The sequence below is a fragment of the Arthrobacter sp. ATA002 genome, assembly GCF_026898095.1.
Classification (GTDB): domain Bacteria; phylum Actinomycetota; class Actinomycetes; order Actinomycetales; family Micrococcaceae; genus Arthrobacter_B.
The window spans coordinates 2005783-2459336 of record NZ_CP114015.1; the positions used below are offsets into that span (position 1 = coordinate 2005783).

Here is a 453554-nt window from a genome sequence, read left to right on the forward strand (position 1 = left end):
TGCCTCGAGTTGTTCCAGCGCGGCATTGTTGGCTTCTTCCTGCTCCTGGTGGTGCAAGCCGTGGCGGGGAAACGCCACGTTCACGATCACCAGCTGCGCGGAACGGGCGCTGGCCTCCCGGCGGGCGGCGTTCAGCGCGGCCGTCCCCTCGGGGGTGGGAAGAAATCCGACGACAATACTCATGGTGCTCCTGACCTAGGGGGTGGAAAAGCGGGCGGGGACGGACTCAGCCGCGGAGTTCTTCGGCGTCTGAAAAGCGGGTCTTCTTGGCGCGCACGGCCCGGTTCCAGAACCAGGTCAGCACCCACAGCAGCAGGCCCAGAAGCAGCAGCAGTCCGGCAATCTGGTATTCAATCGGGTCCTGCGCCCACGGGCCCAGCAGGAACGCGCAGGTGAATACGCCGACGTACGGAAGGAACCCGGGGAGCGGAAGTGCTTGCCCTCGTGCGGCGTGCGGCGCAGCACCAGGCAGGCAATGTTCACCACGGTGAACACCGCCAGCAGCAGCAGCGCCGTGGTCCCGCCCAGCGCGGTGACGGTCTCTGCGCCCATGAAGTTGGTAACGAGGATGATCAGCCCCAGCGCGATGGCGGTGGTGAAAAGGATGGAAGCCCACGGGGTGCGGCGGCCGCGGAGGACCTTGGAAAGCGAACGGGGAAGCACATCCTGCTTCGCCATGCCGTAGAGGAGGCGGCTGGCCATGAGCATGTTGATCAACGCGGTGTTGGCCACGGCAAAAATGGACAGGAACGGATAAATGAGGTCAACCGGCAGGTTGGGCGCTCCCGTGCGGACAACCTCCAGCAGCGGAGTGGCGCTTTCGGACAGCTGTCCCACGGGCACGATGGCGACCGCGGCAATGGACACCAGCAGGTAGACAATCAGGGTGATGCCGAGCCCGGTCAGCATGACCTTGGGGAAAATCCTGGCAGGGTCCCGGGTTTCCTCGGCCATATTGACGGAGTCCTCAAAACCCACCATGGAAAAGAACGCAAGGGAGGTGGCAGCCGTCAGGGCGAGGAAGACGCTCTTGTCGCCATCGGTTTCAAACACCATGACCCGGGAGAAATCCACATTTCCCTGGCTCATCGCCCAGAATCCGATCAGGATGACAATCAGGAGTCCGGTCAGTTCGACAATCGTCAGGACCACATTAAACTTGATGCTCTCTCCGACGCCCCGCAGGTTGATGGCGGCGAGCAACAGCATAAAGATGACCGCCACCCAGGTAACGCCGGTCTGGCCCCACTCCAGGTTGAAGCCGACGATGAAGTTCTCGCCCAGGAACTTGGCGGCCGTCGAGGCGGAGGTAATTCCGGAACTCAGCACGGCAAAGGTGACCAGGAACGTCACGAAGTGAATACCAAAAGCCTTGTGGGCGTAGAGCGCGGCACCGGCGGCCTGCGGGAATTTGGTCACCAGTTCCAGGTAGGACAGCGCGGTGATGGTGGCAACGGCGAACGCCACCAGGATGGGCGCCACGCGGCACCGCCGATTTCACCGGCGACCTGGCCGGTCAGGGCATAGACTCCGGTGCCAAGGATGTCGCCGACGATGAAGAGCAGCAGAAGCTTGGTCCCCATCACCCGCTTGAGTTCGGGTTCCCCGGAGCTGATTTTTGTATCGCCCATGGCTGGTTTCCTGCTTTCTGTGTATTTCTCATGCGGCCCGGGACGTGTATCCCGAAAACCGGTCACGGCCCGCTGCCCGACGCCATTATGGGGCAAAGCAATGTTACGGGAATGGACGGGACTATGCGTAAGCAAGGAGGAGGGCAAGCCTGCTGTGGATTTGCGTCAGCCGGGCACTGGGGGCCCGGGGATCACCCGCACCGCGGCTATGCGCCGGCGCTGAACGCTGAGCACCTCCAGCCGGGCCCCCGGAGCATCCACAACGTCCCCGGGCCGGGAAACCCTCCCCAGCCTTTCCATAATGTATCCACCGACCGTTTCATACGGACCCTCCGGAAGGGAGATGCCGGTCAACCGGTCAAACTCCTGCAGTATCAGTGCTCCGTCAACCACCAGGTCCCCGCGGATCCTGCGGTGCCTGTCCTCCGGATCCCGCGACGTGTCGTACTCGTCGTAAATCTCGCCCACCAGTTCCTCCACCAGGTCCTCCAGCGTGACAATGCCGTCCGTCCCGCCGTATTCATCCGCAACCACGGCAATATGGCTGCCGTCCCGGCGCATCCTGGACAGTGAGGGGACAACCGCCGCAGTACCCGGGAGAAAGAGGATGGGGCGGGCAATGTCCGCGAGTGTCCGCTCCGATGCGCCGCCGCTGTCGTCGCCCTCCCGCAGCAGGTCCCGGACATGGACAAAGCCGATGATGTCGTCGGGGGAGTCCCCGATCACCGGATATCTGGAATAGGGCAGCTGATGCACAGCTGCGCGGGCCTGCGCTACCGTGAGGTCCGCTGCCAGGAACCGGACCTCGGGCCGCGGCCGCATCACCTCCTGCAGCAGCCGGCTGCCGGCGCCGAAGACGTCGGACAGGATCCGGCGGCTGTCTTCGGCCAGGACCGGACTTGCCACCACCATGTCCCAGAGCTCCTGGGTGGTCACCGGCGGCGTCTTGACCTTCGGATCCCCGCCCAGCAGCCGCACCACGGTGTCCGTGGACAGTGACAGCAGCTTGATCACGGGCCGCATGACGACGGCAAACACGTTCAGGGAGGCGCCAGGAGCCGGGCGAAGCGCTCCGCGTTCTGCATAGCCAGGCGTTTGGGCACCAGCTCGCCGAAAACCAGGGACAGGTACGCCACGGCCAGGGTGAGAAGGACAAAGGCTGCCGCGTTTGCCGCAGCCGGTGCAAGGCCAAGCCGCCCAAGGGCCGGCGCCACCGCCGGCGCCAGGGCGGACGCTCCGTAGGCGGCGGAGAAGAAACCCGAGAGCGTGACCCCAATCTGGATGGAGGAGAGAAAGAGGTTGGGATTGCGGGCCAGCTCAGCAATTTTCCGGCCGCCGGGCCCCGATGCCTCGATCCGGCTGATTTGGCTCTCCCGCAGCGACACCAGGGCCATCTCCGTGCCGGCGAAAATTCCTCCCAGCAGGACGAAGAACACTACAAGAAGCGCGTTGATGAGCGTGCTGTCATCCATGTTCAGAGCGTACCGGTGCCTGCAGGCCGCTGACAGGTTCGGGGAGCTGCCCTGCCCGCCGCCGCCGGCTTCGGGCGGCTGCAGGTGGGCGGAATCACATCCGGCCGCGGCTGCGGGAAAAACAAAAATACCCCCGGAATCCGAAGATTCCGGGGGGTAGATATTGTGCGCGGAGGGGGACTTGAACCCCCACCCTCGTTAGAGGACTAGCACCTCAAGCTAGCGCGTCTGCCATTCCGCCACCCGCGCCGGGTGTTTGCCGCAAGCTCTTCAGTCGTTCAAAAGCTGCGGAAGCAACGGGAAAAACTCTAACACGGTTTTGGGCCGGACCGTAAATCGGTGCTGGTCAGCCCTCCGGTGGCTAGGCTGGCACCAAGCAAACGAAGGAGAAACCATGTCTGAGTCCACTGCGCGCGGAACAACCGCCGAAGACGAGGTTACCCGGATCTGCCGGGAGCTGATCCGCTTCGACACCTCCAACTTCGGTGACGGCTCGGGGCCGGGGGAGCGGGCCGCCGCGGAATACACCGCAGGCCTGATCGAGGAGGCCGGGCTGCACGCGGACCTCTTCGAATCCGCTCCCGGCCGGGCGTCGGTAGTAACCCGCATGGAAGGCACTGATCCGTCGCTCCCGGCCCTTGTGGTGCACGGGCATCTGGACGTCGTGCCGGCGCAGAAGCAGGACTGGACAGTGGACCCGTTCAGCGGCGAGGAGCGGGACGGACTGATCTGGGGGCGCGGCGCCGTCGACATGAAGGACATGGATGCCATGATCCTTTCAGTCATGCGGGATATGGCCCGCACCGGAAGCAAACCGAAGCGGGACCTCATCTTCGCTTTCTTCGCCGACGAGGAAGCCGGCGGCAAATACGGGGCAACCTGGGCGGTGGAAAACCGCCGTGAACTCTTCGACGGCGCCACCGAAGCCATTTCGGAAGTGGGCGGGTTCTCCGCCACGATCGGCGGCAAGCGCACCTACCTGCTGCAAACGGCGGAGAAGGGTATTTCCTGGCTGCGCCTGGTCGCCCACGGGCGCGCCGGCCACGGTTCGCAGATCAACACCGACAACGCAGTGACCCGGCTTGCCCGGGCCGTTGCCACGATCGGGGAATACCCCTGGCCGATCGAACTGACCGACACGACGCGGGCCTTCCTGGACGGCGTGACGGAACTTACCGGCGCCGAGTTCGATCCCGACAACCCGGAGCGGCTGCTGGCGGAGCTGGGCACCGTGGCCCGCTTCGTGGGGGCAACCCTGCAGAACACCGCCAACCCGACAGTCCTGACGGCCGGTTACAAGCACAACGTCATCCCGGGTACCGCCGAAGCCCTCATCGACGTCCGGACCCTGCCCGGACAGGAGGAGCAGGTGCTGGCAATCATCAAGGATCTTGCCGGCCCGGGGGTGGACGTGAGCTACGAGCACAAGGATGTTTCACTGGAAGTGCCGTTCAAGGGCAACCTCGTGGACTCCATGGTGTCCGCGCTGCAGGCGGAGGATCCGGGTGCACCGGTCCTGCCCTACACGCTCTCCGGCGGCACCGACAACAAGTCCCTGAGCCGCTTGGGGATCACCGGCTACGGCTTTGCGCCGCTGCGGCTTCCCGAGAGCCTGGACTTCACCGGCATGTTCCACGGCGTGGACGAGCGGGTCCCGGTCGATTCCCTGAAATTTGGCACCCGGGTGCTGAACCGCCTGCTGACCGGATATTAGGAGACACCCGTGGATCCCGCCGACATCCTGACGCCCGAGCTCCTGGACCGCCTGCGCAGCCGCGCCGCCGGGTATGACCATGACAATGCCTTCTTCGCGGAAGACCTCGACGACCTGCGCGCCGCGGGCTACCTCTCCCTCTTTACACCGGAAGCGGCCGGAGGAGCGGGGTTCACCATTCCCCAAGTGGTCCAGGCCCAGCGGCTGCTGGCCACTGCCGCCCCCGCCACGGCGCTGGCCGTGAACATGCACCACGTCTGGTGCGGGGTGGCCCACCTGCTGTCCCTGCGCGGTGATGACTCGCTGGCTTTCGTCCTCGATGATGCCGCCAGGGGTGAGCTGTACGCTTTCGGGGTCTCGGAGCCGGGCAACACTGCCGTGCTCTTCGATTCCTTCACCGCCGCCCAGCCCCTGGGCGACGGATCCTACGCGTTTACAGGAACAAAGATCTTCACCAGCCTTTCCCCGGCCTGGACCCGGCTGGGCATCTTCGGCCGCGACGACTCGGATCCGCAGGAGCCCCGGCTGGTCTTCGGGTTCGCGCCGCGGGGAACCGAAGGGATCACCGTCAAGGATGACTGGAACACCATGGGCATGCGGGCGAGCCAGTCCTGCACCACCGTCCTGGACAACGCAGTGCTGGAAGCTGACCAGCTGGTGCGCACCACGCCGGTGGGTCCGCACCGCGACGCCTTCGTGTTCGGCATTTTCAGCCTCTTCGAAACACTGCTCTCAGCCGTGTACACCGGAGTGGGGGACCGCGCCGTCGAGCTGGCTGTGGAAGCTGCGCAGGGGCGGACGACGGTGGGAGGCGCCCCGGTCGCCCACGATCCCCACACGCGGTGGAAGGTGGCGGACGCCGCCATCCGGATGGACGGAATCCATCCGCAGCTCGAGGCGATTGCCCGCGACCTGGAGGCCGGCACCGACCACAGCAGCCTCTGGTTCCCCCGGTTGTCCTCCCTGAAGTACCGGGCCACGGAAACGGCGCGCTCCGTCGTCGAAACCGCCGTCCGGGTTTCGGGCGGGCGAAGCTACTTCCGCGGAGCGGAGCTGGAACGCCTGTACCGGGACGTCCTGGCCGGCATGTTCCATCCGTCCAGCGAAGACTCGGTCCATGCCTCCGTGGCAAATGCGTGGCTGGGGCCGGTTCCGGACGGCGCCTGAAGGGTCAGGCCGTCCGCCGGACGCGCATCACGCGCCGGCGCAGCCAGAAACGCCTGGCTCCGCCGCGGTAAATGCAGCTGCGGTGCAGCTCCCACTTGCCGTATTCGGCATGCTCCCTAATGAGGCGCCGGGCGTCTGAGACTGAATCGCCGGGGTTTACGGAGACCACGAGGTACTCGTAGTCCCGTAAGTTCTCGTCTGGCCGGCGCACGCCCGGCCGAAGAATTTGTTCGCGCATATCCCTCCAATTTTGCCTGCTTAACCGCTAACGTCTAGGGCATGAGCATAGATCCGCACGTCGCGCTCCAATCACTCATGGCCGCCCTCGAAGAGCACCTCACCGCTGCTTCCCAGCGCCGCGGGGACAAGGACCCGCTGGTCGAGACAGCCTATCTGGCGGTGGCGGATGCCTTCGAGGTTTATGAGGAGGTCCTCTATGACGCCTACGGCGAGGTGACGCCGCTGGAAATCTATGAAGACGACGACGAGGAGTTCGACGGCGAGTTCGCCGACGACGGCGGGCGGTCCTCGGGGTCCAGCCCGGCCCGTAAACTCCGGCGGGGCGCCGGAGCGGCCGCGCAGCGCCGGTTTCACCCCCGTCAGCGCCGGTTCCCCCCGGCAGCGGCCGGTTTCACCCCCGCTAATCGGGTGTTCCGCCTGTGACCTGCGGCGCTTCCCGGCCCCGCCCCGGACGGCCAGGCACGGACCGCCGGCGTCCGTGGCCTAGAGTTCTATCTTGTGAATTGGTTTGAAGCGCTCTTCCTCGGCCTTATTCAGGGCCTGACCGAATTTCTCCCCATCTCATCTAGCGCCCACCTGCGGATCGTCGGTGAGCTGCTGCCCGGTGCCCAGGACCCGGGTGCCGCGTTCACCGCGATCACCCAGCTGGGCACCGAGACGGCGGTGCTTGTCTACTTTTGGAAGGACATCGTCCGGATCGTCAAGGCGTGGTTTGGGTCGCTGGCCGGACGTGTTCCGCGCAGCGATCCGGACGCCCGCATGGGCTGGCTGATCATCCTCGGCAGCCTTCCCATCGCGGTGCTGGGGCTGTTGTTCCAGGACCAGATCGAAAGCACTTTCCGCAGTCTGTGGATCGTGGCGACCATGCTGATCGTCTTCGGCATCATTTTGGCAATAGCCGACGCCGTCGGCAAGCAGCAGCGAACCCTGGACCAGCTCAGCTACAAGCACGGCATCCTGTACGGCTTCGCGCAGGCAATGGCGCTGATTCCCGGTGTCAGCCGCTCCGGTGGAACCATTACCGCCGGGCTGCTGATGGGCTACACCCGGGAGGCGGCAGCCCGGTACGCTTTCCTGCTGGCCATTCCCGCCGTTTTCGGCAGCGGACTGTACCAGCTGGTGAAATCACTGGATGAGCCGATGGTTTACGGCGGCTGGGAAACCGCGGGCGCCACGCTGGTGGCCTTTATTGTGGGCTTCATCATCATCGGCTGGTTCCTGAAGTACGTGTCCACCCGCGGCTACGGGCTCTTTGTCTGGTACCGGATCCTGCTCGGAGTCGTGATTTACGTCCTGCTGGGCTTTGGCGTGCTGAATGCGTAACAACGGAAAGTAGAGTTGACCTGTGATTGCGTGGAAAAGCTCCCCCCTGCCCGTCCTGCCCGGAAACTCTCCGGAACTGGCCCTCTACGATTCGGCCCTGCACCGGACCGTTCCCGTGCGCACCGGAGGTGCCGCCAGTCTTTATGTCTGCGGCATCACTCCCTATGACGCCACGCACATGGGACATGCCTCCACCTATGTGGCCTTTGACCTGCTGAACCGGCAGTGGCGGGACTCCGGCAACACAGTCCAGTATGTGCAGAACGTCACGGACATCGACGATCCGCTCCTCGAGCGGGCCAACGACCGGGGCCTGGACTGGCGGGAACTTGCGCAGGAGCAGACTCAGCTGTTCCGGGAGGACATGGAAGCCCTGAACGTCATTGCGCCGGACAACTACGTCGGTGCGGTGGAGTCCATTGAATGGATCGTGCCCGTCGTGGAGGATCTGGTGCGCCGCGGAATTGCCTACCGGGTCCCCGGCGAGGGCAGCGAACCCGACGGCGACGTTTACTTTTCCGTCGACGCGGCCTCGCATCTGGACACGGACGACGCCGGTGCCTGGCGGCTGGGCGCTGTCTCCGGCCTCACCGCGGAGCAGATGCTGCCGCTCTTCGCCGAGCGCGGCGGGGACCCGCTGCGTCCCGGCAAGCGCAACTCGCTGGACCCGCTGCTGTGGCGGGTTCAGCGTCCGGGGGAGCCGTTCTGGGACGGGGCGTCACTTGGATCCGGCCGGCCCGGCTGGCATATCGAGTGTTCCGTCATCGCGCAGCGTTTTCTGCCCGCACCTTTCACAGTGCAGGCGGGCGGCTCGGATTTGGTCTTCCCGCACCACGAAATGAGTGCGGGGCACGCCTATGCCTGCTCCGGGACCCCGCTGGCGCGCCACTATGCCCATGCCGGAATGGTGGGCCTGGACGGCGAGAAGATGAGCAAGTCCCTGGGCAACCTCGTGCTGGTGTCCTCTCTGCGGGCCAAGGGCACCGATCCGGCCGCCATCCGTGCCGTGCTGCTCAGCCACCACTACCGCACCGACTGGTTCTGGACCGGCGAACAGCTGGCCGCGGCCGAAGAGCGGCTGTCCCTCTGGCGGCGGGCGCTGCCTGTCACCGGATATGCGCAGGCCGGCCACATGCTGGCCGACGTGCGGACAGCCCTGTCCCGTGACCTGGACGCGCCGGCCGCGCTGGCAGCGGTTGACGACTGGGCCGCCTCCGCCCTTGCCGCCCCCGCCGAAGACTCCGGCAGTGACGCTGCCGACCTGGCCGGTTCAGCCGTGGACGCACTGCTGGGAATCCGCCTCTAGCGGATCGGTTTCAGCGCCGCGCAGGCAGCGATGTTGGGGAACCTAGTCCCGCCGGCGGCGTTTGAGGTACCGCTCAAATTCGCGGGCGATCGACTCGCCGCTGGCCTCCGGCAGCTCGGCGGTGTCCTTGGCTTCTTCAAGCTGCCGGACGTACGCGGCAATTTCGGGATCCTCGGTAGCCAGTTCATCGACCCCTCGTTCCCAGGCGTCGGCCTCATCCGTCAGCAGGCTGGTGTCCAGGGGAGCCTGCAGCAGTTCTTCGATGCGGTGGAGCAGTGACAGCTGAGCCTTCGGCGAGGGGGAGTGCCCCACATAGTGGGGGACCGCCGCCCACAGTGACACCGCGGGGATGTCGGCGAGCCCTGCCATTTCGGCGAGCACCCCCACAATGCCGATCGGCCCCTCGTAGTGCGAGGACTCCACCTTCAGGTCCGCCCGCAGGCCGCCGTCCTCGCAGGTGACCGTGACCGGAATGGGGCGGGTGTGCGGCACATCGGCGAGCAGCGCGCCGGCCAGGACAATGCAGTCGACCCCAAGTTCCTTCGCAAGGGCAATCAGCTCGGCCGTGTAAGCGCGCCACTTGTAGGAGGGCTCCACTCCGGAAACAAAGATGACGTCCAGGTTACTGCCGGGAACTTCGGCCCGGGAAATGCGGGTGGTGGGCCATTTGATTCTGCGTTCTCCGGACGCCAGCCGTTCTATCACAGGGCGGGTGAACTGGAAATCGTAATATTCGTCGGCGTTCAGGCTTGCGATCTTCTCGCTTTCCCAGAACATGCTCAGGAATTTCACGGCATCGCTGGCGGCCTCTCCGGCGTCGTTCCAGCCTTCGAAAGCAGCCAGCATCACCGTGGTGCGGTCCTGGGGGCCGCCGAAAGAATCCTGGAGACCAAGGGGCGGGGTTTTGTCGGTATTGCTCACAGACTCACCATAAGCCCAGCACGCCGCGCTGTCAGGACCGGGGACGGGCATCGCCGGAAGCGGGGTAAACCCGGGGGCCGGCAGGCCCAGTAGACTGGTACGCATGTCTTCCACTGTCCCGGCACCCCTGCACACCGAACCCGAAAATGGCCCGCTCCAGGCGGTGTTGTGGGACATGGACGGAACCATTGTCGACACGGAACCATACTGGATCCAGGCGGAAAAGGATCTCGTGCACTCTTACGGCGGTTCCTGGACCGACGCCGACGCCGAGATGATGATTGGCCAGGCGCTGACTTTCAGCGCCGGCCTCCTGCAGAACGCCGGCGTTCCCCTGGGCATCCGCGAGATCATCGACCGCCTGATCGGGGCCGTGGTGGAACAGGTGCGGCGGAACGTCCCTGGCGTCCCGGCGCACGGGAGCTGCTCGCGGAGCTGGCGGCAGCCGGCACCCCGTGTGTCCTGGTGACCATGTCCGAGGCAGCTCTGGCCGAGGAGGTCTGCAGCCGGCTGCCGGCCGGAACCTTCTCCTTCCTGGTCACCGGTGACATGGTCAGCCGGGGCAAACCCCATCCGGAGCCGTACCAGCTGGCTTTCGACCGGCTGGCCGCGCAGATCCCGGGGCTGGCCAAAGGCCGGGTGCTCGCCATCGAGGATTCCTTCCCGGGCGTCACTTCCGCCCGTGCCGCGGGACTGGTCACCCTCGGTGTACCGCACTTCGTTCCGCTGCCTCCGGATGACAGCCGGCACGAGTGGGACACCCTGGCCGGAAAAACGGCGGCAGACCTCGCTTCCCTGGTGCATGCCGAGGCGGCTGCCCGTTGAGCGGCGGCGGTGCCGAAACTCCGGAGCCCGTCCGGAGCGACGGAATCCCGCTGGGCCGCATCGCCGGCGTGCCCGTCTATCTTGCCTATTCCTGGTTCATCATTGCGGCGCTGATCGTTCTCTTTTTCGGCCCGCTTGTCGGGCGGAACTTTCCGTATTTGGGTGCCGGGGCGTATGCCGTCGCCCTGGGCTACGCCCTCCTGCTCCTGGTGTCCGTCCTCGTCCATGAACTGGCGCACGCCCTGACCGCCAGGGCCTACCGCTGGCCGACCGCGAAGATTGTCCTGACCCTTTGGGGCGGACATACCCAGTTTGGCCACGTCCGTTCCACCCCCGGCCCCTCGCTGCTGGTGGCACTGGCCGGACCCGCCGCAAACTTCCTGCTGGCCGGTGTTGGCTGGATCATCCTCCTGGCGGTCCCGCTTCACCCGGTGGGTTACCTGCTGGCGGAAATCCTCATCTGGGCCAACCTCCTGGTCGCCATCTTCAACATCCTGCCCGGACTGCCGCTGGACGGAGGGCGAATCGTTGAATCCGCGGTGTGGAAAGCCACCGGTTCACAGGACCGGGGAACCGTCGCCGCCGGATATGCCGGACGCATCATCGCCGCCGCCCTCGCCGCCGCCGTCATCCTGCCCCCTACCTGCGGCAGCAGGAGCCGGACCTGCAGGTGGTCCTGCTCACTGCGCTCGTCTCGGGAATGCTCTGGATGGGTGCCGGCGCCAGCATCAGCAACGCCCGTCTGCGGCTGCGCCTGCCCTCCATCAGCGCCGGTGCGCTGATGGCCCCGGCAGTGTCGGTGCCGGCAGCTTCGTCGGTTTCCGGTGCCCGGGAAATGCTGGCGGCCCACCCCGGCGCCACCCTCGTGATTACCGCGCCGACCGGCCAGCCGTGGGCCGTTGCCGACGCCGGAGCCCTGGCACAGGTGCCCGCGCAGCTGGCCGCTGCCACACCCGTTGACGCCGCCGCCAGGCCGCTGGCCCCGGGCGCCTACGTTCCGGCCGCCGCTGCGGGTTCTGAACTCGTGGACTACCTCGCTAAACTTCAGGGCAGTGAGTATGCGGTGATCGACCGTGACGGCGGCGTTGTGGGACTGCTGACGCAGGCTGCCGTCCTCGACGCCATGAACACCAAGCCGGCCAAACGGCGTACTTCCTAATGCTGATCTGACACCGGCTGTTCCGGCCCGGTGAGCCCCGGATTGCGCCTGGGCCGCGTCGTACGGCCGGATCCGCAGAATGCGGTGCCCGGCACGGCACCGCGCCGCCGGCTGCACCCCGCCGCTGCCCCAACACCATCATCCCCAGCTTCACCCCCAGCCAGCACCACCTAGATCCAAAGGAACGTAATCCATGAACTCGGAGACCCCGGGCCAGACAGCCGCTACAGCCCCCCACGGCGCCGACCACCGCAGGGGACCGCTGCGCCCGGGGGAGCGTGTGCAGCTTACTGACGAAAAGGGCCGGCACAGCACCATCACCCTGACCGCGGGCGGTGCCTTCCACACGCACCGCGGATTCCTGTCCCATGACGTGATCATCGGCACGCCTGAAGGCACCATCGTCACCAACACCACCGGCCAGCAGTACCAGGTGCTGCGGCCGCTGCTGTCGGACTTCGTGCTGTCGATGCCGCGCGGCGCCGCCGTCGTCTATCCCAAAGACGCCGGCCAGATTATCACCATGGCCGACATCTATCCCGGTGCCCGCGTTGTCGAAGCCGGGGTCGGCTCCGGCGCCCTGAGCATCTCCCTGCTGCGAGCCGTCGGCGACTCCGGCTCGCTGCATTCCTTCGAACGCCGCGAGGAATTCGCCGACATCGCCCGCGGCAACGTGGAAACATTCTTCGGCGGACCGCACCCGGCCTGGAACATCACGCTGGGGGACTTCCAGGAGGAAGTGGTCCGCACTGAGCAGCCCGGCAGCGTGGACCGCGTGGTCCTGGACATGCTGGCCCCCTGGGAATGCACCGACGCCGTCGCCACCGTCCTCGCCCCGGGCGGTGTGTGGATTTCCTACGTTGCCACCGTTACCCAGCTCTCCCGCACGGCCGAGGCCATCCGCGCCGACGGCAGGTTTACGGAACCGGACGCCTGGGAATCCATGGTCCGCGGCTGGCATCTGGAAGGCCTCGCAGTCCGGCCGGACCACCGCATGGTGGCCCACACCGGGTTCCTGCTGACCGCCCGCCGGCTCGCCGAGGGCGCCACCGGACTCGTGGCCAAGCGCCGCGCATCGAAGACCAATTTCAGCCAGGAGGACCTGAACGCGTGGACGCCGGCCGCCGTGGGCGAGCGCGAGGTCTCCGCCCACAAACTGCGCCGGGCCGCCAAGGACGCCGCCTCGAAGATCCAGCGCGGTGCGCTGGAAAAGGCTGAAAAGTACGGGGCGGATCAGGACGGTACGCCGGAAACCCCTAGCCGCAATCAGGTTGCCGGATAACCGGGGGACGGCAAAGACAAGAGGTCACAACCCGTGTGTTGCCTGCGTTGCTGGGCTATCGTCAAATCGATAGACCCTGCGCAACGTGAAGGTGGTCGCAACCATGGCTGAAGCAGAAAACACGGTCAACCCCGGGGCCGACGATCCGCGCGGGTACTTCCGCGGAACCCCGGCTTCCGGCACTGACGCGCAGCAGTTGGCTGTGCTGCGGGACAAGCTGCGGAACGTGGACCGGCAACTGTCGGCGCTGACGCACAACAATGCCCGGCTGGTGGCGATGCTGGAGACGGCAAAGGCGGAGATCATCCGCCTGAAGGACGCCCTCGAAAAGGAGGGCGCCACGCCCTTCAGCTTCGCCACCGTCATTTCGGTGAACCACCGGGTGCCGCCCAGCAGCGGCAGGACCACCACCGCAGCCGTCCAGGACAGCCTGGACATTATCCAGTCCGGCCGGAAGCTTCGCGTATCGGTCAGCCCGCTGCTTGACATGAACCAGATTGTTCCGGGGCAGGAAGTGCTCCTCAACGAGTCCCTGGTGGCCGTGGCGTCACTGGGCTTCGAACGCAGCGGCGAGCTGTTCACCGTAAAGGAACTCCTGGGCCGGGACCGCTGCCTGGTGGTCGGACGGGCCGACGACGAACGCGTGGTCCGTCTGAACGGCCCGCTGGAAGCCGAACGGGTGCGGGTCGGTGACGCACTAACAGTGGACACCCGCATTGGCTACGCGCTGGAAAAAATTCCGCGCAGCGAGGTGGAGAACCTGGTCCTGGAGGAAGTCCCGGACATCTCCTATTCGGATATCGGCGGTCTTGGCCCGCAGATCGAGCAGATCCGTGACGCCGTCGAGCTGCCGTTCCTGCATCCGGACCTGTACCGGGAGCACGGTCTGAAGGCGCCCAAGGGCATCCTGCTGTACGGCCCTCCCGGCTGCGGCAAGACCCTGATCGCCAAGGCGGTGGCGCATTCGCTGGCCGCCCGCGTCATGGAGCAGACCGGATCGCTGGGCACCCGCAGCTACTTCCTGAACATCAAGGGCCCCGAGCTGCTGGACAAGTACGTGGGAGAGACCGAGCGGCATATCCGGCTGATCTTCGCCCGGGCCCGCGAGAAGGCCTCGGGAGGCAGCCCCGTGGTGGTGTTCTTCGACGAAATGGACTCCCTGTTCCGCACCCGCGGAACCGGAATCTCGTCCGACGTCGAAACCACCATTGTTCCGCAGCTGCTCTCCGAGATCGACGGCGTGGAGAAGCTGGAGAACGTCATCGTCATTGGCGCTTCCAACCGTGAGGACATGATCGATCCGGCCATCCTGCGGCCGGGACGACTGGACGTCAAGATCAAGATCCTGCGGCCCGACGCCGAAGGCGCGGCCGAAATCTTCGCCAAGTACCTGACCCCCGACCTGCCCCTGCACCGGGAGGACCTGGCGGAGAACGGCTACGACCCGCAAATGACAGTCCGCGAAATGATCCGGCGGACCGTGGAGAAAATGTACGCCGAGGACAAATCCAACGAGTACCTGGAGGTCACCTACGCCAACGGCGACACGGAAATGCTGTACTTCAAGGACTTCAACTCCGGGGCCGTCATCCAGAACGTCGTGGACCGGGCCAAGAAGTACGCCATCAAGGACCTGCTGACCCTGCACCAGCGCGGCCTGCGCATTGATCATTTGATGCGGGCCGTGGTGGATGAGTTCCGTGAGCATGAAGACATGCCCAACACCACCAATCCGGACGACTGGGCCCGTATTTCCGGGAAGAAAGGCGAGCGCATCACGTACATCCGCACCATCATTCAGGGCAAGGCCGGGCAGGAGCCCGGGCGCACCATCGAAACCACTGCCAACCCCGGACAGTATCTGTGAGCGTGCGCCGTGTCATGGGCACGGAAACCGAGTACGGCGTGCTGGCGCCCGCCCTGCCCGCAGCCAACGCCACGGTCCTGTCCAGCCAGATCATCAACGCCTATGCGGCCACGCGGCGCAGCGGCATGGGCAACTTCCGGGAACACGCTGGGACTACACCGACGAAGCTCCGCTGAACGACGCCCGTGGCTTCACCGTGCCCCGCACCGCAGCCGATCCGACCCAGCTGACGGATGCGCCGCCGGTGCTGGACGCGGAGCAAATCGCCATGGAGGGGGAGGGCCGGCGGCGCTCTACGGAGAACAGTCCGCTGACAACGCCGTCCTCATGAACATGGTGCTGTCCAACGGTGCCCGGCTGTACGTGGACCATGCCCATCCGGAGTATTCCTCGCCCGAGGTGACCACCCCGCGCGACGCCGTGCTGTGGGACAAAGCCGGCGACGCCGTGGTGCTGGCCGCCATGCGGCACATCGCCGCCGCGCCGGGCTTCTCACCGGTGAACCTGTACAAGAACAACACCGACAGCAAAGGTGCGTCCTACGGTTCCCACGAAAACTATCTGGTGCCGCGCAGCGTTCCGTTTGCCCATCTGGTGCAGGGGCTGGTGCCCTTCTTCGTCAGCCGGCAGGTCATTGTTGGCTCCGGCCGGGTGGGCAGGGGCACCAGCAACCAGCGCCAGGGCTACCAGCTGAGCCAGCGCGCCGATTTCTTCGAAGCCGAAGTGGGGCTGGAAACCACCATCCGGCGGCCCATCGTCAACACCCGCGACGAACCCCACGCCGTGGCGGAAAAATACCGCCGCCTGCACGTGATCATCGGCGACGCCAACCTCAGCGAAGTGTCGGCGCTGCTCAAAGTGGGAACCACGTCCATTGTGCTGTCCATGATCGAGGCCGGCACCGGCCCGGCTATCGAACTGCGGGATCCCGTGGGGTCCCTCCAGGCCATTAGCCACGACCCCACCCTGGAACAGCTCGTGGAACTCAAGGACGGCCGGATGGTCACCGGGCTGGACCTGCAGGAGATGTACCTGGAGGCCGCCGCCCGGCACTGCCGAAGCAGCGGCGCCGACGCCGACACCGAGGACATCCTCACCCGGTGGACGTCCCTGGTGGGCACCCTCAAGCGCGACCCGATGGAAGCCGCCTCCTCCGTGGACTGGGTGGCCAAGCTGCGGCTGCTGCAGGCCTACCGGGACCGGGACGGACTGGCGTGGTCCGACCCCCGGCTGCACCTGGTGGACCTGCAGTACTCCGACATGCGGCCGGAGAAGGGCTCTACTACCGGCTGGCGGCCCGCGGAGAAATGGAGCGGGTCCTCACTGATGCCGAGATCGCCCGGGCGGTCAACGAACCCCCCGAGGATACCCGCGCCTATTTCCGCGGCAAGTGCGTGAGCCGTTTCCCCCATGAAGTGGTGGGAGCAAGCTGGGACTCGATCATTTTCGAGCTGCCGTCGCACCGGCGCCTGCAGCGCATTCCCACCCGCGAACCGCTCCGGGGCACGCGGGCGCTGACCGAGGAACTGTTTGCCGCTTCGGCCGACGCGGAGGATTTTGTCGCCCGGCTCCTGACCGGTCCCGAACATAGCGTGGCACCATAGGACTAAGCGTCAGAGTTCGGATCCGGCAGGACACGGCAGGACCCGTCAACGGGCCGGATTCCGGCCAGGAGAGGCAACGATCATGTCAACCCAAGACCGCAAAAGCACCGCACCCCGCACCGAGGAAGAGGAACTGGAGGAGACGCCCCTCCGGCAGGGGACCCCGCCGCGGCGGCATCGCCCCAGACCGAAGGCGTGGATGACCTCCTGGACGAGATCGACGGCGTGCTGGAAAACAACGCCGAGGAATTTGTCCGGGGCTTCATCCAGAAGGGCGGACAGTAGCGGATGACCCACCGGGACCCTGCAGCAGCAGTAAACGGGGCGCCGCCGCCCTCCTTCACCGACCATCTGGCCCGCCACCATCCCGGCCTGCTGCCCTCCGCCCGGCAGCTGGGCACCGCGGGACCCGGATCAGCGGCTGCGGCAGCGCCGCAGGCCACCACCATCGTTTCCCTGACCTACGCGGGCGGCGTGCTGATGGCCGGCGACCGGCGGGCCACCATGGGCAACATGATCGCCAGCCGGCACATTAAGAAGGTCTTTCCGGCGGATACCTACTCGGTTGTCGGCATTGCCGGCACCGCCGGCCTGGCGGTGGACATGATCCGGCTCTTCCAGGTGGAGCTGGAGCACTACGACAAGATCGAGGGGACGCCCATGAGCCTGGACGGCAAGTCCAACCGCCTGGCCGCCATGGTGCGCTCCAATCTTCCCCTGGCCCTGCAGGGGCTCGCCGTCGTGCCCTTGTTTGCCGGGTACGACACCGAGCGCCATCTGGGCCGTCTGTTCTCCTACGATGTGACCGGGGGCCGTTACGAGGAGTACGAATTCCACAGCGTGGGATCGGGCTCCGTGTTCGCCCGGGGAGCGCTGAAAAAGCTGTGGCAGCCGGGCCTCGACGAGGAACAGGCGGTGGCGGTCGCCGTCGAAGCCCTCTACGACGCGGCCGACGACGACTCCGCCACCGGCGGGCCGGACCTGGTCCGGCAGCTGTGGCCGGTCGTTTACGTGGTCAACAGCGCCGGACACCGGGAAATCCCGGAACGGGAACTGCAAATGACGGCGCGGAACCTGGTTGAGCGCCGCTCCGTTGCCGGGCGGGAGAGCTGACCATGACCCAGCAGTTCTATGTATCGCCCGAACAGCTAATGAAGGACCGGGCGGATTTCGCCCGGAAAGGATTGCCCGGGGCCGTTCCGTCGTCGTCCTCACCTGCCGCGACGGCATCGCCCTTGTCGCGGAGAACCCATCGCCGTCGCTGCACAAGCTGGGCGAGATTTACGACCGGATCGGATTTGCCGCCGTGGGCAAATACAACGAGTTCGAGAGCCTGCGTCAGGCCGGCGTCCGGTACGCCGATGTGCGCGGTTACTCCTATTCCCGGGAGGACGTTTCGGCCCGCGGGCTGGCCAGCGTCTATGCCCAGAGCCTGGGCTCGGTGTTCACCACGGAGGGGAAGCCCTTCGAAGTGGAACTCGCCGTGGCCGAAGTGGGGGCCGAGCCCTACGCAGACCACCTGTACCGCCTGACCTTTGACGGATCAATCGCCGATGAAAGCAATTTTGTGGTGATGGGCGGGCAGGCCGAGGTGGTCCGTGAAGCCCTGGCCCGGACCTGGAACCAGGACACCGGGTTTCCGGAAGCAGTCCGCACCGCGGTCGCCGCGCTTTCCGCTACCCGCGGCCGCCCGGAACAGACATCCGGATCCGGGGTCAACGTCAACGGGGACGGATCGTCCGGTTACGGCGGCAGTGAGGCCGCAGCGGGCGAGCCCGAGCGCCTCGGAGCGGGACTGCTTGAAGTGGCTGTCCTGGACCGGTCTCCGCTGTCCTCCCGGGGCACTGTGCGGGCGTTCCGGCGAATCAACACTGTCGAGCTGGACCGGCTGCTGTCCGGGCCGGAGGGAAACTGATGGACCGCAGAATCTTTGGTATTGAAACCGAGTTCGGCATCGCCTACTCCGGCCCCGACTCCCGGCCGCTGTCCCCGGAGGAGGTGGCACGCTACCTTTTTCGGAAGGTCGTCAGCTGGGGCAGGTCCTCCAACGTCTTCCTGACCAACGGTTCCCGGCTCTACCTGGACGTGGGGTCGCACCCGGAATATGCGACGGCGGAGTGCGATGACCTGGCGCAGCTCGTGGCGCACGACCGGGCCGGTGAACTGATCCTGGATGACCTCGTGGAGGAGGCGGAGGACCGGCTGCGGGCGGAGGGGTTCAACGGCAGCGTCTATCTGTTCAAAAACAACACCGATTCGGCTGGAAATTCCTACGGAAGCCACGAAAACTACCTGATTCCCCGGCGGCTGGAATTCTCGCGCCTGGCCGAAATCCTCATCCCGTTCCTCGTGACCCGGCAGCTGCTGGTCGGCGCGGGGAAGGTCCTGAAAACGCAGTCCGGCTCGCTGTATGCGTTCTCCCAGCGTGCGGACCACATCTGGGAAGGAGTGTCCTCCGCCACTACGCGGTCACGACCGATTATCAATACCCGGGACGAACCCCACGCCGATGCCGAGCACTACCGCCGGCTGCATGTGATTGCCGGGGACTCCAACATGTCCGAAACCACCACGCTGCTGAAGGTGGGAAGCGTCGACCTCATGCTCCGCCTCATCGAATCCGGGGCCGTGATGCGGGACCTCCGGCTGGAAAACCCGATCCGCAGCATCCGCGAAATCTCCCACGACCTCACCGGCAAAATGCCGTTGAAGCTGGCCAACGGAACCACCATCACCGCCCTGGAACTGCAGCGCGTCTACCTCGGCCGGGTCCAGGAATTCGTCGCCGCGAACGGAGAGCACAACCGCCACGTCGGCCGGGTCCTCGACCTGTGGGAACGGACCTTGGACGCCATCGACAGCGGAAACTCCTCCGGCATCGACACCGAGGTGGACTGGGCGATCAAGAAAAACTCGTGGACCGGTACGCCGTGCGCCATTCGCTGGAGCTGACCTCCCCGCGCCTGGCCCAGATCGACCTGACGTACCACGACATATCGCGCAGCCGCGGCCTGTTCTACCTCCTGCAATCCCGGGGCGAGACGGCCCGCGTGGTCGAGGACAGCCACGTGAAGGAGGCCGTGGACGTTCCGCCGCAGAGTACCCGGGCGAAGCTGCGCGGCGATTTCGTGCGCCGGGCCAAAGCCGCCAACCGTGATTTTACGGTGGACTGGGTGCACCTGAAGCTTAACGACCGGGCGCAGCAGACGGTGTTGTGCAAGGATCCGTTTGCCGCCGTCGACGAGCGCGTCGAGGCCCTGCTGGCGACACTCTAGGGCAGCGGGGACGCGCCCTTACCCGGCCGCCCTGCGGGCAAAGTTCCTGTTAACGGCTGTCCCAAGGCAGCACTCAGGCAGAAACGCTAGGCTGGATGCGACCGCCCGCGCCGGCGACCCCGACAGAACCGGGGAACAGCCGCGGGCCCATCTGTCCACCACTGAAAGAAGTACTGTGCGAAAAGTACTAGCCGTAAGCTTGTCTTCCCTGCTCCTGATTTCCGCCTGCTCCGGCGGGGACACCGGCACGGCGGGCAAATCCGCAGGCCAGTCCGGAGTATTCGACTCCGTGAAGGTCAACGTCGAGGACCAGGAGACTGCGCCCGAGGTTGAGTTCGATGCTCCCCTGGACATCACCGAAAGTGCCGCCAAGATCGTGTACACGGGCGACGGCGAGACCGTTGCCGAGGGCCAGAGCATCACGTTCAAGTTCGTGGCGCTTAACGCTGAAGACGCGACCGTCCTGGGCGACTCTTATTCGCAGGCTGCTTCCATGCTGCCCGTGAACGACCAGCTGAAGGAACAGGACCCCGTGCTGTACGAGGTCCTGCTTGGCGCCAAGGTGGGGTCGCACATTGCCTACGCCTTCCCGGATGCGCAGGCCGCTGCCGCCGAGGGCGAAGAGGAGCAGCCGACGCAGGTTATGGTCCTGAGCGTCCAGAGCGCCCAGGACACCGTGTCGATGCTCTCACCGGATGAAGCGGCGTCCCGCAACGCCGAGGGCAGCCTGCTGATGAGCCCTGAAGACGTGGCGAAACTGGACTCCGACGGCAAGCTGCCGGAGGTCACCTTCGGCGAGGACGGCGTCCCGTCGATCACCGTTCCCGAGAACGCCGAGGACCCCGACAAGCTGATCGTCAAGGTCCTGGAAGAGGGCGACGGCGCGGTTGCGGGGGAAACCAGCACCGTGAAGGCGAAGTACCTCGGCGTTTCGCTGCGTGACGGCGAAACTTTCGATTCCAGCTATGAAGGCGGCGAAGCGCTCGAGTTCGGTCTCGACAGCGTGATCTCGGGCTGGACCTACGGCCTCGCCGGCCAGAAGGCGGGATCCAAGCTCCTGCTGGTCCTGCCGACAGAGCTGGCCTACGGCGATCCCGCCGGCGGCTCCGCTCCGTCCGGGCCCTCGTGTTTGTCGTGGAGCTCGAAGAAGTCAAGTAGCGTTAGAACCGAAAACAGCGTCAATGCGGCACTGCCGCAGCGAGGAGCACCATGTCATTTGGTAAGCGTGAATACGACCGCCAGAAGCCGGAGATCGACTTCCCGGACCACGAAGCCCCCACGGAGCTTCGGATCGAAGACATCGTGGTGGGCGACGGTCCCGAGGCCAAGGCCGGGGACACCGTTTCCACCCACTACGTCGGTGTCGCCTTCTCCACCGGCGAAGAGTTCGACGCATCGTGGAACCGCGGCACTCCGCTGGACTTCCGCGTCGGCGTCGGCCAGGTCATCGAAGGTTGGGACCAGGGCCTGCTGGGCATGAAGGTCGGCGGCCGCCGCCGGCTTGAAATCCCGGCCCAGATGGCCTACGGCGACCGCGGTGCCGGCTCGGCCGTCGCCCCCGGTGAGTCGCTGATCTTCGTGGTGGACCTGCTGGGCGTCCGCTAGCCCTTCACCGCACAGCAAAAGGCGGGTCCGCAGCTGCACTGCAGCCGCGGACCCGCCTTTGCTGTCTTCCCGGCCGCACGCGGAGCACGCCGGAGCCCACCGGAGCCCGCCGGACGGACGGGTGTGTGCCGCGGCCGGACGCTCCGCCGGACGCCGTGGGCGCGGTAGATTGGCTACCGTGTCCGCCAACAGAACCGAACGACTCCTGACCCTGGTCATCGTCCTGCTGTCCACCAGCCGGGGCTTTACCAAGCACGAACTCTTCGAGGAAATCGAACTCTACGGGGAAGCCCCGTCCACAGCCGCGCGCGAGAAGCTCTTCGACCGGGACAAAGCCTTCCTGCGCGAGCAGGAATACCGGTGGAGTCCTACAGCGAGGAAACGCTGTACGACTCCGACAACACCGTGCGCCGTTACCGCATCCGAGCGGACGCCTACCGGTTGCCCGGAGTGCGCTTCACTCCCGAAGAATCCGCCGTCCTCGCCCTGGCGGCAAGCATGTGGGAACAGGCGTCCCTGGGTTCGGCGGCAGCGCGGGCACTGCGCAAGCTGCAGGCCCGCGGCGTGGTGGCCGAGGCTGCCGCCGCCAGCCCCCTGCAGCCGCGCATCCGCACCAACGACCCGAACTTCGACACCGTATGGAAGGCGACGACCACCCGAACCCCGGTCTCCTTCGGCTACCGGCCGGCAGCACGCTCCCGAAGCGCCGCAGGACAGGGGAAAGCGGCGCGCCGGCGCAGCACGCAGCGGCACCTCCAGCCGTGGGGAATGGGCAGCCGGTTCGGCCACTGGTACGTGGTCGGATGGGACCTGGACCGCCGGGCCGAACGGTTCTTCCGGCTGTCCAGGATTACGACGCCGGTGGTGCTCGGGGAGGGCAGCTACGAGGTTCCGATCAACTTCAGCATTGAAGAGTCGCTGGCTTCACTGGACCGGGTGTTCGCGCCGGTCACGGCCGAGGTGGAAGTCCGGCAGGGGAGCGCCGCGGAGCTCCGGCTGCGCGCCGGCACGCCTGCGGTCCCGGCTGGGCGGCCGGGCTGGGAGGCGCTGACCCTCACCGTGTCCGACCTGGACGCCCTGGCGGCGGACACCGCCGGGCTGGGGGCCAGCGCCGCCGCCGCCGGCCCGGCCGAATTCCGGCAAAGCACCGCCGAGCTGCTGCAGCTGTCCCTGGCCGCCCAGCTTCGGCCCGTGCCGTCCTTCACCCTGGGCCGGCGCACCCCGGTTCCGGCGTCCAGTTCCACAGCCGCCCAGAGCCATCTGGCCCGGCTCCTTGACCTGGTTCCCTACGTCCTGGGCAACCAGGGGGCGGACCTTGAACTGACGGCCCGCCGTTTCGGGGTCAGCGCCGCACAGCTGGCCAGCGACCTGAACCTGCTGTTCGTCAGCGGTCCGCGCCACTATCCCAACGGTCTTATGGACGTGAACTTTGAGAATGGCCAGATTTACATCGACAATGCCGCAGACCTCTCCGAGCCGGTCCGGCTGGGGATGGATGAAGCCGCGGCGCTGATCGTCGGCCTGGAAACGCTGTCCACGCTGCCCGGCGTGGGGGAGAACCCGGCCCTGGCCGGCGCCCTGGTGAAGCTCAGCGAAGCGGCCGGGGAATCGGGCCGGGCGGGCAGCGCCGTCGCGGCCCGGCTCGCTGAACCCGATGCCGGTGCCGGTGTCCTGGACCAGCTGCAGCAGGCCATCACCGGACGCCGCCAGCTGGACCTGCGCTACCTGGTGCCCAGCCGGGATGAGGTCACCGACCGGACCGTGGACCCGCGCCGGCTCTTTTCCGTCAACGACCGCTGGTACCTTGAGGCCTGGTGCCACCGCTCCGAGGCCGTGCGCAACTTCCGGGTGGACCGCATCCACCGCGTCACCGATTCCGGTCCTGCCTCCTGGCAGGACCGGACCCGGACAGCTTTCCCCCGGGCCTTTTCCGGCCCGGGCCCGGGACGAACTGGTGACCCTGGTGCTGGAACCTTCGGCCAGCTGGGTGGAAGGCGCGTACGACGCCGGCCGCCGGGCTGATCTGCCCCGCGGGCGCACGGCGGTGGAGCTGCGAGCCGGCAACACCCGCTGGATCCCCGGATTCGTCGCCCGGCAGGGCGGCAGTGTGACGGTGGCCGCCCCCGAGAGCCTGCGCCGGGAAACGGAGCGGTGGCTCCGCAGTGCGCTGGCGAACTACACCGCGCCCAACCCCACGCCTGAGCCCGGTGCCGCGCCTGAGCCCGGCTGACCCGCCGGCAGGGCGATGCCGGCCGGTGCGGCCGGCCGGACTATGCTGGAGTCATGCCTTGGTGGTCCTGGATTTTGATATGGTCGGCGCTTGTCGTGGCCGCAGCAGCCTTCTACGCCCTTGTGGGGTGGCGGATTTTCCGTAAACTCATGTCGGTGCTGCGTGAGGCCCAAGCCGCCGTGTCGGGGCTCGCGGTGGCAGTTCCGCCACCCGCAGCCGACGCCGCAAACGCCCCCGGCCGGGAGCTCGGAATCTTTGCGGACCCCGTCCAAGCAAGGGCCCGCTACGAAGAAGGTAAAGAGGAACGCAGGGAAGTGCGGCGGGAACGGCGGATCAGCCGTCGGCTGGCCCACGGCCAGCCCCGCGCCCTGCGCGACTTTCCAGGACTCTGACGTAAACTACTTCAAAACGAAAGGACACCGGCATGGGTAACATTCAAGGCTGGCATATTATCATTCTGGTTGTTTTGGCTCTGCTGCTCTTCGGGGCGCCCAAACTTCCCGGCCTCGCCCGCAGCCTGGGGCAGTCCCTGCGCATTTTCAAGTCCGAGGTCCGGCAGATGAAGGACGACAATCCCTCAGACACTGCCTCCGGCGACCCGGTTGAGGGACGCATCGTGAACAACCCGCCCGCTGCCGGCACTCCCGGAACCGCAACCCCGCACGCTGCACCGCACGCGCCGGGCACCGGCGGCACCGACCAGCGCCCCGCGGGCAACCCGCCCACCAGCCTGTAACGGCCGTGGCGCTGACCAAGGGCGCAAATCCAACCCTGAAGGGCGGATGGCCCTCAAGGAACACCTGCGGGAAGCCCGCAACCGCCTGTTCAAGGCTGCCATCGCTATTGCTCTTGGAGCGGTGGCGGGGTTCTTCCTGTACATGCCGGTTTTCAATGCCCTGACGCGTCCGGTCCTCGATGTGGGCAACCAGGAGGGCCGCTTCGCGACCATCAACTTCGAGGGCGTGGTCACGCCCTTCGACCAGATGGTCCAGGTTTCGGTGTTCATCGGAGTGCTGCTCTCCTGCCCGGTGTGGCTCTACCAGCTGTGGGCTTTCATCACGCCCGGGCTCAAGACCAAGGAACGGCGCATGGCCCTCGGGTTCATGGCAGCATCGGTGCCGCTGTTCCTGGGCGGCGTGCTCCTGGCCTGGATTTTGTTGCCCAGCGCCATCGAAGTCCTTACGGGTTTCACCCCCGAGGGCAGCGCCAACGTGATCACGGCCACGGTCTATCTTGCCTTTGTGCTGCGGCTGCTGCTGGCCTTCGGTATTGCTTTCCTGATTCCCGTGGTGCTCGTGGGCCTGAACATGACGGGCATCCTGCCGGGCAAGCTCATCCTCAAGTACTGGCGGATCACCATCTTTGTGATCTGTGTGTTCGCCGCCATGGCCGCACCCGGTGGCGATGCCCTCACCATGTTCTACATGGCGGCTCCGCTGCTGGTGCTGTTCGCCGTGGCGGTGGGAATCTGCCTGCTGAACGACAAGCGCCGCGCCCGCAGGAACGCGGCCCGCGAGGCGGCGGTCGGAGAATCAGCCGACACGGCCTCCTCCTGGAGAACCTCTAGCCCGCACGGCGGCCCCGGCAAAGTTTTCGCCCACCGCGGACCCGCGGGCGGGAGGACGCAGCCGGCGCCGGGCAGAGTCTAGGCTGGGAGCATGACTTCCCCGTCGGAGCGGTACCTGGCCGCGAAACAACTTGCCGAACATTCCAGGACCCAACTTGCGGTCTTCGAGCAGCAGCTGGGTTTCGAGCTGGATCCTTTCCAAATCGACGCGTGCCGGTCCGTTGAGGCCGGCCGCGGTGTTCTCGTGGCCGCCCCCACAGGTGCCGGCAAGACCGTGGTGGGGGAGTTCGCCGTCTATCTGGCGCTCGGCCGCGGACTCAAAGCCTTCTACACCACCCCGATCAAGGCACTGAGCAACCAGAAATACCTCGAGCTCGCGGCGTCCTACGGAGCGGAGCGCGTAGGCCTGCTGACCGGCGACACCAGCATCAACCCGGACGCCGACGTCGTCGTGATGACCACGGAAGTGCTGCGGAACATGCTGTACTCCGGTTCCTCCACGCTGGATGAGCTGGGTTACGTGGTGATGGATGAAGTGCATTACCTGGCGGACCGCTTTCGGGGCGCGGTCTGGGAGGAGGTCATCATCCACCTCCGGTCCGACGTCCAGCTGGTGTCCCTGAGTGCGACAGTGTCCAATGCCGAAGAGTTCGGGGCCTGGCTCGACACCGTCCGTGGGGATACCGACGTCGTGGTTTCCGAGCACCGCCCCGTACCGCTTTGGCAGCACGTCATGGTGGGCAGGGAGATCATGGACCTGTTCGAGTCCGATGTCTCGTTTGACGAAGCAGCCGCACCCGCGCAGCCGGCGGGAATCCAGGAGCGCTACCGCGTGAACCCCGAACTGCTGGAACTGGCCCGTGCCGAGTCCCGGATCAACCAGCGCGGCGGCGGACACTGGGGCGGCTCCCGCGGGTCGTCGCGCGGAGGACGCCGCGACGCACCTCGCCGTGGACACGGCGGACCGCCGATGAGCCGGATCCCCAAGGCCTCCCGCCCCGCCGTCATTGCCCAGCTGGACAAGCGCGGGCTGCTACCGGCCATCACCTTCATTTTCTCCCGCAACGGCTGCGACGGCGCCGTCCGACAGTGCGTCGATTCCGGCCTGTGGCTGACCACCGAGCCCGAGCGGCTGGCCATTGCCCGCATCGTGGACGAAGCATGCCAGGACATCCCCGACGACGACCTCGAAGTCCTGGGTTTTTGGACCTGGCGGGAGGGACTGATCCGCGGCTTCGCCGCCCACCACGCCGGCATGCTCCCCACCTTCAAGGAAGTCGTGGAGCGGCTGTTCACCGCCGGGCTGGTCCGCGCCGTTTTTGCCACCGAAACCCTGGCCCTGGGGATTAACATGCCCGCCCGCACCGTGGTGCTGGAAAAACTGGACAAGTTCAACGGTGAAGCGCATGTGGACATCACGGCAGGGGAGTACACCCAGCTCACCGGCCGGGCGGGCCGCCGGGGCATCGACGTCGAGGGCCATGCCGTGGTGCTGTGGCAGCCGGGAACGGATCCGGCCGCCGTGGCGGGTCTGGCCAGCCGCCGGACCTATCCGCTCAATTCCAGTTTCCGTCCGACGTACAACATGAGCATCAACCTGATGGCACAGTTTGGCCGTGAACGGTCCCGTGAAATCCTGGAATCGTCGTTTGCCCAGTTCCAGGCTGACCGGTCGGTTGTCGGGCTGGCGAAGCAGGTCCGGTCCCGGGAGGAATCCCTCACCGGCTACGAAAAGGCCATGACCTGCCATCTGGGGGACTTCACCGAATATGCTGCGCTCCGCCGGGAGCTCTCGGATGCCGAGGCGCAGGCCTCAAAGTCGCGCGCCCGGGACCGCCGGTCCGCCGTTGCCGCGTCGCTGGACGCCCTGGCTCCGGGCGACGTCATCCTGATTCCCGGCGGGCGGAACTCCGGATACGCCGTCGTGCTTCCGCTCGATGCCCAGCCCAGCCGGGAGGCGCGGACAACGGTGCTGACCGAGGACAAGCAAATCCGCCGGATCACCGCGGCGGAGCTGGACGGGGCGGTGGAAGCCGTCTCCCACATCCGGATTCCCAAGTCGTTCAACTCACGCACGGCGAAGGACCGCAGGGATTTGGCTTCGTCCATGCGCAATGCCCTGCACGACCACCGGCCGCCGCGGCCGGCGGCGGCACGCGGCGCCCTGCACGCCCACGGCGCCGACCGGCGGGAGCGGGCCATCACCGAACTGCGCCGGCAGCTGCGCGCCCACCCGTGCCACGGCTGCAGCGACCGGGAAGACCACGCCCGGTGGGCTGAGCGGTGGTGGAGCTGCGCCGCGAGACGGACAACCTGACGGCCCAAATCCGCGGCCGCACCAACACCATCGCCAAGACCTTCGACCGCGTGTGCGACGTGCTGGAACACTACGGCTACGTAGCCCCGGACGACAGCGGCCGTTCGGCCGTGACGCCGGCGGGGCAAAAGCTGCGGCGTATCTACGGCGAGAAAGACCTGCTGGTCGCGCTGACCCTGCAGCACGGCGCGTTCAGCGAGGTTGATCCCGCGGAACTCGCAGCGCTGGCCACCGCCCTGGTGTACCAGGCCAAGCGCGAGGAGCGGGGCGTTCGCCCGAGGCTGCCCAGCGTGTCCCTTGAAGTGGCCATGGACATCATCGTGCAGCAGTGGTCCCGGCTCACCGACATTGAGGAAGCCAAACGGCTGCCCCAAACCGGGGAGCCCGAGCTGGGCCTGGTATGGCCCATGTACAAATGGGCCAAGGGCAAGCACCTCCAGCTCGCACTGAACGGCACCGAACTGGCCGCCGGCGACTTCGTCCGGTGGGCCAAGCAGGTGATCGACCTGCTGGACCAGCTGGCCAAGGTGCAGGATCTGCCCGACGGCCTGCGCCGGCGCTGCATCGACGCCATCGGACTGATCCGCCGGGGCGTCGTCGCATACTCCGTCGTCAGCGAGTAACCGTACGTGGACTTCCGCCGCCCGGGCGGGCGGCGGAGTCCGCCATGAACCCCGTCCGGAACCGGACACCGGAACCCGCAGCGCTACATCCGTACAGCACCAACTCCGTACAGCACTAAAGAAAACAGGTGAGTCCTTGAACGTCCAACCCCCTGCTGCCGCCCCGCAGCTGACGCTTTACCGCAACGGGTCCGTCTACAGCGCCGCAGATCCGTTTGCCACGGCCATGCTGGTGGAGGGGGACACTGTGGCGTGGGTCGGCTCGGAGCACGCGGCAACCTCCCTCCAGGATGCACGGATGACGGTCGTGGATCTGCAGGGCGCCTTGATTACTCCAGGTTTCGTGGACGGGCACGCCCACGTCACCGAAACCGGAGCCGCGCTGTCCTCCCTCAACCTGAGCACTGCCTCGTCATTGGCCGAGCTCCTCGAGCTGGTGGCGAAGGCAGCCAACGGCACGGAGGGACTCATTTCGGGATACGGATGGGATGAGTCATCCTGGCCCGAACGCCGGGTGCCCACAGCTGCGGAACTCGACGCCGCTTCCGGTTTCCGCCCTGTCTATCTGGCCCGGACCGACGTCCACTGCGCCGCCGTATCCGGAACCCTGGCCGCCGCCCTGAAGCTGGCGGAGCACGACGGCTGGGATGACGGGTTCGTGGTGCGTTCGGCCCACACCGCGGCCCGCACGGCGTCCCGGTCCCTGGACCTGGCCCAGCGCTCCCGCTACCAGCAGGCAGCCCTGAAGCACGCTGCCGGTCACGGCATCGTCGCGGTCACCGAAATGGCTGCGCCGCACCTCTCCCCGGTTGAGGACCTGCGCCAGCTCATGGGACTGGAAGGCTCGCTGGGAGACACACCGCTCCCGCAAATCCTGCCCTATTGGGGGCAGCTGGTTCAGACCGAGGCGGAACTGGCCGACGCCACGGCACCCTTTGAGGGCAGGCTGATCGGTCTGGCCGGTGACTTGAACATGGACGGGTCGCTGGGGGCCCGGACCGCGGCCCTGCGCGCTCCATACACCGATGCTCCGGACACCAGCGGGACCCTGTACTTGAGCGGCGAGCAGGCCGGCCGGCACCTGGAACTGGTAACCCGTGCCGGGCTCCAGGGCGGTTTCCACGTGATCGGCGACGCCGGCCTGGACACGGTCCTTGCCGGCCTGCGGATAGCTGCCGAAGCCGTGGGCGAGGACCGCATCCGGGCCGCCCACCACCGTATGGAACACCTCGAACTGGCCGACGACGGCGCTGTCGCCGAACTGGTCCGGTTCGGGGCTGTCGCCAGCATGCAGCCCGGGTTTGACAGTGCCTGGGGTGGCCCCGGCGGCCTCTACGAGCAGCGGCTGGGAGAGCGCAGCGGGGCCATGAACAGGTACGCGTCCCTGCTCTCGGCCGGCGTGATGGTGGCCCTGGGATCCGATTCGCCGGTGATTCCTATGACACCCTGGTCCGCGGTCCGCGCTGCCGTCTCCCATTCGAATCCTGCCGAACGGATTTCCGCCCGTGCCGCCTTTATCGGGCACACCCGCGCTGGCTGGCGGGCCGCCGGGGCCGGGAACTTCATGCTCGGCCAGCTCGCTCCCGGTGCCCCTGCCTCGTACGCGGTGTGGGAAGTCGAGGAACTGATGGTGCAGACCCCCGAGGCCAAGGGGGCTGCCTGGAGCACGGATCCGCGGGCCGGAACCCCGCTGCTTCCGGCCCTGGACACGGGGCATGAGCCCCGTTGCCTGCTGACCGTCCACGACGGTGTCGAACTCTACCGGGCGGTAGGTTTCTAGCGCAGAGAGCAGTTCTGCCGGCTCGGTTTTGCCTGCCTGACCTGCAAAGACGAGGAACGGCCCTAGTCAGGGACTTATTGACACATTCCCGACAGCACGTAGGCTAGGGGAATCGCAGGCGGTGTTCGGGGAACCGAATCCGCTGCGCCGGAAAGAATCAGCACACCGCGCGCTGAGCCGTTCGCGTACTCAGAGGCGGAGGCCAGGTATGAACCAGGTACCAGGCACGCAGTGCGCACCAGGGCAGGCTTGACCGTCAGTAGAAAACAGTCCCGGCTTAGGCCGGTTCTGGCCCGAAGGCGGAAGAGCCTGCCCTTGTGTGCGGCGGATGAGTACTCGGACGCCGGGCCGGGGTCGCTGCGCCCGCGCGGCATTTTGTGTGACCGGCACAGCACGTGAGCTGGGCATCGCCGGAGACCTCCTCCCATATACTGGGAAGTCTTGCCGGGGTGCCCACCCCACAGGCTGCGTCTGCGCAGCCTATCCCGAATGAAAGGCGAATGCGTGCGCGTCCTGACCATCATCCCGACCTACAACGAGATCGAATCCCTCCCCAAGACGCTTCAGCGGCTGCGGACGGCGGTGCCCGACTCGGATGTTCTGATCGCGGACGATAACAGCCCGGACGGCACCGGCGCCTACGCCGACGGGATCGCCGCCGCTGACCCGCGCGTCCACGTGCTGCACCGCAAAGGCAAGGAGGGGCTGGGAGCGGCGTACATCGCCGGTTTCCGCTGGGGGCTGGAGCGTGACTATGACGTCCTCGTCGAAATGGATGCTGACGGTTCCCACAAGCCCGAGCAGCTTCCCCTGCTCCTGGAAGCAGTGGAAGCCGGTGCAGACCTGGTCATTGGCTCCCGCTGGGTATCCGGCGGATCGGTCGTGAACTGGCCCTGCACCGCAAGATCCTGTCCCGGGGCGGAAGCCTGTACTCGCGCCTGATGCTCGGCATCGGCGTCCGCGACATCACGGCCGGCTACCGCGCCTTCCGGCGCACCACACTCGAAAAGCTGGACCTCAGTGCCGTTGAATCGGTGGGATACGGCTTCCAAGTGGACATGACCTTCCGTGTCGCCCGCCTGGGGCTGTCGATCCGCGAAGTCCCCATTACCTTTGTCGAACGCGAGTTCGGTGCGTCCAAGATGAGCGGCAACATCGTCTTTGAAGCGATGGCCAATGTCACTAAGTGGGGACTGGCCGCGCGCTGGAAGAAACTGACCCGGCGCGGCTAGCCCCGGCTGAACGACGAAGGAGGGCGGATGCCGTACGGCATCCGCCCTCCTTTTATTGTTTAGTGCCCCACTGCGCGGGCCCCGATGACCGGGGCGCGCGGGAAAGTGCTACTTGGAAGCTGAAGTACGTTCCCCGCGCCGTTCCCGCAGGATGGTGAGCCGGTCCTGGAGGATCGTCTCCAGCTCGTCGATGCTGCGCCGTTCCAGCAACATGTCCCAGTGCGTGCGCACCGGCTTGTCATTGCTGGTGTCGGGCTTCTCGCCGTCAACCAGGAGGGCTTCCTTGCCGGTCTTGGATACCCAGACCGGAGGAACGTCGGCCTCGGCAGCGAACGTCACGAAAACCCGTTCACCGTCCTCGCAGCGGTATTCCACCCGCTGGCGGGGAGCCGGCTCGACACCGGATTCAGTCTCCATGCTCTGCGCGCCGAGGCGCATACCCCGCAGGCTGCGATCGCTCATCTTTTCTCCCTCTTCAGTCCGAAGGATCCCGGGGGATCCGTCTGTAGTGCTGGTGGTGCCGTTCCGCCCACTGATGTCAACGCCGGTTCAGCGCCAAATGTTCCGGTGCGGCGTCCGCGCCCGTTTTCAGCGGTCCGCTCCGGGGCAGACCCCGGCAAACAACCAATTATACCGGCCCTGACAACCCGTGCGGACCAGCACCCCGCGGATCAGCGCTTCCAGCCCTAGGCGTCGGGGGAGTCAGCCAGCGTCGGCCCGGCTGGTGCTGCAGCCGCCGGTGCCTTGGCCGGTCCTGATCCCTTGGCCGGCACCGATCCGTTGGCCGGTGTCGATCCGCTGCCCGCCGGTGTGCCGGACGGGCTGCCGTTGGCGGAGGGCATGTCGGGAACGTAGTTCCCCAACGCGCTCCCCACACCCTTGAGGGCTTCCCCAAGCTCGCTGGGTATGATCCACATCTTGTTCGATGTTCCCTCGGCCAGCTTCGGCAGCGTCTGCAGGTACTGGTACGCCAGCAGTTTCTGGTCCGGATTTCCCTTGTGAATAGCTTCGAACACCTTGGCGATTGCCTGCGACTCACCGTCAGCGCGCAGGATGTCGGCCTTGGCGTCACCCTCGGCGGCAAGGATGGCAGCCTGGCGGCGGCCTTCCGCGTTCAGGATCTGGGCCTGCTTGGTGCCCTCGGCCGTCAGGATGGTGGCACGGCGTTCGCGCTCGGCACGCATCTGCTTTTCCATGGAGTCCTGGATCGACAGGGGCGGTTCAATGGCCTTCAGCTCGACCCGTGACACCCGGATGCCCCACCGGCCGGTGGCTTCGTCCAGGACGCCGCGCAGCTGGCCGTTGATGCGGTCGCGGGAGGTCAGGGCTTCTTCGAGGTTCAGCCCGCCGACCACGTTTCGCAGCGTGGTGGTGGTCAGCTGCTCGACGGCGTGGATGTAGTTCGCGATTTCATACGTCGCGGCACGGGGGTCGGTGACCTGGAAGTACACCACCGTGTCGATCGACACCACAAGGCTGTCTTCAGTAATGACCTGCTGCGGCGGGAAGGAGACCACCTGTTCACGGAGGTCCAGCAACGGCAGCAGCCGGTCCACGAACGGAATAAGAATGGTTAGGCCCGGATTGAGCGTGCGCTGGTACTTACCCAGCCGTTCAACGACGCCCGCGCGGGCCTGCGGGATGATCTTGACCGATTTCACCAGAATGACCAAGACAAAAATTATCAGGACAGCCAGAATGATGATGAGGCCGGTAGCTCCGGAACTCATGTTCCCCCTTCAGGTTTTGGCAGGCCCGTCCGGGCCCGGCCGTGTTCTGTGCCGGCGGCGGCTGCCCCCGGTCGTTGGCCGCCGTCGCCGGCGGTGGGTCTGTCAGCGCTGGTCGCTCTCCCGCCCATCAGCCCATCCCTCCGACGGACGGGGGTCTGACGAATGGGCCCCTGCGGGTGCCGGCACGACGACGGCGGTTGCGCCGTCGATCCGGGTAACCAGGGCGGGCGCTCCCGCAGTGAGGCTGGAGCCGTCCGGTGTCCGTGCCGTCCAAATGTCTCCGCCTATCTTCACGGTTCCCGTGGTGCCGCTGACGGCTTCCAGGGCCAGGGCAGGTTCGCCGATCAGGCGTTCCACGTTGGACCGCTGGTCCCGCGGGCCGCGTTCCAGGTGCTTTAAGGCTATCGGGCGCACCAGCACGATCATGAGCAGCGCCACGATGCAGAAAACGACCACCTGCAGGAACAGCGGTGCGCCGAAGAGTGCCGCGAGCATGGCCCCCAGGGCGCCCACGGACAGCATCGCGAAGAAAAGGTCCAGGGTCAGTGTTTCGACGGCGGCCAGTCCCAGGAAGAGTACGAGCCAGACGGCCCATCCGTAGTCAAGCAGCCATTGGTATACGTCCTGCATGTGGGTTCCCTTCGGCTCCGCCGGCAAGGGACGGCGGGCGGTTGTGCGGGCGGTGTTGTCCATTGTGCCTGAAAAGGCGCCGGAGCTGTCACTCATACACTGTTGCCGACTATAACGTTTAGGCGCCTCTTTTCGTGCCCCACATCATACTCCGTGCTGCCGGGGGAGTCAGGCGGCGCGGAAGAGCTGCAGCGAAAATGCGGCCGTGACCGGGACCGTGCCGGTGATCGGTGCCAGTGACCGGGTGAGAGTTTCCGGGTTCAGGTGCCGGGCCGAGGGGCCCATGAGCGCTGCGTTGCGGATATCCGCGGCGGAGAGCTGCATCGGGTAGGTGCAGTGCCGGGTTTCGACCGGATGGAAATGCGCTGCCAGGGAGCCGTTGACCCGGGATTCTTTTCCCCGCCGATATCCAGCATGCCGGCGAGAGCGCGGATTTCCCTGAGGTGTTCCGGCTGGGGAGTGACCACGGCAAGACTGCCGCCGCGGGGGAGTACGCGGTGGAATTCAGCAGCGTTGCGGGGAGCAAAAACGTTCAGCACCGCGTCCACCGATGCATCGGCCAGCGGCAGGGCCGCCATACGTCCCATACCAGGCAGGCGGCCGCGGGCAGCGTCCGGCGGCGCGCCGCAGCGCGAACTTCGAAATGTCCAGCGCCACCGCAGCTGCGCCGGGCAGTTTTTCCGTGACGGCCTGCAGGTAATAGCCGGTGCCGGCGCCGGCGTCGAGCAGTGTCCGGGCCGCGGGGGCCGACGCTGCCACCAGCCCTGCCAGCTCCTGCGCCATGGGAAGGTAGTGGCCTGCTGCGAGGAAATCGGCGCGCGCCTGGACCATCTGAGCGGTGTCGGCCTGGAACTTCGTTCCGCTGCCGGTCAGCAGGTTGAAGTATCCCTGCCGGGCGGCGTCGTATCGGTGCCCCAGACCGCAGGCGAGCGACGGGACACCTCCTGTTTCAGCGGCGGCGAGGGGATTCCGGCAGACAGGGCACAGCAGCAGCGGCAGGGGAGCGGGGGGCATCTTTCCATCTTAGGTGTGCCGCCTGCGCGGCCGGGAATTAAGCCGGTAGTAGGCTCGGCTGGGTGAAACCATGTGACCTGAATCTCCTGCAGTCCGTCTCCGCTCCTACTATCCACCCGGACGGCACGCACGCCGTGGTGTCCGTAACCCGCCCCGACTTCGCCGCTGACGCCTACGTGGGCCAGCTGTGGACCGTTCCGCTGGCCGGCGCCGCCGCCCCGCGCCGCCTTACCCGGGGATTCGCCGACACCCAGCCGCGGTTCTCCCCGGACGGCACGGTCCTGGGGTTCCTGCGGTCCATGCCGGGCGGGAAACCGCAGCTGTATGCGGTACCCGCCGCCGGGGGTGAACCCGTCCAGCTGACCGACCGGAAAATGGGCGTGGGCGCCTTTAATTTCTCCCCGGATTCCGCGCAGCTGGTGTTTTCCTCGAGGATTCCGCAGCACGGCCGGTATGGAACGGTCGACGGCGTGGGTCCGGGGGCCGAGGATCCGAGACTGATCAGCACCTACAAGTACCGGGTTAACGGCGCGGGTTACACGGCCGACAAGCGGACACAGCTTTTCCTGCTCGACCTGCCGGCGCTGGACGCCGAGCCCTGGATCGCTCCGGCTGGCCGGGCCGGGGAGCACACCGGCACTGAGCCCGTCAGCAGGGGCCGGTTCCCCGAGGCCCGCCAGCTGACCCATGCCGACGCCGACGCCGCCGCTCCGGTGTTCTCCGCCAACGGCAAGCAAATTCTCTTCACCGCCGCGCTTCACCAGGGTGCGGACGAGGACCTCGTGTCCGATGTGTACAGCGTTAGCCTGACCGGATCGGCGGCGCCCGAACGCCTAACCAACACGGGGAACCGGGAAGACATGCTCCTGGCCGCTTCCGAGCCGACTCCCAGCGCCGATGGAAACTTGCTCTACTTCCTCGGGCAGGAACTCTCGGCTTCCGGCACGGACTTCGTGGCCCGCAATACGGCACTGTATGTCCTTCCGGCCGACGCGGCCGGAACGGCCCGGCGGCTGACCGATCCCGAGTCCATTGACCTCGCCGAAGGCGGCATCGTTGCCGGGGAGGGCTCGGCGGTCCTGGTCTTCAACCGCACCCGCGGTTCCGTGGAACTGCTGCAGGTGGATGCCGACGGCGCCCGGCAAACGCTGGTCCCGGGCCCGCGGGTGGTGCAGGGCGCGGCCGCGGCCGGCGGCGCCGTCGTCGTCAGCTATGCCGACGCCGCCACGGTGGGCGAGATTGCCGCAGTGGACGACGGCGGACTGCGGCGGCTTACTGACTTCTCGGGGCGGCTGCGGGCCGAAACACGGGTGGCTCCGGTGCTGGAGGAAACGCACCCTTCCCGGACGAATATCCGGTGCACGGCTGGGTCATCCTCCCGGAGGGTGCCGGCCCGCACCCGGTGCTGCTGAATATCCACGGCGGCCCGTTCGCGCAGTTCGACTGCGCCTACTTCGACGAAGCGCAGGCCTACGCGGCGGCAGGCTACGCCGTCGTGCAGTGCAATCCGCGCGGCTCGGCCGGCTACGGGCAGGAACACGGCCGGATCATCAAGGAGTCGATGGGCACCCGGGACCTGGACGACGTTCTGGCCTTCCTGGACGGGGTGCTGCAGTTCCACCCGGAGCTGGACCGCCGCCGGCTGGGTGTTATGGGCGGCTCCTACGGCGGTTACCTCAGCGCCTGGACGACGGCGAACGACCACCGGTTCACTGCTGCCATCGTGGAGCGCGGTTTCCTGGATCCGCTGTCATTCGTCGGATCCGCGGACATCGGCTGGTTCTTCGGCGCCGGGTACACCGGAACCGATCCCGAGAAGGTGCTGGCCCAGAGCCCGATGGCCCGGGTGCGCGATGTCCGGACGCCCACGCTGGTGATCCATTCAGAGGAGGACCTGAGATGTCCCGTGGAGCAGGCCCAGCGTTACTACACCGGCCTGAAGCAGAACGGGGTTTCCGCTGAGCTGCTGCTGTTCCCGGGGGAGAACCACGAACTGTCCCGGGCCGGCACCCCGTGGCACCGGCGGCAGCGCTTCGAGCACATCCTGCGCTGGTGGGGGCAGTGGCTGCCGACGCCGGCTAATCCCGAAGCGGCAGCCTAGAACCCCAGTGTGCGCCGGGCCTCGTCGACGGACGGCGAGGCCCAGCGGCGCAGGTATTCGGTGTTGCTGCACAGGGACCGGGTGAGGACCTTATCCACATAGACGGTGCCGTGCAGGTGATCCGTTTCATGCTGCACGATGCGGGCCTGCCAGCCCTCGAAGCTCCGTTCCACAGCGGCGCCGTCCGCATCGGTGTACTTCAGCGCTGCGGAGCGGTAGCGGGGCACGACGCCCTGATAGCCGTTGAAGGAGAGGCAGCCCTCGAAGAACTCAGCGGTCCCGGTGCCGAGCGGTGTGCAGACGGGGTTGATTGCCGTGAAGAACGGCAGGGGATGGCGCTCCCTCATGTCACTGATCTCCGGGTCCGCATCGAACTGGTCCTCCAGGACCGCGACCTGCAGGGGAATGCCCAGCTGCGGTGCTGCCAGTCCCACGCCCGGAGCGGCGTGCATTACCCGGCGCATCAGCGCGATGAAGGCACTGAGCTCCGCCGGATTCAGCTGCCCGTCATAGGGCAGGGCCGGCTGGCGGAGGGCGGGATGGCCGAGCTGGACGATCGGCGGCATCTCCAGCTCGAGCAGCGGCAGGACGAGGTCGCGGATACGGGTTGTTTCTGTGGGCACCGCCCTATCCTAAGTGCCTGCGGCCGTCCCGGCGCCGCCGACTGTTCTCAGGCGGTGACCGGGGCGGTACGCTCAGCCCACTATGACAGAGCAGCAGCCGTATACAGTGCTGGACAATCTCCCCGGGTTCGAGCTGCGCCTTTATCCTTCGCACCTCGTTGCACAGGTAACCGTCCACTCGGCACTGGAAGACGCGGGCGGCACCGCGTTCGCGTACCTGTTCGGCTACATCAGCGGGGAGAACACCCTCGGGACCGGCCAGGCCCGAGGCGGCGTTGCCCCGGTTGCCGGAGCTGCCGGAAGCGGCGGAGATCCGGCCGCCGTTGCACGGCGCATCCCCATGACCGCCCCGGTGCTGCTGCAGCCCGAATCACTTGCCGGCACCTATACGGTAGGTTTTGTCCTGCCGGCATCGCTGTCAGCGGCAACCGCGCCGGATCCGGCCGATCCCGCCGTGTCCCTAGTAGCGGTGCCCGAGGCCCGGGGCGCAGCCGCGCGGTTCACCGGCCGCTGGACAGCGCACAATTATGAGGATCATGCGGCGGCCCTGGGGGAGGCGGTGGCCGCCGCCGGCCTGACCGTGCGGGGGCTGCCGCGGTTCGCGCTCTTCGATCCGCCCTATAAACCGTGGTTCCTTCGCCGGAATGAAGTGGTCCAGACGGTCGAATAGCGGGACGGCTGGCTGCGCTGCTGGCTGCGGGCAAAAAATACCGGTTTGGGTGCCGGTGGCTAGCCACGGCGCCCAAACCGGGAGGCGGTGCGGTGTTCAGCCTTCGCAGTCCACGCAGTACTTGTCGCCGTTCTTTTCCTTGGCGATCTGCGACCGGTGCCGTACCAGGAAGCACGACATGCAGGTGAACTCGTCGGCCTGAGCCGGGACAACCTTGATCAGCAGTTCTTCACCGGACAGGTCAGCACCGGGAAGTTCGAAACCGTCGATGGCATCCGTTTCGTCAGCGACGTCCCGAACAGCCGTCATTGCGCCGCCGCGCTGCTGGGCTTTCAGTCCTTCAAGGGAGTCGCTGGGGCGGTCTTCTTCCTTGACGCGCGGAGCATCGTAATCAGTAGCCATGGGAAGTGCTTATCTCCTGAATTTTGGGGGGTTGAGCGTAGATCATATAGGCAGTCGGGCTCATTTCACCAACTGGAAGCGTGATGACGAATCTTAGGGCCTGTGCAGCTTCCAAGGAAGTGATCGGCGTCCTATTTCTTGTCCAGTTTGCGCCCCGACGAGATCCTGTTTCCCTGCGTCCGGATCCGGAAGTCCGGGACCAGCGGTGCGGAGACTTATGTCAGGCGGCCGATCCAGTGCCTCAGGAGCCTCCCTGAACGTTATGACAACCTGCGGACGCTGCACTGGGGCACCGGTCAGGGGCCGCCGGTGTTATGTCAACAGACGGGAGCCCCGATTCCGTTAGCGGCATCCGGCGGGGGACATTATGTCAACCGAAGCGCCCGGCGGGCAGAAGGGGCCCGGCCCGTCCCGGGCGTACCTGTGTGTGCACTTCGGAGCCGGCGGCAGAGAAGCAGCTGCCGGGTGGAGCGGGCCGCGGTAGCTGGCCGGCAGCGGATTCCTGGCTGCGGAGCCACGGAATAGCCAAAAAACGGGGGATTTGCACCGAAAAAGCCGGCCGGCGGCTGCATGCGGGAAACCCTTTCGAGGCCTACTCCATAACGCCGATAATCTACATTATGTCAAGTAAAGCAGTGATTATTGCATCCGATGCACGACAGGCCCTCCTTCGCCGCCACATGGAAACCACACTGCATGGATGACCACAACACCGTCTCTGACCTGCGGAAACGTCCTTTAGGAAGTCGGGCCGAGTCCTTTCTTGCACGGCAATCTGAATCGTTGGAACTGGGCTGCACGCCTCAGTCAGGACGCTCTGACCCGCGGATTTGCAGGCCGCCTTCATTAATTGCATGATTCATGCATCAGATGCAATCTTTGGGAGGGTTCGTGGCGATCGATTCAGCGGGACGGGTACTTGATTTCGGGGCGGTGCGTTTCCTTCACCCCGAGGATCATGTGTTTGCCCAGATGCTCGATGGCTGGCGCAACAACAGTTGAGCAGGAATCTGGCGTTTGGCACGATCGAGTCCCGCGAACGGCTGGTAACGCGATTCCAGGAATCCACGAACGAGTACCCGTGACAGTGGACGCCGGCCCACGTGGATGAGTTCTTTGGGGATCTGCGCAGCGTCAAGCACGCCGCACAGTCCACCATCAGGAGCTATCAGGCAGCGCTGAGGGCGTTCTGTTCCTATGTGGCCTCGCCTGATTATGGCTGGGACCGGGTCTGCGAACAGTATTTCGGAACGCACCCGTCGCAGGTCTGTTTTGACTGGAACACAGCGGTCCACGCCCAGGCAACCGAATCGGGCCCCAAACGGCGCCCCTTCACCAGGCAGGAACTGCAGGCCTTCTTTGACCGGGCCGATGACGAGGTGGACCGGATCGCGGCGCTGGGCCGCAAGGGCTGGCTGCCCGCCTACCGGGACGCCGTTCTTTTCAAGGTGGCCTACTGCTGGGGCCTGCGACGCAACGAGGTCCGGCACCTGCAAACAGTGGATTTCTCCCGGAACCCGCACGCCGGCGAATTCGGCAAATTCGGAGTGCTTCAGGTCCGGTACGGGAAAGCCATGAAGGGCTCACCACCCAAACGCCGCAGCGTCCTGACCGTGTTCGACTGGTCCGCGGAAATCGTCGCCGATTGGCTGGAACAAGGCCGCCCGCACATGACCGACGGTCTGGACCTGTTTCCTTCCGAACGCGGCACCCTTGTCTCCGAGACGGCCCTGAACCGCCGCTTCAACCGCTACTGCGAAGACCTTGGCCTCTCCCCCGGTTTGGATATCCATTCACTGCGTCGCTCCTACGTCACCCACCTGATCGAATCGGGAATGGATCCCCTGTTCGTCCAGCACCAGGCGGGGCACGAGCATGCCTCAACCACTGCCCTCTACACCTCCGTCTCCAGCGACTACCGGGTCAAAACACTGCGCCGCGCCCTGGATTCCACCATCCGGGACGCCCTCGCCGAAATGGGAGACTGAACCTCATGAAACGAGAGATTGACTACCGGTGGCGGCTTGCAGAACTCATGGCCGCCCGGGGAATGCATAACAGCACCGACCTCAGCCCTTTGCTGAAGGAACGCGGCATCGAACTCTCGGCCTCCCAGGTCTACCGGCTCGTCACCCAGCGTCCGGAACGCGTCTCACTGATGATGATCGCCGCGCTCTGCGACATCTTCTCCTGCGGGCCCGAGGACCTGGTCACCGTCACGGCAACAAATGCCAAGGTCCGCAAGGTCGCCTCCGACGCCAACGTCGTGGACCTGAACAAGACCATCAGACCCAAACGCGCCCGCGTGATCCGCGATGACGGCTGAGATCACCCCGCGGTCTGGCGTCCGCGGACGGCCCCGCACAGCCGGGGCCTTTACCTGCGACCGATGCTCCCGAGCAGCCGGCAAACACCGTGCAAGCTGGCCAGAAGGCAGGATTTGCGGAACCTGCTTTACGGTCGCCATGCGCAGCCACGGAACCTGCCCCGGCTGCGGAACAGAGCGCATGCTCCCGGGCAGGTCAGCTTCCAACGGGGACCAGCCGGTCTGTGTCGATTGCGCAGGTATCGCCCAGGACTACCGCTGCTCCAGCTGCGGCACGGAATCCGAGCACTACCGCCAGAAAACCTGCGCCCGCTGCTCACTCCGGAACGATCTCACGACGCTGTTGCGCGTCGACGAGTTCCAGGGCCCGGAAACGACGGCAGCGAAACTGCTCGCCGCGCTCTGCGGAGCCCAGCGTCCCGAAAGCATCCTCACCTGGCTCCGCAGGACGGGGGTTCGTGAACTGCTCGAACGACTCGCCACCGGCGACATCCCCCTCAGCCACGTAGCGCTCGATAAGGAACCCAACAGTCCTCGGGTGGAACATCTGCGCAGCCTGCTCATCCACCACAACCTGCTCCCAGTCCGGGACCACTACCTTGCTCTCTTTGAGCGGTGGTTGCCCATTAAGCTGGACGACATTGACGACCCCGAGGTTCGGCGACCTATCGAGTCCTTCGCCCGCTGGCACCACCTGCGGCGCATCAGGAGCCTCTCCACAGACGGGAAACCCACCCGCGGTCCCGTGCACAGCGCGAAGCAGGAAATCACCGAAACCATCAAATTCCTCATCTGGCTCAAGCTCACCCACGGACGGACCGCCACCTCCTGCGTTCAGGCCGACGTCGACGCGTGGCTGGCTGACGGCCCCACCACCAGGCACGCCATCCGGACCTTCTTCATCTGGGCGGTCAAGAACCGGACTTGCACCAACATCACCATCGGCTTCCGGCAGGCTAAGACCGTTCCCCTGCTCACCCAGGGCCAACGGCTCGCCATGCTCAAGACCTGCCTCACGGACAATACCGACACGCTGTCCTACCGGGTCGCCGCAGTTCTCCTGCTGCTCTACGCCCAGCCGGTAGTGAAGATCGCCGCGATGAAAAGCACCGATGTGATCCTCACGCCCGAGGGCCTGCATCTTTCACTCGGCGACGGCGACGGCGACCCAGCGCCAGTACCTGAACCGTTCGCCGCCCTGATCACACAACATCTGGCCTCCCGGCCCAACATGCGCACCGGAAGCAGTTCCGGCAGCCAGTGGCTCTTCCCTGGCTACCGCGCCGGGCACCATATCCACCCCAACACCCTCATGGACCGGCTCCGGGAAAACGGCATCAACCTGCTGGGCGCACGCAACGCATCCCTTCGTGCCCTCGTCACGGAAGTTCCTGCCCCGATCGCCGCCGAGATGCTCGGCTACAGCTACCAAGTCACACAAAAACACGCCGCCGCGGCAGCCGAACCGTGGTCGCGGTACCCGGAGTCCAACATTCATCCAGAGCACAGCGCCAAGGGTCTCACTAGGATTGGCAGATGACGCTTCGCTCTGTCCTCGACGTTCCTCCCGTGCTGGCCTGGCGCGCGGACCACGTCCGCGCATCGACCCCGGTGACACTGGACTGCCTGATACCAGCGACCTACCCGGCCTACGCGCGCGTGCTGAACCCAGCATTTTCTCCAACCGGCCAGGTCTTCAGCTGGATGCAACTGGCCGGCAGCACCTTAACAGTCGATGCTTCCACCCAGTGGGACGAGATCGTCTCCAGCAGCGAGTACGAACTTGATGCACTCGTCGAACCGGAAATGGGCACCGTAGCTACGCCGACTGCGGCCCGCCTGGCTCGGATTCTGGAACCAAAGACAACTACGCCAGCCGAATGCTTCTTCCTCGTCTGGGAAGGCTACGCCGGACTGCGGGACGACGTTCGTCACAGCCCCACGGTCACCGTCAGCCCTGACCGGCTCATGCACGTCCTGACCGGATCGGTGCATGACGCAACGGAACCGGTCGAAGACGAACCGGGCCGGCTGCCGATGTGGTGGCTGCCCGCCGACGGCGCCTGGTGCGTGGGCAACGACATTTACGCGCGCAGCGTCTTTGTCGGTGCCAGCATTCCCGTGATCGCCGCCATCGTCCGCGATCCGGTGCTCGAAGCCTACGCAACCACCGGAAATCACCTCATTGTCCCGGAGGACTTCTAATAAGCCGACAGACACAGCAACGAGCGGCACAGTTGCGTCCACGGCTCGACTCCACACAAATCCACCCGAATAGTGCCGGAACGAATATGCACTGTTACCACTAGCCTCGATTAGGGCGTCCCCCGCGCTGCCGTGGCGCCCACTGCCGGCCTCAAGGAGAGCTACCCGCGCAGGCAGTGGCCCGAGCCGCGGAACAGCCGGGCGTGCAGGACCACAGCCTCAGCTGCGGCGCAGGTGTTCCCGCAGTCCGGGAATGGCAAAGTCGAGAACGCCGCGTCCCGCCGGCTGCACCAGGCCTGCGTCGATCAGGCGGGCCCGGTAGTTGCCGATCGTATTCTTTTGGTTCCCGAGCCGCTGTCCAATATCGGCCGTTGACGACGGGCCGTCATCCTCGGCCATCGCCCGGAGGAAGTCGAGATCCTTGGGTGAGGCAGTGGAAAGTGCGGCACCGATCACCACGCGGGTGTTCCTCCGATGAGCAGCGGCCAGTGCGAGGTCCACGGACTCTGCCGTCAGCGGAGCATCAGCCGCCTCCGCCAGCTGCCACAGATGGTAGCCAATCAGCTGGATCAGGAACGGGTAACCGCCCGTGGAGACGGCGGCAGTCCTTACCAATCCCGCCTCCAGCTCATGGGTCAGCCCGGTAAAGGTCTCCCGGTAGGATGCCTCCACCTCGTCAACGGCTGCAGCATGCAGATCAATCCGGTCGGCCCGGCGCAGGAAGGTCGCCACCCCTTCATTGAGCAGGTCGGAAACGGCGGCCGGAAGGCCGGCGAAGACCAGGGCGATCGGCAGCCCGTCCCGGATGAAGTGCTGCACGGAGGCTGCCAGCTGGGCCAGCTCATCCCGGTCGGCGCCGTGGATTTCGTCCAAGGTGATGGCTAGACCAGTCCCCCGCTCGTCGAGCAGGCGCAGGAGCTGTTCACCCACTTGGCGCCATCCGGTTTGCTGCTCGGGCGGGAGTTCAGTGGTGAGGGAGAAACCCGCCGCGCTGATTCCGGTGATCCTGCGGCCGGGGGGTCCGCCGCCCAGCTCCTCGGCATGCACCCGCATGGACTCCCCTATCCGGCCGAGGAATCCGCGCGTCGCCGTTTCCGAGACGACGGCCCAGCCCTGGCTGCGGGCCGCGTCCTCCGCTTCGCCCAGCATCACCGTTTTGCCGATTCCGCGGGCTCCGGTAAAGATGGTCAGCAGCCCCGGCGCGCCGGAGCGGATGCGCAGGCCGTAGGCAAACTCGTCCAGGAGCCCGGCGCGGCCGATGAGCTGGGGCGGTTCGGCCCCCGCCGTCGGGCGGAAGGGATTCCTTGCCGGATCAGCTGCCATGTCTCCTCCTGTGAACTCTTGTGTACACAGTGTACTTGGGTGAACGCCGCCGGCGGCCGGCTGACCTGGCAGTGCCCCGTCAATGACCTCGCCCAAAGCGCCCCGGCCGGGCCGCCGCAAGCCTGCGGACGAGAAGGCCGGTACTCGTGGAATCCGCCGGCCGAACGCAGGAAAACATTTCACGTGTCACATTCAGATAAATCCGGGTAATTTATGAAATGGCACCTGAGTAAATACCGCATAGGCCCTTCACGGTCAAGTTGTTGAGGCTTTCTTGAGTTTATCCTGCGGAAAGCTTGTGCTTTAAGTTCGAAGATCGATTTGTTCCCATTCAACCGTGTGGGGCATCAAAACGGACCATGGAGGCGCAGTGACTGCAATCGACGTTCCACCGGAGGTGGACTATTTGAAGGTGGTTCACCGCAGAATTCAGGACCGGGCCACGGCGCGGGCCACTATTGCGTGCGTTATCCCTGCATACAACGAAGAAGACACGATAATCAGCGTCCTGAGCGCCCTGCTGAAGCAGACGCGGCTCCCCGATGTTATCCATGTCGTTGTCAACAACAGCGACGATGAGACGTTTTATTTGGCACGTGAATTCGCCGGAGCGCATGAACATACCTACCAGGATGTGACGTACCGGACCGAGGTATTTGTGCACGACATCGGGGTCAATACGGATAAAAAAGTCGGGGCACTCAATTACGGTTTTTCCCAGGTCTGCAACGACTTCGATTACTTCCTCGGAGTGGATGGGGACACCGTAGTGGACAAGCACGCCGTGCAGTACCTGGAGGAGGAAATCCTCAGTGATCCCCGGGTCGGAGGAGTTTCGGCCATTTACACCGTGGCTGAGCCGAAGGCCAAGGGATTCATGGCGAAATTCCTCGCTGCCGGCCAGCGTGCACAGTTCGCTGCTTTCAACATGGACAATCTTGTCCGGGGCCGCAACATGGCCGTCCTCGGCGGGCAGTGTTCCATCCTGTCCATGGAAGCGCTCCGGAATGTGCTGGTGGAGAACCGGCAGGCAACACCCTGGGTCAAGGACTCGGAAGTCGAAGATTCACTGGTGTCCCTGCAGATCAAGAATATTGGTTACGCCACGAAGATTTCCGCCCGGGCCCGGGCCTCGGTGGGCGGGATGGACACGCTTAGGTCCCTGGACGGGCAGCAGGTCAAATGGAACTACGGTGCCATTGACCTCATGTGGCCGGGCCAGCGCAGCAACACTGCCGGGCAGCCTTTCCATCCGAACCTGAGGCTGCGCTGGAGCGAGAACGTGTCCATGCTCTTCAACATCGTCACCCGGATCTCATTCATCATCCTGCTTTGCGCATCCCTGAGCATTGATGCCTACGTCTTCTATCCGGTCTGGCTCATTCCGCCGCTGGTCGCAGTGGTCCTGAATCTGCGCATCGCTCTCTCTGTTTCAAAAAGGTCGCCGCGGGACATAGCCTTTGCCCTCCTTGCAGTACCGGCCGAAATCTACCTGTGGCTGCGCATGGGGCATTTCGTGCGAGCCTGGGCCAAGTTCTTCACCAGCCATCAGACGGACAATTGGGCGGCCCAAGCCCGCGCAGAGCGCGGAGCCGGCTATGCCTACTTGATGCCCGCCGTCGTCGCCGTCATCATCGGAGCCGGCCTGGTCTACGCCTGGGCCCAGTTGCCGGTTCAGCTGCAGTCGGACATTCTGGCCATCGGCTGGCCGGTCCTCTACATCACCACCATGGTCCAAACCGCGTTCATGCTTCGAAAGGCACTTCGGCGGCACCGCGGGTTCCGGGTATGAACCGCGCCCGGCACCGTGCCGGCACGGCCACGCCACCGTCCGCCACCTTTTTTGAGGTCCCCGTGTCCCCGCCGCCATCCCGGATTAGCCAGCGGCTCCCCCAGCCTCTCCCCCGGACCCTCAGCCTGCTGGCCCTGTCCGCTGTGCTGGCCCTGTCCGGCTGCGGAATACCCGGCCTGCCCGGGGCCACGGGAGCTCCGGACCGAGGTCCCGCTGCGGTGGAACAGGCGGTGTCCGTGGAAAAGACAGCAGACCCGCCCGCAGCGGCGAATCCGGCTCCCGCCGATGCCCTGCCCACCGACGCACCCCCTCCGGGGATGTGCAGCCCGTTCCCACCGGTGATCTCGCCGGAGGATCCCACAGCAAGCGGCTGGGTGCTGCCGCCCACACGCTGGTGATCGACTACTGGACGCCGGACAACCCCGCCGAATGGACCCCGGACTCAACGCCGATCGTGAATTTCACCGCGCGGATTGACGGGACGGGCGGCGGAGAGGAAATCCGGGTCACCCGGTTCAACGCACGGGTCGATGCCCTGGCAACTGTGCTGGCCAACGACACCGGCAGCTTCGCGGTTGAACCGCCCTATGCCTATTCCTCCGCGGTGGCTGTGCCGGCGAATCCCGGCGCGGACGCCACCACCATAATCTTCACCCTTGACCTGTTGACTGAAACCGCTCCCGGGAGCGGGATCTTCACCCGCCAGACAGTTATCGACTCCCTCACAGTCGGCTATTCCCAGCCCGGACCGGCCGCCGACAAGCACGATGCCGGTGACGGCGGAACACCGAAAGCCGCGGACGGCTGAATCCGGGAGTGCCGCACAACGCGCAAACGGCGCCCACCATTAGGGCGGGACCATCCGCGAGCGCCGCAGTTCGAATGAAAGGAGCCTGTCCCCCGCTGTCCATGAACCCCTCACCGCCTCCTGCAAGCATGTCCTGCAACCACTTCCCCGCCAGCGCCGGAAAAGTTTTGTTCGGGTGTCGATATCCCGGGGTCCCGATCGACGGGATAGTAGAAGACGCACAGCGCGTCCTCACTTCCCAAGGAGCAGGCCATCATGCAGTACATGTTCATCATGCGGTCCACCAACGAGGCAAAGGAGGCCTTCAAGAACACACCCACGGAAGAAGTAATCAACCAAATGGGCGCCTACAACGAGTCCATGATCAATGCGGGTGTCCTGCTCGCCGGCGAGGGGCTGGCCGATGTGACCCGGGACAGCGGATTCGTGGTCGACTTCGCGGAGGATCCGCCGCTGGTGACCGACGGCCCGTACGGAGAAACCCATGAGCTGTTCAACGGATTCTGGATCATCCAGGCCGCATCGGAGGATGAGGCAGCCGAGTGGGCAATCCGCTGCCCGCTGGGTCCGGGCTCGAAACTTGAGGTGCGCAGGGTGACGGACGCCGGAGACTTCGCTGACTTTGCGGACAACGAATACATCCAAAAGGAAGAGGGATGGCGTGAAGCCGAAGCCCGGGCCAAACTGCGCGCTGACAACTCATGACCGAGTTTGTCCGCCGCCGGCTGGAAGCGGTCTGGCGCATCGAGGGCCCCCGGATTGTTGCTGCTTTGGGCCGCATGACCGGTGACGTCGGCTTTGCCGAGGACATGGCGCAGGAAGCCGTTGCCGATGCCCTCGCTCAGTGGCCGGCAACCGGGGTGCCCCGCAATCCCGGAGCATGGCTGACGGCCACAGCCAAGCGCAGGACAATTGATGCCTGGCGGCGTTCCACCCGGCTGGAGGAGCGCTGCCGGGACTTGGCCCGCACCCTCCGGGATGAGCCCGAAGCCCACTGGAACCCGGTTCCGGATGATGTGCTGGCGCTGGTGTTCACGGCCTGTCATCCCGTGCTGTCCCGGGAAGCTCAGGTGGCCCTCACACTGCGCGTCGTGGGCGGGCTCTCCAGCCGCGAGATCGCACGGCTGTTCGTGCTGCCCGTGGCCACCGTGCAGCAGCGGATTGTCCGGGCGAAGAAGCTGCTGTCGGCCGCGAAGGTCCCCTTCGAGGTTCCCGGGCCCCAGGAATGGCGGCCGCGGCTGGGCGGCGTTATTCGCGTTCTCTACCTCATGTTCACTGAAGGGTATGCGGCGACTTCCGGAGACCGCTGGATCAAGCCGGAACTGGCACAGGAGGCCCTGCGGATTGCACGGATCCTGGCCGGCCTCGTCCCGCGGGAACCGGAGGCCCATGCCCTCGTGGCCCTGATGGAGTTCCAGGCGTCACGCTTTGGAGCCCGCACCGAAGCTGACGGTACGCCCGTGCTGCTGGCCGACCAGGACCGCACCCGGTGGGACCGTGCCCAGATAACGCGCGGCGCCGCCAGCCTTGCCCGGGCCGATGCGCTCGGCCGGGGCCGGGGGCACTATGCCCTGGAGGCCGCCATTGCCCAGTGTCACGCTGCGGCGCCGTCGGTCCCGGATACGGACTGGCCGCAGATAGTCCTGCTGTATGAGGCCCTCGGCCAGTTGCAGCCCAGCCCCGTCGTGGACCTGAACCGGGCCGTGGCGGTCTCCATGGCTTCCGGGCCGTCAACTGCCCTCACCATCGTGGACCGGCTCGCCGCGGCGGGCGGACTGCGCGGAACGTATCTGCTGCCCAGTGTCCGCGGTGAACTCCTTGCCAGGCTGGGCCGCACCGATGAGGCACGCGCAGAACTGGAGACCGCAGCGGCCCTGGCCGCCAATGACCGGGAACGGAAAGTCCTGCAGGACAAGGCCGGGGCGCTCTAAAGGAGAGCCTCCCGCGAGTGCCGTCGCGGCTGCTTCAATGATCTGTGCTGGCCCGGCCATCCGCGAGCGCCGTGTCGTGGGCCGGAGGATGGTCGATGACGCAGTTATCCCACGGGCATTCGAACAAGTGTTCTAATGCCAGTGGGATAACTGTCTTCCCGGTACTGCGGTGGTACCTGCCGTACACGGACGGGCGTATCCGGCAGGTAGAGGACGGCGGCTTAGGCGGAACGCTCCGCTTCCACACCCTCCGGCTGGACGAGGCCGACGGCGGCGGGACGCTCGCAGGTACTGAGCACCGGTACCGAGCCGCCTGACTCAGCGGAGGTAAGCACTGCCTCCATGACCTCCAGCACGTGGAACCCCAGCTCGCCGCTGGCGCGCGGCAGTTCGCCTGCGGGGGTTTGGGCCAAATCCTGCAGGCCGATCCCCGGGACGATCCGGCGTAACCTGCGGATACCGGCAGCACCTCCCAGTCCTCGGCGCCCAGCGTACGCAGCTGCACCTCGCCGTCGAACCGGTTGGGGTCCGGAACCGTCAGCGAGCCGGTTTCGCCGTGGACTTCAATGTTCGCCGCATGGGTTGCCACCGCATCGAAGCTCATGACCAGCGTGGACAGCGCACCTGATGCATGGAACAGGACACCGGTGACGTGGGTGGGCGTGCTGACCGGAATGACTTCGCCGGCACGGGGTCCGGAACCGATGGTGCGGGTGCTGCGGGTGCTGCTGGCGGCTCCGAGGACGGAGGTGACCGGCCCCAGCAGGGTCACCAGGGCGGAGACGTAGTACGGCCCCATGTCCAGCAGCGGTCCCCCGCCCGGGACGTAGTAGAAGTCGGGGTTCGGGTGCCAGCGCTCGTGGCCCGGCGTGACCATGGTGGCCGTTGCGGAGACCGGTGCGCCGATGAGCCCGTCGTCGATGGCCCTGCGGGCGGTCTGGATGCCGGTGCCCAGGACGGTGTCCGGCGCCGAGCCCAGGATCAGCCCCGCATCCTGCGCAGCCTGCAGCATGGTCTGCCCTTCGGCGGCGCTGGCGGCCAGCGGCTTTTCGCCGTAGACGTGCTTACCGGCGGCGAGCGCCTTGAGGGCAATCTCGGCGTGTGCGGCGGGGATGGTCAGGTTCAGGACCAGGTCCACCCCGTCGTCGGCCAGGAGCTCATCCACTGTGAGCGCGCGGACTCCGGGATGTGCTGCCGCCACTTCGCGGGCCCGGTCCATGTCCAGGTCCGCGACGGCGGTGAGGGCCACCGCGTCCAGCCGCGGGAAGGTCTCCAGATAGGCTGCACTGATGTTTCCGCATCCCACCATGCCGATCCGCAGTGCCTTGGCGGGTGTGTCGGTGCTTAGCGGCTGGCCCACAGCATGCCCCTCTCGATAATGGCGGTTACATTCGGGTCCTGCAGGATCTCCACGGAGTGTCCGGGGTCGCCACGAATATCCGGCCCTTGCCCCATTGCCGGGTCCACACGGCGGGGCAGGTGACGGGCCGGTGCCAGGCGTCCCATTCCCGGGCCGGAAGCGTGGTGGTGGCCAGGACGTCGATGTAGTCGTCGGCCAGTACCCAGTACTGTTCGGTCCGGAGGTCAAAGTCACCGATCCCGGCGGTGATGGGATGGTCAGCGGCGGCGGGCAGCATATTGACCGTGTAGTCGATGAAGTTGTCCGAGGCGTCGCCGATCCTTTCGTCCGGGTGTTTGCCCGGATGACAGGCGAACTGTCCGCCGATCAGGTGCAGGTAGTCCGAGTTGTTGCGGTAGGAATCCGCGATGCCGCCGTGCCAGCCGGCCATTCCGGTGCCGGCTGCAATAGCGGCCCGCAGCCCTTCGAACTCTTCCTGCTCAATGGTGTTCATAGTGTTGCACTGGACAATCAGGTCAACCCCGGCCATGTACTCAGCGTCGGCGTAGATTTTCGGTGATTCTTCGATCCGGACCTCAAACCCGTTGGCCCGCAGGTGCGGCAGGAAGAGTTCCGTGGCTTCGACAGGCTGATGTCCGTCCCAGCCGCCCCGAACAACGAGGGCCCGGCGTGTGGTGCTCATGAAGATAGTCCTTTACTTGGTTGCGAAAGCTGAGTCGAACGCCGCGTCCGGCGGAGTGATCCGGGCCAGCGATTTCACCAGGGCCAGGGCCCCGGGACCGCCAACCAGGCGGTCCATGCCGGCGTCTTCCCACTCCACGCTGGTAGGGCCGTCGTAACCGATGGCGTTGAGCATCCGGAAGATCCGCTCCCACGGCACGTCGCCGTGCCCGGCGGTCACGAAGTCCCAGCCGCGGCGCGGATCGCCCCACGGCAGGTGCGACCCCAGGCGGCCGTTGCGGCCGTCCAGCTGCTTGACCGATTCCTTGACATGGACGTGGTAAATCCGGTCCCGGAAGTCATAGAGGAATGCTGCCGGGTCGAGGTCCTGCCAGATGAAGTGCGAGGGGTCGAAGTTCAGGCCGAACCCTTCACGGTGCCCGATCGCTTCGAGGGTGCGCTGGGCGGTCCAGTAGTCATAGGCAATCTCGGACGGATGGACTTCCAGGGCGAAGCGCACCCCCACCTCGTCAAAGACGTCGATGATCGGGTTCCACCGGTCCGCGAAGTCCTGGTAGCCGCGTTCGATCATGCCGTCGGGCACCGGCGGGAACATGGCCACCGTTTTCCAAATGGCGGAGCCGGTGAATCCGGTGACGGTCCTGACGCCGAGCCGGGCTGCGGCGCGGGCGGTCATCTTCAGTTCCTCGGCGGCCCGGGTGCGGACTCCTCCGGGTTGCCATCTCCCCAGACCCGGGTGGAGACGATGCCCTGATGCCGCTCGTCAATGGGATCGTCGCAGACGGCCTGCCCGTTGAGGTGGTTGGAAATCGCGTACACCGAGAGGTTGTTGCGCTTGAGGACGTCCAGCCGGTCCTGCAGGTACTCGTCATCCTCCACCGCCCGCCAAACATCCAGGTGGTCGCCCCAGCAGGCGATCTCGAGGCCGTCGTAGCCCCACTCCCCGGCGAGCCGGGCCACTTCTTCGAACGGAAGGTCGGCCCACTGGCCGGTGAACAGCGTAATCGGGCGGGTCATCGAATCTCCTTTATTGCGGGGGTGAATGCTGTGCCGGCAGGGTTCGGGTCGGTGCCCACCGGGGTCCAGCGGCTTTCAGCGGCGGCGCTGTCCTCGACGGCGCCGAGCACCCGCTGCACCTGGAGGGCATCGGAGAACGACGGCGTGGGCTGGTTTCCGGCGGCCAGCGCGGTCACCAGGTCCACGGCCTGGTGGGTGAAGCCGTGCTCGTAGCCCAGCCCGTGTCCGGTGGGCCACCAGTTACCCGTGTAGGGATGCTCGGGTTCGGTGACCATGATCCGGTGGAAGCCCTGCTCTCCGGGACGGTCGGCGCCGTCGTAGAACTGCAGGAAGTTCATGTCCTCGAAGTCAAAGGCCAGCGAGCCGAGGGTGCCGTTCACTTCCAGGCGCATGGCGTTCTTGCGGCCCAGCGCGGCGCGGGTGGCTTCGAAGACGCCGATCGGGCCGCCGTCGAACCGGGCGGTGAAGATCGCGGCATCGTCCACCGTCACGTCACCCATTTCCCGGTCTTCCCCGGTGGCCCCGTGGCCGCCCAGGCCCACGAAGTCCCCGCCGACCGGGCGCCGGCGGGTGAAGGTCTCGAGCAGGGCGGAAACGCCCGTGATCTGCTGTCCGGTGACGAACTGGGCGGCATCGATAATGTGGGCGCCGATGTCGCCCAGCGCACCGGACCCGGAGAGGTTGCGGTCCAGGCGCCAGGTCAGGGTGCCGTCTCATCGGAAAGCCAGTCCTGCAGGTACTGCGCACGCACCTGGCGGATTTTTCCCAGCCGCCCGTCGTCGACCATTCGTTTGGCCAGCGCCAGTGCCGGGGTGCGGCGGTACGAGTATCCGCACATGGCGAAGACGCCGTTCCGGGCCGCCTCCTGGGCGGCGGCTGCCATTTCCTCGGCCTCCGCCACGGTGTTGGCCAGGGGCTTTTCGCACAGGACGTGCTTTCCGGCGCGCAGGGCGGCGATGGCTATTTCGGCGTGCGTGTTGCCCGGTGAGCAAATATCGATGAGGTCGATGTCGTCGCGTTCGATCAGGGCCCGCCAGTCGGTCTCCGTGGAGGACCAGCCCATTTTGCGGGCTGCTACGTCCACGGCCTCCGCGTTGCGGCCGGCGAGGGCCGTCAGCTCGGGGGTCAGGGGCAGGTCGAAGAACCGGTGGGCGCTGCGCCACGCGTGGGAGTGGGCAGCGCCCATGAAGGCGTAGCCGACCATCCCGATCCGGAGCGGGGTGGTTTCTGCCTGCGGCATGGAAGTTCCTTTCAGTGGAAGTGCTGGGTGTTACTTGCTGAATCCGGCGGTGAGTCCGCTGAGCAGCTGCCGGCGGCCGACGATGTACAGCACCAGGATGGGCAGGGTGGTGAGGACCACCGAGGCCAGGACGGCCGGAATGTTCACGCTGTACTGGCCCTGGAAGGTCCAGAGCGCGAGAGGCAGAACGCGCAGGTCCGGGCTCTGCGTGAGGATCAGCGGCAGCAGGAAGCCGTTCCACACGCCCAGCGCGTTGTAGATGCCCACCGTGACGATGGCGGGTTTGGTCAGCGGCAGGGCCAGCCGCCACATGGTTTGCCATTCGCTGCATCCGTCCAGCCGCATTGATTCAAACAACTCGTTTGGCACGTCGCGGATGAAGTTGGACAGGATCAGGACGGTCAGCGGGATGGCGAACGCGATGGAGGGCAGCACGAGTGCCAGCAGGCTGTCATAGAGGTTCAGCCGGATGATCATCAGGTAGATGGGAATGATCGTGGCCTGCAGCGGAATGGCCAGGCCCAGCAGGAACAGTCCGTTGGAAAACCGCAGGAAGCGGCTGTTGCCGCGCACGATCGCAAACGACGCCATGAAGGATATGGTCACTGCCGGTATGACGGTGCCCAGGGTGATGATGGCGCTGTTCAGGAAGTACTTTGCGAAGTCCGCTTCGAGCACCATCCGGTAGTTCTCCAGGGTGGGGGAACTGGGAACGGCAAGGGGATTCTGGGAGAAGTATCCGGCGGAGGTTTTCAGGCTGGTAATGACCACGTAGTACACGGGGATGATGATGATCGCGAGCCAGACCCAGCCGGCGAGTCCCCCGGCGTAGTTCAGTTTCTTCCAGCGCTGCCCCCGCCGCGAGGGTTGTCCGGTGTCGGAGGGCCTGGGCGAATCCGGCCGCTTGGTGGCTGTTGCAGTCATGTCACATGCCTTCCAGTTGGCTGCCGTTTTTGTCCTTGCCGCCCAGGCGCTGCAGGGCCAGTGCCAGGGCAAGGCCGATTAGCACCAGGATCACGGCGAGAACGCTGGCCGGTCCCATCAGGTTGGCCCGGAACCCCGTGAGGTACATGTCCAGGGCCAGGATGCGGGTCGAGTTGCCCGGCCCGCCGGCGGTGAGCACGAAGATCAGGTCAAAGTAGGTCAGGGACCCCACCACCATCAGGGTTGAGGACGTGATGATCGTGTACTTCAGCTGGGGAAGGGTGATGTGGAAAAACTGCTTGACCTTGCCGGCGCCGTCAATTTCCGCTGCCTCGTACAGTGACTTCGGAATCTGCCGGACGCCGCCCTGGTAAATGAGGGTGTGGAAGGGAACGAACTGCCAGGCAATGACGAAGATGACGACGAAGAGCACCAGCTGCGGGTGTCCCAGCCAGTCCTGTGCCAGGGCCGGAAGGTTCAGGCCCTCCGCCAGCCCGAAGTTCGGATCCAGCAGTGCTTTGAAAGCAATGGCGATCGCCGCCGAAGACAGCAGCAGCGGCAGGAAGTACAGCACCGCCAGGAACGCCCGGTAACGCTGGCTTCCGGCCGTGAAGACGCCCAGCAGGATACTCAACGGCGTCTGGACCAGCCAGGAAACGATCATGATGAGGAACGTCAGCCGCAGCGCGTTGTGCATCACCGGGTCCGCCAGCACCGAAAGCCAGTTGCCGATTCCGGCGAGCGAAATCGCGCCGATGCCGTCCCAGTTCGCAAAGCTGAGGACGAAGACACCGACCAGGGGAACGACGGCGAAGACCACGAAGAAGAACAGCGCCGGAATGACCAGCCACCACAGGGCCCCGGTCTTGCCCCGGCCGGCGTCCTGCACCGGAGCTTTGGAACGGCGGGCCGCGGCGGGGACGGCGGCCGGGGGTACAGCCGCGATCATGTGCCCAGGGTCGCATTCATGTTCGACGCGAACTGCTCCGGGGTAATCGCGAGCAGGAACAGCTGGTCAATGTTGCTCAGCAGCGCCTCGGCCGCGGTGGGGCTCAGAGCCTGGTCCCAGGACTGCTGGAAATTCGGCGCGTTCTTCGTCATTTCGTACTGGTAACTCAGGAAGTCCTTATCGGCGGACTGTGCCAGCTTGTCCTCAATGCCCGTCACGATCGGCACGGATCCCGTTTCTATGTAGGCGTCGATCTCCGTGTCGGTGAGCAGGCCCTCCTTGAAGAACTTCCTGGCCGCTTCCTTTTCACTGTCGGAAGCCTTGGACGAAATGGATTGGTAGCCGGCGGGGTTGCCCACGGTGTTCGCCGGGTCGCCGGTTCCCCCTTCGACAGTCGGGAAATTGACCCAGCCGAGCTTGCCGTCCTCGACGAAGCCGGCGCCGTCGTTCTTCATCCCGCCGTAGGTCCAGCCGCCGTGCAGCATCATGGCAGCCTTGTTGGTGTACAGCAGGGCCTGGTCCGCGTTGCTGTCGGCGGTGATGGAGGTAAACCCCTTGATGAACCCGTCAGCCTTGACGAGATCCTGGATCATGGTGTTGGCCTGCAGCGCGGCGGGCTGTGACCAGGAATCGGGCTCACCGTTGTAGATGGCGGTGAAGACCTCGGGGCCGCCCACCCGGTCGTAGAGGTATTCAAGCCACATCATGGATGTCCAGCGGGACTGTCCGCCCAGGGACAGCGGTGCCACACCCATGTCATTGAACGTTTTGGTCAGGGCCATCAGGTCATCCCAGGTGGCGGGCGGCTCCGCACCGGCCTGGTCGAAGAGTTCCTTGTTGTAGTAGAAGATAATCGGGGTCACGGTCTGGGTGGGAATGGCGTAGATCTTGCCGTCAACTGTGGCCGCGCCGAACGTCGACTCGAGCAGCCGGTCCTTGACGTCCGGGTTCTCGTCGAACCAGCCCGTCAGATCATCAACCTGGCCGGCTTCGGCGTATGTGCGCAGGGTTCCGCCACCCCACCCGTAAATGATTGTCGGTGCCTGACCGGCTCCGATGGCTGTCTTGATCTTGGTTTTGTAGGCGTCGTTCTGGAAGAAGGTCGGCTTGATCTGGGCGTCGGAATTAGCCTCGTTGAAGGCATCGATGGTGTCCTGCCGGATGCCCTCGTCCGGCTGACCGCTGAGGGCCCAGATGCTGGCTCCTCCGGCGGAGGTGTCCCCGGGCCCGGACGTGCCGCAGGCCGTCAGGGTGTAGGCGGCGACGGGTGCAAGCACCGCCAGCGAAAGAAACGACCGACGGGAAGTAAACTTCTTTTCCATTCTTATCTCCATTGAAAAGAGCCGCATGACTGCGGCGGGGGATTCGCTCGCCCACCCGGGAGCAGGGAAAATTTCGAAACTTTTCGAAATAACTTCAGTGCTGATTTGAAAAGTACTGTGAGATGCGTCACCCGTCAAGTGTTTTTGATCAAGTATTCCTTCGCCCTTGACCCGCATCGCAGGTATCCGGCACACTTCTCAAATCGAAACATTTTCGCAAAGGAGCGTGGCCGTGCAGGTGAGCCAAACCGTAAAGCCCACGCTTGCCAGCGTCGCGGAACTCGCCGGCGTCTCGGTTCCGACCGTGTCCAAGGTCATTAACGGGCGGGACGACGTCGCCGAAACCACCCGCAGCCGGGTGCAGCTCGCCCTGGCCCGGCTGGGGTATGAATCCCCGGTCCAGCGGCGCCTGCGCACCAGCGCCCCGGCCCTGGTGGACCTGGTGTTCGACGGACTCAACACGTCCTACTCCCTGGCCATCCTCATGGGCATCACCAACTGCGCGTCCGCGGAGAACGTGGAGGTGGTCCTCAGTACGGTGACGCCGGCCAAACTCAAGAGCACCAATCACCTCGAGTGGTCTTCACGGCTGGCCGATTCCGGCCGGCGGGGCCTCATTCTCGTGACCTCGGAAGTGACCACCGACCAACTGGAAGCGTTCGAACGGCGGAACATCCCCGTGGTGGTCATTGATCCGCTGAATCCGCCGCCGACGGGTTTCGTCAGCATCGGAGCCACCAACTGGGCCGGAGGCAAGGCCGCCGCCGAGCACCTGCTGGAACTCGGGCACCGGCGCATCGGCTTCATTGGCGGGCCCGACGCCGCCGAATGCAGCATGGCGCGGCTGCATGGCTACCTGGCTGCGCTGCGGGCCTGCGGCGTCGAAATCCGGGACGAGTACATCCTCAGCGGGAACTTCAACCTCCCCTCCGGGGTCCGGGGTGCGGCCCAGCTGCTCTCGCTCGCCGAGCCGCCCACAGCCATCTTTGCGGCCAGCGACCTGACCGCGCTGGGGGTGCTGGACGAGGCTCGCCGCCGGGGACTTCGGGTGCCGGATGACCTGAGCCTGGTGGGGTTTGACGGCACCGACCTGGCCGAGCAGTCAGTGCCACGGCTGACGTCGGTCAGCCAGCCCCTGCAGGAAATGGGACGCTCCGCCCTCCGCAGCGTCCTGCGGCTGGCCAACGGCGAAGCGCTGGAGTCCCTCCACGTCGAATTCGCCACCGCACTCGTGGTGCGGGACTCCACTGCTGCCCCGGCTTCGGCTGCCTGACCGTCCGGCAGGGTTCTCCGCCGCGCCAAGATGCCCGGAGTTTTCCGATGATGCCTTCCGCCGGGACGGGAGTGCGCCCGTGTGTCCTGCACTGCCTGCCACCCCGGGGCCGTCACATTTTGATTCAGGGAACCGGGTTCATGCGGTGATGGCTGGATGTGCAAATAGTGGAACGTAATGAATGGTTAGCGCTAACAATTTTCCTTGCCGCAGCTATAGAGGAGGTCTAGGCTCGGGCCAGCGGAGTACTCCTTGGGGAGTGGACCGGGAAATTGAATCCGACGTGCACAAAGGAGTGACGCGTGAAAATACCACTGTCAGGCGCCGGACCGGCGCTTAACCGCCGGCAACTGTTGATCGGCACCGGTGCGCTGCTTGGAGGCGCGCTCACCATGGCCTCGCTCTCCGGATGCCAGACCCCCGGCGCCGGCGCCGCGCAGAACCTGCGCTTCTGGCACCTGTTGTCCGGCGGCGACGGCATCAAGATGCAGGGAATGATCGACGCCGCCAACGCGCAAAACCCGGACTTCACCGTCACCCCGACCGTCCTGGCCTGGGGTGCCCCTACTACACCAAGCTTTCCATGGCATCGGCCGGAGGGCGGCCGCCGGAACTTGCCATCATGCACGCCAGCCGCGTTGTGGGCTACGCCCCCGGCGGCCTGCTGGACGAATGGGACCTGGACCTGCTCGCGGAAAACGGAGTGACGGAAGCGGACTTCGCCCCCCGCATCTGGGAGAACAGCAAGATTGACGGCAAGGTCTTCAGCATCGCCCTGGACTCCCACCCCTTCATCATGATGTACAACACCGAGATTGCCGCAGAAGCGGGGGTGCTGGGCGGTGACCAGCAGCTGATCCCCATTAGTTCCCCGGAACAGTTTCGGGATGTGGCCCTGGAAATGCAGAAAGTCACGGGCCGGCACGGGCTGTCGTACGGCTACCTGGGCGACGGTGCGCAGATGTGGAGGCTCTTCTACACCTTTTATCGGCAGCACGGCGCTGAAATGGTCCTCAAACAGGGCGAGACCGCCGTGGTTGACCGTGACGTCGCCATCTATTGCCTGCAATTCATCCGCTCACTGCTGGATGACACGATTACAACCAGCAGCGGCGACATCAACACGGCTATTGCAGAATTTGCCGGCGGCGATTCCGGCATGCTCTTCAGCGGGGTCTGGGAACTCCCCACCATGAAGAACGCCGGCATTCCGCTGGGGGCCTCCCCCATACCCACGTTGTTCGGCACTCCGGCAGCCTACGCCGACTCCCATGCTTTTGTGCTGCCGCATCAGCTGAACCTTGATGACGGACTGCGGCGGGACTCCTACAAATTCGTGGCGGACGTGCTGAAGGGATCCTTCGCCTGGGCCGAGGCGGGTCACATCCCCTCCTACCAGCCCATCGTCAAATCGCTCGAGTACGGCGCGCTTTCGCCGCAGGCCAACTACGCGGCTGCAGCGGACATCATCAACTACGACCCCCGCGCCTACTTCTCCGGCTCAGGATCGGACTTCCAGACCTTCTTCGCCAACAGCGTCCAGAATGTCTTTCTCGGCCGGGACCAGCCGGAAACCGGCTGGGACTCCTTCGTCGAACGGCTCAATATCCTCCTGGCCAAGCCCAACCCCGTATAAGGGCGGACCAGACCCAACGTCTTCTGCAAGTGACAAAGGAGTCCTTCATGAGTACCGCAACCGCTTCAAGGGGGCCGGCAGCACCGCCGGGCAATCAGCTGCCGCGCCCAACGCCCTGCGCAAGTCGCGCCGGGACAATCTGCACGGCTGGGGATTCAGCGCCCCGTTCCTGGCCTTCTTCGCCGTGTTCCTGATCTGGCCGATCATCTACGGCTTCTACATGAGCCTGACCGGGAAGTCCCTTACCGGCGCCAACGACGAATTGATCGGCTTCGCGAACTATACCGAGGCGTTCCAGGACCCGGACCTCTGGCAGTCGCTTGGCAACACCCTGTACTTCACCGTTATCAGCACCGTTCCGCTGGTGGTCATTGCCCTCGCCATGGCAGCCCTGGTCAACATGGGCCTGCCGGCGCAATGGCTGTGGCGGCTGGCTTTCTTCTCCCCTTATCTGCTGGCCTCGACCGTGGTGTCCCTGTTCTTCACCTGGATGTACAACCCGCAGCTGGGCCTGATCAACGACATCCTCTCGAAGGTGGGGATTCCGCCGGTCGCCTGGCTCAATGACCCCAAGGTCGCCATGTGGGCCATCGTTATCGCCACCGTCTGGTGGACAGTGGGCTTCAACTTCCTGCTCTATCTGGCAGCCATGCAGAACATTCCGCAGCAACACTACGAAGCGGCATCACTGGACGGAGCCGGCGGCTGGCGGCAGTTCTTCTCCATTACGCTCCCCCAGCTCGGACCAACCACGGTCCTCATTGTCATCCTCCAGGTTCTGGCGTCCCTGAAAATCTTCGACCAGGTCTACCAGATGACCCAGGGCGGACCGGCGGGCACCACCCGGACCATCGTGCAGTACATCTTCGAGACCGGGTTCACCGGGTACCGGTTCGGCTACTCCGCCGCAATTTCCTACGTGTTCTTCGCCCTGATCATTGTGGTCTCGTGCGGGCAGTTCTTCATCAACCGGCGAAGGAGCCTCTGACATGGCAGCACCGGCACTTACCCGCCCACCGGCACCGGTACCTCCGGCCCCCGGCAGAACCGCAATCGCACTGTGACCCCGGCACGCATCGCCGGAACCGCTGTTGTCTCAGTACTGGCCGTTATCTGGCTGCTCCCCTACGCCTGGGCAGCGGTCACGGCGTTCAAGCCCGAGACCGAGGCAGCGGCAACCCCGCTCACCTGGTTCCCGGAGTCCGGTTTCACGCTGGAGGCTTTCACCAAGGTGCTCGGCGAAGGGAACATTCCGCTGTGGACCTGGAACTCCCTGCTTACCTCGGCGGCCATTACAGTCATCACCCTCGTGATCTCGGCGCTGTGCGCCTATGCCCTGTCCCGGATTGATTTCAAGGGCAAGCGGATCCTCATGTCCGTGATCATCGCCTCTATTGTCATTCCACCGCCCGTGCTGATCATTCCGCTGTTCTACCAGCTGCTTTCCATGCACCTGATTGACACCTACTGGGCGGTCATCCTCCCGCAGGTTATCGCTCCGGCCATGGTGTTTATCCTCAAGAAATTCTTCGACCAGATTCCGCGTGAACTTGAAGAAGCAGCAATCATGGACGGTGCCGGGAGGATGCGGGTGTTCCTGCAGATCGTACTTCCCCTCCCGCCCGATCCTGTCCGCCGTGGCGATCTTCGTCTTCATCGGTGCTTGGAACAACTTCCTGTGGCCGTTCATCGCAACGAATGACCCCTCATTGCTAACGCTTCCGGTGGGGCTGCAAACCATCAAGAGTGCCTATGGCATCCAGTACGCCCAGAATATGGCCTCGGCACTGCTGGCGGCTCTGCCACTGATCATCGTCTTCCTTTTCTTTCAGCGGCAGATCATCAAGGGAATTTCCACCACCGGCCTGGCCGGCACCTAACTGTTCCCTCCCCGTCCACCGCACCATTTTTCACCTGCACCGCCCTTTCGCCCGCACCACCATGTCAAGGAGCAAGAACATATGTCCCGCGCCAAGATCAGCATTGACCGCAACTTCACCATCGGAGCGGTTCCCCGCCGCCTGTTTGGCTCCTTCGTGGAGCATATGGGCCGCTGTGTCTACACCGGAATCTACGAACCCGGCCATCCGGAAGCCGATGCTCAGGGCTACCGCCTGGACGTCCTGGGCCTGGTCCAGGAACTCGGTGCCACGGTTGTGCGCTACCCCGGAGGCAACTTTGTCTCCGGCTACAACTGGGAGGACGGCGTCGGGCCCGTTGAACAGCGCCCCACCCGGCTCGACGGCGCCTGGCACACCGTGGAAACCAACGCCTTTGGCCTGCACGAGTTCGTGGACTGGTCCCGCAAGGCCGGGGTCGAAATTATGGAAGCGATCAACCTGGGGACGCGCGGGGTCGACGCCGCACGCGAACTGGTGGAGTACGCCAACCATCCCGGGGGAACCTACCTCTCCGACCTCAGGGCCAAAAACGGGCACAAGGAGCCGTTCAACATCAAGCTGTGGTGCCTGGGCAACGAACTGGACGGCCCGTGGCAAACAGGACACAAAACGGCGGACGAGTATGGCCGCCTGGCCCAGGAAGCCGCCCGTGCCATGCGTTACGTGGATCCGGATCTGGAACTCGTCGCCTGCGGCAGCTCCAGCTCCTCCATGCCCACCTTCGGCGCCTGGGAGCAGACCGTCCTCGGCCACACGTACGATGAGGTGGACTACGTTTCGCTGCACGCCTACTACCAGGAGGAAGAGGGTGACGCCGAGAGCTTCCTGGCCAGCGCAGTCGATATGGATTACTTCATTGAGTCGGTAGTTGCCACCGCGGACGCCGTCAGGGCCCGGGGGAAGCATAAGAAGCACATCAACCTGTCCTTCGACGAATGGAACGTCTGGTACCAGCGCGGACTCACCACTGACGACCAGCCGGCCGCAGTTGCCCGGGCGGGCTGGCGCGAGCACCCCCGCGTGATCGAGGACAAGTACAACGTGACCGACGCCGTCGTCGTCGGTACGCTGCTCAATTCCCTGCTGCGCCACGGCGACCGCGTGACCATTGCCAACCAGGCCCAGCTGGTAAACGTGATTGCACCAATCATGGCCGAAGAGAACGGTCCGGCCTGGCGGCAGACCATCTTCCATCCTTTGCCCGCATGGCTGCCCTGGCCAAGGGACAGATTATGCGTACGGCCGTGGACTCCGACAAATATGAGACCAGTAAGTTCGGTGCTGCGGACCTCGTGGACGTCAGCGCCACGTGGGACGAGGAGAACGGCAGGGTGGCGCTCTTCTTCGCTAACCGGGGCCTGGAGGAGGCAGCGGACGTGGAGGTCTCCCTGAGCGGATTCGACGCCGGCCGGATCATCCGCGCCGAGGTCCTGCAGGTTCCCGAAGGCAGGGACCGTTTTGCGATCAATTCGCAGGCCGACGGCGAGCAGGTCGGGCTGGCTCCCTGTCCGATGTGAAGGCAGTGGGCAGCGAGCTGCGGCTCAGCCTTCCCGCACTGTCGTGGGCCGTGGTGGAAGTTGAGGTCAGCACGATCTAGGAAGCTCCTCGAGCGGGCGTGGGCACCGGCGGGCGCCGGGCAACCCGGTGCCCTCGCCGCCGCCTACGGCCACCAGGCAGTCCGCGGTGGCAGTGTCGCTCCTGCCACCCTTGACGCTCCCTGTCCGGAAAGGCAGGGTGGTAGATCCATCAGCATGCTTGCCAAAAGGGGAGACAGATGCGGTCAATGGTGTACCGCGGGCCGTACAAGGTCCGTGTCGAAGAGAAGGACATTCCCCGGATCGAACATCCGAACGACGCCATCGTGCGCGTGACGGCGGCAGCGATCTGCGGTTCGGATCTGCACCTGTATCACGGCATGATGCCCGACACCCGGGTGGGTACCACCTTCGGGCATGAGTTTGTGGGTGTTGTGCACGAGCTGGGGTCCTCGGTGCGGAACCTGTCCGTGGGAGACCGCGTCATGGTTCCGTTCAATATTTACTGCGGGTCCTGCTACTTTTGCAGCCGCGGCCTGTACTCCAACTGCCACAACGTCAATCCCAACGCCACCGCCGTGGGCGGGATCTACGGCTACTCCCACACCTGCGGCGGGTACGACGGCGGCCAGGCGGAGTTCGTGCGCGTCCCGTTCGCCGACGTCGGCCCGTCCATCATCCCGGACTGGATGGGTGAGGAGGACGCAGTTCTGCTCACCGACGCGCTCGCCACCGGCTATTTCGGCGCGCAGCTCGGTGATATCCGAGAAGGCGACACCGTCGTCGTGTTCGGCGCCGGCCCGGTGGGACTCTACGCCGCCGCGTCCTCCTGGCTGATGGGGCGGGCCGGGTCATCGTAGTGGACCATCTGGAGTACCGGCTGGAAAAAGCCCGCTCCTTCGCCCACGCCGAAACCTGGAACTTCGCCGAGTACAAGGACATCGTGGTGGAAATGAAGAAAACCACCGACTACCTCGGGGCCGACGTCGCCATAGACGCCGCCGGGGCGGAGGCGGACGGGAGCTTCATCCAAAACGTCACAGCCGCCCAGCTCAAGCTGCAGGGCGGCTCCCCGGTGGCCCTGAACTGGGCCATTGATTCGGTCCGCAAAGCCGGCACCGTGTCCGTGATTGGGGCGTACGGTCCCATCTTCAGCGCCGTCAAGTTCGGCGATGCCCTGAACAAGGGTCTGACGCTGCGCATGAACCAGTGTCCCGTCAAACGCCAGTGGCCGCGCCTGTTCGAGCACATCCGCAACGGGTACCTCAAGCCCAGCGACTTGGTGACGCACCGGATCCCCTGGAACACATCGCCGAGGGCTACCACATGTTCTCGGCCAAGCTCGATAACTGCATCAAACCCCTGGTCATCCCCAGTGCCTCCTGAAAGCGAGGAAACCATGGCAGAAACACCCAGCACCCCCTATCTGGCGGGAGTGCCGAAACGGCGGTTCACCAACGAGGAGCTGCGGGCGCGGATCCCGGGTTGGGGCGCCGATCTTGATCCCGCTGACCGGCCCTCCGTTCCCAAGGTGCGGACTGATCTGGAGACCGGCGCCCACTGGGATTTCCCGGAACGCCAGACGGCGGCACAGCCGCGGGAACGCTCCATTGAACACCAGTTCGTGACGCCGGTTTTCGGCACCTCGGTTCCGCTGAAGGGCGTGTCGGGCGCGATGCGCCGCTACGCCTACAAGTACAGCGAGGCCCGGGCGGCGCACTGGCTCATCCTGATCGCCGCGGACCGGGTGGACGCCGGCGGCAGCCACCTGCGCTCGTTCCTGACCCTGCGCCCGGACAACCCGGTCACCGAAACGGGGGTGCTGAGCGAATTTACCCGCCACGGGGTCTCGTCCCGGTTCGGGTCCAAGCGCGCCGACCTGAAGGAACAGGCGCTGGCGCCGCTGTTCGCCGCGGGGCCGTGGATTCTTGCCGGAGGCGCGGCCTTCGCCGTCGTGCGCCGGCTCGTGCGGGCCGCCCGGACCTGAGGCCGCCCGGTGCTGACGCGGCCTGGGCGGCGACCCTCAGGCGCTTCGGCCCAGATCTCGGAGAAGCTCCTCGCGGACTAAGCCCGGATCAGTGCCCAGGACCCTGAGCGTGCGCGCTGCGGCAGAGCTGTCCTGTGCAATAAGTCCCAGCAGCAGATGTTCGACTCTGATGTCTTTTCGGCCCAGGGCACGTGACTGCTTCAGTGACTCCACCAGCGCTTCCTTTGCTGCTGCAGTAAAGGGAACGGCGCCGCCTCCGCGGCGGCCCAGGAACCCCTGGCGGCGTCGTTCCGGGCGGTCCAGCGCTCCCGGACCGAAACTGGCTTCCGCCCGGCTTCGGACGGCCTCCAGGTCAACGCCGATGTTCTCCAGCGCTTCCGCGTCCGCCGTGCCGAGTCCCCGGGCCCGTCCGGCTATGGCTTCTCTCTCGATACCGAGCCGGTGCAATACCCTGACCGCAGCGTTGTCTCCACTGGCCAGGACGCCAAGCAGCATATGGTCGGCACCAATCTCGGTGTCCCCCAGCAGCCGGGCCTGTTCCTGGGCTCCGATGACCACCGCCCGGGCGTTCTGTGTAAAGCGTTCAAACATGACTGCCTCCTTAGTCTGTGGACGCTGCCGTCCGCCGGGCATGCTTTTTGTGCACCGCCTGTTTTGAAACTCCCACGGCAGCGGCAATCTCTGCCCAGGACCAGCCCTGCTCCCTGGCATTGCGCACCTGCAGGGCTTCCAGTTGTTCGACCAGCCGCCGAAGGGCCGCCACAGCGCGCAGTCCGACGGCGGGGTCCCGGCTGGTTCCGTCACTTATGAGCTCGTCCCGTGTATCCATGCCGTCAGCTTAGGTTGACGACCTACCCTGCGTCAACGCTTATTGACGCCGGGATTTCCGCCGCGTGCCCACCATGCCTCGTCGGGCCGGCAGCCGCGTATCACCGTCCTCGTCGGGCCGGCAGCCGGACACCTGCCGCAAGGGAGAAATGCCACAATGGGGAAATGCCACATTCCCGAGGTTTTGATGATCCGCGGCTGATCCGCGAAATCCGGCGCCGGCCGGACGCCGACGTTGACCCGGCCAGCTGGCCCGCGGCGGTTCCGGCCGTGGCCGCCGTCCTGGAATCCGGGCTGGAGCTTCCGGCCGGCGTGACGTTCCTGGTGGGCGAGAACGGCAGCGGTAAATCCACCCTCGTCGAGGCGGTTGCGGCGGCGTACGGGCTGGGACCGGAGGGCGGCACGGTCCACTCGGCGCACAGTACGCGGCGAACCGAATCTCCATTGAGCAGCTGGATCAGCCTCGTCCGGCAGGCCGGCGCTCAGAAGTGGGGATTCTTTCTCCGGGCGGAAACTATGCACGGCTACTACACCTTTCAGGACGAGATGGGCGGCGGCCGGGATTTCCATGCAATGAGCCACGGCGAGTCCTTCCTCGCCATCGCGGAAACCTACCTCAACACGCAGGGCTTTTACTGCCTGGACGAGCCCGAAGCGGCACTGTCCTTTAGCTCCACCCTGGCCCTGATCGGGGTGCTCAATGATCTTGCCGCCAACGGATCGCAGATCCTGTGCGCCACCCACTCCCCCGTGCTGGCCTCGCTTCCGGGAGCCACCATCTACGAAACGGGAGAACACGGGATAGCCCGCCGTGAGTGGGAGGACCTCGATCTGGTGACGAACTGGCGTTCGTATTTGAACGAACCCCGCCGCTACCTGCGGCACATTTTGGTGCCGTGATCCTGGGAAGTCCCGGCGCCCGGAAGGCCTCCACAGGCCAGCCCGGCGCGCGGCCCGGCGCCCCGGGCGCGGCCGCCGGCGCCCTGTTCGTTCTGCTCGCCTCGGTGCTTTGGGGCACCACCGGAACCGCTGCCACCCTTGCGCCCCATGTGGGACCGCTCGCCATCGGAGCGGCTGCCATGGGAATCGGCGGGCTGCTGCAGGCCCTGACGGCCTGGCCGTTGCTTCGGGCATCCTGGTCTGCGCTGCTCCGGCACCGGCGGGCAGTGGTTCTGGGCGGTGGGGCCGTTGCCGTCTATCCGCTGGCCTTTTATTCCTCGATGCATCTGGCCGGGGTGACGGTGGGCACCGTGGTCAGCATTGGCTCGGCGCCGCTCGCTTCGGCAGTACTGGAGCGGGTTGTCGACCGACGGCGCTTCAGCCGGCGCTGGGCCGCGGGCGCCGCAACGGCGGTCGTTGGAACGGTGCTGCTGTGCGCGGCGCAGGCTGCCGCTGCCGCGGACGGTGACGGCGCACGCCAGCCGGGCGCCGTCGTAGCCGGGGTCCTGCTGGGACTGGTTGCCGGAACAACCTATGCGCTCTACTCCTGGACGGCGCACCGGCTGATGACCCGCGGCATCCCGGCGCGGGCGGCCATGGGCGCGACCTTCGGTGTGGGTGGGCTGATGCTGATGCCGGTGCTGGCTCTGACCGGAGGCCCGCTGCTGGCGTCGTGGTCCAATGCCGCGGTGGGAGGATACCTGGCGCTGGTGCCGATGTTCGCGGGCTATGTCCTCTTCGGCCTGGGGCTGGCCAGGGTCCTGCCCAGCACCGCAACCACCCTGTCGCTGGTGGAGCCCGTCGTGGCGGCCGTGCTCGCCGTCGCCATAGTCGGCGAGGGCCTGCTGCCGGCGGGGTGGGCCGGAGCGGCGCTTGTCCTGGCCGGGCTGCTGGTCCTGACGCTTCCGGCGCAGCGGCGGCGCGCACAGGTGATCCGGCCCTAGGCTGTGGAGATGTTCTCTCCCCTGCCGGCCGTCCCCGTGCCCCCGCAGCCGGCTACCGCCGGAGCTCCCTGTGCGCCCGGCGTCCCCAGTCCCCCCTTGGTTCCCGATTACCGGGTGACAGCGGTGCGGCGGACCTGGGCCGGGCTGCCGGACCTCCTGCGCCGGCGGGCAGCTGCGCACCTTGGCGGCACGGTGTCCGCTGTCCGTTCGGCCGGCGGCGGATTTACCCCGGGTTTCGCCGCCGTGCTGGAAGGTGCCGGCAGTGAACGGATTTTCGCCAAAGCGGCCCCGGAGACCGACAGCTTCATCTATCCGTCCTACCTGCGGGAAGCCGAAGTGGCCCGGCGGATGCCGGCGGGCATGCCCGTTCCCGTGCTGTCCGCTGCGGAACAGCTAACGGTGGACGGAACCGGCTGGCAGCTGCTGGTCTATGAGGCAGTGGACGGGGCCATGCCGGGCCACCCCTGGACGGACCGGGAGCTGCAGGCAATCGAGGCGTCCTGCGCCGAAGCGGTCCGGATCCTGAAGGGCTTCCCCCGCGAGCTTGCCGGTGAGCCGCTGGCCGGGGACCTCACCGCCGTACCGTCCGGGTTCCTTTCCGTGGCGGACGGCGCACCTGCCCCCTGGTTCCTGCCCGGCCTAACCGCCCGGCATGCGGCCGGGTTCCAGGAGCTGCTTGCGCTCTGCCCGGAGGCTTTGGCCGGCGAGGCAGTCCTGCACGGGGACCTGCGGCCGGACAACATCCTGATCCGGTCCGGCCGCGCACTGATCTGCGACTGGAACTTCCTGGGTACGGGCGCGGAATGGACCGACTGGGTCTCGGTCCTGCCGTACGCCCATTCGGGCGGCCTGGACGCTGATGCCTGGCTGCAGCGGTCAGCACTCACGCGCGGGGTGCCGGCCCGGCACATTGATGCGTTCCTCGCCGCCCTGCTCAACTACATGATCCATTCGGGCAGCCAGCCGGATGTTCCTTCCAGCCCCCAGCTGCGGGCGCACGGCCGGCACACGGCGCGGATTGTTTACGACTGGTGCCTCCGGCGGAACGCGGTGTAGCGTCCGCCGTCCGGTCCCGCACCGTAAGGTTCTTTGACTTTGGCGGTCCGGTGCCGTGGGATGGCACCATGACGAAGAACTACCGCATTGCCCTGATCCCCGGCGACGGCATCGGCCACGAAGTCCTGCCTCCCGCCCGCGCGGTGCTCGACGCCGTCGCGCCCCGCCACGGGATAAGCCTGGAGTACGACGAGTTTGACTGGTCCTGCCGCCGCTACCTGGACAAGGGGGCAATGATGCCCGACGACGGACTGGATGCGATCCGTGGGCACGACTCCATCCTGCTGGGGGCCGTTGGATGGCCGGGCGTACCGGACCACGTCAGCCTGTGGGGGCTGCTGATTCCCATCCGGCGCGAGTTCCGGCAGTACGTCAACCTGCGGCCCATCAAGGTCCTCCAGGGTGTTCCCAGCCCCCTGCGTCCGGAGCTGACCGATCCGGGCGTCGACTTTGTCGTGGTGCGCGAGAACAACGAGGGCGAGTACTCGGAAATCGGCGGCCGGCTCAACCGCGGGCTGCCCACGGAAATGGCCATCCAGGAGTCCGTGTTCACCCGTGAGGGCGTGAGCCGGATTGTGGACTATGCCTTTGACCTGGCCGGACAGCGCCGGGGCGTCCTGACCTCGGCAACAAAGTCCAACGGCATCATCCACACCATGCCGTTCTGGGACGAACTGGTGGGCGAACGGGCCGCGGAGTATCCCGGCGTGAAGTGGAACTCGGAGCACATTGATGCGCTCGCCGCCAAGGTGGTCCTGAATCCGTCACGCTTCGACGTCATTGTGGGCTCCAACCTCTTCGGCGACATTCTCAGCGACCTTGCCGCTGCGATTGCCGGCAGCATCGGGATTGCGCCCTCGGCCAACCTGAATCCGGAACGGGAATACCCGTCCATGTTCGAGCCGGTGCACGGTTCGGCCCCGGACATTTTCGGTCAGGGCGTGGCGAACCCGCTGGGCGCGATCTGGTCTGCGTCGATGATGCTGGACCACCTGGGCCATCCGGAGGCGGGCGCCGAGATACTGGAGGCTGTGTTCGGTGTGCTGGCGGACTCACCCGTCCGCACCCGCGACCTGGGCGGAACCGCCGGAACCGAGGAGTTCACCCGGGAGGTCCTGGCCCGCGTCGGGTCCTGACGTCCTCCGGATGCCGGTTTAGGGTCCTCCGGCGTTCCTGGGTCGTTCCCGCAGCGCCGGGTCTTCTTCCGGCATCCAGCGGTCCTACGGTGTTTCTACGGTGTTCCGAGCGGTACGGCGGAGAGCCGCAGCGCTTCGATCACCGCGTCCGTCACCTCCTGCGTACCGGCTGTCCCGCCGACGTCGCGGGTGCTGCAGCCGGCAGCGGTGACGGTCTCCACCGCGTGTTCCAAACGCCGGGCGGCAGCGGGCAGCCCCAAATGGTCCAGCATCAGGGCGGCGCTGGAGATGGCGCCGACGGGGTTGCTGATCCCCTGTCCGGCGATGTCCGGGGCGGAGCCGTGGACCGGTTCAAACATGGAGGGAAAGCGCCGTTCCGGATTGAGGTTGGCGCTGGCGGCCAGGCCCAGACTGCCGGCGAGCGCTGACCCCAGGTCGGAGAGGATGTCGGCGAACAGGTTGGAGGCGACCACCACCGAAAGGTCTTCCGGGTGCAGCACGAACTTGGCGCTCATGGCATCCACGAGCACGCTTTCGGTCTGCACGTCCGGATAGTCGGCGGACACGCGCTTGAACACGTCGTCCCACAGCACCGAGCCGTACTGCTGGGCATTGGACTTGGTCACACTGGAGACCTTCCGGACAGGGCGGGTGCGGGCCAGGTTGAAAGCATAGCGGATGATGCGCTCGCATCCCTTTTCCGTGAACAGCGCTGTCTGCACCGCCACTTCGTTGCCCGGTCCGCGGCCGGAAAGGTTACGGCCGCCGAGTCCGGCGTATTCGCCCTCGCTGTTCTCCCGGACCACCACCCAGTCCAGCCTGGTCCGGTCCGCCTTGCGCAGCGGGGGTTCGATCCCCGGCAGGAAGCGCACCGGCCGCACATTGGCCCACTGGTCGAAGTTCTGCGTGATGTTCAGCCGCAGCCCCCACAGGCTGACGTGGTCCGGAACGTTCTCCCAGCCCACCGCGCCAAAGTAGATCGCGTCATAGCCGCGCAGCTGTTCCAATCCGCCCGGCTCCATCATGACGCCGTGCGCGGCATAATATTCGGATCCCCACGGGAAGTCCGTCCACTCGAAGCCGAAGGGCCCTTCGGAGGCACCGCCTGCTTCGGCTTCCGGCATCAGCCCGGTTCCCGGGGCCCCTGCCGGCACCACCGCAGACTGTTCCGCCATGGCATCCAGCACCTGCCGGCCTGCCGCGATGACCTCCTGCCCCACTCCATCGGCCGGAATCGCTGCGATCCGGTACGTCCTCCGCTCTGGCATCTCCTGGTCCCCTCTCTGCCGGTCCGCAGCCCCTGCGGCTGCCGCACCGTGTGCCACCACTACACAGCCCGTGGGCGGGCGGCGTCCAAGACACAAATGGCATCCGACGCATAGGAGTTCTCTATCCGTGCGCTGCGGCGGGAGCCGGACCAAGAGCAGCGGCAGCAGCGAGAAAAGCACGCGCAGCCGGAGTTAGTTCCGCGGCACGGCTCAGGGCAGAGATGTGCAGGCTGGTTTCCGGTTCCAGACGTGCCGTGCGCAGTCCCGCCTGCCGCGCCAGCGGAATCCAGGCCGACGGCAGGACTGCATGGCCGATTCCGGCCAGGACCAGGGGCAGGACTGACGTCCGGTGGGCCACTTCGGCGGCGATTTCCAGCTCGATTCCGCCGGCCAGGGCTTCGTCCACTGCGGACCGCATGAGGGACCCGCGCTGGGAAGCGATGATGCGTTGGCCGGACAGCTCCTCCCACCGGAGAACCGGGCCGTGCTCTGCGCCTCCCCCCGGTGCGTCCTCTGCTGCGCCGGCCCGGCTGCCCGGATGCGCGGCAGGGTGCAGCTCCGCCAGGGGGTTGAGGACCAGCACGAGGGGCTGCCGTCCGAGGTGCACGACGTCGATGTCCGCAGCCCGGAACGGCCGCTCCGAGCCCAGCAGCCCGATTTCGCAGCTGCCGTCGCGGACGGCGGCGACGACGCCGTCCCGCGTAAACGCGGCGTGCACGCTGACGGTCACGGTGGGATGGGTGCGTGCATAGGCGGCAATGATTGACGTCAGCGGCTCGATGGCCGGTGAGGGCATGGCGATGACGTCCAGCCGGCCCCGGCGCAGGCCCTTAAGCTCGTCGATGGCTGAGCGGGCCGCTTCCAGATCGCGGACGACGACGCGGGCCGGGCCAACGAGCTCGCGTCCGGCCTCGCTGAGGACCACGTTGCGCCCCACCCTGTGGAAGAGCGGTACCCCCAGGTCCCGTTCCAGGTTCTTGATCGTCTGCGACAGCGAGGGCTGGGCGATCAGCAGCCGTTCCGCGGCCCGGGTAAACCCCTGGTGGTCCACCACTGCCAGGAAGTACTTCAAATGCCTGACGTCCACGAAGGCTCCCTTGCACTCGGACGGATGGGCGCCGTGCCACCTATTGGTTCTTCCTATGAGTGAGTAGACAACAGGTTGTGGACGCAGCACAAGGCCCTGCTGCATAGTGAACGCATTCAACGAGGAAGGACCAGGATTGTGTACACGCAGCAGCCGGCTCCAACTGAAGACCCGGGCTCACCTCAACGCACAGACGTCCGTGCCGCACTCCTGGGCGGAACAACCTTCCGCAGCCTGAGTGAGCAGACGCTCTCTCCCCGGGAAGAGAAATTTGAACGCACCCGGCAAACCATCGGTTTGTTCCTGGCCCCAGCCATCGCCGTCGTCTTCGCGCTGCTTCCACTGAACCTGGACCTGCAGCAGCACATGCTGGCCGCCATCCTGCTGGGCGTGATTGTCCTGTGGATCTGCGAACCTGTTCCCATCCCCATTGGCGGGCTGATCGGCGTCGCGGCCATCGTCATCCTGGGCGTCGCACCGGCCAGTGCGGTCCTGGCACCCTTCGGATCCACCACCATCTTCACCTTTATCGGTGCCTTCATCCTCGCCCAGGCCATGCTGAAGCACGGCATAGCGCAGCGCCTGGCCTTCGCGGTCCTGTCCCTTCCCGGAGTGGGAAATCCACCTACCGGGTGGTGATCGCCTTCGGCGTCATCACCTGCCTGCTTTCGGCCTTTGTCTCCAACACCGCCACCGTTGCCATGCTGATGCCCACCGCGCTGGGCGTCCTGGTGGTCATCGCCCAGCTGATGCAGGACCGCGGTGTGGTCAAAGCCGACTTCGATCCGCTGCGGATGCGGGTCGGCGCGGCGCTGCTGCTGATGCTGGCCTACGGAGCCAGCGTGGGCGGCCTCCTCACACCGGTCGGATCGCCGCCGAACCTGATCGGCCGCGGCCTGATTGAGGAAGCCACCGGGGTTCGCATTTCCTTTGCCCAGTGGATGGCCATCGCGGCCCCCATCTGCCTGGCCATGTTCCTGGTCCTGGCGCTGGTCATGCTGCTGCTGAACAAACCGGAAATCCGTCACATTGAGGGCGTTGAGGAATACGTACGCGAACGGCGTGCCGAGCAGGGCCGGATGTCCCGCGCGGAAGTCAACACGCTGATCGCCTTCGGCGTGACGGTGACGCTGTGGCTGGCTCCGGCCGTTGCCAGTCTGATTGGCGGCACCGAGTCGGAAGCGTACATTTTCCTGGACGACCGCCTGGACGAGGGCATTGTCGCCGTGCTCGGTGCCTCGCTGCTGTTTATCCTTCCGGTGAACTGGAAGCAGCGCCAGGCCACCCTGACCTGGTCCGACGCGGCGAAGATCGACTGGGGCACCATCCTGCTGTTCGGCACAGGTATCATTTTCGGTGCGCTGCTGGCGGAGACCGGGCTCGCGGAAACCATTGGCCAGGGGGCGTCGGAGAACCTGAACATCACCAACATCGTGGCAATCACGGTTTTCTCGGCGATCCTGGCGATCCTGATTTCGGAAACCACGTCCAACACTGCGTCCGCCGCGGTGATCGTGCCGATTGTGATTCCGCTGTGCCAGGCGATCGGCGTCGATCCGTTCGTGCCGGCGCTGGCAGCCACCTTCGCCGCGTCCTTCGGGTTTATGCTCCCGGTCTCCACCCCACAGAACGCCATTGTGTACGGAACGGGCGCGGTGCCCATCACCCGGATGATCCGGACCGGTCTGTTCTTCGACATTCTCGGCGCCATCCTGATTATCACCATCGTTCCGGTCATGATCGCGGTGGTCGGGATCGGCGGCTAGGGGTTCCGCTCCGAAAGCCGGACGGCGGCGGCCGGCTCCGCGGGCGCCGTCCGGTCCGGCGCGGCCCAGCCGGTCAGCGCCAGCAGCCGGGCGGCAACCTCCTCAGCCGTCAGGCCGTCGGTGGAAACCCGGTGGACCCAGTCCGGGGTGTGCAGGTCCAGCGCCGATGCAGCTTCCCGGCTGCGCGCCAGGTGCCGGTCCAGCGCAGTCCCGGATTCGCGCCCGGTCAGCCGGGAACGCACGGAGCCCGGGGAGCCGCGCAGCAGGGCGGCGTGGACCCGGGGGCTGTCGCCCATGCATGCGGCCAGCTCGGCTGTTTCACGGACCGAAACCGTGTTGGTGTAGATCAGGCGGCGGTAGCCCAGCGTCCGGTAGTTCCGCCACAGGGCGGCCAGGTTTTGTTCCGCCAGACCGTGGTTCCACGGCGACGGGTGCTGCCAGGGTGCCGGATGGGCCAGATCGAGATTATCTCCTTCGATCACGGCGTGGCGGATGTCCAGATCAGTGAGCAGCCCGTGCAGCTTTAGGGCAGCGCTGGTTTTACCCACGCCGGAGCAGCCTCCAATGAAAAGCACCTCGGTTGCTGTCCCTGCCGGTCGACTGGTGTCCAACTGTTTCCTGCTTCCCCGATTGGCTGCATTCCCGATTCTCTGCTTCCCCGTTCAACCCATGTGCCTATGAACCCATGAACCCATTGGGTGCGTGCGCCCATGAACCCATGTCCCATGCCCTCTGGTGGTGCCCTGCCGGCCTGCCGCGTGTGGGCACTGCCCTTGCGCTCCGCCTGTCCTGCCGCAAGAATCTCAGCAGATTTTCCCGCGAATTGCACCCACCGCTGCTGCTGAGAGGAAAAGCCATGCCACGTGTCGCCGCAGGCACCGAAAACACCGGAGATATTGAGCTGCATTATGAGGACCACGGGTCAGGCCAGCCGGTGCTGCTGATCCACGGGTACCCCTTGGACGGCGATTCCTGGGAGCGGCAGACCAGGGCCCTGCTCGGTGCCGGCTACCGGGTGATCACCTATGACCGGCGCGGCTTCGGGCGGTCCGACCATCCGGCATCGGGCTACGACTATGACACGTTCGCCGACGACCTGAACATCATTCTCACCGAACTGAACCTTCACGACGTCGCACTGGTTGGTTTTTCCATGGGCACCGGGGAACTGGCCCGCTACGTGAGCCGGCATGGAACGGACCGGATCAGCCGGCTGGCCTTCGTGGCCTCGCTGGAACCGTTCCTGCTGCAGACTCCCGACAACCCTGCGGGCGTCCCGGCCGAAGTGTTCGAGGGCATCGCTGCTGCGGCACAGGCCGACCGCTATGCCTGGTTCACCAGTTTCTTTGCGGACTTCTACAACCTCGGCGACAACCTGGGGACCCGGATCAGTGAGGAGGCCGTGCGCGGGAGCTGGAACGTCGCCGTCGGCAGCGCCCCGCCGGCTGCCTACGCCGTGGTGCCCACCTGGATCACCGACTTCCGCCCCGACGTCGAAAAAGTCCGGAACTCCGGGCTTCCGGTGCTGATCCTGCACGGAACCGCGGACAACATTCTGCCGATCGAGTCCACCGGCCGGCCCTTCTCCGCGGCGCTTCCGGATGCCCGGTATGTGGAGGTGGACGGCGCGCCGCACGGTCTGCTGTGGACCCACGCGGACGAGGTCAATGCGGCGCTACTGGACTTCCTCGCGGCGTAAACCACCTTCGCGGCCGCATGCCCTAGCCGGTGATTTTGTACTTTTCGCGGTCCTTCTCATCCAGGATCAGCTGTTCTTCAACCGTCATGGCACTGCCTCCGCGGCTGACCGGCATCCACCAGGCACCGGGTTCGGGGGTCTCCTGATAGGTGTCCATGCAGTGGTCCATGCCCGCCTGCAGGGTTTCCTGCAGGCGGGTCGTTTCCTCCGCGACCGACGCGTCCGGTTCCACCCGGATCATCGGGCTGACATGGACCCGGACCGGAGTTTTCCAGACGGATTTGAGGCTCAGGCCGTGGCCCCCGCGGGTAAGCATGCGGTGACTGCCCCAGACCGACACGGGAATGATCGGAACGCCGGCTTCGGCGGCCATCCGGACGGCTCCGGTCTTGAGTTTGCGGACGCTGAAGCTGCGGCTCACACCGGCCTCGGGCAGCACCGCCAGGTACTCGCCGCGGCGGAGGGCTTCCACTGATTCGGCGTACGCAGCAGCGCCGTCGGACCGGTCCACGATGATGTGCTCGCACATTTCGCAGACTGCCTTCACGAACGGTTTCCGGGCGGCCTTCTTGGTGACCAGGAAGCGCATGTGTGCCTTGAGCTTGCGCCACACCAGGTACTCGGCGATCACAAAATCCAGATAGCCGAAATGGGTGATCGCCACTACGGCTCCCTTACCCGGAACCACTTTGCGGTTCAGGCCGGAGATCTCCTCGCTGTCGGGAAGGTTCTCCAGTCCGGAGGGAAGGACGGGAACCCGGAACAGCTTGATCGACAGTGCCCCCGTCAGGACGATGCTGCGGTAGACGTACTTGTTGGGGGGGAACTTCAACGTCATCTCCTCGTGGATAATCCGGCAGGACAACGATTCTACCGGGTCGGCGTCCGCTCCATTGAACGGGCGGACCGGCGGTGGCGGAGAACCGGCGGCAGCCTGTCTTTTCGGCTATGTCCCTGCCGAACCGGCCGGCTGCGCGGTTATCGTGGCATATGGCATGGAGAAACCTGCCCCGTGTGCGCGGAGGCCGAAATCCCCTGCGGGCCTTCCCGGTTTTCCTCAACGAGGCCCAGCGTCTTGATGCCCAGCTGCCGGAGATCGACTGGGCAGTGCCGCCGGCAGGATCGATGGACCGGTGGTTCCGCGCCCCGAGCGGCAATTTGGCGATGCGGACCATGGGTGCGCCGGCCGATCCACCCGTTCTCCTGGTGCCCGGGGCGATGGGATCCAAGGAAGACTTTTCCCTGATGATGCCGGTGCTGTCGGATGCGGGGTATTACGTCATCAGCTACGACCTGGCCGGCCAGTATGAGTCGGCCTCCGCAGGGCCGGAGCACTTGACGCCGCCGCAGAGCCATTATGGATATGACTTGTTCGTGAACGACCTCCTGGCCGTCCTGGAGTCCCTGAGCGGCGCCGTGCACGTGCTGGGATATTCGTTTGCCGGGATCGTGGCCCAGATTGCGCTGGCCCGCCGGCCGGACCTCCTGCGTTCCCTGTGCCTGCTCAGCTGCCCTCCGGTTCCGGGCCAGAGTTTCCGCACCGTGAGCCGGGTGGGCAAATTCAGTCCCCTGGTCAATGACAAGATGCATGCCGGTCTCATTGTCTGGGGCATCCGGAAAAACTTTGTCGGAGTTCCCGAGCCGCGGATGAACTTTATCCGGCACCGGTTTGACTACACGCGGAACGAGTCGCTCCAGGACATTGTGGGGCTGATGAAGCGTTCACCGGACCTGCGTCAAACCCTCGCTGCTGCTCCGCAGCCCAAGCTGGTGGCGGTCGGGCGGGCTGATGTGTGGCCCCAGTATCTGCATTATGCGTTCGCCGAAGCCATCGGCGCCCGCTTTGCCGCGTACGGCACCGGGCACGGGCCGTGCGAGGATGCCCCTCACCAGCTCAGCCGGGACCTCCTGGCGCTCTACCATTCGGCCGGATGAGCCGGCGGGCGCGGCGCCGGCCCAGCGGAGGTTCTGCACGGAAATCGAGGTCGAAGGTTTGCCAGGCCATGACCAGCCGGCGCCGCAGGCCGCTCCAGTCGGCAAAGGGTCTGGCGGAGACTCCGACTCTGAGCGTGGGATCGTAGAGCACTGACATCCAGGGGCGGATCTGGTAGCTCAGATCCAAATCGTCGTGAACCTGCGGAAGGTCACGGTGCACGCGCTCGCGAAGTTGCTTCCACATGGCCGCAGACATGGCGAAGTTGGAGCCGAACAGGGGCGGGTGGCCCAGGAGCAGCCCGACCACGCGGATATAGCCGCCAATGTAGATGGTCCGGCCGATCCACCGGGTGGCGCGGTTACCGCCGTAAAAGTTCCCGGGGCCGGTAACCGCAGTCATCGGCCCCTGCGCCGCGAGGATTTTCCCCACCCTCTCCAGCCAGTTGGGCGGCGGAACCGAGTCGGCATCCAGCCTGGCCAGTATCTCCCCGGCCGCGGCGTCGAACCCGGCTGCCGTTGCGCCGGCAATTCCCGGCACCTCCAGGGCACCCGCCGCACTCCGGCGGCGGCACAGACAGCGGCAGTTTCGTCGGTGCTGCCGTTGTCCACCACCACAACCTCGTCCGGCGGCCGCGTCTGGCGGCCGATGGCTGCCAAACAGGCAGCAAGCATGGGGGCATCGTTCCGCGACGGGATGACCACAGAGATTGTTGGCATGGTGTACCGACTGTAGCGGCCCGGCGCGGCGGCGGTAATGCCCGGGCCCCGCCTTGGCTGCGGGGCCCGCTGTATTTAGTGCTGCCGTCCCTGCTGGTAGACGTCGGGGATGCCGTCGCCGTCGTCGTCGATGTTTTCCTCTGCCTCCACCGCACGGTAATGCCGGTTGCGGCGGGACAGCACCAGGGCGGCCAGCAGCGCGGCCAGGATCGAGGCGGTCAGGATCCCCACCTTCGCGTGGTCGTTGGGGAGCGTGCCCTGTGCGAAGCTCAGGTCCGCCACCAGCAGGGAAACGGTGAAGCCAATCCCCGCCAGAAGCGCGACGCCGAGGAGGTCAATCCACTTGAAGGATGTGTCCAAAGTGGCCCGGGTGACCTTGGTCAGCACCCAAGTGGTCGCGAGAATGCCAATCGGCTTGCCCAGCACCAGGCCGGCAATGATGCCCACCGAAACCGGGTCGGTCAGGGAACCAACAAACCCGTCCCAGCCGCCCACGGCGACACCGGCCGAGAAGAACGCAAAAATGGGAACGGCAAAACCGGCAGACAGCGGCCGGAACCGGTGCTCAAAAATCTCGGAGAGGCCGGGGCCGGCCTCGGGACCGCCGCTGGCTTTGCTGCGGAGCACGGGAACTGCAAAGCCCAGCAGTACACCGGCAACGGTGGCGTGGATCCCCGAGGCATGCACCAGGGCCCAGACGACGACGCCGATGGGCAGCAGGATGAACCACGCGGCGGAGGCTTTCAGACCGAAGAAGCGGCGGTATTTCTGGGCCAGGAACGTGTAGAGGAGCAGCCCCACCAGTGCCAGGAGCAGCGGTGTGATCTTGAGGTCCTCGGTGTAGAACACGGCAATGATGGTGATGGCCAGCAGATCATCCACCACGGCCAGCGTGAGCAGGAAGATTCGCAGGGCCGAGGGCAGGTGCGAACCGATGATCGCCAGGACGGCCACGGCAAAGGCAATGTCGGTGGCAGTGGGGATTGCCCAGCCGTTGAGGGATTCCGGATTGCCGAGGTTGACGAGCGCGTAGATGGCGGCGGGCACCACCACGCCGCCGACGGCTGCGGCTACCGGAACCACGGCCTTGCTGAAAATGCGCAGGTCTCCGGCAACGAATTCACGTTTTAGCTCCAGGCCCACCAGGAAGAAGAAGACGGCGAGCAAACCATCGGCGGCCCAGGCACCCAGGCTGAGCTGCAGGTGCCAGGGCTCATAGCCGATTTCAAAGTCGCGCAGCGCGAAGTAGCTGTCGGAAAGCGGCGAGTTGGCCCATACGAGGGCAATTACTGCCGCTGTCACGAGCAGTATGCCGCCGACGGTTTCCTTGCGCAGGATTTCGCCAATTCGCAGCTTTTCGGCGTAGCTGCCGCGGCTGGCGATCTTGGGGCTGGAAGCGCCTTCCGGGGGCGTGGTGGGATGCATGGGTGACTCCTGAAAAAGCGGTCGACAATGTTATTGCCGACCAGACTTCCCGGCGCACCTTCGCTATACCTTACGGGAAATCCGGGTCCCGATCGAAACCGGTGCGGCGGGGACCGCGGCAACAATGACCCTTGCCCGCCGGCTGTTACTCCGCTTTACGCGCCCGGCTTGGCTGGACGCGCATCGGCTCACCGGGCATTTTGGGGTAGTCGGGCGGAAAGGGCAGCTCCCCCAGTCCGCTGTCCAGGTCCCGCTGCCACCACTGCAGCAGCACTTCTATACTTCCGGGCTTGGCGCCCATATCCGCCCAGGGATCCCCCACGGTGCGCAGCCGCTCGGGGACGGTCAGGATCGTGAACTCCCGGGGATCTGCCTTCTCCAGCTCGTCCCACCGCAGCGGCGTGGACACCGGCGCGTGCGGCAGGGCCCGCGGGCTGTAGGCCCCGGCAATGGTGCGGTCCCGGTTTGCCTGGTTGAAGTCCACGAAGATGTTCTGCCCGCGTTCCTCCTTCCACCATGCGGTGGTGACCCGGTCCGGCATCCGGCGCTCAAGTTCACGTGCGGCCGCGATCACCGCGTGCCGGACGTCGAGGAACTCGTGGTCCGGAGTGATGGGGGCGTACACATGCAGGCCGCGGTTGCCGGAGGTCTTGATGAAGGCTTCGAGGCCAGCTTCGGCCAGGACGCTGCGCAGTTCGAAGGCCGCCGGTACGGCGTCGTCAAAGCCGGTGCCGGGCTGGGGATCCAGGTCGATGCGCAGCTGGTCCGGGTTGTCGGTGTTTTCGGTCCGTGAAGGCCAGGGTGGAAGACCACCGTGTTCATCTGTACGGCCCAGACGGCGGCTGCCGGCTCGTCAAGGACCAGCTGCGGATGGGCCCGGGCGCTGGGATAGGTCACGGTGACGGCCCGGATGAAGTCCGGCGCGCCCTTGGGCGGGTTCTTCGAGAAGAACTGTTCGCCGTCGATTCCTTCGGGGAACCGCTGCAGCGACACGGGCCGGTCGCCGTTGGCGGCGATGAACGCCTCGCCTACCTCCGCCACATAGCGCGCGAGGTCCAGTTTGGTCAGCCCCGGCTTGGGCCACAGGACGCGGTCCGGACTGGAGATGCGCATCTCGCGCTCACCGTGCGGACCTGGGACAGTCAGGGTGGTTGCTTTACCGGCCATGGCCATAACCTACTCGCAAAACGTCCCGGCCGTCACGGGCCGTGCCTGGCCCGTTAGGCGGACGTACGTGCAGCAGCGTCCGTGCCGCGGCTTTAGGCCGGGTGTTCGACCATCTGCTGGTCCGAGCATGTCTAGCGCCGGATGATCCGGCGTTTCCGGGCTTCGCTGACGGCCGCCGTTCGGTTGTCCACGCCCAGCTTCTCGTAGATGTGCACCAGATGAGTCTTGACGGTGGCCTCAGAAATGAACAGCTTGCGGGCCATGGCGCGGTTGGCCATGCCGCCGGCCAGGAGTTCCAGCAGCTCCAACTCCCGCGGACTCAGCGTCGTCTCCGGGCTGCGCAGCGTACCCAGCAGCCGTCCGGCCACCTGCGGAGCCAACGCCGTCCTGCCTTCAGCGGCTGCCGCCACGGCGCTGCGAATGTCCCCGGGCTCGGCATCCTTGAGCATGTAACCGGCCGCTCCCGCCCCGACGGCGGCCAGGATGTCCGCATCGCTGTCATAGGTCGTCAGGACCAGCACCGGGGGACCCTTCAGCTCGCGGATGCGCCGGGTGGCGCTCACGCCGTCCATGCCGGAGCCCATTTGCAGGTCCATCAGGACCACGTCGAACGGGGTGCCCAGCGCGTCCTGCCGTGCCACCTCGGCAAGGGCCGCAGCTCCGCCGGACGCTTCGGCAGCAACCTCCATCCCGTCGAACTCCGCCAGCATGGCCCGCAGTCCGGCCCGGACAACCGGGTGGTCATCCACGAGCAGGATCCGGATGCCGCTCATTCCCCGCCCCCGGAAGCACCGGCAGCGGTCTCCAGCGGCAGCCGCAGAGCCACCACCGTCCCCTCCCCCGGTGCTGACTCAACACTCAGGGAACCGCGCAGATCGGCCACCCGCTCACGCAGCGACAGCAGCCCAAACCCCGAGCCGTCAGTGCGCGGCCCCGACGGGAGATTCAGGGGATCAAAACCGTCGCCGTCGTCGAACACATCCAGCGCCACCGATTCCGGCGAGTACCCCAGCGTGACCACCGCGTGGGACGCGCGGGCGTGGGCCTCGGTGTTTGCCAGCAGGGACTGGGCCGCGCGCAGCAGGGTTGCCTCGTAGGCAGGATGCAGGGGAACCGGCGTGCCGTCCATCCGGAACAGGCACTGCAGGTGCCCTCCGCCGGCAGCCGCACGCCGCGCAGTATCCGAACACAGCGCTGCCAGGCGTGTCTGCAGGGAGCCGCGTTCCAGCGGGGCGGCGGCCAGTCCCCGGACAAACCGACGGGCCTCCGCCAGATTTTCCGCAGCGGTGCTCTGTACCAGCCCCAGACGTTCCCGGGCCAGCGCGGAGTTGCCCGCGTCCAGGGCACTGCCGGCGGCTCGGGAAAGCAGGACGATGCTGGACAGGCCCTGGGCCAGGGTGTCGTGGATTTCGCGGGCCAGCCGTTCGCGCTCGGCCAGCACACCGGCGTCGTGCTGCGACGCAGCCAGCTCGCCGCGGGTGCGGTGCAGTTCCGCAAGCGCGAGGCGCTGGTTCACGCTTTCGCGGTGAAGGGCGGAGTAGGCGCTGCCCATGACCACGGCGAACAGCGCACCGATCACGGGGCCAAGGAGGGCGGCCGGGATCGGCTCCTGCCCGGGCCCATTGGGCGGCGACGACGGCGGCCGTGGTGACGAGCACGGCGGCGAGCGCCGGCGCTGTCCGCAGCAGCTGCAGGTCCAGGAAGAACAGCGGGAAGGCCAGCCAGGAAAACTCCGGACTGAGGACCAGCAGGCACAACCACAGCAGCGTCACCGCGCCCAGCCAGAGCGGGCCGTAGCGGACCGGATCAGGGCCGGCGCCGGTGGCGGCATGCCGTTTCTCGGCCACCGTGCCGGCCAGATACACGCCGGCCAGCACCACGCTCAGGATGTAGGCACCTGCACGGGCCGGCCATCCGGGCGGGTCCAGGCTCATCTGGATTACGGCAAGCAGGAGCAGTCCGGCAAAGGCTGTGTGCAGCGCAATACGCAGGACCCGCAGCACCACGTCTCCGGACGAGGCATCGGCGGCGTCTTGGGCGGTCTCGTACGCGGAGTGGGCGGTGTCGCGGGCGGGAAGCTCACCACCGGCCACAGCTGCGGCCGGCACCTGCGCAGGTGCCGGAGACGCCGGTGCCTGCAGCCCGGGCTGCGGAGACTGGCTGGGGTTCCTGGCACTCATGTCTCCAGCGTAGGCCGCCCCGATTACGGGCACATCAACCGTTTGGTGGAGCGCAGCCTCAACCCAACAGCGGGTGCGGATCGACCGCCCGTCCGATGGATCCGCACGGGCTTCGCGGGACGGTGGAAGACAAGGACAACAGGCCGGACGTTCCGGCCGAGGATCTGGAAGGAACCAACGTGTATCTCGCACTTCGTGACATTCGCTTTGCCAAGGGGCGCTTTGCCCTGATGGGCAGCGTAGTGGCACTGATCTCCCTGCTGCTGGTACTGCTCTCCGGACTCACGGCCGGCCTGGGCAACCAAAACACGGCCGCCGTGGCCGCACTTGCGGAGCACGGCATCACCTCCGTGGCGTTCGGTGCACCCGGAAACACCGAAGCCCAGGCCTCCTACACCGAGTCGGTGGTTACTGCCGGGCAGCTGCAGGACTGGCGAACCAGCGACGGCGTGGAGCAAGCGGAACCGCTCGGCATTACCCAGACCCGCGCCGTGGCCAACTCCACCGCCAACGTTGCCGTTTTCGGCGTCGAGCCCGGATCCGCGCTGGCTCCGAACAAAGTGCACGACGGCGGTGTCATCCTGGGCGCGTCCACGGCAGATGACCTGGGGGTGGACGTGGGCGGCACCGTTGCCCTGGCCGGCCGCAGCCTGACGGTGAGCGCCGTCACGGAGGACTCCTGGTACAGCCACACGCCTGTGGCCTGGGCGTCCCTGGACACCTGGCAGCAGGTGGCCCACACGGACGACGCGTCACTTTCCGAATCTCCGGTGGCCACCGTCATTGTGGCCGCTGCAGATTCCGGCGCAGCGGAAACGGCTGATGCCACCGCCGGAACTGTCTCCACCGATGTCCGGGGCTCCTTCAGCGCCCTGGGCTCCTACAACTCCGAAAACGGATCGCTGCTTCTCATGCAGGCCTTCCTCTACGGGATTTCCGCGCTGGTGATTGTCGCGTTCCTGACCGTCTGGACCGTGCAGCGGACCCGGGACATCGCCGTACTCAAGGCTCTGGGCGGTTCCTCGTCCTACCTGCTCCGGGATGCGCTCTGCCAAGCTGCGGTCGTGCTGGCGGGCGGCTCACTTCTGGGCGGCGTGGCCGGTCTGGGCATCGGTGTGGTTGCCGCGCAGGCGGCACCGTTCCTGGTCAGCGCAACCACCACAGTGCTGCCCGTGCTGGGGATTGTCGTGCTGGGCCTTGCCGGCGCCGCGCTCGCAGTCCGCAGCGTGACCAAAGTGGACCCGCTCACCGCGCTTGGCGGCAACTGATGGGCCGGTCTGCCGGGTTCCCTGCCTCCGTTAATACTTCCCGAAAGGACTCCCCCATGTCTGCAACTGCTGTCCTGTCCCTGGCCGGCGTTACCCTGGAATACCCCGACGGCGAGGGCACCCTGAAGGCGCTGGATGACGTCAGCCTGGAGGTGCCGGCGGGCCGGATACTGTCCCTGGTGGGCCCCTCCGGCTCCGGCAAGTCCTCGCTGCTGGCCGTTGCGGCCACCCTGATCCGTCCCACCTCCGGGTCCGTCACCGTTGCCGGCACGGACACCTCAGCGCTGGATGACGCCGGCCGCACCACGCTGCGGCGCGGCAAGGTTGGCCTGATCTTCCAGCAGCCCAACCTGCTGCCCTCGCTCACGGCCCTGGAGCAGCTGGTCATTACCGACCGGCTGCGCGGGCTGCGCTCTCCTGCTTCTTTCACTCGGGCGATGGAACTGCTGGATCTGGTGGGCCTCTCCGCGGCTGTGAACAAGCACCCGCATCAGCTCTCCGGCGGCCAGCGGCAGCGGGTCAACATTGCCCGGGCACTCATGGGCAGCCCCGCGCTGATGCTGGTGGATGAGCCTACCGCAGCCCTGGACCATGAACGCTCCGAGAGCATCGTGAAGCTGCTCGTGGAACTGACCCGCGAGTTTGGCTTTGGCACGGTGATGGTCACGCACGACACGGACTTTGTTCCGCTGACCGACGCCGTGGCCGGCATGCGGGACGGCCGCCTGAGGAGCGGGTTGCCGGCGGACTTCGGGCGCGTTCGCACCGAATAGGAGCCGCCGCTGCGGCACTGGCCCGGACTGAACCCCAGGCCCGGACGAGTGCTTTAGTTAGCGCTCACAGCTAAGCTCGGAAGGAGTCCCGGGCAAGCGCCGTCCGCGGATTGAACCGCGGGCAGCGAACCCGCCCAGACAGGAGCCAGTTATGACCCAGCCAGCAACCAGCCCCAACGGACGCATCATCACCTTGGAGGCAGGCCGCTATCGTGCTGGAATCGCTACTGTCGGCGCCGGGATACAAAGCCTGCAGTTTGACGGTGCGGACCTTGTGCTTCCCTTCAATCCGGACCGTGTGCCGCATGCTTTTGCCGGCAAGACGCTGGCGCCCTGGCCCAACCGGATCGATGCCGGCAGGTATGTCTTCCGCGGCCGGACCTACGAGGTTCCCGTCAATGAGGCGTCCACCGGCACCGCCCTGCACGGGCTGGTGACATGGGCTAACTGGGAGGTCGCTGCCAGCTCGGGAAACGCCGTCGTCCTGGAACACATCCTGCACGGAGAGCCGGGCTACCCGCACCAGCTGCTGCTGCGTGCCGAATTCACCCTCACCGAGGAGCGGGGGCTGACTCTGACCGTTTCCGCCGAGAATACGGGACGGACGGCTGCGCCCTACGGCGTCTCCTCCCACCCCTACCTCACTGCCGGAGCGGACCGGGTCGACAGCTGCGAGGTCACGTTCACGGCTTCGCGGGTGCTGATGACCGATGACCGCCTGCTGCCGCTGGAACTCAAGGAAACAGCAGATACCGAGTTCGACTTCACCCAGCCCCGCCTGCTGGGTGCCACGAGCCTGGACCATGCCTTCACCGGCCTGCCCGACGACGGATGGCAGGTGAGCCTCCGGAATCCCGCCACCGGGGCAACAACAGTCCTGTCTTCCCCCGCAGACTCCCGCTGGCTGCAGGTGTACTCCGGAGAGGAGCTGGGACGCCGCGGCATGGCCGTGGAGCCCATGACCTGCCCTCCGGACGCCTTCAACACCGGCACGGACCTCATTGTGCTGGAACCCGGCGACGGGCACGTCTTCTCGTATTCCGTCAGCGCGGGATAATACGCCCCCGCACGGGAATTTTCACGGGACAAAGGACAGAATGCAGCTCATGGCACCGATACAGCGCAGAGCCTCCGGCGCGCCGCCCACCATGGAGGACGTGGCCCGGGTTGCCGGGGTCTCCCATCAGACTGTCTCCCGGGTACTCAATGAGCATCCCAATGTCAGCGCGGCCACCAGGGACAAGGTTTCTGCGGCCATTGGCGAGCTCGGCTACCGGCGAAACGCCGCCGCCCGGTCCCTGGTGACGCGCTCCTCCCGGGTCATCGGCGTCATCATCACCGAACTGGAGCAGTACGGGCCGGCAAGCACCCTGCTGGGCCTGCAGGAAGCCGCATTTCGGGACGGCTACTTCGTGAGCGTGGCCGGCCTGCGCGAACTGACCCCCGCCGCCATGGCGGAGTCCGTCAACCACCTGCTGAACCAGGCACCTGACGGGATTGTGGTGGTGGCCCCGGTCCAGGCCGGCGTCGACTTGTTCCGGGACCTGGAACTCACGATTCCGCTGGAGGTCGTGGCCGGCGGTCTCGCCCCGGAAGGAAGCCAGGAGCATGCTGCGCGCAGCGCGGTGGCGCATCTGGCTGACCTCGGCCACCGGACCATCGCCCATCTGGCCGGACCGGAGCAGTGGATCGATGCCCAGCGGAGAGCTTCGGGTTGGCGCGCCGAACTCCAGGCGCGGGGGCTCGACCCGGCGCCGCCGATGACCGGCGACTGGGGCCCGGAATCCGGGTACCGCTGTGGACTCGCGTTTGACGCCGCTGCCCAAAGTGCCGTGTTCGTCGCGAATGACCAAATGGCCCTGGGGTTCATGCGGGCACTGCATGAACGCGGCATCAGCGTACCCGGCGACGTGAGCGTGATCGGCTTTGACGACCAGCCCGAAGCGGCCTACTTCCTGCCGCCGCTGACGACGGTCCGCCAGGACTTCCGCCGAATGGGCAGGTACTACATCGACCAGCTTTTGCTGCAGATTGCCGGGACCGGCACCTCTGCGGGAGACACTGCGCTGCCTGCGGATGATGGAACTGTGCAGGTCCTGCCTGCGCCGGAGCTGGTCGTTCGCAGCAGTACCGCTCCCCGGGCCGACAGGAAGCACCCCGGCTTTCCAGCCACCGGAAGCCTTGACCCAACAACCGCCCTGTCCATCATCGCTACCCGTGCGGAGTTGAATTGCTGTGCGCATATCGGAAACTTGGTGGGGAACGAATACGCCGTACGTACGACGAATAACGGCGTGTTGCCGGTGGACGGCTCACCAGAAATATCAGGGATACGCTCGGAGATACGGGGTGATGATTGCCTTTCCCTTGGGGGAATCGTCCTTGGTCAAAAGGACGCACGAAACTGACCCTTAACTCTCAGGCAGGGCAGGGCCGGCTCGGACAGCCCGATGCGAATTTGCTCAGGAGGTGCGGAGCCATGCGCGGATACGACCGCGCGAGTTGGTATAGGGCGAGGAGGTGTTGAACGAGATCATACGGCCCATCGTCCATTTCCCGTACCAGGGTTGACCGTAGAGTTCGATATCGGAGTAGCCGTGGATCAGATCGGTGATGGCGTTCTTCGCACGGCGAAGTTGTGCGCGCAGCTGGTCCCAGGACTCATTTTCGTGTTCGGCGTAGTAGCGCTGGGCGAGAACACCGAGTTCGTTCCATTTGATGCCGGGCGCGGGTAGTTCGTCGGGAAGGCCTTCGGTGCGACGCCGATGCCAAGTGAGGACCTGCTGGTTCCATCCGATCAGGTAAGCGAGCAGGTCCGCTGGGCTCATTGACGTGTTCTTGACGTGCCCGGCGAGCACACGCTCCCGGACCGCGGAAAGAGGCACCCTGTCGAGATCTCGCTCGAGCTGGGCGAATGTCCTGTCGATTGCAGCCAGAAGGTCAACCTTCGTTGCGGGAACAGCCATGCGGGCCTCAGTTCTGCCCGGGCTGAGCTACCGTGCCCGCGCTTCGGATCTCACATCCATTCTACGGAAACGGAAGGCCGAGCACTCTGGCGGTAATGGGAGATTACTCGAAACGCTCGCAGCGAGGCCATCCTCGCACACCAACAGGATCCGTGGGTTGTAGACGCTGGCACGCAGGCTCAGCGATACATCTTTGTGTGTGAGTTCGCCGGCAATGTCGCGTGCGTCGGGAAGGGAGCGCGCGAGCCGATCGAGTTTGGTGACAACCAGAGTGTCCCCGGATCTGACGGCGGCCATGGCCTCACGCAATCCTGGACGTGCGCGGTTTGTTCCCGTCCGTGATCGACATAGATGTTGTCGGGGTCAACTCCGAGGACCGCCAATCCGTCCCGCTGAGCGGTGAGGTCTTGTTCGCCGGTCGAGACTCGGGCATATCCGATCTTTACCCAGACAGTGTTGCAGATTAGGTGCCCTCACCGTGCGGGTCCTACGTACATTGGTGTGAGTTTCCGAAGTCGACTGCACAGAGTATCCAAAGTCGTCTGCACAGCCCGCCCGTAGAGGATCGGCTTGACGGCATTGGAGTGTGAAGTGTGTCGGTAGCAACTAGGCTCGACAGCTCGAGGCTGAACACTGCCAGCCCCTACATCAGCGGGAGACGACTTGACTGGAGAAAATGGACTCATCCGACAGTGCGCCGCGGCATGATCTGGTGGACGGTGCAAAGCATAGCTGTGGGGGCGCTCACCATTGCGTTGGTATATATAGCCCTCTGGAAGCCCTCGACCGGAGCAACTATCGCAGCCGTTGCGGCTCTCATCCTGGGGCCCCTTCTGATCTTTGTGGCGACTAAACAGATCAGGACACTTCGCCACGAGTATCGCTACTCCGATCAGGATCTGTAGCACTCCAATTAGAGGAGAGCTCTGGTCCCGCAAGTCGATCCCTCCGGGGACGCTTACATGGTCATTCCGTCGTCTGGGGACCGACCTAGAGTCAACAAAAGCGGGGGCAGTCCCCACTCCTCAGTGGGACCCTTCCCATGCTCGGGCTTGTTCCATGAGTGCCTCCACTATCGGTTGTTTCCGCTTGACATAGTCATCGCGGTGTTCAGCGAAGCGGACAGCCAGATCCTTCTTTGCCCACTCATACTTGGCCCTGGCAGTGGGTGTTGCGCGCAGGTAATCGCGAAACAGCAGGCGTCCCTGTAGTGCATCTGAACCCAGCTGCATCACATGGACGTGGTCGCTGCGGTGCTCACCGATGATCCTGTGCAGGAACGCGTGATCGTCGTCATCGTCAAATGAGGCCGGCACGTATTCGAACCCCAGCACGGTGAGCCTGTCCAAAATTGTCGATGTGAGAGCCTGGCCGACGTCAGGCACGCCCACCAGCACATCGATGGTGTCCTTCGATGACAGCCCTGGCACACTCGTCGACCCGATGTGGTCGATCGACTCAGTGGGAAAGACTTCCCGTAGTTGGTCCTTCGTCTTCAAGAAGCGGTCCGGCCAGGACACATCGTAGGCAACAAGTGCAATGTCCTGTGCCCGATTCATCTCACCAACCTAGTGCCTCAAGCTCCCCGCTGACGAATCCGCGCGCTTCAACGCGTGAAGGTGCGGTACGCGCATACTGGAGGGCCCTTTCCGCGCACCTCTAGGGAGGCACCGCCTTGACAATGAGACCCGGCCCACATCTAATTGTTAGCGCTAACACAATCAATGACGATTCGCCCGGCTGGAACTTCCAGCCGCCCACAGGAGGACCCATGAGCAGGACCGACCCGGACGAGCAGTACGTGATCGGAGTGGACTACGGCACGCTCTCCGGACGGGCAGTGGTGGTGCGGGTCTCCGACGGCGCGGAACTCGGCTCCGCCGTCCATCCGTATCCGCACGCCGTCATCACCGACCATGTTCCCGGCACCGACGTCCGGCTTCCTCCGGACTGGGCCCTGCAGGTTCCCCGGGACTACGTGGAAGTCCTCAGCAACGCTGTCCCCGCTGCCCTGGTCGACGCCGGCGTTAACCCGGTGGACGTCATCGGACTGGCCACCGACTTCACGGCCTGCACCATGGTTCCGGTCACCGGCAACGGAACGCCGCTGAACGAACTGCCGGAGTTCGCGGAACGCCCGCACTCCTACGTCAAGCTCTGGCGCCACCACGCGGCCCAGGGACAGGCCGTGCGCATCAACACCCTGGCCGAGGAGCGAGGGGAGACCTGGCTGGGACGCTACGGCGGCCTCATTTCCTCGGAATGGGAGTTTGCCAAGGCGCTCCAGATCCTGGAGGAAGATCCGGAGATCTACGAGGTCATGGACCACTGGGTGGAAGCGGCGGACTGGATTGTCTGGCAGCTGACCGGTTCCTACGTCCGCAACGCCTGCACCGCGGGCTACAAGGGCATTTACCAGGACGGCGCCTACCCGTCGGAGGACTACCTGGCCGCGCTGAACCCTGCGTTTGCCGGTTTCGTATCCGACAAGCTGGAGCACACCATCGGCCAGCTTGGTTCGGCCGCAGGAACGCTTTGTGACCAAGCCGCGGAATGGACCGGACTTCCTGCCGGCATTGCCGTCGCGGTCGGCAACGTGGACGCGCACGTGACCGCTCCGGCCGCGAACGCCGTCGAGCCCGGCCAGATGGTCGCCATCATGGGCACCTCCACCTGCCACGTCATGAATTCCGGGGAACTCCATGAGGTTCCGGGCATGTGCGGCGCCGTCCAGGGCGGCATCGTGGAAGGCCTCTGGGGCTACGAGGCGGGACAGAGCGGCGTCGGCGATATTTTCGGCTGGTTCGTGAACAACTGTGTCCCGTCCCGCTACTCCGAAGCCGCCGCCGCGGCAGGAACGGGCGTCCACGAATATCTCACGGCTCTGGCCTCATCGCAGGCCATCGGAGAGCACGGCCTGGTGGCCCTGGACTGGCACAGCGGCAACCGGTCGGTCCTGGTGGACCACGAACTGTCCGGTGTTTTCGTCGGCCAGACCCTGGCCACCCGCCCGGAGGACATGTACCGCGCCCTGCTGGAAGCCACGGCCTTTGGCACGCGCACGATCATTGAGGCCTTCAACGCCAGCGGCGTCCCCGTCACGGAGTTCGTAGTGGCCGGCGGACTGCTCAAGAATCCGCTGCTCATGCAGGTTTACGCCGATGTCATCAACCTGCCCCTGTCCGTCATCGACTCGGACCAGGGCCCGGCCCTCGGCTCGGCCATCCATGCCGCCGTGGCGGCCGGCGCCTACCCGGATGTCCGTTCGGCCGCCGCCGCCATGGGACGGGTCCGCCGCGGGGTCTACCAGCCCGTTCCGGAGAACGTTGCCGCTTACAACGCCCTTTACGAGGAATACCGAACCCTGCACGACTATTTCGGCCGCGGCGCCAACGGCGTGATGCACAGGCTGAAGCAGATCCAGCGCATGGCCGCTGCAGGCCGCGCCTCCGCAGCTACTGAAAACACAGAAGAAATGGAGCCCGCACTGTGACTCTTACCTCCGACGTTCTCGGCACCGTGGACCGGCTCCGCCGCCAGGTCAGCGACCTGCACGCCGAACTCACCCGCAACGAACTGGTGGCCTGGACCGCAGGCAACGTTTCGGCCCGCGTTCCGGACCAGGACCTGATGATCATCAAGCCCTCCGGCGTTTCCTACGACGACCTGACTCCGGAGAACATGGTCCTGACCGACCTGTTCGGCGCAGCGCTCGACGGCGGCGGCTCACCGTCGTCGGACACCGACGCCCACGCCTATGTCTACCGGCACATGCCAGCCGTCAACGGCGTCGTGCACACGCACTCCACCTACGCCACGGCCTGGGCCGCCCGCGGCGAGGCGATCCCCTGCGTCCTGACCATGATGGCTGATGAATTTGGCGGGGAAATTCCCGTGGGGCCGTTCGCCCTGATCGGCGATGACTCCATTGGCCGCGGCATCGTGGACACCCTGGACGGACACCGCTCCACCGCCGTCCTGATGCAGAACCACGGGGTCTTCACCATCGGCAAGGACGCACGCTCCGCCGTGAAATCAGCAGTCCTGTGCGAGGAAGTGGCCCGCACGGTCCATGTCGGGCGCCAATTGGGTGAGCTGCTGCCCATCCCGCAGCCCGACATCGACCGCCTGTTTGACCGCTACCAGAACGTCTACGGCCAAAAATAGCGCCCTCTGCCCCGCCGCCCGCCCCGCCTCAGAAAGATCCCTCCATGACCATCAGCACCGCCCCCGCCCGCGAAATCTGGTTCCTCACCGGCAGCCAGGGACTTTACGGCGAAGACACCCTGGCCCAGGTCCGCGGCCAGGCCGCCGACATTGCCCGCCAGCTGGACGACGCCGGCGCCGTCCCGTACCGCATCGTCTTCAAGCCTGTGCTTAAGGATTCCGACGCCATCCAGGAAACCATCCTCGAGGCCAATTCCTCGGACGCCTGCATAGGCCTGATCGCCTGGATGCACACCTTTTCCCCGCCAAAATGTGGATCCGCGGCCTCACCAAGCTGCAGCGCCCGCTGCTGCACCTGCACACCCAGCACAACGTCGAGCTGCCGTGGGCGGATATCGACATGGACTTCATGAACCTGAACCAGGCCGCGCACGGCGACCGGGAATTCGCGTACATGGCCTCCCGCCTGGGCATCAGCCGCAAGACGGTCGTCGGGCACGTCTCCAGTCCCCGCGTCCAGGCCAAGATCGCGTCCTGGGCCCGCGCGGCGGCCGGCTGGCATGAGATCCGCAGCCTCAAGCTGGCGCGGTTCGGTGACAACATGCGCAACGTCGCCGTCACGGAAGGGGACAAGACCGAGGCCGAGGTGAAGTTCGGTGTCTCAGTAAACACCTGGTCCGTGAATGAACTCGCCGAGGCCATGGATGCGGTTACCGAGGAAGCCATCGACGCCCTGGTTGCGGAGTATGAGGAACTGTACGACGTCGTTCCCGAGCTGCGGCGCGACGGCGGACGCCACAAGTCCCTGCGCTACGGCGCCCGGCAGGAGCTGGGCCTGCGCTCCTTCCTGGAAGCAGGAAACTTCGGTGCCTTCACCACCAACTTCGAAGACCTCGGCGCACTGCAGCAGCTGCCGGGCCTGGCCGTGCAGCGGCTCATGGCCGACGGGTACGGCTTCGGCGCCGAGGGTGACTGGAAGACTGCCGTGCTGGTCCGGATCGCCAAGGTCATGGGCGAGGGCCTGCCCGGCGGTGCGTCCCTGATGGAGGACTACACCTACAACCTTGTGCCGGGCAGCGAGGTGATCCTCGGTGCCCACATGCTCGAGGTCTGCCCGTCGCTGACCACATCGAAGCCTGCACTGGAAATCCATCCGCTGGGCATCGGCGGCAAGGATGACCCGGTGCGCCTGGTCTTTACCGCGGACCCGGGGCCCGCCGTCGTCGTTTCCCTTGCTGACATGCGCGAGCGGTTCCGGCTTACCGCCAACGTGGTGGAGAACGTCGTTCCGGAGCAGGATCTGCCCAACCTGCCCGTGGCCCGTGCGGTGTGGAAGCCCGCTCCGGATCTGGAAACCTCCGCCGAGTGCTGGCTGTCCGCCGGCGGCGCGCACCACACGGTGATGTCCACGGCGCTTGGACGCGACGTGTGGGAGGACTTCGCGCAGATGGCCGGCGTGGAACTGGCGATGATCGACAACGCCACCACAACGGCGGCGTTCGTCAACGAACTGAAGCTCAACTCCGCGTATTATCGGCTGGCACAGGGCTTCTAGCCGCTGCATTTCCCCGGATCCAACCCGATCCGGCCACCTCACCTGAAGGGGCTTTTAACGTGCTCGAGGAATACAACTGGGCCGGCAATCTGCGCTACTGCGCTGCGGAAGTGGCGCAGCCGTCCACCCTGGACGAGCTGTCGGCCCTGGTGTCGGCGGCGCCGTCCGTCCGCGCCGTGGGCACCCGCCACTCCTTCAACGACATTGCGGACTCCGCCGGAGTGCTGGTGAGCCTGGAGAAGCTGGAAGGCGAGCCGGTCCTGGACCGGCAGGCGCGGACGGTCACCGTGACCGCGGGAACCCGCTATGGGGACCTGGCGGCGTTCCTTGTCCGGCACGGCTACGCGCTGCATAACCTCGCCTCGCTCCCCCACATCTCCGTGGCCGGAGCGGTTGCCACCGGAACGCACGGCTCCGGCAACCGCAACGGAAATCTCGCTTCGGCCGTGGCGGCCCTGGAGCTGTTGACCGCCGACGGGCAGGTGGTCCGGGTCGACCGCTCCTCCCCCGAGTTCAACGGAATGGTGGTTTCCCTCGGTGCACTGGGCATCTTCACCCGGATCACTTTGGATGTGGAACCGGCATACGAGGTGCGCCAGGACGTGTTCACCGACCTCCCGTGGGAGTCCGTGGAGGAGAACTTTGACGCCATCACGTCCGCGGCCTACAGCGTCAGTATCTTCAGCTCGCTGGCGGGTCCGTCGGCAACGCAGGTGTGGCTGAAAGGCAGGACCGACCGGGAGCTGCCCTACGCCGGCGCGGCAGACTTCTTCGGCGGAACCGCGGCCGCGGAGCCTATGCATCCACTGCCGGGCATGAGTGCGGTGAACTGTTCCCAGCAGATGGGCGTGGCCGGCTCCTGGTCAGACCGGCTCGCGCATTTCCGGCTGGCGTTCACCCCGAGCAACGGGGATGAGCTGCAGAGCGAATACCTCGTGGAACGGGGTGCGGCCCTGGAAGCACTCAGCATCCTGCGCGGCATGTCCGTGGAGATCACACCCCTGCTGCAGGTCTGCGAAATCCGTACGATGGCCCGTGATGACCTGTGGCTGAGCAGCAGCTACGGGCAGGACACCGTGGGCTTCCACTTCACCTGGAAACCACAGCAGGCCGACGTCGAGGCCCTGCTCGCGCGGATGGAGGCGGCACTCGCCCCGCTGAAGCCCCGCCCGCACTGGGGCAAGCTGTTCACACTGGAACGGGATGAGCTGCAGGGGCTGTATCCCCGCTTCGGGGACTTTCAGGAACTCGCGCGCCGGATGGATCCTGATCGCAAGTTCGTCAATGCATTCCTGGGCCGGAAGGTTCTGGGGTAGGGGGCGCCGGGTCGGTTCCACACCCCCCGGGTGGCCGGTGTTCCGGCCACCCGACTGAACCGGTTCGGCCGCGTCAGCGGCGAACCTGTCCCCTGCCGCGGCCCGACATGCTTTCCGCCACCCCGATGAGCAGGACGGCGGCGACCACGGCCACAATGAAGCCGAAAATGTTGAGTTCAAAAATGTCACCGGACCCAACCAGGTTGGCGATGACGCCGCCGATGACCGAGCCCGCCAGTCCGAGCAGCAGGGTAGCGAGCAGGCTGAGGTTCTGCTTTCCCGGTTTGATCAGGCGGGCCAGGGCGCCAATGATGAGTCCTGCAACGATAAAGCCGATCATGGTGCTCTCCTTCTGGGTGGGGCTGATTTCCGCTGCGAAGACTCTGCAGTCCTAAGCATCCTTACTATTGTAAGCGAATGCCGCCGGTTCAGCCGCACGCGGCAGCCCGTTTGCCGGTGGAAGCAGAGGAAAAGCCGGGCCCATGGCTGGACCCGGCCCTCCCGCCGGCTTGTGCCCGCTGCCGCCCACCTCCAGACTTAGGCCGGCTGCGGTTTACCGGCCATGCCGTCAGCAATTTCCAGCACTTCGTCCAGGATGTCCAGACCCGCCTGGACATCGGCAGCGCTGGTGTTGCACGGCGGGACAACATGAATGCGGTTGAAGTTCGCGAACGGCAGCAGCCCGCGCTGTTTACAGGCCGCCAGCAGCTCGTTCATTTCTCCGCTGGAGCTGCCGTACGGCGCCAGCGGTTCGCGAGTCGTCCGGTCCTTCACCAGTTCGATGGCCCAGAACACTCCGGTGCCGCGGACTTCGCCCACGGACGCGTGACGGTCGGCGAATCCCCGGAGCGCCGGCCCGATGACCGTGCGGCCAGTTCCGCCGCGTGCTCCACCATTCCCTCGTCCTCCATGGCGTTGATGGTCGCAATTGCGGCTGCCGCGGCCAGCGGGTGTCCGGAATAGGTTAATCCTCCCGGATACACCCGGGTGCCGAAGGTCGCAGCGATTTCGGGGCTGATGGCCACCCCGCCCATGGGCACGTAGCCGGAGTTCACGCCCTTGGCAAAGGTCAGCAGGTCCGGCACCACATCGAAGTGCTCGACGGCGAACCACTTGCCTGTGCGTCCGAAGCCGGACATCACCTCGTCCGCGATGAAAATGATGCCGTAGCGGTCACAGAGCTCGCGGACACCCTGGAGGTAGCCCGGCGGCGGCAGGTAGATGCCGGCGGTCCCGGGAATGGACTCCAAAATGATGGCTGCGATGGTCGCGGGGCCTTCATAAGCGATCAGTTGTTCCAAATGTTCCAGCGCCCGCGAGCTTTCCTCTTCCTCGGTCGTGGAGTGGAAGGCCGTGCGGTAGAGGTAGGGCGGGAAGAAATGCACGGCGCCCGTGCTGGCGCTGTCGCTGGCCCAGCGCCGGGGATCGCCGGTGAGGTTCACGGCCAGCTGTGTGCCGCCGTGGTATGACCTGTAGGCGGACAGCACCTTCTGCCGGCCGGTGTGCAGGCGCGCCATCCGCACGGCGTGTTCGTTGGCGTCCGCTCCTCCGTTCGTGAAGAAGATCTTGTTCAGCTCTCCGGGTGTACGTTCGCTGATGAGCCGGGCCGCCTCGGACCGGGCGTCATTGACGTAGCTCGGAGCGATGGTGCACAGTTTCGCTGCCTGTTCGGCAATCGCGGCTACGACGGCGGGGTGCTGGTGGCCGATGTTGGTGTTCACCAGCTGCGAGGAGAAATCCAGGTACTTTTTCCCGTTGCCGTCCCACACATAGGATCCGCTGGCCGCGCTGATGACCATGGGGTCGAGCAGGTCCTGGGCGGACCAGGAGTGGAAGACGTGCCGGCGGTCCAGGTCATAGGCGCGCTGCGCGCCTTCGGCGTCCAGCTGCGGCGGTGCTCCGCCGTCGATCGTGGAGGTCATATCCATAGCCTTTCAGTTGAGGTGCGCCGGTCAGGCGTTCTGCGGGAAGCCGAGGTTGATGCCCCCGTGGCTCGGGTCCAGCCAGCGGGTGGTAACCACCTTGCCACGGGTGAAGAACCCCACGCCCTCGGTGCCGTGGGCGTGGGTGTCGCCGAAGAGGGAGTTTTTCCAGCCACCGAAGGAATAGTAGGCCATGGGCACGGGCACGGGGACGTTGATGCCCACCATCCCCACCTCGACCTCATTCTCGAAGCGGCGGGCCGCCCCGCCGTCGTTGGTAAAGATGGCAGTGCCGTTGCCGTACGGGTTGGTGTTGATCAGATGCAGCGCATCTTCGTAACTGTTGACCCGGACGACGGAGAGGACCGGTCCGAAGATTTCATCCCGGTAAATGGACATGTCGGGCGCGACGTTGTCGAACAGTGTGGGGCCGACAAAGAACCCGTCACCCTCGGCGTCGGGAGTGACGGCGCGGCCGTCCACGACGACGGTGGCACCCGCGGCCTCGCCGGCGTCAATGTAACCGGCGACCCTGTCGCGGTGTGCCGCCGTCACCAGCGGTCCCATGTCACAGCCGCGGGTACCGTCGCCGGTGCGCAGCGCTTCGGTGCGCTCGGCGATCTTGCCCACGAGCTCATCGGCGATGTTTCCCACCGCGAGCAGCGCGGAAATGGCCATGCACCGCTCGCCGGCTGAGCCGAAGCCGGCGTTGACGGCGGCATCGGCGGCCAGGTCCAGGTCGGCGTCGGGCAGTACGATCATGTGGTTTTTGGCTCCGCCCAGGGCCTGCACGCGCTTGCCGTTGGCGGTGGCTGTCTCATAGACGTACTTGGCGATCGGCGTTGATCCCACGAAGGACACGGCCTTGATGTCCGGGTGGGTCAGGAGGGTATCCACGGCGGCCTTATCCCCGTGCAGGACGTTGAAGACGCCGTCGGGCAGCCCGGCTTCCTTCCACAGTTCGGCCAGCCAGTTCGCCGCGCTGGGGTCCTTCTCGCTCGGTTTGAGGACCACCGTGTTGCCGGCGGCCAGGGCGATCGGGAAGAACCACATGGGGACCATGGCCGGGAAGTTGAAGGGGCTGATGATGGCCACCGGACCCAGTGCCTGGCGGACGGAATGCACGTCCACATTCGTGGACGCGTTTTCGGTAAAGCTGCCCTTCAGCAGGTGGGGAATGCCGCAGGCAAACTCCACGACCTCCTGGCCGCGGCTCACTTCACCCAGGGCATCGTCGAGGACTTTGCCGTGCTCGGCGGTCAGGATGGCGGCCAGTTCGCCTTTGCGGGCGTTGAGTAGTTCCCTGAAGGCGAAGAGGATTTGCGTCCGCCGCGCCAGCGAGGTGTCGCGCCAGGCCGGGAAAGCGGCGGCGGCTGCCGCGACCGCGGCAGCGCCCTCCGCCCCGGTGGCCAGGGACACCTGGCCGGTGACCTTGCCCGTGGCCGGGTTGGTGACCGGGGCGGTGTTCGTGCCGGCTGAAACGTAGCTGCCGTTGATCCAATGCTTGATGCTGTCCACGGTCTCTCCTTGCGGGGCGGCGCCTGCGGCGCGTGTTCGGGGCTGGAAGTGCCTGGAAGCCAGTCTGCCGCGGTCCGGCCCGCCGCATAAGTAACAGTCTGTAAGCGGTACGCGGTGGTGCTTTACGCTGTGTAAATGCTGCCAACTGTCCGGTCCGTCCTTGACCTTCCTGTCCTCCGGGACGCCGAGCCCGCGCTGCTCGGTTCCGCACACGGTCTGGACCAGCCGGTCCGCTGGGTGCATGTCAGCGAAGTCCTGGATGTTTCCGGGCTGCTGGCCGGCGGAGAACTGGTGCTGACCACGGGCCTGGAACTCGAAAAGGATCCCGGCCGGACCGGCGTATTTGTCCGGTCACTGCAGGATGCGGGTGCGTCCGGCCTCATTGTGGAAGTGACCGGCGACCGGCAGGAAAGCCTGGACGCACTGGCCCTGGCGGCGTCGGCGGCCGCCCTGCCCGTCGTCGTCGTGCGCCGGAGGGTGCGTTTCGTCCAGATCACCGAAATAGTGCACCGCCTCATCGTGGCTGAACAGCTGGAGCGGGTGGAACGCGCCCGCGCCGTCCACGAAGCCTTCACGGTGCTGAGCCTGGAAAGTGCGGGAACCCAGCAGGTGGTGGACCGGGCCGCCCTGATGATCGGCGCTCCGGTGGTGCTGGAGGACCTTTCCCATCTGGTGCTGGCGTACGCTGCCGGCACCACGGACACCACGGTGCTGCTGGACGACTGGGAGCGGCGTTCGCGGGTCACCCCGCAACAGTGGAAACCTCCCGCGCGGGTGCCGGTGACTGGCTGCAAACGCCCGTGGGAGTCCGGCGGCAGATCTGGGGGCGGCTGGTGGTTCCGGCGGTACTGGACGACGACGGCGACGCCGGCATGGTGCTGGAACGTGCAGCTCAGACGCTGGCCATCAACCGGCTTGCCGAACGGGACCGGCGCGACCTGACCCGCCAGGCGCAGGCCGGGCTCCTCAACGTCCTGCGCCAGCCCCGGGGCCTGGGTGAGGGGGAAGCGCAGACCCGTGCTGCCGCCCTGGGACTGCGGCGGTCGGCGTTCTATCTTCCGGTAGTTTTCCGGAGCGGGCCGCCGGCGGGGGTGCCGGGAACCTCGGATCCGGACAGCGGCGGCGATCCGCTTGCCGGGCAGCAGGAGGAACGGGCCCTGCTGGAGCAGCTGGCCCGTGCCCTGAAATCCGTTCCCTGCACCGCCATCAGCGCGGTGATTCGTTCCGGTTCGGTCGGCATGATTCTGGCACTTCCAACGAAGCAGCTCGAGGATGAGGCGCTGCGCGCTCTGGCCGGAGCTTCCGCCGCCGAAAATGGGGACGGCAGGGAGTCCGGTGGTGCGGGTAACGCAAGCCGGGTGGACAGCGGGGCGGGTAACGCAAGCCGGGTGGACAGCGGGGCGGGTAACGCAAGCCGGGTGGACAGCGGGGCGGGCCGGAAAGACTCCGGGGCGGCCGGCGGTGCGGCCGGCGGTGCGGCCGGTGTGGACAGCCGCGCAGGCAGCCGCTGGACCATCGGCGTCGGGCACCTTCGCACCTCGCTGCTGGAAGCTGCCGCCGGCATCGATGAAGCCGTCCATGTCGCCGAAGCCGCCGCCACGCTGCCCGGGCACGGCAGGGAGTTTTTCCGGGCCACCGATATCCGGCTGCGGGGGCTGCTGGCCCTGCTGCGCAAGGACCCGCGGGTTCAGCAATTCGTGGAATCCGAGTTGCACGGAATCCTCCAGGCGGAGGCCCGCGGCGAGGAGGGTCATGTGGAACTGCTCCGGCATTTCCTGGAGTCCGGCGGCAACAAAACTGCGCTGGCCCGCACCAGTTACCTGAGCCGGCCCACCCTGTACTCCCGCCTTGGCCGCCTCGAGGAGCTTCTGGGCGTGGACCTGGACGACGCCGAGTCCCGAACCTCGCTGCACGTGGCCCTGCTGGTGCACCGGCTAAGGGCTCTCTAAGGCGCGGCGCCGGCCGGGTCCCGCTGCCAGTCAGTCCCACTGCCGCGGCGGGGTCCCGTTCTCACCGCGGCGCTTTGCTGCGAGTCAGCCCGGCTGCTAGTCGGAGGGCGCCCCGGGAGGGCTGTCGCCGGCGGCGGCATGGTTGGCTCCGGAACGGGGGCGGGAGCCGGAGCGGGCGCCGTCGGGGCCGGAACCTCCGGAACCTCGGGCTCCGCCGGGGCGGGGGCAGGGGCAGGCGCCGGGGCTGCGCCGGAACCATTGTCTGCACTGTTGTCGGGCGAAGCTTCCGGGGTCGGCGTCGGTTCCTCCTCCGGCTGCTCTTCAGGCTCCGGTTCCTCCCGTTCGGGGACCGGAGCGGGGGCAGGGACACGGTTCGGGTCGGTGAGCTCACCCGTGGAGTACAGCGGTGCAACGGCGCGCATGTACTCGGCCCACTGCGCGCCTGCGATGGTGGAACCGTCCACGTAGCTCCGGGTCACGCCGTTGATCGGCAGGTTGTTCAGCGAGGAGTAGGACGTCCAGTTGCCCACCCAGGACGCGGTCGAGATGCCCTGGGTGTAGCCCACGGTCCAGGTCTGTTCGGAGACGTCGGTGGTGCCGGTTTTCGCCGCCGCGGGGACGCCGAGCGGCGAGATCCCGCCGGGGCCGCTCTGTACGAGCTTCTGCATTGGCTCGGAGACCTCCTTCGCGACCTCCTCGGACATGGCGCGGGAGCACTGTTCCTCGGGTACCGCGTAGGACCGGCCCCTGGAGTCGGAAACCTGCGTCAGCGCGATGGGCTCACAGTATTCTCCCCCGCTGGCGAAGGTGGCGAACGCAGCGGCCATCGTCATCGGCGCCACTTCCTGGCCGCCAAGAACGAAGGAGGGGTTGTTGACTTCCAGCGGTTCGCCGTCGACGGCCCGGTGCACGCCCATGCGGGTTGCCGCGTCCCGGATGTCGCACAGGTCCAGCTGCGACGCCTGCGCCACAGTGGCTGTATTGGCGGACCAGGTCAGCCCGTCGCCCACGGTCATGCTGCGCTCGTAGCCCTCCTGGGCATTCTTGAACGTCCACTCATCAAAATAGGCGTCTTCGGGAAGGCAGCTGGCCGTCCAGTCGTATCCGGCGGGGTAGGTGGTGCGGGAAGCGTCGATGACGTCATCGATGCTGCCGCCGGCTTCGAGCCAGGCCACAGTGGTGAAGGGTTTCATGGTCGACCCCGGCTGGAAACCATAGGCCGTGCCGCCCTTGTCCGAGTCCACGTTGAAGTTCAGCTGGGTGTTTCCCGGGCCTTCTTCCGGTGTGTAGTTCGTGTTCTGCGCCATAGCCAGGATCTTTCCGGTTCCCGGCTCCACTGAAACCATGGCCGAGCCTGCCCCGGAAGCGTCTCCGGTGGGCACCTGGGCCTCGATCTGGGCCTGCGCCTGCTCCTGGAGCCTGGAATCGAGCGTGGTGGTGATGGTCAGGCCGCCGCGGGCCAGCAGCTTGGCGCGTGCGGTTTCGTCGACGCCGAACTCATCGGACGCCAGCACCACCTGTTCCACGTACGCGCAGAAGTACTCCGCCATCTCCGCACCCACGCAGCCGGAGCGGGCTGCGGGCTGGGGATTGAGCTGCAGGTCGGAGGCGACGGCGTCGTCGTACTCCTGCTGCGAAATCTTGTCGTAGCGCAGCATTGCGGCCAGCACCACGTCGCGGCGTTCCCGTGTGCCTTCGGGGTTCGTCAGCGGATTGAAGGTGTTCGGCGACTGGACCATTCCCGCCAGCATTGCCGACTGGGGAACGTTCAACTGTGCTGCGGGGATGCCGAAGAAGGTCTGCGCTGCCGCTTCGACACCGTAGGTGCGGCCGCTGAACAGGACGATGTTCAGGTAGCCTTCAAGAATTTCTTCCTTGGAGTATTCCTTTTCAACGGCGAAGGACAGCTTCGCTTCGCGGATCTTGTCGGTAATGTTCTTGGTTCCGCTGACCGTGAGCTCTTCAGCGCTCTTGCCTTCGGCCACGCCCTGGTCAATGAGCACGTTATTTACATACTGCATAGTCAGCGTGGATGCACCCTGGGTGCTGTCATTGGTCAGATTTGATGCGATGGCGCGGGCGACGCCCTTGACGTCCACTCCCCGTGCTCGTAAAAGCGGTTGTCTTCAATGGCGATGATCGCGTCCTGCATCGACGGCGAAATGTTCTCCAGTGTCACCGGTATCCGGTTTTCCGCGTAGAACGAAGCGATGAGCTGGCCGTCGGCGGAGTAGATTTTGGATCCCACGTCCAGCGGTCCGGTTTCAAGCTCGGCGGGCAGGTCCTCCAGGGAATCGAGAACCTGGTTGGCGCCGGAAGCAGCCACTGCCGTGGTGGGGATGAAGATGCCGGCCACGAGGGCGCCGCAGAGGGCGCTCACCGCCAAAAACAACACCAGCCGGCCGGAGGTGCCGAGTCTGCCCAGCAACGAGGAGTTGTTTTTTCGCATCCACCCAAGATACAACCCGATTCTGTAAAGCCCGTCTTGACGGCCTGCGTCACAACGAGTAAAGCGCCGCCGCATTCCGCCGTCGGCTGTGGTTTCCCCGCTGCCCGCTTCTCCCGGCTCCCCGGAAGTATGAGAAGAAGATCACACCGGTGTGTCTGCTTTCGGTGACACCCGGTCCCGTATACGCTGTAAACATGAATCCCCGTCCGGACCCTGACCGCAGCGTCCTCTCCGCGGCCGCCATCGCCGCCTGCGGCCTCGAATTGGCCGACCGGGAGGGTTTGGAGGCTGTTTCGATGCGGAACGTGGCGGACGTTCTCGGCGTATCGGCCATGGCGTTGTACCGCCATGTGGAGAACCGGGATGCCCTGCTGCTGGCGATGGCGGCTGAAGCGGCGCGGGACTTCGTGCTCGTGCCGCAGTCACCGTGCTCCTGGAAGGAAATGCTTCAACACATGGCTGTCGCCCAGTGGGACGGTTTCCAGCAGCACCCCTGGTTGCTGCAGATTGTCCTGGGCCCAAGCCGGTTGCTGGACATGGCCCCCACCAAAGACCTGGAAGTGCTTCTGCAGGCGCTGCAGGCGACCGGCCTCCCGGAGGATGACTGCTTTGACTGTGTGCTGGGGATTTCCGGCATCGTGATCGGAACTGCCGTGCTGGCCCTTGCCGCAAATCCGGGACCCGGGCGGTACCGCCCCACCCGGCCCAACGCCGTCGTGCCCCTGGACGCGGACGACGGCGCTGCGCCCGGATCACTCACCGCCGCGTTCCGCGGACGGGGCATTACCTATGACGCCTCCCGCCGGTCCCTGGACTTTGCAGTGGAGAGTTTCCTCCTGGGTATTGAAGACCGAATCACAGCAAGCATCCGGATGCGGCATGACAAGCACTCCGGCTTAGAGAAGGAGCAGCAGTGAAACTCATCAACAAAACGGCCATTGTTACCGGCGGTGCCGGGGGCATCGGCCAGGGCATTGTCCGGCATTTCCTGTCCGAGGGCGCCAAAGTCGCCGTCGTGGACATCAACGAGGACCAGGGCGACAAGCTCGTGGCCGAACTGGCCGACCTGGGTGAGCTAATTTTCATCCGCAAGGATATTTCGCTGCCGGAAAGTGCCGCCGAAATTGTGGCGGAAACCGTGGCCCGCTTTGGCGGTCTGGACATTCTGGTCAACAACGCCCACGCCTCCAAGCAGGCACCGATCCTGGAGACCACGCCGGAGATCTGGAACCTGTCCTTCGGCACCGGAACCTTGGCCACGCTGTACCTGATGCAGGCGGCCCATCCGGAGCTGAAAAAACCCGCGGCAGCATCATCAACTTCGGATCCGGCGCCGGAATCAAGGGCCTGCCCAACCAGGTCGCCTACGCCGCAGCCAAGGAGGCTATCCGTGCCATTAGCCGCACTGCTGCCAACGAGTGGGCAGGGGACGGCATCCGCGTCAACGTCGTCAGCCCTGTCGCTCTGACTCCGGGCATCGTGCAGTGGAGTGAGGCCTACCCGGAGGCCTACCAGGAAGTTGTGAAGGGCGTTCCGCTGGGCCGTCTGGGTGATCCGGAAAAGGACATCGCACCGATCGTTGCCTTCCTGGCCAGTGATGAGTCCCGTTACATGACCGGCCAGACACTGATGGCCGACGGCGGCAGCATCAAGCTCTACTAGTAGGCCGGACCGTGCGGCCGGGTCCGGCGGCCGGAACACGGCTGGGCCCGGCCTCACCGTGCGGCTGGGCCCGGCCAACCACGTTCCGCAGGGTTTCCCGCGGAGCATTGCTGGACGCAGGTATCTGCTTCGGGACCCAGGTATCCGGTCGCAAAAGACGGGTATTTGAGAATGCCGAAAAGCGCGTCTAGAGACCCGTTTGGGGCTCTCTTCGCGCCAGAAATGTCAGTGCCAGGTGAAACCCTGAAGGCATGGATCAGAACGGGTCTTTTCCCGGCACGGACAACGGGCAGGCAGCAGCCGGCAGCCTGTCGGTATTCGTTGCCCGGCCTTCTGTTCCGGGGACTTTGCCGGACGTGGAACCCCGCGGAGCGGATCCCGCGGGCCGCAACACAAATCCCCTCGGCAGTGAGGTGACGCCCGTTTGCAGTGAGCTGACGCCGGAAGGCAGCGAGCTGGAAACCGAAGGCAGTAGCTCTCGGGACGCCGACACCGTGTACCCGGACGGCCTCACCGGATCACTGGCGCTGCGGAGCGTCGAAGTTCTGAACGAGGAAGAATCCGGCAGCGTACTGTCCCGTCTGAATCACCTGGCGCGGTGGGTGCAGGCCCAGCAGGCAAAGGTCCTGAACCGCATGCAGAACATCTACGAGAATGAGAGCATGTTCGTGTCCGGCCTGCCGGACTCCGGGATGGCGTTCAGTCTGGCTGCCGAGGAGGCTGCCGCAATTCTGGGAGTGCCGACCGGTACCGGGAAAGCGTTGATGAGCGAGGCCGGTGACCTTTGTACCTCCAACACCGCCACTCTGGAGAGTCTGGAGGCCGGAGGCATCAGTTACGGGCATGTTTCGACGGTACTGGAACAGTGTGTGGGCATTGATCCGGCCGAAGTGCAGTCGTTCGAGACCGAACTGCTGGGCCTTGCAGCCGGACAGACAAAAGCGCAGTTTCGGGTTCGGGCGCAGCGGCTCCGGGAGAACAAGTATCCGGAGACGATTGTTGAACGACAGCGGACCGCTTTTGACCAGCGGCGGGTGTGGTTGCGTCCGGAACCGGATGGAATGTCCTGGCTGTCCGCAATCCTGCCGGCCGAAACGGCACAGGGGATCTTCAACCAGCTCACTACAGCAGCGCGGGGCGAGCAGGCGGCTGGAGATCCGCGGTCGGTGGACCAACTGCGCACAGACATCCTGACCGATCATTTGGGCGGCCATAGCCACAGCGACTGTCATTGCGACAACGGTGATGCCCGCAAGAGCCGTAGCCGCCGCACTGGCCACAGCAGAGGCAACGGTAGGGCAAACAGCGGCAGCGGGGCTGGAAGGGACGGTGCTGGAAGGGACGGGGCTGGAAGGGACGCCGCCGGGATGGACGGTGCCGGGCGCGGTTCCTGCCGCATCGGGCACGGTCCCAGGGCCCGGACCGAGATCGTGGTTATCATCAATGCCGAAACTCTCTTCGGTGCTGACGATCAGCCGGCAGAACTCCTCGGTTGCGGACCGATCAGCCCTGAGCGGGCGCGGCGGATGGCCCGCACTGCCGTTAAATGGACTCCGGTTGAGCGGAATCCAGACGGTGACGAGATTTTACGGGTCGGACGAAGCCGGCGAGTCTCCACCGGCCTGAAACGGTTCCTTCGGGCCCGGGACGGGACCTGCAGGTTTCCGGGCTGCCGGATCAATGCCGTGATTTCCGAGATCGACCACACCAAACCGTGGGCGCAGGGTGGCGCCACTGATCACGACAACCTGGAACACCTGTGCCGCCGCCATCACATGTTCAAAACCGAGGGATATTGGAAGGCACATCAGCCGAGCCCGGGCATCATCGAATGGACGTCCCCCGGCGGCAGGCGATACTGCACCGAACCGGACCTTACCCTGGTCCGGAATACGAAGGGCCCCGATCCGGCCCTGGATCCGTCAAATCATCAAGGCGGAACGGCGTCACCGCTCAAAGCAACCGTGGCGGATGATGACGGGTCCAATCCGGCGGACCCGGACGACTATGGAGATGACCCGCCACCGTTCTAGGCGAGGTGGGGAGCAAGCTCCGCCCTGGCCTGGAGCTCCACTGGCTCAGGTCCCGGCCCTGGAGCTCCACAGCCCGTGCCTCTGACCCCGGCCTTGGAGCTCCACAGCCCCTGACTCTGAGCTCGGCCACGACCCCGGCCCCTGCGCCCGGCCACGGCCTCTGCGCTCGGCCACGACCCCGGCCCGGCCCCCCAACTCCGGCCACGGCCACGGCGCCCGGCCACGGCCACGGCCCCTGCGCTCGGCCACGGCCCCCAACTCCGACCACGACCCCGGCCCCCTGCCACCAGCCTGCAGGAGCGCCCATCATCAGCGGTAAGCTCAGGGCATGGCACGATACTTTGACATCCACCCGGAGAACCCGCAGCAGCGCACGATTGGCCAGGTTGTGGCGATCCTTCGCTCGGGCGGGTTGATCGCCTATCCCACAGATTCCTGTTATGCCCTCGGTGCGCAGTTAAGCAACAAGGACGCACTGGACCGAATCCGTTCCATCCGTGAATTGGACGACAAGCACCACTTCACGCTGATGTGCAGGGACTTCGCGCAGCTGGGACAGTTCGTCAAGATGGACAATGACGTCTTCCGCAGCATCAAGGCAGTGACCCCAGGCAGCTACACCTTCATCCTTCCGGCGGTAAAGGAAGTTCCGCGCTGGTTGTCGCAGCCCAAGAAGAAGACCGTGGGAGTCCGCATTCCCGACAACAAGGTAGTCCAGGCGCTGCTGGAAGAACTGGGTGAGCCGCTGATTTCCAGCACGCTGCTGCTGCCCGGCGAGGACGATCCCCTGACCGAGGGCTGGGAGATTAAGGAACGCCTGGACCACCAGGTGGAAGCCGTCGTCGACGCAGGATTCTGCCCGCCGGACCTCACCACCGTCGTCGACTTCTCCAGCGGTGAACCCGAAATCGTCCGGTACGGCACGGGAGACCCCTCGCGCTTCGAATAAGCGCACGGTCAGTCCGTCTGGCAGGCTGGGAGCCATGGCACTGCATATTGGCACTTCAGGCTGGAGCTACAACCACTGGCGGAACGTGCTGTATCCGCCCGGACTCCCCAACCGAAGGTGGCTCGAGACCTACGCGGCTGAGTTCGACACGGTCGAGTACAACGGGAGCTTTACCGCTGGCCGCGTGAACCAGCGTTTGCTGCCTACCGCGACCGCTTGCCCGCAAATTACCAGTTCTCGGTCAAAGCTCCCCGCGGACTGACGCACGCCCGGAAGCTGCGCGAACCGGAAGAATGGATCGGGCGCATCAGCCGCTGCTGGAAGGAACTGGACGACAAGGCCGGCGTCCTGATCGTGCAGCTGCCGCCGGATATGGAGCGCGACGACGCCCGGCTGGACTACTTTTTGTCCGTCCTCCCGCGGGACATCAAAACGGCGGTGGAGTTCCGTCATCCCAGCTGGGAGACCGATGACGTGTACAGCCTGCTGTCGCGGCACGACGCCGCCTACACCGTCATGAGCGGAGCGCGCCTTCCGTGCAACCTGCTGGCCACGGCGTCGTTTGTGTATGTACGCATGCACGGCCCGGACCACGAAGACCTCTACGCAGGCTCCTACAGCGATGCCGACCTGCGCTGGTGGACGGACCGGATCCGGGAGTGGGAGCGGTCCGGCAAGGATGTGTACGTGTACTTCAACAACGACGGCGAGGGCCACGCCGTGCGCAACGCACGGACGCTGCGTGCGCTGCTGGCCGGGGAAAGCTAGCTGGTCTCAGGAATGGTCATCTCAGGAATGGTCATGTTGTTCTGTGTAACGGCAGGCGGCGGAAGTGTCGCCAGGATGCCCCGGAAGCACCGGCAGCGGGTTCGAACGGACGGGCTTTGGATCCGCTAGAGGTTTTTCACTACCCGTGCCGGGTTTCCGACCACCACCACGTTGGCCGGCACATCGCGGGTAACGACGGCTCCGGCGCCGATCACCGAGTTCTCCCCCACCGTCACACCCGGAAGGACGATGGCTCCGCCGCCGATCCACACGTTGTCCCCGATGACGATTGGCCGGGCGGCCTCCAGTTTGTCCCGCCGGGGACCGGGCTCCACGGGGTGGGTGGGAGTCAGGAGCTGTACGTTTGGACCGATCTGGACATCGTCGCCGATTGTTATGGCAGCAACATCCAGCGCCGTGAAACTGTAGTTGATGAAGGTACGTGATCCCACGGTCAAGTATTTGCCGTAGTCCACATAAATGGGCGGACGAATTTCAGAACCCTCCCCCAGACCGCCCAGCAGCTCGCCGAGAATCTCCGCTGCCCCCTGCGGTCCTGCGCCCAGGTCCGGTTGTAACGGTCGGCCAGTTCAAGGGCCCGAATGCTGTCCCGCGCCAGTTCCGGATCGTCTGCTATGTAGAGGTCGCCGGCTTCCATCCGTTCCCGCATCGAGCGGGTATCTCCGGCAAAGTGGTCGGTCATGGCGGATTAGTCCTTCGGTCGGGAACTTCCACCATACCGAGAGGTGCCCGTCAGCGGCTGTCGGCCTGGCCTGCCATGGCCCGCAGGGCGGCCAGATGGCCCCGGACGGCCCGGCGGCCCGCCGGCGTCAAAGCCACCCAGGCGCGCGGCCGGGGCACCCCTTTCTCCCGGGTCACGACGGCGAACCCGGCTTCCGCCAGGACCTTGAGCTGCCGGCTCAGCGCGGACTCGCTCAGGCCGAGCCCATCACGCAGGATCGAGAAAGCCACTTCCTCATTGGCCAGCAGGAAAGCGCAGATCCGAATGCGCTGCTCCGGGTGGATAACGGAGTTGAATTCGGGGACGGTCACGGGAGGATCACCGGAGTGCCGCAGCGGCGCTGAGCCCCGTGCGGCGGAACCGGCCGACGCTCCAGGTGCAGGCCGTGGTCACGATCCCGAGCAGGACAGCGGCCGCGACAACGAAAGCCACGTGGCCCGTGGTCTTGAGCAGGAACAGGGCAGAAGCACACAGGGCACCCCCGAGGATCACGAAAACCGCTGCCGGCACCCGGAATCCGGGCGCAAAGTAGGTCTTTTCAGGTGAAGCACCAGTGCTTCGGCGTGCCGCGGCTTCCAGCGCCAGCGGCCCCAGAATTCCACCCACGACAACACCGGTAATAGTCAGCCACGGAACGGCAAAGGAACCCAGGGCCAGTGCGGCCGACAGACCCAGTCCCATCGCATACCACCCCGGCCGGACTCCGGCGCGGGCCCCTTCCTCAGGGCTTCGTCGGCCTCTTGGAGAATGTTCCGGGCCTCCTGCGAATCATGGTTGTTCATTGTCAGCTCCCCCGATTGATAAGTCTCCAGAGCCTATTTCAGAGTTTCCAACTGCGCAAGAGTGAAAGCACGGCAGCTTCCGGCCCGGACCGATCCCTTTTCCCTCATCCGGCAGAAAAGCAAGAGCCAGGGTGCGAAACGTATCCGGTCCCAGGCTATTCGCTGCGCCGGACGTCTTCCGCTTGACTGCCGGGGTCCGGGTGAGAACTCTTGACGCTACAGGGGGCGCAGAAGCCCCGCGAGGCACATGCGCCACGGGGGACAGCTTAGCCGGGGGACAACTTTAGGGGCCGGGACACTGCCGGACCGTCACCGTATCCGGGAGGAACGCCGCTGTGAAGTATTCAAACGCTGGAAAGACCATCAAACGGGGGGTGACGACGGCGGCCGTTGCCGCCGTCGTCATGTCGGGAACCGTCGCCGCTCCTGCAATGCAGGGAAACGGGCACGGAGGAGGGAACGACGGCGGCGGCTCCCCGGAGCGCGGAACGTGATTCTTATGGTCGGAGACGGCATGGGCCCGGGGCAGCGGGAGGCAATCCGTCTGGCGCTGGTGGGACTGACCGGAGAACTGGAGATGGATTCACTGCCCTCCGTCGGCCGGGTGCACACCAATTCCGCCGACCCGGAAACCTTCGTCACTGATTCAGCCGCCGCCGCAACGTCGATGGCTACGGGAGTGAAGACCTACAACGGTGCAGTGGGCGTGGACCTCAACCAGCAGCCGGTTCCCACAGCCCTGGAGATCGCCGAGGAACTGGGCAAGTCCACCGGACTGGTCACCACAAGCAACGTTACTGACGCCACACCCGCAGCGTTCGGCTCCCATGTGCTGGACCGGGACGAGCAGAGTGCCATTGCGCGGCAGTTCCTGGAGAGCAGCCGTCCCGAAGTCATTCTCGGCGGCGGTGAAGACCACTGGTATCCGGCGGGAAATCCGGGGCAGTTCCCAGACAATCCGCCGGAGGACCCGTCCGAGGAGAGCGCCGGAACCGAGGGAAACCTGGTGGAAGAGGCCCAGGACCTGGGCTATGAATACGTCTGGGATCTGGAGGGCCTGCAGGAAGCGGACTCCCCCATGCTGCTGGGCCTCTTCGCCAACGAGGAAATGTTCCAGTACGGCGACGACGTCGAGGAACTGTACCAGCCAACCGTGCCCCTGACGGAGATGACGGCCAAGGCGCTTGAGGTGCTCACCTCCGGCGGGTCGGACGGCGGCGGTAATGGAGACGGCGACGGCGGTAATGGAGGCGGCGACGACAGCGCCACGAATGACAGCGGCCAGCTCAACGGCAGCAGGAACGACGAAGGCAAGGGAAAAGGCCACGGCAAGGGCGGCGGCAACAACGGCACCGGCGGCGACGGCTTCTTCCTCATGGTGGAGGAGGAAGGCATTGATTCTTTCAGTCACGTCAACGACGCCGAGCTGACCATCGACTCGGGTATCGAGTTTGACCGTTCAGTCGCGCTGGCAAAGGACTTCGCAGAGCAGGACGGGGACACCCTGCTGATTGTGGTGGGTGATCACCAAACGGGAGGCATGACCATCGAAGCTGTCGACGTGCCCGAACCCGGTGAGGAACCGGATGAGTCCGGCGACGGCCTGTCCGCCGAGGACGGGCCGCTTCCGGTCGCCAACTCCAATCAGCAGTTCATGGTGGACTGGACCACCGGAGGACACACTGCCCTGGACGTTCCCCTGACGGCCATGGGCCCCGGATCCGAACAGCTGACCGGAGTGTATGAAAACACCCGGATCTTCGATGTCATGGTTGAAGCGATGCGTGCCGGGGCGCAGGACAGCGGCGGTAACGGGGACGGGGACGGCGGGGGCCACGGCTGGCACCCTTCCAAAACCCGCTTTGACCTCCAGTCCCACCGCGGCGGGCGCGGCGAATACACAGAGGAATCCCTCACCGCCTTTGCACGCTCGCTGGAGCTAGGCGTCACCACCCTGGAACTGGATACGCACCTGACCGAAGACGGCCGGGTCATCGTATGGCATGACGACATCATCATGCCGGAGAAGTGCCGCGACACTGCGCCCGCCCAGGCTGCGGACCCCGAATTCCCGTACGTGGGTGACCGCGTGGCGGTCCTGGATCTGGCCCAGATAAAGACTCTGGACTGCGGTTTCCAGCAGCTGCCGGGCTATCCGGCGCAGGACGTCGTCGAAGGCAACCGCATTGCCGAACTTCGTGACGTCTACGCACTGGCGGATGCCTACGATGCCCGGAAAATCCGCTTCAACGTCGAAACCAAGGTCGAGGAGGGCCTGGAAGGCGGTCCGGAAATGGAAGCCCTCGTTCGCGCCGTCGTGGCCGAAGTTGAAGCGTCAGGCCGGGAACGCCGCACCACCATCCAGTCCTTTGACTGGGCAGCGCTGAATCTCGTGGCTGAAATCGCGCCGGACCTCAAGCTGGTGGCACTGGCCGAAGATGCCGTTGCCCTGCAGGTGGGCCAGCCCGGTGCCGCACCCCAGCTGGGCGGTCTGGATATTGACGATTACAACGGATCGCCGGCGCTCGCGGCGGACGCGGCCGGATACGACGTCCTGTCCCCGCTGGCCACAACGGTGACGGCGCAGCTGATCCAGGAAGCGCACGACGCCGGCCTGCCGGTCATTCCCTGGACGGTCAACACGGCGGAGGCCATGAATGCCCTGATGGATTTGGGTGTGGACGGACTCATCACCGACTATCCGACCCTGCTGCGTTCGGTCATGGCGGAGCGCGGCCTGAAGCTGCCGCGGGCCTACAACCGCTCGTAGCACGCGGCAGCGGGAAGGAACAGCAAAGGACTTGTGCGGATAGGACCCGTGCGGAAAGGGGACGCATGGAAAGGGGACGCATAGAAAGGAACCGTAACCAGAACCCGAACCGGAGCGGCCAGGGCCCGGGCTCGAACCCGAACCCGGCTGACCCAGCGGACACCGCCACGGCTGCTCCGGCCGGCTTGGACCCCGCCACGGCTGCTCCGGCCGGTCTGGATCCCGCCACGGCCGGTCCGGCCGGTCTGGATTCTGCTGCTCCGGCCGGCCTGGACCCTGCCGCCCTGGCGGGGCTGAGTCCCTTGAGCTGAAGGACCGGCTGATCAGGCTCGCGTCGTCGAACCGCGACCGGCTGATGCTGAACGCCGGCAGGGGCAATCCGAATTTCCTGGCAACGCTGCCCCGGCGGGCGTTCCTGGCACTGGGAGAGTTTGCCGTCTCCGAATCGGAGCGCTCGTATTCCTATCTGGACAGTGGCTTCGGCGGCCTGCCCGAAACACGGGGCATGCTTGAACGCTTCAACGCGTTTGTGGTCCACGCTCCGCAGCGTGAAGGCCTCGGCTTCCTTCATTCGGCACTCAGCTACGTCCATGACCACCTTGGACTGGACCGGGAGGCTTTCCTGGCGGAAACCGTGACCGCCTTCCTGGGCTGTGAGTATCCGGGCCCTCCCCGGTGCTGCCGCATGCGGAAGAAGTGCTGCGCGCATACTTGGCGCAGGAGCTGTTCGGGCCCCGGCCCGCGGCAGGGACCTTCGATGTTTTTCCCACCGAGGGCGGCACCGCGGCCATGACATATCTTTTCTCCAGCCTGGCCGCCAACGGGCTGCTGGTACCCGGAGACCGCATCGCTATTGCCGTTCCGGTCTTCTCGCCCTATCTGGAGATCCCCGTGCTGCCGGACTACGGACTGGAGCCGGTCCTGCTGCGGATGGACGAAACCGCGGACTGGCGGCTTCCGGACTCCGAGCTGGAAAAGCTCCGCGACCCGGCGGTAAAAGTGTTCTGCCTCGTCAATCCGAGTAACCCGCCGTCCTCCCAACAGCCACGGGAAGTCCTGGATGCACTCGCCCGGCTGGTCACCGAGGAACGCCGGGACCTGATCATCATTACCGACGACGTCTACGGCACGTTCGCGGACAACTTTGTCTCGGTTTTCGCGGCATGTCCGCGCAACACCCTCTGCGTCTATTCCTTCTCAAAGTACTTCGGGGCCACCGGCTGGCGGCTGGGGACCGTCGCCCTGCACCGGAACAATGTAGTTGACGCACTCCTGCGGGACCTTCCCGCAGCGGTGAAACGGCGGTTGGACTCCCGCTACTCCTCCCTCACGGCCGACGCCGGGCACCTGGCCTTCATCGACCGGCTTGTCGCCGACAGCCGCACGGTGGCGCTGAACCACACGGCCGGACTCTCCGGACCGCAGCAGCTCCAAATGGTCCTCTTCGCCCTGCACGGACTGACGGACCGCCTGCACCGGTACCAGGACGCAGCCAAAGACCTGATCCGGGGACGGTACGGCACCCTGTACCGCAGCATGGGGGTAGCTGCGGAGCTCGGGCCCGACGACGTCGGCTACTACAGCCTGATCGATCTGGAGAAACTGGGCGAAAGGCTGCACGGCACCGCGTTCCGGGACTGGCTGGCCTCCCGCCCTGACCTCGGCCTGCACTTCCTGCTCCGGCTGGCGGCGGAAACCGGTGTGGTGCTGCTGCCGGGCAGCGGATTCGACGCGGGGGCTCCCTCCGTACGGGTGTCCCTGGCGAACCTGACGGACCACGAGTACCGCTCCATCGGGGCGGCCACGCAGCGCCTTGTGGAGGAGTACTACGCGATGTTCAGCGGCGGTGATCCGACGGGCCCGCTGCCCGCGGCCGGAAAACAGCCCTAGCCTGCGGGCATGAACCGGTAGCCCATCCCGTGTTCGGTCATGAAATGCACCGGAGCCGCCGGATCGGCTTCCAGCTTGCGGCGCAGCTGCCCCATATAGAGGCGCAGGTAGCCGGTGTCGGTGGTCCCGGGGCCCCAGACTTCGTGGAGCAGGGAGGGCTGGCTGACGAGCCGGCCCGGATGCCGGACCAGCGCTTCCAGCAACCGCCACTCGGTCGGGGTGAGGCGGATGGTGGAACGGTCCGACATCCGGACCACAGCTTTTGCCGCCAAATCCACCCGAACATCTCCGAACACCACTTCGGACTGCTCCGGGACCACGGGCGTGCGGCGGGTCAGGGCACGGATGCGGGCCATCAGCTCCTCGGTGGAAAAGGGCTTGGTGACATAGTCGTCGGCCCCCAGATCCAGGGCACGGACCTTATCCGCCGAGTCCGTCCGGCCGGAAATGACGAGGATCGGAGCACGGCTCCAGCCACGGACGGCCTCGATAACTTCCATGCCGCTGAGCTTGGGCATGCCCAAATCCAGGACAATCAGGTCGGGATGGTCCTCCACGGCCCGGCGGACTGCAGCTGCGCCGTCGGCAGCCGTGACCACGTCGTAGCCGTAGGCGGACAGGGTGATCCGGAGGGCCCGGAGGATCTGGATGTCGTCGTCGGCGACGAGGACTTTCATCGGTTCCCCGGCTCCCTGGCTGGCTGTCCCGCCGGATCATCCCGGGAGACCGATCCTCCCCCGGACTCGCCCACCGGCTCTCCTCCGGATCATCCCCGGAGACCGATCCTCCCCGGACTCGCCCACCGGCTGTCCCGCCGGCTGTCCTGCCGGATCCCCGGCCGGCATTCCCGAAACGGCCGGAATGTCGGCGGCAGGCAGCGACAGCACCATGGTCAGCCCGCCGCCGGGGGTGTCCTCGGTCTCCAGTGTTCCCATCATTCCTTCCATGAATCCTTTTGCCAGCGCCAGGCCCAAACCGAGGCCGGTCAGGTTGTCCGTGTCCCCCAGCCGCTGAAACGGCACAAAAACTTCTTCGAGGCGTTCGACCGGAATTCCCGGTCCACAGTCTATGACCCGCACTTCCACACGTCCGGCAAACGCGCTCGCCGCCAGCACCACTTTGCTCCCCGGCGGAGCAAACCGCAGGGCGTTGGCCAGCAGGTTCACCAGGACGCGCTGGAGCAGCACGGCATCGGCCAGCACCGGCGGCAGATCTGCAGGAAGCTCGAGCTCAACTTCCGCCGGACCAAGGTTCAGTTCTTCGAGAGCGGGCAGCACGGCATCCGCCGCGTCCAGCGGTGCCAGACTCACTCCGAGGACGCCCGCCTGCAGCCTGCTGACATCCAGCAGGCTCGTGACGAGGTCCGAGAGTGCCGCCAGGGACTCCTCCGCAGTGGCCAGCAGCTCGGCGCGGTCCCGGTCGCTCCACTGCACATCCGGTGCCCTCAGGCCGGTCACGGCGGCGGTGGCCGCGGTGAGGGGCCGCCGGAGATCGTGCCCGACGGCGGCGAGCAGGGCGGTGCGGACCTTGTCGGCGGCAGCCAGGGACCCCAGTCCCTCGGCCGTCTGGGCGAGGTCGCCAAGGTCCAGGGCCACCTCCAGCTGGGCGGTAATGACGGCCAGGAGCCTGCGGTCCGAGGCCTGCAGATCCCGCCCGGACAGTTCCAGCACAGCCCGGTCCCCGACCGGCAGCCGAGTGGGAACGCCGGTACCCTGACCAGGACCGGCGGCCGCCAGCACTGCGTCGCCGGCCAGCAGCCGGACACACCTGAGGTTGAAGGCTTCCCGGGTGCGGTTCACCAGTGCGCCCAGGGCGTCTTCGCCGCGCAGGACGCTTCCGGCCACCGAGGCCAGCAGCTCCGATTCAGCTGCCGCCCGGCGCGCCGCGCGTGAACGCCGGGCAGCACGGTCCACCACAAAGCTGACCAGAACCGCGTTGACGATGTACAGCACCAGGGCGAGCACGTGCTCCGGAGTGGCGACAGTGACCGTGTAGAGGGGCTGGATGAAAAAGTAGTCCAGGGTGATGCCCGAGAGCAGCGCCGCAAACAGGGCCGGCCAGATGCCGCCGGTCAGGGCCACCAGGATGACCAGCAGCTGGTAGCTGAGGACATCGCCCGTGATTGACGCCGGAGTGCTCAGTGCCACCAGCAGCCAGGTCAGCAGCGGTCCTCCGGCAACCGCCAGCGCGAGGCCGGATAACCGCCGTCGAACCGTCAGCGCGCCGCCAAGCCTCGGCAGGACCGGCCGCCCGCCCGCGGCCGGGTGGTTGACGATGTGCACATCGATGTCGCCGGATTCGCGGACCACGGTCGCCCCGATGCCGGGACCGGTGAGCAGTGCCCAGATCCGCGGGCGCCGGCTCACACCGATGACCAGCTGCGTGGCGTTCACGCCGCGGGCAAACTCCACCAGGGCGTGCGGAACCTCGCCGCCCACCACTTGGTGGAACGTTCCGCCCAGTTTTTCCACCAGCGCGCGCTGGGCGGCGAGTTCACCGGGATGGGGGTCGCGCAGCCCGTCGGAACTGGTCACGTGCACGGCCAGCAGTTCCCCGCCGGCGGACCGGGCAGCAATCCGGGCTCCCCGGCGCAGGAGGGTTTGGCCTTCGGGGCCGCCGGTGAGCGCCACCACCACCCGTTCCCTTGCCTCCCACTTGTTCCGGATCCCGTTCTCCGCCCGGTAGCGCTTCAGGGCACTGTCCACCTCATCAGCGAGCCACAGCAGCGCCAGTTCACGCAGTGCCGTGAGGTTGCCGAGCCGGAAGTAATTGGACAGGGCCGCATCCACCCGGCCTGACGGGTAAATGATGCCGGAGGACAGACGTCCGCGCAGCAGCTGGGGAGCAATATCGACCAGCTCCACCTGGTCAGCTGCCCGCAGCACGGAGTCCGGCACCGTTTCGCGCTGCACGGTGCCGGTGATCTGCTCGATGACGTCGTTCAGCGACTCGATGTGCTGGATGTTCACGGTGGACAGGACGTTGATCCCGGCGTCGAGCAGGGCATGAACGTCCTGCCAGCGTTTGGCGTGTGCCTGGCCGGGGGCATTGGTGTGGGCGAGCTCGTCCACCAGGGCGTAGTCCGGCCGCCGGACCAGCACTCCGGCGAGGTCCAGTTCCGGAAGCAGCAGCCCGCGGTGGTTCACGGTAACGGCAGGAACCGTTTCAAGGCCCTCGGCCATGGCTGCCGTGGCAGCGCGGCCGTGGGTTTCCACCACCGCTGCCACCACGTCCCTGCCCTCACCGGCGAGCCGCCTGCCCTCTTCGAGCATGGTGTAGGTCTTGCCCACTCCGGGCGCAGCGCCCAGGAATACCCGGAGTTGTCCTCGTGTCATCTCCTAAGTGTCCAACTCCGCCAGCCTGATGTTCAGCTTCAACACGTTCACCCTGGGCTCCCCCAGCACTCCTGCCGTCCTGTCCTCCACTGCGGCGTCAACCAGTGCGCGCACGTCCGCGGCGTCCAGGCCGCGTTCCGCAGCCACCCGGTCCACCTGAAGCAGTGCGTATTCCGGGCTGATGTGGGGATCCAGGCCCGACGCCGAGGCCGTCACCGCTTCCGCGGGCACCTCATCCGGGTTCACTCCCTCCAATTCAGCGACGGCGGTGCGGCGCTCCCCGATCAGCGCGGCCAGCTCCGGGTTGGTGGGACCCAGGTTGGAGCCGCCGGAGGCCCCGCCGTCGTAGCCCTCTCCCGCTGCGGACGGCCTGGACTGGAACCACTGTGGCATAGCCGCCCCGCCGGCATCCGTAAAGGGCTGGCCGATCAACTCCGAGCCCACGGTGGTGCCATCCACAGTGACCGGGGACCCGTTGGCCTGGTTGCCCGCAACTGCCTGGCCGACGCCGGTGATCACCAGCGGATACACCAGGCCCAGCGCCAGGGTCAGGACGGCGACAGCCCGAAGGGCTACCCCCAGCTGCCGGACGGAGGTTCGTGCAGTACTCATGATGCTCCCTGATACGAGTTGTTGGATTGCCTGTAAAAATGTGTGCCCGTGCCTGCCCCATCAGAACCCCGGAATCAGGGCCACGGCCAGGTCGATGAGCTTGATGCCGATGAACGGGACCACCACCCCGCCGACGCCGAAGACCAGCAGGTTGCGGGTCAGCACCCCGGAGGCGTTGGCGGCACGGTACTTCACGCCGCGCAGCGACAGTGGAATCAGGGCAACGATCACCAGGGCGTTGAAAATCACGGCGGAGAGGATTGCCGATGCCGGCGAGTGCAGGTTCATGACGTTCAGGACGGCCAGTCCCGGAAACACGCCCATGAACATGGCCGGGATGATCGCGAAGTACTTGGCCACGTCATTGGCGATCGAGAACGTGGTCAGTGCCCCGCGGGTGATCAGCAGCTGTTTGCCGATCCGGACAATGTCGATCAGCTTGGTGGGGTCCGAGTCCAGGTCCACCATGTTGCCGGCTTCCTTCGCGGCCGACGTTCCGGTGTTCATGGCCACGCCCACATCGGCCTGGGCCAGAGCCGGGGCATCATTGGTGCCGTCCCCGGTCATGGCCACCAGCTGTCCGCTGGCCTGTTCCCTGCGGATCAGCGCCATCTTGTCCTCCGGGGTGGCTTCGGCCAGGAAGTCGTCCACCCCGGCTTCCGCGGCAATCGCCTTGGCGGTGCGCGGATTGTCGCCCGTGATCATGACGGTGCGGATACCCATGGTGCGCAGCTCGGCGAAGCGTTCCCGCAGCCCGTCCTTGACCACGTCCTTCAGATGCACGACGCCGAGGATCCGGGCGCTGTGACCGGTTGCGCCGCCGTCGGCCTCCCGAATGGCCACCACCAGCGGCGTGCCGCCCTCGGCGGAGATCTTATCCACCTGATAGGTCAGGTCGGCCAAAACGTCGACGTCGATCCCGCCGGATTCCGACACCCAGTCCATGACGGCCGAACCGGCTCCCTTCCGGATCTGTGTTCCGGCGGTTCCGTCCGGACCGTTGGCCCCGCTTGCACCGGTGGCATAGTCCAGCCCGCTCATCCGGGTCTGGGCGGTAAACGGAACGCTCACGGCGTCGGCGTCCTTGACCGGTGTGATGCCCATGCCGGCAGCAAGGTCCACAATCGATTTGCCCTCCGGGGTAGGGTCCTCGGCGGAGGACAGGACGGCGGCACGGATCAGTTCGTCCCGGTCCGCCCCGGCGACGGGGATGAAGTTGGCGGCCTGCCGGTTCCCGTAGGTGATGGTGCCCGTCTTATCGAGCAGCAGGGTGGTGACGTCCCCGGCGGCTTCCACGGCACGGCCGGACATGGCCAGCACGTTGTGCTGGACCAGCCGGTCCATGCCGGCTATGCCGATGGCGGACAGCAGCGCACCGATGGTTGTGGGGATGAGACAGACCAGCAGGGCCACCAGCACCGGAATGCTGACCGCGGCACCGGCGTATCCGGCCAACGGATTCAGCGTCACCACGACCACCAGGAAAATCAGGGACAGGGTGGCCAGCAGGATGTCCAGGGCGATCTCGTTCGGTGTCTTCTGCCGGGCTGCCCCTTCCACCAGCCGGATCATCCGGTCGACGAACGTTTCTCCGGGCTTACTGGTGATCCGCACGACGATGCGGTCCGACAGGACCCGGGTTCCGCCGGTCACCGCGGACCGGTCGCCGCCGGATTCGCGGACCACGGGGGCGGATTCGCCGGTGATGGCGGACTCGTCAACGGAGGCAATGCCATCAATGATGTCGCCGTCGCCGGGGATGATCCCGCCGGCGGTAACCACCACGACGTCGTCGAGCACCAAATCCGCGGAGGCGACCTCTTCCACTGTGGCGCGGGACGCCGAGGGGTCCCCGGCGGGGTCGTAGCCGTTCACCCGCTGCGCGGGGTGGTGGTGCGCGTGGCGCGCAGCGACGCGGCCTGGGCCTTGCCGCGGCCTTCGGCCACTGCTTCGGCCAGGTTGGCGAAAATGACGGTCAGCCAGAGCCACGCCGCGATCAGCCAGGTGAAGCTGCCCGGAACCGCGCTGCCGCCGGAGGTGCAGGCACTTCCGGTGACGGACTCCGCCACTGCAATGACGGTAATCAGCGCGGCGCCCACCTCCACAATGAACATGACCGGGGTGTGCCACATGATCCGCGGGTCCAGCTTGCGCAGGGCACCGGGGAACGCAGCGGCCAGCTGGGCGGCGGAGAAGCCGCCGCGGCCCGGTGCCGGTTTCCCGGCCGAAGGACCGTGGCTGTCAGCGGCTTCCCCGGAGCCGCTGGATTCCGGCTCCCGCGGGGTCTTATTGGTTTTGCTTGTCAGTGTGGACATGGTTAGAGCAACCCTTCCGCCAGGGGACCCAGCGCGAGAACGGGAAAGAAGGTCAGAGCGGTCACGATGACGGTGACCCCGAACAACATCACGACGGCTTGCGGGCGGTGCGTGGGCAGGGTTCCGGCGGAGACCGGTACCCGGTCCTGCGCAGCCAGCGACCCGGCCAGCGCCAGCACAAACAGCATCGGCAGGAACCGGCCCAGCAGCATGGCCAGGCCCAGGGCGGTGTTGAGCCACGGCGTGTTGGCGGTCAGTCCGGCAAAGGCGGAACCGTTGTTATTGGCAGCGGAGGTGAAGGCGTAGAGCACTTCGCTGAAGCCGTGGAGCCCGGGATTGAGAATGGACGTTTCCTGCACATCCTCGCGGATTCCCGGAACCGCGAAGCTCAGGGCCGTGCCGGCGAGGACAACCGTGGGCATGGTCAGCAGGTAAAGACTGGCCAGTTTGATTTCACGCGGTCCGATTTTCTTGCCCAGGTACTCCGGCGTCCGGCCAACCAGCAGGCCGGCGATGAAGGAGGTTACGAGGGCCAGGATCAGCATTCCGTAGAGCCCGGACCCAACGCCCCCGGGTGCCACTTCCCCGAGCATCATGTTGAGCATGGCCATCATGCCGCCAAGCGGGCTGAAGCTGTCATGCATGGCGTTGACCGCACCGGTGGAGGTGGCGGTGCTGGTGGTGCCAAACAGGGTGGAACCGGCAATGCCGAAGCGCTGTTCCTTGCCTTCCATGGAACCGGCTTCCCCCGACGCTGCGGAGAATTCCAGTGCCGTCATGGCAGCTGCCGAGACGGTGAAGATCCCCGCCATGGCCGCCAGAATTGCGTACCCCTGTTTCCGGTCGCCCATCATGGTGCCGAAAGTCCGGGGCAGGCTGAAGGGAATGGCCAGCATCAGCACAATCTGGACCAGGCTGGTCCAGGCTGAGGGATTCTCGAAGGGATGGGATGAGTTGGCATTGAAGAACCCGCCGCCGTTCGTGCCCAGCAGCTTGATGGCTTCCTGCGAGGCCACCGGCCCGCCCGGAATGCTCTGGGTTCCGCCGCTGAGAGTCGCCACACCGGTAAAGCCGTTGAAGTTCTGGATCACGCCGCCGATCAGCAGCACCATGGCGCCCAGGGCTGCGCCCGGAAGCAGCAGGCGCAGTACCGAGCGGGTCATATCGGTCCAGAAATTGCCGATCGTTTCTTCCTGCGGGATGCGAAGGCACGAACCAGGGCCACGGCAACGGCCAGGCCGACCGCGGCCGAGAGGAAGTTCTGCACGGCGAGTCCGGTCAATTGGACGGCATAGCCCACCGTTACTTCCGGTGAGTAGGACTGCCAGTTGGTGTTGGACACGAAGGACGCCGCGGTGTTGAACGCCAGGCCCTCGGGCACCGGCGGCAGCCCCAGGGATCCGGCAGCAAGTGCTGGGTCCGCTGCAGCGCGTACAGAAACAGCATACCCAAGGCCGAAAAGGCGAGGACACTGCGCAGGTAGGACTGCCAGGACTGGCGCGAACCGGGGTCGACTCCCACCAGACGGTAGAAGCCGCGCTCCAGGGCGAGATTTCGGGATGAGGTATAGAACCGGGCCATGTAATCACCCAGCGGGCGGTGCAGCGCCGCGAGCAGCAGCGCCACAACGAGGAAGGAGGCAACAGCCGGCCAGACCGCCATCAGAAACGCTCCGGCCGGATCAATGCCGACAGCAAATAAACTGCTGCGGCGCCCGCCAGGGCCAGGGACAGGACGTCAAAGAAGATCACAGCTTCTCCACCGCCCGGATGCTCAGGAACAGGGCGGCGAAAAACGCCGCCGTACCCAGCACAACAACAAGGTCAAGCAAGGGGACCCCCAGGGATCGGATCGTTCGCATGCCGCCGGACAGACGGCATGGGTGCGGTATGCGCCTCATCGATTAGAGCCCTTGTTGAAGCCGGTTTTTTGAATCCTCACGGTTTCCTCACGACCGCGGGGCAGACCATAACGGAAACCGGTCAAATACCTGGGAACGATGCGCGGCCACGGCAGCCGGAGTTTCCCGCTTATGCACAGAAGGAAATTCCACTCTCGTCTAAGGAGGATTGTCATGGCAGGGTTCCAGCGTGAATGCACCATCGCAACCGGGCATCATTTTCAACAGGGGGACCAGACATGCAAAAGAAACTCACGGCCGCTGCCATAGCGGGTTTTGTCTCGGTAATCGGCGTGACCGGCTGCGGTGGCCCTCCGCTGGTCTATAACGGGCAGGAACTCTCCAGCGTTGGGCAGTCACTGGAGGATATCGACGCCGCGTGGAAGCAAGCCGTTGCCAACGGCGTGAAAGCGACAGTCTCCGACGACTCGCGCTGCTATCTCCAAATTAGTGAAAACACAGTTGCCGGAGCTGCGGTCTGCGGCCCCATCCATTACCTCGGAGATGATGAAACAACGTGGGACGGGGCGCAGTGGGAACCAGTTGCTGACGGCAGGGACACATACTCCCTTAAGCCTCCGGGCAGCTTTACCCCCGGTCAGCAGTTGCAGGCGAACACTGAGCTGTACAGGCCGGATGATAAAGAACCCCCTGCCGATCTGGCCCTGAACGAGCCCGATGCTCCGGCAGCGGAGAAGGACACGCCATTCTGGCTGCCCGTGGCGCAGGCGCCCGGGGTGCCGGAGGCAACGGCCGTGACCCCCGGCAAGCCCGGAATCCTGAAGAGTCCGGCTGGAACCGTGAGCGTCACCGGGACGGAAATATCCGACCGCGTGGGCGGTGCCGCCAATCGGCAGCAGGCCCCCGAAGACACGCAGTTCCTGACTATCCACTTTTCGGAGCTGACAGGATTCGAGCCTTCTTCAGACGTGTCCGCCATGGCCGTGGCCGTAGGGGACAAGACGTATCCCATCGAAACAGCGGAAGGAGAATCAGTTGTTGTGCCGGTGGAAGGCGATGCGGAAACGGCACTCCTCCGGCTGACCTACGACGGATTGGACCAGGACCTGTCCCTGGCGGACCTGACCCGTATGGATGAGACTGCGGCGGTGGGCCTGTACAGCAACTTGGAGTCCGAGCCTAAGGAATCCGCGACCCGCAGCGGTGAATTGACGATGAACGCGGCGAAGGCAGATAACGCCTTCTCCGGGAGCCTCACCTTCGGAGTGAAAGCGGAACGGCTCGCCTACGACCAGGAGCGCAAGTGGCCCGCAGCCGGTATGTCCTGGCTCAAAGTGAGCCTCAGTACCAGCACCCGGGGACCGGAGTGGAAGGAAGAGAATTACAGGAGAGGCGTCTACAGCCTTACGAAAGCAATCGAAGCACCGACGTTGCAGGTTGACGGGAAGAACATCACCGGAGAACTTGGCGATCTTAAGGACGACTTCCTAGGAGGGCAGGAGATCTGGTATCAGGTTCCGGCCGCATCTGCCCAGGCTATGTTTACCGCTGACGTGAAGATGGCAGGAGCACACAAGCCTGATTCAAGCACCGCCAAAAACCCGCCGGCTACTGTGGAACACGTCTATCAGATCCGGGATGTGAACCTTGAATTCGCTCCCCAGGCCAAAAACCAATAACTCATGTGATCCACGCTGCCCCGCCGCGGCCGCGGGTCTGGCCTGAACCCGGCCTGAACCCGGCTACGATCCCCGGCTGCTGCCCCGGCCAGCACAACCCAGCCACCGGCCGGAAGGGTCAGCTGCCCGGACTGCGGATCCAGCCGGCCGCCGTCGCCGTCGCCGGCCAGTATCTCGCCGGCAGCGTTCGGCACGGGGACGGATGCCGCCTGATCCGCAAGGTTCAGGGCCACGAACAGCGAGTTGCCGGCGTCGAACACTTCGTAGAGGAGCTGTTCATTGCTCAGCGAATGCACCCGGGTCCGGGCCGAGTGTACCCAGGCATGGCGGCGGCGCAGCCCGATAAGTTCCCGATGCAGCCGGTACAGCGGCTGGCCAACCGCAGAAAGCTCGTCCGGAGACGCGGGGAAGGACGGCCGGATGTCATCGTCGCCTCCGGCCCGGTCCTCCTTGATTCCCCGGTACCCCTGCTCGTCCCCGTAGTAGACGGACGGGGTGCCCGGCAGCGTGAACAACAGCACCAATGCGTGGGGCAGCCGGGACGCGGTTTGCCCCGGGGCCGGGTCCAGCCGGCTGGCAATGCGGGTCACGTCGTGGTTGCCCACAAAGGTGAGCGGCACGAACGTGTCCAGGAACGTGTTGTGCCGCTGCAGCGCCCATTCGAGCTCGTAGAAATTCCCCTCCGACAGCGAACTCCAGATGGCTTTCCACAGCTCATACTGGGTAACGGAATCCAGCGTCCCGCCGCGTACTTCGGCCGGGTAATCGCCATGGATGTATTCGCCCACGAAATAGGCGTCGGGGAATTCAGCACGCACGTCGTCCAGCACCCGGGCCCAGAACGCCGGGGGCACCGCGTAGGCGGCGTCCAGCCGCCAGCCGTCCACGCCGCGGCGCAGCCAGTGCTTCATCACGCCGGCCACGAAACCCGCCACGGCCGGTTCTTCGTGGTTCAGGGCGACGAGCTGGTGATGGCCCTCAAAATCCCGGTACGCGGGTTCAGTACCCGGTTTCCAGTCCCGGGGCCAGTCGAGGTGGAACCACTGTGCCGTGCCGGCACCCGGCCCTTGCTCCAATGCCTCGGCAAAGGGAGCGAACGTCCTGCCCGTGTGGTTGAAGACGCCGTCCAGGAGCACCCCGATCCCGCGGGAGCGGGCCTCACGGATCAGCTCGTCGAAATCGGCGTCAGCGCCCAGCCGCGGATCGACCTTGAAGTAGTCGGTGGTGTCATAACCGTGCGTTTCGGAGGCAAACACCGGCCCCAGGGCCAGGCCGGACGCCCCCATTTCCAGCAGGTAGTCCAGCCATCCGGTCAGGTGCCGCAGCCGGTGCCGCGGTGCTGAACCGCCGGATGCGGGCTGCGCCTTTTCCGCGCCGGTGAATCCCAGCGGATAGACCTGCCACCACACTGCGTGCTGCACCCAATCAGGTGTCGCCATTACGCTTTGCCCTTCCGTCGCCGGTACCTTCCCCGGAACCAGTGTGTCATCAGCAGCCTTACCAACGGGAATCCGGGGTGACCGGAGTGGGCAGACAAAAGGAGGGACCGGCGTCGTACTTCCGACGCCGGCCCCTCCCCGCTGCACGGAACTACTGTTCCGGAACGGCTGCTGCTTTAGGCATCCACAACAATCGCGGTGATCGCCGGGGTGCGGTTGTAGAAGCGGCGCATCCAGTTGGCGGTGGCGCGCTCGATGATGGCTTCCGGGTCCTCGCTGCGTCCGCCGCGGCCACGGCCGGCCGCATCGTTGATGGCCTTCTCCACAGCGGCTTCGGCCTTCTTGACGTCACCGGGCGTGCAGGCGAAGCCCTTGATGAAGAACTCCGGCGGTTCGGCCACCGTGTTGGTGTCGGGGTCGATGAGCGCCAGGACCGTGACCGAACCCTGCTCCGAGAGCTGCATGCGCTCCTTGAGGTCGTCCTCGGTGGTGTGCCCAACGCTGTCGCCGTCCACGAACACCAGGCCCACGGGAACCTTGCCCGAAATGGAGGCGCGGCCGCGGCGCAGATCAACGGTTACGCCGTCTTCGGCAATAACGACGTCGCGCGGGTCCATGCCGGTGGCGACGGCGACGGCCGCATTGGCCTTGAGGTGGCGCCACTCGCCGTGGACCGGCATGACGTTGCGCGGCTTGACGATGTTGTAGCAGTAGGCGAGTTCGCCGGCACTGGCGTGGCCCGAGACGTGGACCTTCGCGTTGCCCTTGTGCACCACGTTGGCGCCCAGCTTGGTCAGGGAGTTGATGACGCCGTAGATGGCGTTCTCGTTGCCCGGGATCAGGGAGCTGGCCAGCAGGACAGTGTCGCCCTCGTGGATGCGGATCGCGTGGTCCTTGTTGGCCATGCGGGACAGGGCGGCCAGCGGCTCACCCTGCGAGCCGGTGCAGATCAGGACAACCTTGTGGTCGTCGGAGCGCTGCAGCTGCTTGAAGTCCACCAGGAGGCCCTTGGGGATGTTCAGGTAGCCCAGTTCCTCGGCGATGGTCATATTCCGGACCATGGACCGGCCCACGAACGCAACCTTGCGCTTGTAGCGGTCGGCAGCGTCGATGACCTGCTGGATGCGGTGGATGTGGCTGGCGAAGCTGGAAACGATGATCCGGCGCGGCGCGGTCCGGAACACCGTATCGATGGCGGGAGCGAGCTCCTTTTCCGAGGCCATGAAGCCGGGGACGTCGGCGTTGGTGGAGTCGGTGAGGAACAGGTCCACGCCTTCGGCGCCCAGCCGGGCAAAGCCGGCCAGGTCGGTGATGCGGCGGTCCAGCGGGAACTGGTCCATCTTGAAGTCGCCGGTGTGCAGCACCATGCCGGCCTCGGTGCGGATGGCCACGGCCAGGCTGTCCGGGATGGAGTGGTTGACGGCCACGAATTCGAGGTCGAAACCGCCCATGGTCCGGCGGTCGCCCTCCTTGACCTGGACGAGCTTCGGAGTGATGCGGTGTTCCTTGAGCTTGGCTTCCACGAACGCCAGCGTCAGCTTGGAACCAATCAGGGGAATGTCAGCGCGTTCGCGCAGCAGGTAGGGAATGCCGCCAATGTGGTCTTCGTGGCCGTGGGTCAGCACAACGCCGACAACGTCATCGAGGCGGTCACGGATGTAGGAGAAGTCAGGCAGGATGAGGTTGACGCCGGGGTGGATTTCCTCGGGGAAAAGGACGCCGCAGTCAACGATCAGCAGCTTGCCGTCGAATTCAAAAACGGTCATATTCCTGCCGATTTCGCCAATGCCGCCCAGCGCAACAATGCGCATGGTTCCTTTGGCGAGTTCCCGGGGGCTTTTAGTGCGGCAGCTGTTCTATTCACGGATGAAGATTCTTTCGTCGGGTACGGGTTTACTACGGGGGTGCTGTGGCGCGTAGCCGCGGCACCAGGAGGTCAGTGGTCCGTTTCGGGGCCGGCTCCCCCGTGCCCGCGCGCAGATACGCGCACCCTGGGCCGCAGGGCCGCCGCTCTGATCCCCGTTGGATGCAAAGCGGTGAGCCCGGGCGGGCGGAGTCGCCCAAAACCTTTGGACTCTCTTATCTTCTCATTTTCTTCTGCTATTACCGCATTCGGGGTTTCATGGCCGCTGCCCGAGCTCGGCATAGACCGCCGTCAGCCCCCGCTCCAGCGCCTGCAGGTCCTCCAGCGGCAGCCGGGCAAGCAGCGCCGAACTAAGTTCCGGCGGGTCGGCGACAAGGCGGCGGACCAGCGTACGGCCCAGAGGGGTGGCGTGGACCCTGCGGACCCGGCCGTCCTTCCCGTCCCGGTTCCGGGCCGCAGCACCCTGCGCGACGAGCCGGTCAATGAGGCCGGACATGGAGGCCAGCGACACTCCGAAGGAGTCGGCCAGTCCCCGCCCCGTTGCCCCGTCCTCGGTGGTGGCCAGGACCGCCAGTACCTTCAGCTGCTGAATGGTCAGGTCCGTTGTCAGGAGCGAATCGAGGAGCAGCGGCAGCGTAGATGCCTGATAGGAGTCGGACAGCGCTTTCAGTTTCTTGAGGACACGGGCGCGTTCGCGCTGCACATCCCTTCCGTCAGTCATTCCTTCACCGTAGCGGCCGGGCGCCGGTCGGGAAACACACCGGTCAGGAAACATTCAGCCCAAATGGTTAGGCTGAAACTAACCATTTTCTCTGGATGGCCAAGATCCACAGGCATTCCGGTGAGGGCGAATCGGGGGACCCGCCGGGATGCTTACACACACAGTTAGGACGATTGATGAGCAATCACAGTGCGGCCTCCGGCGGTCTCAGCCTCAATGCCGGTAAGCGCGAAGAAGAGCTCGACGCAGCGTCGCTGCGGGCGAAGTACAAAGCGGAACGGGACCGGCGCATCCGGCCTGACGGCGCCGGGCAGTACCTGCCGACGACAGGAACCTTCGGCTACTACGCCACCGACCCCTACACGGAACGGACGGAACGGGAACCGCTGACCGACTCCGTGGAGGTCCTGGTCATTGGCGGCGGCTTTGGCGGCCTGGTGACCGGGGCCCGGCTGCGGCAGGCCGGCATCGAGGATATCCGGATGATGGATGAGGCCGGTGATTTCGGCGGAACCTGGTATTGGAACCGGTACCCCGGCATCCGGTGTGACATCGAGTCCTATGTCTACCTGCCGCTGCTGGAGGAAGTCGGTACCATGCCGGGCGAACGCTACGCCCCGGGCGAGGAAATCCGGCAGCACGCGGTGGCCATTGCCCGGACTTTCGACCTTTACCGTGACGCCGTCTTCCACACCCGGGTCACCAGCCTGGTGTGGGACGAGGACGCCTTCGAATGGGTCGTCGAGACGGACCGCGGTGACCGCATGCGTGCCCGCCAGGTGATCACGTCCTCGGGAACCCTGACGCAGCCCAAGCTTCCCGGCATCCCGGGCATTGAGACGTTCAAGGGCCACACGTTCCATACCAGCCGCTGGGACTACGGCTACACCGGCGGTGACCAGTTCGGCAACCTCTCCAAGCTGGGCGACAAAGGGTTGCGGTAGTGGGCACCGGTGCGACCGGCATCCAGGTCATCCCCATGGTGGCGCGGGACGCGGAGCAGCTCCTGGTCTTTCAGCGCACTCCCTCGTCCGTGGACGTGCGGGACAACCGGCCCACCGACCCGGACTGGGCCGCGTCCCTGCAGCCGGGCTGGCAGCAGGAACGCATGGAGAATTTTCTTGCCCAGGTCTCCGGTGAGCCGGTGGAGGAGGACCTCATCCGCGACGGCTGGACCTCCACGGCCCAGCTGCAGCGCAAAATGATCAGCGGCGCCGTTGACACCTCCCTTTCCGCGGAGGAGCGGGAGCGGATTGACGAGCTCGTGGACTTCCGCAAGATGAACTCCATTAGGGCCCGCGTGGAGGAGGTCGTTGAGGATCCGGCCACCGCCGAACTGCTCAAGCCGTGGTACCGCTACATGTGCAAGCGGCCAACGTTCAGCGACTTCTATCTGGAGGCCTTTAACCGCCCCAACGTCACATTGGTGGACACGGCCGACTTCGGGGGAATCACCCGGATGACCGAAACGTCCATTGTGGTGGGCGACACCGAGTACGAGGTGGACTGTGTCATTTTCGCCACCGGGTTCGACGTGGGCGTTTCGGGAGTGACGTCCGGTGCCATGCCGGTCACGGGCCGCGGCGGTCGGACGCTGCTCGAAGCGTGGGGCCGGGGTCCGCGGACGCTGCACGGCTTCTACACCCACGGCTTCCCCAACCTGTTCCACCTGGGCCCGCTGCAGAACGCGAATTCGGTGAATTTTGTGCACATCCTGCTGGAACAGGCCAATCACATCGCGGCCGTCATAGCGAAAGCCCGAGACGTTGGTGCCGACTTCATCGAGCCCACGGCCGAAGCCGAGGATCAGTGGTGCCGGACCATCCAGGAACTCTCACCCAACAACCGGAAGTTCCAGGCCGAATGCACCCCGGGATATTACAACGGTGAGGGCAACCCGCCGCCGGTGAGCTTCTCCTACGGTCCCGGCCCCGTGTCGTTCCACCGCCTGCTGAAGAAATGGCGGGAGGAGAACATTCTCGACGTCCTGGCCGTGAAGCAGCACCAGGAGGCCTAGAGGGTTCGAGGATCCGCTCTCCCGTGGCCAAGAAGCACTCCGGGCGGCCGCAGCCGCCCGGAGTGCTTGGAACGTTAGCTCCGGCTAGCGTCCCACCTTGCCGAAGAGCGAGGCAATCGGTGCCAGGATGAGCGGACGGGCCGCAAACCAGGCGCCCGCCATGGCCAGCAGCGAGAGGAAGAAGATCCAGAAGCCGAACCAGTTCACCGCGTCCTGCCCGCCGTACATGTGATTCAGGTTTCGCAGGGCCCCGGTGGAGAGCACCAGGGCGACGTGCACGATGATGAATCCGACGAAATAGAACATCACGGGAAGATGGATGGCCCGTGCCGCTTCGATGGGATAGGCGGCGCTTAGCCGCTTGGCCTTCGAAGGCCAGAGATCGGACATCCGGAATCCGCTAACGGCAGCAAGGGGGCTGCGATAAAGATCGTGGTGAAGTAGGCCAGCACCTGCAGGCTGTTGTAGTTGACCCAGCCGTTCTCCGTGGGCCAGTCCAGTGACGCGTACTGCAGGGCAGCCGACAGGGCATTGGGGAAAACGTCCCAGCTCGTGGGCACCACCCGCATCCACTGGCCGGTGAACAGGAGCAGAACCACGAAGAGCGCACCGTTGACCAGCCACAGCAGATCCAGCGACTGGTGCAGCCACAGGGTGATGCTGATCTTTTTCGGGTTCTTCCCCCAGCGCGGGGTCCAGGAGGCCGGCGGCTTACGCTGCGTCCGGACCTGCCAGCCCGAGCGGATGATAAGGACCATGAAGAACGCGTTGAAAAAGTGCTGCCAGCCGAGCCAACCCGGCAGGCCCACGGGTGCGCCGTCCGGAAGATGGCTCTCACCCGGATATTCGCTGATGAAGCCCTGCACTGATTCAAGCGTAACCAGCCACCGTGCGACCAGCACGACCACGGCCATGAGCCCCAGAAGCACGGCGGCTCCAATTCCGGCGCGCACCAGGCGGCTGCGGCCGGAGCCGGCACCCGGCGGCGTTCCCGCCGGCTCCCCCGCCGGTTTCAGCGGTGCAGCCCGTCCGGCAGGAGACTGGCTTCGGGCAGCGGACGCCGGAGCCGAAACGGCGGCCGGTTGCGGAGCGGCAGCTTCCGCCGCGGGAGGAAACCCGCCGCCGGCAGCCGGCCGCGGCATCCCCTGGCGCCGCCCAGCAGCCGCAGCCGGTGCAGCCGATTGCGCAGCAGCAGCCCCCGGTGCAGCTTGGGCGGCAGCAGGTGCGGCATTGCCGTCCGCAGCCGGATCGGGGCAGGCCCCGGCGCCGGCCCGCCGCCGGTGCAGCAGCCGGGGCTGATGCACCGGCGGACTCCGAAACCGGAGCCGGTGCCGCTTGGGCAGCGGATGGAACGGCACCGCCGGCGCCCGGGCGGGGAAGCCCCTGGCGCCGTCCCGCAGGCGCTGCAGGACCGGCAGCCGGCCCCGCTGCATCCGGCATAGCCGTTGCCGCGGCGTCCTGATCCTTCTCCCTCGAACCGTCAGCGGATCCGGCGTCCGCGGTGCCGACATTGCCGGCACCGCCGGGAACCCGGGGCAGCCCCTTCCTCACCATGGAGCTACCCCCGCTTCGCTTCGATCGCGCTGACCAGCTGGGGCACTACGCTGAACAGGTCTCCCACGACGCCGAAGTCCGCAATTTCAAAGATGGGCGCGTCGGCGTCCTTGTTGATCGCGATGATGGTCTTGGCGGTCTGCATGCCGGCGCGGTGCTGGATTGCACCGGAGATGCCCAGTGCAATGTAGAGCTGCGGAGCGACGGTAACGCCCGTCTGGCCAACCTGCATTGTTTGCGGCACATATCCGGCGTCCACTGCTGCACGCGACGCACCGATTGCTCCGCCGAGCGCATCGGCGAGGTTCTCCACGAGGGCGAAGTTATCGCCCGAACCCACGCCGCGGCCGCCGGCAACGACTACTTCAGCACCGCGCAGTTCGGGGCGCGACGAGGCGGCAACCGTCTCTTCGTAATGGGTGATCTGCGCGTCGGGTGTGCCCGAAGCGGTAACTGCGAGCACCTCGAAAGCGCCGTCCTGCGCCTCGGCCCGGACACTTGAGGAGCCCTGGCGCAGCGTGATGACAAGCGAGCCGGTGGAAGCTGCGGAATCGACGTTGTAGGCGCCGCCGTAGACCGAGTGGTGGGCCACAACGCCCTCTTCATCCCGGGAGACACCTACGGCGTCGGCCGCAATCGGAGAGCCGGAGCGGGCGGCAAAGCGCCCCGCGGCATCCCTGCCCTGCACGGAGTTCGAGACCAGCACGGCCTCAGGGGAAAGCGCTGCGGCGGCTGCGCTGAGCGCATCCACGATCGGCGAAACCGACGCCGTCGTCAGCTCGTCCGATTCGCTGACCATGACATAACCCGCTCCCAGCGCCGCCAGCTCAGCACTGAGCCGGTCCGCACTGCCCGGCGCGGCAACGGCAAGGGCCACAGGCGTGCCCACCGTGGAAGCGGCGCCGATGACCTCTGCAGCACTGCTGCGCAGCTGGCCCGACGGCGAGACATCGACGAGCACGAGAATGGGGTTCGAAGGGTAGGCGGTCATTATGAACGTCCTTTAATGAGTTGGTTCTGGATAAGGAAATCGGCGATCTGCTGGCCGGCGTCGCCGTCGTCCTCAATACGGATACCGGCGGTGCGGGCCGGGCGCTGCGCCACCGCGATTACAATGGACCGGCCGGTCGACTCGTCCACGGTAATTCCCAGGTCCGCCAGGGACAGGGTTTCGAACGGCTTCTTCTTGGCGGCCATAATGCCCTTGAAGTTTGAGAACCGGGCATCGGGAAGTGCTTCCGTGATGGAGATGACGGCGGGCAGCTGCGCACTCATCTCGAAGGCACCCGACTCGGTGTTGCGCCGTCCGGAGACGGCAGAGTCAGTGATCTCGACGGTGCTCAGCGAACTTGCTCCGGCAACTCCCAGCAATTCGGCCAGCATGGAGGGAAGGACTCCGCCTCCCCGTCCGTGGACAGGTTGCCTGCTATCACGAGGTCAAAACCTATGGAGCGGACGGCAGCGGCGAGGACTTCAGCCGTCAGCGTCATGTCAGCACCCAGCAGTGCGGCATCCTCGACGTGGACTGCGCGGTCCCCGCCCATGGCAAGGCCCTTGCGCAGGCTGTTCGGCACGGTGGAAGGGCCGACGGAAAGGAGGACAACCTCGGTATCCGGGTGGCTGTCGCGGTGTGTCAGCGCTACCTCAAGGGCGCGCTCGTTAATCTCGTCGAGCACGAGATCGCTTCCGGCCCGGTTCAGCAGACCGGTTTCCAAATCCAGTGTGCGGTCGCCCCAGGTATCCGGGACCTCTTTCATCAATACAACAATTTTCATTACTTGCCCTCTCTTGGTGTCGTTAAGACTCTGTGGTGATGGTCTTCACGACCTCGGTCACGGCTCGGCGGACCTCGCCGCGATCGTATCGCAGACCGGCCGCTTCATGTGATTCATCTCATAACGCTCCGTGCCTGCCGGTCTGCGGGAGCCAGATGCACGCTGCTCCGTCCGGCCCGGACGTCAGCTGGGATTCCGGGATGTTCATTGGAATACCGCCAAACCTTCGGTGATCACGGGGCGGTCCGCCACGGCAGCGTCGAAGCGGCCGCCTTCCCAGGCTCGAACGGAGATTTCGTCTCCCGGAAACACGACGCCGGCGAAGCGGCCGGCAAGCTGAATAAGGTCCGCCGGGTGCGCTCCGGCCAGATCGGCCAGCGGCAGCGTGGCGGAAGCCAGCGATGCCAGACCGTGCAGGATGGGCCGGTCCTGGCCGATGCGCCGGGCTGCCTCCGGGTCCACGTGTATGTGGTGCCGGTCCCCCAGCAGGCGGTACAGGGCGGCCTGGTTGGGGAGCGTCTGGACGACGGCGGCGCGGCCCTGCGGATCCCCGCTCATGGCCGCAGGCCGGGACGGCCCGCGGCTGCCGCCAAAGCCGCCGAAGCCCGGGGCGAAAAGACTCCACGTCGCGACGAAGTACTCACACTCCACAATGACGTTGAACACCGCGGCGGCGCCCTTGTCCCAAACCTCCCCCACCCGGGCGTTGAGCCGGATTTCCCCGGCCCGAGGCAGCGGCTTCAGGACGGTCAGCTCCTGCGAGCCGTGCACGGCCCGGTTGTCGAAAGCGCCGTGCTCCGCGAGGACGTCGGGTGCCCACTGCGCCAGCGTCAAACCGAAGGACGGAAGTACACGCAGGCGGTCTTCGAAAACCAGTTCCAGATCGCTGGCCGGAGCGCCGACGGCCAGCGCATAAAGAATGGCGTCGGTCTCGCTGTAGCCGACGGTGCGCTCACCGAGGGCGCGCCCGGCCCAGGCTCCCGCGCCTTCCGTTCCGGTGTCCTCCGCCGTTCCGGCACGTGCCCCGCTCATACGCCGTACACCGGCTCGGGCACAGCGGCCTTGGCCAGCAGCTGTTGGATCGCGTCACCTGCGGCAGCGGCATCCCAGCGCTGTCCGGCGTCTTCGGCCGGGCCGTGGTTCCAGCCCTCCTCAATGCAGATGCGGCCCCCTTCGACTTCGATCACGCGTCCGGTCACAGCGGCGGAGGAGCCGCTGGCGAGCCAGGCGACGATGGGCGAGACATTGGCGGGGTCCATGGCGTCGAAACCGCTTTCCGGAACAGCCATTGCTGCGGCAAACGCCCCTTCGGTCATGCGGGTCCGGGCAGAGGGGGCAATGGCGTTGGCCGTCACACCGTAACGGCCCAGTTCCTGGGCTGCAACCAGGGTCAGAGCGGCGATGCCCGCCTTGGCTGCCGAGTAGCTTCCTGCCCGACGCTCCCTGCAGTCCGGCTCCCGATGAGGTGTTAATCGACGCGGGCGTCGTGGGTGCGGCCGGCCTTGGCCTCGGACCGCCAGTACTCGCTGGCATGGCGCAGCGGTGCGAAGTGTCCCTTCAGGTGTACGCGGATGACGGCGTCCCACTCCTCTTCCGAGGTGTTCACCAGCATGCGGTCCCGGACGAAGCCGGCGTTGTTCACCAGGACGTCCAGCCGTCCAAACGTCTCGATGGCCTGGCGCACAAGCCCGGCTGCCTGGTCGAAATCGGCCACGTCTGCCCCGTTGGCTACCGCTTCTCCGCCTTCCGCACGGATCAGCTCCACGACGTCGCGGGCCGGGCCCGAAGCCTCCACCACCCCGTTGAGTGTGGTTCCGAGATCGTTGACAACCACCTTGGCACCTTGCCGTGCCAGCTCAAGGGCATGCTCACGCCCCAGCCCGCGGCCCGCCCCGGTCACGATGGCGACTCGTCCTTCACAGATGCCGGTCATGTCGTGTCTCTCCTTTGAGTTGACTGCAATGTTCTGCAGTGTACCGTCTACCAAGCAAATGCTAGGGTATCAAGCAAACGTTAGGTAGGCTCACATTATGGCAATTACATCGAAGATGCACCACGACGGCGTGCGTGCGGTAACTATGGACTATCCCCCGGTGAACGCACTGCCGGTGGAGGGCTGGTTTGCAATCAGCGAGGCACTCAATGAGGCAGGCAGGGATCCGGATACCCGCGTCGTCGTCCTGCGGGCCGAAGGCCGGGGCTTCAATGCCGGCGTGGATATCAAGGAAATGCAGGCCACCGAGGGCTTCAACGCCATTCTCGGCGCCAACCGCGGCTGCTACCTCGCCTTCAAAGCGATCTACGAGTGCCCGGTGCCCGTCATTGCGGCAGTGAACGGCTTCTGCCTCGGCGGCGGCGTCGGGCTGGCCGGCAGCGCCGACATTATCATCGCGGGTGAAGACGCCTACTTCGGCGTTCCGGAGGTGGACCGCGGGGCACTGGGGGCGGCAACCCACCTCTCCCGGCTGGTGCCGGCACACCTGCTGCGCACGCTGTACTACACGAGCCGCACCATCACCGCGCAGCGCCTGGCTGAACTGGGCAGCGTGGCCGAGGTCGTCCCGGCCGGCCGGCTTGATGCCGCAGCGTTCGCCCTCGCGGATGAGATCGCCGCCAAGGACACCCGGGTTGTGCGCGCCGCCAAGGAGGCCCTGAACGGGATCGATCCGGTTGACGTCGTCAAGAACTACCGCTGGGAACAGGGCTTCACCTTTGAGCTCAACCTTGGCGGCGTCGCTGACGACCTGCGTGACGACTTCGTCGCCTCCGGGCACTCCACCGACAAATGACGGGCAAGGTGCTCGATGCCGATGCGGTCATCGGGCAGTTCGCCGATGGAATGACCATCGGCCTTGGCGGCTGGGGCTCCCGGCGCAAGCCGATGGCGCTGGTGCGGGCCCTCGTGCGCTCGGGCGTGCGGGACCTGACCGTGGTCAGTTTCGGCGGCCCCGACGTCGGAGTCCTCTGTGCCACCGGACAGGCCAGGCGGGTGGTACACGGGTTCGTCACCCTGGATTCGATCTCGGTTGAACCGCACTTTGCCGCGGCCCGGCAGTCCGGAGCAGTGGAAGTCACGGAGCTTGATGAATCCATGCTGGTCTCCGGCCTCCGTGCGGCCGGACGGCGGCTGCCTTTCGAAGCGACCCGCTCCGGCCTCGGCGCGGACACACTTGCGGTGAATCCCGCCATCCGCACGATCACCTCCCCGTACGACGACGGCGAGGTGCTCGTCGCCATGCCGGCGATTCCCCTCGACCTGGCGCTGGTGCACCTGAACCGTGCGGACAAGCTGGGCGCTGCCCAGTGCCTGGGCCCCGACCCGTACTTCGACGACCTGTTTGCCCGCGCAGCTGCCAAACTATTGTCAGTGCCGAACAGATCGTTCCCACTGCCGAGCTCACCCGCGGTGCCCATCCCTCAACCCTTCTGCTGAACCGCACCATGGTCGATCATGTGGTGGAGTCTCCCGGGGGCGCCCACTTCACGTCCTGCCTTCCGGACTACGGCCGCGACGAGGCGTTCCAGCGCGAATACGCGCAGGCGGCGGCATCGCCTGAGGCGTGGCGGAGTTTCAGTGCGCGCTATCTGGACGTCGACGACGACGCCTACCGCGCGAACCTGGCGGGTGTGCAATGAGCACGATTACGCGCGCCGAGGTCGCGGTCGCGGCCTGCAGCGACCTGTTCCGCGGCCAGGCCGACATTCTGGCCAGTCCGGCCGGCGTGGTGCCGACCATCGGAGTCCGCCTCGCACTGTTGACGCACGCCCCGGACCTGATGATCAGTGACGGTGAATCCACCATCCTGGGCGATGTGCCGGCCGTCGATGAGCCCAGCACCGTCTCGGCCGGCTACCTGCCGTACCGTGAACTGTTCGAACTGATCGCGGCCGGGCGGCGCCACGTGGTGATGGGAGGGGCGCAGATTGACCGTTTCGGCAACCAGAACCTGTCCGCCATCGGCGGGCATGCCCGGCCGATGCGGCAGCTGCTGGGCACCCGGGCCGCCGCCACCAACACCGTCAACCACATGACAAGTTACTGGTTCCCCCGCCACAGCCGGCGCACCTTTGTCGACAAAGTGGACTTCGTGACCGGCGTCGGCTTGGACCGCGCCCGCGCCGACGGGGCCGCAGCCTTCCCGTTCCACCGCCTGCACCGGGTAGTGACCAACCTCGGCGTCTTCGATTTCAGCGCCCCCGATTCCGGCATGGCGCTGGTATCGCTGCACCCCGGAGTAGGCCTCGACGAAGTCCGTGAAGCGACGGGTTTCCCGCTTCACATGAGAACCCCAGCCCGCACCACCCGCCTTCCCGATGAGCAGGAGCTCCGGCTCATCCGGGAAGTTCTTGATCCCCGGAAGCGCAGAGAACACGAGGTTCCTTCATGAGTACCAGCAACCGCATTTCCACCCCGCTGACCACGCTCACCGGCGTCGACCACCCGATTGTGCAGACGGGCATGGGCTGGGTGGCAGGACCCAAGCTCGTGACGGCCACAGCGCAGGCCGGAGCGCTGGGAATCCTGGCCTCGGCGACCATGACGCTCGAGCAGCTGGAAAAGGCCATCGTGGAGGTCAAGAGCCGCACAGAGCGGCCCTTGGCGTCAACCTGCGCGCCGACGCCGCTGATGCGCCCGCACGCGCGGAACTGCTGATCAAGTACGGGGTCAAGGTGGCTTCCTTGCCCTGGCGCCGAAGCGTGAGCTGATTGACAAGCTCAAGGAACACGGCGTTGTCGTGATTCCTTCGGTCGGCGCAGCGCGGCACGCTGAAAAGGTGGCGGCCTGGGGTGCGGACGCCGTCATGATCCAGGGCGGGGAAGGCGGCGGGCACACCGGCTCCATCCCCACGACACTGCTGCTGCCGACCGTCGTCGATGCAGTCGATATTCCCGTCATAGCGGCGGGCGGCTTCTTCGACGGCCGCGGCCTGGCAGCGGCTCTGGCCTACGGCGCCGTCGGGATCGGCATGGGCACCCGGTTCCTGCTCACCTCCGACAGCTCGGTGCCCGAAGACATCAAGCAGCGCTACCTTTCCTTCGGCTTGGACGGCACCGTGGTCACCGCCAAAGCCGACGGAATGCCGCACCGGCTGCTCCGCACCGAATTCGTGAATTCCCTCGAAGAGGCGGGGCGGCTGCGGCAGCTGCTGCCGACTCTGCGCCGGTCCCTGCAGTTCAAGGAACTCTCCGGCCAGTCCTGGCGGGAGATGGCGCGGGACGGCCTGTCGATGAAGCGCGGTACGGGCAGGAGCTGGAACCAGATGATGCTGGCCGCCAACACGCCCATGCTCCTGAAGGCGGGCCTCGTTGACGGCGACACCTCAGCAGGAATGCTGGCTTCCGGCCAGGCGGTGGGCGTCATCAACGAACTGCCTTCCTGTGAAGCGCTGGTCGACCGCATCGTCGACGAGGCGGTCCTGCGGCTGAAGGCCGCCGCAGGCACCGTCGGCGTCTGCGTTTAGGAGAACTGCTTCCGGGGAAGCAGAAGGAGGCTGCAGCGTTGGCTGCAGCCTCCTTCCCGTTCCGAACCCCGGACCCGGCTGCCGTCTTCTTCGTCCGGGAACCTATTCAGTTCAGAGGCGTTCGATGATGGTGACGTTGGCCTGGCCGCCGCCCTCGCACATCACCTGGAGCCCGTACCGTCCTCCGCTGCGCTCAAGTTCATTGAGCAGTGTCGCCATGATGCGGGTACCGGTTGCGCCGATGGGATGTCCCAGCGCTATCCCTCCGCCGTTGACGTTGATCTTCTCCCGGTCAATGCTGAATTCCTGGGCCCAGGCGAGAACCACGGAGGCGAAGGCCTCATTGCATTCGAAGAGGTCGATGTCGTCCACTGTCATGCCCGCCCGTTCGAGGGCATATCCGGTGGCGCGGATCGGTCCGGTGAGCATCCAGACCGGATCATCGGCACGGACGGAAAGGTGGTGGATGCGGGCACGAGGGTCAGGGAGTGCGTAGCCAGGGCGCTTTCGGAGGCGATCAGCAGGGCGCTGGAGGCGTCGGTGATCTGTGAGGCAACGGCTGCCGTTATGCGGCCGCCCTCCGTCAGGGGCTGAAGCGAGGCCATCTTTTCCAGTGACGTACCCCGCCGGGGGCCTTCGTCCTGGGTCAAACCGGCGATCGGCACGATCTCACGTGTGAAGCGTCCCTCATCGGTAGCCGCAATCGCCCGAAGGTGGCTCTCCAACGCGAACTCTTCCATGTCCCCGCGGAAATGTTCCACTTCTCGGCAATCATCTCGGCCGAGCGGAACTGCGACACCTCCTGGTCCCCGTACCGGGCCAGCCAGCCCGGAGACTGGGCAAGGGGGGTGGTAAATCCGTACTGCTCCCCCAGCGTCATGGCGGCCGAGATTGGAATTGCGGACATGTTCTGGACGCCGCCGGCCACAATAAGGTCAGCTGTTCCGGACATGACGCCCTGGGCGGCAAAGTGCACGGCCTGCTGGCTCGATCCGCACTGCCGGTCTATCGTCACGCCCGGGACGTGGTCGGGCATCCCGGCAACCAGCCAGGCGGTGCGGGCAATGTCCCCAGCCTGGGAGCCGAGTGTGTCAGTGCATCCGAAAATGACGTCGTCCACCGCTCCGGGGTCAATCCCGGTGCGTTCAACGAGGGCGGAAATCACGTGGGCGCCGAGGTCCGCCGAGTGGATGCCGGCCAGTGAGCCGCCACGGCGCCCCCCGGGGGTGCGAACGGCGTCGACAATGTATGCGGTGGTCATGGTAACTGTCCTCTCAGGCCTGCTGGCTGCTTACTGACACGACTTCACCCGTCATGTACGACGAGTAGCCGCTGGCGAGAAACACCATGACGTTGGCGATTTCCCAGGGCTCGGCGGCCCTTCCAAAGGCCTCGCGGGAGGTGAGCTGCTCGAGCAGCTCATCGGAGGTGACCTTGGCGAGGAAGGGGTGCATGGCCAGGCTCGGCGAAACCGCGTTGACCCTGATTCCGTACGGGGCGACGTCGAGGGCGGTGGAGCGGGTCAGCGCCATGACTCCGGCCTTGGCTGCGGCATAGTGTGCCTGGCCCTCCTGCGCACGCCAGCCGATAACCGAGGCGTTGTTGATGATGACGCCTTTAGTGCCGTTGCGGACCATACGCCGTGCTGCGCCGCGCACGCTGCGGAAGGTTCCGGTGAGCGTGACGTCGAGGACCTTGGACCACTGCTCGTCGGTCATCTCCAGGATGGAGACGGTGCCTCCCAGCCCGGCATTGTTGATCATGACGTCAACGCCGCCGGCCTCCTCGGCGAGGTCCAGCAGTGCTTCGATGTGCTCCTCGACGGTAACGTCGCAGACCGCCCAGCGGACCCGCCCGCTCCCGAATTCAGCGCCAAGCTCCGCGGCGGAAGCCTCCAGCCGGCCGGCGTGGGTGTCGCCGAGGACCACCAGGGCTGCACCTTCTTCGAGGCACCGGCGCGCCGCCGCCGCACCGATGCCGGCTCCGGCGGCCGCCGTCACAATGACGCGCCGTTCCGTGAGCAGCCCATGGGCGGGAACATAGGCGGGAACGGGCTGTGCGGTGCGTGATTCGATCATGCGCGTGCCTCCTTAGGCAGGCCGAGGACACGCTCGGCAATGACATTGCGTTGGATTTCGTCCGAGCCGCCGTAGAGGGTGTCCGCGCGGCTGAACAGGAAGAGGGTTTGGAGGGCGTCAAGCTCATACGGCGCCTCGGCTACGGTCAGGCCTGCCGGTCCGGCGACTGCCATGGCCAGTTCGCCCAGCGAGCGGTGCCAGGGAGCCCAGAGCAGCTTGGTGATGGAGGCCCCGATGCCCTGCTCGCCGCTCAGCGTGCGGAGCCCGTGAAGCCGGAGCATCTCCAGCCCCATGTGTGCCTCGACAATCTGGTCCTGGATGATCGGATCATTGATCGCTCCGTTGCTGCGGGCCAGTTCGACGACGGCGTCAAGTTCGCGCTGGAAGGCGATCTGCTGCGCCAGGGTGGAGACGCCTCGTTCGAAGCCGAGGGTTCCCATGGCGACCGACCAGCCGGAACCCGGCGTGCCGACAACGAGGTCCTCGGCGGTGACGGCACCGTCGAAGAAGACTTCGTTGAATTCCGAGGTGCCGGTGAGCTGGAGGATGGGCCGGATTTCGACGCCGGGCTGGTCCATGGGGACCAGCAGGTAGGACAGGCCCTCGTGCCGGCGGGTTCCGCCGCCGGTGCGGGCAATCACAAAGCACCAGTCGGCGTGGTGGGCCAGGGACGTCCACACTTTCTGCCCGTCGATCACCCACTGCCCGTCCTCGAGCCGGGCCTTGGTGGACACGTTGGCCAGATCCGAGCCTGCCCCCGGTTCGGAATAGCCCTGGCACCAGAGTTCCTCGACCGCCACGATGCGCGGGAGGAACCGTGCCTGCTGCTCCGGGGTTCCATAAGCGATGAGCGTGGGGCCGAGCAGTTCCTCTCCGAAGTGGTTTACACGGGCGGGAGCATCAGCCCGGGCATACTCCTCGTGGAAAATCACCTGCTGGAGCAGGCTCAGGCCCCGCCCTCCGTGTTCCTTCGGCCAGCCGACGCAGCTCCAGCCGTGTTCGGCGAGGTGGCGGTTCCATTCCAGGCGCTCCTCGAAGGCCTCATGTTCCCGGCCGGATCCGCCGAGCCCGCGCAGGTGCGCAAACTTGCCGGCCAGATTGGATTCCAGCCAGTCCCGGATTTCCCGACGGAACTCGTCGTCTTCCAGTGAATAGTTCAGATCCACGAAACACCTTTCATCGCCCACCGCCATTGGTCATAAAGTCGAGCTTCGCCTATGCTAGCAAACCAAGCACTTGTTTGGTGAACTCCATCACAGCGGGAAGTGTCTCAGAGAGGAGCCACGATGAAGAATGACGATTCCGGCGAGGTTGTAACGTACGAGGTGCGCGGTTCCGTGGCCTTCGTCCGGCTGAACCGTCCCGAATACCGCAATGCGCAGAATTCGAAGGTTACCTACGCACTGGACGCCGCCTTTACCGCTGCAGTCCAGGACGATGCCGTGAAGGTCATTGTGCTCGCCGGCAACGGAAAGCACTTCTCCGCCGGGCACGACATCGGCACTCCGGACCGTGACATCGACCAGAGCTTTGAGCGCAAGGCCGTTATGTGGTGGGACCACGTGGGCGCAGAGGGCGTGGACTCCCGTTTCGCCCGGGAGTCCGAGGTGTACCTCGGCATGTGCCGGCGCTGGCGGGAAATTCCCAAGCCCATGATCGCCATGGTGCAGGGCGCCTGCATCGCGGGCGGGCTGATGCTGGCCTGGTCCTGCGACTTCATCGTTGCCAGCGACGACGCGTTCTTCTCGGACCCCGTGGTCCGGATGGGCATTCCGGGAGTGGAGTACTTCGCCCACCCCTGGGTCATGAACCCCCGGGCGGCCAAGGAGTTCCTCTTCACCGGCGACCGCTTCACGGCCCAGCGCGCCCACGACCTGGGCATGGTAAACCACGTTGTTCCCCGCGAGGAACTGGAGGACACGGTGACGGCCATGGCCGAACGGATCAGCGCCATGCCCCGCCTCGGGCTCGCCCTCGCCAAGAAGGCCGTCAACCAGTCGGAAGACCTGCAGGGTCTGCGTGCCGGCATGGACTCGGTCTTCGGGCTGCACCATGCAGCACACGCACACAACGCGGAAGTCAGCGCCGATTCGCTGGCGGGAATGGGAGTCAAAGGCATGCGGGATGCGGCGGCAGCCAAATGAACCTCGATCTGACAGATGAGCAGCTTGCGTTTGCCGCCGAGGCACGGGCCTGGCTGGCTGAACATGTCCCGGCGGCGCCGCTGCCGTCGATGGATACGGCCGAGGGCTTCGCCGCCCACCGGGAATGGGAAGCCACCCTGGCCGGGGGCCGCTGGTCGGCCGTGGCCTGGCCCGAGGAGTTCGGCGGCCGCAATGCAGGGCTGGTGGAATGGGTCATCTTCGAGGAGGAGTACTACCGCTCCGGCGCCCCCACCCGGGTAGCCCAGAACGGCATCTCGCTGCTGGCCCCCATCCTGTTTGAACACGGGACCGATGACCAGCGCACGCGCTATCTCCGCGCCATGACGGACGGTTCCCTGATCTGGGCACAGGCCTGGTCCGAACCCGGTGCAGGCAGCGACCTGGCGGCGATCCGCAGTACCGCCCGCCGCGACGAGGCACGGGGCGGGTGGCTGCTCAGCGGCCAGAAGACGTGGAGTTCACGCGCGGTCTGGGCCGACCGCGGCTTCGGGCTCTTCCGCAGCGATCCCGCCGCGGACCGGCACCGCGGGCTGACCTATTTCCTGTTCCCGATGGACGCCCCGGGGCTCACCGTGCGCCCCATCGCCCAGCTGGACGGATCCACGGGGTTCGCCGAACTGTTCTTCGAGGACGTTTTTGTGCCCGACGCGGACGTTCTGGGGGCGCCGGGCGACGGATGGCGCGTAGCCATGAGCACCGCCGGCAACGAGCGCGGGCTGTCACTGCGCGCTCCGGGCCGCTTCTGCGCCGCCTCCGACCGCCTGATCGACCTCTGGAAGACCGGGCAGTACGAGGACCCGGTCGCACGTGACGCCGTGGTGGATGCCTGGATCAAGTCGGAGGCGTACCGCCTGTATACCTGGGGCACCGTGAGCACCCTGCAGGACGGCGGCGACGTCGGAGCCGAGGGCAGCGTCAACAAGGTGTTCTGGTCCGAGCTCGACATTGCCCTGCACGAAACGGCGCTGACCCTGCTCGGCCCCGCGGCCGAACTGCGCGGCGCTCCCGCGCCGGCCGATGGACGCTGGGTGGATGACTATCTGTTCGCCATTGCCGGGCCCATCTATGCGGGCACCAACGAGATCCAGCGCAACATCATTGCGGAACGTCTACTCGGCCTCCCCCGCGGCGGCGACGGCAGGAGAAAATCATGAAGTTTGTGGTGAATGAGGAGCAGCAGGCGCTGGGAGAGGCTCTCGACGACATTATCGAGAGCGCCGGCGGAACGAAAGCCGCACGGACCTGGGCCGACGGTGACACCGCCGGCGGCCGCGCACTGTGGGCACAGCTTGCCGAGCTCGGCCTGTTTGGCCTGTGTGTTCCGGAGTCCGACGGCGGAATGGGCGGCACCGCCGTGGACCTCGCGGTGGCCTTCGAACGGCTGGGCTACCACGCAGTCCCCGGTCCGTACATTGAAACGGCGGCACTGCTGCCCGGGCTGGTTGCTGCAGACGTGCTCAGCGGGATCATGGACGGCTCCGTTATGGCCACCGCCGCCGTGCCGGGCATTGCACCGTACGCGCTCGACGCGGCCGTCAGCACCCACAAGTTCGTGGTGCAGGCAGATTCCATCGCAGCGGCCGAATCCGGGCCCGGCATTGCCTCGGTGGACCGCACGCGGACACTCTCCGAACTTGCCGCCGTCGGCAGGGGCGCCGCGCTGGATCCGGCAGCGGTCACCCTGGCCATCGACCGTGCCACGCTGGCCTGCTCGGCGATGCTGCTCGGAGCGGGTGAGCGGCTGCTGGCCGAAGCCGTCTCCTATGCCAAAATCCGCGAACAGTTCGGCCGGGCGATCGGCGAATACCAGGCGCTCAAGCACCAGCTCGCCGATGTACGGGTGGCACTTACCTTCGCCCGTCCGCTGATTCACGGCGCGGCGCTGGACCTCGGGGGCCCGGACAGGGCGCGCAGCGTTTCCGCGGCCAAGATTGCCGCCGGAGACGCAGCCAATCGTGCCGCACGGGTGGCGCTCCAGGTCCACGGCGCCATCGGCTACACGGAGGAGCACGACCTGGGCCTGTGGATTACCCGTGTCCGCGCCCTGCTGGGCGTGTGGGGCACGCCCCGGTACCACTACTCCCGCCTCGCAGCACTTCTTTTGGCTCCCACCTCCTGAGGACACCATGGACTTCTCACTGACCGATGAACAGAATGAGCTCGCCAGGACCGCCCGCGCCGTGCTCAGCCGCCACGCAACCTCCGCCGCAGTACGCGCCGCAGCGGCCTCCGAGACCGGATACGACGTCGACCTGTGGCGCGTCCTGACCGAGGAGGTGGGCGTTGCCTCGCTCGCCATTCCCGAGGAATACGGCGGAGCCGGGGTGACCTGGTTCGAGACCGGGCTGGTACTGGAGGCGCTGGGCTATTCCCTGGCCCCCAGCCCGCTGCTTGGCTCCGCTGTGCTGGGCGCCGCGGCCATCCTGGAGTCCGACGACGAGGACGCCAAGCAGCGGCTGCTCCCCGGAATTGCCGAGGGCAGCTCCATCGCGGCGCTGGCCTGGGCGGACGGCCACGGGCAATGGAACACTGCATCCCCTTCCGGCCTGGCAGCCACCGCCGGCGAGACCTGGACGCTGGAAGGAACGGCAACCCTCGTGCTTGACGGCGGCAGCGCGGACACCATCATCGCCGTCGCCGCAACCCCGGACGGGCCCGGCCTCTTCGAGGTGCTTGACGCCGGCGCGGTCGGCCGGGTGAACACTCCGGCCGTGGACACCACGCTCCGCTTCTCCACCCTGACGTTTTCCGGGGTTCCAGCCCGGCTGCTTCGCGCCGACGCCGCGCCGGCACTGGAGAGAATCCGCGACATCGCCGTCGTTGCCGTCAGCTGCCTGCAGGTGGGCACCGCCCAGCGCGGACTCGACATGAGCGTGGAGTACTCGAAGCAGCGGGTTCAGTTCGGCCGCCCGATCGGCTCGTTTCAGGCGCTCAAACACCGCATGGCCGACATGCTCCTGCAGGTGGAGACGGCGCGCACCACGGCGTGGGCCGCCGCCTGGTCGGCGGGAACGGATGCCGCGGAACTGCCCGAGCGGGCCGCCGCCGCAGCGGCCTGGTGCTCGGATGCACTCGATCACGTGGCGTCGGAAACCGTGCAGCTGCACGGTGGTATCGCGATCACCTGGGAACACGATGCCCAGCTGGTCTTCAAACGGGCCCACGCCACCGGCCAGCTGTTCGGGGCCGCCCGCGAGCACCGGCGCCGTCTGGGCGGGCTGCTGGGCATCACCCCGCAGCCCGCCGAGGCATCCGCGGAACGGCTGGATACGGCCCCCGCTACGCTGTGACCGTATTCTCCTGTTGCCGCATACCGCCCGTCGTAACGTGCTGCCAATCCTGCGCGCCGCCGGGACGGCGTCACGGGGCCATGCTAGTCTGGCTCCCAAACAAGCGCTAGGTTTCGCAACGATGCGGGAAAAGAGGACCGGATGCCCGATAAGAGGATTGGACTGAGTGAGGCGGTTTCGTCCATTGAGTCAGGAATGACCATTGGCATCGGAGGGTGGGGATCGCGGCGAAAGCCCATGGCCGCGGTCCGCGAGCTCCTGCGCAGCGACGTCACCGACCTGACCGTCGTCGCCTTTGGCGGTCCCGACGTCGGTCTCCTGGTTGCCGCGGGCAAGGTCCGCAGGCTCATTTACGGCTTCGTGTCGCTGGACAGCATCGCCCTGGACCCGCTGTTTACCGCAGCCCGTGAACGCGGCGAGCTGGAAATCAATGAGTACGACGAAGGCATGTTCGTCACCGGGCTTCGCGCCGCGGCCGCGCGGCTGTCCTTCCTGCCGACGCTGGCCGGCATCGGCTCCGATGTCATGGCCGCCAACCCGCACCTCAAGACCGTCGGCTCCCCCTACTCCGACGACGAGTATGTTGCAGTGCCGGCGACCCCGCTGGACGTGGCGCTGATCCATGTGAACCGCTCGGACAGCGGAGGCAACGCGCAGTTCCTGGGTCCGGATCCGTACTTCGATGACCTGTTTGCCATGGCCGCCGAGCGTACGTTCGTGACCACCGAGAAGATCGTGGAAACCCAGGACCTGCTGGACGAGGGCTCGTTCCACACGCTGATGCTCAGCCGGATGTACGTTACCGGCGTCATCGAGACACCCCGCGGGGCGCACTTCACTACCTGTGAGCCGGACTACGGCCGTGACGAGGCGTTCCAGAAGCACTACGCGGCGTCAGCCAAGGACCCCGACAGCTGGCGCGCCTTCGTTGCCGAGTTCCTCGGCGGCGACGAGGCCGGCTACCACGAGGCGGTTGCCCGCTTCCACGCAGTACAGGAGAAGAAGTAATGAGCGCAGACCCCACCATCGCCGAAATCTGCATTGCGGCGTGTTCAGACACCTACCGTGAATCCGGTGAGATCCTCGCACATGCCGTCGGAACGATTCCGACCATCGGAGCCAGGCTCGCCAAGCTCACCCACGCCCCCGACCTCGTCCTCAGCGACGGGGAGGCTTTCATGATGAGTGAGGCGCCGCCGCTGGGCAAAACGGCCGCCGGCGGTGGAATCATCGAGGGGTGGGCGCCGTTCCGCCGCATCTTTGACATTGTGGCCAGCGGCCGGCGGCAGAGCATGATGGGTGCGAGTCAGATTGACCGCTACGGAAACCAGAACATCTCGCTGATCGGCGACTGGAACAAGCCCAAGCGCCAGCTCATCGGCGTCCGGGGAGCCCCGGGTAACACAGCCAACCACCGGGTGGATTACTGGGTCTCCCGGCACAGCGCACGCCTGTTCGTCGAAGCGGTGGATATGGTTTCGGGCGTCGGAAATGACCGGGCCCGTGCCGCCGGCACGTCCATGCGGTTCCATCACTTGGGCGTGATTGTCACCAACCTTGCCGTCCTTGGCTACGACGACGGCGGCCGGGTCACAGTACTCTCCGTCCATCCGGGCGTGGATCCCCAGGAAGTCATCACCAACACCGGGTTTGCGCTCGACGTGGAGGGTGCACCGCTTACCCGCTTTCCCACGGACGAGGAGCTGCACCTGATCCGCGAGGTGCTGGATCCCCGCGGAGCCGGTCCAGGGAAGTCCCGAACTAGACCGGCTCCTGAACGAATCAGTCCTGCAGGAGGCCTGAGTGGATCAGCTCGAGGAAATGGCGGCCGGCGCTCTCAGCGGAGTGCCGGCCGCCCGGGCGGAACCAGCGCACCGTGGACCAGACGGCGTCACGAATGAACCGGTAGGTAATTGCCGAGTCAAGGTCGGCGCGGAAAACGCCCTCGCGCTGGCCCTCCCGGATCACGCTCAGCCAGATCGACTCGATCCGGGCGCCTTCTTCGGCCACGAACTCGAAACCGGGAAGGTTGGCCAGAAAGGCGGACTCGTTCTGGTAGATGCCCACGGCGTCGGGCTGCTTTTCGATGGTGACAAAGGCAGTCCGGACGAGTTCATCAAAGACATGCCGCGGCCCGCCGCCTGCGGCGGCAATTTCCTCCGAGCGCTGCCGCAGTCCGCCCTGGAAGGACCGCAGAATTTCTTCAAGGATCGCTTCCTTGGAGGAGAAATGATGGTACAGACTGCCCGAGAGGATGCCCGCTTCATCGGCAATGTCGCGCACGGTCGTCGCGGAGTATCCGCGGGTGGCGATTAGGCGTCCGGCTATCGAGAGCAGCTGCTCGCGGCGCTCGGACCCCTGTTCTCCGGCGGTAGGTGCGGTCTTCTTACTGGCAGCCATCAATTCTCCTCTTACATTTATTTACCCAAGCACTTGTTCAATTCTCTCGCATTCTAGGCACGTTACTGTATTAGCCGCGCCACTGCGTTCTTTGTCACATGGAATGAAAGGATTCCTCAATGCATCTCTCCGACGCACGGACCATTCCCCAGCTTCTTGCCGACATGGACCGGCTTGGCGACCACCCCGCCGTCGTCACCGCAGGCACTGCCGTTTCCTATGGTGAGCTCAGCGGCCGTATCCGCGAGGCCGGGTGCGCCTACCTCGCGCAGGGCGTCAGCCCGGGCGACAGGGTGGGCCTGTGGGCCCCGAACCGGCTGGAGTTCATTCTCGCCATGCTGGGTGCGCAGTCGGTCGGGGCGGCAGTGGTCCCCTAAACACGCGCTACACCGGACACGAGGCCGCGATGATCCTGCGGCGCTCCGGTGCTTCCATCCTGGTGGTTGCTGACGATTTCCTCGGCCGCCGGCCGCTGGAAGCGCTGCGCACAGCGGCTGCTGATGCGCCCGGCGACGGGGCTCAAGAACCGGGTGGGTTCCTTCCGGTGCCGGGATTGCCGGCGGTACGGCTTGTCGTGCGGCTCGACGGCACGGCGGATGAGCCCGGCGAAAGCAGCTGGAAATCCTTCCTCGCAGACGGCACAGGTCAAGAGGAATCTTTCGCTGCGGCGGCTGCCGCGGTACAGCCCGACGACGTCGTCGACATCCTGTACACCTCCGGGACCACCGGTCTTCCCAAGGGCGTCATGAGCGCGCACCGGCAGACGCTCGGCGTAGCCCGGGCGTGGGCTGCAGGCGCTGAGCTGTCCTCCGGGGACCGCTACGCAGTGGTCAATCCGTTTTTCCACGGTTTCGGCTACAAAGCAGGGGTGATCGCCGCGCTTCTGGCCGGGGCCACGATCTATCCGGTGGAAACCTTTGATGGCTCCGCGCTGCTGGAGCTGGTCCAGACCGAACGCATCAGCGTCCTGCCCGGCGTGCCCACCATCTTCACCTCGCTGTTGAATCACCCGGAGCTGAAGAGCTATGACACCTCCTCCCTGCGCTTCGCCATTGCCGGCGCCGCAACGGCCCCGGAGACCCTGTTCCGGGACATGTCCGAGGTGCTTGGCTTCCGAACCGTGGCGCAGGCCTACGGCATGACCGAATGCGTCGTGGCGACCCTGTCCCGGCCCGGTGAATCCTTGGAACACGCCAAGCAAACCACGGGCCCGGCGGTTGCCGGCGTCGAAATCCGTGTCGTCGACGCAGCCGGGGCTGATGTGCCCGTGGGCGAAGACGGCGAGATCCTGCTCCGCGGTGACAACGTGATGCTGGGGTACTTCGATGACCCGGAGGCCACTGCGAATGCCGTGGACGGCGGGGGCTGGTTCCACACCGGCGACATTGGCCGGCTGGACGAGCACGGGTGCCTGAAGATCACGGACCGCTTGAAGGACATGTTCATTGTGGGCGGCTTCAACGTCTACCCGGCGGAGATTGAAAACGTGCTGCGGCAGCACCCCGCCGTCAACGAATCCGCCGTGGTCGGCGTCGACGACGAGCTGATGGGGTCGGTGGGCCGGGCCTACGTTGCCCTGCTGCACGACGCCGATCCGATGCCGGGCGCTGATGACCTTGCTGCGTTCTGCAAAACCAGGCTGGCGAATTACAAAGTGCCCCGCAGCTTTGTCATCGTCAATGATTTCCCGCGCAACAGCACCGGCAAGGTGCTGAAATCAAAACTGTGAGCCGGTAACCCGGCACTGATCGTCAGCGCACAAGTAAGGGCGGTTGCAGGATTCCCTGCAACCGCCCTTTCGCGTCCGGGCAGCAGGCCCGGGACCGACATAACAGCCAGCGCTAGCTCAGCCGCTCCAGGATCATGGCCATGCCCTGGCCGCCGGCAACGCACATGGTCTCCACGGCGAACTGCTCGTCCCGCTCCTGCAGCGCGTGGATGGCTGTCGTCGTCATGCGCGCCCCGGTCATGCCGAAGGGGTGGCCCAGGGCAATGGCGCCGCCGTTGACGTTGACCTTGTCCGGGTCGATGCCGATGTCGTCGATGGAGGGCAGCACCTGGGCGGCGAAGGCTTCATTGAGCTCCATAATGTCCATGTCGCCGATGGACATCCGCGCATTGGCCAGGGCCTTGCCCACGGCATCAACGGGGCCCAGCCCCATCAGCTCCGGCGTCATGGCCGCAACGCCCGTCGACACGATGCGGGCCAGCGGCGTCAGGCCCAGTTCGGCCGCGCGGCGGTCGCTCATGATCACCAGGGCCGCGGCGCCGTCGTTCAGCGGACAGCAGTTGGCGGCCGTGACGGTGCCATGCTCGCGGAACACCGGCTGCAGCGTCGAGAGCTTCTCCAGCGTGACGCCGGCGCGCGGGCCGTCGTCGGTGGAGACAACGGTTCCGTCAGCCAGGGTAACCGGGGTGATGTCGGTCTTCCAGAAGCCGCGGGCCGCTGCGGCCTCGGCAAGGTTCTGGCTGCGTACGGCCCATTCGTCCTGCGCCTCACGGGAGACGCCGCGCAGCTGTGCCACGTTCTCGGCCGTGTCGCCCATGGCAATGTAAATGTCGGGGTGTTCTCCGCGTTCGCGGGGATCGCTCCAGCGGGCCTCGGGGTCCTTGGCCATGGCCTTGGTGCGCTCCATGCCGTCAAAATACGCCGGGTTCTTCGTATCCGGCATGCCGTCGGACTTGCCGAAGCCGAAGCGCGAGACAGTCTCGACGCCGGCGGAAATGAACACATCGCCTTCGCCGGCCTTGATCGCGTGCAGCGCCATCCTGCTGGTCTGCAGGGATGAGGAGCAGTAGCGGTGCACCGTCGTGCCGGAACGGAATCCAGGCCGAGCTGCATGGCGACCATGCGGGCAATGTTGTAGCCCTGCTCCCCCGCCGGCTGGGCGCAGCCCATCATCAGATCATCAATGGTTGCGGGGTCGAGCCCGGGAACGGCGTCGAGGGCCGCCCGGACCATCTGCGAGGCGAGGTCATCGCCGCGCATCCCACGCAGCGAACCCTTGTTGGCCCGTCCAATGGGTGAACGTACCGCAGAGACAATTACCGCTTCGGTCATCAGTGTGCTCCTTCTACTTCATGAGGTTTAAGAATCTCGGCGTGCGGCGTGTGCGCCAGGAAAGCGGGCCATTCGCCGCCGCCGTCGACGTCGAGCACTGCTCCGGTGATATGGCTGGCCAGCGGTGAGGCGAGCATGACGCAGGCGGCACCAATCTCGGCCGGACGGGCCAGCTGTCCGCGCGGAATGGTTGCCGCCACGCGGGCGTAGCTGTCGGCGTCCCCGTAGTGGTCCGCTGCACCCTCAGTGGCCACCAATCCGCAGCTCACTGCGTTGATCCTGATGCGCGGCGCCCACTCCACGGCCAGACTGCCGGTCAGGCTTTCCAAGGCGGCCTTGGCTGCCCCGTAGACCGCAGTACCGGGGCTGGGCCGGCGGGCGCTGATCGAGGTGATGTTGATGATCGATCCGCCCTGCTCCTGTGCCATCATGACCGGGTGCACCGCGTTGGCCAGCTGTGCTGCCGACAGGAAGTTCAGCTCGGTGATTGCGCGCTGGTAGCGCGCCGAACCCGCCTCAAAGCGTCCGAAGGGCGAGCCTCCGGCATTGTTGACGGCTACGTCGATGCGCCCGCGGCGCCCGACGACGTCGGCCACCCAGGCGCGCACCTGCGCATCATCGCGCACGTCAACGGCGCTGAAATTAACTGCCTGCCCTGCGGTTCCGGCTGCCGGTTCCGGTTCTGTGCGGCCACAGATTTCGACGACGGCGCCGGCGTCGACGAACGCGTCGACAATGCCGGCACCCACACCGCGTGCGCCTCCCGTGACGAGTACAACCCGGTCTGTGAGATCGATAGTGATCGACATCGGTTTCCTGCCCTCTCCTCCGCGACGGTGCGGATAGCCCACCCTACCAATCAAACGCTAGGTTTGTCTTCGTTGAAGGCCGTCCGTGTCGGGGCTACGTTTCCCATGAGCGCCGTCTTTGGTGCGGAGTGCCAGTCATTCTCAGCTCCCGGCACCGGTGACGACGACGGCGTCGCCCAGGCGGATTCCAAAGCCCCGCCCTGTCATGGCGTGCTCCCTTGGCGGCATGGAAGACAAGCACTTGCTTGTGTAATGTTGCCAGCATAACCCGGGCCCGCATCCGTGACGGCAGGAGCCGGATACTGCGAATGACGGGGTATGGCGATGACGGATTTTCACACCGACGAAGTTCCCGCGGAGCGGGGACCGCTACTGCACGAACACACGCAGCGGCTGAGCTACGCGGACACGGACCCTGCAGGGATCCTGTATTACGCCGCCTGGTTTCCCCGCATGGAGGCCCTGCAGACGGAATACCTGTTCCTGAACGGCCTGCGGCAGGACACACTGCTGGAGCGGTTCGGCTGGTGGACCGTCTCGAGGGCAACCCACTGCGACTACCTGCTGCCCGCCAAACTCTTCGACGAGATCACCGTCGAACTCCGGGTGGGCAAAATCGGCACGTCCTCGGTGCGGTTCGACTTTGAAATGTGGCGCCGCGCCGACAACGCCCTGGTGGCCACGGCATCCAACTGGCTGGTAAGCGTCTCCCCGGATCAGCGGCCCATCCGGCTGCCGGCCGTTCTGCGGGAGTGCCTAGTCGGAAAGGACGGCTGAAGCGGACCCCGAAGGCTCCAGCGCGGGGTAACGACCAACAAAATCGGCCAGGTGCGGGCTTCGCGCCAGCTCCAGATGCATCTCGGTCTGCCGCAGTGCTGCATGCAGGAAGAATCCGTACAGACGGGACCAGCCTGGCCCGTGCAGCAGCCGCGCATAGTCCCACACCGGCGTGTCCCCCAGCTCCGGCAGCAGATCCGCAATGCGCAGCGTGCGCCGCAGCTGGTGCACGGAAATCTCAGCTGCCCGTGCGTCGAGCCCGCGGAAGCGGAACTCATGCCCCGGCAGCACCTCATACCTGCCGAACCGCCGCAGGGACTGCAGTGACGTCAGGTAATCAGGCAGCGGCTGGTCTCCGGGGAGTGCACCGAGCCCAAACCCGGAGTGGATCTGCGGCAGTATGTGGTCACCGCTGTAGAACAGTCCCCGGTCATCGTCGGCGAAACATAAATGGCCCCCTGTATGGCCGGGTGTCACCACAGCTGTGAGGCTGTGTCCGCCCAGGTCCAACACGTCGCCGTCATCCAGCAGCACGTCCGGCTCAATGTCGGAAAAATCGGGTGTGTGCGCAAAGGCAGCGACAAGCTCGGCGCGGCGCGCAGCGGGCACCCCCATGCCGACAGGACCCGGGTATACGCCGCCGGGCTCCGCAGTCCGGGACTGAGCTGGTACGTCAGGACCGCCCGTTCTTCACGCGAGAGCACCACCTTGGCACCGGTCATGGCTCTGAGTGTGGAGGCGATGCCGAGGTGGTCAGGGTGGTGATGGGTGGCGACGACGGTGGACAGGTCTCCGAGGGCAAGCCCGATCAGCCCCAGGGACCGGCGGAGGGCATCAAGGTTTTCCGGTGAGTCCCACCCCGGATCCAGAAGGGAGAACGACGCCGAGTCCGCGCTGACCAGTACATAGCTGAGCGTGTGGGTGACGCTGCCCTCGGGGATGGGCGCGGCTATCGCCCACACCTTGTCCGCAACAGGTTCAGGCTGCGGCAGCAGCCCGGACTGCAGTGCGGTTAGCTGCGCGGCGCTCGTTGGGCGGACACTGCGTGCCCGATCGGCAGGCACTCCGCTGCCGCTCACGGACAAAGCCCTGCGGGCACTTCTGGCATGACAACCAACCGCCTTCAGCCGCGCTCGCCGCGGAAATCCACCGGCTTCCGGGCCAGGAATCCTTCGCGGGCCCGTGCGTACTCCTGCGTGCCCAGCAGGTCCGACTGAATCTCAAGCTCCCGGTTCAGTGCAGCCTGCAGGGCGGGAGCTTCCGCGGCACGCAGCAGACGTTTGGTTTCTGATACCGCCGCGCGAGGCGCGGAGCACAGCCGGGCGACGACGTCGTCGACCCGGGAAGCAAGCCGATCATCGGGAACCACCTCCCCCACCAGTCCCCATTCGGCGGCGAGGGCCGCCGGAATCCGTTCCCCGCCAAACGCCATGCGCGCGGCTCGAATCCGGCCCGCGCCGGCTACGACGGCGTGGGTTGCCCCGCCGTCGGGCACCAAACCCAGGGGCAGGAAGGGAAGAAGGAAGAAGGCTGATTCCGAGGCCAGCACCAGATCGCAGGCAAAGGCAATGGAGGCACCCACGCCGGCAGCCGGACCGTTCACGGCGGCGATCACCGGCGTGGGAATCTCGGCAATCAGGGAGACCACCTCGGCCGCAGCGGCAACGGTGGCTCCCGTAACGTCTGTGCCAAGGTCGGCGCCGGTACAGAAGGCGCGGCCCGCTCCGGTGATGACGACGGTGTCCGCATCCCGGGACGCTTCCAAGGCTGCGGAGAGAGCTGCAAGCGCTGCGGTGGACACCGCGTTGAGGGTGTCCGGCCGGTTGAAGCGCAGCCACACCACCCCCTGGTTCGATTCAATGCTGACGAGGCTGTCGGTGGAATCTGTTAGCGCCATGTGCGCTCCGTTCGGTTGAGATGGCAGGTGCGGTTGGGATGGCAGGGTGGTGTCCGGCGGACGGGGACGGGCCGGAAAGTTACCAGTCCTGCCACGGAATGATCGTCTGCAGCGGCGACGCGAACAGCACTTCGCCGGTGTTCCGAGGGGCGTCAGGTGCAGCGTTCACGCCCTGTTCCGTCTGTGCGACGGCCCGGGACACCCGGCCCGGATCCTCGTCCAAGTAGAGCATCCGGATTCGCAGGCCGCCGGCAGGCTCGGACACCGAACCTTTGAACGGCAGGGTGCCGTGCTGCTGCGGATGGCTGAAGGAGAACGTCCAGGCACCGGCCACTCCGTCTACGTTGAGCAGTTCCGGAATCAGGCGGGTATCTTCCCAGGCGAAGGCGGCGTGTGCGTCCCGGCTGTGGGGCTCGGGGTGGCGCGTCAGGGTCAGGTGCATCCCGCGGTTGGGACGGTAGGGCAGGACGTCCGGATCAACCAGCACCCTTGGCGCTGCATAGCCCTTGACCGGTCGGAAGAAACCGAGAAGCGGCCGCCGGACTCCCGGAATGATGGGACCGCGGCCCCATTGGAACGAAGCTTCGCCAAGTCGGTCCCAGGCCGCGATGCTCTCCTCCACGGGAGACCGGAACCAATACATCGCCACGTAGTCAGTTCCGTCCACCGCGGTTCCCCGAACAGGTTCCGCTTCCTTGCCGGTGCGCGCCCAGCGGTCCCCCCAGGCAACGCCGGGAAGGGCGAGGTTTTCCGGCCGGTGGTCCAGCTGATGCCAGCGGTTGTAGGTGCCGTGTGACGTGGGATCCGTAAGTTCCACAAACGAAAAAAGGCCATTTCGGCGAGCATGCGACTCCTTTATCTAGCGTTTGTTTGGTTACCGTAGCAGAGCCTGCTGCCGGGCTTCACCGCGCCCTGCCGATGCTCTCGTTGCCGAGCCCCGCACTGATGTCCGCGGCGGCGTTCAGTACCAGCGGGCCGGTGACCTGCTCGGGGATGGCTCCCCGGTGGGCCACCGACACCGCACCGACCGGTCCCCCGGGACCGATGATCGCGGCGCCCACCGAGCTGACCCCGCTGGCATGGCGGCTGCCGTCCCGGCAGGCCAGTCCGCCGCGCCGCCGAACAGCGGCAAGCTCCCGGTGGAGCTCTTCGCGGCCGCCCGGCCGGTTCACCCCGGCGAGGTCAATGACGGCGTCCACCTCCTCCGGCTGGAGCCAGGAGAGCATTGCCATGCCTGCGGTGGATTCCGGAGCGAAAATTCTGGTTCCTATCCGGGTGGGTACGCTCGACTGCGCGCCAACGCCGGTTCTGTCCACGTAGTCCACAAATCCCCGGTGCATAATTCCCAGATGCACGGTGTAACCGGTGGCGGCGGCCAGCTCACCCAGTACCGGTGATGCGGCTTCACGGAGTCCGTCAAAATCCGACAACACGCCGCGGTACGCCAAACGCGGACCAAGCACATAGCCCCCGGCATCCTGAGTTACCCAGCCCAGGTCTGCCAGCTGGCGGAGCAAACGGAAGGTTGTCGACCGTGCGAGGCCGGTAATGGCGGCAACTTCTTCGAGCAGGAGGTGGCCGGGCGCCTCGCCCAGGCAGTCCATGATCAGGGTGACGCGTTCCAGAACACCGCTGCGGGGCAACGGGCCTTCGGGCTGCGCATCATCGAACGGCTGTGCATCAGTCATGGGTACAGCCTGCCGCGCGCTATGCCCGGGTCCGGTCTGATTCCACTGGGTGGGACAGCGGCGGAGCGGGGCCGAAGTTCACCTAGCGTGGAGCCAAACATAGTGACAACAGGGAGAAGATGCGGTGCGAACGTACGCAGAAGTGGTGAGAAGCCGCGCGCAGGATGAGCACGAGGGCCTGCGTTTTGAAGGCCGGAGCTGGAGCTGGGCAGAGGTTATCAACGAGGCCTCAACCCGGGCCGCCGTTCTCGGCACAATCGGGCCGGGTGACGGACGGAGCCAGGTCCATGTGGGAATCCTGCTGCAGAACACCCCCGACTACATCTTCTGGCTGCTTGCCGCGGCGCTGAGCGGCGACGTCGTCGTCGGCATCAATCCCACCCGGCGCGGCGCAGAACTTACCCACGACATGATGCACGCAGACTGTGATCTGCTGGTGAGCGAGCCCCTGTATCTGGCCGCTGATGACCGGCCAGACCTGCCGGTCCCCGCGGACCGCATCTTCGATGTGGAATCCCGCGCCTATGCAGAGCTGCTGGCCAGCCATGCCGGGGCTGCCCTCCCCGCGGATATCCCGGACCCGTCCGCAATCTATCTGCTGCTGTTCAGCTCCGGGTCCACCGGAGCGCCCAAAGCCGTGATCTGTACCCAGGGCCGGCTCGGCACCGTGACGCCCAGCCTGACGGACCGCATTTCGCTGCACCGCGGATCGGTCAGCTACCTGCATCTGCCGCTGTTCCACGGCCACGGCATCATGATGAACCTGGCAACCGCCGCTGAGGCCGGTGCCACGGTTGTCATGGTCCGCAAGTTCTCGGCCAGCCGCTTCTCCCGCGACATCCGGGAGAACAAAGTGACCTTCGTGAACTACGTCGGCCGCGTGCTCAGTTACATCCTGGCCCAGCCGGAAGACCCGGCCGACGCGGAGAACTGCCTCGAAGCAGTCTTCGGCTCCGAGGCGTCCCCGGCGGAAGCGGAAGCCTTCCGGACGCGGTTCGGATGCGAGGTCCGCGAAGGCTTTGGATCCAGCGAGGGCATCATCCGCATCGTTCCCGTTCCGGGCACTCCCGCCGGTGCGCTGGGCCTTCCCGCTGCGGGCATGACCGTGGAGATCCGCTCCGCCGACGGCGCCGAATGCCCCCGGGCGCAGTTCGACGGCGCCGGCCGCCTGCTCAACGTCGAGGAAGCCACCGGTGAGATTGTGGTGGTTGGAGCCGGTTCGCGCTTTGAGGGTTACTACAAGAACCCGGAAGCAATGGCCGACCGGCTGCGGTTCGGCGGCGACGACTTCTGGACCGGGGATCTGGGATACCGCGATGAGGAAGGCTACTTCTACTTCGGCGGGCGGACATCGGACTGGCTCCGGGTGGACGGTGAGAACTTTGGCACCGCCCCCATTGAGCGCATCATCTCCCGGCACCCGGCATTCTCCGGTGTACATGCCTATGCGGTACCCGATCCCCGAACGGGTGATCAGCTTATGTGCACCCTGGTACTCAACCCCGGCGCCGAATTCGATCCCGTTGACGTGGCAGACTTCCTCGACGCCCAGCCGGACCTGGGCACGAAGTGGCGCCCACTTTCATCCGTGTTGTCGATAAGGCCCCGACAACAGCCAACGCCAAGATCGACAAGGCGCCGCTGCGCAGGGTGGCCTGGGAAGCCGAGAATGTCTGGTGGGCGCGGAACCGCAGCAGCGCCTTCATCCGCCTGGAAGAAGAACACCGCGAAGGAATCCGCGCCGAATTCATTGCCGCAGGCCGCATTAGTCTCTGCCCGCAGCATCGCAGGCACTCGTCGGGGCCGTTGGCGCCGTTGGGGCCGGTGCCCGATGACGACCTTCGAACAGGAACTGAGCGCGGAGGCGCTGCAGCGATTTGTCGGGACCGTCGCCGAGCCGCCGCGGGTGGCACGGTACGGGGTTTCGGAAGCGATGATCCGGAACTGGGCCGAAGCCCTGGATGACCGGAACCCGGTCTACGTGGACGAGGCGGCGGCACAGGAAAGCGGCCGCAGCGGCATCATCGCTCCACCGGCCATGGTGTCCACCTGGGTCATGTCCGGATACCGCCGGTGGCGCGAGGTACAGCGAGCCCGCGCGGCAGGCATTGCGGAGCAAACCCCGTACGCCGAGCTGCTGTCCCTGCTGGACCGGGCCGGCTACACCTCGGTGGTCGCCACCCGGATGGAGCAGGAGTACGAGCGGGAACTGACCGTCGGCCTGCAGATCACCTGCCACATCACCATCGAGTCCATCACCGGACCGAAGCAGACGGGACTCGGTGAGGGCTACTTCATCATTCTCGGCAAACGCTACGAGGACGCCGATCAGGAAACCATCACCACCGAGCGGTTCACGCTGCTGCGGTTCCGGCCCAAGGAGGGCTCACGACAACCCCGGGTACTGCAGTTCCACCCATTGTGCGCACGCACGACAACCTGTTCTGGTTCGAGGCCGCGGCCGAAGGGCGTCTAGTGGTGCAACGCTGCACCGACTGCACCACGCTGCGCCATCCGCCGGCGCCAACATGCCCCAAGTGCCGCTCCTTCGAGTGGGACTCTGTGGAGTCGAACCGGCAGGGCACCCTGCACAGCTGGACCGTTGTGCATCATCCCCAGGACCCCGCCTTCACCTACCCCCTGCTGGTCGGCCTGGTTGACCTCGACACCGGAACGCGCCTGGTGGCGGACTTCGAGCCCACCGACCATGACCTGCTGGCCGTCGGCTGCCCGGTGGAGGTCTATTTTGCCGAGCATCCGCGCGGCGAGATCCTGTCGCGGCTGCGGCTCCGCCGCTCAGAAACAGCAGACGCACAGCAGCAAGGAGTGTCATGACCACGAACGGTTTCGCACCGGGAGACCTGCTCCCCGAACTGAAGATTCCCGTTGACCGCGCCTTCATTGTGGCCGGCGCCATCGCCTCCCAGGACTTCGAGGATGTGCACCATGATCCGGATGCGGCTGTCCGCCGCGGCGCCCCCGATGTCTTCATCAGCATCAACACGTCCAACGGCGTTGTCAGCCGCTACATCACGGACTGGGCCGGACCCGCCGCGCGGCTGCGTTCCGTGTCGCTGCGCCTGGGCATGCCGCTGCACCCGGGCGACGTCCTGCACCTCACCGGAGAGATCACGGCCGGCGACGGCGACTCCGCCACCGTGAACGTGACGGGAACCCATGCCCGCGGAATGCACCTCACGGCAACGGTCAGCCTTCAGCTGCGGACGGAGCGTGCGGCATGAGCGGATTCTCCGGCCGCGCGGCGATCGCGGGCATTGGTGCCACTGAATTTTCCAAGGACTCAGGCCGCAGCGAATGGCGCCTGGCCTGTGAGGCGGTCCTCGCGGCCCTGGCCGACGCCCGGATCGGAGTGGAGGAAGTTGACGGCTTCTCCCTGTTCTCCATGGAAAACAATCCGGAGATTGCCGTTGCCCGGGCGCTCGGCATCCCGGAGCTGAAGTTTTTCAGCCGCATCCCGCACGGCGGCGGAGGGCCTGTGCGCCGGTGCAGCAGGCGGCACTGGCAGTGGCCAGCGGCGTTGCCGACGTCGTCGTCGTTTACCGCGCTTTCAACGAGCGCTCCGGCCACCGTTTCGGCTCCGGCCCGCCCCAGTTCGCCTATGCCAGCACCACCGACCAGGAGTACCGCAACTGGATTAATCCGTACGGTCTGCTCACCCCGGCGGCGCAGGAGGCCTTCCTGGCCCGGCGGTACATGCAGGAATTCGGGGTCACCAGCGCCGATTTCGGCCAGATCTCCGTGCTGTCGCGCAAGCATGCTGCCCGGAATCCGAAGGCGTGGTTCCACAACCGGCCGATTACGATCGAAGACCACCAGGCCTCGCGGATGATCGCCGATCCGCTGCGTCTGCTGGACTGCTGCCAGGAGACGGACGGCGGGCAGGCACTGGTTATCGTTAGCGCCGAGCGTGCCCGGGATCTGCCGCATCCGCCGGCCATCATTACTGCCGCCGCTCAGGGCGTTGGCCCGCAGCAGATCTCCATGTCCAGCTACTACCGCGACAACATCGACGAAATGCCCGAAGTTGAACTGGTCGCCCGGCAGCTGTGGCAGCAGGCCGGCCACGGACCCGAAGGCATCGATGCCGCCATCCTGTATGACGCCTTCACACCCATGGTCCTGCTCCAGCTCGAGGAATACGGCTTCTGCAAGCGCGGGGAAGCCAAGGACATGATTGCCGACGGCGCACTGGAGCTCACCGGCAGCCTGCCCATCAACACGCACGGCGGGCAGCTGGGCGAAGGCTACCTGCACGGCGTGAACGGGATTGCCGAAGGCGTGCGCCTGATCCGCGGAACCTCGACCAACCAGCCGGATAAAACCCTCTCAAACGTGCTGGTCACCGGCGGGTCCCCCGTGCCGCACAGCGCCCTCATACTTGCCACCGACCATTGAGCTACAGGAGTGAAATATGAACCCCGACCTCTCACCGGCATCGAAGCAGCTGCGCGCTGACCTGCGCGACTACTTTGCCGAGATCATCAGCGAGGAGGATGCCCGCGACCTCGTCGACCAAACCGAAGGCGGCCCGACCTTCACCCGGATCCTGAAGCAGATGGGTGCCGACGGCTGGCTCGGCCTGGGCTGGCCGAAGGAATACGGCGGCCGGGGCGAAGACCCCGAGGCGCAGTTTGTGTTCTATGACGAGGTGATCCGCGCCAATGCGCCGCTGTCCCTGGTCAGCCTCAACACCGTTGCGCCGGCGCTGATGAAATACGGCACTCCGGAGCAAAAGGAGTTTTTCCTTCCGCCCATCCTCGCCGGCGACTTGACCTTCGCCATCGGCTACTCCGAACCCGGAGCCGGGACCGACCTCGCGTCGCTGCGGACCTCGGGCCGGATCGAGGGCGACGAAATGGTCATCAACGGCAACAAGCTGTTCACCAGTGCCGGCATTTTCGCCGACTGGGTTTGGCTGGCCGTCCGGACCGACCCCGATGCGCCGCGCCACAAGGGCATTTCGGTGGTCATGGTGCCCACCTCGGCTCCGGGCTTCTCTGCCACCGAGATCCACACCGTGGGCGGCATCAGCACCGCCGCCACCTATTACGAAGACGTCCGGATTCCGCTCAGCAACGTCGTCGGTGAACTGAACGGCGGCTGGCGGATGATCACCAACCAGCTCAACCATGAGCGGGTGGCGCTGGCAGCCCGCGGCGGCATAGCCAACGAACTTTACGGCCAGGTCGCTCAGTGGGCCCGCGCCGAGCCGCTCGGCTCCGGCCGCGTCATTGACCTGCCCTGGGTCCGATCGACGCTGGCCGAGGTCTATGCCCTGCTCTCCGCGGCGGAGCTGGTAAACCTCCGGCTGGTCGCCGACGTCGCGGCCGGTACCCTCGGCGGCGGCGATGCAGCGGCGGCGAAGGTGATCGGCACCGAGACCGTGGTGGAGGTCTACGGCAAGCTGCAGGAAGTGCTCGGCGTTGCGGGGCTGCTGCGGGCCGGTTCCCCGGGAGCTGCCATTTCCGGACGCGTCGAGACTCTGGCGCGCCGGGCGCAGAACAACACCTTTGGCGGGGGCAGCAATGAGGTCCTGCGGGACATCGTCGCGGCCAAGGCACTGGGAATGACACTGGCGGCACGCCGCCAAGAGAAGAAAGAAGACGCGCATGCAGTTCGAACTCGATGAGGATCTGCGCGAAGCCGCGCAGTTAGCCGAAGAAATTTTCACCCAGCTGGCCGATCTCCAGCGCGTGCGGGACGTCGAGCGGGAGCTCGGCGGACATGACGGCAAGCTCTGGGCCGCTCTGGCCGAGAGCGGAATCCTGGGGCTGGCGCTGCCGGAGGAACACGGCGGCTCCGGTCTGGGCATGCTGGCGCTGGCGGCGGTGCTTGAGCAGCAGGGACGCCGGGTCGCCCCGGTACCGCTGGCCGCCGCGGTGGCGATGGCGGCAATGCCGCTGGCGGCATGGGGCACACCGTCGCAGTGTGAACGCTGGCTTCCCGCGTTCCTCGACGGTTCGGCACTGATCGTGGGTGCCATTGACGCCAGTGTTGACGGAGACAACGCAATACGCGGGGAGCGGGACGGCTCGGGATGGAAGCTCTCCGGAACACTCTCGGCGGTGCCGGGCGCCACGGCCGCTGATGCCCTGCTCGTTCCGGTGACGACGGATACCGGTGTGGCCGCCGTCCTGCTCCCCACTGACCGCGAAGGCGTACACCGGGAGAGCATCGCCGTTACGCATCAGGGGGCTGCGGCTACGGTGGTGCTGAGCGGCGTGCACGTCGACGGTGACGAGCTGCTCACCGGCGGCAGTGCAGCCATCCGGCAGGCGCGCCTGCTCGGGCGCATCGCACTGGCGGCGGTCCAGGCGGGAGTGTGTGACGAAGCCATCGCCATCACGGCCGCCTACACGTCCGAACGCATCCAGTTCGACCGCCCGCTCTCCACCAACCAGGCTGTCTCGGCCCGCGCCGCTGACGCCCATCTGGATGCGGAACGCATCAAGCTGACCACGCGCCGGGCTGCCTGGCTTGTGGACCAGGAGAGCGACGACGCCGAGTCGGCCTCGCTGGTGGCTTCCTGGTGGGCGGCGCAGGGCGGCCTGCGGGTTGTGCACACGACCCAGCACCTGCACGGCGGCATGGGCGCCGACATCGATTACTCGATCCACCGCTACTTCCTCTGGGGACGGCAGAATGCGTATTCGCTGGGCAGCGCCCCCGCGCTGCTGGCCGAACTGGGTTCGATGGTCGAAACCCTGCCGATGATTGGCGCACCGGTTTAGCTGCGGCTGACCGGCGGGCGGGAGCGGCTCCGGACTCGGGGCCGCTCCCGCCCGTTTGCTGCCCGCTTCCTGCCCATGAGAAGCTCCAGTACCCTCAGGGCATGACAGCGCTGGACCTCACGTTTTTGCTCGCCCTTGAGCACCGCGGCTGGGATTCCCTCTGCCGGTCGGAGGGCGGGACCTTCTACGGCGATCTGATGACGCCCGACGGTGTGATGGTTCTCGTCAACGGCATGGTGCTCGGCCGCGACGAGGTTGCCGGATCCCTTAATCATGCCCCGCCCTGGGCGTCCTACACGCTGTCGGGGGCGCGCGTTGTGCCGGTCGGAGGGGATGCCGCTGCCCTCGTCTACCGGGCGGCAGCTACCCGCAAGGGACAGTCCGAACCCTTCACCGCACTCATGTCCAGCGTCTACTCCTTGGCTGGAGGGCAGGTGCGGCTCGCGCTGTACCAGCAGACGACCATTACCCACTGATCTGTTTTGCTGTTCCGGCAACACCGCTTGCCCCTGGGGGCTGGTGCCGGGGACCATGGTCTTGTCCGGCCGTCGCGGCGAAGGCCATCAGCAAGGGGTTTAAGTGGAACACGCAGGCGAAAGCCATTCCCGGGAGCACACATTCGACAAGGATTATTGGGAACGCCATTGGCAGGAACGCGGGACTGACCCTGCGGCTACGCCGGGAGCTGCACCGAATCCGCACGTGGTGCGTGAAACTGCCGGTCTCGTTCCGGGCACCGCCCTCGACGCCGGTTGCGGGACCGGGACGGAAGCCCTCTGGCTGGCTGCCCGCGGCTGGCGGGTTGTCGGTGCGGACATCTCCGCGGCCGCCCTCGCTGAGGCCTCGGCACAAACCGCGGCCCGGTCTTTGGCAGGGTCGGTCAGCTGGGTCGAGGCGGACCTGGTGTCATGGGCGCCGGAGCAGCAGTTTGACCTCGTGGTCGCAAGCTATGCGCACCCGGCGATACCGCAGCTGGCGTTCTACCGCCACATCTCGGAGTGGGTGGCGCCCGGCGGCACCCTCCTCATCGTCGGGCACCTGCACGCGCATTCCGCCTCGCACCGGCACGGGGATGCCGGCCAGCGGCCGCCGATTGAGGCAACCGCCGGCCCGGAAGGAATCACGGCGCAGCTCGACTCCGCACAGTGGAAGATCATCACTGCAGAAGAACAGTCCAGCACCCCGCCGGGGCACCGGGGCGGGAACGCCCCGGTGCTGAACGACGTCGTAGTGAGGGCTGTTCGGCAGAGCTAAGCCATCCCTCGGCAGCCCGGGCTCCCCTCTAAGCGACCCGGAGCTCGATCTCTCCGGGAGCGGCGCCGTCGGCACCGAACACCAGGTGCCGGTTGGCGATCTTATCGGTGAAGAACCGGTCGTGGCTGACCACGACCACCGCGCCGGGGAAATGCAGCAGTGCCCGTTCCATCACCTGCGTGCTGGAGAGATCCAGGTGGTTGGTGGGCTCATCGAGCAGCAGCACCGAGGCGCCGGAAAGCAGGCACTGGGCCATGGCCACCCGGGCCTTCTGCCCGCCCGAGAGGTTGCCGATTTTCTGCTTCAGGTCCGCTTCGGAGAACTGGAACATGGTCAGGAACCGGTTCACCGATTTCTTGGTGGCGGTCAGTGCCAGGCTGTCCGGCATGGCGTTGACCGCGTGGGTGACGGTATCGCCGTCATCGAGCTCGGCCAGCACCTGGTTGTAGGAAACCATTCGCGCCCCGTTGGCCCAGGCAACCTTGCCGGCGTCGGGCTTCTCTTCGCCCGTCAGCACGCGCAGCAGCGTGGTCTTGCCGCTGCCGTTGGAGCCCAGGACCACCAGCCGGTCGCCGCGCCGGATCTCGAAGCTCAGGTCCTGGAACAGGGTTCTATCGCCGTAGGTCTTGGCCACGGACTCCACCCGGCACAGGTTGTCCTTCACATGCAGGCCGCCGTAGATCTCGGTGATGATCTGATCCACCGGCCGGGGTGCGCGGGCCTTCTTAATTTTGGCGAGCTTGCCGTCCAGGGCGCCGCCGCCGGCCTTGGCCGCCTCGCGCCGGTCCGAAATCCCTTCGGCCTCAAACGCCAGGAGTTCGGACTCATGCACAAACTGCGATTCCAGCGCCTTGAGCCGGAACTGCTTCTGGATCACGTACTCGGCAAAGTTTCCGGGGTATTCGTGCAGGTGATAGTTCTCCACCTCAATGATGCGCGTCACCACGGAGTCCAGGAACTTACGGTCGTGGGAGACGACGACGGCGGCGCCGCGGAAGTCGCGGAACCAGCCTTCCAGCCACTCGACTCCGGCGACGTCGAGGTAGTTGGTGGGCTCATCGAGCAGCAGCACATCCGGGGCTTCAAGCAGGATCTTGGCCAGCGCCGCGCGGTTGCGCCACCCGCCGGAGAGCGCGTCGATGGGACAGGTGCGGTGCGCTTCGCTGAAGCCGAGCGTGGTCAGTGCGGCGTCGATGCGGCGCGGGTAGTCCCAGCCGTCCAGCCGGTCCATCGACTCGAACAGTTCGGCCTGCCGGCGGATCAGCCGGTCCATGACCCTCGGTTCCGGATCACTGCCGATGGTCTCGTCAATGGCGGCAAGCTCCGCTTCAACGGCCTTGATCTCTCCGAACAAGGAGTCGAGCACTTCGGTAATGGTGGACTCGCCGTTCAGCTCGGAAAACTGGGAAAAGTAGCCGATCTTCAGTCCCTGCTCGAGGGAGACCGTGCCGGAGTCCGGCTCGACCTGTTCCAGGATCAGCTTCAGGAGGGTCGACTTGCCCGAACCGTTCTTGCCGATCAGCCCCACACGGTCCTTCGGGTCCAGGCGGAAGAAGGCCTCACGCAGAATCTGCGTCTTCTCGAAGCCAACGTTGACGTCCTGCAGCCGGATCAGGCTCATACGGGGGTGTCCTCTCGGGGAATGGTGCGGGTAATCGGCACCGGCGGTCCGGAGGGACCGGCCGGCGGTACGTGCCGTTGACCAGCACCTCATCTTATCCGGAGCTGATGGGCGCGGTTTCCGGTCAGCGAGGGCTATGGTCCGGGACGCGGCTGCGGACGCATACTGAAAACTCCGTAGTCATTTCGACCAACCGTCTTCGACCATCTGCATGGGAAAGAGGTGTCCGCCATGGCGGAAGTGACAACTCTGGCTTCAGGGCTCGGGATGGGGGAATCGGCCCGGTGGCACGGCAGCGAACTGTGGTTCGCCGACTGGATTGCCGGCACCATATCTGCCCTGGACGGAGCGGGGAAGGTCCGGAGAATCACTGCGGTGCCGTCCTATCCCATCAGTTTCGACTGGCTGCCGGACGGGAGGATGACCGTGGTTTCCGGTGCCGTCGGCACGGTTCTGCTGGAGGTACCGCATGCGGGCCTCATTCCCGTGGCTGACCTGCGCAATATTTCCGAGTATCCGTGGAACGAAATTGTTGTCCATCCCTCGGGGAGCATTTACGTCAACGGCATCGGCTACGACTACTCCGGAGCGGCTCAGGATTCCGGTGTCATTGCTTTGATCCGCCGGGACGGGTCCGTGGAGAAGGTCGCCGACGGACTCGCCTTTCCCAACGGCATGGTCGTGTCCCGCGACGGCAGCACGCTGGTGGTGGCGGAATCCAACGCCGGGCGCCTGACGGCCTTCTCTGTGCGCGGCGACGGCCGGCTGGAGCCCGGAAAGCTGTGGGCTGAAGAGGACGGCAGCGCACCGGACGGCATCTCCTGGGACGGCAGCGGCGGCATCTGGTTCGCGGAGGTGCCGGGGGAACGCTGCGTCCGGATCCGGCAGGGCGGCGAGGTGCTGGAAACGGTCCAGCTGGACCAGGGATGTTTCTCCTGCGCTGCCGGAGGCGACGACGGCGGCCTGCTGTTCATGATGACGGCACAGTGGCCCGATGTCCTGGACCCCACGGCCGACAGTACCGGCCGGGTTATGGGCCTGCGGGTGAAGTGACCGGCGGAAAGTCGCACCGGGGTGCGCAGCCCGCCGCTGTTACGCTGGTTGCTGATCGCTTAGTTTGCGATGGAGCACCCGCCGAATGGAGCAAGGCCATGACCGACACCGCCCAGCGACTGCTGGACTCCGCTACGGAGGCCTTCGCTGCCAAGGGGTTCCACGGAACGACGACGCGGGACATCGCTTTCGGTGCCGGGGTGACCCCGGAGCGGTCTACGTGCACCACAAATCCAAGGAAGACCTGCTCTACTGCATCTCCAAGGTCGGCCATGCGCGCACCCTTGAACTGGTGCGCGCCAGCACAGCCTCCGCCCACGGGCCCGCGGAGCAGATGAGCGCCCTGGTGCGGAGCCTGGTGGAGTGGCAGGCCGCGAACCACACCAAGTCCCGGGTGGTGAACTTTGAGCTGCCGGCGCTGAGCGAAGAACACCTCAGTGATGTTCTCCGAATGCGCCACCAGGTGGAGGATGAATTCCGCCGGATCGTCGAGGATGGCCTGGCGGAGGGTGTCTTTGATGTGCCCGATGCCAACATGGCGGTAGTCACCCTGCTGTCCCTGTGCATCGACGTCGCCCGCTGGTACCGCAGCGACGGCCGGCTCAGCGCGGCGGAGATCGGTGAGCACCACAGCATTATGGCCCTGCGCCTGCTCGGAGCCGCCGGGCTGCCATAACCGGCATCCGCCCCCACGGCTGCCACTGTCCGGGACGTTGCACGCAGTTCGTCCGCGGCCCACGCCAGGCGCAGCCGGCGCTGATAGGCACCGTGAACGTCGGTGCAGGATTGATCGGTCGGGATGATGAAATCCGGAGGACGATAGAGAAGAGACATGGGGTCCTTCGAAGCGATTGTGGAAGGTCCAGTGCTGCGCCCCCGACGTTGCGGACCCGGAGGCCCCGGAGATTCTCGCGGCGATTCAGCCGCCAGCCCCGGCGAAGAGGCGGTCCGTACGGCCTTTTCCGGCGCCGTCGTCGTGCGTTCGGCCTGGTTCCAGCAACCTGCTCCGAACATTTCCTGTATCCGCAGGTCCTGGACGGACGGCTGCGGGTCCCGGTCGACCGGATCACCGATCCGTTTGTGGACCTTGAAGACTCCGCCGAGGCCCTGGAGCGCCTGCTGACGGACAGGGAAACCTATGACTCAGCCGGCCGGGGAAACGGGATACTGGAGTTCACCGGCCCCGAGTCCGTGGCGTTCGGTGATGTGGCAGACCTGCTGAGCAGGCCCGCCAGGCACGTTCGGGATTACGTCGCCCGGACAGCCTCGGCCGGAAGTTGGGACACCGCGGCGCAGCCTGGAGAGTTCGGAAAGCTTGGATAGCCCCGGCTTCTAGGATTTTTTTCGCGTGGAGGGTGTAGTTGTTCGCGTTGAGCTGGTGGTTTGGTGTCGGGCGGGGTGAGCGTTATATCCGAAAAACTTTATATGAATGGATAGAGTTGGATAGGCTGCGGGAATGAGCATGAGGTGGTGAGGCGGAGAGCCTGCGCGGCTAACCGGCCGTGACTGCCGCCGGCCGCCGAGGGAAATGCAGGACAGGCCATTCGGTCCTCCAGCGACTGGTCGGAGCTTCAGGCACTGGCCCTGGAAATCCGCAGGCCCAGGTTGTCCAGGCCGGAGCGGATCATGGCTCCGTAGCCGTCCCGCGGCAGGTGTGCGCTCTCCCCCAGTCCGGCCTGTTGCTGAGCCCTGGCCAATGCAGGCTGCCCGCGGCGCAGGTAGCCGTCACCAAGGTTCAGGTGCAGCGAAGGAAGCATGCCCCGAACCTCCGGAATGCCGACCGGCGCAAGATCCCCGCCGGACAGGAATCCGTGTTCATGCAGCGCCGTTTCATCCCAGCTGATCTCGTCGTCGAGTTCTTCCTGGATATCGGCCAGATAGTGGGCGAGTACGCACCGCCGGCCGTGGTCTTCAGCGGATGTGCTCTCCCAGCATTGCATCAGCAGACTTCGGGCACCGGGTTTGTCTCCCCCGAGCACAGCAGCCACGGCCGCGAGCACATCATCCCAATCCGCCATGGGCCCATCCTAGGCGAAGGCAGAGAACCCCGTAATGTGCCGTCCCAGGATCAGTGACTGCATGCTGTCGGTGCCCTCATAGGTGAACACCACCTCCATGTCGGTCAGATGGCGGGCCACGTGGTTTTCCAGCAGCAGCCCGTTGCCGCCCATGATGTCGCGCGCTTCCGAGCAAATCCAGCGGCCCTGCCGGGCGGCAAACATTTTTGCCATGGACGCCATCGGGCTGGTCATGGCGCCTTCGTCAGCGAGCTCATTGAGGCGAAAGCAGGTCAGTTTAATCGCGGTGAGCTGGGCGAGCATATTGGCTAGCTTGTTCTGCACCAGCTGGAACCGGCCGATTTCCCTGCCGAACTGCACACGGGTCTTGGCATAGGCGACCGCAATTTCGTAGGCAGCCACCGCGTGTCCCAGCGCCTCCCAGGCCACTCCCCGCGGGTCGCCGCCAGGACTTTATTGACGTCCTTGAACGAGTTGCAGTTCTCCAGCCGGTTCTCCGCCGGAATGCGCAGGTTCTCGATCATGATGTTGGGCTGCAGGACAGCGCGCTTGCCCATCTTTCCCGTGATGACCTCGGCACTGTAACCGGCCGGATGGTTGCCGGCGGCGTCCTTTTCCAGCACAAAGGCCTTCACGGCACCGTCAGCCTCATCGCGGGCAAAGATGACGACGACGTCGGCGAAGCTCGCGTTGCCGATCCACCGTTTGCTGCCGTTCAGCACGTAGCTGTCCCCCTCGCGGCGGGCTGACGTTTCCAAGGAAACGGAATCCGACCCGTGCTCCGGCTCGGTCAGGGCGAAGGCGCCAATTTTGTCGAACCGGGCCATGGCCGGCAGCCAGCGGTGTTTCTGTTCCTCGCTGCCCAGCATGTCGATGCTGCCCATCGCCAGCCCGGAGTGCACGCCGAAGAAGGTGTTGATGGAGCCGTCACCCCGCGCCAGCTCCGCCGCAGCCAGGGAAGCAGCCATGCGGCTGAGGCCGGGGCAGCCGTAGCCCTTAATGGTTCCGCCGGCAATGTTCAGGGCTGCGAGTTTCGGTACCAGCTCGAAGGGAACCTCAGCACGCTCCCAGTAGTCATTGATCACCGGCAGCAGATCGTTGTCCACAAACTCCCGGACCCGGGCCTGCACATCCTTCGCCTGCTCGTCGAGCAGGTTGTCCAGCAGATACAGATCGCTGTCCACGTCCTGCACCGCCGTCGGGTCGAAAGAAGCGCGGACGGTATCGGTGGTGGTCATGACGGCTCCATTGCATCGTAGGTAACTAATCGCTTAGTGACCGAGTATGGGTGCCGCGCCGGAGTCCGTCAAGAGTCTGGCTGCAACTGTAAGGGGCGGGCAGCCAGCACTGTCCGCCCCTCGCTCCCCGGCGGCGGTCAGCGCACGGTCGATGCGCGGCGGTAGAGACGGTCAGCCGCGATTTCAGCACCGCGGCCCAGTGACTGGAGTTTGGCCAGGGCAATATCCGGGTGCAGCCGTCCGCCCAACCCGCAGTCGGTTCCCGCTATGACGTTCTCCGGACCCACCAGTGCGGCAAACCGCTCTATGCGCTGGGCGACAAGTTCCGGATGCTCCACCACGTTGGTCGCATGCGAGACAACGCCCGGAACGAGGACCTTGCCGTCGGGAAGCTGCCTGTCCTGCCAGATGGTCCACTCGTGCTCATGGCGGACGTTGGCGGCCTCGAACGAGTAGGAGCCGGCGTTAATGCCGAGCACCAGGTCCACGATGTCGGCGAACGCGATGTCGGTGGTGTGGGGGCCGTGCCAGGACCCCCAGCAGACGTGGAAGCGGATCTGGTCCTCGGGCAGCCCGCGCAGGGCGTAGTTCAGCGCGTCCACCCGGATCTGCGTAAACCGCTGATAGTCCTCCACAGTGGGCTCCGGGTTGATCTGGTCCCAGTTCTCGGCAATGGACGGGTCGTCGATCTGTACTGTCAGCCCGGCGTCCACGATGGCCTTGTACTCTTCCCGGAGGACTTCCGCCCAGGCCCAGATGAATTCCTCTTCACTTCGGTAGAACTCATTACCGATTCGGCTTGCCGACCCCGGCGACAAGGCAGTAATAAACCCCGTAGGAACGCCGGCTGCGGCAAGACCCGACTTGAGATTGGTAATGTCGCTGGTTAGCGCCCCGTGGCCGGTGTAGCTGATGGGGCCGGTGGCCGTGGGAAACGCCGTGGCGTTCCGGCCGAGCTGTATGCCGCTTTCCGGGTCCGAATAGGCGGCGGCGAACCGGGTCCAGTCCCGCCGGTCGGCAAAGGACGTCAGCCGAATGGCGCCTGCATCGCTGCGAACCGGACCGGCAGTGATCGGATTGAATTCCGTAAGTTCAAGGCCGGCAGTCCGCTGGAAACTGTAAGTCCACCATGCGCCGTAGTCCACGGCATTTGACATGGCCTTGCCGTATTCGCCGTCACCGGGGATGGTAATCCCGAGATCCTTCTGGCGCTGCACCAGATCACGGACCGCGGCTGCTAATAGGGCCTCAAACTCCGGCGTGCGTTCCAGCGTGAAACCGTCGGAGGCAAAGGTCCGCGCGGCATTGGCTGCTATCAGTTCCGGGGACCGCGGCAGCGACCCGGCATGGCTGGTGGAAATTCGGTCATGGGACATGGGCATTCCTTCCATCGTTCCTGCCATTAGCACCCTTCCGGAAGGGAATATCGTCCGGGGGAAGCTGCAGCGTCGCGGAGGCAGGTCTCTCAGCTGCTCTGGATGGTGCGGACAAGGTGTGGTCCGCCGGCAACGCGGGGTGCGCCCCTCTCCGGCGGGCGCCGGGTGCCGTGCAGAAGGGCTGCACCCAGCATGCGTTACCTGGAACTGGAATGCCAGAAGCGCGTTATATGACGCGGCGGCGCCGAAATGTGGCGCATCGGCGTCACGGAACGCTACGAAGGTAATCAGGCGTAAACGTACTGACGCCTGCACCCGGGCGGGGCATTTCTGCCCCCACGGAAAAGCGCCCCGCCCGGACAGCGGCCGGAGACGGCCGCTAAAACGGACTATTGGGCGGCGCTGTACGCCTGTCGAATTTCCTGGCTGATTCGGCCGCGTGCACTTGGCTTATAGCCATTGGCAATGGCCCATTCACGGATCTTTCGGCTGTCGTCGCTGCGCGGCGCGGTTTCACGCCTAGCGCCGCGGCCCGCCGCTCCCCGCGCTGACGGCGCCCGCTGGAAACATACGGGGCCAACTTCTCGCGCAGTTCAGCAGCGTGCTCAGTCGTCAGGTCGATTTCATATTGTGCGCCGTCAAGTGCGAACTTCACGGTTTCCTGAGCGTCGTCGCCGGTCAGGTCGTCAATCAGCAGTACTTGTCTTTTCTGAGCCACGTGGTCTTGTTCCTTATTCATGTAATTCTGAACCACCCCTTGGAATCAGCTTAGCCGAAGCAGTGGAATGAAATAGGCCCCGTGGCGCATTCCGCCGGCGGATTGCATCACTAATCCGCGCGGCAGTCCCGGCTCTGCATTTTCCGAAGCCGGGACTGCGCGGACGGATCTTAGTGGATGACTACGCCGTCGGGCAGTTCATTGGTGGGCCGGCGCACCAGGAATGAAGCCGCCACCGCCACCAGGGAAATAACCGCGCCCCAGAAAAAGGCGGTGTGAACTCCTGCGGCGGCGGCAGGTACGGCTGCCATGCCGTCGTTCAGTGCCGCCGTCGTGCCCGTGGTCATCAGCGTGATGAACACTGCGGTGCCGGCCGCGCCGGCCAGCTGCTGCAGGGTGTTGATGATGGCACTGCCGTGGGAGTACAACGACTTGTGCAGGGACCCGAGAGCGGAGGTGAACAGCGGCGTGAAGATGAAACCCAAGCCGGTGTTCAGCAGGCAGTGCAGCACGATGACCAGCGCGACGGGGCTGTTTTCATCCAGGGTGGTCATGCCCCACAGCGAGGCACTCAGCAGCACCGCACCGGGCATAACCAGCGGCCGGGGGCCGAATTTGTCGAACAGGCCGCCCACGATGGGCGACAGGATGGCCATGACGACGCCGCCGGGCAGCAGCAGCAGGCCGGTGTTCAGCGTGGTCAGCCCGAGCACCGTCTGCAGGTACAGCGGCAGGACGATCAGGCATCCGAACAGGGCCATCATGCTGACCAGGACCATCACAATGGCAACGATGAAGGGTCTGCTGGTAAAGGTCCGCAGGTCCATCAGGGCCCGGTCGGCACGCTGGAGGACCAGCTGGCGGAGAACAAATCCGGCCATGGCCAGGACGCCGGCAGCGATCGGGATCCACAGCGGCATCGGTGCCTCGCCCTGCGCGGCTTCGCCGATGCTGCTCAAGCCGAAGATCAGTCCGCCGAAGGCGAAGGTGGAGAGCACGATGGAAAGGATGTCGAAGGGGACCCGCTTGGGTTCGGTCAGGTTCTGAACCTTGATCGCCCCCAGGACCAGGGACAGCACAGCGATTGGCAGGACCAGCCAGAACATCCAGCGCCAGTCGAGAACGCTCAGGATGATGCCGGAGACTGTCGGGCCGATGGCTGGTGCCACGGCGATAACGATCGAGATCGTGCCCATCATCCGCCCGCGCCGGTGGGCGGGGACGGCGTTGAGGACCGTGGTCATCAGCAGCGGGAGCATGATCGCGGTTCCGCCGGCCTGGATCACCCGCCCCGCCAGCAGCGTGCCGAAGCCCGGCGCCAGTGCGGCCAGCAGGGTTCCGGCGCTGAAGAGCGACATTGCCGTCATGAACAGCCCGCGCATGCTGAAGCGCTGGAGCAGGAAGCCGGTGGCGGGGATCACCACCGCCATGGTGAGCATAAACCCGGTGGTGAGCCACTGCGCGGTTCCCGCAGTGATATTCAGATCCGCCATGAGCCGCGGCAGGGCAACGCTCATGATGGTTTCGTTCAGGATCACGACGAAGGACGAGACCAGCAGCAGCCCGATCACGGTCTTGGTGCGCGGATCCAGGGCATCGGGCGACGGAACACGCGCGCCGCGCGGGGTTTTGCCGGCAGCTTTCGCGGGCGCTGCCCGGCCGGAGGACTGATCCGGCAACGGCGGTTCGGAGGATACGACGGAAGGGGGGTCAATGCTCAAAAGAGAGAAATCCTGTTCACAGTGGTGCGGATGGGGCGGGTCTTGCCCGAGCTGCAATCTTAGCGGTGCCCCGTACCGGCCCCGGACACCGGCAGCGGACGGCGGGGCCGCAGCCGCCGCTGCCGCCCCGCCGGAGTTCCCCTTCACGCTGTGCGCGGATTCCTCAGTCTGTCCGCCGGCGCAGTGCGGCCCGTGTGGCCACCGCGATGGACCCCAGGCCCAGGAGCGCCGTCGTGCCGGCGAGCAGCAGATAAGCCACCGGCTGAATTGTGGGCAGCGGCTGCCCGGACACGCTAACCGCAATTCCCATCAGCGGCGGCAGAGCGAGCACTGTTCCCAGTACGACGGCGGCCGCTGCTATCAGCACCGATTCATGCCTGGTCATTCGGCGCAGCTGCGCGTCGGAGGCTCCCAGGTTGCGCAGCAGCAGCAGCTCCGGGCGGCGCCGTGCGGTCGCCATCACCAGGGTGTTGACCACGGACACGCCCAGGTACCCCAGCAGCACCAGCATCGCCAGGATGGAAACCCATGACTCGGCATTGCGCTCCGCCGCTCCGGCGGCACCGAGCTCCTCCCGGTCCAGGACCGTCAGGCCCAGCCCGTCCACCGCGGCGGTCAGTGCCGCGGGATCCGTGTCCGGTTCGGCGGTGACCAGCAGGTAGTCGTTCAGCCCCGTGGTGGTGTGGCTGCGCAGGGTCTCGTTGTCCACCGCGACGTCGCCGAAGCCCAGGCCGCGTTCATAGGTGGCAACGACGACGGCGGTCGCCTCGGTCCCGTCCCCGTAGTAGAAGGCGAAGTCGTCGCCCGGCGCCGTGTCCGTTTCCCGGGCCAGCGACGTGCTCAGCGCCACGGTGTCCGCTTCGGCCAGCCGGTCCAGGGATCCTTCGCTCACCTTGAGATCCAGGCTCCCGGACAGGTTCCCGGGAGCCAGCCCCTGGATGGCGTAGGGCTGGACTCCGTCCTCCATCCCCAGGAATGCGGCCTTGGCCAGGATCGCCGAGCGGGACACGGGTGAGGCAGCTTCCACTCCCGGCAGGGCCGCCACCTGGTCCGCGAGTTCCGCGGACACTCCGGAGCCCGGGGCGCTGACCATGTATCCGGCGACCGTCCCGTCGCGGGACTGCCGTTCGGCTTCCGCAGCCACGGTGGTCGGCATAAAGAACTGCACGGAACCGAGAGCGATCGCAAGGGCCAGCGGAATGATGCCCGCGGCGAGCCGGCGCGGATAAGACCACGCGTTCGCCTCCGCCAGGATCAGCGGTGCGGAGGAACTGCGGCGCACCAGCGGCTGCAGCAGTTTCAACATTCCCGCCACCAGCCAGGGGCCCAGCATACCGGCGCCTATCACCAGCAGCAGAATGCTGGACGCCGCCGCAGCGAGGCCCGCACTCCCCGGGACCGCCGCCGGAACCAGCGCAGCGGCCAGACCTCCGCCCAGCAGCGCCAGCCCGGTGATGACCCGTCCGCGGCCGAGCGCGGATTTCTCCGTTACGGACTCGCGCAGGGCCGTTGTCGGCGCCGTGCGGACAGTGCCCCGGGCAGCAACAAGTGACGCCCCCACAGCAGCGGCAACGCTGATCAGGACGGCAGCCAGTGACGGAAGGGGGCTGAAAGCGAGGCTGAAGGACTCCGGAATCACGCCGGCGGCGGTAAACCGGTCCCCCAGGAACCCCGCGAGCAGGAACCCGGGCACGGCCCCAAGCACCGCAGCCGCCCCTGAAACCAACAGCACTTCGCGGACCACCAGGCCCAGGGTCTGGTTGGCCCCGGCGCCGACGGCGCGCAGCATGGCGAACTCACGCCGGCGGCCCATGATGGACAGTGACAGGGTTCCGGCGGTCACAAACACCGCGGTCATCACGGCGACGCCGGCCAGGGACCCGCTGAACAGCAGCAGCATGGAGCGGGCGGCGGAACCGCCGAGGTTCTCCACGTCGCCCCGCCGGTCCCCGGTGTAGCCAACAACACCGGACACCTGCGACTCGATATCTGCGGAAAGCTGCTCCGGCCGGATGCCGGGCTCGGCAATCACGCCCACCGTGGCCACGGTGTCACCGTGCGGCCACAGGGCTGCGGCCCCTGCCGCGCTGAGGAAGACGGCGGGACCCGCCGCAGCGTCCTGCGTGCCGTCCTGCGGTGACACAACGCCGGAGACCGTGTACTCGGCCGGCACACCGCCGTGGCTCAGAACGATCCTGCTGCCCGGCTCCTTGCCGAAGGACTCCTCCACTGCCACTTCCCTCTCCCCGCGGGGGCCTCGCCCGAGGCCAGCCCGTAGGGCGCCAGGACGGCGGCCTCCCATCCGGCGGCGGACACACCCGATCCGTCGGCCGTCGCCAGGGGAATCTCAACGGTGCCGACGGCTTGATCCACACCCGGAACGGCGGCGATGTCCTCCACTGTCCCGGCGGGAAGCAGGACGCGTTCGGCGAAGGGAGCGTCCATGTCCTCCACCACCGGGTGCGACTGCGGGGCGCCCACCACGACGTCGGCAGCCCGGGACCGCTCCGGCGCCGTGCCGCCGCGAAGCCCCGATTCAATGAGGACGCCCATCGCGGTTATGAGCGCGGCGCACAGGAAGACGGCCACAAAGACCCCCGCGAACCCGCCGCGGTGGTGCCGGATTGATGCTTTGGCAAGAGAAAACATGTCAGCGCTCCCCCAGGTTGGCCATGCGTTCGCTGACGTCGAGGGCGGTGGCGCCGCTCATGCTGCCGTCGAGGCGTCCGTCCGCCAGAAAGATGACGGTGTCCGCGTGACCGGCGGCAACCGGATCGTGGGTGACCATGACCACCGTCTGCCCCAGGGCGGAAACGGTGTGCCGGAGCAGGCCCAGCACCTGGCGGGCCGTCCCGGAGTCGAGGGCTCCGGTGGGCTCGTCGGCGAAAACTGCGGCCGGCCGCGTGATGAGGGCCCGGGCGATGGCGGCCCGCTGCTGCTGGCCGCCGGAGAGTTCCTGCGGCTTCCGCTCCCCCAGTCCAGCCAGCCCCACGGCGTCGAGCACGTACTCGAGCCAGGCGTCGTCGGTTCCCCGCCCTGCCAGCAGCAGCGGCAGCGTGACGTTGCGGGATACCGTCAGCTGGGGCAGCAGGTTGTAGGACTGGAACACAAAGCCGACATGGTCCCGGCGGAAGCGGGTCAGCTCTTTGCTGCGCATTCCGGAAATCTCGGTGCCTCCCAGGAGCACGCGGCCGGCGTCGGGGGCGTCCAATCCCGCGGCACACTGCAGCAGCGTACTCTTGCCCGAACCTGATGGGCCCATGACCGCTGTGAAGGTGCCGGCCGGAACGGCCAGGGAAATGTTGCGGAGGGCCGGTACGGTGGTGCTGCCGGAGCGGTAGTTCCTGGAAACGCCCTGCAGCTGCAGGGCCGCCGGAACGGATGGATCAGGGAATTCAACTGGATCGGAAAACATGGGTTCATCCTTTGCGCGGGTTTTAGGGGAGGAAATCTCTGCTTCCACCGACGCTACGGATTTCCGGAACGGGTTCCGATACAGCCAACAGCCCGGTTCAGGGTATAGCTGGCTATACCGACAGCGTTCGGCCGCTCGGGCATAATTCAACAGGTGATACTTCCCAGCCGTGAAAGCCTGAAGTCCCGCCTCCGGGACGCGGCTTTCCTCCTGCGTGAGGGCGGATACTGGCTGGGGTCCTTTGGGATCCTGACCGCGGGACTAATACTGTTGCCGTTTATCGCCCTGGGCGTCGGCCTTTATGCCGTTCCGGGTCTCTTGGAGGTCCTGGACCGGCTGGCCGCCCGGGCGCAGGAACGGGCAGCGAAATTCTCCTCCGCAGTAATTCCGTTCGAGCGCCGGCGTATCGGCGGCCGGTATTCCTTCGCCCAGCTGGCGGCGCTGCTGAGTGCTCCGGAATCCAAGCGCGACCTGTCCTGGCTCCTGTTCCACAGTGCCTTCGCCGTGCTGGCAGGTCTTCTTGCACTGGCGCTGCCCCTGGGTGCCGTGCTGTACATACTGGCAGCACCTTTCTGGCCGCTGTTCCCGCCGGAGACTCCACTGGAGCTGACAATCACCATTCGGAGCTGGGGCGATGCCGTCCTGACCATGCTGCTCGGAGCAGCCTACGGGGCGGCCGCATGGGTGCTCCTTCCCTGGCTGGCGCGGCGGATCAGCGGAGGAACGCTGGCCATTCTCTCGCCCCGCCGCTATGCCGAACTTTCGCGGCGGATTTCCGACCTTTCGGCCGCCCGCGCCAGCGCCCTCGCGGCCCATGCCGCTGAGCTGCGCCGCATTGAGCGGGAACTGCACGACGGCGCGCAGAACCGGCTGGTCGGCGTCGTCATGATGCTGGGACTCGCCCAGCGGGCAGCCGAGAAAGACCCGGCCGCCGCCGTGCCGTTCATCGGCCGCGCCCAGGAGGCCGCATCGAAGCCCTGGCCGGCCTGCGGGCTGCCGTGCACGACATTTATCCGCCCGTCCTGGACGAGCTGGGCCTGGGCGGTGCCGCCTCAGCTCTGACCAGCCGCTCCCCGTCCCCTGCTCACTGGACACGAAGCGTCTTGAGCGGGCACCGGCGGCAGTGGAGTCGGCCGCGTATTTTGTCCTCGCCGAAGCTTTGACCAACGCGGCGAAGCATGCCGGCGCATCACGGATTGACGTGGTGCTGGAAACCGAATCGACTCCCCGGGAGGATGTCCTGGTGATACAGGTGAACGACGACGGCCGCGGAGGCGCGCGGGTGGACCCGGCAAACGCCGGCGGGGGTTCCGGAACCGGGCTGACCGGCATCGCCCGGCGCGCCGCGGCTTTTGGCGGCAGGCTGGTGCTCAGCAGCCCGGCCGGCGGGCCGACAAACGTGAGGGTGGAACTGCCGTGCGCCTTTTAATCGCCGAGGATGATGCCCTGCTGCGCGCCGGTCTGGAACTGCTGCTCAGCGGCGAAGGATTCGAGGTGGTGGGTTCCTGGGACAACGCGGATGACCTGCTGGCAGCGTTCGAACCCGGCACCGCGGACGGGGCTGTGCTCGATGTGCGCATGCCGCCGACCTTCACCAACGAGGGGCTGCGGGCGGCCCTGGAACTCCGCGAGCGGGTCCCGGACTTTCCGGTCCTTGTCCTCTCCGCCTATGTGGAGGACCGGTACGCCAGCCGGCTGCTGGCTTCCGGAGCACAGGGCGTGGGGTACCTCCTGAAGGAACGGGTGGGCAACGTCGGCGAATTCGTCGACGGCCTGCGGCAGGTCGCCGCCGGCGGAACCGTCATGGACCCTGAGGTTATTGCCCAGCTCTTTAGCCGGCGCAGCAACCGGGACCCGATCCGGTCCCTGACCCCGCGCGAGTTCGAGGTGCTGGGCCTGGTGGCCGAGGGGCTGGGCAACACGGCGATTGCCTCGGCCATTTCCGTCTCGGAAACCGCGGTCAGCAAACACATCGGCAATATCTTCGCGAAGCTTGGGCTGGCACAGTCGGACAGCGGCCACCGCCGGGTGCTCGCCACGCTGGCGTACCTGCGGTCCTAGCCCGGCTGCGCTATTCCTGCAGCGCAGATTTCGACATATTCCTCGATTCCCACAAACCTGTCGGCGGCTGTTGGCTGGTCGCCACCGCTTTTCCCACCTGTCCGGCAGCTGGTGTTTTTCCCGCCTGCATCGTGGCGCATTCGACGGTCAACAGGGTATTAGTCTGCTGAGTGAAGTTTCCGAGCTGCTTGCATTCCCCCGGGCAGCGGACCCCGGGCGGAGCCGGGTAGGCTGGGAGTGCTCCGGGTTCCAGCTGCTTTTTGCGTTCCGGCCAGAAGACGAAGGAAGAGAGAACATGCCAGCTCCTCAGCGAACAGATGCCGACAGTATTCGCCGGGAGTTTGGTTTCCTTACCGTTACGGAAGTACTCCAGCTGTGCGCCACCCAGCGGATACTTGACCCGTCATCAACGCTTATTTCCGCGAAAGTGCAGCTGGGTGAAGGAAATGTTTTCTATCCCGGAATCGTCCTGCAGGTAGACGGTGAGAGTTCCTGCGTCATTGGACACCGCAACGTGTTTCATCCCGGCGCTTTTATCTCCGCCGAGCACGGCGGAATGATCCTGATGGGCTCCGACATTACCCTGGGGCCAGGCAGCGTTCAGCTGCGGGCCGGCCGGGCTGACGCGGTGGCGGTCGGTGACAGTGCCCGGCTGTCCAACGGTCCGGTGGTGACCGGCCGCTCCGTACTCGGTTCCGGGTCGCAGATTTTGGGCGCCGTCGAGGCCGATTCCGTGGTGCTCGTCGACGGCGGGGATTTTGCCTCCAGCCCGCCGGAGAAGCGCGGTGCGGTGCTGAAGGGTGCCGGTCTCGTCAGTGGCGTACGCCTGGCCCCCGGTTACCTGCTGCAGGGATTCGGTGATTTCTCCGCCGCCGGCGTCGTGCGCCAGACGGACTAGCCGGACCGCGCGCCCGGCCGGGGCCCTGGCCCGCCTGGCCTGCGCCCCTGGCCGATTGGCCGGCCAATTGTGCCACGGCGCACGCTTAGCACAAAGAGGCGCCACTCACACGGGTCTGCGAGGTCCGTTACTAAATAGTTATCTTCCCGTAATCGTCTTGTAGCGTATTCGTCATGCCGTTATCTGAAGCGGCTCCCTTGGCTTGTTACCTAGCTCTGCCGCTGGCCAAGGTCCACAGATATACACACTTCGGCAGAGGCGGGGGAACCATAAACGGGTTCCTTTTGAATCCTGGGGTTAAGTCAGCCAAAGGTTTCTACGGCTGACCGGGTGACTCCCATCCGCATCCGACAGCTCACCTCGCAGGTATCGGGAGAGGTAAATCAATGTCTTTCAATAACACTCGTGGACGCCACCGTGCCGAAAACACCGGAATGTGGGCCGCACTCGCGAACTCCACCAGCGGCAAGGCGCGCTCCATCGGCAGCACGGCCGCCGTTGTGGCAGCCGGCTCCGGCCTGATGCTCGGTATGGCGGCTCCGGCCTCTGCCGGTGTCATCACGAACGACTCAACCGAGTCCTACAGTGCACCTGCCGCTGTTGCTGCCCCCGCTGCGGCTCCGGCCGCGGCTCCCGCAGCGGCTCCGGCAGCCGCAGGCTCGACCCACGTGGTCCAGTCCGGCGACACCCTCGGCCAGATTGCTGCAACGTACGGCGTCACCCTGAATGACATCCTGGCGCAGAACGGTCTTGCGCTGGAATCCATCATTTACCCCGGCGATGTCATCACGTACGCCGGCGGCGCCGCAGCAGCTCCGGCCGCTGCATTTGCAGCCGCACCCGCAGCTGCAACCGCACCGGCTGCTGTCTACGAGGCTCCGGCCCCCGCCGCAGCCGACTTTGGCAGCATCAGCACCCAGGCCTCCGCGGTGACTCCGGCCGCCGCAACCGGCGCAGCTGTGACGGGCACCAACCAGACCATGCTCAACTCCGCCTTCTCCCAGATGGGTGCCATGCAGGACTGCACCGTGCTGGTGGAAGTTGCCCTCCGGGCAGCAGGCCACTCGGTTGGCGACCTGGCTCCGGCACAGCTTGCTGCGTACGGCACCCCGGTCTCCGACCCGATGCCCGGCGACATCATCTACTACGCTGACGGCGGCATGGGCTTTGCCCACATTGCCATCTACATCGGCGACGGCCAGGCCATCCACAGCGGATGGAACGGCAACCAGACTGTCCAGCAGAGCGCCAACGTCGGTTCCGGCGCCGCCTACTACCGCGTAGCGTAACCGCTGGACGGTAGATCTGCCGCGAGGGCGGGAAGCGAACGTCCCAAACTTCGGTAAACCACAAGGAACGCCCGGCCTCTTGGCCGGGCGTTCCTTGTGTGTTGTGTTCGCTATATGTTCTGTTCGGAACCGTTCTGGCCGGAACCGTTGTGGCCGGAACCGTTGTCATCGGCGTCTGGGCCGCCGTCCGGACCGTCATCGTCCGGGCCGTCGCCGTCCGGACCGTCATCGTCCGGACCGCCGCGGTGGCCGTCGTGGTGCCCGTGCCGCTTCGGGCCATCCTCCCCTGCTTCATCGTCAGGGGAACCGCCGCCCCGGCGATCCCCGTCTTGGGTGCCGGCCTCGCCGCCGTCGGCATCCGAGTCGGTGTCGGCGTCGGTGTCAGTGTCGGCGTCGGTGTCAGCGTCGGTGCCAGCGTCAGTCCCGCCGTCGTCGTCAGAGCGCGGACCGCCGTCGTCGTCAGAGCGCGGACCGCGGTCGTCCCGGTCGTCCCGGCCCTCGGCCTCGGTATTGTTCTCGGTCCCCTGATCCTGCTGTTCGGTCACTGAGGCCTGCTCCTGATCCGCCGGGGAATCTGCGGTGGCCATGCCGGCAAAGAAGGAGCCGACCAGCAGCGCCAGTCCGCCGACACCACCGAGAATCCAGCCAAGCGGACCCTTGACCTTGTCCCGGAAAGCCATAGTGGTTTTCACCTCCGAATAGTGGGTTGCTTACGCATCCATTCTCAGTTCGGATTCTTCGAGGATTCTTAGATGCGGCGCCGGGGCCGGAACCGGGCCAGGGGCAGCCGGACCTCCAGCACGCCCCCTGCGCCGGCTGCGGCGGGCAGCGCACGGACGCTCCCGTCGTAGCGGGCCGCGATTTCGGCCACCAGAGCAAGTCCCAGCCCGTAGTGCCGCGGTTCCGGCGACTGTGCTTCTTCCCCTGCGGTTGAGCCGGCCCCTGAGCCGGCCCCTGAGCCGGCGGCGCCGGTGGCTTCTACGGTGTCTTCGGTTCCTGCCGCTTCTGTGGTTCCTGCCGAGAGACCTTCCTGCCGGGTCCGGTGCAGGCTCTCCTCATGCTTCTGCTGCCGGACGGAGGCAAACCGTTCGAAGGCATGCCGGCTGAATCCGGGCGGAAAGCCGGGACCGTCGTCCGACACCCGGATCACGGCGTCCCGGCCGCTGGTCCGCACGGAAACCCGCACACGCGTCCGGGCGTAGTCCAGAGCGTTGGCACCCAGGGCCGTGAAAATCCGCAGCAGGGCAAACTGCCCGCCGAGGACAGTCACTGCCGCTTCCGGGGCGTCCAGCTCCAAAGACAGCCGGCGCCGCAGAGCCTCGGGCTGCAGTGTTCCCACCGCGGACCGGGCAAGGTCGACCAGGTTTACCGGCTCCGCATCGCCGGTCTGCCGGGGGTCCGCGGCCATCAGCAGGTCCTCCAGGATGCCGGTCAGCACCTTGGTGTCCGCCACCACGTCGTCGGCGGCCCGCACAGCTTCGGCATCCGGTGTCCATTTCGGTTCGGGTTCCTTGGTGCGGTCACCGGGGCCCATTTTCGACGCCGGCCCGGCTGCCCCGGCTGCCCCTGCCGCGCCGGACACCAGCCTGCGCCGGAGCAGCTGCGCCCGGGTGCTGAGCAGCGTCAGCGGAGTCCGCAGTTCATGGCTGGCGTCGGCGACAAAGCGGCGCTGGAGCGCAAGCGCTTCGGCCATTGGACGCATTGCTGTCCGAGCTGCCAGGGCCGAAACCGCTCCGGCGGCAAGCCCCGCCGCCGCCACCGAAACCGCCAGCGCCAGCGCCAGCCGGTGCAGCTGCTCGGTCGCTTCACGCGTATCGACGGCGGCCTGGACCACGTTGGGGCCGCGCCGCGCCGTCAGGACCTCGTAGGTTCGGCCTCCGGCGGTGACGGTATCCCTGCGGTCCCGGCCCGTCTCGGCAACCCCGGCCAGTGCCTCCTCGTCCGGGAGACCCGAGGGCATATTGCGCGAAACGGCCAGCCTGCCGTCGTCGTACACGGCCAGGAAAACGTCCAGCGGAACTTCCCGCGGCGAATCGAACTCGATGGCCGAGGACAACGTCTGCTCCGCCGCTTCCCGCGTCTGGGAGGCCACCAACCCGTATACCAGGACCCCGGCAAGCCCCAGCAGCAGCACAACGAGGACAGTGAACTGCACCGCCAAACGGAGGGACGCGCGGGTCAGTTCGGCGTTTTCCCGGTGACGCCGGGGATACCTCACGTCAGCGGTCCCAGCCGGTATCCGATGCCGCGCACCGTCAGCACCACGCCCCTGCCCAGCTTTCGCCGAAGGTAATGGACATACGTGTCCACTACGCCGTCGTCGTCCGCCTCGGGAAACACTGCATCCAGGAGGTCGGCGCGGGGAAAGATCTGCCCGGGTCGGCGCGCCAGCTGTTCCAGGAGGGCGCCTTCACGCTCGGACAGCACCACCACGTCCCCGCCGGCGGTGGTGACGGTGCGGCCGGTGGGATCCAGGGCACCGCCGGGCACGGGCAGGGCCGGAGTGCGGGGAAGAGTCCGGCGCCGCAGCACCCGGAGGCGGGCCAGCAGCTCGTCAATATCGAAGGGCTTGGCCAGATAGTCCTCTGCGCCGCGGTCCAGGCCCTCGACCCGGTCCGCCGGGTTTCCCAGGGCCGAAAGCACCAGCGCAGGCACGTAAATGCCGCGGCTGCGCATCCGGGCCAGGACATCGAGCCCTTCGATGACCGGCAGTCCGCGGTCCAGCAGCAGGACGTCGAAGGGGTGTGTCAGTCCCTCGTGCAGGGCCCGCTGTCCATCATGGGCGACCGTCACGGCATAGCCTTCGGACTCCAGGAGCTCCGCCAGCATCCGGGCCAGGCTGCGGTCATCTTCCACGACCAGGATCCGGGGACGGTCCGCCATGCCCGAAAGTCTATCCGCGGCCTGTCCGAAACACCCCGGAACGCCGGCCCTTCGGGGGTCCCGCCATGGAATTCAGCGCCGAGTCCCGCCTACTGCTTACCACCTGCGCGGGGCTTCCCTGCTTCCGGGCTTCCTGTTCCCGCCTACCTGGCTCCCGCCGATCGTCCACCGGAGATCCGGGCCGGCCGGAGTGCCAGCCTCCTGGCCCAGTCCGCGCCGCGGCCCGTCGTCAGCAGGATCACGGCGACGGCAACCAGGGCACCGATGGTGGTTTCGACGGCCCGGTCCACAGTGAGCTCCCACACCGGCTGCACGGACACGAAGCCGGTCATCAGCAGCGCCACCGGCGTCAGGAAGACCATGGCGAGGCCGTAGTGCCGAATGACATACACCTCGCCGCCGAACTGCAGCAGTGCCAGGAGCACGGCCAGCTGCACCGGACTCCAGTCCGGCTGCAGCAAAAGCGCGGAGAGCAGCACCCCGCCATAGGTGCCCAGAATGAAATGTCCCGCCCGGGCCGGAGCGTGCGATGCGTCGGCGGCCGCAATCGGGGCGCAGGCCGCGAGCATCGCCCAGTAGCTGTGCCCCGGCCCCAGGAACAGGGCCAGGGAACCTGCGGCCGCGACGGCGGCAGCGTAGCGTCCCGCGTGTGCCAGAATCCGCGTGGCCTCCCGCGGCGGCACCGCGGACCGGAAGAGCACCGGGGTGTGGCGGCGCGCATGCACCCGACCGGCGACGCCCAGCAGCACTGCAGTCACGGCGGCCCCGGAGACGGCCAGCGCCGCTTCCGTGACGGCTCCTGAAAACGGTGCGGCTGCAGTGGCCGTAAACGCGAAGATATAGGTGAAGGGCCCTGCGGGCCGGATCCGCAGATAGTCAGCGGTTCCGGATAAGGCGGCGGCAACCACAGTGGCAGCCACAACCAATTCCCAGTCGCTGCGTCCGGTGATGGACATGGAGACTCCGGCCACCACCGTCAGGCACATCAGCACGCCGGACTGCGCCTGCTGGCGCAGCCTCCTCCAATGGTGTTCCGTGCGGCCAAACACGCCGGTCAGCGATCCGAAGATGGCGCACATGGTGAGATCGGTGCGCCCCAGGAGAATCAGCACCAGCAACGGGATCAGCATTCCTGCGGCTACCCGTATGGCCGGGAACCGGTGGCCGCGGCCCGCAGGGACTGCCAGGAAGCCACGGAAATCTTGCTTCACGGGTAACGAGCCTTTCACTGCGGCAGGGGAAATGCCGCCTGTCCAGCCTAGGGGCGCAGTCCCGCACCCCGGCGGAACCACTCACGTGATTCATGTCCCACGGAAGCCGGGGTCGGAGGTCCGTGTTACATCCGTGCCTTGGTTTTGGCCGTGGCCTTCGCTGCCCAGGGGTCTTCGGGCCACGGGTGCTTGGGATACCTGCCGCGCATCTGGGCGCGGACCTGCAGATAGGGTCCCGACCAGAAGGATGCCAGATCATCGGTCACAGCCAGTGGGGCCCGGGCGGGTGAGAGGAGGTGGAACAGCACCGGCACGCGCCCCTGAACCAGGCGCGGCGTGTCAGCCCAGCCGAAACACTCCTGAAGCTTGACGGCCACCACCGGCCGCCCGCCGTCGTCATCCACTGCCGGATAGGTAATCCGGACCTGGGAACCACTGGGAACCTGCAGCCGTTCCGGGACCAGCTCCGCCAGCCGCGATGCGTCTGGCCAGGGAAGCAGCCGGCGCAGCGGCTCGGCCAGATCGATTCCGTTCACCGGTGCACCGGCGGCCAGCGCCTGCAGTTCGGGAGCCAGCCAGTCGTCGAGCCGGGCCAGCAGCGCGGTTTCGGTAATATCAGGCCAGGGCTCCCCCAGTTCACGGTGCAGCAGGGCCATGCGGCGGCGCAGCGCGTCGGCCGCCGGAGAGAAACCAATCACTTTCAGTCCGTCACGTTCCAGGGCACGGGCCACTGCTTTTGCGCCCTCCGCCGGCGACGGACGCACCGGCGTGGAGGAGAGCACAATGGCGCCCAGCCGCCGTTCATTCCTGGCGGTGACGCGGCCTCCAGCGAACTCCGCCTCCACGGTGTCCGTTAGGAGGTTCCGGGCGGCAGCTTCCGCCGTATCGGCACCCAGCGGGGCTGCGGACCGGATCACGGCTCCGGTTCCCGCAGCATCGCGGCCCCGGGCGCGGGAGACTTCGGCAACGGCGAGCCACTCGTAGCCTGCCAGCGGGCTGCCTTCCGGCAGGCCGGCCCGGGTTCCGGTCGACAACTGATAGCGTTCCCCAGCGCCGGAACCGCCGGGCACCCGGCGGGCAATGCGGTCCGGGAAAGCCAGCGCGACGACGAAGCCCAGGGCCTCCGCAGCCGGGACCGGCGCCCCGGCGCGGTCTGCGGCAACAGCAGCACCGGCGCGGCGGGACAGTGCCTGCAGCCGCCGCACGTCTTCGGACCAGCGGCGCTCACCGGGATTCCGTCCGCCGCGCAGGCTTGCCAACAGGCGGGAGAGGTCAGCAACAGGTGCGCGCAGGTCCCCGGACACCAGGGCTACGGCTTCCGCCGCCGCACGTGCGCCCACGACGGGAGTACCGTCCAACAGGGCACGGGCCAACCGGGGATCGGCGGGGATGGCGCCCAGCGTCCGGCCAAAACCCGTGACTGTACCGTCAGAGTCAACGGCTCCGAGATCGCGCAGCACCGCCTGCGCGTCTTCCATCGCCGCACGCGGCGGAGCATCGGGCAGGGCCAGCCCCTGTCCCGCCGGGGTGCCCCAGCAGGCCAGGAGCAGTGCGGCGGCGGTGAGATCGGCAACGGAAATCTCCGGGGTCTGGTGAGCCGGTGCGGCGCCGAAAGTGCGTTCGTCGTAGCAGCGGATGACTCGGCCCGGCCCTGCCGGGCAGCGCGTCCGGCACGCTGCACTGCGGACGCCCGGGAACAGGACACCGTGACCAGTCCTGACATTCCGCGTGCGGCGTCACGGCGCGGTTCGCGGGCGAGACCTGAATCGATTACCAGACGTACTCCCGGAACGGTCAGCGATGATTCGGCGAGGCTCGTGGACACGATGATCCGCGGCGGATCATTCGGGCGCCGGCCGGAGACTGCCCGGTCCTGCTCCCGCGGATCCACCTGGCCATACAGTTCCAATACCTCGGTTCCGGGTCCGGAACCCGTTTCACCCGCTGTCCGGCTGCGAAGCTGCGATGCTACATACGACACCTCCCAGGCTCCGGGAACAAAGACCAGTGCATCGGCCTGCGGGTTATCGGTCAGCATGTCCCGGTGCGCCGCAGCAGCGGTTTCTGCGATGTGGTTCAGGAAGGAGCGGGTTACTCCGTGTTCATCAATGCGCAGCGACGCCCCCGGAGCCCAGCGGACCTCGAGGGGATGCAGAGCCGAGGGGCAGCCGATGACCGGGACCGGACCGCCGCCGTCGCCATCGCTAGTGCCGATTAACGCGGCGAACCGGGGCGCATCGACCGTGGCGGACATGGCCACGAGCGTGAGGTCTCCGCGCAGCTGACGCACTTCGGTGAGCATGCCCAGCAGGATGTCCGTCTCCAAGCCGCGTTCGTGGACCTCGTCCAGCACAACGGCGGCAGTGTCCTCCAAACCAGGATCCGCCAGCAGCCGTCGCAGCAGGATGCCCGGAGTAACAAACTCGATGACGGTATCCGTTCCGGCGTGGCTTTCGCCCCGGACGGTGTAGCCGATTCTCCCGCCGAGCCTGGTGCCGTCCAGTTCGGCAAGCCGGCGGGCTGCGGAGCGTGCGGCGACCCGGCGCGGCTGGGTCACGACAACCCGCAAGGGGTTTCCGGCTGTGGTGGCGCGCTCAGCAACCAGGCTGGCGAGGAGTGGCGGCACGAGTGTTGTTTTTCCGGTGCCCGGCGGGGCTTGGACGACGGCGGCGCCGCCCGGTTCCAGTGCATCGGCCAAAGCCGGCAGCGACTCCGCGAAAACCAGTCCTTCGCCGATGGTCTGCAGGTCAAACAGGGTACTGCTGTCAATAAGCGGCGTGGGTCGGCCTGCGTCGGGGCTGTGCGGAGTAGTCACTTACCTATTCTCCTGCCTGAACCCGACTGCTCCGTTGTCCGTTCTCCGTTGCCATGCGCCTGACGGGGCGGCTGACAGGCGGGAGGTGGTGGCGCCGTGGACCGGTAGATGTGCCCGGTGGGTGTTTTCGTCGTCACGCTGTGCCGGTTCGGTAGAAACTGGGTGCTCCCGCGGGCTCCTTTACTCGTTCCAGTTGTGAGTACCTCCGTATGTGCTTCCCAGCCGGGTGCTTCCTTGGCCTGGTTGCAGGCCTGGCAGAGTCCCTGGATGTTGTCCAAGGTGGTGGGTCCGCCTTCGCGGGCGGGCTGGATGTGGTCGTAGTGGCGGATCGGTGCTCCGCACCACGGGGTCCGGCAGATCTGGTCCCGGGCCGCGATCAGCCGGGCCAGCCCGTGGGGCACCAGCCGGGCACGGGAATCCATCGCCGTGAGGGCCCCCGTGTCCGGGGCCACGTAGAGCCGGCGGAGCCAGGTCTCAGTCTGTGGGTCCGGTCGGCGGAGCGGGGCTGCACCCCAGGCTGGCCCGACACGTCCGGTTCCGGCCCAGCCGGAAGAACCTTGCCGAGGGTCGGGTGGCCCTGCCTGACCATCGGACCTGCCCTGAGCATCGAACCGGTCGTCGGGGTGAGAATCCGGGTAAGTGCCGCTTGAAGGAGGATCATCTGGTTGTGGGTCATCCGGTTCCGGTTCCGGGTTTGGTCCGCGGATCAGGTCCCTGGCCCACTGCGCCGGAACCATTCCGTAACCGGCCAGAACCGCCGGCTCCGCCCCGTCAGGCACGAAGGACTCAGCCGTGCCTCCCGAACCTCGGTTCATCTCTCCTGCACCCCGGACTCGACCGCGCTCCAGCTCCCGGGAAGGATACTCTTCCCGGTTAGCACCCTCTGTCTGACCCTGGCTCCTGTCTCGGCCCTGTTCCCTGTCTCTACCCGGGTCTCTGTCTCTAACCTTGTCCTGGCCGTGGCCGTGGCCGTGGCCCGGTTCGTGGCCCTTGTTCTGGCCCTGGCCCGGTTCGTGTTCCGGTTCGTGTTTCCGGGGCAGGATGCCGTGGAGCAGGGCCTGGTCCGTCATGATCAGCTGCACCTCGATCCGGGCGTCTTCGGCCCGGGCCTGCCCGGTGGCCCGCTCCACGAACGTGTCCGCCATGATCTGACCCTTCGTCCGGGGATCCCCGGCAGCCCGCAACCGGTCCGCTTCCCGGGTCAACGCCGCATACACGCCCACCCCCTGCGCCACCGGCAGCAGGGCCGTCAGATACGTCATGGTGTCCGGAGCCGGACGGCAGGACACAAACCGTTCCGACACCGCATGCGCGGCCCGCTTGACCACCGCATGCGGATCCAACCCGTACGACAACGACTTGATCCGGGCGATCAGCTTCCGGTCCCCGAGCTGCTCCAACTCCACCAGGTTCCCCGCGACCTGCCGGTCCACTTCCTGCCGGTCCGCCAAAGACAGGCACGCGGTTTCGCGGACCAGCAGGGTGGCCCGCCACTCACTGATCACTCCTTTCGAGAGCGCGGACAGGGTGTGGGGCATTTCCGTGGTCAGGATCCGCGCCAACCCCAGCAACCGGGTCCCGTGATGCGGGGATTCCCGGCGGGCCAACGCGATCTGCGCCGCGACGCCGCGGCCCAGCTGTTCCTTCTTCACCCCGGCAGCGGCCTGCGCGCGGCGGGTGGAGGCATCAAAGGCTGCCGCGGCCCGGGCCTGCACCGCGGTAATGGCGCCCTTCAAGTCCTCCAGGGCACGGATCTCCTCGATCAACCGTGCCCGCTCCGCAGCCTCCAACACCGCCAAAGCCTCAGACGGAGCCGTTCCTATGGCCGCAGAACCTGCGGCGGGAATACTAAGACCGCTCGCACCAGTGGCGGCGGAAGCCGCCGGATTGGCAGGGGCGGCGGCAGCAGCAGCACCTGAGTCTGGAACAGCGACCAGACGTCCAGCAGACGCTGGAAGCCTGCTGCCGTCGTCGTCAACCGCTGATGGGTAGTACATACGTTCTATTTTAGTGATCCGGACTAACTTTTCCGCGGAACACACCTACCGGTCAAATACTCGACTTGTGTCTATTCACTCAACTATTCACGCCTTTTCAGGCCCCGGGAGTGCTTGGTGTTGTCAGCCGCCCCGTCTTCGGCATCTGCGAGCGCGCCAGCCGGCGTCCTAGAGTGGTACGGCATAAGCCAGTGTCCGAAGCTTCGTCCGAGCACTCGGGATAAGGCACCCAGGCACCCAGGGCACCCAGGCACCCAGGCACCAAGGCACCAAGGCACCAAGGCACCAAGGCACCAAAGCACCAAAGCACCAAAGCAAGACAACGACAAACCAGACGAAAGGGCCGGCATGACTCCATGGCATCCGGAGCAACAGACCCCAACGGAACGGCTGGACGTCCTTAGCCGCGGCGCAACATCAGCGGAAGCGCTTGCCTTCTTCGATGCGCTTCCGCCCGTTCCAATCAGCGAAATGATCGGCAACTGGCACGGCGCGGAACTCCTAACCGGCCACCCTCTCGACGGTGTTCTGGGCCCGCTGGGTTGGCGTGGCAAGCGGTTTGTCGAACCCGACGAGGCGCATCCGCTGGTCTTTCAGACTAAAGACGGCAAGTCGTTCGAGCTGAATCCGGGGTTTGTCCCGCTGGGACTGGCACTGCGGGCCGGACCGATGCTGCGCCGCATCCCCACAGCAGCCAGGGCTGCCCGCCCCCTTCTCCGGCTGGCCGGGACGACCCGGCCGCGGGCGCGGCTTCGGATGAAGGAATACCGCGGCGTCGTTTCCGCGGCCATGATTTACGACGCGTTGCCCCTGAACGATGCTTTCCGGAAAGTGGACACCAACACGCTGCTGGGTGCCATGGATATGCGCGGCCCCGGTGCGCCCTTTGTGTTTTCGCTCCGCAGAACGAACCATTCCCCGTAGCCTGCCCATTGCCCTGCCGCACCGGACCTGTGAGAGTGTGCCGGTGCATGCAAAGATCCCAGCACCGGAACTGGTAGCCCGGCTCCATGCAGCCGGCTGTGTCTTTGCCATGGAGGAAGCAGCCCTGCTGACCCGCGAATCGGCCACTCCGGAAATCCTGGAGGAGAGGCTCAGGCGCCGCTGTGCCGGAGACCCGCTGGAACAGATCCTCGGCTGGGCGGGCTTCTACGGACTGCGGGTTCCCATTGCACCTGGCGTGTTCATTCCCCGCCGCCGAACCGAGCTCCTAGCCGGCCGTGCTGTCGCTGAGCTTGCTGTCGCTGAGCTTGCCGTTGGCGAGCTTGCCGGACGGCCCCGACCCCTACTCATTGAGCTCTGCTGCGGCTCGGGCGCGGTGACCCTGGCGGTGGCCGCGCATACGGTGTCGCCGTTTGAGTCCTACGCGGTTGACATCCACTGCGCCGCAGTGCGGTGCGCCCGCCTCAACCTGGCCGGCACTGCCACGGTTCTGGAAGGTGATCTGTTCTCTCCGCTCCCTGTACAGCTGAGGGGCCGGGTCGACGTCGTCGTCGCCAACGCGCCATATATCCCCACCGGGCAGCTGGGCACCGTCCCGCGTGAGGCACGCGACCATGAGCCGGCAGCGACGCTCGACGGCGGCACCGACGGCCTTGATGTGCTCCGGAGAATCATCACCCAAGCGCCGCAGTGGCTGCGCCGGAAGGGGTGCCTGCTGCTGGAATGCAGCGAGCGCCAGGCGGACGAAGTGGCGGCGGCCATAGCAGCCCATCACCTTGTCCCGGAAATCGTACGCAATGAGGTGACCGACGCGACTGTCGCCGTCGGCCGGAAACAACCGGAAACACCCTGCACTTCGGAGCCGCCGGAATAGGGAAGACTGGTAGTTCGCACTCTCCAAAGGTGGAACCCCCTTGATCAATCTTCAACAGCACGACGACGGCTTCATGCGCATGGACCGGCATTTCCCCCGGTCCGCCTCCGTCAGCATCACCTTCACCGATGGAACCACCGAGGTCATCACCGGCGCCCGGATCAATAAGGCGTACGACGACGCCCTGGCGGTTTTCCGCGAAAGGAACCACCTGGACGCCAAGGGATTCACCCGCATCGAAAAGAAGCGGGTGCTGGACAACCATAAGATCAACTTCGTCCCCGTGCACCCCGGCATGGCGGAGTAGATCCGTCCAGCGGGCCGCAACGACCTCACTGCCCGCGGTTCTGCAGTGGGCTTTCCGCACCCGCCCGGGGCTGAGCGGACAGATGCCCGAGCATATGCCCCAGCAACTCCGGCACAATGGCCGGGTGGAAATAGTGCCCCATCCCGGGAATGGTGACATGACGGGATCCCGGCACCGCAGCTGCAGTTGCCACTCCGCCGCTGGGATGCACGATGGGATCCCGGTCGCCGTGGATTACCAGGGTGGGAGCCGTGATCCGGGCCAGATCACGCGTGCGGTCCTGCGAGGCGTTTATGGCGCCAAGCTGGCGGGACCGTGCCACCCCGCCGTCCGGGAAAGCACCCCGGTCCCAGGCGATACCAGCCGCCTCGGTGTCGGCCGCTGTGTCAGCCGGGTAGGTTCGCCCGGCCAGGTGCCGCATCATGCCCACCCGGGCCCGGATGAACTCTTCGCGTGAACGCGGCGGACGGGCAGCAAAACGCCGCTTGGTGGACAGTGTCGCAGCACCGGTTTTACGCGCACCGGTGGTGGAAATGATGGACGTCAGGGTCAGCGTCCGGTCCGGATGGTGGGCGGCCACCGACTGGGCGATCATTCCGCCCAGCGACATTCCCGCCACATGCGCCCGTTCGACACCCAAGTAATCCAGCAGACCGACGACGTCGCCGGCCATGTCTTCCAGCCGGTACGCTCCCGGAACGGGGCGGTCCAGCGCCTGCTGCACCAGTGTGGGGGTGGGGGTTGCCATTCTGCTGGAGCGGCCGGCGTCGCGGTTGTCCGGGCGGATTACCCGGTACCCGGCGGCGGTGAGTCCGTCAATGATCGACGCCGGCCAGGAGGTGAGATCCATGCCGAGTCCGGAGACGAGGACTACCGGCTCACCGCCGGCGGGACCGTCGATCCGGTAGCACACCCGAACACCGTTCCCCAGCGTGACAAAGCAGTCCCGGGCGGTAGCGGCGCTGTCCCCCGTGTCCGCGGCAGCCAACCCGTCCGGCCCATCCGGCCCGGAAAAGTGCAGATGTTCATCCACCAGCGCGCCCTTCTGCAAATCGCGGCGGTCGGCCAGGAAATTCATCGTCATCAGCCACGGTGCCTCAGTTCCCTGCCGGGGCAGGAACTCCAGGCTGCGCTGTACGTAACCGGCACCAAAATCCAGCAGCGGCCGGGTCTGCAGCCCCTCCGGTGCGACCGGCACCGCCGCGGTGTAGCCGTGATGGTCCATGTGGTCGAGCAACCGGGAAAACCAGCGGGTCAGGAGCCCAATTTTCAGTGTCCAGGACGCGTTGGTGTACCCGATGGCGAAGGCCATGTTCGGCACGCCGCTCAGCATGACGCCCCGGTACGCCACCCGCTCCGCCAAGTTCACGGGCCCCCCGTCGATCCGCAGTTCCATGCCGCCCAGGATCTGTACGGTGAAACCGGTGGCCGTGACGACGACGTCGGCCGGCACTTCCTGCCCCGAAGCCATCGTGACGCCGCGGGCGGTAAGGTCCGCAACCGCGCCCGTGACCATCCTGGACGAGCCGGTGCGCAGGGCGTCGAAGAAATCGCCGTCCGGCACGGCGCACAGCCGCTGGTCCCAGGGAGCGTAGGGCGGATTGAGGTGCGTATCCAGCTCAAAGCCCTCCGGCAGTGCCCTGCCCTGGATCGCCCGGATGACCCTGCGGGCTGCGCGCGGCCAGCGCTGGCAGAAACTCCAGATGGCACGCTGCCGTCGGGCGCTGACCTCGGCCATGATGCGTCCGGTGCGTTCTGGTCCGACGACGCGGCGCAGTCCGCGCGCCAGCGGATCCACTGCCGGGATTGGAAGGATATAGGAGGGAGTGCGCTGGATCATGGTCACCTGCGCGCCGCGTTCGGCGAGCGCCGGCACCAGCGTGACGGCCGTGGCGCCGCTGCCGATGACGGCTACCCGCTTTCCGGCCACCTCAAGGTCCCCGGGCCAGTGCTGCGGGTGCACGATGGGGCCGGTGAAGCAGTGCGCTCCGGGAAGCTCCGGTGTATAGCCCTTGCCGTAGCCGTAATAGCCGGCGGCATTGAAGATCCAGCCGGCGGTGAGATTTCGAAATTCTCCGGTGCCCACAGGTTCGCCCCGGGCACCGTCCGGGCCGGCCACGGGAGTCCTGGTCAGCTCGACCCGCACGTTCCAGTGGGAGCTCCTGCTGGACCAGTCCGCTGAGACCACCCGGTGGTGGTAGCGGATGAGGCGGTCCACCCCGTACTCGGCCGCTGTTTCTTCCAGGTACCGCAGGATGCTCGGCCCGTCCGCAATGGCCTTCTCCTCCAGCCAGGGACGGAATCCGTAACCGAAGGTGTACAGGTCCGAGTCGGAACGCACTCCCGGATAACGGAAGAGGTCCCAGGTTCCGCCGGCCCGGCCCCTCGTTTCCAGCAGGGCAATGGAGCGGCCGGGATGGTCGGTAACCATGGTGCAGGCAGCACCGATGCCGCTCAGCCCGGCACCAATGATCAGCACGTCCAGGTGTTCCATGGTCTCTCCGGATGCCATTTTTGCTCCCCGCTGTCGTTGCCGGTACGCCTTTATGCTGCTGAGACCGAGACTAGCGGACCGGTCCGACATTCAATGCCCGCGCCCGGACCTGCCCGTTTACGGCGTCAAGCGAATTATCACGTCGCCCGTCCCCTACGCTATGAGGATGTCCGCCGCCGTAATCCGCCCCTATGACCCAGCATGGCCCGGCCTCGCCGCCGCATGGCTGCACAGGATTCAAACATCGTGCGCCGGGCTGAATGGCAGCCCGTCCTTCCGCTACGAGCACATCGGGTCTACCGCTGTTCCCGGACTCGCAGCAAAACCGATCATCGACCTGCAGATACTGACCACCCCGCTGCCCGCCGCACACGAGCTGGAACGGGCACTGGTACCTCTGGGCTTTGCTATCTCTACCGGATCCCGGCCCGATTCTCCCGGGGTGTACTTTGATACTCCCCGCCCGGACACGGACCAGGACCCGGAAAAACACCGGAAGCACCTCTTCTTCACCCCCGGACCCCAGGACGGACCTGCAGTGATCCTGCATGTACGACGCCGGGACTCACCCTTCGGGAAGTACGTCACCACATTTCGGGACTGGCTGCGTGCCAGCCCGGATGAAGCCCGCAGCTACGAGGCGGTGAAACGATCCCTTGCGGCGCAGCTCGGTTCGGCGGCCGACTATGACGGCTACACCCGCGCCAAAACAACGTTTCTCGACGACGCCCACGCCCGGCTGGTCCGGTGGGCGGCCAGCAAGGGTGCCCCGGAACACTGCGCCTAGTTCATTCCGCGTGCGTCAACGGCCCAGGAGCCGGCCAAGGAACCGGAAACAAAGCTCATCCGCGGGATCCAGTGTGCTGCCGGAAGCCGCCGTCGAAAGCACATACCGGTCGTGCAGGTTCACTGCGTTGCACGCGTGGTTCGGCGCGACCAGCACCCGGGTGCCCAGAGCAGGCAGCGGCCCGGACATTTCCACCGTGGCGTGATGCTCCGAGGCCGCCGTAATCCGGGCATCGGGAAACTCAAGCAGCCGCCCGTGGCCGGTGGTCCAGGCCGGCCGGTCGGCACCCAGCGATTTCGTTCCGGAGTCCAGGATGACCCGCCCACCGGCTTTGGAGACGACGGTGGCCACCACGCTGAGGGCGATGTCTTCGAGACCGCAGACGCCCAATTCCAGCTGCTGTGCGTCATTGAAAACATAGACTCCGGGCCGGATGTCCGTGAGCACGGACCGGGCGTAGGCCGCGGAAGGGCTGGACCGGGCGTAGGCCGCGGAAGGGCTGGACCCGCCGCTGGCCAGCTCCGCCGGAACACCGGCAGCCTGAATGCGGTCCAGGGCGGCGGCGAGCGCCAGGCGTTCGTCGTCGGCCGCCAACGTCCCCTGCCCCGGAGCGTAGCTGTGGCCGGGAAAGGTGGACACACCCGCCACGGCCAGCCCCAGGGCGCTCACCTGTGCGGCGAGTTCCCCGGCTGCCGCCGGCCGGCATCCGCTGCGGTGGTGGCCCGAATCGACTTCGATCATCACCTCCGCGGGGATCTTGAACCGCGCCAGCTGCTGGGCTGCCGGCAGGGAATCGACGCCGATGCGAAGCTGCGTCTGGGATGCCACGGCCTGAAGCCGCCGCGCCCGGTCCCCGGTGACCCAGAGCGGATACGCGATGAACAGCCCGGGAACACCGAGTGCCGCAAAAACTTCCGCCTCCCCCACAGTGGCGACCGTCAGGCCCGCCGCACCGGCGTCGAGCTGCCGCCGGGCAACTTCGCGCGACTTGTGCGTCTTGGCGTGCGGCCACAGGCTCAGTCCGCGGGCAGCGGCGGAACGGGCCATATTCCGGATGTTGGTTTCCAGGACGGCAGGATCCAGCCTCAGGTAGGGGGCATCCAGATCGGTGTTCACGGGGTCCTTCCCAGCGGCAGTCGCGGGTTCACCATGCAGTACTTATCACGGCAGGCAGTTTCCCCATTGAACACCAGCACTGTCCCACGCCGGTAACGGCACCTTCCCCAAACCGGCACGCGCAGCCTCCACCCTCCCGCAGCATCCGGGACGCCTCTACCGTTGGGAGATGGACAACTGCTCCGGCTCTCTCCCCGGCGGCTGAAGTGCTGGCCTCCGAACTCGTCGTGATCCTGGCGGCGGCCGTCCTGCTCTGCACGCTGGCCGCACGGCGCACGGGGCTGCCGTCGCCGGTGCTGCTATTGGTCTGCGGCATTGGGCTGGGCTTCATTCCGGCACTGGCGGAGGTGGAGCTGCCGCCCGAAGCCGTGCTTTTCCTGTTTCTGCCGGCGCTGCTGTTCCGGGAGAGCATAACCACATCACTGCGCGAGATCCGCAGCAACCAGCGCGGCATCGTCCTGATGGGAACCGCCCTGGTGGTGGCCACCGCCTGGGCGGTCGCCGCCGCCGCCCACGCGCTCGGTCTGCCCTGGGGGCCGGCGTGGGTTCTGGGTGCTGCCATCGCGCCCACGGACGCCACCGCCGTCGGCGCCCTGGCACGTGTCCTCCCGCACCGCTACGTCACGCTGCTGCGCGCGGAAAGTTTGATCAATGACGGCACCGCGCTGGTCATTTACGGGGTGGCGGTCGGAATTACGGCCGGCACGGAGCAGCTCAGCGCCCTGGATGTTTCCGGGCTGTTCCTGCTCGCGTACGCAGGCGGCATCGCTGCCGGCCTGGCAACCACGTGGCTCAGTTTCCGGGCCCGGCGGTGGGTGCAGGACCCCCTGCTGGGCAACGTCGTGACCATCCTGACGCCCTTTACCGCTTTTGTCCTGGCGGAAGTCATCAACGCCTCGGGGGTGCTGGCCGTCGTCGTGGCGGGACTGGCGATGAGCCAGGCCGGTCCGCGGATTATCCGGGCCGACACCCGGCAGCAGGGGCAGGCATTTTGGTCCCTGACCACGTTCCTGCTCAATGGAGCCCTGTTTATCCTGGTGGGGCTGGAGCTGCCGCGGGCCGTCAGCGAGCTGCCCGGCCGGCAGCTGGCGCAGGGCATCGTGCTGGTGGCGGTGGTAACCGTGGTGATCATCGCCGTCCGGCTCGCGTATCTGTTTGCCGACGCCTCCCTGCTCCGGCTGTTCAGCCCACGCGCACGACGGCGGACGCAGCAGCCGGGCAACCGCACCTGGGTGGTGAGCGGGATGGCGGGCTTCCGCGGCGCCGTGTCACTCGCCGCAGCGCTGGCGACCCCGCAGCACACCGCCTCCGGCGCGCCTTTTCCCTACCGGGACCTGATCATCTTCGTGGCAACGGGCGTCATCATCCTGACACTGGTGGCGCAGGCTCCCCTGCTGCCCGTCGTCGCGCGCTGGGCCAGGCTGCCGCTGGATACCGCCCGCCAGCAGGAAGAACAGCACCTTGCGGAAACCACGGCCGTGGCGAATGCCTTGGAAGCACTGCCTGATGTTGCCGCAGAGCTGGGGACCGACCCGGTTGTCGCGGATGAGGTCCGCACCGAATACGAACGCAGGCTGGCCACGCTCAACGCACTCCGCGACGGGGACCAAGGGGACGACGACGGCGTCCGCCACCTTGCGCGCGCCGCCCAGTACCGGGACCTGGGTCTGGCGCTGCTGGCCCTGAAACGGAGCACCGTTATCCAGCTGCGGGACGAGCGGCAAATCGACGACGCCGTCCTGCTGCGGGTGCAGGCGGCACTGGATGTGGAGGAACTGCGGCTTGCCTCCCGCCGTAACCCCGGGGACGACGGCGGCGAGGGCGAAGCGGGGGCCTGAGCCCACTGTGCGCCTCACCCGCGCACCCGCCTCCCGGCACGGGGAACGCCGCGGCTGCAGACCTCCCGCCACAGGATCGGCCACAGGGTGGGTGGAACATCGCGCGGCAGGCACCCCCGCGGAATTCCTGCCGCCGCCAGCGCCGAACGCGCCGTGCGGGGCCCGCCCAGCACTCCGGCGAGGACAGCTTCGAGGCCGGAGCCGGGACCGGTGAACACGTCCTTGACGAACCGCGAATAGCACGTCCGGTCCCCCGGTTCGACCAGCGGAACTGGACGCCGCTGCACCGTCAGGACGCCGCCGTCGACCCCGGGCTGCGGCCGGAAGCCGCTGGCCGGCACGCGGCAGTGCAGCGCGAACTCGAACCAGGGAGCGCTCTGGGCCGTGAGCATGGTGCCGCCGCCCACGCCGGCGCGCTTGCGGGCCACCTCCCACTGGGTCAGCAGCACGGCGTCCTGCCACTGGCCGGACGCGAGCAGCCGCCGCAGGATGGGCGTGGTGAGGTGGTACGGAATGTTGCCGGCAATAATGCGCCGGTCCAGCGGCACCGACAGGGCATCAGCCTGCAGGACGACGACGCCGGGCGTCGCCGGCGCGAGCCGGCGCCGAAGCCGCGCGACGGAACGAGGATCGATGTCCACAGCCAGCAGGTCCCGGCCCAGCCGGGCGAGCTCCAGGGTGAGGGCCCGCCGCCGGCGCCGATCTCGAGGACGCTGCCCTCGGCCGCCCGCACCAGGTTCACCATGGTCCGGATGGCGGGGCGGTGGATGAGGTGGTTCTGGCCGAGTTCGTGCCGGCCGCCAACAGAACTAGTAGAACCAACAGAGCTAAGAGATGGGTACGCTTCCATGAGCGCTCCAGTCGTCGGAGACGGAGCACCCTTTCGGCGGGGCAGGCCTCACCGTCCGGGCGCGGGGGCATCCGGAACGACGGCGCACTAACCGCGGGGCTAAGACTCAGGCCGCGGGGTAAGACTCAGGCAGTGCGCGCCGTCAGTGACGGCGAACGCGGACCGCCTTGATGCAGGAACGCACAAACAGAGATGTCAGAGGCATGCCATGAGGGTACGCCTTATTGCTCTTCCGCGGGAGGGCTGCTGCGCCCTGTGGTTCGGTCCTGGCTCATGATCCCCAGCACAAAAAGCGTGGTTCCGAACACCACGGAGGTGATCCCCCTGCCGTCGGCCGGTTTGAAGTGGCGCCGAGCAACACGGTCGTTTGCGATCCTGCGTGTAGAAACCCTGCACTAAGTGCGGTTCGGATGGACGCGGTGTTGTCTGTTCTGGCACGCCACTGCGGGATAAGTCCAGATTCGGCCGCGTGATTCACGGCAATCGAAACAGCGGTAGCCGCATGTCCCTGCCCGCGCTGGTTCGGAGCAGTGAGGACGCCCATGTGCGCCAGGGTGTCTTCCCATACGTCGTAACCGGATCCGGCCAACGGACACGGCGCCGGGCTTTCGTTTCCGAGCAACACAAACGTCTTCCCCATCTCGCTCAGGCCCACTTCGGTCAGGTCTTCCCGAGAGCAAACGTGCTCCAGAGCAACTGCGTGCTCCGAAGCACGGCTCATGATTGTGGCCGCGGGAACCGGGACGCAGGGAACCGGGTCACGGAAATAGAGCCAGGCTTCCCCAATGGCTGACCGCCACGCGGCTGGCTGCTCTCCAGCAGTTGCGCGTGGCTCGTTAGTTCCTTGTCAGTGAAATCCCGGGCGGCTGTGATCGCCCACCCGGGCCCCACCACAATCCCAACCCCGAACAACGAAACAAACATGACCACTGAACTGTCGTTCTTCTCCCGATAAATTCGAGTGCCCCTCGCGGCCAAGGATTCCGGCGGGACACCGATAATGCGCGCCCAGGCAGTCCGAATGGTCAGGACAGTCTCAGGAAACAGGGCATCCTCGGGGTTCTGGACAGCGCCGGGATTCTGCTTCATGTACGGACTCTATCCGAACCAGTCAACGCTGGTTGGAGGCCCCGGCAGCTACCGGCGCAACCGGACCCGGACGGAGGCCGCGGCACAGGCGATCACCGCGGCCCCGCCCAGCAGTGTGGGCCAGGTGAGTTGCTCGCCCACAAGCAGTGCCGCCCAGCAGATGGTCAACACCGGCTGGACCAGTTGAATCTGGCTGACCTTTGCCATGGGGCCGATGGCCAGGCCCCGGTACCAAGCGAAAAACCCCAGGAACATGCTGACCACGCCCAGGTAGGCGAGCGCGGCCCACTCTCCGGGAGAGCCCGACGGTGGCTGCCGGACGACTGCGGCCGCCGTCAGCACCGCCATGAGCGGCGCCGCCAGGACAAGCGCCCAGGACACGGTCTGCCATGCGCCGAGCTCGCGTGCCAGCAGGCCGCCCTCGGCGTAGCCCGCTGCCCCGGCCGCGACGGCACCCAACAGCAGCAGATCGGACCAGCGGAGCCCGCCCAGCCCGCCGCCGTGGAGGGCCGTGAACGCCACGACGGCGGCGGCCCCGGCGGCCGCCATAATCCAGAAGAGCAGGGGCGGACGCTCGTGCCCCCGCACTACGGCGGCGACGGCAGTCGCCGCCGGCAGGAGGCCAATGACGACGGCGCCGTGGCTGGCCGGAGCCGATGTCAGTGCGAAGGACGTCAGCAGCGGAAATCCCAGGACCACGCCGCCGGCCACGACGGCCAGCCGGATCCATTGCCGCCGCTGCGGAAAGCGCTGTTTAGTAAGCACGAGTGCGGCGGCCGCCAGGACTGCAGCAATAATGGCCCGGGCGGATCCGATAAAGAGCGGCGAGAGGCCGCCGTCCTGCACCGCGATACGCGTCACCGGCAGGGTCAGGGAAAACGCGGCCACGCCCAGCAGGCCCCACCCCAGCCCGGCTTTCAGGCCGGCTCCGGGAACGGATAGCGGTAGTGCGTGGCCTACAGTAGCGCTACTATGCTGTGTCATGACTCACGATAGCAGCAGTGTCCGCATCGTCACAGGCCTGCGCGCGTGGATTTCGGCGGCGGCCCCCGGGGCCCGAATTCCGTCCTCACGGGCGCTGGTGGCACAGTACGGAGCGAGTCCGGTAACCGTGCAAAAGGCGCTGCGCAGCCTGAGCGCCCAGGGCCTGATTGAAAGCCGTCCCGGCGTGGGCACCTTTGTCCGTGCCGCCCGGCAGGCACGGGCGCATGACTACGGCTGGCAGACTGCTGCGCTCGGGTCCCCGCCGGCGCGCCTGCCGCAGGTGTCCGCGGCCCTGCGCACCGCGCCAAACGATGTCATCGCCCTGCACTCGGGTTATCCCGACCGGGAGCTGCTGCCCGAACGGCTGGTCCGGGCAGCCTTTACCCGCGCTGCCCGCAGCGGCGCGGCAGTGAGCCGTTCCCCGCCGCCGGCCTGCCGGAGCTGCAGGCCTGGTTCGCTGCGGAGCTGGGAGCGACAGCCCCGGCCGGTGCCGCTCCCCGTCCGCCGGCGACGTCGTCGTCCTGCCCGGCAGCCAAAGCGGGCTCAGTACGGTCTTTCGGGCCCTGGTGGGCGCGGGCCGGCCCCTGCTGATGGAGTCGCCCACCTATTGGGGAGCCATCCTCGCCGCCGAGCAGGCGGGGGTCGAGGTGATTCCGGTTCCGAGCGGCGTCAACGGCCCCGATCCCGCAGACCTGGTGCGCGCCTTTGAGCAGACGGGTGCCCGTGCCTTTTATGCCCAGCCCACCTTTGCCAACCCCACCGGCATCCAGTGGACGCCGGATCTTTCCGCAGAGGTGCTCGACGTCGTGCGGCGGTTCGGTGCGTTTCTCATCGAGGACGACTGGGCCCACGACTTCGGCATCAGCGCCGACCCAAGCCCTCTGGCCGCCCGGGACGACGGCGGACACGTGGTCTACCTGCGGTCACTGACCAAGAGCGTGTCCCCGGCGGTGAGGGTGGCCGGCATTGTGGCCCGGGACCGGCCCGGGAACGGATCCTGGCCGACACTCAGGCGCAGTCCATGTACGTCAGCCCGCTCCTGCAGGCGGTGGCGCTCGACGTCGTGACCCAGCCCGCGTGGAAGGCGCACCTGCGCGGGCTGCGCCATCAGCTCGTCGACCGGCGCGACCTGCTCGCCGCAGCGCTGCGTGAGCACGTTCCCGGGGCCGAGCTGCCGGTGCTGCCGCGCGGCGGACTGAACCTATGGCTGCGGCTGCCCGACGGTACCGACCTGCTCCGGCTCGTGCGCGACTGCGAGAGCGACGGCGTCGTGGTTGGAACCGGAAACGAGTGGTTCCCGGCCGAGCCCACCGGGCCGCACCTGCGGCTGAATTACTCCGGCCAGAATCCGGGGGCGTTCCCGGAGGGCGCACGGATTATTGGCAGCGCGCTGGCACGGCAGCGGAGCGGGCACTAACCGCTGCGGTGGGATGCCTCGGGATCGTCGGGCGCTTCCCGCCGGCGCTCCATCAACAGTTCCTTGGTCCTGACCAAGCGCAGGGCCGTCACCAGCACCAGCCCGCCCACCATGTTGAAAAGCAAGGTGTAGGCAAACCACACGAACCATTCGAGGTAGGTGATCCCGGCACCGGACTGGATGGCCCCGAAGATCAGCAGCGAATCCAGGATCGAATGGAACAGTTGCAGCCCGGCGAGGAGGAACCCGCCGATGACGGTGGCGATGATCTTGGCCGGGTCCGAGGAGGTGCCCTGCTGCATCCGGCTCATCAGGGTAATCGTGCTGCCACCCAGAATCGCCAGGGCAACCGTCTGCAGCGAGAACGGTGCCTCGGTGAAGTGTTTGGCCGATTCCGCAATCGTCGGCTCCCATTGCGGAAAGGCCTGCATGACAATCCACATAAACACCCAGCCGCCGGCGAGATTCGCCAGCAGCGTGCCGCCCCATAGCTTGCCGAGCTGCCTCACGCTTCCTTCCCGCGCCACGACGGCGGCAACGGGCATCAGGAAGTTCTCGGTGAACAATTCACTGTGCGCGAGGTACAGGGCAATCAGGCCCACGCTGAAGGCAATACCGGCCAGCAGATGATCCCCGGTTTCGTGCATGACGGCCAGGTAGGCCATGACACCCAACCCGACCTCAAGCCCGCCAAACACTCCGGTGATAAGGATGGTGCGGAGGGTCCGGTGCAGGCGTTCGGCACCTTCCGTAATCGTGTTGTCAAAGGATTCCTGGAGTTCATCCTCAACGGGCGCTTCCGATTCTCCGATTTCTCTGCGGCGTTCCTCGCTCATGGTGTCCCTTCGGTGCGCGTCGGTGGGGCGCCTCATTACCGTACGGATTAAACAGTAAGCCTGCTGAGGAAAATTGGGGTGGCCCGGCGCCCTTCACCACCGGCTGGGGCAGCCCCATTAGACTTTCAGGCATGGCACAAACGACGGCGGAACCCGGCACCGGTACCCGCACCACCGCTTTATGGTTCTTCCTCGGCTTTCCCGCCGCTCTCGTGCTGGTGGTGCTTGGGGCCCAAATCCACGGCCTGGACTTCACCGTCTACCGCGAGGGGGCATTGGCCTTCCTGGGACGCAGCGAACACCAGCTGTATGACCCAAGCCTGGTCCAGACGGACACCCGAGGACTGCCGTTCACCTATCCGCCGTTTGCCGCACTGCTGCTGACGCCGTTCGCCTTCCTTCCCGAGGCTGTGGGCCTGGTGCTGATCACGGCCACCTCATGCGTATGCCTTGTCATCACCGCACTGCTGGCCGCGCGCTACCTCCAGCTCAACAACGTCCTTCCGAAGCGTCTTCAAGGCGCGCTTGGTGGGACGGCCGGCGTCATCGTGGTGACCACCCTGCTGATCGGCGTGCTCGGGCCGTGGCGCGAGGGCCTGGGCTTCGGGCAGATCAACCCGATGCTGATGCTCCTGATTGTTGCGGACCTGCTCCGCCCGGCGTCATCGAAACTGCCCCGCGGCATCCTGATCGGCCTGGCCGCCGGCATCAAGCTCACCCCGCTGGCCTTCGGCCTGATCTTCCTGGTCCGGAGGGACTGGCGGGCCATCCTGACCCTGGGCATCACGTTTGCGGCAACGGTAGCCGTCGGCTGGATCGCGTCGCCGGAGCAGTCGCGCATCTTCTGGCTCGACTCGCTGTTTGACCCGGCCCGGGTGGGCGACACCACGGACATGTACAACGTGTCCCTGAATTCGCTGATCGCACATCTTGGCACGCCGGAGGCCCTGCAGCGTCCGCTGTGGCTGCTCGCCTCGGCCGCCGTCGTCGTGCTGGGGTACCTGGCTATCCGGCGCTCGGACGAGCGCGGAGACGCAGTGGCCGCCATCAGCGCCAACGCCGTGGTGATGCTGGCCATCTCACCGATTTCCTGGTTCCACCACTGGGTCTGGATTGCCCTACTCCTTCCGGCACTGTGGGTCGCGGTACGACGGCGGCGGGCCGGGGTGCGTGCCGCGGGCGGCGCCGTGCTGGTGGCGATGGTCCCGGTGTTCATGCTGTCCTCGGTCACCATCACCATGACGCTCACCGGAGTCGTAAGCGGGCAGGGGCCGGCGGCACTGGAACTGTTTACCGGCCTGGGCGTGGTGCTGCCGGTGGCGGCGCTGGTTTTCTGGGCCACCGCGCCGGTGCCGGGACGCGCGACAGGGAACAGTAAGGCCGTCCGGAGGCGCCCGCTCCGGCGTTAGTAGCGCGGACCCTCGACGGACCCCAGGGCCAGCAGCTCCCGCGAGCGCCGGTACTTCGCCGCCAGCCGCGTCCGCGTCTCCTCATCCAGTTTCCCCACCCGTTCGGGGCTGGTGTTGTCATCCAGATCCGCAGCTTTGACGATCCGGGCAATGTTGTTGGCCCGGACACGTTCAAAGTAGCGTTCCGGGGGCTCGCCCACACGTTTTGTCATGGCGTCCACGCCTTCGATCACCGTTTCGGGGAACCCTGCGCGCGCAGCGTCTCCAGGGTGGTTCCGGTATCTTCCACGGCGTCGTGGAGCCACCCCACAGCCCCAACCTCCTGGCGCAGATGATCCGGTGCCGTTTCCGCCGCAGTCCGGGCCACCCGTTCGGGGTGGCTGATGTAGGGGCTCCGGCTTTGTCCGCCTGTCCCTCGTGGGCTGCCCTGGCCACGCGTTCAGCGCGGGCTATGAGGTTTTCCATGTGTTCCCCTTGCTTGGCCTGCATCGGCCACTGGTTCGTTTCGAGTTCTGATTGGCCGCCCAATGCTTGCGGGTTCAGCCGCCCGCGTCCTGGCGCATGCCCTCATCCTAAGCAGCCCCTCCCCCAATTCTGCTCGGCCCCCGCGGGCACTGCGGACACTGCGGACGCCATGACGGCGGAGTGGAGTCCCACCGGTCAGCCAACCCTTGCCTGCCGGGTATGGTGCCAGCATGAAGAGAACGTTTCCTTTTTCGCCGCGTTCCGCCACCTCGCTCGCGGTCGGTGACCTGGTCCCCGTGCAGGGCTTCTCGGGCAATTGGGCGTGCCTGCAGGTCCTGGAACTCCAGCCTCGGAAGCGCGTGAATTTCGTCGCGGCGTTGCTCCCATGGCGAGGCACATCACCGCCCGGCCCCAACGCCGTGGCCGGTCTCGTTCCCCTTCGCCGCGCACTGACACGGATGGACATCTTTACTCAGGGCGGCCTGCAGGTGACCGGCAACGTTGCCCCCAGCGACAGCGGGCAGGAACGTTGGTACGGCCCGTCCTACGTGGGCAAGCGCACGCGCGTCTGGGGTTGGAAGCGGACGGTCCTCGCCGCCCAGGAGGTAGCGGACACCGGGTGGCCCCTCGCGGACGCGGACTAGTCCAGCACACGCCCCACATGCTCCAACCTGTCAGGACCGGTGGGGAATCCGCTCGTCGAGCCAGTCCCGGACTTCAGGCCACAGACTGTCCTTCACGCTGCGCCGGAAAAAGCCCATGTGCCCCATGGCAGGAACGCCGCCGTCGTCGGGCGTGTAGTTTCGGCGCTCCACGCGGGCATTCACCAGATGGCCGAAGAAGGGACCGATCTGGGCGGGCGTGGCCCACAGGTCGTCGCTGAGACCGATGGCGAGAACATCGGTCGTTACTTGGGCGGCCCGCTTGGCGGCGTCCATGCTCGGGTCGTCGAAAAAATAGCCGGGCCGTCGGGCCCAGCCGCTCCATTCCAGCACCGCGGTGCCTGGCATGTCCTCACCCAGCCCCAGCCGCCGGGCCGGGGCGAAGCCCAGCAGCCGGGCACACAGCGGCCCGACGACCCGGAGGACCAGCGTCACCCGGATGCGTTCCCGCCGAACTTCCACGGCACGGGTAACTCCGCCGTGCGAGGCCACAGCGACGAAACCGGCCAGTTCATCGGCGCCGTTGCCGAGAACCAGGGCCTGGCCGCCGAGGGAATGGCCGACGGCAAACTGCGGGAGGCCGGGAAAGCGGGCGGCCATCCATGCCGCCGCTGCGGGGACGTCCTGTTCCATCCAGTCCCGCATCCGCAGATGCCGGTTACGCTGCGGGCTGCCGGATGCGCCAATTCCGCGGTAGTCATAGGTAAGGACGGCGAATCCGTTGGCACACAGATACTCGGCAAAGCCTGCGTACAGCCGCTGCGCGACCGCAGTTGCGGAGTGAATGACCACGGCAGCCGTCGGCAGGCCCTCGGAGGGCGTGCGCAGGATTCCGAAACCCTCCCCCGGAAGGTATGGGAATGATGAACTGCTCGGAGGTAACCGGGGACGCGTTCTGGTTGGGCATGCGAACAATATACGCAGGACCCCGGGTTTCGGATTCCCGCGGCGCGGACGTCCGCTAGTTACTCTGCTGCATCCCCTGCACCCGGGCCCGGTAGCGCAGCGGAGACTCCCCCACGCTGCGCTTGAACGCCGTGCTGAAGGCGCTCTCGGAGGCGTAGCCCAGGTCCAGTGCCAGGGACCGGATGCGGATATCTTTGGATCCGAGCTCCCGCTGCGCCACCAGCATGCGCCAGTTGTTGAGATAGGTTCGCGGCGGAGTGCCGGCAACCTCCCGAAACCGCTCGGTGAAGGCGGTCCGGGACATTGCAGCCGCATGGGCCAACTCCTCCAGGCTCGGCGGATTGGCCCGGCGGGCGTGGATCAGCGCCACGGCAGGCCGCAGCCGTTCATCGGCTAGCAGCTTCAGCCATCCCCGGGGCAGGTCAGCGTGCTGAACGAACGTCCGGAGCACCTCCACCAGCAGCAGTTGCCCGTACTGGCGGACAGCAAAGGCCGATCCCATCCGCGGGCCGGATACCTCCGCAAACAACCGGTCGATCAGATTCTGCAGGTGCGGCGCGGCATCGGTGCCCGACCTGATGTGCGCCACGGGCGGAAGGGCCTGCCGGAGCAGTTCCCTGCCGGTGGTGTTCACAGCCACGCGCCCGCCGATGATGATGTCTTCCGTGCCGGGCGCACCCTCGCCCGCGCGGACAAATGTTCCGCTCGCGGGAGGTTCCAGGCGCAGCAACGCGCCGTCGCCGCTTCCACCCTCGAGCTTGAGCCAGCGGCGTCCGTTGAGGACGGCAACATCGCCGGTTTCAAGGATCAGGGGTGTGTCCTGGCCGTCGGTGGAGAAACGCACCCTGCCCTGCACAACCGCGAAGAACTTCAGGTCCTCGTCAATGCCGCTTTCGGTTTCCCACCGCCCGGACACGGCCGTGCTGCCCGAAATGATGCTCCTGACCTCGATGAGGTCAAGCACTTCCGATAACCGGTCATCCATCATGTTTGTACTTTAGAGCAAGAAAAGCGGACTTTCCGTTATTCCACGTACAGACTCCGATGAACAGACTTGAAGTACCTTCCCGGTCGGGTTGGTTTCTTTCCTTGAGGAGTTCCATGAATGAGCACATGATCGCCCTGGTTACCGGCGCCAACAAGGGCATCGGCCGGCAAATCGCGGGCCAGCTGGCCGCTCTCGGCCACACCGTGGTGGTGGCGGCACGGAATGCCGACGCCGGTGAGCGGGCTGCGGCGGAACTGCGTGCCGACGGCGGGAACGCCGTGGCGGTGGTCCTCGATGTCACTGACCCCGCCTCGGCAGCAGCCGCTGCGGACGCGGTGAAGCGCCGGTTCGGGAGGTTGGACGCGCTGGTGAACAACGCCGGGATTGTGGCAACGCCGGGCGTCAGCTTTGCCGCCCAGCAACCGGGTTCCGCCGAGGTGGACGAGATCCGCGCCATCTTCGAGACCAACTTCTTCGGCGTCATCTCGGTGACTGCTGCGTTCCTGCCGCTGCTGCGCCTCTCAGAGGCGCCCCGCATCGTCAACGTCTCCAGCGTGGCCGGCTCCTTGTCCGCGGTGTCCAATCCGGCCACGACAGATCCCATCGCCGGCGGATACGCGCCGTCAAAAACGGCACTAACCTCCCTGACACTGCAGTATGCCAAAGGGCTGGCACCGGAAGGCATTTTGGTCAATGCCGTCTGTCCGGGTTTTGTTGCGACGGATTTGAACGGCTTCCGGGGTACCCGCACTCCGGCCCAGGGCGCCCTTGCCGCCGTCCGGATGGCCACCATCCCGGCCGGCGGTCCCACCGGCACCTTCACCGACGAAGCCGGCACTGTCCCCTGGTGATTCAGACGGTGTACAAAGGGAACCATGACGAGCAGCCCGGACCGGACCGTAACGGTCTCCCTGCCCTTCACCGGGAAATGGAAAGTGGAAAACAGTCCCCTGCGGCGGGTCCCCAGCCACGGCACCCATCTGCTCGCCACCACCTACGCAATTGATTTCGTGGGAGTGGACGACGCCGGCCGGACGGCTCCGGGCATCAGCTGGCGGACGGCATTCGCAACGGAACCGCCGGAGCTGTTTTTCGCGTTTGGGCGGCCGGTGCTGGCGCCGGTTTCCGGTGAGGTCCTGGTGGTGCACGACGCAGAGGAGGACCACGATGCCCGCCGTTCCCAGCTGGCCCTGGTCCCCTACATGCTGGGCCAGCCGGCCCGGCTGCGGAGCGGACTGGCAGCCATCGGGGGAAACTACATCCTGATGTCCACGGCGGACGGCCGGGCCGTGGTGGGCGTGATGCACCTGCAGTCCGGTTCCGTCCGGGTTGCCCCCGGCCAGCGTGTGCTCGAAGGTGAGCACATCGCCGCCTGCGGCAACTCCGGAAACTCGACCCAGCCGCACGTGCACGTCCAGGCGATGGACGGGGCCGACCCGAGGACTGCACGGGGGCTTCCGATGAGCTTTAAGTCCTTCCACGAGAAGCTCCCCCGCAGCAGCGCCTTCGTTGCCCGCCGGGACACGCTGCCGGCTGAGGCCTCCATCGTGGAGGCACCGTAGCTGTCCCGGCGGGTGCGGGACATCAGACCCGCGACCGCTCCGGTGCCGCGGCGTCATCCGTGGAGATGCCCCGGCGCTTGTCGAAAATCGTGGCGCCGACTTCCTGCTCCGCCTGGTTGCGGATGGACAGGTCGATGCCGGGGCGGTCGCGGAGCATCATGGTGGCGGCTGCGGCAATGACCATCATCAGCAGCAGGTAGGCGGACACGGCAGTCGTGCCGCCCGTGGCGTTCACCAGGGCCTGGGCGATGGTCGGGGCAAAGGCGCCGCCGACGATGGCGCCCAGCGCGTAGGACACCGATACGCCGGAGAAGCGGATGGAGGCCGGGAAGATCTCGCTGTACCAGGCCGCCTGCGGCCCGTAGGTCAGGCCGAGCCCCACGGTGAACAGGGCCATCCCCAGGAACAGCATTCCGATGTCGCCGGTGTTGATCAGCCAGAACAGCGGGAACACGGTCAGCGCCAGGGCGGTGTAGCCGATCAGGTAGGTCTTTTTCCGCCCGATCTTATCTGCCATGAACCCGCTGACCAGGGTGAACACGAACCACAGGGCGGCGGACCCAGAGACCGCCAGGAGCACATCGGTGCGGTCCAGCGCCACGGCTCCGTCCGGGTCGGTGGAGTAGTTCAGGATGAACCCGCCGGTGGTCATGTAACCGGCGGCGCTGTTGCCGGCAAACACCAGGGCGGCCAGGACCACCAGCTTCCAGTGGTTCTTCAGGAGCTCCACGATGGGCATCTGGGTCTGCTTCTTCTTTTCCGCGATCTCTTCGAAGACCGGGCTTTCGTTCACCGACATCCGCACCATGAAGCCGACGCCGATCAGCACGATGCTCAGCAGGAACGGCACACGCCAGCCCCACTCAAGGAACGCGTCGCCCGGGGAGATGACTCCGGTCATGAGGGCGGTGACGCCGGAGGCCAGCAGCATGCCCAGGGGCACGCCGAGCTGGGGGAAGGACCCGAAGAGCCCGCGCTTGTTCCGGGGTGCGTGTTCCACGCTCATCAGCACCGCGCCGCCCCATTCACCGCCGGCGGAGATGCCCTGGATGATGCGCAGCAGCACCAGCAGGATGGGTGCCCAGATGCCTGCGGTGGCATAGGTGGGCAGCACGCCGATCAGGGTGGTGGCCCCGCCCATCAGCAGCAGGGTGATGACCAGCATCGCCTTGCGGCCGAGCTTGTCGCCGTAGTGGCCGGCCAGGAAAGCGCCCAGCGGACGGAACAGGAAGCTCAGGCCCACGGTTGCGAAGGTCAGCAGGGTGGCGAACTCGTCCCCGGCGGGCGCGAAAGAGCTGGGAGAAAACCAGGCCGGCCGCCGTGGCGTAAATGAAGAAGTCATACCACTCGACGGTGGTGCCGATCAGGGTCGCAACCGCAACCCTGCGGGTGTCCTTCTGGGCCGATCCCGGTGCCGAGCCCGGCGGTGATGCGGGGGTGGAAGACCGGGATGGCCGGGCGGAGTGGGGTCCGTTGCCGGTGACAGAAGCCATGGGGGTTCCTTATCAGTAGCTCGCGCGGACGTCGTCGTCCGCTGATGAAATGTATTTGGCGGTGAGGGCTTCGCTGCCCCGGGCCAGGAGGGCAACGTCGGCGCCCACCAGAATGAAGTCGACGCCGGCGCCGATGTAACGGCGGGCGGTCGCTTCGGCGAACGCGTTGACGCCCGCGAACTTGCCGGCCGCCTTGATCTCGCGGATGCAGTGCTCGACGGCGGCCACCACCTCGGGGTGGTCCTGCCGGCCCAGGTGGCCCATGGAGGCGGCGAGGTCGGACGGGCCGATGAACAGCCCGTCCACACCGTCCACTGCGGCGATGGCCGCCACGTTGTCGACGGCGGTGCCGGACTCAATCTGCACGAGCAGCGTGATGCTTTCGGCGGCGTTTTCCAGGTAACCGTCTATCCGGTTCCACCGGGAGGCCCGGGCCAGGGCGCTGCCCACCCCGCGGATCCCGTGCGGCGGATAGCGGACGGCGCGGACCATTTCGGACGCCTGCTCCGGCGTGTCCACCATGGGGATCAGCAGGTTCTGCGCCCCCAGGTCCAGGTACTGCTTGATCAGCACGGGATCTCCGGACGGCGGCCGCACCACCGGGGTGGCCGGATAGCCGTGCACCGCCTGCAGCTGCGCCAGCAGCGATTCCAGGCCGTTGGGGCTGTGCTCGGCGTCAAAAAGCAGCCAGTCCAGCCCGGAGCCGGCGCAGATTTCGGCCACCAGCGGGCTGCCGGAGCATACCCACATGCCGGTCTGCCGTCCGCCCCGGCCAGTTTCGCGACGAAGGGTTCTTCTACTCGAATCGGCATGTGATTGTTCCCAACGGTCCGTAGTCTGCGAGCACCGAATCCCCCTTGTAGACCCACATGGGGCGGGTGAAGGATCCGGCCAGGATGATTTCTCCGGCTTCCAGCGCGGTGCCGTGCGCGGAGAGTTTGTTGGCGAGCCAGTACACGCCGGCGGCGGGATGGTTCAGCACGCCCGCCGCCACGCCGGTTTCCTCGATGGTCTGGTTGCGGTACAGCAGGGCCGAGACCCAGCGCAGGTCCACGTCGGCCGGTTTCACCGGGTTCCCGCCCACCACCATGGCGCCCATTGCCGCGTTGTCGGAGATGGTGTCCACAATGGTGCGGCCGGACATCTCGATCCGGGAATCCAGGATCTCCAGGGCCGGCACCACGTAGTCCGTGGCGTCCAGAACGTCGAAGATGGTGCAGTTCGGGCCGGACAGCGGTTTGCCCAGCACGAAGGCCAGCTCCACCTCGATCCGGGGGTGGGTGTAGGTGTCCCACTGCACGGTGCAGCCGTTTTCCAGCACCATGTCGTCGAGGATGACGCCATAGTCGGGTTCGGTGATGCCGGTGGCGGCCTGCATGGCCTTGGAGGTGAGGCCGATTTTGTGGCCGGCGAGGGTGCGTCCGGAGGCGATCAGCCGCTCCCGCCACAGGTTCTGCACCGCATAGGAGTCCTCGATGGTCATCTCGGGATAGCGGGCGGTCAGCAGGGGAACCGGGGTGCGGGTCTGCTTCGCCTCGAGCAGTTCATCGGCCACGGCTGCGATGGTCTCTTTATCTAGCACGGCACTGCTTTCTGTTGGTTCCTGCCTGGAAGGGAGCATCTAAAGCTGGGTGCCGATCTTGAAGCCCTTGGCGGCGTCGCCCGCGGCGGCTCCGGCGTCGTCGTTGGCGCGGGTGTAGGAGAACCCGTCCGCGCCGATGGTCACGTCCATTTCGGACGAATCGGTCCGCGCGGTCACCTGCTGCGGGTTGCCGTCCAGGTCCAGCACCAGGGAGGCATCGGTGTACCAGGAGGGCACGACGGCGTTGCCCCACCAGTCGCGGCGCTGGTTGTCGTGCACGTCCCAGGTGACCGTGGGGTTGTCCGGGTCGCCGGTGTAGTAGTCCTGTGTGTAGATCTCGATGCGGTGGTCGTCCGGATCCAGGATGTAGAGGTAGAACGCGTTGGAGACGCCGTGCCGGCCGGGGCCGCGCTCGATCCGGTCGGAGATGCGCAGCGCGCCCATTTTGTCGCAGATCTGGATGATGTTGTGCTTTTCGTGGGTGGCGAAGGCCACGTGGTGCATGCGCGGGCCGTCGCCGCCGGTGAGGGCAGTGTCATGGACGGTGTCCTTGCGGTGCATCCAGGCGGCGTAGGTGACGCCGTCGGAATCCTTGATGTCCTCGGAGACGCGGAAGCCCAGGTCCTCCAGGTAGGCGCGGCCGCGCGGCACGTCGGGGGTGACCTGGTTGAAGTGGTCCAGACGAACCAGCTCACCGGCGGAGTAGAGGTCGTAGCGCTGGGTCAGTCGCTCCACGTGGTCCACGGCGTAGAAGAATTCGTACGGGAAGCCCAGCGGGTCCTCCACGCGGACCGAGTCGCCCACGCCCTTGGTGAAGCCTTCGGCCCGGCGTTCGGTGCGGCAGCCCAGTTCCTTGTAGTAGGCCTCGGCCACGTCCACGTCCTCGGGGGTGCGCACGCGGTAGGCGAAGGACGCGACGGCGGCGACGGGTCCCTTGCGCAGCACCAGGTTGTGGTGGATGAACTCCTCCAGGGAGCGCAGGTAGATGACCTCGTCGTCCTCTTCGGTGACGTGCAGGCCCAGGACATCCACGTAGAACTCGCGGGACTTCGCCAGATCGGTGACGATGAGCTCCATGTAGGCGCAGCGGACGATGTCCGGCGGCTGGATGGACGGCGTCGGAATGGGGTTGGGATTGATGGCCGAAACGCTCATGATGTTGCTCCTTTGCAAGAAATGGTGGGAAGAGTGCGGGGACGCTTAGCCGTCGACCTTGGCGGCGTCGTCGGTCCCGAACTTGGGGGTGTGGACCTTGCCGAGGGTGATGTGCACGGCCTGCTGGTCGGTGTAGAAGTCGATGGAGCGGTAACCGCCCTCGTGGCCCAGTCCGGAGGACTTCACGCCGCCGAACGGGGTGCGCAGGTCGCGGACGTTGTGGCTGTTCAGCCACACCATCCCGGCCTCGGTGCTCTGCGCGAAGTTGTGCGCGCGGGTCAGGTCGGACGTCCAGATGTAGGCGGCCAGGCCGTACTTGGTGTTGTTGGCCAGCTCCAGGGCCTCGGCCTCGGTGTCGAACGGGGTGATGGCGACGACGGGACCGAAGATTTCCTCCTGGAAGATCCGCGCGTCGGGGGCGACGTCGGCGAAGACGGTGGGGGCAATGTAGTTGCCCTCCTCCAGACCTTCGGGGCGGCCGCCGCCGGCGAGCAGGCGGCCCTCGGTCTTGCCGATCTCCACGTAGGAGGCAACCTTCTTGAAGTGCTCGGGGTGCACCAGGGCGCCCACCTGGGTCTTGGGGTCATGCGGATCGCCGACGACGATGGTCTTGGCGCGGGCGGCGAAGCGTTCGCAGAACTCGTCGTAGACCGGGCGTTCGACCAGGATGCGGGAGCCGGCGGTGCAGCGTTCGCCGTTGAGGGAGAAGACACCGAAGAGGGCCGAGTCGATGGCGGCGTTCAGGTCCGCGTCCGCGAAGATGACGCAGGGGCTCTTGCCGCCGAGCTCCATGGACATGCCCTTGAGGTTCTCGGCGGCGTTGCGGAAGATCGTCTTGCCGGTGGTGGTTTCGCCGGTGAAGGAGATCAGCGGGACGTCCGGGTGCTTCACCAGCGCGTCACCGGCTTCCTCGCCCAGGCCGTTGACCAGGTTGAACACACCGGCCGGAACGCCGGCTTCGGTGAAGATGTCCGCCCAGAGGGAGGCGGAGAGCGGAGTGAATTCGGCCGGCTTGAGCACCACGGTGTTGCCGGTGGCCAGAGCCGGGGCGAGCTTCCAGGACTCGAGCATGAACGGGGTGTTCCACGGGGTGATGAGCCCGGCGACGCCGATGGGCTTGCGGTTCACGTAGTTGATCTGACTGCCGGGGACCTTCATGGCGTCGTCGAACTGGGCGACGATCAGGTCCGCGAAGAAGCGGAAGTTCTCGGCGGCGCGCAGGGCCTGGCCCTTGGCCTGGGTGATGGGCAGGCCGGTGTCGAAGGTTTCCATTTCGGCCAGGCGGCCTTCCTGGGCTTCGACGGCGTCGGCGATCTTGTTGAGGATGCGGGCGCGTTCGCGCGGCTTCATTTTCGGCCACGGGCCGTTCACGAAGGCTTCACGGGCGGCAGCGACGGCGGCGTCGATGTCTTCCTTCTGGCCGGCGGCGGCGGTGGCGTAGGTCTTGTTGGTGACCGGATCCAGCACGTCAAAGGTGGCGCCGTTCACGGAGTCAACGAACTTGCCGTTGATGAAGTGCTGGATGTGCGTGGGAAGGTTCTCGGGGACGAAATGCTTCGACATTGTGGGGTTTCCTCTTTCTGCGTTCGAAGTTCTAAGTCGTTTGAAGTTCTGGAGTTCTGCGTCAGATGGGTGACGGCGGCTGGCCGTTTTGGGCCAGGAAGGCGTTGAGCGTGTTGGTGCGGTGCGCGCGGGCGGCGGCTTCGACGTCGGACGCCGGAGCGCCCGCTTCGATCAGGTTCAGCAGGTTTTCGTGTTCCTCCACCGAGGCGTGTGCCCGGCCGGGCACGTAGCGGAAGGTGGAGGTGCGCATCCGGCCCAGCCTCCCCCACCCGCGGTGCACGAGGTCCAGGATGTGCGGGTTGGGGCAGCGCCCGTAGAGCAGCGCGTGGAACTCGGTGTTGAGCTGGGTGAAGCGCACCGGGTCAAAGGCGTTCAGCACCTCGCGCATCTGCCGGTTCAGCTCCCGCGCCTGCGCCAGCTCGTCTGTGCCGATGGCGGGAGCTGCCAGCGCGGTCGCGGCACCTTCGATGATGCTGAGGGTCTGCATGGTGTGCAGGTACAGGTCCGGATCGATGCCGGCGACGGCGGCGCCAACGTTGCGCTCGAAGGTGACGAGGCCTTCGGCTTCGAGCCGGCGGATCGCTTCGCGCACCGGAACCACGCTGAAGCCCAGGTCAGAGGCGATGCTGCTGAGCACCAGGCGGTAGCCGGGTCCGTAGTCACCGGAGCTGATCTTGGCGTGCAGGACCTGGTACGCCTGCTCCGACTTGCTGCCGGTGCCGTTTTCGGCGCTGCTGTTGACCGGGGTGCTCACACCTGTTCCGCCGCCCAGGCCTCGTACTTGTCCTTCCAGGCGGCGTTCATCGGATACAGGCCGTCCACGCTGTTGCCGGCTTTGACCATTTCGGCGATGAACTCCTCCTGGTGTTCCTGCTTGATGCAGGCCTCCACCAGCTCTTCGGCGATGGCCGGCGGGATGACGAGGACGCCGTCGTCGTCGGCCACAATGATGTCGCCGGGCTGGACGGTGGCGCCGCCGCAGGCAATGGTGATGTCCGTGTCCCAGGGGATGTGGCGGCGGCCGAGCACCGCGGGGTGCGGGTTGGCGCAGTAGACGGGCAGGTCGAAGCCGGCCACGGTGGAGTAGTCGCGGACGCCGCCGTCGGTGATGATGGCTGCGGCGCCGTTGTACTGGGCGCGCAGGGCGAGGATGTCGCCCAGGGTGCCGGTGCCCTTTTCGCCGCGGGCTTCCATGACCAGGATTTCGCCGTCGCGCACGGAGTCGATGGCGCGCTTCTGGGCGTTGTAGCCGCCGCCGTGGGTCTTGAAGAGGTCCTCGCGGTTGGGGACGTAGCGCAGGGTGCGGGCGGTGCCGACCACCTTGCGGCCGGACTTGGTGCCGGTGAGGCCGTCGATGGAGACGTTGTTCAGGCCGCGGGCGCGCATCTGCGAGCTGAGGGTGGCGGTGGCGACGGATTCCAGCTTGGCCTTCAGCTCCGGGGTGAGCGTTTGCTTCTCTTCCTTGGGTGTTAGGCCGGCCTTTTCGGCGGAGCCCCACGCTTCTTCGCGCTGCTTGTCGTCGATCTTGGGCTGCGCGCCGAAGGGGGCGAGCGGCGTCGTGCCGTCGGTGACAGTGGTGCTCAGGCGGCCGGTGGTTTGGTCCGTGCCGGGGACATCCACTTCGACTTCGAGGCGGTCGCCGGGGACGGCGACGGAGGCACCCGCCGGGGTGCCGGTGAGGATGATGTCGCCCGGTTCCAGGGTGAGCAGCTGGGAGAGGTCGGCGACCAGTTGGCTGAACGGGAAGAGCAGGTCGGCGGTGGTGTCGTCCTGCGCCAGTTCGCCGTTGACCCAGGTGCGGACGCGCAGTGCTGCCGGGTCGACGTCTGCCGCGTCCAGGACGGCGGGGCCGACCGGGGTGAAGCCGTCGCCGCCCTTGGAGCGGAGGTTGGAGCCCTTGTCTGCCCAGCGCAGGTCGTAGACGCCCAGGTCATTGCTGGCGGTCACTCCCCCGACGTGGCTCCAGGCGTCCTCGACGCTGACGCGGCGTGCGGTCTTGCCAATGATGAGGGCGATTTCGCCTTCGAAGCCGAGCAGTTCGCACCCGGCCGGGCGTTCCACGATGCCCTAGTCAGGGCCAGCGAGGAGCCGGGCTTGAGGAAGTAGGAGGGCTGTTCCGGGGTGCGTCCGCGTTCGGCTGCCCGGCTCGGGTAGTTGATGTGGACGGCGATTACCTTGCCCGCATCTGCCAGCGTGTCCTTGGTGGCGGCGCTGCTCGTGGACATGTCACTCCTAGATCAAGTACGAAATCGTATATGATCAGGATTACATGTGGTGGTGATCACGTCAAGGGGTTCGCATAGGCCCTGACAACTATTTGCCTTGTAGCCGGTGGATCGGCCACTGTTTCTGACTGGAAGAAAGGGGAGGGTGAACCGTGAGGATCGACTATTGCACCACCTGGCGCCATACCTAGACAACAGACAGGTAGCGCATTACGGGTAGATTGAACCCTATGCATATAGAACGAGTTGATGTAGAGCGACTATTGGGTTTTAGACGACTCAGCATCGACCTGGACCCTCAACTCCAACTCATAGCGGGACCAAACAATGCAGGTAAGTCATCCCTTCTGCGCGTACTGGAAACGTTCTTTGCCGACCCAGCACCGGAGGATTTGCAAAGGCTGAAGCCTCTACATGAATACTACGTCCAGGGTGGTCCTCGCATGATGTCGAGCATTCAAGTCAAGTTCGGCGGCCTGACCAAGGCCGAGGCGGAGCAGTTCGAAGATATAACATCGCAAGACGGCACGTTCAGGATCAAAATTTCTTGTACACGGAAAGGGACGATCAGCTACCACAGCTATCGTGAGTCATCACATGCGCGCGAGCGTTATGAGCAAGTCTTACAGTCCTTCAATTTCGTGAAAATCCCATCCGTCCGCGTGAGCGATCCCACCCAAACGGAACATGACCAATCGCTAGTTCGCCTATATGAGACACTCGAAGGGGTGCTAGTACGCAAGGGAAGCTCGCGTATAACTCAGTTGCAGAAAGACTTCGCGGAAGCCATCGCACCGGTTGAGAGCCTCGTGCATAATGTTCTGAGTGATTCGGTAGCCGCTGTTGCGTCTGAGCTTCCATTCCGTGAAGGCCACCTTGGTATCAATCTTCCAGACTCCCGGCATGCGCTCCGCGGCATGCTGCAAGAAGCTGTCATCACAAGTCGTGATGAGGTGGAGGTGCCTATTGCTGAGCGCGGTACCGGGTTCCAATCGGCAATGGTTCTCGGCATTCTCCGTTATGTCTCCTCCAGGGCGAAGCAACCAGGAGTAAACGTCGTATTCGCAATCGAAGAACCCGAGGCTTTCCTCCACCCTCAGACTCAGAGGGCGATGGCGAAAATACTGAGAGACATCTCCGTCGACGCACAGCTTTTGGTCACAACCCATAGTCCTGTTCTCGTCGATTCGTTCTCGGTAAGCCGTATCAGCCGACTGCCGTTGAGTCCGGCCGGCATGACATACACATCGAGACGCCAAGACCTGACGGAAGCGGAAGAAGGCCGGCTAACCCGCTATTGCGATGCAACCAATAGTGAGCTGGTGTTTGCGAATGCCGTACTTCTTGTTGAAGGCCATGGAGACAAGCTGCTGATCGACTACCTATTGGAAAGGATTACTGGTGGTGCTGGAGGGCACTACGCCCTGGGTATCGCGGTCATTGAAGCCTCCGGAATAGACACCATCACCCACCTTGTCCAGTTGGCTCAACTTTTCGATGTTCGTGCATACGTCATCACCGATAAAGACGGCGTGCATAAGGCCGGGGGAAATGGGAAGCGCAAACTACTGGAGATCCTGAAAGTCAAGGACCCAAAGCCGACCCCGGAAGAACTTGCCGAGATACGCTCCTTAGCTGACTCTGACGTCACCAGCCTAACGGCAGCTCTAGAACAGCAGGCAGAAATCAATAAGAAGGTTCAATTTTGGGACGCTTTTGTACTCAGTTCCGACCTGGAGGGTCTGCTGCTCGACACGGTAAACCAGAAGGACTTGGCGCACCTATTAGGACCAAACGGCACCGGTCAAATCGATGATGCAACCGCGAAAAAATTTGCCGATGGCACCCAAGGGAAAGAGGAAATGGCCTCGTGGCTGGGATCCAAGGGTTGGAACTCGGCACGCAAGCCGTCAGCAAAAGCGAAGCCGCATCTCCCTTCGGCACTCCTCAGAGAGCACCTGAGCTCTCGCAAGTCGCCCCGAGCCATCCGCCCACTGGATCAATGGCTTGAGGCGATAGTGAAGGACCACCAACGATCACCCCTCTGACTAACACCGCCCGTCAACCAGATCCTGGCTTATGGAACTTATCTCAGCGCCACTCCCTCAACCACCACTGATGAGATATAGGTTTGCGTATGATATGTTTCATACATAAACCTACATCGGAGGCTGGGGGCTATGGAACGCGTGAGGGCAAAGCAGTTCGTTCAAGACCACGAAGAGGCGCTGAGGGGCGTCGACAAACTCCTGCGCTCAAGTTCAGAAAAGGCTGTACGGCTAGTCAGCGAAGCCTTCGAGGCATTCGAGTTTACTGCTTCTGACGCGCATGCCGCTTTGGCGCGCTTGTGCTTCTGGAGCCAGGCTGAGGGCGATCGCCGACTGCATGACTCGGGCTGGAAGGTCATCCGTCGCGCAAACGGTGGCTGTTTTCGCATCACAGACGACATTGAGATTCGTTTACTGAAACGCCCGCCGAACGTCGCTGAATTACCCGAGGCACAGGAGGGAGTAATACCTCTTTTCACTTATGACCCGGACCCGGGAATGCTTCCTCACGCATGGTCCAACCCGAAGATCCAGTACGCGATCTACTGGGATGCAGATCCGTACGGCGTCGTCACGAGAATCAACTTTGTCGCCGGATTCGACCTCAGCCTGACGAATGCGACAGTTCTAACTGAGCATCCGTTGCCGTTTGCAGGTAGGGATCAAACAGAGGTTGATAATTCAGAGGCCAATAAGTCTACGACAGTGGCGCCGGACCACTCAAATCCGTTCGATATTTTCTTCGACAATTTCGGCGCTAACAGTGGGACTGATAAAGAAAATTAATGACACCTACCGCCACTTAACTAGCGGGTAAGAACTAGTAGGACATGAATAACATTTACCCCGATCGTCTCGTCCAAGCACGAGCTTTAAGGAAAGTCAAGGCAATTGACTTAGCCTCCGCTCTTCACTGGACACCTGTCCGACTATCACGAACGGAAACCTCACCGAGAGCTGACATCAGTGATGCTGAGCTCGACATCATTGTAGACACATTGAATTTTCCTCGCGCGTTCTTTATGCGCCCTCCAGCGCCCGAACTGATGTATGGAGGAATCTTGCATCGACGTACAAAGAGGACAAACAAGACTGAATTGACTTACTGGGACGAGCTAGCGCGGCACGTGGCGGACTTTGCCTTAGACCTACATAGCCTGCGATCCCTACCACCAGTTATGTTGCCCACTGTGGATCATCGCGAGCCAGTACAAGCCTCGGCCGCGGAGGTTCGTAAGCGTCTTGGCTTGGCGCCAGCCGAGCCTATAGACAACCTGATACTGAGGTGCGAGCTAGCTGGTGTGGTGGTGGTGCACCGCCAGCCGGCCTTTTCCAACGCTTCCCCGAGCGCTGGGCGATTTTACGGCTCCTCCGCATGGTTACGAGGCCGAGACAGACTGGCACCTCTCCCAGTGATTTTACTGAATTCGATTGATTCGTGGGAACGTCTGCGGCTAACCGTGGGTCACGAACTGGGTCACCTCGTCTGCCACACTCAGTCACGCCCAGCCGACGACAACGAGATGGAAACCCAAGCATTCTCGTTTGCTTCGGAGCTTTTGGCGCCGATTCGATACGTCGCTCAGGAACTTCCTTCACGCCCAACTCTTAATTCTTTACTTCCTATCAAGCAAAAATGGGGAATATCGATTGGAGCGTTGCTCAAACATTTCCATGCAAACTATGCTTTAGACACAGATGTGGTCGAGGCACTTCAAAAACAACTCTATACGCGACGCAATCCTAGAACAGGTAAAACCTGGGGGGCTACTGAGCCGGGCTACGATGAAAGGCCGGTTGAGTCCCTCGCATGCTGGATACATGGGTAGAAAAATTCTACGGAAAAATTCCATCTAATGCCGTAGCCAATCAGATCAAGTTTGTTCCCGAGGATTTATTGACCCTCAGTCTGAGTCGGGAACCACTCGTATCTTCAGGCAATGTAGTCAATTTGAGCGCACGAAGAGGTTCGGTCTGAGGGCAGTGGATCTCCACTGGGAGTCGGCGGTTGTGAGAGACACTTGATTTCTTACTCTTCCATTATTGAGGCCTCGCGATCCGACCGCTGGTGGTGGCGATAGTGGCTCTTCGTGGTTCGTGGGGAATTAGATTCCTGGGTGAGTGTCATGCCGCCGCCCGGACGGCACTTCTCAAGAGAATAACGGATCTGTAGTTGGCGGGATTACGGTAGCCTTGGGCCGTGCGCTTGATCCGCTTGACGGCCGTGTTGTTGGCCTCGACTTTGCCCGTGGTGGCGCCGGTAATGATCAGCACCTCGATCTCGTTCCACCGCAAATAGTCCGGTAGAGCCTGTTCGTTTCCGGTCGTGCCGCTGCTTTGACCAGTTCCTCGAGTTGGGTTTTCGCGGCCGCAGCATCTCCCAGCGACCCGCTGCGCAGCAGGGCCCGCACTTGTTCCTTGACCTTCCACACGGCCCGCAGTGTTCCGGTCGGATCATCGGAGGCGAACACTTCTTCCAGCCGGTGGGCTGCCTTCTCGGTGAGCGTGTTCCCGGCACGCAGCAGCAGCATCCGGTGCGCCCAGGCCTTGTCCACGGCCCGGCCGCGGCGGCCCTTGACCTGCTGGGAGAGATTCTGCCGGTTCTCCGTAACCGCCTGATTGGCCAGCGAGACCAGATGGAAGTGATCGACCGCGACCGCGGTGCGCGGCAACCACATCCTCAACGCCTTCCGGAACGCTGCGGAGGGATCGATCGCCACCACCTGCACGGCCAAACGCCAGGCCAGCGGCCGGGCGAAGAGCCAGTCCCCGACGCCTTTGTGGGCTCTTCGTGGTTCGTGGGGAATTGAGTTCGTGTCGTTAGAGACAAGAGGGCCCGTGGCCCTGCTGGGATGAGTGTGTCTAAGCATTCAACGTGGAACAGGACCACGAGCCCTTGCGTGAGCCTACCGGGGTCGAAGCCGATGCTGCCACCGCCCTCTTCAACCTGCCCGATTTCGGTGTCATGTCCACCCGTGTCGGTGCCGACGGAACACGAACAGTCATCGTTGAAACCGATCAACCACCAGGGTGCCCGACCTGCGGGGTGATCTCGGTCCGACGGAAAGAGCGCCGGTTCCAGCGACTGCGCGACATCCCAATAGCTGGACCGGTGGAAGTGGTGTGGTCAAAGTACCGCTGGTACTGCGACGAACCGGTCTGTCCCCGGCTGTCCTTTTTCGAATCCACGGCTCAGGTCCCGGCCCGGGCACGGTCCACCGCCCGGTTGCGGGAGCACCTCGTGGACGCGGTCATCCGTTCGGGCCGTGCCGTCGCCGAGACAGCTGCCGGCTTCGCGGTGTCGTGGTGGATGGTTCGGGCTGCGCTGAATGAAGCGTCCCTGCTCCGGCTGCCTGACGTAGATGCTCTCAGCCCGCGGATGCTGGGCATTGATGAGCACCGGTTCCGGTCCGTGCGTTATTTCCAGGACCCGGCCACGATGGCCTGGACACGGGTTGAACCCTGGATGACCACGATCGTGGATCTGGATACCGGCCAGGTCTTGGGCGTGGTCGATGGGCGGCACCACAAGGGTGTCGGGGACTGGCTCTTCGCCCGGCCGCTGGCCTGGCGTTTGGCCGTGCAGGTGGTGGCGATCGATCCCTCCGCAGCGTTCCGGAAGGCGTTGCGGATGTGGTTGCCCCGCACCGCGGTCGCGGTCGATCACTTCCATCTGGTCTCGCTGGCCAATCAGGCGGTTACGGAGACCCAGCAGAATCTCTCCCAGCAGGTCAAGGGCCGCCGCGGCAGGGCGGTGGACAAGGCCTGGGCGCACCGGATGCTGCTGCTGCGTGCCGGGAACACGCTGACAGAGAAGGCAGCCCACCGGCTGGAAGAAGTGTTCACCGCCGATGATCCGACCGGAACACTGCGGGCCGTGTGGAACGTGAAGGAACAAGTGCGGACACTGCTGGGCACGGGTTCGCTGGCAGATGCTGCGGCCGCGAAGACTGAGCTCGAGGAACTGGTCAAGGCGGCGGCACGACCGGAAACGAACCGGCTCTATCGGACTGTTTGCCGGTGGTGGAGCGAGATCGAGGTGCTGATCATTACCGGCGCCACCACAGGCAAAGTCGAGGCCAACAATACGGCCATCAAGCACATAAAGCGCACGGCGCGCGGCTATCGTAATCCTGCCAACTACAGATCGGTTATTCTCTTGAGAAGTGCCGTCCGGACGGCGGCATGAGACTCACCCAGGAATCTAATTCCTCACGAACCGCGAAGAGCCCTTTGTGGTGCCGCCCATCGACCACGCCCAAGACCTGGCCGGTATCCAGATCCACGATCGTGGTCATCCAGGGTTCAACCCGTGTCCAGGCCATCGTGGCCGGGTCCTGGAAATAACGCACGGACCGGAACCGGTGCTCATCAATGCCCAGCATCCGCGGGCTGAGAGCATCTACGTCAGGCAGCCGGAGCAGGGACGCTTCATTCAGCGCAGCCCGAACCATCCACCACGACACCGCGAAGCCGGCAGCTGTCTCGGCGACGGCACGGCCCGAACGGATGACCGCGTCCACGAGGTGCTCCCGCAACCGGGCGGTGGACCGTGCCCGGGCCGGGACCTGAGCCGTGGATTCGAAAAAGGACAGCCGGGGACAGGCCGGTTCGTCGCAGTACCAGCGGTATTTGGACCACGCCACTTCCACCGGCCCGGCAACGGGGATGTCGCGAAGCCGCTGGTGACGGCGTTCCTTGACTCTCACGGCGATCACCCCGCAGGTAGGGCACCCTGGTGGTTGATCGGTTTCAACAATGACTGTTCGTGTTCCGTCGGCACCGACACGGGTGGACATGACACCGAAATCGGGCAGGTTGAAGAGGGCGGTGGCAGCGTCGGCTGCGACCCCGGTAGGCTCACGCAAGGGCTCGTGGTCCTGTTCCACGTTGAATGCTTAGACACACTCATCCCAGCAGGGCCACGGGCCCTCTTGTCTCTAACGACACGAACTCAATTCCCCACGAACCACGAAGAGCCATCATGGTCGAGCACTACCGCCAGCGCGCCTTCCTGGGCCTGATCGTCACCGACGGCATCTACCCCTCCTTCCCCGGCCAGGGCAACCCCCTCATGCCCGGCCTGGTCACCGAGGAACACGTCATTGGCTGGAAGCGCGTCACCGACGCCGTGCACGAGGCCGGCGGCCGGATCGTCGCCCAGCTGATGCACTCCGGACGCGTCGCGCACGAAAACATCAACGGCGGCCACCAACCGCAGGCCCCCAGCGCCATCGCGGTCGAAGGCATGGCCCACACCTACGAGGGCAAGGCACCCTACCCGGTGCCGCACGCCCTCACCGAAGCCGAACTTCCCGGCGTCCAGCAGGACTTCGTCTCCGCCGCGCAGAACGCGATGAAGGCAGGGTTCGACGGCGTGGAGCTGCACGGTGCCAACGGGTACCTGCTGCAGGAATTCCTCTCCCCGTCTCCAACACCCGCACCGATAACTACGGCGGATCCCCGGAGAACCGGGCCCGGATGGTCATCGAGACCTTCCGCGCCGTGGCCGAAGCTGTCGGCGCCGAGCACACCGCCATCCGCATCTCCCCGGAACACAACATCCAGGGCGTGCTGGAAAACGACCGCGCCGACGTGACCGCCACCTACACCGCGCTGGTGGACGGCATCGCGGACCTGAAGCCTGCCTACCTCTCCATCCTGCACAAGGATCCCGCTGACGAGATGATCCAGGACCTGCGCCGCCGCTTCGGCGGCCCGGTGCTGCTGAACACCGGCTTCGGCACCGTCACCAGCCGCGAGGACGCGATCATGCTGCTCGAGGAGGACCTGGCTGACGCCGTCGTCGTCGGCCGCCCGGTCATCGCCAACCCGGACCTGGCCCGCCGCTGGCAGGAAGACCTGCCGCTGAACGAGGTGGACCAGGCCACCGTCTACACCAACGGTGCCGCCGGCTACACGGACTACGCGCTTCTGGAGACGGTCGCTTCCTAAGCAACGATTACAACAGAAGGACGACGGCAGGCCCTCCGCGCGATGCGGGGGCCTGCCGTTTCCTTAACGGGACGGTTTCAGCGTCGAGTGGCTCTGACGACGACGTCGTGAATGGTGGACTCGCGTCCTTCGGGACCGGACATGGTTCGGTGTGACTCCTCAGCGGTCACGACCTCCCACTCAGCGGGATCGAGGCGTGCGGTGATGTCGGCAACGGTTGCCGAGGCCGAAGCGGGCGGTCCGTTGAGGTACCTGCCGTGCCCGTGATCACTTCCGTGCTGGTGATCGTCCCCACTGGCCCAGCGGTCGAGGTGGCCAACGATGAGGAGGGCGCCTCCGGGGCGACCCAGGAGGCGGTGCGGTCGTAGAAATCCAGTTGCGGCATAGCGGGGTGGGCGTAGTGCGTGGTCACTAGGTCGTACTGTGCGTCCGGCTCCCAGGTGGACAGGTCCGCCTGGACCCACTGCACCTGATCAGCGACGCCGGCGTCCGCGGCGCGCCCGGCTGCGCGGTCGAGTGCCGCGGAGGCGATGTCTGCGCCGGTGACCTTCCAGCCGTGCGTGGCGAGCCATATCGCTTCGGTTCCGGCGCCACATCCCGCGTCGAGTGCGGTCCCCGGTGCCAGGTTGCCGGTTTCCCGTATTAGATGTGGGTTGGCCTGGCTGTTTCCCATGGCCGTGACTCGGTCGCCCTGCCAGATCTGGTCCCAGTACTCGTGATCGAACGTGTGCTCCATTGTGGGGGTTCCGTCAGTACTTGAGGCGGCTGCCGCGGCCACGGCTCGATCGAGATCCTTCATGATGAGATCGGTGTTGATACCTTGCGCTGTCAGGGCCCCAGCGGCGGCGGCGGCCCCGACTTGGGCGCCGATGTTGGAGGAGTTGCCAGCGGCCCACACCCCGGGCACCGAGGTGGCGCCGGACGCATCGGTCTCGATGAACGCACCAGCGGGATGGGCCGTCGCTGCGATGCCGATCCCGGCGAAGAGTTCGGTGCGGGCGACCATCGGTGTCGAGACCACCACTGCGTCGACCGCAACGACCGTCTCGCCTAATCGCACACCGCTCACGTGGTCGTCCTCGATCTCCAGCCGCGAAATCCGGCCGGCGACGATTGCGACGCCGAGCGCCTCGAGCTTGGCGCGCTCCTGCCCTTCGAGCTGGAGGTCGTGGGTGAAGAACACGACATCGGAACTCCACTGGCTGAACAGGATGGCCTTGTGCAGAGCCATCGGGTTGGTGCCCAGCACTCCGATCCTGCGATCACGGACCTCCCAGCCGTGACAGTAGGGGCAGTGCAGGACACCACGACCCCACTGCTCCCGCACCCCGGGGATGTCCGGCAACTCGTCCACCAGCCCCGTTGCGATCAGCAGCCGCCGGGCGCGAAGGACCACACCGCCGCGGAGCACGACCGAGAACCCGTAAGACGCGCTGGACACGTCAACCACCTCGTCGTCCAGGATCTCGCCGCCGTACCTGCGGACCTCCTGGCGGCCGCGAACCAACAACTCCAGCGGACTCAACCCCTCGAGGCCGAGCAACCCGTGCACCGCGTCCGCCGGAGCGTTCCTCGGCTGGCCCGCGTCCACAACCGTCACCGACCGGCGCGCCCGGGCCAGCGTCAACGCAGCGCTCAGGCCAGCAGCGCCGCCACCAACAACCACCACGTCACGAAGAAAATCCGTATGCTCTGCCATTGCTGTCCTCTCGATTCGAGTGCTGCTGCCGGTCCGCACCAGCACTTGTTGAGAATGACTCACAACAAGGCGCCTAGCAATCCTTATTGCCGAATGGCAAGATATGGACATGGACGAGTCGATAGATCGCACCCTGGATGCCGTCGGGCCACGGCTGAAGCAGTTGCGGCAACGCCGGGACATCACCTTGTACGACCTCTCCGAGGAGACCGGGATCTCGACCAGCACACTGTCCAGGCTCGAGGCCGGGCTCCGGCGTCCCACGCTCGAACAACTGCTGCCGCTGGCACGCGCCTACGGCGCCACCCTGGATGAACTCGTCGACGCACCACCGACCGGTGACCCACGCATCAACCTGCGCCCGATACGCGCCAACGACGGCCGGACCATCCTGCCCCTCACCCGCAGGGCCGGAGGCATCCAGGCCTATAAGTTCATCCTCCCCAGGGGACGCGACGACGCTAAGCCCGACCTGCGCACCCACGAGGGCTATGACTGGGCTTTCGTTCTGAACGGCAATCTCCGACTCGTCCTTGGTGAGCACGATCTGATCCTCAAACCCGGCGAAGCCGCAGAGTTCGACACCCGTATCCCTCACTGGTTCGGCGCCACCAGCTCAGGACCCGTCGAATTCCTCACCCTTATCGGCAAACAGGGAGAACGGGCGCACCTGCGCACCAGCCCGACGCAACGCAACGATGGCCATCTCTAATTCCGGCCAGACTCAATAGCCGCTGTCTCACGGAATATCCCGGTGCCGTCCCGGTGCTGCTGAATACCGGCTTCGGCACCGTCACCAGCCGCAATGACGCGATCATGCTGCTCGAGGAGGATCTGGCCGACGCCGTCGTCGTCTGCCGCCCGGTCATCGCTAACCCGGACCTGGCCCGCCGCTGGCAGGAAGACCTGCCGCTGAACGAGGTGGACCAGGCTACCGTCTACACCGACGGTGCCGCCGGCTGCACGGACTACCCGGCACTGGAGACGGTCGCCTAGCTAAAACGCCCGACGACGGCAGACCTTTCGCATGGTGCGGGAAGCCTGTCCTCATTTTCGCCGGGCATTCCACTTAACCAGATGTCATTGACGCAGGAGGGTTTCAGTTAGAGTCGGCGATTGAGGACGGCCCCCGCCGTCACCCGTCTGCTGCTCGACGCCGAATGCGGGCGGTACGCGGCGCCAGGGACGACGGTCGTAGATTGCCAGCAGCTGCGCACCAAGTCCAAGGAACACCATGGCCAGCCACGCGACGATGTTCAGCCACGGAATATGCAGGGCGACAATAAGGATCAGACCCCCGACGAGTGCCTTGATCACTGGATGCTGGTTGCCGCGGAAAATGAGCCTGCCGATGAAATAGGCGCCGAAGACAAAGGTTGCGAGCGTCAGCGTTATCCAGACTAAAAGGACTGCCAGCGCCAGGGGTGCCCCGATGATCGTGGCCAGAAGGACCAGCACCACAAGTGGTACAGCAATTGATGCCACGAAACCGACCAGCAGCGCCTGCCATGGCCGAGGCAGGAGCCGGTCGGTCACCCGGTGCAGCAAACGGGGGAAGAGCCAGCCCGCAAGCACTGTGATAAGGCTCAGCGCAACCAGCGAGTACAGCAGACCGAGCAGCCACCCAACGAACTTCTCGCCCGCCGAGGGCTCTTGCTCGGGCTCCGGGGCGATGCGCTGCACGTTGCCGCTGACCGCATCCGCGGAGATGTTTGCCTCCTCGTCGGAGTTGTACGTGAGGTTGCCGCCGACCGTCCCGCTGATGGTGAGGTTTCCAACGCCAACCTCGACATCACGGCCGATTGCACCGGATATTGCGATGTCACCCGCGGCACCCACCAGGTCGTCCCCGAATGACCCGGCATCGGTGATGGTGAGGGTTGCCGCGAAAATCGTTCCACTGCGCGCAACGTCACCGCTTATGGTCACGTCCTGCCCGGCGAGCCGCACGTTTCCGTCGACATTGCCGGTAATGGTGATCGATTGCGCTGCTGCGATCACGTCCCCCGTGACATTTCCGCTGATGGTGATGCTCTGCCCGGAGGCATACACGTCTCCGGCAACGTCATCCTGGACGTCGATGTTCAATCCGCTGTAGAACTGCGGACCGGTGCCGCCGTCCACCACGGCAAAGGGTACGGACTGCGGGCTGGAATCCGGGGACGAGGCGAATGCGCCGGACCCCGTCGCTAGGACCAGAATGCAGACGGCTAGAAGTGCGGAGAAAGTCCGCCGGGCAGGAGAAGGAAGTCTCATCGGAATGCCTTTCCGGGGTACGGTGTTCGCCTGTTCTTCCTCGTCAGAGGGCTGATCCCGCGGCTGGGCTGCCATGCGGATCCGGCACCTCGCGCCTGGGGCCAATATGTTCAGTGTCCAGCAGATGCCCGCCGCACCATAGAGACGACGGCGGGGTTGGACGGCACTGAGGATGATTTACGGACCCGCCGCTGGCAGGAGGACCACCCATCCCCACTTACATCTGCGGTTTCTTCCGCTCCTGCCGTAGTGTGATGGCTTGGGTGAGGCAGAACGCGGCGAAGGTTGCCGCCAGAAGCACCAGGAGCACCACGCCGGGATTCACCCACAACGGGACCGCGTCGTAGTCAGCGTTGCACTTGTTGTGCAACGGGAAGTACCGGCCGGGCTCCTGCCGATTCAGGTGGCGGTATACGGGGTCGTACATTTGCCCTCTGTCCTCGCCGACCCGGCTGGCCAGGCGATTCGCCGGGATCTTCCACTCCGCATACGTGCGAACCCTTAGAAACGAAGCATCAGGCTCATCCCAGACCAGCTTCACGCTTCGGCCGCATTGGTTGCCCTTCCTGACGGACTAAAGCAGCTACGGGAGAATGTGGCCGCAACGGGAGTTTCGCGCTGATCGCGGTGCCCATGTGACAGGGACGCTCATCGATGCACGGCTGACACCGGGGCCGTCCGCATCCCGGCGTATTGCGGTTTGTGGTTAGGTGGGCCAATGAACGATTACATAAGTTCCGGCACCTTCTGGTTCATGGTGGCGCTCATAAATGCCGGTCTTGCCGAGCAGAAGAACCGCTCCCGCTGGATCTGGTTCCTGGTATCACTCCTGTTGGGGCCCATCGCCACGATCCTGATTGTCGTGCGGCGGGCACCTGAACCAGTCGAACCGTCCATGACGCACCGGGGCGGGTGGAAGAACCCGGACCCGCATCCGGGATCGCTGGGAGATGCGGTGTAGAACGAAGACTGTTCCCGGGGTGGGAAAAGCAGGACGACGTGACTCAAGGGCCTCACGCTGAACCACGGACGATTCAGCACCGGAATGCTCTTGGGTCCACGGTGTGCGCCAACCACTGCCTAGCAGTGAAGATGGATGACCAATGTGCGGTCAGATACCCCTTTATTCAGAATGTTCGTGGCGTTTTGCACCCATCCAGGCCCTACCCCGCCACGTCAGCAGCGGGCGCCAGCGTATAGGTTCCCGCCCGAGGGCTGTGGGGAGGAAATCCCACACTGCATGGCGGGGGCTGTTCCGGGAGGAGTCTCGCCATGCAGGGCCATCGCCCAGTACTACGACGATTTCCATATGACGCAGGCCGGGAACGACGCCGTTGCCAAGCTGTACACCGAGAAGCTGGCGGCCGCATTGGGCAGATTACCAGCAAAGCAGGACGCCGCATGCGGTGGTACAGACGCGGAGACACTGGAGCTTGCCGCCCACGGCTGGCCTTAATTCCGACGGCGCGTGCCCGGTCGCACCGACGTGCCCTACGCCGAACTGACCGAGCACGAACGGCAGATCGTGCTTGACGGCCCCGAGGAGAAACGGCACCTCACCATCCCGTCCAAATACGGCACGCTGTTCGAACTGAACTTCACCTGCCGCAACGCCCGTCTGGTCGTCCGGGAGCCTCTGAACAACGCCGGCAGCGAAGAGGGCCTGGCCCGCATCAGCCGCTTTCGTCCGGTCCTGCCCCTGCCCCGCCTGCCATGGGACCCGGCTGTCCCCGGGAGTTCAATCTGGACGACGCACTGGATCAGGCACTCCTTGTGTTCTGGAAACAGGGGTATGAGGGCACCAGCCTCAATGACCTGATTGCGGCCATGGGCATCAGCAAGCCCAATGCGGCATTCGGTAACAAGCAGGAACTCTTCCGCTTGGTTTTGGCCCGGCACTCGGAGGGGCCGGGTTCCTATCTCGCCCGTGCCCTCGAAGAGCCCACGGCGCGGGGTGTTGCAGAGGTGCTGCTGCGGGGTGCGGTCCGGGCGACCACCATGCCTGAAGACTTTGGCGGCTGCCTGACCGACACGGAGCGGTCGCTGCCAGCGCTGAGTCCCAGCCCGCACTGGACGTACTCGTGCCGTGGCGACAGAACGCGATAAAGCGACTGGAGGATCGCCTTCACCGGGCGGCGGACGACGGCGAGCTGCCCCGGAACGCAGACCCCGCCCGGCTCGCCCGGTACCTGAACACCGTGGTGTTCGGTATTTCGGTGCAGGCCGCCAACGGAAGCGGCGCCGAGGAACTGAGCGGCGTCGTCAACGTCGCCCTGCTGGGCTGGCCAAGATAGCCTCCCTCCCCTAGCCACAGCGGGTCCCGCCGCTCCCGGGGCTGCGGGGAATGTGGTTGCAAACTACGGACGGGCATACCGTTTCAACAAGCACGGCGGCACTGAGCCCCGGAGCAGCGCATCGTCCCGAACACGCCTGGACGGACATGGAGAAACACTAATGACCACCATCGGCATTCTCGGATCCGGACAGGCCGGAAGCACCATCGCCCGCGCGGGAATCGCCGCCGGTTACGACGTCGTCATGCAAACTCCGGGGCCCGCAGACCCTGCAGGGACTCGTCGGCGATCTGGGTCCGGGGGCGCGTGCCGCGACGGCTGCGGAGGCAGCAGTGGCAGCGGACTTGGCGGTCATTGCGTTCCCGTATGTGCCGGGCGAGACGCTGCCGGTCAAAGAACTCTCCGGAAAGATCGTCCTCGACACCAACAACTACATGGCGTGGCGCGACGGAAACTACCCCGAGGTCGACTCCGGCCTCAAGACGGTCCATGAACTGCGCCAGGAAAACCTGCCCGGCGCCAAACTGGCCAAGGCCTTCACCCACATCCAGCACCACGCACGCTCCCCCGTCCGTGTCCCCGGCGACGCGCTTCCCGGCCTGTTCCGGCTGGCCCGGCCCGCCGGTGCGCCGGACCGGATGGCGCTGGTGGTGTCCAGTGACTATCCCGACGCCGTCGAACTCGTGCGGGGCCTCTATGACGACCTGGGATTCGACACCGTCGACAACAGTCCGCTGAGCGAATCCTGGCGTAGCGCTCCCGGCACACCAATGTGGGAGCATTCCGTGGACGGCCAAAGCCGCGAGGAACTGATTGCCAACCTGCAGCGCGCAGTGTCCCCTGCCCGCGTCGAATAACTGCCTGGTTACCCAGCGCGCCAAGAGCAAAACACCGGCTCGGCAGTATCCACGGCTGACCAATGAACAAGGGCCGGGCCCTGGGAGCCGCAGCGCCCGGATCCCGGCCCTCGCGTCCGGACCCTACACCTTCACCTTCGCCGTGAACTGGCGCCCCGGTGCGGTGCGCGCGTGGGTGCCGTAGATCATGAAGCCCACGAACGTCAGGCCGCCGACCAGGTTGCCGACCACCGTCGGGATCTCGTTCCAGATCAGGTAATCCATCAGCGTGAACTCTCCCCCGAGCATCAGACCGATCGGAAACAGGAACATGTTGACCACGGAGTGCTCAAAGCCCATGTAGAAGAAGAGCATGATCGGCATCCACATGGCGATCACCTTGCCGGCCAGGCCGTCGGACATCATCGCACCCACGACGCCGGTGGACACCATCCAGTTGCACAGCACACCGCGGACAAAGAGGGTCAGCATGCCGGCGGCTCCGTGCTCGGCGTAGCCCACGGTGCGTCCCTCGCCGAGATGCCCGATCGCGTTCCCCACCTCGCTCACCTCGGAGGAGAAGCCGTAGGTCCACACAATGGCCATCAGCAGGGCCGTCGTCAGGGCGCCGGCAAAGTTGCCGACAAACACGAGCCCCCAGTTCCTGAGCATCGACTTCAGGGTGACGCCCGGACGCTTGTCCAGCCAGGCGAGCGGAACCAGGGTGAACACACCGGTCAGCAGGTCGAAGCCGAGAAGATACAGCATGCAGAAACCGACAGGAAACAACACCGCACCGAGCAGCGGCGAGCCGGTCTGGGTGCTGACCGTGACAGCAAACGCTGCCGCAAGTGCCAAGATGGCACCGGCCATGTAGCTGCGGATCAGCGTGTCGCGCGTGGACAGCGCGACTTTCGCCTGGCCGGCGTCGATCATGCGGACCGCGAAGTCCTTCGGAATGACATAGCTCATCGGGGCCCTTACCACTGGTACTTCAGGAACTTGCCGTCGATGATGACGCGCACGCGGTCCCCCTCGGGGTCCTCGCGCCGGGTCAGCTCGACGTTGCAGTTGATGGCGCTCATGATGCCGTCGCCGAATTCCTCGTGGATGGCCTCCTTCAACGCCGGACCGTACACGGCCAGCAGTTCGTAAAAGCGGTAAATGGTGGGATCGGACTTCAGCTCATCGCCCTGAATCCGGTAGGGCTGCTCCTGCAGCGCAAGGACGGTGTCACCGTCGAGCTCCAGCAGCGCGCCCACTTTTTCGGCGAGTTCCGCGGGCACCGGGTGTGACCCAAGGAGTGCGGCAATCGTCCACAGCAGCGGCCGGGCCAGCTGCCCGGCGATGTCCGCCCAGGAGGCATCCGAGCGGGCGACGGCGGCGCGCACCTTGATCGTGGCCTGGTCTCGTGTGGTGTTCCAGTTAGTCATTTTTGTCTCCTCGTCGATGGTCGGAAGGCACCTGCCCTGAGACCAACGTAGGAGCGTCTAAAAGCTAACTTTCAGGCTTTTTGCGCAGCCCATTCCGCGAATTGCGCAACCAACTCATCCTTTTACCTCCGTGAAACAACCGGGCAATCACTTCGACCTTCTGTGTCCGTACGGTCACATCACATGAAGGCACCGGTGGCACATCGCGGGACAGGAACGGATATGGATCTGCTGACACAGGTTGTTCGAGAAGCTCCCGTACCGCTGTGGGTCATCGACCGGCAGGGACTGGTGGCACTGGCCAATCGGGAGGCAATTCATTTCCTGGGCTACCGGGGAGAGGACGACGTGGTGGGAGGCCCCAGCCATGACCTGCTGCACCGCTGCCGTCCGGATGGCTCCCCCTATCCGCAGCACGAGTGCCCCATTGTCCGCTCCGGCGGTTCGGACCCCGCGTCGGAGTGGTTCGTCACCCGGGCCGGCGACACCCGCCCGGTGCGCTGGTCAACGCGCAGCATTGCTCACGGCGACGCCACCATCCTCAGCTTCAGCGCCGAACCCCGGGGCGGGTCCCAGCTTGTGCGCGAGCTACGCAAACGGGGACCCGTACCCCGCACGCCGGCAGTCCAGGTCCGCGCCGAGCTGCGCGATTCCCTGTACCGCACGATCGAATCCAGGTTCACGGACCCCGAATTTACGACGGCGGAGCTCGCCGCCGCCGCCCACCTTTCGGTTCGCACGGTGCAGGCGGTTTTGCGGAAGCAGGGACGTCACCGGCTGCGGAAATCCGCCGCCTGCGGCTGGAGCATGCGCGTGCGCTGCTGGAGCGGGGCCACGCCGTGCAGACGGCGTGCTTTGCCTCAGGCTTTCTGGACCCCGGCACTTTTACCCGTGGCTTCCGGCAGCGGTTTGGTCTGGTCCCGAGCCAGGTTCCGCCGTCGCCGGGTGCCGGCTATTAGGCGCGTTTGGTTTAGCGGATAGGTCTCCCTAACTCCGGTTGGCTAGTCCTCGATGGTGCGGAGAACCCGGGCCGGTGATCCGACCGCCACTGAGCGGGCCGGAATGTCCTTGGTGACCACGGCTCCGGCGGCCACCACGGAGTTGTCTCCGATGCTCACGCCCGGCAGCACCGTGACGTTGGACCCCAGCCAGACGTTTCGGCCAAGGGTGACGGGTGCGGGGTGCATGTCCGCCCGGCGGCTGGGTGCCAGGTCGTGGTTCAGCGTCGCCAAAACGGCGTTGTGGCCAATCAGGCAGTCGTCGCCGATGTTGATACCGCCCTGGTCCTGGAACCGGCAGCCGGAATTGATGAAGACCCGTTTCCCCAGAGTGATGTTCCTGCCGAAGTCGGCGGAGAACGGCGGGAACAGGGCCACGGTTTCATCCACCGGCCTGCCAATCAGCCGGGCCAGCAGTTCCCGGACCTGCGCCGGCTCGTGGTAGCCGTTGTTCAGTTCGCCGGTGATCCGCAGCGCGGTCTGGCTGGCGTGATGCATGGCCTCATGCAGGGGCGAGCCGGCAGTTATCGTCTCGCCGTTATTCAGTGCTGTGAGCAGTTCATCGAGTTCCATCTGGTCATTATGCACGGAATGGCGGCAGAGGCTCCCTCTCATTGGCTGAAGGAGTCGCCGCACTGGCACGGCACCAGTCCCGGGGACTACATGGAACACCTCGCCATGCTGGAAAACACCGACGACCCCGCATCCACCCACAAGCTGGCTTGAGCATGTCACTGACGCTGACTACAGCAGGCCTGCCTGGAAATAGTTTTCCAGCCTTGGACACCGGGAAGCTCGGTCGCCTCTAGACGGAGCTTCCTGTCCGGCAACCTCAGGTGGTGGGGGCCGATGGGAAGGAAACAGCGCATCCCGGACTTCAGCGCCGTCGTTCCCAGACAACTCTGTCGTTCCCTGACAACTGCGAGGCCGCATGAGCGTTCACGAGCCATCCGGGCCTGCCGGACTTGCCAGGCCAACACGGGTTCTGCTGACCCTAGCGGCTGTCGGTGGTGCCTGCTGGACGGTATGGGCAGGCCAATCGATCCTCGGACCGCTGGTGCTGGCCGCAGCGCTGGTCATTATTGCCCTGCCCGCACGGCGGCCGCTGGACCGGCGCGGCGCCCAAGCTGGGTAGGCACGCTCGCCGTCGTGGCCATCGCGTGGGGAATCCTGGTGGTGCTGGCCGTGCTGGTTCTCCTGGCCCTGGGGCAATTCGGGCGCATCCTTGCCTCCTACGGAGGCCAGCTGGAACAGAGCGCGGAGACGCTGGAGTCGTTTTTCCAAAGCCTCGGATTCAACACCGTGTCGATGGACGAGGTTGCCGGGGCGATCCAGCCGTCTGCGCTTCTGACGACCGTTTTTAATGCCGGCACGCAACTGCTGGGTTTGGGTACGGCCGTCTTTTTTGTCTTCGCCTACGCGATGTTCCTTGGAATGGATGCCGCCCGGTGGCAGAACCCGCCGGCCAAGCTCGCGGCGGGGAGCGGCCGGCGGCTGCAGGCCTTCCATCGGTTCACCGCCGGAACCAACCGGTACTTTCTCGTCAACACGATCTTCGGGCTGATCGTCGCGGTGATTGACGGACTCGCCCTCTGGGCCCTGGGCGTACCCGGTCCCTTCGTCTGGGCGGTGCTCGCGTTCGTCACCAACTACATCCCCAACATCGGTTTCGTCCTCGGCCTGGTTCCCCCCTTCGTGCTCGCAGTCGCGGTCGGGGGCTGGGGGTTGGGGCTGCTGGTGCTGGCCATTTACTGCGTCGTCAACGTCACCCTCCAAGTACTGATCCAGCCCCGGTTCGTGGGGGAAACAGTTCGGCTGAGCGTCACGCTGACCTTCTTCTCCGTGGTTCTCTGGACCACCCTGCTCGGCGCGGTTGGGTCGCTCCTGGCCGTGCCGCTCACCCTCTTCGCCCGCTTCCTGATCATCGGCGGGGATCCCGGCGCGCGCTTCGCGCAGTGGATCAGCGGCGATGACGCCCCGGAGGACGCCGCGGACTCCCCGGTGAACCCGGCAAGCCGCATTGACCTCCGGGGTGGGCGGCGCGCAGACATTCTCGGAGACGGGTTGCGGCGGTGCCGCCGGTGTACGGATTGTTGCGGTGGCACCGCTTGGAAAGCCCGGGGTTAGAGGGCAGCCAACAGGCCGTCCATGTCGGTGATCTCCGCTTCCTGTTCGGAGATTACCGAACGTGCCAGCTCAACAGCCTCAGGTGCGGACCCGTTCGATACTTCCTCTTCCGCCATGGCGATGGCGCCCTCATGGTGGGCGATCATCTGGATCAGGAACAGCCGGGCGGCCTCGGCTCCCTGCGCTGCTTGGAGTTGTGCCAAGCCCTCGGGGTTGACCATTCCATCCATGGGCATTTCTCCGGACACATGGGCGGGCTCGCCCCAATTCCGCAGCCAGGTGTTCATGGTCTCGATCTCCGGAGCCTGGGCTGCCTTGATGTTTTCGGCCAGCTGAACAATTTCCGGATCCAGCCCGTCCTTGGCCAGGACGATGTCGCTCATCTCCATTGCCTGCTGATGGTGAACAATCATCATCTGGGCAAACATCGTGTCTGCACTGTTGTGCCCGCTGTTGCTGTGCCCGGCGCCAGCGCCGGCGGACGGCCCATGCGACATGCGTCCGTGACCCATGCCGGGCGTGCCTCCGGCCTGCTCCGTGCCGGTATCCGTGCCGGCGTCGGAGCCGGCGTCCGTGCCGGTATCCGTGCCGCAGGAGGCCAGGAAGACGACGGCGGCCAGGGTGGTTGCTGAAATTGCTGATGAACGCTTCACTTTAGTTTTTCCTTCGGGAGGCTCTGTATTTGGGGGTCACTTACTCCGGTGCCGGCCGGCATGCGGGCACACCGGAGGCCGCCGCAGCTCGGCGCGGCGGGCTCGAGCGCTTTTACGTGCGGCTGATGCAGAGCTCAAGGAGGGACGGCGCCCGCGGAACCGCCACCGGGGCCGGCCTGCCCCGGCGCAGCCCGCAGGGCGAACGCCTGCGCAGGGACAGCACTTTGGGCATCACGAGCAGGAGAAGCAGAAAGATCATGAGCGTGCAGATACTGCCCGCATGCCCCTGGTCCTGACTGCACGGCTCGGCACAGCCATGCGGCGCCCCGCCGTCGGCCGCCGATTGCACACTCAGGCCCGGAGCGGCGGCGGGATTATGCCCTGCGGACGCCGCCCCGGCAGCGTCAAAGGCCGCTACGGCGGATGCCGGTTCATGGTGGGTGGCACTGACCATGTGCATCCCGAGGATTCCGGCAATGACGGCAACCAGACCCAGGAATACTGCAGCGGGTGCAGGGAAGCGCAGAAGGTGCACCGGGTTGCGTCCGTAACGCATACTTTCCTCCCTTCCCTGCTCTGGTTACTGCGGAAACTAGGACTGTGCCAGCACCGCCGCCGGGTCCAGGCGGACGCGGCGCAGAAGCTGGGCGTTGGCGGCCACAACAACCGTGGACACGGACATCAGGATGGCTGCGACTGCCGGGGAAATGGCGACGCCGGCGAAGGCCAGCACACCCGCGGCCAGGGGAACGGCAATAACGTTGTAGCCGGTTGCCCAGACCAGGTTCTGCATCATCTTGCGGTAACTGGCCCGTGAGAGTTCCACCATGGAGACCACCGCGCGGGGATCATTGCCGGCCAGGACCACGCCGGCCGATTCCACGGCCACATCCGTGCCGGCGCCGATGGCAATGCCCACCTCGGCCCGGGCCAGGGCCGGGGAATCGTTCACCCCGTCGCCGACCATGGCCACCTTCAAACCGCGGGACTGCAGCTCTGCGACCTTTTTGTCCTTGTCCTGCGGCAGCACCTGGGCGAAGACCTCGTCGATACCCAGCTCGGCGGCCACCGCGTCCGCGACCTGCTGCGCGTCGCCGGTGATCATGGCCACCCGGATCCCGCGCTCCTGCAGCGCTGCGACGGCCTGCCGGGACTCGGGGCGGACTTCGTCCTCGACAGCAACCGCTCCGATAATCCGGTGGCCACGCACAATGTGCAGCACGGACGCGCCGCGCTCCGCCCAGGGACGGGTCTGCTCCGCGAGCTCCGGCGGCACCTGCAGCTGCTCGGCGTCGAGCAGGTTTGGTCCGCCCACCGCGGTCTCGACACCGTCGACGTCGGCCAGTACGCCGCGCCCGGTCAGCGACCGGAAGCCGGCGGCCGGGGCACCTGCAGGCCGCGCTCGGCTGCCGCCCGGACGATAGCCCGGGCGGAGGGATGCTCGCTGTCGGCTTCGACGGCGGCGGCCAGGGCGAGCACCTCGTTGGTGTCGGCACCGGCGACGGCGGCGGCATCGGTCAGCGCGGGCTGGCCCTTGGTGAGGGTGCCGGTCTTGTCGAAGAGCACAACGTTGACGGTCCGCATGCGCTCCAACGCGATCCGGTTCTTGATCAGTACCCCGGCCCGGGCTGCCTGCTCGGTGGAGATCGCGATGACCAGCGGGATTGCCAGGCCCAGCGCGTGCGGGCAGGCGATGACCAGAACGGTGACCGTGCGGATGACCGCTTCGTCCGGGCTGCCCAGCAGCAGCCAGGCTATGAACGTGATGATGCCCGAGCCGAGGGCGAAGTAGAAGAGCAGGGCGGCGGCCTTGTCCGCCAGGGCCTGCGCCCGGGAGGAGGAGGCCTGCGCTTCGGAGACCAGCCGCTGGATTCCGGCCAGGGCGGTATCGGACCCCACGGCAGTGAGCCGGACCCGCAGCGAACCGTCGGTGGCGATGGTGCCCGCCACGACGTCGTCCCCGGGTCCGCGCGGGACGGCCCGGGATTCACCGGTAATCATGGATTCGTCGACGTCGGCCTGGCCCTCCGTGATGGTTCCGTCGGCGGGCAGGCGCCCGCCCGAGCGGACCAGTACCACGTCCCCCACGGACAGGTCGGCAATCCGAACCGTCTCCGTACCGCTGCCGGTAACCCGCTCGGCGTCGTCAGGCAGCAGCTCGGCCAGGGCGTCCAGCGCTCCCCGGGCGGAGCCGAGGGCACGCATCTCAATCCAGTGGCCCAGCAGCATGATGACCACCAGCAGGGCCAGCTCCCACCAGAAGTCCAGGTTGAACCCGCCGATGCCCAGGGTGGTGATCCAGGAAGCGATGAAGGCTACCGAGATGGCCATGGTGATCAGCAGCATCATGCCCGGTTGGCGGCTGCGCAGTTCAGTCCAGCCGCCCTTGAGGAACGGTGTTCCGCCGTAAAAGAAGATGACGGTTCCCAGAACCGGCGGTATCCACGCCGCGCCGGGGAACTCAGGGATCCGGTAGCCGAGCAGATGGGCAAACATCGGGCTGAAGAAGACCACGGGAACGGACAGGGCCAGGCTGAACCAGAACCTGCTCCTGAACATCGCGGTGCTGTGCCCGGCGTGCTGGCCGTGCTGGTGGACGGTGTGTTCGTCCTCAACGGCTGAATGGGCGTGCCCGGCGGGCATGGCCTGGCCGTGTGTATCAGTGTCGGCTTCGGTTGCGGGACCGCTGCCTGCCTGCCCGGCCGCCTTATCGCTGCGGTGCTCTTCTGCTTCGGGTGTCATAACCGGTCTCCCTCCGGATTGGGTATCAACGCGCTGCGTCGCCTGCATCTCAGCGTTGCGGGCGTCAGGGACGCCCGGCCTCTTAGGGCGGCGGCAGAAACAGCGGGGACATGCCATTGAAATGGGGTCTGCCCGGGACGGTTCCACGGAGGGCGGCGCAGGCCGGCCGGCAGGTGGTCCCGGCTGCACATGAGGTGCGGACCTTCAAGGCGTAGCGATTCGATGATCGGACGCGATCTTCCGGTACTGTGAAGTTATACCCCTAGGGGGTATAAGTCAACTTCCCGGCCCCCTCCATAACCGTATGTGGAAGTACTGCCCGACGGCGTCAGCGCCCGGAACGACATTGCCCTCGCTGCACTTCTTACGCCGGTGCTCCGACGGGCTCCAGGGGCACGTCCACGGTGCCGCCGGGACTGAGCTGGAACAGGGCATTCCCTACCCGGATCCGGACCGGGGGAGGCCGCCCGGTGCGGCGGACACCCGCAGGACGGTGCGTTCCAACGATACGGTCAGCAGCACCCCGCGGTACCGGACCCGGAAGGACACTCTCCGCAGCCCGGAGGGCAGCCGGGGGGTAAAACCAGGTCCCCTGACTCCATCCGCAGCCCGGCGAAACTGCGCTGCACGACGTCGATGGTTCCGGCCATGGCTCCCAGGTGCACTCCTGTTCGGGTCGTTCCGCCTTGGGTATCGTCCAGGTCGGCATCGAGGGCATCCCGGAACGTGTCCCAGGCCCGTTCCGGGTCGGAGGCGGAAAGGACGGAGGCATGGGCGACCCGGCTCAGCGTGGATCCATGGATGGTCCGTGACAGGTAGTAGTCCATCATCGCCCGGATCTGTTCCGGGCCGACGTCGTAATCCATCCGGCGCAGCAGACGCACCAGGTCGTCCTCGCCCAAGACATAGAGCAGCATCAGCACATCGGCCTGCTTGGAGAGCTTGTAGCAGTTGGTGCTGTCCCCCTCGGAAGCAAGGATGAGGTCCAACCGTTCGATGTTGCCGTAGCGCCGCCGGTAATGGTCCCAGTCCAGCTCCTTGAGCCGGCCGTACCCCTCGAACTGGCTGATGATGCCGTCATGGAACGGAACATGGAGCCGCCCGCCCAGCTCTTTCCAAAACGCCAGCTCAGCCTGGGTTACACCGAGCTTCTTCCGCACATACTTGCTGTCCTGTCCGTGCAGCTCCTTGAGGATCAGGTCTGGAAGGGCACATACCCAGGCCGCCATGATGTTGGTGTAGGCGTTGTCGTCCACTCCGGTTCCGGGGTGCTCCGGATAACCGTCGTGATACTCGTCCGGCCCCACCACGCCGCGCAGATGGAGCCGGCCGTCCTCCCCCGGCTCGGCCATGGAGGCGATCATCCGGGCCACCTCCACGATGATCTCCGCTCCGCGGCTGATCAGCCATTCCCGGTCCTCCGTGGCCTGGAAATACTGCCAGACGTTGTACGCGACGGCGAGGCTGCCGTGGCGCTGAAGCCGGGAATTGTCGCGCATCCATTTTTGGGAGAATTTGTTGTAGAGCCACCGGGGTGTTTCCTCGGTTCCGTCGCTGCCGCTGCGCCAGGGGAACAGCGCGCCGGCCAGGCCGGCGGCGCGGGCCGCGTCCCGGGCTGCGTCCAGGCGGCGCCACCGGTAATTCAGCACCGACCGTGTGATGGAGGGCAGCCGCGAGGTGACCAGCGGCAGCACAAACAGGTCATCCCAAAAGATATGTCCTCGGTAGCCTTCTCCGTGCAGTCCGCGGGCCGGCACACCCACATCCAGTTCTTCCGTGTGCGGGGTGAGGACCTGCAGCAGGTGGAAAACATGCAGGTTCAGCACCAGCTGCGTCTGGCCGTCTGCGTGCAGGTCGCAGCTGAATAAGTGCAGCAGCCTGCGCCAGGCGGCCTCGTGGTCGGCAAGGACCGCGGTAAAGTTCCCCGGGGTGCGGGCCAGCACGGCGCGCGCCCCGGTGGCCGGCGTCGAAATGGCCCGGTCGTGCGAGGTGACGACGACGGCGGTCTTGAGGACACGCAGCGGCTGACCGTCGCGCAGATTCCCGCGGTGGTGCTGTATCCACCGGGAGGAGTCCGCCGCCGGGCGGGAGGCCCTGGGGACAGGGCTGCTGTCCACCTCGGTGCCGCCGCTGAAGGTGACGCGCACGGCAACAGCGATGCGGACTTGGCTTTGCGTGGTCTCCGTTTCGACGCTCTCCGTGTCGCCCTGCAGATCCACGGCAAGGGTGTTGAGGTGACGGTTTCCCAGAGCGGCGTCCTCGGCGACGTTCGCGTTGCGGATCTCGTGATCGATCCCTGTCCTGATCTCCACCGGCCCGTCCCAGCCCCGGGCGGTCACCGTGGCCTCCAGGACGGCGAGCGCGGGAGAAGCCATTGATACGATGCGCTGCTGGACAACGTCGAGCTGCCGTCCGTGCCCGTCCTCCAGCAGGACCCGGCGGATCAGGATCGCCCGCTGCAGGTCCAGTGTCCGGTGCTCCCGGCGCAGCATCAGTCCGCCTTCGGACCACCATCCCCGGAGCCGAACCGCAGGTCCAGGGAAGCCAGTTCGGCAAATTCACCATGTGTTCGTTCTCCGCCGTCTCGCCGTCGACGGCCTCCGGGACGCGGTTGAAGATGCCCGCCGCATAGGTTCCGGGATAATGGATGGTGTCGGCCCGGGCTTCAGGAGCGGTTCCCCGGGTGGCCATCCGGCCGTTGCCGACCGTCGTCAGCGCCTCCCTGTGCCCCTCGTGCCAGGGATCGAAACCGTCGTAGATCAGCTGCCAGGGATGGGAAAGGACAAGGCCGATGTCCAGCTCTCCGGGGTCCCGAAGCACCAGGTCCGCTCCAGCGGCTTCCAGCTGCGTGCGCTGCTTGGCCCGGTCGATGCCGACCACCAGTCCGAAACCTCCGCTGCGTGCAGCCGCCACGCCTGCGCTTGAGTCTTCAATCACGACCGCCTGCGACGGGCTGACGCCGAGCCGGTGTGCGGCTTCGAGGAAAGTCGCGGGATCCGGTTTTCCGGCCAGATGCAGGTCCGCGGCAACGGAACCGTCGACGACGGCGTCGAACCTTCCATCCAGCCCTGCCGCCTCGAGAACGGACTGGGCGTTGCGGCTGGCCGTGACCAGGGCAACCGGGACCCTGTCTTTTCGCAGCCGCTCCAGCAGACCCACCGTTCCGGGGAAGGCATGAACTCCATCCTTCTCAAGCGCGGCCAGGAACAGGGTGTTTTTGGCCGACCCCAGGCCGTAGGCGGTCCAGGACCAGGCAGCATCGTCGGGCTCCCCCAGCGGAAGGTCCACGCCGCGGGAGTGGAGGAAGCTTTGGACGCCCTGTTCCCGCGGGCACCCGTCAACATAGGCGAAGTAGTCACTGTCCTGAAAGGGTCCCCCCGAGGCTGATGCCGCCCTCTCATCGGCAAGAACCGCGTCGAAGAGTGCCTTCCATGCCGCACGGTGCACAGAGGCTGTGTCCGTGACGACCCCGTCCAGGTCAAAGATCACGGCCTGATAGCGCAAAGGTGTTACTGCAGCCGGCGTTGACAGGGCCGCGGGTGCTCCGGGACCGGGCGGTGGATCCGGGGTTCCGCCGCCCGGCTGCGGATCAGCGGGCATCGGCCGGCGCAGAACTGAGCCGGAGGGCGGCCCGGCCTGAACCGCCGGCGAGAACACGGGCCGGCAGTTCCTCAGTGCCCGGATAATCAACCTGCCACATGCGCATGTTCCTCCCTCTTTAGGGCAACAGGGCCGTGCTCGGTTTCTCCGTTCACTCTAGCGGCGCGGACATTGCCCGGACAGGCTGGCGGACCTGGACGGGCTTTTGCAGACAGATTGCGTCCGGTGCGTTCAGCCGCCTATCAGCGTTCGCTGCGTTCAGCTATCAATCAGGGGCCGCAGGAACCGGCCGGTGATGCTGGCCGGATTGGCGGCGACCTCCGCCGGGGTGCCCGCGGCGATGATTCTGCCGCCGTCCTCTCCCCCGCCGGGACCGAAGTCGATCACGTAGTCGGCATTCGTGATCAGGTCCAGGTCATGGTCGATGGCGATCACCGTGCCGCCCCGATCAATGAGTCCCTGCAGCACGGTCAGCAGGACCTGCACGTCCAGCGGATGCAGGCCGATGGTGGGTTCGTCGAGGACAAACACGGTTCCGTGCTGGTCGCGTTCCAGGTCCGGAGCCAGTTTCAGGCGCTGGGCTTCGCCGCCGGAAAGCGCCGTGGTCGCCTCGCCGAGGGTGAGGTAGCCCAGCCCCAGGTCGGCGAGCATGCGCAGCCGGGCCGCGACCTTCTTCAGGTCCGCGGTGGCTTCGGCGGCGCGTTCCACAGTCAGGGCCAGCAGCTCGGGCAGGGTGAGTCCGGCATCTTCATCGCGGGTTTCCCGGTCTCCTCCCCTGGCTGGATCCGTGCCCTGTGCCGCGGACGGCGGCGGATCCCGTCCGCCGCCGGTGCGTACCGGCTGCCGTTGCAGTCGGGGCAGACGATGTCCACGTCCGGCAGGAACTGCACGTCGAGGGAGATCTGGCCGGTCCCGTCGCAGGCGGGACAGCGCAGGGAGCCGGTGTTGTAGGAGAAGTCCCCGCTTTCAGACCGCGCGCCTTTGCCTCCGGGGTCTGCGCGTAGGCGCGGCGCAGGTCGTCGAACGCGCCGCTGTACGTGGCGACGGTGGAGCGCACGTTGGTGCCCACCGGCGTCGCATCCACCATGCTGACCCGGTCGATGCCGGCCGCCTTCAACGAGGCGACATGCGCGGGCAGCGCCTCGCCCTTGAGCTTCGCGATCAGGGCAGGAACCAGGCTCTCCAGCACCATGGTCGTCTTCCCGGATCCGGACACCCCGGTGACCAGCACCAGCCGGCCCTGGGGAACGTCCACGTCGAGGGCCTGGACGGTGTGGAGGGGCCGGGTGGCAAGCTGAAGATGCCCGCGGCTGAACGTGTCGCCGGGCGCGGGCGGGGTGCGGACCCGAATTTTCTCGGCACCGGTGATGAACCCGGCGATCCGTGACTGCGGCGCTTCCACCGCCGCCGCAAGGGGCGCGGAGACCACCACTTCACCGCCCCGGGCACCGGACCCCGGACCGATTTCGATCAGCCAGTCCGCTTCCCTCAGCAACTGGACGTCATGGTCCACAATGACCACGGAATTCCTGTCCGCCAGCAGGGTGCGCACCACCGCCAGCAGCCCGTCAATGTTGGAGGGGTGCAGCCCGATGGAGGGTTCATCGAGCACATAGAGCACTCCGGTGGTGCGGCTGCGGACCGACCGGGAGAGCTGCACCCGCTGGCGTTCGCCGGTCGAGAGTGTTGCGGAGGCGCGGTCCAGGGTGAGATAGCCCAGCCCCAGCCGGATCAGCAGCTGGGCGGCGTCGACCAGCTGGGTCACGATGCTCCGGGCCATCGCTGTCATGGCCGGCGGCATCGTCGCCGGAATGGTTGCCGCCCATGCCGTCACCTCGTCCAGGCTTTTCGCCGTGGCGGAGGCCAGGCTGATCCCATCCACCAGTGTCGAACGCGCCCGTGCGCTCAGCCGGGTGCCGTGGCAGTCGGGACAGGTCTGCACGCTGAGGAAGCGGTCGATGCGGCGCAGGCCCTTCTCGGTTTCGGCCTTTCGCAGCGCCTGCTCAACGGCGTCGTGGGCGTTGCGGTACGTCATGTTCAGTTCAAAGAGCTTTCCGTTCTTCGCCGGATACAGGATGCGCCGTTTCTCCGGAGGCCCGTGAAACACGATCGTCCGTTCCCTCTCATCCAGGTCCCGGAACGGCACATCGGTACGCACTCCCATTTCCGCTGCCGCCTGGGAGTTGCCCGCCAGCCCAAACAGCGACCACGGCGTCACGGCACCCTCATCGATGCTCAGCGATTCGTCGGGAACCAAGGTGCCGTCGTCGACGTCGCGCACCGTCCCCGTGCCCGCGCAGGTGGGGCACGCCCCCGCACTGTTAAATGAGAAGGACTCGGCGCTGGGCGGCGGAAACACGGCTCCGCACACCGGGCAGGTCAGGTGTTGATCGAGTGCGACGTCGATGGTCGGCGCCAGGCGGTGTCCGTTGGGACATTCATGGCCGCCAAGACGCGAGAAAACCAGCCGCAGGCTGTTCAGCAGTTCCGTGGAGGTGCCGAAGGTGCTGCGCACGCCGGGCACCGGGGGCCGCTGCCGCAGGGCCAGGGCCGCCGGCACATGCTCAATGCTGTCCACCAGCGGCCGTGCCGCCTGGGTCAGCCGGCGCCGCGTGTAGGCAGAGAGCGCCTCCAGATACCTTCTGGACCCTTCCGCATACAGCACGCCGAGCGCCAGCGAAGACTTTCCCGACCCGGACACCCCGGCAACGGACACCAGCTGCCCCAGCGGAACGGACACGTTGACGTTCCTGAGGTTGTGCACCCGCGCGCCGCGCACCTCGATGGTGCCCGGCCCCTCTGCAGGTGAAGCCATCTCGTTGCCGCCTTCCGGAGGTCTTGGCCACGTGAAGGTGAGACTCAGTTGTTCATCGCGGCGGCCGCGGCCAGCGTGAAGGTAAAGGACGACCAGTCGTTGAGAATGTGCGCGCCGGTTGAGACCATGATGTTCTTCGTCCTGATGTAAGCCAAGGTGAGGACCAGCCGGGCGGATCCAATGATGAGGAATGCCTGCGCGAAGTTCCACCCATAAGTGGGCAGGTGCGCGGCACCGAACCAGACGGCGGTGATCAGCCACGCCAGCAGGACCGCTACCCTGCGGGATACTCCGGCCTTGGCGTGCAGAAGATACATGACGGCCAGAAACGGCAGGATCGTGAAAAGTTCCTCACCAAACAGCTGAATACCCGTTCCCAGGTAGAAGAACACCAGGTCAACTGCGCCGGCATCGAGAACGCCGTCAGCAGCCGGATTGGCCGTCGCTCCGAAGATCCTCAGCACGATCACGCCCATCACGGCGCTGACGGCGAGGTTCAGCACCCAGAAGACCACCATGTCCAGCACGTCGCGGCCGGAGAGACGGTGAAACAATGCCGTCCAGTACCGGCCGGTAAGGGCGATAAAAACCGTCAGCGGGATTCCGGTAAACAGGATCCGCGGGATCATCCCGGCCACATTGTCCGGTGCCGGAATCAGAGTCAGGGCAGCGAACCCCGCCGCGCACGCAGCGATGATGACCCACCATTTCCACGCAGCGACTTCGACGGGATCACCGTTGTAATACGGAAAATCCCGGCCATCGCGGCCCTCGATCAGCCGGCCGAAGCGGGACCGCGGTTGCCTGGACGATGAACTGGATGCAGTAAAGGATGTTGGCCCTGACATGGGACGCCCGATCTACGACTTAAACGATTCGCCCAGCGGCGATCATGCACAGGGTACCTTTCGGCCATGACTTCCGCAGCAGGACCAGACCGGATTACCCTTCAGCTTGTTTCGGCGACCCTGGGACGTTCATCGGCGCCGGGCCCGTCCTTGGCGCCGTTCCACTGGCCGGTCAGCGAGCTTCGCAGCAGCGCCGGTTCGATGATCAGGTTGATCACGGTGTGGGCCAGGATCGCGGGCAGGATGTGGCGGTCACTGAAGAGGTAGACGCATCCCAGGGCGGCACCGAGGGCAGCAGTGGACAGGGCTACGGGCAGGATGATCGACAGGTCGCGCGAGAAGGCGCCCCAGAGTGAATGGGCAACGCCGAACAGAACAGCGGTCGCCGTTAGCTGCAGCCACCAGGCAGCACCGTGGCCCTCCAGCCAGTCCATCAGCAGTTTTCGGAAGACGAGCTCCTCGAAGACCCCCGTCACAATGGCCAGCGGTACGGCAAGGAGCTTCAACCCGGAGAACTCAAAAGCCGTTTGGCGTACGAAGGGCACCGCCCAAAACGTATACACGACGTAGCCTGCGGCGACCGTGAGTGCCAGGATCCATCCGACGGGGATCTCCGTAAGGGCACCGCTAAATCCCATGAGGTCGCCTACGAAACGGTCCGGATCACTCAGGAACCACGTACCTAAGGGAATCGACATGCCCGCAATGGTCCCGGCCATAATTAAGCCGGTCAGTTGTCCCTGACGCATCCCCGCCCCTTTCGCAGTACAGTTGTACTATAACCATGAGGAGCCCGGAATGCCCAAGATTGTTGACCACGACGCCCGCAGGCGCGAAATCGTGGACGCGATTATCCGCCGCATCGAGACTGCGGGATTCGGAAGCGTGAGTGTGCGCAACGTGGCCGGTGACCTGAACGTCAGCCCGTCCGCAGTCCGGCACTATTTCCCGTCCAGTGAAGAGATGCTCGCCTTCACGCTGCGGACGATGCGCGAGTCCCAGGCTGCGCGGCTACCCCCGCCCCTGAAGGACTGGGACGTGAGGCAGGCATGGCTGGAAGCGCTGCCTTTGGATGACCTGCGCCGCCGCGAGGCAGCCGTATGGCTGTCGGCGATGACGGCTTCCAAGTCACCGGTCGTACAAGCCGTCCTGGATGAGGTGAACGCGGACCTCGATCACCTCTGCACCGTTACCGTCGCACAGCTCGGCTGCCGGGAATCCACTGCCACCGAAAGCAAAGCTCTGCGGGCCTTTACGGACGGACTCACACTTAACGCCGTCGCGGACCCACAGGCCTTTGATTCCGAAGCCATCACCGTCGCCCTCGATTCCTACCTCGGGCGGCTGAGGCAGGATTTTGCGCAGGACGCCACCCGGAGCGGAGCGTAACCTCCGACGCAGCGAAGGACCGCACCGGCTTATCCACCTCTTGTGCCCTTCATGCGGCTGTGGGAGCATCGGCCAACGATGTTTTTACATCGGTTATCGATAGTACGGAGGATTAAGTGCGTTCAGGGGCAGCCGCAGAAGTACGAATCCTCCTTAGTGCGTTCTTCGCCGTCGCGGTGGCGCTGCAGGCGGTGGTAATCCCGTGGCTTGCAGCAGACGCGGCGTCCCGGTTTCCGGAGGTCGCCTACCTGCAAACTCCCTGACCGTACTGGCGGTACTGGCCATCGCGTGCGGCCAGGCGGCCCTGCTGTGTATCTGGCAATTGGTTTCGGGTGCCGGCCGCGGTGCCTCCCCCACCAGGCGAACCCTACGCTGGACGGACGGCCTAATCCTCGCGCTGGTTGCCGGCACCGGAATACTGGCTGCCGTGGCTGCGGTCCTGGCCCGGGACCCGCAGACCGGAGGAGGCGGCCCGGTTGTGGGACTGGGCCTGATGGCGGGGATGTTCCTCGGAGCGGCAGCCGTTCTGGGTCTGATGGTCTGGCGCGCACGGCTGGTGCAGAGTATCCGGGGCAGTAAAGTCCGTTAGGAACGCTGACGACGGCGCGGGTGCCGCTAGTGCGCGGGAGGATCGCCGTCGTTGTTGTGAAGCGATACGTAGCGCTTGACGGTGGGCGTTTTACCGAGCAGCCAAACGATAACCGCAAGACCGCCAAGAATGGACAAAACGAGCGTCCGGTTCAGGTTCTGAGCATCGGTCCAGCCCGAGTTCCCAAAGAACAGTTGTCCGGGAAGAACAACGGCGAACGCGATGACGATCACGCCGATGACAGGTTTCATGTACGCAACCATTCGGACCCATCGCGGAGCAACAGGCGGCGCGTCGGACCATCCCTCGTGATCGGTCATCTGGGTCCCTTTCGATAGGTGAGAAACTCGTGTGCGACACTGCTGCGAAGGATTCAGCCGGGGCGATAGCGGGCACGGATGCGGGCTACCAGCTCGTCAGAGTCGATCCTGCCTTCGATGTAGGCCTGGGCATCGGCGCGGGTCGCGGGTGTGACCTGCAGCCCTTCCATCGCACCGGTGTGGATTGCCTCTTCAACAAGGCGCTCACGCTTAGCCCGTGCAGCCGCGTCGACAGTGGAGCTGCCCATAACCCGCCCTCTCGTCGAAATCCTCTGCAGCTATTCTCTCTACGGCAGTTAGCTTAGCGAATGAATGTATTGACCGTGCGGACCGGTGAAGGCGACTGGATGGCCGTTGGCCGCCAGGACGAAGGCCCCGTCCGGCACCGTTGCCGCGCGGGGCATCCGCGCGGCAATCCCGGGCAGGACCTGCTGGCCCTCGTTGCTCAGCCAGATGCAGTCGAGGGCACTCACCTGGTCCACAAATTCCTGCCGCTCCCCGGGGGTGAGGTAGGTGAGTACTGCGCTGTGAAAGATGACCAGGGTGGCCTCCGGAGGTGCCTGGCGTGCCAGCCGGCCGATCTCCCGGTTCAGGTCACCGGCTACTAGCCGCGGAGGGTCCGCGGCCACCACAGCCGCGGCTGTCCGGAGGCGTTGACGCCGCACTTCGTGTTCAGGCCAGATCAGGGCCTCCAGCCACTGCAGGTCTTCCCGCGCGGTGACATCGAGGGGGTTCAAATCTATGCCGGCACGCCACACCACCTCGGGAACCCGTGTCGGGGCGGTAGCATCGCCGCGCAGTTCGCATTCGAGCACCACGCCCGTAGGCCGCGGAGGATCCACCCGGATCTGCCGGTCGGCTTGCCGGTAGGTGTAGCTGTATCTGTCGGGGTAGAGGCAGAGCCCGGCGGAAGCTCCGACTTCAAGCAGTGCGACAGGCCCCTCAATGGCGGCAAGCTGCGAAAGGAGAACGGCGCAGCGGCCGGCCTCGTTGGTCTGGGTGGACCGGGTGCGGATGACGGGATCCACGTTCTGCCAGTTGCCGAGCAGCCAGTTCCGGAAGTCTTGGTAGTTTCCGAGGGGTGCCCCCTGGGACCTGGCAGCGGCAAAAACCAGGTTCGGTTGCCCTTTTCCAGGTGGAAGCGTGCCCAGGAGTGCCTGCACCGTCAAATCTTCGGCGACACCGCAGGCCCATTCTTCATACATGCCGGAAACGCCGTGCGCTTCGGACTCTGCGAAACGCCGGTACATCGTCGCAATGCTCATGGATGGATCCTAGTGCGGCAATGTCGACAGATGACGCCAGTAACCGGTCAGCGGAATAACGGTGTAGACGACGGGAACTACCGTCACCACCAGCAGGACCAGCTCCAGCCATTCATTCCACGGGGCCAAGCGAATCCCCAGCACCACCAGCAGGAAGACCGCCACCGCGATGGCGCTGTAGCGAAGGTAGCGGTCCCGGTTTCGGATAAGCTCGCCCCGCCGCGACTCACCGCCGCTGTGAACCGGCGCCGTCCCCGGTGCTGCCCTAAAGATGTGGGCGTCTCCCAGTGACAGCACCGGCATCCAGCCGGCTGCCCGGAAGATGTCGAAGTAGTCCGCAGATGCATTGTTTTCATACGCGAGGTCGAAGACGGTCTCTGCGGGAACTCCGTCCGCGAAGCTCCACCCATGACCCAGCTTCGCAACGCCGTTCAGGTGTTTTCCTGTCTCGCCATGTCCGCGAACATGGCCAGGTCCTTTTTAGGGCTGACGGCCAAGCCGTTGCCCATTCGAGTGGTGGTGCTCATGCTTCCTCCATAATGTGGTCGGCCATGGCCAGCAGCTGGCGGCGGCGTTCGATGTTGCCGGCGAGGACCTCACGGCCCTTCGCGGTGAGGTGGTACACCCGCCGGGAATCGTCGCCGTCGAGCTCCTCGATGAGGCCGGTGCCAACGAGCTTTTTGAGCGTTGTGTAGAGCGATGCGGGTCCGAGCGTGATGGCTCCCCTGCTCTCCTGCTCAAGGAACTGCATCACGGCATAGCCGTGACGCGGCTGGACCAGGGCGAGCAGGACGTGGAGGGCAGCGTCGGCCAGAACGTCGCGTCAGTTCAGCAGGCGCTGTATAGTTCAGCTCATGCTGAATATTGCTTCGCGGTTGGACGTCATGAACCGGCTGGGTCGTGCCATGGCTGACCCAACCCGGTCAAGGATTCTCATGAGGCTGCTGGAGGGCCCGTATATCCGGCGGAACTGGCCCGGGATCTGGAGCTGACGCGGTCAAACGTATCCAACCACCTCACCTGCCTGCGGGACTGCGGGATCGTCGTCGTCGAACCCGAGGGCCGGCAGATGCGGTACGAAATCTCTGATCCGCATCTGACGCGCGCGCTCACCGCCCTGGTCGATGTCACGCTGGCCGTGGATGAAAACGCACCATGCATGGACCCGGCATGCTCGGTCAAGGGCTGCTGCACTGCGGAGGTGAGCGCATGAGCACCGTCACCGGCCCGCAGATCGACGGCGTTGAGCTTGATGATGACGATGACGGACCGTGGTGGAAAGACCGGGAGGTGATGATCCCGGTCTTCTCGGGTGTGGCATTTCTTGCGGGCCTGATCTGCGAGTGGTCGGACGCAGAAACGGCAGCGATGGTGCTGTTCTGGGCGGGCCTGCTGCTGGGTGCGTCCACGTTCGTACCCGGTGCCCTGCGCAGGCTGTTCGCCCAAGGCAAGCCCGGCATTGGACTGCTGATGACGATCAGTGCCGCCGGCGCGGTCGTCCTCGGGTACGTTGAGGAAGCCGCCGCGCTGGCGTTCCTGTACTCCATCGCCGAAGCCATCGAAGACAAGGCGATGGACCGCGCACGTTCCGGGCTGCGTGCCCTGCTCAAACTCGTCCCCGAAACAGCGTTCATCCGCCGTGACGGCGGAACCGTAGAGATACCGGCCAGCGAACTGCAGATCGGAGACCTCCTGGTTGTCCGCCCCGGAGAGCGGGTGGCAACTGACGGTCTCGTGCGGGAGGGCCGCAGCAGCCTGGACACCTCGGCGGTCACCGGTGAGTCGATTCCCGTGGATGTCGACCCGGGCGACAACGTCCCGGCAGGGTCAATCAACGCCGCCGGGGCATTGACCATAGAGGCAACCGCCGCGGGAACAGACAACTCCCTGACCACCATTGTTGAGCTTGTCGAGCAGGCGCAGTCCGAAAAGGGCGAACGTGCCCGGCTGGCGGATCGAATCGCGCGCCCCCTGGTGCCCGGGGTCCTGATCCTGGCCGCACTGGTCGCTGTGATCGGATCCCTGTTCGGTGACCCCGAACTGTGGATTACCCGCGCCCTGGTGGTGCTGGTGGCCGCTTCGCCGTGCGCGCTGGCCATTTCGGTCCCGCTGACCGTGGTCGCCGGCGTCGGGTCAGCGAGCCGGTTCGGCGTCGTCATTAAATCGGGTGCCGCCTTCGAACGGTTCGGAAACATCCGGCACCTAGCCGTCGACAAGACCGGGACACTGACCCGCAACCAGCCGGCCGTTACACAGGTCATCACCACCGGAGGCGCCACCCGGGACGATGTACTGGCCTGGGCCGCAGCCCTGGAACAGCACAGCACCCACCCGCTCGCCGCCGCAATCACCGTTGCCGCCCCCGACGCAACAAGTGCCAAGGACGTCAGCGAGACGGCAGGTCACGGCATCACCGGCGATCTCCACGGCGCCGCGGTCACGGTCGGCAGCCCCCGCTGGCTCAGCGCCGGAATCCTCGCAGCTGATGTGGAAACGCTCGAAAGCGAAGGCATGACCGTCGTCGTCGTACACCGGGACGGTGAGGTCCGCGGCGCGATCGGCGTGCGGGACGAACTGCGCCCCGAAGTTCCCGAGGTGATCCGCACCCTTAGCCAACAGGGAATTCGCGTCACCATGCTCACGGGCGACAACGCACGCACTGCCCGGGCGATCGCCGCGCAGGCCGGCATCGAGGACATCCGCGCCGAGCTGCGGCCTGAGGATAAAGCCGCCGCCGTGTCCGAGTTGACCCGCACCCGCCCGACCGCGATGATCGGTGACGGCATCAATGACGCCCCTGCCCTCGCAGCTTCTGACATAGGAATTGCGATGGGCGCGGCCGGATCGGATGCCGCCGTGGAATCCGCCGATATCGCCTTCACCGGGCACGACCTTCGGCTCATTCCGCAGGCACTCGAGCATGCCCGCCGGGGCGGCGCCATCATCAACCAGAACATCGTCCTGTCGCTGCTCATCATCGCCGCGCTGCTCCCGTTGGCGATCACCGGCGTGCTTGGCCTGGCCGCCGTCGTTCTCGTCCACGAGATCGCGGAAGTCATCGTCATCCTTAACGGACTCCGCGCCGCGCGCACCCGCCGGCCCGGCAGCGTCACGCACGCACCTGCGGGAGGCCAGCCGACGTCGTAAGTTCAACGTTGGCCTCACAGCCGCACCAGCGGTGAACCTCACAGGCAGCTCCACGGCGTAGGCCTACGGGCGCCGGTACCGCACAGCGAGAGCATCGTGCATGAGGTCGCGGAACATTTCTGTCATATAGACAGCGATACCCGCATATTGCGCCATGAGATCGGCACCGACACCGAGTGCGTCCCGCACCGGATCCAGTGCCGGTGTGGTGGCGTCGGCGGCGGCATTGGCCAACAGCTTCAAACGCTCCGAGCCGGAGGTATAGCCGAGCTCAAACAAGGTCCAGTGGAACAGGTGCATCAGGGCGGAATCCCGGTCAAAGCCGTCATGCGCGGGCATGGATGCTTTTTCCTCCGCAGTGAGGTCAAAGCTGCGGTGAAGCGCCAGGCCGAAGCCCGTGAAGAGCAGCCTGCCGTCCCGGATGAGGATGTTCCCGGGATGCACGTCAAAGTGCTGGAACCCCTGGCTGTTCATCCATGCCGTGGCGTTTAGGAGCTGCTCGACGACGTCAGGAAAGACGCTTGCCCCGGCGCCCTCGGCCACGCTCCTGCGCAACCACTCCCCCAGCGTCTCGGGAACATATTCAAGGAAGAACACCATGCTCTTGGAGGCGTCCTTCATGGCGGAGAGCTTGCTCTGGATCTGCGGCCAATACGGCCCCCAGCGGCGGGCAGGAGCATCGCCGTCGAACTCCCTCAGGTCGGCTTCGCACTTCACATCCAGGACCCGCCAGCCGAGCAGAAGCGGAAAGAAATCCGCCACACCTGTTTGCACCCACCCGGACGTCACCTGATGCGCTGCCAGCTCCCGCCCGACCGCATGGGTTGGGCTTCCTATTCCGTAGTGGGAAACGAAGGAAGCGGAAGCTGACACTTCGTGGCGCGCGGATCCGCTTCCTCGATGTCTGTCACTGGGAGTTGTTTGACGAAGACCGTGGTTGCTCCGATGCGCACCGTCTTGGTTGTTCCGCCGATACCGATACCTGTTTGGTCAGCATCCTCGACGAGCCTCCGCACCCCGGCCTCGTCCAGCCGGCCAAGAACAGCGGCGACCGCTCGGGCATCATCTAAACGGGCGGTCATCATTTCTCCCTGTGGCGCGGTGCAGCTGTAGCCGGTTCCGGGTCGATGACTCGGAACCGCTCCAGAACCACCAGCGTCTCATCCGTCACCGTAAACCCGGGATCCCGCAGGTATGACCGCACGTCCCGGCTGTGCCAGAACTGCTCATGGTCCGCCCTCCACTGAGCCACACTGCTGTGCCCCTCCCCTCGGCAATGACGTGCGCCAGAGGAACCTGGTTGAGCCGCAGTTGCTCGACCTGCACAGTCTCAATGACGGCAACCGGTTCGTTGTCCGAATCGAGCACTGCTTGCCGACTGCCGACTGCAGGCAGGTCCTCGCCTTCGACTGCATATTCGACCACTAAGGACGTCGTTGCGGTCTTCCGGCCTGCGAGGATCGAAGCCACCAGTGAATCGCGCAACGGGCCGGGAAAAGCGAACTCTGCGCGGGGCAGGCCGCCGGGAAGGAACGGTTCCGGGAAAGTACCAATCGGCTGGTGGCTCATATGCAGATCCTCCCACAAGTGGGAAAAGGTGCTGGCCAAGCGGATCAGAGGCCCCCACGACCGGATAACCCGGAGTAAAATGGACGTTCTCAAAATCTTCCTTCGGCAGCGGACGCCGATCTTTTCCGACCAATCGGTTGACTCTTCGACCGATCGGTCTAAACTCTGGTCATGGCGATTATCGGCGAGGTCGAGAACAGCGGATTGAAGGTCCGCCCGCCTGCCCTGCGGGTTGACCGGCGGGCACCGGCGTGGTGGATGGTACGAAACATACTCGTCTGCGGTGTACCGCTTGCGCTGCTTATCGCGGGCGCTGTCCTCTGGGATCCCGCCCGGGCCTGGCTTATCGCGCCCATAGTGGGCATGGCGCTGGTCCTGGCCGCCAAAGCGGGCGTCGAACCGTGGTGGCGCTACCGGGTGCACCGCTGGGAAGTGACGGATCGAGCCACGTACGCATCCACCGGTTGGCTCGTCGTGGAGTGGCGGGTGGCGCCGACCTCGCGGATTCAGACCGTCGACGCCGTCCGCGGGCCTCTCGAGCAGCTCTTTGGTCTGGCCACGCTCCGGGTGACAACGGCGTCCTCCTCCGGGGCCATCAACATCCGCGGGTTGGACCACCGCACCGCTGAAGAAGCCGCTGCACGCCTGGCCGTGGTCGCCGAGCTCTCCGAAGGTGATGCGACATGACGGCGGCGGACGCTGCCGAAACGCCGTGGCAGCGCCTCAGCATCCGTGTGGTGTGGGTCGACGTCGTCGTAAGTCTGCTCTCGCTGCTTCCAGGCGCGGCCGCGCTCTGGATTTTCGACGCTGAACCCTCCGGTGGCGCACTGTGGCCGCTTCTCTTCGTGGCCGTGGCCGGCACCGCCGGTGCGGTCAGTGACATCCTTCGCTGGGCCTTCACGACCTACCGCGTCACACCCACCGACATCGAACTGCGAACCGGAGTTTTGGTGCGCCGCCACCGCACCCTTCACCGCGACCGGGTACGCAGCGTCGACACGGCCACCAAGCTGCGGCACCGGCTTACCGGTCTGCGCGTCGTCACCATCGGTGCCGGGCAGCAGGCCGGCGCAGGAGAATCTGCGCTCGTCCTGGACGCCTTGTCGGCCACGGATGCCGTGGCCCTGCGGGAAGGCCTTCTCCGCTCCGGCCAGGCCGCGTCCCCGGACGCCGCGCCAGCTGCCGCCGCGTCTTCGACTGCCGCCTCCTCGAGCGCCGGTCCGCGCAACGGCGTGCAGGTGCTCGCCACCTTTCGCCCCGGATGGGTTCTCTACAACATGTTCAGCATTTGGTCCTATGTCATGGCGGCGGGTTTGCTCTGGGGCGGCTTCTGGTTCGTCTCGGCCTTTGGCGTGGATGCTGCCGGCGTCATCGCCGGCCTGACGAACTGGGATGCGGTGGGGTGGCCCGGCATCACGCTGCTGGTGCTCGCGGGCACCGGGATACTCGGCGCCCTTGGGCTCGGGGTGAACTTCCTCCTCGGCTACGGAAGGTTCGAGCTTTCGCGGGTTCGGCAGGGGGACCACTCCCATCTCCGAACCCGCCGCGGTTTGCTGAGCACGCGCGAGGTCCTCCGCGACGAGTCGCGGATGCGCGGACTGTCCATCAGCGAGCCTGTCCTGTGGAGGTGGATCGGAATGGCCGACACCAATGTCATCACCACCGGGCTCAATGTGTGGGACCCGGAGGAGCCAACCGCGATCCTTCCGCGCGGACCCGTCACGGTTGCCCGCGGCGTGGCCGGAAAGGTCTTCGGCCGGCAGAACCCTTTTGACGCGCCGCTGGCCGCGCATCCGCTCCCCGCCCTCCGGCGTCGTCTCTGGTGGGCGACAGCGGTCTCCGCCGTGGCCCCCGCAGTCCTGCTCACCCCGGCTCTCACCGGAGCGGTCCCTGCCTGGTCGCCCTGGGCCGCCGCCGCGGTGCGGCCGCCCGCGCTTCTCGCTGCGGTTGTTGCCTACCGCTCACTCGGCCACACGATCGACGGCAGCTACCTCGTGGTGCGCTCCGGGCTTTTCAGCCGCACGACGTCGGCGCTGCGGCGTGATGCGGTGAGCACGATCGCGGTGCGGCAGTCGGTGCTGCAGCGCAGGCTGGGATTGGCCACGGTCTCGGCAATGACGGCTGCCGGATGGTCGGCGTATGAAATCCCCGATGTGCCCGCAAACCGTGCCGTGGAGCTCGCCTCGGAAGCCGCGCCCGGCGTGCTCGACGACTTCATTGAGCGCCCCTCCCCCGTTGCTCGACCATAATGGGAACGTGACATCCCCTGAGTATCCCGCGCGCACTTTCACCGGGACCGCGCGCCGTGCGCAGATCATCCGCGCCGCCATCACGACCGTAAACGAAATCGGATACCACCGGGCATCCCTTGCCGAGATTGCGGTGCGTGCCGGCGTGGGGAAGAGCGCAATCGTCTACTACTTTGCGTCGAAGGAATCGCTGCTGCTCAGCGTCGTCGACGAGGTGTTCGGCCGCCAGTACGAAGCAATGTTGCCGGCCGTGCACGCGGAGCCGGATCCGGCTTCGCAGCTCCGTGCCTACGCCCGCGCCTATCTCGAGTTCGTCGATTCGCACCGCGAGGAGGTCACCGCCGGCATTGAGATTGTCGTCTCGCACCGGACCGAGGACGGCACTCCGCTCTATCTCAGCGGGACAGAGGAAGACTCGGAGCTGCTGAGGCGCGTCCTCTCCGACGGAATGGATGCCGGCGTCTTCCGGCGGATGCCGCTGCGCATCGCGGTCTCGCTCGTCGAATCTCTCCTGGACGTATGGACCACCGAACTGCAGCACGACCTCAACGCGGAGCTCGGTAACTTCGGCGAGGAAACCATCGATTTCCTGCTGCAGGGGCTGGCGGTTACCCGGCCAAAGGACGCGGATACGGCGAAGACCCCTTAGGTGGGGCGTAATCGCATGCCGCCGGCCTAAGAGGTCTTCACCTATTCGGTTGTCGGCAAGGTCCGGCCCTGCCGCGGTACTGCTACCGGCTTGCCGCCGCCGAGGCTCGCAGGTCACCCTCCGGATCGGAGGGCAGCACCCGGCGCAGTACGTCAGCGAGGGTAATGACGCCGATGAACCGGTCCTGTTCCATGACGGCGGCCAGCTGTTCGCTGGCGCTGCGGATGCGGGACAGGGCCTCGTACACCGGGGTATCCGCGTCGAGCGTGAAAGCAGGGCGGGACAGCTCACGCACGGGGCGGTCCTTCGGCTCCATCAGGGTGTCCCGCACGTGGAGCACGCCGGGGATGCCCCCCTGCCCGTCAGCGACGAGGATCCGCATATGCCGGGAACGCCGGGCAGCATCCTGGACATCCGCCACGGTGGCCGCTTCGGAAACCGCTGTGGGGGTGGAACCCTGCGCGATGAGGGACCTCACGGTGAGCTTATCGAGCTCGAAGACGCCGGAGAGCTGCGTCCGGAAGGACGCGTCGAGGGCGCCCACCGAGGCCGAGTGCTCCACCAGGTGCCGGATAGTGTCAACGTCCTGACCTCCGACGGCGGCCCGCTCGACGGGTGTCACTCCGCTGGCGGCCACCAGACGGTTGGCGATGGCGTTGATCCAGCTCAGCAGCGGCCGCACCGTCCAGATAAACGCCCGTGACGGAATGCCAATTAGTTTGGCCGAGGTCTCCGGGAAGGCAATGGCCCAGGACTTGGGTGCCATTTCGCCGACGACCAGATGCAGGAAGGTCACAAACAGCAGGGACAGGGCGAACGCCGTACCCCCGGCCACCTGATCAGGCAGGCCCCAGGAGCTGAAGATCGGCCCCAGCCAGCCGTCGACAGCCGGCTTGGTCACCGCTCCCAGAGCGAACGTGCAGGCGGTAATGCCCAGCTGGGCCCCTGCAAGCATGAGCGTGAGCTCATTGATGCCGCGCAGCGCTGCACGCGCAGACCGGTTGGTGGCGGCGTCGGCTTCCAGCCGGTGACTGCGTGCACCGAGCAGCGCAAATTCGATGATGACGAAGAAGGCGCTGAGGGCGATCAGAAGGACGGTTACGACGGTTACGGTCAGGGCGCTCATCGGTTCTCCTCCGCGTCTTCCAGCAGATCATCCCGGTTGGTGGGAGCCTCAGGATCGGTTTCGACCAGACGGACCCGCAGTTCACTGGGAACATGCCGGGCCACTTCGAGCACGTCAATGTCCAGCACGCGGCTGATTTGGTGCTCCAGCGCCAGTTCACGCGGATCGTCGGGCAACTGAATCCGGACTGTTTCACCGGCCGCGGGCAGCTTGCCGCAGGCGGCAATGACTAAGCCGGAGATGGTCTCATAGTCACCGGCGGGCAGCTCGTGCCCGATGGCTCGTTCCACCTCGTCCACATGGATTTCTCCGCGCATCCGCCAGGAACGGGAATGCTCGGTTTCGATGGCAGGCGCAGGCAGTGCGTCGTGCTCATCCGTTAGTTCGCCGACGAGTTCCTCGGCCAGGTCCTCCAGCGTCAGGACTCCGGTGAAGCCGCCGTACTCGTCGATCACGCAAGCCAGCTGGTTCTTGGATTCGACGAGGCGGACAAGGGCATCGGGCAGGGACATGAGGGTCGGCACCACGAGCGCCGGACGCATAATGGCTGCGACCGGGGCATCATCCGGCTCCCGCGTCTCCAACAGATCCGCAAGCTGGACGACGCCGAGGGGCTCCTCGGCGGGGGAAACCACCGGATAGCGGGTATGGGCCGCTGCCATCAGTGCCCGGACCTCGCCAACAGTGGTGTCCGGGGACACCGTGCCGACCCGGCTTCGCGGGATCATGGCGTGCTCGACGTCGCGGTCCGGGAAATCCAGGACACGGTCGATAAGGACGGACAGGTCCTCCGGCAGATCACCGCTTTCGCGGGATTCGGCCACGATACGTTCCAGGTCCTCCGCGTTGGCAGTCGTGTCCATGTCATGGACCGGTTCAATTCGGAATAGCCGCAGCAGCGCGTTGGCCGAATAGTCGAAGAACGCGATCAACCAGCCGAAGACCGTCAGGTAGACGGTGGTGGAGCGCGCGAGTCCCAACGCAAGCGGTTCCGCATTCGCAATGGCCAGGTTCTTCGGATAGAGCTCACCGAAGATCATCTGGATGACGGTGGCCAGGATCAGGGCCAGGACCGTTCCGACGGAGATTCCGACGGCGGCGGGAACACCGACGCCGCCGAGCAGGAGGCCCAGTGACTCACCAATCAGCGGCTCAGCCACAAAGCCGACCAGCAGGCCGGTGACAGTAATGCCCAGCTGTGCTCCGGAGAGCATGAACGATGTACGGCGGGTGACCTTCAATGCCCGCTGCGCGGCGGCGTCGCCTGCCTCGGCACGGGCGGCAAGGCGGGTCCGGTCCACGGACATGTAGGCGAATTCCTGGGCTACGAAATAGCCGTTGGCGGCGATGATGGCCAGGATGACCACCATGCCAAGAAGCAGGAGGAGGAGCGGCTCCAGCATTAGTTCCGCACCTCCCCTCGGTAGGTGCAGAGTCCGGGCGGAAGCGCCCCGGATATCATGCGGTGGTGAATGAAACTCGGACTATGGCTCGGGTCGCTGCGCGACCCGGATGTCTTAGTCGATCGGCCCATTTGAGGTTTTTGCACTCTCCAAAGGTCGGGAATACCGGCAAAAACCACTATACCGAAGAACATCCGCCCAATGGCGGGGCCGGTCTTTCACCCGTTCTAAGCCGCGCTTAGTAGAACTTTCCTTGGCCCGTCCGCTGATGCCTCACTCCCCGCTGGGGCTGGAACTCACGCGTTCCTCCCGTTTGCGTCCGGCACGGGCAGCCAGGAACAACAGGGATCCGATCACTACATACACGGCGGCGCTGAGCCAGATGGTTCCGGTTTGCTGGGTGAGCAGTGCGACGCTCGCAACGATCGCGAGGACCGGCATGATGCGGGGGGCGGCGAAGTGGTCGTGGTCAACGTTGTCCTTTTTGAGGACGAGGACACTGATGTTGGCGGAAAGGAACACCAGGAGCAGGAGCAGGACCGTGGTTTCGGCCAGTGTGGCGACATTTCCGGTGAGGGTAAGAACGATCGTCAACCCGGCAATGACCACGATGGAGACCCAGGGGGTGCGGCGGCCGGGCAGCACGCGGCTGAAGGCACGGGGCAGCAGCTCGGCTTCGGCCAATCCATAGCCGACACGGCTGGCCATCACCATGAACAACAGCGCTCCGTTGGAAATCGCGATCAGGGCGATAATGCTGAAGAGTCCGGGTGGGATTCCGACGCCGCTGGCGGCGACAACATCGAGAAGAGGTCCGGTGGAGTCGGCCAGCTCGGCCGGGGGCAGGACGATGACCGCGCCGATGGCGATGAGGAGATAGACAACCCCGGCGGTGGTGATGGCGCCGAACAGTGCCCGGGGGTAGGCCTTGGACGGGTTGCGCACTTCCTCGGCCATGTTTGCCGCCGCTTCGAAGCCGAGGAAAGAGAAGAAGGCAACGATAGATGCAGCGAAGGCGCCCTGGAGGGGCGGTACATCCGGTGCAAACTCAAGGAGCCGGGAGGGTTCCCCGTTGCCGGAGGTGAAGACGATGGCTGCAACAACGATGACAATGACGAGACCGGTTACCTCGATGATTGAGGCGACAAGGTTCGCGGCGAGGGACTCCTTGACGCCGCGAAGGTTGATCAGTGTCAGCAGGATGATGAAGACGACCGCCGCAGGGGCGGCCGGCACATCGATGAGCGCTGTCAGGTAGTCGCCCGCGAAAGCGTTGGCGAGGGCGGCGGCCGTGGTGATTCCTGAAGCCATCATCAGGAAGCCGACGAGGAAGGACAGGTAGGGAATGCCAAAAGCCCGGTCAACGTAGCGCGCGGCGCCACCAGCATGCGGGTACTTGGTAATCAGTTCCGCGTATGTCGCGGCAGTGAGCAGTGCGACGACCAGTGCTATCAGCAAGGGTATCCAGATCGCACCGCCGACGTCGGCAGCCATGGTGCCCACGAGGGTATAGATGCCGGCCCCGAGGGTGTCGCCCACGATGAACGCAAACAGCAGCGGCGCACCGACTGCCCGCTTCAATCCGGTTTGCGGTCTTGATGTGGTGGATCCGGAATCCTGAGTCATTGGACTATTGGATTCCGTTTGCCCTCCCAGCGCAACTACTTTGGCGATCATTCGCGCAAGCAATCTTCTCCAGTGTCGCGGACGGATCCGCGGTGGGATAAAACGTCGCTTCCCGGCCCCGCCGGAGCAGCTAAACAAATGGCGGCAAGCCGTCGTCGTGCCGGGCGCGCCGGGACACTCGTTCGACCACATTGACCAGGTCCGTCAGCCCGGGTTCCTCGATCGGAAAGTGCCCGCACTCGGGGAGCATCACCACTTCTGCCGGAGCCGCGATTCGGCTCAGCCATCGCGTACTGATTCCAACCGGAGTCCAGGCATCCTCGGCCGGATGGGCCAAAGTGACCGGGATCTGCATCTGCTCCGGCGGAACGTGGCGGTAAGTCATGTACGACGCGAGGAATCCAACCGGAACCTTGGCCCCTCCACCCCGCGGGTCCACACTGCACAGCAGTGACAGACCGGGGTCACGGCTCATCTTCGACAGCGAAGCCACCCAGGACATCGGGATGAGCCGCCGCGCGAGTTTATCGGGGAGGAGGCGTAACAGCGGCCCACATAGGATGCCGAGCGGGCCGAAGCGCGTAATGGCAGCACGTGTACGCCGGTCCCGCGGGTCAAGCAGACAGGTTGCCACCACTGCCGCCGGACGGCCGGTGCGGGCGGCAACCTCGTACGCCAGCATCCCACCGATACTGGCACCCAATAGCACCAGGGGACGGCCGTCGTCCTCCGCGAGTACGAAATCACAGAGCAGCGCGACCCAGTCCTGGTAGCGCACAGCGGCAGGATCCGGCGAAATCGTCCCGCCGTACAGCGGCATGTCGATGGCGGCCAGCTCGACCTGATCATGCGGCAGAAGTGAGGCAATCGGCCAGAGAGCCGCACTGTGTCCACCGGCTCCGTGCAGGAGCAGCACCCGCACTGGCGCATGCGGATCAACGCGGCGGAGCACGTGGACTTTGTGCCCTTTCCAGTTCCACCATGTACTGGCCGGCTCCTGATCCACGCCAGGAACGCCAGGAACGGCGCAGGAAGCCCGCGTAGTCAGCCACATCCGGATAGGTCATGTTGACACCCTATTGGTAGATACCCGGCGAGCACCGCCGGTATCCTCCGTCAGCTCGAAGCGCGCGAGTCGCGGGCGGCGGCGAGTTCCTGGTACAACTCCATGCAGCGAAGGCGGGCCGGGGAGAAGTCGTAGGGCATCTTGCCGACGGCTTCGAATACTCTCATAGTTTCCTGCCCGCTGCTGGAGCTTTGGCAGACCTCACCGCTCCCCTCATCCCCTGTAGCCGGGTGCAATTCCTCCCAGGAGTCGAAAAGTGCGTCGTCGCCCGCAGCCAGACCGGAATCCGCGATGACGGCCTCCAGCACCAGTTCGAAGGCGTGACGTTCGGCAGCCACCTGTGCCACGCGGGGGTCGTCGACAGCAACCGTGTCATCGAGGGCTTCCTCGGCGGCATCAACGCGGCCGGATTCCTCCCGCAGGTCCGGGTTGGTGGCCAAAGCGATGAAACGGGAGGCGTGAACGGCAGTGCCGAGCGGACCGAAGATCCGCTCCATGACCAGCAGGCCGTCCAGCATGAGCGGGGTCTTCCTCGGCGGGCAGGACGTGAGTCCATCCTCACATACAGGGAAGGCGCCGCTCCAATTACCTCACGCGGAGCCGGTCGCGTTATCAGTCACGAACCGGTCCGTTCGAGGAGGTGCCGGGTGGATCCGGTTTAGCCGATGCAGGTGCCGCTGCCCGGAGCCGCGCCCAGTGGGCCAGCCGTTCGGAAATGGCCCGCTCGTACCCGCGTGTGCCGGGCTGGTAGAAGGTTTCCCGGGGCATGCCGTCTGGGAAATAATTCGCGCCGGAGAATCCGGCCTGGGTGTCGGGGTCGTACTGGTAGCCGTCGCCGTAGCCGAGGTCTTTCATCAGCCGGGTCGGGGCATTCAGGATGTGCGCCGGCGGCATCAGCGACCCGGTGCGTTTCGCCGCAGCACGCGCCCTGTTGAACCCGCGGTATACACCGATGGACTTGGGCGCGGTGGCGAGGTAGACGACGGCCTGCGCGATGGCGAGTTCGCCTTCGGGTGAGCCGAGGCGTTCGTACACGTCCCACGCGGCGAGGGCCTGTTGCACGGCCTGGGGGTCGGCCATGCCGACATCTTCGGTCGCGAACCGGGTAATGCGGCGGGCGATGAACAGGGGGTCCTCACCGCCGTCGAGCATCCGCGCCAGCCAGTACAGCGCCGCGTCCGGGTCCGAGCCCCGCATGGCTTTGTGCAGCGCGGAGATCAGGTTGTAATGACCTTCCTGCCCCTTGTCATAGAGCGGTGCCCGTTTCTGCACCGCCGCAGCAAGCGCCGCCGTGTCCACGGGCGCGGGAAGGGCATGGACCTGCTCGATCATGTTCAGCAGATACCGGCCGTCACCGTCCGCCATCGCAACCAGCGCCTGCCGGGCATCATTCGTCAGCGGCAGCGGTGCGCCGAGGAGCTCCTCGGCGCGGGCAATGAGGGTCTGGAGCGCGACGTCGTCGAGGCGTTTCAACACGAAAACCTGGGCCCGGGACAGGAGCGCCCCGTTGAGCTCAAAGCTCGGGTTCTCCGTCGTCGCGCCGACGAGGACGACGGTGCCGTCTTCGACGTACGGCAGGAACGAGTCCTGCTGGGCGCGGTTGAACCGGTGGATCTCGTCAACGAACAGCATTGTGCCCTGGCCGACCTCCCGCCGGCGCTGCGCCGCGGAGAACACCTTGCGGAGGTCGGCGACGCCGGAGAAGGTGGCGGAGAGCGGTTCGAACGCCAGGTCGGTCTGCTCGGCGAGGAGCCGAGCGATCGTCGTCTTCCCGCACCCCGGCGGACCCCACAACACCATCGACACCAGCCGGTGGGCCTCCACCATCCGGCCGATCGGACCAGACGATGCGAGCAGGTGGTCCTGCCCGACGACGCCGCGCAGGGTGCGGGGCCGGAGCCGGTCAGCCAGAGGCCGCGAGGCGTCGTCGGCCTCAAACAGGGACGGTGCGTCGTTCACGAGTGTTCCCGGGTGTGGCCGCCGACCTTCAGCGACTGCGCTGTGTCGCGGGCGACCTGCTGCAGCTGGGTCCCGGAGAGCGTCACCGGGACGTCCGCCCGGCCTGCTCCAGACCCGCTGCGGGGAGCACGTCAACCCGAGCCCGCGTGTGCTGCTGCAATTTCCCGCCAATCATCCGATCTCCTTCGCACGGAGTTACATTTCGTCCAGAGATACATTACGAGCAAATACACCGCTGCGGGGACCCTACCCCCCAAGGTGGCAGACGGCGAAGGAACAGAACCATGCCCGACACGATGCGTGCAATCCGCCTCACCGGCCCCGTCGACGTCGACGGTCTCACCATCAGTGAGGTGCCGATCCCCGGTGTGCGACCCGGACAGGTCCGCATCCGGGTGACGGCGTTCGGGATCAACGAATCCGAAAAGACGAGCCGCGAAGGCAAATCTGACGCCGACTTCGCCTTCCCCCGCATCCTCGGCATCGAAGCGGTCGGTGTGATCGACGCAGTCGGAGAGGGTGTTGACCTCGAACCCGGCTCGAAGGTCGCTACGATGATGGGCGGACTCGGCCGGTCCATCGACGGAAGCTACGCCGAATACACCGTCGTCGACGCGGCGAATGTGATCCCCTTCGAGACCTCGCTGCCGTGGGACATCGTTGGAGCCCTGCCTGAAATGATGCAAACCGCGCACGGCGCCCTCACCGCGGTGCAGCTCCAACCCGGGCAGAGCATCCTGATCCACGGCGGGACCTCCACCGTCGGATTGACCGCGACGGCGATCGCGCACAACCTCGGCGCCACCGTCATCGCCACCACCCGCAACCCCGCCCATTTCGACGTCATCACACACGCCGGCGCCGATCACGCCATCCTGGACAACGCCGCGCTGCCGGACACCGTCCGGGGACTTGCCCCGGCGGGGCTGGACGCGGCGCTCGAGTTCGTCAGCGCCGCCGCACTCCCGGCCACACTGGCCCTGGTCCGCCCAGCCGGCACCGTCTGCTTCGTCGGCGCACTCACGGGACAGTGGACCATCCCGGACTTCTCACCGTTCAGCATTCCCTCCGGCGTCCGACTCACCAGCTACGCCGGCGCCGCCCGGGACCTCCCGGCCGCCGCGTTCGACTCCTATCTCAAGGCGATCGAAGCAGGAAACCTCCATGTCACCATTGCCGGCACCTACCAGGGATTCGACGGCGTTGCGGCGGCGCACCGCGCCCTCGCCTCCGGCGGCCGGCCGGGGAAACACGTCGTCGTTCTCGCCTGACTCCCCCTGAGGTGCCGGCATCCGACGTCGTTAACCTCCAGTCCCTGCTTCGCTGCGGTCGCCTATCTGGTCCGCCGTTTTGTGAAGGATGAACAGGCCCCCGTACGAGGGCTGATCGGAACGCTGCTGGTCGGTGTCCGTGTATTCGCTGAGCACGGCGTGGACCCGGGTGACGAGATCCTCGGCGTCTTGTGGTGAGAGGTGCAGCACGAAGCGTGAAAGGTTGGCGAGTGCGTCCGGACCTGCTTCGGTCACTTCCTCGCGCAACGCGTCCAACTGGGCGAGGGGTCCATCCTGGCCGGCATCATGCAATGCCGTATCCAGGTTCCACGATCGCCCGGTCGAGCGGTATGGCTTCTCCAGCGCACCACTTATGCCTGTACGAACTTCAGCGGGTTCAAGGAATCCCGCGGCGAGCAGCTGCCGCACGTGGTAAAGGACGGTCCCCGGATCATGTCCCAAACGGTCAGCGAGCTGTTTATTGGTCAGCTCGTGGAGCCCGCACAGGCGAAGTATCCTCAGGCGCAGCGGATGAGCCAGCGCCTTGATTTCCTGAGCGTTGGCAGCGGGATTCTTCCGTTTCGCGTCCGGCCGCTTCGAGTCGGTCATAAACCCATTCTAGGTGGGATTTAGGAAAATCAACTCCCTTGAACTTTCTCAATTGGTGTGCCATGGTTCAGCGCATGACGAATAGCGCGCCGCAGGCGAAAATGAGGGATCGGTTGTCTCTCGGGGCTTCCTTTTGGAAGCTGTGGACTTCATCGGGCCTGTCCAACCTTGCGGATGGAGTCTTTAAGATCGCGTTGCCGCTGATGGCGGTTCAGCTCACGCAGTCTCCAACGCTGATCGCTGGGCTCACTGTGGCTGCAACCCTTCCCTGGCTTTTCTTCGCATTAACCGCAGGAGCACTGGCGGACCGGTTGGACCGGCGGAATCTGATGCTGTGGGCCAACTTTAGCCGCGCTGTCCTGCCCGCTCTGCTGATAGCAGTGATCCTTCTCGACCTTGGGTCCATCTGGGCCCTGTACGTCGTCGCACTGATGGTGGGGGTGGCCGAAACACTGTACGACACTTCAGCGCAATCGATCCTGCCCCAGGTAGTCAACAAGGATCAGCTTTCCCGCGCCAACGGCCGGCTTTACGCCGTCGAACTCACCGCGAATCAGTTCATTGGGCCGCCCTTGGGCGGGCTGCTCGTAGGCATTGGCGTCATCGCAGGCTTCGCTGTCCCGGCAGCGCTATGGCTTGCCGCGGTTGGCGGTTTGCTCCTGCTGCCGGGCAGCTTCGGGATAGAACGGGAACAAAAAACGACGCTGCGGTTCGACATCAAGGAAGGACTGAAGTTTCTCTGGAACCAGAAGATCCTTCGCATACTTGCGCTCATGACCGGGATTTTCAACTTCGCGTCCAGCGCGGCTTCCGCCGTCTTCGTTCTGTTCGCCGTCGGGCCCGCCTCAGAAATGGGGCTGTCCGAAATCGGATTCGGTCTACTCCTCACGGCATCCGCCGTCGGTGCCTTCCTGGGTTCGTTCATCGCGGAACCAGTGGAAGCCAAACTCGGCCGATCCAAATCCCTGGCGCTCACCATCCTTGGCTGCGCACTGTTCGTCGGAGCGCCGGCACTCACCAGCAACCCCTATGTATTGGGGCCCATATTCTTCGTGGGCGGCGTATTGATTGTGCTGTGGAACGTCATCACAGTCTCCCTGCGGCAACGAATCACCCCAAACCGGTTGCTGGGCCGCGTCAACAGCGCCTACCGCCTTCTGGCCTGGGGATCCATGCCCCTTGGGGCGGCAGCTGGAGGGCTGCTCGGCCAATGGCTGGGACTCCAGGCCATGTTCGGCATTATGGGAGTACTCACCCTCGCTCTATTGGTGATGATGCCGATCCTCACGGACAAAGCCATCACTGCTGCGGAGGCAAGCGGCTAAACCAATCTCTGGTTTCATACTCATTGCCAGCCCCTGGTGGGCCAGTACTCCAGTCACAATCCGTCCTCCCTTAGCAGGGTCGGGGTCGGTCACCTGACGCCGGTTGCCGAGTTACTACCGGCGTCGCGGCTAGAGGTGTTGGCACGGCGACCGATGAGGAACCAAAGAAGCGGACCGATTACGGGGAAGGCAAGCACCACGAGCACCCATACCGCCTGCGCGAAGCCGGTGAGGTGGTGGGAGCGCGCAATGCCGATGACAGCCGCTGCAAACAGGAGCAGAGCAAGTATCCCAATCCCGAGGACGGTGAACTCCCACTGAGCGGGAATGACCGGGTTTGCGCCTTCAGCTGCTCTCAATGCCAGCATTACAGTCCCCCATGTTGAATGGCCCCGCGAAATACGAAGGCCATCTCCACCCTAGCCACTGATCTCACGTTTCCTCAGGATCCTTCAGCGCGCGCTTCCCTTGGTTTGGTTCGACGGCTGTTGATCCGATAGCGGGTGATGCGTTGGATCATGACGGGATACAGGTGAAGGATCATCCCGAGAAGCAGGATCTGGGCGGCACCTCGAGGATGTGATGTAGCCGCGGCCATGATCGCCAGTACTGCGGTAGCGGAGAAGCCGAGAAGGTGACCGGTTTCGGACTGCTCGGTTCCTCTGAGGAAGCGGGCTTTGCCGGATGCTCCTTGCTCTGTTCGCCGCATCTGCATGATGATCCTGTTCCAGCCGACGACGCCGAGCAAGCGCCGGAGTGCCTCCGCTCCCAGCAGGATGTAAATTCGTGGCTCGACTGGACTGACCCGGTAGCGCTGGCGGGCAACATCCACCAGTGCCGGACCGGCCAGGAGCGCCATGAAGAGAAAAGCGCCCTGGACAACGACCGCATATACCAGGTGATCGGGTCCTATCGCGAACCAGCCGGCCACCGTCAGTCCGAGACCGAACACCAGACCCAAAGCCGCCGAGCCGGCCTGTCCATTAGGTGCTGCCATCGCATCTCCCGGACACCGCGCGACGCGCGAAGAGCGATGAGGGGCTGCGGTCGAACGGCAGAGGCCCAGTGTCTGCGTGGAGAGGGCAGCTCGCTAACCTGATCCGCGTATCGGCGTTCATCCCGGTATCTGCTGCTCTGGTTCGTCGATCCCCCGTTGTCATGCACCGAGTCTAACCAGGTGCTTTCTTTGGGCTGTCGCTTAGGCCGGTCCCCTGCGGTGCGTACCAACCCGGGAGGGTGTCGCTGCGCGACGGGTAGGAGTAGGAACAGTCTTATGATCCTTCCTGCTGTTCGCGATCCTCGTCTCGTATCCATCCGGCGAGGTGGACACCTGACCGAGGCCGACCACCAGGTCCTGGCATTGTGGGCCGCTACCTGCGCCGAGCATGTTCTGGAGCTGTTCGAAAGATCCAACCGCGCGGATGATCGGCCTCGTAGGGCAATTGAAGCGGTACGAGCCTGGACACGCAGCGAGGCGAAGATGATGGCCACCCGTGCAGCCGGAGGACATGCAATGGGCGCTGCTCGTCCTTTCAGTGGTGCTTCCCGCTTCGCGGCGTACGCGGCCGGCCAGGCGGCCTGTGTGGCCCACGTTCCCGAACACGATCTGGGGGCCGCCGCGTATGCCATCAAGGCCGCTGCAGCTGCGGCACCCCGCAACCAGCAACGAGCCGCCGCGCGTGCTGAGCGTGACTGGCAGCGTCAGCAGATTCCCGGCCACCTCCACACCCTTGTCCTGGACGACCAAAACCGCAGGAATAACATCTGCTGGTTCGTCTTCGACGACTAGACACCTCTGATGAGCAGTTAGTAACCCATCCCTTCACCTGGACAATTTTGCTTCGCCCGTGAGTGCTTACTTGCTAGTGGTTACCCTTTATCCCTTCGACTTGTACTTCCCGCACGAACCGCAGTGGTTGTTCGGGCAACCGGCCTGTCGTTTCATGGCAGGTCGTGCCATGCACACGCCGCCCTCCCTCGTTCTCATTGGTCCGGCGGCAGTGTGCCGGCGCTTGGCGCCGGGCATGCGTCATACACCGGCCCTTCATGCCGTGCGGAAGTACGTTGGGCTAACCGGTTAAGCGGAGGTAGTGCTGCAGATCTACTGGCGGGCATCCTCGGAGTGCTTCGAATCCTTCGAATCCATGATCTGGTCCAGGATGAGGGAGCTCACGGCTGCGATGAGGGCCATCACACGCCGCGGCCGAGCCACCCCGCGCCGGACCAACCACGTTTCGAGCCGCTCATCCAGCACCAGACTCACTGCCAAAACCCCGCTCACTGTGACGCCAACCGTCACAGCCAGTACGGCCAATGCGGTTGCCGGCAGCCCTGCCGGGCGGGCGCCTGCACGCACGTAGGAAGGAAGTGGCGCGGTGCCCGCAGCGCCGTCGCCTGACATGGAAGCGGCAGGGGTGACGAGATCGACTCTGCCGGCAGCGGCCAGGTCCTGCCCTTTCCGACTGCCCTGCCGCACGGCCGCGGCGGCGATGAGGCCAATGGCGGCGCCAGGAGCAACAACGAAGGCGCGGCGCATCCGCGGGGACCAGTCGGCCGGACTTTTCAGGGTGAGCACACCGGATACAGCGGCAAGCGTGAGCGACAGCGGAAGATTCTTCATGGCCTACACGCTACATGCCGCACGGCCCACGGCCCTTCGATGCTGCCCGGCTCTGGGAACGTGCCCCATTCCTCATAGATAGGCCAACACCGGATTCTCCCTCGGCCAGCATCCTCCGGCGCTGCACCTACCTGACACGGCATGAGGGCGATCTGGAATTCACGACCCACGCTGGAACGAAACAGCGCTGTTCATGGATGCAAGCAAGAACCCCATCCCGCAGAAACCCACCGCGCAGTTCCCTGATCGCGACGTGCAGCTCGCCGGGTCGAGCTGGAGGATAGGCGACGCGCTGTTCCTCATATCGCCGACGGACCTGCCCTGCGGCGGGATGGTGAGCGTCGTGTGCTTCAAGCCAACGGGTAAACCTGTCGCGATATCCGGCCTCGAAGACGTCCCACTCCTGAACGCTTGCCTGGGCGTCGTCCACCACCTCGAAACCAGCACCGCGGATCTGCTCGCGTAACGCATCTGTGCTCAGGTACTCGTCATCACGTCCAGCCAGAGGTGCCGCAGCAGCCGGATGAGGTGTCGCCGACCAGACCGCCTCGCCGTAAACGAGTCGGCCGCCGGTGAGCACCAGGGCTCGAAGAGCGCGCAGGGCTGCCCCGTAGTCGAGCGGCTGCGCGTCCTCTACCGGCGGTCCCCAGATCTGGCTCGCGCCGATGCAGATGACGGCGTCTGCGGGGCGAGCCTGCGTTTCTGCCCCGGGCATCGCATCAAACGTCGCTCTGTTGAGCAGCCCGCGGGTCAATGCCTGTTGCCTCGCCCGGTCGATGGACGCGGAAGCACTGTCCACTCCGCGTCCACGTGCCTGCGGGGCCGACGTCAAAACCCGAAGCAGCAGTTCACCCCAACCGCACCCCATGTCCAGAACCTCAGCCGGCGCCGGCTCCGACAGCGTGCCCTCACGGAGATGGGCAGTTGCGGTGGTGTTTATCGTTGTTTGACAGTGAAGTAGGTTGAGGCACCATTGTTGTCCACATGGATAACGACCTCTTCAGTATCGGAGATGTCGCGCGGGCCAGTGGCTTGAGCGTCAGCGCACTTCGCTTCTATGACCGGGTCGGTGTGCTGAGCCCAGTCATGGTGGATTCCAATACGGCTTACAGATGGTATTCACCGGCCCAGCTTCGCTCTGCTGAACTGATCGCTGAGCTACGCCGTATAGGTTTACCCCTTCCTGAAGTCACGACGGTCCTGGCGCATCATGGTGACGCGAGAGTGCTCCGTGATGTGCTTGATGAGCACATTGTTCGACTCGAACAGGGCCTGGCCGCCGCGAAGACGGTGATCGGAAAAATCGAGCAGCAATGGGACGCTGATACAGGGGCTCAGTCCCACAGGTTTAGCGTCGAGTGCCATGAGCTCCGAAGGGCCCTGTCCTCCGTTCGGTTCGCGGTCGGATCCGATGAGGAATCCCCTCATCTTCACGGGATCCTTATGCAAGTACGACAGGGGCAGCTTCAGCTCACCTCCACTGACCGGCACCGGGCTGCCTTCTACGCGCTCGATATCTGTTCTGACTCACAGGACTTCAAATTTGTTCTGGCTCAATCAGGACTGGACGCACTACTAAACTTGCTCCAGGAAGACGGCACCGCATGTTTGTCAAAGACTTCCGAACTCACCATCTCCGTCCGTGAGAAGACCATAAACCTGCCGCTGCTCGATACCGATTTCCCAGATCTAACAGAAAAAGTCCAATCATCGTCCCGTGCTGTAAGCGCAACCGTGAAAAGGCAATGGTTCCGCAGTGTCCTCGGCAAATATTCAACCGTGGAACGGCGCTTACTCGAAATCGATCCATCTGGGCAGCTCTTAGTAAGGCTCGATAATGGCGCTCCCGATGATGATGCCCTCCTGCTGAACGCACGGTTCCTCTCAGATGCTCTCGAATCTGCGGTCGGGGAGATATTGAGTCTTGAGGTGAACGGGCCCGTAGCACCTCTGGCGATCCGCAGTATAGATAATCCGCATTCGTTCTCGGTGATCATGCCTATCCTCCGGGATAAGCAATGAATTCAGATATCCTCGTCGGATCGTCAGAAATGCGGATTCCGAAACGGTACTGGGTTTGGCTCGGCGGTGTCACTCTCTCCTCTGTCGGAACTCAGATCCTCAGCTTCGGCATGGCGTGGGTCGCTGCCGGCTACGGTGGAATATTTGCCGGGCTCGTACTGACCGCGGTAAATCTTCCCCGCACGGTACTGCTTCTTGCAGGGGGTGCAGTCTCTGACCGTATTGGAGCTTGGCGGGTGATGATCTCAGGCGATATTGCCATGACGGTTGTGACCGCGTTGTTTGCGGGTTCGCTGCTGGCATGGGGTCCCAATGTTTGGCTGCTTCTGATCATTGCAGTCTTGATAGGTATCGTGGACGCCTTCTACATTCCGGCCGCCGGAGCCATGCCTCGACGTCTCGTAGCTGGTGCCAAGCTCACCCAGGCCATGTCGGCCAGGCAAATCAGTCAGCAGCTCTCCTCAGTGCTTGGCGGCCCTCTGGGATCGATTGTCGTAACCACGTTCGGACTTTTCGCTGCGGCCATCGTCAATTCGGCGGCTTATGCGGTGATGTTCATACTTCTCATTCTGATCCGGCCGAGAAATCCTGCACGTCCTGCATCTGGGGGTGCCCGTGTCACGGGACAAACGGTCTTTCAGGATGCTCTGGCCGGTTTCGGGCTATCGATGAAGGATCCTCTACTCCGGCCGGTGCTCTTAATGTTGATAGGGTCTGCAGCTTTTCTCCTGCCTGTGCTGGCGCCGCTGTTGCCGGTACTTGCCCGCCAAGAGGGGTGGAGTCCTACCGGCGCCGGCCTTGTTGTTGGCGTTGCCGGCGCTGGAACAGCTGTCGTTGCCCTGGCTGTGGTTTTCACTGGCGGTCTGCCTAGGCCAGGATTGGCTGGGTGCGCTGGGCTTGTGACGGCTGGGCTGGGAGTATTTGGTCTTGGGATTTTCTCTGAGCCCCTGCCGTCTATGATCTCCGGCGCTCTCATCGGAGTCGGCGCTGGCCTGTTCAGCACACACCTTGGTCCTCTCGTGCTCGGTCGCACACCTGACACCCACTTGGGACGGGTACAGGCCGTGGTCGCGATGGCTCAAAGCCTGCCACTGCTCTTCACCAATGTTGCTCTAGGCACACTTGCTCAGGCGGCAGGAGCCAAGGTCGCTCTTTTTTCTGTGCTATCGCCCTAGGCGTTATCGCCGCAGTCGCCCTCCGTTCTCCACACCTTCGTGCAGCCAGACGACTCGGCAACGAATAGGTTCGGCGTCGCCTTCCTAGGACCGCTAATCCGTGAGCTAGGTATTCTCTTGGGCGGAGCCGCGCCGCCGCTCCGGGACTAACTGGTGACTATGGACTTAACAATCGAGACTTAGGGAACCCGGAGACTGAACAATGGGAAGGTCAGGCATGTCAAAGGATCAAGTGCTAGGAGCCTACGCGTCCCGCGCTGGCGAATATTCGGAAGCGTTGGGCTCACTGTCAGCGATGAATCGAAACGATGTCGACTTCATTGCGCAGTGGGCTCATGAAATCCAAGGACCGGCCCTTGATATCGGGTGCGGCCCGGGTCACTGGACAAAATTCCTACACGAGCATGGCCTTCAAATTGAGGGCATCGACATGGTCGAGCAGTTCGTAGACATTGCTGCCGGCAAGTTCCCCGAAATCATGTTTCGCGTCGGGATGCTGGAAGCGATACCCGTCCAAGACAGCAGCCTCGGTGCAATTCTGGCCTGGTACTCCATTATTCATACTCCGCCCCGCGACTTTGGTGCCGTGCTGAGCGAATTCGCCCGTTGCATTCGCCCTGGTGGTTCTCTACTCCTTGGGTTCTTTGAGGGGGAACGCGTTGAGAGGTTCGACCACGCTGTCGTGGCCGCCTACTACTGGCCCGTCCCAGAGATGCACTATAAGTTATCTGCTGCCGGGTTCGATGTTGTGCGGACGGACAGGAGATCAGATCCAGAACACCGACCCCATGCTGCCGTCATTGCACGCCGGCGCGACGATCACAGTTCTTCGTAGAACGATGAACGCTGGAATCACGTGGTCGGCGATTCAGGACCCGAAAGGGCCCCTCACTACGACCCAGAGGACTCTCCCAGTAGCGGAAGCCGCCCGTTTATCATTATCTTCGCTGACCATCAGGGATGCAGTTCAATGCCCGCCGAGGGACAGACGCTGAAGTCAGTAAATCCAACATGCAGGTCACCTCGTTCGGGTGAACACGCCATCAGTCCCACTTGGCACACGCTGGTCATCGGCAGATACCCCAGGCGCAGGCTGGTCCACCGTCCGATTAAGCCGTAGCGGTCGAGGTACTGCACGTGGATTGCGCTGGATTGGCGCGTCAGCCGCAGGGTTATCTCACCGTGATTTGTTCGCAGAGGACTTAGCGACCAATCCGAGGTGCCGTTGGTAATGACCGTGGTTAGCTGAAGTGCCCCGTCGCTGTACTCGACTCCGGCCTTCACCCATATCCGCTCATCGATCCGGATCATCAGACCAGCCTGGTCATATAGGGAGGTGAAGTCACCGAACAATGTGACAGTCACTTCAAAATCTCCGGCCACTTCCCTATAGAGAAAATGCCCGCTGTCACGGGCGAACCCCGTAGTGTGTTTCCCGCCAGAAATCTGTTGCGGCGGCAGTCACCAGAGTCAGCGAGTCTCCGCTGTGCTTCCAACGCGAGGGCTCGTTCAGCCATTTCATGTTCTCGAACATGTTCATCCTTCTCTAGGCGCTGAAATGGTAGTGATGCGGCGAAGCAGGGGTGGAGCGAGGAAGAAGATGAGTGCGCCGAGGGCAGCCACAGCGATCATCGCACCCCGTAGACCCGCTGACTCGGACCAGAGCCCGACGTAAACCGGCCCGAGCAGGAATCCCAGGTAAGAGACGGTCGCGAGCAGTGATGTGGCCCGCCCTCGTGTGGCTTCACTGGTGGTTCGCGAGACGACCCCCAGCAAGGTTGGATAGAGCACGGCCGTTCCGGCTGCGGCGATGGCGAGTCCGGCCAAGGCCGCAACAAAGTTCGTGGACCCTGCCAGCAGGCCCGAACCGGCAGCTGCAGCGACAGCGCCCAGGACTATGGTCCGTGTCGAGTTGGCCGGGTTCAGCCTGGCGGTACTGAATCGGGTGACAGCGGCGACGGCGGCGAACATGGCCGGGGCCGTAGCGCTGAACCCGGTACCGGCGTTGAGGATGTCTTCGAAGAACACTGCCGCCCAGCTTTGGTGGGCGTTTTCGCCGGCCAGAGCCAGAGCAGCCAGGAGCCCCACGAGCATCACCGGCAGAACGGGAAATGCGGCCCGCGGCGTGGTTGCAGCCGTGGTTTCCTCTGATCCTGACTGCTTGGGGTGCCATGTGACGCGGTGGTTTTCAGGCCCAGCCGGAGGAGCGGACAGCAGATAGCCGGCGGCGAGGACCATAGAGGCAGCGACCAGGCTGAAGCTGACGGCGGGCGTCATCTCGAATTTGTTCAGCGCACCGGTGAGAAGGCTCGAAATTACGACGAAGGCAGAGAATGTGCCATGGGAACGGGTGATGACCGGTCGGTGGGTCTGTTTCTCTGCGGATCCGGCTCCTGTGTTGATGGCGACATCGACTGCTCCGCTTGATGCGCCCACCAGCAGCAGGCCCAGGCAAAGGCTCGTCATCCCGGTGGCGGTGACGGACACGAACAGACCGGCAGCGGCCTGCAGGATTAGAGCCCCGGCGGTGGTTATCCGGATGCCGGCCCTGTCCAGGAGGCGTCCGGTCATAAACATGGCAGGCAGGGCGCCTGCTCCAATAAACAGCAAGGCGGTTCCCAGCTGGCCGTCGGTGAGACCGCTTTGGTCCCGGATGCGCGGAATACTCGCTCCCCAGGTTCCCCAGAAGACGCCGAAGGCTGCAAAAGCGGCGTACGAGACACGGGCGCCTTTATGTTTTGTCTGAACCGCGGGGAAAGCCATGTGTGTAACGATACACAGATACACTGGCTACATGCCAGAGCCAGCGAACCCCGAAAAGTGACCCTCACCGACGTCGCCCGGCAAGCCGGCGTCTCGGCGATGACGGCTTCCTACACATACAGCAAGCCGTCCCGCGTTTCTGCTGCTTCGCGCCGGAAGGTACTTTCCGCAGCCGAACTCCTGGGATACGCAGGACCGGACCCGAGCGCCCGATCCCTGCGCAAAGGCACCAGCGGTGCCCTCGGCGTCGTACTCGGTGAGACCCTCCCCTATGCATTCGAGGACCCTCAGGCGGCACGATTCCTGGCCGGTATTGCCGACGTCTGTGCCGAACACCGCCTGGCCATGACCATCCTGCCCACCAATGGGTCAGCCGACGACGATCAAAGAATCCGCGCAGCGGCAGTGGATGGTTTCGTGGTGTGGACTACCACTGAGGATGACCCGGTGCTCGACGCCCTTGCCCTGACCGGTAAATCGGTAGTCGTCCACGCCGGCCCGCAGCGGGAGGGATTCGGCATGGTTGGTATCGATGACCGGGCAGCATCCCGCGCGATCGCTGCAGACTGCCTCCGCGGCAGCCGAAAACCCGCCATCATCGCGTTCCCCTCCACCAAGGCGCGCCTCAGGAGTGTCAGCAGCGGACCCGACCCGCTCGCGTCAACCTTCCCGGTGACCCGCAACAGGCTGCAGGGTTTCAAAGAGGCAGTGGTCGCCGCCGGATTGGACTGGAACAGCATCCCGGTGGCTTTCTGCTCGACCAATACCTTCGGTGAAGGGGCACATGCTGCCCAGATCCTGCTAAGTGCCCCGGCTGTTCCTGACCTGCTCCTGACGATGAGTGACGAACTGGCGCTGGGAGCCCTCCAGACAGCGGAAGGGCGCGGAATAGCGGTGCTGGAACAACTGGCCATCACTGGCTGGGATGCCTCCGATGCAGGAACACTCGCTGGCGTGACTTCGGTACACCAGGATCTTCGTGAACAGGGCACGGCCGCTGCACGGGCCTCAATTCGGGGTCAGTCTGAAACCGATTGGAAGTCCTGGAAAGTGGTCAGAGGTAGAACAACGCGGTAACCGAAGCATTGTCCCGACAAATGCGGCAGAATGCGTAGTTGTCACCGTGGATGGGACGGCACTCCAGTCAGAGGTGACGGGCTGTGCGGCACTGTTGCATCATTGTGAGTGCTCCACGTATCTGAACAGTTCAATTTGCTGTACCCAGGCGGCCGAGGCCTGAGACGATGATGTTCGCGACGAGTAGCGCATAGCAGCCCTCGGGATCCAGATCCGGGTCGAAGACCGTCACCGATGCACCGATCGCTCGAGGCGCGAGCTGTTTAAGAAGCGCTGTTAGCTCATCAACGCCCAGTCCCCCAGGGTCAGGACTATCGACCGCAGGCATGACGCTTGGATCCAGGACGTCGACGTCGACCTGCAACCAATAACCGGCTCCTGCAATTGCGTGCACCCTCTCAGCCGTGTCGGCGGCGGTCGTATCCATTGCTTCGGTTGCCGAAATGACCAGTCCCAAAGTCCTGCGCGCCTCGACGGCTTCTTCATCGTTCGCCCTGTGACCGATATGGACGACGCGACCAGGAGCGAAATACGGAGCTTTGGCATCAATGTTCGATATGGCCGGCCAATGCATCCCCACGGCTGCGGCGAGGTCCTCACCGGCTACGCTTGCGCATTCGTCGCTGTTGCCAGGGTGGCGGAAGTCGGTGTGTCCATCGACATGCACCAGGCCCGTGCAAGCGCGCGCAGCCAGAGCCAACCCGATTCCGACAAGAACACTGCAATCTCCACCTACGACCAGCGGCGCGTCTCCTGCCTCGAGGATCTGGTCCAGGCGGTCAGCGAGCCGGCGTGCGTGGTCAATTATTGCCTTCTCGTTCCGGACGTGGCCGGCGGGCCGCGTGGCGTCATCGTCGACATATCGACCGGGGATGATGACGCCTGCGTCCCTCGCACCGTTTGCAAGCAGTCGGCCGGCCAAGCCAGCCTCGCGGAGCGCCTCGGGCGCCTTGCTGGCACCAGGGACGCTTCCCGGGACCGGAGGGCGTAGCCCGAGCCCCGTCGGCGCAGAGAGGAACGCGATCACCTCAATAGCTTGGCAGAGGAAAGACCATTCCGAGGACACCCATGCCCAATTGGGACGCCTTTATCTGATCAAAGGATCGCCCACCGCAACGGTTTTGGGTCACCTCAGCAGGGATCAGCTCTTGTTGGTCCTGCTCGTCGCTGCTTTCGTGCGTTCTGGCAGGAGCAGGGCAATGGTGTTCGCGGTGACGATCAGCGCTAGCCCCGCCCATTCGATGACGCCTAATCCTTCGTTGAACAGGAGCGCCCCGACGAGTGCTGCCAGGACAGGGTTGAGGCTCATGAGGGTCCCGAAGAGACTGGCGGGAATCTTTCGCAGGGCGGTCAGGTCCGCGGCAAAAGGGACGGCGGAGGCAAGGACGCCCGCGCCGACAGCGCAGAGGAGGGTGAAAGCGTCCGGGCGGGTAGTGATGAGAATCCCCGCACCGAAGGGCAGGAAGAGGATGGCGGAGACTGCTGTTGCTGTGGCTGTCCCCTGCATGCCCGGGATGCGTGATCCGATGGTTCTGTTGAGGAGGATATACGCGGCCCAGCTGCACGCGGCGATGAGACCGAAGCCGATACCGAGGTAGTCGGTGCTCGGTTGGGGGCGGGTGATGGCGATGACTCCGGCGCCTGCGATGAGGGCGCAGAGCGCACTGTTTCTGGTGCGGAAGCTTAGAAGAGCGACCGCGAGGGGGCCGCAGAATTCCAGGGTCACGGCCAAACCGAGTCCAATGCGGTCGATGGCCAGGTAAAGGGTGAGGTTCATCGTTCCAAAGACCACAGCCAATAAGAGCACCGGCCACCACTGCGCCCGGGTCAGGCTTCGGATCCGAGGCCTGACGAGGGGCAGCAGGATCATGGCGGCGACAAGCTGGCGGACAGCGACGACACCTGCCGGTCCGATGCTGGGGAAGGCCAGGGACCCGCACGCCGCCCCGAGCTGGTTCGACAGCGCCCCGCCCGCAGCGGCAGCGATCCCCGAGGTGCGCTGACCGGCCCCACTTCCGCTCTTCCCGGAATGTTTGCCCGTACCGGTGCCTGATGCTTGTGTCATGGTCGGATTCTGCACGCCGCCAATTACCTGCTCATAATGCACGAACCACAACATTGATGCGTCAAATGCATGGATACACTGCGGGGATGGAAGTAGAGCTGCGTCACCTTCGGTCCTTGATCGGCGTCGTCGAAGCCGGCACCTTCACCGACGCCGGGATCGACCTCGGAATCTCGCAGACGGCCGTATCACGCAATATCGCCGCCCTCGAATCGATTCTTGGCGTCCGGCTCCTGCACCGCACCACCCGCAGCGTCGAACCCACGGCTGCCGGCGAACGGGTGATCCGCCACGCCCGCCGGGTGCTGTCTACGATCAGTGACCTTCAACAGGAAGTATCCGCCGGCGCGAGTACGCTCCGGATCGGATACGCATGGTCCGCCCTGGGCAAGCACACACCTGAGCTCCAGCGCCGCTGGGCTGCAGCCCTGCCCCACAACGACCTGCGCCTGATCCGCACGAACACCCCCACCGCAGGATTGGCCGAAGGCACTGCTGATTTTGCGGTCCTGCGCCGGGTACCAGATGCCACCGGCATCACGCTGGTCCAGATCGCCTTCGAGAAACGCTACTGCGCGATGTCCATCGATGACCCGCTGGCCCGAAAAAGCACTGTCACCCTCGCCCATATCCCGACTATTCCGGTGGTCATGGATAACGGCACCGGAAGCACCCGCCCGGACCTCTGGCCGGATGGGCAACAGCCGGAACACACCATCAGCACTCACGACGTCGATGACTGGCTCACCATCATCAGCAGCGGCACAGCCCGCGGCGTCACCGCGGAGTCAACAGCACACCAATACCGCCGTGAAGGCCTCACCTACCGGAGAGTCCGCGACGCGCCGCCAGTACCCATCTACGCGGCGTGGCAGACAACCGACCCGCCGGCCGCATTGCAAGAGATCCTCACCCTCCTCACGGACCTTTACCTCTGACTTCAGCCAAGAGCTTGTCCGGCCACCTCTTCTACAGCGACGCTGCGTCAACGGTGCTCTGATGCCGATCCCTGAACGGTATGACACCGAAGCGCTACTGGGAAACCTGGACGCTCGAAAACCAATTAGCAATCGCATAAGCACTGGACTGCTAACGGGGACCCAACCACCACCAACGTGGCGCTTCGCGAATCCGGGAAATGCTCTCGTGGCGCGGCGTCCGCGGAGATTTGAGGTCACAGGACAATGATGCCTGACCGGGCTAGCCGCCCGCGCAGCACTGAGCCACAGTCCCAATCCACTCTCTCGGCTAGCTTGGCTGGATCCTCGACCTGACTTCGGTACGGTGATTACCGGCTATCAGGCCCCGCTACTCCCACGCGGCTTCCGTGGCGCATCTTTCGCGCCCTCCTGCCCCCGGTGATCTTGGACATAGGACTCAGTGGAAGGCCTAGATTTAAGCCAAGGCCAGTCCTTACCGTGTACGGAGTCCCCATGACTCGGGAGCCCCAACTCAACCCTCATCTCATTACGCAGGACGTGAATGAGATCTCGAGTTTGGAACCATACGGGGTAATACGAGGTAAATGCCTGACGACTTTCAAGAAAACTTGTTAGCTCCATCAAGGCACCTGATACACGATCGGCAATGTCCGCCACGTTCTTCGATGCCACGAGCTGTACCTCTCCCAGCAGTGGCTGTAGCTCATTGTTAGCGGCCATGGAAAACTGCCCATAGGCGGCCACGGAACTGCCCACTGACGGCCATCAAAACTGCCCGCCGGTGGCCATGAGATCTGCCCACTTCCTTACTGAACCCGACCGCTTAAGCGGCGGGAGCCTCTCCCGGGGTTTGATGACGGTGTCTAAGTCGCATCAAAGTCGCCCGGGAAGAGGCCCTAATGAAGTCTGACGGAGAAATCATGGAAATACTCGCTGCGTATGATCTGACCCGATCGTTGCGCGCCGCTGCGGAACTCACCGGCTGCTCGCACCACACCGTTGCCAGACACGTCGCTGCCCGCGACGCCGGTCAGCCGATCGCCGAACCCGTCTACCGGGGCCGGGTCACCGATGCGTTCCTGCCCAAGATCGAAGAATGGATCGAGGCCTCCAAGGGCAAAATCCGCGCCGACAAAGCCCACGAGAAACTCCTTGCCCTCGGCTACGAGGGTTCGGAGCGCTCGACCCGCCGGGCCGTCGCCCAGATCCGCGCTGCCTGGCGTCTTGGCCATGTCCGGGTGCACCGGCCCTGGATCACGGAACCGGGCATGTGGCTTCAGTACGATTTCGGCGACGGCCCCGTGATCGAGGGGAAGAAGACCGTTTTGTTCGTGGCGTGGCTGGCATGGTCCCGCTTCAGGATCGTCATCGCGTTGCGGGACCGCACGGCGCCGAGCGTGTTCGCCGCATTGGACCGCAGCTTCCGTGTCATAGGCGGCGCCCCGACGTATGTATTGACCGATAACGAGAAGACCGTGACGGTCTCCCATCTTGCCGGGGTCCCGGTGCGTAACCAGCAGACCGTCGACTTCGCCCGCCACTACGCGGTGACGGTACTGACCTGCCAGCCGGCGGACCCAGCATCCAAGGGCGGCGTGGAGTCCTCGGTGAAACTCGCCAAAGCAGACATCGTGCCCAAGGACACCAACCTGCGTGCCGAATACGCTTCTTTCGCCGAGATCGAAGCAGCCTGCCAGGCGTTCACGGACGAGGTCAACAACCGTGAGCACCGGACCACCCGCCGCAAACCCGCCACGATGCTGGCCGAGGAGGCACCACGGTTGCACCGGGTCCCGGAGACCGCGCACACCGTCGCGTTCGGGCTCTCCCGCAGCGTCCCGGAGAACACGCCGATGGTCACCTTCGAAAACGGGCAGTACTCCGTCCCGGCGCATCTGCTCGGCGCGCGGGTGTTCGTCCGGGCCCACGGTGCCGGTGCCGACGAGCAGGTCATCATCGTCCACCACGCCAGCGGTGGCCCGGTGGAAGTTGCCCGCCACCGCCGCGCCCGCCCCGGCATCCCGGCGATCAACGACGCCCACTTCCCCGGCCACCGGCCCAGGGTCCCGGGTGAATACACGGCCAAAGCGAGGACCGCCGCGGAAGCGGAGTTCCTGAGCATCGGTGACGGTGCCCGGGCATGGCTGCTCGAGGCCGCCGCGGCGGGCACGGCCCGGATGAACATGAAGATGGCCGAAGCAGTCGCTCTGGCCAAGATCGCCGGGCAGCCCGAAGTCGATCAGGCGTTGGGGACCGCGGCCATCCATGGCCGCTTCGCGAACAACGACCTGGCCTCGATCCTGAACGCCGCGGGCACACGCATCATCACCCATGCCGCCGGGGAAACCCGGTCCCTGACTCAAGGCACCGCCGGGTGGGCAGCGATCGGCCGGCCACCCGTTCCAGCCCGTGCTGATGACGAGCTGGAGGAAAGCGCATGAGCCCGGTCCCGGTCCCCGCACCGGCGCTGCCGGCGGAGCTGGAAGCGTTGATGCGGCAATTGAAGATGCCTCATGCGCGGGCATTGGCCCCGGAACTGATCGCAACCGCCCGCGCCCAGCGCTGGGAACCGGCCGAGGTCATCAAAGCGCTCTTCGTTGAGGAAGTCGCCGGCCGGTCCCGGTCCATGCTCGCCACCAGACGCAAGGCCGCGGGCTTCCCGACCGGGAAGACCTTTGATACCTGGGATCCGGCGGCCTCCTCGATCCCGGCACCGACGCAGCAGGCGCTGCGGACGCTGGAATGGATCGGGCGGAAGGAAAACGTCGTGATCTGCGGGCCCTCGGGCACGGGTAAAACGTTCTTCCTCGAAGCCCTCGGGCAGCAGGCCGTCGAGGCCGGCCTGCGGGTGGCGTGGTTCCGGCTCGAGGATCTCGGGGCTCTTATGCGAGCCCACCGCTCCGATGACAGTGTCACCAAAGTCGTCGCCCGGATCCTGCGAGCAGACTTGGTGGTGGTCGATGACATCGGGCTGTTGCCGGTGGGCACGGACGCGGCCGAGGGCCTTTACCGCCTCGTTGACGCCGGGTATGAGAAACGCTCCATCGCGGTTTCTTCAAACCTGCATCCGGCAGGCTTCGACGAGCTCATGCCCAAGACCCTGGCCACCGCCACCGTCGACCGGCTGCTGCACCACGCGCATCTCTGTCAGACCTCAGGGGAATCGATCCGCCTCAGCCAGGCCTTGGCCGGGAAGGAGTTACCCCGATGAGCTAAACCCACACCCCAACATGGCCAACGCCACCGAATACCCGGTGGGCAGATCTGGTGGCCATGAGTAGGCAGTTTTCACGTCCACCAGCGGGCACTTTTGCTGGCCGCCCATGGGCACAAACTATTGGCCATTGACAGCTCATCATCCCAAGTGATGAAATAGTCGGTCAGCCCCTCCGAGATGACGTCATCATCCTCCTGCTTGACCTCTTTCTTCCCGTCGTAAGACAAGAACACAGCTATGGCATCGACTTCTCGGTGCATGACCTCGGCCAAGGCCAAGTACCTTGCATAGACTGCTCGTCTATCTGTGACCCACTGACGATCAACCTCGGCCTGGTGTCGACTTCTTTCTCCCCGCCGCGCGAAAATACCTGCGAGAACGGCGCCAAGAACACCCGCCACAAGGGTGAAGCTCCCCGTTAGGATAGGCGTCAGAATTTGGGAGTCCATGGTGCCAACCCTAGCTTCCTGGTTGGGTCCCAGCACATGCGTCTCTCCGTACCTATGATGAGGTACTTGATGTCCGTCGGAACTGGCACAGATGCTCGGTACGGCGGGATGAATCGCAGTTCGGGATCCTTCACCGATCGTGTCGGCGCCCGGTCGTAGACATGGTGCCCCTAAGAGTGGAGCTGATGATCCAAACTGCCGGCTGCGGTGCGGCCGCGTCGGTAGTCAAGAACGGAGCAGATGAGGAACGCGGATGCTGCCAGGACCATGAAAAGGACCGACACCGGCCGCCACCAATCCGGCAGTTGTTCAGCGAGTAGCATCGTGCCCACCCCGAGAACGAACGAGACCCCGAACAGGTAGCGGCTCCATGCAGTCATACGCATGGCCTAACTCGCGGCATTCTCGTACGTGTCACAAGATATCCCCTGCGGGCTATTCATGCTAACCCCGTGGTTTGTAGTTAGCCTGTCGCTACGGACCTGCTATTGACGGACGCGGAAACCCAAAACTGACCGATTGCGGCCACTTGCTTCGCTATCCCACGGGCCACGGGTGGACAGTGCTACGAGAGCAAGCCCGAGCAGTACAAACCAGATGTACCCCCACGAAGCCGCAGTCGCGATTCGGAGAATTCCAGCCATGGCAACGAAACTACCGCTGGAGAAGAGGAAGCGTGTCATTTTCCAGCTGAACATTCCGTGTTTGGTTTGCATCCGTCAACAGTACGCGAGCGGAGTTTTCAACGCAGTCCACCCTTATGCCATGTCTATTCGCAGATTGGCACAGTTAAGGTGACTAACTGTCCCAGTCAGCGTCCACTGGCGGATCCGCAACCGTGACAGGAATCGAGTCAGTCAGCGGCAACGGCCGCTTCTCGGCCCACGATCATGGCTAGGAGGTCGTCTAGAGTTCCGTGGCACTTCTCCACCCCAGGAAGGTGGTAGAAGGTGCTGGTGGTCTCAATGTTGGTGATGACTTCGTCCGTCGAATGCAAAATTATCCTTCTGCCTTGAGCGATTGCCATGCCAAGCTCAACATGCGTGCCCTTCCCGCCTGGAAGCAGGATTACGACGACGTCGGCACCGACCACAGCATCTCTCTCATGCTGTCCGATGGAGCACAGGTCACCGAGGGTGACGGTGCCCGCATCGCGTGATGAGGCGTTCTGGGTCCAGTCGTACGTGTTGATGTACCCCTTGCTTTCTAAGCCTTGAGCAATGTACCGGACGTTATCGATATTCCTGAAGCTCGATGCAACGTAGAACCTATTCATAGCTTCTGCCTCCTGATCGGAACTGCCACCATTCTTCCGCACTGAGCAGACTGGTTCATCTCGTACGGCCCATAGGACGATCACGGAGTGGGACAAGATTGCGGCAAAGTCGGCACACCCTGACCGAGACGCAAGTGGGATCATGCGGACGGTGGCAAAAGATGAAAGATAACCCGGCTGGCGATCCCGCTTAACGGATGCCGCTGTCAGTTGCCTGTTGAGATCTTGTCGAGGAGCGCAACCGCAGCCACAGCTGCGGCACCAAGAACGCCGTTGATCCACGCCAACACGAACCAACCCAGCCCCGGGTCGGCCTCGTTCTGTGTGCCTGGATCAGTCGTCAGCATGACGATCGCGGTCACAAGCACGGGGATTCCCAAGGTCAGGCCCAACCCCCCAGGCAAGATACCCCTCCCGGTCCAGCAAACCCTGCCAGGACCTGAAGACACCGATGACCATGGCCAAGGCGGGGAAAACAAAAAATGGGGCGACTTGAGTAAAGGTGCTCATGACTCCCCCCAAATCACCTGGGCCACTCGGGCAGCAATTACTGTGACAAGCATATTTAAGATCCGGTGCCCAATGACTTAACCATACCCAGGTGCCACGATTCCGTTCCTCAAGGCGATCGGCTTACGGTCCGCGTTGTCGAGCGTTTCGTGCATATGGTGAACAGGGGCCGAGCCCAGCGGTAGAACTTCGGGAACCCTCAGCTCGTGCCTGTCTCGTCGAGCAGCGTGTGACACCATGCAGCTCTATGGGGCAAATATTCGAGGGCTTAGCTTGGACGTCGTATGCGCAGTTCTACCTCCTCAGCGGCGACGCCGAGCCAGTGATGCCCGGGGATGCTTTCGTGGGGCAGGAGAACGGGCTGTGTGGCGGAAGCGTCGACGGCACCGCATTCTTGATCACCGGCACGCATACCGGGCTGATTCCAATAGGAGTGCAGATACTCGACACCCCACCTGCCCCTGGCGATTGGGAGGAAATTGTCGAGATCAGCTTCGAACCCCTAGATTCGCGGACCGGTCTCTACGGTTGGGGCACAGACGCGTGCGTCGTTCTTGATCTCCCTCATCCGTCCTACCGCGTGCGGTGGTCAGCGTCAGGTATGGACGAGGGCAAAGCCCAGGATGTCGCGAGCGAGGAACAGCCCGCACCCGATCGATATGACCTATCCCTCTGGCCTGCACCCCACGCGCCTGACGCCATCCTTCGCTGCACGTCGAATGTCGCTCACTTCTGGCACGACGGCGGCTTCATCTCCTAGCTATAGCTACATTCGTACCCCGATCCCTGACGGGGATCTGAAGATAGAATTTCCCTTCTTTTATTCAGTCATCGCGCGAAGGGCCGCCAGGTGTTCGTCGAAGGCATGACGGCCGTGGGGTGTCAGCTTCACAGTGGTAGTGCGGCGCGCATCTGATCGCTTGGGTGAAGCTTGCTTGCTGATATCCAGGTAGCCGAGAGCAACGAGATTTCGCACTGTCTTCGAGAGATTTGCTTCGCTAACTTCAAGCATCCCGGCGATCATACTGAACTCGGCCCCATCCAGTGGCCGGAGTATGGCGTATAGCCGGAGCCGGGTGGGCGCATGTATTGCCTCGTCGAATCGGGGCTCAACGGGCATGCCGGCCCTGATTCACACCGCCGCTGAAGAGTTCCTCATCCCTCATGGCGTACCTCCGCGGCGTAGGCGCGGTCGTAGCCCACGACACCGAGTGCCACGATGAGGCCCCCAGCCAAAGCGGAGAGCGGAATCCAGACGAGGAGATCAAGCGCCCAAAGAATCCAGGAAAGCACGTTGAGGCCACAGAGCAGCGCAATAAGCAGCACCAGCAGCGCCATGCCTCGCGGACCTGCAGGGCGGCTGATTGACAGGCCGCTGCGTTTGCGAAAAACCAACTCGACGGCGAGGAATAGTCCCGCACTCAGCGCCAGGACGAAGAACACGCCGGGAACACCAGCAGCGGGTGCGGCGATGAGTAATGCAGCGGCAAGGCCCTGCGCGGGCGCCGCCCAACGAGTCTCGGCGGTCATCCGCTGGCCCAGTACGTGACGGTCCGCTTCCATAGCGTCGAGCGCTTCTCTAACATCAAAGTCATTTTCCATACTGTTGAGTGAATCACTTGCCAAGCGGTTAACCAACTCCCCAGGGCATAACCAGTAAAACTTTGCGTCGACCCGACGCACCGTAAGCCGGTCGTTCGTCGCGACGCCTAAGCAGCGTCGGACGACGCACCTCAGGAGCTCTGTTTTAGGGATCCCTATTTGAGCCAGGCCTGTTATCTGCCTTCAGCTGTCGGATGCGGGAGCCAGCCCAGCCATTCCAGTACTGGGCGGTTTGGCTCTCCCGACGAATCACGCGGTCGGGCGCCACGCGCTCAGCGGGCCAGAAGATGAGCTGATAGCTGTCGACGGGCTCCCCTGGTTCAAAGGTAGTGTCGGCTGCGCGGCCAGAGTCCATTCCCTTTGCTGAGTACCGCACGCGGTAGGTGCCAGGTGCTAGATCAATTGGATACGAGGCCTGCCCTGCCCACTCCTCCAGGAAGGGAGGTTCGTCCACTATGAATGAAACTTCGACGACGTCCTCCCATTTTCGGTCCAGCGGCGGTTCCGCATCGGAGAATCCAACACTGAAATTCACGTCACCGGTGTGCAGACCTGTGATGAGAAAAAGGAGGGTTGGGCTGGATGCTCCGCACAGGCCGTTGGACTGGCCCCAAAAAGAGAGCTGCAAGTCACGCGCAAAGTCGTTCCCTGTTACGAAGTAGGCCTGGCCATAATCCACCCGCAATCGGCCATTGAAGAAGGTCCTCACGCCAACACTCTAAACTGCCGGCGGAATCCCACACCAGATCAAAGGTACCCCGGCACGGGTGGCCCAGTGAGCGTGGTGGACGCCCTTGGCTTTGTACACAACCCGATCCTTCAGCGGACACCGCCCGCCGCCACGGGCAGGAGACCAACGCTGTCGGGGACGAGGGAGGCGGCGGGGCTTTCGTAGTCCCGCTGCCTCCCTTATGTCGGCCATGAGATCAGTTGGAAGACATACTGATTTCCTGAGCCGCTGCGCGGCCTGAGCCTTGATTTCCGTTACTTCTGCCATCTCCGCTGCCATTTGCTGCATTTCGGTAGTCAGGTATTTATCGAACACTGCGTCGATGCGGGTTTGGAGATTCGTTTCTTCGCGGCAGACGGCGTCGGTGACAGCTATCTTGATTTCCTCTTGGCCACCTGCCGCCTCACCGGCTGTCCTGGCCTCGCCCGGGGTCCGAAGTGCACTGTAGGGAGTCTGCGCCATGCAGTCCTGCCAATCTTGGTTGGCGGCCTGGATTTCAGGATCCCGTGAGGCAGCGTCCCTCGATGCAGGGAAGGCGTTCATGGAGGCGAGTGTGGCCAGGGTGTATCTCTCTATGTCCCCATAGATGGCGGTCACAGCTTCACCCCGGCAGCCGCCGGCCCGGGTTTCATAACTTCCTGTTTCAGCAAACTCATCAGCCGGACCATACAGCGCCGCATCGAAGGCAGGGTCGCTGAACATGATTGCCTGATCACTGCCCGGTGCCGGTTCAGTACCCGCTACAGGACCGCCGTAGCCCTCCGCCTTTGCGACAGCGGCATCAAGGCGCTCGAAACCGATCCATTCGCTGAGGCCCCCCGTGCGTTCTGTTTCAGCGGCCGGCGTGTAGTCGAATCCGGAGTTGGCCATGCATTCGGAAATTAGCTGCCGCACACCTTCTTCGGCGACCGGGTCCGGTGCCATATAGGCCTCGGCGTCACGGACAATACCTGATACGGGTTCCGGTGCGGCCGCCAGCGGAGTGTTGGGCAAGGCGGCGGCAATGAGAGTTGCGGCGCCGCCGGCGACGAGAATAGCCGCGGCAGTCAGGCGCTTGATGGGAAGGACTTTTCTACTTGTCCCGTTTCCGTAGTTTTGCATGTCAGAACTCCTCGGGTGTGATTGAGATAGCGAATGGGAAAGGGTTAGACCAATCCGTTTTGGTAAGCGAAGGCGACAAGTTGGATCCGGTTGCGCAGCTTGAGTTTGGCGAGGATTGCGCCCACGTGAGACTTCACGGTGGTTTCGGCCAGGACCAGTGTCGAGGCAATTTCGGTGTTGCCCAGCCCTGTTGCCGCCAGCCGGAAGACCTCCCGCTCCCGTTCGGATAAAGGTGCCAATGCCTGGGTGTTCCGCCTGGTAGGCGTGCTGTAGTCCCGCAGCAGTTCCCGGGTAGTGGCAGGAGCGATGACCGACTGTCCGGAATGCACGGTCCGGATGGCAGCGAGAAGGAATTCCGGCGTCGCATCTTTGGTGAGGAACCCTGCGGCCCCGCACTGGATGGCGCGCACCACGGCCTGGTCGTGTGCGATGGTGGTCAGGACAATGACCCGGGTCTGGGGACAGGACTCCCCAATCCTGCGGGTGGCCTCGCATCCATCCAGCACAGGCATGCGGATATCCATCAGCATGACGTCGGGACTCGTTTCCTCGGCCAGCCGCACGGCGTCCTCACCGTTGACTGCGTCGCCTGTCAGCTCGATGTCCAGCTGGCTGCGCAGAATCATCTTCAACCCTGCGCTGAACAGCGGTTGATCATCAGCCATCGCGACCCGAATGGTGGACACTGACTGGATACCGGCAGCGGCAGGGGCCGTCATGCGCCTACCTCCTCAAGTTCGAGCTTTCCTGCTGACAGAGGCAGGAATGCCCGCACGAGGAAGGTGCCGCCGTCCGCCGTGGCTGTGAACCACCCGCCGGCATCAGCTGCCCGCCGCTCCATCCCCCGCATTCCCTGTCCAGGCGGTGGCAGTGGCTGTCCCGGCTGTCGGCTGGTATCCGTTGATGAGGAAATGCCCAACTCAAGGCCGTCCGGCGTCCAGGTACGGAAAATTTCGACGCCGGCCTCCCTGTCGCCGTGTTTGAAGGCGTTGGTCAGGCTCTCCTGGATAAGCCTGTAGACCGCATGGCTGGTTTCCGGCGAGGTGGACAGGGCGAGGCCTGCAGCGGGACGCAGGGTGACGGGCATACCACTGGTCGAAAACTGGACCGCCAGGGCAGCCAGACGCTGTTCCAGCGGATCTTGGGAATCCGTTTGGAGCCCGGTGAGGACATCACGGGTCTCCGTGAGGGCTTTGCGGGCAGCGTCGGCAATCACAGAGGCCGCCTCGTCCACCGCTTCCGGTTCGCTTCGATGGATATAGCGCAGTCCCTCGGCCTGAGCGATGATCACCGCTAAGGAATGTGCCAGCACGTCGTGCAACTCGCGGGAAATCCTGTTGCGGTCCTGCTCTACTTCCAAGGCTGTGGCGGTCCGCTCGAGTCGGCTTTCCACTTCGGCCTGTGCCCGGGCGCTGGCCGAAGCTCTTCGCACCGCATACGCGGCAGTCCAAGCAGCCAGGGCAAGGACCAAGAACGCGGCAAAAACGAGGAATATCTGAAGCGCGATGCGTGCTGCGGAGCCTTCACGTACCTGGCTGCCGAAGAGGTAGTTGATCCATGTGCTGTCCAAGAACCATGCAGCAGTAGTCAGTGCGGCCAAAACTACTGCCGCAACAAGGCCAAACCAACGTCTGTGCGACGGCAGTCCAAGGACAGCGAAAAACACCAACAGTGGTACGGCCGTATATGTCAGGGCGCCCGACTCAAGAACGCCGGGAAACAGACCCAATGTCTGGCCAGCCAGCGAGGCCAGCGCGAAAGAAAGTGACGTTGTCGGCAACTCCCGAGCAGCAGCCATGGCTGCTGCCAACGCGATTAAGAGGGCGCTGCCACTGTTGAATCCACGATTTTCGACGGCGAATAGTGCGAGCAACAAAATAGTTGCGTATGCAGGCGCCATAAATGGGCCTAGGAAAGAATGGAAGCGAGACCGGGACGTAAACATGGTTTCACCCTAGGCGGGCGTTGCTGCCAAATAGGCCATTCATCGTCAGGTTCCCCCCGGAGGATGAGCTTTTCCCTCCTCCTGGAGGACGATGCAGCTGATCCGGAGGACCGAACTCTCTCTTCAGGCGCCAAGAGTGCCATTGCTGCCGGCCCGTAAGCCGGTGGACCATCGGACGCTCTGGTGTCCGTTCCATGATCCCAAACGGGCGGCTGTGCAGACGACTTAGAACATTCTGTGCAGTCGACTTAGGAAACTGACAGTACATATACCTGTTTGACCTCGGGGTTCGCGTAAACCTTGCCCGCACATATGCCCCGTGAAGGTAGAGCGGATTTTATCGGTCGACGCAACAAAAAGACTAAACAGGGGCGTTTTTCCCTGTGTTATGGAGACTACTTCACTGGCTTTTCCTGGGCATAATGTTCGGCCCTGAACCGTGCGGCCGGGGTGTCGTAAGCCAGGTTCTTTCGGGGTCGGGTGTTGAGCTCTTTCATCACGTGGTTGACGTGCCGGGCACTATGCACGGCCAGGTTGGTGCCTTTGGGAAAGTATTGGCGAACTAGCCCATTAAAGTTCTCATTGGCACCGCGTTGCCAAGGGCTGGAACGTTCGGCAAAGAACACCGGAATTCCGGTGGCCAAGGTGAGCACCTCATGGCTGGCCATTTCCACGCCCTGGTCCCAGGTCAAGGTGCGCTTTAGGGACGGCGGAAACCCGGCGAATGCATTGGTGATGGCGGCATTGACGCTTACGGCGGTGTGGTCATGGGGCAGGTTCACGATGATCCCGTACTGGGTTTTACGTTCCCGCAGGGTCACCATGGCCGAGACGGATCCGACCCCCACGATGAGGTCCCCTTCCCAGTGACCAGCCTCCAGACGGGTTTAACCTCAGCAGGCCGTTCGTCGATCATTTTCATATTGCGGATACGCGAGCCGCGCCCGGTACGGGTGCGCCAACGGGTCTTGCGGATCCTCCGGCCGGTTCGCAGCTTGGCCGCGTAGCGCTTGTGCAAACCCTGGCCCTGGGGCAGCAGCAGCGACCGGTAGATCGTTTCGGGGCAGATCCGCAGTTCCCGGTCTTCGGGGTAGGCCTTCTTCATCCAGCCGCTGATCTCGTCCGGCGACCAGCAACGATTGAGCTTGCGTTGCACGAGCCCGCGCAGCCGGGGATTGGCAACGAGCTTGTGGACCTTGGGCCTGGATCGCTGCAGACGGGCGTCGTGGTCGGCTGTACGGGGCAGGTAGCGGCCCTCGGCATCCCGGTGGCGGTCCAGCTCCCGCTTGATGGTGGAGGGCTGGCGACCCAGCTCATGGGCCACCTGCCGCAGGGAGTGACCCAGGTCCAACAGGTCCGCGATCTGCAGTCGCTCCCGGACGTCGAGATAGCGGCCCGTCGCCGGCCGGGGCTGCAGAGAGGGGATCTGGTAGTTATGCGCGCGCCGGAGCAACGCGCCCGTTCTGATAGGCATACCCAGAAGTCTGCATGCCTCGGCATTGCTCTTGCCCTCGCGCATCAGCTGCCAGTACTTCGTGTCCCGTGCGGCACGGCGAACTTTCGCCTCGGAGACGGTGGAGGCGAGCACCGCATCTGCGTAGCGGTTCGAGGACAAGACGGCGGCGCGCTGGGCCGCGGCGGCGGTGTTCCTTTCCTTCGCGAGCCGGGCGAGCCGTTCGCGTTCAAGACCCTGGCAGCGCCGGTCTGTCAACCGCAGGAGTGCCTGACATCGCTTCCGGGTGGTCTTGGATTCCCGGAGCTCATCGAACCGGGAACGGATCCACCGGTAGGCCGTGGAGCGGTTCACCCCGGCGGCTTCGGCCGCCCGGTCCACCCTAATTCCGCGCTCAAAGGCCGCCCAGAACAAGGCTTCGTCCCCGACATTTGTCTGACGGTGGTGGCGGCCAGTGCCCACGCCCACTGCCGCTTCCCATGTGGGTAACCGCGAGGTGGTGAACCCCAGAGCTTCAGAGGCTTCGGCGGGGCCCAATCCCTCACTGCGGAAGCGCAGGTAACTCTCGCGCAGCCAGCGGTAGCCGATTTCCTTGTTGATGCCAGCCGCACGGGCGGATGGCTTGAGACCATTTCCCTGCTTGATCGAGGCCAGAAAACGGATCCCTGTTGGGGAGGAAGAACTCAAATACATGATCGAACCACCTTGGAATGGGTGTTGCTTCGATCAACAGAATCTCGCGTAGCTCAACCGCTACATTCGGATCCATGAGTGCCCACATCGTCGGTTACGCCCGCGTATCCACCACCGAGCAAGACCTCACGGCCCAGCAGAACCACCTCGCGGCCCTCGGTGTCCCCAAGGACCTGGTGTATACCGATCACGGGCTGACCGGCACCAACCGTGACCGGCCAGGCCTGCGTCAGGCCCTGGCCGCTGTCCGGGACGGGGACACCTTCGTCATCACCAAACTTGATCGTCTGGCCCGCTCCCTGCCCGACGCCCGTGACATCCTCGAAGAACTCACGAAGAAGAATGTAAAGCTGAGTATCGGCGGATCCATCCACGATCCGTCGGACCCCGTCGGCCGGCTGCTGTTCAACGTCCTCGCCATGGTTGCCGAGTTCGAATCCGACCTCATACGGGCCCGCACCCGGGAAGGCATGCAGATTGCCAAAGCCAAAGGCCGGCTTCGCGGCAAGCAGCCCAAACTCTCCAAATCACAGGAGGCACACGTGGCCTTCCTGTATAATGCGGGTGAACACACCACCACCGAGATCGCCGAACTCTTCAAGGTCGCCCGCAGCACGGTGTACCGCATCGTTCAGCGAACACAGCCCCCAGCCCAGTTAGCTCATGGGGCCGGTTCACCCCGCCGTCGGACCCCGCGGCTAGGCTGGGGGGATGGCAACGGTAATCCTCGTGCGGCACGGCCGCACCACAGCGAACGCGTCCGGACTCTTGGCCGGCCGCACCCCCGGCGTCGAACTCGACCAGGTGGGCCGCGACCAGGCCGCCGCCACCGGCGGCCGGCTCGCCGTCGTGCCCCTGGTCGGTGTGGTCTCCAGCCCGCTCGAGCGCTGCCGGCAGACAGCGCAGTTCATCCTGGACCGCCAGCCCGGCACCCCGCACGCGCCGGTCGAGTCAGAGCTGACCGAGTGTGACTACGGCTCCTGGCAGGGCCGCACGCTCGAGGAGCTCGCGAAGGAGGAGCTCTGGAAGACGGTCCAGACCCAGCCCTCCGCCGTCACGTTCCCCGGCGGGGAGTCCATGGCCGCAATGCAGGCCCGGTCGGTGGCCGCGGTCCGGCGCCACGACGCCGCGTTCGAAGCCGAACACGGGCCCGGCGCCGTGTGGGCGGCGGTGAGCCACGGCGACATCATCAAGTCCGTCCTCGCCGACGCGCTCGGCATGCACCTGGACCTGTTCCAGCGCATCACCGTGGGCCCGGCGTCCGTGTCGATCGTGCACTACGGCAAGGGACGCCCCACCGTTTTCGCCACCAACACCGACGCCGGAGACCTGTCCTGGCTGGCCGCTCCGCCAGCGCCGGACGACGCTCCGGTTGGCGGTGGCGCAGGGCACACCGTCTCACCGGCACGATGAGCCTAAGATAGTCCCATGCCTACAACCGTTCACGAGTTTGCCTGGCCTGACCGCGTCGTCGTCGGAACTGTCGGCGTCCCGGGGCAGCGCACGTTCTACCTTCAAGTGCGCACCGGGAAGCAGCTCCTCAGCATCGCACTGGAAAAGCAGCAGTCTGCCCAGCTTGCCGAGAAGATCGACGAGATCCTCGACCAGCTCATGACCGTCGACGGCAATCCCTTCCACGTTCCCGCCAGCACACCCATCGAGCTCGTAGACAATGATGATCTCGAGGCCGTGCAGGAACAGTTCCGCGCCGGCGTGATGAGCCTGGGCTGGGATCCGACGACGACGCAGCTCGTCATCGAGGCCTACCCCCTCGCGGAGGTGGACGAAGACGACAACGGATTCCTCGAGGACGAGGACGATACCGACGCAGCCGAAGTACTGCGGGTCAGCATGCCGGTGGGCACGGCCCGTGCCTTTGCCAAGCGCACACGGGAGGTCGTCGGTGCCGGGCGTCCCATCTGCGTGATCTGCGGCCAGCCGATCGACGCCGACGGGCACACCTGCGAATTTCCCGAGGCCTAATGCCCGCGCCGGACCTGGTCACCGACGAGCTGACACTCACCGGCCGCATTACGACGGCGTCCAACGCCACTTTTCTGGGCAGCATCGGCGGCGCCGCCGTCGTCTATAAACCAATAGCCGGCGAGAAACCGCTCTGGGACTTTCCCGACGGGTTCCTGGCCCACCGTGAGGTGGCCGCATACCTGGTGTCGGAGGTGCTGGGCTGGAACATCGTGCCCAGGACCTGGCTGCGGGACGGGCCGCTCGGCCGGGGCATGGTGCAGCTCTGGCAGGAAACCGACCCCGGGGAGGACGCCGTAGACCTCGTGCCGGCGGACGAGGTGCCGGCCACCGGCTGGAAACAGGTCCTCGAAGGCGAGGACCAGAGCGGGCGGATCGTCGCCCTCATCCACGAGGACACCCCGGCGCTGCGGCGGATGGCGGTGTTCGACGTCGTCGTCAACAATGCCGACCGCAAGGGCGACCACATTCTCGCCGTGGGCGGCGGGCACCGGTACGGAGTGGACCACGGGCTGACCTTCCACAGCGGGCACAAACTGCGGACGGTGCTGTGGGGCTGGATCGGCGCCGAGCTGAGCGCGGAGGAACTCGCGGGCATCGACCGTCTTATCGAAGAACTGAACGGCGGGCTGGGCCGGAAGCTCGCGGAGCTGCTCACCCCCGAGGAAACCGCGTCCCTCGCCGCGCGCTGTGCCCGGTTGCGCAGCGTCGGGTGCTTTCCCGCTCCGAGCGGCGGGATGCCGGCCGTGCCCTGGCCGCTGTTCTAAGGCACTGGACAAGCCTGCTGCGCGAACGGACACGCCGATCTGGCAGGATAACACTGTGATGAAACAAGCTCCTGACGCAGACAACCGCCCGGCGCTGCTGCGTGTGAAAGTTTCACTGATGGGCAGCGACCCGGCCATCTGGCGCCTCCTCGAAGTCGATTCTTCCCTGACCCTGGACCGAATCCATGACATCCTCCAAGCCGCAGTCGGCTGGCGGGATTCGCATCTGCACGCCTTCACGGACACAGATCCCTGTATCCGTCCGCGTGCCGTTGCCGGGAAGGCACAGAAACCCCGGCGCTGGGTTCCCGAGCCCCTGCTGGAGGACAACGACAATGACCTGCCCGAATCCGAGTGGACTTTGGGCCAGGTCCTCACCGAAGAGACACGTTGCCTGTTCTACGAATACGACTTCGGAGACGGCTGGACCCACCGGCTCGAGCTCACCGGAAGCCTCCGCGCACCCGCCGCGGCCCCGCGGGCACGGCTGGTGGACGGTTCACGCCGGGCGCCGCTGGAAGACTCCGGCGGGATTGGCGGCTACCAGGACCTGCTCGAAGCCCTCGCCGATCCCAACCACGAGGAACATCAAAACCTCTCGGCTTGGGTCGCCTGGACCACCGGACCATGGCAGGAATTCGACCCGGAATGGCTGGACATTCACGCTGCGAACAACGCATTGAACGCACTGTTCCCCGACGATACGCTGCCGGGCGCCGGGGACGCTGAGCAGCCAGTGCTCCAGGACTTGGCGCAGCGGATGCCGCCGGGCATCCGCCGTGATTTTCAGGCCTATTTGGCCGGCGCGCGCCTTGACGGGCCTGCGCGGGTGGAAGCGGAAGTGGCCGAAGCGATGACTGCCCCCTATCTCTGGCTCGTCCGCCGGATCGGGCACGACGGCGTGACCCTCACCGCTGCGGGTTGGCTGCCTCCAGCCATGGTCAGCGAGGCAATGACGGTGGTGGACCGGGACCGGCGCTGGATCGGCAAGGCCAACCGCGAGGATGTCACCCCACCCGTCCGCCGGCTGCGCGAAAGCGCACAGCAGCTTGGCCTGATCCGAAAGGTCAAAGGCCGGCTCGTCCTCTCCGCTGCCGCCAAGAAGCTGCTCGATAACCCTGCGGATCTGTGGCTGTTTCTGGCGCGGGCTTTGGCCTGGCGGCATCGTCATGATGCGGAGCAGGACGCGGCGCTGCTCCTCCTCCTGGAGGTCGCAGCAGGAAAACGTACTGCTTGGGAGGACTATCTGGAAGCCGTCTCATTCGGGCTGGGAATGCTCGGATGGGCCACCCGCTCCGGAGAGAAGCTCCCGCTCGATTCGGTCCGCGGGCTCCTCCAGGCACCGCGTGAAGTGCTTCAGAACCTCGGGGTGTTCCGCAACGGCGGCTGGCCGGACCTGGACACCGTCACTCCGCAGGGCCAAGCCTTGGCGCGTGCCGCACTGCGCTCCTAGGCCGGAGGGGAACGCTCGTTCCGGCTTGCAGGGTCAGGGGTGCAGCACGCTGACTTCCATGTGGGCACCGGCTTTGTCGGTACGCCCATCATCGCGGACGCGCTGACTGACACCGGGCATGCCGATGTTGCCGGCAAGCTGCTGCTACAGACCGGGGTCCCGTCCTGGCTGTACGCGGTGACCATGGGAGCCACCACGGTCTGGGAGCGGTGGGACTCCATGCTCCCGGACCGGACCATCAATCCGGGGCAGATGACCTCGTTCAACCACTACGCCTTCGGTGCCGTCGCCGACTGGATGTACCGTCGTCTTGCCGGCCTTGCACCGGACTCCCCGGGTACCGCAGGTTGCGCATCGCACCCGTACTGATAGCGGGGCTCGACCGCGCCTGGGCGCGGCACGAAACTCCGTACGGCATGGCCGAGGCTGGCTGGACTGCGTCGGCAGGGCAGGTTCAGGTGCGCGCCGTGGTCCCTGCGAACACGACGGCGATCATCGTGCTGCCGGGGGCGGAACCGGTGGAAGTGGGCTCGGGCCTTCACGAATGGACCGTCAGCGACCCGCGGCCTGCTCAGGAGGAGTCTTCGCTCACCACGGTCTAACCCGGGGTTGGCAGCGGCTTCGGCGGGGGGTGCCGGTGGCGGTGATCCGTCCACCGTCCCATCCCCCGCCGGGGCGTGAGAATAACGTCGGGGGCTCTGTCTCCGACCGTTGACACGGCTTCGACGCCTGTTGAAACCGACCCCACGAACTCCACACCCACACTATGATCCAGCAGTCATTAGAGGGCTGATCGAACGAATGGGTCGTCGACGGCCATGACGCGAATCGACCTGTTGGGCTGTGACACTCGACAAGTATCAGCGACTCCGGTTTGGTTAGCCACGCCATAACCGCTCTTTTCTCCACATAAGGCGTGCAAGCTACTTTTTGTGCTCCTTCGAAGTGGCAACCAAGTAGCTCCCGTAAAGGACTCCGCCAATACCTACAACCAACAGCACAACTCCCACTTTGCTTAGCGTGATGATGGGAGTGTCGATGTCAGTGGCAAACTGCCATAGAACAAATCCGAGTACTGAACATGAGATTCCCCAGAGAATCTCTCGGCGTCCTGTTGCCATACGCATAATTGCTCCAACCCTCGGTGTCGATGATGAGCTTAGGTTCCCTGACTGCACCATTAGTTTCCCGGACACGAGCTGAAACTGCATCCTCCTTTCGACTCAGTCCCGTCGACTTAAGGCCACTCCTTGTCAACCCTCCGGCCCCGCGCAACAAGAAACTGTCCCCGCGTTGTTCACAGCGGTACGCGGGAGGGCGAAATCCGGATCTACCTAAATTCCGTACGGACCATCCAGCCGTCACCACTCTCTGTGCGCCCGCAAAGAACGCCCCTCGCCGGCTTTGGGTGCGGGCCCGCATATTATCGAGCCCCTTGGCCGCTTCCACACCGCGCCAAACTGCTTGCTGTGCCGTGCCCGTTATTTGACGAGGGTGGGAAATCACTCAGAACCGCGAGAATGAAAGTCCTCCTGTTTGAAACTGATGGTGACCGGAGAGTTGGGTGCATGCTTCAGGACGTTGGTAAGCGCCTTTTGAGCTATCAAATAGAGGTCACCAATTCTTGGGTCATCCTGCGAATCAACCCCACCGTCACGATCGACTTTGATGCCGGTTGCACGAGCTGCCGCAACCAACTCCATAAAACGTGCTCAATCACGGTCGCAGGATTGCAGTTCGACAAGGGAGGTAATGTGGCCCGCTTTCAGAATGGTAAAGAACCGTCAAATACGCAGGAAGATGTCCGGCCACGCGGGCTTATTTCGGGTTCGAGTACATCACCATCAGCACGCACACGGCGGAAAATCCCGCCTGCGCCAGCAGCAGGGCACCGGGAGCGTATCCCAGGAACAGGCCCAGCAGCAGGGGAACCAGGGCCAGCACCGTAGTGTCCAGTCCGCGGATCATCGCTCCGGCCTGTGCGTTCGGCACCGGACCGAACACGGTGTCCACGGGCGGAACCGTCCAGTCGGGCTGGACCCGGTACGCTCCCCGCACCGCGGACGCGCCAAACCCCACCCCGGCGAGGGCGCCGAGGCCGATCAGTGCCGGTGTGCCGGCGCCGAGCAGGACCAGGGCCGTACAGAACAGCGCCGTCCAGAGCACCAGGGCGGCTGCCGGCAGAGCCATCCGGCTCAGCCGGACCATGGCAGGCGGAAGGGCAGCAGCAGATCCAGGCCCGGCATGATCGCGGTCTGCCGCGCCACCGCGCCCAGCGCCGGAAGTGCGGCACACACGGTCACCGCAATGAAAGCCAGCTGCGCCGCTGCCGTCTGCCGTCCGCCGGCCAACATCAGGGCCAGGCAGAGCAAAAGCAGCAGCACCGGCCGAACCCACAGTCCCGGCGTCCGCAGGAACGCCGCAGTGTCGGCACGCAGCAACGCGGCAAACGGCGTTCGTCCGCCTCCCGCATACCAGCGGGCAGCCCGGGATGAGCCGACGCCCCGGGGATCGGCGGCCAGTGCCCGCCCCACTTCGTTCAGATCCATGAAATACACCGCAGCCCCGGCGTGCCCGGACACCGCACCTCCCCGGAGGAGTTCCCGGCCCGGAATGCCGCCCAGCCGGGGCCACAGGACCAGCCACAGCCCGACGGCGGCGGCAAGGGCAACGATGGCCGGCCCCCACTCTCCTGCCGCCGCCTGCCGCGGAACAAAACTCAGCACGGCCAGCAGGAGCAGGCGCGGAAGCGGGCCCGAGGCCGTCCGCCGGAAGACGCCGCGCACGGAACCGTTGGGCCGCACCGGCCCCGCAGGCCGCACCGGCCCCGCAGGCCGCACCGGCCCCGCTCCCGCCTGCCGCAGCGCTGCCATGAGCACCGCGCAGACAGCGGCCACACCAAACACGACGGCCCCGGAGAACTGGCCCTGCACGGTGGCCGCGAGGTCCGTGACGAAGCCGAAGGGCAGGTACAGCACCGATGCGCCAGCCCACACCTGGACCAGCCGGCGGACCAGCCGCCCGGCCACCATCGGCCGGCGGTCCAGCAGCAGGCTCAGCCACCAATATCCCTCCGGCCGGCCGACCGCCACCGGACCTAGTTTCCGGGCCACGACCATCACCGCGGCCAGAGCCGCGAACATCAGTACGGTCGGCGCCGCACCGCCGGGCAGGGCGAACGACGGCGGAGCCACCAGGGCGGCCTGGGCAGCGTCCCCGCTCCAGGCCCGGGCCACCTGTCCGCGCAGGGCCAGGACCAGCCCCGCGGCGAAGGCCCCGACGGTTCCCATCGACAGCACAGCGGTGTACACGTCCACAAAGGCGTCCCGGAACCGGGTCCGGCCCCGGTTGAAGACCAGTGATGCCCGCCGGGTGAACTGAACCGGATTGAAGACTGCGGGCGCGTTGCCCACCGCAGTTCCGGGCGTCACGGCTAGCGTCCGGCGATTTCGGAAGCGGCGCGTTCGGGCTCGATGTCCCGGACGTCGTCGTCGATCACCAGGCACCGTCCAGCGGTCGCCAGGAGCAGCGCCGGGTCGTGGGTCACCAGCAGCACCGTGCCGCCGGCGTCGGCATAGGCGGTGATGCGCTCCCCCAGCCGTTCGCGCATCACCGGATCCAGACGCTGTTCCGGTTCATCCAGGATCAGGAGCGAGGACGGGCGGATCAGGGCGGAGGCCAGCAGCAGCCGCCTGCGCTGCCCGGAGGAGACGGAGGCTGGTATGGCGCCGGCGCGGTCCTGCAGGGCAAAAAGTCCAGTTCCGCATCGACGGCGGAGTCCGGATTCGGTACCGAGTGTCCGCGGGCCACCAACTGGAGGTGCTCACGTACGGACAATGACGGGAAGAACGCGTCCTCATCGAACAGGGCGGCGACCTGCCGCCGGAATGAAAGTGCGTCTTCGTTCACCGGCAGCCCATGCACCCGCACTTCGCCGTCGATCATCGGCTGCTTGCCGGCAATGGTGCGGGCCGCTGTGGATTTACCCGCCCCGTTGAAGCCCACCACTCCCAGGATTTCGCCGGCCTCCGCCCGCGCGGTGATGGGCCCGCACACGGCAGTGCCCCCGTAGCCCACGGACAGGTTGGAAATCTCGAGCACAGCCCCCACTGAAGTCATGCGTCCAACCTATCCGAAACCGCCGCCGCCTTACCGGCCGGGCGCCGCGCAGGCCCTTCGGGGAATGACGGCGGCACCGGGCGTGTTGCCGCAGGCATGACCACTGAGCCGCCCAGCACCCCGCCCGCAACCCCGGACTCGATCACGCCCTCCGTTCCCGACCACCTGCATGTGGCCGTCGTGGGCGCCGGGCGGGTGGGCACCGCCGTCGCCCGATCCCTGCTCGACGCCGGCTGCCGGGTTTCGCTGTCCGCCTCCGGTGATCCGGCGCAGCTGGCGCTGCTGGCCGAAATCGTGACCCCCGGCGCCGAACCGAAGTGGACCCGGGACGCCGTCGCCGGTACCGATCTGGTGATCCTTGCGGTGCCGCTGCACCGGCTGCACCAGGTGGACCCGGCACTGCTGGCCGGCCGCGTGGTAGTGGACGCCATGAATTACTGGCCGCCGGTGGACGGAGACATTCCGGCCTTCGCCGCCGGAACGCAGGGCTCCTCCGCAGTGGTGCAGGAGATGTTTCCGGACGCCGACGTGGTGAAGTCCTTCAACCACACCGGTTACCACTCGCTGGAACCTGACCGCCGGCCGGCCGGCCATCCGGAGCGGCTTGGCCTGGCCGTGGCCGGAAACCGGCCCGGCGCCGTCGCGCTCGTGTCGGCGGTGGTGGACCGGATCGGCTATGACCCCGTTCCCGTTTCCTCCCTCGCCGGCACCGCGTTCCTGGAGCCCGGCGGGCCGGCGTTCGGGGCCCGGCTGACCGCTGCGCAGCTGCAAGCACTGACAGGTGCGCCCGCGCCCGTTGCCTGACCGGGCGCCTGTCCCGCCTGCCCGCCGGGAATTTCCCGTCCCCGCTCTTTGCTTGCACAGCACACCACCGAAACAACACCACTGAAGGGATGCGGACATGCAGACACTGGGAATCATTGGAAGCGGCAACATTGGATCGGCCGTGGCACGGCTCGCGGTTGCAGCGGGCCTGAACGTGATCATCGCGAACTCGCGGGGTCCGGAATCTCTGCAGGACCTGGCCGCCGGGTTTGGCCCGCTGGCCCGGGCCGGAACGGTGGAAGAGGCAGCCACACTCGGCGACGCCGTCGTACTTTCCATTCCGCTCAAAGCGGTAAAGGACCTCCCGGACGGGCTGCTTGCCGGCAAGCTGGTGCTGGACACGAGCAACTACTACCCGTCCCGTGACGGGCGCATCGAAGAACTGGTCGACCACACCGTCACCAGCAGCGAAATGGTCCGCGACCAGCTGGGCGCAGACCAGTATGTGAAGGCCTTCAACAACATTACCGCCGCGCACATCCCGGCACTGGCCCGGCCCGACGGCGCCGCGGACCGCTCCGCACTGCCGATCGCAGGCGACGGCGCCGCTGCCAAGGCCGAGGCATCGGGCATTATTGAGCGGCTCGGCTTCAACACCGTTGATGCCGGGACGCTGGCCGAAAGCTGGCGGTTCGAACCTGAAACCCCGGCCTACGGGCGGATCTACTTCTCGGACCCGGACGTCTCCGATGAGCAGCTGATGGACACCCCTCCCGGGCCGACGCCGGCGGAGCAGGTCCGGTCCGCGCTCGACGCCGCCGCCCGGGTGGATGTGGCTGAACGCCGGTTCTAGAAGGTACGCGGGAAGGAGGATACCGGAGGCATCACCGGCCGTGGAGGCCGCCGCTTCCCAATTCACGTCCCTGCCCTCAATAAACGGGCCCCATTGTCCGGTTCGCCGCACGCGGTGGACCGGACAGCCCATTTCACTGCCGCAGTTCCCGTGATGGTGCCACCGGGAAAAGACGCCTCGCAGTGGGAGCTGTGGCGCCGGGAGGGCACCATCCGGGGCACCGTGGCCGCCATGGGCGGTACCTCCGTCCTCATGGCGGCAGTGTTCGGCTTCGTGTCGGTGGCAGGGTGGAGAAGTCCGGACAATCTTCCGGTTGGGCCGCTGCTGATCCTGATCGCCCTCGTCCTCGCCGTTGTTTTCGCCGCGTATTCCCTGTCCTCCCGGTGGGCCTGCCGTGCCGCGTCAAGGAACGGGGCCTCTCCCTCGCCGGACGAGCAGGAAGAAGACAAGCTGTGGATCGCAGGAGGGCTCCACAACAACCCGAAGAACCCCCACATCATGGTTCCGAAAAGATCCGGTTCGGGCACCGGGATGACGGTGAACGTGGGAAATGCCAAGGGGCGGGCCGCCGTCGCCGTTTTCCTCGCTGTCTTTGTGGTCCTGCCCCTCGTCATTGGCGGCATTCTGGCGCTCTCCCGCTGAGGAGCGGGCCGTGTGACCTCGCACGCTTCGCGGAATAGTGCGGGCCCTTCCCCCGGTTGTCGCTGCTATACCAACTTCAGCTCAGGACCGCCCGGCCCTGATGCCAGCTATAAAAGGAACCACCACGTGAAACTCTTTACCCCGCTGACCATCGGCACCATGGAACTGCCCAACCGCCTGGTCATGGCACCGATGTCCCGCGTGCGCGCCGACCGCAGCGGCGTGCCCACTGACATCATGGTCGAGCACTACCGCCAGCGCGCCTCCCTGGGCCTGATCGTCACCGACGGCATCTACCCCTCCTTCCCCGGCCAGGGCAACCCCCTCATGCCCGGCCTGGTCACCGAGGAACACATCGCCGGCTGGAAGCGCGTCACTAACGCCGTGCACGAGGCCGGCGGCCGGATCGTCGCCCAGCTAATGCACTCCGGACGCGTCGCCCACGAGAACATCAACGGCGGACACCAGCCGCAGGCCCCCAGCGCCATCGCGGTCGAAGGCATGGCCCACACCTACGAGGGCAAGGCACCCTACCCAGTGCCGCACGCCCTCACCGAAGCCGAACTCCCCGGCGTCGTACAGGACTTCGTCTCCGCCGCCCGGAACGCCATGTTGGCAGGGTTCGACGGCGTGGAGCTGCACGGTGCCAACGGGTACCTGCTGCAGGAATTCCTCTCCCCCGTCTCCAACACCCGCACCGATAACTACGGCGGCTCCCCGGAGAACCGCGCCCGGATGGTCATCGAGACCTTCCGCGCCGTGGCCGAAGCCGTCGGTGCCGAGCACACCGCCATCCGCATCTCCCCCGAGCACAACATCCAGGGCGTGCTGGAAACCGACCGCGCCGACGTCACCGCCACCTACACCGCGCTGGTGGACGGCATCGCGGACCTGAAGCCTGCCTACCTCTCCATCCTGCACAAGGATCCCGCTGACGAGATGATCCAGGACCTGCGCCGCCGCTTCGGCGGCCCGGTGCTGCTGAATACCGGCTTCGGCACCGTCACCAGCCGCAATGACGCGATCATGCTGCTCGAGGAGGATCTGGCCGAGGCCGTCGTCGTCGGCCGCCCGGTCATCGCCAACCCGGACCTGGCCCGCCGCTGGCAGGAAGACCTGCCGCTGAACGAGGTGGACCAGGCCACCGTCTACACCAACGGTGCCGCCGGCTACACGGACTACGCGCTTCTGGAGACGGTCGCTTCCTAAGCAACGATTACAACAGAACGACGACGGCAGGCCCTCCGCGCGATGCGGGGGCCTGCCGTTCTTGTGTGCACGCGTCTCCAACGGCCTTGGCGTTAGCGCCGGCGGCCGAAAGATCCGGGCCTGCGCGTCAGCTGGCGGGGTCGTACTGAAAGGCACGCACTTCCTGAGCACAGCGGCAGGCTGCAGCGAACTTCGCCGCCCACTCCAGTGCTTCCCCGCGGGAGGACACCTCGAGCACCGTGTAACCGCCGTCGATCTGCCGCGTCTGCGGATACGTGCCCTCGATGACGGTCCCCGCACCGTCAACCAGGACCGCTGGAATGCTCTCATCGATACCGCCGCCGAACACCCACACACCGGCGTCCTTGGCGTCCTGAAGCACGGCATGGGCGGCGGCCCCCACCGCCGGCAGCTCCTCCCGCGGGACAACCATGGCGCTGCTGGGGAACGAGATCAGGTACTTCGCCATGGGGCGGCTCCTTCTATTGTGGCTGGCGGAATGCGTTCATCCTCGCCCACCGCCGCACAATCCGCGAGGTCCAGCGGACGGTCCGCTTCCCTGGCGGCGGACTAAGCACGCGGTTTCAGCTCGCGCCGGTGGCCGGACGCGGCCCCGCTGCAGCACTGTCTCCTGCGACGCGGCGCCGGAACTTCCGCCGGGCGTTCCGGGAGCCGGCGACCGGGAGGACCATGGCGAAGGAGGACCAGGCAGTTCCGCCAACCTGAGAGAAGCCGGACCAATGATTGATTTTGAATGAGACTGACACACTGGCCCATGGGCTGGTCCATGTGGCACCCCTTACACCGTGGTGCCGCCGGGAGCTTCGGGGCCCACGGGCCAGCGCAGCAGCGCTGCGACGTCGACGCCGCCGGGCAGGACGCCGTCGGGCACCAGCAGGAGGCTGGCGTCCGTCAGGGCGCCCGCGCGCAGCATCGCCGCCGGGAGGGGAACCTGTCCCAGCACCTCCGCACCGAGCGTCTGCTCCTCCGCCGTGGCCACCCACGGCTCGGCGCCCAGGGCCAGCAGCTGCCGGTCGGCGAGCGCGCTGTCATTCAGGATCAGCACCTCCACCTGGGCCTGCTGAAGCGCAGTAACCACGGCGCCCACACCGGTAGCCGACTCGGGATTGGCCTGCCCTTCCTGCAGGGCGAGGCGGTCGAGCACCTGCGCCTGTTCGGCCGCCCACTGCAGGGCGATGAGTTCCTGGACCTTATCCTCGAACATCTGCTGGTGCGAGTCTTCGGGGCGGGGCTCGGAATCGATCATGCTGACGAGCGGCTTGTGGGCCTCCGCCAGCTGGTCCTGCACCAGGCCCCGGGCACGGACGTCGCCGGCGAGCGCAATCAGCCTGGCGCCGCTGCTGTCCACAATCCGGTCGATCTGTCCGGCAACTTCGTCAGCGTTCCGGCGCCAGGTCTCCTCGGTCCGGCGCTGCTGCTTGTCCTGCGCCCAGCCCTCACCGCCGGGGAGTTTGCTGATGTCCTCGCTGGACCCCTCGACATCCGCCACTGTCCCGGAGCCGGGCCGGCCCACGTATTCCAGCCGGATCTCAGCGTCCTCCCGCGTCACTTCGGCCACCACGTACGGAAACTCCTCGGGGCGGTGCTTGAGCAGCGGCAGCAGATCCGGAACCGGGCCCACGGAGATATGCGGCGGCGCCACCAGCGGTCCGGGCAGCAGTTCGTTCAGTTCCGCCGTTCCCTGCCGGACGAGGACAAAGCGTGAGATCGGGGCGGGCAGCCCGCGCGCAGGTTCCACCGCAGTTTCCATGGCCTCCAGATCCGCCGCAGCAGCCCCCTGCCGGGCCAGTGCCGCCCGGACATCGCCGCGACGGGCTTCGGCTGCTTCGGCCCCCTGCGCGCCCCCGGCCCCGGCATCGACATAGACGACGCACCAAGGCCCCGGCTTCCGGTAAAGATCCGCAAATTTGTGGAGGTGCTCCGTCATGTCGATCTCCTTTACGCACAGGGGCGGCCGCGCATCGATGCAATCCGTGCCTCACGCTAACACCGCTTAGGCGGGGAGTTACAGGGCTGCGGCAGTTGAGGGGCCGTTGCGGGCATACCCGTCCGTCCACCGCACCGGACCGCCGGCCGTAACACTGTGCCGCCGTCGCCGTTCGGGCAGCACCGCACCGCTAGGATTGCCGTCGTAAGAATGACCGGAGGCGGTCAGACGGGAAGGGGTCCATGACGGCTGCGCTCCCCACCGGGCCTGTCCGCACGGCAACGGGCACCGTGGCCCGCGCCGGATCCTCTAACGAATGGAAGCGGCTGATCTCGGCATCCTTTGTACCGCTGGAAACCGCCCCGGCCGGAATCCGCGGAGAAAGAGCGTTCACCGGGCAGCTCACCAGCCACCAGCTGCGCGAACTGGCCATCGTCCAGGTGGATGCCATGGCGCACGCCGTCGAGCGCACGCCGGACCTGGTTACAGCCGGGGGCTCCGGCTTCTACAAACTGAACCTGCAGCTCTCCGGCAGCGGGGTGCTCCGCCAGAGCGGCCGCGAAACAGTCCTCAGCACCGGCGAGCTGGCCATTTACGACACGGGCCAGCCCTACACCCTGCGCTTCGACGAGAGCTTCTCCACCCTGGTGCTGATGTTCCCCAAACATCTGGTGGGGCTGTCCGCGGATCAGATGAGGGCCTCACGGCGGTCCCGCTGGGCAGGGAACACCGGCTGGGCCGCGCCGTCGTGCCCTTTTTGACCCAGACCGCGAGGATGCTGCCGGAGCTGGACGGGCCGATCGCGCACCGGCTGGCCATGAATACCGTGGATCTGCTGGCCACCCTGCTCGCTGACGAGGCCTACTCCCGGCCTGTACCGGACGGGACAGGCAACGCGAGGATGCTGCGCCGGATCCAGCTGTTCATTGACGGGCAGCTGTCCAACCCGGATTTGTCCCCCGGCTACGTGGCGGCGGCGCACTACATTTCCACCCGCAGCCTGCACAAGCTGTTCGAGGACAGCGGCACCACTGCGGCCGCCTGGATCCGCGGCCGCCGCTTGGCCGGAGCACGGCGCGACCTTGCCGATCCGCTCCTGGCCGACGTACCCATCGCGGCCATCGGGGCCCGCTGGGGCCTGCCCGATCCGGCGCACTTCAGCCGGGTTTTCCGCGCGGCCCACGGCTGCTCCCCCTCCGCCTACCGGCAGCGCACGTAACCAGCGCTCACGGGCCACTTTCCCTGCACAAGGGTGGCGAGAGGCAGGGCGTGCACGATTTGCCAAGCACTGCTCACGCAAAGCCAACCGCTGGCACTATGGTGTGCGCCACAGTTGAATGGAGCACCCGGCCGAACATCCAGCAAAGGAGCAGGACATGACGCTCGCCGACCCAACCCTCACCTCTTGTTCGGACCTTCTGGCCGCCGTTTCGGCAGCCGGGGAGGGCCGGAACATCAACGACCCGGCCACCGGCGAGCTGGTGGGCAGGGCCCCGGTGCACACCGTCGAGGACCTCGAAAAAGCCGTGTCCGCCGCCCGCGCGGCGCAGCCGGCCTGGGCCGCACTCGGCCACGCCGGCCGGTGCCGGGCCCTGATGCAGGCTGCGGGCGCCGTGGATGCCTCGGCTGAAGCGCTCGCCGAACTCCTGTCCCGCGAGCAGGGCAAACCGCTCAACGGCCCCAATGCCCGGTTCGAGGTGGGCGGCGCCGCCGCCTGGCTGCGCGCCGCGGCGTCGTTCGATCTGGAGCCCGAGGTGCTGGTGGACGACGACGGCGGGCGGGCCGAACTGCATTACCGTCCGCTCGGCGTCGTGGGCGCCATCGGTCCGTGGAACTGGCCCATGATGATCAGCGTCTGGCAGCTCGCCCCGGCCCTGCGGATGGGCAACACCGTGGTGATGAAACCCTCCGAGTACACGCCGCTGTCCGTCCTGGCGCTGGCCGCCGTCGATCAACCAGGCGCTGCCCGCGGACGTGCTGCAGGTGGTCTCCGGCGGCCGCGGCGTCGGAGAGACCCTTGCCGCGCATCCGGACGTGGACAAGATTATGTTCACGGGTTCCACCGCCACCGGCAAGGCGATCATCCGCTCCTCCGCGGACACCGTGAAACGCCTGACACTGGAGCTGGGCGGCAACGACGCAGGCATCGTGCTCCCGGACGCGGATCCGCAGGCCATCGCCGAGGACCTGTTCTGGGGTGCGTTCATCAACACCGGGCAGACCTGCGCCGCCATGAAACGGCTCTACGTGCACGAGGACCTGTACGACGCGGTCTGCGATGCGCTCACCGGCGTTGCCGCCCGGATGCCGATGGGCGTGGGCCTGGACGAGAACAATGTGCTGGGTCCGCTGCAGAACGAAGCCCAGTTCCAGATCGTCGCGGACCTGGTGGAACAGGCCAAGGCGTCCGGCGGGCGGGTGCTGCTGGGCGGCAACCCGGACCCCGAACAGCCCGGCTACTTTTATCCGACCACTCTGATCGCGGACATCGATCCGGGCAACGCCCTGGTGGTCGAGGAACAGTTCGGCCCCGCCCTGCCGATCATCCGCTACTCCACCGTGGACCAGGCCGTGGAACTGGCCAACAGCCTGGACGTGGGCCTGGGCGCCTCGGTCTGGGGCACGGACCGGGACGCCGCCCGCGGGGTCGCGGCACGGATCGAGGCCGGGACCGTGTGGATCAACAAGCACGGCACCGTGGACCCCCGGATCCCCTTCGGCGGCACCAAACAGTCCGGCTACGGGCTGGAATTCGGCGTCGAGGGCCTCAAACACCTCGGCGCACCCCAGGTCATCAGTTACTGAGGCCACCCGCTTCTTTCCTTCCCCCCACAGACCGCGGTGCCGGACCGTCCCCCCTCCGGTCCGGCACCGCTCCTTTTTCCGCCGCCTTACCTCCCACCGCTTTACCGAAAGGCTCCTCCCCGTGGATTCCTACATCGTCATCGGCGCCGGGTCGGCCGGCTGCGTCCTTGCCCGCCGCCTGCTCGACGCCGGCCACCGCGTCACCGTCCTGGAGGCCGGCGGCGAGGACACCAATCCGATCATTGCCAACGTGCACGAGGCCGGCGGACTCTGGCACGGCCCGGAGGACTGGGACTACTACACCGTGGAACAGCCCGGCTGCTCGAACCGGAGCATCCATCTGCCCCGCGGCAAGGTTCTCGGCGGCTCACATGCATTGAACGCCACCATCTGGGTGCGCGGAGCGAAACAGGACTACGACACCTGGAACTACCTCGGCTGCCCCGGCTGGGGCTGGGAGGACGTACTGCCGGTGTTCCGGGCCATTGAAAACTACGACGGCGGAGCCTCCGAGTCCCGCGGCACCGGCGGTCCGCTCGACGTTGTCGCCGACTTTCCGATGAATCCGGTACAGGAATCCATCCTCGCCGGAGCCGCGGAAATGGGCATCATGATCAACGCGGACTATAACTCGGGCGATGTCGAAGGCGCGTCCAGAATGCAGCTGAACATCCGCGGAGGCAAGCGGTTCAACACCTGGCAGGCCTACCTGCGGCCCGTCATGGATAACCCGAACCTGACTCTGCTCACCGGTGCCACCGTGCGGCAGCTGCTGATTGAGAACGGTGCCGTGGCGGGCGTCGAGTTCTTGCAGGACGGCGCGGTGCAGACCCTGCGCGCAGACGAGACGCTGTTGGCCGGCGGGGCGGTCGGCTCCCCGAGGTGCTGCTGCGCTCGGGGATTGGCCCGGCCGGGGAGCTGCGCGCGGCCGGCGTCGAGCCGGTGCTGGACCTGCCCGGTGTCGGGAAGAACCTGCACGACCATCTGCTCTCCCCGGTCATTTTCACCACCACTGCCAAGCCGGTGCCGGCACCGGAGGTCGGTGCGGCGGAAACGCACTTGTTCTGGAAGTCCAATCCGGACCTGGCGGTGCCGGACACCCAGCCCATTCATTTCTCGCTGCCCATGTATTTCCTGGACTCCATGAGCGGCCCGGAAAATGGATTCTCCCTGGTTGCCGGTATCGTCCGCCCGCTCAGCCGCGGCGAAATCACGCTGTCCGGCCCGGCTCCGGAGGATCCGATCCGCATCGATCTGGGTGCGCTCACCGAGCAGGCCGACGTCGATTCCCTCGCCGCCTCGGTGCGGCAGTGCCGGGAACTGGGCCGGACCTCAGCCCTCGCCGGGGAATGGGGCGCCGAGGAAATCTATCCCGGCCCGCAGGTCACGGACAGCGCCGAAGACCTGGAACAGTACGTCCGGGACACGGCTGTGACGTACCACCACCAGGTGGGCACCTGCAAGATGGGCCTGGACGCCGAAGCCGTGGTGGATCCGCGCAGCATGCGGGTGCACGGCATGCCGGGGCTGCGCGTGGCGGATGCCTCCGTCATGCCGCTGGTGCCCACCGGCAACACCAACGCGCCCACCATCATGATCGCCGAGCGCGCCGCCGCGATGATTCTGGCTGGCGCCTAACCGGTCCACACCACCCACCGCGGCCTCCCGCCCCGGGGGTGTTGACCGCCGGGGGTGTTGACGTCCGAACGCCGCGCACGGAAAGGTTTGCCTATGACTCAGACGGCGGCGGAAGGCGGCGGCCCTCCTGCTGCCGGGCCCGGACCGGGCACGGCTGCCACCGTCATTGACCGGGTCTTCTTCGCCTTTAGCGGCCTCGCCGCCCTCTGGTTCGCCGTGCTGCTGCTGCGCGAATCGCTGGAGGTGCGGCATATCGGATTCCTGGTGGTGTTCTGGGCGGCCCTGGCCTACCTGGTGCTGCCCCGGGTGTACCGGATCCTGTCGCAGATTTTCATCCCCAACTACTTCATGGGACGCACCCGCACCAACGCGGGGCTGTTTGGCGACGCCGTCAACCTCGCGTTCCTGGGCACCGGAGACCAGCTGCGCGGGGCTCTGGACCGGGCCGGCTGGAAGCTCGCGGATCCGGTCACCGTAGCCAGCACCTGGCGCATCGTGTCCTCCACCCTGCTGCACCGCAGCTACCCCCACGCACCGGTAAGCCCGCTGCTGCTCTTTGACCGGCAGCAGGACTTTGCGTACGAGCAGGAACTGCACGGCAATCCGCGGCAGCGCCACCACGTCCGGTTTTGGCGCTGCCCGGACGGGTGGCTGCTGCCGGGCGGTATCGCTGCGGACTGGCTGGCCGCAGCGTCCTTTGACCGTGCCGTCGGCCTGTCCCTGTTCACGCTGCAGATCACCCACCGGGTCGGGGAGAATATCGACGCCGAACGCGACTATCTGGTCGCGTCCCTGAAGCAGTCCTCCCCTGAGGTATCCGTGGAAGTTATCAGCAACTTCTCCACCGGCTACCACTCCCGCAACGGCGGCGGGGATTCGATTGCCACCGACGGAGATCTGCCGGTGACGGACCTTTCCCGGCTGCCGGCAACCCGGCCTCCGGGCCCGGAGCTGCCCGCACCGCAGGGCAGCGCACCGGATGAAGCGCCGGGGCCGCAGGCCCGCTCCCATCGTCTTCGGCGCCGTCCTGGTGTTCCTGCGCGGGGCAGCGGCCCTGACCGTGGCGGCACCGTTCCTGGCGCGGTTTGCCGACGCCGTCTGGGTGACCGAGCTGCTCGGTACCCAGAGCCGCGGCCTGGCGGATTTGGGCAGTGGATATGCTCCCGCCAGCGTAACGCTGGCCGTGTTTGCCTGTGTGGAGGCGGTGCTGGCGGTGTTGATTCTGCGCGGCAGCAACATTGCCCGGTTGACGGCCATGTCCCTAAGTGCCGGTGCCATCGTGCTGCAGGTAGCCGCGGTGTTCACCGGTCCCGCCGATACGTTGGGCAGCAACATCTTCGGCTATTCGTTCGACATCCTGCTCATTTTGGCGCTGTCCAGCAGCCGGGCCAGGATTTACGCCCGCGGCCGGCGCCGCCGCAGCAGCTAGGACACGAACGGGGCTCCGCCGGGACGGCTTCGGTGGAACTCACTCTTCCCGGACGGCCGCCCGGGCGAGAGCCTCCCGCCTCCCGCGCCGGCACCTAACCCGCGCTGCACCCGCGCCCGCAGGAGCGCGGCGCCGGGCCCGGTGAGCTGGTGCAGGTAGGCGGCGCGACCCGCAATGCTCATGACGAGGGCGAGGATCGGCCCCGTAACGAGCAGCCCGTAGCCGGCCGTGAACCGTGCGTCGGTGGCGCGCAGCTGCAGGCCGTCCGTATAGGACCGGCTGGGAACGGTGAAGTCCCGTGCGGCAAAGAATTCGGCCACCGGGGCCAGCGCTTCCAGGTCCGGAGTCCGCGGCAAACCCAGCGGCTGGCGGATGTCCTGGGCGTGGACCACGACCTCTCCGAGGTAGGCGGCCGTGTGGGATGAGGGGGCGGCAGTGCTGTCGATGACTTCGCGGAAGCGGGCGAGGGTCTGGTCCGGGGTGCGGCCAAGGTGCTCGGCAAGGCGCCGCTGGTTGTGCACGTCGGGGCGGAAGCGGGCGGCAACCATGCTTTGCAGCCACTGCCGCTGGTTCAGGCTGGCTGCAGCGGTGAGATGGGCAAGGACCTGTTCCACATTCCACTGCCCGCAGAGGGTTCCGTGCTGCCACTGCTCATTGGACAAACTGGAGAGATCCTCGGCCAGCCGCGCCCGTTCCGTGTGGACTAAGGCCCACAGGGTTGCCATCTCACTGCTGCTCTTCATTTCGGCCACTGTCCTGTCCCACTGCTCTGTCCCGAGGTGCCTTCATGCGCCCGCGTTTCCACTCCGCTACTGGATTGGAGACGCTCAGGCTACCGCCGGCCGGCGGCAGCCGCCACGGTGTCCGGCGGATTGGACGCCCTTCTCAGCGCGGTGGCTGGGAGACACGGCCCTCCTGGGTTAGGCGGCTGCGTCCAGTAGCATGACGCAGATGGGGAACTCCGCGCATCGTCTGCGCCCGCTGCTGCTTCCGGCCACCGTCGCCGTCCTGTGGATCCTGCCGGCGCTGGCCAGGAACCTGCTGTTGGCCTCCGGTCCGTTGGCCGGCGCATCGTCGCTGGTCACGCTGGTCTTCCCCGATACACTTCCCGAGCGCCTGAGGTACGTGCTGGACGGTACCGGCTTCACAGTCGTGGCAGGCCTCGCGGCGCTGGCCGTCGCGGCTTTTTCTGCCGTGCTGCTCCCTTCCGCCGGCCGGGACGCCGGCGCCTCCCGGCGCACCGCTTTCCTCGCCGGCTGGGCCTGCATCATCCTGGCATCCGTTGCCGGTTCCGCTGTCCTCGGTGCCGGTCTGGTCCTGGCGGAATGGCCGCCGGCACGGAAAATTTACCTCTTTGAGTCCCTGACGCCTTTGCTGCTGGCCGGAGCCTATTGGGGTGTCGCTTGGGGCTGGCTGCCCGCCCTGCTGTCCGCGGGGTCTGCGGGCCGGCGCCGTTCCCCGGCTCTTCCCGGTTCCCCGGCCCGCCCTCAGCGCGAGGGCAGCTTTGCGCGTCCGTGGTTCGGGCCGCTGGGCGTCTTCACCGCTGCGTCCGTTGCCCTGCTGATCCTTTCGCCCATGCTTGCGGCGGCCCCGCAGGCAATGACCGAGCCCGAAGTGGTGCCGACGCAGGAACCCGTGGTGTACGGCGCCGAACCGGTAGGCCCGTCGCTGGCGCCGCCGGACCCGCAGTGGTGTACCGGAGAAGAGGTGCTGGCGGGCGTGGACGGGTGGGACGCAGCCACCGGGCACCGCGGGGCCCGCCTGACCGTCACGAACACCGGAGACCGGGCCTGCGTCGTCCAGGACTACCCGGATCTGGCGTTCGAGAACACCGAAGGATGGGTCATGAACATTACCGCGGTGCACGGCGGATCCTTCATGACCCAAGACACCGCCGCCGGGCCCGTCATCCTCGAGCCGGGGCAGGCGGCCTCCGCCGAAATCGGCTGGAACGGGACCGCAGGAGCGGGCATGGCCCGGGTGGGCACCCTCTTGCTAGCGCCCTTTGCGGGGAGCCTCCGCCAGGACCTGGAGGTGGATATCGATCTGACGGAACCGGGGTTCCTCACAGTAACGCGATGGACTGCGGCTGAGTCCCAGTCCCCGGGCTGACGCTACCGCAGCAGCTGCTCGAGGGCGGCCGCCGACTCCTTCACCCGCGCCCCGAGTGTTTCAGCCGGAACGTCGCTGGTCACGTACACGACGGCGAGGGCAGCCGGCAGCTGTCCGTGAACGCGGACCGGGACGGCCACCGAGCTGACGCCCGGAAGGACCTCGTCGCGGCTGACCGCGAATCCGGTCCGGGCGGCGGTCCGCGATTCCGCCCGGTACGGCTCCCCCGGTGCCAGCTGCTCCCACTGCGCTTCCGTCACGGCCGATTGAATCGCGATTCCCGTTGCTCCGGCGGCAAATGAATGCCGGGTTCCGGGGCGTTGAACAATCGTCCCTTCGCCGCGGGGCGGCTCCACCGACACCAGGGTCACGCACTGGCGCCGGTCCCACACGGCAATAAACGCCGTCATCTGCAGTTCCGCGGACAGAACGGTGAGTTCGGGAACGGCGGCGGTCTGCAGCCGGTGGGCTACCCCGCGTGCCAGCGCCGCCATCGCGGGACCAATGGAAAACTTGCCGGCGTCATCCCGGTATACGAGAGAATGGTCCTCCAGCGTGCGCAGGATCCGATACGCGTTGGACCGGTGCACCTCCAGGGCCTGCGCAATTTCGGCGATGCTAAGGCCCGCGGCGGAATCGGCCAGGACCTCCAGGGCCCGGATGCCGCGGGAAAGGGTCTGGCTGGTGGACGCGGCCACCGTCTGCTTCACCGCGTTCACACGGTGTCTACCCGGCGGCCGGACAGCAGCGGCGCAAAGAAGGCCGCCAGTTCCGCCGTGGCCGTCAGCGGCAGGACGTTGGCCACATACTGGTCCGGACGGACCACGACGACGACGCCGGAGCGGTCGAGTCCGCGCGCATCGAAGATGTCCGTGGCCGGATCGGTGCCGAACACCTTCGCGAGATCAGTGAGCCCGAATGGCCCGACCTTCGGCTTGAATGCCTGCGGCGCGGCTCCGATGTCGATGCCTGTGTGATCCTGCTGGTAGATGACCCTCACATCGAACCAGGCGTCGCGGTCCTCGCCCTCCGGGGTTGCTGCCAGCGGCGAGTCCGGTGCGGTCGTGAGCCACTCGGCAAGATCGGCGGTCGGTGACGGTTCTCCCGCCCGGGCCGGATCGGCGAATACGTAGATCCGCCAGCGGCCGTCCGCCTTCGCCAGATGCCCGAGCTGGACCGGATTGGCATCACTCACACGCGTCACCGGCGCTGATTTGAAGCGCTTGCCGATGGGGAATCCCGAGGCCAGGTCCTGGTGGGCGGAATCCGCGATGAGCATCGACGGCGTGTACTGCGTCATGAAGCCCGCCGGGAACTCGGCGGTGCGTACGTAGAAGTCCTCCAGATCCGAGGGGTTCTCGAACTCCTCGGGCTTCTTCGCCATCAGGGTGGACCATTCCTTATCGAAATCGATGAGGTTCTTCGCGACCACCTGGCGCTCGGCAGAGTAGGTGGCGAGCAGGCTCTCCGGGCTGCGTCCGTCCAGCACGTGGCCGAGTTTCCACGCGATGTTGAACCCGTCCTGCATGGACACGTTCATCCCTTGTCCGGCCTTGGCACTGTGGGTGTGGCAGGCATCGCCGGTGATGAACACCCGAGGGGTGCGGGTGCCGACGTCGGCGGGCAGCACGTCGTCGAACCGGTCGGTGAGCCGGTGGCCCACTTCGTACACGCTGTGCCAGGCCACATTGCGGACATCCAGCGTGTAGGGGTGCAGGATGCTGTTGGCCGTGGCGATGATCTGGTCGATGGTGGTTTTGCGGACCGCACCGTTGTCATCCTCGGGGACCACTCCCAGATCCACGTACATGCGGAACAGGTGCCCGCCTTCGCGCGGGATGAGCAGGATGCTGCCGCCGTCGGAGGACTGGATGGCGCACTTGGTGCGAATATCCGGGAAGTCGGTGTTGGCGAGGACATCCATGACGCCCCACGCGTGGTTGGCGGCGTCGCCGGCCAGGGTGCAGCCGATGGCGGCACGGACCCGGCTGCGGGCGCCGTCGGCCCCCACCACGTACTTGGCCTTCACGGTGCGCTCGGAACCTTCCAGGGGCCCTGCCGTGTGCACCAGGGTCACGGTCACCGGGTACTCGGCGTCGTCGTCGACTTCCAGGCCCCGGAACTCAAAGCCGTAGTCGGGAGTCATCCGGGTGGGCGAATACGCCATGTACCGCGTGAAGTAATCCAGCACGCGGGCCTGGTTGACAATCAGGTGCGGGAATTCGCTGATGCCGCCTTCGTCGTCGAGCGCCCGCCCTGACCGGACGATGTTCTCCGGCTGCTCCGGGTCCGGGCGCCAGAAGGCCATTTCGGTGATCCGGTAGGCCTCGGCCGTGATTTCCTCGGCGAACCCGAAAGCCTGGAAGGTCTCCACACTGCGGGCCTGGATGCCGTCAGCCTGGCCGATGGCAAGGCGGCCGCCGCGGCGTTCCACGATGCGGGTGGTGACGTTGGGGAACTGGGACAGCTGGGCTGCGGCCAGCATGCCCGCCGGTCCGGAACCCACGATGAGGACGTCCACCTCCTCCGGCAACTCGTCGGGGCGGTTGATGCCGACGCCGGCCGCCGGCTCGATGCGCGGGTCTCCGGATACGTAGCCGTGGTGGTGAAACTGCACGGTTGTCCTCACTTCGTTGTGTTCTCTGTCGTCCGTGCAACGCCCTATCTGTTCGATAATTGAACACCATGTTCGATAGTCGAATGCACGTGGTGTAAGCAGACTACTCGACGCATGACGCAGCTCACAATTAGCAATGCTTAGGGGTCCTCATTTGAACTTGCGGGATAGCACCCGGTGAAGGATCTGGGCACCTCGATGGCGGCGAACCCGTTTATCCGCCCCACCGGCTCCCCGGCGGAAGATCACATGCGCACGGTCATGGAGGGGTACGTCGCAAGCGGCGCCACTTCCAACAAACGCACCCGTCCCGGCAACAGGATTTTGCGCCTTACTTGGCACTATGCTCTCGCAGGAAAATGTTTCTTTAGACGATCGCTCTGAAATAGTGTGAATACCCTTATTGGCCGTCACGACCGTGTTTACCGTTATCTTCGCGGTCGAACGGATAACGCAGCCGCCGGCGGTGTTGTCTTGGCGGCGCGGATGATTTGGCACCTCGTGCTCGCGCGGCTTCTGCCGCTTCCACTCATCATCGGTATTGTTCTGCTTTCACTAAGTTGGTCGCCCTATGGCTTCCGTTTAGGAGGGGCCAAGTACTGAAAGAAGAGGTGGCAAAGGTTCAGAGGCCCCCATAAGCGTGGACGTGGTAATCCTGGTCCGGGCGCTTACTGAATTGTCGTTAGGATTGGCTGGTTCGCACCCAAATACCCGGGATTGAGTCCATGAGCCGCAAAAGTAAACAGCTGATCCGTTCCCATAACAGGCCGGACTTCGGCCTCCCTTGGATTCCGATTTTTCTCGGGGTTGTCACCTTGGTTATCGGAATGACCGGGGTCGTGGTCACCACGATGCAGCCGCGCTCCGAGGTCCGGATCGTTGTTGAGGGCCAGCACCCGTGGAATATTTCCCAGGAAACGGTCGAGGCCGCACTTGATGAACCCGTCGCTTCATGGCGGCCACTTACCCTCGTGGTCACCGACCGGACATTAAGTCTTGAGGAACAGCAGGGGAACCTCGCTCCAGGCACCGATATCCTGCTGAGCACTAAGCTGCCGGAGCCCAGCAAGGACCGTGCCCGCTATGACACGATCAGGCAGACCCAGGCCCTCGACAAAGTGGGAATCCGCCCTGTCTTCGAAGATCCGGCCCAAGACCTCGTTGCCGGTCAGGACGTCCACGATGCGTACCAGGTTAATGTTGGGCTGGGCCATGGCCCGTTGGCAGTGGTCGCCGCGGCACAAGAAGCGTCCCTGCAGCTCTCCGACGGGCCGGAGCAATCATTCTGGCCATGGCTCATGGGCACCATCCTGGGGTTGGTACTGACCGCGTTTGCCATGTCCCAGGCTCTGCGGCACCGCTCTAACTGGGAGGCCCGCTTTCGTCGGCTTACAGCCGCTCAAAGACGTCTGGCAGGGGTGGTCCTGGATCTTGAGGCTCTCGAGGTGACCTATCTGGCCATCGATCCGGAGCAACGCCCCCGGGGTTCACCGCCGCCTGGACCAAGGTGCGTGACGCGTCTTTGGATTTGGCCCGCATGGAGAAAAAAGTCGTCGCAGCGGTGTGTGCGCGCGCCAGCGGCATGACATCGAAGACCGCTCGGGAGGTTGAAAGGTTCGAGTCCCAGGTGTCGGACTTGGTGGCATCGGCCGATGCAGTGATGGGTGCCGGCGCCGTCATCGGACCCTCCGGCAGTGGCGAAAACACTCTCCAGCGGCTCGCCGCGCCGCTAACGTTCGCCACCAGGGAACTGTTAACGCGCCTGCGCGCCGCCCCCAACGGTGCCGTCGAGCCCCGGATCATCATGGACCTCGAATCCGCGCTGGACGCACTGCTTGAGGCCAGCACCGGCGAGACGGCTGGAGCCGAACCTGCCGTACGCAGGTGGGAGCGCGCGGAGCGCGGACTCAAACGCCAAGCGAGTGCCCTCTCGCGGCAGTTGCGCCGCACCTTGCCCCGGCGGAAGCTGCGCCGCCTGGCGGAGCGGCGTCCTTCTGTGATCCAGCGGCCCACCGAGGACCTGAGCGTGTTGCGCACAAGCCTTGGGCTGACCCCCCAGGGTTCAAGGCGTTCCCTGAATGCGCTGGACGCGGCGAATGCCATGGCCGGCGAAGTGTTCGGCAGCCTCCCCGAATTCGATGACGCGCCGGAACAGGCACGGCGCAAGGTCCCGGTGAGTCCAAAACTTCGCAAGGGCATCGGCACCGGCGCCATGGTGCTGGCCGGAATCATCCTGGCGTTCGCCGCGCTCTTCCTGAGCTTGATGGTCGTTTTCACTATCGATGATGCTTCCGGAAATTTGCCGACCGGAAGCCGGCCGCTGCAGGCGTTGAGCTTCGAGCCGGATGACAGCAAGTTCGATGTGGAAGAAATCCGCCGTAATCTACAGGACAATTACCTTGAGGACCTCGAAGTGACGGTAGTTGTCGGGGACGCGGAGGATGACCTGCAACTCAGCAGGGATTATGAGGTGAACGCCGGGAAGTATGACCCGCAGGACCCTTTGGCGGCCTCGCGCGTCGACGCCAACCTGCTGCTGGAAACCATGTGGAAGCTCAAGGCCGAATACCCCCACTTGGTTGACGGGAGCACCGGGGAACTGCTCCCCGGGCAAGCGGTGGTGCCCGTATATTTCTTCGATAACGGGTACACGACGGTGCCCGCGTGGATGACGTCGGCGGTCTACTCTGGCGATGCGCGCCGGATGAGCGCGTTCAACTGGGATACCAGTGAATTCTTCATTGGTGAGCCTGAGGAATCGGTGTCCTATCCTCTGGAGCAATTTGCGAAAGGGCAACAGTGGAATGGCAACGCTTGGGAGATTGAAGACTCGGACGCCCTGATCCTGTTCCTGTTCCCAATCTTTGGGATTGTCCTGTTCATCGGTTATCAGGTGCTGCGCTACGGCGGCAGCATGTCCATGCGTCTGGGCCGCTTCGGCAAGGACGCTGCCAGGTTGCGCACCGTCCGCAAGGAGCTGGAGGCATTGACCCTGGGGTTGGACGATTCTCGGCTCAACGCGGTGTTCATGTTTGATCGCGGTTCGGCGCCGCTGGCGGCCAACAGCGACCAGCGGCTCTTCGAAAGTGCGCTGGCCGTGGCCTGGCGGATGGCCGAGGAGCTCGCGTCCCGGCCGTTGGCCCAGCGTCTCGGCCCGGATTACACGGACCAGATCCGCAGGTTCGAATACCTGGTCTCGGTGCTCTCGGTTCGCGATTCCGATGTTGCCCGGCGTGCCCAGGCCCTGCTCGACGCCGAACGCGAGGCCTAGAACGGAGCTAACCCCGTGGGTTCCAGCCTCGTCCGGCCGGCTATGGCGTGTGCGATTCGGTGATTTTACTGACTGGCACCCTTGGAGTCCTTTGAGCCCGCCACCTGGTCCAGAACCAGGGAGCCCACGGCCGCGATAACCGCCATCACATGCCGCGGCCGATCCACCCCGTGCCGGACCAACCATGTTTCGAGCCGCTCAAACAGCGCCAGGCTCACTGCCAAGACCCCGCTCACGGTGACGCGGGCCGTAGCCACCAGAGCGGCCAATCCGATTAGCGGCAGCCTTACCGGCGCGGCGTCACGCACGTAGGAAGGACGGGGCGCGGTGTCCGCTGCACCGTCGTCGGACCTGTCAGTTTCCGAAGTCGACTGCACAGAATGTCCAAAGTCGTCTGCACAGCCCGCCCGTTGGGGATCCCCCTGTGGACGGCGAGGGATCCGTTAGTGTGCGATCAGGTCAGGTCAGGGCTTCTTCGTCGGTGAGTTGATCGTTCTCGACGTTTGCGTTTCGGAACTTGGAGAACAGCAGCATCGAGGCTGACAGCAACATGACTCCGGCGGCGGCCCAGAGGGCGATGGAGGAACTTGTGATGGTGGCAACGAACCCTCCGAGGGGTGCGCCAAGGACGATCATTCCCCGGTTCATCGAGCGTTTGGTGGCACTCATTCTTGCGATGAGTTTGTCTGGCGTTACAGCCTGCCAATAACCCATCTCCAGAGGGCCCTCAACGCCCATCGACATCCAGAAAAGGAACTGTCCCCCCACAGCGACGGCGAACGCGGCCCAGAGCGGCGTCGGCCAGTCAGCAGGCGATCCATAGGCCTGATCAGTCAGTGGACCGTATGCGACAGCCACCAGCGGAGAGAAGGCGATCAGCGCCAGCGCTACCGGTTGGATGAGTCGGGCAGTGACCATCGTTCTACCGGTACCCCACCTCTGCCCGATACGTATCGAGATGAGGGTTCCCACGACAGAACCGATTCCTGCACCAGTGAGAACCAGGCCAAGTCCGAGCGCACCGATCCTCAGGTCATCCAATACCAACGCCGGAAGGACTGCCCCCATCATCGCGGAGCCGATAAACCAGGCGTGACTGGACCAAGCTAATGGTCCGAGCCGAGGGTGGCGGTAGATCCAGCGCAAACCCTCGCCGACCTTGCGACGCACGGAACCTTCCGTGCGCAAGGGGGGCTTATCAGTCGCGGCGTGTTTCAGGGACAGCAGTACCACTCCGGAAACGAAGTGAGTTGTTGCACCGAGAAGGAGAGCGAAAGGTGCCGTTACCAAGGCGACCAAACCGCCGGCTACTGCACTTCCCGTAGAGGGTCGACTTTCCAGCGCCAACGGTTCCATTCACGAACATTGCGTCCATGACCCGATCGTCTCAGGGATTGCAGGAACTTTGCCTGACGCAGCGCCCGTAATCCAATCCCTCACCGCGACCTGCTAGTAGACGGCCGGGTTCCGCATCGAAGCGGGCAATTTCATTGGACCGAGCCGCCCACTGGACGGCCCGGTCCACACTTTCAGGGAGCCTCAGCGACCACGGAAGTGGTCACCGCGGTCCAGACCGGAGAGGTTCCGGCTGGCATGCCTGCCCAATCCTTCAAGAGGACCTCGCGTTCCCCTATCAGCAAACCGGTGTCCGGATCGATTATTATCTCGACCCGTGCCACATGATCGGCATTGTTCATTCCTATCGAGATACCGGTCCGTCCATCAAGTGTCGCTTGACGGTCCAGCACCGTCACCTCGGGCATCAGAGCTGCCGCTTCATACAGTGCAGCGCGCAGATCGGCCGGAATCACACCTGTGCCCAGCGCTTCGGCGATGGTTTTAAAGGCTTGCTCCTCTGCTGTGGCTCCTTCCCCGCGTTGCGTTGATAAATGAAATCCAACAACGCTTTAGGATCCCGGGGTGCAGTGTCCACTGCCTCGCCTAGTGGCATGTTGTTAAAGATTGTCTGTTGATCGTCATAGAAGTTGCCTCCGGGAGCGCGCATCAGAGGATCAGTGTAAGGCGTGGTCGCGATCGGCCCACGCGCGGGGTCCTCACGTTCCATTCGCTGCTTCTCGGCGAACTGGCGTGAGGCCTCGTCGAAGAACTGGACGGGGACACTCGGATCCTGGTTCAAGATCCACTCTCCTGACCGATCTGCGGGCACGTACAACTGCTCATTCCCGCTGACAAGCCACGTATACACCTCCCCGGGCACGGTCATGTTGGCGTAAGAATAGACTGCCTTGGTGTCCACCAGCAGATACTGGCCTGGACCTATTACAGGATCCGAGGTTCGGATGGTGGCATCTGCGGCGTTGTTCAGGACTTCGGCGGCTTCGGCGGTGGTACCGGGGCTGCCAGGCCGGACGACGTCGGCCACGATAACGCCGCCCACGAGCAGAGCCGCGGCCGCCGAGGCCAGCAGTACACGGCGTCCGCGACGCGGCGGGCTGGCCCGAATCGGGTGTGCAGCCGGGTATGGTCGCTGATCCTGGATACGGACCCGACCCCAATGGCCGCAGAGCCCATGACCGCAAGGGATCTGCTTCTGCTGGCGGCAAGTTCTGTTTCGGTGATGGCGCGCCCGGGATCGGCCGCAATAAGCTGCCGTTCGACGTCGTCCGGTGTATTTGCTGTCCTCATTTTTTGGCTCCCTGTGGCTGTGTTTCCTCGTCTAACAGGCGACTCAGTGCCTTGCGTGCGCGGTGCAAACGCATCCTGACTGCGGTGGCGCTGGTATCGAGCAGGTCCGAGACCTCGACGGAGCTAAAGCCGTCCCAATATGTCAGGAGCAGGACTTCGCGGTCGTCGGCGCCCAACTTGCTCAAGGCCTCCTGGATCCGCGATTCATCCTGGTCGCGGACGCTGTCCCGTTCGAGCTGCAGAGCTCCGAGGAGGCTGGAGGCCCGAAGTGCTGACCGGTCATGGTTGCGGAGCACGTTTTTCGCAATTCCGAAGACCACCATGACCGAGAGACCCGCGTCTTGCCCCGTTTTTTCCCAGGTGATCCTGAAAACTTCGGCACAAAGATCTTCTGCGGTGGTGGCGTTATCCGTTCGACGGCGAAAATAGCGGTAAACACGGTCGTGACAGGCAGTGTGGGTGGCCAAGAAGCGTTTTCCCTCTCCGAGACCACTTGTTCCTTCCGGACGGTTTGTAAGCTCATGCCCTGTTAATGTCCGGCAGCCACCAAAGGGTAACCAAGCGTTCAAACTATTTCTTAGCGATCTTGAAAAGGATGCTATCTAATTGGTCATTCCGGCCCAGGCTGGCCAGGATCCAGCCTCTGCGTCCAGATCGATCCCCTGGAGACGTGAGGCATACGGTCAAGGGCGCTGGACGTAACGAGGGATCCAGCTGCCTGGAAGCCAGCGGCATGGAAGGATCGTTTTCGTGCCAACAATCCATCTTGTTATCTAGCTGTTTGTTCCCGGTAAGGTTTGGGGCCATCCATGTATGCTCGTCACCAATCTACCGCTGCCTTGAAGGGGATAAATGTGACGATGAAGTTGGACTGGTCCGGGCTGGTCAATGCCAGAGATCTGGGTGGAATCCCGCTGGAGGGCGGCGGTTACACAGTTGCAGGGGCTTTTGCGCGCTCGGACCATCCCCTGATGCTTACGCCGACAGGGTGGGAACAACTGGCCTCTTACGGTATTCGCACGATCGTTTCTCTGGAGACAGGAGGCCTGGAAGGAGAAGCCGCCCTACGTGCAAACCGCCCCGTTGAAGTCCCTGAGGGCATATCGGCGGAGCTGCTTCGCTTGCCGATCGAAGACGGATCAGACGACGACTTTATGGAACGGTGGGCGTGTACAGGCCTTTGGGCAACCCCTGTATTTCAAAGACGCCCTGGAACGCTGGCCCGATCTGTACGGCTCCGCTCTGAATGCATTTGCTGACGTAGAGCGGCCAGTTCTTTTGCACTGCGGTCGTGGCCACGACAGGACGGGCATCATGTCGCTGCTCCTGCTCACCCTCGCCGGCGCGACAGCAGAAGGAATTGCAGAGGACTATCTTCTCAGCGCCCGCAATCTTCAAGCGCGCGAACCAGGCGCCGTGGAGAAACTGGATACTGCCCTACAACGGGCCGACACAACGGCCCTAGAGAGCATCCAGGCTGCGATGGCTGTGGTCACCGACGACTGGTTGGGTGCAGCCTGCGTCAAGGATGAAGTACCAGCGTTCCTCAAATCGTCCTTACTCGGAGTTGAGACGCAGGCCCATTAGCAGAAGGCGCAGGTACTTACCGTTCCATGAAGTGGCGCTCCGTAGAACGGTCGTTCGTCGCGACGCCTAAGCAGCGCCGGACGACGCACCTCAGGAGCTCTGTTTTAGGGATCCTTGCACGGGACGGCCAACTCGCTTCTGGTTTCTTGCGTCAGTTGAGACTCAAGAAACACTCAGATCAGGGGTCAGACTGCAGGCAGCTGGAAAGGGGTGGTTCAAACGCGCGCCAAGGGACGATGTGGTTTAGCAGGGACTTCTACTGCAATGCTGTCTCCGACCCTTACTTCGCCGCCCATGACTACGACGCCCATGATTCCTGCTTTGCGGACCACATGCCCTTTAGAATCTCGGGGCAGCACTGCTTTCAGAAGACCTGTTTGGAAGCGATCAATCTGCAAGCAGGGATTACGAAGACCAGTCACCTTAATAACAGCGTCTGCTCCTACTCGCAAAAGTGTTCCCTCAGGCAGATCCAAGAGATCAAGGCCGTTGGTGGTGATGTTCTCTCCGAGGTCACCGGCGTGCACCGCAAAGCCCTTCAATGCGAGCTCCTCGAACAGTTCCGCGTGAATCAGATGCACCTGCCGCAGGTTGGGCTGTGTAGGGTCAGCCCGAACTCTTGAGAGGTGTTGGACGGTAGTCCCGGAGTGGGCGTCACCTTCTACCCCTAGCCCTTCCACAAGCACAATGGATGGACGCGGCTCCTTCGTGAAATTGTGCGCAGCGCTCCGGCTGACTGATACAACGATGCTGCTCATCTTGTCCCCCCGTACGTGACTAGCTTCTGAGCACAGTAGTCATAGCGTTCCGCAATCCAGTGCCGGGCTAGAACGAGCGCTTCAAGACTTCAGGCTCTGCCACAGCCTATAGGCCGAATCCGGTGTTGACACCGCTCGTAAGCCGATCGTTCTGCGGGACGCCAGCTGACCGGGTCGGGTTATCGAGTCTTATGAAAGATGGCTTCTGATTCCACGGGCTTGAACCCAAGATCGGTATTGATAGATCGCATCCATGTGTTCTGGTCGTCGCTGCTTGTCCTCACGCGGCTTACTGCTTCGAGCTTCTTCGCCTCGTACAGAGATGCCAGTTTCACCGCAGCTCCCAATCCGTGGCCGCGATGTTCCCGAAGGACGAGGGTCCCCTCGATGTCCGCCGGACGCTCATCGGTCGCAGCGCTTACGAGGCAAGTCCAGGCCGCCACGTCGTCGTTCTCGGTCACCGCAATTGACTCCACTGCCGCTGATCCCTGTGCGACCCACCTGTCGATCTCGCGCGCGTATTCTGCTGGCGACACGGCAGTCTCGCTCCATCCGAGTTCACCATTGGGAGCTTCCGCGTCGACCAGACCTTTGATCTGACCTACTTGCTCGCGGTATCGGACGGGCACTCCATTGAGGTGTGTGGAGATGGTGTAGCCCTCTACTGCTGGAATCGGAGGCAGATCCGCGGCTTGAAGGTCCAACTCGACGACCGTCTCGGTCGTCGCGACCGTGTAGCCGAGCGGGTTGAGGAACCGCTTCTCAAGGGCAGCGATATTCTCCACTGTCGGCCGGTAAGCACTGGTGACGAACCGTGTGGTTGTTGACGGGGAGTCAGCTTCAGCGGCAACTATCAGTGCACTGCCGATGCCATTGTCCTGGTACTCCGGGTGCACCCAGATGAAAATCCACGTCGTCTCTGGTTCGTCTTCGGAGGTCATGCCCGCAACAAACCCCTGCAACGTCGACCCGTCCCATGCCCCAAGGAGGCGCTTGACCCAACCGTCCTCAGCACGCCACCCGAGGATGCGGGCATCTAAACCCCGACCTACCCAATCAGGCCGCGACTTGAGGTTCGCTGCACGCTCAACCTCATACGCGTCTGCCAGTGCTTGGTTATTGGCAAGATCTAAACGGCGAATATTCATACGTACCAACCTAATGTGGAAAGGCGAAACAGCAGCACAACTGGAATGCCTTTGATCAATCCGTGCACCAATCATTGGAAAGGTGGAAGCCACCTATGCTTCGGTGTTTGCGGGCGAGCCCGTCCGGTGAGGGATCCCTTGATGGGGAGGTGTGAGTCGCTTCTGCCTACGTGGTGTCAATGCGGTAGCGCGTGAGGGGCTTATTGCGTGCAGCGATGGTTGCGATGGCGACCACGCAGAGGATGCCGCCTGAGGTCAGTGAGACCGCAGGGGATGCGATACTCGCGACGATTCCTGCACGAAAGTTCCCTAGTTCAGGGCCTGCGACACCGACAACGTTCTCCACGGCGCTGACTCTCCCGCGATAGTGATCTGGGGTGGCAAGTTGGAGGAGGGTTCCGCGGGATATAACGGCAATGGTGTCGGCGGCACCGGCTGCTGCAAGGAAGAGCAGCGTTGGTAGCAGGCCATCGACTAGTCCTACCGCGGCCAGGGCTACGCCCCAGACTGCTGCGGCGCCCAGTTGAACGACGCCGGGCCGGCCTTGTCTAGTGACGAGCCCGGAGAGGTCGCTGGCCCCGATTCCTCCGACGGCGATGGCGGAGAGAAACAACCCGAGCGTTTCGGGGTTCCCGGCGAATCGCTCTTCGTTCATTGCGGGAAAGAGAGCGATGGGCATGGCAAGCAGGGTGGCGGCAAGATCGCTGAGAAATGAGCCCGACAAGGGCGGATTTCTCCTTATAAAGCGCATACCGTCGATGATGGCGGACGCTCCTGCTTTCCCGAGCTGGTCGATCGGCCGAAGGGAAGGTAATCCCGCGATCCCGTAAAGGGCAGCGCCGAAACACAGAGCCTCAATTACGTAGCAGCCAGTAAGGCCTACCCACGCGATGAGTAGACCGGCAAGGGCCGGCCCCATGAGCGTGCCGGCCTGGAAGCTGATATGGGAGAGCGCGATGCCGGCGCCCACCTGATCCTGAGGAAGTAGTCGAACGACGACCGTGCGACGGGCCGCGCTACCCAGTGAGGTAAAGGCTGTCTGCAGGCAGACCAGCCCCAGGAGAAGCAGTAACGAGCTGAGGTTTGATGCTGCTTGCAGCGCGAGGAGGACGGAGGCAAACAGGGCACCGCATGTCGTCCAGAGGATGAGTTTTTTGCGGTCGACGACGTCGGCCAGCGACCCGCCAATGAGGCCCAGGACGATTGTCGGTACGGCGTAGACGAGCCCGACAACGCCGACCCAGAAGGAGCTGCCAGTGACTTCCCACACCTGATACAGCACCGCTACGACCGTAATTTGCCGTCCGAGTGACTGCAGTGAGGTACCGATCCACAACCTCCGGAAGGTCGGGCTGGTACGCAGAGGACGAAGGTCCATCCACCCACTGGCCCCCTTCACGAGCGGAACCGTGGATCGAGGTGCGCGAGAAGCCGATCCCGGAAGGACCGGCGTTCCAGCGCGGTGTTCAAATCATCAACAACCTGAGCGAGGGCGTAAGGGATTTCCTTCTCGAGCTCCGCCCACGCCGCTTCCGTCGCCCGCCATTCCGCTTCAAGAAACGGCACCAGAGCCAGACCTGCGTCGGTGAGCTGAACGAGCCTTGTCCTGGCATCCATTCCGGGTGAGCTCTCGATCAATCCGTGCTTCTTCATGGCTGCAACCGTTTGGCTCATCGCTGAGTGGGTGACACCGACCTGGGCTGCCAAGTCACGGATGGTCAATGGTCCCCGATACTTCAACCGAACGAGCACCATACTGAACCGCGTGTTGACGGCACCGGCTCCCTGAGCTGGATACAGTGATGCGATGTCAGCGTCCATGCCATGGAGCAGGAGCTTTAGGGGAAGCAGATGACTGAACTCCGTAGGATCTTCACTATTTATCACAGCGCTAATATAACAGGGCTTATATATTTCTGCTCGTGATTCCCTCTCAGCGACAGGTCCAGCTCACCGCGAAACCCTCAATCCGAACACTCTCTTGCACGAAAATACGGGCACGTCCGTCACCCGGTGGATCCTAGGACGCTATGGTGTCCGCTTAGGATCCCTGGCCGAACGCGTCACCAGCTCCTCCCGGCACTCTCCACTTTCCATGGCCCAGCCTCATGCTCGTCGATCGTCGCGCCACCATACGTAGAGAAGCCACACCGCCATGCCCCAAAGGAGTGCCGCCAGGATGATGGTGGACGGGGAAGGGCCAATACTGCATTCACTCGCCACCGCAACAAAGTCAGTACAGGTTCCCGACCGCGAGAACATCGCCGCAACGCCTGCAATTGCCGCCGCAATGGCAGCAAGTAGCCAGTTGAAACGACGTTTTCCCCGCTTGATCACATTTTCCTCCCGAGGCCTGCAACTCTGACCTTGCTGTCCGCCCACTACGTTGTGCCCGCCGCCGACGAAAGCTCTGCATTGGATCAGGGTCCATGCAGCCGACCTTGCATGTTTCCGCGATCACTCGAAAGTAGTCGTTCTAGATCACCGCCGAGGGATCCTTCAGCGGGCGGTTTCTCGAGACCGGACTATTTAGACTGTTTGGACTTGCTGCTGAGGGATGACGGTCCTGATCAAGGGTAGGACACCTTGCAAGTGAGCTAAAGATCAGGGCGTGGTCCGGAACTGGTGGGCGTGCTCGTGAGCCCACTGGGCAAAGGTGCGCGCCGGGCGACCGGTTACCTCTTCGATAGTGGGCAGGATCGTGTCGGCGACCTCCGGCGGGTTGGTGGCCAACTGGATGCCGAATTCGACGTAGTCGTCGTCGTACCCGAAGCCACGCAGCCGTTCGCGTTCTGTTTCCTCGCTCAGTTGCACGAACTCGATCGGCTCACCGATTGCTTCAGCGAGGAAATGTGTTCGCTCAGCAGGGTGAGTGCCTCCGGCCCGGTCAGCGGGTAGGCCTTGCCCCCGTGCCCATCTGTCGTGAGGGCTGTCACGACGACGCCGGCGATGTCGGCTTCATGCACGACGGCGCTGGGATAGGCAGCGAGCATGGAAACTGTGCGTGCGGCACGGACCTCGGGAGCGAAGTCGAGCGCGTTGGCCATAAACTCGGCCGGTTGCAGGATGGTCCAGGCGATGGAGCTGGCCTGCAGGGCTTCTTCGACGTTGGTGGGTTCCCAGCCGCCGAGGACCGTGGCCCGGCTGATGCCGGCGCGCTCGGCGAGTTGAACGATCTCCTTCCCATTGGTGAGATCTTCGCGCTCGTCGCCGCCGAATGTGATCAGGTGGACGGCGTCCATTCCTTCGAACGCTGTCTCCAGGGTGGTGGTGTCGGTGAGGTCGCCTGCTACCGCCTCGACTCCGGCGGGCAGGTCGGCGTTGGCGGGATCGCGGGTGAGAGCACGAACCGTGTGGCCGGCTTCCTGGAGCTGGGCGACGAGGTTGCGTCCAACCTGGCCGGTGGCTCCGGTGACGAGAATGCGCATGGGTGAGTCCTTTCGTAGGGGGGTTAGCTGGTGCTGGTTCGAAGAGTTCGGAGCCCGAGGAGCAGGCCGAGGGTTGCGGTGACGGTGGCAGCGAGGAACCCGAGTCCGACGTCGGGGCTGAGCTGGCCTGCGAAGAGCTCGCGTTCGGCGTTGACGACGTGGGTGAGGGGATTGAGCCGGGAGAGGGTGCGCATCCAGGCCGGGCCGTTTTCCAGGGGCAGGAGCATCCCGGAGAGAATCATGAGTGGGAACAGCACGGTCTGGTGCACGGTCCAGAACACCCAGTCCTGGCGCCGGACTGCGATGGCAAGTGCGTAGCTCAGGGACCCAATGCCGATTCCGAGGATGCCGAGCAGGACCAGCCCGAGAACGGCGCCGGCTGGGCTGGGCCGGAAGCCGAACGGGATCATGACCAGGACCACGATGACGGCCTGAGCCACCAGGGGCATGAACTCTTTGAGCGCGCGGCCAATGAAGAGCGAGGATCGCGACAACGGCGTGACGAGGAGCCGTTCGTGGGAGCCGTTTTGAAGGTCAAACTGGAGATTGGAACCGGTTCCTGCAGTGCCGAACAAGGCGGTCATCACGAGAATGCCGGGAACAAACCAAGCCCAGGGCGATCCATCGGTTGGGGGTGCGCCTGCTGCGATGAGCGGTCCGAACAGGAGCAGGAAGAACAGCGGCTGCACCATGCCCGCGACAAGGGAGAACGGATCGCTGATCACGGGGCGCAGCTCGCGTCCCATGACGATGACGCTGTCGCTGAGGACGCTCCGGGGACGGGTTGGAGTCGCGGTGGCTGTTGTCATGCCGACTGCTCCTGGGGCTCGTCGTTCTCATGGCTGGACTCGACAGCAGGTTCGCCGGTATCACGCAGGCTCCGACCGGTGAGCTCGAGGAACACGTCGTCGAGGGTGGGGAGCTGGGCATCTGCGGCGGTGACAGCAATATTGTGGCGGTGAGCACAGGAGATCGCTGCCGCGAGGGTGCCGCGGCCGTCGTCGGCCTGCGCAGTCACAGTGCAACCGTCGACGGTGACGCTGCGGACTCCGCGCATTTGCATCAACAGCGGCCGCAGACGGTCAGCGTCCTCGGCGTCAGGAACGTCCAGAGTAAATCGGTCGCCAACGTGACGCTGCTTGAGTTCCCCGGGCGAACCGTTGGCGATGATGCGGCCATGATCGACCACGACGATGCGGTCCGCGACCTGACCTGCTTCCTCAAGGTAGTGGGTGCTGAACAGGACCGTCATGTGCGCCTCCTGCCGGACCCTGATGATGTGATCCCACAGGTTGCTGCGGTTCTGCGGGTCCAGGCCTGTTGTCGGTTCGTCCAGGAAAAGCAGAGGGGCTTGTTGACCAAGCCGATCGCGAGATCGAGCCGACGCCGCTGGCCGCCGCTCATCGCCTGCGTCTTACGCTTGGCCAGGTTCTCCAACCCGAGAACCGCAAGCAGCTCTCCTGCCCGCTGACGAGCCGCAGCCCGGCCGAGCCCGTAGATCCGCCCCTGCGTAACCACCTCATCGATGGCGCGCTGGGTGTGTCCGGCACCGTTGCCCTGGCCGACGTAGCCGATATGTTCCCGCACCATCCCACCCTGGCTTGCCACATCGAACCCGGCTACCCTCGCGGAACCGCTCGAGGGCGGAAGGAGTGTGGAGAGCATCCGCATCAGGGTGCTCTTGCCGGCCCCGTTAGGACCTAGAACAGCCACGGTCTCCCCTGCCTCGATGCGAAGATCGATCCCCCGCACAGCAAACACCTCCTCGCCGTCCGGTGCGTGAAAACTGCGCGAGAGACTGTCGGTCTCAATCATGGATCCATGCTCCGTTCCTGCCGATGAGTAGTGGTTCCCATCGTGGCAGGGCTTGTGGCCACCATATGTCCGCAAGGTGAACTAGCCTTGCAGCATGTCAACCAGCACCCGTGCCCTTGAGTTGCTTGGTCTACTCCAGAATCGGCGGCACTGGCCCGGAGCCGAGCTCGCGCGCCGACTCGGCGTGAGCCCACGCACTCTGCGGCGCGACGTTGACGGGCTCCAGGAACACGGGTACCCCATTATGACGACGCGGGGCACGGGCGGCGGCTACCAGCTGAGCTCCGGTGCATCGCTGCCACCTCTGGTGCTCAGCGAGGAAGAGGCTGCAGCTGTGGTGATGGGCCTCCGGGAGGTGGCGTCGGGGGCTTATGCTCCGTCGGGCGACGCCGCAATAAGCGCGATGGCGAAGGTCGTCCAGGTGCTCCCTGCACGCATCCGCCGTCGTATCGACAGCCTGTCCAGCGTCGCCGGCCCACGCACGGACCGCCCACGGAATAACATCGCTGACGTCACCTGCCTGACCACGGTGGCCCTGGCCTGCCGCGATCGCGACGTACTGACCTTCGGTTATCGTTCACGCGATGGTCGGACAAGGGAGCGGACCACACACCCGCACCGAACCGTCGCGGTCGAGCAACGTCTTTATCTGATCGCTTGGGATCAGGGGCGCGCTGACTGGCGCACCTTCCGCCTCGATCGCATTACGAATCCGACCCGGACGGGCGCAACCTTCGCTCCGCGTGAGCTGCCTGATGACGATCCTGTGGATTATGTGCACCGTCAGATTAGGTCCATGCCAGCGAAATACCTGGTCCACGCGAGCGTCCAGGCACCCGCAGACCGGGTGCGGCAGCAAGTTGCAGAATACGGCAGCGTTGGCCCGACAGACGAGGGACGGTGTGAGGTTCGGATCGCTGCCGATTCTCTCGAGTGGGCAGCGTTCTGCCTGGCCGCCCTCGGCGTCAGCTTTACCGTCCATGGACCTCCTGAAGCGATTGAATACATGCGCGGCTGGGGGGAACGCCTCCAAGCAGCTACGGTGCAGGGATTATGACGATCCTTCTTAGGGTCACCGCGCGGGTTAGCAGGGCTAGGCGGCGTACTACTTACGTAAAGGCGTCCAGCCTGACGGTAAAGGCCCCCTGACGGTCCCTCGCTTGGCGTCTACTTGAGCTGACCAGCCCTGTGCAGTTTGCCCCCTATGAAAAAGGCCTGTGGCTACTCGCAGGCCAACGTCGGGATGCTTCATCCCGGGCGCTCCTCCCCGCCGCGTGGACGCTCGAACACTCCAACGTTTGTCGGCAAATCCACCTCCCCGAAAGACTCGGTAGTCGCCATAGCGTGCTGGGTCGAGCAGATCCCAGCACCATTCCCAAGCGTTACCCAGCGTGTCATACAGGCCGAAAGCGTTGGGCTGCTTCAACCCGACAGCTTGAGGTTCATCCACCTGATCATCGGCAGCCCACGCGATCCGACCGAGGGATCCGTAGTGCGGCCCCGTCGTTCCGGCCCGGCAGGCATACTCCCATTCGGCTTCCGTCGGCAGCCGGTACCCGGTACCTTCCGTCTGCCAAGTCACCTTGCCATCATCCATTACACAGACGGGCACGAGTCCGTCGTGAATTGATGCGGCGTTGCAGAACCTGACTGCATCCAGCCAGCTCAGATCCACCACGGGCGACATGGCACTTGATTTATCATCGCCCATCACCTGGGCGTATTTGGCCTCAGTAACGGGAACGACTCCGATGGAGAACGGTTCGAGCTCCACGGACCAGTGACGTCGGCGTCGTGCGTCATGCAGATCCACCGTTCCTGCCGGCAGAGGGCGAACATCGAGAGTAGCCATTCCGCCATGCTCTCACCGAAGTAAGGAGAAACGTCGTATGGCGGTAGCCGATCCCTCACCGGGATACATGACTGACGCAGAACCCAATCTGTTCTGTTAAACGGGTCAGCGGTCGAGGAGAAACCTATGGCGGAGAATCAAATTCGAGAGAATTAGCTGGGACTCGGTTGTTTCTTGCTCAGTGTTCGTAGACCCGAAGCTGTTACCAGAATTGTTAGCCCTGCACTGGCGGCGCCAAGGCTAAGGGCCGCGGTGCTGCCGAACTGATCTACCAAGGCACCCCCACCACTGGCTCCTAAAGCCATGCCAAGAGTTACCGCACTTGAGAGCCAGGCAAGACTCTCGGTGAGGGATCGATCAGCAACCAAGTCACCAACCAGGGAGCTGGCCGAAATCAGAACGGGAGCCAGCCCAACGCCGGCTACCACAATGAAGATACCCATTGACGTGACCGTTTGTGCTCCGAGCAAAGGCAACGACCCGACAGTTAGCACTACAGCCGCGGCGAGTAGTTGAACCGGCAGGGGTTTGGCCCAGCCGCGTGAGCCATAGATGAGACCGGATAAAGCACTGCCCGCCGCCAGCAAACCAAGAAGCAACCCAGCGCTGGCCGGAGCCTCCTTTCCTCGGCGAAGGCAATGACACCGATATCCAGGGTTCCAAGGTACAGGCCAGCTAAGAAGTAAACGCACATTAATACGCCGACCCCCGAAGCAATGAACCGCCCTGGAGCCGCGGCCACGTTTATTGGGCGGATGCGGGGTTCGGTTGCTCGCAGGAACGAAAAAGCGATACAGCCAAGTACGTACAGGATCAAAGCCCCCAGTAGGCCAGCTGCCGGATGTACGCCAACTGCCAGGGCCGTAACAACAACGGGTCCGACAATATAGATCAGTTCATCCAGAACCCCTCCAAGGCATAGGCGGAGGGCCGGTAATCGGTGCCCGACGTTGCCTCGCTCCAGCGGGTACGGATCAATGAACCGATGGGAACGGTAACGAGTCCGGCCACTGCCGCTGACAGGAAATATGTCCATGCGGGGGCTTGCTGCGACACCAACAGGACCAACGCTACTGTGGCCAAAACATGCGCAGGGAGAGTCCAAAAGATGAGAACCGATTGCCAGTGGCGACCAGTCATCCTTCCGATGACCGGCGCTGTGATTGCGCTGGCGATCGTCATAGTAGCTGCAACGGCCCCCGCCAAGGCAAAAGAGCCGGTAAAGGCAGAAACGAGAAGAATAGTGCCGACAGTGCGCATGCCGATGGGAACTCGTGCGATGAGTCCCGCAGTCATGAAGCGAGTTGTCCCCGGCAGGCTAAGGACCGATATGTAGCCCCGCATTTTTCCTCCTCGTGGTTGCCAGAACGACAAACGGTCACCGATATTGTTTATTCTGCGCCTGGATAAATAAACAAAGTTGTAAACATGAGACATATTGGTATAACGGTTGAATAAAGCTCTCAATGATCTGAGCCTAGTTTTGGTGCTGGAAAGACCGAAGTGCTTGTGGTATCCGTAAGGCGACCCCTGACCGTGACGCCCATGGTCACTCCCCCGAGCTCGGTCGTGACCTCTTAAAAGAGGATATTGACTCGCAGGCATGGGGTAAAGGTAGCTCAGGGAACGAGCCGATCTTCCGCACGGAAGCGGTGGTTCCTCATCCCCAATAGCACGAGAGCTAGTTCCTAACTTGGTATTTCGCCCGTCCGGCCCCAATGGGCCATGGCATCACGTAGATGAGTCGGGGTCAGCATGAACTTAGGGATCAACTCCTCCCATCCGCGTTCCTTAACACGCTGATTGTACTCAGCGTGTGCTGCGTCAACGGGATTACTCTCGTCCAGTCCGGATCCGTCGTCCCCCATGAGGCTCAAATGGTAAATCCAAGTTGATCCGTCTGCTTCCTCGTGCCGGAAGGTTGCTTCGAAAACAGCACGCTCCGCCGGTAGCGTCTCCACGCACTCGTCGTACCGAGTGTTGAGCATGCTCATCCACTCATCGAACTCTTCTTCCATCCCTTCCACGATTCGTGATCGACTCAATTGCAGTTGAAGTCCGTTGGGCACCGATGCCGGCATCGGGTGTCCAGGAAAGTCTCTGGATACGGGGCGGAAAGGAATGTAGGGCATTTTCTCATTCATCCGGTCATTCTCACATATAGCGATGCATCCAACATTCGAAGAGCAATCTGCCGAGCTCACACGATTCGTGAAGGAATCAGAGAGAAGAGAACATATCTGTCATGGAAGGGCCCTCTCAGCCGGCGGTGCCCAGCACAGCGCGTTGGATCCGCTCGATGCGTAGGGACAAAAGGGGCTGGGCTGAGTCGGATCAGATGCGACGCACGGACAGGGATCCCCACTAGGACGCCTCTGGGTGGCCTGAGGTGGAAGACAAAATCTTTGAGCCGCAGTTTGCTCATGGTCTCGGTTTTACAACGATGGGCTGAACTCACCGTCGACTCACCAGACGCCCAGCGGCGGAACTTGGAACTCTTTGATTCCCGGGGTGGGAAACTGCGCAGAGTCAGAAGAAGTTGATGAGTGTCGTTGCAAGTTCGTCGGGGGCTTCTTCTGCCATATGGTGGCCGGATTCGACGCCGTGCCCGCGAAGGTCGGATGCCCAGTCCTTCCATATGTCGAGCGGATTACCGTATAGCAGTTCCAAGTCATCCCGCAGGGACCAAAGCACCAGCAATGGCATCTGCAGAATCTTGCCAGCGGTGCGATCCGCTTCCTCGTGTTCCCGGTCGATCGTTAGGCCGGCACGGTAGTCCTCTAGCATTGCCCGGATTGTCGCCGGGTTTCGGACTGCTTGACGCCACTCATCGTAGTTCTCCTGCCCCATGATCGCGGGATCACCTTGGTACCAGCTGTCGGGGTCGGCGGTTATGACCCGTTCAGGAATATCCGGTTGCGCGTAGAAGAACCAGTGCCACCAGCTTGTTGCGAAGTTCGCGTTAGCGCGTGCGAGATGTTCGCTGATGGGGATGCAGTCCAGCAGTGCGAGCTTTGACACCGCTGACGGGTAGTCAAGGGCAAGACGGAGTGCGGAGTAGCTGCCCCGGTCATGGCCGGCCAGAACAAACTGTTCGTGGCCCAGCTGGTTCATGAGTTGAAGCATGTCCTGCGAGGTGGCACGTTTGGAATGTGCTGAATGATCAGGAGTGGGTTCCGGTTTGCTGGACCGCCCGTATCCGCGTAGGTCCGGGCAAACAACTTGGAACCCGGCCTCGACCAGCCTAGGTGCTACTCGGTGCCACGTCGCCGAAGTTCTCGGGTGGCCATGAAGCAGCAAAACAGGCGGCCCTTCCCTCCAACTCGAACGAAGAGCTGAGAATCTCGATCTCGAACATCAACGTTCGATTCAACGAATTGTTCAAACATGCTTTCATCCTGCCTCACCAACAAGTTCCGTCAGCGGATCGACTTACGGAACCACAGCGGCGTTAGGAGGCATGGTGCCTTAGAAAACCGTTCGTCTCTGCCAAGCTATGCAGGTGATCGCTTTCCTCTCTGCGCCGACCGGTCTCGGGCTGCGCCCTCCAGTGCCGGGTAGCATTCCCGGGACCAGTAAAGCACCGGAGGCGCTCCGGGAAGCTGGATTGGCCGACCGCCTGCTGGAGAACCATGCCAGGGATGCAGGCGTCATCATCCCCGGTCGATACGTCGACGATGACGCCACACGTCCAGCTGGCCATGTCCGGAACGAGAAGGCGATGATTGACCATGCCCGCCGGCTTGCGGATCGGCTGGACCGGGTCCTCGAAGCAGGAGACACGCCTCTGGTCATCGGAGGAGATTGCAGCATTCTTCTCGGGATCGGGTTGGCTTTGGCCAAGCACAGCCGCTCCGGCCTGGTACATGTCGATGGGCACACCGACTTCCGACACCCAGGCAACAGCGATGAATGCGCAAGTGTCGCTGGCGAGGATCTCGCCGCAGCTGTGAAGATGCATTGGCCGGCTATATCGAACATCGACGACAAAGGCCCATATTTCGCTCCCGGCCGCGCCGCCCATATCGGCCACAGGGAGAACGATGAGCACGCTGAAGAGGCGCGCCAAGCCTTGGGGTTAGTCATCTCCGCTAGGGAAGCAACGACGGCTGCCCCGGAGGACCTCGCTGAAAGGGCGCACGCGATTGCAGGAGCTGGCTACTGGCTTCAGATCGACGTCGACGTCCTGGATCCAGCCGTCATGCCAGCCGTCGATAGCCCCGACCCTGGAGGGCTTGACGCTAACGAACTAATAGCACTCCTTGAACAACTCGCACCCCGCGCGATCGGTGCATCTGTGACGGTCTTCGACCCAGACCTCGACCCCGAGGGCGGTTATGCGCTACTCGTCATGAACATCATCGTCTCAGGCCTCAGCCGTCTCGGCGCAGCGAACTGACGCGGCAGAGGGTGACTAGTTCTGTGCAACGACAGCGAGACGGAGCTCTGGGAAATGGTGGGAAGAGTGGGCAGAGGTGCCGCGGTGATGGATCCCTCACCGCACATGTTGAGATGCGACGCCGGTACCGCCGCAGACATTGCTGCTTATAGGGCCGTCGGGGTGAGTTGATCCCGAAACCGTTGTGCGTTGAGTGCGGCACCGAAGAGTGGGGTCCCCGGCTGCAGAATGGTGCTGTGGCTGAGTCCGCCGATGTAGACGGAGTTGAAGCCTGTGGCGTCGAGGAAGTCCATGACCGCGTGTGCGGCGGTGGCGTCGTCGCTGGCCACACCGAGTGCGACCCGCTCCGGGTCGCCGGTTGGCCGGGCGAGGTCTTCCATCTGGTGGTAACCGAGGTGGTTGAATGTTTTCACCAGCCGCGTGGTCGCCGGCAGGGCGTCCTGAATGATCGCGCTCGAGGGGCGGTCCGAGTAATCGAACTCGGGAAGGACCCCGTCGATGGGCGGCCAGTAATTCATGACGTCAATGACGATGTGCCCGGCGAACAGGTGCAGGGGCAGGTCAGAGAATGCCGGTGCCGGCTCCGACGTAGGCTGTGTCTACCGCGATAGCACCGGGGGCGACGATGTCGGTCATCAGTGCGGTCTGTCGTGCCGGGCCGGAGGATGCGATCTTCACCGTGTAACCGGCGTCAAGGGCGAGGCGCGCGATCGCGACCCCGGACTTGCCGGCTCCGATGATGCCGATCGTCCCGGGTCCGGTGTGGGGTGACGTGGTCACGGGTGGCTCCTTGGAGTGGGTTGTGCCGGTGCGCCGGCAGGGTGCGGTGGTGGCCAACACCCTTGCCGGACTGCGCGGCGGCCGTGGCGGCCGCTGGCGGCGGCTCAGCCGGTGGCGGCGGCTCAGCCGGTGGCGCGGATCAGCCGGTGGCGCGGATCAGCACCAGCTGGTGAGGGTATCGATCAGCGGCGTGGTGGGGCGTCCGAGGAGCTTGGCGAGGTCGCCGGTCATCAGGGCCTGGGTGTTCTCGCGCCTTCCGCCATCCTGGCTCTGGGCCGCAACACTGCCCGCCTCGACGAACTCGCCGACACGCTGGGGCGCCTGGGCAGGATCAGCTTTTGTTGAACCTGTTCGTCACTGACATTGTGCGGCTCGGCAGGAGCAGGCCGATGGTATTCGCGGTGACGATCAGCGCTATTCCCGCCCATTCGATGCCGCCGAGTCCTTCCTTGAACAGGAGCGCTCCGACGAGTGCTGCCAGGACAGGGTTGAGGCTCATGAGGGTCCCGAAGAGACTGGCGGGAATCTTTCGCAGGGCGGTCAGGTCCGCGACAAAAGGGACGGCGGAGGCAAGGACGCCCGCGCCGACAGCGCAGAGGAGGGTGAAAGCGTCCGGGCGGGTAGTGATAAGTATCCAGGCGCCGATAGGCAGGAAGAGGATGGCGGAGACTGCTGTTGCTGTTGCTGTCCCCTGCACGCCCGGGATGCGTGCTCCGATGGTTCTGTTGAGGAGGATATACGCGGCCCAGCTGCACGCGGCGATGAGACCGAAGCCGATACCGAGGTAGTCGGTGCTCGGTTGGGGGCGGGTGATGGCGATGACTCCGGCGCCTGCGATGAGGGCACAGACCGCACTGTTCCTGGTGCGGGAACCCAGAAGAGCGACTGCGAGGGGGCCGCAGAATTCCAGGGTCACGGCCAAACCAAGCCCAATACGGTCGATGGCCAGGTAAAGGGTGAGGTTCATCGTTCCAAAGACCACAGCCAATAAGAGCACCGGCCACCACTGCGTCCGGGTCAGGCTTCGGATCCGAGGCCTGACGAGGGGCAGCAAGATCATGGCGGCGACAAGCTGGCGGACAGCGACGACGCCGGCCGGTCCGATAACGGGGAAGGCCAAGGAACCGCTGGCCGCCCCGAGCTGGTTCGACAGCGCCCCGACCGCAGCGGCAGCAATCCCCGAGGTACGCCGACCGCTCTTCCCGGAATGTTTGCCCGTACCGGTGCCTGATGCTTGTGTCATGGTCGGATTCTGCACGCCGCCAATTACCTGCTCATAATGCACGAACCACAACATTGATGCGTCAAATGCATGGATACACTGCGGGGATGGAAGTAGAGCTGCGTCACCTTCGGTCCCTGATCGGCGTCGTCGAAGCCGGCACCTTCACCGACGCCGGGATCGACCTCGGAATCTCGCAGACGGCCGTATCACGCAATATCGCCGCCCTCGAATCGATTCTTGGCGTCCGGCTCCTGCACCGCACCACCCGCAGCGTCGAACCCACGGCTGCCGGCGAACGGGTGATCCGCCACGCCCGCCGGGTGCTGTCTACGATCAGTGACCTTCAACAGGAAGTATCCGCCGGCGCGAGTACGCTCCGGATCGGATACGCATGGTCCGCCCTGGGCAAGCACACACCTGAGCTCCAGCGCCGCTGGGCTGCAGCCCTGCCCCACAACGACCTGCGCCTGATCCGCACGAACACCCCCACCGCAGGATTGGCCGAAGGCACTGCTGATTTTGCGGTCCTGCGCCGGGTACCAGATGCCACCGGCATCACGCTGGTCCAGATCGCCTTCGAGAAACGCTACTGCGCGATGTCCATCGATGACCCGCTGGCCCGAAAAAGCACTGTCACCCTCGCCCATATCCCGACTATTCCGGTGGTCATGGATAACGGCACCGGAAGCACCCGCCCGGACCTCTGGCCGGATGGGCAACAGCCGGAACACACCATCAGCACTCACGACGTCGATGACTGGCTCACCATCATCAGCAGCGGCACAGCCCGCGGCGTCACCGCGGAGTCAACAGCACACCAATACCGCCGTGAAGGCCTCACCTACCGGAGAGTCCGCGACGCGCCGCCAGTACCCATCTACGCGGCATGGCCGACAACCGACCCGCCGGCCGCATTACAAGAGATCCTCACCCTCCTCACGGACCTTTACCTCTGACTTCAGCCAAGAGCTTGTCCGGCCACCTCTTCTACAGCGACGCTGCGTCAACGGTGCTCTGATGCCGATCGGCCTGCAGATCGTTCTTAGCGGATGCTGTGGCCGGGGTTGTTCTGGTCGTATTCGGCTCGGGACCGCGCGATGGCGTTGCGGCTGCCGAGAGACCAGTCCGCGAGTTGCTTCACGAGGTGGGTGAGGCTGGCGCCACGGTCGGTGAGTTCATAGGTGACTTGTGCCGGAACCGTCGGGTAAACGGTTCGTGTGAGCAGTCCATCACGCTCCAGTCTGCGGACCGTGAGAGTCAGCATACGTTGGGAAATCCCATCGATGGCACGCTGGAGCTCACGGAAACGGCGGGTTCCAGACGCTAGTTCCACGATCACGAGGACAGACCATTTGTCACCAACCCTGTCCAGAACATCGCGGATACCGCAGTCAGGATGCTCTGGAAGGCCACATGGCTCGAGGTCAGCGGTTACTTCGGTGTGGCTGACTGACATGAAAGTGCCTCCTTGTGCCCCGGCTGTTGGTTACAGAAGATGAGTCTAGTTACTCTTCAGAACCACCAAAAGGACACCATGATTCTCGTAACCGGAGCTTCCGGAGCACTTGGCAGCGCGACCCTCGACCACCTCCATGCCCTGGGGGCGGAAGCGGTGGGAGGGACCCGGATGCCGAACCATGCTGCCCTGCGAAGAATCGATTTCGATGACGCGAACACCCTTCACTTTGATGGCGTGGACACTCTGGTGATGATCTCCGCCGGGGCAGCAGAGGACGATGTTGTCATTGCCCGCCATGGACGCACCTTGCAGGCGGCAGAAAGAGACGGAGTAAGACACATTGTGTATACGAGTCTGACCGCCGCCGGTGATCATTTGGGGTTTGCCCTAGCGCACAGGTGGACGGAGCAACGCATCCGACGCGGCTCGATTCCCTGGACCATTCTGCGCAACGGCCTCTACGCCGAGCTCATCGCCGATCTGCTCTCCCCACGGGACGGGACTATCACGGCAGCCTTCGGTCCTCATGGTGTGGCACCCGTGGTCAGGGATGATCTGGCGATGGCGGCAGCCAAGGTAGCAACAAACCCGCTCCCTCACACCGGGAATATCTATGACCTTGTCGGAGCCAAAACCATCACCGCCGCGCACGTAGCTCAAGCCCTTTGCGTCGATTTCCAGCCGACGTCGCTTGAGCATCTTCGGGCGTCTTTCGACGGCGCCGGTATGTTGCCTTTCCAGCCAGGAATGCTGGTATCCATCCACTCCGCTATCGCCGGAGGATTCCTGGAAGAAACCGGGACGGACCTCGAGGCCCTCCTTGAACGGAAACCAATGAATGCACTCGACTTCATTCATCAGACGCTGCAAGGCACCGGACCAATAACATGAGCTTTGGTGCCGGGAGGAGGGGCTGAGATGTCGCGGCGAGGGATCCCTGGGCGCGGTACCGGACGCCTTAGCACCCGCAACCCGGTCCCTATTTATTGAGCCGCCGGTGGACCGTTCCGTGGGGTTGAACTGGAAGCCATAACGGGTTCCGATGTATTGCTCAACGCCCGCCGTCGTGCCATTCCTTTCGCCCGGCCCGCCTGCTCCGTTTCGCGGAACGCGGCAATATCCGGCGCGCAGTGTACGCCGACCCACCATCATCGTCGGCCTCCGGGATGAATCCCGGGGCCGACGATGATGCGGGGATTATCCACCGGCAGGACGCGTCAAGACCGGTTCAGGAGTTCGCGGCTTTGTAGGCCTCGAGGATGGTTTTGTTGATCCGGCTCAGGTTGCCGGGGTGGTATCCGTTCTCCTGCGCCCACTGCCAGATACAGCGGGTTTCTTCCCGGGCAAGGGCTGCGGGCCGTGGTTTCGCCTCTTTCCTGCTGCCGGCCTTGCGTGCCTTCTCCGGGTCGACGCTTAGTTCTTCACGGACCCGGTACCCCAGTGCCGGCCACCACGCAGTACGCAGATGTATATGATGAAGCTGCCCTGGCACGGGCTATACCGGTAATGGTGGCTTCTATATCCCCAGGGATTGCAGGACCGACTCCAGCCCTGCCCGGTCTCTAGCTGCTGCTGCACTGTCTCGGTGCAGGTTCAATCCCTGCACATATTCGCAAACCTGCAGGGACAGTAATTGGAGGTTGACCGTTATACAGCATTGAGCGCAGCGGCATTCGTCGTCCCGGACCAGTGCTGTCACGGTTTCACCAACCGGACGGGTAATACGGTTTTCATTTGCGGACACGATTCAACCCCCCAATTGAATTACCGGAAACCGCAGCTGCCGCAGCATTGTGTCTCAGTTCATCCGGTCAGGAGAACGGCCCCGGCGATGAAAGGTAAGCGTACTGTCATTGTCATGCCGGCGTTCAGAAAACAAAAGACTTCCGAAGAGCCCAATAAGGCGATAGGGCTCCCCATACGCCCTGAGTATGTGTGCTTCATCAGGGGGTCTTTACCGTGCGGGAGAGGTACATCCTGGCCCCGGCCCAGGACTATGCCACCGGTGGCTGGCGGGTATGGGTTGGTGGGGCCGGGCGGGAAATGCGGGCTGGGTGCAAACAGGTCCGCGGTCGGGGCGGGCCGCCGTGTTCAGCCGATGTGCCAGTGGCGGCGGATGAGTTCTTCACGGGCAGCGTCGTCTTTGCCGGGGTCCCCGCCCGGCGTGGCGTCCCCTGTGTCGCGTAAGCGCGTGAGTATGGCGTCGAGGAGTGCGCCGAGGAAGACGCCGTCGGCCTCGAAGATCTGGCGTTCGGTCTCGAGTGCGTCGGCGGCCTCCGCGCATGAGGTGGGCAGTTGCCCGAAGTCATCGTGGTTGGCGGTGTTCAGCTCCTCGGCCAGTTCCAGGCTCCCGGGATCACTTAGCCCGTGTCTGGCTGCGACGGCCATGCCGGCCAGGAGCAGGTGCACGTCGGCCGAGCCGTCGCCCAGGCGCAGCTCGACGGTCTGGGGGTGTGTGGCGGGTTCGGGGACGGGTTCGGTGCTGCCGGGATTGGCGTGTGTGATCATACCGGCCAGCACGTCCCCGTTCCAGGCCAACGGGACCCGGACCAGACCGGAGCGGTTTTTCTCACCCCAGCAGATGTCCTCGGGGGACTCATCCCCGCCGGTGAACCGAAGGTAGGACGTGGGAACCGTGTTGCCGAACGCGCTCAGTGCCCTGGCCGCTGAGAGGTAGCCGGCGATCAGCTGCCGCCCGGTATCGTTGATCCCCTCCTCACCGATGATTTTGTTGACGCCGTTGCGTACCAGCCGGCTGTGGATGTGCAGGCCGTTTCCTGCACCCTGACCGCTCACCAAGGGGGCGAAGGTCGCCTCGAGGCCGTGGGCGGAGGCGACCTCGCGCACCACCCACTTGGCCACGACGAGGTTGTCGGCCGCCTGCTCCAGGGGCACGGGTTGTAACTCGATCTCGTGCTGCACCAGCTGCCGGTCGTCTTCAAGGATGTTGCCGACCTCCCCGTGGGCATACTTCAACGCCACCCCCATGGCGCTGAGGTGGCCCAGCACCTGCTCCCGGATCCGCTGACCCTTGGAGAAGGGCCCGGACTCCTGATAACCGCGCTCCTCCTCCACAGGATAGATCCGCTCGGGAGCGTCAGCGAGGTAGTACTCCAGCTCCCCGAAGGCTTCAAGGCTCATCCCGGTCTGCTGCGTGAGCACCTCCGCCGCCCGGCGCACAACCTGCTCGCGCGCATAGGGCAGCGGTTTGCCGGCCTCGTCGTAGAAGGAGCACAACACGTCAAGAGAGCACCGCTCACCGAAAGGATTCAAGAAAGCGGTGCGGTGACGGGGAACAATGTAGACGTCACTGCTATCGGTATCGGTGCCGGCAAAGACACTTGAGCCGTCCACACGTTCACCCCGGGTAAGCACCTGAAGGAGGTGCTCGCGCGAATTGATGGGGAAGGCCAGGGTCTTCAGACGCCCGTCACCGCCAACATAGCGCAGGTTCACCTGTCCCAGCCCTAGCTGTTCGACTGCCCGCACGAGGTCACCGGCGGTGAAGTCGGCCGAGGGTTTGCCGAGCAGGCGGACGATCGGATGGGGTTCAAACGCATCAATGGCCATACTCCGTTCTACCACTACCACAGCGCGCCCTGCCGAGGCGGGCGGTGGTGAGCCCGTCGTATGCCCGCGTCCCGGGAACCTTCACCCCTGGGCCGGAGCCCTGAACCGGAAAGGGATCCTGACCCGGGCCCGTATCCTCTGCCCGGCCGTACGGCCCCGGGCACGGCATGGTGACCGAGCATGTCCGTGCTGCCGGCGGAAGGGACTGCCCTGAGCCTAGAGATGCTGCCCGACCTTGGGAACAATCGGGGCACGGGTGTAGGTTTCAGCCTCATCAACAGATGATGTGATATCCCGCAGAAGAACCGCCCCTGATGGCAACCGATTACGATGAAACCCGACCCGAGGTCAAAGATTCCCAGGACCGTTCCCTGGAGGCCCTGCAGTCAGCCAATGCCCCGGATGCCCGCAGCGTCGTTACCGCGCTGGAGGAAACCGATGTACTCGATGAGGGCCTGGTCCCCGGCGGGGAGATCGTTGCCGAGGAACTCGTTGTTCAGGTCATTCCCCAGGCCGAGGACGAGTTCAGCTGCTATTCATGTTTCCTGGTCCGGCACCGGTCCCAGCTGGCCCGGGAAAGCAACGGACACCTGTACTGCATCGAGTGTGAGAGTTAGGCCGGTCTTTGGTTGTGGGCGGCTGGAAATCCGGGAGGTGCCGGCTTCCATTAAAGGGGAAGATGATGGGCACAGGACGGTGGGCGTTTTTCCTGCTCTGCAGTGCACTGTTGATCTATTGCGCTGTTCGTGCCTTGCAGGGGCAAGGCCCCCGATGGGCCAGCGCCCTGGCCATGGTGATCGTCATGATCACCATCCTCCGGCGCCCCCGAAACGATAAGGCCGGACAGGACAGCCGGTAAGTATGCCCATCACTGCCGCGGCTGGCACGCCTGCGGACCCCCGGCCGGGCACTTATTAGTGGATTCTCAGGCGTTGACGCAGGCCTGAACCTCCGGGTGCCCGGCAAGGTATTCCTCAGGTCAGTCCAGGGCGGTATAACCAAGCCCTAAATCGGTGTGGTGTGTCTCCACTTCGTGCAGGCGGTGCGCCGCAGCCCCGGCCACGGCCCGGCTGTCTTCACCTGCACGGCAGTCTTGGGGCCACCCGGCTGCCGATGAGAGGGCGAAGACTTCCTCAAGCCGGGACAAACTGATGCTGAGGTCAGTGATGACCTCATCGGCCGGCCGGGCAGCTGCTTCACGTTGTTGGTCCTGCGGTGCCCGGGATGGACTGTCGTACCCGTCAAGGGCAGCGGAAAGCCGGCCGGTGAGCGCATCGGCATCACGTGCCAGATGGACCAGGACAGCTGCACGCTACGGCCCGGCAGCAGGCTGGTGGCCTGCAGGTCCTGGTCTGTGAGCTTGAGGACCGTGCGCATCAGCCGTGCCTGGGCTTCGCAGCACAGCTGCACGGCCCGTTGGGGATCTTCTTCCAGATTCACGAACACCTTCGGTCTCCCTCCCGGTTACCTGTCTGTGCCCTCTTTCTACCAGCACCGGGCTGCCCGCAAACCCCGGGCAGCGACAATCCGGGAAACCATATGCAACCGTGATGCATCCGGACCCCGCAACCGGGCGCGGGCGTCCCGAACCACCCAACCCGCGGTCCCCGCAGCGCCTGGGGCATCCGGTCCTGCCCTCGACGGGGTGAAAGACGGCGGCCGATAGACTGCCTGGATGAATGTTGTTCCCTTGTCCAAGTCCGTAGCCGGCCAACTCCAGGAGCTGATTGCCGGCTCGGAGTCCGTGGAACTTTTCCTGGAAGCCTTCGCCGTCCACGCCGCCGGGCTCGTCAGCGGCGGGATCGAGGTGCTCGCGGAGGTGACTTTGCTGCGAAACAAGGAAGGCACCACCGTTGCCGGCAGCAGCGGGTCTGCCCGGGCACTGGACGAGGTCCAGTACGGTTTCGGTACGGGCCGTGGGGCATAAAAGCACCGCAGAGCATCTGCGTGCTGCCCTGGAATCCCGCACCACCATCGACCTGGCCGTGGGCATCATCATGGTGCAGAATAAATGCAGCCAGGACGAAGCCTTCGCGATCCTGCACCGTGCCGCGGGTAACCGCAACGTCAAGCTCCGAGACCTCGTTTCACGGGTCGTGCAGGCCGTCACGGCCGAGACCGTCAAAACCCACTTCGTCGCCTAAACACCCGCAACCGCACCGGCGCCCCCGGGTGGCGGGAAGCGTTAGTGACAGGTAATGGATAAAGCGTCAGCCAGAACGTGGGGGGAGGCTGCAACTGATGCTCAATCACCAACTGGGCAGCGCCCGGCCGGGCGGTTCCCCGCCCCGGGTTACCGGCCCAGAGTTCTCAGCCCAGGGTTCTCAGCCCAGGGTTACCGGCCCAGTGAGGACAGCAGCGTCTGGCAGGCCTGCTCGCAGCGCCGGCAGGCCTGGGCGCAGATACGGCAGTGTTCGTGCATGTCGGCGTGCTGTGCGCACTCATCACCGCACGCCCTGCACGCAGTCCTGCATGCTTCAAGGGCGGCGCGGATCATGACGAGATTATTCCCGGTCTGCCGGGAGAGGATCCTGCCGGTGACAGCGCACAGATCCGCGCAGTCAAGGTTGGTGCGGATACATACCCTCAGCTCGGCGGCCATGTCCTCGGCCAGGCATGCATCAGCGCAGGCAGAGCAGGCCTGGGAGCAGTCGAAGCAGGCCTGGATGCATTCTGCCAGCGCGTCCCGGTCAATGGTGCCAAGGTCCCCGGGATAGGTCTCCAGCATGTCCTGCACGTTCGTCATTGATGCCTCCTTCGATAAGATTCTGCGGGTCAGGGTGTCTGTTCCATCACTGGATCGACAGTACACTTAGTAATTTGTGCGGGGCAACCGGTATTATGGGCCGATACCTGGATCCTGCTTCGCCGCTGTCCGGGAGACGATCCCGCCGGTGTGTTCCTGCCCAGGACGAAGGACAGATCCGTCTCCGGTCCGGGAAGACGTTCGGCGGTGCCTGGGGTCAGGAGCCGGGCGGATCCGATTACGGTGGATCCCATACCCACTGAAGGAGGACCCTGTGTCCAAAGGCGATATCGAGACCTACCACGAGAACGGCACCTGGCAGTCCAAGCGCGAATCCACCGGCGGCGCCTGTTCGGGCAGGCCGGCACCAAGGAAGAAGCCGTACGCATGGGCCGCGCCGCCGCCCGGCAGGACAAGGACGAACACATCATCCGCAACCTGGACGGAACCATTGCCGAGAAGAACAGCTACGGGCACGACCCGCGGAGCATCCCCGGTTAAAGCCGTGCAGCTGTTCCACCCGGGCAGGTGTGCGCATAGCAACGCCTGATGCGCATACCCGACTGTTGTCCCGACCCGTCATTGACTCCAGGCTCCGGGGAGGGCCGTGAAAACCATTGCCGCATCCGGTACGCTGCCGGCGGCCATGTGTACGGGCCTAAGCCGAAGGGTTACCGGGCCGGGCCCCTGCCAGGATGCTCACATCAGTGAGGACTGCCGGATGCAAAGATTGCTGTGGCCCGGCCGGCACGGCGCCGGTCCGGGAAGCTTACGTGCCGGCATCGATGACTTCCGCGGTGACGGGCACCGGCGCCGGCCCTGTATGGGTGAACAGGCTGTCATAGGCAGCGGTGATACACGGAAGCGTGTGGATTAAACCGAGGGAGGTTCTGCGCGGAGGGGTGTGCTGTGACCTGTCATGGCCTTGGTATGCGGTGCGGCTCTGAGCGGATGCTCGGGTGCTAATCCCGGAACGACGACGGCGGCTGCTGATGCTGCCTTGGCGTTCCATGAGGCAGTTGCCGCCCCTCCGATTACGGTGCGGCGCGTTCCATGCTCACCCCGGCGGTTGGAAAAGGTGGAGGACCAGGAGGAAGGCACCTGCCCCGCCCAACTGGCCAAAGAAGGTTTGGGCGGGGCAGGCACGGTTCTCTCCAGTAAGGCATACGGGCGTAACGCCCAGGTCCTCATGGACACCGATACCGTGTTCCTGACCCTCTCCGGGGGCAGGTGGAAGATCATGGGAGCCGGGTGCACGGCCTGTGGGGAGCGGCCCTACAACTGCAGTGTGGAAGGGGACTGACGTGCGGGGAAACAGCGGACTGTGGGCTTTCGTCCTATCCCTGGGCTTTATCGGTCTGGGTCTGGTGTACGTGATCCTGATCGGAGTGCTGGGCCGGTCAAAACACTGAAGGAAAACGGTTTGTTCACTATTTTTTTCGCCCTGTTTCTTCCGTCCCTGACCCGGGCAGGCTTTCTCAGGGGTTTACCTGTTCAATGAACAGCAGACAGCCTCCGGGCTTGAGAACATCAGTTTCTGGCAGTACGTGACGTCCTCAAGTTCCGCTGTGGACGTGTCCGAGAACTGGCAGTCCGAATTCCTGCAGTTCCTTCTGCTGATCCTGGCCCGGTGTGGTTCATGCAGAAAGGGCCCCCGGAGTCCAAGAAACCCGGCCGGCCGGACCTGGAATCGGATAAGGACCAGCTGGTCGGTGCCCATGCGCGGAAAAACTCACCGGCGTGGGTGCGTGCCGGCCGGTGGCGCACCGCAGTGTATTCAAACTCCTTGGCTTTAGTCTTGGGAACGGTTTTCCTGCCGTCCTGGCTGGCGCAGTCCATTGCAGGGTTCAGCGCTTACGCCGAAAAGCAGCTGGCCAACCTGCAGGACCCCGGCACCTGGGTCGGGTATGTGGGATCAGCGGACTTCTGGGGGCAGGACCCTGCAGAACTGGCAGTCTGAATTCCTCGCCGTGGCATCCATGGTCATCCTCAGCGTTTATCTGCGCCAGCACAGATCCCCTGAGTCCAAACCGGTCGGAGAACCACATGATGCCACCAACGTCGAAGGAAAAGACCCGCCGCTGCCGCCTCATCTGTGCCCCGCCCTCCCCTGCTCTGCCCTGGCTGGTTATAGGGGAAGGGCAGTAACTTCGCCGAAGGCGGCGGTGCCGCAGGCCTGGGGGAAAGGACAGCCATGAACACCAGCGGTGAACCGCTCATTGACAATCTGAAGGACCTGGAACATTCGGTCATAGCGGAGAAGGACGTGTATCTGCGCTACTCCAGGGGATACGCAGCAGACAGAGGTTCAGGAAGCCTGGACGGGGAAAGCGGACTGCGGCTCCCGGGCCTGTCCCGTGAACCCGCTCACACCTGAACCCTGGTGGACAAGACCCCTGAGGCACTAGCTGGCCCGGCAGATATCCCACTACATGCACCTGAATGAAGAGCAGGACCGGTACGCCTGGGCCCTGACCGGCACCTGTCTTGGCCGGGGCCGGACTGTGAATCCCTCCTGGCCGGTGTGCGTCCGCTGGGACGGCTGAGCGACACCCTTTTGAATGAAGCTGAACACTTGTACGAAGAGCACTTCACTCCGGGCCGCACCCCCTAAAAACCCGCCGCCCCGCATTTTCCGGCGAACTATCCCATACCCGGGCTTCCCTGGGGGAAGCTCTCGTTCGCACCGGCTTTGGCCCCGCCTCCGTTTGCCTTGTTCCTTTTAAATACCCTGCTCCTCGTAAGTAATTTCTTACTGCAGTGAATAATATGCTTAGCTGTTTTACTAGGGGACGACGATGATCCCGGCCGGCAGCGGCGGGTTCTCAGGCGCTCCCGCATTGACGTGGCAGGGAAGGGAACGTGGCAGGCATGTTCGAGGTATGTGCCGATAGTCAGGAAAAATTCAGCTTCCGGCTCACCGATGATGACGGCCAGACCCTTGCGACAAGCGGACCCTACGCTGATAAACAAACAGCAGCCCAAGGCATCGAAGGGGTGCGTGAGGGCGCTTCCACCGCTCATATTGCAGACCTGACGTAAGAGCAAGCAGTGTGCCGGCAAGGGCCATGGCCTTCACCCCTTGCGTCCGGAGGGCCGGTGTCAGCGTCACTTCCTGTCATCTGGTGTTCCTTCCCTGCTGACAGGTCATCAGGCCGGCGGGAAAAGGATGGCGACAGCTGTCAGGACAACCCCGGCCAGGACGCCCAGCACTATAAGCGCTGATTCTGCGATGGTGAACAGTGTTCCCGAATGCAGGAAGCTGTCGATTCGTGAACGTTGCGGACCACCGCCGGCGGCTGGCAAACGGGCTGAACGACCCGGGCGGTAATCTGGGTTCCTTTGTACCGGATTCTGTTCCTAGTTTCTCCGTTGTCTCTGGTGGTGGCGAACCGGTAAACGGTGCCTGCCTGCCCTGTGCCCGACGTGCAGGTTCCCGGGAGGGATTTCTTCGCCTCGTTCCACGACGGCACTGATTCCCAGTGGTTCCGGCTGGAGCATCCCGTCGCCGGCCGGTATCGGCGAATAAGCCCGGACAGGAAATATCGGCACCAGGAAATAAGGTGTCAGGAAATAACAAGGGCGGGCCATGCGCCGGGATGATCCGCCGGGACCGGAGCATTGGCGCAGCCTGTCCGCAATTACCCTTGCCGGAGGCCTCTAATGCTCAGAGCCGGCGGCGTTCACGGTGTCGCGGGCGGTGGCGAGCATCTCGGTTCTGCCAATGCCGTGCTCCGGACCCCAATAAGTTCTAATCCGTTGTTCCAACTCGTCTGCGGTGTGCTCCTGATCCAATGCGGCCGCAGCCGGAGCGACTTCACGCACCGCCCGCACAACGGCCTCGAACAGGGTGTGACAGGGTATGGTTTCGGACATCTTCGGCCCCTCTCATAAGACTGCGCCGGGGTTCCGGGGCGGCCATGGGAACCGGTACCTTCGGCTTTAATGAAACTCCCGGAGGCCTCTACGGGGTGCTCTCTTCTTCCCCCGCTGCCTGTGAAACACCAGCTGTTCCGACCCTAGCAGAGACCACCGGCACGATGATAAGGGAACTTATTACATTTTGCTTTCTCTTGGATTCGTCCCTACGGTGGGTTGTGTAGTTGTCGATACGAAGACGAAATGAAGGAGAGAGTGATGGCTGACCAGAACAATCCCGGACAGTTCGGAAACCGCAGCGACACTGAGGAGCAGGCCTCCAAGGGCGGGCAGGCCAGCACCGGCAGTTTCGGCAGCGACAATGCTGCCGATGCCAGTGAGGCCGGCCGCAAGGGCGCCCAGGCGCAGCCCACCGAGGCCAAGGCTCAAGGCGGAGAAAACAGCCACAACGGCAGCTAGTACCCGCTAAAAGAGAACGGAGAGGAGACTTTACCTCCTCTCCGTTCTTTTTAAAGTGCGGGGCTCCAAAAGTCTGATTCTTGGGCCCGGGTCTTTAGTATGGTTCTTCGGACGGACGTTTCTGCCGGAGGAAGCCCGGCACCTGCTTTCGGGCCAGCCCCTGGTGCCGGGGCCCGGGAACCGCGCAATTTCCACTACGCGTAGATACGTGCACTGACAGGAGTCTGGGATGGAATCCTCCAACACACTTCCCCGGGCCACGGTGCGGGAGACAGCGGCTTTTCTGGTCGAGGTGTTCCTGCCCACCGTGGCCAAGGGTCCGATTATCCGCCGTCCCCGGGCGGTGGCTCTGGCCGGGCGCCTGGGCCTGGATGAGCGGGCGGTGCGCAGGGTTAAAAGCTCGCCGGCAAATACCAGGCCGGCCCGCTGCTGCTGCGCCTGCCCGTGCGCAGACAGGCAGTAATCCTGCAGCCCGACCAGCTGCACTACGTCCTGGAGAATTCCCCGGATCCCTTCTCTCCGGCAAGCAGCGAAAAGAAGGCCGCGCTGAATCACTTCGAGCCCCGGAATGTCCTGATTTCACAGGGCAGGGAACGCACCGTACGAAGGGCCCTGCAGGAACAGGTCCTGGATACGCACAGCCCCGTTCACCGCCTTGCTTCCTCCTTCCTTCCGGTCATAGACCAGGAAACGGCCCAGCTGCTGGAGGACATTGAGCGCACAGGCAGAGCTGTCGGGAACACGCTTGCCTGGGAGGACTTCATTAGTGCCTGGTACCGGATTGTGCGCCGTACCGTGTTTGGGGATCATGCCCGCGATGATGAAGAACTCACGCACATGATCACCGAACTGCGCCGGGACGGGAACTGGTCCTTCCTCAAGCCCCCTCACCGCAGGCTCCGGGCACGGTTCCTGCAGCGGGTCCGGGACAGCATGGATACCGCCGGTCCGGGCAGCCTGGCACACACCCTGAGGAACCTGCCAGAACACAAGGACGCTGCCCCGGTTGAGCAGATACCGCAGTGGCTGTTCGCCTTTGACCCTGCGGGCATGGCAGCGTTCAGGACCCTCGCGCTGCTGTCCACCCATCCTGAGCAGCAGGCCCGGGCAGTGGCGGAAATCCGGGAAGACACCACCGGAGGTCAGCAGCTGCCGTACCTGCGCGCCTGCGTCCTGGAATCCCTGCGGCTATGGTCCACCACACCCATGATCCTGCGCCAAAGCACCCGGGAAGTGCACTGGCCAGACGGGACCATGCCGGGCAACTGCGGTGTACTGATCTACACCCCGTATTTCCATCGTGATGAGGACAACCTTCCGCACGCACACGCTTTCCGGCCAGAACGCTGGCTGGCAGACGCCGAGGATACTGACTGGCCGATGGTGCCCTTCAGTGAAGGCCCGGTCATCTGCCCGGGACGCCAGCTCGTACTGATGATGACCAGCGCCATGCTCGCATCCCTGCTGGAAAACAGAACCTTCACCCTGGCCTCCAGCCAGCACCTGTCCCCGAAGGCGCTTCTGCCCGGCACCCTGGACCACTTCTCTCTACGGTTCACCATCCACGACCAGGACCAGGGCGCACCCCATACCTAGGACGGCGCCGGGGCCTCCCGTGCTGTGCGTTGCTGCCCGGACCGGACCCGCAGTGCCGGATTGGTCGACGGGATGGGTAGGCTCGAATCATGAGCATCAACCACCAGGATGCCTGTGTTGCCGCCGGGCTTCAGCATCATCCAGGCAGGTACGGCCGGTACTGCTGCCGGGGGCGGTGCGGGCCTGACCTACTATGGTTCACATGCGGCGGCACCGCCGTATGACCCAAACGGAAGGGGCATCAGATGAAGGCAGTGGTCTGGCACGGCATTGGAGATATCCGTCTTGACGAGGTTGACCAACCAACCATTCAGGACCCGCACGATGCGGTCGTGCGCATCACCGGCAGCGCGATCTGCGGCACGGACCTGCACTTCATCCGCGGGACCATGGCACCAATGCAGGAAGGTACGATCCTTGGCCACGAAGCTGTCGGTGTCATCACCGAGGTAGGCGATAAGGTACGCGGCTTCAGTCCCGGGGACCGTGTCCTTGTTAACAGCACTATCTCCTGCGGAGCGTGCCGTCACTGTCGGATGGGCCAAACAGCGCAGTGCGATATCTCCAACCCCCGCGGTCCCGAGGCCGGAACCAGCTTCTTCGGCGGCCCTGAATCCACCGGCCCCGTCAATGGGCTTCAGGCCGAGTATGCGCGTATCCCCTGGGCGCAGGGCACCCTGCATCCGTTGCCGGAGAACGTCAGCGATGAGCAGGCCATCCTGCTCAGCGATATCTTCCCCACCGCGTGGTTCGGTGCCGAACTCGCCGGCATCACCCGCGGAGATACTGTGGCGGTGTTCGGTGCCGGGGTTGTCGGGCAGTTCGCCATCGCCTCCGCCTTCAAGCAGGGGGCCAGCCGTGTCATCTGCGTGGACGGCATCGAATCCCGCCTCGCCCAGGCACGCACGCAGAACGCGGAGATTGTGAACTTCAATGAGGAAGATCCGGTTGCTGTCATTAAGGACCTGACCAACGGGTTCGGGGTTGACGCCGTTATTGACGCCGTCGGAGTTGATGCCCAGCACCCCTCCCGCGGGCCGGCCGCGCCGTCGGCGGAGGAGAAGGCCGGGTTTGAGTCCGAGGTGGCCCAGGTGGCACCGGATGCCGATCCGCAGGGCGGCACATGGGTTCCCGGGGACGGCCCGTCCCAGGCTTCGCGCTGGGCAGTGCAGGCTGTTGCCAAGTACGGCCGCATCGGCATCATCGGCGTCTACCCGCCCTCATTCCAGACCTATCCCATGGGTGAGGCCATGAATAAGAACCTCACTATCCGTATGGGTAACTGTGATCATCACTCTGTCACCCCGGCGCTGATCGACATGGTCGCCGCGGGCCAGTTCGATCCGACCGCACTGATTACCCAACACGAGAACATCACCTCAGCCATCCACGCCTACGAGGCCTTCGACCGGCGGGAACCGGGCTGGACGAAAGTCGAACTGAGCATGCCCTGACTGTTCATTCCATGCTGGCTGCCTGAAGACTATGTCCTAGCGAAGCGGCTAGCCTCATGTACCGGTATAGCGCCTAACCGGTCACCTTCAAAGACGCCCAGGGCCCGACCGTGCGACTTTGGAGGAGATGGTCGCGAACCGCCGCGCTGTGGTGCGAATGGAAGTTGCCTTCAGCCCCGCGGCTGACGCCGATCTGCTCGCCCTATTTGGAGGGGAACGACGAAGTGCCCATGTTCGGCGGGCCGTCGCTGCCAACCCGAACACGCCCGTAGCAGTATTGCGCTCACTTGCCGACGACAAAGACGACCAAGTTCGCCAGGCAGCCGCCTTCAATGGTGCAACCCCGGGGACTCTCCTCGCAAAGCTAGCCGGCCGCAGTATCGACCTCGCTGTCCTCATTACCATGAATCCTGACGTCCCCAACACCGTCCTCAACCCTCTTGCCCAAGATAGCAATCCGATCATCCGTTCTGTCTCCACCGGCCACCGGCAAGCTCGCATATCCCTATCAGGAGAAACACCCTGAGCACCAGTGTGTGGCTGAAGGCACCCTTCCGGCCGACCTTAGTCGCATTCAACCGACTTCAGTTCCTCCAGCAGGGAACGGGAAGCGCCGATAACAGCGCTTCCGTCAACGATTCGGCCCGCCTAACGATCTGGTCTCACATGCCCAAGCAGTAGCCACCTCATTACTAAGTATGCTTATCATGAAAGCGAACAGCTTCACCGGTAACCGGTGATTGGACGCAAGAGACGGGTAGGAGCAATGTCTAATTCAGGCAACACCGTTAATAACTCCGGGCGCACCAATGTCCAGAAGGCGGCGATGATCTTTGGCGTCGTTTTCCTGCTGGTGGGCATTCTGGGATTCATTCCGGGGGCAACCACCAATTACGATGAGCTTTCCTTCGCCGGCCACCATTCAGAAGCAAAGCTCCTGGGCATCTTTCAGGTGTCCGCCTTGCACAACATAGTTCACCTTCTGTTCGGAATAGCCGGGCTTGCCTTCGCACGCTCCATCTCCGCAGCACGCGGATACCTCATTTGGGGCGGCGTGATCTACGCGCTGCTCCTGATCTACGGACTGTTTGTCGACCACGATTCCTCGGCCAACTTCGTTCCGCTGAATACTGCGGACAACTGGCTGCACGCTGTTCTGACCGTCACGATGATTGGCTCCGGCCTGGCGCTGACCAGGAATCACCGGGACACCGCAGCACGCGCCTGAACCACGCAACTCCCGCCGCATGTCCGGGTTCCCCAGCCCGGACGTGCGGCGGTTCCGTCTCAAGACAAGACCGGTCGCATGCAACCATGACTAGCGAGACGTAACTGATCCTTGCCCCATGGGTATCAGACGGGCCACTGGGACGACGGAATTCCAGCTACTGTTTACTGCAGCCGCCCCAGCGAATGACCGGCCGTTGAAAGACGCGCTTCAGTGTGGCCGCTCCGCTCCGGGCCCACAGCGCAGCGTCAGGTCGGCCGGCAAAGTCATACCGTGCGGAAAAGTACGCGCACGGGTCGCACCCACTCAAATACACAGTATCCCCAGTAATTCATCCCTGACCCACGAACCGTACACATCTTCCGTATGGGTTCTTTCACAGATCCTCGGTCCCGCTGATACCTTCCAGTGCGTTTCCGCTGCCGTATTTTGCGGTGCTGATGATGCTAATTTTCCCGTTGGTTTCCAGCACCACCGCTTTCACGTCGGAGAGGTCACCGGTGCCCTGCATACGGATGGCCTGGCGGAGTTCGGCTTCAGTAAGGCGGTTCCGACGCAAGGCGTCCTGATGTACGCGCCCGTTGGACAACAGCAGCGCCGGTTTGGCAGTGAGGGTGCCGCGGGCACCCGGCCACCTCACCGACAGCCAGGCCACGAGGAATTGCAGCGCAGCCAGAAGCACCAGGGCCGTAATGCCTTCGGAAAAGGAAACCTCGGAACTGAGCAGGATGGTGGCCAGGGTCGAGCCGAATGAAACCGTAACCACGAAATCAAAGGCGTTCAGTTGTGCCAGCGTGCGCTTGCCGGACATGCGCAGCACCACAATGAGTACAACGTATGCTGCCGCTCCCACCAGAACGATGCGCAGCAGGTCATCCAGGGAGTCAAACCACATGTGCGGTTGCCTTTCTGCTTGGTCCCGCCGGCCAGGTGCAGCGGATGAGGGATTTATCGGACTCTACTGCCTATCTCGGCCGCGTGCCGCTGCGGTCACTCACTGATCGGTACTCTCCCCACACAGTGTGCCGACCCTGCCTCATATACATGGGATTTAGGGTGGGATACATAGGGGTGTCCGCTTGCACTCGGACCGGATCCGGGAGATGGTCAGGCTATGAGCCAGACAGCATCTCCGGGCATCCGTGCCTACCGCGAGTCCATCAACCTTGAGGTTGCTCCCCTGGTGGCGGAGCTCCGTGACATGCTCGGCGCCAGACTTGTTGCCTACCTGGCAGGAGTCGGTGAAACCCGGGCGGTCCGCCAATGGGCTGAAGGCACCCGCAGGATGCCTTCCGAAACCGAAGCGCGCCTGCGGCTGGCCTATCACGTGGCAGGGATCATCCTGGAGTCAAACGGCCCCCGGATTGCTCAGACCTGGTTTCAGGGCATGAACCCGCAACTGGAGGACCGCTCCCCGCGCGCATAATCCGGGAAACCCACCCGGATCAGTCCGGTCCTGAAGTTCTGGCCGCGGCCCGCGCGTTCGCCCGTCTGGGATGAAATTCGCAGACTTGGATCAGCGCGTCTGACGTGTGGGATTCCTACCCCAGCCCTGGGAATGGTCAGGCTGGCGGTGGGCCGGCCCGGACGGACGGTTCAACGGCCGGTGGGATCCGCTCGATCATGGCCTCTACCGCACGATCTACGCGGCAGACTCACTCCTGGCGTGCCTGGTGGAGCTCCTGGCACCTCACCGGCCCGACCCTTACCTCGTGGCAGAGATCGATGACATCGTTGAAGATGACTCCGATGCGGAGCAGTTCCCCAGCGCACGTCCCGGGGAACTGGACATTGACCAGTGGCTGGCGAACCGGGTTGCCGGCACAGCTCATCTGACGGGCCTGTTTGTTGATATCACCGCCGCCGAGACAGTCGCGGCCCTGTATCCGCTGTTCAAGGGCAAGGCTTTGGCCTACAACTTGAAGGACTTCGACGCCGCTGCCCTGAAGAACGCAGAAAACCGGCTGCTCACCCAGGAAGTTTCACAGTTCCTGTGGACCCGGAAAAAATTCTGACGGCACTGATTTTTGCGACGGGATCCAATTCCGTTCCAGACATGGTGATGATCTGCTGCTCTGGGCCGTCTATGAGCGCGACACCGACGGACAAACCAGTGCGCACATCACCGGCATCGAACTCGCGGACCTCAGCTCCAACACCCCCGAACTCCGTGCTGCCCTATCCCTGCTGGGGCTCTCCTCCCGCTGAACGGAAGGAGCAATCGGCGGCACCCGGAGTGAATCTCCGGCTTGGGCGTTACGTACCTGCGGAGCTCAGGAATGCGTTGCCCGCTGGTATCTACGGTTGCTTACTATTTGCCAGAATCTAAAATGCAGAGAGACTCTCGACATGGTTGTAGCAGCGATCAGAGTTAGTACTGTCCCCAAGAACACCGCCGCCGCCCACGCTTGACCCCTTGAAAGCTGAGACGCCATGGACAACGAAAGCCACGTCCGCCATTTCCTCACCGAGTGCACCGTGCGGGATCTCGATGACAGTGAAGTCCTGCCCGTCGCGGACCTCTACGGCATGTACATCATCTGGTGCGAGCAGCACGACACAGCCCCGCTGGCCGTCCAGGTCTTCTCGCAGATGATGCGGCAGGAGGGAATCGAGGCAGGGGTGCTGCGCAAGGAAAAGTCGTCAAGGGAGTAATGGCCACCGGTGCCATTCCCATCCAGTACATCCTCGAGACCGATAAAGCTCCGGGACCCAACAGCACATTAGGATTCCCCCAGCTCTGAACCTCACCTCGGGCAACACCGGATCAGCCTGCCCCCGCCCCTTGAGGAGCGGCCCCGTGGAGGTAGAGAGTAGTGAATGTGCAACCAGTTCATAACCCTGCATCCTCCAAGTCCCAGTCCGGCGGATCAGCGTCCGGGGCCGGAAAGGCACGCCCGCCGGAATACCGGCTGGTCTCCACTGACCAGGTGGGAACCGCCGGAACCGGTTCCGGCACCAGTGAACCGCACCGGCGCTGCAACACTCTGGTCGCGGCGGTGAAACAAGCCGCGCAGGACATGTCAGGAAAGAAAACGCTCATCGACGTCGAGCACGTCGCACGCCAGCTGGAAGAGCGAATCCAATATTATTGGGGCGCAGATCATGGCATTGGCACCGATGAGCTGCGGGCAACTGCCCGGGACATCATTTCCTCCCGGCCGATAACGGGCCGGCACGCTTGAACTGGCCCGCCCCTGCCAGCCGCTTCCGGGCGTTATGGCCGGCACGTGGTTGCAGCCGGTGATTGGGAGTGCTCGATATGGCCAGTTACGACGATTCGAACAAGGCGATAGTAGGCCGACAAGCGTGAGGATGCTTCCCGCGCTTCGGCCTCTGCTGATACCCAGGCCGTGGCTTATCAGCGTGCTCGATTTGATCAGCCGCAGCGGTGAACTGAAGCTTCATGGTGAAGATGGCACTATCCGTGAGAAGGCCGCCGTCGCCCCCGCGGTCGACCCCAGAAGCACTAAGGCGGGCCCGACCACCTGTTGGCGAAGTCCCTGACAGCGTCCGGGCCCGCACAATATCCGGACCTAAGCATGCGGGGAGCACCTGTTCAGCTTCAAGATGATGTGCCAGGTCTGTGGCGGGCTACGCATCCCATGCGGACACAGAAGGCAGTCAAACAAGTGTCCGGGGATTTCACTGCCGTATGGTGTCCCGCCCTCCTAAGCAGATAGATCCTAAAACAGCCCGCTTAGGCAGGTCTTCCTGTCCGATAGCGGCGAGCCCGTTGCCGCTGTTACCGACTTTGCCGGGGTCATCTGACACGTTTCTTGGAAGGTCGGCCTTCCAGATCGTGGTTCCAGGAACGTGCGTATAACCCAAGCGCGGCCTCATCCGTGACGGAAATGCCAAACCGGTTCAGTAAGCCGCGGCTTTCCATCATGACCAGCTGCTGCACTGCGGCTCACCCCTGTCCTGTCTGCCCGGTAAAGGTACATATCGGTGGCCCGCGCCCAGCGCTTGCGCCAGAGATCAACAGAGGGCTCCGAGGCCACGGCCGCCATGAGCCGATGTGCTGGAATAATCCTCGAATCCAGCTGGTGCGTCAGTTTCCTGCGCGCTTCTTCCCCGCGTGAACCTAAAGAAGCGGTGCAGCTAAGCAGGTGTGTGTCCCAAAAAATATCCCAGGTCACTGTCCTGCGGTCCGGCCATATCGATGACCGGGGCCCCAACCAGTGAGAACATCACGGAGTGACCGACGAGACTTCGCTAGAACTGCCGCCCCTGTATGAGTCCCTGACCTGGCTCACCCCAATTTCCGAGGAACGCGCCGGCCACCTTGTGGCATTCTTGTCCGACCCGGCGCCGGCTGAGGTTCTGGACATGGGGTGTGGATGGGGTGAACTGCTGCTTCGGGTTTTGACGTCGGCCCCGCAGGCACGTGGACGCGGAGTGGACAGTGCTCCCGCGTCCATCGACCGGGCGAGGCAACAGGCATTGACCCGTGGGCTGCTCAACAGAGCGACGTTTGATGCGATGCCCGGGGCAGAAACGCAGGCCCGCCCCGCAGACGCCGTCATCTGCATCGGCGCGAGCCAGATCTGGGGGCCGCCGGTAGAGGACGCGCAGCCGCTCGACTACGGCGCAGCCCTGCGCGCTCTTCGAGCCCTGGTGCTCCCCGGCGGCCGACTCGTTTACGGCGAGGCGATCTGGTCGGCGACACCTCATCCGGCTGCTACGGCCCCTCTGGCTGGACGTGATGACGAGTACCTGAGCGCAGATGCGTTACGCGAGCAGATCCGCGCCGCTGGTTTCGAGGTGGTGGACGACGACCTTGCGAGCGTTCAGGAGTGGGACGTCTTCGAGGCCGGATATCGCGACAGGTTTACCCGTTGGCTTGAAGCACACGACGCTCACCATCCCGCCGCAGGGCAGGTCCGTCGGCAATACGAGGATCAGCGCGCTGCATATGAAGAGGGCTATCGAGGCGTACTCGGGATGGCGTATTTCTGCCTCAGGGGGTAGGGGTCATGTGAACCGACGTTTCCCCCGTTTGATCACGACTTCCTCCCGACATGGCCCGCAGTGCTTCATCGCGGCTCGCCCGGGGGGCTACTCCATCGTCACTCCGCTCAGCCGGGCCACGGCTTCCGGGTCCCGGTGGTCAAAAAACAACGAACGGCCGGTGTCCAGATCAGCGATTGAGGCCATTTCCTGGGGGCTGAGCTCGAAGTCGAACACGTTCATGTTTTCCGCCATCCGGTCCGGCCGTACCGACTTGGGGATCACGACGACGCCGCGCTGGATCAGCCAGCGGAGCACCACCTGCGCAATCGACTTTCCGTGCGCGCCGGCGATGTCGGTCAACGTCGGATCGGAAAAGAGGTTGTTCTTGCCCTCCGCGAACGGCGCCCAGGACTCGTGCCGAACGCCGCGGTCACTCATTAACTGGCTCTCGACCGCCCGCTGGTAGAAGGGGTTGGTCTCGATTTGGTTGACCGCAGGTACGACCTCGTTGTGAATGATCAGGTCCACGAGCCGGTCGGAGGTGAAATTGGAAACCCCGATGGCCCGCGTGCCGCCGTCGTTGTAGAGCTTCTCCATGACCCGCCACTCACCGTAGACATCCCCAAAGGGCTGGTGGATTAGGTACAGGTCCACGTATTCCATGCCCAGGTTTTGCAGGGAGGCGTCAAACGCGCGCTGGGTGGCTGCCTCGCCATTGTCCTGGATCCAGAGTTTGGTGGTGATGAACAATTCGTTGCGCGGGATGCCGCTCTTTTGCACAGCACGGCCCACTGCATCCTCGTTTTGGTACGCGGCGGCGGTGTCGAGGGAGCGGTAGCCCGCAGCCAGGGCGTTGCTTACCGCTTCTTCGGTTCGATCCGGTGGAACCTGGTACACGCCAAATCCCAGGATCGGCATTTCAACGCCGTTGTTCAGGGTGACATACTCCATGTGATTTCCTTTCGGTCCCTTCGACACTACAAGCGGGGGTCCGGACGGCGGGAGGGGCGCGGCCCGGTTACGCCCGCACCCCGCAAAATAACCGGCGGTGAGATGATTCCTCTGAAGGTGCGCACCGGCCGGCGCGGACCCGTCCCAGGCACATCCCGGTTCGGACCGGGGAACGGAGAAACCATGCCCCAGTCCTTCCTTTCCGCCCCCGGCACGCACAGCGGCACATCCATCGGTGCCCACGCCGGCACCGCACCCGGCACGGCCGCGGCAGCCGGCAGTCCGCGCCGGGCCCGGCTCGCCGCCGTCTACGCCGACGTCGTCCTCGACAACCTGCGCCGCCCCTACCCGTATGCCTCCCACCATGTCCAAACGTCACCGGCGGACCGGCCGGACCCCCGGGAGCTGCACCCGGCTTTCCACACATCCTTCGACTGGCACTCCTGCGTTCACATGCACTGGCTGGGAGTGAGCCTGCTGGATTACGGGCTTGATGCCGGCCGTGACGCCGCGCTCCGCATGGAGCTGGAGGCCACCCTGACCGCAGAGAACCTGGCCACGGAAGGGGCCTACCTGCTGGCGAACCCCGGCTGGGAACGCCCCTACGGATGGGCCTGGCTGGTCCGTCTCGCGGATGCCGCATCGGCATCCTCCGATCCCCAGATCCGCCGCTGGGCCTCGGCCCTGGATCCGCTCGTGGATGCTGCAGCGCAGCTGGTGAGCGGCTGGACGGCACGGGTGGAGTATCCGGTGCGACACGGCGTGCACACCAATACGGCGTTCGGCGCGGGCATGCTGCACAATTCGTTCCGGTCCCTGGGCCGGTTCGAGGCTGCGGAAACGTGCGCTGCGGCAGCTCGGCGGTGGTTTAGCGGTGACACCGGCTGGGCCGCCGACTGGGAGCTGAGCGGCCAGGACTTCCTCTCCGCAGGCCTCAGCGAGGCGGATCTGATGGCCCGCATCCTGGAACCTGCCGCTTTCAGTGCATGGTTTGAGGCATTCCTGCCCGGCCTGACACCGGCATCGCGGATCCTGCAGCCGGTCTCGGTCCGGGACGAGACCGACGGCCACATGGTCCACCTGCACGGGCTGAACCTCTCGCGTGCCGGCCAGGCGGCCCGGATCATCAGCGTGCTCGACGGCGCCGGTGCACGCACCGCAAGCGCAGACGCCCTGGCGCAGGCCGTGGATCCGCTGCTCGCCGCCGGCCTGGACGCGGCGGTCAGCGCCGAGTTCATGTCCTCGCACTGGCTGGCCAGTTTCGCCTGGGACGCACTGGGAAGCAGGGACCTCCTTCAGGACACGGTCACCAACCCGGCACAGTAGAACCAGGAAGGGGACACAACATGGCACGGATGGATTTACGCGTTCGACTGGCCGCCGCGGTGATGGACCGGTTCTCGGTTGCGCACAAGAGCGATTCACAGATCCTTGCTGACCAGCGGCGCAGGATCAGGCACAACCGCGTGGTCGACTGGGTGCTGGGCGGGCTTGCTCCGGGAGTGGAGGTTCGCAACGGGACTGCCGCCGGCGCCGAGGGCCGGATTCCCGTCCGGGTCTACCGGCCCCGGGGTGCCGAGGGCACGCTCCCCCTGGTGATCCTGATCCACGGCGGCGGGTGGACCTTCGGCACCCTGGATATCTACGACGGCCTGGGCAGCACCATTGCCCGGGACGCAGGCGCCGTCGTCGTCTCCTTGGACTACCGGCTCGCGCCTGCGCATCCGTTCCCCGCGGCAGCGGAGGACTGCTACGCCGCACTCCTGGACCTCACGGCCCGCGCCGGAGAGTGGGACGCCGACGCCGGCAGGCTGGCTGTGGTGGGTGACAGTGCCGGTGGCAACCTGGCCGCAGTGCTGACACTGATGACCCGGGACCGGTCCGGGCCAGCCATCGCCTTCCAGGGACTGCTGTACCCGGCGACCGATCTGACGATGGGCAGCCCGTCCATCGAGAAGAATGCCAACGCGCCCCTTCTCACCAAGCAGGACATGCTCCGCTACCGCAGCCTCTACCTTCCGCGGGAAAAGGAGTACGGCGACCCCTATGCCTCTCCCCTGCTGGCCCCGGACCATTCCGGACTGCCGCCGGCCCTCATCCAGGTGGCCGAACACGACCCGCTCCGCGACGACGGGCTGCGCTATGCCGATGCTCTCCGCGCCGCCGGCGTCCCGGTCCGCGTCACCACCTACGTTGGGATGCCGCACGGGTATCTTGCCTTTCCCCGCCTCTTCCGCAGCGCTCCGCAGGCCGTGGCAGAGCTGTGTGCCGAACTTGCACGGCAGCTGCCCGGATCCGGAGGTGCCACGTAGCGTCCGCCGGCCGCTGCGGGGCGGTAAAAAGGTGCAAAAAGGTGTCAACTGGCTGTTGACGCTCTTATAGCCGTCAAGCTCTAATTGACACATGACTACTCGACGCACCTTTTTCTGGATGGGATTCCTCCTGCTGGCCCTCGGTCTCGCGCTGGGCAGCCTCTACCTGTTCCTCGGGCTGGACGGATTCCTGGGTGGCATGTGCTCCGGCGCCTCAGTGATGCTGATGATCATTGCCGCGTATATCTTCGCCCGCTGCATCTGGTGGGAACGAAGCCGGGGCAGCGCCGGCAACACTGGTTGGCTGCCCAGCCGCGACCGCAACGACTGGCTGCCCAGCCGGGACCGAAAGGACCGGCCGTGACGGACCAGTCCGGCGCGGACCTGCAGGAACAAATTGGCGCCCTCATCCTCGGCGACCGCAACGACCGGGCCAACCTTACCGAGGCAGACCACCTCGTCCTGGTCCGCAGGGCAGGCGCCGCAGAGCAGGCCAGTCAGCGGCTGCAGCACCTCGCCGTCGCGGCCGCACGCAGCGCGGGGGTCAGCTGGGCCGCCCTGGGCCGTGAACTGGGCATGAGCCGGCAGGCTGCACAACAGCGTTTCGGTGGCCGGCCGGAGGAGCCGGCACCGGATGACCGGGAACGCTGGCTCGGCCCGGTCACTGCATTCGATGAAATGGCCGAACTCGAGCTCGCCGGAAGGCTGGGCTGGCGGACCATCGGCGTGGACATGCTGAGGCACCGGATGCTGCGGACCGACACCCAGTGGGAGCACCGCCGGGTGCTGTGGGCACGCCCGGCCCAGCATTATGAAACGGACGGTTGGCAGGTGGGCTGCCGTGCGTTTCCGTGGCTCTATCTGGTGCGTGACCTGCACCGGGCCCCTGAGGACGGATGAGTGCCCGGCACTGCCATGATGCTGCCTGCCCACAACGGGTCCCGCCAATGGATTTCGGTTACGGCCGAAGCTGTCCCAGGAACCGGTCCAGAAGCCGCTGCGCGCGCTCCGGCGTCATCCGGTCAGACTCCGTGGCCCTCGCTACGGCAAGGCCGTCAAGAAAGGCCATCAGCAGCGCAGCGTCGTCGGCTCCGAACGCCGGATCCAGCCGCTGAAGCAGGGCGGTCAGTCCTTGCTCCATGAGGCGCCAGGACTGCCGGTGGGCCCGGGCCACAGCGTCGCTTGTAGCCGCCTTGGACGCGTAGGCCAGCCAAATAACCGAGGCGGGCCGGGATTCCGCGTCCACGGAACCAAGGATCCGGCACACGGCCTCAAGATTGGATCGGGCCGGTGCGTCCGGATCCAGCACTGCGGTCACGTCGGCGACGAAGGCCTCGGAGACCTGGTCCATGGCGGCCATCAGCAGTTCATCTTTGGTCTTGTAGTGATGCTGGACGGCACCAACGGAGACGCCGGCAGCCGCGGCCACGTTGCGGATGGACACCTCCTCGATCCCGCGGCTCATCAGGATCTCCTGTACCGCGGTGAGGATGCGCTGGGCGGCGGAGGTCATCATTCGACACTACCTTGCTGGCTAACAATACAGTCGTATTGTACGCTCATGGCATGACACGACTTCGATGGGGCGCGACCCTCTGGATTTGCGGCCTGATAATGCTTCCGGCCCAGGTTTTCGCGGCAGCGATGTGGACCCGCCCCTATTCCTGGCGGGCCAACTTCATCAGCGACCTGGGCGTGACGGCCTGTGCGACCTTCGACGCCGGCACCCGGGTGGAGCGGTACATCTGTTCGCCTGCCCATCTGCTGGCCAACGGTTCCACCATCGCCAACGGAGCGTTTCTGGCACTTGGCGCGGTTCTGCTCTGGTCCGCGTGGCCCCGCCGCCGTGCAGGCCGGTCGGCCATGGGTTTTCTGGCTGCCGGCGGCGTGCTGGTTATGCTGGTCGGTTTGCTGCCCTGGGATGTGCAGCCTGCCGCCCATGACGCAGTGGCCCTGGCCCAGGCCGCGGTGCAGTGGGTGGGAATGATCCTCCTGCTCGTCGCCCTGCGGGGCCATCCCGGCGCCCGCACTGCTTCCGTACTGACGGCCGTGAGCCTGGCCGTTTCAGTGGCCGGTTTCCTTCTGTTTATCGATGCGGTAAGCGGAGGCCCGTCACTGGCACTGGGCCTGGGCATCACGGAACGCCTGGCGTTCGACACCCTCACGCTCTGGGGAGCTGCCCTGGGCCTGCTGCTGCTAATGCCGCAACGATCCAAAGGGTTCCCAAAAGAAGTCGAAGTTGTCCTGCGGTCCCCCCATAAAGCGCTGGGTAAAGACGACGCCGATGTCCCCGTCAGGGTACACGGCGGCACTGACGCCGGTGCCCCCGGCCCAGCCCCACATTCCGGGCGCTGACCAGGGCGCACCCGGTCCGACCTGCACGGCGGTCATGAACCCCCAGGATTCGTCCGGTCCGGCCATCTCCGCCATGCCGGCGCGCTGTGGGGAGGTTAGCTGGTCCTCCGTCATCTGCCGGCGCAGCACCGGCGGCAGGACGGTGTCCCTCGCCAGCGCCGAGAGGAAGGTGAGGTAGTCGGGAACAGTGGAAACCATGCCCCCGGCCAGGGACGGAAACTCCGGCGGGCCGGCCATGGCGTCTCGGTAGGAGACCGCCTCCCGCAGCCCGCCGCCGCCGTCGGCCTCATAAACGGTCGGGTACCGCTCGACACCGGAAGGAAAGCCCGTGCCGGCGAGATGGAACGGTTCGCTGATCCGCTCCCGGACCAGTTCGCCCAGCGGTGTTCCGGTCACAGCCGGCAGCAGCGCGGAGAGCAGGTCGGCGCAGGCGTGATACATCCAGCGGTCCCCGGGCTGGTGCGCCAGTGGCAGCTCTCCAATCCGGGCCACATACTCCTCCGGATCCATGGCAGGCGGGTTTGGCCCCCACAACAGATCCCGGGTGGCGGTCTGGTAGGGGGTGGATCCAAAGTCAATGCCCAGCCCGGCCGTAAACGTCAGCAGCTGCCGGACAGTAACGGGTCCTCGCGCCGGCACGGTCATCGACAGCGGCGCATCGGGGGTCACCAGGACGCGGAGGTTGGCCAGCGCCGGAAGCCAGCGTCCGACGTCGTCGTCCAGGCCCAGCGTGCCGTCAGCGACCAGGCTCAGCGCCAGCGCGCCGCCAAACAGCTTGCTGAGCGAGGAGATGCGGAACGGGGTGTCCTCGGCCATCGGTTCCGGACGGGAGAAATCCAGCGTTCCAGTGGCAAAGACCTCGGTTTTCCCGTTGATGCTGATGCCGGCGACGAGTCCCGGGCACCAGCCCGAGCGTACGGTTTCGGCCAGGCTGTTCCACAACGATGCGGCGGATTCAGGCATTCCTCCACTGTCCGGCAGCCAAAGCCGCAGAGTCAACGGTGCTCGGCGCGTTAATCCGGCCGAGGCTGCCGGCCCCGCACTGCGGCGTAGAGCAGCATGTCCCGCCGTTCTCCGGCGATTTCGGAGTGGCTGTGGAGAAGACCTTCCCGGGTGAAGCCGGAGTATTCCGCGGTACGCGTCGAGGCCATGTTCCACGGCTCGATGAACAGTTCCACCCGGTGCAGCCCGGGGATCGTCCAGCCGAAGTCCAGCAGGGAGAGCAGCGCACGGGTGCCGACGCGGCGGCCGCGGGCACCGGGCGCGACGCCGTAGCCGGCTTGGGCGCGGCCTGCGTCCAACTCACGGAGCCACAGTCCCAACTGGCCCAGAGCCTGGTCGGTGGCGGCATCGGCGATGCAAAAGGCAAACCCTGTTCCCCGGATGTGGTGCTGCCGCTGGCGTTCGACCCAGGCCAGGGCCTGCTCCGCCGATGCCTGCGGAGGAAGGGTGCCGATTGTCGGAACGTAGTCATCGAGGGAGAGCTCCACGGCCATTGCCGCATCTTCATCCCGGAACTTCCGCAGCCGCACCCCGCCACAGCTTGGGTCGACGGCGGGCCACGGCGGAAATGCAGCGTTCGATTCCATGGCCACAGCTTGCCACAGCCGATGGGCCGGCGGCGGAGCAACCCGTGCCTACACCGACCGCGTCTCCCTGCCCGGTCCGCGAAGGCCGCCCGGAGGTCCCCGGCAAGGGCCTCCTCCACCCGGCGGGCCATGTCCCGGATCTCACGGTCGTCGGCAACCACCAGATGGTCGCGGGTGGTCGCCAACACCAAGGCCGACTGGCGGCGGATCTCCTCCCGCTGGCCGTCGTTGACGGCGTTGGCGGCGCAGTCCCGCAGCAGCCGCAGGACGGCGGTGAGCACCAGGGGCTCCGAATCCGCGAAGCGCCTTACCGGCCCACAGACCAGGTCCAGGAAGTAGCGGTAGTCGCGTCCCACCGTGACTAGCCGAAGCACCCCGGCGGCGTCTTCGTGGCCCTCCGGCCCGAGCCGCCGCTGCAGCGCCACCAGCAGGTCGGCGCAGTAGCCCATGGAGTGGGCCGCCGTAATGGGATCGTTGATGCTGGGCGAGATCGCCTTCACCGCGATGTCGGTCAACTGGCGCAGCCCCAGCGCCGCATCCTGCTCTGCGGTGCGTTCGTAGCCAATCTCCATGGCGTCGGCCAGCGCTTTCCGCACTGCGCCCATGGGAATGCTGCCGCCGCCGTCACTCCAGACCCGGGCCGCCGGCGTACCAACCGTGATCTGGTCTCCGGGCTGCACGTCAATCCGCATGGTCAGTCCGTACCGGCGGAGCATGTCCACCAGGGCGTGGGCCGCACCGCCTGGATAATCCCGCTGCGCCGCGCCGGAACCGCAGTGCCGCCGCCGGGCTCCGGAAAGTACTGCACTTCGCCGGTCTCGGATGCGGGATAGGTTTCGTCCATCACGGCCAGGCAGCCCTGATGGGAGTTGAGCATCATGGTGTCCACCCGCAGCGAGCGGGTGATGTGGCCGATGAACAGCAGCAGCACCACTCCGCTGGCAATCCCCAGCACATAGACCAGGCCCACCACCAGCACCGGGACCGGCCGGTTCGGATCCATGCCGTGCAGCCCCGTCATGCTGACCATGAAGGTGCCAAGGAGTACGCCCAGGACCGTCTGGGTGCGCGTATCCCGGGCGAAGTCACGCAGCAGCCGGGGAGAGAACTGCTGGGATGCCAGCTGCAGGGCCACCACGGTCAGGGAAAACGTCACGGTGACGGCGGTCATCACACTGGTGGCCACAGTCTGGAGCAGGCTGCTCGCGGCGGCGACGCCGGACGGCCAGATCCACTGCGCCCATTCCGCCTCCTCACCGGGCCGCACTTGGAGCAGCAACAGGGACAACAGAAGTGCAGCCAGGGAAGCACAGGCGGGCCAGAACCACAGCGATGCCCGCAGCGACTCGCGGTTGATACGGAACCTCGGCTCCGGTCCCGGGTGGCGCGGACGGAAAGTCGACGAACCATGCCCTGTGTTGCTCATCAGTGCCCCTCGGGAAGCGGAAACTAAGCCTGCTTCATTGTGGCGGTGGTGAACGCGGCGGTCCAATCCCGGTACGGAATCCGCACCGTTAGGACCGCGGCTTGTGCCCGTTCCCGGCCAGCTGCCCCAGAAGGCGGGCCAGCTCGGCCCGATCGCCGGGCTCTAAAACTGAGAAGAACTCGTCTGCCTCGCGCTTCCGGTCAGCCAGCACGGTCTTCCACAGCCGCTCCCCCGCCCCGGTCAGCACCAGCAGCGCCGCACGCCGGTCCGTCGGGTGGGCCCGTCGTTCCACCAGCCCTTTGCCCTCTAACTGGTCAACAACCTCGGTCGCCGACCGGGGCGCGATGCGCAGCCGCTCCGCCAGCTCCTTCAGCCGCAGTCCCGGCTCGCTGCCTGTGCCGGTGGCCGCGGCGGGATCGCCGCCGTGCTCGCCGGCGTGATCGCCCGGCCCGTTCCCGCCGGGAGCTTTCCGGGCGACCGCGCTCAAGGCCCGGAATTGGTGGGGCGTCAGCCCGTAGGGGGCGAGCTGCTGCATCCAGCGCTTTCGCAGGCCGCGGAATGCGGCGTGCATCAGTTCACCCAGGGCCGCCGGATCGGCGGAAGCATTCGTCATGAAAAACAGTCTACCCATGTAGCGGGTAGCCACATAGTGAGGTAACCTCTCTATTAGCTGCGGCGCAGATACCCGCAGCCTCAGGAGGAACCATGGCAATTCCCGAAGCGGCCCCGGCGGGCCCCGGTAGCGGCAGGGGATCCGGCGGCGGCCGCGGCCCTGCGCGGTTGAACCCAGCAGATAAGAAGCAGTTGAAGCGGCACCCCGTGAGCTTGAAGCGCATCGCGGCCCTGTTCGCCCCGCACAAGGGAACCATCGCCGTCGTCGTCGCGCTCATTACGCTGTCCTCGGTCATCACTTTGGCCCAGCCGTTCCTGGTCCGCGCCGTGATTGACGACGCCCTGCCGTCCGGAAACATCCGGCTGCTGCTGGTCCTGGCGGCATCGATGGTGGCGGTGGCCGCCCTTACCTCGGTGATCGGCGTCATACAGACCTGGCTGGCCACGGGCATGGGGCAGCGGGTGATGCACGCCCTGCGCGTGCGGCTGTTCACCCACCTGCAGGCGCAGTCGCTGGGCTTCTTCACCCGCACCCGCGGCGGCGAGGTGCAGTCCCGGCTTACCCACGATATTTCCGGCATGCAGTCGGTGGTCACCACCACTGCCACCGGCGTCGCCTCCAACCTCACGACGGCGGTGGCCACGGTTGTCGCGATGGTGGCCCTGTCCCCCGGACTGAGCCTCATCTCCCTGGTGGTCCTGCCGCCGGCGGTCTGGCTCTCCCGCCGCGTGGCGCAGATCCGCCGCACGGTTACCGACGAGCGCCAGCGCGAACTTGCCGCCCTGCACACCCAGGTGGAGGAAGGACTGTCAGTCTCCGGAGTCCGTCTGGCCAAGACCCTGGGCACCGTGCCGCGGGACACCGACAAGTTCCGCGACCGGTCCGAAAAGCTGGTGGGCCTGGAGCTGCGCAGCCAGCTCGCCGGCAGCTGGCGGATGGCCACCATGCAGATTGTCTTTGCGGCGATTCCGGCCGTCATCTATCTTGCGGCCGGCTTTCCGGCCACCAGCGGCGGCATGACCATCGGTACACTCGTGGCCTTCACTGGCCTGCAGGCCGCCGTCTTCCGCCCGGTCATGGGACTGCTGAACATCGGCGTCCAGTGGGTCACGGCGCTGGCGTTCTTTTCCCGGATCTTCGAATACCTGGATCTGGTGCCGGCCATCCGGGCGCCGAAGCATCCGGTCCGGATGGACCCGGCTTCGGTGCGCGGCGAGGTCCGGTTCGAGGGGGTCAGCTTCGCATACGACGGCGGTGCGGACGTCCTGCGCGGGATCGACCTGGCGCTGCCACCGGGGACGACCACCGCCGTCGTCGGGCCCACCGGCTCCGGTAAGAGCACACTGGCATCGCTGCTGCCGCGCCTGAACGAGGTCAGCGCCGGCCGCGTCACCATCGACGGAGTGGACGTACGCGAAATTGCGCCCGCGGACCTGGCCCGGATTGTCGGCGTCGTCTCGCAGGAGACCTACCTGGTCCATGCCTCGGTGCGCGAGAACCTGCTCTTGGCGGCGCCGGACGCCGGCGACGAGCAGCTGTGGAGCGCACTTGCCGCCGCGCAGATTGCCGATTCCATCGGCGCACTGCCGGAGGGGCTGGAAACACTGGTGGGCGCGCGCGGGCACCGCTTCTCCGGCGGCGAGCAGCAGCGCCTGGCCATTGCCCGCACCATCCTGCGCAACCCGCCGGTGCTGGTGCTGGACGAAGCCACCTCCGCGCTGGACAACACCACTGAAGCCCAGGTGCAGCAGGCGCTGGAGCGGCTCGCGGCCGGCCGAACCACGCTGACCATTGCGCACCGGCTCTCCACCGTGGAGAACGCGGAGCAGGTGGTGGTGCTCGACGCCGGACGCATCGTGGAGCGCGGCACGTCAGCCCGGCTGCGGGCGGCGGGCGGCGCGTTTGCCCGGCTGGCGGCGCGTCACGAGCTGGCACGGAGCTGACCGCAGGTCCTAACCACCCGGTCAGGTGGAGGAGGTGCGCCGTGGCGGGAAACAGAAGCCCAGGGCAGGGATCTGGCAAGATAGAGCCATGAAAACATCCCGCGCCGACACCGTTGCCGAAGAGGGCTTTTTCCGTGGCCGCGCGAAGTGCCCACCGAATGGCTCCTCCGTGCGCACCCGGCCATTCTGATGGTTTCGGCGCTGGTGCTGTATCACCAGTTTGTGCCGCTGCCCGCCAGCCCCATGGGCCTGGTGAGCGAGCTATTTGTGTTGAGTACCGCGTTCTCCCTGCTCTCGGGGCGCGGCCGGAAGGCGTCGAAGACCCGAGGCCCCGCGGCCGGCGGTTCCGCAGCTTCCCAGGACGGACCGGAGCGTCCGGCGGAGTAGGCTCCGCCGGACGCTTACAGAACGCAGCCGCTTACAAAAATGAGCCGGACCCTTCAGGGTCCGGCTCATTCCGTCTTAGTCCGGTTCGGGCAGCCGGCCGGGTCTAACCCCCGCTGCCCGGGGAGCCGGGGGCGCCCGCCGCGTCCGGTGAACGCCGCCGGCCCAGCCGGGACAAATACTCCGCAAACTGATGCAGTTCATCCGCTGACCAGGAATCAAGCACATCCGGGTCCAGCATGATGCCGGTTCGAACTGCCGCCACCTGTGCGTCGGCTACGGGTGTGAGCAGCAGCAGCCGGGCACGGCCGTCGTTCGGGTCCGGCTGAACCTCAATCAGGCCAAGCTCCTCCAGCTGGCGCGACTGCCTGCTGATGACACTCTTGTCCACCATCAGCAGTTCCGCGGCTGCACCAGAATGAAGCGGGCCCTCGCGCTTGAGCAGCTGGAGCATCTTCAGTCCGAACAGGGACAGGGCCGGATCAATCCGTTTGGCCGCGTCCCGCATGCTGGCCCGGACAATTTCGGTAAGCAGCCGGAGGTTTTCCTCGACCTCGTGGACAGCCTCGGCGTGGGCGGCCTGCTGCGGAGTCACTTGACCGGATGCTCCGGGCTGGCGGTCCGAACGGGTGACATCGGATCCACCAGGGCAACGGCCCCCGTGGCGACCTCCGCCAGCGTCAGCTCCGGTGCGGATTCCGACTCGGCGGCGGCCTTCTTCAGCTGCACGGCGTTTTGCCGTCCCAGCGGGGCGTTGGGCAGGAAGATGACCGCGAGAAGCGTGATGACGGCCAAGGGAACGCTGTACAGGAAGACCGAGCCGACGCCTACGCCGTAGGCGCTTTCAACCACGACGGCGACGGCGTCCGGCAGCGTTGAAACCTGCGGGATGCTTCCGCTGCCTAGAGCAGCGGCGGCGGCCGCCTGGTCCGCGGGCGCCAGGTCCGCGATGCCGGTCTTGATTTCCTGCGCCACGATGGTTCCCAGGACCGACCCCAGCACCGAGACTCCAACAGTGCCGCCAAGACTGCGGAAGAAGGTCACGGCACTGGTGGCCACACCGAGGTTCTTCACCTCGATGGAGTTCTGGACCACGAGCACCAGGTTCTGCATCAGCATGCCCAGCCCGGCGCCGAGCACGGCCATGTAAATGCCCACGAGCACCAGATTGGTGTCATAGGCCAGGGTGCCCAGCAGGACGGAACCCACCACAGTGAGGACGGCACCGACGATCATCACGGCCTTCCACTTGCCGGTGCGGCTGATGACGCGGCCAAAGTAAGTCGAGGAGATCAACAGTCCGGCCATCATCGGAATTGTGAGCAGGCCGGATTCGGTGGGGGTGGCTCCGCGGGCCAGCTGCATGTACTGGGCCAGGAACACCGACGTGCCGAACATGGACACGCCGACGGCGATGCTGGCAACCACGGAAAGGGTGAACGTCCGGTTCTTGAACATGGACAGCGGAATGATGGGTTCCGGGGACTTGAACTCCACCAGGACAGCAGCGATCAGCAGCACAGCGGAGCCGGCCACCATCAGGAATGAGGCGAGCGAGGCCCAGCCGAACTGGTTGCCTGCCAGCGTGACCCAGATCATCAGCAGCGACACGCCGCCGGCGATCAGGACTGCGCCGAGGTAGTCGATGTGGACCTTGCGCTTGGGGTGCTTGGGCAGGTGCAGGGTCAGCTGCAGCAGGATGATCGCTGCAATGGCCACCGGAAGGGCGATGAAGAAGTTCCAGCGCCAGCCGAAGGCGTCGGTGACGACGCCGCCCAGCAGCGGTCCGCCGACGGTGCCCACAGCCATCACGGCACCGAACAGACCGGCGTACTTGCCGCGGTCGCGCGGGCTGATGATGTCCGCCATGATGATCTGGCTCAGGGCGGCAAGACCGCCGGCACCGAGGCCCTGGAAGACGCGGAAGACAATGAGGGTGCTGGTGTCCTGCGAGAAGCCGGCGAGGGCCGAGCCGAGCACGAAGATGCCCAGGGCCAGCTGAATGAGCAGCTTGCGGTTAAAGAGGTCCGCGAACTTACCCCACAGCGGGGTGGAAACGGTGGTTGCCAGCAGCGTTCCGGTCACCACCCAGGTGTAGGCGGACTGGTTGCCGTCGAGGTCCGAGATGATCAGCGGAAGCGACGTGGAGACCACGGTGCCGGCCAGGATGGAAACGAACATGCCCAGCAGCAGCCCTGACAGTGATTCCAGCACCTGCTTATGGGTCATGGTGCCGTCGGGCGAGGCCGTCGGTTTGGGTGCCTTGGCCTTTCGTTCCTTCTTTGGCTTGGTCTGTACGGGACGCTTATCCGGGGACATCTGGCTCCTGCTAGTAGTTGACTAAGGTCAACTATATAAAGTAGTTGCCGTATATCAACTATTAAGTGTCCAGAGACACGTTGCCCTTCCCGGGAGAAATGCCGGGCTGACCAAAAAGCCCGCACCAGGGGGTCTCCGGTAGGCTCCGACGCTGGCGGGCACTTTCGACTAGGGGTCCACAATGTTCACCATCCCTCATCTGGCATTTGTCGCGGAGAACGGCGGGCCTTATGACCCCGTTAGCACGCGGTGCCGAACGAGCAGCTCGACCCCGACGGAACCAGTCGGGACATGACAAAGCCCCGGCCATAACCGGGGCTTTGAGCGTCAGCTCATTCTCTGCGGCGTGCCGTGCGCCTGACAACGCGCTGCGGCACACCCTTTCGCGCGACGTAGACGATCCCGAGGACCACCGCGGCAATTAGGAGAATCATGAGGAACACGGTCAATGTCCAGCCTGCGATAACACTCATTTCATTTGTCCTTCCGTCGAGCCAGCGGAGAGGCTGCCCCTGCCTCCGGCAAAACTAATATGTCACATACTCAACAACGGCTGGCCGCCGCCGCCGTCGTCTCCTCAGTACTGCGGAAGCTAAACGGTGGCCGTGGCGAAGTCGTAGTCCGGAAAAAGAGGTCCAGGGCGTTGCCGTTGGGGATGTATGTTGTGGCCGGGTTCTCGGTGGTGCCGCCAAGGCTCACGGGATGGGGCCTTCTTGCCGGGGAAAGGGGTAACAGTTCACAAAAGCGCATTCGGCGTCAGGGCCCGCCATTCGGGTCCAAGTAAGGCGCCGGTATTTTTTCCGGCTGCACCCCGCCCTGAGGAGCTCCTCACCGGTGACCGCGGAGCCCGGCGGAGTAAAATGGAGACTCACCAAAACCCGCAGATGATGACCGTTCGATCCGAACCGTCCTGCGGATATCGTGTGGTCGGAGGTAGCACATTGCCACTTTCCAAGGGCCAGATCCTGGTCCATCCCCACCATGGACCCGCCGTCGTCATGTCGTTTGAAATGCACCCGCGCCTTCAGAAGGAGTGCGTGGTCCTCGAGGTGCAGGCCTCGCATCTGATGGTCTGGGTTCCTGTGGACCAGATGGACCGCGTCGGCCTGCGGCCGGTGCTGGATGCCGCCGGCCTGGAGGCCCTGTTCCGGGTCCTTGGCGCGCCGGCCGACCAGGAGGACGTCCAGTGGTCCCGGCGGTTTAAGGACAACACCGAAAAACTCGCCACCGGGGATCCGCTGGTGATCGCCGCCGTCGTCCGCAACCTCATGCTTCGGAACGCCGCAGACGGACTTTCGCAGGCCGAACGGGACATGCTCCGCCAGGCACGACGGCCGCTGCTGACTGAAATTTCGCTGGCGCTGGGGATTTCCGAGGACGACGCCGGAGTGCGGCTCGACAGCCTGTGGCCGCCGTTCCGGGCGCTGGCCTAGGGGCGCTGCTGCCCCTGCTGCCTCTTGGGTCAGCTGCCTGCGCCGCACAGTAGATGGTGCCAGCTGTCGGCCAGGACCTCGACGGCGTGCTCCCGGTTGGGCTCAAGCCGCCGGCGGGTCCACAGCGTGGCAACGTAGTCCAGCTGCTTGTAGGCCAGGGTTGCGCGAAGATGCCAGGTCTCCGCGGGGAAGCGCCCGGCCAGCTCCATGCCCCGGACCATGTCCGAAATGACCTCTTCATTCCAGGCTTCGAGCATGGAACGGACGTCGGCATCCACCGCGGCGGCGTCGCTCAGCACATCCAGATAGGGGCGGAACACGGGCCACAGCGCGGCCCGCGATTCGATCCAGGCGAGGATGCCGGCCAGTTCTCCGGAACATACGACGTCGACCAGCTCGGCAGCCGTTGACGGGCGCCCGGGTCCGCTGCTGCGGTCCAGGACGGCGTTCACGCGCGCCATGAAATCCTTCATCAGGTCCGTGCGTGAAGGGTAATAGGCGTAGAACGTCACCCGGGTGGTGCCGGCCGCCGCGGCGATTTCATCGATGGTGGTGGCGGCGTATCCCTTGCCAGTGAAGAGCTCCAGCGCCCGCTCGACGATCGTGTCGCGCGTCAGTTGCTTCTGGGCTTCTCTTAGCGACGGCATGACACAACCTTAACAGGGCGCAGTCGCTTCAAACGGCCACCTGAACCGCAGGGCCGGTGTTGGCCAGACGGCGGAGCTTTGGCACGGGAATCCGGTAGTTCAGTGCGGCCGCAGTTCCGGTGCCGTCCCTGTTCTCCCACCTGACCAGCATCGATTCCTCGTCCGCGCCCGGCTCCCAGTAACCGGGGATTCCTTCCACGGGCGTGAAACCCACCGATTTGAGCGATACACCGAACGCTTCAGTCCAGAAATACGGCTGGAAATCGAGCGCCGGGGCCCGGTCGCCCAGGAGCAGGCCCAAGGCTGCAGCTTTCGCCTGCTCAATGGCGCTGATCCACAGCGGAACCCGCCCTGTTCCCTGCCGGGCGGGTATTGACGCGACGTCGCCGGCGGCAACGATGTCCGGCCTTACCCGTCCCCGGGAGTCGACCCGCAACTCGCCGCCAACGAGCAGTCCCGTGCCGGCCAGCCAGCTGACATTGGGTTCATCACCTATGGCGCTCACGATGAGTTCCGCTTCCAGCTCAGTGCCGTCCGCCAGAACGACGCGCGGACCCGAGCCGGAATCCGCAATCCGCGCCCTCGTTCCGGAGACCAGCCGCAACCCACGGCGGGTGGCAGCGGCTACGAACACTCCGGACAGAAAACCGCCGAGCTGGCGTGTGAGCGGCGGCGCGTCGGAGACCAGCGTGACGCTGCAGCCCGCCTGCAGGCAGCCGGACGCGACTTCCATGCCGAGAGCCCCGCCCCCGACCACCACAACCGAAGGACGCCGCACAATCTGCTCCCGCAGCGCAAGGGCATCCTCAAACGTGCGCAGCGTCAGTTCACGCGAAGCCTCCCCGGACCGGCCGGCGTCGTGCTCCGGCGCAAGCCGTTTCGCCCTGGACCCGGAAGCAATGACCAAGCCGTCATACGGCAGTCCCCCTCCCCGGCCAGCCGGACAATCCGTGCTTCAGGATCCAGTCCGTCAGCGCTGACGCCCAGCATCTCGGTTGCCCCGTGGGACGGGTCGGGCAGCTCGTGTGCCGTCAGGCCGCCGTCGTGCAGCAGCGCCTTGGACAGTGCGGGCCTGCTGTAGGGCTGGTGCTGTTCGGTGCCCACAACCGTCAAGTCGCCGTCGAAACCCGCCGAGCGCAGAGAGTCGCAAGCGGTCAGCCCGGCAATGCCGTTGCCGACCACGACAATGCGGTCCATTTTCATGCCCGCCCCGCCGTCACGCCTGCACCAGGCGGAGGGCCGCAACCGGGCAGACCCGAACCGCCGCCTTGGCAGGCTCGAGCTGCGGTCCCTCCACGTCCGGGACATCGATCACGAGGTCGCCGTCATCGTCCAGATGCATAAGTTCCGGTGCCGCTTCCTCGCAGAGTCCGTGGCCTTCGCATCGGGGCTGATCGAGTTCGATCCTCATGCTGCCTCCACCGCCGCAACGTTCAGGGTTTCAAAGCTGCGGGTGATGTTGCTCGGGATCCGCTCCCCGTTTCCCACGCTCATGGTTTTCACGCGGCGGGCCAGCGCTGCGATGATGGCGTGGCCTTCGAGCCTGGCCAGGCCCTGCCCGGCGCAGCCGTGCGGGCCGTAGCCGAACGAGAGATGGTCAACCGGGTTGCGGCTCACCTCAAAAGCATCCGGATTCTCGTAGTGCCTCGGGTCGTGGTTTCCGGCACCGATGAGGAGGCCCAGTTGGGCTCCGGCGGGAACGGTGACACCACCGATGTCGACCTCGCGCGTTGCCGTTCGGCCCCAGATGTGCATGGGAGCCCAGTAGCGGAGGACCTCGGCGAAGGCTGCGGGAACCAGATCCGGGTTGTCGCGGACAAGTTTCAGCTGCTCCGGGTGGCGGCCGAACAGGGCAACGGTGTTTCCAATCGAGGCAATCGTGGTGTCGACGCCGGCGCCGAGGTACTGATGGATGATGTGCCCTGCGGAGCCTGCGGGAATGTCGCCGCGGGCTTCGGAATCGAAAATTCCGCGGCCGATGGAGCCGGGCGCGAGGTCACCGGCGCTCACCGATGAGCACCAGGCATAGAGCTCGCCGGCAATGGGGAAGTTCTCTCCGGTCCGGCGGTTCATCGGACCCAGGACCTGCATGGCGGCCTGCCCCCACCGCAGCATGTTCTCCTTCACATGGCCGTTGAACCCGATGAGATCGGCAACGATTTCGAGGGAAAGGCGCGGGCCAAAGAGTCGACTGCTTCAAAGCTTCCGCCGCTGACCAGCTCTGCGACGAGTTTGTCGGCCTTTTCGTCGATGGTGACTTTGAGCCCGCGCAGGGCACGGGGCGTGAGGTTCTGTGACAGGGCCGCGCGCAGCTGCGTGTGCTGCGGCGGGTCGGAGGCCAGCGATGTGCCCTGCAGTGCCTCGTTCACCATCGCATTGAAGCCCAGCGAGGTGGAGGAAAACGCTTCCGGGTCCCCCAGGACGTCGCGGATGACGTCATAACGCGTCAGCACATAGATTCCGTTTTCCGGAAGGTGGACAACGCCGGCCTGTTCACGCAGCGCGGCGTACGTCGGGTAGGGGTTGACCAGGACGTCGTCGGCCCAGATATCAATGTTTGATTCAGTCGGTACTGCCATGGTGTCTCCTTTCGGAGGTCTTTGTTGGCCCGGCTGCAGGCGCCGAGGAGGATGTGGCGGAAGTCACATGAGAAGTGTGCCGGGTAGCTTTACGTCATGTCAAGAAACGGGACGCGTCGTTCAGTTTGTGGTCGTTTTGCCACCAACATCTCCAGCGACACCTCCTAGTGATACCCGGACAGTTTTCTTGACATCGTGTAAAGAAATCTGTGATGCTTGGCACTTCCACGGAAGTGACGGCAGTCTCATCAGACCCCGCCTCCGCAGTATCGAGCTCCAAAGGAGGGGCCAGTGAGCCACCCAGCAGACACAGGTGTTGCCGGCATGACGCCCAGCACCGCACTGAAAACCGCCACAGTCAACACCGTCCTCGGACCCGTGCCGGCTGACGAACTGGGCGTGGTCGCGGTTCACGAGGCATTGCTCTGCGTGCTTCCCGGCGCTGAGCACGCCCCCGACATCACCTTTGACCGGGCGGAGATCTTCGAGATCCTGGCGGCCAAGCTCACGGACTTCCGTACCCACGGCGGAAACACCATCGTCGACAGCACCGGAATGTTCCACGGGCGCGACCTCAAACTCTACGAAGCTCTCTCCCGCACCACCGGAGTAAACATCATTGCCTCCACGGGAATGGGTCCCGAGGAAATGCTGGGCGGCTATTTCCTGACTCCGCAGACGAACCCGCCCACCCCGTGGCCGGCCGAGAAGTTCGCCTCCCTGTTCACGAAAGAGGTCACCGAAGGCATGGTGGTTCCGCGCGTCGAACGCCGCGCCGCCGCCGGCCTGGTGGCCAGCGTGGCGCACCGAAACGGCATGACGGCGACGGAGGAGAGCCTGTTCCGCGGGGCGGCGCGCACCGCTGCCGCCACCGGCATCCCGGTGTCCATCCGGTTCGGCGCCGACGCCGTCCACGACCTGGACATCGTGCTGAGCGAGCAGCTGCCGGCAAACCGCGTCATGGTTGGCGGCCTGGACCGCCGCGACGCTGCCGGCGCCGCCCTTGAGGTGGCCCGCCGCGGCGCCTACGTCGTCCTGGATCACGTGGGACTCAACGACGACGGCGCCTACCTCAGCGACCGCGCACGCGCGGCCCTGGTGCTCGAGCTGGTCGCGGCCGGCTATGCGGACCGGATCCTGCTCTCCACCAATGCGGTCGGCGTGGCCAAGGGCATCCCGTCCTACGACCTGCCGTACAGCCACGTCCTGTCCACGTTCATGCCTTTCCTGGCGTCCCTGGGCCTGACCGACGAGGATGCCCGGCGCATCCTCGCGGACAACCCCGGGACCTGCTCTCGGTGCGCTGAAGCACCGCCAGCGAATGATCCGGATTCTTTTCTAATTTTGAGGTGAAGCAGTTGTCCAAGGTAAACACAGTGCTGGGAACCATTCCGGCCGAAGAACTGGGCCTCGTGGCAGTCCACGAGCACATCGGCTACGGGATGCCCGGCAGCGAGCTGGACTCCCAGTGGTGGAAGACGCCCGAGCAGGCCTACGAGGAAACGGTGCCCAAGCTCCGCCGGTTCCATGAGAACGGCGGCGGTACCTTCGTGGATGCCACCGGCATCTGCAACGGCCGCGACATCGACTACTACAAGTCCCTGTCCAAGAAGACCGGCGTGAACATTGTGGCCTGCACGGGCTTCGTGGGCGGAGACACCGCGCTGCCGCATTTCTCCCGGGCCAGCGTGGAATATCTGGCCCGGGTCTTTATCTCCGAAATCACCGTGGGCATCGGAAACACCGGCAGCAAAGCCGGCGTCATCAAGGTTGGCGTGAGCCGCGGCGGGCGGATGACGGAGCTGGACAAGCGCATTTACCGGGCGGCGGCACGCGCAGCCGTCGTCACCGGAGCGCCGGTGCTCACCCACCTTGCCATCGATCCGCAGCCGGCCATCGACATCTTCGCCGAGGAAGGGCTGCCGCTGGACCGCGTGCTTTTCGGACATGCCGACGACGGACTGAACGCCGCGGACACCCCCAGCGAGTGGATCATGGGCCAGGGCGGCCGGATCGGCTTTGACACCTTCGGCTACGAAACCGAGCTGCCGGACCCGCCGTTCTGGGCCCGTCCCCGCAAGGAACGCCTGGATCACTTCCTGTCCCTGGTGGAAAAGGGCTTTCTGGATCAGCTTCTCGTCTCCGCGGATGCCAACTGCAGTCCGCTGGGCTGGCCCGGCGTCAAAGGCCACACGGTGAACTACATTTTCGAAACCCTGATCCCGGACCTGCAGCGCAACGGGATTGACGACGCGCAGATCCGGCGCATCTTTGTCGAGAATCCCGCTGCCTTCCTGTCCCTCTCTGCCTGACCGGCCAAGACCCCACCCCATTTGTCCACGGCGCAGCGACGCGCCGGATACAGAAAGCGAAAGCCATGAAGATTTCCGAGTTCAAAGACCTGCACATCGCCATTGTCGGCGGCGGCTACGGCGGAGCTGCCGCAGCCATTGCCCTGAAGAGCATCGGCGCGGAAAACGTCCATGTCTATGAGCAGGCACCGGCCTTCGGCCAGGTTGGCGCCGGCATCGGCCTGCGCCCGACCACCGTTGAACTGTTCCGGCAGTGGGGCATCTTTGACGCAGTTGCGGCCGTCAGCTCGCCCAGCGAGCACCTGGAGATCATTACCGCCGACGGCGGACACGTGATCGTCCAGGAGGAATGGCCGATGCTGCACGGGTACGCCCAGACCAACCACACCCGCATCATTCACCGCGGCGACTTCATCGACGCGCTCTTCGGCGCACTTCCGGCGAAAATGGTGCACGTGGGTTACAAGCTCACCGGCATTGCGGATGAAGGCACGACGTCGACGCTCACCTTCGAAAACGGCGAAACCGTCACCGCGGACCTGGTCATCGGCGCCGACGGCATCCGCTCCCTGGTCCGCCAGCAGCTGTTCAGCGACAAGGCTCCGGTCTTCGCCGGCGAGCATGCGTACCGCACCGTGATCTCCATGGACGACGCCTTTGACCTGGTCACCGATGACAACCCCCGCTTCTTTGTCGCCCAGAACGGCACCGTTGCCTACAACCTGCCGCTGCGGCACCGCAACGAAGTCTCGTACGACATCACTGCCCGTTCCGAGGACGACACCTGGGCGCCGGTCATCACCAATGAATACCTCGTCTCACTCCTCGAGGGCTTCGACGAGCGGGTTGTGAACGTTGCCCGCACGCTGGACATCAGCAAGGTCACCAGCCGTTCGGTATACGACATCGATCCGATCGATGTCTGGCATACGAATTCCGTCACCCTGCTGGGCGACTCGGCGCACGCCATGCTCCACCACCAGGGCCAGGGCGCCAACTCCGCCATCCAGGATGCCGGCGCGCTCGCCGACGCCCTGCTGGAAGCCGGTTCCGTCCCCGAGGCCCTGGCTCTCTTCCAGGCCACCCGCAAGCCGGTCACCGATGAACTGCAGCGGCTCTCCCGGCTGGGCTGGACGCCGGAATCAGCAGAAAACGCCTTCCCCGAGCAGACCCCGGCCAACTAGCCGGCCGCTCACCGCGACCGCAGCATCCCAGCAACACCGCAAGGACACGCCATGACGATTCACCCCGAAATTGCCAAGATTCTCAGCACTATTCCCGCCCCCGACGGCTCCCCGCTCGATCCGCAGGCCATGCGTGCCGGCGAGGCTGCCCAGGTTCCTCCGCTTGAGGAGCGGCTTCCGCTGCACGGCGTGGAGGACAGAATTGTTTCCACCTCGGCGGGCGAGGTGCCGGTGCGTATCTACACCCCCGCCGAGGCGGAGTCCTACGGCCTGATCGTCTACTTCCACGGCGGCGCCTTCTTCCTGGGCAGCCTCGATACCCACGACCACGTTGCCCGGTCCCTGGCCAAGGAGACCGGCCACAAGGTCATCTCGGTGGACTACCGGCTGGCACCGGAGGCGGCCTTTCCGGCCGGCCTCTCGGACTGCTACGGCGTGGTCCGCTGGGCGGCGGAGCACGGCAGCGAGCTGGCGTGGAACGGCGCCACCCTCGCCGTCGCCGGTGACAGCTCCGGCGGAACCTACGCAGCCGCGGTGGCGGCCATGGCTCACGAGGACGGATTCGACGCCGTCACGCACCAGATCCTTTTCTACCCGTCGCTGGACCTGGACTTCGACGTCGACCGCTATCCCTCGATGCGGGAGAACGCCGAGGGCTACGGCTTGGAAACCGCAGGCCTGGCGCCCTTCAACGCGTTCTACCTCAACAGCGGAGCGGATCCCGCGGATCCGCTGGTCTCCCCCATCAAGCGCCGCGACCTCACCGGCCTGCCGCCGGCCCTGGTCATCACCGCCGAGCACGATCCGCTGCGCGACGAGGGTGAGCTGTACGGGAAGCGGCTGCAGGAAGCAGGCGTGAACACAACGGTCAGCCGCTACGCCGGGGCAAACCACGGCTTCGTGGCCAACTTCTCCTGGCTTCCGGAGTTCTATCAGGCCTTCCGGGAAGCGGGGAACTTCCTGGCGGGCAACGCTCCGGCCGGGCAGGACCGCGCCTCATGACCGGCGCCGCTGTTCATCCGCTGTTCTCGCCCTGGGGACGGTTCGGCCTGTACAGCTACTTTATTGACGCGCCGGAACCGGCAATCGTGGACACCGGCATCGCGTCGTCCCCGGCTAAAGGCCTGATTCCGGCCCTCGAAGCACTCGGACGAAGCATCGAGGAGGTCCGCTGGATCCTGTTGACGCACGGCCACATCGACCACCTCGGCGGCGCCAAGGCTCTGTGGGAACTTACCGGAGGCAAGGCGAAGGTCGTTATTCATGCCGCGGACGCACCCCTGCTGCGGTCCCGGCAGGTACACGTGGAGGACTACGTGAACGGCCGCAGCCGTTACCTCAAGGATCCCGGCGGAGCCGAGAACCAGGCGAGGACGGCGCAGGCCGTGATCTCGGGCGAGATGGAACCGGCAGTGCTGCTGCAGGGCGGGGAAACCCTCTCCCTCGGCGGTGACGTGACCGTCTCCGTTCACCACGTTCCCGGCCACACACCGGGGTCCGTGGCCTATGTCCTGGACGGGCAGGATGCCGTCTTCACCGGAGATGCCGTGCAGATCCACGGAGCCGCCAATCGCTTTCCCGGCTATACGGATCCGAACGCCTACCGGGCCAGCCTGGAATACCTGCGCGATGAGGTCCGGCCGCAGCGCCTGTACCTGGGCCACCCGTACCGCGGGGCGGACGGCGAGCCCAACGGCGTCGAACTGGACCGTGAGCGGGCCCGGCGGGCACTGCAGGAAAGCCTGGATCTTGAGGCACGCATCCGGAACAGCATGTCCGACGCCGGGCTGCAGGACGGCCCGGAGGACGTGGACTCCGTATATTTCCCGTTCGCCCGGGTGGCCGCCGACCTCGGCTACACCTCCGACCCCACCCTCGAGCCGTCACCGTTTTTCACCACACTTGACGGCTACCGCACCCAGTTGAACCTGTTGTCCTGATGCAAGGAGCTTTTCCGAAGATGGCCAGTTACCAGACAATCGACGCCGGCGGCCTGCCGATCGCGGTCCGCAAGGACCTCCGGGTTCCGATGCGGGACGGTGTCGAGCTCGCCGCCGATGCCTACTCGGCCCCGGATGAGAAGCCGCGGCCCGCGCTCGTCGCGCTGAGTCCCTACGGCAAGGAACTGCAGGCTCTTGCGCTGACCATGCCGCCGCAGCGCAGGCCCAGCCCGATGTGGGACGGGTGCATCGAAGCCGGCGACATCGCCCGCATCGTGGAGGAGGACTACGTCCACGTCATCGGCGACCTGCGCGGCTCGGGGCACTCCGGCGGCGAACACATCGGCAACTACAACGCCGGCGGGGTTTCCCTGGGCGAAGACGCCTACGACTTCATTGAATGGGTGGCGGCCCAGCCCTGGTGCGACGGCAACGTCGGCATGGTGGGCATCTCCTACTTCGGCTCCATGCAGGTGCTAGCCGCTGCCGAGCGTCCCCCGCATCTGAAGGCCATCTTCGTTTCCGGCGGACACTACGACTTCTACGAAACCACCTACCACGGCGGCGTCATGTGGTTCATGCCGCGCGCCGCCCGCGAAGGCCGCGGCGGCGACTCCGGCTGGGCGTTCACCGACCGCGTGAAGTCCCGGATGATCGAGAAGTACTCCCCCGGCGAGCTGCAGGAGCTGGTCGCCAAGCGCCTGGCGGATCCCGACGTCGCCGCCTGGCCAAACCTGGTGCACGTGCTGAACTACCCGAAGAACCATGAGGCCTGGTTCGACATCGTCATGAACGAGCTCGACGGCGACTGGTACGAGGAGCGCAACCCCATCACGCTGGCGCCGAATATCGACATCCCGGTGTACCTGCAGATCGACCAGGGCCGCGGCTGGACGATGGACGGCACGATCGAACTGTTCGACGCCCTTCAAGGTCCGCGGAAGCTCGATATTGGCCCCTACCCGCCCATGCAGTCGCGGCCGTTCATCGAAGAACACGACAAGATGTTCCGCTGGTACGACTACTGGATCAAGGGCATCGACAACGGCGTGATGGACGAGCCCGCCGTCAGCGTTTTCGTGGAGGGATCGCGGAAGCACGTCACCGGCGAAGCGTGGCCGCCGAAGGAGGTCGAGTACAAGCCGCTGTACCTGCGTCCCCGCGGCAAACTGAGCGCCGACCCTGAACGGATGGGCGTCCGGCATGCTGCTCCGGACGGCTTCTACCAGGCGCCGCTGACGGTGACGGACAAGGTGGAGATTCTCTCCTGGAGCACTGAGGTGTTCGAGGAGGACACCGAGCTGATCGGATCCGGCGCGGCGCACCTTTTCGCCGAGATCGACCAGCCCGACACCAACTTCATCCTGCGCCTCTGGGACTACGCTCCCACCGGCAAACGCCAGCTCATCACCACCGGCTACCTCAAGGCCTCGCACCGTGAGCTGGATGCGGAGCGCACCACCGAGGGGAATCCGTTCCATCCGCACACACGGGCAGTGCCGGTGGAGCCGGGGAAGATTGAGGAATACGTGGTGCGCCTGTATCCGTTCGCGACCACGTTCCTTCCCGGACACAAGCTGGTGGCAGAGCTCTCCAACGCCGAACCGCTGGCGGATGAACACAACGCGCTGCTGCCTCCGGATGCCTTCCATCTCCCAGTGGGCCGTCCGGTGACGCACAAAATCCACCGTGACGCCGAGCATCCGTCGCGGCTCGTACTGCCCTTCACCGCGGGCAGCGTGAAGAACTAACCCCGCAGCCAAGCAAACAGCAGAGGCGGGCACCGTTCGGTGCCCGCCTCTGCTGTTGAAACGTCTGGCTAGACCGCGGCGGCGATCTTCATGCCGTGCATCGTGACCAGCAGGTCACGAGCGGACTCAACCTGGCGGCGGCTCTCCGCCTCGTTCCAGCCCAGCTGCGGAGCGAGCAGTTCGGCCATCTCGGTGAGCATGGCCTCGGTGACCAGGCCGCGGAAGGCCAGCGAGGTGCGGCGGATGAGCACGTCGGCCAGGCGGGTGATCTGCTCGTTCTGCACCATGTAGGTCAGTTCGCGGGTGCTGATCTCATTGGTGGAAGCCAGCAGCTGGTCTCCGCCCTGGCCCAGGAATTCCAGCACGTCGGTGGCGCGGGTGCCGTAGCGGGTCAGGAGCACGCGGACGCGGTCGCGGTCGGCAACCTCGTTCGCGGTGCGGTTGACCCACAGGCGCTCCTCGGCCTGGGTGCGCGGGAAGTCCTTGCCGCCGCCGATCTGAAGTTCCGACGTCGTCGTCTTGCGCGGCATGCCCAGTGCGGTCATGGCCTCGGAGGCCAGGTTCTCGGACAGGGCGCGGAACGTGGTCCACTTGCCGCCCACGAGGGACAGGGTGGTGACGTTCTTGCCGGCACGGCGGTCAGTGCGCTTCTCGATGCGGTAGTCACGGGACACGAAGCCGGGCTGCGTGTCATCGTGCTTGGGCAGCGGGCGGACGCCGGAGAAGGTGTAGACGATGTGGTCGCGGCGCACGTCGATGGTCGGGAACACATGAGCGACGAGCTCGAAGAAGTACTCGATCTCCTCATCGGTGCAGATGGAGTCCTCGGTGATGTCGGCGTCGATGTCCGTGGTGCCCACCAGTACGCGGTCACCCATCGGATAAATGAGGACGATGCGGCCGTCGGTGTGCTCGAAGAACAGCTCGCGGCCGTTGCAGGCCTCCAGCAGCTCCGGGTGGTCCAGGACGATGTGCGAGCCCTTGGTGCCGCCCATGAAGGAAGTGCGCTTGCCAAAGGAGTCGTTGGTCTCGTCCACCCAGGCGCCGGTGGCGTTGATGACGACGTCGGCGTCGAACAGGAATTCCTCACCCGTCAGTTCGTCGCGCAGCAGCGTGCCGGCGTCCGTGGTTCCCACGGCCGAAACGTAGTTGCTGGCGCGGGACTGCTTGTTGGCTTCGAGGCCGTCGCGCAGCACATCCAGGGTCAGGCGCTCGGGGTTGTGCACCGACGCGTCAAAGTACGTGGCGGTGTACTTGACGTCGGAGCGCAGCTTGGGCAGTTCCTGCAGGGACTTCTTCCTGCCGACAAAGTTGTGGCGCGGTGCTACGCGGCCACCGCGGAGAAGAAGTCATACATCAGCAGGCCGGCCTTGATGAGCACGGCGCCGCGCTCGTTCGGCTTGCCCTGCTTGTGCGTCAGGAAGCGCATCGGCGCTGCCGTGATGCCGGCGAAGGTGCTGGTGATGGGGATGGTGGTCTGCAGCGGCTTGACGTAGTGCGGGGCCAGCCGGAGCAGCGCATTGCGCTCGACGACGGACTCGTGCACAAGGCGGAACTCGCCGTTTTCCAGGTAGCGGATGCCGCCGTGGATCATGTGTGACGAGGCGCCGGAAGCGCCCTGGCAGTAGTCCCCGCGTTCCACGAGGGCTACGTCCACGCCCTGCAGCGACAGGTCACGGAAGGTGCCTACGCCATTGATGCCGCCGCCAACGATCAGCACTGAGGCCCGGGGGCGGTCCTTCAGCTGCTGAACCACCGGACGGGCGGCAGTTTTTCCCTTAATGGGGTTCACGGAATTGTCCACGACTATCTCCAAACGCTTCTGTGGCGGCTTTGCCATTCCCTCAATGGTCGAAGCCGGACGGCCGCAGTGCCGAACGATTGCACAAACGTGCACGCTGTCATAATGGATGCATGAGCAACACAGCGCTTTCGCGGGAGCAGAAGTGAACATTGGTGTCAGTCCGCGGCCCGGAACCCGGTCCGGCGGAGGAACCGTCCGCGCGGAATCGGAAACCCGGACCCGGGACGCCCTCCGGGCCGCACAGATGTACTACCTGCAGAACCTGACCATGGAGGCGATCGCCCGGGAGCTGCGGATTTCACGGTCCACGGTGTCGCGGCTGCTTTCCCACGCCCGGAGCACCGGGCTGGTGGAAATTAAGATTCAGAGCGCGGCGGACCGGGCCCCGGCTCTCGAACGGGAGATCAGTGCCCGTTTCGGCGTCCAGGCCAAGGTGGTTCCGGTTGCCGAGGGCGTATCCCCCGCGCAGATCCTGCAGCGGGTTGCAGTGCAGGCCGCCCACCTCATCAACCCGTTGATTGATTCGGATGCGATTGTCGGGGTTGCGTGGGGCTCCACGCTGACCGCGGTCAGCCAGCACCTCTCAGTGAAGAACACGCATGACAGCACGATTGTGCAGATGAACGGAGCCGGAAACTTCCGAACGTCCGGCATCACCTACGCCAGCGAAATCCTGCAGCGGTTCGGGCACGCCTACGGCGCACGCGTCGTGCAGTTCCCGGTGCCTGCTTTTTTCGACCATACGGAAACCAAAGAAGCCATGTGGCGGGAACGGCCGGTGAAGCGTGTGCTGGACCTGCAGGCGCGGATGAACACCGCCATCTTTGGCGTGGGTTCCATGGAGGCCGGTGTCCCCAGCCACGTGTACAACGGGGCGTATTTGGACGACGAGGATCTGGACGATCTGCTGGCCGAGGATGTGGTGGGCGACGTCGCCACCATGTTCTACCGCGCCGACGGGACCTGGGATGGGATCCGGCTCAACGACCGCAGCACCGGCCCGGACCTGGACGTGCTGCGCCTGGTTCCGCGGCGGATCTGCATCGTGGCCGGCGAGGCCAAGACCACCAGCCTGCTGGGGGCGCTCCGCGCCGGGCTGGTGACGGATCTGATCCTGGACGAAAACTCCGCCCGGCGGTTGGCCTCCAGCTGACCGGACCCGGCACGCCCGGGCCGGAATTTGCCTGCCCGAACGTCCAGACGCACGCGTTGCAGCGGTGTACTGGCTGACATGTCGGCCTCAGTCCTGGGAGGAGGATCCGGTCTCAAGATGGAGAATGCGCATTTGGTCCGGAAGCAGTCCGGGAACAAAGACGCCGGCCTGTTCCAGGACATGCCCCGGGAGGACGGTTCCTTCGCTCCCCGGCCACCACGCCGGACGCCGGAAACCCTGGGGATCCGGGCCGGGCGTGACGTCCCGGAGGCGGTAGGAACTCGTGAGGTCCAGGCCGCGCAGACGGAACCTGCCCAGCGGTTCGACGTCGGACACTGCCGTCCGGACGACGGCGAAAAGCGCTTCCGTGGCGTTTGAATTCACGACGCCGTGGATATGCAGCGCCGGATCGAAGGAATCCATGCGCACCATGCGGCCGCCGTGCAGCAGCCGGCGGTGCACCTTATAGAATGCCACCCAGTCGCCGAGCTCCCGGTTTTCCTCGGGGGTTGCCCGGGTCAGATCCCACTCGATGCCCAGGTGGCCCCAGATTGCCGTGCCGGCCCGAAAATGCAGGGAGTGCATCCGGCCGGTGGTATGCGAGCGCAGCGACGCGATGTGCGAGCCCATCAGCTCCGGGGTAATGAGCTGCTGCGTCCACCGGTGCATGCGCTGGCGTTCGAGCGGGTCGATGCAGTCGGAGGTCCAGACCCGGTCGGTGTGCTCCAGTACGCCCAGGTCCACCCGCGCTCCGCCGGAGGAGCAGGATTCGATCTCCAGGCCCGGGAAAAGCTCCTTCAGTTCGGCCATCAGGCGGTAGGCGGCCAGCGTCTGGGCATGCACCCCCGGTCGTCCGTCGGGGCGGCTGCCGGCCTCGGTAAGGTCCCGGTTGTGGTCCCATTTAATGTAGGCGATGGGATAGCGCTCCAGCAGGGCGACCATTTGGTTGCGGACGTGCTCATAGGCACCCGGCATGCCGAGGTTGAGCACCTGCTGCCGGCGGGCTTCGACGGGCAGCCGGCCGGCGGGGCCCATGATCCACTCAGGGTGCGCCCGGGCCACGTCGGAGTCCGGGTTGACCATCTCCGGTTCAAACCACAGCCCAAACTCCATGCCGAGGGACCGCACGTGGTCAATCAGCGGCTCCAGGCCGTCCGGCCAGACCTGGTCCGACACAACCCAGTCCCCCAGTCCGGAGGTGTCGTCGCGGCGTGAACCGAACCAGCCGTCGTCGAGCACGTACCGCTCCACGCCCACCTTCGCCGCGTGGTCGGCGAGCTCGGTGAGGCGGTCCAGCCGGTGGTCGAAGTACACGGCTTCCCACACATTGAGGGTAACCGGCCGGGGCCGCGACGGATGCTGCGGCCGGGCCCTGAGCCACTCGTGGAAGCGCGCCGCCTGCTCATCCAGCCCGTTTCCCCACACACCGTAGATCCAGGGCGAGCTGTAACTCTCGCCGGCGCCGAGGACAACCTCCCCGGGCAGGAGCAGCTCGGATCCGCCCAGCACCTGGTGGCCGTTCGACAGGCGCTCAGCCCAGGTGCGGTGGTTGCCCGAAAAACCCACGTGGAAGCCCCAAACCTCGCCGCGGGCGAAACCGAACCCGGGCTCACCCGCGGAAAGGACATACGCGGCGTCCGCACCCGTGCGGCCCTTGCGGCCCTCCCTCAGGTGAACCCCCACCGGCAGCGGCGTACGCTGGGGTGCGCGCTCGCCGCCCCAGTGACCGGCGAAATCCAGGATTTCCCGGGCCTGCGAGGGAAGGGGCAGGAGAATTCCCAGTTCCTGCAGCCGGTAAGGCTCCTCGGCCGTGTTGGTCAGCTCCGCCCGCGCACGCAGCAGGCCCGACGGCGCCAGCTCCAGTTCGAGCAGGATCTGCAGTCCGGCCTCGACATCTTCGGCGGTAACCGACAGGCGGGCCGCTCCGGCACTGGTGAGGGATCCTTCTGTTTGCACCCCGTGCGCCGCCTGCGGTTCAAGCCGGGCTTCGCGTACGCGGAACAGGGCGACCAGTCCCGCCCGCCGCGGTCCCCCGCCAGCCCCGGAGTCCCCGTCCAGGCGGTGTGCAGCGAGCCAAGCAGATCCAGGCGCAGCGGCACGTCCGGCCCGTTGGCGAACAGGTGCGGCAGGGCCGCGTCCACCAGCACTGCTGCCTCCGTGGCGTCAAGGCCGGGCAGCTCCGCTCCCCAATGCGCCACCGACGGCAGCTGGTTCTCCGAAAGATCCAGCAGCACCGAGACGCCTCCGCTGCGCAAATGCAGCTGGCAGGGCCCGGCGGCGTCCAGGATAGAGGTCGGCTCGAGGACTACTGCGGTCACGGAAACTCCTGGGGCATTAGGCGAGCGGCGAACCTGCGCCGGAGGGGCAAGGAAAAGGTGATCTGCGTCATACTATAACCACGGAGATTTCTCCGTACCCGCTAACGGCAATCATCCACAGCCAGAATTGTGAATCGCCCATGCGGCGCTTTTGACGGTGGACACTGTCCTGCATGGGAGCAGTCACCCCGCAGGCTGACCGCTCCGCCAGCAGCCGGTCCGGGCCCGGGGCAGAACTGCGCCTCGGTCGGCCGTCAGCGCCCCAGCAGTGCGATGGTCCGGTTCCAGAGACGAAGCGCCAGCACGCCGTCGTACGCCTGCCTGTTGGGCCGGGCGACCTTGCTGCGACGGTAGTACCTGCCCGTTTCATAGTCCTTCACGGGAATGCCCTCGGCCAGATACACGAGCGTCCGGGCCCCGGTGTCCGGCGTCGCGGCCAGCCGGCGCAGGGGCGAGCGGTAGGCGGCACGCGCGAGGGCGCCGTGCCCGTTGAGGAAGCCGGACCCCACCAGACCGGGGTGGAAGGCTGTGGCGGTGGCTCCGTGGGAGCGGTGGCGGCGGTCGAACTCCCCGGCGAACAGGATCTGCTCAAGCTTGGCGGCGGCATAGGCACGGAAGGGGCCGTAGTCCTTTTCGTGCTCGAGGTCATCCAGGTCAACCCGCCCGAACCGGTTCGCCGTGCTGGAAGTGTTGATGACTGTGCCCCGTGATTCCAGTAGCCGGTCGGTCAGCAGCCGGGTCAGCAGAAACGGCGCCAGGTAGTTCACCTGGAAGGTCATCTCGTGGCCGTCCCGGGTCACCTGCCGTTCCCGGCCGAAAATGGCCCCGGCATTGTTCGCCAGCACGTCGATCCGCGGAAAACGCTGCAGGATTTCCGAGGCGAGGTTCCGGACGCTGTTCAGGTCAGCGAAATCGGCCGAGAGGGCATGGCCGCCGAGGCTTTCGGCAACCGCCGCCGTCTTATCCGGGGACCTGCCCACCACCACCAGCCGGTGGCCGTCCCGGGCCAGCTTCCGGGCTGCGGCCGCCCCTATCCCGTCGCTCGCGCCGGTGATCACAATGGTCCTGGAAACCACGACAGTCCGCTTTCCTCGATGGGACCCGGGCCCATCACCCTAACGGGGCGGGCCCGCTGCGGACCAGATGGTTCATCCTGTTCGGGACGGCCGCCGGACGCTTAGTCCAGGGGCCGGCGCCGCCAGAAGGCTGCCATCAGGGCGCCGGACACGTTGTGCCACACCGAAAACACGGCAGCGGGCAGGGCAGCCTCCGGCGAGAAGTAGTCCTTCGCCAGACCGGCCGCCAGCCCCGAGTTTTGCATGCCCACCTCAACGGCCATGGTGCGCCGCGCGGGAACGGGCTGCCGGAAGAGTTTGGCGGCGCCGTATCCCACGCCCAGTCCCAGTCCGTTGTGCAGCACCACGGCCAGCAGGATCAGCCACCCGGCTGTGAAGATGGCCTCCGAGCTTCCGGACACCACGGCAATCACCACGAACGTGATCGCCGCGACCGAAATCCACGGCAGCGCCGGCAGCACCCGGTCCACGAGTTTCGGAACCAAATACCGGATGACCAGCCCCAGCACCACGGGAATCAGCACGATCTGGACAATGGACAGCGCCATCGACCCGGCGTCGACGGACATGTAGCGGTTGGCCAGCCACAGGGCCAGCAGCGGCGTGAAAATGGGGGCGAGCAGGGTGGACACCGAGGTCATGGCCACCGAAAGGGCCAGGTTTCCCGGGCCAGGTAGGTCACCACATTGGAGGCTGTTCCGCCCGGCGCGCAGCCCACGAGGATCACGCCGACGGCAAGCTCCGGACTCAGCTGCAGTGCCCACGCCACGGCAACTCCGAGCAGCGGCATGATCATGTACTGCGCAACGACGCCGAGCAGCACTGGCAGCGGCTGCCGGATAACCAGCGCGAAGTCCGGCAGCGTCAGGGTCAGGCCCATGCCGAACATGATCAGCATCAGTCCCGGATTGACGTAGGCAGACAACCCTGCGTCGGTGAACGGCTCCGGGAAGAACAGCGCCGCCGCTCCCCCGGCAAGGATCAGCAGGGGAAAGACGGTGACGGCCACGCGGGCGCTGCGCTCCTCGGCCGTGCGGGGAGTTGGCGGCGCTGCGGAAACAGGATTCGGAGACATGCCCACATGCTGGCACTGCACGCCCCCGCACGCTATTTATGACGCCGCATGTGACCGGTTGTGACCGGCAGCCGGCCTTTCGGCGTCAGCTCCGCCGGGCCGAACGCCGGGCCGGCGCGCATCACCGGCGGCGGCCGTCTTTCTTGCGCATATCCTGCGCCAATCTTGAGCATAAACAGCATCCAGCCGGGGAAGGTGTCCTAGGCGGGACGTAGAGACCCCCGCCTGGAGCGCATGCCCGGGGAAACCCGGCATGGGATCCGCGGGAGGCCTTCGTTTGAGACCAACGGAGGCCTTCCGGAACTCCCCAGAGAGCGAAGGGCCGCTGCAGCTGCAGCGGCCCTTCGTCGTCGACCGCAGACACCGGCTGTGCAGGTTCCCGCTAAACCGAAGGCACTTCTTTTCCTTGGGCGGGGCTGTTGAAGCAGCCGCGTCTCCGGCGGCCGGTCCGTCCACCGGATAGGGTTCGGTGCGCGGCGGCCGGATCCGGTCGATCACGACCAGCAGCACCAGGGAAACAGCACCCCAGATACCGAGGGTCAGCAGGTGCGTTCCCACGGTGTCGCCGCCGAAGTACAGGATTGAGCGGATGGACTCCACGGCTGCGGGCATCGGCAGGACTTCATGCAGGAAACGGAAGATGTCCGGCTCCATGTAAATGGACATGGCGGCGCCGGAGGCCGGAACACCAAGGAACATCAGGATGCCAATGACCGGCAGGATGGCCAGCATGCCCATGAACCGCTCTAAGACCGCGGTGAACATGGCCACGCAGAACACCGTGACGGCGCCCACGCCCAGGAGCGGCCAGAAGTGCCCGTCGATAGCACCCACAAAGACATCGGCAATCACCCACAGGAAAGCGGAGATGCCCACCGCCCAGGCGGCAACGATCGGGATCAGCTTGCGCAGCGGCCGGCTTGCCGGAGCCGCGGTGGAACCCACAACAATGATCATGAACCCTGCCATGATCCAGCCCATGGCCAGGTACATGGTGGCCATGCCCATGGAGTCGCCGTCGCGAAGCGGCGCAACGTCTTCGGCTTTGAGCTCCATTTGCTGCCCGGCGGCAACCTGGCCGAACACTGAGTTCACCACCTGCTGCTGGCTCATGCCGGCTGCTTCGTTGCTGATCAACGCTGCCGCGGGACTCTCCGCGGACGGCAGAACGAAGGCGGCAACGACGGTGCGGTCCCGAACCTGTTCCCGCGCCTCGACAACGGAGTCCAGCACGCGCAGGTCGAAGAGCCCGGACATACTTTCCTCCAGTCCGGACACTGTCTGCCCGGCCTGTTCGGCCGTGGCGCCGACGACGGCGACAGGCATGTCGCGCGGTGCCGGCTGGTACATCGCGCCCAGCATGAACGAGAGCATCATCGTGACCATGGCCAGCGGGAACCCGGCCAGTGCGACATAGCGCCAGCGGCGGCGCTGGGGCGCGGCCCGCCGTGAAGCGAGGCCACGTTGATTGCCGGCGGGGCGGCGTCGGGCTTGCGGCGCCGCTTCAGCGCGTCCAGGCAAAGGGTGAGCAGCAGCGAAGCCGCGGCTCCGATGGCCAGCACGAGCAGGTGCCTGCCGACGCCGTTTCCGTCAAAGAAGAGAACCGACCGCAGCGACTCGCCGGTGGCGGCCGCGGGCAGGAAGCTGTGCAGGAACGGGTAAAGCTCCGGCAGCGTATGCACCGACATGCTCATATTGGAGGCCGGAACACCCAGCACCATCAGGAACAGCATGCCCACGAGCACGGCCATCGGCCCAAAAATGCGTGTCAGGAGCAGCTGCACGCTGCCTACGGCGAAAACCGACAGCGCACAGATACCCAGCACCGCGGCGGCGTGGCCTTCAACCACTCCCATGACGGGCCCGACGACGGTCCACACCAGCGCAGCAATCAGCGCCGACCAGCCGGCCAGCAGCGGAACAAAGCGCCGGAACCTCATCAGCTCCGGGGAGTTGGACAGCATCAGGCTCAGCGGCATGTACCCCGCGAGCATCAGCGCCGTGGTCATGAACATGGCGCCCAGGCCGGCGGAGTCGTTCTCCGGCAGCGGGGCAAGGTCCTCGGACTGCAGGGCCAGGCCCTGCGCCAGGACCTGCGGTGCCACGAGGGCAGTCACCGATCCGGCCTGCGAGGCTCCGGCGGCGCCGGCCGTGTACAGGGTGGCGGTGCCGTCGGCCAGGACGACGGCGCCCGCGACCTCGCGGTCCATCACCAGTTCCCGTGCGTCCCCGGCACTCCCGGTGACCCGGACGTCCACTGCCTCGGGATCGGCGGCCTCAAATGCGTCCGCGAACGCGGAGGCCTGCTGAGCGGTGCCGGCAACGGCGATCGGCATGTCGTTCGGAGCGGGAGCGTGCATGGCCGCGAGGTACCCGCCCACCAGCATGGACACCATAAGGAGCGGCATGAGGAACATGGCGACATAGCGGCCGATCTTCTCGGCCCTGGCCCGCTTCAGCGCGGCGGCGTCGAGACCGTCGGCAGCAGCCGGGTCCCCGTCCTGTTCCCCGGGGCTTTGCCCGGCGGGTAGTCGGTGGACGTGGGGGAATTGGAACTCAAGGTCGCGCTCCTGTGCTGTGGTTCGATGGTGGTGCGAGGAACACACCGGCCGGACGGCCGGTGCGCGGCCTGTGGGACCGACTCGTCAAAATTACGCCATGTGGCGTAAAGTTGGTTAATCGAGGCAACCATTACGAATGAGGCACATCCATGGGCCAGCACGGCGATCATGCACGCGGAATCCTGCTGGACGCGGCCGAGGAGCTTTTTGCCCGCCACGGGATTGACGCCGTGTCCAACCGGCGAATCGCCGAACATGCCGGCACCGCCAACCATTCCGCCGTCGCCTACCACTTTGGCGGCCGCGAAGATCTGTTGCGCATCCTGGTGACCCGCCACGTTGACGAGACGAACCGGCGCCGTACGGACCTGGCCCGCGGGCTGGGGGACGATCCATCACTGAGTGATCTGTTGGCATGCCTGATCCTGCCCTGGACCGAGCATCTGGCCTCACTGCCGGTTCCCGGCTGGCGCGCACGCTTTCTCAACCAGGTCCGGACCGTACCTTCAGTTCACGGAATTCTCACCCGCACGGCCACCGCAAGCCCGCTGACAGAGGACCTCATCCGGCGCGCTCAGGGTGCCCTCGTCGCCACGCCCCGTTCCGTGGTGCACGGGCGGTCCTGGATTCTCGGCAACATGGTGCTCGGGGTGTGCGCCGAGTACGAGGCGAGAATCCAGGACGGCGCGGAAGAACCCAACTGGACCGGCGTCGGCTACTTCCTCATCGATTCCTGTTCGGGGATGCTCTCGGCTCCGGTGACGCACCAGGGGGATTTCATCACGCAGCCCTCCCCCTCTATCTGCTGTAGCCGGCCCTCTCTCGTCGGACCTCACCGCCGGTGTGCCTCCACGGCCAGCCGGGTGTCCTCCGCCATCAAATCGCCGTTGATCGCCGCGCCGGCCGCGAGCCCTGCTGCAGCCGCCGCCATCACCTGCGTCATGGGTGCCGTGAGGTTGCCGGCGGCATAGAGTCCCGGCACTCCGGTGGCCCCCGCAGCATCGACCGCCACTGCCGTCCCGACATACAGTCCGCCGGCAAACTGTTCCTCGGGTTCAATCCCCAGGTCCGCCAGGTATCCGGCCCGCGCGCTGAGCCGCGAGAACACCACCACGGCCTGCCGCGGCACCAGTTCCCCGGAGTCCAGCCGGACACCGCCCAGCTGCGGGCCGCCTTCCACTGCAGCCACCTTGCCGCCGACCACCCGGATGCCGCGGGCGGCCAGCTGCTCGGCCTGCCCGCCGTCCGGTTCGCCGCATCCGTTCAGGAACAGCACGACGTCGTCACTCCACTGCCGCCACAGCAGAGCCTGGTGGATGGACGTCCCAAGGTCCGTGGCCAGGATACCGATGGCCTGGTCCTGAACTTCCCAGCCGTGGCAGTAGGGGCAGTGCAGCACTCCGGTACCCCAGTGTTCCGCCAGCCCGGAAACGTCCGGCAGCACGTCCCGGACGCCGGACGCAGCCAGCAACCGGCGTGCGCGCAGCACGCGCCCGTCCTCAAGCCGGACATCAAACCGTCCGTCCGGATTCCGTGTCACGGTGGACACCGCGCCCGCCACGAGGGTGCCGCCGTAACCGGCCACTTCAGCGCGGCCGGCCTCGTAGAGCTCCCCGGCGCCGTACCCTCACGCCCCAGATAATTGTGCACATGGGCCGCGGGGGCGTTGCGCGGATCTCCGGCATCCACCACCGCTACGGACCGCCGTGCCCGGACCAGTGCCAGGGCCCCGCTGAGTCCGGCTGCGGCACCGCCGACCACGACGACGTCGTACTCTTCCGTCCGTGCCGCCGTTGAGCTTTTATTCCCTGCCATGATGTCCTCCGGATTCGTGGTGCCGGGACTTCCCGGCTGTCCTTCCAGTCTGAATCCCGCCCATCAGGGCAGCAATGTTTCTTGCTGGTATGGCAAAATCAAGCCATGAGCACAGATGAAAATGACACCCTCAGCGGAGTCGGTCCCCGGCTCCGAACCCTGCGGTCGGACCGCAGCACCACGCTGGCAGCGCTCTCGGCCGCCACCGGTATTTCGGTGAGTACGCTTTCACGGCTGGAATCCGGGCAGCGCCGGCCCACGCTCGAACTGCTGCTGCCGCTGGCCAGGACCTACGGCGTCACCATCGACGAACTGGTGGGCGGGCCGGCAACCGGAGATCCGCGGGTACACATGCAGCCGATCAAACGCGGCGGGGCGGTGATCATTCCGCTTACGGAAAAGGCCGGGGGCATCAGCGCCTACAAGTACATTCTGCCGGCACAGCGCACACCTTCAGTGCCTGATCCCCGCACCCATGAGGGCTACGAGTGGCTCTATGTGCTGAGCGGAAAGCTGCGGCTCGTCCTCGGCGAGCAGGAACTAATCCTGCATCCGGGCGAAGCCGCGGAGTTCAACACCCGCCTGCCGCACTGGCTGGGCACTGCAGACCTGAAGGCGGTCGAGTTCATCACCCTGTTCGGCCCGCAGGGCGAGCGCGCCCACCTGCGGGCCCGTCCGTCCCCGACCCGGCGCCCGGCGGGCTGACCGGGCGAAACCGGCAAGTCACCCGGGCGCCGGCTCCGCAGTGCCCGGCAAGTCAGTGCCCGGCCTAATAGACCGCGATAAAACGCCCGACGACGCCGCCGGTCCGCAGCTTGTTGATCGCCTCCGGAATCTCCGCCTGCGTAATGATGTTCATCGGCGGGTTCAGCTTGCCGGACTTCATCAGGTCATACAGCGCCTCGAGATCGTCCTTGGTGCCGGATTTGGAGCCCTTGATGGAGAGCTGGTTGATGATGATCGGATAGGTGTTGATGGTGGCCTCCAACCGGCCCATGCCCACCTGGACCAGCGTGCCGAACTCCGCGAGCGTTTCAACGCCGGCGGCGGTGGTCGTGCCGAAACCGGCATAGTCCACGATCAGGTCCAGGTTCCTGTCCTTGAACTCACTGATGGATTCCGCCACGCCGGACAGCCCGATCTCATCGGCAAGGTTGCGGGTTTCAGGGTTGATCTCAGCGCCGTACACCTCGGCGCCGGCCAGCACGGCCACCCGCGCACCAATGTAGCCAAGACCGCCGAGGCCGATGATCCCCACCTTCATCCCGCGCCTGGCGCCGCCCACGGCCATGACCGCGTGGTAGGCGGTGAGTCCGGCGTCGGTGGCCATTGCCGCCAGGTCAAAGGGAACCTCGTCCGGCAGCCGGACCAGGTTGTCGTCGGTGGCCAGGAGTTTGGGGCCGAATCCTCCGTCCCATTTCCCGTAACCGAGCGCGTCGCCGTCGCTCATGACCGGCGCCAGTCCCACCCGGTCGCCGACCTTCCAACGCTCCATTCCCTCACCCACTTCGGAGATGACACCCGCGTTCTCGTGTCCCATGGTGCGCGGAAGCTCAAAGAACAGCGGCATCCAGCCGGGATCGTCCAGGGCCGTGACATCGGAGTGGCACACGCCGGCCGCCTTGACGTCGACGACCACCTGCCCGGGTCCGGCGTGCGGTTCGGGAACTTCGTTGAGCTCCAGTGGATTGTTGGTGCCGGTGAACTGCCATGCCTTCATGGGAAGGCTCCTTCCAGATGGTTGTTTTCGTTCCTGCCCGGGTCTGGGGAGGCCGGGTGCCGGCCCGGGCGGAGGACCGGTTTATGACGCCGGCCAGCTGCCCGGCGCCGGTCAGGCCGAAACCGCCGGGATCCGCCGCCGGCCGAAGGCCCGCTCGTACCCGAAGGCAAAGACCAATCCCACCGCCACCGCAATGGCGATGAGGATCAGCATGCCGATGATGCCGCTTTGCAGTCCCGCGGACGCATCGGCGTCGAAGTACAGCACGGCGCGGTTCGCCATGGTCATTTGATACAGCGGCTCGCCGCGGGCAATAAAACGGAAGAACCCGGGCAGGGCCTCCAGCGGCACCACGCCGCTTGCCGCAGGCAGCCCCATGAACACGACATAGATCATCGACAGGATCATTCCTGCGCTGCCCAGCGCCGTGATCAGCGAAAACGCCACCGCTGACACCGTCACAATGGATAGCCACGTGGTGAAGAAATACCAGACCCCGTGCGGGAGCGGCATGCCGACGGCGGCAGCGACCCACATCATCAGCCCGGCCGTGGGGAGGGCAGCGAGGACCACGATGCCCCACTTCGTGAGGAACGTGACCCAGCGGGGCGGCCGCACCGGAGGTCCCAGGACAAAGCGCGGCCCCAGCTCGATCGGCAGCACCCCGAGCCGGGAGTCGACCAGGAAATGGATGGCCACGGAACCGGCGACACCCACGACCATCAGCAGCACCGAATAGAAAAACGCACCCATGCCCAGCGCGGTCCCTTCCTGCGGTGTCTCATACGCAGTGGTGGTGACCTGGATCGGGTCGTTCAGCAGATCGGCTGACGTGCCGGCCACTCTCGGTGCGAGCTGTTGCTCGAGCTGCGTCGGCAGGTCGGCTCCGGCGGCGCGCAGCCGGCGGTCCTGTTCCGCCGCCGCTGCCGACTGGGCCTCCTGCGCCGCGGAGGTCAGCTGCTCCCCCACGTTCCTATTGGCCTGTTCCAGCGCGGGGTTCACGGCGTTGGTGGCCAGGCTGCTGGCCAGCGGGCCGGCCAGCGGATTGGTAAAGACGGTAATGGAGGGGCGAACCACTTCGGAATCCGACAGGGCTCCGCTTACCAGGGCAAGCGCATCCGCGGAGAAAGACTCGGGGATGACGACGGCGGCATGGATCTGGCCCTTTTCCAGCTGGTCCCGGGCCTCGTCCCAGGACAGCACCCGCAGGTCAATCTCGTCGCTGCGGGAAAAGCCCTGCCTCATCTGGTCGGTGATGGTGGCACCCAGGTCTTCCCGGCCGCCCCCGGTTGCCTCGGCGCCGGCGTCCTCGTCGACGACGGCGATGGGAAAGTGGTTCAGGTTGTTGCCCGGACTGCCCAAGCCGCCGATGTAGAGTGCCGTGCCGGTTCCGCCCAGCAGCAGAAGCACCAGCAGCGGCAGCAGCCACAGCCGGGGCGACAAATACGGATGATGTTCCTTGGCATGGCGGACCCGGCGGGGGCTGGAACCGGAGTCTGTGTTGGAACCTGAGCCATTTGTTGAACCGGAGTCCATGGGGTGGGCGGGCATGGGGCGTACCTCCAGAAGCAGGAGTTCTCGCGCTGACCTACCTTTCGAGCGTATCGGCGGCGCCGTGCTGCGGATACACGTTTGCCCCGAAACCGTCGGGCGGGCACACCACTATCCGCCGCCGTCATGCAGGCCGCAGGCGTTGGGCTGTTTCAAACCGGCCACCCTTTCATGCTTTCCCCTGGAAGCACCGCCAACATCCCACGGAGCATTGCCCGTCTCGATGCCGTGCGCAGGAAATCACGGGCGGCTGCCCCTGGATCCGCACTCGCTCAGCAATGGGAATGCCTATAATTAAATGATCCGGTTGTGTGGCCGCTGGCCCCTCCGGCCGATCCAATGGTCCGTTTCTGTCCCACCTGGTGATTCAAGTGCCCCTCGTGCGTACTGGCTCCGAGTTCTCAAGGTCCACAGCACCCACCAGCAGGCCACCGCTGCCCTCACGCGGGCTGCTCCTTGATTGGGATCCCGCGACCTATCGGCAAACACTGGAGCGGTTCGCCGGGGAACAGCCGCTCGCCGTCCCGCCCACGCAGTCCGGGTCAGGCTCGCCGTTTCCGTTCCGCCTGAAGGTCTTGGACGCCGATGTTCCGCCGCCGATCATGCTGCACCCGCACTGGGAACAGGCCCTGGCCGGATTCGTCCGGGAACAGGCCCGGGGCGTGCCGATGGGCGCCGGAAACCGCAATTACAAGGACCGCAACCCAAAGTGTGAGGTCGCCGTAGCCCTCACGCCGCTGCGTGTGCTTGCCGGGGAGCGGACCACAGAGGAGCTTCAATCCATCGCTTCGGCACTGGAACTGCCCTGGCTTCGTTCCTACCTTTCCTTCCGCCATGAGACCGCCATCCACTCGATACTGCGCATGTCGCCCTCCGAATTGGCCGCTGCGCTGCGGGAAACGGCCGACGCCGCGGACCGGGTCCACCCCCTCGAAGGACCGGCCGCCGAAGCGGTGACCGTAGTACGGCGCCTGCAGCAGCAGTTCCCCCACGACCGAGGTATCCTGCTGGCCATCTGCATGAAGCTGATCCATCTCGAACCCGGCCATGCGGCAGTGATACCTCCCGGGTGCATGCATACCTATCTGTCCGGCCAGGCCGTGGTGGTTATGGGCGTCTCCGATAATGCGCTGCACGCCGGTTTGACCAAGGGGTGCGTGGATCTCTGCGAACTGCAGCAGTTGACGTCCGCCGGACAGCCCCAGCCCTGCCCCCTGCCCGTTCTCGATGTTGGCGACGGTGAGCAGCGGATTCCGCTCTGGAGTGACGATCTGGATCTGCGGCGTGTGGTCGTGGGCGATGATCCCAAACCCGTACGGGTGGGGCCGTTCAGCGTTGTGCTGGCCGCGATGGAGCCTGCCGCCATCACCGTCAACGAGGTCACCGCGGACATGGAGCCCGAAGCGAAAATCCTGTACGCCGGGGAACCTGTGACGGCCACACTCACCGGACCGGCCCAGATCTTCGTCGCGTCAACGCGCTAGCATGCCGGCGGGCGGACCGGATTCTGCCTCACCGATCCTGGTTACTGGCGGCTGAGGATCTTGTCAGGTTTAGGTCCGAGCAGCAAGCCACCCCTGACGGGCATCCGGCTCGATGGTCTCGATGTACTCCCGCTCCTGGCGGAAGATGAACGGCAGATCGCTTACTTCCGCTGGGCGAAGGCGAGATGTGCTCATGAACCCGAGCATCCCGCATCGTCCGCCTGCATCCCTCGAAGGGCGCCAACAACCTGTTGGACTGCGGTCCGCTGGAGGGCTTCCGGCCGGCAGAGGACGTCAACGCGTCTGGCCAACGGCAGATCACGAATCGGCTTGAGCACAATTCCGCTGCCGGACGGCGGGGACGCGGTGTGGCGGGGCATCAGCGCGATGGCCGGGCCGGCGGACACGACCGCGGCGGCAATGAAGAACTCGTTGATCCGGTGCGTGATCTTGAGGGGCTGACCCGTATGGACGGCAATGGCCTGCAGGGCTGGCAGGAGCGGAAAACCGTCCTGAACGGACACCCATTCTTCATTGGTGAGGTCGGCAATGCTGACGCTTGGCTCGCCGGCGAGCCGGTGCTGGTCCGACATGGCGACATCCAGGGGCTCGCGCACCAGCGGCCGGACGGTGACCGAGTCGGGCCACGGCGGACTGTGCTCGAGGCGGTGCGCGATGACCAGGTCGTAATCGGCGGTCAGGGCCGGGAAATCTTCCTGTCCCACGTCCCTGTCGCAGCAGATCAGCCGCGGGCTGCCAGCACCGGACAGGGCCTGCAGGAGGGGGCCGAAGTAGGTCAGGCCTGCACTGTTGAACGCGCAGAGGCTCACTGTCGCACTGGGATCCTGAAGGTACTGGCTGACTGCCTGCTCGGCGGAGTGGATCGCGGCGCTGATGTCGACGGCGGCTCGGGCCAGCGCCTGACCGGCACCGGTCAGGACGAGATTCCGCCCCGCCGTTCGGTCAGAGGAACCTCTACCCGGCGCTGCAGTGCCGTGAGTTGCTGCGAAACCGCCGATGCCGAGACATGAAGGGAGCGGGCGACGGCGGCGAGGCTGCCTCGGTCACCCAGCTCCCTCAGCAAGCGCAACTGATGGAGATCCATAAGGACAACCTAAACTATTAGTTCACCAATTGCCCTCTCGTCTTACCTGTGCGGCGCCGACAAACTTAGAAGGTGCCTCCCTTACAGACTCCCCTCCAGCGAAAACACGGTGGACGACAAAGCCCGCTTGCCTCGCTCCTTGCAGCGCACAGGGTGGACCTTTTCCTGCTCCTGGTCGCCATTGTGTGGGGCAGCAGCTACCTCGCAGCCAAAACCCTCACCGACACGGTGGGCGTCAGCGTAATCCTCTCGCTGCGCTTCCTCATCACCACGGCGGCCCTGGCATTAATCTGGCTGATCTGGAACCGCCGCCGAAGCGGACCCCGCGAAATCGTCGTCGGCGTCATCCTGGGCCTCACGCAGGCTGCGGTACTCATCCTCGAAACCCACGGGATCGCCGGCACCAGCGCCACAAACGCCGGGCTGATCATCAGTCTCGTCATTGTTTTTACCCCCTTTACTGAAAGCGCGGCCTTCCGGGTACGGGTGCCGCGCACGGTATTCGCCGCCGGCGTTATCGCTGTCACGGGTGTTTGCCTGCTGGTCTCCGGCGACGGGTTCGCCACGCCAACCCTTGGGGACATGCTCGTGCTCGCGGCAGCCTTCGTACGCGCCATCCACGTCACCGCAGTCTCCGCTCTTACCCGGGGACGCGACTACGGCGCACTGAATTTGACCCTCATCCAGAGCGCGGTCTGCGCCGTTATCTACACCTCCGCTGATTACCCGGGCGTGCTCCGGGCGGTGCAAAGTTTCGATGCGGGTGAATGGACGGGTGTTCTTTACCTTGGGCTGGCGTGCAGCGTGTTCGCCTTCCTTGTCCAGACCTGGGCCATTCAACAAACATCAGCGTCCCGGGTCAGCCTCCTCATGGGAACCGAACCCATCTGGGCCGTCCTCATCGGAGTCACCATTGGCCGGGAAACTCTCGCCCTGCCGGGAACCGCCGGTGCCGCACTCATCATCGCCGGGACCTACCTGGGACTGCGGGCCGAAACACGCCACCGCGCATCAGTGCCCGCGAACTCCGGGTGAGCGGCGTCGTCCGTTTCGCGGCGGCTCAGCCCTGTGGCTTTCATCGCCTTGGGTGCCGGCCTGCAGCATGCGCTCGACGGCGGTGACTACCGCCTGCCGGCGAGCGGCAATTTCCTCGCCGCGAACCGGGTTTTCCACAAGACCGGTAAGCCCCTCCGGCGACAGCTGCCAGGCCTGCGCGATGGCGTAAATGAAGACCAGAACGTCGACGGCCGACAGTGGGCGTGCTGCCGCCGCGACGGCTAGCGCCTTGTTCCGATAGACATCGCCCGGCTCGGCGGTGGCCTCCGGCCGCTCGAGCTGAGCCCACATGCTCAGGCGGAGGACCTCGGGGAAGCGCTGATGATGATCAAAGACGTCCCCGGCCCAGCCGGCAAGGTCCCCGGGTCGCGGGGGACATTCTCGGCCATGCGGCGCAGCGCCTCGGCCACTGTCGCATCGAACAGGCCGCTCTTGCTGCCGTAGTACGCGTAGATCATCCTCACGTTGCTCTGCGCCTGGCCTGCGATCCGCTCCACGCGTCCGCCGGCGAAACCGTGGGCCGCAAATTCCGCGGTCGCGGCGGCCAGTATCCGCTCCTCGTGGCTTCAGCGTCACGTGCCATGCGTTTCCCCTCGGTAGGTATTGACGGGCCTGTGCCCGGACACTAGTTTACAAGTAAGTATCCATTTACTTATAGGAGTCGACATGACCCGCATTGCTTTGGTAACCGGAGCCAACCGTGGACTCGGCCGGGCCACCGCGCTCGCTTTGGCCCGGAACAAGATCAACGTCGTCGCCGCCTCGAGGGGCGGTGCGGGCGAGGTCGTGGACGAAATCCTTGAAATGGGCGGCGAATCCTTCGCCGTCCAGCTGGACGTCGCAGATCTGTCCTCCATCGAGGCGGCCCGCGCCGCGGTGCTCGCCGGGATCAGGCAGGAGTGGAACGCCCGCACTATTGATGTGCTGGTCAACAATGCCGGGGTGGGACTGTTCGCACCGCTGGGCGCCATCACGGCAGAAGACTTCGACACCACCTTCGCCGTCAACGTCCGTGGTCCACTCTTCGTCATCCAGGCCTTCCTGCCCCATTTGTCGGAGGAAGCAAGCATCGTGAACGTCTCGAGTTCACTCAGCCGCCACGTCAGCCCGGCCACCTCCGTGTATGCGGCATCGAAGAAGGCACTCGAGGCACTTACCCGGAGCCTCGCCGTCGAACTGGGTCCGCGGGGTATCCGGGTCAATTCGATCGCCCCCGGACCGACCGCAACCGACTTCAACGGTGGAGCCATGCGCGACAGCGAAGACATGCGCGCCGCGCTGTCCAGCCAAACCGCTCTCGGGCGGGTGGGCGACCCAGCGGACATCGCGGACGCCATCTCTGCCCTGGCGTCCCACGAGTTCCGCTGGGCAACAGGTGAGCGCATCGAGGTGTCCGGTGGAGTGCTGTTGTAATGGATGAACGTATCGAGCACGCCCTAGCCATCACTCCGTCGTCGTCGGCCGCCGCGCGCACTGTCGAGATCACGACCATCGGGGCGAAGACCGGGCGCAAACGCCGCATCGAGATCTGGTTCTATCGAGTCCACGACAAGATCTACCTCACCACTCAGCCGCTGCACCGCGCCTACATCTCTCAGCGAGTCCAGCCCATCGAAGAGTGGATGACCGGCAGCCCGCTCATGCACGTCACCTTCCAGCAGGGCTGAAGGGGCACACCCTTATCTGGCGCTGGCTTCCGTGCTGTTTCCGGCGTATACCGACTCCATGGGCCTGGATGCCTTGACGAGGAAACGCCGGCTGCGAACTTCGAACCCACCGGTTTGTGCGATCTGCTCGTGAATGCGCCAGAGATGCTCGCGGTGACTCACGGCATCGAAACCAGGTGCTTGCCAGGGAACCGCCCGCAGCTGGAACACGACAGCTCCCACATCGAGAAAACGCGTTGATACCAGCTTTTCGATCACTTGGCAGTTGACGAATCCCGCCCGGCTTATGATGTCTTGAAGCTCTTGAGTAGAGGCTGGCGCATTGATGTTAGCTGATGCCGGGATCCCCAGTGCTTCGTTGAACTCGAGGTCATTTAATAGTCCAACCTGCTGCGTCAGCAGAAATCCCCCAGGGTTAGCACCCGGCGGAACTCCTCAAGATTTAGGTAGCCGTGGCGGTTGAGGATCAGGTCGAATGAGGCATCATCAACAGGCAATAGTTCACACGTGCGTTTTTTCACTTCTATGCCAGTGTGGCTTCGCGTGCCTGTGCAAGGGTCGAATGACAGGCCGCAACACTGCGAGAGCCGCGTAGAGAGCAATCGAGGTCATGGTGATCGTGGCGCCTGGGGACAGTGGGTGGAAGTACGTGATGGATAGTCCGATAACGCAGACGGTTCCGCCGATACCCATGGCCAATGCCATCGTGTGGCGGAATGAAGTGGCGATCAGTTGCGCGACTGCCACCGGTACGATCATTAGCGCCGACACCAGGAGCACTCCCACCACCCGCATGGAAATCGCGACAGTCAGTGCTGCAGTGACTGCGACAAGAATGTTCAGGCTCCGGGCGGGGAGCCCGCTTGCCCGGGCGAATTCCTCATCGTGGCAGAGGGCGAAGAGCGCCGGTCGAAGTCCCAGACCGACGCCGAGAATGAGCACTGACAGGCCCCCGGTCAACCAGACATCGAGCTGATCCACCGTGGAAATGGAGCCGAAGAGGTACCCGGTGAGGTTAGCTGAGGTGCCCCCGGCAAGGCCGATGATGAGCACGCCGCCGGCGATTCCGCCGTAGAACAAAAGGGCAAGGGCCACGTCAGCGCTGCTTTTGCCCTTCCCTCGGACGTATTCGATCATGAGAGCTCCAGTGATGGAGGCGCCGATCGCCCCGGGTACGGCCCAAGCGTCCACTGATGTGCTGCCCGCCGCCGCGCCGACCAGCCAGCCCATTGCGACCCCTACGAGCGCAACATGCCCAATGCCGTCACCGACGAGGGCCAGCTTGCGTTGCACCAGGTAGGTCCCAATCACCGGTGCCGTCGTTCCGACCAGCACAGCAATTATCAGCGCGCGCTGCATTAGCGGACTTGCGAGCATTGCCGCGAACGTATCCCAGAAATCCGCGCTCATTTATGCATCCCTGCCGCGAAACCGTGAAGCGGGCCATCCTGGAGTACTTTTCCTTGATCAAGGACCACGGCACGCTCAATCATGCTGCCGAGTTCGGCCAGCTCATGCAAAACCACCACGATGGTTGTCCCGGCGCCGCGTAGGCGCTGCAGACTGGCAGCCAGCGCAGCTTTGGACGCTCGATCGATGCCTGATAGTGGTTCATCCACGATCAGCAGCCCCGGCTGACGGATCAGGGCCCTGGCGATCAGGACACGCTGCTGCTGTCCACCGGAGAACAAGTGCACGCTCTCGTCTGCACGCTCGGCCAGACCCACCTCCGCGAGGGCATTCCGCGCTCGGTCCCGGCTCCCCGGCCCCGGACGTAGGTGCCGGCCGCTGAGCAACCCGGACATTACGACCTCTTCGGCCGTTGCCGACATCGAAGGACTTGAGTTGACGCGTTGGGGCACATATCCGATACGTGACCACGGGACCGTGCTCCGGGCCGAGACATCGGAGCCATACAGGGCCGCGCTCCCGGAACTGAGCGGGACCAAACCCATCAGCGCCTTCACCAAGGTGGTCTTACCCGAACCGTTAGCGCCCAGAAGTGCCACTGTCTCACCGCCGGCTACCTGCAGGTTGATTCCGCTGAGGATTGCACCAGCCCCGAGGTCGACAGAGAGATCTTCGAGGAGGACCGCGGGCGCAGCCTTAGTCTGACTATTCACAGCCGAGCGCCTCACGTAAGGCGGCCAGGTTGGAACGCATCACCACGAGGTAGTTGGTACTGGGATCGGCCAAGGTTTCCAGCGGGTCCAGCACCGCGGTCTGGATCCCGAGGTCGGCGGCTATGGTTTCGGCGACCTTGGGGTTGACCAGCGACTCGGTAAAGATCGTTGACACATCTTCACCGTCGACGACCCGCTGGATCTTCGCCACTCGCGCGGGAGCAGGTTCGGCTTCGGGATCGATTCCCGCAATGCCCATCTGCTGCAGGCCGTACTGCGTGACCAGATATCCGTAGGCTTCGTGCGACACGACAATCGTGTCCCGCTCACACGCGGCTAGGCCGGCGGTATATTCCTCATCCAGGGCCGAGAGTTCCTGGATGAGCTGGTCCGCATTGTCTCCATATGTCGCCGCGTTCTCGGGATCGACGTCGCTGAGAGTTACTTCGACTTGCTCAGCGACCGCAGCCAACCGGTTGGGATCAAGCCAGAAATGTGGATCCGCCGAGCTGTTCCCCGCTCCTTCGCTGAGACTGGATCCGTCAGCGTTTTGCAGATTCGCTGACTCGGCAGCATCGATGGCGTGGTCCGGATTGGTCTGTTCGATTGCCTCATCAACCGCGGGCTGGAAGCCGGACGAATACACCACCACCGAGGCTTCACCCAGATCCCCGACCATGGCCGGGGAGAGCTCCAGGTTGTGCGGCTCCGCGCCCGGAGGCGTTAGGGAGCCGACGTCGACGGCGTCCCCTCCGACGGTCTGCATGACAAATTGCAGGGGGTAGAAAGACGCTAACGCTTTCACAGCTGTTTCACTGCCGCTGCCGCCAGCGGTGCCCCCGCCCGAGCCGCAGGCGGAAAGAGCCAGGGTGAATACTGCAGCGGGTGCTACTAGTGAGCGGCGCGGTAAGGCCGTCATCGGTATCCTCATCGTGTCCTAGTGCCCGTGCTCTTCATCCGCGTGGTCGTGGCCTTCGTGGCTTGATGACTCCGGGCCGCCGGTGACGACAACGAGCTCGGTCGGTGCCTCAGGCAGGTCGAAGCTATCCAGGACAGTGCCGGCTTCGACGTCGACGACGTGGAGCTTCCGGGCGGCGGCATCAGTCACGTAGGCGAATCCGTCCGCGCCCACCTTGACGATCGGGCCCGGTGACTGCCATTCATCCGGCTCTTCCCACGCGCCAACCACATCGATCTCGTGAATCATTTGGCCGGTCTCCTCATCAAGGACGTTAAGCTGTCCGTCGTAGGTCAGGACCAGGGCTTCGCCGTCGGCGCCGCGGGCGAGTGAGCGGAACCAGTAGGCGGACCCGAGATCCACCGTGGTGACCGAGCCGGACAGTGTGTCAAACAGGCCGATCCTTGTGGGGCGTTCCTTCTCAGCATCGGCGTCCACCTTGTAGTCGCCGAGGATGACCGATGATGCGTAGTGGCCGAACAGGTTACCCGAGCGCTGATAGTCCTCTTCGACAGGGACTTTATGGAACTCGCCGTCCCGGAAGACAACAGGTCCGTTCTCGCAGCCGAGCGCGACCACATCGCCCTCAGCCGTGGGTGCGGCGGCGGCTTCCCCGTGGACGCCGGGGCAGTCAGTGGTTTCGGCGATCACATCGCCTTCCGGGGACCGCACCTGAACGGTGTCGCGGGCGTCAGCGGTGCCCTGCGTGAGAAGAAGATCCCCGCTGGACAGAGGAACGGCCACACCGTGGTGAGCGCTGTCGGTGGAGTATTCCTCAATCTCGTCGTCGCTGATTTCGCCATCGGTGATGGCTTCGGAGTCCATCACCGTGATAGCGCCGGTTCCGTCAGAGAAAAGAGCGGTTCTACCGTCATGGACCACTACGTGGCCAGGCTCAGGAGCCTCAACGGTTTCCCCGGTGAGAGCCGGTGCGCTCTCGAAGTAGTGGTTGTGGTCCCCATGACCCTGAACAATCAGACCCGAATCGAAGAGGCTGAACCCCCCGGTGGAGCTGACCATGACGTGCCGCCCGTCTCCGGCGTTGTTGATGCGCAGGAAGCCCTCCTTGTCGGTGGTGGCAAGGACCTCACCGGATTCGGTGTCAACAGTCATCAGGCCGCCGTTGTACGTGAGAACGGCGCGGGGCACCAGCGCCGCAACCTCAGTCTGGCCTTCCCCTTCGGTGTGATGCCGGTCGGATGCTGCTGCGGAGGCAGAACCCGCAGCCGAGGGCTTGGAGCCGTCCGAACCGCCGGAAGCGGCGGAGGAACATGCGGATAAAAGAAGTGCCGCGGAAAGGGCCGCGGACAGTGCAAGTGGTGGTTTAGAAATCGACATGACTACAACCTAAATGCAAATGATTCTCATTAGCAAATGTCGGCGTCCATCGACGCGGCCCGCGTCATTGATGACGCCATCGCCCATCCCCGGGAGCTCTACCCGCGGCGCTTTTTATCGCACTGCGTCGTCACCTGGGACAGAAGCGTCATTCTCCATGAGGTGATCTGGAAAACTGGGCTGTTGCAGGGCCTGCCGCCAAGACCTCTTCCACGGAGCCCGCTTTACAGCGCGATGATTACGGCATCGCGGCCCAATGACACGCCTCACGCTCCGATGACCCCCATTTTCATGGCTGCGTCCTTCCGGTTGCCAACTTTTCAGATCCCTGCCGAAGGCCCGCCGAGGCTGCGCAGCAGCGCATCCAGGACCTGCACCTGTCCCTTGACCAGCCTGGTGCGGGCCACGGACTCGGGGAACCACCCGGCATCGTCAATCTCCGGATATTCCCGCACCTTGCCCGAACCCGGCGGCCACTCCAGCGCAAAGGTGTTGCTATCGATCCGGTCCGGCGCAAACCCGGCCTCAGCGGCAAACACGGTAATCGACTTTTTCGAGGACTGCCGGAATGTGCCCAGCAAGGCGTATTCGGCGTCGGGCGCCGGCGAACCCACTTCCTCGCCGAACTCGCGCAGGGCCGCCGCCAGCGGCTCTTCGCCCTCCAGGTACTCCCCTTGGGAATCGACCAGGCGTGGGCCTCCTTCCGCGCCCAGAACGGCCCGCCCATGTGCCCGATCCACACCTCAAGACCGGCGGAGGGCCGCCGGTACAGCAGGATTCCAGCGCTGGTAATCACCGTGATCCCTCCACCCTTTCCGCTGTGTCCAACCCACAGCCCGGACCATCCTCCGGGGCCGTGACGTTGTTTCCGTCGGGTCACCGGCGGCCCCGCGCTGCACAGCCCGGAACCCGGCCCTCCCGCGGTTACATGATTCGTGCAAGGATCAGCGTATGCCCCGGCGACTGATGCTGCTCGATACTGCCTCCCTGTATTTCCGCGCCTTTTACGGTGTGCCCGACACGATCCGCCGCAGCGACGGCACCCCGGTCAATGCGGTGCGCGGACTGCTGGACATGATTGCCCGGCTCACCACTGACTACGGGGCCACGGACCTGATCGCGTGCTGGGATGACGACTGGCGGCCCCAGTGGCGGGTGGACCTGCTCCCCAGCTACAAAACCCACCGGGTCGCCGAGGTGGTGCCGGCCGGGCCCGACGTCGAGGTCGTGCCGGATCCGCTCGAGGCGCAGATCCCGATAATCCTGCACACGCTGAAACTGGCCGGCGTCGCCGTCGTCGGCGCTCCGGAACATGAAGCCGACGACGTGATCGGCACCTACGCCAGCACCGCGGACATGCCGGTGGACGTGGTCACCGGCGACCGGGACTTGTTCCAGCTGATCGACGACGAGCGTGCAGTCCGCGTGATTTACACCGCCCGCGGCATGAAGAATCTGGAGGTGCTGACGGAGGCGCCCATCGTCGAGAAGTACCGGGTGCTGCCGGTGCAGTATGCGGACTACGCCACCCTGCGCGGGGATGCCTCCGACGGGCTGCCGGGCGTCTCCGGCATCGGCGAAAAGACGGCGGCGTCGCTGCTGGGCGAGTACGGTTCCCTGGAGTCGCTGCTGGCGGCAGCGGAAGATCCGCAGAGCGGACTGTCCGCTCCCATGCGTGCAAAGCTGACAGCGGCCGCCGACTATCTGGCAGTGGCCCCGACCGTGGTGCGGGTGGTCCGCGACCTGGATCTTCCCACGCTCGACGACGCCGGGGCGCAGCTGCGTCCGATCACCGGGGGCGCGCGGGCCGAGCTGGAGCGGCTCGGCGACGAGTGGAATCTGGGCGGCTCGGTGACCCGGCTGCTGGAGGCTTTCGGCCGGCTGAAGTGAGCTCAGGGCGAGCTCTGGTCCCGCCAAGAGTGGTTCTACATGTGGACCAAGGGCCTGGATCCGTGGCGCATCGCCGTGCTGCGCCGGTGCCCTCCAGCATTACCTCGAAGCCGCCTCTGTCCCACGCACTTGCGCGAGGACGAGGCCACCCAAGATCGCTGTGTTGTCACCGTCAGTCACCGCGGCCACCTAGATGGCGCTCATTGACCCTTCGACCCTCCCCATGTGCTGGTTCCATGGACACCAGCACTTACCTGTGTTTGTCTGGGCGGACGTCGAGTGCCCTGTAGGTTAACCCATCCTGTTCACCGGCTTCCCAAACCGGCTCGACAAACATGGGGACCGTCATTGGCTTCGGTGCCGGTCTGGTGAGCTTCCTTGGCGCAGCCGGTGGACTGCTGCTCCGCTAAAAGGCACAACCCGGGGGATCAAAGCCGCCCATTGGCGCCGCCGCCGGGTCGGGGGCGGGAATCTCCACCGCGACCGCGGCCTTCTTGTTGCTTCCAAACCGGGGGTTGGTGACTCCTGCCGCCCCTGACCAGTCAACACCGTCAGTCTCACTGCGAATAGGTTCTGGAGTTAGAGAGCATCGACGTTTTCCTTGGCCTGGACGTCGGCAAGACCGGTCACCACGCCGTGGCCCTGAACCGGGCCAGGAAGAAGCTCTCCGGGGTGAACTTGCTTCGCCGGGATATCGGTGTCTTTCGCGCGCCCGCAAGCCGGTCCTTAGCGGACACCTCCACAGCCGGCGGGTTTGCGCGTTCATCCGGGTGCGTCCACCACAGCACCCGGAGCGGCATAACCTAGCGGCGCAAAGCTATAGGGGATTACTTTGTGCTGTTCGGGTGATGAGTATGGACGTCAGTAAGGACCACTGACTGCTCATGGACGTAGAACCAGATCCGGGCTCCGTTGTTCAATTCGTACTGTCGCCTCCGGTGCGTCTTTCCTGCGCGGGCGATGAATTCCAAGTCGCCCTTCATCCCATGGCAGGTCGTGTCATCTGCCAGCGGATCGGACGTGAGGCGTTCCCAAGCGGCCACGACGGCATTGCGCTGGGTGGCCAGAACATCCGTCCAGCCTTTCTGGGCGTTGCTGGTGCCGAAGGTGATCTGGTACTCGCTGCGCCGCAGCGGGCGGGGTACGGATGTTTGCCTCGGGCTCATCCGCGGGGGTCTTCGACGGTTCCTGGTTCATCCAGCCAATCAAGATCATCCTCGTGGGTGTAGCCGGCAGCGACAGCCTCGGCAGTAGCTTTCCACTCGGCGAGAACAATAAAGAGCCGGTCGAAACTGGAAATCGCGGCACAGGCACGGGCGACCTCAACGATTTCCGCTGCGAAAGCCTCTCGCTGTTCCCCGGGCAGGAAACCCAGCCAGGGGAAGGGGCCCAGCAGTCGAGTCGTGAAGCTCTCCTCCCCGGAGCCAGCGAGGCCGCCACCAGGTGGGAGGCGAGCCGGAGGGCTTCATGCTCTCGCTCGACAATACGGGAGGGAAGCAGTGTCAGGGGTTCCCCGTCGCGCCGGGTAATCGTGACCGGCCCGTGGTCGGCGGCACGAAACACCTGGCCCGGGTTGCGGGACAGGTCCGATGAAGTCGCCGTGTGGGAGATGGCTTCAGTACTCATGCCTCCATTATTCTGAATATGTTCAGAATAGGCAACCGCCCGGTCGTGCAGCGCTCCGCATGACAATCGGCTGTTGAGACGGGCTGTTGAGACGGGCCGCTAATATGGCCGCCAGGGTTATTAGAAGCTGCCTGCCATATTTTGATTGCCGACCGTGTGGAGCAACGCGAGCTTTTTCTGCCCGCCCGAATAGGGGCGTGCGCCGTGGGGACTGTCCTTTACCCAGTCCGATGCGGGCCTTTCAGCGGCCGAACCTGGCACTTGGGGATGCGGGACCGGAGCCGCGCGGAGTGACAAAAAATCCGCTTCCATGGTTGGTCGGGTTTGTTGGGTTGGTTGCTTTGCCCGCATATCCAGACGGAGGGCATATCTGCCTTGAAGCCGTTCCGGGTGACTGTGTCACCTCTGAAGCGGGAGCCGGAGGTAGGAGGCGTGCTCGCCGCCGGTGTGGATGACATGTGTTCCCGCATTCGCGCCGACGTACTCCCGGATGCCCGGCATGAGAGTGCCGAGGAGATTCCGGGAGCTGATGATGAACCGCAACTGCTCACCCGGGTGGAACGCCAGGCCGAGGGGCAGTAGATCGATGTCAATCTCGACGATCTCACCGGCCTTGAGCTTTTCGACCCGGTCAAAGGAGTGCGCTGGTACGTCCTCGGTCGAGAGATCCGCGTCGAGATGGCGGGCCGAAACGCGAAGGCGCCCATCGGAGCCCTTGTACCGGAGGATCGTCGCACCGTGGTCGGTGAGGTCGTGGGCCATGGGGCTGTGGTTCGGGACCGTGAAGGCTTGCAGGGTGTGCCGAAACGGTTGAGCTTCTGGATCAGGACGAACAGGTCCATGTCGTCGGCCCCGCGCGCCTCAACGAACAGGTGTGCTTTCGGGTAGCCGACAAGGGTCGTCCCCTGCGTGAACGTCATGATGAATGACACCGCGTTCGGGTTGGCGGCCCTCTTCATGGTCGTACGCTCCGCCCGCTACAACGACGCCGCCGAGGACGTCGACTTCTCCGAGTTCCACGTCCTCGTGAAAGCTGATGCCATCGCCGTCCTCTGCCAGGACAAACGGTGGATCGACGGCACTGACGAAGCAACCATGACCGACAGTTCCACTGATATCGGTGACCGGGGAGGACGAACACTGCTCGACGATGAGCATCTGCTCAACCTCGGCCCTGAAGCCGTCGCCTACCGACTCCTCGACGCCATTGTCGATGGTTACACCCCGGTTCTGCGGGGACTGGCCATCGATAAGGAACGGATTGAACGCCAGGTCTTCAGAGGAGACGCTGCCGTTACCGAACGTATCTACCGGTTGAGTCAGGAAGTCATCGACCTGCAGCACGCCACTTCATCCATGGCGGACGTCCTAACTACCCTCCGCAAAGGATTCGGCCGCTACGAGGTCCCCGACCCCCTGCAGGCATATCTGCAGGACGTCGCAGACCACCTCACCCACTGGCGATTGGTGCCATGGTCACACTCGGCGTCGCATTGTTCATCATCTTCCGATACAAGAAATGGATGTAGGGCCCTGACGCCCTGTGGAGGATCCTTGTGCCGACAGGTTGTCAGATTGGTAATGGCACACTACGAGGATGATCACAACCTTGAACTTGCCAGTCACCCTGAGTGCTAAGGGCCGGGATTTCACTCTGCGGAGAGCTTCCGAAGATGATCTTGAAGCACTTATGCTTCTACTCGCCGATGATCCGATTAGCGCTGGTAGAGGTGACAAGGCTAGGAACTCTGATGCTCCCGCATACGGATCTGCTCTAACGGCGATTATCGAAGATCTATCCAACGAGATCATCGTTCTCGTCGACGATGAGGACGGGCTTCTGGCGACCATGCAGCTGACCCGAATTCCTGGAATGGCAAGACGCGGTGCAACTCGGCTTCTTGTCGAGCCAGTTCGAGTACGAAGTGACAGCAGATCAAGCGGGGTGGGATCCGCGATGATGCACTGGGTTACCGGCACAGCAGCACCCATGATCGACGCTGATCTCGTGCAACTCACCTCTGATGAGGCACGGCACGATGCGCACCGCTTTTATGAACGCCTGGGATTTGTTGGGTCGCATCGCGGATTCAAGTACAAAGTGGGGTGAGATTGAGTCCACCTAACGGGTGCACGAATAAGGATCGCTTATGACACTGGACAGCCGGCTACTGCTGCCCGAAGCCGGTGCTGCAACACCGTCGCCGGCAGGATTTATCTCCTTGGCCGCAACCGCCTCAGCTGCACCCACGGCCCGCCACTTTCACCGGTGCGCCGGTCATTAGCGACAGGTGAGCGGCGTCGGCAACCTGTGACGCCGCCACAGAATCCTCAGGAGGACACGGATTTTCGCGCCGGCCCAGGACCAGCTCCGCAAAGCCAGCATCTCCGCCTGGTAGGCGGCAGCAAACCGCTCCGCGAAGGTCCTGTACGGCGGCTGGGTGGACAGGGCGGAATCCGCCTCGGCGGAGCGGACCGCGGCTCTTCCGTCCAGGCCCACCATGACCGAGGACAGGGATCCGCGCAGCTCCAGGCGCACATCATGGCCGGCGCCGTTGTACCGGGTGGCCGATACGGCCCCCACGGTTCCGTCATCGAGCGTCACCACCACCAGCCCGGTGTCAATGTCGCCGGCCTGGCCAATGCCAGGGTCGCCGTTGTTGGAGCCCCGGGCATACACCTCCACGATGCTGCGTCCGGTGAGCCATCGGAGGATGTCGAAATCATGCACGGAACAGTCACGGAATAGCCCCCGGACGCCGCCAGAAACTCCACCGGCGGCGGAAACATGTCAGCGGTGACGGCGGAGAAGGAATGGATCCACCCGAGTTCGCCGGCAAGGAGCCGGCGCCGGGCCTCAAGGTACCCGGCATCGAAACGCCGCTGGTGCCCCATCTGGACAGTTCCCCGCCGCTCCCTCACGTAGTCCAGCACGGGGAGTGCGGCGGCAACATCCAGGGCGACGGGTTTTTCGCAGAAGACCGGCACCCCGGCGTCGACTCCGGCCCGGATCAGCTCCGGATGCGTTGCCGTACCGGCGGCGATCACCAGCCCGTCGATGCCCCGGGCCAGCATCTCCTCCGCCGATGGAAGAAACTCCGCATCCAGGCTTTGCGCCACCTGTCTCCCGCGGGCTTCATCCGGGTCCGAGATCATCAAGGAGATTCGACCGCCTCCGAGCCGGGGATGGCCGCGAAACGCGGCCAGGTTCCCGGCGTGCAGGACGCCGATCCGGCCGACGCCGGCCAGCCCCAGCCGCAGCATCCTCACCCGGAGCCCCCGCGGCAGCTCTTCGCGCCGCCGGATCCCCGGTCTCTACGCGCGTCCGGATTCACTGCCCGCAACTTCGGCTTCCACCTCGGCCACGACATCCTTGTGGCTGCCCAGTTCCTCCAGTTCGGACGCCAGCTCCACCAGCTCCGCACCACCGGCCATCTGGGCAGTGAGCTGTTCCAGAGTGACATCCTTCTTGTCGTAGTAACCGATGGACCGGCCGCGCTTGAGCAGCAGGAAACTGTCCCCCACCGGATAGGCATGGTGCGGATTGTGGGTAATGAAAATGACCCCCAGACCCCGGTCCCTGGCCTGCAGGATGTAGCGCAGGACCACTCCGGACTGCTTAACCCCCAGGGCAGCCGTCGGCTCGTCAAGGATTAGGACCTTGGCGCCGAAGTGCACTGCGCGCGCAATTGCCACGCACTGGCGCTCGCCGCCGGAGAGCTGGCCGATGGGCTGTTCGACGTCGCGCAGGTCGATGCCCATGTCCTGCAGTTCCTTCCGGGTGATCTCCTTCATCCGCTCCACGTTGAGGCGTTTGAAGGGACCGGCACCGGAGGTGAGTTCGGAACCCAAAAAGAAGTTGCGCCAGATGGGCATCAGCGATACCACGGCCAGGTCCTGGTAAACGGCGGCAATGCCCAGGTCCAGTGCCTCCGGGGCGAGGAAAAGCGGCGTTCCTCCCCCAGCACGGTGAAGGTTCCGCCGTCGTGCGGGTGCAGGCCGGCAATGATCTTGATCAGTGTGGATTTACCCGCACCGTTGTCGCCCAGAACGCACGTGACGCGGCCGGCGTCGACCGCCATGGTGACGTCGCGCAGCGCGATGATATTGCCGTAGTGCTTGCTCACCTCCGTGAGCATGAGCAGGTGCCCGCCTGCCGCCTCCCCGCCCTCCTGTGTTCCGGCCGGCCGCGCCGCCGCGCTGCTGTCCAAGGTGTCCATAACGATCTCCGTTCCGCTAACTCTGTTCGGCCCGGCGCTTGACCACCAGGTTCACGATGGTGGCCAGCAGCAGCATGAGGCCGAGGAAGAACTTGAACCAGTCCGGGTTCCATTCCGCGTACACGATGCCTTTGTTGGCCATGCCGAAAATGAACGCACCGATCGCACCGCCGATGGCCGAGCCGTAGCCTCCGGTCAGCAGGCATCCGCCGATGACGGCCGCGATGATGTAGAGGAACTCGTTGCCGATGCCTTCACCGGACTGGACCGTCGAGAAGGCAAACAGGTTGTGCATTCCCAGCAGCCAGGCGCAGAATCCCACGCCCATGAACAGCCCAATTTTGGTTTTCACCACCGGAACGCCGACGGCGCGGGCGGCGTAGGCATCCCCGCCGGAGGCGAAGATCCAGTTCCCGACCCGGGTGCGCAGCAGGGTCCAGGAGGCCACGGCAACGAGGGCAATCCAGATGAAAACGGTGATCCGCACGTCCACTCCGCCGATGTTTACCGAAGACGCGAACACCGCCTTGGCGGACTCGAAGCCGTCCATGGTGGAGATCGACGGCGTGGAAACGCTGCCGCCGATGGCCCGGGTGAGACCGAGGTTCAGACCAGTGAGCATCAGGAAGGTTGCCAGGGTGACGATGAAGGAGGGCAGCTTGGTCTTGATCAGGATCCAGCCGTTGATGAAACCGATACTCAGTGACATCACTAGTGCAAGTGCCACCCCCACCCACACGTTCACTGAGAAATACCAGCTGAACAGCGACGCCATCAGAGCCGAGCTGATGACGGCAACACCGGTGGACAGGTCGAACTCCCCGCCGATCATCAGCAGGGACACCCCCACCGCCATGATCCCGATGGTCGACGCCCCGTACAGCACGGTCGCAATGGAACCGGGCTGGAGGAAGATCGGCGCCACGGCCGAAAAGAAAACGAAAAGCGCAATGGCGCCCACGAGCGCCCCGATCTCCGGCCGTCCCAGCAGCTTGGCCAGCGGGCTTTTGGCGGCCACCCGCTCGTCGGCCACCGGTGCTGCAACAGTAATTGCGTTTGCCATGTCACGTTCGCTTTCTCTGTGCTTCGGCCCGTATCGGGCCGGAAGCTGGCTGGGTCCGTCAGCGGATGCCGTCTTCCGCGAACGCAGCCACCTGCTCGGCGTTCGTGGAATCGATAATGGTGGGACCGGTCAGGACCGGCTGCCCTCCCCGATCTGGAATCCGCCGCGGGTGTGCTGCCAGAGCGCGTCAACTGCGCCGTAACCCTGCATCCACGGCTGCTGGTCAACGGTGAAAATGACCTCGCCGTTGACAATCCGTTCGGCCAGTTCAGCGTTCAGGTCAAAGGACGCCACCTTCGCGTCGCTGCCGGAGGTCCCGACGGCGTTGAGGATGGTGAGCGTGTACGGGGCACCCAACCCGATGACGACGTCGGCGGCTTCCGTTGTTTGCAGCTTCGCGGTCACGGTTGACTCCACCTGGGTCATGTCGGTGCCGGTTACATAGAGGATTTCCGTTCCCGGAACCTGGGCCTGGACACCGGCGCAGCGGTTTTCCAGCCCGACGTGGCCCTGCTCCTGGATGACGCAGACGGGGTGCGTGTAGCCGTCAGCTGCCAGCCGCTGGCCTACGGCTTCTCCAGCCAGGCGCTCGTTGGATCCGAAGTGGGTGAAGGCCCCCAGCTCGGCCGAACGGTCTTCACCGGCGTTCAGGCTCACCACCGGAATTCCGGCGGCCTGGGCCTGCTCCAGCGCAGAGGCCACGGCGTCGGGCTTGGCCAGGGTGACGGCGATGCCGTCCACCCCCTGCTGGACTGCCTGCTCGATGAGCTGCGCCTGCCGGCCGCCTTCGGGATCGGAGAGGTACTGCAGCTCCACATTGTCCTTCTGCGACGCCTCTTCCGCGCCCTTGCGCACGATGTCCCAGAAGGTGTCACCGGGGGCGGCATGGGTAATCAGGGCGATCGTAATCCGGTCGGTTCCGGCGACTTCGCCGCCGCCCTCACCTCCGGTTTCCGGCTCACGTCCTCCCGAACTGGAGCACGCCGTGAGAACGAGGGCCGGAACCAGTACACCGGCCGCCGCCAGTTTCCGCCAGGAAAGCTTGTGTGACACGAGAGTCTCCTTTGTCTTCGTGATCCCCGCCCTGAACCAAGGGCCGGCCAGCGGAGGCCAGGACCTCACTTCAGCCGGGAAGTCCAGAATAGCGACCGGCCTCACAGAGTCAATAGATTGTCAGGACATATACACATCGCGCAGGATACGGGCCCGTCTGCCCGCCTATCTAGTGGGACTTACGGCCGCGACAGGCGTCACTGCTACAATCGACACACAGTCTTTGTCCTGACATGTCGGGGATGGTACGCGAAGGAGCGGCACATGGGTGCGGAACTCAACATTAAAATCGACCGATCCTCCCCGGTGCCGCTGTACCACCAAGTGGTTCAGGGCATCGAGGCAGCCATCCACAGCGGTGAGCTGGAGTACGGCTCCCGGCTGGACAACGAAATCGAACTTGCCGGCAAGCTAAACCTGTCCCGTCCGACCATGCGCAAGGCGATGGATGAGCTGGTCCGCTCCGGGCTGCTGGTGCGGAAGCGGGGCGTTGGGACGCAGGTTGTCTCCAGCCAGGTGCGGCGTCGGCTGGAACTGTCCAGCCTGTACGACGATCTGCAGCGGGACGGCCAGAAGCCCTCCACTGAGGTGCTGGAGTTCCGCCACGGACCGGCTGACGCCGAAATTATCCAGGCCCTCGAAATGCCCGACGGCGTCAACGTGTACCACTTGAAGAGGTTGCGCAGCGTGGGCGGCAAGCCTTTGGCACTGATGGAAAACTGGGTCCGGAACGACATCACAGAGATCACCGAAGAAGGACTCCGCCGCGAGGGTCTCTACCAAATCCTCCGAAACGCCGGCGTCAACTTCCGCCTTGCCACCCAGAGGGTGGGTGCCACGGTTGCCACTGCCAAACAGGCAGAGTTGCTGCACACCTCACCCGGTGCCGCCCTGGTCACCATGGAACGCACAGCCGTGGACGACGCCGGCCGGAATGTGGAGACGGGCCGTCACGTCTACCGCGGCGACTCGTACAGTTTTGAGATGACCCTTGTTCAGTCGTAGTCCACGTATTGACAGGACATACTGACATAGCAAGAATCGACGCATCTTCCAGTGTCCGGCGCCGACTGGCTGGGCCCGCTTCAAAGGAGAAGGATTCATGCCCCAAGGACTCGGCATCGCAGTCATCGGAGCTGGAATGGCGGGCCGGGCGCATGCCGCCGCCTACCGCACGGCGTCGACACTGTATGAACCCACGCTTCCGCCGCTCCGGCTCACGGCCATTGCGGACATCAATCCCGATTTTGGCACTGCAGCAGCCCGCCGCTTCGGCTACGAACGGTATGAAAGCGACTGGCAGGCGGTCGCTGCGGCCGACGGCGTCGACGTCGTCTCGGTTGTCGTCGCGAATGCGCTGCACCGCCCCATCGTGGAGGGTCTCCTGGCGGCGGGAAAACATGTGCTCTGCGAGAAGCCGCTCAGCGACAACGTTGACGAGGCCGTGCGCATGGCTCGAACCGCTGCGGAGGCCGGTCCGCTGGCTCGTCTCGGCTTCACCTTCCGGCGTTCCCCCGGCATCGCGTACATCAGCGGGCTCATTACCTCCGGAACGCTGGGTCAGGTACTGCATTTCAGCGGCCGCTATTGGACCGATTATGCCTGCAGCCGCACCGCACCGATGAGCTGGCGTTTCGCCGGTGGGCCGGGAACCGGTGCCCTCGCCGACGTCGGCAGCCACCTCACCGACGTCGCCGAGTTCCTGTGTGGTCCCATCACCAATGTGTCGGGCGGCCGTCTGGCCACCGTTATCGGCGAAAGACCCTTACCACTTGGCGCAGTCATGGGTCACGAGCACAGCGCCGTGAGCGACGAGTCCGTTCCGGTCGAAAACGATGACTATGCGGCGTTCAACATGGAGTTCGCCCAGGGGTCCGGGTCGATCGAAGTCTCCCGGGTTGCGGCCGGGCACCCCAACACCCTCACGTTTGAAGTGTTCTGCGAGAACGGCTCCGCCGTCTTTGACCAGCGGCGTCCCGCGGAAATTCAACTGTTCCTCAGTCGCGGCGCCGGTGCAACGGACGGCTTCTCCCAGATCATCCTGGGGCCGGAGCATCCGTACCTGGCCGGCGGCCTCGCGATGGATGCGCCGGGGGCCGGTTTTGGCCAGAATGACGCCTTTGCCTACCAGGCACGCGCCTTTCTGGAGGAAGTCGCCGGGCTGGACGAGTCCCGGTCGCTGCCGCGCTGTGCCACCTTTGATGACGGAGTGCACAATATGGAAGTCCTGCAGGCTGCCACACAGTCCGCCCTGGCCGAGGGAAAGCGGGTGCACCTGTGAAGTTCGGACTTTATACCGCCGTCCTGCACGACCGGAGCATTGAAGAGGCCCTTGATGTCATCGCTTCGCTCGGACTGGATGCGGCAGAAATCAACGCCGGCGGATTCCTGCCTCCGGTCCACCTGCCCCTGGAACAGATCCTGACCAGCCAAGCCGCCCGTGACGACTACTTGGGCCTCTTTGCAGAACGCGGACTTCACCTGGCCGGCCTGAACGCCAACGGCAACCCGCTGCACCCAAACCCGGCGATCGGTCCCCGCCACGCGGAGGACCTGCGGCAGGCCATCCGCGCCGCCTCCCTTCTGGGGCAGGAACGGGTGGTCACGATGTCGGGTCTTCCCGGCGGCGAGTGCGGCGCCACGGTGCCCAACTGGATTGTCAACGCCTGGAATTCCGGATCCTTGGACGTCCTGGACTATCAGTGGAACGAGGTGGGGCTGCCCTTCTGGCGGGAGATCGATGCGTTGGCTGCCGACCACGGCGTCAAGGTCGCCATTGAGATGCACCCGCAGAACCTTGTCTTCAACCCTCCCACCCTTAAGCGCCTCGTCGAGCGTGCAGGCACCACCAATGTCGGTGCCGAGATGGACCCGTCGCATCTGTTCTGGCAGGGCATGGATCCGATAGCCGCCGTCAACTACCTCGGCCCCCTGGTCCTCCACGCCGCGGCCAAGGACGTTCGGATCAATCCGGACTACGCCCGTATTTACGGCGTGCTCGACGAACGCTTCGAACGGATCGACCCGGCTGAGGAGAGGACCAACCTCGGCGGCCATGAGTTCGCTTACCGGTGGCCCGAAGACTCGGCCTGGGATTTCGTGGCTCTGGGCCGCGGCCACGGCCAGGAGTTCTGGAACGCGTTCATCGCGGCGCTGTACACGGTGGATCCGGACATGGCGGTGAACATCGAACATGAGGATGTTTCACTGGGCCGGGTTGAGGGCATCCAGGTTGCGGCAGAGGTGCTGCTGGACGCGGCCGCGGCCCTCCGGCAACCGGCCGGCCCGTAGAGACAAGGAAAAGGAGCGCGACCATGCCGGAAACACCTCAATGGGTTTATCCCCTCGGTTCCGCGAACGACGGCGACTGGCAGGTGTCGCTCGGCGCGTCCGACAGTGCCGCCCGGGTTCCGGGCTGGGCGCACACCGGCATCAAGGTGGCCGCGCTTGCCCCCGGGAGCTCCGTGTCGTTGGCCGCTGAAGCTGAAGAGCGGCTGGTTATTCCACTCGAGGGCGCCTTCTCGGTCACCATCGACGGCACCACATATGAGCTGCGGGGCAGACGATCGGTCTTTGCCGGACCTGCGGACGTCCTGTATTCAGGAATCCGGACTTCTCTAACCATTTCCTCCGAGGACGGCGGACGGGTTGCCATAGCACTGGCACCGGCTTCCGCCGGCTATCCGGTCCGGCTCATCAGGGCGGAGGAAACACCGGTGGAACTGCGGGGATCCGGCGCCTGCTCCCGCCAGGTCCACAACTTCGGTACGCCCGGCACGCTTGAGGCGGACCGCTTCATCGTCTGCGAGGTCATTACTCCCGCCGGCAACTGGTCTTCCTATCCCCCGCACAAGCATGACGAGGAAAAGGACGGCGAGACCAGCCTCGAGGAGATTTACTACTTCGAGACCCAGACCGCCGCCGGCGCTCCGGACTCAGGGACCGCCGATCCCGTCGGATTCGCGCGGGTTTACGCCTCCGACGAGCGGCCCATTGATGTCAGCACGGAGGTGCGCAGCGGCGACGTCGTCCTGGTGCCCTACGGCTGGCACGGCCCGGCGATGGCGGTGCCGGGCTACGATCTCTACTACCTCAACGTCATGGCCGGCCCCGGCAGGGTCCGGGAATGGCTGATCAGCGACGACCCGCACCACGGCTGGATTCGGCAAACCTGGGACACCGAGCCGATGGATCCCCGGCTCCCCTTCACCTCCTGATTCCCCGGCGGAGGGAGAGCCCTCCGCTGAAGCCCCCTGCCCTTAGCCGAGGGCCGGAGCCGCCGCGGGTCCCTGCCGGCGCAGTGCAACGGCGTCCCGGGCGTGGAACTGCTCCTCGAGTTCCTCCAGTGACTTCCCCCGGGTCTCGGGAAGATAGGCCTTCACGAACAGCACGGCAAAGACACCGACGCCGGCGAACAGGAAGAAGGTCCCGGAAATCCCGATGGCCGCGGTGAGCACCGGGAAGCTGAACCCAACGGCGAAATTGACCATCCACAGGATGAACGCGGTGCTGCCCATGCCCAGACCGCGGATCCGCAGCGGAAAGATCTCTGAGAGCATCAGCCAGGTCACCGGCGAAATGGCACCCTGCTGGAAGGCCAGGAAGGAGACGGTCAGCGCCAGGATAACGAATCCCCGGCCGGTCCCTTCCGGCAACACCAGTGAGAACAGCCCGATCAGGGCGAGCACCACTATGGTGCCCAGCTGTCCGATCATCAGCATCGGACGCCGCCCAACGCGGCCGAGCAGCCAAATGCCGACAAAGGTCGCCAGCACGGAGATCACCCCGTTGGCGATGTTGGCCGTCAGCGCTGCTTCGGTGCCGAACCCCGACTCCTTCAGGATCTCCGTGCCGTAGTACATGATCGAGTTCACGCCGGTGATCTGCTGGCAGATGGCCACGCCAACGCCGATGAGGAAGATCCGGCGCATCCACGGAACGTTGAGGTCGCGGATGGACCCCTTCTTTGCTTCATAGTCCTCGCGGGCAAGGTGACGGACCTCGTCGAACTCCCTGCGGGCGGTGGCCTCGGTGCGGATCTTCTTCAGCACCTCGAAGGCTTCCGGGAAGCTGCCGATGGAAGCGAGCCAGCGCGGGCTTTCCGGCACCCGCAGCATGCCCAGCCAGAGGCCGATGGCCGGCAGGGTGGCCAGCACCAGCATCCAGCGCCAGATGCCGAGGTTTTCTCCCCAGATGTTGCCCAGTACGGCGTTGGTGATGAAGGCGAGCAGCTGGCCGGAGACAATCATCAGTTCGTTCCGGGTCACCATCTGGCCGCGCAGGTGGGCCGGGGACATTTCGGCCAGGAACACCGGGACCATCGCTGAGGCTCCGCCCACGGCCAGCCCGAGGATGAACCGGAACAGCACCGTGATTTCCACGTTCGGCGCCAGGGAGACCCCGATGGTGCCCAGCAGGAAAACCGCGGCCAGACCCATGATCAGCCGGCGGCGGCCGAACCGGTCCGCGAGCCTCCCGCCGGTGATCGCGCCGAATGCTGCGCCCACCAGCAGTGAACTGGTCACGAGGCCGGTGGTGACAGGTGTCAGGCCCAGGTCCTCCTCCATGAAGGGCAGGGCACCGTTGATGACGCCGGTGTCATAACCGAACAGCAGTCCGCCCAGGGTACTGACGGCCGCGATCCGCTTCAGTGCCCTGTTGGGTTTCCGCTCATCGACCGGCCCGGGCGTTCCGGTTCCGGCCGGACTGTCCGGCTGAAGTTCCTCGTTGGGCTGGCTGGTGGCGCTCATGGTTCCTCCGTCCCTTCCCGGTTCGCTCTGTGTCTTCCCCCGTGTCCGCGGACCAAATCCTTCATGGTGCTGAGTTGATAGCGGGATACTTCAGCGGCATTCTCGTTTTCGGCGAAAACACTCGACACCATCACGGTTTCCGGCCGGTCCAGGAAGCCGTTGCCGGCCAGCGCACCGAAGAGCTCCGGCCAGTCCACATCGCCGTCGCCGATTTTCAGGTGCTGGTGCACCCGCACACGATTTCCGGGCGGGTTGGTGATGTACCGCAGTCCGGAGGACGCGGTGTGGTTCATCGTGTCGGCGACGTGGACCACCCGCAGCCTGTCCCCTGCAGCGGCAATGATGTCCTCCGGGGGGTCCACCATGTGGAAGGTATGGGCGGCCACATAAACCATTCCGAGGTTCGGGGAGTTGACGCCGCGGATCACCCGCCAGGCGGCGAGGCCTTCCTCCACAAAGTCGTCCGGGTGCGGGTCGATGGCCACGTGCACGCCCTCGCGCTCAAACAGCGGCACCAATTCCTCCATGGACCGGTAAAACGCTGCCTCGGACTCCTCCGGCTGCTCCGGGCGGCCACTGAACTCGGTGTTCAGCTGAGAAACACCGAGGCCGACGGCGATCTGCACCGCGCGCTTCCAGTAGTTGACGGCGGCCTGGCGCATATTTTCGTCCGGGGAGGACCAGCGCAGCACGGGCAGGACTGAAGCGATTTCCACCGCGGCTTCAGCGCAGGCCTTCCGCAGATCCGCCACCAGGGCGTCGTCGGCCTTGGGGTGGGTGAAGAAGGGCAGCACGTCGGGGTGCGGCGTGAGCTGGAGATACTCATACCCCAGGTCAGCGGCGAGCCGCGGAAATTCCAGCAGGTTGTGGGTGCGGACGAACGGTGTGGGATCCAGGGCGATCTTCATGGCAGAACCTTCCGTCAGGCCCGGAGGTACAACGCCGGTTTGTCGTTGAGGACGACGTCCACCTTTTGACCGGTCCGCTGCGCCTCAACTCCGGCCTCGCAGCAGGAAGCGGCCGCGTACCCGTCCCAGGCGCCGGGCCCGTCAATGCCGCCCTGCCGGGCAGCATCCACCCAGGCTTGGACCTCCCGGTCATAAGCGGCGCTGAACCGCGCGGCGAACCCGGGGCTGACCGGGCCGCCCCAGCGGCCCTGCGTGCTGAGGTACGGACCGGCGTCGTTCCCGATCCGGAAAATGCCCTGCTCAAACACCGCCTGGGTGGCGACCTCGTAGCCGAACCGGGCGTTGACGTAGATCTCCACGTCCGCCAGCACGCCGGACGCTGTTTCGAGCAGTACGTGCTGGGGGTCGTGCTGGCCGGCAGGAGCGCCGCGGGTGGCCTTGCCGGTCCGAACTTGGACGGAGATGATTTCTTCCCCGGTGAAGAAGCGGACGGCGTCGAACTCGTGCACCACGGAGTCATTGATCAGCATCTCGTTGGTGAAGCCGGGAGGCGTTGACGGGTTGCGGTGCTGGTGGTGCAGCATCAGCACTTCCCCCAGCTCGCCTCCGCGGATCAACGCCTGGAGCTGGGCGTATTCGGCGTCATACCGGCGCATGAACCCAACCTGGATCCGCTGGCGGCCCAGCTTTTCCTCGGCCTGCACCACCCGCCAGGCCGATGCCGAGTCCGGCGTCAACGGTTTCTCGCACAGCACCGGAAGGTCGCGGGCCAGGACGGTGTGCAGCGCCTCCTCGTGCAGGAAACCGGGGGTGGCGAGCAGCACTGCGTCCGTGTCCGGATTCCCCAGCACCTCGGCCACGTTGCTCAGGGCGGTTGCGCCGGGGATTCCCGCGACAGCGGCAGCGGCGCGCTCCGGATCGATGTCGACGACGGCGCCCACCTCCGCTCCGTGGATGCGCCGGTGCAGGCGCTGAATGTGGTCAACGCCCATGCGGCCGGCTCCGATGACGGCGACGCGGAGATTCTGGCTCATCTGAGCCTCCTTAGGGAGTCGGGCTTGAAGAGTTGGGGGTTAGGCGTCCGGTGGTGAGGCGACCCGGGTCCGGGAACTGCAGGCGAGCAGGTAGTCGCGGGTGCGGCGGGCGATGGGCAGCGGGACGCCGAAGTCGGCGACGGGATACATGTCCTGCTCCACGATTCCGAAGAGCGGCCGGCCGAGGTTTTCAGCGGCGGCGATGACGCGGGAGAGATCGGGCCGGCCGCGGGGCGGTTCCGTCATGACGCCGGCGAGGTTTGCCGCCGCCCAGGTCAGGTTCTGCTGCCGCACGTTGACCAGGATGTCCGGATCGATCTGTTTCAGGTGCAGGTAACCAATCCGGTCGGGGTATCTGGAGATCAGGTCAACGCTGTCCGCTCCGCCGTATTCGGCGTGCCCGGTGTCCAGACACAGCGAGACCAGCGACGGGTTTGTCCCCTGCAGGAAACGTTCGATGTCCGGCTGTGAACACACATGGGAGTCGGCGTGGGAATGAAACTGCTGCTGCAGCCCGTAGTCCTCGGCCAGGACCCTGCCCAGCCGGTCGTGGCCGGCGAGCAGGTCCTTCCATTGATCAGCGGACAGGTCGGAACTCTCCAGCGCCTCGCCGCTGACGTCGTCGCGCCACATCGCCGGAATCACCACCAGATGCTCCCCGCCCAGCGCGGCCGTCAGTTCCGCGACTTTCCGGACCGGCTCCTCCGCGGTGCCCCTGTGCTTTCCCCGTGGTTCCCGCCGCGGTGTAAGGCGGTGAATACAGTCCCGGCACTCAGTTTCAGGCCGCGCTGTGCCAGTTCGTCGGCGAGCCGGACCGGATCGGTGGGGAGGTAGCCGTAGGGGCCCAGTTCAATCCAGGAGTAGCCGGCACCGGCCGCCTCGTCGAGGAACCGCTGCCAGGGAGTCTGCCGGGGATCATCGGGGAACCAGACACCCCAGGAGTCGGGTGCGGTGCCGATGATGACTGTGTTCTCGTCCATGCTGGTCCTGCCTTCGTCAGTGTGCTTGAGCGTGTCCTGCTCCTGCTGAAACCTCCAGCCGAGCTGCGGCTGCCTACCCGATGAGCGGCCGCTGCCGGGCTTTAGAGTCCGAGTACGTGGCGCTCGCCGCCCGGGTGGACTCCAGTTCCGATGTTTCCGCCACCGGAACATCCCACCAGGACTCGGAATCGGGAGCGTCGATCAGCGGATTGGACTCAAGGTGAATGAGCACCGGCCCGCTGCCTTCGGGTTCAGCCTTGGCCTTTGCCACGGCGGTCTCCAGGTCCGCGATTCCGTTCGGCCCGGGGTCCACCCGAATCACCCGAACCCCCAGGGACGCCGCGTTGGCGGCCAGGTCCACCGGCAGCGTCCCGCCCTCGTCGAAGGTATGGGCCTTGGCGTCCAGGGACCGGAACCTGGTGCCGAACCGCTGCGAGCCCAGCGATTCCGAGAGCGCCCCGATGGAGGCGTAGCCGTGGTTCTGGATCAGAACCACGATGAGCTTGATGCCTTCGGCGACGGCGGTGACCAGCTCCGTGTGCATCATCAGGTAGGAGCCATCCCCCACCATGACAACGACGTCGCGCGGCGTTTCGCCGTCGCCGTTCCGCTGCGCCTCGTCGATGGCGGCGCGCTTGACACCCAGTCCGCCGGGGATTTCGTACCCCATCGTGGAAAAGGCGTATTCCACGTGGTAGCCGTACGGGTCACGGATGCGCCACATCTTGTGCAGGTCCCCGGGCAGCGAGCCCGCGGCGCACACAACGACGTCGCGCGGTTCCATCGCCCGGTTCACCGCGCCGATGATCGCGTTCTGGCTCGGCAGCGGAGTGTGCCGCTCGTCGAAGGCCGCATCGACGGTGCGGTTCCAGCGCCGTTTCTCGGCTGCCATGAGCCGCTGCAGGTCCGCGCCGACGCGGTAACCGCCCAAATGCTCTGCCAGGCGCACCAGGGCCTTGCGGGCGTCGGCAACAATCGGCAGGCTGCTGCCAAGTTTGTAGGCATCGATCGGGGCGACGTTGATGTTCACGAACTGCACGTCCGAACTCTGGAAGGCAGTGTGCGAGGCGGTGGTGAAATCCTCGTACCGGGTGCCGATCCCGATCACCAGGTCGGCTCCGCGCGCGACGGCGTTGGCCGCCGTCGTGCCCGTGGAGCCCACCGCGCCCAGGCAGTACGGCGCATCCCAGGGTACGGAGCCGGTCCCCGCCTGGGTGTAGGCGACGGGGATGCCCGTTTGCTTCGCCAGCAGGTTTAGCTCCTGCGCGGCAAGGGAATACAGCACGCCGCCGCCGGCGATGATGAGCGGGCGCCTGGCCGCGCGGATTAAGCGGGCGGCAAGTGCAATGTCCTCCTCGTCGGGGGCGGGCCGGCGGATGCGCCAGTCGCGTTCCGCCAGGAACACTTCGGGTACGTCCATCTCTTCGGCCTGCACGTCCTGGGGCAGGGAAATGGTCACCGCACCGGTGTCGGCCGGATCCGTCAGCACCCGCAGTCCGGAGAGAAACGCCGAAAAGAGCTGCTCGGGGCGGACCACCCGGTCAAAGTAGCGGGAGAGGGGACGGAAAGCGTCATTGACGGTGATGTCGTAGGCCTCGGGCCGCTCCAGCTGCTGCAGCACCGGGTCGGGGGCGCGGGTGGCGAAAGTGTCGGAGGAAGCAGCAGCACCGGGAGCCGGTTGGTGGTGGCCAGCGCGGCGCCGGTGAGCATGTTCGTGGCTCCGGGACCGATGGAACTCGTTACCGCATAGGTGGCCCTCCGCCGGGTGTGCCGGGCATACCCCACGGCCTGGTGCACCATCGCCTGCTCGTTGCGGCCCTGGTAGTAGGGCATCAGCGCCGGGTCCCGCACCTGTGCCTGCTTCAGCGCCTGCCCCACGCCGGCCACGTTGCCATGGCCAAAGATGCCGAACATCCCCGGGAACAGGCGTGCGCGGTATTCGGGCCCGCCGGCGTCGTCCACTGTGTACTGGTTGCCCAGGAATTCCACCACTGCCTGGGCTACGGTCATTCTGCGGGTAGCCATCAGTTGGAAACCTCCTGCTCGCTGCGGGTGTTTGATGCGGTGCCGGTGTCCAGCAGCGCTGCCGCGGCCGCCACGGCTTCACTGACGGTGCCGGTTTTCGGGAACAACAGGGTCCGACCCACGGTCAGGCCCTGCACGCCGGGCAGTTTTAAGGCCTCTTCCCACAGCGAGTACGTTTCCTGCGGGGAACCGGTAGGGTCGCCCCCGAGGAGCACAGTGGGCATGGTGGTGGATGCCAGCACCCGTTCCATATCGCGGACGACCGGCAGCTTCAGCCAGGTGTAGGCACTCGTGGAACCGAGCCCGGAGGCGATCGCCACCGACGTCATGACCGCATCCGTGCTGAGATCGTTGCGGAGCCGCCCGTTCTCCCAGACCGACATGAAGGGCTCCACCATGGCGACCAGCCGCCGCTGCGCCAAACTGTTGATGGCCTTAGCTGTGGCTTCCAGCGCGGCGGGCGTGGCAGGATCGCCGAGGCAGATCCGGGTCAGCATTTTTCCGCCGGTTGCTCCAATTTCCTGCAGTGCCGCAGCGGTGTGTCCGGTGAAGCGGTCCTCGACTTCATTGACGGACCGGGCCAGGCCGCCGCGGTTCATGGACCCGAACAGCAGCTTGCCGTCCAGGGCGCCGAGCAGGAGCAGGTCGTCCATGATGTCGGGGCTCGCCAGCACGCCGTCGACGGCGGGATTGGCCAGTGCTTCCTGCAGCCGGTCGAGCAGCCTGCGGCGGTTGCCCATGATCGTTGGCCGGTCCCCGACGCCGAGCGCACCGCGTGCGGGATGGTCCGCTGCGACGATGAGGTTCTGCCGGCCCGCCGACGGCCCGGCGTGCGGAGTGCGGCCGGCTGCGGCACGGCGGACGGCGTCCGGATCCTCGAGCCGGATGCGGGACAGGTGCTCATAACGCCGGGGGTCCTTCACGGCTCCCGTCATGGCAAGGCCTCCAGCAGCTCCGGAACCATGCGGCCGCGCTCAGCGAGCAGGCCGGTGACCTCCGCCGGCGTCGGCATCGCGTCGGCGCAGGAAATCCGGGACGCCACCAGTGCGCCCGACGCATTGGCATACTCCAGCACGGCGGCCAGCGGCCAGCCCCCCAGCAGCCCGTGGCAGAGCGCGCCGCCAAACGCGTCTCCGGCTCCCAGGCCGTTGACGGTCTGCACGGGGACCGGGGCGGAGACCACGCGCTCTGAATCCGTCTTGGCCAGCACGCCGTCGGGGCCGAGCTTGACGATGGCCAGACGTACCCCTGTTTCGAGCAGCCGGTCTGCCTGCTCATCGGGTGTCCCTGCGCCGGCTGCCACCGCGCATTCAGTGGTGTTGCCGACGGCTACGGTGACGTACGGCAGGATGCGGGCAATTTGCTCCCGGGCCGCCGCAACGGACGGCCAGAACATCGGCCGGTAGTCCAGGTCCAGTACCGTGTGCCGGCCCGGGTCCAAGGTGTCCCGGGGGCGCGCCTCGTGCGCCGCCAGCTGTGCGGAGCGGCTGGGCTCCTGGCACAGCCCCGTCACAGTGGACCAAAAGATGCCAGTGTCGCGGATGACCTCCAGATTCAGTTCACCGGCCGTGATCTGCAGGTCGGGAGCGGTCGGGAAGCGTCCGTAGAAGTACAGCGGAAAATCATCGGGCGGACGAATGGCGCAAAATGTGACCGGCGTCTGCAGCCCGGCCACAGCACTCACCATGGTGTCGTCGACGCCGAACTTCTGCAGTTCCCGGTGCAGATACTCCCCGAAGGGATCCTGACCCGTGCGGGTAATGACGGCGCTTCGGCGTCCGTGCCGGGCCGCCGCCACCGCCACGTTGGACGGCGAGCCGCCCAGATATTTGGCGAAGGTTGCGACGTCGGCCAGGCCCACGCCGATGTCCTGCGGGTAGACGTCAACGCTGATCCGCCCCATGGTGAGCACGTCGTGAGCCACTGTAATCCGCCGGCCTTTCCGCTCCGGACGGAAAGCCCCGCCCGATTCTGGCTATGGATGTGACCGAAGCCACACCCATACTCTGCCGCCCAGAGTTTGTCCTGTCAAACCTTTTAACCAAACACCTTGCTTCCCTCCGGCTTAGCCCACCCTGCGGCCATTTTTCCTGTTCGCACATCGACAGTGCACGCCTTAAACTGCTGGATATGTCCTGTCATAATTAGGACTTTCAGCTAGGACGAGCAGGGCCTTGGCCGGCCACCGGGCTGGTTTGAGGAGATGAGCCGTTCCCCGCCCTGGAAGTTGCCCGTGTCATTGAGTCGCCAGTCGGAGCAGGTTTGCCGCCAAGCTAACCCTCGGTGCCTCATTCAGGAAGACCCTGCAGTCCGAGTATCCCGATACCCATTTGCAGGTACATGGTTGCCGACTGCAGATCATCGACACCTCCGGGCAAAAGAAAACACCCCGGTCCGAAGACCGGGGTGTTACCTATGTCGCGACTCATCCGGAAACGATGTCTCGACTCATCACATCGGTGCCCGAAGTGGGACTCGAACCCACACACCTCTCGATACTGCATTTTGAGTGCAGCGCGTCTGCCAATTCCGCCATTCGGGCCGGCCCTGCGGTGTGAATCACAAAGTTCACAATCCGTGTTGGGCGCGAATCTACTCTACATGCGGATAGGCTATTTCTGTGAACTGTCAGTTCGCACACGGCAGTCCAACCGCATTCTGAGGAGCACCTGTGTCTGAGTCAACCGAGCCCGCCCCTCCAACACGCCGGCGCGGCGCGTCATCGTCGCTGAAGATGAGACCCTGATCCGCCTCGACATCGTGGAAATCCTCACCGGCGAGGGGTACGAGGTCGTCGGAGAAGCCGACAACGGCGAGAAGGCCGTCGCCCTGGCCACCGAACTCAAGCCCGACCTGGTCCTGATGGACGTCAAGATGCCCGTCATGGACGGCATCTCCGCAGCTGAGCAGATCGTCAAGGCGCGCATCGCCCCGGTGGTCCTGCTGACGGCGTTCAGCCAGAAGGAACTGGTGGAGCGCGCCCGCGAGGCGGGAGCCATGGCGTACGTGGTGAAGCCGTTCACTCCGGCGGACCTGATCCCGGCCATCGAGATCGCCCTGTCCCGCCACGAGGAAATCAAGGCCCTCGAAGAAGAGGTCAGCGACCTCAAGGAGCAGTTCGCCACACGCAAGCTGGTGGAGCGGGCCAAGTCGCTGCTGACCACCAAGATGGGCCTAACTGAACCCGAGGCCTTCCGCTGGATTCAGAAGACCTCCATGGACCGCCGCCTGAGCATGCGGGAAGTCGCCGAAACGATCATCAACCAGGTCAACTAAAACCCCGGCCCGGGACCGCCCGCGCCGCGCTCAACGGCACCTGCAGCCCAAGCCCTGCCCGGCGAACGTCGGGCAGGGCTTTTTGCCGCGCCCGGAAATGCACGCATCCCGCCGTTACACGCTTGTGAGTGCCCGGTTCTTGATCAGCTGGAATTCTTCCTGGTTAATCGATCCGGAGTTCAGGAGATCCTGTGCTTTGGAAATCTCCTCACTGGGACTCGCTGCAACTCTGCGGATGTACGCCTCAGTGGACTCCTGAGCGGCCCGTGAGCGTTCCATCGCGCGCTCGTTCATTCCCTTGCCCCGGGCAATGATGTACACGAGGACGGTCAGAAACGGGAAGATGACCATGAAGATGATCCAGATGGCTTTCGCCCAGCCGCTCAGACTCTGGTCGCGAAAGAGATCGCCGATGACGGCAAACAGCGTGAACAGATAAGCAAAGAACACCATGGCGCTGAAGGCCCACCACACGATGTCCCAGAAATTCTCCCAAAAACTCATTCGGATGCCCACTTTCATTCGGGGTGTGAAACCTGGTGGTTGCCTTTGAGCGTGATGAATGCGCCTCGTGACCGAACAGGCTGATCCCAGTATCGGTCCCCCGTATCAGCAGAACCACCCTTCCGGCGGCAGAAGGCTGCCGCGAACCGTGCATCGGCCACTTCGCCCGCGGGGTCAATGCTGTGTCCGGTGGACGAGCAGCAGGTGGCGGATGTGCTGACTGGTTGCGGGCTACGGCGGACGGAATGCGGAGACGATTAGCAGCCATATCCGGAAAATTTGATATATCTTTATAAATGTGGATAGTGCACACACAAAAGACTGCCCGGCCGGATGACCGGCCGGGCAGCACTAATGTTCCAGGGGCAACCAGGTTAGATGGGTTTTGCCTTGCCCTTGTTGGCACTCTTGACCGGCCACGGGCCAACCTTCTCCTTGACCCGCATCTGCCCTTCGAGGCGCTGACCGGCGTCGGCGATGTCCCCCACCTTGTGCACCTTGACGGTGTTGGTGGACCCGGCCTGCCCGGGAGGCGAACCGGCGGCAATGACCACTAGGTCGTCGAGATCCACCAGGTCATTCTCGATCAGGGTGCGGTCCACCTGGGCCGTCATCTGGTCGGTGTTCTCGGCGAATTCCACGAGCATCGGCTGGATACCCCAGAAGAGGCTCATGTAGCGGTAGGTCTGTTCCACCGGCGTGAAGGCAAGTACCGGCTTCTTCGGGCGCAGGCGCGAAAGCCGGCGGGCCGAGTCACCGGACTGGGTGAACGTGCAGACAAACTTCGCGTCCAGCTGGTCGGCGATTTCGACGGCGGCGCGGGTGATGGCACCGCCGCGGGTGCGGGGCTTGGAGCCCAGGGCCGGAACGCGGTTCAGGCCGTGCTCTTCGGTGGACTCGATGATCCGCGCCATGGTGGTCACGGTTTCGATCGGGTACTTGCCCACGGAGGTTTCCCCGGACAGCATCACGGCGTCGGCGCCGTCGAGGACGGCGTTGGCGCAGTCGGAGGCCTCGGCGCGGGTGGGGCGCGGGCTGTCGATCATCGATTCCAGCACCTGGGTGGCCACGATGACCGGCTTCGCCCACCGGCGGGCCAGCTCGATGGCATTCTTCTGGACCAGGGGCACGTCTTCCAGGGGAAGCTCGACACCGAGATCGCCGCGGGCGACCATGATGGCGTCGAAGGCGTCAATGATTTCCTCGATGGCCTCGACGGCCTGCGGCTTCTCGACCTTGGCGATGACCGGCACGCGGCGGCCTTCTTCGTCCATGACTTCATGGACACGGCGCACATCGACGGCGTTGCGGACGAAGGACAGGGCGACCATGTCGACGCCGGTGCGGATGGCCCACCGCAGGTCGGCCTCATCCTTGTCGCTCATGGCGGGAACACTGACGGCAACGCCTGGCAGGTTCAGGCCCTTATTGTTCGACACGGTGCCGGGAACGGTCACTTCGGTGACAACCTTAACGTTGTCCACTGCGGTGGCGCGGACTGCCACTTTTCCGTCGTCGATCAGCAGGGTGTCCCCCACGCTGACATCGTTGGGCAGGCCGGTGTGGGTGGTGGAGACGATGTCCTTGGTACCCGGCACGTCCTCGATGGTGATCGTGAAAACGTCACCCTTGTTGAGGAAATGCGGACCGTCCACGAAACGGCCCAGGCGGATCTTCGGGCCCTGGAGGTCGGCGAAGATGCCAACGGGCTTGCCCAGTTCCTCGGAGGCACGGCGGACGTTGTCGTACACGGATTTGTGCACATCATGGTCGCCGTGGCTCATGTTCATGCGGGCAACGTCCACACCCGCGCGCAGAACGGCGACGGTGTTTTCGTAGCTTGCGATTGCGGGGCCGAATGTGGCCACAATTTTTGCGCGTCTCATATGTTCCAGCCTAGTCGCCCGGCGGCAATTACGCATGGAGACGGGCCGCAGACGTCGTGACCGGTGGAAAGTGTGGCCCGTGTTCTTTCTCTCACGCTTCCCCGGCGGGAGCGGACCCCGGTGCCCGAAGGACAATCATGTTCGCCTCGACTCCGGCGAGGAACTGCGCACCGGCCCGGGTCAGGGTAAGCTCCTTGCGCTTGGCACCGGTACGCGCCGCATCGACCTCCCTGCTGAGCAGAAAGCCTGTGTCCTGGAGCCGCTTGAGGCTCCGGTACAGGCTGCGCTCAGTGACGGTCCATCCAGTGGCAGCCGCAACGTTTGCTGCGACTGCTGCCACGGTTGCCGGCTCCCGGGCGGCCACGGCGCTCAGGATTACCGGTGTCAGCATCGACTTCTTGTAGGTTTCCACCCAGGACTCAATCCTGGCTTCCACCCATTCCTGTTCCTCCGTGGAGCGTTCCTCCGTGGAGCGGGGCATGCTCAGTCCTCCCATCCGCGGCCCAGGATGCTGCCCGTGAGATGGATGAGCAGCCCCACTCCCCATGCGGCACTCATGAGAAGTGTTGCTCCGAACCACGGTGTCGCCAGGAGCTCCTGCGCAACCGCGCCCTCACCGCCGGTCGCTCCCAGGCTGACGGCACGCACCACGGCATGCGCAGTGAAGGAGACCGTGACGGTGAGGAAGGCGATCGTGTGGGCGATGGCGAATCCAAAGCGCACGTGCAGGAGTTTGCGCCGGTTTACCGCCATCCAGGCGGCAATTCCAGCCGCGGCGACGGCGGTGAGCACCCCGGCGAGGACGCCGATCCCTCCCCGGCCAGGGCAATGGCCGTTTGGACGAGCACCATGGCGGCGGCCAGGCCGAGCAGGTACGGCAGCAGCAGTGAACGAGCGTTGACGGTGGGCGAGGGCAGCGTTTGCGTCGTCATGCAGGCACCGTACCAGTGGAACACTACCTAGGGAAGAGGCCTGCTGGAGCACATGGGGGCCACCTGCTTCAGCACCGGCAGACCCTGTCCCCTACAGCAGCGAAATTGCCCGGTCCGTGGGCGCCACCGGTGCCGGCAGCCGGGTGGAACCCATCAGCCACTGGTCCACGGCTGCGGCGCAGGCCCGCCCTTCGGCAATCGCCCACACGATCAGCGACTGGCCGCGGCCGGCGTCGCCCGCGGCGAACACTCCCGGAGTACCGGTCATGTAATAGCCGTCGCGCACCACGTTGGACCGCTCGTCGAACTCGGTTTGGAGCTGGTCGGCAAGCCCGGCCGGCTCCGGCCCCGTAAACCCGAGGGCCAGGAACACCAGGTCCGCCGGCAACACCCGCTCGGTGCCTGCCTTCGGTACCCGCCGCCCGTCCACGAACTCGGTTTCGGCCACTTTCACGCCGGTCAGCTGCCCGTTCTCCCCCACAAACTCAACCGTGGAGGACAGGTACGTGCGTTCCCCGCCTTCCTCATGCGCGCTGGCGGTTTCAAACAGGGTCGGGTACATCGGCCACGGCTGGTGTCCTGCACGCTCAGCCGGCGGCTGCTGTCCGATAGCCAGCGTGGTCACGGACGCAGCCTGCTGGCGGTGGGCAGTGCCCAGGCAGTCCGCACCGGTGTCGCCGCCGCCGAGGATGATCACGTGCTTGCCCTCCGCCGAGATGGAGTTCCGGACCGGCTCCCCCGCGACCGCGCGGTTGGCCTGCACCAGATAGTCCATAGCGAAATGCACGCCGTTCAGGTCACGGCCGGGGATCGGCAGGTCGCGCGGCACGGTGGCCCCGGTGGCCACCACCACGGCGTCGTACCGCCGGCGCAGCTGCTCCCAGCTAATGTCCCGTCCCACTTCGACGCCGGTGCGGAACCGGGTTCCCTCGGCGCGCATCTGATCCAGGCGCCGGTCCACCTGCAGCTTTTCCATCTTGAAGTCGGGGATGCCGTAGCGCAGCAGGCCGCCGATCTTGTCGTCGCGCTCATAGACCGCCACGGTGTGCCCGGCGCGTGTGAGCTGCTGGGCCACGGCCAGACCCGCCGGGCCGGAGCCGACGACGGCGATGGTCTTGTCCGTCAGCCGCTCGGGAGCATGCGGGGTCACCCAGTTCTCGTCGAAGGCCTGGTCAATGATCGAGACCTCGACCTGCTTGATCGTCACTGCCGGCTGGTTGATGCCCAGTACGCAGGAGGCCTCGCACGGCGCCGGGCACAGCCGTCCGGTGAATTCCGGAAAGTTGTTCGTGGCGTGCAGGCGTTCAATGGCTTCGCGGCCCTTGTCCCGGTACATCAGGTCATTCCACTCCGGAATGAGGTTGCCCAGCGGGCACCCCTGGTGGCAGAACGGGATGCCGCAGTCCATGCAGCGCCCCGCCTGCTCCTTCAGGACACCCTTTTCCTGGGCTTCATAGACCTCTTTCCAGTCCATGATGCGCACGGGCACGGGGCGGCGCGGCTGGGTCTGGCGTTCACGTACTTTCAAGAATCCGCGTGGGTCAGCCACCGGTTACCTCCAAAATTCGGGTCCATGCTTCGGCGCCGTCAGGGTCGAGACCCGCGTCGGCGGCGGAAGCGCGGGCATCCAGCACGGCCGCGTAGTCGCGCGGCAGCACCTTGGTCATGCGGCGGGCTGTGGCGGCAAAGTCCTCGAGCAGGGATGCCGCCAGGACGGATCCGGTCTCTTCGGCGTGCCGGATCAGCAGCCCGCGGACAATGTCGGCGTCCTCCGCGTCCAGCGGCTCAAGGCGAAGTTCGCCCTTTTCGATCGATTCCTTATTCATGCGCTCCGGCACCAGGTCCAGCAGATATGCGGTGCCGCCGGACATGCCGGCGCCGAAGTTGCGTCCGGTGGGGCCCAGGATCAGCGCCTGTCCGCCGGTCATGTATTCGCAGCCGTGGTCACCGATGCCTTCGACGACGGCGGTTGCTCCGGAGTTGCGGACCAGGAAGCGTTCGCCCACCTGGCCCCGCAGGAACATCTGCCCGCTGGTGGCGCCGTAACCAATCACGTTTCCGGCAATGACGTTGCGGGCGGCGTCGAACACGTTGGTGCGGTCCGGGCGGACGATGATCCGGCCCCCGGAGAGGCCCTTGCCCACGTAGTCGTTGGAGTCTCCGAGCAGGCGCAGCGTGATGCCGGCCGGCAGGAACGCACCAAGAGACTGTCCGGCCTGGCCGGTGAGGGTCACGTCGATGGTGTCGGTGGCGAGGGTGTCGATGCCGAACGTTTTGGTGACGGTGTGGCCGAGCATGGTGCCCACCGAGCGGTCGGTGTTCACCACGTCCAGGGCGATCCGCACCGGAGCCCGGTTCTGCAGCGCGTCGGCGCTCATTTCGATCAGTTTGTTGTCGAAGTGGGCGTCCAGCTCGTGGTTCTGCGGCACCATGTTGCGCAGCGGTGCGCCGTGTTCAACCACCTCCGAACCCCGCAGGACCGGTTCCAGGTCCAGGCCGTCGGCCTTCCAGTGGTCGATGGCGGCCTTGGTGTCCAGCACTTCGGTGTGGCCAATGGCCTCCTCGAGTGAGCGGAAGCCCAGTTCGGCGAGGATTTCGCGCACTTCCTCGGCCAGGAATTCGAAGAAGTTCACCACGAACTCCGGCTTGCCGGAGAAGCGTGCCCGCAGTTCCGGATTCTGCGTGGCCACGCCCACCGGGCAGGTGTCCAGGTGGCACACGCGCATCATGATGCAGCCCGAGACCACCAGCGGAGCGGTCGCGAAACCAAACTCCTCTCCCCCGAGCAGCGCCGCAATCACGACGTCGCGCCCGGTTTTGAGCTGCCCGTCAACCTGCACCACCACCCGGTCGCGCAGGCCGTTGATCATGAGCGTCTGCTGGGTTTCGGCAAGGCCGAGTTCCCACGGGGCGCCGGCATGCTTGAGCGAGTTCAGCGGCGATGCGCCGGTGCCGCCGTCGTGCCCCGAGACGAGGACGACGTCGGCCTTCGCCTTGGTCACGCCGGCCGCCACGGTGCCGATCCCGGCCTCGGACACCAGCTTCACATGGACCCGGGCGCTCGGGTTGGAGCGCTTGAGGTCGTAAATCAGCTGGGCCAGGTCCTCAATGGAGTAGATGTCGTGGTGCGGCGGCGGCGAAATGAGCCCAACGCCCGGCGTGGAGTGCCGGGTGCGGGCCACCCACGGGTAGACCTTCTGTGCCATCAGCTGGCCGCCCTCGCCGGGCTTGGCCCCCTGCGCCATTTTAATCTGGATGTCATCGGCGTTGGTCAGGTACAGGCTGGTGACGCCGAAGCGTCCGGACGCCACCTGCTTGATCGCGGAGCGCCGTTCGGGATCCAGCAGCCGCTCGGGGTCTTCGCCGCCCTCGCCTGTGTTGGACTTGCCGCCGAGCCGGTTCATGGCAATAGCCAGGGTTTCGTGCGCCTCCTGGGAGATGGAGCCGTAGCTCATGGCACCGGTGGAGAAGCGCTTCACGATACTGGACACCGGCTCGACTTCCGCCAGCGGGACCGGCGGACGCTCCCCGGTGCGGAAGTCCAGCAGGCCGCGCAGGGTCATCAGCGACTTGGACTGGTCATCCACACCGCTGGTGTACTTCTTGAAAATGTCGTAGCGGCGTTCGCGGGTGGCGTGCTGGAGCCGGAACACCGTTTCCGGGTTGAACAGGTGCGGCGGCCCTTCGCGGCGCCACTGGTATTCCCCGCCGTTGTCCAGCGACCGGTGCGGATCCTCGATTTCGTCGTCCGGGTAGGCGCTGGTGTGCCGGGCGGCGGCTTCGGCGGCAATGACGTCCAGGCCGACGCCGCCGAGCTGGGACTGCGTGCCGTGGAAGAACTCGTCCACCAGCTCCTGGCCCAGGCCGATCGCTTCGAACGTCTGCGCGCCGCAGTAGGAGGCCACGGTGGAGATGCCCATCTTGGACATGATCTTCAGGACGCCCTTGCCGAGCCCCTTGATCAGGTTCGAGACGGCCTCTTCGCGGCTCACGCCGGTGATGTCGCCGTTGCGGACCAGCTCCTCGCAGCTTTCCATCGCCAGGTACGGGTTGACCGCGGAGGCACCGTAGCCCATCAGCACGGCCACGTGGTGCACCTCGCGGACGTCGCCGGCTTCGACCAGCAGCGAGATCTTGGTGCGGTTGGCGCTCTTGAGCAGGTGGTGGTGCACCGCCGAGAGCAGCAGCAGCGACGGGATCGGCGCCCACTGGGCGCTGGAGTCACGGTCGGACAGCACAATGTATTCGATGCCGCGGTTCACGGCGCCGGAGACCTTCTCGCAAATCTCGGCGATCCGGGCCCGCAGCTCGGTTTCGCCGCCCTGCGGCCGGTACAGGCCGCGCACCTTCAGCGCGATTTTCTCGCCGTCGCTGTTGGTCAGCTTGGCGATTTTGGCCAGCTGGTCATTGGTGATGACCGGGAAGTTCAGGGCGATCTGGCGGTTGCGGACCTGGCCGGTGGCCAGCAGGTTGCCCACCGGACCGATGGAGGCGCGCATGGAGGTGACGAGTTCTTCGCGGATGGCGTCCAGCGGCGGGTTGGTGACCTGGGCGAAGGACTGCACGAAGTAATCGAACAGCAGCCGCGGGCGCTGCGAGAGCACGGCGATGGGCGTGTCAGAGCCCATGGCGCCCAGGGGTTCGGCGCCGGTGCGGGCCATCGGACCGAGCAGGATCCGCAGTTCCTCCTGGGTGTAGCCGAAGGTGCGCTGCCGGCGGTTGATCGACGCCTTGGTGTGCAGCACGTGCTCGCGCTCGGGCAGCTCCTCCAGCGAGACCTGGTTTTCCCGGACCCAGTCCGCCCACGGATTGGCGGCGGCCATCTCGGCCTTGATCTCGGCGTCCTCGATGAGCCGCCCGGCCTTGGTATCGACGAGGAACATCTTGCCCGGCGACACGCGGCCCTTGCGGACCACCGTGGCCGGGTCGATGTCCACCACGCCCACCTCGGAGGCCAGGACCACCAGGCCGTCCTCCGTCACCCAGTAGCGGGCCGGACGCAGGCCGTTACGGTCCAGGACCGCACCCACCTGCGTGCCGTCGGTGAAGGACACGGCGGCCGGTCCGTCCCACGGCTCCATGAGCATGGAGTGGTACTGGTAGAAGGCCCGGCGGGCCGGGTCCATCGTGGCGTGGTTTTCCCAGGCCTCGGGAATCATCATCATGATGGCGTGCGTGATCGGCCGGCCGGAGAGCATCAGCAGCTCGGCCACCTCGTCGAAGGAGGCCGAGTCGGAGGCGCCGGGGTGCAGATCGGAAACAGTTCCTCGGGGGTCTCCCCCAGCAGCGGGTTCTTCAGCTGGGACTGGCGTGCGCGCATCCAGTTGCGGTTGCCCTTGACCGTGTTGATTTCGCCGTTGTGCGCAATGGTGCGGAACGGCTGGGCCAGCGGCCAGGACGGGAACGTGTTGGTGGAGAACCGCGAATGGACAATGCCGAGCATGGTCTTGAAGCGCGGGTCGGACAGGTCCGGATAGAACGGTTCCAGCTGCGCGGTGGTGAGCATGCCCTTGTAGACCATGGTCTTGGAGGACAGCGAGGGGAAGTACACGCCGAACTTGTTCTGGGAGCGCTTGCGGACCCGGAAGGCGCGGGCGTCCAGGTCGGAGGCGTCGCCGTCGGCCGGTGCCAGGAACACCTGGACGAAGTGCGGCATGCAGGCGCGGGACATGGCGCCCACGAGGTCCGCGACAATTGGCACTTCACGCCAGCCCAGCACCTCAAGGCCTTCGGATTCGGCGATGGATTCCACGCCGGCGCGGGCGGTCTCCTGCTCCCGGGCCTCGGTGGGCAGGAACGCGGTGCCGACGGCGTACGTGCCGGCCGCGGGAAGGTCGAAGGCGGTGACTGCGCGGAAGAATTCATCGGGCACCTGGGTGAGCAGTCCGGCGCCGTCGCCGGTTCCTTCGTCGGCACCGACGGCGCCGCGGTGTTCCAGATTGCGCAGGGCGGTCAGGGCGGCGTCAACGATGTCGTGCCCGGGCTCCCCGCGGAGGGTGGCGATGACGGCCAGGCCGCACGCGTCCTTTTCATTCTCGGCGCGGTACAGTCCGGTGTCGGCCGGAAAACCGGCGAAGCGGGTGAACGGCGAAACAGCGGAAGCTCCGCCGGGCGGAAAAGAATCAGTCATGAGAGGTAAGTCCTTCCCCCTGATTGAGCGGTGGGAGGGGACAACGCTGGCCCCACGGCGGAAGGCAGAGACATTCCGCGGTGTTCAGTACTTCACCAAAAGGGCGTCCGGTTTGTATCCCGTGGTCCCTTCAGGGGCGGCCACGGCTATGTGGCAGGAGCACCTCCCGGGAGGTAACCCGGCCGGCGCTACTTGGCAGTACCCGGAGTTCCGGGCTTGCGAGGATCGGTGTCCTCGTTTTTTGTCTCTGCGAGATTAGCATGCGGCTGTGACGCAGAAGACGCACGGGCCGAATTTCGCTGTTCTGTTTCGATCTTGTGATCTTCCGGTAACGCTTCCGTTTCCGCGGCCGGTTCGTGTCCGGGCAGGTACAGGGAACCGGAGCCGCCCTTCCGGGCGCGGAATGACAGGTAAATGAACATGACCACGGAGAACACGAAGATCAGCACGCTGGTCCACACGTTCAACCGCTGTGTGACGCCGAAGAGCGTAATCATTTCGGCGTCGTCAATGCGCAGGATCTCGATCCAGAGCCGGCCCAGGGTGTAGTACGCGGCGTAGAGCCAGAACAGGCGCCCGCCGCGCAGCCGGAACTTCCTGTCCAGCGCCAGCAGCAGGGCAACCCCGGCCAGGCACCAGAGCGACTCATACAGGAAGGTGGGATGGAACAGGGTGCCGGGAGCGGTTCCGTCCGGGAAGTTGGGGTTGTTGGCATCGATTTCCAGTCCCCAGGGCACGTCGGTGGGGCTGCCGAACAGTTCCTGGTTAAACCAGTTGCCCCAGCGGCCCACGGCCTGCGCCAGCAGCAGGCCCGGAACCCCGACGTCGGCGAAGGTGGACAGTTTGATGCCTGCGCGCCGGCAGCCGATCCATGCCCCCACGGCTCCGAGCGCCACGGCGCCCCAAATGCCCAGCCCGCCCCGCCAAATCTGCGGAATCAGGGAAAGGTCCCCGTCGGCACCGAAGTAGGCGTCCGGGGAGGAGATCACGTGGTAGAGCCGGCCTCCGATGATGCCGAACGGAATTGCCCAAATGGCAATGTCCCAGACGGCTTCCTCGGGCAGGCCGCGGCGCTTCCAGCGCACGGAAGTCATCCACAGGGCGAGGATGATGCCGGCCAGGATGCACAGGGCATAGGTGTGGATCGTCAGGGGGCCCAGCGAAAAGCTGCTGAAGTCCGCGGGCGGGCTGGGAATGCTGGCCGGAGCCGTCACGGACATCAGGTTCATTTAGCTGCTCTTTCTGGTTCCGGTGCTGAGTTCGCGGGTGAGGCCGGCGACGGCGGGGACGCCGCCGTCGCGCAGTGCAGCCACCAGTGCGGTGCCGACGATCACGCCGTCGGCGTAGGCTCCGATTTCGCGGACGTGGCCGGAGTTGGAGACGCCCAGGCCGACACAGACGTGCTGAGCGCCGGCTGCGCGGGCAGCGCTGACGACGTCCTTCGCTGCGGTGCTCACCGAGCTGCGGGCACCGGTGACGCCCATGATGGACACCGCGTAGACAAAGCCGCGGCTGGCCTCCACAGTGCTCTTCATCCGTTCGGGGGTGGAGGACGGAGCTACGAGGAAGACCCGGTCCAGGCCGTACCGGTCCGACGCGGCCATCCACTCCGAGGCTTCGTCGGGAATGAGGTCCGGGGTAATCAGGCCCGCTCCCCCGGCTTCAGCCAGGCGGCGGGAGAATTCGTCCACGCCCATGCGCACCACGGGGTTCCAGTAGGTCATGACCAGCACGGCGGCGTCGGTGGCGGCGGTGATGCCCGCAACGACGTCGAACACCTCCGCAACCCGGAAGCCCTGTTCCAGGGCCTGTGTGGTGGCGGCCTGGATGACGTGTCCGTCCATGACCGGGTCGGAGTACGGGATGCCGATCTCGATCAGGTCGGCGCCGTTTTCAGCCAGGGCAATGCCTGCGGCGATGGTTTCCTGCACCGACGGGAAGCCGGCGGGCAGGTAGCCGATCAGTGCGGCGCGGCCGTCGGCGGCTGCCCGGTCAATGGCTGCCGCGGCCTTGCTGCCGGCGCCGGTTCCCGGGCCGGGCGTGTTGTGAACGGCGGTGCTCACAGCTGTTCCCCTTCTTTGGCGATTTCGGCTTCGGCGGACTCGTCGTCCAGCAGGTTGAACCATTCGGCGGCCGTTGCTACGTCCTTGTCGCCCCGGCCCGAGAGGTTCACCAGCACGATTTTGTCCGCGGCGTCAGGGTTCCCGGCGGCGGCGGCCTCGGCGGCCAGCCGCTGTCCCACCTTGATGGCGCCGGCGAGGGCGTGGGCGGATTCAATGGCGGGAATGATGCCCTCGGTGCGGCACAGCAGCTGGAAGGCATCCATGGCTTCGGTGTCGGTGACCGGTTCGTAGGAGACCCGTCCGATGTCGGAGAGGTAGGAGTGCTCGGGCCGACCCCGGGGTAGTCCAGGCCGGCGGAAATCGAGTGGGATTCCACCGTCTGGCCGTCTTCGTCCTGCATCAGGTAGGAGCGGGCGCCGTGCAGCACGCCGGGGCGTCCCAGCGTGATGGTGGCGGCGTGGCGGCCGGTGTCGACGCCGTCGCCGCCGGCTTCGAAGCCATAGATTTTGACGCCGGGGTCGTCCAGGAAGCCGTGGAAAATCCCGATGGCATTGGATCCGCCGCCAATGCAGGCACAGACGGCGTCCGGCAGCCGGCCGGCCTGCTCCAGGATCTGCCCGCGGGCCTCCTCGCCGATGACCTCGTGGAAGAAGCGGACCATGGCCGGGAACGGGTGGGCCCCGGCGGCGGTGCCGAGCAGGTAGTGGGTGGTGTCCACATTGGCGACCCAGTCACGCAGCGCCTCGTTGATGGCGTCCTTGAGTGTTTGGGATCCATGGCTTACGGGGATGACGGTGGCGCCGAGCAGTTCCATGCGGGCCACATTCAGGGCCTGCCGGCGGCAGTCTTCGGCGCCCATGTAGACCACGCATTCCAGGCCCAGGAGGGCGGCGGCCGTGGCACTGGCCACGCCGTGCTGGCCGGCGCCGGTTTCCGCGATGACCCGGGTCTTGCCCATGCGCTTGGCGAGCAGGGCCTGGCCGAGCACGTTGTTGATCTTGTGCGAGCCGGTGTGGTTCAGGTCTTCGCGCTTGAGGAAGATCCGGACGCCGCCGGCGTGTTCGGCGAAGCGCCTGGCCTCCGTGAGCAGGGAGGGGCGGCCGGAGTAGTTCTTGTTCAGGTCAGCAATCTGCGCACGGAAGTCCGGATCGGCCTTGGCCTTTTCGAAGGTGTCTTCCAGCTCGTCCAGGGCAGCAATCAGGGATTCCGGCATCCAGCGGCCGCCGTACTCGCCGAAGTAGGGCCCGGGGGCATGGCGCAGCGAACCGTGCGTGTTCAGGAACGCGTCGGCCACCTCCTCCGTGACGGCGTCCGCCGCGGCGCCCTTGGCGGCGTTTGACGGGGCGGTGGAAGGGTCCTTGGACGTGGGGGCAGCCTCAGCTGCACCTGTCTGTTCCGGATTGCCGGTCATGAGCCTGGTTCCTGTCCTGCGTTGGTCCGGGCGGGCGCCCGGACGGGGATTTGTTGCGTTCTCGTCAGCCGTTGCCGTGCCTGCCGGCGGCCAGCGCATCACTGCCGGCCTGCATGAACCCGGCGATGGTGGCTGCAGGATCGTTGTGCCGCACCAGTGCTTCGCCCACGAGGACGGCGTTTGCCCCTTCGGCGGCATACTGTCCGACGTCGGCCGCGTTCCGCACGCCCGATTCGGCCACGATGACGGCCTCCGCCGGGATGCTGCCGGCGAGCGGTGCGAAGATCGCCCGGTCAACGTCCAGCGTCTTCAGGTTGCGCACGTTTACGCCGATGATCCGCGCACCCACGGCAACGGCTCGCTCGATTTCCTCGGCGGTGTGAGCTTCCACCAGGGCATTCATCCCCAAGTCATGAGTGAGCGCCAGGAAGCCCTTCAGCCGTGCATCGTCCAGTGCGGCCACGATCAGCAGCACAAGGTCGGCGCCGTGGGCGCGGGCCTCCCAGATCTGATACTCGTCGACCGTGAAATCCTTACGCAGCAGCGGAATGTCCACCGCCCTGCGGACGGCGTCGAAATCGGCGAGCGAACCGCCGAAGCGACGCTGTTCGGTGAGCACGCTGATCACCGCTGCACCGCCGTCGGCGTAGCGGGCCGCCAGCGCTGCCGGGTCGGTGATCTCGGCAAGGGCGCCCTTGGAGGGGCTGCTGCGCTTGACCTCCGCGATGACGCGCAGGCCGCTGCGCGGGGTGTCGTTGCCGCCCAAAGCGGCAAAGGCGTCCCGGGCGGGAGCCGCCGCACGGGCGCGCTCCTGCATCTGCTCCAGCGGAACCGTGCGCCGGCGTGCCTCGAGATCTTCGGCAACGCCGGCGACGATGTCGTCCAGAACGCTCACTTAGTGACCGTTGTTGGAGAGCTTCGAACCGCCTACGCCGTAGCCGGCCCTGCGCATGATGAAGCCGACCAGCAGGCCGGCCGCAATGACGCCCAGGCCGACGCAGAACCAGAGCACGCTGGCAATGATGTAGGCGAAGCTGGAAATTCCGGCGCCGACGATCATGATCAGGACACAGGTCCAGGCGGCGGGCGTGTTGCCGTGGCCGATGGTTTCATCGTGGATGCTGGCGTGACTCTCGGCCGCGTTTTCCGGCTTGTGGTCGACGTTGGTGTCAGTGGCGTTTGAGCCCATGGTGAATCTCCTCTAAACGAATCTGTTTCCATTCTGCCATTGACTGACGGAAACTCTTTCACGTGTTGCGGCGCTTGGGGAATTCCGGCGCCCGGCCCCCTGCGCCGGCTCAGCGGTAGTTGGTGGGGTCGTCTCCGCGGGTCAGCCGGTCCCAGCTGTCGA

Annotated in this window: 431 protein-coding genes, 2 tRNA genes, 61 pseudogenes and 1 riboswitch (2 of these 495 only partly in view); of the genes and pseudogenes, 227 read left to right on the top strand and 267 right to left on the bottom strand. The window is 65.3% G+C overall.

The window, feature by feature from the left end; genetic code table 11:
- The 5 genes and pseudogenes from OL239_RS09835 to OL239_RS09850 form a co-directional block, all read right to left on the bottom strand.
- Positions 1-183 carry the start of a universal stress protein gene (locus OL239_RS09835; RefSeq protein ID WP_268908799.1) on the bottom strand. Its footprint begins 222 nt before the window's first position, so only the first 183 of its 405 coding nucleotides appear in the window; its start codon is at positions 181-183; the stop codon falls past the left edge of the window.
- A 43-nt stretch (positions 184-226) separates the two neighbouring features.
- Positions 227-1631: pseudogene (locus tag OL239_RS09840) on the bottom strand (APC family permease).
- 165 nt (positions 1632-1796) lie between these two features.
- Positions 1797-2654, bottom strand: coding sequence for a hemolysin family protein (locus tag OL239_RS09845; RefSeq protein WP_329609179.1), 858 nt, complete (start codon positions 2652-2654; stop codon positions 1797-1799).
- Between the two features lie 17 nt (positions 2655-2671).
- Entirely contained in the window at positions 2672-3103 is a 432-nt protein-coding gene (locus tag OL239_RS19480) for a CNNM domain-containing protein (RefSeq protein ID WP_329609180.1), read from the bottom strand.
- A gap of 166 nt (positions 3104-3269) precedes the next feature.
- A tRNA-Leu gene (locus OL239_RS09850) sits at positions 3270-3352 on the bottom strand.
- A gap of 145 nt (positions 3353-3497) precedes the next feature.
- On the opposite strand from OL239_RS09850, the gene OL239_RS09855 reads away from it, so the two are divergent.
- Together OL239_RS09855 and OL239_RS09860 are read left to right on the top strand one after the other, a co-directional pair.
- Entirely contained in the window at positions 3498-4817 is a 1320-nt protein-coding gene (locus OL239_RS09855) for a M20/M25/M40 family metallo-hydrolase (protein ID WP_268908801.1), read from the top strand.
- A 9-nt stretch (positions 4818-4826) separates the two neighbouring features.
- The gene (locus OL239_RS09860; protein ID WP_268908802.1) at positions 4827-5984 is read left to right on the top strand and encodes an acyl-CoA dehydrogenase family protein; all 1158 of its coding nucleotides are present in this window, start codon (positions 4827-4829) and stop codon (positions 5982-5984) included.
- Between the two features lie 4 nt (positions 5985-5988).
- On the opposite strand, the gene OL239_RS09865 is transcribed toward OL239_RS09860, so the two are convergent.
- Entirely contained in the window at positions 5989-6222 is a 234-nt protein-coding gene (locus OL239_RS09865) for a DUF5703 family protein (protein ID WP_268908803.1), read from the bottom strand.
- A 41-nt stretch (positions 6223-6263) separates the two neighbouring features.
- Between OL239_RS09865 and OL239_RS09870 the strand changes: the two are divergent.
- The 3 genes and pseudogenes from OL239_RS09870 to mshC all read left to right on the top strand — a co-directional run.
- Positions 6264-6500 (top strand): annotated as a pseudogene (locus OL239_RS09870) (hypothetical protein); the annotation flags it as partial.
- Between the two features lie 222 nt (positions 6501-6722).
- A complete protein-coding gene (locus OL239_RS09875; protein ID WP_268908804.1) occupies positions 6723-7547 on the top strand; it encodes an undecaprenyl-diphosphate phosphatase in 825 nt (274 codons plus the stop codon).
- A 22-nt stretch (positions 7548-7569) separates the two neighbouring features.
- Complete coding sequence (gene mshC, locus OL239_RS09880; RefSeq protein WP_268908805.1) at positions 7570-8853, top strand: cysteine--1-D-myo-inosityl 2-amino-2-deoxy-alpha-D-glucopyranoside ligase; 1284 nt, start codon at positions 7570-7572, stop codon at positions 8851-8853.
- 42 nt (positions 8854-8895) lie between these two features.
- On the opposite strand, the gene OL239_RS09885 is transcribed toward mshC, so the two are convergent.
- A complete protein-coding gene (locus tag OL239_RS09885; protein ID WP_268908806.1) occupies positions 8896-9774 on the bottom strand; it encodes a PAC2 family protein in 879 nt (292 codons plus the stop codon).
- 103 nt (positions 9775-9877) lie between these two features.
- Here OL239_RS09885 and OL239_RS19485 point away from each other — a divergent pair, with 103 nt between their 5' ends.
- From OL239_RS19485 to OL239_RS09980, 21 genes and pseudogenes are all read left to right on the top strand, one after another.
- Entirely contained in the window at positions 9878-10243 is a 366-nt protein-coding gene (locus OL239_RS19485) for an HAD family hydrolase (protein WP_329609182.1), read from the top strand.
- Positions 10210-10599 (top strand): HAD family hydrolase, encoded by a 390-nt coding sequence (locus tag OL239_RS19490; RefSeq protein ID WP_329609405.1) that lies wholly within the window; start codon positions 10210-10212, stop codon positions 10597-10599. Before OL239_RS19485 ends, OL239_RS19490 begins: the two co-directional genes overlap by 34 nt.
- Positions 10596-11381, top strand: coding sequence for a site-2 protease family protein (locus OL239_RS09895; protein WP_329609184.1), 786 nt, complete (start codon positions 10596-10598; stop codon positions 11379-11381). The genes OL239_RS19490 and OL239_RS09895 overlap by 4 nt, the downstream gene beginning before the upstream one ends.
- The gene (locus OL239_RS19495; protein WP_329609185.1) at positions 11309-11758 is read left to right on the top strand and encodes a hypothetical protein; all 450 of its coding nucleotides are present in this window, start codon (positions 11309-11311) and stop codon (positions 11756-11758) included. Before OL239_RS09895 ends, OL239_RS19495 begins: the two co-directional genes overlap by 73 nt.
- Positions 11759-11951: 193 nt before the next feature.
- Positions 11952-13040 (top strand): tRNA (adenine-N1)-methyltransferase, encoded by a 1089-nt coding sequence (locus OL239_RS09900; protein ID WP_268908807.1) that lies wholly within the window; start codon positions 11952-11954, stop codon positions 13038-13040.
- A 103-nt stretch (positions 13041-13143) separates the two neighbouring features.
- Positions 13144-14907 (top strand): proteasome ATPase, encoded by a 1764-nt coding sequence (gene arc, locus OL239_RS09905; protein WP_268908808.1) that lies wholly within the window; start codon positions 13144-13146, stop codon positions 14905-14907.
- 14 nt (positions 14908-14921) lie between these two features.
- Positions 14922-16511, top strand: a pseudogene (dop, locus tag OL239_RS09910) (depupylase/deamidase Dop).
- A 57-nt stretch (positions 16512-16568) separates the two neighbouring features.
- Positions 16569-16796 (top strand): ubiquitin-like protein Pup, encoded by a 228-nt coding sequence (locus OL239_RS09915; RefSeq protein ID WP_268911730.1) that lies wholly within the window; start codon positions 16569-16571, stop codon positions 16794-16796.
- Positions 16797-16799: 3 nt separating this feature from the next.
- The gene (prcB, locus tag OL239_RS09920; RefSeq protein ID WP_268908809.1) at positions 16800-17624 is read left to right on the top strand and encodes a proteasome subunit beta; all 825 of its coding nucleotides are present in this window, start codon (positions 16800-16802) and stop codon (positions 17622-17624) included.
- 2 nt (positions 17625-17626) lie between these two features.
- Positions 17627-18426 (top strand): annotated as a pseudogene (gene prcA, locus OL239_RS09925) (proteasome subunit alpha).
- Positions 18426-19786: pseudogene (pafA, locus tag OL239_RS09930) on the top strand (Pup--protein ligase). Before prcA ends, pafA begins: the two co-directional pseudogenes overlap by 1 nt.
- Positions 19787-20519: 733 nt before the next feature.
- Positions 20520-20870 (top strand): annotated as a pseudogene (locus OL239_RS09935) (FKBP-type peptidyl-prolyl cis-trans isomerase); the annotation flags it as partial.
- 125 nt (positions 20871-20995) lie between these two features.
- Positions 20996-21391 carry an FKBP-type peptidyl-prolyl cis-trans isomerase gene (locus OL239_RS09940; RefSeq protein ID WP_268908810.1) on the top strand — a complete coding sequence of 132 codons (396 nt, stop codon included), beginning with the start codon at positions 20996-20998 and terminating at the stop codon, positions 21389-21391.
- 360 nt (positions 21392-21751) lie between these two features.
- Positions 21752-23413, top strand: a complete 1662-nt coding sequence (locus OL239_RS09945) for a helix-turn-helix transcriptional regulator (protein WP_268908811.1) — start codon at positions 21752-21754, stop codon at positions 23411-23413.
- Positions 23355-23621, top strand: a complete 267-nt coding sequence (locus OL239_RS09950; RefSeq protein WP_268908812.1) for a WYL domain-containing protein — start codon at positions 23355-23357, stop codon at positions 23619-23621. The genes OL239_RS09945 and OL239_RS09950 overlap by 59 nt, the downstream gene beginning before the upstream one ends.
- Positions 23622-23716: 95 nt before the next feature.
- Positions 23717-24013, top strand: a complete 297-nt coding sequence (locus OL239_RS09955) for a hypothetical protein (protein ID WP_268908813.1) — start codon at positions 23717-23719, stop codon at positions 24011-24013.
- A 32-nt stretch (positions 24014-24045) separates the two neighbouring features.
- Positions 24046-24357: a Sec-independent protein translocase subunit TatA gene (gene tatA, locus OL239_RS09960; protein WP_268908814.1), complete on the top strand. Its 312-nt coding sequence runs from the start codon at positions 24046-24048 to the stop codon at positions 24355-24357.
- Positions 24358-24403: 46 nt separating this feature from the next.
- The gene (gene tatC, locus OL239_RS09965; protein WP_268908815.1) at positions 24404-25270 is read left to right on the top strand and encodes a twin-arginine translocase subunit TatC; all 867 of its coding nucleotides are present in this window, start codon (positions 24404-24406) and stop codon (positions 25268-25270) included.
- 9 nt (positions 25271-25279) lie between these two features.
- Positions 25280-28128, top strand: a pseudogene (locus OL239_RS09970) (DEAD/DEAH box helicase).
- Positions 28129-28264: 136 nt separating this feature from the next.
- Positions 28265-29908 carry an amidohydrolase gene (locus OL239_RS09975; protein WP_268908816.1) on the top strand — a complete coding sequence of 548 codons (1644 nt, stop codon included), beginning with the start codon at positions 28265-28267 and terminating at the stop codon, positions 29906-29908.
- Positions 29909-30412: 504 nt separating this feature from the next.
- A pseudogene (locus tag OL239_RS09980) lies at positions 30413-31140 on the top strand (polyprenol monophosphomannose synthase).
- Positions 31141-31248: 108 nt separating this feature from the next.
- On the opposite strand, the gene OL239_RS09985 reads toward OL239_RS09980, so the two are convergent.
- The 5 genes from OL239_RS09985 to OL239_RS10005 all read right to left on the bottom strand — a co-directional run bounded on the left by OL239_RS09985 (position 31249) and on the right by OL239_RS10005 (position 34514).
- A complete protein-coding gene (locus tag OL239_RS09985) occupies positions 31249-31602 on the bottom strand; it encodes an RNA polymerase-binding protein RbpA (RefSeq protein ID WP_268908817.1) in 354 nt (117 codons plus the stop codon).
- Positions 31603-31826: 224 nt separating this feature from the next.
- Entirely contained in the window at positions 31827-32870 is a 1044-nt protein-coding gene (locus tag OL239_RS09990) for an SPFH domain-containing protein (RefSeq protein ID WP_268908818.1), read from the bottom strand.
- 102 nt (positions 32871-32972) lie between these two features.
- On the bottom strand, positions 32973-33500 hold the full coding sequence (locus OL239_RS09995; protein WP_268908819.1) for an NfeD family protein: 528 nt from the start codon (positions 33498-33500) through the stop codon (positions 32973-32975).
- 168 nt (positions 33501-33668) lie between these two features.
- Positions 33669-33824: a hypothetical protein gene (locus tag OL239_RS10000; protein WP_268908820.1), complete on the bottom strand. Its 156-nt coding sequence runs from the start codon at positions 33822-33824 to the stop codon at positions 33669-33671.
- Positions 33825-34004: 180 nt separating this feature from the next.
- Complete coding sequence (locus OL239_RS10005) at positions 34005-34514, bottom strand: putative RNA methyltransferase (RefSeq protein ID WP_268908821.1); 510 nt, start codon at positions 34512-34514, stop codon at positions 34005-34007.
- Between the two features lie 62 nt (positions 34515-34576).
- Here OL239_RS10005 and OL239_RS10010 point away from each other — a divergent pair, with 62 nt between their 5' ends.
- Together OL239_RS10010 and OL239_RS19500 are read left to right on the top strand one after the other, a co-directional pair.
- Entirely contained in the window at positions 34577-35926 is a 1350-nt protein-coding gene (locus tag OL239_RS10010; RefSeq protein ID WP_329609187.1) for a TolB family protein, read from the top strand.
- Positions 35872-36615, top strand: a complete 744-nt coding sequence (locus OL239_RS19500; protein ID WP_329609188.1) for an alpha/beta hydrolase family protein — start codon at positions 35872-35874, stop codon at positions 36613-36615. Before OL239_RS10010 ends, OL239_RS19500 begins: the two co-directional genes overlap by 55 nt.
- Here OL239_RS19500 and OL239_RS10015 read toward each other — a convergent pair.
- Positions 36612-37181, bottom strand: coding sequence for a peptide deformylase (locus tag OL239_RS10015; protein WP_268911731.1), 570 nt, complete (start codon positions 37179-37181; stop codon positions 36612-36614). The genes OL239_RS19500 and OL239_RS10015 overlap by 4 nt on opposite strands.
- A gap of 139 nt (positions 37182-37320) precedes the next feature.
- On the opposite strand from OL239_RS10015, the gene OL239_RS10020 reads away from it, so the two are divergent.
- On the top strand, positions 37321-37908 hold the full coding sequence (locus OL239_RS10020) for an SOUL family heme-binding protein (RefSeq protein ID WP_268908822.1): 588 nt from the start codon (positions 37321-37323) through the stop codon (positions 37906-37908).
- 96 nt (positions 37909-38004) lie between these two features.
- Here the strand turns inward: OL239_RS10020 and OL239_RS10025 are convergent, their stop codons facing one another.
- Positions 38005-38310 carry a DUF4193 domain-containing protein gene (locus OL239_RS10025; RefSeq protein WP_104054271.1) on the bottom strand — a complete coding sequence of 102 codons (306 nt, stop codon included), beginning with the start codon at positions 38308-38310 and terminating at the stop codon, positions 38005-38007.
- 1103 nt (positions 38311-39413) lie between these two features.
- Between OL239_RS10025 and OL239_RS10030 the strand changes: the two genes are divergently transcribed.
- The 4 genes from OL239_RS10030 to OL239_RS10045 all read left to right on the top strand — a co-directional run bounded on the left by OL239_RS10030 (position 39414) and on the right by OL239_RS10045 (position 42841).
- A complete protein-coding gene (locus OL239_RS10030; RefSeq protein ID WP_268908823.1) occupies positions 39414-40298 on the top strand; it encodes a tyrosine-type recombinase/integrase in 885 nt (294 codons plus the stop codon).
- A gap of 5 nt (positions 40299-40303) precedes the next feature.
- The gene (locus tag OL239_RS10035) at positions 40304-40636 is read left to right on the top strand and encodes a helix-turn-helix domain-containing protein (protein WP_268908824.1); all 333 of its coding nucleotides are present in this window, start codon (positions 40304-40306) and stop codon (positions 40634-40636) included.
- A 343-nt stretch (positions 40637-40979) separates the two neighbouring features.
- A complete protein-coding gene (locus OL239_RS10040) occupies positions 40980-42176 on the top strand; it encodes a hypothetical protein (protein ID WP_268908825.1) in 1197 nt (398 codons plus the stop codon).
- Positions 42173-42841, top strand: coding sequence for a hypothetical protein (locus OL239_RS10045; protein WP_268908826.1), 669 nt, complete (start codon positions 42173-42175; stop codon positions 42839-42841). Before OL239_RS10040 ends, OL239_RS10045 begins: the two co-directional genes overlap by 4 nt.
- Positions 42842-43060: 219 nt before the next feature.
- Here OL239_RS10045 and OL239_RS10050 read toward each other — a convergent pair whose 3' ends face one another.
- On the bottom strand, positions 43061-44164 hold the full coding sequence (locus OL239_RS10050; protein WP_268908827.1) for an ATP-binding protein: 1104 nt from the start codon (positions 44162-44164) through the stop codon (positions 43061-43063).
- 370 nt (positions 44165-44534) lie between these two features.
- On the opposite strand from OL239_RS10050, the gene OL239_RS10055 reads away from it, so the two are divergent.
- The 4 genes from OL239_RS10055 (at position 44535) to OL239_RS10070 (ending at position 48695) form a co-directional block, all read left to right on the top strand.
- The gene (locus OL239_RS10055; RefSeq protein ID WP_268908828.1) at positions 44535-45956 is read left to right on the top strand and encodes a glycosyltransferase family 2 protein; all 1422 of its coding nucleotides are present in this window, start codon (positions 44535-44537) and stop codon (positions 45954-45956) included.
- Between the two features lie 319 nt (positions 45957-46275).
- Positions 46276-46764, top strand: a complete 489-nt coding sequence (locus OL239_RS10060; protein WP_268908829.1) for a hypothetical protein — start codon at positions 46276-46278, stop codon at positions 46762-46764.
- 255 nt (positions 46765-47019) lie between these two features.
- Positions 47020-47469 (top strand): YciI family protein, encoded by a 450-nt coding sequence (locus tag OL239_RS10065; RefSeq protein ID WP_268908830.1) that lies wholly within the window; start codon positions 47020-47022, stop codon positions 47467-47469.
- Positions 47466-48695 carry an RNA polymerase sigma factor gene (locus OL239_RS10070; RefSeq protein WP_268908831.1) on the top strand — a complete coding sequence of 410 codons (1230 nt, stop codon included), beginning with the start codon at positions 47466-47468 and terminating at the stop codon, positions 48693-48695. Before OL239_RS10065 ends, OL239_RS10070 begins: the two co-directional genes overlap by 4 nt.
- A gap of 221 nt (positions 48696-48916) precedes the next feature.
- Here OL239_RS10070 and OL239_RS10075 read toward each other — a convergent pair.
- From OL239_RS10075 to OL239_RS10105, 7 genes and pseudogenes are all read right to left on the bottom strand, one after another.
- Positions 48917-50004, bottom strand: a pseudogene (locus OL239_RS10075) (Gfo/Idh/MocA family protein).
- A gap of 35 nt (positions 50005-50039) precedes the next feature.
- Positions 50040-50737: pseudogene (locus OL239_RS10080) on the bottom strand (ThuA domain-containing protein).
- 12 nt (positions 50738-50749) lie between these two features.
- Positions 50750-51753, bottom strand: a pseudogene (locus OL239_RS10085) (sugar phosphate isomerase/epimerase family protein).
- A pseudogene (locus tag OL239_RS10090) lies at positions 51750-52993 on the bottom strand (Gfo/Idh/MocA family protein). The pseudogenes OL239_RS10085 and OL239_RS10090 overlap by 4 nt, the downstream one beginning before the upstream one ends.
- A gap of 30 nt (positions 52994-53023) precedes the next feature.
- The gene (locus tag OL239_RS10095) at positions 53024-53917 is read right to left on the bottom strand and encodes a carbohydrate ABC transporter permease (protein WP_268908832.1); all 894 of its coding nucleotides are present in this window, start codon (positions 53915-53917) and stop codon (positions 53024-53026) included.
- Position 53918: 1 nt separating this feature from the next.
- A complete protein-coding gene (locus OL239_RS10100) occupies positions 53919-54866 on the bottom strand; it encodes a carbohydrate ABC transporter permease (RefSeq protein ID WP_268908833.1) in 948 nt (315 codons plus the stop codon).
- Positions 54863-56188: an ABC transporter substrate-binding protein gene (locus OL239_RS10105; protein WP_268908834.1), complete on the bottom strand. Its 1326-nt coding sequence runs from the start codon at positions 56186-56188 to the stop codon at positions 54863-54865. Before OL239_RS10105 ends, OL239_RS10100 begins: the two co-directional genes overlap by 4 nt.
- Before the next feature lie 232 nt (positions 56189-56420).
- On the opposite strand from OL239_RS10105, the gene OL239_RS10110 reads away from it, so the two are divergent.
- The 7 genes and pseudogenes from OL239_RS10110 to OL239_RS10145 all read left to right on the top strand — a co-directional run bounded on the left by OL239_RS10110 (position 56421) and on the right by OL239_RS10145 (position 64520).
- On the top strand, positions 56421-57461 hold the full coding sequence (locus OL239_RS10110) for a LacI family DNA-binding transcriptional regulator (protein WP_329609189.1): 1041 nt from the start codon (positions 56421-56423) through the stop codon (positions 57459-57461).
- Between the two features lie 356 nt (positions 57462-57817).
- Positions 57818-59097, top strand: a pseudogene (locus tag OL239_RS10120) (extracellular solute-binding protein).
- A gap of 115 nt (positions 59098-59212) precedes the next feature.
- Positions 59213-60085 (top strand): carbohydrate ABC transporter permease, encoded by an 873-nt coding sequence (locus OL239_RS10125; protein WP_268911733.1) that lies wholly within the window; start codon positions 59213-59215, stop codon positions 60083-60085.
- Position 60086: 1 nt separating this feature from the next.
- Positions 60087-60977 (top strand): annotated as a pseudogene (locus OL239_RS10130) (carbohydrate ABC transporter permease).
- A gap of 81 nt (positions 60978-61058) precedes the next feature.
- Positions 61059-62595, top strand: a pseudogene (gene arfA, locus OL239_RS10135) (arabinosylfuranosidase ArfA).
- 177 nt (positions 62596-62772) lie between these two features.
- Positions 62773-63919: pseudogene (locus OL239_RS10140) on the top strand (zinc-dependent alcohol dehydrogenase).
- Positions 63920-63932: 13 nt separating this feature from the next.
- Complete coding sequence (locus OL239_RS10145; protein ID WP_268908837.1) at positions 63933-64520, top strand: hypothetical protein; 588 nt, start codon at positions 63933-63935, stop codon at positions 64518-64520.
- Positions 64521-64556: 36 nt separating this feature from the next.
- On the opposite strand, the gene OL239_RS10150 is transcribed toward OL239_RS10145, so the two are convergent.
- Together OL239_RS10150 and OL239_RS10155 are read right to left on the bottom strand one after the other, a co-directional pair.
- Positions 64557-65111 (bottom strand): Clp protease N-terminal domain-containing protein, encoded by a 555-nt coding sequence (locus OL239_RS10150; protein ID WP_268908838.1) that lies wholly within the window; start codon positions 65109-65111, stop codon positions 64557-64559.
- 10 nt (positions 65112-65121) lie between these two features.
- The gene (locus tag OL239_RS10155; protein ID WP_268908839.1) at positions 65122-65349 is read right to left on the bottom strand and encodes a helix-turn-helix domain-containing protein; all 228 of its coding nucleotides are present in this window, start codon (positions 65347-65349) and stop codon (positions 65122-65124) included.
- 164 nt (positions 65350-65513) lie between these two features.
- Here OL239_RS10155 and OL239_RS10160 point away from each other — a divergent pair, with 164 nt between their 5' ends.
- The 4 genes from OL239_RS10160 to OL239_RS10175 all read left to right on the top strand — a co-directional run bounded on the left by OL239_RS10160 (position 65514) and on the right by OL239_RS10175 (position 69423).
- On the top strand, positions 65514-66248 hold the full coding sequence (locus OL239_RS10160; RefSeq protein ID WP_268908840.1) for an AAA family ATPase: 735 nt from the start codon (positions 65514-65516) through the stop codon (positions 66246-66248).
- An 83-nt stretch (positions 66249-66331) separates the two neighbouring features.
- Positions 66332-67231: a DMT family transporter gene (locus OL239_RS10165; protein ID WP_268911734.1), complete on the top strand. Its 900-nt coding sequence runs from the start codon at positions 66332-66334 to the stop codon at positions 67229-67231.
- A 9-nt stretch (positions 67232-67240) separates the two neighbouring features.
- Complete coding sequence (locus OL239_RS10170; RefSeq protein ID WP_268908841.1) at positions 67241-68287, top strand: phosphotransferase; 1047 nt, start codon at positions 67241-67243, stop codon at positions 68285-68287.
- A gap of 68 nt (positions 68288-68355) precedes the next feature.
- On the top strand, positions 68356-69423 hold the full coding sequence (locus OL239_RS10175; RefSeq protein ID WP_268908842.1) for a tartrate dehydrogenase: 1068 nt from the start codon (positions 68356-68358) through the stop codon (positions 69421-69423).
- A 95-nt stretch (positions 69424-69518) separates the two neighbouring features.
- On the opposite strand, the gene OL239_RS10180 is transcribed toward OL239_RS10175, so the two are convergent.
- Positions 69519-70691 (bottom strand): isocitrate/isopropylmalate dehydrogenase family protein, encoded by a 1173-nt coding sequence (locus OL239_RS10180; RefSeq protein WP_268908843.1) that lies wholly within the window; start codon positions 70689-70691, stop codon positions 69519-69521.
- A 121-nt stretch (positions 70692-70812) separates the two neighbouring features.
- A complete protein-coding gene (locus OL239_RS10185) occupies positions 70813-71778 on the bottom strand; it encodes a LysR family transcriptional regulator (RefSeq protein WP_268908844.1) in 966 nt (321 codons plus the stop codon).
- A gap of 138 nt (positions 71779-71916) precedes the next feature.
- Here OL239_RS10185 and OL239_RS10190 point away from each other — a divergent pair, with 138 nt between their 5' ends.
- Together OL239_RS10190 and OL239_RS10195 are read left to right on the top strand one after the other, a co-directional pair.
- On the top strand, positions 71917-72417 hold the full coding sequence (locus tag OL239_RS10190; protein WP_268908845.1) for an SLC13 family permease: 501 nt from the start codon (positions 71917-71919) through the stop codon (positions 72415-72417).
- Positions 72414-73544: an SLC13 family permease gene (locus OL239_RS10195; protein WP_268908846.1), complete on the top strand. Its 1131-nt coding sequence runs from the start codon at positions 72414-72416 to the stop codon at positions 73542-73544. The genes OL239_RS10190 and OL239_RS10195 overlap by 4 nt, the downstream gene beginning before the upstream one ends.
- On the opposite strand, the gene OL239_RS10200 is transcribed toward OL239_RS10195, so the two are convergent.
- Positions 73541-74092: an ATPase gene (locus tag OL239_RS10200; protein ID WP_268908847.1), complete on the bottom strand. Its 552-nt coding sequence runs from the start codon at positions 74090-74092 to the stop codon at positions 73541-73543. The genes OL239_RS10195 and OL239_RS10200 overlap by 4 nt on opposite strands.
- Before the next feature lie 308 nt (positions 74093-74400).
- Here OL239_RS10200 and OL239_RS10205 point away from each other — a divergent pair, with 308 nt between their 5' ends.
- Positions 74401-75243 (top strand): alpha/beta fold hydrolase, encoded by an 843-nt coding sequence (locus OL239_RS10205; RefSeq protein WP_268908848.1) that lies wholly within the window; start codon positions 74401-74403, stop codon positions 75241-75243.
- A 22-nt stretch (positions 75244-75265) separates the two neighbouring features.
- On the opposite strand, the gene OL239_RS10210 is transcribed toward OL239_RS10205, so the two are convergent.
- On the bottom strand, positions 75266-76081 hold the full coding sequence (locus OL239_RS10210; RefSeq protein ID WP_442864130.1) for a lysophospholipid acyltransferase family protein: 816 nt from the start codon (positions 76079-76081) through the stop codon (positions 75266-75268).
- A 176-nt stretch (positions 76082-76257) separates the two neighbouring features.
- Between OL239_RS10210 and OL239_RS10215 the strand changes: the two genes are divergently transcribed.
- A complete protein-coding gene (locus tag OL239_RS10215) occupies positions 76258-77178 on the top strand; it encodes an alpha/beta fold hydrolase (protein WP_268908850.1) in 921 nt (306 codons plus the stop codon).
- Here OL239_RS10215 and OL239_RS10220 read toward each other — a convergent pair.
- From OL239_RS10220 to OL239_RS10240, 6 genes and pseudogenes are all read right to left on the bottom strand, one after another.
- Positions 77138-77716 carry a glycosyltransferase gene (locus OL239_RS10220; RefSeq protein WP_268908851.1) on the bottom strand — a complete coding sequence of 193 codons (579 nt, stop codon included), beginning with the start codon at positions 77714-77716 and terminating at the stop codon, positions 77138-77140. The genes OL239_RS10215 and OL239_RS10220 overlap by 41 nt on opposite strands.
- A gap of 23 nt (positions 77717-77739) precedes the next feature.
- Positions 77740-77895, bottom strand: a pseudogene (locus OL239_RS20140) (glycosyltransferase family 2 protein); the annotation flags it as partial.
- A gap of 75 nt (positions 77896-77970) precedes the next feature.
- The gene (nhaA, locus tag OL239_RS10225; RefSeq protein ID WP_268908852.1) at positions 77971-79320 is read right to left on the bottom strand and encodes a Na+/H+ antiporter NhaA; all 1350 of its coding nucleotides are present in this window, start codon (positions 79318-79320) and stop codon (positions 77971-77973) included.
- Positions 79321-79465: 145 nt separating this feature from the next.
- Positions 79466-80487: pseudogene (gene ligD, locus OL239_RS10230) on the bottom strand (non-homologous end-joining DNA ligase).
- A gap of 131 nt (positions 80488-80618) precedes the next feature.
- On the bottom strand, positions 80619-81260 hold the full coding sequence (locus OL239_RS10235; RefSeq protein ID WP_268908853.1) for a response regulator: 642 nt from the start codon (positions 81258-81260) through the stop codon (positions 80619-80621).
- Entirely contained in the window at positions 81257-82066 is an 810-nt protein-coding gene (locus OL239_RS10240; protein WP_329609190.1) for a sensor histidine kinase, read from the bottom strand. Before OL239_RS10240 ends, OL239_RS10235 begins: the two co-directional genes overlap by 4 nt.
- Positions 82067-82846: 780 nt before the next feature.
- Here OL239_RS10240 and OL239_RS10245 point away from each other — a divergent pair.
- The 4 genes from OL239_RS10245 (at position 82847) to OL239_RS10260 (ending at position 87116) form a co-directional block, all read left to right on the top strand.
- Positions 82847-83935, top strand: a complete 1089-nt coding sequence (locus OL239_RS10245) for an ABC transporter permease (protein ID WP_268911735.1) — start codon at positions 82847-82849, stop codon at positions 83933-83935.
- Between the two features lie 56 nt (positions 83936-83991).
- Positions 83992-84708: an ABC transporter ATP-binding protein gene (locus tag OL239_RS10250; RefSeq protein ID WP_268908854.1), complete on the top strand. Its 717-nt coding sequence runs from the start codon at positions 83992-83994 to the stop codon at positions 84706-84708.
- Between the two features lie 151 nt (positions 84709-84859).
- Positions 84860-85765 carry an aldose-1-epimerase gene (locus OL239_RS10255; RefSeq protein ID WP_268908855.1) on the top strand — a complete coding sequence of 302 codons (906 nt, stop codon included), beginning with the start codon at positions 84860-84862 and terminating at the stop codon, positions 85763-85765.
- A gap of 49 nt (positions 85766-85814) precedes the next feature.
- Positions 85815-87116 (top strand): LacI family DNA-binding transcriptional regulator, encoded by a 1302-nt coding sequence (locus OL239_RS10260; protein ID WP_268908856.1) that lies wholly within the window; start codon positions 85815-85817, stop codon positions 87114-87116.
- 54 nt (positions 87117-87170) lie between these two features.
- Here the strand turns inward: OL239_RS10260 and OL239_RS10265 are convergent, their stop codons facing one another.
- The 3 genes and pseudogenes from OL239_RS10265 to OL239_RS10275 form a co-directional block, all read right to left on the bottom strand.
- A complete protein-coding gene (locus OL239_RS10265; RefSeq protein ID WP_268908857.1) occupies positions 87171-87674 on the bottom strand; it encodes a ClbS/DfsB family four-helix bundle protein in 504 nt (167 codons plus the stop codon).
- Positions 87675-87813: 139 nt separating this feature from the next.
- Positions 87814-88114: pseudogene (locus tag OL239_RS10270) on the bottom strand (recombinase family protein); the annotation flags it as partial.
- A 585-nt stretch (positions 88115-88699) separates the two neighbouring features.
- Positions 88700-89233, bottom strand: coding sequence for a GrpB family protein (locus OL239_RS10275; RefSeq protein ID WP_268908858.1), 534 nt, complete (start codon positions 89231-89233; stop codon positions 88700-88702).
- Positions 89234-89445: 212 nt separating this feature from the next.
- On the opposite strand from OL239_RS10275, the gene araB reads away from it, so the two are divergent.
- The 4 genes and pseudogenes from araB (at position 89446) to OL239_RS10295 (ending at position 94712) form a co-directional block, all read left to right on the top strand.
- Positions 89446-91167, top strand: a complete 1722-nt coding sequence (araB, locus tag OL239_RS10280; RefSeq protein ID WP_268908859.1) for a ribulokinase — start codon at positions 89446-89448, stop codon at positions 91165-91167.
- On the top strand, positions 91164-91841 hold the full coding sequence (locus OL239_RS10285; RefSeq protein ID WP_268908860.1) for an L-ribulose-5-phosphate 4-epimerase: 678 nt from the start codon (positions 91164-91166) through the stop codon (positions 91839-91841). The genes araB and OL239_RS10285 overlap by 4 nt, the downstream gene beginning before the upstream one ends.
- Positions 91842-91885: 44 nt before the next feature.
- Positions 91886-93396, top strand: a pseudogene (gene araA, locus OL239_RS10290) (L-arabinose isomerase).
- Between the two features lie 59 nt (positions 93397-93455).
- Positions 93456-94712, top strand: coding sequence for an FAD-binding protein (locus OL239_RS10295; protein WP_268908861.1), 1257 nt, complete (start codon positions 93456-93458; stop codon positions 94710-94712).
- A gap of 73 nt (positions 94713-94785) precedes the next feature.
- Here OL239_RS10295 and OL239_RS10300 read toward each other — a convergent pair whose 3' ends face one another.
- The 3 genes and pseudogenes from OL239_RS10300 to OL239_RS10310 all read right to left on the bottom strand — a co-directional run bounded on the left by OL239_RS10300 (position 94786) and on the right by OL239_RS10310 (position 98152).
- Entirely contained in the window at positions 94786-95052 is a 267-nt protein-coding gene (locus tag OL239_RS10300) for a GlsB/YeaQ/YmgE family stress response membrane protein (RefSeq protein ID WP_268908862.1), read from the bottom strand.
- A 197-nt stretch (positions 95053-95249) separates the two neighbouring features.
- Positions 95250-96634, bottom strand: a pseudogene (locus OL239_RS10305) (aspartate aminotransferase family protein).
- Between the two features lie 30 nt (positions 96635-96664).
- Positions 96665-98152: a CoA-acylating methylmalonate-semialdehyde dehydrogenase gene (locus OL239_RS10310; RefSeq protein ID WP_268908863.1), complete on the bottom strand. Its 1488-nt coding sequence runs from the start codon at positions 98150-98152 to the stop codon at positions 96665-96667.
- Positions 98153-98287: 135 nt separating this feature from the next.
- Here OL239_RS10310 and OL239_RS10315 point away from each other — a divergent pair, with 135 nt between their 5' ends.
- Together OL239_RS10315 and OL239_RS10320 are read left to right on the top strand one after the other, a co-directional pair.
- A complete protein-coding gene (locus OL239_RS10315; protein WP_268908864.1) occupies positions 98288-99094 on the top strand; it encodes a PucR family transcriptional regulator ligand-binding domain-containing protein in 807 nt (268 codons plus the stop codon).
- A complete protein-coding gene (locus tag OL239_RS10320; RefSeq protein ID WP_268908865.1) occupies positions 98986-100101 on the top strand; it encodes a PucR family transcriptional regulator in 1116 nt (371 codons plus the stop codon). Before OL239_RS10315 ends, OL239_RS10320 begins: the two co-directional genes overlap by 109 nt.
- Here OL239_RS10320 and OL239_RS10325 read toward each other — a convergent pair.
- Positions 100098-101840, bottom strand: coding sequence for a transglycosylase domain-containing protein (locus tag OL239_RS10325; RefSeq protein WP_442864294.1), 1743 nt, complete (start codon positions 101838-101840; stop codon positions 100098-100100). The two genes, OL239_RS10320 and OL239_RS10325, sit on opposite strands and share 4 nt — an antisense overlap.
- Positions 101817-102625 (bottom strand): annotated as a pseudogene (locus OL239_RS20145) (transglycosylase domain-containing protein); the annotation flags it as partial. The gene OL239_RS10325 and the pseudogene OL239_RS20145, both read right to left, overlap by 24 nt.
- Positions 102626-102744: 119 nt before the next feature.
- On the opposite strand from OL239_RS20145, the gene OL239_RS10335 reads away from it, so the two are divergent.
- From OL239_RS10335 to OL239_RS10355, 5 genes and pseudogenes are all read left to right on the top strand, one after another.
- Positions 102745-103467, top strand: coding sequence for a TetR/AcrR family transcriptional regulator (locus OL239_RS10335; RefSeq protein WP_268908868.1), 723 nt, complete (start codon positions 102745-102747; stop codon positions 103465-103467).
- A pseudogene (locus OL239_RS10340) lies at positions 103464-104212 on the top strand (SDR family NAD(P)-dependent oxidoreductase). The gene OL239_RS10335 and the pseudogene OL239_RS10340 overlap by 4 nt, the downstream one beginning before the upstream one ends.
- Positions 104213-104463: 251 nt before the next feature.
- Positions 104464-106245 carry an HNH endonuclease signature motif containing protein gene (locus OL239_RS10345; RefSeq protein ID WP_268908869.1) on the top strand — a complete coding sequence of 594 codons (1782 nt, stop codon included), beginning with the start codon at positions 104464-104466 and terminating at the stop codon, positions 106243-106245.
- Between the two features lie 328 nt (positions 106246-106573).
- Positions 106574-107194 (top strand): L-threonylcarbamoyladenylate synthase, encoded by a 621-nt coding sequence (locus OL239_RS10350; RefSeq protein WP_268908870.1) that lies wholly within the window; start codon positions 106574-106576, stop codon positions 107192-107194.
- A 34-nt stretch (positions 107195-107228) separates the two neighbouring features.
- Positions 107229-107962 (top strand): annotated as a pseudogene (locus OL239_RS10355) (DUF72 domain-containing protein).
- 125 nt (positions 107963-108087) lie between these two features.
- Here the strand turns inward: OL239_RS10355 and OL239_RS19505 are convergent.
- From OL239_RS19505 to OL239_RS10370, 4 genes are read right to left on the bottom strand one after another with little or no spacing between them, the layout of a single operon-like run.
- On the bottom strand, positions 108088-108414 hold the full coding sequence (locus tag OL239_RS19505; protein WP_329609191.1) for a sugar O-acetyltransferase: 327 nt from the start codon (positions 108412-108414) through the stop codon (positions 108088-108090).
- A 2-nt stretch (positions 108415-108416) separates the two neighbouring features.
- Positions 108417-108665, bottom strand: a complete 249-nt coding sequence (locus tag OL239_RS19510) for a maltose acetyltransferase domain-containing protein (protein ID WP_329609192.1) — start codon at positions 108663-108665, stop codon at positions 108417-108419.
- A gap of 50 nt (positions 108666-108715) precedes the next feature.
- On the bottom strand, positions 108716-109015 hold the full coding sequence (locus OL239_RS10365) for a transcriptional regulator (RefSeq protein ID WP_268908871.1): 300 nt from the start codon (positions 109013-109015) through the stop codon (positions 108716-108718).
- A 7-nt stretch (positions 109016-109022) separates the two neighbouring features.
- Positions 109023-109385, bottom strand: a complete 363-nt coding sequence (locus OL239_RS10370; RefSeq protein WP_268908872.1) for a hypothetical protein — start codon at positions 109383-109385, stop codon at positions 109023-109025.
- 436 nt (positions 109386-109821) lie between these two features.
- On the opposite strand from OL239_RS10370, the gene OL239_RS10375 reads away from it, so the two are divergent.
- The 3 genes from OL239_RS10375 to OL239_RS10385 all read left to right on the top strand — a co-directional run bounded on the left by OL239_RS10375 (position 109822) and on the right by OL239_RS10385 (position 114146).
- Entirely contained in the window at positions 109822-109980 is a 159-nt protein-coding gene (locus tag OL239_RS10375; RefSeq protein WP_268908873.1) for a hypothetical protein, read from the top strand.
- A gap of 5 nt (positions 109981-109985) precedes the next feature.
- The gene (locus OL239_RS10380; RefSeq protein WP_268911736.1) at positions 109986-112256 is read left to right on the top strand and encodes an alkaline phosphatase; all 2271 of its coding nucleotides are present in this window, start codon (positions 109986-109988) and stop codon (positions 112254-112256) included.
- Positions 112257-112931: 675 nt separating this feature from the next.
- Positions 112932-114146, top strand: coding sequence for a bifunctional aspartate transaminase/aspartate 4-decarboxylase (locus OL239_RS10385; RefSeq protein WP_268908874.1), 1215 nt, complete (start codon positions 112932-112934; stop codon positions 114144-114146).
- Here OL239_RS10385 and OL239_RS10390 read toward each other — a convergent pair.
- From OL239_RS10390 to OL239_RS10415, 7 genes and pseudogenes are all read right to left on the bottom strand, one after another.
- On the bottom strand, positions 114143-114823 hold the full coding sequence (locus OL239_RS10390; protein ID WP_268908875.1) for a response regulator transcription factor: 681 nt from the start codon (positions 114821-114823) through the stop codon (positions 114143-114145). The genes OL239_RS10385 and OL239_RS10390 overlap by 4 nt on opposite strands.
- Before the next feature lie 36 nt (positions 114824-114859).
- Positions 114860-117481 carry a DUF4118 domain-containing protein gene (locus tag OL239_RS10395; protein WP_268908876.1) on the bottom strand — a complete coding sequence of 874 codons (2622 nt, stop codon included), beginning with the start codon at positions 117479-117481 and terminating at the stop codon, positions 114860-114862.
- 3 nt (positions 117482-117484) lie between these two features.
- Positions 117485-118093 (bottom strand): potassium-transporting ATPase subunit KdpC, encoded by a 609-nt coding sequence (kdpC, locus tag OL239_RS10400; protein ID WP_268908877.1) that lies wholly within the window; start codon positions 118091-118093, stop codon positions 117485-117487.
- Positions 118094-118153: 60 nt separating this feature from the next.
- Entirely contained in the window at positions 118154-119968 is a 1815-nt protein-coding gene (gene kdpB / locus OL239_RS10405) for a potassium-transporting ATPase subunit KdpB (RefSeq protein WP_442864131.1), read from the bottom strand.
- Positions 119965-120408 carry a hypothetical protein gene (locus OL239_RS20150; RefSeq protein ID WP_442864132.1) on the bottom strand — a complete coding sequence of 148 codons (444 nt, stop codon included), beginning with the start codon at positions 120406-120408 and terminating at the stop codon, positions 119965-119967. The genes kdpB and OL239_RS20150 overlap by 4 nt, the downstream gene beginning before the upstream one ends.
- Positions 120409-120410: 2 nt before the next feature.
- Positions 120411-122070, bottom strand: a pseudogene (kdpA, locus tag OL239_RS10410) (potassium-transporting ATPase subunit KdpA).
- The gene (locus tag OL239_RS10415) at positions 122070-122159 is read right to left on the bottom strand and encodes a potassium-transporting ATPase subunit F (RefSeq protein ID WP_268908878.1); all 90 of its coding nucleotides are present in this window, start codon (positions 122157-122159) and stop codon (positions 122070-122072) included. Before OL239_RS10415 ends, kdpA begins: the two are co-directional and overlap by 1 nt.
- A gap of 388 nt (positions 122160-122547) precedes the next feature.
- On the opposite strand from OL239_RS10415, the gene OL239_RS10420 reads away from it, so the two are divergent.
- On the top strand, positions 122548-123948 hold the full coding sequence (locus OL239_RS10420) for a hypothetical protein (protein WP_268908879.1): 1401 nt from the start codon (positions 122548-122550) through the stop codon (positions 123946-123948).
- Here the strand turns inward: OL239_RS10420 and OL239_RS10425 are convergent.
- From OL239_RS10425 to OL239_RS10435, 3 genes are all read right to left on the bottom strand, one after another.
- Positions 123897-125387, bottom strand: coding sequence for an alpha-amylase family glycosyl hydrolase (locus tag OL239_RS10425; protein WP_268908880.1), 1491 nt, complete (start codon positions 125385-125387; stop codon positions 123897-123899). The two genes, OL239_RS10420 and OL239_RS10425, sit on opposite strands and share 52 nt — an antisense overlap.
- Before the next feature lie 176 nt (positions 125388-125563).
- Positions 125564-127198: a ribonuclease J gene (locus tag OL239_RS10430; protein ID WP_268908881.1), complete on the bottom strand. Its 1635-nt coding sequence runs from the start codon at positions 127196-127198 to the stop codon at positions 125564-125566.
- A 309-nt stretch (positions 127199-127507) separates the two neighbouring features.
- Positions 127508-127972: a MarR family winged helix-turn-helix transcriptional regulator gene (locus OL239_RS10435; protein WP_268908882.1), complete on the bottom strand. Its 465-nt coding sequence runs from the start codon at positions 127970-127972 to the stop codon at positions 127508-127510.
- A 176-nt stretch (positions 127973-128148) separates the two neighbouring features.
- Between OL239_RS10435 and OL239_RS10440 the strand changes: the two genes are divergently transcribed.
- Together OL239_RS10440 and OL239_RS10445 are read left to right on the top strand one after the other, a co-directional pair.
- Positions 128149-128916 carry a flavin-containing monooxygenase gene (locus tag OL239_RS10440; protein WP_268908883.1) on the top strand — a complete coding sequence of 256 codons (768 nt, stop codon included), beginning with the start codon at positions 128149-128151 and terminating at the stop codon, positions 128914-128916.
- The gene (locus tag OL239_RS10445; RefSeq protein WP_268908884.1) at positions 128916-129989 is read left to right on the top strand and encodes a flavin-containing monooxygenase; all 1074 of its coding nucleotides are present in this window, start codon (positions 128916-128918) and stop codon (positions 129987-129989) included. Before OL239_RS10440 ends, OL239_RS10445 begins: the two co-directional genes overlap by 1 nt.
- Positions 129990-130073: 84 nt before the next feature.
- On the opposite strand, the gene OL239_RS19515 is transcribed toward OL239_RS10445, so the two are convergent.
- The 7 genes and pseudogenes from OL239_RS19515 to OL239_RS10475 form a co-directional block, all read right to left on the bottom strand.
- Positions 130074-130379, bottom strand: a complete 306-nt coding sequence (locus OL239_RS19515) for a hypothetical protein (RefSeq protein WP_329609193.1) — start codon at positions 130377-130379, stop codon at positions 130074-130076.
- Positions 130343-131422, bottom strand: a complete 1080-nt coding sequence (locus OL239_RS19520; protein WP_329609194.1) for a cytochrome b/b6 domain-containing protein — start codon at positions 131420-131422, stop codon at positions 130343-130345. The genes OL239_RS19515 and OL239_RS19520 overlap by 37 nt, the downstream gene beginning before the upstream one ends.
- Before the next feature lie 125 nt (positions 131423-131547).
- The gene (locus OL239_RS10455) at positions 131548-132534 is read right to left on the bottom strand and encodes an electron transfer flavoprotein subunit alpha/FixB family protein (protein WP_268908885.1); all 987 of its coding nucleotides are present in this window, start codon (positions 132532-132534) and stop codon (positions 131548-131550) included.
- A pseudogene (locus tag OL239_RS10460) lies at positions 132534-133318 on the bottom strand (electron transfer flavoprotein subunit beta/FixA family protein). The gene OL239_RS10455 and the pseudogene OL239_RS10460 overlap by 1 nt, the downstream one beginning before the upstream one ends.
- A 204-nt stretch (positions 133319-133522) precedes the next feature.
- Positions 133523-134350 (bottom strand): MaoC/PaaZ C-terminal domain-containing protein, encoded by an 828-nt coding sequence (locus OL239_RS10465; protein WP_268908886.1) that lies wholly within the window; start codon positions 134348-134350, stop codon positions 133523-133525.
- Entirely contained in the window at positions 134347-134904 is a 558-nt protein-coding gene (locus OL239_RS10470; RefSeq protein WP_268908887.1) for an SDR family oxidoreductase, read from the bottom strand. The genes OL239_RS10465 and OL239_RS10470 overlap by 4 nt, the downstream gene beginning before the upstream one ends.
- Positions 134787-135251, bottom strand: a complete 465-nt coding sequence (locus OL239_RS10475) for an SDR family NAD(P)-dependent oxidoreductase (RefSeq protein WP_268908888.1) — start codon at positions 135249-135251, stop codon at positions 134787-134789. Before OL239_RS10475 ends, OL239_RS10470 begins: the two co-directional genes overlap by 118 nt.
- 97 nt (positions 135252-135348) lie before the next feature.
- Here OL239_RS10475 and OL239_RS10480 point away from each other — a divergent pair, with 97 nt between their 5' ends.
- From OL239_RS10480 to OL239_RS10505, 6 genes are all read left to right on the top strand, one after another.
- On the top strand, positions 135349-136107 hold the full coding sequence (locus tag OL239_RS10480) for an enoyl-CoA hydratase family protein (RefSeq protein ID WP_268908889.1): 759 nt from the start codon (positions 135349-135351) through the stop codon (positions 136105-136107).
- Positions 136104-136751, top strand: coding sequence for a CoA transferase subunit A (locus OL239_RS10485; RefSeq protein WP_268908890.1), 648 nt, complete (start codon positions 136104-136106; stop codon positions 136749-136751). The genes OL239_RS10480 and OL239_RS10485 overlap by 4 nt, the downstream gene beginning before the upstream one ends.
- A gap of 8 nt (positions 136752-136759) precedes the next feature.
- Positions 136760-136954 (top strand): hypothetical protein, encoded by a 195-nt coding sequence (locus OL239_RS10490; protein ID WP_268908891.1) that lies wholly within the window; start codon positions 136760-136762, stop codon positions 136952-136954.
- On the top strand, positions 136951-137706 hold the full coding sequence (locus OL239_RS10495) for a CoA-transferase subunit beta (protein WP_268908892.1): 756 nt from the start codon (positions 136951-136953) through the stop codon (positions 137704-137706). Before OL239_RS10490 ends, OL239_RS10495 begins: the two co-directional genes overlap by 4 nt.
- Positions 137703-137972: a nitronate monooxygenase gene (locus OL239_RS10500; RefSeq protein ID WP_268908893.1), complete on the top strand. Its 270-nt coding sequence runs from the start codon at positions 137703-137705 to the stop codon at positions 137970-137972. The genes OL239_RS10495 and OL239_RS10500 overlap by 4 nt, the downstream gene beginning before the upstream one ends.
- Positions 137973-138054: 82 nt before the next feature.
- Entirely contained in the window at positions 138055-138780 is a 726-nt protein-coding gene (locus OL239_RS10505; RefSeq protein ID WP_268908894.1) for an NAD(P)H-dependent flavin oxidoreductase, read from the top strand.
- A 111-nt stretch (positions 138781-138891) separates the two neighbouring features.
- Here OL239_RS10505 and OL239_RS10510 read toward each other — a convergent pair.
- The 3 genes and pseudogenes from OL239_RS10510 to OL239_RS10520 form a co-directional block, all read right to left on the bottom strand.
- Positions 138892-140041 (bottom strand): annotated as a pseudogene (locus OL239_RS10510) (acetyl-CoA C-acetyltransferase).
- Positions 140042-140054: 13 nt separating this feature from the next.
- Positions 140055-140858, bottom strand: a complete 804-nt coding sequence (locus OL239_RS10515; RefSeq protein ID WP_268908895.1) for an SDR family oxidoreductase — start codon at positions 140856-140858, stop codon at positions 140055-140057.
- Entirely contained in the window at positions 140855-142024 is a 1170-nt protein-coding gene (locus tag OL239_RS10520; protein ID WP_268908896.1) for an acyl-CoA dehydrogenase family protein, read from the bottom strand. Before OL239_RS10520 ends, OL239_RS10515 begins: the two co-directional genes overlap by 4 nt.
- A gap of 120 nt (positions 142025-142144) precedes the next feature.
- Between OL239_RS10520 and OL239_RS10525 the strand changes: the two genes are divergently transcribed.
- From OL239_RS10525 to OL239_RS10550, 6 genes are all read left to right on the top strand, one after another.
- The gene (locus tag OL239_RS10525; RefSeq protein ID WP_268908897.1) at positions 142145-143002 is read left to right on the top strand and encodes an enoyl-CoA hydratase; all 858 of its coding nucleotides are present in this window, start codon (positions 142145-142147) and stop codon (positions 143000-143002) included.
- Positions 142999-144177, top strand: coding sequence for an acyl-CoA dehydrogenase family protein (locus tag OL239_RS10530; protein ID WP_268908898.1), 1179 nt, complete (start codon positions 142999-143001; stop codon positions 144175-144177). Before OL239_RS10525 ends, OL239_RS10530 begins: the two co-directional genes overlap by 4 nt.
- Positions 144174-145142 (top strand): acyl-CoA dehydrogenase family protein, encoded by a 969-nt coding sequence (locus tag OL239_RS10535; RefSeq protein ID WP_268908899.1) that lies wholly within the window; start codon positions 144174-144176, stop codon positions 145140-145142. Before OL239_RS10530 ends, OL239_RS10535 begins: the two co-directional genes overlap by 4 nt.
- Before the next feature lie 7 nt (positions 145143-145149).
- Positions 145150-146313, top strand: a complete 1164-nt coding sequence (locus OL239_RS10540; protein ID WP_268908900.1) for an acyl-CoA dehydrogenase family protein — start codon at positions 145150-145152, stop codon at positions 146311-146313.
- Between the two features lie 141 nt (positions 146314-146454).
- Positions 146455-147321, top strand: coding sequence for a CoA transferase subunit A (locus OL239_RS10545; RefSeq protein WP_268908901.1), 867 nt, complete (start codon positions 146455-146457; stop codon positions 147319-147321).
- Positions 147321-148214 (top strand): CoA-transferase subunit beta, encoded by an 894-nt coding sequence (locus OL239_RS10550; RefSeq protein WP_268908902.1) that lies wholly within the window; start codon positions 147321-147323, stop codon positions 148212-148214. The genes OL239_RS10545 and OL239_RS10550 overlap by 1 nt, the downstream gene beginning before the upstream one ends.
- On the opposite strand, the gene OL239_RS10555 is transcribed toward OL239_RS10550, so the two are convergent.
- The gene (locus tag OL239_RS10555) at positions 148096-148713 is read right to left on the bottom strand and encodes a TetR/AcrR family transcriptional regulator (RefSeq protein WP_268908903.1); all 618 of its coding nucleotides are present in this window, start codon (positions 148711-148713) and stop codon (positions 148096-148098) included. The genes OL239_RS10550 and OL239_RS10555 overlap by 119 nt on opposite strands.
- A 164-nt stretch (positions 148714-148877) precedes the next feature.
- Between OL239_RS10555 and OL239_RS10560 the strand changes: the two are divergent.
- A pseudogene (locus tag OL239_RS10560) lies at positions 148878-149977 on the top strand (AMP-binding protein); the annotation flags it as partial.
- Between the two features lie 174 nt (positions 149978-150151).
- Positions 150152-150442: an AMP-binding enzyme gene (locus tag OL239_RS10565; RefSeq protein WP_268911737.1), complete on the top strand. Its 291-nt coding sequence runs from the start codon at positions 150152-150154 to the stop codon at positions 150440-150442.
- A gap of 112 nt (positions 150443-150554) precedes the next feature.
- Here the strand turns inward: OL239_RS10565 and OL239_RS10570 are convergent.
- Both OL239_RS10570 and OL239_RS10575 read right to left on the bottom strand, forming a co-directional pair.
- Positions 150555-151774 (bottom strand): annotated as a pseudogene (locus OL239_RS10570) (acetyl-CoA C-acetyltransferase).
- A complete protein-coding gene (locus OL239_RS10575; RefSeq protein WP_268908904.1) occupies positions 151774-152583 on the bottom strand; it encodes an SDR family oxidoreductase in 810 nt (269 codons plus the stop codon). Before OL239_RS10575 ends, OL239_RS10570 begins: the two are co-directional and overlap by 1 nt.
- Before the next feature lie 324 nt (positions 152584-152907).
- Here OL239_RS10575 and OL239_RS10580 point away from each other — a divergent pair, with 324 nt between their 5' ends.
- The gene (locus tag OL239_RS10580; RefSeq protein ID WP_268908905.1) at positions 152908-153360 is read left to right on the top strand and encodes an acyl-CoA thioesterase; all 453 of its coding nucleotides are present in this window, start codon (positions 152908-152910) and stop codon (positions 153358-153360) included.
- Here the strand turns inward: OL239_RS10580 and OL239_RS10585 are convergent.
- The 5 genes from OL239_RS10585 to OL239_RS10605 all read right to left on the bottom strand — a co-directional run bounded on the left by OL239_RS10585 (position 153340) and on the right by OL239_RS10605 (position 156945).
- Positions 153340-153894, bottom strand: coding sequence for an MBL fold metallo-hydrolase (locus OL239_RS10585; RefSeq protein WP_329609195.1), 555 nt, complete (start codon positions 153892-153894; stop codon positions 153340-153342). The two genes, OL239_RS10580 and OL239_RS10585, sit on opposite strands and share 21 nt — an antisense overlap.
- Positions 153834-154439, bottom strand: a complete 606-nt coding sequence (locus OL239_RS10590) for an MBL fold metallo-hydrolase (protein ID WP_268908906.1) — start codon at positions 154437-154439, stop codon at positions 153834-153836. Before OL239_RS10590 ends, OL239_RS10585 begins: the two co-directional genes overlap by 61 nt.
- Positions 154440-154483: 44 nt before the next feature.
- Entirely contained in the window at positions 154484-155257 is a 774-nt protein-coding gene (locus tag OL239_RS10595) for an enoyl-CoA hydratase-related protein (RefSeq protein ID WP_268908907.1), read from the bottom strand.
- Between the two features lie 79 nt (positions 155258-155336).
- Positions 155337-156074 carry a hypothetical protein gene (locus tag OL239_RS10600; RefSeq protein ID WP_268908908.1) on the bottom strand — a complete coding sequence of 246 codons (738 nt, stop codon included), beginning with the start codon at positions 156072-156074 and terminating at the stop codon, positions 155337-155339.
- Positions 156075-156159: 85 nt separating this feature from the next.
- Positions 156160-156945, bottom strand: coding sequence for an IclR family transcriptional regulator (locus tag OL239_RS10605; protein ID WP_268908909.1), 786 nt, complete (start codon positions 156943-156945; stop codon positions 156160-156162).
- A gap of 124 nt (positions 156946-157069) precedes the next feature.
- Here OL239_RS10605 and OL239_RS10610 point away from each other — a divergent pair, with 124 nt between their 5' ends.
- The 8 genes from OL239_RS10610 (at position 157070) to OL239_RS10645 (ending at position 164951) form a co-directional block, all read left to right on the top strand.
- Positions 157070-159421, top strand: coding sequence for an AMP-binding protein (locus tag OL239_RS10610; protein WP_268908910.1), 2352 nt, complete (start codon positions 157070-157072; stop codon positions 159419-159421).
- Between the two features lie 2 nt (positions 159422-159423).
- Positions 159424-159780, top strand: a complete 357-nt coding sequence (locus tag OL239_RS10615; RefSeq protein WP_268908911.1) for a Zn-ribbon domain-containing OB-fold protein — start codon at positions 159424-159426, stop codon at positions 159778-159780.
- The gene (locus OL239_RS10620) at positions 159777-160187 is read left to right on the top strand and encodes a MaoC/PaaZ C-terminal domain-containing protein (RefSeq protein ID WP_268908912.1); all 411 of its coding nucleotides are present in this window, start codon (positions 159777-159779) and stop codon (positions 160185-160187) included. The genes OL239_RS10615 and OL239_RS10620 overlap by 4 nt, the downstream gene beginning before the upstream one ends.
- A 262-nt stretch (positions 160188-160449) precedes the next feature.
- Positions 160450-161361, top strand: coding sequence for a thiolase C-terminal domain-containing protein (locus OL239_RS10625; protein ID WP_268908913.1), 912 nt, complete (start codon positions 160450-160452; stop codon positions 161359-161361).
- A 16-nt stretch (positions 161362-161377) separates the two neighbouring features.
- Positions 161378-162595 (top strand): acyl-CoA dehydrogenase family protein, encoded by a 1218-nt coding sequence (locus tag OL239_RS10630; protein WP_268908914.1) that lies wholly within the window; start codon positions 161378-161380, stop codon positions 162593-162595.
- Positions 162576-163697 carry an acyl-CoA dehydrogenase family protein gene (locus OL239_RS10635; RefSeq protein ID WP_268908915.1) on the top strand — a complete coding sequence of 374 codons (1122 nt, stop codon included), beginning with the start codon at positions 162576-162578 and terminating at the stop codon, positions 163695-163697. Before OL239_RS10630 ends, OL239_RS10635 begins: the two co-directional genes overlap by 20 nt.
- Positions 163698-163798: 101 nt before the next feature.
- On the top strand, positions 163799-164173 hold the full coding sequence (locus OL239_RS10640; RefSeq protein ID WP_268908916.1) for a nuclear transport factor 2 family protein: 375 nt from the start codon (positions 163799-163801) through the stop codon (positions 164171-164173).
- Positions 164174-164276: 103 nt separating this feature from the next.
- Positions 164277-164951: a class I SAM-dependent methyltransferase gene (locus OL239_RS10645; protein WP_268908917.1), complete on the top strand. Its 675-nt coding sequence runs from the start codon at positions 164277-164279 to the stop codon at positions 164949-164951.
- A gap of 28 nt (positions 164952-164979) precedes the next feature.
- Here OL239_RS10645 and OL239_RS10650 read toward each other — a convergent pair whose 3' ends face one another.
- On the bottom strand, positions 164980-166572 hold the full coding sequence (locus OL239_RS10650) for an ABC-F family ATP-binding cassette domain-containing protein (protein ID WP_268908918.1): 1593 nt from the start codon (positions 166570-166572) through the stop codon (positions 164980-164982).
- A 231-nt stretch (positions 166573-166803) separates the two neighbouring features.
- Between OL239_RS10650 and OL239_RS10655 the strand changes: the two genes are divergently transcribed.
- The 4 genes from OL239_RS10655 to OL239_RS10665 all read left to right on the top strand — a co-directional run bounded on the left by OL239_RS10655 (position 166804) and on the right by OL239_RS10665 (position 168948).
- Positions 166804-167625, top strand: a complete 822-nt coding sequence (locus OL239_RS10655) for an SMP-30/gluconolactonase/LRE family protein (RefSeq protein ID WP_268908919.1) — start codon at positions 166804-166806, stop codon at positions 167623-167625.
- Complete coding sequence (locus tag OL239_RS20155) at positions 167622-167963, top strand: TetR/AcrR family transcriptional regulator (protein ID WP_442864133.1); 342 nt, start codon at positions 167622-167624, stop codon at positions 167961-167963. The genes OL239_RS10655 and OL239_RS20155 overlap by 4 nt, the downstream gene beginning before the upstream one ends.
- Positions 167846-168301: a TetR family transcriptional regulator gene (locus OL239_RS10660; RefSeq protein ID WP_268908920.1), complete on the top strand. Its 456-nt coding sequence runs from the start codon at positions 167846-167848 to the stop codon at positions 168299-168301. Before OL239_RS20155 ends, OL239_RS10660 begins: the two co-directional genes overlap by 118 nt.
- A gap of 404 nt (positions 168302-168705) precedes the next feature.
- A complete protein-coding gene (locus OL239_RS10665) occupies positions 168706-168948 on the top strand; it encodes a hypothetical protein (RefSeq protein WP_268908921.1) in 243 nt (80 codons plus the stop codon).
- A 248-nt stretch (positions 168949-169196) separates the two neighbouring features.
- Here OL239_RS10665 and OL239_RS10670 read toward each other — a convergent pair whose 3' ends face one another.
- From OL239_RS10670 to OL239_RS10705, 9 genes are all read right to left on the bottom strand, one after another.
- The gene (locus tag OL239_RS10670; RefSeq protein ID WP_268908922.1) at positions 169197-169643 is read right to left on the bottom strand and encodes a hypothetical protein; all 447 of its coding nucleotides are present in this window, start codon (positions 169641-169643) and stop codon (positions 169197-169199) included.
- A 9-nt stretch (positions 169644-169652) separates the two neighbouring features.
- Complete coding sequence (locus OL239_RS19525) at positions 169653-170045, bottom strand: acyl-CoA dehydrogenase family protein (RefSeq protein ID WP_329609196.1); 393 nt, start codon at positions 170043-170045, stop codon at positions 169653-169655.
- Complete coding sequence (locus OL239_RS10675) at positions 169952-170881, bottom strand: acyl-CoA dehydrogenase family protein (RefSeq protein WP_329609197.1); 930 nt, start codon at positions 170879-170881, stop codon at positions 169952-169954. Before OL239_RS10675 ends, OL239_RS19525 begins: the two co-directional genes overlap by 94 nt.
- Positions 170882-171018: 137 nt before the next feature.
- On the bottom strand, positions 171019-172263 hold the full coding sequence (locus tag OL239_RS10680; protein ID WP_268911739.1) for a cobalamin-independent methionine synthase II family protein: 1245 nt from the start codon (positions 172261-172263) through the stop codon (positions 171019-171021).
- A 373-nt stretch (positions 172264-172636) separates the two neighbouring features.
- Positions 172637-173011 (bottom strand): histone-like nucleoid-structuring protein Lsr2, encoded by a 375-nt coding sequence (locus tag OL239_RS10685; RefSeq protein ID WP_442864134.1) that lies wholly within the window; start codon positions 173009-173011, stop codon positions 172637-172639.
- A gap of 134 nt (positions 173012-173145) precedes the next feature.
- Positions 173146-174690 carry an MDR family MFS transporter gene (locus OL239_RS10690; RefSeq protein ID WP_442864295.1) on the bottom strand — a complete coding sequence of 515 codons (1545 nt, stop codon included), beginning with the start codon at positions 174688-174690 and terminating at the stop codon, positions 173146-173148.
- A 169-nt stretch (positions 174691-174859) separates the two neighbouring features.
- A complete protein-coding gene (locus tag OL239_RS10695; RefSeq protein WP_268908923.1) occupies positions 174860-176932 on the bottom strand; it encodes an ABC transporter permease in 2073 nt (690 codons plus the stop codon).
- Positions 176881-177345 carry a hypothetical protein gene (locus OL239_RS10700; protein ID WP_268908924.1) on the bottom strand — a complete coding sequence of 155 codons (465 nt, stop codon included), beginning with the start codon at positions 177343-177345 and terminating at the stop codon, positions 176881-176883. Before OL239_RS10700 ends, OL239_RS10695 begins: the two co-directional genes overlap by 52 nt.
- A 1-nt stretch (position 177346) precedes the next feature.
- Complete coding sequence (locus OL239_RS10705) at positions 177347-178111, bottom strand: ABC transporter ATP-binding protein (RefSeq protein WP_268908925.1); 765 nt, start codon at positions 178109-178111, stop codon at positions 177347-177349.
- Positions 178112-178264: 153 nt separating this feature from the next.
- Between OL239_RS10705 and OL239_RS10710 the strand changes: the two genes are divergently transcribed.
- The 5 genes from OL239_RS10710 (at position 178265) to OL239_RS10730 (ending at position 182359) form a co-directional block, all read left to right on the top strand.
- On the top strand, positions 178265-179173 hold the full coding sequence (locus OL239_RS10710) for a sensor domain-containing protein (RefSeq protein WP_268908926.1): 909 nt from the start codon (positions 178265-178267) through the stop codon (positions 179171-179173).
- A 61-nt stretch (positions 179174-179234) separates the two neighbouring features.
- Positions 179235-179540 (top strand): sensor histidine kinase, encoded by a 306-nt coding sequence (locus OL239_RS10715; protein WP_268908927.1) that lies wholly within the window; start codon positions 179235-179237, stop codon positions 179538-179540.
- Positions 179528-180172, top strand: coding sequence for a response regulator (locus OL239_RS10720; RefSeq protein ID WP_268908928.1), 645 nt, complete (start codon positions 179528-179530; stop codon positions 180170-180172). The genes OL239_RS10715 and OL239_RS10720 overlap by 13 nt, the downstream gene beginning before the upstream one ends.
- A 295-nt stretch (positions 180173-180467) precedes the next feature.
- A complete protein-coding gene (locus tag OL239_RS10725) occupies positions 180468-181070 on the top strand; it encodes a hypothetical protein (RefSeq protein WP_268908929.1) in 603 nt (200 codons plus the stop codon).
- Between the two features lie 231 nt (positions 181071-181301).
- Positions 181302-181453, top strand: a riboswitch (cyclic di-AMP (ydaO/yuaA leader).
- 3 nt (positions 181454-181456) lie between these two features.
- The gene (locus OL239_RS10730; RefSeq protein WP_268908930.1) at positions 181457-182359 is read left to right on the top strand and encodes a C40 family peptidase; all 903 of its coding nucleotides are present in this window, start codon (positions 181457-181459) and stop codon (positions 182357-182359) included.
- A 110-nt stretch (positions 182360-182469) separates the two neighbouring features.
- Here the strand turns inward: OL239_RS10730 and OL239_RS10735 are convergent, their stop codons facing one another.
- From OL239_RS10735 to OL239_RS10760, 6 genes and pseudogenes are all read right to left on the bottom strand, one after another.
- Positions 182470-183039, bottom strand: a complete 570-nt coding sequence (locus OL239_RS10735; RefSeq protein ID WP_268908931.1) for a hypothetical protein — start codon at positions 183037-183039, stop codon at positions 182470-182472.
- A gap of 68 nt (positions 183040-183107) precedes the next feature.
- Positions 183108-184577: a sensor histidine kinase gene (locus OL239_RS10740; protein ID WP_268908932.1), complete on the bottom strand. Its 1470-nt coding sequence runs from the start codon at positions 184575-184577 to the stop codon at positions 183108-183110.
- Complete coding sequence (locus OL239_RS10745) at positions 184574-185242, bottom strand: response regulator transcription factor (protein ID WP_268908933.1); 669 nt, start codon at positions 185240-185242, stop codon at positions 184574-184576. Before OL239_RS10745 ends, OL239_RS10740 begins: the two co-directional genes overlap by 4 nt.
- Positions 185243-185385: 143 nt before the next feature.
- Positions 185386-186372, bottom strand: coding sequence for an FUSC family protein (locus OL239_RS10750; protein WP_268908934.1), 987 nt, complete (start codon positions 186370-186372; stop codon positions 185386-185388).
- Between the two features lie 206 nt (positions 186373-186578).
- A pseudogene (gene hrpB / locus OL239_RS10755) lies at positions 186579-189223 on the bottom strand (ATP-dependent helicase HrpB).
- Positions 189224-189264: 41 nt separating this feature from the next.
- Positions 189265-191061, bottom strand: a complete 1797-nt coding sequence (locus tag OL239_RS10760) for an HNH endonuclease (RefSeq protein WP_268908935.1) — start codon at positions 191059-191061, stop codon at positions 189265-189267.
- A 552-nt stretch (positions 191062-191613) separates the two neighbouring features.
- Here OL239_RS10760 and OL239_RS10765 point away from each other — a divergent pair.
- From OL239_RS10765 to OL239_RS10775, 3 genes are read left to right on the top strand one after another with little or no spacing between them, the layout of a single operon-like run.
- Positions 191614-192189 carry a DUF4334 domain-containing protein gene (locus OL239_RS10765; protein ID WP_268908936.1) on the top strand — a complete coding sequence of 192 codons (576 nt, stop codon included), beginning with the start codon at positions 191614-191616 and terminating at the stop codon, positions 192187-192189.
- A gap of 43 nt (positions 192190-192232) precedes the next feature.
- Positions 192233-193081: a putative protein N(5)-glutamine methyltransferase gene (locus tag OL239_RS10770; RefSeq protein WP_268908937.1), complete on the top strand. Its 849-nt coding sequence runs from the start codon at positions 192233-192235 to the stop codon at positions 193079-193081.
- A gap of 40 nt (positions 193082-193121) precedes the next feature.
- Positions 193122-193388, top strand: coding sequence for a hypothetical protein (locus OL239_RS10775; protein WP_268908938.1), 267 nt, complete (start codon positions 193122-193124; stop codon positions 193386-193388).
- Between the two features lie 25 nt (positions 193389-193413).
- On the opposite strand, the gene OL239_RS10780 is transcribed toward OL239_RS10775, so the two are convergent.
- Positions 193414-195900, bottom strand: a complete 2487-nt coding sequence (locus tag OL239_RS10780) for an alpha/beta fold hydrolase (protein WP_268908939.1) — start codon at positions 195898-195900, stop codon at positions 193414-193416.
- A 148-nt stretch (positions 195901-196048) separates the two neighbouring features.
- Here OL239_RS10780 and OL239_RS10785 point away from each other — a divergent pair, with 148 nt between their 5' ends.
- Positions 196049-196669 carry a GrpB family protein gene (locus tag OL239_RS10785; RefSeq protein WP_268908940.1) on the top strand — a complete coding sequence of 207 codons (621 nt, stop codon included), beginning with the start codon at positions 196049-196051 and terminating at the stop codon, positions 196667-196669.
- A 15-nt stretch (positions 196670-196684) separates the two neighbouring features.
- On the opposite strand, the gene OL239_RS10790 is transcribed toward OL239_RS10785, so the two are convergent.
- Positions 196685-197785 carry an alanine racemase gene (locus OL239_RS10790; protein WP_268908941.1) on the bottom strand — a complete coding sequence of 367 codons (1101 nt, stop codon included), beginning with the start codon at positions 197783-197785 and terminating at the stop codon, positions 196685-196687.
- A gap of 206 nt (positions 197786-197991) precedes the next feature.
- Between OL239_RS10790 and OL239_RS10795 the strand changes: the two genes are divergently transcribed.
- Positions 197992-199623 (top strand): Na+/H+ antiporter, encoded by a 1632-nt coding sequence (locus OL239_RS10795; protein WP_268908942.1) that lies wholly within the window; start codon positions 197992-197994, stop codon positions 199621-199623.
- 14 nt (positions 199624-199637) lie between these two features.
- On the opposite strand, the gene OL239_RS10800 is transcribed toward OL239_RS10795, so the two are convergent.
- The 3 genes from OL239_RS10800 to OL239_RS10805 form a co-directional block, all read right to left on the bottom strand.
- On the bottom strand, positions 199638-200264 hold the full coding sequence (locus tag OL239_RS10800) for a ribosomal RNA small subunit methyltransferase A (RefSeq protein ID WP_268908943.1): 627 nt from the start codon (positions 200262-200264) through the stop codon (positions 199638-199640).
- A 480-nt stretch (positions 200265-200744) separates the two neighbouring features.
- Entirely contained in the window at positions 200745-201194 is a 450-nt protein-coding gene (locus OL239_RS20160; protein ID WP_442864135.1) for a GNAT family N-acetyltransferase, read from the bottom strand.
- A gap of 416 nt (positions 201195-201610) precedes the next feature.
- The gene (locus tag OL239_RS10805) at positions 201611-202546 is read right to left on the bottom strand and encodes a DMT family transporter (protein ID WP_268908944.1); all 936 of its coding nucleotides are present in this window, start codon (positions 202544-202546) and stop codon (positions 201611-201613) included.
- Here OL239_RS10805 and OL239_RS10810 point away from each other — a divergent pair.
- Positions 202545-203963: pseudogene (locus OL239_RS10810) on the top strand (aminotransferase-like domain-containing protein). The gene OL239_RS10805 and the pseudogene OL239_RS10810 sit on opposite strands and share 2 nt — an antisense overlap.
- Here the strand turns inward: OL239_RS10810 and OL239_RS10815 are convergent.
- Positions 203960-204799: a formate/nitrite transporter family protein gene (locus tag OL239_RS10815; protein WP_268908945.1), complete on the bottom strand. Its 840-nt coding sequence runs from the start codon at positions 204797-204799 to the stop codon at positions 203960-203962. The pseudogene OL239_RS10810 and the gene OL239_RS10815 overlap by 4 nt on opposite strands.
- 131 nt (positions 204800-204930) lie before the next feature.
- Here OL239_RS10815 and OL239_RS10820 point away from each other — a divergent pair, with 131 nt between their 5' ends.
- Positions 204931-206208, top strand: a complete 1278-nt coding sequence (locus OL239_RS10820; protein WP_268908946.1) for a glycosyltransferase 87 family protein — start codon at positions 204931-204933, stop codon at positions 206206-206208.
- Here the strand turns inward: OL239_RS10820 and OL239_RS10825 are convergent.
- A complete protein-coding gene (locus OL239_RS10825) occupies positions 206205-206420 on the bottom strand; it encodes a hypothetical protein (RefSeq protein ID WP_268908947.1) in 216 nt (71 codons plus the stop codon). The two genes, OL239_RS10820 and OL239_RS10825, sit on opposite strands and share 4 nt — an antisense overlap.
- A gap of 483 nt (positions 206421-206903) precedes the next feature.
- Between OL239_RS10825 and OL239_RS10830 the strand changes: the two genes are divergently transcribed.
- On the top strand, positions 206904-207317 hold the full coding sequence (locus OL239_RS10830; RefSeq protein WP_268908948.1) for a hypothetical protein: 414 nt from the start codon (positions 206904-206906) through the stop codon (positions 207315-207317).
- A gap of 30 nt (positions 207318-207347) precedes the next feature.
- Here the strand turns inward: OL239_RS10830 and OL239_RS10835 are convergent, their stop codons facing one another.
- On the bottom strand, positions 207348-208127 hold the full coding sequence (locus OL239_RS10835) for an alpha/beta hydrolase family protein (RefSeq protein ID WP_268908949.1): 780 nt from the start codon (positions 208125-208127) through the stop codon (positions 207348-207350).
- 169 nt (positions 208128-208296) lie between these two features.
- The gene (locus OL239_RS10840) at positions 208297-209229 is read right to left on the bottom strand and encodes an AraC family transcriptional regulator (RefSeq protein ID WP_268908950.1); all 933 of its coding nucleotides are present in this window, start codon (positions 209227-209229) and stop codon (positions 208297-208299) included.
- 113 nt (positions 209230-209342) lie between these two features.
- On the opposite strand from OL239_RS10840, the gene OL239_RS10845 reads away from it, so the two are divergent.
- Both OL239_RS10845 and OL239_RS10850 read left to right on the top strand, forming a co-directional pair.
- Positions 209343-210080: an SDR family oxidoreductase gene (locus OL239_RS10845; protein ID WP_268908951.1), complete on the top strand. Its 738-nt coding sequence runs from the start codon at positions 209343-209345 to the stop codon at positions 210078-210080.
- A gap of 24 nt (positions 210081-210104) precedes the next feature.
- Positions 210105-210791, top strand: a complete 687-nt coding sequence (locus OL239_RS10850) for a M23 family metallopeptidase (RefSeq protein ID WP_268908952.1) — start codon at positions 210105-210107, stop codon at positions 210789-210791.
- Positions 210792-210813: 22 nt separating this feature from the next.
- Here the strand turns inward: OL239_RS10850 and OL239_RS10855 are convergent.
- The 7 genes and pseudogenes from OL239_RS10855 to OL239_RS10885 form a co-directional block, all read right to left on the bottom strand.
- A pseudogene (locus OL239_RS10855) lies at positions 210814-212284 on the bottom strand (MFS transporter).
- Positions 212285-212296: 12 nt separating this feature from the next.
- On the bottom strand, positions 212297-213034 hold the full coding sequence (locus OL239_RS10860) for an HpcH/HpaI aldolase family protein (RefSeq protein ID WP_442864136.1): 738 nt from the start codon (positions 213032-213034) through the stop codon (positions 212297-212299).
- 46 nt (positions 213035-213080) lie between these two features.
- Positions 213081-213866, bottom strand: coding sequence for a 2-oxo-hept-4-ene-1,7-dioate hydratase (gene hpaH / locus OL239_RS10865; protein WP_268908953.1), 786 nt, complete (start codon positions 213864-213866; stop codon positions 213081-213083).
- Between the two features lie 39 nt (positions 213867-213905).
- Entirely contained in the window at positions 213906-215021 is a 1116-nt protein-coding gene (gene hpaD / locus OL239_RS10870) for a 3,4-dihydroxyphenylacetate 2,3-dioxygenase (protein WP_268908954.1), read from the bottom strand.
- Positions 215022-215066: 45 nt separating this feature from the next.
- Entirely contained in the window at positions 215067-216584 is a 1518-nt protein-coding gene (gene hpaE, locus OL239_RS10875; protein ID WP_268908955.1) for a 5-carboxymethyl-2-hydroxymuconate semialdehyde dehydrogenase, read from the bottom strand.
- Positions 216585-216645: 61 nt separating this feature from the next.
- Entirely contained in the window at positions 216646-217338 is a 693-nt protein-coding gene (locus OL239_RS10880) for a GntR family transcriptional regulator (RefSeq protein WP_268908956.1), read from the bottom strand.
- Positions 217335-218809, bottom strand: a pseudogene (locus OL239_RS10885) (fumarylacetoacetate hydrolase family protein). The gene OL239_RS10880 and the pseudogene OL239_RS10885 overlap by 4 nt, the downstream one beginning before the upstream one ends.
- Positions 218810-219039: 230 nt before the next feature.
- On the opposite strand from OL239_RS10885, the gene OL239_RS10890 reads away from it, so the two are divergent.
- From OL239_RS10890 to OL239_RS10900, 3 genes are all read left to right on the top strand, one after another.
- On the top strand, positions 219040-220857 hold the full coding sequence (locus OL239_RS10890; RefSeq protein WP_268908957.1) for an ATP-dependent nuclease: 1818 nt from the start codon (positions 219040-219042) through the stop codon (positions 220855-220857).
- A gap of 132 nt (positions 220858-220989) precedes the next feature.
- A complete protein-coding gene (locus OL239_RS10895; RefSeq protein WP_268908958.1) occupies positions 220990-221643 on the top strand; it encodes a hypothetical protein in 654 nt (217 codons plus the stop codon).
- Positions 221644-222035: 392 nt separating this feature from the next.
- Entirely contained in the window at positions 222036-222686 is a 651-nt protein-coding gene (locus OL239_RS10900) for an ImmA/IrrE family metallo-endopeptidase (RefSeq protein WP_268911741.1), read from the top strand.
- Positions 222687-222981: 295 nt separating this feature from the next.
- Here OL239_RS10900 and OL239_RS10905 read toward each other — a convergent pair whose 3' ends face one another.
- Both OL239_RS10905 and OL239_RS10910 read right to left on the bottom strand, forming a co-directional pair.
- Entirely contained in the window at positions 222982-223131 is a 150-nt protein-coding gene (locus OL239_RS10905) for a transposase (protein WP_268908959.1), read from the bottom strand.
- On the bottom strand, positions 223125-223727 hold the full coding sequence (locus OL239_RS10910) for a transposase (RefSeq protein ID WP_268908960.1): 603 nt from the start codon (positions 223725-223727) through the stop codon (positions 223125-223127). Before OL239_RS10910 ends, OL239_RS10905 begins: the two co-directional genes overlap by 7 nt.
- Positions 223728-223753: 26 nt before the next feature.
- Here OL239_RS10910 and OL239_RS10915 point away from each other — a divergent pair, with 26 nt between their 5' ends.
- Positions 223754-225046, top strand: coding sequence for an ISL3 family transposase (locus OL239_RS10915; RefSeq protein ID WP_268908961.1), 1293 nt, complete (start codon positions 223754-223756; stop codon positions 225044-225046).
- Here the strand turns inward: OL239_RS10915 and OL239_RS10920 are convergent.
- Positions 225009-225725, bottom strand: a complete 717-nt coding sequence (locus OL239_RS10920) for a transposase family protein (RefSeq protein ID WP_268908962.1) — start codon at positions 225723-225725, stop codon at positions 225009-225011. The two genes, OL239_RS10915 and OL239_RS10920, sit on opposite strands and share 38 nt — an antisense overlap.
- Positions 225726-225751: 26 nt before the next feature.
- Here OL239_RS10920 and OL239_RS10925 point away from each other — a divergent pair.
- Positions 225752-226812 (top strand): annotated as a pseudogene (locus OL239_RS10925) (alkene reductase).
- Between the two features lie 166 nt (positions 226813-226978).
- Here OL239_RS10925 and OL239_RS19530 read toward each other — a convergent pair.
- On the bottom strand, positions 226979-228574 hold the full coding sequence (locus tag OL239_RS19530; protein ID WP_329609198.1) for an FAD-dependent oxidoreductase: 1596 nt from the start codon (positions 228572-228574) through the stop codon (positions 226979-226981).
- A gap of 46 nt (positions 228575-228620) precedes the next feature.
- On the opposite strand from OL239_RS19530, the gene OL239_RS10940 reads away from it, so the two are divergent.
- Together OL239_RS10940 and OL239_RS10945 are read left to right on the top strand one after the other, a co-directional pair.
- Complete coding sequence (locus tag OL239_RS10940; RefSeq protein ID WP_268908963.1) at positions 228621-229223, top strand: helix-turn-helix domain-containing protein; 603 nt, start codon at positions 228621-228623, stop codon at positions 229221-229223.
- A gap of 56 nt (positions 229224-229279) precedes the next feature.
- Positions 229280-229507, top strand: a pseudogene (locus tag OL239_RS10945) (alkene reductase); the annotation flags it as partial.
- An 84-nt stretch (positions 229508-229591) separates the two neighbouring features.
- Here OL239_RS10945 and OL239_RS10950 read toward each other — a convergent pair.
- Both OL239_RS10950 and OL239_RS10955 read right to left on the bottom strand, forming a co-directional pair.
- Positions 229592-230767 carry a hypothetical protein gene (locus OL239_RS10950; RefSeq protein ID WP_268908964.1) on the bottom strand — a complete coding sequence of 392 codons (1176 nt, stop codon included), beginning with the start codon at positions 230765-230767 and terminating at the stop codon, positions 229592-229594.
- Positions 230768-230984: 217 nt separating this feature from the next.
- Entirely contained in the window at positions 230985-231308 is a 324-nt protein-coding gene (locus OL239_RS10955; protein WP_268908965.1) for a hypothetical protein, read from the bottom strand.
- A gap of 177 nt (positions 231309-231485) precedes the next feature.
- On the opposite strand from OL239_RS10955, the gene OL239_RS10960 reads away from it, so the two are divergent.
- The 5 genes from OL239_RS10960 (at position 231486) to OL239_RS10980 (ending at position 233918) form a co-directional block, all read left to right on the top strand.
- Positions 231486-231728, top strand: coding sequence for a hypothetical protein (locus OL239_RS10960; RefSeq protein WP_268908966.1), 243 nt, complete (start codon positions 231486-231488; stop codon positions 231726-231728).
- 279 nt (positions 231729-232007) lie between these two features.
- Complete coding sequence (locus OL239_RS10965; protein WP_268908967.1) at positions 232008-232223, top strand: hypothetical protein; 216 nt, start codon at positions 232008-232010, stop codon at positions 232221-232223.
- Between the two features lie 257 nt (positions 232224-232480).
- The gene (locus OL239_RS10970; protein WP_268908968.1) at positions 232481-232873 is read left to right on the top strand and encodes a TetR/AcrR family transcriptional regulator; all 393 of its coding nucleotides are present in this window, start codon (positions 232481-232483) and stop codon (positions 232871-232873) included.
- A complete protein-coding gene (locus tag OL239_RS10975) occupies positions 232849-233061 on the top strand; it encodes a hypothetical protein (RefSeq protein ID WP_268908969.1) in 213 nt (70 codons plus the stop codon). The genes OL239_RS10970 and OL239_RS10975 overlap by 25 nt, the downstream gene beginning before the upstream one ends.
- A 332-nt stretch (positions 233062-233393) precedes the next feature.
- On the top strand, positions 233394-233918 hold the full coding sequence (locus OL239_RS10980) for an NADPH-dependent F420 reductase (RefSeq protein ID WP_268908970.1): 525 nt from the start codon (positions 233394-233396) through the stop codon (positions 233916-233918).
- A gap of 123 nt (positions 233919-234041) precedes the next feature.
- Here the strand turns inward: OL239_RS10980 and OL239_RS10985 are convergent, their stop codons facing one another.
- Entirely contained in the window at positions 234042-234869 is an 828-nt protein-coding gene (locus OL239_RS10985; RefSeq protein ID WP_268908971.1) for a formate/nitrite transporter family protein, read from the bottom strand.
- 8 nt (positions 234870-234877) lie between these two features.
- A complete protein-coding gene (gene cynS / locus OL239_RS10990; RefSeq protein ID WP_268908972.1) occupies positions 234878-235330 on the bottom strand; it encodes a cyanase in 453 nt (150 codons plus the stop codon).
- Positions 235331-235552: 222 nt separating this feature from the next.
- Between cynS and OL239_RS20165 the strand changes: the two are divergent.
- Both OL239_RS20165 and OL239_RS20170 read left to right on the top strand, forming a co-directional pair.
- Positions 235553-235861, top strand: a pseudogene (locus OL239_RS20165) (PAS domain-containing protein); the annotation flags it as partial.
- Positions 235792-236289, top strand: coding sequence for a helix-turn-helix domain-containing protein (locus tag OL239_RS20170; RefSeq protein WP_442864296.1), 498 nt, complete (start codon positions 235792-235794; stop codon positions 236287-236289). The pseudogene OL239_RS20165 and the gene OL239_RS20170, both read left to right, overlap by 70 nt.
- 42 nt (positions 236290-236331) lie before the next feature.
- On the opposite strand, the gene OL239_RS11000 is transcribed toward OL239_RS20170, so the two are convergent.
- Positions 236332-236901, bottom strand: a complete 570-nt coding sequence (locus OL239_RS11000) for a sugar O-acetyltransferase (RefSeq protein ID WP_268908974.1) — start codon at positions 236899-236901, stop codon at positions 236332-236334.
- 18 nt (positions 236902-236919) lie between these two features.
- On the opposite strand from OL239_RS11000, the gene OL239_RS11005 reads away from it, so the two are divergent.
- From OL239_RS11005 to OL239_RS11015, 3 genes are all read left to right on the top strand, one after another.
- Complete coding sequence (locus tag OL239_RS11005) at positions 236920-237054, top strand: hypothetical protein (RefSeq protein WP_329609200.1); 135 nt, start codon at positions 236920-236922, stop codon at positions 237052-237054.
- Positions 237055-237259: 205 nt separating this feature from the next.
- A complete protein-coding gene (locus tag OL239_RS11010; protein WP_268908975.1) occupies positions 237260-237463 on the top strand; it encodes a hypothetical protein in 204 nt (67 codons plus the stop codon).
- A gap of 14 nt (positions 237464-237477) precedes the next feature.
- Complete coding sequence (locus OL239_RS11015; RefSeq protein WP_268908976.1) at positions 237478-238455, top strand: AI-2E family transporter; 978 nt, start codon at positions 237478-237480, stop codon at positions 238453-238455.
- On the opposite strand, the gene OL239_RS11020 is transcribed toward OL239_RS11015, so the two are convergent.
- From OL239_RS11020 to OL239_RS11045, 6 genes and pseudogenes are all read right to left on the bottom strand, one after another.
- Complete coding sequence (locus OL239_RS11020) at positions 238452-239108, bottom strand: DUF305 domain-containing protein (RefSeq protein WP_268908977.1); 657 nt, start codon at positions 239106-239108, stop codon at positions 238452-238454. The genes OL239_RS11015 and OL239_RS11020 overlap by 4 nt on opposite strands.
- Before the next feature lie 112 nt (positions 239109-239220).
- Positions 239221-239664, bottom strand: a complete 444-nt coding sequence (locus tag OL239_RS11025) for a DUF6153 family protein (protein WP_268908978.1) — start codon at positions 239662-239664, stop codon at positions 239221-239223.
- Positions 239665-239700: 36 nt separating this feature from the next.
- A pseudogene (locus tag OL239_RS11030) lies at positions 239701-241850 on the bottom strand (copper-translocating P-type ATPase).
- Between the two features lie 438 nt (positions 241851-242288).
- Positions 242289-242399 (bottom strand): hypothetical protein, encoded by a 111-nt coding sequence (locus OL239_RS20175; RefSeq protein WP_268908979.1) that lies wholly within the window; start codon positions 242397-242399, stop codon positions 242289-242291.
- The gene (locus tag OL239_RS11040) at positions 242363-244342 is read right to left on the bottom strand and encodes a hypothetical protein (protein WP_268908980.1); all 1980 of its coding nucleotides are present in this window, start codon (positions 244340-244342) and stop codon (positions 242363-242365) included. Before OL239_RS11040 ends, OL239_RS20175 begins: the two co-directional genes overlap by 37 nt.
- Before the next feature lie 106 nt (positions 244343-244448).
- Positions 244449-244670 (bottom strand): annotated as a pseudogene (locus tag OL239_RS11045) (hypothetical protein); the annotation flags it as partial.
- Here OL239_RS11045 and OL239_RS11050 point away from each other — a divergent pair.
- A complete protein-coding gene (locus OL239_RS11050; protein ID WP_268908981.1) occupies positions 244623-244775 on the top strand; it encodes a hypothetical protein in 153 nt (50 codons plus the stop codon). The pseudogene OL239_RS11045 and the gene OL239_RS11050 overlap by 48 nt on opposite strands.
- A gap of 9 nt (positions 244776-244784) precedes the next feature.
- Here OL239_RS11050 and OL239_RS11055 read toward each other — a convergent pair.
- The 5 genes and pseudogenes from OL239_RS11055 to OL239_RS11075 all read right to left on the bottom strand — a co-directional run.
- Positions 244785-245450, bottom strand: a pseudogene (locus OL239_RS11055) (HAD family hydrolase); the annotation flags it as partial.
- A gap of 258 nt (positions 245451-245708) precedes the next feature.
- Positions 245709-246158 carry a hypothetical protein gene (locus OL239_RS11060; RefSeq protein ID WP_268908982.1) on the bottom strand — a complete coding sequence of 150 codons (450 nt, stop codon included), beginning with the start codon at positions 246156-246158 and terminating at the stop codon, positions 245709-245711.
- A 40-nt stretch (positions 246159-246198) separates the two neighbouring features.
- Entirely contained in the window at positions 246199-248265 is a 2067-nt protein-coding gene (locus OL239_RS11065; RefSeq protein WP_268908983.1) for an excinuclease ABC subunit UvrA, read from the bottom strand.
- 44 nt (positions 248266-248309) lie between these two features.
- Positions 248310-249113 carry a CPBP family intramembrane glutamic endopeptidase gene (locus OL239_RS11070; protein WP_268908984.1) on the bottom strand — a complete coding sequence of 268 codons (804 nt, stop codon included), beginning with the start codon at positions 249111-249113 and terminating at the stop codon, positions 248310-248312.
- Positions 249114-249214: 101 nt separating this feature from the next.
- On the bottom strand, positions 249215-249862 hold the full coding sequence (locus OL239_RS11075) for a CPBP family intramembrane glutamic endopeptidase (protein ID WP_268908985.1): 648 nt from the start codon (positions 249860-249862) through the stop codon (positions 249215-249217).
- Between the two features lie 49 nt (positions 249863-249911).
- Between OL239_RS11075 and OL239_RS11080 the strand changes: the two genes are divergently transcribed.
- Together OL239_RS11080 and OL239_RS11085 are read left to right on the top strand one after the other, a co-directional pair.
- Positions 249912-250502, top strand: coding sequence for a TetR/AcrR family transcriptional regulator (locus OL239_RS11080; RefSeq protein ID WP_268908986.1), 591 nt, complete (start codon positions 249912-249914; stop codon positions 250500-250502).
- Positions 250503-250704: 202 nt separating this feature from the next.
- Entirely contained in the window at positions 250705-251091 is a 387-nt protein-coding gene (locus tag OL239_RS11085) for a DUF2975 domain-containing protein (RefSeq protein ID WP_268908987.1), read from the top strand.
- 26 nt (positions 251092-251117) lie between these two features.
- On the opposite strand, the gene OL239_RS11090 is transcribed toward OL239_RS11085, so the two are convergent.
- The 5 genes from OL239_RS11090 to OL239_RS11110 all read right to left on the bottom strand — a co-directional run bounded on the left by OL239_RS11090 (position 251118) and on the right by OL239_RS11110 (position 253490).
- The gene (locus tag OL239_RS11090) at positions 251118-251342 is read right to left on the bottom strand and encodes a hypothetical protein (protein WP_268908988.1); all 225 of its coding nucleotides are present in this window, start codon (positions 251340-251342) and stop codon (positions 251118-251120) included.
- A gap of 122 nt (positions 251343-251464) precedes the next feature.
- Positions 251465-251659, bottom strand: coding sequence for an antitoxin VbhA family protein (locus tag OL239_RS11095; RefSeq protein WP_268908989.1), 195 nt, complete (start codon positions 251657-251659; stop codon positions 251465-251467).
- Positions 251660-251707: 48 nt separating this feature from the next.
- On the bottom strand, positions 251708-252676 hold the full coding sequence (locus tag OL239_RS11100; RefSeq protein ID WP_268908990.1) for a DUF2332 domain-containing protein: 969 nt from the start codon (positions 252674-252676) through the stop codon (positions 251708-251710).
- A gap of 9 nt (positions 252677-252685) precedes the next feature.
- On the bottom strand, positions 252686-253111 hold the full coding sequence (locus tag OL239_RS11105; protein WP_329609406.1) for a DUF2812 domain-containing protein: 426 nt from the start codon (positions 253109-253111) through the stop codon (positions 252686-252688).
- An 88-nt stretch (positions 253112-253199) separates the two neighbouring features.
- The gene (locus tag OL239_RS11110) at positions 253200-253490 is read right to left on the bottom strand and encodes a PadR family transcriptional regulator (RefSeq protein ID WP_329609407.1); all 291 of its coding nucleotides are present in this window, start codon (positions 253488-253490) and stop codon (positions 253200-253202) included.
- Between the two features lie 40 nt (positions 253491-253530).
- On the opposite strand from OL239_RS11110, the pseudogene cmtR reads away from it, so the two are divergent.
- Positions 253531-253889: pseudogene (cmtR, locus tag OL239_RS11115) on the top strand (Cd(II)/Pb(II)-sensing metalloregulatory transcriptional regulator CmtR).
- Positions 253886-255823: a heavy metal translocating P-type ATPase gene (locus tag OL239_RS11120; RefSeq protein ID WP_268908991.1), complete on the top strand. Its 1938-nt coding sequence runs from the start codon at positions 253886-253888 to the stop codon at positions 255821-255823. The pseudogene cmtR and the gene OL239_RS11120 overlap by 4 nt, the downstream one beginning before the upstream one ends.
- Positions 255824-255886: 63 nt before the next feature.
- Here OL239_RS11120 and OL239_RS11125 read toward each other — a convergent pair whose 3' ends face one another.
- The 3 genes from OL239_RS11125 to OL239_RS11135 form a co-directional block, all read right to left on the bottom strand.
- Positions 255887-256585: a hypothetical protein gene (locus OL239_RS11125; RefSeq protein WP_268908992.1), complete on the bottom strand. Its 699-nt coding sequence runs from the start codon at positions 256583-256585 to the stop codon at positions 255887-255889.
- A 71-nt stretch (positions 256586-256656) separates the two neighbouring features.
- Positions 256657-256908 (bottom strand): hypothetical protein, encoded by a 252-nt coding sequence (locus OL239_RS11130; protein WP_268908993.1) that lies wholly within the window; start codon positions 256906-256908, stop codon positions 256657-256659.
- A gap of 82 nt (positions 256909-256990) precedes the next feature.
- Complete coding sequence (locus OL239_RS11135; RefSeq protein WP_268908994.1) at positions 256991-257392, bottom strand: ASCH domain-containing protein; 402 nt, start codon at positions 257390-257392, stop codon at positions 256991-256993.
- A 171-nt stretch (positions 257393-257563) separates the two neighbouring features.
- On the opposite strand from OL239_RS11135, the gene OL239_RS11140 reads away from it, so the two are divergent.
- From OL239_RS11140 to OL239_RS11150, 3 genes are read left to right on the top strand one after another with little or no spacing between them, the layout of a single operon-like run.
- A complete protein-coding gene (locus OL239_RS11140) occupies positions 257564-258079 on the top strand; it encodes a PH domain-containing protein (RefSeq protein ID WP_268908995.1) in 516 nt (171 codons plus the stop codon).
- Positions 258076-259641 carry a PH domain-containing protein gene (locus OL239_RS11145; RefSeq protein ID WP_268908996.1) on the top strand — a complete coding sequence of 522 codons (1566 nt, stop codon included), beginning with the start codon at positions 258076-258078 and terminating at the stop codon, positions 259639-259641. The genes OL239_RS11140 and OL239_RS11145 overlap by 4 nt, the downstream gene beginning before the upstream one ends.
- A 7-nt stretch (positions 259642-259648) precedes the next feature.
- The gene (locus tag OL239_RS11150) at positions 259649-260290 is read left to right on the top strand and encodes a TetR/AcrR family transcriptional regulator (protein ID WP_268908997.1); all 642 of its coding nucleotides are present in this window, start codon (positions 259649-259651) and stop codon (positions 260288-260290) included.
- Between the two features lie 82 nt (positions 260291-260372).
- On the opposite strand, the gene OL239_RS11155 is transcribed toward OL239_RS11150, so the two are convergent.
- The 6 genes from OL239_RS11155 to OL239_RS11180 all read right to left on the bottom strand — a co-directional run bounded on the left by OL239_RS11155 (position 260373) and on the right by OL239_RS11180 (position 267470).
- Positions 260373-261416 (bottom strand): CNNM domain-containing protein, encoded by a 1044-nt coding sequence (locus OL239_RS11155; protein ID WP_268908998.1) that lies wholly within the window; start codon positions 261414-261416, stop codon positions 260373-260375.
- Positions 261413-262819 carry a hemolysin family protein gene (locus tag OL239_RS11160; RefSeq protein WP_268908999.1) on the bottom strand — a complete coding sequence of 469 codons (1407 nt, stop codon included), beginning with the start codon at positions 262817-262819 and terminating at the stop codon, positions 261413-261415. The genes OL239_RS11155 and OL239_RS11160 overlap by 4 nt, the downstream gene beginning before the upstream one ends.
- Before the next feature lie 273 nt (positions 262820-263092).
- Positions 263093-264445: an APC family permease gene (locus OL239_RS11165; protein WP_268909001.1), complete on the bottom strand. Its 1353-nt coding sequence runs from the start codon at positions 264443-264445 to the stop codon at positions 263093-263095.
- A gap of 130 nt (positions 264446-264575) precedes the next feature.
- The gene (locus OL239_RS11170) at positions 264576-265397 is read right to left on the bottom strand and encodes an alpha/beta hydrolase (protein ID WP_268909002.1); all 822 of its coding nucleotides are present in this window, start codon (positions 265395-265397) and stop codon (positions 264576-264578) included.
- Positions 265398-265561: 164 nt separating this feature from the next.
- A complete protein-coding gene (locus OL239_RS11175; RefSeq protein ID WP_268909003.1) occupies positions 265562-266029 on the bottom strand; it encodes a hypothetical protein in 468 nt (155 codons plus the stop codon).
- A gap of 94 nt (positions 266030-266123) precedes the next feature.
- Positions 266124-267470: a replication-associated recombination protein A gene (locus tag OL239_RS11180; protein ID WP_268909004.1), complete on the bottom strand. Its 1347-nt coding sequence runs from the start codon at positions 267468-267470 to the stop codon at positions 266124-266126.
- Positions 267471-267754: 284 nt separating this feature from the next.
- Here OL239_RS11180 and OL239_RS11185 point away from each other — a divergent pair, with 284 nt between their 5' ends.
- Entirely contained in the window at positions 267755-268741 is a 987-nt protein-coding gene (locus OL239_RS11185) for a zinc-binding dehydrogenase (protein WP_268909005.1), read from the top strand.
- A 30-nt stretch (positions 268742-268771) separates the two neighbouring features.
- Here OL239_RS11185 and OL239_RS11190 read toward each other — a convergent pair whose 3' ends face one another.
- The gene (locus tag OL239_RS11190) at positions 268772-269350 is read right to left on the bottom strand and encodes an ArsR/SmtB family transcription factor (RefSeq protein WP_268909007.1); all 579 of its coding nucleotides are present in this window, start codon (positions 269348-269350) and stop codon (positions 268772-268774) included.
- Between the two features lie 101 nt (positions 269351-269451).
- Between OL239_RS11190 and OL239_RS11195 the strand changes: the two genes are divergently transcribed.
- The gene (locus tag OL239_RS11195) at positions 269452-270675 is read left to right on the top strand and encodes an MFS transporter (protein WP_268911745.1); all 1224 of its coding nucleotides are present in this window, start codon (positions 269452-269454) and stop codon (positions 270673-270675) included.
- A gap of 89 nt (positions 270676-270764) precedes the next feature.
- Here the strand turns inward: OL239_RS11195 and OL239_RS11200 are convergent, their stop codons facing one another.
- Complete coding sequence (locus OL239_RS11200; protein WP_268909009.1) at positions 270765-271043, bottom strand: PLD nuclease N-terminal domain-containing protein; 279 nt, start codon at positions 271041-271043, stop codon at positions 270765-270767.
- 74 nt (positions 271044-271117) lie between these two features.
- On the bottom strand, positions 271118-271672 hold the full coding sequence (locus OL239_RS11205) for a hypothetical protein (protein WP_268909010.1): 555 nt from the start codon (positions 271670-271672) through the stop codon (positions 271118-271120).
- 276 nt (positions 271673-271948) lie between these two features.
- Here OL239_RS11205 and OL239_RS11210 point away from each other — a divergent pair, with 276 nt between their 5' ends.
- Positions 271949-272464, top strand: coding sequence for a putative immunity protein (locus tag OL239_RS11210; protein WP_268909011.1), 516 nt, complete (start codon positions 271949-271951; stop codon positions 272462-272464).
- Between the two features lie 312 nt (positions 272465-272776).
- On the opposite strand, the gene OL239_RS11215 is transcribed toward OL239_RS11210, so the two are convergent.
- Complete coding sequence (locus OL239_RS11215; protein ID WP_268909012.1) at positions 272777-273295, bottom strand: hypothetical protein; 519 nt, start codon at positions 273293-273295, stop codon at positions 272777-272779.
- A gap of 193 nt (positions 273296-273488) precedes the next feature.
- On the opposite strand from OL239_RS11215, the gene OL239_RS11220 reads away from it, so the two are divergent.
- Positions 273489-273761, top strand: a complete 273-nt coding sequence (locus OL239_RS11220; RefSeq protein ID WP_268909013.1) for a hypothetical protein — start codon at positions 273489-273491, stop codon at positions 273759-273761.
- A gap of 105 nt (positions 273762-273866) precedes the next feature.
- Here OL239_RS11220 and OL239_RS20180 read toward each other — a convergent pair.
- A pseudogene (locus OL239_RS20180) lies at positions 273867-274235 on the bottom strand (SAM-dependent methyltransferase); the annotation flags it as partial.
- A gap of 44 nt (positions 274236-274279) precedes the next feature.
- On the opposite strand from OL239_RS20180, the gene OL239_RS11225 reads away from it, so the two are divergent.
- The 3 genes from OL239_RS11225 to OL239_RS11235 all read left to right on the top strand — a co-directional run bounded on the left by OL239_RS11225 (position 274280) and on the right by OL239_RS11235 (position 277327).
- Positions 274280-275317 (top strand): DNA polymerase III subunit beta family protein, encoded by a 1038-nt coding sequence (locus tag OL239_RS11225; RefSeq protein WP_268909014.1) that lies wholly within the window; start codon positions 274280-274282, stop codon positions 275315-275317.
- Entirely contained in the window at positions 275314-276492 is a 1179-nt protein-coding gene (locus OL239_RS11230) for an MFS transporter (RefSeq protein WP_268909015.1), read from the top strand. The genes OL239_RS11225 and OL239_RS11230 overlap by 4 nt, the downstream gene beginning before the upstream one ends.
- Positions 276493-276709: 217 nt before the next feature.
- The gene (locus OL239_RS11235; RefSeq protein ID WP_268909017.1) at positions 276710-277327 is read left to right on the top strand and encodes a class I SAM-dependent methyltransferase; all 618 of its coding nucleotides are present in this window, start codon (positions 276710-276712) and stop codon (positions 277325-277327) included.
- Between the two features lie 119 nt (positions 277328-277446).
- Here OL239_RS11235 and OL239_RS11240 read toward each other — a convergent pair whose 3' ends face one another.
- Genes OL239_RS11240 through OL239_RS11250 form a run of 3 tightly spaced genes read right to left on the bottom strand, consistent with a single transcriptional unit; the run spans position 277447 to position 279255 of the window.
- Positions 277447-277857, bottom strand: coding sequence for a DUF1349 domain-containing protein (locus OL239_RS11240; RefSeq protein ID WP_442864137.1), 411 nt, complete (start codon positions 277855-277857; stop codon positions 277447-277449).
- 43 nt (positions 277858-277900) lie between these two features.
- Positions 277901-278026, bottom strand: a complete 126-nt coding sequence (locus OL239_RS11245; RefSeq protein ID WP_268909019.1) for a DUF1349 domain-containing protein — start codon at positions 278024-278026, stop codon at positions 277901-277903.
- Positions 278027-278028: 2 nt separating this feature from the next.
- Positions 278029-279255: an MFS transporter gene (locus OL239_RS11250; RefSeq protein WP_268909020.1), complete on the bottom strand. Its 1227-nt coding sequence runs from the start codon at positions 279253-279255 to the stop codon at positions 278029-278031.
- Between the two features lie 57 nt (positions 279256-279312).
- On the opposite strand from OL239_RS11250, the gene OL239_RS11255 reads away from it, so the two are divergent.
- Positions 279313-280332 carry a LacI family DNA-binding transcriptional regulator gene (locus OL239_RS11255; RefSeq protein ID WP_268909021.1) on the top strand — a complete coding sequence of 340 codons (1020 nt, stop codon included), beginning with the start codon at positions 279313-279315 and terminating at the stop codon, positions 280330-280332.
- A 130-nt stretch (positions 280333-280462) separates the two neighbouring features.
- Here the strand turns inward: OL239_RS11255 and OL239_RS11260 are convergent, their stop codons facing one another.
- Together OL239_RS11260 and OL239_RS11265 are read right to left on the bottom strand one after the other, a co-directional pair.
- Positions 280463-281398, bottom strand: coding sequence for an arginase family protein (locus OL239_RS11260; protein ID WP_329609201.1), 936 nt, complete (start codon positions 281396-281398; stop codon positions 280463-280465).
- A gap of 75 nt (positions 281399-281473) precedes the next feature.
- Positions 281474-282397, bottom strand: a complete 924-nt coding sequence (locus OL239_RS11265; protein WP_268909022.1) for an EamA family transporter — start codon at positions 282395-282397, stop codon at positions 281474-281476.
- A gap of 86 nt (positions 282398-282483) precedes the next feature.
- On the opposite strand from OL239_RS11265, the gene OL239_RS11270 reads away from it, so the two are divergent.
- The 3 genes from OL239_RS11270 (at position 282484) to istB (ending at position 286549) form a co-directional block, all read left to right on the top strand.
- Entirely contained in the window at positions 282484-283335 is an 852-nt protein-coding gene (locus tag OL239_RS11270) for a LysR family transcriptional regulator (RefSeq protein WP_268909023.1), read from the top strand.
- A gap of 902 nt (positions 283336-284237) precedes the next feature.
- Positions 284238-285779, top strand: a complete 1542-nt coding sequence (gene istA, locus OL239_RS11275) for an IS21 family transposase (protein ID WP_268909024.1) — start codon at positions 284238-284240, stop codon at positions 285777-285779.
- Entirely contained in the window at positions 285776-286549 is a 774-nt protein-coding gene (istB, locus tag OL239_RS11280) for an IS21-like element helper ATPase IstB (RefSeq protein ID WP_268909025.1), read from the top strand. The genes istA and istB overlap by 4 nt, the downstream gene beginning before the upstream one ends.
- 77 nt (positions 286550-286626) lie before the next feature.
- On the opposite strand, the gene OL239_RS11285 is transcribed toward istB, so the two are convergent.
- Together OL239_RS11285 and OL239_RS11290 are read right to left on the bottom strand one after the other, a co-directional pair.
- On the bottom strand, positions 286627-287004 hold the full coding sequence (locus tag OL239_RS11285; protein ID WP_268909026.1) for a hypothetical protein: 378 nt from the start codon (positions 287002-287004) through the stop codon (positions 286627-286629).
- Positions 287005-287857: 853 nt separating this feature from the next.
- A complete protein-coding gene (locus OL239_RS11290) occupies positions 287858-288001 on the bottom strand; it encodes a hypothetical protein (protein ID WP_268909027.1) in 144 nt (47 codons plus the stop codon).
- A gap of 15 nt (positions 288002-288016) precedes the next feature.
- On the opposite strand from OL239_RS11290, the gene OL239_RS11295 reads away from it, so the two are divergent.
- The gene (locus tag OL239_RS11295) at positions 288017-288163 is read left to right on the top strand and encodes a hypothetical protein (RefSeq protein WP_268909028.1); all 147 of its coding nucleotides are present in this window, start codon (positions 288017-288019) and stop codon (positions 288161-288163) included.
- 323 nt (positions 288164-288486) lie between these two features.
- Here the strand turns inward: OL239_RS11295 and OL239_RS11300 are convergent, their stop codons facing one another.
- From OL239_RS11300 to OL239_RS11340, 9 genes are all read right to left on the bottom strand, one after another.
- A complete protein-coding gene (locus OL239_RS11300; protein ID WP_268909029.1) occupies positions 288487-288642 on the bottom strand; it encodes a hypothetical protein in 156 nt (51 codons plus the stop codon).
- Between the two features lie 968 nt (positions 288643-289610).
- Positions 289611-289910, bottom strand: coding sequence for a transcriptional regulator (locus tag OL239_RS11305; RefSeq protein ID WP_268909030.1), 300 nt, complete (start codon positions 289908-289910; stop codon positions 289611-289613).
- Positions 289911-289945: 35 nt separating this feature from the next.
- Positions 289946-290416: a hypothetical protein gene (locus tag OL239_RS11310; protein WP_268909031.1), complete on the bottom strand. Its 471-nt coding sequence runs from the start codon at positions 290414-290416 to the stop codon at positions 289946-289948.
- 121 nt (positions 290417-290537) lie between these two features.
- Complete coding sequence (locus tag OL239_RS11315) at positions 290538-291101, bottom strand: hypothetical protein (RefSeq protein ID WP_268909032.1); 564 nt, start codon at positions 291099-291101, stop codon at positions 290538-290540.
- A 9-nt stretch (positions 291102-291110) separates the two neighbouring features.
- Positions 291111-292223: a hypothetical protein gene (locus OL239_RS11320; protein ID WP_268909033.1), complete on the bottom strand. Its 1113-nt coding sequence runs from the start codon at positions 292221-292223 to the stop codon at positions 291111-291113.
- Positions 292224-292267: 44 nt separating this feature from the next.
- Positions 292268-292942 (bottom strand): response regulator, encoded by a 675-nt coding sequence (locus OL239_RS11325; protein WP_268909034.1) that lies wholly within the window; start codon positions 292940-292942, stop codon positions 292268-292270.
- Positions 292939-294123 (bottom strand): sensor histidine kinase, encoded by a 1185-nt coding sequence (locus tag OL239_RS11330; protein ID WP_268909035.1) that lies wholly within the window; start codon positions 294121-294123, stop codon positions 292939-292941. Before OL239_RS11330 ends, OL239_RS11325 begins: the two co-directional genes overlap by 4 nt.
- Positions 294124-294563: 440 nt before the next feature.
- Positions 294564-295016 (bottom strand): IS30 family transposase, encoded by a 453-nt coding sequence (locus OL239_RS11335; protein WP_268909036.1) that lies wholly within the window; start codon positions 295014-295016, stop codon positions 294564-294566.
- Positions 294986-296314, bottom strand: a complete 1329-nt coding sequence (locus OL239_RS11340; RefSeq protein WP_268909037.1) for a helix-turn-helix domain-containing protein — start codon at positions 296312-296314, stop codon at positions 294986-294988. The genes OL239_RS11335 and OL239_RS11340 overlap by 31 nt, the downstream gene beginning before the upstream one ends.
- A gap of 74 nt (positions 296315-296388) precedes the next feature.
- Here OL239_RS11340 and OL239_RS11345 point away from each other — a divergent pair.
- The 7 genes and pseudogenes from OL239_RS11345 to OL239_RS19540 form a co-directional block, all read left to right on the top strand.
- Positions 296389-296955: pseudogene (locus tag OL239_RS11345) on the top strand (recombinase family protein); the annotation flags it as partial.
- Positions 296956-297025: 70 nt separating this feature from the next.
- Positions 297026-297727 carry a histidine phosphatase family protein gene (locus OL239_RS11350; RefSeq protein WP_268909038.1) on the top strand — a complete coding sequence of 234 codons (702 nt, stop codon included), beginning with the start codon at positions 297026-297028 and terminating at the stop codon, positions 297725-297727.
- 15 nt (positions 297728-297742) lie between these two features.
- Complete coding sequence (locus tag OL239_RS11355; RefSeq protein WP_268909039.1) at positions 297743-298297, top strand: DUF3090 family protein; 555 nt, start codon at positions 297743-297745, stop codon at positions 298295-298297.
- Positions 298297-299064: an SCO1664 family protein gene (locus OL239_RS11360; protein WP_268909040.1), complete on the top strand. Its 768-nt coding sequence runs from the start codon at positions 298297-298299 to the stop codon at positions 299062-299064. Before OL239_RS11355 ends, OL239_RS11360 begins: the two co-directional genes overlap by 1 nt.
- Positions 299065-299122: 58 nt before the next feature.
- Positions 299123-300517, top strand: coding sequence for a plasmid pRiA4b ORF-3 family protein (locus OL239_RS11365; protein ID WP_268909041.1), 1395 nt, complete (start codon positions 299123-299125; stop codon positions 300515-300517).
- Between the two features lie 39 nt (positions 300518-300556).
- Positions 300557-300886, top strand: a complete 330-nt coding sequence (locus OL239_RS19535; RefSeq protein ID WP_329609203.1) for an alpha-L-rhamnosidase-related protein — start codon at positions 300557-300559, stop codon at positions 300884-300886.
- A complete protein-coding gene (locus OL239_RS19540; RefSeq protein ID WP_329609204.1) occupies positions 300865-301119 on the top strand; it encodes an alpha-L-rhamnosidase C-terminal domain-containing protein in 255 nt (84 codons plus the stop codon). Before OL239_RS19535 ends, OL239_RS19540 begins: the two co-directional genes overlap by 22 nt.
- Before the next feature lie 321 nt (positions 301120-301440).
- Here OL239_RS19540 and OL239_RS20185 read toward each other — a convergent pair whose 3' ends face one another.
- The 6 genes from OL239_RS20185 to OL239_RS11395 all read right to left on the bottom strand — a co-directional run bounded on the left by OL239_RS20185 (position 301441) and on the right by OL239_RS11395 (position 304636).
- Positions 301441-301728 (bottom strand): DUF5708 family protein, encoded by a 288-nt coding sequence (locus OL239_RS20185; protein WP_442864138.1) that lies wholly within the window; start codon positions 301726-301728, stop codon positions 301441-301443.
- 291 nt (positions 301729-302019) lie between these two features.
- Positions 302020-302220: a hypothetical protein gene (locus tag OL239_RS11375; RefSeq protein WP_268909042.1), complete on the bottom strand. Its 201-nt coding sequence runs from the start codon at positions 302218-302220 to the stop codon at positions 302020-302022.
- A 115-nt stretch (positions 302221-302335) separates the two neighbouring features.
- Positions 302336-302707, bottom strand: a complete 372-nt coding sequence (locus OL239_RS11380) for a hypothetical protein (RefSeq protein WP_268909043.1) — start codon at positions 302705-302707, stop codon at positions 302336-302338.
- 5 nt (positions 302708-302712) lie between these two features.
- The gene (locus OL239_RS11385; RefSeq protein ID WP_268909045.1) at positions 302713-303948 is read right to left on the bottom strand and encodes a DUF6297 family protein; all 1236 of its coding nucleotides are present in this window, start codon (positions 303946-303948) and stop codon (positions 302713-302715) included.
- Between the two features lie 2 nt (positions 303949-303950).
- Entirely contained in the window at positions 303951-304262 is a 312-nt protein-coding gene (locus OL239_RS11390) for an ABC transporter ATP-binding protein (protein WP_329609408.1), read from the bottom strand.
- Positions 304184-304636: an ABC transporter ATP-binding protein gene (locus OL239_RS11395; RefSeq protein ID WP_268909046.1), complete on the bottom strand. Its 453-nt coding sequence runs from the start codon at positions 304634-304636 to the stop codon at positions 304184-304186. Before OL239_RS11395 ends, OL239_RS11390 begins: the two co-directional genes overlap by 79 nt.
- Before the next feature lie 96 nt (positions 304637-304732).
- On the opposite strand from OL239_RS11395, the gene OL239_RS11400 reads away from it, so the two are divergent.
- From OL239_RS11400 to OL239_RS11415, 4 genes are all read left to right on the top strand, one after another.
- Positions 304733-305440 (top strand): NADPH-dependent F420 reductase, encoded by a 708-nt coding sequence (locus tag OL239_RS11400; RefSeq protein WP_268909047.1) that lies wholly within the window; start codon positions 304733-304735, stop codon positions 305438-305440.
- A 97-nt stretch (positions 305441-305537) separates the two neighbouring features.
- Positions 305538-306254, top strand: coding sequence for an NADPH-dependent F420 reductase (locus OL239_RS11405; RefSeq protein ID WP_268909048.1), 717 nt, complete (start codon positions 305538-305540; stop codon positions 306252-306254).
- Positions 306255-306407: 153 nt separating this feature from the next.
- A complete protein-coding gene (locus OL239_RS11410; RefSeq protein ID WP_268911748.1) occupies positions 306408-306896 on the top strand; it encodes a DUF5808 domain-containing protein in 489 nt (162 codons plus the stop codon).
- Between the two features lie 126 nt (positions 306897-307022).
- Positions 307023-308105 (top strand): alkene reductase, encoded by a 1083-nt coding sequence (locus tag OL239_RS11415; RefSeq protein ID WP_268909049.1) that lies wholly within the window; start codon positions 307023-307025, stop codon positions 308103-308105.
- A 127-nt stretch (positions 308106-308232) separates the two neighbouring features.
- On the opposite strand, the gene OL239_RS11420 is transcribed toward OL239_RS11415, so the two are convergent.
- On the bottom strand, positions 308233-308574 hold the full coding sequence (locus tag OL239_RS11420) for a YciI family protein (RefSeq protein WP_268909050.1): 342 nt from the start codon (positions 308572-308574) through the stop codon (positions 308233-308235).
- A 330-nt stretch (positions 308575-308904) separates the two neighbouring features.
- Positions 308905-310053, bottom strand: coding sequence for a baeRF2 domain-containing protein (locus OL239_RS11425; RefSeq protein ID WP_268909051.1), 1149 nt, complete (start codon positions 310051-310053; stop codon positions 308905-308907).
- Between the two features lie 242 nt (positions 310054-310295).
- Here OL239_RS11425 and OL239_RS11430 point away from each other — a divergent pair, with 242 nt between their 5' ends.
- From OL239_RS11430 to OL239_RS11455, 6 genes and pseudogenes are all read left to right on the top strand, one after another.
- Positions 310296-310814: a cupin domain-containing protein gene (locus OL239_RS11430; RefSeq protein ID WP_268909052.1), complete on the top strand. Its 519-nt coding sequence runs from the start codon at positions 310296-310298 to the stop codon at positions 310812-310814.
- Entirely contained in the window at positions 310802-311272 is a 471-nt protein-coding gene (locus OL239_RS11435) for a helix-turn-helix domain-containing protein (protein ID WP_268909053.1), read from the top strand. The genes OL239_RS11430 and OL239_RS11435 overlap by 13 nt, the downstream gene beginning before the upstream one ends.
- Before the next feature lie 157 nt (positions 311273-311429).
- Positions 311430-312858, top strand: a pseudogene (locus OL239_RS11440) (aldehyde dehydrogenase family protein).
- A gap of 121 nt (positions 312859-312979) precedes the next feature.
- Positions 312980-314496: pseudogene (locus OL239_RS11445) on the top strand (GMC family oxidoreductase).
- Between the two features lie 348 nt (positions 314497-314844).
- Positions 314845-315336 (top strand): annotated as a pseudogene (locus OL239_RS11450) (LssY C-terminal domain-containing protein); the annotation flags it as partial.
- 139 nt (positions 315337-315475) lie between these two features.
- Positions 315476-315925 (top strand): hypothetical protein, encoded by a 450-nt coding sequence (locus OL239_RS11455; RefSeq protein ID WP_268911826.1) that lies wholly within the window; start codon positions 315476-315478, stop codon positions 315923-315925.
- Here OL239_RS11455 and OL239_RS11460 read toward each other — a convergent pair.
- Complete coding sequence (locus OL239_RS11460) at positions 315922-316668, bottom strand: maleylpyruvate isomerase family mycothiol-dependent enzyme (protein ID WP_268909054.1); 747 nt, start codon at positions 316666-316668, stop codon at positions 315922-315924. The two genes, OL239_RS11455 and OL239_RS11460, sit on opposite strands and share 4 nt — an antisense overlap.
- A gap of 208 nt (positions 316669-316876) precedes the next feature.
- Here OL239_RS11460 and OL239_RS11465 point away from each other — a divergent pair, with 208 nt between their 5' ends.
- Positions 316877-318037 carry a DUF4232 domain-containing protein gene (locus tag OL239_RS11465; RefSeq protein ID WP_268909055.1) on the top strand — a complete coding sequence of 387 codons (1161 nt, stop codon included), beginning with the start codon at positions 316877-316879 and terminating at the stop codon, positions 318035-318037.
- 2 nt (positions 318038-318039) lie between these two features.
- Here the strand turns inward: OL239_RS11465 and OL239_RS11470 are convergent, their stop codons facing one another.
- Positions 318040-318756: an IclR family transcriptional regulator gene (locus OL239_RS11470; protein ID WP_268909056.1), complete on the bottom strand. Its 717-nt coding sequence runs from the start codon at positions 318754-318756 to the stop codon at positions 318040-318042.
- Positions 318753-320654: an FAD-binding monooxygenase gene (locus tag OL239_RS11475; RefSeq protein ID WP_268909057.1), complete on the bottom strand. Its 1902-nt coding sequence runs from the start codon at positions 320652-320654 to the stop codon at positions 318753-318755. Before OL239_RS11475 ends, OL239_RS11470 begins: the two co-directional genes overlap by 4 nt.
- Before the next feature lie 827 nt (positions 320655-321481).
- Here OL239_RS11475 and OL239_RS11480 point away from each other — a divergent pair.
- Complete coding sequence (locus tag OL239_RS11480; RefSeq protein WP_268909058.1) at positions 321482-322240, top strand: hypothetical protein; 759 nt, start codon at positions 321482-321484, stop codon at positions 322238-322240.
- Positions 322192-323925: a hypothetical protein gene (locus tag OL239_RS11485; RefSeq protein WP_268909059.1), complete on the top strand. Its 1734-nt coding sequence runs from the start codon at positions 322192-322194 to the stop codon at positions 323923-323925. Before OL239_RS11480 ends, OL239_RS11485 begins: the two co-directional genes overlap by 49 nt.
- Positions 323926-323990: 65 nt before the next feature.
- Here OL239_RS11485 and OL239_RS11490 read toward each other — a convergent pair whose 3' ends face one another.
- The 5 genes from OL239_RS11490 to OL239_RS11510 all read right to left on the bottom strand — a co-directional run bounded on the left by OL239_RS11490 (position 323991) and on the right by OL239_RS11510 (position 327038).
- The gene (locus OL239_RS11490; RefSeq protein ID WP_268909060.1) at positions 323991-324302 is read right to left on the bottom strand and encodes a hypothetical protein; all 312 of its coding nucleotides are present in this window, start codon (positions 324300-324302) and stop codon (positions 323991-323993) included.
- 82 nt (positions 324303-324384) lie between these two features.
- Positions 324385-325281 carry an MFS transporter gene (locus OL239_RS11495; protein ID WP_268909061.1) on the bottom strand — a complete coding sequence of 299 codons (897 nt, stop codon included), beginning with the start codon at positions 325279-325281 and terminating at the stop codon, positions 324385-324387.
- A gap of 173 nt (positions 325282-325454) precedes the next feature.
- Positions 325455-325736 (bottom strand): hypothetical protein, encoded by a 282-nt coding sequence (locus OL239_RS11500; protein WP_268909062.1) that lies wholly within the window; start codon positions 325734-325736, stop codon positions 325455-325457.
- Complete coding sequence (locus OL239_RS11505) at positions 325733-326308, bottom strand: hypothetical protein (RefSeq protein ID WP_268909063.1); 576 nt, start codon at positions 326306-326308, stop codon at positions 325733-325735. Before OL239_RS11505 ends, OL239_RS11500 begins: the two co-directional genes overlap by 4 nt.
- Positions 326309-326567: 259 nt before the next feature.
- A complete protein-coding gene (locus tag OL239_RS11510) occupies positions 326568-327038 on the bottom strand; it encodes an RNA polymerase sigma factor (protein ID WP_268909064.1) in 471 nt (156 codons plus the stop codon).
- 393 nt (positions 327039-327431) lie between these two features.
- Here OL239_RS11510 and OL239_RS20190 point away from each other — a divergent pair, with 393 nt between their 5' ends.
- Together OL239_RS20190 and OL239_RS11515 are read left to right on the top strand one after the other, a co-directional pair.
- Positions 327432-327830 (top strand): tyrosine-protein phosphatase, encoded by a 399-nt coding sequence (locus OL239_RS20190; RefSeq protein WP_442864297.1) that lies wholly within the window; start codon positions 327432-327434, stop codon positions 327828-327830.
- The gene (locus tag OL239_RS11515; protein WP_442864298.1) at positions 327781-328158 is read left to right on the top strand and encodes a tyrosine-protein phosphatase; all 378 of its coding nucleotides are present in this window, start codon (positions 327781-327783) and stop codon (positions 328156-328158) included. Before OL239_RS20190 ends, OL239_RS11515 begins: the two co-directional genes overlap by 50 nt.
- A gap of 215 nt (positions 328159-328373) precedes the next feature.
- Here the strand turns inward: OL239_RS11515 and OL239_RS11520 are convergent, their stop codons facing one another.
- From OL239_RS11520 to OL239_RS11565, 10 genes are all read right to left on the bottom strand, one after another.
- A complete protein-coding gene (locus tag OL239_RS11520; protein WP_268909066.1) occupies positions 328374-328916 on the bottom strand; it encodes an MOSC domain-containing protein in 543 nt (180 codons plus the stop codon).
- 179 nt (positions 328917-329095) lie between these two features.
- Positions 329096-330139, bottom strand: a complete 1044-nt coding sequence (locus OL239_RS11525; RefSeq protein ID WP_329609409.1) for a GNAT family N-acetyltransferase — start codon at positions 330137-330139, stop codon at positions 329096-329098.
- Between the two features lie 91 nt (positions 330140-330230).
- Positions 330231-331442 carry an MFS transporter gene (locus OL239_RS11530; protein WP_268909068.1) on the bottom strand — a complete coding sequence of 404 codons (1212 nt, stop codon included), beginning with the start codon at positions 331440-331442 and terminating at the stop codon, positions 330231-330233.
- Between the two features lie 17 nt (positions 331443-331459).
- Positions 331460-331885, bottom strand: a complete 426-nt coding sequence (locus OL239_RS11535) for a MarR family winged helix-turn-helix transcriptional regulator (RefSeq protein WP_268909069.1) — start codon at positions 331883-331885, stop codon at positions 331460-331462.
- Between the two features lie 285 nt (positions 331886-332170).
- Positions 332171-332401 carry a hypothetical protein gene (locus OL239_RS11540; protein ID WP_268909070.1) on the bottom strand — a complete coding sequence of 77 codons (231 nt, stop codon included), beginning with the start codon at positions 332399-332401 and terminating at the stop codon, positions 332171-332173.
- A 267-nt stretch (positions 332402-332668) separates the two neighbouring features.
- The gene (locus OL239_RS11545; RefSeq protein ID WP_268909071.1) at positions 332669-332878 is read right to left on the bottom strand and encodes a hypothetical protein; all 210 of its coding nucleotides are present in this window, start codon (positions 332876-332878) and stop codon (positions 332669-332671) included.
- Complete coding sequence (locus OL239_RS11550; protein WP_268909072.1) at positions 332869-333492, bottom strand: SDR family oxidoreductase; 624 nt, start codon at positions 333490-333492, stop codon at positions 332869-332871. Before OL239_RS11550 ends, OL239_RS11545 begins: the two co-directional genes overlap by 10 nt.
- 23 nt (positions 333493-333515) lie before the next feature.
- Entirely contained in the window at positions 333516-334301 is a 786-nt protein-coding gene (locus tag OL239_RS11555) for an ABC transporter permease (RefSeq protein ID WP_268909073.1), read from the bottom strand.
- Complete coding sequence (locus OL239_RS11560; protein ID WP_268909074.1) at positions 334298-334744, bottom strand: ATP-binding protein DrrA1-3 family domain-containing protein; 447 nt, start codon at positions 334742-334744, stop codon at positions 334298-334300. The genes OL239_RS11555 and OL239_RS11560 overlap by 4 nt, the downstream gene beginning before the upstream one ends.
- Positions 334741-335307: an ATP-binding cassette domain-containing protein gene (locus OL239_RS11565; RefSeq protein WP_268909075.1), complete on the bottom strand. Its 567-nt coding sequence runs from the start codon at positions 335305-335307 to the stop codon at positions 334741-334743. The genes OL239_RS11560 and OL239_RS11565 overlap by 4 nt, the downstream gene beginning before the upstream one ends.
- A gap of 94 nt (positions 335308-335401) precedes the next feature.
- Here OL239_RS11565 and OL239_RS11570 point away from each other — a divergent pair, with 94 nt between their 5' ends.
- Positions 335402-336364: a helix-turn-helix transcriptional regulator gene (locus tag OL239_RS11570; protein WP_268909076.1), complete on the top strand. Its 963-nt coding sequence runs from the start codon at positions 335402-335404 to the stop codon at positions 336362-336364.
- Positions 336365-336412: 48 nt separating this feature from the next.
- On the opposite strand, the gene OL239_RS11575 is transcribed toward OL239_RS11570, so the two are convergent.
- From OL239_RS11575 to OL239_RS11590, 4 genes are all read right to left on the bottom strand, one after another.
- The gene (locus tag OL239_RS11575; RefSeq protein ID WP_268909077.1) at positions 336413-337159 is read right to left on the bottom strand and encodes a formylglycine-generating enzyme family protein; all 747 of its coding nucleotides are present in this window, start codon (positions 337157-337159) and stop codon (positions 336413-336415) included.
- 891 nt (positions 337160-338050) lie between these two features.
- Positions 338051-338215 carry a hypothetical protein gene (locus OL239_RS11580; protein ID WP_268909078.1) on the bottom strand — a complete coding sequence of 55 codons (165 nt, stop codon included), beginning with the start codon at positions 338213-338215 and terminating at the stop codon, positions 338051-338053.
- Between the two features lie 632 nt (positions 338216-338847).
- Positions 338848-339303 (bottom strand): DUF6176 family protein, encoded by a 456-nt coding sequence (locus OL239_RS11585; RefSeq protein ID WP_268909079.1) that lies wholly within the window; start codon positions 339301-339303, stop codon positions 338848-338850.
- A gap of 385 nt (positions 339304-339688) precedes the next feature.
- Positions 339689-340459 carry an alpha/beta fold hydrolase gene (locus OL239_RS11590; RefSeq protein ID WP_268909080.1) on the bottom strand — a complete coding sequence of 257 codons (771 nt, stop codon included), beginning with the start codon at positions 340457-340459 and terminating at the stop codon, positions 339689-339691.
- A 196-nt stretch (positions 340460-340655) separates the two neighbouring features.
- Here OL239_RS11590 and OL239_RS11595 point away from each other — a divergent pair, with 196 nt between their 5' ends.
- Positions 340656-341558, top strand: a complete 903-nt coding sequence (locus OL239_RS11595; RefSeq protein WP_268909081.1) for an arginase family protein — start codon at positions 340656-340658, stop codon at positions 341556-341558.
- A gap of 146 nt (positions 341559-341704) precedes the next feature.
- Here the strand turns inward: OL239_RS11595 and OL239_RS11600 are convergent, their stop codons facing one another.
- The 3 genes from OL239_RS11600 to OL239_RS11610 all read right to left on the bottom strand — a co-directional run bounded on the left by OL239_RS11600 (position 341705) and on the right by OL239_RS11610 (position 343581).
- Complete coding sequence (locus tag OL239_RS11600) at positions 341705-342076, bottom strand: NADPH-dependent F420 reductase (RefSeq protein ID WP_268909082.1); 372 nt, start codon at positions 342074-342076, stop codon at positions 341705-341707.
- A 43-nt stretch (positions 342077-342119) separates the two neighbouring features.
- A complete protein-coding gene (locus OL239_RS11605) occupies positions 342120-342338 on the bottom strand; it encodes an NAD(P)-binding domain-containing protein (RefSeq protein WP_268909083.1) in 219 nt (72 codons plus the stop codon).
- 331 nt (positions 342339-342669) lie between these two features.
- A complete protein-coding gene (locus tag OL239_RS11610) occupies positions 342670-343581 on the bottom strand; it encodes an EamA family transporter (RefSeq protein WP_268909084.1) in 912 nt (303 codons plus the stop codon).
- An 86-nt stretch (positions 343582-343667) separates the two neighbouring features.
- Between OL239_RS11610 and OL239_RS11615 the strand changes: the two genes are divergently transcribed.
- Positions 343668-344519 (top strand): LysR family transcriptional regulator, encoded by an 852-nt coding sequence (locus OL239_RS11615; RefSeq protein WP_268909085.1) that lies wholly within the window; start codon positions 343668-343670, stop codon positions 344517-344519.
- Positions 344520-344605: 86 nt separating this feature from the next.
- On the opposite strand, the gene OL239_RS11620 is transcribed toward OL239_RS11615, so the two are convergent.
- Entirely contained in the window at positions 344606-345019 is a 414-nt protein-coding gene (locus tag OL239_RS11620) for a winged helix-turn-helix transcriptional regulator (protein ID WP_268909086.1), read from the bottom strand.
- 78 nt (positions 345020-345097) lie between these two features.
- Here OL239_RS11620 and OL239_RS11625 point away from each other — a divergent pair, with 78 nt between their 5' ends.
- Positions 345098-345913 carry an NAD(P)H-binding protein gene (locus OL239_RS11625; RefSeq protein ID WP_268909087.1) on the top strand — a complete coding sequence of 272 codons (816 nt, stop codon included), beginning with the start codon at positions 345098-345100 and terminating at the stop codon, positions 345911-345913.
- 92 nt (positions 345914-346005) lie between these two features.
- On the opposite strand, the pseudogene OL239_RS20195 reads toward OL239_RS11625, so the two are convergent.
- The 3 genes and pseudogenes from OL239_RS20195 to OL239_RS11635 all read right to left on the bottom strand — a co-directional run.
- Positions 346006-346158: pseudogene (locus OL239_RS20195) on the bottom strand (hypothetical protein); the annotation flags it as partial.
- 92 nt (positions 346159-346250) lie between these two features.
- On the bottom strand, positions 346251-346514 hold the full coding sequence (locus tag OL239_RS11630) for an Lsr2 dimerization domain-containing protein (RefSeq protein ID WP_268909088.1): 264 nt from the start codon (positions 346512-346514) through the stop codon (positions 346251-346253).
- A gap of 599 nt (positions 346515-347113) precedes the next feature.
- Positions 347114-348592: a glutamine synthetase beta-grasp domain-containing protein gene (locus tag OL239_RS11635; protein ID WP_268909089.1), complete on the bottom strand. Its 1479-nt coding sequence runs from the start codon at positions 348590-348592 to the stop codon at positions 347114-347116.
- Between the two features lie 314 nt (positions 348593-348906).
- On the opposite strand from OL239_RS11635, the gene OL239_RS11640 reads away from it, so the two are divergent.
- Positions 348907-349209: a DUF4193 domain-containing protein gene (locus tag OL239_RS11640; protein WP_268909090.1), complete on the top strand. Its 303-nt coding sequence runs from the start codon at positions 348907-348909 to the stop codon at positions 349207-349209.
- Positions 349210-349571: 362 nt separating this feature from the next.
- On the opposite strand, the gene OL239_RS11645 is transcribed toward OL239_RS11640, so the two are convergent.
- A complete protein-coding gene (locus tag OL239_RS11645; RefSeq protein ID WP_442864299.1) occupies positions 349572-349892 on the bottom strand; it encodes a maleylpyruvate isomerase N-terminal domain-containing protein in 321 nt (106 codons plus the stop codon).
- Positions 349893-350267: 375 nt separating this feature from the next.
- On the opposite strand from OL239_RS11645, the gene OL239_RS11650 reads away from it, so the two are divergent.
- On the top strand, positions 350268-350519 hold the full coding sequence (locus OL239_RS11650; RefSeq protein WP_268909092.1) for a hypothetical protein: 252 nt from the start codon (positions 350268-350270) through the stop codon (positions 350517-350519).
- On the top strand, positions 350509-350736 hold the full coding sequence (locus OL239_RS11655; RefSeq protein WP_268909093.1) for an ANTAR domain-containing protein: 228 nt from the start codon (positions 350509-350511) through the stop codon (positions 350734-350736). Before OL239_RS11650 ends, OL239_RS11655 begins: the two co-directional genes overlap by 11 nt.
- Positions 350737-350927: 191 nt before the next feature.
- Here the strand turns inward: OL239_RS11655 and OL239_RS11660 are convergent, their stop codons facing one another.
- Complete coding sequence (locus OL239_RS11660; RefSeq protein ID WP_268909094.1) at positions 350928-351338, bottom strand: four-helix bundle copper-binding protein; 411 nt, start codon at positions 351336-351338, stop codon at positions 350928-350930.
- Positions 351339-351725: 387 nt separating this feature from the next.
- On the opposite strand from OL239_RS11660, the gene OL239_RS11665 reads away from it, so the two are divergent.
- From OL239_RS11665 to OL239_RS11680, 5 genes and pseudogenes are all read left to right on the top strand, one after another.
- The gene (locus OL239_RS11665; protein ID WP_268909095.1) at positions 351726-351839 is read left to right on the top strand and encodes a hypothetical protein; all 114 of its coding nucleotides are present in this window, start codon (positions 351726-351728) and stop codon (positions 351837-351839) included.
- A 989-nt stretch (positions 351840-352828) separates the two neighbouring features.
- Positions 352829-353298: pseudogene (locus tag OL239_RS11670) on the top strand (DUF6766 family protein).
- A 19-nt stretch (positions 353299-353317) separates the two neighbouring features.
- Positions 353318-353536, top strand: a complete 219-nt coding sequence (locus tag OL239_RS19550; RefSeq protein ID WP_329609207.1) for a DUF6766 family protein — start codon at positions 353318-353320, stop codon at positions 353534-353536.
- Positions 353533-353715, top strand: a complete 183-nt coding sequence (locus OL239_RS11675; RefSeq protein WP_268909096.1) for a DUF6098 family protein — start codon at positions 353533-353535, stop codon at positions 353713-353715. The genes OL239_RS19550 and OL239_RS11675 overlap by 4 nt, the downstream gene beginning before the upstream one ends.
- Before the next feature lie 494 nt (positions 353716-354209).
- Complete coding sequence (locus tag OL239_RS11680; RefSeq protein WP_268911749.1) at positions 354210-354380, top strand: YegP family protein; 171 nt, start codon at positions 354210-354212, stop codon at positions 354378-354380.
- A 618-nt stretch (positions 354381-354998) separates the two neighbouring features.
- Here OL239_RS11680 and OL239_RS11685 read toward each other — a convergent pair.
- Positions 354999-355214 carry a hypothetical protein gene (locus OL239_RS11685; RefSeq protein WP_268909097.1) on the bottom strand — a complete coding sequence of 72 codons (216 nt, stop codon included), beginning with the start codon at positions 355212-355214 and terminating at the stop codon, positions 354999-355001.
- 261 nt (positions 355215-355475) lie between these two features.
- Between OL239_RS11685 and OL239_RS11690 the strand changes: the two genes are divergently transcribed.
- From OL239_RS11690 to OL239_RS11710, 6 genes are all read left to right on the top strand, one after another.
- Positions 355476-355676, top strand: coding sequence for a stress protein (locus tag OL239_RS11690; protein ID WP_268909098.1), 201 nt, complete (start codon positions 355476-355478; stop codon positions 355674-355676).
- A gap of 229 nt (positions 355677-355905) precedes the next feature.
- Positions 355906-356139, top strand: coding sequence for a hypothetical protein (locus tag OL239_RS11695; RefSeq protein ID WP_268909099.1), 234 nt, complete (start codon positions 355906-355908; stop codon positions 356137-356139).
- Positions 356121-357272: a cytochrome P450 gene (locus tag OL239_RS11700; RefSeq protein WP_268909100.1), complete on the top strand. Its 1152-nt coding sequence runs from the start codon at positions 356121-356123 to the stop codon at positions 357270-357272. Before OL239_RS11695 ends, OL239_RS11700 begins: the two co-directional genes overlap by 19 nt.
- A gap of 245 nt (positions 357273-357517) precedes the next feature.
- Entirely contained in the window at positions 357518-358726 is a 1209-nt protein-coding gene (locus OL239_RS11705; RefSeq protein ID WP_268909101.1) for a zinc-dependent alcohol dehydrogenase, read from the top strand.
- A gap of 157 nt (positions 358727-358883) precedes the next feature.
- Positions 358884-359252 (top strand): hypothetical protein, encoded by a 369-nt coding sequence (locus OL239_RS20200; protein WP_442864300.1) that lies wholly within the window; start codon positions 358884-358886, stop codon positions 359250-359252.
- A 240-nt stretch (positions 359253-359492) separates the two neighbouring features.
- Positions 359493-359954 (top strand): DUF4383 domain-containing protein, encoded by a 462-nt coding sequence (locus tag OL239_RS11710; protein ID WP_268909102.1) that lies wholly within the window; start codon positions 359493-359495, stop codon positions 359952-359954.
- A 376-nt stretch (positions 359955-360330) separates the two neighbouring features.
- Here the strand turns inward: OL239_RS11710 and OL239_RS11715 are convergent, their stop codons facing one another.
- Positions 360331-360849 (bottom strand): DUF421 domain-containing protein, encoded by a 519-nt coding sequence (locus OL239_RS11715; protein ID WP_268909103.1) that lies wholly within the window; start codon positions 360847-360849, stop codon positions 360331-360333.
- A gap of 219 nt (positions 360850-361068) precedes the next feature.
- Here OL239_RS11715 and OL239_RS11720 point away from each other — a divergent pair, with 219 nt between their 5' ends.
- The 5 genes from OL239_RS11720 (at position 361069) to OL239_RS11740 (ending at position 364928) form a co-directional block, all read left to right on the top strand.
- Complete coding sequence (locus OL239_RS11720) at positions 361069-361380, top strand: hypothetical protein (protein WP_268909104.1); 312 nt, start codon at positions 361069-361071, stop codon at positions 361378-361380.
- A 106-nt stretch (positions 361381-361486) separates the two neighbouring features.
- A complete protein-coding gene (locus tag OL239_RS11725; protein WP_268909105.1) occupies positions 361487-361969 on the top strand; it encodes a hypothetical protein in 483 nt (160 codons plus the stop codon).
- A 418-nt stretch (positions 361970-362387) separates the two neighbouring features.
- A complete protein-coding gene (locus OL239_RS11730) occupies positions 362388-362609 on the top strand; it encodes a primase-like DNA-binding domain-containing protein (protein ID WP_268909106.1) in 222 nt (73 codons plus the stop codon).
- A gap of 161 nt (positions 362610-362770) precedes the next feature.
- Positions 362771-363139, top strand: a complete 369-nt coding sequence (locus OL239_RS11735; RefSeq protein ID WP_268909107.1) for a hypothetical protein — start codon at positions 362771-362773, stop codon at positions 363137-363139.
- Positions 363140-364154: 1015 nt separating this feature from the next.
- Positions 364155-364928, top strand: a complete 774-nt coding sequence (locus OL239_RS11740) for an SAM-dependent methyltransferase (protein ID WP_268909108.1) — start codon at positions 364155-364157, stop codon at positions 364926-364928.
- An 87-nt stretch (positions 364929-365015) separates the two neighbouring features.
- Here the strand turns inward: OL239_RS11740 and OL239_RS11745 are convergent, their stop codons facing one another.
- The gene (locus OL239_RS11745; protein ID WP_268909109.1) at positions 365016-365861 is read right to left on the bottom strand and encodes an aldo/keto reductase; all 846 of its coding nucleotides are present in this window, start codon (positions 365859-365861) and stop codon (positions 365016-365018) included.
- Between the two features lie 183 nt (positions 365862-366044).
- Between OL239_RS11745 and OL239_RS11750 the strand changes: the two genes are divergently transcribed.
- From OL239_RS11750 to OL239_RS11765, 4 genes are all read left to right on the top strand, one after another.
- Positions 366045-367187 (top strand): DUF2891 family protein, encoded by a 1143-nt coding sequence (locus OL239_RS11750; protein ID WP_268909110.1) that lies wholly within the window; start codon positions 366045-366047, stop codon positions 367185-367187.
- A gap of 20 nt (positions 367188-367207) precedes the next feature.
- On the top strand, positions 367208-368173 hold the full coding sequence (locus tag OL239_RS11755; protein ID WP_268909111.1) for an alpha/beta hydrolase: 966 nt from the start codon (positions 367208-367210) through the stop codon (positions 368171-368173).
- Between the two features lie 91 nt (positions 368174-368264).
- Positions 368265-368537: a hypothetical protein gene (locus tag OL239_RS11760; RefSeq protein ID WP_268909112.1), complete on the top strand. Its 273-nt coding sequence runs from the start codon at positions 368265-368267 to the stop codon at positions 368535-368537.
- Positions 368534-369073: a hypothetical protein gene (locus tag OL239_RS11765; protein WP_268909113.1), complete on the top strand. Its 540-nt coding sequence runs from the start codon at positions 368534-368536 to the stop codon at positions 369071-369073. Before OL239_RS11760 ends, OL239_RS11765 begins: the two co-directional genes overlap by 4 nt.
- A gap of 58 nt (positions 369074-369131) precedes the next feature.
- Here OL239_RS11765 and OL239_RS11770 read toward each other — a convergent pair whose 3' ends face one another.
- Positions 369132-369689, bottom strand: coding sequence for a TetR/AcrR family transcriptional regulator (locus OL239_RS11770; RefSeq protein WP_268909114.1), 558 nt, complete (start codon positions 369687-369689; stop codon positions 369132-369134).
- Between the two features lie 98 nt (positions 369690-369787).
- Here OL239_RS11770 and OL239_RS11775 point away from each other — a divergent pair.
- Positions 369788-370351, top strand: a pseudogene (locus tag OL239_RS11775) (DUF998 domain-containing protein); the annotation flags it as partial.
- Positions 370352-370369: 18 nt separating this feature from the next.
- On the opposite strand, the gene OL239_RS11780 reads toward OL239_RS11775, so the two are convergent.
- Together OL239_RS11780 and OL239_RS11785 are read right to left on the bottom strand one after the other, a co-directional pair.
- Positions 370370-371491, bottom strand: coding sequence for a serine hydrolase domain-containing protein (locus tag OL239_RS11780; protein ID WP_268909115.1), 1122 nt, complete (start codon positions 371489-371491; stop codon positions 370370-370372).
- A gap of 50 nt (positions 371492-371541) precedes the next feature.
- On the bottom strand, positions 371542-372117 hold the full coding sequence (locus tag OL239_RS11785) for a GNAT family N-acetyltransferase (RefSeq protein ID WP_268909116.1): 576 nt from the start codon (positions 372115-372117) through the stop codon (positions 371542-371544).
- 44 nt (positions 372118-372161) lie between these two features.
- Between OL239_RS11785 and OL239_RS11790 the strand changes: the two genes are divergently transcribed.
- The gene (locus OL239_RS11790; protein ID WP_268909117.1) at positions 372162-372482 is read left to right on the top strand and encodes a hypothetical protein; all 321 of its coding nucleotides are present in this window, start codon (positions 372162-372164) and stop codon (positions 372480-372482) included.
- Here the strand turns inward: OL239_RS11790 and OL239_RS20205 are convergent.
- From OL239_RS20205 to OL239_RS11800, 3 genes and pseudogenes are all read right to left on the bottom strand, one after another.
- Positions 372429-372833: pseudogene (locus OL239_RS20205) on the bottom strand (DUF2254 family protein); the annotation flags it as partial. The gene OL239_RS11790 and the pseudogene OL239_RS20205 overlap by 54 nt on opposite strands.
- On the bottom strand, positions 372812-373543 hold the full coding sequence (locus tag OL239_RS11795; protein ID WP_268909118.1) for a DUF2254 family protein: 732 nt from the start codon (positions 373541-373543) through the stop codon (positions 372812-372814). The pseudogene OL239_RS20205 and the gene OL239_RS11795, both read right to left, overlap by 22 nt.
- Positions 373544-373631: 88 nt before the next feature.
- Entirely contained in the window at positions 373632-374156 is a 525-nt protein-coding gene (locus OL239_RS11800) for a MarR family winged helix-turn-helix transcriptional regulator (RefSeq protein WP_268909119.1), read from the bottom strand.
- A gap of 92 nt (positions 374157-374248) precedes the next feature.
- Here OL239_RS11800 and OL239_RS11805 point away from each other — a divergent pair, with 92 nt between their 5' ends.
- Both OL239_RS11805 and OL239_RS11810 read left to right on the top strand, forming a co-directional pair.
- Complete coding sequence (locus OL239_RS11805) at positions 374249-376099, top strand: ABC transporter ATP-binding protein (protein WP_268909120.1); 1851 nt, start codon at positions 374249-374251, stop codon at positions 376097-376099.
- Between the two features lie 147 nt (positions 376100-376246).
- On the top strand, positions 376247-376486 hold the full coding sequence (locus OL239_RS11810) for a hypothetical protein (RefSeq protein ID WP_268909121.1): 240 nt from the start codon (positions 376247-376249) through the stop codon (positions 376484-376486).
- A gap of 103 nt (positions 376487-376589) precedes the next feature.
- On the opposite strand, the gene OL239_RS11815 is transcribed toward OL239_RS11810, so the two are convergent.
- From OL239_RS11815 to OL239_RS11825, 3 genes are all read right to left on the bottom strand, one after another.
- Positions 376590-377078, bottom strand: a complete 489-nt coding sequence (locus OL239_RS11815; RefSeq protein WP_268909122.1) for a MarR family winged helix-turn-helix transcriptional regulator — start codon at positions 377076-377078, stop codon at positions 376590-376592.
- Positions 377075-378712: an MDR family MFS transporter gene (locus OL239_RS11820; protein WP_329609410.1), complete on the bottom strand. Its 1638-nt coding sequence runs from the start codon at positions 378710-378712 to the stop codon at positions 377075-377077. Before OL239_RS11820 ends, OL239_RS11815 begins: the two co-directional genes overlap by 4 nt.
- A gap of 422 nt (positions 378713-379134) precedes the next feature.
- The gene (locus OL239_RS11825; protein ID WP_268909124.1) at positions 379135-379275 is read right to left on the bottom strand and encodes a hypothetical protein; all 141 of its coding nucleotides are present in this window, start codon (positions 379273-379275) and stop codon (positions 379135-379137) included.
- A 468-nt stretch (positions 379276-379743) separates the two neighbouring features.
- On the opposite strand from OL239_RS11825, the gene OL239_RS11830 reads away from it, so the two are divergent.
- Positions 379744-380235: a CarD family transcriptional regulator gene (locus tag OL239_RS11830; RefSeq protein WP_268909125.1), complete on the top strand. Its 492-nt coding sequence runs from the start codon at positions 379744-379746 to the stop codon at positions 380233-380235.
- A 29-nt stretch (positions 380236-380264) separates the two neighbouring features.
- Here the strand turns inward: OL239_RS11830 and OL239_RS11835 are convergent, their stop codons facing one another.
- The 6 genes from OL239_RS11835 to OL239_RS11860 are packed head-to-tail and all read right to left on the bottom strand — an operon-like array spanning position 380265 to position 383461.
- Entirely contained in the window at positions 380265-380882 is a 618-nt protein-coding gene (locus OL239_RS11835; RefSeq protein ID WP_268909126.1) for a TetR/AcrR family transcriptional regulator, read from the bottom strand.
- Between the two features lie 28 nt (positions 380883-380910).
- Positions 380911-381789 (bottom strand): FAD-dependent oxidoreductase, encoded by an 879-nt coding sequence (locus OL239_RS11840; RefSeq protein WP_268909127.1) that lies wholly within the window; start codon positions 381787-381789, stop codon positions 380911-380913.
- A complete protein-coding gene (locus OL239_RS11845) occupies positions 381705-382079 on the bottom strand; it encodes an FAD-dependent oxidoreductase (RefSeq protein WP_268909128.1) in 375 nt (124 codons plus the stop codon). Before OL239_RS11845 ends, OL239_RS11840 begins: the two co-directional genes overlap by 85 nt.
- Before the next feature lie 19 nt (positions 382080-382098).
- A complete protein-coding gene (locus tag OL239_RS11850; protein ID WP_268909129.1) occupies positions 382099-382293 on the bottom strand; it encodes a ferredoxin in 195 nt (64 codons plus the stop codon).
- The gene (locus OL239_RS11855) at positions 382290-382997 is read right to left on the bottom strand and encodes a cytochrome P450 (protein ID WP_268909130.1); all 708 of its coding nucleotides are present in this window, start codon (positions 382995-382997) and stop codon (positions 382290-382292) included. Before OL239_RS11855 ends, OL239_RS11850 begins: the two co-directional genes overlap by 4 nt.
- A gap of 8 nt (positions 382998-383005) precedes the next feature.
- Entirely contained in the window at positions 383006-383461 is a 456-nt protein-coding gene (locus OL239_RS11860; protein ID WP_268909131.1) for a hypothetical protein, read from the bottom strand.
- Positions 383462-383752: 291 nt separating this feature from the next.
- On the opposite strand from OL239_RS11860, the gene OL239_RS11865 reads away from it, so the two are divergent.
- The 6 genes from OL239_RS11865 to OL239_RS11890 all read left to right on the top strand — a co-directional run bounded on the left by OL239_RS11865 (position 383753) and on the right by OL239_RS11890 (position 390648).
- Positions 383753-384814, top strand: coding sequence for a phosphotriesterase (locus tag OL239_RS11865; protein ID WP_268909132.1), 1062 nt, complete (start codon positions 383753-383755; stop codon positions 384812-384814).
- 23 nt (positions 384815-384837) lie between these two features.
- Positions 384838-385773, top strand: coding sequence for a phosphotriesterase family protein (locus OL239_RS11870; RefSeq protein ID WP_268909133.1), 936 nt, complete (start codon positions 384838-384840; stop codon positions 385771-385773).
- A 65-nt stretch (positions 385774-385838) separates the two neighbouring features.
- Positions 385839-386957 carry an FAD-dependent oxidoreductase gene (locus OL239_RS11875; protein WP_268909134.1) on the top strand — a complete coding sequence of 373 codons (1119 nt, stop codon included), beginning with the start codon at positions 385839-385841 and terminating at the stop codon, positions 386955-386957.
- A gap of 51 nt (positions 386958-387008) precedes the next feature.
- Positions 387009-387959 (top strand): alpha/beta hydrolase, encoded by a 951-nt coding sequence (locus OL239_RS11880; protein WP_268909135.1) that lies wholly within the window; start codon positions 387009-387011, stop codon positions 387957-387959.
- Positions 387956-388897 (top strand): MBL fold metallo-hydrolase, encoded by a 942-nt coding sequence (locus OL239_RS11885; protein ID WP_268909136.1) that lies wholly within the window; start codon positions 387956-387958, stop codon positions 388895-388897. Before OL239_RS11880 ends, OL239_RS11885 begins: the two co-directional genes overlap by 4 nt.
- A 20-nt stretch (positions 388898-388917) precedes the next feature.
- Positions 388918-390648 (top strand): CocE/NonD family hydrolase, encoded by a 1731-nt coding sequence (locus tag OL239_RS11890; RefSeq protein WP_268909137.1) that lies wholly within the window; start codon positions 388918-388920, stop codon positions 390646-390648.
- 68 nt (positions 390649-390716) lie between these two features.
- Here the strand turns inward: OL239_RS11890 and OL239_RS11895 are convergent.
- Positions 390717-392488: pseudogene (locus OL239_RS11895) on the bottom strand (glycerol-3-phosphate dehydrogenase/oxidase).
- Between the two features lie 112 nt (positions 392489-392600).
- Between OL239_RS11895 and OL239_RS11900 the strand changes: the two are divergent.
- Complete coding sequence (locus OL239_RS11900) at positions 392601-393605, top strand: sugar-binding transcriptional regulator (protein ID WP_442864301.1); 1005 nt, start codon at positions 392601-392603, stop codon at positions 393603-393605.
- A gap of 87 nt (positions 393606-393692) precedes the next feature.
- Here the strand turns inward: OL239_RS11900 and OL239_RS11905 are convergent, their stop codons facing one another.
- The 6 genes and pseudogenes from OL239_RS11905 to OL239_RS11930 all read right to left on the bottom strand — a co-directional run bounded on the left by OL239_RS11905 (position 393693) and on the right by OL239_RS11930 (position 400680).
- Positions 393693-395519: an alpha-galactosidase gene (locus tag OL239_RS11905; RefSeq protein ID WP_268911750.1), complete on the bottom strand. Its 1827-nt coding sequence runs from the start codon at positions 395517-395519 to the stop codon at positions 393693-393695.
- On the bottom strand, positions 395423-395923 hold the full coding sequence (locus OL239_RS11910; protein WP_268909139.1) for a hypothetical protein: 501 nt from the start codon (positions 395921-395923) through the stop codon (positions 395423-395425). The genes OL239_RS11905 and OL239_RS11910 overlap by 97 nt, the downstream gene beginning before the upstream one ends.
- Positions 395924-396177: 254 nt before the next feature.
- Complete coding sequence (locus OL239_RS11915; RefSeq protein WP_268909140.1) at positions 396178-396999, bottom strand: SDR family NAD(P)-dependent oxidoreductase; 822 nt, start codon at positions 396997-396999, stop codon at positions 396178-396180.
- A 101-nt stretch (positions 397000-397100) separates the two neighbouring features.
- Positions 397101-398074, bottom strand: a pseudogene (locus tag OL239_RS11920) (bile acid:sodium symporter family protein).
- 36 nt (positions 398075-398110) lie between these two features.
- Entirely contained in the window at positions 398111-399460 is a 1350-nt protein-coding gene (locus tag OL239_RS11925) for an ABC transporter permease (RefSeq protein WP_268909141.1), read from the bottom strand.
- The gene (locus OL239_RS11930) at positions 399448-400680 is read right to left on the bottom strand and encodes an ABC transporter permease (RefSeq protein ID WP_268909142.1); all 1233 of its coding nucleotides are present in this window, start codon (positions 400678-400680) and stop codon (positions 399448-399450) included. Before OL239_RS11930 ends, OL239_RS11925 begins: the two co-directional genes overlap by 13 nt.
- A 104-nt stretch (positions 400681-400784) precedes the next feature.
- Between OL239_RS11930 and OL239_RS19555 the strand changes: the two genes are divergently transcribed.
- A complete protein-coding gene (locus tag OL239_RS19555; protein ID WP_329609208.1) occupies positions 400785-401606 on the top strand; it encodes a TetR/AcrR family transcriptional regulator in 822 nt (273 codons plus the stop codon).
- A 565-nt stretch (positions 401607-402171) separates the two neighbouring features.
- Here the strand turns inward: OL239_RS19555 and OL239_RS19560 are convergent.
- Positions 402172-402450: an FAD-binding protein gene (locus OL239_RS19560; RefSeq protein WP_329609209.1), complete on the bottom strand. Its 279-nt coding sequence runs from the start codon at positions 402448-402450 to the stop codon at positions 402172-402174.
- Positions 402451-402555: 105 nt separating this feature from the next.
- Between OL239_RS19560 and OL239_RS11945 the strand changes: the two genes are divergently transcribed.
- Positions 402556-403155, top strand: a complete 600-nt coding sequence (locus OL239_RS11945; protein WP_268909143.1) for a helix-turn-helix domain-containing protein — start codon at positions 402556-402558, stop codon at positions 403153-403155.
- 64 nt (positions 403156-403219) lie between these two features.
- Here the strand turns inward: OL239_RS11945 and OL239_RS11950 are convergent, their stop codons facing one another.
- Together OL239_RS11950 and OL239_RS11955 are read right to left on the bottom strand one after the other, a co-directional pair.
- On the bottom strand, positions 403220-404170 hold the full coding sequence (locus OL239_RS11950; protein WP_268909144.1) for a zinc-binding dehydrogenase: 951 nt from the start codon (positions 404168-404170) through the stop codon (positions 403220-403222).
- Positions 404171-404281: 111 nt separating this feature from the next.
- Positions 404282-405721 carry an ABC transporter permease gene (locus tag OL239_RS11955; RefSeq protein WP_268909145.1) on the bottom strand — a complete coding sequence of 480 codons (1440 nt, stop codon included), beginning with the start codon at positions 405719-405721 and terminating at the stop codon, positions 404282-404284.
- Between the two features lie 380 nt (positions 405722-406101).
- Here OL239_RS11955 and OL239_RS11960 point away from each other — a divergent pair, with 380 nt between their 5' ends.
- Positions 406102-407205 (top strand): type I phosphomannose isomerase catalytic subunit, encoded by a 1104-nt coding sequence (locus tag OL239_RS11960; protein ID WP_268909146.1) that lies wholly within the window; start codon positions 406102-406104, stop codon positions 407203-407205.
- 69 nt (positions 407206-407274) lie between these two features.
- Here OL239_RS11960 and OL239_RS11965 read toward each other — a convergent pair whose 3' ends face one another.
- The 3 genes from OL239_RS11965 to OL239_RS11975 all read right to left on the bottom strand — a co-directional run bounded on the left by OL239_RS11965 (position 407275) and on the right by OL239_RS11975 (position 408310).
- Positions 407275-407400 carry a hypothetical protein gene (locus OL239_RS11965; protein ID WP_268909147.1) on the bottom strand — a complete coding sequence of 42 codons (126 nt, stop codon included), beginning with the start codon at positions 407398-407400 and terminating at the stop codon, positions 407275-407277.
- Positions 407397-408035, bottom strand: coding sequence for a LysR substrate-binding domain-containing protein (locus tag OL239_RS11970; protein WP_268909148.1), 639 nt, complete (start codon positions 408033-408035; stop codon positions 407397-407399). Before OL239_RS11970 ends, OL239_RS11965 begins: the two co-directional genes overlap by 4 nt.
- 104 nt (positions 408036-408139) lie before the next feature.
- Complete coding sequence (locus tag OL239_RS11975; protein WP_268909149.1) at positions 408140-408310, bottom strand: helix-turn-helix domain-containing protein; 171 nt, start codon at positions 408308-408310, stop codon at positions 408140-408142.
- A 153-nt stretch (positions 408311-408463) separates the two neighbouring features.
- On the opposite strand from OL239_RS11975, the gene OL239_RS11980 reads away from it, so the two are divergent.
- Positions 408464-409345 (top strand): DMT family transporter, encoded by an 882-nt coding sequence (locus OL239_RS11980; protein WP_268909150.1) that lies wholly within the window; start codon positions 408464-408466, stop codon positions 409343-409345.
- On the opposite strand, the pseudogene OL239_RS11985 reads toward OL239_RS11980, so the two are convergent.
- Positions 409322-409666: pseudogene (locus OL239_RS11985) on the bottom strand (hypothetical protein); the annotation flags it as partial. The gene OL239_RS11980 and the pseudogene OL239_RS11985 sit on opposite strands and share 24 nt — an antisense overlap.
- Positions 409660-409917 carry a TetR/AcrR family transcriptional regulator gene (locus OL239_RS11990; RefSeq protein WP_329609412.1) on the bottom strand — a complete coding sequence of 86 codons (258 nt, stop codon included), beginning with the start codon at positions 409915-409917 and terminating at the stop codon, positions 409660-409662. The gene OL239_RS11990 and the pseudogene OL239_RS11985, both read right to left, overlap by 7 nt.
- Before the next feature lie 115 nt (positions 409918-410032).
- On the opposite strand from OL239_RS11990, the gene OL239_RS11995 reads away from it, so the two are divergent.
- The gene (locus OL239_RS11995; RefSeq protein ID WP_268909151.1) at positions 410033-410779 is read left to right on the top strand and encodes an SDR family NAD(P)-dependent oxidoreductase; all 747 of its coding nucleotides are present in this window, start codon (positions 410033-410035) and stop codon (positions 410777-410779) included.
- Positions 410779-411033, top strand: coding sequence for a hypothetical protein (locus OL239_RS12000; protein ID WP_268909152.1), 255 nt, complete (start codon positions 410779-410781; stop codon positions 411031-411033). The genes OL239_RS11995 and OL239_RS12000 overlap by 1 nt, the downstream gene beginning before the upstream one ends.
- Before the next feature lie 12 nt (positions 411034-411045).
- Here the strand turns inward: OL239_RS12000 and OL239_RS12005 are convergent, their stop codons facing one another.
- From OL239_RS12005 to OL239_RS12030, 6 genes and pseudogenes are all read right to left on the bottom strand, one after another.
- Positions 411046-411291: a hypothetical protein gene (locus tag OL239_RS12005; protein ID WP_268909153.1), complete on the bottom strand. Its 246-nt coding sequence runs from the start codon at positions 411289-411291 to the stop codon at positions 411046-411048.
- Between the two features lie 243 nt (positions 411292-411534).
- Entirely contained in the window at positions 411535-412443 is a 909-nt protein-coding gene (locus tag OL239_RS12010; RefSeq protein WP_268909154.1) for a metal ABC transporter permease, read from the bottom strand.
- Positions 412440-413171, bottom strand: coding sequence for a metal ABC transporter ATP-binding protein (locus OL239_RS12015; RefSeq protein ID WP_329609210.1), 732 nt, complete (start codon positions 413169-413171; stop codon positions 412440-412442). Before OL239_RS12015 ends, OL239_RS12010 begins: the two co-directional genes overlap by 4 nt.
- Positions 413149-414087, bottom strand: coding sequence for a metal ABC transporter substrate-binding protein (locus OL239_RS12020; protein WP_329609211.1), 939 nt, complete (start codon positions 414085-414087; stop codon positions 413149-413151). Before OL239_RS12020 ends, OL239_RS12015 begins: the two co-directional genes overlap by 23 nt.
- Before the next feature lie 6 nt (positions 414088-414093).
- Positions 414094-415452: a hypothetical protein gene (locus tag OL239_RS12025; RefSeq protein ID WP_268909157.1), complete on the bottom strand. Its 1359-nt coding sequence runs from the start codon at positions 415450-415452 to the stop codon at positions 414094-414096.
- Between the two features lie 320 nt (positions 415453-415772).
- Positions 415773-416179 (bottom strand): annotated as a pseudogene (locus OL239_RS12030) (NUDIX domain-containing protein).
- A 224-nt stretch (positions 416180-416403) separates the two neighbouring features.
- On the opposite strand from OL239_RS12030, the gene OL239_RS12035 reads away from it, so the two are divergent.
- Positions 416404-417342, top strand: coding sequence for a 5'-3' exonuclease (locus tag OL239_RS12035; RefSeq protein WP_268909158.1), 939 nt, complete (start codon positions 416404-416406; stop codon positions 417340-417342).
- An 827-nt stretch (positions 417343-418169) separates the two neighbouring features.
- Here the strand turns inward: OL239_RS12035 and OL239_RS12040 are convergent.
- From OL239_RS12040 to OL239_RS19565, 3 genes and pseudogenes are all read right to left on the bottom strand, one after another.
- Positions 418170-418508 (bottom strand): hypothetical protein, encoded by a 339-nt coding sequence (locus OL239_RS12040; protein ID WP_268909159.1) that lies wholly within the window; start codon positions 418506-418508, stop codon positions 418170-418172.
- Positions 418509-419367: 859 nt separating this feature from the next.
- Positions 419368-419730 (bottom strand): CocE/NonD family hydrolase C-terminal non-catalytic domain-containing protein, encoded by a 363-nt coding sequence (locus OL239_RS12045; protein WP_268909160.1) that lies wholly within the window; start codon positions 419728-419730, stop codon positions 419368-419370.
- Between the two features lie 92 nt (positions 419731-419822).
- Positions 419823-419927 (bottom strand): annotated as a pseudogene (locus tag OL239_RS19565) (hypothetical protein); the annotation flags it as partial.
- Here OL239_RS19565 and OL239_RS12055 point away from each other — a divergent pair.
- Both OL239_RS12055 and OL239_RS12060 read left to right on the top strand, forming a co-directional pair.
- A complete protein-coding gene (locus OL239_RS12055; RefSeq protein WP_268911752.1) occupies positions 419887-420606 on the top strand; it encodes a CorA family divalent cation transporter in 720 nt (239 codons plus the stop codon). The pseudogene OL239_RS19565 and the gene OL239_RS12055 overlap by 41 nt on opposite strands.
- 52 nt (positions 420607-420658) lie before the next feature.
- Positions 420659-421078: a GNAT family N-acetyltransferase gene (locus tag OL239_RS12060; protein ID WP_329609212.1), complete on the top strand. Its 420-nt coding sequence runs from the start codon at positions 420659-420661 to the stop codon at positions 421076-421078.
- A 127-nt stretch (positions 421079-421205) separates the two neighbouring features.
- Here OL239_RS12060 and OL239_RS12065 read toward each other — a convergent pair.
- From OL239_RS12065 to OL239_RS12080, 4 genes and pseudogenes are all read right to left on the bottom strand, one after another.
- Positions 421206-422232: pseudogene (locus OL239_RS12065) on the bottom strand (Gfo/Idh/MocA family protein).
- A gap of 51 nt (positions 422233-422283) precedes the next feature.
- Positions 422284-423107: pseudogene (locus OL239_RS12070) on the bottom strand (ATP-binding cassette domain-containing protein).
- A gap of 97 nt (positions 423108-423204) precedes the next feature.
- Complete coding sequence (locus tag OL239_RS12075) at positions 423205-424251, bottom strand: ABC transporter permease (protein ID WP_268909162.1); 1047 nt, start codon at positions 424249-424251, stop codon at positions 423205-423207.
- Between the two features lie 58 nt (positions 424252-424309).
- Positions 424310-425304, bottom strand: a pseudogene (locus OL239_RS12080) (substrate-binding domain-containing protein).
- Positions 425305-425568: 264 nt separating this feature from the next.
- Between OL239_RS12080 and OL239_RS12085 the strand changes: the two are divergent.
- The 4 genes from OL239_RS12085 to iolB all read left to right on the top strand — a co-directional run bounded on the left by OL239_RS12085 (position 425569) and on the right by iolB (position 429521).
- Positions 425569-426309, top strand: coding sequence for a GntR family transcriptional regulator (locus OL239_RS12085; protein WP_268909163.1), 741 nt, complete (start codon positions 425569-425571; stop codon positions 426307-426309).
- Positions 426310-426406: 97 nt separating this feature from the next.
- Complete coding sequence (locus tag OL239_RS12090) at positions 426407-427585, top strand: Gfo/Idh/MocA family protein (RefSeq protein ID WP_268909164.1); 1179 nt, start codon at positions 426407-426409, stop codon at positions 427583-427585.
- Complete coding sequence (locus tag OL239_RS12095) at positions 427582-428595, top strand: sugar phosphate isomerase/epimerase family protein (RefSeq protein WP_268909165.1); 1014 nt, start codon at positions 427582-427584, stop codon at positions 428593-428595. Before OL239_RS12090 ends, OL239_RS12095 begins: the two co-directional genes overlap by 4 nt.
- A gap of 23 nt (positions 428596-428618) precedes the next feature.
- On the top strand, positions 428619-429521 hold the full coding sequence (iolB, locus tag OL239_RS12100) for a 5-deoxy-glucuronate isomerase (protein ID WP_268909166.1): 903 nt from the start codon (positions 428619-428621) through the stop codon (positions 429519-429521).
- Positions 429522-429563: 42 nt separating this feature from the next.
- On the opposite strand, the gene OL239_RS12105 is transcribed toward iolB, so the two are convergent.
- From OL239_RS12105 to OL239_RS12140, 8 genes and pseudogenes are all read right to left on the bottom strand, one after another.
- A complete protein-coding gene (locus tag OL239_RS12105; RefSeq protein ID WP_268909167.1) occupies positions 429564-431054 on the bottom strand; it encodes a sugar porter family MFS transporter in 1491 nt (496 codons plus the stop codon).
- Complete coding sequence (locus tag OL239_RS12110) at positions 431051-431962, bottom strand: sugar phosphate isomerase/epimerase family protein (protein ID WP_268909168.1); 912 nt, start codon at positions 431960-431962, stop codon at positions 431051-431053. The genes OL239_RS12105 and OL239_RS12110 overlap by 4 nt, the downstream gene beginning before the upstream one ends.
- Before the next feature lie 14 nt (positions 431963-431976).
- A complete protein-coding gene (locus OL239_RS12115; protein WP_268909169.1) occupies positions 431977-432996 on the bottom strand; it encodes a Gfo/Idh/MocA family protein in 1020 nt (339 codons plus the stop codon).
- 39 nt (positions 432997-433035) lie between these two features.
- A pseudogene (locus tag OL239_RS12120) lies at positions 433036-433976 on the bottom strand (sugar phosphate isomerase/epimerase family protein).
- Between the two features lie 73 nt (positions 433977-434049).
- Positions 434050-435986, bottom strand: a pseudogene (gene iolD, locus OL239_RS12125) (3D-(3,5/4)-trihydroxycyclohexane-1,2-dione acylhydrolase (decyclizing)).
- Positions 435987-436000: 14 nt separating this feature from the next.
- The gene (locus tag OL239_RS12130) at positions 436001-436936 is read right to left on the bottom strand and encodes a Cgl0159 family (beta/alpha)8-fold protein (RefSeq protein ID WP_268909170.1); all 936 of its coding nucleotides are present in this window, start codon (positions 436934-436936) and stop codon (positions 436001-436003) included.
- The gene (iolC, locus tag OL239_RS12135; protein WP_268909171.1) at positions 436933-437925 is read right to left on the bottom strand and encodes a 5-dehydro-2-deoxygluconokinase; all 993 of its coding nucleotides are present in this window, start codon (positions 437923-437925) and stop codon (positions 436933-436935) included. Before iolC ends, OL239_RS12130 begins: the two co-directional genes overlap by 4 nt.
- A gap of 536 nt (positions 437926-438461) precedes the next feature.
- A tRNA-Leu gene (locus tag OL239_RS12140) sits at positions 438462-438543 on the bottom strand.
- Positions 438544-438722: 179 nt separating this feature from the next.
- On the opposite strand from OL239_RS12140, the gene OL239_RS12145 reads away from it, so the two are divergent.
- The gene (locus OL239_RS12145; RefSeq protein ID WP_268911753.1) at positions 438723-439277 is read left to right on the top strand and encodes an ANTAR domain-containing response regulator; all 555 of its coding nucleotides are present in this window, start codon (positions 438723-438725) and stop codon (positions 439275-439277) included.
- A 114-nt stretch (positions 439278-439391) separates the two neighbouring features.
- Here OL239_RS12145 and OL239_RS12150 read toward each other — a convergent pair whose 3' ends face one another.
- The 13 genes and pseudogenes from OL239_RS12150 to OL239_RS12210 form a co-directional block, all read right to left on the bottom strand.
- The gene (locus tag OL239_RS12150) at positions 439392-439781 is read right to left on the bottom strand and encodes a hypothetical protein (protein ID WP_268909172.1); all 390 of its coding nucleotides are present in this window, start codon (positions 439779-439781) and stop codon (positions 439392-439394) included.
- Positions 439782-440155: 374 nt separating this feature from the next.
- Positions 440156-441667 (bottom strand): pyruvate kinase, encoded by a 1512-nt coding sequence (pyk, locus tag OL239_RS12155; protein ID WP_268909173.1) that lies wholly within the window; start codon positions 441665-441667, stop codon positions 440156-440158.
- Positions 441668-441758: 91 nt separating this feature from the next.
- On the bottom strand, positions 441759-442148 hold the full coding sequence (locus OL239_RS12160; protein ID WP_268909174.1) for a helix-turn-helix transcriptional regulator: 390 nt from the start codon (positions 442146-442148) through the stop codon (positions 441759-441761).
- A gap of 2 nt (positions 442149-442150) precedes the next feature.
- Positions 442151-442420, bottom strand: coding sequence for a hypothetical protein (locus tag OL239_RS12165; protein WP_268909175.1), 270 nt, complete (start codon positions 442418-442420; stop codon positions 442151-442153).
- On the bottom strand, positions 442411-442599 hold the full coding sequence (locus OL239_RS12170) for a hypothetical protein (RefSeq protein ID WP_268909176.1): 189 nt from the start codon (positions 442597-442599) through the stop codon (positions 442411-442413). The genes OL239_RS12165 and OL239_RS12170 overlap by 10 nt, the downstream gene beginning before the upstream one ends.
- A 91-nt stretch (positions 442600-442690) precedes the next feature.
- Positions 442691-444148 carry a glutamate synthase subunit beta gene (locus OL239_RS12175; RefSeq protein WP_268909177.1) on the bottom strand — a complete coding sequence of 486 codons (1458 nt, stop codon included), beginning with the start codon at positions 444146-444148 and terminating at the stop codon, positions 442691-442693.
- Positions 444141-448729: pseudogene (gene gltB, locus OL239_RS12180) on the bottom strand (glutamate synthase large subunit). The gene OL239_RS12175 and the pseudogene gltB overlap by 8 nt, the downstream one beginning before the upstream one ends.
- 188 nt (positions 448730-448917) lie before the next feature.
- Positions 448918-449958, bottom strand: a complete 1041-nt coding sequence (lgt, locus tag OL239_RS12185; RefSeq protein WP_268909178.1) for a prolipoprotein diacylglyceryl transferase — start codon at positions 449956-449958, stop codon at positions 448918-448920.
- Positions 449959-450792 carry a tryptophan synthase subunit alpha gene (gene trpA, locus OL239_RS12190; RefSeq protein ID WP_268909179.1) on the bottom strand — a complete coding sequence of 278 codons (834 nt, stop codon included), beginning with the start codon at positions 450790-450792 and terminating at the stop codon, positions 449959-449961.
- Positions 450789-452005, bottom strand: a pseudogene (gene trpB, locus OL239_RS12195) (tryptophan synthase subunit beta). Before trpB ends, trpA begins: the two are co-directional and overlap by 4 nt.
- Before the next feature lie 262 nt (positions 452006-452267).
- A complete protein-coding gene (gene trpC, locus OL239_RS12200; RefSeq protein WP_268909180.1) occupies positions 452268-453098 on the bottom strand; it encodes an indole-3-glycerol phosphate synthase TrpC in 831 nt (276 codons plus the stop codon).
- On the bottom strand, positions 453099-453392 hold the full coding sequence (locus tag OL239_RS12205) for an HGxxPAAW family protein (RefSeq protein WP_268909181.1): 294 nt from the start codon (positions 453390-453392) through the stop codon (positions 453099-453101).
- 109 nt (positions 453393-453501) lie between these two features.
- Positions 453502-453554: the 3' portion of a Trp biosynthesis-associated membrane protein gene (locus OL239_RS12210; RefSeq protein WP_268909182.1), read on the bottom strand. 649 nt of this gene lie beyond the right edge of the window; the window shows 53 of its 702 coding nt (coding positions 650-702); its start codon lies off the right edge, out of view; its stop codon occupies positions 453502-453504.

What these genes read in the sequence shown, in the direction of transcription:
- OL239_RS09845 (WP_329609179.1), bottom strand. Translation starts at nt 2,654, where the DNA reads ATGCGGCCCGTGATCAAGCTGCTGTCACTGTCCACGGACACCGTGGTG.
- OL239_RS19480 (WP_329609180.1), bottom strand. Translation starts at nt 3,103, where the DNA reads ATGGATGACAGCACGCTCATCAACGCGCTTCTTGTAGTGTTCTTCGTC.
- OL239_RS09855 (WP_268908801.1), top strand. Translation starts at nt 3,498, where the DNA reads ATGTCTGAGTCCACTGCGCGCGGAACAACCGCCGAAGACGAGGTTACC.
- OL239_RS09865 (WP_268908803.1), bottom strand. Translation starts at nt 6,222, where the DNA reads ATGCGCGAACAAATTCTTCGGCCGGGCGTGCGCCGGCCAGACGAGAAC.
- OL239_RS19485 (WP_329609182.1), top strand. Translation starts at nt 9,878, where the DNA reads ATGTCTTCCACTGTCCCGGCACCCCTGCACACCGAACCCGAAAATGGC.
- OL239_RS19495 (WP_329609185.1), top strand. Translation starts at nt 11,309, where the DNA reads ATGGGTGCCGGCGCCAGCATCAGCAACGCCCGTCTGCGGCTGCGCCTG.
- OL239_RS09900 (WP_268908807.1), top strand. Translation starts at nt 11,952, where the DNA reads ATGAACTCGGAGACCCCGGGCCAGACAGCCGCTACAGCCCCCCACGGC.
- arc (WP_268908808.1), top strand. Translation starts at nt 13,144, where the DNA reads ATGGCTGAAGCAGAAAACACGGTCAACCCCGGGGCCGACGATCCGCGC.
- prcB (WP_268908809.1), top strand. Translation starts at nt 16,800, where the DNA reads ATGACCCACCGGGACCCTGCAGCAGCAGTAAACGGGGCGCCGCCGCCC.
- OL239_RS09940 (WP_268908810.1), top strand. Translation starts at nt 20,996, where the DNA reads ATGTCATTTGGTAAGCGTGAATACGACCGCCAGAAGCCGGAGATCGAC.
- tatA (WP_268908814.1), top strand. Translation starts at nt 24,046, where the DNA reads ATGGGTAACATTCAAGGCTGGCATATTATCATTCTGGTTGTTTTGGCT.
- tatC (WP_268908815.1), top strand. Translation starts at nt 24,404, where the DNA reads ATGGCCCTCAAGGAACACCTGCGGGAAGCCCGCAACCGCCTGTTCAAG.
- OL239_RS09985 (WP_268908817.1), bottom strand. Translation starts at nt 31,602, where the DNA reads ATGAGCGATCGCAGCCTGCGGGGTATGCGCCTCGGCGCGCAGAGCATG.
- OL239_RS09990 (WP_268908818.1), bottom strand. Translation starts at nt 32,870, where the DNA reads ATGAGTTCCGGAGCTACCGGCCTCATCATCATTCTGGCTGTCCTGATA.
- OL239_RS09995 (WP_268908819.1), bottom strand. Translation starts at nt 33,500, where the DNA reads ATGCAGGACGTATACCAATGGCTGCTTGACTACGGATGGGCCGTCTGG.
- OL239_RS10000 (WP_268908820.1), bottom strand. Translation starts at nt 33,824, where the DNA reads ATGCAGCTCTCCGCCGCGGATATCCGCAACGCAGCGCTCATGGGCCCC.
- OL239_RS10005 (WP_268908821.1), bottom strand. Translation starts at nt 34,514, where the DNA reads ATGCCCCCCGCTCCCCTGCCGCTGCTGCTGTGCCCTGTCTGCCGGAAT.
- OL239_RS10015 (WP_268911731.1), bottom strand. Translation starts at nt 37,181, where the DNA reads ATGCCGCCGATCGTCCAGCTCGGCCATCCCGCCCTCCGCCAGCCGGCC.
- OL239_RS10020 (WP_268908822.1), top strand. Translation starts at nt 37,321, where the DNA reads ATGACAGAGCAGCAGCCGTATACAGTGCTGGACAATCTCCCCGGGTTC.
- OL239_RS10025 (WP_104054271.1), bottom strand. Translation starts at nt 38,310, where the DNA reads ATGGCTACTGATTACGATGCTCCGCGCGTCAAGGAAGAAGACCGCCCC.
- OL239_RS10035 (WP_268908824.1), top strand. Translation starts at nt 40,304, where the DNA reads ATGAAACGAGAGATTGACTACCGGTGGCGGCTTGCAGAACTCATGGCC.
- OL239_RS10045 (WP_268908826.1), top strand. Translation starts at nt 42,173, where the DNA reads ATGACGCTTCGCTCTGTCCTCGACGTTCCTCCCGTGCTGGCCTGGCGC.
- OL239_RS10050 (WP_268908827.1), bottom strand. Translation starts at nt 44,164, where the DNA reads ATGGCAGCTGATCCGGCAAGGAATCCCTTCCGCCCGACGGCGGGGGCC.
- OL239_RS10065 (WP_268908830.1), top strand. Translation starts at nt 47,020, where the DNA reads ATGCAGTACATGTTCATCATGCGGTCCACCAACGAGGCAAAGGAGGCC.
- OL239_RS10070 (WP_268908831.1), top strand. Translation starts at nt 47,466, where the DNA reads ATGACCGAGTTTGTCCGCCGCCGGCTGGAAGCGGTCTGGCGCATCGAG.
- OL239_RS10095 (WP_268908832.1), bottom strand. Translation starts at nt 53,917, where the DNA reads ATGACTGCAACAGCCACCAAGCGGCCGGATTCGCCCAGGCCCTCCGAC.
- OL239_RS10100 (WP_268908833.1), bottom strand. Translation starts at nt 54,866, where the DNA reads ATGATCGCGGCTGTACCCCCGGCCGCCGTCCCCGCCGCGGCCCGCCGT.
- OL239_RS10105 (WP_268908834.1), bottom strand. Translation starts at nt 56,188, where the DNA reads ATGGAAAAGAAGTTTACTTCCCGTCGGTCGTTTCTTTCGCTGGCGGTG.
- OL239_RS10145 (WP_268908837.1), top strand. Translation starts at nt 63,933, where the DNA reads ATGGCAGAAACACCCAGCACCCCCTATCTGGCGGGAGTGCCGAAACGG.
- OL239_RS10150 (WP_268908838.1), bottom strand. Translation starts at nt 65,111, where the DNA reads ATGTTTGAACGCTTTACACAGAACGCCCGGGCGGTGGTCATCGGAGCC.
- OL239_RS10155 (WP_268908839.1), bottom strand. Translation starts at nt 65,349, where the DNA reads ATGGATACACGGGACGAGCTCATAAGTGACGGAACCAGCCGGGACCCC.
- OL239_RS10160 (WP_268908840.1), top strand. Translation starts at nt 65,514, where the DNA reads ATGCCACATTCCCGAGGTTTTGATGATCCGCGGCTGATCCGCGAAATC.
- OL239_RS10170 (WP_268908841.1), top strand. Translation starts at nt 67,241, where the DNA reads ATGTTCTCTCCCCTGCCGGCCGTCCCCGTGCCCCCGCAGCCGGCTACC.
- OL239_RS10175 (WP_268908842.1), top strand. Translation starts at nt 68,356, where the DNA reads ATGACGAAGAACTACCGCATTGCCCTGATCCCCGGCGACGGCATCGGC.
- OL239_RS10180 (WP_268908843.1), bottom strand. Translation starts at nt 70,691, where the DNA reads ATGCCAGAGCGGAGGACGTACCGGATCGCAGCGATTCCGGCCGATGGA.
- OL239_RS10205 (WP_268908848.1), top strand. Translation starts at nt 74,401, where the DNA reads ATGCCACGTGTCGCCGCAGGCACCGAAAACACCGGAGATATTGAGCTG.
- OL239_RS10210 (WP_442864130.1), bottom strand. Translation starts at nt 76,081, where the DNA reads ATGACGTTGAAGTTCCCCCCCAACAAGTACGTCTACCGCAGCATCGTC.
- nhaA (WP_268908852.1), bottom strand. Translation starts at nt 79,320, where the DNA reads ATGCATCCCACCACGCCCCCGGAAGGCGCTTCCAGCCCCAAGATCGCC.
- OL239_RS10235 (WP_268908853.1), bottom strand. Translation starts at nt 81,260, where the DNA reads ATGAGCGGCATCCGGATCCTGCTCGTGGATGACCACCCGGTTGTCCGG.
- OL239_RS10250 (WP_268908854.1), top strand. Translation starts at nt 83,992, where the DNA reads ATGTCTGCAACTGCTGTCCTGTCCCTGGCCGGCGTTACCCTGGAATAC.
- OL239_RS10255 (WP_268908855.1), top strand. Translation starts at nt 84,860, where the DNA reads ATGACCCAGCCAGCAACCAGCCCCAACGGACGCATCATCACCTTGGAG.
- OL239_RS10260 (WP_268908856.1), top strand. Translation starts at nt 85,815, where the DNA reads ATGGCACCGATACAGCGCAGAGCCTCCGGCGCGCCGCCCACCATGGAG.
- OL239_RS10265 (WP_268908857.1), bottom strand. Translation starts at nt 87,674, where the DNA reads ATGGCTGTTCCCGCAACGAAGGTTGACCTTCTGGCTGCAATCGACAGG.
- OL239_RS10275 (WP_268908858.1), bottom strand. Translation starts at nt 89,233, where the DNA reads ATGAATCGGGCACAGGACATTGCACTTGTTGCCTACGATGTGTCCTGG.
- araB (WP_268908859.1), top strand. Translation starts at nt 89,446, where the DNA reads ATGAGCAGGACCGACCCGGACGAGCAGTACGTGATCGGAGTGGACTAC.
- OL239_RS10300 (WP_268908862.1), bottom strand. Translation starts at nt 95,052, where the DNA reads ATGATCGGCTTTATCGTTGCAGGACTCATCATTGGCGCCCTGGCCCGC.
- OL239_RS10315 (WP_268908864.1), top strand. Translation starts at nt 98,288, where the DNA reads ATGCTGCCAACTGTCCGGTCCGTCCTTGACCTTCCTGTCCTCCGGGAC.
- OL239_RS10325 (WP_442864294.1), bottom strand. Translation starts at nt 101,840, where the DNA reads ATGGTCCAGTCGCCGAACACCTTCAATCCGCTGACGAACCCCGAAGGC.
- OL239_RS10335 (WP_268908868.1), top strand. Translation starts at nt 102,745, where the DNA reads ATGAATCCCCGTCCGGACCCTGACCGCAGCGTCCTCTCCGCGGCCGCC.
- OL239_RS10345 (WP_268908869.1), top strand. Translation starts at nt 104,464, where the DNA reads ATGGATCAGAACGGGTCTTTTCCCGGCACGGACAACGGGCAGGCAGCA.
- OL239_RS10350 (WP_268908870.1), top strand. Translation starts at nt 106,574, where the DNA reads ATGGCACGATACTTTGACATCCACCCGGAGAACCCGCAGCAGCGCACG.
- OL239_RS19510 (WP_329609192.1), bottom strand. Translation starts at nt 108,665, where the DNA reads ATGACCGACCACTTTGCCGGAGATACCCGCTCGATGCGGGAACGGATG.
- OL239_RS10370 (WP_268908872.1), bottom strand. Translation starts at nt 109,385, where the DNA reads ATGGGACTGGGTCTGTCGGCCGCACTGGCCCTGGGTTCCTTTGCCGTT.
- OL239_RS10380 (WP_268911736.1), top strand. Translation starts at nt 109,986, where the DNA reads ATGGTCGGAGACGGCATGGGCCCGGGGCAGCGGGAGGCAATCCGTCTG.
- OL239_RS10390 (WP_268908875.1), bottom strand. Translation starts at nt 114,823, where the DNA reads ATGAAAGTCCTCGTCGCCGACGACGACATCCAGATCCTCCGGGCCCTC.
- OL239_RS10395 (WP_268908876.1), bottom strand. Translation starts at nt 117,481, where the DNA reads ATGACACGAGGACAACTCCGGGTATTCCTGGGCGCTGCGCCCGGAGTG.
- kdpC (WP_268908877.1), bottom strand. Translation starts at nt 118,093, where the DNA reads ATGAGTACTGCACGAACCTCCGTCCGGCAGCTGGGGGTAGCCCTTCGG.
- OL239_RS20150 (WP_442864132.1), bottom strand. Translation starts at nt 120,408, where the DNA reads ATGTCCACACTGACAAGCAAAACCAATAAGACCCCGCGGGAGCCGGAA.
- OL239_RS10420 (WP_268908879.1), top strand. Translation starts at nt 122,548, where the DNA reads ATGCAAAAGAAACTCACGGCCGCTGCCATAGCGGGTTTTGTCTCGGTA.
- OL239_RS10425 (WP_268908880.1), bottom strand. Translation starts at nt 125,387, where the DNA reads ATGGCGACACCTGATTGGGTGCAGCACGCAGTGTGGTGGCAGGTCTAT.
- OL239_RS10430 (WP_268908881.1), bottom strand. Translation starts at nt 127,198, where the DNA reads ATGCGCATTGTTGCGCTGGGCGGCATTGGCGAAATCGGCAGGAATATG.
- OL239_RS10435 (WP_268908882.1), bottom strand. Translation starts at nt 127,972, where the DNA reads ATGACTGACGGAAGGGATGTGCAGCGCGAACGCGCCCGTGTCCTCAAG.
- OL239_RS10440 (WP_268908883.1), top strand. Translation starts at nt 128,149, where the DNA reads ATGAGCAATCACAGTGCGGCCTCCGGCGGTCTCAGCCTCAATGCCGGT.
- OL239_RS19515 (WP_329609193.1), bottom strand. Translation starts at nt 130,379, where the DNA reads ATGTCCGATCTCTGGCCTTCGAAGGCCAAGCGGCTAAGCGCCGCCTAT.
- OL239_RS19520 (WP_329609194.1), bottom strand. Translation starts at nt 131,422, where the DNA reads ATGCAGCGGGGCCGGCTGCCGGTCCTGCAGCGCCTGCGGGACGGCGCC.
- OL239_RS10455 (WP_268908885.1), bottom strand. Translation starts at nt 132,534, where the DNA reads ATGACCGCCTACCCTTCGAACCCCATTCTCGTGCTCGTCGATGTCTCG.
- OL239_RS10465 (WP_268908886.1), bottom strand. Translation starts at nt 134,350, where the DNA reads ATGAGCGGGGCACGTGCCGGAACGGCGGAGGACACCGGAACGGAAGGC.
- OL239_RS10475 (WP_268908888.1), bottom strand. Translation starts at nt 135,251, where the DNA reads ATGACCGGCATCTGTGAAGGACGAGTCGCCATCGTGACCGGGGCGGGC.
- OL239_RS10480 (WP_268908889.1), top strand. Translation starts at nt 135,349, where the DNA reads ATGGCAATTACATCGAAGATGCACCACGACGGCGTGCGTGCGGTAACT.
- OL239_RS10485 (WP_268908890.1), top strand. Translation starts at nt 136,104, where the DNA reads ATGACGGGCAAGGTGCTCGATGCCGATGCGGTCATCGGGCAGTTCGCC.
- OL239_RS10490 (WP_268908891.1), top strand. Translation starts at nt 136,760, where the DNA reads ATGGTCGATCATGTGGTGGAGTCTCCCGGGGGCGCCCACTTCACGTCC.
- OL239_RS10495 (WP_268908892.1), top strand. Translation starts at nt 136,951, where the DNA reads ATGAGCACGATTACGCGCGCCGAGGTCGCGGTCGCGGCCTGCAGCGAC.
- OL239_RS10500 (WP_268908893.1), top strand. Translation starts at nt 137,703, where the DNA reads ATGAGTACCAGCAACCGCATTTCCACCCCGCTGACCACGCTCACCGGC.
- OL239_RS10515 (WP_268908895.1), bottom strand. Translation starts at nt 140,858, where the DNA reads ATGATCGAATCACGCACCGCACAGCCCGTTCCCGCCTATGTTCCCGCC.
- OL239_RS10525 (WP_268908897.1), top strand. Translation starts at nt 142,145, where the DNA reads ATGAAGAATGACGATTCCGGCGAGGTTGTAACGTACGAGGTGCGCGGT.
- OL239_RS10530 (WP_268908898.1), top strand. Translation starts at nt 142,999, where the DNA reads ATGAACCTCGATCTGACAGATGAGCAGCTTGCGTTTGCCGCCGAGGCA.
- OL239_RS10535 (WP_268908899.1), top strand. Translation starts at nt 144,174, where the DNA reads ATGAAGTTTGTGGTGAATGAGGAGCAGCAGGCGCTGGGAGAGGCTCTC.
- OL239_RS10540 (WP_268908900.1), top strand. Translation starts at nt 145,150, where the DNA reads ATGGACTTCTCACTGACCGATGAACAGAATGAGCTCGCCAGGACCGCC.
- OL239_RS10545 (WP_268908901.1), top strand. Translation starts at nt 146,455, where the DNA reads ATGCCCGATAAGAGGATTGGACTGAGTGAGGCGGTTTCGTCCATTGAG.
- OL239_RS10550 (WP_268908902.1), top strand. Translation starts at nt 147,321, where the DNA reads ATGAGCGCAGACCCCACCATCGCCGAAATCTGCATTGCGGCGTGTTCA.
- OL239_RS10555 (WP_268908903.1), bottom strand. Translation starts at nt 148,713, where the DNA reads ATGGCTGCCAGTAAGAAGACCGCACCTACCGCCGGAGAACAGGGGTCC.
- OL239_RS10565 (WP_268911737.1), top strand. Translation starts at nt 150,152, where the DNA reads ATGTTCATTGTGGGCGGCTTCAACGTCTACCCGGCGGAGATTGAAAAC.
- OL239_RS10575 (WP_268908904.1), bottom strand. Translation starts at nt 152,583, where the DNA reads ATGTCGATCACTATCGATCTCACAGACCGGGTTGTACTCGTCACGGGA.
- OL239_RS10580 (WP_268908905.1), top strand. Translation starts at nt 152,908, where the DNA reads ATGACGGATTTTCACACCGACGAAGTTCCCGCGGAGCGGGGACCGCTA.
- OL239_RS10595 (WP_268908907.1), bottom strand. Translation starts at nt 155,257, where the DNA reads ATGGCGCTAACAGATTCCACCGACAGCCTCGTCAGCATTGAATCGAAC.
- OL239_RS10605 (WP_268908909.1), bottom strand. Translation starts at nt 156,945, where the DNA reads ATGACTGATGCACAGCCGTTCGATGATGCGCAGCCCGAAGGCCCGTTG.
- OL239_RS10620 (WP_268908912.1), top strand. Translation starts at nt 159,777, where the DNA reads ATGACCACGAACGGTTTCGCACCGGGAGACCTGCTCCCCGAACTGAAG.
- OL239_RS10630 (WP_268908914.1), top strand. Translation starts at nt 161,378, where the DNA reads ATGAACCCCGACCTCTCACCGGCATCGAAGCAGCTGCGCGCTGACCTG.
- OL239_RS10635 (WP_268908915.1), top strand. Translation starts at nt 162,576, where the DNA reads ATGCAGTTCGAACTCGATGAGGATCTGCGCGAAGCCGCGCAGTTAGCC.
- OL239_RS10640 (WP_268908916.1), top strand. Translation starts at nt 163,799, where the DNA reads ATGACAGCGCTGGACCTCACGTTTTTGCTCGCCCTTGAGCACCGCGGC.
- OL239_RS10650 (WP_268908918.1), bottom strand. Translation starts at nt 166,572, where the DNA reads ATGAGCCTGATCCGGCTGCAGGACGTCAACGTTGGCTTCGAGAAGACG.
- OL239_RS10655 (WP_268908919.1), top strand. Translation starts at nt 166,804, where the DNA reads ATGGCGGAAGTGACAACTCTGGCTTCAGGGCTCGGGATGGGGGAATCG.
- OL239_RS10670 (WP_268908922.1), bottom strand. Translation starts at nt 169,643, where the DNA reads ATGGCGGATTGGGATGATGTGCTCGCGGCCGTGGCTGCTGTGCTCGGG.
- OL239_RS10675 (WP_329609197.1), bottom strand. Translation starts at nt 170,881, where the DNA reads ATGACCACCACCGATACCGTCCGCGCTTCTTTCGACCCGACGGCGGTG.
- OL239_RS10680 (WP_268911739.1), bottom strand. Translation starts at nt 172,263, where the DNA reads ATGCCCATGTCCCATGACCGAATTTCCACCAGCCATGCCGGGTCGCTG.
- OL239_RS10700 (WP_268908924.1), bottom strand. Translation starts at nt 177,345, where the DNA reads ATGTTTTCTCTTGCCAAAGCATCAATCCGGCACCACCGCGGCGGGTTC.
- OL239_RS10705 (WP_268908925.1), bottom strand. Translation starts at nt 178,111, where the DNA reads ATGTTTTCCGATCCAGTTGAATTCCCTGATCCATCCGTTCCGGCGGCC.
- OL239_RS10725 (WP_268908929.1), top strand. Translation starts at nt 180,468, where the DNA reads ATGCCAGCTCCTCAGCGAACAGATGCCGACAGTATTCGCCGGGAGTTT.
- OL239_RS10730 (WP_268908930.1), top strand. Translation starts at nt 181,457, where the DNA reads ATGTCTTTCAATAACACTCGTGGACGCCACCGTGCCGAAAACACCGGA.
- OL239_RS10735 (WP_268908931.1), bottom strand. Translation starts at nt 183,039, where the DNA reads ATGGCTTTCCGGGACAAGGTCAAGGGTCCGCTTGGCTGGATTCTCGGT.
- OL239_RS10745 (WP_268908933.1), bottom strand. Translation starts at nt 185,242, where the DNA reads ATGGCGGACCGTCCCCGGATCCTGGTCGTGGAAGATGACCGCAGCCTG.
- OL239_RS10750 (WP_268908934.1), bottom strand. Translation starts at nt 186,372, where the DNA reads ATGCTGATCCCGTTGCTGGTGCTGATTCTCCTGGGGCGCACCGATCTC.
- OL239_RS10765 (WP_268908936.1), top strand. Translation starts at nt 191,614, where the DNA reads ATGACTCCATGGCATCCGGAGCAACAGACCCCAACGGAACGGCTGGAC.
- OL239_RS10780 (WP_268908939.1), bottom strand. Translation starts at nt 195,900, where the DNA reads ATGGCATCCGGAGAGACCATGGAACACCTGGACGTGCTGATCATTGGT.
- OL239_RS10785 (WP_268908940.1), top strand. Translation starts at nt 196,049, where the DNA reads ATGTCCGCCGCCGTAATCCGCCCCTATGACCCAGCATGGCCCGGCCTC.
- OL239_RS20160 (WP_442864135.1), bottom strand. Translation starts at nt 201,194, where the DNA reads ATGAGCCGTGCTTCGGAGCACGCAGTTGCTCTGGAGCACGTTTGCTCT.
- OL239_RS10805 (WP_268908944.1), bottom strand. Translation starts at nt 202,546, where the DNA reads ATGACACAGCATAGTAGCGCTACTGTAGGCCACGCACTACCGCTATCC.
- OL239_RS10815 (WP_268908945.1), bottom strand. Translation starts at nt 204,799, where the DNA reads ATGAGCGAGGAACGCCGCAGAGAAATCGGAGAATCGGAAGCGCCCGTT.
- OL239_RS10820 (WP_268908946.1), top strand. Translation starts at nt 204,931, where the DNA reads ATGGCACAAACGACGGCGGAACCCGGCACCGGTACCCGCACCACCGCT.
- OL239_RS10825 (WP_268908947.1), bottom strand. Translation starts at nt 206,420, where the DNA reads ATGACAAAACGTGTGGGCGAGCCCCCGGAACGCTACTTTGAACGTGTC.
- OL239_RS10830 (WP_268908948.1), top strand. Translation starts at nt 206,904, where the DNA reads ATGAAGAGAACGTTTCCTTTTTCGCCGCGTTCCGCCACCTCGCTCGCG.
- OL239_RS10840 (WP_268908950.1), bottom strand. Translation starts at nt 209,229, where the DNA reads ATGATGGATGACCGGTTATCGGAAGTGCTTGACCTCATCGAGGTCAGG.
- OL239_RS10845 (WP_268908951.1), top strand. Translation starts at nt 209,343, where the DNA reads ATGAATGAGCACATGATCGCCCTGGTTACCGGCGCCAACAAGGGCATC.
- OL239_RS10850 (WP_268908952.1), top strand. Translation starts at nt 210,105, where the DNA reads ATGACGAGCAGCCCGGACCGGACCGTAACGGTCTCCCTGCCCTTCACC.
- OL239_RS10860 (WP_442864136.1), bottom strand. Translation starts at nt 213,034, where the DNA reads ATGTGGGTATGCTCCGGCAGCCCGCTGGTGGCCGAAATCTGCGCCGGC.
- hpaD (WP_268908954.1), bottom strand. Translation starts at nt 215,021, where the DNA reads ATGAGCGTTTCGGCCATCAATCCCAACCCCATTCCGACGCCGTCCATC.
- hpaE (WP_268908955.1), bottom strand. Translation starts at nt 216,584, where the DNA reads ATGTCGAAGCATTTCGTCCCCGAGAACCTTCCCACGCACATCCAGCAC.
- OL239_RS10890 (WP_268908957.1), top strand. Translation starts at nt 219,040, where the DNA reads ATGCATATAGAACGAGTTGATGTAGAGCGACTATTGGGTTTTAGACGA.
- OL239_RS10895 (WP_268908958.1), top strand. Translation starts at nt 220,990, where the DNA reads ATGGAACGCGTGAGGGCAAAGCAGTTCGTTCAAGACCACGAAGAGGCG.
- OL239_RS10900 (WP_268911741.1), top strand. Translation starts at nt 222,036, where the DNA reads ATGTTGCCCACTGTGGATCATCGCGAGCCAGTACAAGCCTCGGCCGCG.
- OL239_RS10910 (WP_268908960.1), bottom strand. Translation starts at nt 223,727, where the DNA reads ATGCTTAGACACACTCATCCCAGCAGGGCCACGGGCCCTCTTGTCTCT.
- OL239_RS10940 (WP_268908963.1), top strand. Translation starts at nt 228,621, where the DNA reads ATGGACGAGTCGATAGATCGCACCCTGGATGCCGTCGGGCCACGGCTG.
- OL239_RS10950 (WP_268908964.1), bottom strand. Translation starts at nt 230,767, where the DNA reads ATGAGACTTCCTTCTCCTGCCCGGCGGACTTTCTCCGCACTTCTAGCC.
- OL239_RS10960 (WP_268908966.1), top strand. Translation starts at nt 231,486, where the DNA reads ATGAACGATTACATAAGTTCCGGCACCTTCTGGTTCATGGTGGCGCTC.
- OL239_RS10965 (WP_268908967.1), top strand. Translation starts at nt 232,008, where the DNA reads ATGGCGGGGGCTGTTCCGGGAGGAGTCTCGCCATGCAGGGCCATCGCC.
- OL239_RS10970 (WP_268908968.1), top strand. Translation starts at nt 232,481, where the DNA reads ATGGGACCCGGCTGTCCCCGGGAGTTCAATCTGGACGACGCACTGGAT.
- OL239_RS10985 (WP_268908971.1), bottom strand. Translation starts at nt 234,869, where the DNA reads ATGAGCTATGTCATTCCGAAGGACTTCGCGGTCCGCATGATCGACGCC.
- cynS (WP_268908972.1), bottom strand. Translation starts at nt 235,330, where the DNA reads ATGACTAACTGGAACACCACACGAGACCAGGCCACGATCAAGGTGCGC.
- OL239_RS11000 (WP_268908974.1), bottom strand. Translation starts at nt 236,901, where the DNA reads ATGGAACTCGATGAACTGCTCACAGCACTGAATAACGGCGAGACGATA.
- OL239_RS11005 (WP_329609200.1), top strand. Translation starts at nt 236,920, where the DNA reads ATGGCGGCAGAGGCTCCCTCTCATTGGCTGAAGGAGTCGCCGCACTGG.
- OL239_RS11010 (WP_268908975.1), top strand. Translation starts at nt 237,260, where the DNA reads ATGAGCGTTCACGAGCCATCCGGGCCTGCCGGACTTGCCAGGCCAACA.
- OL239_RS11025 (WP_268908978.1), bottom strand. Translation starts at nt 239,664, where the DNA reads ATGCGTTACGGACGCAACCCGGTGCACCTTCTGCGCTTCCCTGCACCC.
- OL239_RS11040 (WP_268908980.1), bottom strand. Translation starts at nt 244,342, where the DNA reads ATGCTGCGCCGGGAGCACCGGACACTGGACCTGCAGCGGGCGATCCTG.
- OL239_RS11050 (WP_268908981.1), top strand. Translation starts at nt 244,623, where the DNA reads ATGGGAAAGGACAAGGCCGATGTCCAGCTCTCCGGGGTCCCGAAGCAC.
- OL239_RS11065 (WP_268908983.1), bottom strand. Translation starts at nt 248,265, where the DNA reads ATGGCTTCACCTGCAGAGGGGCCGGGCACCATCGAGGTGCGCGGCGCG.
- OL239_RS11070 (WP_268908984.1), bottom strand. Translation starts at nt 249,113, where the DNA reads ATGTCAGGGCCAACATCCTTTACTGCATCCAGTTCATCGTCCAGGCAA.
- OL239_RS11075 (WP_268908985.1), bottom strand. Translation starts at nt 249,862, where the DNA reads ATGCGTCAGGGACAACTGACCGGCTTAATTATGGCCGGGACCATTGCG.
- OL239_RS11080 (WP_268908986.1), top strand. Translation starts at nt 249,912, where the DNA reads ATGCCCAAGATTGTTGACCACGACGCCCGCAGGCGCGAAATCGTGGAC.
- OL239_RS11090 (WP_268908988.1), bottom strand. Translation starts at nt 251,342, where the DNA reads ATGAAACCTGTCATCGGCGTGATCGTCATCGCGTTCGCCGTTGTTCTT.
- OL239_RS11095 (WP_268908989.1), bottom strand. Translation starts at nt 251,659, where the DNA reads ATGGGCAGCTCCACTGTCGACGCGGCTGCACGGGCTAAGCGTGAGCGC.
- OL239_RS11100 (WP_268908990.1), bottom strand. Translation starts at nt 252,676, where the DNA reads ATGAGCATTGCGACGATGTACCGGCGTTTCGCAGAGTCCGAAGCGCAC.
- OL239_RS11120 (WP_268908991.1), top strand. Translation starts at nt 253,886, where the DNA reads ATGAGCACCGTCACCGGCCCGCAGATCGACGGCGTTGAGCTTGATGAT.
- OL239_RS11130 (WP_268908993.1), bottom strand. Translation starts at nt 256,908, where the DNA reads ATGATGACCGCCCGTTTAGATGATGCCCGAGCGGTCGCCGCTGTTCTT.
- OL239_RS11135 (WP_268908994.1), bottom strand. Translation starts at nt 257,392, where the DNA reads ATGAGCCACCAGCCGATTGGTACTTTCCCGGAACCGTTCCTTCCCGGC.
- OL239_RS11140 (WP_268908995.1), top strand. Translation starts at nt 257,564, where the DNA reads ATGGCGATTATCGGCGAGGTCGAGAACAGCGGATTGAAGGTCCGCCCG.
- OL239_RS11145 (WP_268908996.1), top strand. Translation starts at nt 258,076, where the DNA reads ATGACGGCGGCGGACGCTGCCGAAACGCCGTGGCAGCGCCTCAGCATC.
- OL239_RS11155 (WP_268908998.1), bottom strand. Translation starts at nt 261,416, where the DNA reads ATGAGCGCCCTGACCGTAACCGTCGTAACCGTCCTTCTGATCGCCCTC.
- OL239_RS11160 (WP_268908999.1), bottom strand. Translation starts at nt 262,819, where the DNA reads ATGCTGGAGCCGCTCCTCCTCCTGCTTCTTGGCATGGTGGTCATCCTG.
- OL239_RS11165 (WP_268909001.1), bottom strand. Translation starts at nt 264,445, where the DNA reads ATGACTCAGGATTCCGGATCCACCACATCAAGACCGCAAACCGGATTG.
- OL239_RS11175 (WP_268909003.1), bottom strand. Translation starts at nt 266,029, where the DNA reads ATGCTGGACGGCCTGCTGGTCATGGAGCGGATCTTCGGTCCGCTCGGC.
- OL239_RS11185 (WP_268909005.1), top strand. Translation starts at nt 267,755, where the DNA reads ATGCCCGACACGATGCGTGCAATCCGCCTCACCGGCCCCGTCGACGTC.
- OL239_RS11190 (WP_268909007.1), bottom strand. Translation starts at nt 269,350, where the DNA reads ATGACCGACTCGAAGCGGCCGGACGCGAAACGGAAGAATCCCGCTGCC.
- OL239_RS11195 (WP_268911745.1), top strand. Translation starts at nt 269,452, where the DNA reads ATGAGGGATCGGTTGTCTCTCGGGGCTTCCTTTTGGAAGCTGTGGACT.
- OL239_RS11200 (WP_268909009.1), bottom strand. Translation starts at nt 271,043, where the DNA reads ATGCTGGCATTGAGAGCAGCTGAAGGCGCAAACCCGGTCATTCCCGCT.
- OL239_RS11205 (WP_268909010.1), bottom strand. Translation starts at nt 271,672, where the DNA reads ATGGCAGCACCTAATGGACAGGCCGGCTCGGCGGCTTTGGGTCTGGTG.
- OL239_RS11210 (WP_268909011.1), top strand. Translation starts at nt 271,949, where the DNA reads ATGATCCTTCCTGCTGTTCGCGATCCTCGTCTCGTATCCATCCGGCGA.
- OL239_RS11215 (WP_268909012.1), bottom strand. Translation starts at nt 273,295, where the DNA reads ATGAAGAATCTTCCGCTGTCGCTCACGCTTGCCGCTGTATCCGGTGTG.
- OL239_RS11220 (WP_268909013.1), top strand. Translation starts at nt 273,489, where the DNA reads ATGGATGCAAGCAAGAACCCCATCCCGCAGAAACCCACCGCGCAGTTC.
- OL239_RS11225 (WP_268909014.1), top strand. Translation starts at nt 274,280, where the DNA reads ATGGATAACGACCTCTTCAGTATCGGAGATGTCGCGCGGGCCAGTGGC.
- OL239_RS11230 (WP_268909015.1), top strand. Translation starts at nt 275,314, where the DNA reads ATGAATTCAGATATCCTCGTCGGATCGTCAGAAATGCGGATTCCGAAA.
- OL239_RS11235 (WP_268909017.1), top strand. Translation starts at nt 276,710, where the DNA reads ATGTCAAAGGATCAAGTGCTAGGAGCCTACGCGTCCCGCGCTGGCGAA.
- OL239_RS11245 (WP_268909019.1), bottom strand. Translation starts at nt 278,026, where the DNA reads ATGTTCGAGAACATGAAATGGCTGAACGAGCCCTCGCGTTGGAAGCAC.
- OL239_RS11250 (WP_268909020.1), bottom strand. Translation starts at nt 279,255, where the DNA reads ATGGCTTTCCCCGCGGTTCAGACAAAACATAAAGGCGCCCGTGTCTCG.
- OL239_RS11265 (WP_268909022.1), bottom strand. Translation starts at nt 282,397, where the DNA reads ATGACACAAGCATCAGGCACCGGTACGGGCAAACATTCCGGGAAGAGC.
- OL239_RS11270 (WP_268909023.1), top strand. Translation starts at nt 282,484, where the DNA reads ATGGAAGTAGAGCTGCGTCACCTTCGGTCCTTGATCGGCGTCGTCGAA.
- istA (WP_268909024.1), top strand. Translation starts at nt 284,238, where the DNA reads ATGAAGTCTGACGGAGAAATCATGGAAATACTCGCTGCGTATGATCTG.
- istB (WP_268909025.1), top strand. Translation starts at nt 285,776, where the DNA reads ATGAGCCCGGTCCCGGTCCCCGCACCGGCGCTGCCGGCGGAGCTGGAA.
- OL239_RS11285 (WP_268909026.1), bottom strand. Translation starts at nt 287,004, where the DNA reads ATGGACTCCCAAATTCTGACGCCTATCCTAACGGGGAGCTTCACCCTT.
- OL239_RS11305 (WP_268909030.1), bottom strand. Translation starts at nt 289,910, where the DNA reads ATGCCCGTTGAGCCCCGATTCGACGAGGCAATACATGCGCCCACCCGG.
- OL239_RS11320 (WP_268909033.1), bottom strand. Translation starts at nt 292,223, where the DNA reads ATGCAAAACTACGGAAACGGGACAAGTAGAAAAGTCCTTCCCATCAAG.
- OL239_RS11325 (WP_268909034.1), bottom strand. Translation starts at nt 292,942, where the DNA reads ATGACGGCCCCTGCCGCTGCCGGTATCCAGTCAGTGTCCACCATTCGG.
- OL239_RS11330 (WP_268909035.1), bottom strand. Translation starts at nt 294,123, where the DNA reads ATGGCGCCTGCATACGCAACTATTTTGTTGCTCGCACTATTCGCCGTC.
- OL239_RS11340 (WP_268909037.1), bottom strand. Translation starts at nt 296,314, where the DNA reads ATGTATTTGAGTTCTTCCTCCCCAACAGGGATCCGTTTTCTGGCCTCG.
- OL239_RS11350 (WP_268909038.1), top strand. Translation starts at nt 297,026, where the DNA reads ATGGCAACGGTAATCCTCGTGCGGCACGGCCGCACCACAGCGAACGCG.
- OL239_RS11355 (WP_268909039.1), top strand. Translation starts at nt 297,743, where the DNA reads ATGCCTACAACCGTTCACGAGTTTGCCTGGCCTGACCGCGTCGTCGTC.
- OL239_RS11360 (WP_268909040.1), top strand. Translation starts at nt 298,297, where the DNA reads ATGCCCGCGCCGGACCTGGTCACCGACGAGCTGACACTCACCGGCCGC.
- OL239_RS11365 (WP_268909041.1), top strand. Translation starts at nt 299,123, where the DNA reads ATGAAACAAGCTCCTGACGCAGACAACCGCCCGGCGCTGCTGCGTGTG.
- OL239_RS20185 (WP_442864138.1), bottom strand. Translation starts at nt 301,728, where the DNA reads ATGCAGTTTCAGCTCGTGTCCGGGAAACTAATGGTGCAGTCAGGGAAC.
- OL239_RS11375 (WP_268909042.1), bottom strand. Translation starts at nt 302,220, where the DNA reads ATGGAGTTGGTTGCGGCAGCTCGTGCAACCGGCATCAAAGTCGATCGT.
- OL239_RS11380 (WP_268909043.1), bottom strand. Translation starts at nt 302,707, where the DNA reads ATGGCTCTGCCGGCAGCCGCCCTGGTGCTCTGGACGGCGCTGTTCTGT.
- OL239_RS11395 (WP_268909046.1), bottom strand. Translation starts at nt 304,636, where the DNA reads ATGACTTCAGTGGGGGCTGTGCTCGAGATTTCCAACCTGTCCGTGGGC.
- OL239_RS11400 (WP_268909047.1), top strand. Translation starts at nt 304,733, where the DNA reads ATGACCACTGAGCCGCCCAGCACCCCGCCCGCAACCCCGGACTCGATC.
- OL239_RS11405 (WP_268909048.1), top strand. Translation starts at nt 305,538, where the DNA reads ATGCAGACACTGGGAATCATTGGAAGCGGCAACATTGGATCGGCCGTG.
- OL239_RS11410 (WP_268911748.1), top strand. Translation starts at nt 306,408, where the DNA reads ATGGTGCCACCGGGAAAAGACGCCTCGCAGTGGGAGCTGTGGCGCCGG.
- OL239_RS11420 (WP_268909050.1), bottom strand. Translation starts at nt 308,574, where the DNA reads ATGGCGAAGTACCTGATCTCGTTCCCCAGCAGCGCCATGGTTGTCCCG.
- OL239_RS11425 (WP_268909051.1), bottom strand. Translation starts at nt 310,053, where the DNA reads ATGACGGAGCACCTCCACAAATTTGCGGATCTTTACCGGAAGCCGGGG.
- OL239_RS11430 (WP_268909052.1), top strand. Translation starts at nt 310,296, where the DNA reads ATGACGGCTGCGCTCCCCACCGGGCCTGTCCGCACGGCAACGGGCACC.
- OL239_RS11455 (WP_268911826.1), top strand. Translation starts at nt 315,476, where the DNA reads ATGAAGCGCCGGGGCCGCAGGCCCGCTCCCATCGTCTTCGGCGCCGTC.
- OL239_RS11460 (WP_268909054.1), bottom strand. Translation starts at nt 316,668, where the DNA reads ATGAAGAGCAGCAGTGAGATGGCAACCCTGTGGGCCTTAGTCCACACG.
- OL239_RS11465 (WP_268909055.1), top strand. Translation starts at nt 316,877, where the DNA reads ATGGGGAACTCCGCGCATCGTCTGCGCCCGCTGCTGCTTCCGGCCACC.
- OL239_RS11480 (WP_268909058.1), top strand. Translation starts at nt 321,482, where the DNA reads ATGACCGGGGTCGTGGTCACCACGATGCAGCCGCGCTCCGAGGTCCGG.
- OL239_RS11485 (WP_268909059.1), top strand. Translation starts at nt 322,192, where the DNA reads ATGGAGAAAAAAGTCGTCGCAGCGGTGTGTGCGCGCGCCAGCGGCATG.
- OL239_RS11495 (WP_268909061.1), bottom strand. Translation starts at nt 325,281, where the DNA reads ATGGAACCGTTGGCGCTGGAAAGTCGACCCTCTACGGGAAGTGCAGTA.
- OL239_RS20190 (WP_442864297.1), top strand. Translation starts at nt 327,432, where the DNA reads ATGAAGTTGGACTGGTCCGGGCTGGTCAATGCCAGAGATCTGGGTGGA.
- OL239_RS11520 (WP_268909066.1), bottom strand. Translation starts at nt 328,916, where the DNA reads ATGAGCAGCATCGTTGTATCAGTCAGCCGGAGCGCTGCGCACAATTTC.
- OL239_RS11525 (WP_329609409.1), bottom strand. Translation starts at nt 330,139, where the DNA reads ATGATTGGTGCACGGATTGATCAAAGGCATTCCAGTTGTGCTGCTGTT.
- OL239_RS11530 (WP_268909068.1), bottom strand. Translation starts at nt 331,442, where the DNA reads ATGGACCTTCGTCCTCTGCGTACCAGCCCGACCTTCCGGAGGTTGTGG.
- OL239_RS11535 (WP_268909069.1), bottom strand. Translation starts at nt 331,885, where the DNA reads ATGGACGCTGACATCGCATCACTGTATCCAGCTCAGGGAGCCGGTGCC.
- OL239_RS11550 (WP_268909072.1), bottom strand. Translation starts at nt 333,492, where the DNA reads ATGCGCATTCTCGTCACCGGAGCCACCGGCCAGGTTGGACGCAACCTC.
- OL239_RS11555 (WP_268909073.1), bottom strand. Translation starts at nt 334,301, where the DNA reads ATGACAACAGCCACCGCGACTCCAACCCGTCCCCGGAGCGTCCTCAGC.
- OL239_RS11560 (WP_268909074.1), bottom strand. Translation starts at nt 334,744, where the DNA reads ATGACGGTCCTGTTCAGCACCCACTACCTTGAGGAAGCAGGTCAGGTC.
- OL239_RS11565 (WP_268909075.1), bottom strand. Translation starts at nt 335,307, where the DNA reads ATGATTGAGACCGACAGTCTCTCGCGCAGTTTTCACGCACCGGACGGC.
- OL239_RS11570 (WP_268909076.1), top strand. Translation starts at nt 335,402, where the DNA reads ATGTCAACCAGCACCCGTGCCCTTGAGTTGCTTGGTCTACTCCAGAAT.
- OL239_RS11575 (WP_268909077.1), bottom strand. Translation starts at nt 337,159, where the DNA reads ATGGCTACTCTCGATGTTCGCCCTCTGCCGGCAGGAACGGTGGATCTG.
- OL239_RS11585 (WP_268909079.1), bottom strand. Translation starts at nt 339,303, where the DNA reads ATGAATGAGAAAATGCCCTACATTCCTTTCCGCCCCGTATCCAGAGAC.
- OL239_RS11595 (WP_268909081.1), top strand. Translation starts at nt 340,656, where the DNA reads ATGCAGGTGATCGCTTTCCTCTCTGCGCCGACCGGTCTCGGGCTGCGC.
- OL239_RS11600 (WP_268909082.1), bottom strand. Translation starts at nt 342,076, where the DNA reads ATGAATTACTGGCCGCCCATCGACGGGGTCCTTCCCGAGTTCGATTAC.
- OL239_RS11610 (WP_268909084.1), bottom strand. Translation starts at nt 343,581, where the DNA reads ATGACACAAGCATCAGGCACCGGTACGGGCAAACATTCCGGGAAGAGC.
- OL239_RS11615 (WP_268909085.1), top strand. Translation starts at nt 343,668, where the DNA reads ATGGAAGTAGAGCTGCGTCACCTTCGGTCCCTGATCGGCGTCGTCGAA.
- OL239_RS11620 (WP_268909086.1), bottom strand. Translation starts at nt 345,019, where the DNA reads ATGTCAGTCAGCCACACCGAAGTAACCGCTGACCTCGAGCCATGTGGC.
- OL239_RS11625 (WP_268909087.1), top strand. Translation starts at nt 345,098, where the DNA reads ATGATTCTCGTAACCGGAGCTTCCGGAGCACTTGGCAGCGCGACCCTC.
- OL239_RS11635 (WP_268909089.1), bottom strand. Translation starts at nt 348,592, where the DNA reads ATGGCCATTGATGCGTTTGAACCCCATCCGATCGTCCGCCTGCTCGGC.
- OL239_RS11640 (WP_268909090.1), top strand. Translation starts at nt 348,907, where the DNA reads ATGGCAACCGATTACGATGAAACCCGACCCGAGGTCAAAGATTCCCAG.
- OL239_RS11650 (WP_268909092.1), top strand. Translation starts at nt 350,268, where the DNA reads ATGAATGTTGTTCCCTTGTCCAAGTCCGTAGCCGGCCAACTCCAGGAG.
- OL239_RS11660 (WP_268909094.1), bottom strand. Translation starts at nt 351,338, where the DNA reads ATGACGAACGTGCAGGACATGCTGGAGACCTATCCCGGGGACCTTGGC.
- OL239_RS11665 (WP_268909095.1), top strand. Translation starts at nt 351,726, where the DNA reads ATGGGCCGCGCCGCCGCCCGGCAGGACAAGGACGAACACATCATCCGC.
- OL239_RS19550 (WP_329609207.1), top strand. Translation starts at nt 353,318, where the DNA reads ATGGTCATCCTCAGCGTTTATCTGCGCCAGCACAGATCCCCTGAGTCC.
- OL239_RS11675 (WP_268909096.1), top strand. Translation starts at nt 353,533, where the DNA reads ATGAACACCAGCGGTGAACCGCTCATTGACAATCTGAAGGACCTGGAA.
- OL239_RS11680 (WP_268911749.1), top strand. Translation starts at nt 354,210, where the DNA reads ATGTTCGAGGTATGTGCCGATAGTCAGGAAAAATTCAGCTTCCGGCTC.
- OL239_RS11685 (WP_268909097.1), bottom strand. Translation starts at nt 355,214, where the DNA reads ATGTCCGAAACCATACCCTGTCACACCCTGTTCGAGGCCGTTGTGCGG.
- OL239_RS11690 (WP_268909098.1), top strand. Translation starts at nt 355,476, where the DNA reads ATGGCTGACCAGAACAATCCCGGACAGTTCGGAAACCGCAGCGACACT.
- OL239_RS11695 (WP_268909099.1), top strand. Translation starts at nt 355,906, where the DNA reads ATGGAATCCTCCAACACACTTCCCCGGGCCACGGTGCGGGAGACAGCG.
- OL239_RS11705 (WP_268909101.1), top strand. Translation starts at nt 357,518, where the DNA reads ATGAAGGCAGTGGTCTGGCACGGCATTGGAGATATCCGTCTTGACGAG.
- OL239_RS20200 (WP_442864300.1), top strand. Translation starts at nt 358,884, where the DNA reads ATGGAAGTTGCCTTCAGCCCCGCGGCTGACGCCGATCTGCTCGCCCTA.
- OL239_RS11710 (WP_268909102.1), top strand. Translation starts at nt 359,493, where the DNA reads ATGTCTAATTCAGGCAACACCGTTAATAACTCCGGGCGCACCAATGTC.
- OL239_RS11715 (WP_268909103.1), bottom strand. Translation starts at nt 360,849, where the DNA reads ATGTGGTTTGACTCCCTGGATGACCTGCTGCGCATCGTTCTGGTGGGA.
- OL239_RS11720 (WP_268909104.1), top strand. Translation starts at nt 361,069, where the DNA reads ATGAGCCAGACAGCATCTCCGGGCATCCGTGCCTACCGCGAGTCCATC.
- OL239_RS11730 (WP_268909106.1), top strand. Translation starts at nt 362,388, where the DNA reads ATGGACAACGAAAGCCACGTCCGCCATTTCCTCACCGAGTGCACCGTG.
- OL239_RS11745 (WP_268909109.1), bottom strand. Translation starts at nt 365,861, where the DNA reads ATGGAGTATGTCACCCTGAACAACGGCGTTGAAATGCCGATCCTGGGA.
- OL239_RS11750 (WP_268909110.1), top strand. Translation starts at nt 366,045, where the DNA reads ATGCCCCAGTCCTTCCTTTCCGCCCCCGGCACGCACAGCGGCACATCC.
- OL239_RS11755 (WP_268909111.1), top strand. Translation starts at nt 367,208, where the DNA reads ATGGCACGGATGGATTTACGCGTTCGACTGGCCGCCGCGGTGATGGAC.
- OL239_RS11760 (WP_268909112.1), top strand. Translation starts at nt 368,265, where the DNA reads ATGACTACTCGACGCACCTTTTTCTGGATGGGATTCCTCCTGCTGGCC.
- OL239_RS11770 (WP_268909114.1), bottom strand. Translation starts at nt 369,689, where the DNA reads ATGATGACCTCCGCCGCCCAGCGCATCCTCACCGCGGTACAGGAGATC.
- OL239_RS11780 (WP_268909115.1), bottom strand. Translation starts at nt 371,491, where the DNA reads ATGCCTGAATCCGCCGCATCGTTGTGGAACAGCCTGGCCGAAACCGTA.
- OL239_RS11785 (WP_268909116.1), bottom strand. Translation starts at nt 372,117, where the DNA reads ATGGAATCGAACGCTGCATTTCCGCCGTGGCCCGCCGTCGACCCAAGC.
- OL239_RS11795 (WP_268909118.1), bottom strand. Translation starts at nt 373,543, where the DNA reads ATGAGCAACACAGGGCATGGTTCGTCGACTTTCCGTCCGCGCCACCCG.
- OL239_RS11800 (WP_268909119.1), bottom strand. Translation starts at nt 374,156, where the DNA reads ATGACGAATGCTTCCGCCGATCCGGCGGCCCTGGGTGAACTGATGCAC.
- OL239_RS11805 (WP_268909120.1), top strand. Translation starts at nt 374,249, where the DNA reads ATGGCAATTCCCGAAGCGGCCCCGGCGGGCCCCGGTAGCGGCAGGGGA.
- OL239_RS11820 (WP_329609410.1), bottom strand. Translation starts at nt 378,712, where the DNA reads ATGACCCATAAGCAGGTGCTGGAATCACTGTCAGGGCTGCTGCTGGGC.
- OL239_RS11825 (WP_268909124.1), bottom strand. Translation starts at nt 379,275, where the DNA reads ATGAGTGTTATCGCAGGCTGGACATTGACCGTGTTCCTCATGATTCTC.
- OL239_RS11835 (WP_268909126.1), bottom strand. Translation starts at nt 380,882, where the DNA reads ATGCCGTCGCTAAGAGAAGCCCAGAAGCAACTGACGCGCGACACGATC.
- OL239_RS11845 (WP_268909128.1), bottom strand. Translation starts at nt 382,079, where the DNA reads ATGGACCGCATTGTCGTGGTCGGCAACGGCATTGCCGGGCTGACCGCT.
- OL239_RS11850 (WP_268909129.1), bottom strand. Translation starts at nt 382,293, where the DNA reads ATGAGGATCGAACTCGATCAGCCCCGATGCGAAGGCCACGGACTCTGC.
- OL239_RS11855 (WP_268909130.1), bottom strand. Translation starts at nt 382,997, where the DNA reads ATGCTGCGGTGGGGGCAGGCCGCCATGCAGGTCCTGGGTCCGATGAAC.
- OL239_RS11860 (WP_268909131.1), bottom strand. Translation starts at nt 383,461, where the DNA reads ATGGCAGTACCGACTGAATCAAACATTGATATCTGGGCCGACGACGTC.
- OL239_RS11875 (WP_268909134.1), top strand. Translation starts at nt 385,839, where the DNA reads ATGAAGATTTCCGAGTTCAAAGACCTGCACATCGCCATTGTCGGCGGC.
- OL239_RS11880 (WP_268909135.1), top strand. Translation starts at nt 387,009, where the DNA reads ATGACGATTCACCCCGAAATTGCCAAGATTCTCAGCACTATTCCCGCC.
- OL239_RS11885 (WP_268909136.1), top strand. Translation starts at nt 387,956, where the DNA reads ATGACCGGCGCCGCTGTTCATCCGCTGTTCTCGCCCTGGGGACGGTTC.
- OL239_RS11890 (WP_268909137.1), top strand. Translation starts at nt 388,918, where the DNA reads ATGGCCAGTTACCAGACAATCGACGCCGGCGGCCTGCCGATCGCGGTC.
- OL239_RS11925 (WP_268909141.1), bottom strand. Translation starts at nt 399,460, where the DNA reads ATGGTCACGATGATGCTCTCGTTCATGCTGGGCGCGATGTACCAGCCG.
- OL239_RS19555 (WP_329609208.1), top strand. Translation starts at nt 400,785, where the DNA reads ATGGGCCAGCACGGCGATCATGCACGCGGAATCCTGCTGGACGCGGCC.
- OL239_RS19560 (WP_329609209.1), bottom strand. Translation starts at nt 402,450, where the DNA reads ATGGCAGGGAATAAAAGCTCAACGGCGGCACGGACGGAAGAGTACGAC.
- OL239_RS11945 (WP_268909143.1), top strand. Translation starts at nt 402,556, where the DNA reads ATGAGCACAGATGAAAATGACACCCTCAGCGGAGTCGGTCCCCGGCTC.
- OL239_RS11950 (WP_268909144.1), bottom strand. Translation starts at nt 404,170, where the DNA reads ATGAAGGCATGGCAGTTCACCGGCACCAACAATCCACTGGAGCTCAAC.
- OL239_RS11955 (WP_268909145.1), bottom strand. Translation starts at nt 405,721, where the DNA reads ATGCCCGCCCACCCCATGGACTCCGGTTCAACAAATGGCTCAGGTTCC.
- OL239_RS11965 (WP_268909147.1), bottom strand. Translation starts at nt 407,400, where the DNA reads ATGAGCACATCTCGCCTTCGCCCAGCGGAAGTAAGCGATCTGCCGTTC.
- OL239_RS11975 (WP_268909149.1), bottom strand. Translation starts at nt 408,310, where the DNA reads ATGGATCTCCATCAGTTGCGCTTGCTGAGGGAGCTGGGTGACCGAGGC.
- OL239_RS11995 (WP_268909151.1), top strand. Translation starts at nt 410,033, where the DNA reads ATGACCCGCATTGCTTTGGTAACCGGAGCCAACCGTGGACTCGGCCGG.
- OL239_RS12000 (WP_268909152.1), top strand. Translation starts at nt 410,779, where the DNA reads ATGGATGAACGTATCGAGCACGCCCTAGCCATCACTCCGTCGTCGTCG.
- OL239_RS12010 (WP_268909154.1), bottom strand. Translation starts at nt 412,443, where the DNA reads ATGAGCGCGGATTTCTGGGATACGTTCGCGGCAATGCTCGCAAGTCCG.
- OL239_RS12020 (WP_329609211.1), bottom strand. Translation starts at nt 414,087, where the DNA reads ATGAGGATACCGATGACGGCCTTACCGCGCCGCTCACTAGTAGCACCC.
- OL239_RS12025 (WP_268909157.1), bottom strand. Translation starts at nt 415,452, where the DNA reads ATGTCGATTTCTAAACCACCACTTGCACTGTCCGCGGCCCTTTCCGCG.
- OL239_RS12035 (WP_268909158.1), top strand. Translation starts at nt 416,404, where the DNA reads ATGCCCCGGCGACTGATGCTGCTCGATACTGCCTCCCTGTATTTCCGC.
- OL239_RS12040 (WP_268909159.1), bottom strand. Translation starts at nt 418,508, where the DNA reads ATGAGCCCGAGGCAAACATCCGTACCCCGCCCGCTGCGGCGCAGCGAG.
- OL239_RS12045 (WP_268909160.1), bottom strand. Translation starts at nt 419,730, where the DNA reads ATGGCCCACGACCTCACCGACCACGGTGCGACGATCCTCCGGTACAAG.
- OL239_RS12055 (WP_268911752.1), top strand. Translation starts at nt 419,887, where the DNA reads ATGATGAATGACACCGCGTTCGGGTTGGCGGCCCTCTTCATGGTCGTA.
- OL239_RS12060 (WP_329609212.1), top strand. Translation starts at nt 420,659, where the DNA reads ATGCTTCTACTCGCCGATGATCCGATTAGCGCTGGTAGAGGTGACAAG.
- OL239_RS12075 (WP_268909162.1), bottom strand. Translation starts at nt 424,251, where the DNA reads ATGGCAAACGCAATTACTGTTGCAGCACCGGTGGCCGACGAGCGGGTG.
- OL239_RS12085 (WP_268909163.1), top strand. Translation starts at nt 425,569, where the DNA reads ATGGGTGCGGAACTCAACATTAAAATCGACCGATCCTCCCCGGTGCCG.
- OL239_RS12090 (WP_268909164.1), top strand. Translation starts at nt 426,407, where the DNA reads ATGCCCCAAGGACTCGGCATCGCAGTCATCGGAGCTGGAATGGCGGGC.
- iolB (WP_268909166.1), top strand. Translation starts at nt 428,619, where the DNA reads ATGCCGGAAACACCTCAATGGGTTTATCCCCTCGGTTCCGCGAACGAC.
- OL239_RS12105 (WP_268909167.1), bottom strand. Translation starts at nt 431,054, where the DNA reads ATGAGCGCCACCAGCCAGCCCAACGAGGAACTTCAGCCGGACAGTCCG.
- OL239_RS12110 (WP_268909168.1), bottom strand. Translation starts at nt 431,962, where the DNA reads ATGAAGATCGCCCTGGATCCCACACCGTTCGTCCGCACCCACAACCTG.
- OL239_RS12115 (WP_268909169.1), bottom strand. Translation starts at nt 432,996, where the DNA reads ATGAGCCAGAATCTCCGCGTCGCCGTCATCGGAGCCGGCCGCATGGGC.
- OL239_RS12130 (WP_268909170.1), bottom strand. Translation starts at nt 436,936, where the DNA reads ATGACGGGAGCCGTGAAGGACCCCCGGCGTTATGAGCACCTGTCCCGC.
- OL239_RS12150 (WP_268909172.1), bottom strand. Translation starts at nt 439,781, where the DNA reads ATGAGTTTTTGGGAGAATTTCTGGGACATCGTGTGGTGGGCCTTCAGC.
- pyk (WP_268909173.1), bottom strand. Translation starts at nt 441,667, where the DNA reads ATGAGACGCGCAAAAATTGTGGCCACATTCGGCCCCGCAATCGCAAGC.
- OL239_RS12160 (WP_268909174.1), bottom strand. Translation starts at nt 442,148, where the DNA reads ATGCCCCGCTCCACGGAGGAACGCTCCACGGAGGAACAGGAATGGGTG.
- OL239_RS12165 (WP_268909175.1), bottom strand. Translation starts at nt 442,420, where the DNA reads ATGGCGGTAAACCGGCGCAAACTCCTGCACGTGCGCTTTGGATTCGCC.
- OL239_RS12170 (WP_268909176.1), bottom strand. Translation starts at nt 442,599, where the DNA reads ATGACGACGCAAACGCTGCCCTCGCCCACCGTCAACGCTCGTTCACTG.
- lgt (WP_268909178.1), bottom strand. Translation starts at nt 449,958, where the DNA reads ATGAACCTGATGTCCGTGACGGCTCCGGCCAGCATTCCCAGCCCGCCC.
- OL239_RS12205 (WP_268909181.1), bottom strand. Translation starts at nt 453,392, where the DNA reads ATGGGCTCAAACGCCACTGACACCAACGTCGACCACAAGCCGGAAAAC.